The sequence below is a fragment of the Acinetobacter sp. NIPH 298 genome, assembly GCF_000369505.1.
In the GTDB taxonomy this organism is placed as follows: Bacteria; Pseudomonadota; Gammaproteobacteria; order Pseudomonadales; family Moraxellaceae; genus Acinetobacter.
In genome coordinates this window covers 288,357-749,729 of record NZ_KB850055.1, presented here as the reverse complement: position 1 = coordinate 749,729, position 461,373 = coordinate 288,357, and the positions used below count along the sequence as shown (strand labels likewise).

The following is a 461,373-nucleotide window of genomic DNA, read 5'->3' as shown; positions in this document are numbered from 1 at the left end:
GTCGAAAGGGGCTGGCGCACCGAAGTGCTCCTGCCTAACCCACCGTAGCGGGCACTTTTTGCAGATTGCAAAAAGCTTTAGGCAAAATAAAACCGCTATTGCGGCTATATGCCCTTTCGAATATTTGGATGCGAAACCAAATCACAGATTTTGCTGTGACTTAAAAAGCCTAATCCAATTTTTTCAAAAGTGCAACAACCTAAGCGGTATGTTATGACCTATGCCTGCTAAAAAATATGATTGTTGGAGGTGGTTTTAAACATGCTATTGCTGTCTCTGTCTGCGCTTCATTGCTTCTTCTTCAAATGAAGTTTCCACAACATCCTCATGCGGCATCAGCTCAGTGGCATCAATTCGATGCTCTTCTGAAACTTTGGCATTGTGATACCAAGCCATCCAGTTACCCATAGCTTGCTCAACTCTTCGACCAACAAAAAGCGAGCCACGTTTATCACGATACGCTCGCCATATTTGAAGCTCATCATTGGTTAAGGTTCGCTTGGCTTCTTCGATTGATCGTCCACCGATTCCGTTGATGACAAGTTCACACCAGAATTCGTTTTCACTGAACTCTTCGTCTGAGACTTTCCCGAAAAATTATTGACACCATCTGCAACTTTATAAAGCGCTTCAATAAAGATCGGATCAGAATCATAAATATCATCAATCGACTCATAGAACATTTTACCGCTAGTGTCTTCACAAACTGATCCAAGCAATTGAGCTGCACGGAGTAAGCGACTATCAATAGACTTAATTGTGGAATTTTCAATATTTTGATAGTCAATATCCCAATCATAAGCTTTTGCTGTCTCTTGGATATCTTTATAACTCAATCTTTTAATAAAGACTTGACCCGAAAGCTCAACCATTTCACTCAGACTTAAATCAGCTTTACCCGTATTTTCTTGGATAAATGCTAGATTCTCATCTGTGACCTCTACCGACCAAGTCACGGTACGCTCAACTGGTGCAGCGACTTTGGTCACTTTTTTAAGTGATTTTAACTTCAAGGTCATGGCACTTTCCATTCATCAATGATTTTAGATTGGCGACGTAAAGGTAAAGAATGATTTACTAAGGCATTGGCCTCAGTAACTGGTTTTCCTTTACGTAAATTGACTGTGGCGTATGACCAAGAACGAGTATCAGGCAAATCAACGACATTACCTGTTACTGTTGGAACGCCTGTACCATCCGAGTAACCCGCATAAATTACAAATGGCTCAAGGCTATCTGCTAAATCAAGCAATAAAAGGTGCGTTGCATTTGTTGGATCGGTATCAATCGCAACAGAACCATCAGCAGGCTTACCAAGTACAAATTGACTTGTGGCTACGTCTGGATTGTCTAAACAGTTATCGTCAATTTCATCATAGTTTTCATCACCCCAGTCAAATGCTTTAAGACAGAGTAATTTCGTCAATGTGGGCGTAGCAGTTGTGCCATGTAATGCCCAGAATTCAGTACCTTTACCTAAAATACCTTTTTTAGCCATGAGTTTTTGCTCCTTATAGGCAATAAAAAAGCAGCCTTATGGCTGCCTGTATCTACTAAAAAAATTAAATTTCTTGAATCCAATTTGCATCGAATCCGCGCATAGATTGTTTTGTAGTTGGATCAAATCCGCTAATTCGAGGATTCAAAATAAAACAGTAACTTTCTAATGCCTTACGCACCGCTTCACGCACTTCATAGGCTCGACCCACATAAGTGTCATAGACCATGACCTGAAATTGCACATCATCAAAATTTGCAGGTGCATTATCTAAATGGTTGTTTGCCTGCCCGCCTAACTCCTGCCATACGATATAAGGAACTTCAGTACCTTCTGGCGCAATATCCTCATATATGCGTGGATTAGTACCTAATAATGTTGTTACTGATGGACTTGCTTTTAATATCGGTTTAATTGGCAAAATACTCATAATTTCGCTAACTCCAGATCAAGTTCATCACTAAAGACTTGTGCAAAGGTACTTATCACTGAATCAATGTTGTTGTAAAAGGCAATTCGCATAAATGGAATAGCGGGGATATACGCAGTACCTAACTCAATAAAGCGCCAATGCCGTGTATCACCGCCACTCGTAATTTTTGCTGGGCGACCATTGAAAGCCGCACCACCATCAACACCAACACGCATTGAAATCACATCTTTATTTCGGACACGACCAGATGCAACTTTAATATTTTTGGCAATATTTGCTGCTGTTTCAGGATCATCAATCATCTTGGCATTTTGTCTTGCTTCATTACGAACAATATTCATGCCCCGTCTTGCCGCTTTACGAGTAATCCGCCTCACGACTTTTTTATCAGCCAAAAGCCTTAACTTTTGAGTGACTTGCTGTTCACCCTGCCATATTGAAAATGAATCCATCAAGACTCCTTAAACTTTTCTACCCCCTTTGAAAGTAAAAAAGTGCTGTAGATATTCCCTGTTTCATCATCATTCAAAGCAGGGCTATCAATTGCATAGATTTCACCACGAAACACAACACGCATAGAACTATCAATATTTGTTCGATACCGTATTTTTAAACGTGCTATGACTTGGGATTGTGCAGCCTGTGCAGCTATCAAATCTTTTGCGGATAATGGAGAAACCTTAGCCCATAATATTAAAAAAACCTGCCAATTAGCAGGTTGAGCATGACCATATTCATTTTCGCCATTACTCACATTTCGTTGAATAATGACACGATGACAAAGTTCACCAGCGTTGATTCCAGACATAATCACTCACTCAAATATTGCTGCTCATTATCAGCATCTTCATCTAAACGTTGAGCTATCAGCTCATTGTTTTGATTCATGATCTGAGCCATAACCTCGTTCTGAGTGTTGACTGTTTGAACTAACTCCCGACACACGCTGATCAGTTCTGGAACTAAGCTGTTGCAACAGCCGTTGCAGCTTGAGCTTTGCTCGCTCGGTGTTTTGTCTAATCCACTCACGTCTTACCTCACATCCTGAACAACTCATTTCGTCCAAGCCTCATAAGCCAATTGAATTGACCGCCATCTTTAATTGACCGCCATCTTTAATAAACAAACGCTCACCATGAATCAGCAGCAATATTTGATAATGGCTCGTTGATTTAACCCATTGCTCAAATTCAGACATATCACATCACCAAAGGCACATAGTACGGATTGAGCAAAGCACGCACAGGATCAGGCAAGAAATCACCAAACATTGGCATACCTGTTTCCACGTTACGGTATTTATCGTAATAGCCGCAAAGTAGTAAAATTGCTCGTTGATGCACTTTGTTATCAGCATCAAATTTTGCTTTTATATGATCATGCACAGCTTGTGTTGAAACATCTAACAAACCCTGCAAATCCGTCATCGTTTGATCATCAATGTCATAACGAAGGTGGACCGCGACATCATTCACTGTTAGCGGCATCTTTACCTCCTTTGCTACTAGCAAATGGATCATCTTTGGCATCACGTTTTGATAATGCTTCAAGACTAAAGTTTTGTTGTTGTAGGTAAACAGACCAGCCACCATCAACAGGTTTGAGGTTGAATTTAATACGCGCCTCATTCGGTGCAATAATTCCACCCTTAACACCCTTGGTGTAATAATCCATTTTTGATGATGAATCCATGCGAATCAGATTTTCTACATCTAGAAAGACTTCATAGCCCATCGCTTTTAAGCCAAAGCTATCATCTAAAAGGTTTTCAATCGCTTCAGTAGGATTTTGCAAACAGTCGCCAAAATGCAAAAGATTTACATCCTCTACTTTCAAACCCTGCGGGATAGCACCAAAACCAATCTTGAAAGGGTGCACATGAAATGCAGAACAACAAACTTCAGAACTCATTTTATGCTGTTCAATAAGTTGAGCATCAGCAGCAGCAACACTGATAGGCATATATTTCATATCACTACCTAGAATTGCAGTACCCCCGATATTTGCTCCTGAATAATTTGCTTTCCAACGCTCACCAAGCATTTTTGCATCTTCATCAGAAATACGCCCTGGTGCAGTCAAAATTCCACTTGGGCGACTCATATTATTAAAGAACGTTGCACCATATTTTTGAATTGCCAAACCATTCCCCGCAGCCAAACCACAAGCAACGATAGGACTTAATCCCACTAGAGAATGATAAAGGCAATTCCAACGGTCATGAATGATTTCTGAAGCTGGTAAAATAACTGGGGTAGATTGTTGAGCTAGTACATCAACACTGATCTGATAAAAAACCTCACCTTTATCACTTACTAAAGGCTTTACCAAATCTGGATTAAGTACAATAAGTTGTTCAACTTTACCAAACGCATTTCTTAGCTTGAGTATATAAGTATTACCATTCCGACACTTTGATATAACCCAAAATTCTAAAAACTGTTGCATCGTTTGAAAATGATTAGGTTTTTCCAAAAATTTTAGATTTTCATCTTTGGCCTTTACCCAAATATCACCATCTTTCTTTTTTAGCTCTAAAGGCATATTGCCAATGTCTTTAGAAATTAAGGAAATACAAGAAAATACAGCGTGAAATGAGAGAATATCTTCTTTTTTAAGCTCAATATTTCTCTGCCAAGCGCCCATAAATGGCTCAAATATACGACTCCAACCACTTGAGCCTTGAACTGGAGACATGGACTTTTTACGAAATAACCCACTAAATACGCCCATTTACTCACCTTTTTTAGTGTTTTTCCCACCTTTACTAGCTGCTTTTTGAACACTCTGAACTGCTAGCTCAGGAACTAAAGCACCAAAATCATCTACAACAGGCGTTCCATTCAGATTCAGCAACAATCCTTTCAAATCAATTGGCTCAAATACTATTTGATGCTCAACCTGTTTAGATGAATTGGTTGAATCAGCAAGTTTGGCAACTCCAAGCCTTTCCAACACATTGAATTCATAGTCTTGAACATCAATGATTGAACCTACTGGACCTGAACAAAGATCAGTTAATAATTCAATTTTTGGCATTTTCCCAACCCTCAACATATAAAAAAGCAGTCCTTTTTAGGACTGCTTTGATAGACAAAAAAATGGGTTAAGAATATTGAATATAACCAGCAGCAAAATCTTGTCGCTTTTTCCAACGAATAAAACGTTCAGCTCGAATTGCCATTAAGTTTTGCTCAAACAGATTTACCCATTGCGGATCAGCATCAGTACCGAGATTAATACTAGCCTCTGTACTAACTGCAAAATCCATGAACTCATCATCAGCAATCATGATCTGATTTGGTAGAACCAAAACAATTTTATCATCACAACCTGATGAAACTAGAACAGGCAAAGTATAAAGATAACGTGATCCAGTAATATTCATTTCTTCAAAATACTTCTTGCCTAATGCATCACGCAAGGTACTAAGTTTTGCAGCACGGGTTTCAGACATTACCCATGTCGCTCCAGCTAATGTTCCACCCGCATTCGTTACAGATTCCATCAAAGCTACCAAATCCGCTTCAATTTGAGCTGGAGTGTTACCAGAACTCGGAATAGCTGTGACACCATTTAAAACAGATGCAGGACTTTCATCTGTTTCAGTTTTTGTTGGATCAAAAAAGTCAGCATCAATAAATTGAGCAGTTGATTCAACGAAATCGTCACGAACTAAACGATCAGCTTTTGGATTAGACCACCGCACTAATTCTTCTGATAATAATACAATTCCAGCAACCTTAGATTTAGACAAAGTTACTGAGCCAAAGGTCGGGTTTGTTGTTGGTTTACGCTTCGTTTCACCTACCCAACCAACGCTTACAGCACTATTTTGTTTTGGCATTTTAATGTTAAAAGGCACTTGGCGCATTTTGGAAGCAAGCTCATCGACAGCCGTTTTTTTACGGACCAACTCAATAAACTCACTTGTTAAATTCTGGTAATCAACTAATGCCGCACCAAAATCCACATTTGTGGTCGAACCAATCAAAGCCTTTTGACGCAATGCATTTTTAACTACATCAGGCGCATTCCAAGATTCAAGAACTTCACTTGCAGTCACACCACCCTTACTGTGTGCAGCTACAGTCAAAGCTTTAGCCATTAAAGCAAATCCAATCCCTTTCTCAAGGTTAGATTCGACAATCACATTTTGCCCTTGTGTTGAACCAGCACCTTGCTCTGGAGTATCACCTGCTACAGGAGTTGTAGTTTCACCCCATTGGGCTTGAGATTTTTCCAAGTTTTGCAAACGAGATAGATTTAATTCAAGATTTTTGAGTTCCGTCTCAAGACCTTGAATTTCAGTTTCTGTTTCTCCTTCTGGAGTTGCACCAGTTTCAGTGGCAGCTTTAGTCATTAAAGCAGCCATTTTCTTTTTACGCTCATTAATCGCTGCCTGAGCTTTGGCAATTTGCTCTTTTAAAGTCATGCGAACTTTACTCCAGTAGATTTTGATTCAGATATTTCAAACAGCTTTACACCACATGTTTTTGGCTTATCTGTTTGAATTATTTCGGGCTTAACACAAGGCACAGATTTTTCTTTCTCTGTATCCGTTTTCTTCTCAGAAAATTCTTTTTGACAAAGCGATTTAACACTTGTTATCGTCGCCTCTTGATTTGCTGCAATTGTCACAGCGGAAAGCTCTAACCAATCCCACTTCGTATAACGTATGCCCCAAGTGCCTGAGATTTCGACGTACTCAATTGCACTAAATCCAATCGACATACCACGAACCAAACCTGTTTTAATGCTGTCCCAAGCCTTTTGAAGCAATTCTTTTAATTCAAGCGACTCAACTTCACTTGGTTTAACCAATTGAACTTTGACCTTAATTCCTTCATCCGTGATCGTTGCCTCAATCACATAACCAATTGGCTTTTCTCGGTAATGCTGCCAAAGAAAAGGAACTGGCAAAGTAAATTGCGCACCTTTAGGCTCAACAATATCGTCTACTCGATCAGGTGCAGGCGTTGTCGCGATCCCCTCAATAATCCACTGCTCTTCATCAATAGACTTGATATTGAGCAAGCTATAAGCGAGCTTCATACTTTTAAAACTCCAAAAAAAAGCGACCTAAAAAGGTCGCTTGTTAAAACTGAAATCTATTATGCAAAATAGATGTTGTATTTCTTTGTTGCAGGCTCTGGATTCATAGACATCAAAGCTACACCGTTAAACATCGCAATCAATGGATCAATTTTGGCTTTTCCCGATTCTTGCTTGCGGATCGTCATCGCATTACCCTGATAAACACCCTTTGCATTACCCACACACCAATTCATCATTGGTTGTCCAGCATGTAAAAATTTACCCTCTGCCACTTTTCGCTCAGTTGTTTGTACATAACCTGATAATTGATATCCTTGAGGCACACCAATCAAAAGCTCAAAAGGAATCTGCTCAAGTAATCCATCTTGTAAAGACGGCATCCCCAATTTATCTAGCCCTATTGCTGCCCTTTCAGGAAACTTGCCAGCATCATAAATTCGCCTACAAATCTGAGCTGCTTGATGCACATCATCACCAATATTTTCAACAATGACCAAATCACCTTGATCACGAAAATCTTTTAACGTTGGGGCAATATCTTTTCGACGCTCTAAAACAATTGGATGCGCCCAAGCTCTATTCCAGCAATACCATTTTGATCGATCATTTTTATCCCGACCAATTACTGCCATACCAAACAAGTCATCAAGCCCACCACCATCAAATCCAGCGGTGCAAAGCTCACTCAAATCAAGAATTGATTCGATGAATAACTTATCCTTGTAGGCTGATAATTGCCAAAAGTCTGCACCCGCCCAACGATCGGCTCGTTTATTTAAACCGATTTCAATATTCAAATACTTAGCTAAAAATATTTGAATAGACTCATCACCATTTTCCTGAGCCTGTTCATACTTATTGGTTAAAAATCGGATATGAGTTGAACGTCCAAGATTAGGATTTGTGACATAAAAAAATTCAGGATTCAGATAACTTTCATCATCAATTATTTCCTGCGGGAACTCATACAGAACAGGTAAAAACGATGGATTAACAATTTCACCATCTCGCACCTTACGAGCGTAATCCAATTTTTTCTTAAAAATTCCAGCAGGCGGCTTGTCCGATTGAGTCGATAGGTAAATCAAAAATCCTTCAGGAAAAGAAGCCATACCGCCTGTTGCTTCCTCAAGCATGGATTCAGCATTAGCACGTTCACCAAAAACCCAAAGCTCATCCACCAAAATGAATGCACCCTTTGCGCCTGCACTTGATCCAGTTTCAGCAGCAATAACCATCAAAACAGCTTTAGTCGAACGATGAGTAATTGTTCTTGTATGCTCAGAAACACTAAACAAAGCATTCAATTCAGGATCAGCCCGAATCATGTTTTTAAGCGGTGTAAAACTGTTATCTGCTACTTTTTTTGTCGGTGCGATGATAATAAATTCAGCGGCTTCACGACTATTTAAAATAATCGCAGTAAGCATGATGCCCGCTGCCATCGTTGATTTAGTATTTTTCTTACTAATCAACAAGAAAAATTCAGTAATTAATCGCTGATTGCTCTGATAATCGTAAGCACCAAAAATTGCAGCAACGAAATCAAATACCCATTGTGCTGTGATCTCACCAATTGTTGGCTTTCCAGTCACATCAACAACAATCAATTCCTTAAAAACACGTAAAGCCATATCAGCTTCAGCAGGAAACAACGGCTCAAAAGCGATTAGCGATTCTTTCGCTAAAATCCTCTTTTCCCAATCTGGGCAAGCTGTTGTCCAGATCGGGGACATTGAAGACATATCAACTCACTACTTGTTGTTTACGTTGTTCATCGGCAGTTGCAAATTTACTCTTTTTAGCGACCTCACCCGCAGCAGCTTCACGCTCACCCTTTACACCCAACTCACCTACCTTACTGAACTCATAAGGTAAAGCAGCTTTTGCAGCTTCAATTCGAGTTTTACGGTCAAGACGTGGATTCTTATAAACCCATTGCAGAAAGTCCAAAGAGTTATTAACATCCTCCATGTCTTTGAACTCTGCTTGAATAGCAGCTTCACCCAAAGGCGTAGCATCCAACCCCCCGCCCCCCTGAGAATTCAGGCTCGCCAGATATGCAATAACATCGGGATCATTCTCAAGTTGACTGCCTTTGGCCCCTGCTGACCGCTCAGAATAGCCAGCCATCACAGCAGATTCTTTATTTGACTTGCCTTGCATCTTGGCGCGGGCAAAATCTTTCTTTTTTTGAGTCAAAGCCATTTTTTACCTCCTAAGCGCAAAATGTTGACAGTTTTTACCGAAATTTATCTATTTTCTAAAAAAGTTTATTTACTTCTTTGAAAATAGAAAAATTTTTTACAAATGAGATAGGAGGGCGGTGTCCGCTGAGACCCTTTGAAGAATTTTTTGATACCCCCCGTCATGCAGAAAATGCACCAACATGGTGCATTTCCAAGATAATCAGAATGTTCCACGACAATCATTTGTTTTTCCGTTCCTCTCGACGCTTGTAGATCGCATCAAATTGCTCATCAGTTAGATCATCGATTATCCCGATACCAACAGAAGTTAATTCAACACTAAATGGAAGCTGCTCAATAAAATTAGGATGTATTTCAAGTGTTGCAGTCCATCGCGGATTATCAACACCAGCCTCTAATTTAATTGATGCAATACCACCGATCTTTGATCCATCCGCCAAAGTAACTTCCGTACCTAATGCGGCAGGACCATCTGGAATAGATATTTTCGCAATCTTATTGCTCATGGTTTAACCCCAATTTGTATTCAAGATCCTTAACCTTCTGGCTTTGTTCATTAAATGCTTGGCCCTGCTGGATAATCAACATGTCTTTGGTCCCAAGCTTTCGATGCTGGACCAACCAAGCATCCCAAGCTGCATTGACAACAGTAGCAGCCAACTCATGATCTTTCGTTGTACCTTTCTCAATAAAGCAAACTTTGTCAAAGCTATATGTCACAAATGGCAGCAAACGTTTAATTGAATAAACACTCAATTGAAACTCAATTGCAGCCTGCTTAAATTGATTTTTATTCATCGCTGACCTGCCTTGCTTTCTTCTAATGATTTAGCGTCATGGCATGGCTTGCATAATGATTGAAGATTACTCATATCATCTGTGCCACCTTGAGCCGTATTCACGATGTGGTCACATTCAAGCTCCATCGTCACGCGACTACATTGACAACATGTCCACTCATCACGCTCATGTACCTGTTGTTTGATCCGCCGCCATTGGCGACCTCCACGACCCTTGCCGTAATTCTTTTCAGGTTTTGGTAATGTTGGATGATTGCCTTGCAGTGTTGGTAAGCTGGATGATCCAAGTTTAGGTAATCGCATTTTTATCTACCTGTCTGCATTGAGCATCTACTTCATCCTGTCGTGCAGGCCGCAGATGCTCATAGATTTCTGTTTTAGATTTTGGTTCATCATTCCAAAGAACTTTGAAATTATTTACACAAGCATTTGTGACAACCCCAATTTCATCTGAGTCTTGGATATCGTCACGGTAGACAACTGGATCACCCAATAGAATCGAGTTATCATCCATAGCTAGTCCTCTATCAAATATAAATCTGTAGTGGTATAGATCGGCTCTTGTACCACCAACTGCATATCTGCAATCAATCTTGTGTGACATGGCTTGCAAAGTGATTGCCAATTATTCTTATCCCAAAATAAAACCCGATCTGTATTCGGGTTTATCTTGTGACCTACCATTTCAGCTACCGAAACATAACCACGACGCTTGCAGTCTTCACAAAAGGAATTCTGAGAAACATATTCAACTACAGCAGCTTTCCAAGCTTTATCTTTAAATCCTTTTGTACTAGCAAGCCCTCTGACTCGCTCAGCCTTTGCCACCGATGCTTCATGTTCTTTCCAATGCTTATCTCTGTCCACTTAAAACACCTCAAAAAAAGAGGGCTGTATGTCTACAGGAAGACAAACAGCCCTTTGAAAATTGAGTCTTACGACTCAGAGATAAACTTAAAACTTACACTTATTCATTATGTGAAAAACTAACTCAAGTTTGTTCCAATGTCAATAACTAATTATTAGTTAGTTTTATTAAGCTGAAAAAAAACCTTTTCAGCAGCATTTGCATACTCCTTTTCTAAATCTTCAAAGATGATAGTTATAACCTTTCCTAAGTATCGATGAATGATTCTATACTCCACTCCAGCTAGTACAGCACGATTACGACATGACGGTGTATATTCAGCAGTGACCATACAAAACTCCATCAATGCAACCGATATAACAATTAAGCGATAATTTAAATCGACATTGTTTAATGCAAATATTTGTCCGTACTTGGCAACCAAGGCTTTTGAAAATAAACTTACATTACCCATCGTATTCGCATTAAAACACTTCAACTTAATCAAGTTTTCCTGCATTGGTGTTAATTTAGCAAAACTCATAGCAAGCAATACGTCCTGAGCTGTCATTTCTGAAGACGCATTATCAACTCTAATCGCTTCATAATTAACAGTTTTAGGATTCAATAACCGTATTAATTTTTCCATTGGCTAGCCCTTCAGGTGAACGAGTGAATGAGTTTGGAATGAGATTTTTATCTCGTTCACCTGATAAGTGTTTGTTTTTATTTTTAAATTTATTAAAAGTGAACGAGTGAATAAAAAAATACGCGCGCGTAAGAGAATAAAAAAAATAATGGCAATAATATTGGTAGATAAATTAAGAATAGAGAGAGTAAAAAAATAATTTCCCACGTGCGCGTGTGAAAAGTTGTTCTCTCGTTCACCTAAGAGAGTTATCTTTTTATTATTCAATAACTTGCTAGGTGAATGACTAGGTGAACGAGCGTTTTTATCATTCCCCTCGTTCACCTGAACAGCTTCACAAGCTATTGTTTTTCCATGGCAAAGCTTAGATTTAGGCCGTTTGTTTGTCAAGCACATTTGGTACACCTTTTTCAAATTCATTTACGCACTCTCCATACCAATCAATAGCTGTCCTTCCTTCAGGAACATCACCAATTTTAATGATTAATGATTGTTCTTCCTCAAGTTTATACCTCCACTTTTGCTTCTCTAAAAGTTCTACACCCTCTATCTTTTTCATATCCTCCGTGAATTTACGGTATGAATATTTATGCTCCAGTGTTGATGATGCCCACTCTTTGTATGCATCATAGAGCTGCTTAGCCTTACAACTTACTCGCTTATATTTGGTTTCACCCGATAACCACTCGTCGATAAAAACCTCGATAGATCGTTTACTTGCATTGATTAACGCTCTTTTTGCATCAGTCAAAGGCGGCTTGTCATGTTTAAAATCATCAAGCGGATAAGAAAGCAAAAACGTATAAAATGCATCCAGCCCATCCCCTGCAATCTCTGCATAGACTTGTTCGCTAAGTGATTCATTCAATTTACTTTGCGGTGCAATCACAAACCAACGTCTTGCTTCACCGTGTAGCGGGAATGGGATATTTTCATTTGATGCAAATGCCATATTGAAATAAGCAGGCACTTGTTTTTGAGGACGTTGCTTTTCATTGATGGTTACGCTTTTGGCTGTAATCAATGCATTCAAATATGGTGTGACGTTGTATTTCGTAGCATTCGTTGCAATTTCTTCACCAAAGATGAAAGCAGCATTATTCAGCCAGCCATTAAATTGAGGACTTTCCAATTCTTGAGAAGTAATGACTCGATGATATTTCCCATAAATACCGCCCATGACCTTTTCAAATAACGTCGTCTTTCCTGATCCTTGAATATGACTTGCCATCAAAACAGCACTATGAGCTTTTTGACCTTCATTCTGAATTGGATATGCAAGCCATTGAAGTAACCAACGTTCTATATCTAAATCACCATTGCATAAGCACCAGATCATTTTTAGGATGCCTGCGCATTTAGAACGAACAATACTATAATCAAATGGATTCTGATCCTGATCTAATAAGATTCCAGTTGGATAACCCTCAAACGTATTGATGTAATGCGGATCAATATCAATTTTCCGTGTCGGATCGAAAATCAACTTTTCATAATCAATTTCACTACGTTGCGGACTCTCAATCCATTTTTTATATTCATGCGGATACATCAATTGAGCAGCCGACCAAGACACCACTCGATTGAGTGATTTGTCGTATAAAAAAGTTTCACCTTTCAGCAAAATACAATTCTTACTCATCGTTGGCGCAATATCTCCAGCACCATCAATAAGCATCTTTTCTACCTCATCCTTTTCAAGCGTTTTTCGATCTTCATGGCTATACCAATTCTTATAGATACTGCTCAACGTATGTTTTAGAGATGAAATCTTGAATTTATGCTTAGTTTTTAAATCAAATGCATCATTGCTACATGCAATTACTGCATAACGCTCTAATGCATTTTTTAATTTAGCAGTAGGACTATTTGGATCAAGAACCCTGAAATCCTCCCCACTCCCCGTTTCAAGCTGCTCACCAGTTTTAGAATTTCCATTCATTGGCGGTGCATAATCTAATTTAAATCCATCATCGGAATTGTCGATATTTGACTGATTTTCCGAGATTTGCCCAAGATTCTGGTCGGCTAAAACTGAGGGGTGCGGGGAAACAGCAGAAGCAAAATCAGATGATGAAATTGCCGTTTCGATCTGCCGACGAACTTCCCCTAAACCCGCTAAAACATGTAGATCGTTAAAATCAGATGGTGGTTTAGATGTTGCTGGTGGCTGCTCGTTATTTTCTTCGAGATTCATATCGTCTCCACCGTTTTGAAATCGGGTAATACAATGATACCGCCAGTGGCAGCCACAGCTTTATTCGCAGCTTTTATGCCTGCATCTAAAGTGGCACTGTCATCGTCAGCACAATAAACAAGTTGTAGATTTGGATATTTGGAACGAATAGCAATGCCGACTTTGTCGATATTGCCTGATTGAAATGCGATTACAGTTGTATGGCCAGTCGCCTCATAAATGGTTGCCCCAGTTGCATAACCTTCAGCAATACATACGATTTGATTTGCAGCTAAGATTTCACCAATGACGTAAAAGCATTCATTAACACGACCACCATTGAGATATGGCTTAAATCCATCAGCGTGGATTTCCTGCATATTCCAAATTTTGCCGTCTATATCAAATAGCGGTACAAGTAGATTGCCCTTTCCATTGATCTTACAACCATGGTTTTCCACTTGTTTTCGTTCTAAATAAGGACAATCACGGTCAATAGGTTTACTTTTCCAAAGCCGATCTGCACGTTTTGCAGCAGCTTCTTGTGCCTTGCGCTCATCAGCTTCAGCCTGCAAACGCATTTTTTCCTCACGTTCACGCCATTTCTCCCGATCTGCATCGGTTACATTGCTATCAGCCGATAAACCAACAATAGAGCCAACTTCTTTTAAAACTTCTGCATGCGAATATCCACGAGCTTTGACGATCAATTCAAAGCCATCACCCGCACCGCATTGGTTACAAATCCAAGTCCCTTTGCTTTGCTTATCATCACAACGAAACCGATCTGTACCACCACAAATCGGACATGGTCCATGTTTGTTTTTATGGACTGGCACGGTGATGGCAAATGCAGGAAATATCATATCTTTCCAACGACCAAGCGCTGCATCACGTACTTGAGGAAATGTTAGAGCCATGCTAATTACCTCTCAAAAATTCAAATGCGCTTTTAGCCACGATTGGAACTTGTCCATTTCCAATGGCTTTAAGTCTGTCCACCCTATAGGCCACCCCATTAGCCACTCGACCCAATCTGGGTTCAATACCCCACCATCTTGACCGCTCTTTACCGCTCCCGCTAATCCGTTCTGATGATGAGAACTTACCTTCCCTCGCTTGTTCCCATCGCTCGCTTTTGGAGTTGGATATATATGAACCATCGCCCCCAAAGTCGGGCTTTTTCGCATCAAGTCCCCAGGATAACCATTCCTTTTCCAATCGCTCGCTACTGGTGTAGCCCACAATCCAGACTCTGTCACGGATATGGGGCGCTCCAAAGTTAGATGCTGAAAAACGTGTCCAGTGCGCGTCATACCCCATTTGGGCAAGGTCACTGATGACTCGGGTAAGTCCTCTGGAAACAAGCATTGGTGAGTTTTCCACCCACACTTCTCTAGGTCGAACTTCACCGATAATTCGTGCCATTTCTGACCAAAGTCCTGAACGTTCTCCATCGATCCCTGTACCCTTTCCTGCAGATGAAATGTCTTGGCATGGAAATCCGCCAGATACAACATCAACAATTCCTGCCCATGGTTTTCCGTCAAAAGTTGTAATGTCAGACCAAATTGGGAAAGCCGGGAGAATTCCATCATTTTGTCGTTGCGCCAAAACTTGTGCTGCGTAGGCATCACGTTCAACTGCGCAGATTGTTCGCAATCCCATGAGATGCGATCCGAGTATTCCGCCACCAGCGCCTGCGAAAAGAGCCAACTCATTCACGTCCACCCCCTGCATGATGTAATTCAGCCATTGCAAGCAAAGTTGCTGCGATCCGAATCAAGTCATAAGACTCTTTGCGAATAACCGCTAATTCATCAGCCGTAATGACGTTATCTTTAATTGCTGCAACGATCGATTGCACCAGGTCGCCATTCTCATGCGCCAATTTTCCAACTTTAAAAATAAAATCAGCACTGGATAGCACTTCAACATTTGGCAAATCAAACCAAGCAGCATTTCCATGAATTGCACAAATGCTGTCCATGATACGAGGGTCTTTGGTTTCGCTAAGAACAGCCTCAAGATGATAAATATTCGCTTTATGTGTCGGTGTGGTCGGATTCAAAGAACTACGAAAAGTATTGATATTAAAACCATTCTTTTCTGAGATATGCGCCATCAAACAATCATCATTTGGGCGATATACAGCAGCTTTTAAAGCCATTTCTAAAGACATAACCGTTTTTTCACGACGTTCATTAAGAGAGAGAATCATGTTTAAAAATCTCCAATTTATTCATATTTTTAAATATTTGTTTGCGTTAACTTTTGCTTAGCTTCACGAATACGTTTGGGAGTACGACCAGCAGCAAGTTCTTTAATTTCATATTCACGGTCATAAGGTATTTCGCGATCACCCCAGCGCGCTATGGCAGCCGTAGTAAGCAATAAGTAATCTGCAAGACCTTTATATGAGCATTCCAATAGTTTGCAAGCTTCATCACGGGTCATTAATCATCTCCAAAAACTAACTCAAGTTAGTTCATTAAATGTGATTAAAGTTAGTTAGTCAAGAGCTAACATAAGTTAGTTATTAAAGAAGGCTTTAGTTATGGAAACGTTAGACACAATCGGAAAACGTATCAAACACTTAAGAAAAGAGAAAAAACTGACTCAAAAACAGCTCGGAAAATTACTTGGTGTTTCCGATGTATCTGTTTTGAAATGGGAAAATGATTCTAATACCCCAAAACTTGAAAATATTTTGGAAATAGCAAGTGTGCTTGAAACAACTAGTAATTTTTTGCTTTATGGTAAGTATGAAGTAGAAAATAGTGTGGAAGATTTTAGACCAATTACCAGACTGCTACCCGTACTTACACACGTTCAAGCAGGAAATTGGACGAATGTTCAGAGCATTAGTAAATTTGATGTAAATCAATGGCTACCAGCGCCACCGAATGCAGGTAAAAATAGCTTTTATATGATTGTTAAAGGTACTAGTAATTACCCTGAATTTAATGATGGTGACTATATTTGCGTTGATCCAGATATCATTATTGATTATGTTCAAACTGGTGAAATGGTGGTGGTACAGTGTGACGGTGATGCGACATTCAAAGCACTCGTCAAAGATAACAATAGAATGTACCTACAAGCTCTAAATAAAAATTACCAACCTAATATCATACAGTTAAATGAAAATTGTATTTATAAAGGTAAATATGTAGGGAAATTTGAAACCAGTCGAAAATTCTTATAAAAATTAAAATAAAAAAATAAACTAACTTTTAGTTAATTTTTTATTGACCTTAAAACTAACTTAGATTAGCTTATTAACTAACTAATCTAAGTTAGGTCTTAAACATGCAAACACGTAACCCTCTACTCGACCATTTTGACGGCATTGTTGTTGGTCGCCTCTTTGCAAAAGATTTTGCACAACCACAGCGAGATTTTGATTTCTATCGCACCCGCTCAATTGATCAGATTGAGTGCTCAATATCTAACGTCTCAAGTGCTCATACATATCCAGAATTTATTGCTGCTGTTGCTTCTGCAAATGCATTTATTGACTCTGCCTATAACCTTGAAGTTATCGACCTGAATGAAAAAGTCCAATGGGTAGGTAAACTTCATGCAGCGCATAAAAATCAACTGGTGGAGGCTTAATCATGAAATCAGCCATCCACTTAACATCAGTCTATGCATTGATGTTTCTCGCAATATCATTTGCAACTTTTTCTAGCTTAAAAAGCTGTTCTCAATCACTTGAACAAGATCCTGAACGTGTTATCGCATATCAAGTTCAATTCCAAAATGCCAACGAACAAGCGGTATTTGTTCGTAAGTTGGGAGAGTAAGGATGACAAAAACTGAATTTTTCCTCGGCTTACTTGCTTCAGCAATCCTTGCTTTGGGTTATGCAGCGACTTGGTTTATGGAGAATAGCTATGCAATTCTATGATCCTGCTAGTACGCAAAATAAGCCTGATTTAAATGCTGAAGTAGAAAAATGGCTTAAAGACAAAAGCAATAAAATTACTAAATTGCCTTTTGGATTTACTCATTATAAAGATGGCAACATCCCAATGAGTAAAAAACCTGTTCAGCAGCTTGATATTGAAAAATATAACGTTGAACGTGTTACTCGACATAAACCAGTTAAATCAAAAAAACTGAAGTCAACCAAGTCTAAAACTGTTAAACCACGTGGGCATAAACCTAAAATTGCGAAGCAAAAACGGTTTAAAAAACTGGTTGTATTTACTGAACGCTCAATGATTTATATGCACAATTGTGTGGCCTTTAAAAATGCACGTGAAAACGAACTAATAGCATTTGAAGCGCTATGTATTCGTCATACATATTCAACTTTCAAAAAGCAAAAAAATGGTCGCTATCGTTGTGAAAAATGCTTAGAAGATTACAACGAAAATAATTTATCAAATTATAAGCGTCACGTTTTAAATCGAGAGCTAATGAATGTGGCGATCTCGGCTGGAAATAATAAATTCTTGGGTGTATGCAAAACACATGGTGAAAGCCAGTTCTTGATCGCTCGCACTGAAAACACAATTTCAAAATATCTGTATAAATGCCGCATTTGTGCAAACAAAACGCAAATGAAAGCAAGAAAGAAAAAGGGAGCTATTGCATGACTATCGACATTCTTGATGAAGATGGTGCAAGTAATATTGCTCATCCTGAAATTTATGGAAAACCGAATAAGACTCAAATTTTGAGTCATTTAGAAAAAAGCAAAAAGATGCTTGTATCTACACCATCAGGACATGAACAACATTACCGCCATCTCCTTGCATCAACAATAACAGGTTATTTGCTCACAGTTGGCTCAAATGTGAACGTGGACTTTATAAGTGAATCCAGCACTGAACATTCTGGTCAAAGATTTATTGGACTTGGTGTGATTGACCGTATTGAAGATGGTCGACTATTTGGTCGATTAATGGACGGTAGACCCTTCTTGTGTTTTCCAAGCGATGTGACTGTTTTGGGAGAAAAGGCATGAAGATCATAAGCATCGAACTTTGTTCAAACATCATATGCCCTAAGTGTTACAGCTCTCAGATCTCATTTGGTTGTAGTCATTCAGGTTCAGGTTTACAAGCTGAATGCCGTTCATGCGGCTATTGCTGGCGATGAAGGAGGGAATCATATGACTTCATATACAGAAATGCTTGAACAGCCTCAAATCAAAAAGAAAATCGAATCTTCACTTGGTGGCCACATTATGACGGCTTATCTTAATGCTGGCTTTAATCCACCTGTACCCACCCTGAACGGTGAACAGTTTGTTTACAATGATCCAAAACCCGAAAAATATGCAAAACTCCGACGTGAAGGTATGAAGCTATTTGCAGAAATATTGGATGAAATTCACCAAAATTCTGGAGTTGAAGATGCCTGAATTTATTGTCACCATTGAATCCGATTCAGCACCTCAATTGGTCCTTGGCCAATCAATCTTTGGAGGGATCGTAACTGCACTAAAGCTAGAAAAGAAAAAATTAGTCACTGCTGCTGATTTAGCTTCTAAGTATAGTTTGTCAGATGAAACGATTCGTACAAAATGTGCAGTCATTAATCAAGGTACACCAGGCAAATGTCTTTATGATCCAGATGCCGCAGATGCAATTTTAAAAAGCACAAAACTCCGACGTGGACCTAAACGTAAAAATTAAAAAATGCCCGCTTTATGCGGGCTTATTATTATCTATTGAAAGCTTCAACCAAGTCATCAGCGTTTGGATTGTAATAAGTGTTGACCAGTACATCGATTTTCTTATGCCCTGTAATCTTCGCTAGAATCTCAACTGGCAGTTTTCTAACCCGAACCATACGTGTAATCGCTTCATGTCTTGTGTCGTGGAAATGAAGATCATTCAGCCCTATAGCAGCCTTTCTTTTTTCCCACATCAAACGAAATGCATTTTCAGACTGAGGAATAATTTTGCGACCATCATGCTTGATCAACTCCAACAACGCTTTCGCCTCTTCTGACAGCGGTACGTTACGAGCTTCACCGTTTTTAGATTTTGGAATATGGACATGACCGTCATGAATATCATTCTTTTGCATTGCAACAAGCTCACCTTTTCGCATTGCTGTTTCAATAGCAAACAAGAACCCCCAAGCTACATAGTGCTGTGATAATACAGGTATAGTTCCCATTTCATAATCCAGCACTTTCAATATCAATTCTATCTCTGATGGATGTATACGACGATCACGCGCCTTTGGTTTTTTTGGCTTGGTTATTTGCATCCAAGGATTATCATCAAGCAAAAATAATTCTTTTTGAGCATATGTAAACATTGCACTGTAATGCGATATTTCCTTTAGCACTGTATTTGCACTGACTTCTGAAGATCGCTTATTGCGCCAATTTGTTAAATCTTTTGGTGTGATGTCATATATAGATTTCTGAGCCAATGCACCAAACTTCATTTCAAAAGTTTTATATTGCCCTTTGATCCAGTCTCTGGATGATTTTGAAGGATTGAGTTGGCCTACATCTTGATAGTATTTTGTATTTAGATCTCGAAATATAAATTTTGGCTTTAGTTCACCCGACTCAATTCTAGTCTGAGATTTTAATTCTAATAGTTTTAGTGCCGCCCACTGCTCACACTCTTTTGCAGTGTCGCGTGTGCAGTAATATCTTTTATTTTGATATGAAACTGTGATTGTGTACGTTTCACCCCTTTTACGAGGTTTTGGAATTTTCATTTTGTCGCAGACTTGTCGCAAATGGCTTGGAAATATTGCCATTTTTAGCCAAAAATTCCAATACAGCCAACAATTAAATGCGACAAACAGGCAAAAAAAAGACTTATAAGCTGCTGATTCGCTTATAAGTCCTTGATATATCTTGGTAGGTATAAGCAGACTCGAACTGCTGACCTCTACGATGTCAACGTAGCGCTCTAACCAACTGAGCTATACACCTAGAATGAAAAGCATGATATTCATTTTTTTGCATGATCACAAGTTTTTTTGATCTTGTTTGATCACAACCGCACAGTCTTTAAGCAACTTTTTAAATTGTTGTAGATCAGAATCATTCATTTGCTCTAAAAATACGATTTTCTGATACAGCACAACCACTTGTTCAAATGGTTCTGAATTTTCAACAGTTAAAGATAAACGCTGCATCCACGTTTGGAAGGTTTCAACTGGCATTTTTTGCAAAGGTTTTGGAAGCTGCTTCTGAAACTTCAAAATCATCCGCTGATATACTGCTCGTTGCTTACGTTGTCGCCACCAAGCAAAAAACAAATAAGTAATTAAAACTCCACTTATACTGACGATTAACACCACCACATAGCCAGAAGTTGAATCAAGACCGAGTTTAGCAAGCCAATTTTTCTGTTTTTCAGCATCGTAGCCTACAACCTTGCTTTGCCATTGATAGCTTAAATAATCATTCCAAACCCGTACATTTTTAAGAAACTTAAATTGCTGTAGCCGCCAAGCTTTCGCTTGCTGATCGCCCCAAATACGTTGATCTTGCGCCAAATAATCCTGCATACCCGTATCAATACGTTGCGGTGCAATCATTGCGGTTGGGTCTATTCTTTTCCATTTTCCATCTAAATACACCTCACTCCATGCATGCGCATCCAGTTGACGAACCTCCCAGCTTTTCGCATCAAATGCTGGCTGCCCTCCTTGGTAACCCGTCACTACTCGAGCAGGAATTCCGACATAACGCATCAGCATCACGAAGCTAGATGCATAATGTTCACAAAAGCCTTTACGACTAGAAAATAGGAACTGATCTATACGATCTCCCCCCAACGTTCCCGGACTTAATGTGTAGACAAAACCATTTTTACGAAACCACTCTAAAACAGCTTGTACATATTTTTCAGGATGTTGGTGGCTTTTCTCAAAAAGCTCGATGGCTAATTGTTGGGCTTTTTGATCTCGTGTTTCATCAAATCGGGTGTTTAGTTCAAACTGACGTTCAGCCAATACACTTGGCTCTGCGGTACTTCGTCCTAACCAGTGCATTTGTATCGGTTGATTTCGTTTGATCAATTTTGTAGGACGAATACTATCGTCCTGATAGAGCTGTAAATATCGCTCTTGGGGAATTGAATATTCTAAACCCATAATCCAGTTGGCTTGTTCATCAGCAGGCAAATACTGATAAGCGACACTCCGTGCAGTGCTTTGTGTGCTTTTTATCTGTTGATTTAAAAAACTACTGGTCCATGTCGCACCATCATATTCATCTAAAACTAAAGCACGCCAATACAGCTCTTTACGGTTTGGAAACTGATACATGTCTGCTACAACACGAAAAGCCAAAGCTGTGGACTGAGACAAACGTGCAATATCTCCGGGTGACATTCGATCGCTCATCCCCGTAACTGCTCGATCATTCTGAATCGGAATGGCCCAAAGCGGTGGCAATCTTGGGAAGAAAATAAACAATAAAATAAAAAATGGCGTTGCTGTAGCAATGAACTTAAAAACTTGTTTAACATCTTGTTTTAATTGATTGGAAGACAACGTATTTTGATTAAACAAACCCGTTTGAATACGATACAAGCCTAATAAGCACATAACAAAGGTTGCAAGAACAATCATTGCCATCCAAAAAGCTTGGCTATGTAAAAGTAAACTTGCACCCACGAATAAGGCAAAATTAAATACAATCAATAAATCACGGGTACTTTTAGCTTCAAGACTTTTGGCAAATAGGCAGGCACTCAGTAAAGCAACACCAGGTTCAACACCAAGCAAACTTTGATAATGCAAATAGATCAGCGAAAATGATGCCAAAACAAAAATAATGAGTAGCAGTTTCGGAAAAGGCTTTAAATTTTGTTTGTGATAGCGCCAAACCAAGATCAACCACACAATTCCCCATAAACCACTGAGCGAGGTGGGGATAAACGCAATCTGTCCCAACAAAATCAATGCGAGCGCAGCTAAAACACAGAAATAAATTTGTTTTGTCATGCTTAGGCCTGCGCCAGTAAAAGTTTTGCTTGAATCAACTGAGATGAGCCTTGTCCACTTTTCAATCTGGCATGTGGCAAAATCAAGGCATAATCATCGCCAAACTGTTCACACTGCTCAATCAATCCCATCATAAAACTTAATTTTTCTTCATGACTTTGTGCAGGTATCTGTTGATAATCAATTTCTAAATATTGATGATTGGCTTGGGCTTCAAACATTTTAATAAAAAAACCCTGTCCTCGCGCGACTTGCTTCCATGCCACATTTTGATAAGAATCCCCTTGCTGAAAAGTTCTCAGTTCACGAAATTCATCCAAACGATCGTTGGCATTGCTTGGCTGATTTTTATGTTCTTTTTGCCAATCATAAGCTTTCGGTGCAATCCACACTTTTTGCTTTAGATATAAATAGCTCCAAGCGCGAACCAATCCCAATGGATAAGTCGAATAGATTTTTATCGCATCAAAAGAATATTCGCCACGTTGTTGTGGGAAGAAATACAGTTCAAAACTTTGTTGCTTTTGATCTAAATAAAGATTTTGCTCTTGTTCTTGCCATTGAATCCGTAAATATCGAGCTGCATTCGATTTCTGTTTAAGAATAAGTTTGAGTATTAAAACCTGCCCCACTTGTCCGACTTCAGTGGCAACAACATCAACCTGTAAAGCATGTAACTGTTTAAATGTTAAATAAAAACTGACGCATAAAATTGCACTCATTAAAAAGCAAAAACCTAAAATCAAGTTATTGCCATAGTTAATGCCAGCGATAAAAGTAATTAAGATCAAAACAAGATATAAAAAGCCCTGTGTATAAACAAAAACTAAAATGTCTTTTTGTAAGAATGTTTTGCTGTGCTCTATCTGAAATCGTTTAGATATCCATTGCAATATCTGAGGCTTGAAGCGACTTCGCATGCATCTATCCTCAATTACAACACATCAACCAATGGCAAAATTTGTTTTGCCTCCACTTCGGTCAAGCTTAGGCGATGAGCTACTACAGCCACAAAAACAGCTTGTACATCGTCTGTGGTCACAAAACTGCGACCTTCAACCAATGCATGTGCTTGTGAAGCCGCTTTGAGCGCCAATACACCGCGCGTTGACAGACCATGACGTTGTTTACGTGTTTCAGCAGCCAAATCTAAAATATAATTTAAGACGGCATTACTTAAAAATATCTGCTGAGCCAATAAACGCAAATGCAATATATCGGCTTGATCAAATACAGCCGCTAGCTGATGAATCAGCACATGACGAGAACTTTGTTGTAAGAGTAATTTCTCAGCTTGGCGTGATGGATAACCGAGCGATAAACGCATTAAAAAGCGATCCAATTGCGACTCTGGCAATGCGTATGTCCCACTTTGAAATAGTGGGTTTTGTGTGGCGAGGACCCAGAAAGGTTGTGGCAATTCATAATGCACCCCATCAACGGTGACCGCACCTTCTTCCATTGCTTCCAATAAGGCACTTTGGGTTTTTGGACTACAACGATTGATTTCATCGGCCAGCAAAATTTGCGTGAAAATAGGCCCTTTTTTAAACTCAAATAAATGTTCTTTTTGATTAAACATGTTAATCCCAATCACATCACTTGCGAGCATGTCATTGGTAAATTGAATCCGTTGAAACTGCAAACCTGTTAAGCGTGCCAATGCACTGGCTAATGTTGTTTTTCCAAGTCCGGGTAAATCCTCAAACAGCACATGACCACCTGCCAATAAACAGGTCAGCGCCAATTTAGTTTGTTGTGGTTTATCCAGAATAAGCTGATTCACTTCAAGCAAAAAACTTTCGATCTTATGCCCGTACTGCTGAATATCTTGTTGTATTTTTTGATTTTGCTGATTGTTTTCTTGAACTGAAACTTTTTCCAGACCCCACATTATTCTATCCCCCAAAAATAAAACAGTGTATGAATCAACATACACTGTTTTAGATTTTTTTCAAAGAAATCAAATAATTTCTATTTCTAACAAGGGCATTTCTTCATCCCACCACCCGCACTTGGATAGCGCGAATCCACACAATGCCGATAAAAAGTTTTAGCATCCATCGGAGTTAAATCTGGATGGTGTGTTTTCATATGCTGCACATAATTTTCATAGTCAGGGACACCGACCATTAAACGAAAACTCTGTTGCAAATGCTGCCATAAAACCGCGATTTTCGACCAGTTTTTTGGTGACAATAACAAATGTTTTTGCGACATGATGGTGAATTTAATGATCTTCACAATCACTGCACTTCCTTTACGAGCAATTTTAAAATCCATCATCACTCTCCTTTGATACTGTTTGCAGTCATCGGCGTTTCGGTATATACCGCAGGTGCTTCATTGGCTGTTGGTGTTGGACTTGCCAAGGCTCTTCGAATCGCACCAATCGAGGCAATAATCATCACAATAGCAACAATCATAAAGAACGCGCACAGCCCAGCATTGATCTGATTTGACAATACAATGGTTTGCATCTCAGCCACTGATTTTGCAGGTGCAAGTACTTCACCACGTGCAATCGCATCCGAGAAACGATTGGCTTGAGCAAGGAAACCAATTTTAGGATTGTCATGGAAAATCTTTTGCCATCCAGCGGTCATTGAAGTAATGATCAAGAAAACAGTCGGTACAATCGTAACCCAAACATATTTTTCTTTTTTCATTTTAAATAGAATAACCGTACCTAAAATCAATGCCATGGAAGCAAGGATCTGGTTACCGATACCAAATAAAGGCCATAAAGAATTGATACCACCTAGAGGGTCAACTACACCTTGATAGACAAAGTATCCCCAACCTGCAACCGCAACAAACGTTCCGATTAAGTTCCCAACGAATGAACTTGAGTTTTTCACTGCTGGAACAACAATACCCACCGTATCTTGCACCATGAAACGACATGCACGTGTACCCGCATCTACCGCTGTTAAGATAAATAAAGCTTCAAATAAAATCGCAAAGTGATACCAAAATGCCATCATCGAACGATTATTAAAAATTTCCGAGATGATATGTGCCATACCAATTGCAAAAGTTGGTGCGCCACCTGTACGCGATAAAATCGAGCTTTCCCCCACTTCATGCGCCAAAACGGTCAACATTTCAGGGGTTACCACAAAACCTAAATTCCGTACTGCTTCCGCAGCAGTTTCAACACTTGTTCCCAAAACAGCTGCTGGCGCATTAATCGCAAAATAAATACCCGGATCTAAAACAGTAGCACAAATCATCGCCATAATACCGACGAATGATTCCATCAACATACCGCCATAGCCAATCACACGAATATTGACTTCGTTATCCACCAGTTTTGGGGTTGTGCCTGACGCAACCAAGGCATGGAAACCTGAAATCGCACCACAAGCAATGGTAATAAATAAGAAAGGAAATAAACTTCCAGAAAAAACAGGACCTGTTCCATCAACAAAATGCGTCACTGCTGGCATTTTTAACTCAGGCATCGCAAATAAAATACCGACTGCAAGACCTGCGATCACACCAATTTTAAGGAATGTAGAGAGATAATCACGTGGTGCCAGTAACAACCAAACGGGTAACACTGAGGCAATAAAGCCATAAATAATCAGTCCCCACGTTAGCTGCGTTCCAGTTAAGGTAAAAAACTCACCCCAATAAGGATGTTTTGCAACATCGCCACCAAATACAATTGCCGCCATCATCAGAACAAAGCCGATAATCGAAACCTCTGCAATTTTCCCGGGGCGCAGATAGCGCATGTATATGCCCATGAACAGTGCGATTGGAATGGTTGCCGCAATACTAAATACCCCCCATGGACTTTCTGCCAGTGCTTTAACCACGACTAAAGCCAATACAGCAAGGATAATCACCATCACGCCTAAGGTACCCAGCATGACGATCACACCAGCAAAAGTGCCCAATTCCTGTTTTGCCATTTCACCCAATGAACGACCGTCACGTCTGGTAGAGATGAATAACACCAAGAAATCTTGCACCGCTCCTGCGATGACCACACCCACTAACAGCCAAATTGTTCCGGGTAAATATCCCATTTGTGCAGCTAGAATAGGTCCAACTAACGGCCCTGCACCTGCAATTGCGGCAAAGTGATGACCAAATAAAACGTATTTATTGGTTGGTACATAGTCCAGACCATCATTCAAGCGATGCGCTGGGGTCAACCGTTTAGGGTTTAACTCAAAAACTTTAGTTGCGATAAATAAACTATAGAACCGATAAGCAATGCTATACACGCAGACCGCTGCAAGGACCAGCCAAACTGCATTGACATGTTCACCTCGACTCACTGCGAGTATCCCAAATGAGATAGCGCCTACAATGGCAACCAAACTCCATAAAAGTTTGGAGGGAAGCGATGATTTTGTTTGTGTTGTTTCCATTCAGAACCTCTCAAATACATAACTTTTCGTTAGTTGTTACATGGCTTTCCATACCTATATTTTCTCTTCGGAAATATCTTCGTAAGTTTATCGTTTTTAAAAGTTGATTTATCTAATACTTTGGCATTAAAAAAGGGGATGATTTTCATCATCCCCTCGATAATCTTATCGTTAGATTCGATTATGCACGTTCTAAATAATCACCAGTACGGGTGTCTACACGAACGCTTTCTTCTTGCTGTACGAATAATGGAACACGTACTACCGCACCTGTTTCTAATTTGGCAGGTTTACCACCACCACCAGAAGTATCACCACGTACACCTGGATCAGTTTCAATGATCTTAAGAACCACGAAGTTAGGTGGGTTAACGGTCAAAGGTACGCCATTAAATAACATAATGGTACATTTTTCATTTGAGTCGTCTTTTAACCATTTCGCAGCATCACCCATTGCAGTTTTATCTGCAGCGATTTGCTCGAAAGAGACAGGATCCATGAAATTCCATAGTTCGCCATCGTTGTAGAGGTAATCCATTTCAACTTCTACAATATCAGCCGCTTCTAAAGAGTCACCTGATTTAAACGTTTTTTCTAATACTTTACCAGAACGTAAATTACGCAATTTTACGCGGTTAAATGCTTGACCTTTACCTGGTTTTACATATTCATTTTCCATGATTGAACATGGGTTACCATCAAGCATAACCTTAAGGCCTGCTTTAAAATCATTTGTAGAATAATAGGCCATGAAAGGCGCACTCCAAACTTAAAACTCAACTTTATTAATGCTAGACTACAACACACAGGCGTAGTCCTCACACTATTTTTACGTATGGCATGATAAACTATTTACATCAAGAGAAAAACTGGCAATCACAACTCAGTGATCTAATTACCGATCCTTTAGAGCTGTTAAATCTGCTTGAGCTATCTACCGAACAGTTATTATCTGGGGCAATCCTCGCCTCTGAGCAGTTCAAATTACGTGTTCCTCGTGCATTCGTCGGGAAAATGAACATAGGCGATCCTTTAGACCCGCTCCTACTACAAGTCTTACCGCATCATTTAGAACTAGAAGAACATCCAGCCTTCGTTACAGATCCATTAGGTGAAGAAGCCGCCAACCAAATGGCAGGTGTTTTACACAAATATCAATCACGCTTTTTACTCACTTTAACGGGCGCATGTGCGATTCACTGTCGCTATTGTTTCCGCCGTCATTTTCCATATCAAGAAAATCTGCCTAAAAATGATGATTGGATAAATATTAAGCAGTACATTGAGCAAAATCCAAAGATCAATGAAGTCATTTTAAGTGGCGGTGATCCACTCACCCTCAGCAACCGAAAACTCGCTTTATGGCTAGAACGTCTAGCATCTCTCCCTCAAATTAAAATACTGAGAATTCATTCACGCGTTCCGATTGTTATCCCCAACCGTGTCGATAAAGAGCTGATTTCTATTTTAAAAAACAGTAGGCTACGCATAATAGTAGTGGTACACTCAAATCACGCAGCTGAGCTTGATGATTTCACTTGCTCAAAGTTATTACAGTTATCATTACATCATATTACCGTGTTAAACCAGGCGGTTTTACTCAAAGGTGTGAATGATTCTGCAAAAACGTTGACTGAGTTGAGTAGCCGTTTATTTGAAGCAAGAGTGATGCCTTATTACCTGCATGTTTTAGATAAAGTCAAAGGTGCTCAACATTTTGATTTAAGGTCTTCAGAGATAGACCATATATACAGTGATGTATTAGCAAGTTTACCGGGATATTTAGTTCCAAAACTTGTGAGGGAAATTGCGGGCGAAAAAAATAAAACACCGCTTTTTGGGGCTCAAACATTCTGAGATTGATAACACAATGATGAACACAGCTTTTTCGGATATTTTTCAAATTCCAACTGTACTAAGACGGGACAAACTGAGTTTTTGTGACACAAACACCAAAAGTTTGAATGAATGGATTTCCAATCTATCCATCATGCAATTGGGTGATACATCCAAAGCACTCTTTGCCGCTTTATTAGAACTCAGCGAGTTAGAATGTTCGGAGACTTTGCGTTTTGACTTAGTCCAAGTGTTACACCCGACCATCGAAAATGTTTTAGGCAGTTTAGAAAAGAATTTTTTCAATCAAGGCGTGATTAGCTCTGATCGCAATGAACATATCATTGAACTCGCGATGCTATTACGCTGCTACTTTGCAGCGGTTTATATCAATATTGTTCGTCGTAGCAATGAACAGCTAGATCAGCAGAAGTTCTCGATATTTGCACTCAATCAAAAGAAGAATTTGCAGACCGCAAGAACACTGGCAACGTTCCAGTCTTTACAACAACTGACCCAACTCTTATACCAACAACATATGTTGTATAGTGAACCCGTTGCAGGACAATGGCTCATCGCACATCAACTCTATGATGCCGCTGTTACACATAGATATCACCATACCAACTTAGATCAAGTTCACGGCACATCGAGTTCATTAGGCAATATTTCTCAAGCCTACGCCCAACTCATTTTGATGGATATTTTTAATACCAATCAAATTCGCCAATCTGAAATACAAGCGCTGTTCCAGTGTAGTTTTGATTGGGCGAAGATGGTTCAAATTCTACCCAAAGAAACAGACTTAACCAAATATGTGGTCGACACAAGCAAAGATCACCCACCGATTTATAATAAAAAGCAAAGTTCAGGTTTTCTACCAAATATTTTTATTAGTACGCATAGCCTATTGGATCATGTCACGGCCACCCTACATAAAAATGCGGAATACGTGTCCAAAAATGAAAAGGTCTATCTCACCCCTGCTTTAAAATTTCATGTGCAGACGATTTTAGGAACCATCGCAGAGCGTCGCCATGAACGTTATGAATATAACGCTCAGCTGCATATTTGTTTTGGTCTTTTGACCGCACATTTTTACCTTTCCAAAGCAAAGAACTTTTCAGAAACATTGTTTTTAGATCATAGTTATGGACTACAGAATGAATCAAGGTTCATGTCGGCTTGGGACAAAAAGAACACCACAGAAAACCAAGAATCTGCGATTCAGCGCTTAAACCGTGAGAGCAAAACGGTCTATCAGGCAGATATATTGGATATTAGTGTCAATGGTTATCGTATTAAGTGGTCTGGAGACGCACCCAAGAACTTAAGAACAGGTGAATATATTCTCGTCAAAGAAACCTCACATGGACATTGGCGTGGGGGTGTGATTCGCTGGCTCAAACAGTCCTCGGAGAAAAGCTTAGAACTGGGTTTGGAAGTACTAGCGCAAGAAATTTTCCCTTGTGCTGCACGCATCCAAGCCGATCTGCATATCAGTAATTACCATCCAGCACTTTTATTAAAAAACCAAAATTTGGATGAAACCAAAACAACTTTAATATTACCAGGTTCGCAAATTTTTCGGGAACACCAAGCTGTTCATTTAAGATTGGGGAAAGAGGAAGTCAAAGTGTATTTATTAAACGCGCAACTCATTACCCAAAGTTTTGTTCAGTTCGAATTTGAACTACTAAATGATGAAGAACAACCTGTTCTTCGTCGATTTATGGCACAAAAAAATATGGATAAAATTGATCAAGACTTATGGGAAGCATTGAAGTGAGAAATTCTTTACTCTCTAAAAAACTAAAACGGACTGAAACTCGTTTACTCATCATTGATGATAATCAATTACGGTATAATCAAATTTCGGCATTATTTGCGGCTCAAGATCATCAAATTCAAGCAACCCTACTTGATGACCTTAAAGCATTTGAAAAGCAACTAAACTTAGCTTGGGATATTGTAATTTTTGGTCGTGCATACGATTTAAAAATTGAACAAACCCTATCGCTCATTCAAGCCTCAGCACAGCCTAGCTTACCGGTTTTATTACTTGAGCCAGATGATTATCAGGCTGAACAATATCAGACCTATATTCATAAAGGTATTTATGATGTCTTGAATCTCGAATCGCCAGAAAAGTTTTACATCAACATCGTTCGCACACTTTCCTACAGTCGTTTGGTTCAAGCTGAGCATCGTTTATTAAGTGAATTAGAAGCAGCTCAAACCCAAGCCCAATCTTTAGTTGCAGAAAGCCACAAAGCCGTTGCGATCTTACAAGAAGGCATTCATATCGAAGTAAATGCTGAATACGCAACGCTATTTGGTTTTGACACTGCAGACGATCTAGTTGGTTTACCGATTCTTGATGTTTTACAACCTGAAGATTTGAGTCAGTTCAAGTTACGTTTCAAGAAAATTTCACAGGGTCAGTTTGAACAAGCGCGCTTTGAACTACTTACTCAGAATCCAGTCATAAAAAATAATCCGCTACACCTTGAGTTCCTCCCTTCTGGCAATGAAGATGAAATCCAACTCAATATTGAATGTGAGACAACACAACTATCTGTAGCTGCTACGCTTCCAAGTACCATAGCAACTGAAAAGAGTTCGAGTTTGTTTAATGCGTTACAACAGATTAACCGCCAACTCACAAACCACCCAGCCAATTCAAATGCACTGGTACTCTTTAGTCTAAATAACTGTCCAAATGAAGTTTTTCAAAAGGATTGGCACGCGACAAAAGCCTATTTCTCCAATATTCCAAACTTCATTAAAGAACAAGTGAGCGTTCCTGTATATCAAGTCGATACTGCGCTTTATGTGGCTTTATTCCAAGCAGAATCTAAAGTGGTATTGAACTCGTTATTGATTAGTTTGAACGGTCTGCAAAAGCCACAACTACTGATCACTGAACAATACAACTTCCCATTACATTTAAAACTGGGCTATTGTGAACTAACCAAACAGATTCCTGACGAAGCTCATTTTGAACGCATACTTTCTAAAGCATTCTTACTGGCGCTACCTGTCTTTAACACGCCGAAGATTGATACCAATATCGGTTTAACCACTGAACATATCCCTAAAACAGTTCAAATCAGCCTATTACAAGAGCTGAAACAGAAGTTAGATACAGGTGATATTCATCTAAAATATCAGCAAACTTATGACAAACAAGATCAATACACCCATACCTACGAAGTTTCCAGTGGGTTTATACATAATAACCAATGGCAGGATTTAAGCGATCTTGCTGATTTAAAAGATGATCCTGAGCTGTCCGTTCAATTAGACCGCTGGATATTGGTAGAAGCTTGTAAACAATTACATAATTTCATTACCCAATATCCAAAAGCAAAACTGATTATCAATCTGAACCATCACATCCTATTGAGTGATAAAAAGCTTCCTGAATTAGTTGCAAAATTATTGACCATTATTGGAAGCAAACAAGCCCATCCAATTATTTTGCAGTTCTCCGAGCAAGCTCTGCAACAGAACCTAACACAGGCACAGCCGCAAATCGCTTTACTTCGCCAATATGGTGCTGAAGTTGCTATTCGTGGTTTTGGCAACTCTATTTATAGCGATACGATTCTTCAGCAAATTGACACCCAATACGTCAGTTTTCACCCGACATTATCAAAAATGCTCGCATCAGATAAAGAGATGGTCGCTTTACAAGAAAAAGTACTGCATTTCATTGCCCAGAAACCTGTTGAAATATTCTTAAATGAATTAAATGACATGAACTTATTTGCAAATGCATGGAATGTAGAGAGTCGTTTCTTACAAGGCAATTACTTTCAGAAGAAACTTGATCGCTTAACTGACGTACAAGATCAATAACCCCCCTCTAGCATGTAATACTGATCTATTAAATACTTTTAGAATCCCCCTTTGATAAGGGGGACTTCTCCTCTCTTTTTAACAGGAAGGTTGAGAGAGATTTAGAAAATACAGACACAAAAAAACGAGCATATTGCCCGTTTTTTTGTTTTCTTGATATTAACGTTTGATAGAACGTGACATACCAGAAAAACGTTGTTTGAATTTGTCGATACGACCGCCAGTATCCACATTCTTTTGTTTACCAGTATAGAATGGGTGGCAAGCTGAACATACGTCAAGATAAAGCGTTTCTTTACCTAAAGCAGATTTAGTTTCAATAACGTTACCACATGAACAAGTAGCAACTAAAGTTTGGTATTTTGGATGAATATCGGCGCGCATGCTCGATGCTCCTAATTAGTAAGAAAGGCTTAAGCTGTTATCGCAATTGATCACTCTCAAAATGAGGAAAGCAAAGTGTTTTACACTTGCAGATCAACACCACAACAGACCATTTCTTTTGACTCACCGAGACTCTAAAGGTCAGAGCAAAGCCAACAAGTGCCGAGCATTATACGCCAACTAAATAGATTTAGCGAATTATTCTTGTCTTGTTTTCGACCAATGATTGGCAATTATCCCACAAACCATCAACTGGATTTGATGAAAGATCATAATTGGCAACACAATCATACCTAGAGGTTGTCCTATAAATAAGATTTGCGCCATAGGCACCCCACTCGCCAAAGTCTTCTTTGAACTACAGAAGAAAATTGTCGCTTGATCCGCTTGATTGAATCCTAGCCATTTCGGTACATACAAGGCTAACAACATCACAATGGTGAGCAAAACTGAGCATGCAAGTATTAAATACAATAAGGTTAAACCACTGACTTGCTGCCATAGACCAGCAACTACGGCACTGCTGAACGCCCCATAAACCACCATTAAAATAGAGCCTTGATCAAAGACCTTGACCAGACTTGGTCGTTTGAGCATTGCAGGAAAAATATAAGGGCGTAATATTTGACCTAATATAAATGGGACCAATAATAATAGTGTGATTTGAATAATTGACTGGGTTGGATCAAAACCATGTTGGCTTTGTCCAAGAATAAAATAGCTGACTAAAATAGGCGTAATAATCATACCAATGATATTGGAAAATGATGCACTACACACAGCACCTGCGACATTGCCTTTGGCCATCGAGGTAAATGCAATCGAAGATTGTACTGTTGATGGCAGAAAGCACATAAACAGAAAACCCCAATACAACTGCTGTCCCAAAAGCGGCTCTAAGATTGGTCGGGCCATGAGGCCGATTGCAGGGAAAAGTAGAAAGGTAAACGCAAAGACAAGAGCATGCATTTTCCAATGCAGCATGCCTTCAACCACAGCTTCACGCGACAACTTTGCACCGTGCAAGAAAAAAAGTATCGCGATAGCAACTGTTGTGAGAATATTAAAATAAGATGCAATCTGGCCTGAAACTGGTAAAAATGTTGCAAGTACAACCATCGCAACCAAGAGTAATGTAAAACGATCCAGTGCCAAAATTTTGAACATATCTTATTCCTACTCACCCACTAAGTACAATAAAGCCCAATACAATATTGTTGACCATTTGATCGACATATCATACTGGGCTATATAAATAATGCTAGCGCTTTTAAATGAGAAATCTTCAGCTTAAGATGAATTCAAATTAGTTATTACGTGCATTTTGATCCTGTTGAATTAACTCAATCTTATAACCATCTGGGTCTTCAACAAAAGCGATAACCGTTACACCGCCCTTCATCGGGCCTGCTTCGCGCACCACTTTTCCGCCACGCGCTTTGATGTCTTCACATGCCTTATAAGCATCTCCCACACCAATCGCGATGTGTCCATAAGCATTACCAAGCTCATAGCTCGAAGTATCCCAATTGTGAGTTAACTCAAGTACGGTATTGTTTTCTTCATCGCCATAGCCAACAAAAGCAAGGGTAAAACGCCCTTCTTCATAGTCGCGTTGGCGTAGCAATTTCATACCAAGTACCTCAGTGTAGAACTTTAAAGATTGTTCTAAATTACCTACACGTAGCATCGTATGTAACATGCGCATCGTTATTCACCTGTCTGTTGTGTTGATGGTTTTTCATGCTCGCGTAACAGCTTTGCAACCCAAACCACAAGGATTAAAATTGGAACCCCAATCAAAGTCGTCATTAAAAAGAAATTCGGGTAGCCCATATTGCTGACCATCGTGCCCGAATAGCCACCCAATAATTTCGGTGTTAATGTCATTAATGAACTAAAAATAGCATATTGAACCGCTGTAAAAGAAACACTTGTTAGGCTCGATAAGAACGCAATAAATGCTGCACCAGCCAAACCAGCAGCAAGATTATCCACCACAATCGCAAAATACAACCACAAAGAACTATACTGTTTGATGACTTTTCCCTTGATTTCGACATCTTGAGTAGACTGAGGATTAATCAGTGGTAAAGGATCAATATTCACATCAAGTTCATTTCCGACGCTGTGGTTAGTATTCGACTGATAACCATGCGATATAGATAATATCGACTGATCACCATCCAACACCGCAACATCAAGCTGCTTAGATGGTGAAGAAAGCAATTGTTTCGCTTCAATTACGGTACTAAATACACCATTTCGATCTAGTTTTGCATCAAAATTTTGACCATCCAAATCAACCACAATTTTTTGTGTCGCGGTTAATGGCTCACCAAAATACTGTCCTCTCACAACGATACTACCCGATTGTTCATGTAGAGTGATTTCATTATTACTAGTGATGGGCAACATCTGAATTTGTGGTTTTTGTGCATCTCCAACCAAATAAGGTTGTGAAATCGAGATCGGTTTTTCATGCACTTTATCGAGATAAGATGCAGTAACTTCAACTTTGTTCGCTTCACTCAAAACAGCGTGTGGCACTTGTAACTTCCAGAAACCCACTTCATCCGTTGGTACTTGATAAGACTGACTGCCGACTTGGACATGAACCTGATCTAATGGTTTTCCAGATTTTACTAAGCCAATAAAAATCAAATTGGTTGAACTTGCTAGCACTGCACCGATAAACATCAACTTCATGATATTCATTCGTTGTGCCAGCAAACCACCTAAGAAACCACCAACTAAACTAAACAAGACACCATAAACTTTAACTGCTTCAGCAATTTGCTCTTTACTAAAGTTCAAATCTTGATAGAACACATTGGAAATCACTCCTGCGATAATGTCAGAGATTCGGAAGAAGCCGATCAGCAATAACAGCACCAACGCGAGTTTCACGCCATAGCGTTTAAAGAAATCTAGAATCGGTGCAACCCATGTTTCTTTCGCCATCTGTTGATTTACAACACCCATTTTGACCAGTCCAAAACCAATCAATAAAGCACAGGCAGTGGCTGTTAAAAACCTCAACGCTTCTAAGCCAAATAATGCTGCTGTGTCTTTAATCGCTGTTGCTTGAATCAACGCCTGTGTAAGTTGACCAGAATAGATATAAGTCAGCACAAATGTGGCGACTGCGATAAAAAAGACAAACACCAAACGGTAATAATCTGTTTTCTTATAGTTTTTATAAATACGATTGACTAGTGGCTCACGTACGACCAGTGTGGTTACAATCCCGATCACCATGACAGCAGCCATGGTCAAATAGGTATATTTCCAAGCTTCGTAGATATAGTTGCCTTTAGCTGTACCCAAATAAGCAGCCAAGAATAAAGCACCTGCACCTGCAACGATCATCCCAATGCGATAGCCAGCATTATAAGTCGATGCCAATACTGTTTGCATTTCTGTTTCAGCCAACTCAATACGATATGCATCAATCACAATATCTTGAGTTGCCGCAGAGAAACCCAACAATACAGCACCTGCTGCCATTTGAATTAAATAACTTTGCCCCAGTGCAGGGTCAGAAAAAGCCATAATACAAATCGCACAAATAATGAGACATTGTGCAATCAACAGCCAAGCACGGCGACGACCTAATGTTTTGGTCAAAAATGGAACTGGCAACTCATCAATCAATGGCGCCCAAACAAATTTAAATGAGTAGCCCAATGCCGCCCAACTAAAAAAAGTCACCGCAGTTTTATCAATACCCGCCTCTCCTAGCCATAAAGATAAGCTAGAAAAAATTAAAAGGATCGGTATACCTGCTGAAAAACCAAGAAAAAACATAATCAGCGCACGGCGATCTAAAAATGCTTTAAATGCAGCCGCCCAACCAGAGGCTTGAGTCGTCATTGCTTATTATTTTCCAAAATGTTCAAATGTGCCTATTCAATCGTTTCTTGCCTCAGCTTGCAAGTTGCTTTATGCAATAATTAGGGTCTGTTGATATTTCAGCTATGCATTGCGTTATCGGCTAAAACCACTCAAACAAGGCATGAAACGTAGGCAATGGCAACTCCCTTGTCAAGTTTCATAACGAAGTTTGAGGCAGTTCTAGCCATAACCCTGAGCAAGATCAAAGCACTGCTTTGATCGCAGAGCAAGGCGAAGCTCGAGGACATGGACATTTTTTGCCGTTACTGCGTTATGCTTCGCTTATTTAGAATGACTAAATTTCACAAAACATGCCTTGTACCGCCTAAAAAATGTCCTCTGTCGCAAGCATCTGTGAAATGTCAACAGACCCTATTCTGTTTTGTCGATAAAAAACACAAGTTCGCTTGATCTTTAGACCCAAAACTGTATACCTTTAATTACTTAACTTTCGTTTCTTTGTTGGATAGCAATAGTGACCCAAAAACTCGACCAAATGACTGCAACAACTTTATCTCTAACACCAACAAACACGATTAAAGCAAATACCAATATTTTTCCAAATGCTTTTGAACAACCCGACATACAACCAACACTGACAAATACAGCTTTGCGCGCTGACCAACTAACGCATATTCCAGATTTAGCCAAAATCCCAAGCTCGACTAAACGCATAAAACCGCTGAATAACTTTTTAGGTCAAGATCGCGCGCGTGCTTCAGTTGAGGCTGGGATTTCACTCCCTTATTCGGGTTATAACATTTTTGCAGTGGGCACAGCAGGACTGGGTAAACGTACCATGATTAAACGTTTACTACAGCAACACGCCAAAACCATGCCGACTCCTGATGATTGGGTCTATGTTAATAATTTCAAAAACCCAAGACAGCCGCTTGCTTTGCGTTTTCCTGCGGGTCAAGGTACAAAGTTCCAAAATGCACTACAACAAGCATGGCAAATCAGCTTAAAGCAATTGGAACGTCGCTTTAGCGCAGAAAGTTATCACAATCGTATTGAGCGCATCCGCCAAGACACAGGTGAGGTACAACAACAGGCATTGGTTGAACTCACCAAAGAAGGTGAAGAACTCGATTTAAAGCTCATTTCTCGTAATGACAAACATGTCTTTATTCCGATGTTACTCAAGAATGATGAATATCACGAGTTAACTCAAGATGACCTAAACACACTCACTAGCCAAGAACGAGCTGATATCAAATCAAATCTCCGCTATATGGAGAAAAAATTAGACCGTTTAGGTCTACATTTAGGTGATTTAGAAGATGATGCGCGAGATCAAGTTTCGACTTTAAATCGTGATATTGCAACACAAGTGGTGATGCCACGGATCAACCAGATTCTAAGCCGACATAAAGAGGTCGAACATCTCGAACAATATTTAAAACAATATGCTGATGACATTATTAATAATGTTGAGCTTATTTTAGAACAAGAGGAAGATGATTTTACCCCTGCTTTATTCAATCGCGTGCCAGCGCGCTATCAAGCAAATGTAATTACATCAAACAAGCCAAACAGTGGTGCGCCTGTCATTTTTGAAGACTTCCCAACCCATTATAATTTATTGGGTCATGTCGAACAGTTAACCCATAATGGCACCATTACCACAGATTTCACTTTAATTCGTCCTGGCTCACTACATCGCGCCAATGGTGGTTTTCTATTACTCGAAGCTGAGCATTTACTTGAACAACCTTATGCATGGCAAGGTTTAAAACGTGCCTTAAAATCAGGAAAACTCAAGCTTTCGTCTTTGGAACACATGCTGACTTTAACGGGTAGCATTTCGATTGAACCCGCGGCAGTTCCTTTAGATATTAAAGTGGTTTTATTGGCAGAACCTGAAATTTATTATGAAATTTTAGAAATAGAGCCTGAGCTTGGTAGTGTCTTTAAGATTCGTGCTGACTTCACCGATACATTACAACGTAATGACAGTAACGAACAGGCTTACATGCAATTGATCGCCGACTATGTTCAAGCAGATAAGCTATTGCCCTTTGATCGTTCTGCGTTGGCCGCATTGTTGACAGACTCTAGTCGCCAAGCTGAAGATCAAAGCTCCTTGTCATTACATGCTTCAACACTTGGTGATCTCATTCGAGAAGCCCATCACCATGCCTTTAAAGCGGATGACAAGCTAGTCACCAATCATCACGTCAATCAAGCCCTGCATCATCGCCAATATCGCTTGGGCTATCTCCGTGAGCTGTACTGGCAAGATTTATCGCGTGGCACGCAATTGATCGAAACCTCAGGACATCGTCTAGGTCAAATCAATGCCCTCTCCGTAATTCACTACGCTGATGTTGAATTTGGCTTGCCTTCTCGCCTCACTGCTTCAGTTTACCAAGGTGGCGGCGATATTCTGGATATTGAACGTAGCGTAGAGTTAGGTGGCTCACTTCATGCCAAAGGTGTGTTGCTAATGTCTAGTTTCCTCAAAGCACATTTTGGGCGTGAGCAAATTCTACATTTCTCTGCCGCACTCGCTTTTGAACAAAGCTATGGACAAGTCGATGGTGACAGTGCCACCGTTGCGGAATTGTCAGCTTTAATCTCGGCGATCTGCCAGATCCCAATTGATCAATCTTGGGCAATTACAGGGTCGATGAACCAACTTGGCCAAGTTCAACCCATTGGTGGTGTCAATGCCAAAATTGAAGGCTTCTATGATGCATGTAAGTTGCAAGGTCTAACTGGCAAACAAGGGGTGATTATTCCACGCCAAAACATGCAACATCTGATGCTACGTCAAGACGTAAGTGAGGCTGTTCAAGCGGGTCAATTCCATGTACATGCGATTGATACCATTGATCAAGCCTTAGAGATCTTAATGGCGCGCCCAGTGGGGACATTAGACAAGAAAGGCAGATATAGTAAAAACTCCATCTATGCTGCCGTAATGGAACAACTGGAATATTGGCAAGCGATCGAAGATGGTGATGCCGTTGAGGATGAAACACCAAAGAAAAAGAAAAAGCGAAAAAAAAGCAAGAAAGACACCAGTACAACTAAAGCATCTGAGGAGGTTTTAGCCGAGACTAAAACCCTTAAATCCTTCGCTAAAAAGCGATGTAAATAAAGAAAAAGCCATGTTCCCTTGAGGAGCATGGCTTTTTAAATCTCGAATCGATTAGGGTCTATGAAATGTCAACAGACCCTAAATATAAACAGCCTTAAGCAACACCCTGTAAGGAACGTCCACCTGGCAATTGGGCAAAATATTGTTTAAGTGCATCAATACAACGATGTACTTTTACTGGATATTGTTCCCGCTTGGATGTGAGTGCTTGTAAGGTATAAACAGGTAGTTGCCAATCTGGTAGGACTTCAACCAATGAACCGCTGATCAGTTCTTTTTGAACATCCATATATAAAATACGCGCGATCCCAAGCCCCTGTTGACACAGTGATTTCGCGACAAAAACATTATTTGTACCTAAACGTGTTTTCATATCAACATTCACGACATCACCACTTAAACCATGACGAAATGAAAAGTGCTGAAAGTTTTGCATCAAAGTGATGGGCAATAATTCATGATGACATAAATCTTGCGGATGAGTAATTGAAGATGCTTGGTTCAAATAACTAGGTGATGCAACTAAAACCTGATCGACACGCGCTAAAGGAACAATCGTTAGTTGAGGATCATCGACTTTTAAACTCATACGTATCGCAATATCAATACGTTCTTCAATCAAATCAATATAGCGATGGTCTGCTTCAAAATGAACAGCTAGACCCTTATGCGCTGACATCCAATGAGAAAGTGCTGGAACGACATGTAATGCACCTAGCTCAGGCGTAGTTGCAATACGTAAATCGCCGACCAAATCATCACGCAACTCATTGATTCTAATTTTGCCACGCTCAGCCGCAGCCAACATTTCTTGGCAACTAAAAAAGAATGCCTGTCCAGCCTCTGTAAGACTGAGTTTTCGTGTTGAGCGATGAAGTAATGTGACATCCATTTCTTGTTCTAATGAACGAATTTGTTGACTGACCGCACTTGTTGTTATTCCTAAATCCCGGGCGGCTCCGCTAAAAGAGCTTTTCTCTACAACACAAGCAAAAACCCCCATTGCACGCAATTGATCTAACATAAACTTCCCTCTCAATTTATTAATATGCTTATTGTTCTAATAAAAGCAAACATAATAAGTATACAGAGAAGTCTATTGTTAGACTAGAGATTATTAACAATTTGTTGAGGGTTTGTTTACGTTATGAAACTAGTTAGGGAGTACTGTTGCTGGGTTAACTGGCTTACCATCCAACCGTACTTGGAACTCCAACATGACACGTGATGCCCCAGAAGAACCCATCTCTGCAATTTTTTGTCCAGCAGTCACATTGTCGCCGCTCTTGACCAACATTTTGCTGTTGTGGGCGTAGGCAGTAATATATCCATCAACATGTTTAACCAAGACCAAATTACCATATTCTTTCAAGCCATCCGCAGCATAGACCACTTGACCATTTGCAGCAGCAAAGATTGGATCGCCTACATTGCCACCGTAACGTGTGCCTTTTACATTACTTGCCAAATTAAAAGTTTGAATAATTGGGCCATTTGATGGTTTAACCCAACGTAAGCCAGAGGCTAAAGTAGATGGAGGGTTGACAGGCACGACTGGAACAACAGGTCGTTGGGTCGGTGGTGTAACTGTTTGGGTTGGTGGGGTAACAGGTCGTTGGGTAGGTAAATTGACACTTTGACGCTGAATCGGAGCTGTTTGCGCCATTGCTTGCGTCGATGTAGTCCGCTGCGCGGCTGAACCTTTCAAGCGCAATGATTGGTTGACATAAATTCGATATGGCGGCGCAATATCATTGAGCGCAGCAATATCTAAATAATTCATGCCATAACGATTTGCGATACCACTCAAAGTATCACCAGAGCGAACAGTATAATAGTTGGGTGCGTGTGTATAACTTGCACCACCGCTCACCTGTGGTTTAGATGCACAACCTGTTACAACAGCCGCTGTTGCAACCGCCATAGACAATACGATTGTTTTGATCATTTTTTGTGATTGAAAAATCGAGACATGGTTTAAGTGCATCTTCGCCCTCATCGAAAAATCCTTAATCTATTTGCGCCCTAGAGTACCAAAAAAGTGAGAAAAAACGAGCATTCACGCACGATCTTCACAAAGTTATAACATTCAAGTTATTTACCATTCACATGATTATGCAAATTGTCTAACACTGTGTAATTGGTTGCATCCATTTGAATAGGTGTGACACTGACATATCCACTTGAAACAGCAAAGAAGTCTGACTGAATCTGACTCGAAGCTTGTTGAGGATCAGTTACTGCCTCACCTGCAAGACCGATCCAATAGACTTGACGCCCTCGTGGGTCAACATGACTACTAATCGGTTTAGACTGCGCCCTGCGCCCTTGATAGGTGATTTGAGTCCCTTTGATCAGTTCAACATCAGGAATATTAATATTGAAAATATGACGTGGTGGTAAAATTGGCAAGCCTTGAGCAATAAAATCATGCACCCACTGTGCTGCTTGTGCATATTGTTGAGGGTGGTCGTATGCGCGTACATTTGCTCCTGCGAGTGATACCGCAATAGCAGGATGCTTCATTAATCGCCCTTCAAACGCTGCGCCCACAGTGCCTGAATATAAAACATCATCACCCAAATTCGCTCCATTATTGATACCACTAACCACAAGATCAAATTCGAAATCAAAAAGCCCATTGGTCGATAAATAAACACAATCCGCAGGTGTGCCATTTACCGCCCAAACATCTTCGGAAATTTGAATAGGACGTAAAGGACGATCTAAGGTTAATGCACTTGAGTAACCACTCCGCTCACTTTCAGGGGCAACCACAACAACTCGGCCCAAAGGTTTTAATGCTAAAGCCAAAGCTTGGAGCCCAGGTGCGAATACACCATCATCATTTGCAATTAAAATATTCACTAAAATCCAGTCTCTCTCATTCGCGCTTGCTGCTACTTCAACCATGTATTGATAGCATGTCAATAGCCCGTCTACTACACAGTTTTTTCAATTGAATTATTCATTGAATTATATATATTTATTACTTCATAGTATTAGAAATTTATACAATCATGAGACATTTATCTAAATTTATTCGAGTTTTTGGGGTTGCTTTCTCACTTTTAACAGCGCAAGCAATTTATGCAAATGAAGCGGTTTCAGTTCAAGAAGCAAATGCATTGATCAAAGATGATATCGCCAATGCGCAAGTGCTGATCGAAATGTGTCCAAAATTGATCGGTAAAAATGCCCAGTTCGACCAGAACATTAAAACCATCATAGCGTCTTATTTAAGTGGCTATTCTGACAAATCAGCTTCACTTGAAAGCTTGCAGCAAGATGCCGAGTTCAAAGATTTGTTAAAAGACGCACGAGAAGCGACAAAAGAAGTTGACCGAGCTGAGCAAAAGACAGTGTGCCAAGAAGTCGTAGATTTTGAAGCGTAATTAAAAAAATCGTCTATTTGTGGTTTTAAATATTAAACTTCTTTCATACATCCCTTTTGTTTCACCTCATAGGAGAAATACAAAAGGGCAAATAATGATGATAGAGGTCGATTTAAAACCACATTTAGTTCAACTCTGGCAACTTAAAAATACAATGAAATTACCAAGCATCTGGCTCACGAACCATATGGATAATGTTGGCTGGATTTGTAATCCATCCCCCTCGAAAGCCCTCTGGCAATGGTTCAATTGCATCGCAACGAACAACACCAGCATCACTAAGATGTTTAGCCGCCTTAGCAAAATCATCCGTAAATAATTCGAGCCAAATCTCGGCTTGGCTCATCTCTGGCGCGATATCAATCCACAATTTGACTGGACCGAATTCGAAGCCTACGTCCGCTCCCTTTTCTGTAATTTGCTTTAGACCGATAACATCACGATAAAAAGCAACAGTCGCTTCGAATTGATGTGGTGGTAGCTTCAATGCGATATCAATACCGCCCTCAAATTTGGTCGTCATACCCTGCTCCTTATCAAGTAGCACTCCTGTGATCCCTAACAGGCTTTCGTAGCTACTAGACTCAAAGTCTGCTGCTGTGAAAAACGAAGCTTGCGCAGAGTGACCACAACGCCACATATTTATTATTTAGATTGCTCATCGGCTGAAACATTCTGAAAAGTTAGTCTCATCAGACGTGATATTTTGATTGTTTTTTAATCATGTCGTAGAATAAATCGCAAGTCAAGCCAAGACCAAAAGCAACTCAACCTAGCGATTAAACTCTTTAATTTTCGAAGATGAATCAATTATTAAAGTGCCGCAGCGGTTTAACAAACCGAGTCTTTAAAACCACATTTCCTCCACTTTCCCTACAGCAAATATACAATTTTATTTTTCTTCTATGCTATAAGTTATTCAAATTGTTTAAGTCTTAATTTGAGTTTGGTTTGTTATGAAGAAAAATGTTTTTAAAACACTAGGTTTATCATTGCTTATTGCCTCAAGTGCTTTAACACCAGTTGCATATGCAGCAAATGCAAAACATGAGTCAGAAAACATTGAAGTGACTCCTATGTCGCAAACAACAACGCAAGAAGAGTTAGCTGCAATTTATGTGCTTTCTGAAATTTGTCCAAGTTTAATTGACGAAGATAAGAAGTTTACACAAGGCTACGAACGCTTGGTCAAAGAATATTTACCAAAAGAATCTAAAGCCGTTGACGCCCTAAATAAACGTGCGAAAGCAAAAGATTTCCAAAAATTCCTCGTCGAAGCGCGTAAAGATGCCAAAGCTGCCGCGGATGAAAAGAATCGTCAAATTTGCGAAGATGTTCGAAATTATTAATTCAAAATAACCGCATCAACGTATCAGTAATGAGCAAATAAAAGTCCCCGATATGTATTAGTTACAATACTGTATGAAAAAGCCGACTTCCCCCATAGAAGTCGGCTTTGCTTTATCCTAAAATGCTAGGCTCATCCGTACCATACAAGATATTGGAACCACCTAGAATGACTAGAAAAAGCGCTATTGCTGCATTACTACTTTTGCCAAGCTTTTCATATGCAGCAACTGTCCTATCTGCTCCACCAGAATTAAATAATAAATCCTATGTATTAATGGATTATGAAACAGGTCAGATCCTCGCTGCAAAAAATGAAAATGAAAAACTTGCGCCTGCCTCGATGACCAAAATGATGACCAGTTTCATCATTGAACAAAAATTACTACAAGGCAAACTGACCGAAGAAGAACAAGTCCGCATGAACGAATCGGCGTGGTGCCGTGGTAGTAGCGCCGAGTCATGTATGTATGTCCCATTAAATGGTTCTGCAACTGTGCTTGAAATGCTGCGTGGCATCATTGTTCAATCTGGTAACGATGCATCAAAAGCAATGGCTGAACATATCGCGGGCAATGAAGGTACATTTGCTCATATGATGAACCAAGAAGCTAAACGTCTTGGTATGACCAATACCAACTTTATCAACTCAACAGGTATGCCTGCTGAAGGTCATTACTCGACTGCAAAAGATATGGCGATCTTGGCGCAACATATCATCAAGGACAGCTCAAAATACTATCCGATTTATTCAGAAAAAGAGTTTACCTATAACGGTATTAAACAAGGTAACCGTAATGCGCTGCTTTACACTGACCCAAGTGTAGATGGTTTAAAAACAGGTCATACCAATGAAGCAGGATTCTGTTTAACCACCTCAAGTAAACGTGGTCCAATGCGTTTGATTTCAGTGATCTTCGGCACACCAAGCATGAACGAACGTGCCAATCAAACTCGTGCGCTCCTTTCTTGGGGCTTTGCAAACTTTGAAACTGCAAATGTGCAGCCTGCTAACCAAGCCATTGCCAAAGCAAAAGTTTGGTTTGGTAAAGAAGATGACGTTCAAATTGGCTTAGCTGAAAACTTCAATGTCACCATGCCAAAAGGACAAGCTGATAAAATCAAAACTCAGCTCGTGGTACAACCACAACTCAATGCACCTCTGGCTCAGGGTCAAGTCATTGGAAAGTTGGTTGCTAGCCTTGATGGTAAAGTCATTGCTGAAAAACCACTTGTTGCGTTAAAACCGATCGAAGAAGCAGGTTTCTTTGCACGTATGATTGATCATATTAAATTATTCTTCGGTAACTTATTCTAAATCCTGATTTTTTAAATAAGCGAATTAAGCACTCTGACTATTTAGTTTGAGTGCTTTTTTATTTTATAATTCCGCTATCTTTTATGTTGACACTCCTTATGACCAAGAACATTCGCGCTTATTTAGACCAAACACCTGATATTGATTCAAGCTGTTATATTGATGACATGTCTGTCGTGATTGGTGATGTCAAATTAGCTGAGAATGTTTCAGTATGGCCATTTGCCGTGATTCGTGGCGATGTGAACTCGATTCAGATTGGCAAAAACAGTAATGTGCAAGATCATTGTATGTTGCATGTCAGCCATAAAAACCAATCTAAACCAAACGGTTCTCCTTTGGTGATTGGTGAAGATGTGACTGTTGGACATCATGTGACTTTACATGGCTGTACCATTGGTAATCGCGTCTTAATCGGCATCAATACCGTGGTGTTAGATGACGTGATTATTGAAGATGATGTGATGATCGGTGCAGGTAGTTTAGTTCCACCCCGTAAAGTCTTAAAAAGTGGTTATTTGTATGTCGGTAGTCCAGTACAGCAAGTCCGCCCTCTCACAGATAAAGAAAAAGCATTTTTACCTTATTCGGCGCAAAACTATGTGAAAGTGAAGGATAATTATAGGAATAGCGAAGCTTAACTTCATTATTTTTCACTTACGTCCTTTATATAATCAAAAATAATAAACTTTTAGAGATATCCAATGAACACTAATCATCCACATGATTGCCCTACTCCAAATGAACTAATTAATAAAACTAAACTCAATATTGAAAAATATGGACTGCAAGTAGTAGGAATTAGTGAGACAGACTATTTACCTTCTTTTAGTTATAGTGTCGGTTTATATGAGAGCTATCAGCATCCTGAAATTATATGCTTTGGATTACCAACTAACTTAGCTCATATTATTATTAATGATATAGCTGATCTGATCAAAAACGGCGAAAAGATAAAATCTTATAATCATTATGAAAACATCTTCAAAGATAGCCGTGCTGAGTTTTTACCAGTAGATCTCAGAAATATTGAGGATTATTTTGGTGCTGCTTTAAATTATTACCAACACAACAACTTTTCCGCTTTGCAGGTGGTTTGGACAGATCGCAATGATAAATTTCCTTGGGAAGATGGGGTTGAAGAAAAATTTATTTATGATCAACCACTCTTAGATCGAAATGCTGATTTTAAATTCAGAGAAGCTAAAAAATTAGGAGTTTTTACAACTAGACAATGGTTAGAGCATAACCAACCTATTTTAAGAGTTATTCATGATACTGATGGCGATTGGCAATTTTTAACAGACGACCAAGAACCCGATGATATTCGTTTAGTTGCCTTGGAACAGATGATATTAGGAGACCAAACTTTGAATGAGGTTTTCAATCTCGACTACAATCAAGCTGCCGAAAGAAGTTTTATTGGTGATTCATGGGAAAGACTAAATCTTGAAGAATATGAAGATATGTAAGACAACTATGTTGCCAACAAATCTCACCATAGCCAAAAACTCTCAAATTTTGTAGAATACATTTTTTAAAATCATGGTGCTTTCTATGACCGCTTGGACACCTCATGTCACAGTCGCCACTGTAGTCGAAAAAGACGGACGTTTTTTGTTTGTCGAAGAACACAGCGAGGGCTATGCACATACCGTGTTTAATCAACCTGCTGGTCATATTGAATGTGATGAAACCATTATCCAAGCAGCAATTCGTGAGACCTTAGAAGAAACAGGTCATCATGTGGAAATAGATCACTTGCTCGGTATTTATACCTATACGCCACCGATGTTTCCTGATCGTACCTATTACCGTTTTTGCTTCTTGGCACATGTCACTTCAGTTGAAGAAAATGCGCAACTCGATACAGGCATCGTTGCTGCGGTATGGATGAATGTAGATGAACTACAAGAATCAGCACGTGCGCGTAGCCCATTGGTTTTAAAAGCTGTTCAAGATGCCCTCGCTGGCAAAAAATATCCTTTATCGCTTATTTATGAGCACCCTTTCTCTCCCTCATTAACCCCTCATTTGGATGCTTAATCCTATGCAACAACGTGTCATCGTCGGTATGTCTGGTGGTGTAGATTCCTCTGTTTCTGCCGCGCTTTTACTTCAACAAGGATATCAAGTTGAAGGTCTTTTCATGAAGAATTGGGAAGAAGATGATGGTACGGAATATTGCACAGCACTAGAAGACTTGGCTGATGCTCAAGCCGTTGCAGATAAGATTGGGATCAAACTACATACCGCGAACTTTGCGATGGAGTATTGGGATCGTGTGTTTGAGCACTTCTTAGCAGAATATGCGGCTGGACGTACGCCCAACCCAGATATTCTCTGTAATAAAGAAATTAAATTCCGTGCTTTCCTCGATCACGCGATGACTCTTGGCGCAGATTTTATTGCAACTGGTCACTATGCGCGTCGTGGTGCAACGATGCAAAACTCACGTGGTGAAACGTATGCACCGTTATTACGTGGTGTAGATAATAATAAAGATCAGACCTATTTTCTCCATGCAGTTCATGGTCGTGAAATTAATAAAACCTTGTTCCCTGTCGGTGAAATTGAAAAACCTCAGGTACGCAAAATCGCAGAAGAATTTGATCTCGCTACAGCCAAGAAAAAAGATTCAACAGGGATCTGTTTTATTGGTGAGCGTCGTTTTAGTGATTTCTTAAAACAATACCTCCCTGCTCAAGCTGGAAAAATTGTTTTAGACAATGGTAAAGAAGTTGGTGAACATCACGGCTTAATGTACTATACGCTGGGTCAGCGCGGTGGTATCGGGATTGGTGGTATGAAGGGTGCACAAGAAGGTGCATGGTTCGTATTACACAAAGATATTGCCAATAATCGACTGGTGATTGGACAGGGACACGAACATCCACTCATGCAAAGTACACAACTTTGGAGTGAGTCGATTGATTGGGTTGCTGGCGAACAGGAAATTCCGAGCACAGGTTTCCGATGTACTGCTAAAACACGTTATCGTCAGTCGGATCAAGCATGTACAATTTACCGCGATGAACAGACAGAAAATGGAATTCGTGTTGAATTTGATGAACCACAAAGAGCCGTTACTCCTGGGCAAAGTGTGGTGTTTTATTCAGGAGAGGTCTGCTTAGGCGGTGGTGTTATTCACCATACCAATGCACCTCAGCCAGATTTTATTTAAGGACATTGGAAGCGAAGCATGGCGGAGTTCCCCTTTCAGCCCACTCAAGCGTTGAATGTTAGACAAAACCGTGCTTTGGCATTGGCGGCTGTCTTTCAGGCAACTCAGCTTACGCATATGACGGCGATGGCAGGTCAACAAAGTATTGGTGACAGTGGTAATTTCTATTTAGAACTACTGATCAAAGCCAGTTTAAATATTCGTCCCGCCAGTAATAGTGCAACACAGACCTTAGATTTTTTTAATCAACTCGCTGATATTTCATTGGGCTTAAAAACCCTAGAAGGCTGTATTACTCAGCCTTTTAATACCGCGCCTAAATCAAGAGTTCCTAAACTGGGCACTGCCAAACTTCCAATGTCTTATGCAATGGCACTATTGCAGTTAGAAAAGAAAGTTTATAGCAATCCAGAATATGTAAAAATCATTGAGAAAGCACAACAAAAAATCTTAAAACAGTTGTCTTTTTTCGATAATAACTATTTACACCCAAGTATTATTGCCAGTTTAGCGCAAACTTATGTTGAAACTGCGGGTCAAATTAATCCACGCATTTTAGTCCGTGGCAATGCTGAAGCCTTCAAAGATATGAACCATACCAATCGCATTCGAGCTTGCCTGTTTACGGGCATACAGCTTGCCCATTTATGGCGACAACTCGGTGGCAGTTCATGGGGTATGATTTTTAGCAAACGTAAGTTATTGCACGATATTCAAGCTCTCGCTCGTTTGCAGTATCAGGTGGTTTAAACCGATGCTACAACGAATTTATTTTTATGTTTATTCCAAGATTAAGGAATCTGTATGAATGCTTTAACCGCACTCTCACCACTTGATGGACGTTATGCAAGCAAATGCGATGCACTACGCCCTTTTTTGTCTGAGTTTGGTTTAATCCACGCTCGTGTCACAGTTGAAGTGCGTTGGTTACAAGCACTGGCAAATCGTGCAGAAATCATCGAAGTTCCAGCATTCTCTGCTGAAACCAATGCCGCTTTAGATGCGATTGTTGCGGACTTCTCAGAGCAAGATGCCAACCGCATTAAAGAGATCGAACGCACCACCAATCACGATGTAAAAGCAGTTGAATATTTCCTTAAAGAAAAAATTGCGAACATTGATGAACTCAAAAATGCAGGTGAATTTATTCACTTTGCATGTACATCAGAAGACATCAACAACTTGTCACATGCATTGATGCTTAAAAATGGTCGTGAAGTTTTAGTTTCAAGTATGAAGCAACTGCTCAATGCGATTTCAGCTTTGGCAACCACACATGCTGAACAACCGATGTTGTCTCGTACTCATGGTCAAACCGCTAGCCCAACTACATTGGGTAAAGAAATGGCAAACGTTGCCTATCGTTTAGCACGTCAGATCAAGCAATTTGAAAATGTTGAATTACTTGGCAAGATCAATGGCGCAGTGGGTAACTACAATGCTCACCTTTCTGCTTATCCAGAAATTGACTGGGCAGCGCATGCACAAGCATTCGTTGAGTCTTTAGGTTTAGCATTTAACCCATACACCACGCAAATTGAGCCACATGACTATATGGCTGAATTGTTTGATGCATTACGTCGTTATAACACCATCTTGATCGACTTTAACCGTGACGTTTGGGGTTATATCTCGCTTGGTTACTTCAAACAGAAGTTAAAAGATGGCGAAGTGGGTTCTTCGACTATGCCACACAAAGTGAATCCAATTGACTTTGAAAACTCTGAAGGTAACTTAGGTATTGCCAATGCAGTGTTGGGTCACCTCGGTGAAAAACTTCCTGTTTCTCGTTGGCAGCGTGACTTAACTGACTCAACTGTACTCCGTAACATGGGTGTTGGTTTTGCACAAAGCTTGATTGCTTTTGATGCATGCCTAAAAGGCGTTGGTAAACTTGAGCTGAATGCACAACGTATTAATGAAGATCTAGACCAAGCTCAAGAAGTACTGGCTGAGCCAATTCAAACCGTTATGCGTCGTTATAACGTTGAAAAACCATACGAGAAATTAAAAGCATTGACGCGTGGTCAAGCAATGACACGCGACATGATGGTGAACTTCGTGAATGGTGATGAACTATTACAAGTTCCAGCAGATGAACGCGCGCGTTTAGCAGAGCTTACACCTGCGACATATACAGGTAATGCGGCTGAACAAGCAAAACAAATCAACGATTTGATTAACAAAATCTAAGCTTTTCAGAAAACAAAAAAGCAAAGCTTCGGCTTTGCTTTTTTTATTTGTGATCAAAATTTATGAAGACTTAAAAACTAAATCCAATATTCAAATTAATACGATAGAGCCACTTGTCACTATTTGGAGAGACGGTTGAAGTAAAGCCTGTGGCATTGGTTGCACCACCAATGATATTGGCGTTTTTGCCCCATGTGTAGTCAGTCCATACCATAAACGGCGAAGCAATAAACATCATGCCTGTTGTATTCATTTGCGAATCAGACCAATCATCGCGTTTTTTGTCTAAGTAACTATAATCATTGTAAAAACGGATCGCTTTGAGTTTCCCCATGTCTTGCACAGGCAAAGTATAAGCAAGGTTTAAACTGGCAATCGTTCCTTCAGAAGCAATAAAGTAGGCAGGTGTAAACCCATTCGCGCCCATCAAGGTCATATCGCTATTTACACCGTCAGGATTTTTCGCATCATACTGATAATGAATCACCGAACTTTGTAAATTGAAACGCTTGTAGTTGTTGTTACTATGCAGACCTACTGCGTAATACTTACCATTGTCATCGGTGATTTTATTGTGCAACTGTGCAATCGCCCCTGATACGCCAAACTCTTGTTTACCGAATTCCGTCTCTAACTTGCGTACAATCCGTGTATTCACCTGATGACGTTTTTCATTTTGATAGGCTTGCTGTGTTGGAAACGCATTTTCAGCCAAATCATCATAAGTGGCACTTTCAGGTGAGTATCGTAAATTGGTTGCGAGCATTTCAGGATAATAGCCGAGCCTCATATCCCAGTCTTTATTCTGAAAATTCCAATTCAAGCCGGGTGCGATATTATTTCCATATCCTAAGAAAAATGGAATGTGGTAAGTCCAACCATTTTGTGGATAAGGATAAATTGCAAAGGGTTTATAGACCAAACCAGCCTCGATGCTGTGATTCTCATTAAGGTTATAACCGACATAGGCTTTCTCAATTGAGCGTTTGCCTTGATCTTGGAAAAGATAACTCGCATTAAAATAGGCGTCGTCAAATTTACCTTTCAGATCAATTCTGAAAATATCAAAATAGAGTTTCCCAAAACCACCGTTTGGCCCTTCCCAATTTTCATAGCGTTGATTGAGTCGAACCACGCCACCCAATTTTACAGAATCCGTTCCGTCTTCACTTTTCCATTCTAATGCTGAGCTTTGTGCAAATACATTGGTGGTCGTACCCAAAGACAATGCAGCAAACATCGCAATAATAAATGTCTTATTCATATCATATTCCTTCGCTTTTGTTCCAACGATCCTGTTGGCCTGTTTTTTGTTTTACCTGTAAAACATGGTTTTCACCTTATTGTAGGCAAAAAAATTTGCCTACAACTTATCTCGACATTCGGAAACACCTTCCAATGACCCGATGCCCAAACGGATTAGTACAATTTTTTCTGCGGTGGTCCAGCAAAGTTAAGTGGGCCAATCGAGTTCATATCGAGTTCAATGACCGTTGGGCCTTGGAATGCAACGGCTTCTTGAATCACGGCTTTAAACTCATCAGCACTAGCGACTTTCCAGCTTTTCACCCCCATCGCCTCACCTAGAACTTTGTAGTCAGGTGTATGTAATTCATTGAAATATTGACGACCACCAAAGTAATTTTTTTGGATCCCGCGCATCACCCCATAACCACCATCATTCATGATCATGAGCACCATATTGGTATTTTCTTGCGCCATCGTCGCAATCTCACCAATCCCTAACATCAGACCACCATCACCGACCAAGCCAATAACTTTCTTGTCAGGATTGGCAATCGAAGCGCCAATTGCGGTTGCTAAACCTAAACCAATTGCGCCTGCTAAAGAGTGAATATTTTGGTTTGGTGCTTGTACTGGGAATAAACGACTGCCCCACGTACTGCCTGACATGGTGATATCACGAACAAAGATACCGTCTTGTGGCAATGCTGTACGAAGGTGATCACAGATCAAAGCATATTGATCAAGTTGTGTACGTAAGGCATCAATTGCAGCCTGTTTTGCTTGAACTACGGCTGCATCATAATCAGTATCTATTTTAGATACACCAGCTAAACCTGTGAGAACACGTTGCAACACATCTTTGGCATCGCCACAGATAAAGTTGCGAATTTTGTAATTACGTTGCTGTGCGACAGGATTGGCATCAACTTGAATAATATTGTCAGGGAACTCCACAGAGTAGGTTTTGGTTTCGTTACTGCGTAAGCGAGAGCCAACCACAATCAATAAATCAGCATCTTTTAAAAGCTGCTCAACCCCAGCTGAGTTATGAAATGCACCTAGACTACGGGGGTGATCATCTGCCAATACACCACGCGCATGGGTTGAAGACACCACTGGAATACCCAAGTCAGCAATCGCTTTGACTTCATCGACACTATTCAGCGTACCGCCGCCGATCCAAAAAATTGGACGTTTGGCTTTTTTGATTTCATCAATAATTAAATCAACTTCAACTTGATCTGCTTGAGGCAATTCAAGTGCTTTGACTGGTCCTAAATTCAGTGGTAAATCAATTTCAGCTGCTTGAACATCAATCGGTAGCTCAACACTCACAGGACCCATCGGTACGGTGGTTGCCACTCGAATCGCTTCACGAATCACACCGACCGCATTGTCAGGGCTGGTAATACGAAAAGCAGCTTTGCTCGATGCACGTAAGAACGTGAGCTGATCTTTGGTTTCATGAATGAAACTTGCATCACGATCTAAATATTCACGTTCAACTTGACCTGTTAAATGCAACACTGGACTGCCTGCATTCATCGCTTCAATGAGTGACCCGACTGCATTTCCTGCACCCGCACCTGTACTGGTCAAAGCGACACCTAAACCTTTAAAGCGTGAATGACCATCTGCCATTGTCACTGCACCTGCTTCACCACGTGCTGCCACGAAACGGATTTTTTCACGGCGACCAACTGCATCAGCGATCGGCAAGTTATGAATCGAGATCACGCCATAAATACTTTCTACTTGATGTGCTTCTAAAACACGCGCGATGGCTTCGCCTACATTTACACGTTCTGTCATTGGTTTATTCCTCAAAAAAACTATTCATTCCATGAATTTATTAATCACACCAAGGATTTGGCTGCTCGCTCAATCCCATATAAATACTTTTTTGCTGCATGTAAGATAAAATGCCTAAACGCCCTTTTTCACGCCCGATGCCACTTTCTTTAAAGCCACCAAACGGCGCTGAAATAGAGAATTTTTTATAGGTATTGATCCAAACTGTACCGACTTCTAAAGCACGAGCAATTTGCCAAGCCTTGCGGTAATTTTCAGTCCAAATCCCTGCTGCAAGCCCAAAACAACTGTCATTGGCTTGAGCAATCAGATCAGCTTCATCGTCATATTTCATCACGACTAGCACAGGACCAAAAATTTCTTCCTGACAAGTTTGTGCTGAATTATTGAGACCTGTGATAATAGTCGGTAAATAAAAACTACCCTTTGCCAACTCACCATCAGTCAATGCATGACCACCAACAAGGACTTGCCCCCCTTCTTTTTTAGCCAATTGAACATAAGCATCCACCGAAGCTAAGTGTTTTGGATTAATCAAAGAACCGAGATGCACACCTGCTGTTTCAGGATGTCCGACTCGCAAGCCTTTGGTAATTTCAACCAAACGATTTAGGAATTGCTCATAAATACTGCTATGCACAAACAGGCGAGCGCCTGCAATACACGCTTGCCCTGCGGAACTGAAAATGCCATAAGCCACACCTTTCGTAGCGAGTTCAATATCCGCATCTGGCATGACGATTGTTGGTGATTTTCCACCAAGTTCTAAAGACGTTGTAATCAACTTGTCTGCGGCAATATGTGCCAAATGGCGACCTGTACTGGTTCCACCTGTAAATGAAATTTTGCGTACCAATGGATGCTTCGCAATTGCATCACCGATCACCGAGCCACGCCCGACAAGCACACTCAATAAACCTTTAGGTAAACCAGCTTCTTCAAAGATTTTGGCAAGCTCTAAAGCAACCAAGGAGGTGACTTCTGCGGGTTTTAAAATCACAGCATTCCCACCCGCAATGGCTGGTGCAAGCTTTTGTACTTCACTGGCAATCGGTGAATTCCATGGGGTAATTGCCGCAACTACACCCACAGGTTCATGCACACTCATGGTCATGAAATCTGCTGCACGTTGCGTGGTCAATTCATCATTCATCGTTTCACAAGCTGCTGCCACATAACGTGCAGTTGCTGCTGCACTCATGGTCAAGGCACGTGTTTCCGCCAGTGGTTTTCCATTATCACGTGTTTGTAGTTTAGAAAGTTCATCAACACGCGCTTCGATAATGTCTGCTACCTTATATAAAATACGGGCACGTTCATGCGGTAGGCTATTGCGCCATTCAGCTTTACGCCATGCCAGATCCGCTTTCTCTATCGCTTCATTGACATCTTCCAAACTCGCGGTTGAAATCTCAGCATTCACAGATTGATCTGCTGGAAACAAACTTTGAATCGTACCACCTTTGCCTAATCGCCATTCACCTGCGATATAAATTTCTTTTATCATGATCAAATCCTTTTAAATCTGAATCGCTTGAACACTATTGCGACACGCACGAATCACACTTAGTGCTGCCAAAGTCGAGGTTTTGGGATTGCTTGCCAATGGCACCCCCACCAACTCAATGGTCATTTCACCAAACAGCCCTTCTGCCACGATGGTGTGTTTATTCTTGTTCATCGTCGGATCAACTGTGAGCTCCACCATGGTTTCATCCATGCCCAAACCTGCCAGTGCAATAGTTGCCGCGACATTGGCATTGGCTGGAAACTTCAATGCAGCCTCTCTGGCTGTACCACGGAAAAAAACCGTTGCTCCACTCACCTGATCAAGATCAACCAATTGTTCGGCATAGCTTCCGCGCCAACTATTTGGGCTTTTACAGCCTTTATAGGTAACCCTTTCTAAACCGCCTTCTTTCGCGGCAGAGATACCATCGATTCCAGCAATTGCACCTGCAAGCAGATGTAAGTGTGCATCATATTGTTCCGCCGTATTTTTCAGTTGAATGAAAAAATCGTTATCAGCCAAAGTTCCAACAGAAATCAAACCGATGGTCCAACCCTTCGCCAGTACCTTCTGAGCATGCTCTTTCACCGCAGCTTGCCCAGCAACTTCAATCACATAATCGGGTGTGCCCTGACACTCATCAATTGAACTAATCACCTGAACATCGGGCGAGACTTGTGCCTGTACTTTTTCCACGCTCCGCACAGGTACCACAATCCATTTAAGTTGTAGGTCATGTGGCATATGTGCATACACTTCTGCTGCCATCGCGCCAAAACCGATCATCATCAACTGTTTCATGTGAGCACCTTATAAATGTTTATTAAATCCACCAGAGACATCTAATGTTGAACCTGTGGTATAGGATGCCAATGGCGAAGCCAAGAACACCAAAGCACGTGCAGGTTCTTCGGGTTTTCCTAAACGTTGCATCGGAATACCACGACTCTTTGCAATATTTCCCGTCCATTGTTCCCACGATAAATTTGGGTCTGATCGGGTTTCAAAACGGCGTTTCCATTGTGCTGACTCCACCATACCCAGCAAAATCGAGTTCACACGGACACCATATTGGGTAAATTCATGTGCCAGTGAATGGGTAAGATTCAGTAATGCCGCACGTGCAGATGAGGTCGCAATCATGTGCGGTTCGGGCTGCAATGCCAGCAACGAATTGACATTGCTAATCGAGCCACAAGCTGATTGCTTTAAATCATTTAAAAATGCACGGATGGGATGCAATACACTGAAATACTTGAGTTCAATTTCTTTCATCCAATCTTCGTCTTGGGTATTTTCAAAATTCGACACACGACCCTGACCTGCGTTATTGATCAACATATCAACATTGCCTAAATTTTGATTCACTTGTTGTGCGAATCGTTTTACATCTTCTTTGTCTAAAACATTGCAAATACTGGTGAAAATGTTGGCATGCGGATATTTCTCTAAAATATAAAGTTTTGATGCTGCTAACCGCTGCTCATCTCGACCACACCACGCCACTTTGGCACCTTCTGCAACTAAAATTTCAACAGCAGCCAAACCAATGCCTGACGAGCCACCTGTTACCACTGCTACTTTTCCTTCAACTTGGAAGCTCATATCCATATCTCTCGTTTAAATCTTAATTTGCCGATAAAACAATGTCGTTAAACTGTTCAGGTTGATCGACATAACTCAGATGACCTGCATCTGTGATGAGATGACATCGGCTCAATTGCATTTCGATAGCAAGTTCCTTGATCGCTTGCGCAGGCGTAATTCCATCCTTGTCACCCGCAATCACCACACAAGGAACAGTAAGTTCTGTTAAATAATTTCGAATTTCGTCATACGCCAGCAAATAAGATGCTCGGGTAAAACCATCTAATGTCAGTTGCCCCATCACCTTACTGACCAAAGCCAGTGCCTGAGGGTCTTGTTTATAAATCAAATGCGGACCACGGCTGGCAGCCATGCCTGCATTGCCCGAGCTTTTCAACATATTCGGGCGTTTTTGATAGACCTGTGCTTTAGTATCTTCATCGGAACGTTGATAACCTTGTGCTGCATTGGCAATGATTAAGGTCTGTACCCGTTCAGGATAAAGATGGGCAAAGGCACTGGCCTGTAAGGCACCTAATGAATGTCCAATTACAACGGCTTTTGGAATGTTCAACGCATCCATCAAGCCCAATACTCGCTCCGCATAATCGGCTGCATTGGGTTGATCTGTGTTTAAACCATCGGATAAACCATAGCCCGGTGCATCCCAAGCAATGACATGAAAATGATGACTCAGCACATCGAGCTGATTCACCCAAGAGGCTGAACCCGAGCTAATCCCATGCAATAAAATCAGTGGTTGGCCTTGACCTGCTTCACGATAAGCTTGCACTTGACCATTGATCTCAATGGTTTTGATGGGATATTTGGCTAATGTATCGATCAAAGTCATCATTTCATTCCTCAAATACTTTTATCCGTCGAATTAACGCTTGATTTGAGACAATGGATGCTCAGGTGGATAGTTCGGAATGGTTGGTTTCCCAGCACCTAACATCACACACATCAAGGCATCTTCTTGACCAGGATTAAATAGACCACGATAAATCCCTGGTGGAATTGAAATCAGATCACGCTCTTTCAGCTTGGTTTGAAATTTCTCACCGTTATGCTCAATGAACAGATCAATCTCGCCACGCAACATGAAAAACACTTCTTCCACATCGTGATGAATATGCAAAGGACCTTCACATTGTGCAGGTAGTACCATGGTTGAAAAAGTGAAGTTTTCTGCTGGTACAGTGTTGCCATCATTGACCACACCTGTTGCCCCAGTACCCATATAACGCATTTGAGCACGACGATATTTCGGGTCATAATCTGCTTGGAACTTCAACGCATCAAAGTCATATTTACGTGTTTCAAAACGAGCAATACGTGTGTTTAACCAATCATCTAAACTAGTGCCTTCAGGCTGTTTCCATGATTCAAATTGTTGAGTAGTCATGTTTTAACTCCTAGATCTTTTGATTAATAACGTTTCAATAAAGGAAGCAAGAAGAACGATCCAAGAACAGCGACTGCTGCCAAGAAGGTAATTCCTAAATTAAAACTATGTGTTTGCATTACGATGTAACCAATCAGAACAGGTGCAATTGCACTGGCAAAATTACCCATTCCATTGAAAATCCCACCCGCAGTTGCACCGACGTCAGCCGTAGTTACACGAGCGAGCAAAGCGAATACAGATGCCACACCAAAACCCCAAGCCATCGCACTGAAAGACATCGCAGCAATCACCAAGATTGGATCAGTCATCAGTACCATCACGTACATGAAAATACCTGCGACCAATAAACCACCAAAAACTTGAATTGCACGGCGACCTGTCTTATCAGAAAGGAATGCACCGACGATTTCACCAATCAACATGGCAATGAATGGCAAGCTTGAATACATTCCAAACTCTTTAAGATTGAAGCCTTTGTCTTGGATTAAATAAGAAGGTACCCAACTGTTTAATCCCCACAAATAAGTCATCAATGCAATATTGAAGATACAGACCAACCAAAATGAACGGTTCTGTAATAAAACTTTGGTGTTCTGAATATGACCTTTGAAATTGACGCGCTTGCTGGTGGATTGCAGTTCAATGGTTTTCTTAAGCTTTAAATCACGTAAACCAATAATGATCGCAAACAAAGCAACAAGCGTTAGAGCGGCCATCACAAAGAATGTGGTATGCCAATCGTATTTTGCTAATACCGCAGCAGTGATCGGAAAACCAAGGAAAGCCCCAATCGGTGTTCCCAACAAAAACATGGTCGAAGCACGTGCTTGCTGACGATCGGTATAGGTTTGTTTCACAATGGTATAAGCCAAAGCGAATAAAGGCCCTTCAGCCAAACCGAGCAAAATACGTAAGAACAACATCCCTGCATAACTGGTGGTAAAGCCCATGCACAACATAAGCACACCCCAAGAGGCGACACTCCAAAACAGCATTTTCTTTGGGTCGAAAATATCACCAAGGAAACTGAGGAATACAGATGAAAAACCGTAAGCCAGCAAGAAACTGGTCATTAACCATCCGAGTTTGGCTTTGTTCTCTGCAATCTCCATTGCACCTTGGAAGGTTGGATCCGCAAACAAAACCGCAATACTGATTTTGTCGAAAAATGCGAGAACAACACATACCATCAGAACGAAAGCAGGAACCCAATGCTTCCATCCACTTTTCACTTCATTACTCATACTTCATTCCTTCGATTGAGTCATGAACCGGATTTAATGTTTATGGTTTTAATTTCATGACATTAAATTCAGGGTCTGCTAATAATTTTGGGTCTAAAGTGGTATTGGACTGCATCCAACGTTTAGCCAGTTTGACCAGTTTTGAATCATTGATTGCAATCATATTGATTAAGCAATTTTGATCGTCTAAATAAAGATAACTACATTGATCATCCGTACTTTTACGTACCACGATCTGCTTGGTTCTTTCAGGCTGATAAGTCCCTAAAATTTGAATATTGAAGTGATATTGATCGGACCAGAGCCAAGGAATATCAGCATATTCAGTATCCATACCTAACATCGACTTCGCTGCTGCGATCGCTTGATTCTGAGCATTTGCCCAAGACTGAATGCAATATCCAAGCATTGGATGAGTTGCAACATCGCCTGCGGCATAAATATCTTGATCGGAGGTTTGCCCAAAACAATTCACCACGATGCCATCTTTGACCTCCAAGCCTGCATTGACACCCAGTTCTTTGGCAATATCTGCACCGGCACCAACCACCACACAATCAAATAGTTCACTTACATTTGGATGATTCACCACTTCAACTTTCTGATGACCGGCTTCAATCAAATGCAAATTTTTACTATTCAAATGAATCTGAGTGCCTTGTTGTTCATGCATCTGTTTCAAGAAATCAGATACATCAGGACTTACACTACGGGCACAGAGACGATCGCCATATTCAAAAATATGGACCTCTTTGCCTTGTTTTCGTGCCGTTGCTGCAATTTCAAGACCAATCCAACCACCTCCAATCACCGCTAGTTTTTGCGCATGCAGTAATATTTCAGCTAAACGCTCGCAATCTTGCACATTACGTAAAGTCACCACATTTGGGATGAACTGCCATGTATTGACTGGAATACGGGCACGACTCCCTGTTGCGATCAATAACTTGTCATAAGGTAAAATTTGACCACTTTCCAAGACCACATGTTTCTGCTGACGATCAACTTGGGTCGCCACAGCAGGCTTATGCCACTGAATGTTAAATTCTTGCACTTGCTCTGGAGAAAACAGATGCAAACTTTCATAACTGGCTTCTTTTGATAGCACCTGTTTAGAAAGTGGTGGACGCTCGTAAAAAACTTGGTCTTCATTGGATACCACATGAATCTCACCTGAGTATCCATTTTGACGTAGTGTGCTCACCGCCCAACCCGCTGCCTGCCCTGCACCCACGATTACGATTCTTTCCATAGCTTGATCTCCCTGCCCGATTGAGTCTTATGCAGGTTTGACTTGACGACGGGTATGATCATCAAGACCGCCTTCAATCGCCCATTCAGTGAATAGTTCTAAACAATGTTCTTCAACCCGTGGTTGCCATTCTTCAGTCAAATAATCATCATTGGTGTAATACTCAAATGCACCGCCTAATGGCGAGTTGACATACCAAAAGTAAGCCGAAGAAATCGGGTGACGCCCTGGACCAATAAAAGTCGACCATTCAGAACGATTCATATTTAATCCACCACCAATGACTTCATGAATATCACGGACCACAAAGGCAACATGATTTAGACCTGCGGGTTTATTGGGTACTGAAAGTAAGAACAAATCATGATGATAACCCTTGCCTCGGCAGCGCAAAAATGCACCACGATTGCGATAAGCATCTGATAAGTAGAACCCCAGTTTTTCAATATAGAACTTTTCGGTTTTTTCCAAATCTGGGGTAAAGAACACCACATGACCAATCGCAACAGGTTGACCTTTCTCATAAACAGGACTGGCAGCATTGATACGATTGACTGTTCCGTACTGATTGATCCCTTCGGTTCTTAACGCAGGGATTTCATGGGTAAAGCTTTTTTGAAAGCGAATGGTCATTCCATTGGGATCAGTACATTGCACGGCTTCTGCTGTTGTCTGAAAACCATCGACCTCTTTTAATCGAACAGCTAAATCAGACAAATCTTCTTCAGGTTGATCAACGCCCCATGTCACTTCGCGTAAGGTTGATCCTGACTCGATTGCTGGTGGTAAACGTGTATCATCACAATCAAATAAATAAATCTTGCTGCCGTTTTGGGTTTGATAAAGATCAGCACCTTCAATGTCTGAATGAGTGTGCGTTAATCCAAAGTCTGCTAAAAACTTATTTGAAGCAGCTCTGTCCTCGACGCCAAACTTTAAAATCTCAATCCCTGTAATCATGTGATCACTCCTTAATTAAAGACAAAACCACCATTTACGGGAATATTTTGACCCGTCACAAATGAGGACAATTCCGACAGTAAATACAAGGCTGTTCCGTTTAAATCCTGAGGTAACTGCTGCCGTTGAATCGCACGACCATTGAGATATAAATCATGGCGTTCTTGCGGTACATATTCGGTTGCTTCGACCAGAGTCAATCCTGGTGAAAGCGTATTGATACAAATATTGAACGGCCCTAACTCTCTCGCCATTGAACGGGTCATCGCCAACAAAGCACCTTTACTTGCCACATAAGCCATCAAATTTGGGGCGCCCCAAAGTGCTGTATCAGATGCCACATTAATGACTTTTGCTGCCTCAGACTGTTTAAGATACGGCACACAGGCCTTTGTTACTAACCACGTCCCTTTGACATTGATGTTCATCACACGATCCCAAAGATCAGCGTCATAATCCATCATGCTTTTGCCACCAACATTGGTTGCAAGGGCCGCACAATTCACCAAGCCATCGATCCCACCCAAGTATTCAACGGTGTGCTGAACAGCTAGTTCAATCGAATCTGCATTCGCCAAGTCGATCGTGACAGCTTCTACGTTTAAACCCTGTGCCTGCAAAGTGGCTGCTTCTGTCTGCACAAGATCGGTTAGGATATCTGCCATGACGACTTGAGCGCCTGCTTCTGCAATTGCTTGCGCAAAATCTCGCCCCAAGCCTCTTGCCGCACCAGTGACAAGGACTTTTTTACCTTGTAACAATGCGACATTAACCATGCGCTTCTTCCTGCATTTCAATACGGTTTGAGCTATTCAACGCGGCAATTTTCTTTAATTGCTTTTCTGCTTCTTTCTTCATCAAACGGCGTAAGCGTGATAAACCGACATCGTGTTGATAAAGGAATTCTTGTTGACGTGCATTCGGAGCAAGGTTCTCTAAAATAATGCGATCTTGTTCCAATACATCCCAATGCAATTTTTCTAAATGATTACGGTAGAGGAAACGCCACACATTGCGCTGCCAGCCACTGACTTTACGACAACGCCAGAAGAACACACGGGTATTATTGGCATCAATCGGTGTTGCATAACCCACGATCCAAAACTCACCACCCGGTCCGAAATCTTTACGATAAGGAATGGAAAGTCTTAACCAGCTTGCACCTGTATTGGCATATTCAACCCAGTCAAAGTTGACACCAATCTGACCTTCTTTTTCAAAAACAAAACCATGCTCAGTAGAACGATGTTTCATTTCCGCGGTGCGATCACCTTCTGCCATTGAGTGCGACGTGCAATGCAGATAACTACCATGCATTGGGTCCATCACATTATCGATCGCATATTGATGATTGACTTTCCAATCGGCTTGGCAAAGGAATGCACTCCATTCTTCGCTTGCTAGTTGTTCAGGAAACTCAAGTGCTTTAGGCTCTTCATTTGGGTCGATCCCAAACCACATGAAAATCGCACCATGTGCTTCAATTACTGGATAGCTCTTAATACATTTAGTGCCTTTCATTGGGCAGTCATGTACAGCGGGTACATCTTCAACCACACCATCGTGGCGAACTTCCACACCGTGATACCAGCAAGCAACGCGATTGCCCAAGTTCCAACCGAGTGAAAGGCGTGCGCCACGATGCGGGCAACGATCTTCTAAGGCATGGACTTGACCTTGGTCATCACGCCAAACCACAATATTTTCACCTAAACGAGTGATCCCCACTGGATTTGCTGCAACTTCCCAGCTTGCAAGCACTGGATGCCATTGATCACGTAAACCTAAATCTAAATACTCTTCGACACTTGGCGTGGCTAATACTGCTGCATTCATCACTATTCTTCCTTGAATCAATAACCTAAACGTTGCATTTCTTCTGAGAACGATTCAGAAGTCCAAAGCTCACCAGACTCACAACGAAAACCTTGTTGGTTTAAAGACTGAACCAAATCTGCAAGCTCGGTTACACCTGATGAAAATGCGCTGATTAAGTGCTGAACAAAGTCTTGCTCATAAACCGTTGGTTCTTTATAACGCGTTTGCCAAACCAAAAGTTCTGGCTGTCCCGGTATTTGAATATTGTTAATCCCTGCTTCTGTCGCTGGCGTGGCATGAATCCAGTTCGCGAGCTTCTCATTAAATGTTTTCATGAGATTCCATCCTTATAAATATGACTTATAGTTGAATTTGAACGTCCTGCCCTTCAACACGTACGGGATAAGTACACAAATTTCGGCATCCCGGACCACTTTTCAATTCACCTGTTTGAATATCAAAAATTGCTTCATGCAATGGGCATTCCACGGTTTGATCTTCAATAAAGCCTTCTGTTAATAAGGCGTAGGCGTGTGGGCATACATTTTCAATAGCGAAGTAATTTTCATCGATGAAAAATACCCCAATTTTTTTACCGTCGACTTCTATGGCTTTTGGCTCGTCTTCGGTGATGTCGTCTTGCTGACAAACTGAGATCCAACTCATCCTTGCATCCTCATTTGTTTTATATATAAAACATAATTTGATATAACAAACTTTAATTAAGAATACCCCTATGCTCATTTTTTTGTCAAACTATATATATTGTTATTATTCATATACTTGATATTTATTACACATTCTTTTACGTTTTACTTGTGAAATTAGGTTTTATATATAAAACTATCTTCTACATCAATTTTGCAGTTACAATAGAAACATTAAGAAAATGAAATTTGCTAATTAGCGTTTTTACAGGAAAATTAAGTCGATGAATTCAAGTGTTGAAACAGACTCTCAAGAATCTGATCTAATAAAAAATGATGACCGTTATTTAGTACCCGGCTTGGTACGTGGTCTGGCAATTTTGCAAGCTTTTAATCAGCAAACTCAAGAAATGACCATCACGGAAATTGCTGAAATTTTAGACGTAAACCGTTCTAGCGCTTTCCGTCTGATCTACACCTTAGAATCCTGTGGTTTCCTCAGAAAAGCATCACAAAAAACCTATGCTTTAGATTCAAAAGTGATGGAACTCGGTTTCAATAGCCTATCCAAACAATCTTTATTGGATCTAGCCACCCCTTTAATGAAAGAGCTGCGCGATCAAACCAAACTTGCGGTACATTTATCTATTTTGGAAGGTACACATATTGTCTTTATCAATAATGTGCAATCGAATGGAACATTTAGCAGCAATATTGGTTTAGGTACACGTTGGCCCGCTCATGCAACAGTCATCGGGCAAATGTTATTGGCAGACTTAGCAGAAACAGAGATTCGTGATCGCTATAAAAGTTTTAATCAATGGGAAACCTTTTCAGAACTGACGCCGAAAAATCTTAAAGAACTGCTTCAACGCCTCAGCTTTGTAAAAACACAACGATCGATGGTGAGCTGGGGGCATTACAATCACGATATGGCCGCCTGTGCTGTGCCCATTTTTAAACAATCCACAGGTAAAGTTACAGCCGTATTGTCTGTAAGTTGCCCGCTCGGTACGTATGAAGAAGATTATTTCAGAAATGAGATTGCAGATGCAGTCATTGAAAGCGCAGATAAAATTTCTAAGTTTATTTATTAATGCAATATAGAGTTATATCAGTTGTCATTTTTCTACAACATCAACAAAAATCTCTCAACCATCAATAAGATAGTTGAGAGATTCAATTGAAAACCCACTATAAAATCAACCGCCCAATGATGCTCCGCCATCAACAACTAAATCATGCATCGTAATATGGGATGATTGTTCGCCAATGAAAAAAATGACTGCATTGGCGATATCACTTACTTTCGCAATTTTCTTTAACGGTATCCCCACCTTAAACTGCGCAAGATTACCTAGAATTGTATTCTGTTCACCCTGAGCATTTTCCCATAATTGATATTGCATAGCCGTCGCTGTTGAACCTGGGGAGATAATATTAACGCGGACACCATACTGAGCGAGTTCAAGCGCCACTGTTTTGGTGAAATATGTGAGTGCCGATTTTGATGCGCCATATGCGGACATATTCATGCGGGGTACTTTTGTTGAGTTAGAGGAGATGATGACTGCATTTCCCATCTTTTTCTTTTTAAAATATGGGCTTAAATGGCGAAAAAAATGAAATGGTGAAAACAGATTGACCTCAAATGTTTCTCTCCATTGTGCAAACGAAATTTCATCATGTTCACCTAAATGTAAAACCCCAGCGACATGGATAAAATAGTCTGGAGGACTCTCTAACAATAAGGTACGACAGAGTTTAGCGATTTGCTGTTCATCACGTATATCACAAACATGTATCATTTCCTTAAAATGCTCAGGGACTTGATCTTTTGCTTTATCTATACCGACCACCTGTATATTTTCAGCATATAAACGCTGCATGACTTCTAGTCCAATTCCTTGGTTTACTCCAACAACCCATGCAATCTTTTTCTCAGTCATATTCACAATCAAATTCTCATTATAAATTTTATACCCAGCGTGTACTGATCAGAACTCATCATCAAACAGCACTGTTTGCATTAAAAATATTTAACATCGTTTGCATTTTTGCTTCGGTTTCAAACCATTCTTCTTCAGCATCAGATCCCTTAACAATTCCTGCACCTGCATACACGCGCATTTTATTTTCACTGAGCAAACCACAACGAATAGTAACAACCCACTCTCCGTTACCATCTGCATCCATCCATCCCACCAAACCGGTGTAATAATGCCGATCATAACCTTCATGATCTAAGATAAATTGCTTAGCCACATCTGTTGGCGAACCGCATACTGCAGGTGTCGGATGCAACTCCAATGCAAGATTGAGTGCATTGGGTGCTTGTCTCTTGAGAACACCTTGAAACTCAGATGATAAATGCAACATGGTTGAGGTTTCTAAGATATCTGGAAATTCAGAAACTTTAAGCTCAACACAGTAACTCACTAGATTTTTAAGTATGTTTTCGACCACGATTCGATGCTCATTCTGATCTTTTTCCGAATGATGTAATTCTTGTTTACTGCACAAATCTTTTTCTGAAATATTGGATTTAGGTCTGGATCCTGCCAAAGGGTTACTACTTACAATGCGATCCTGTTTCGATAAAAGTAATTCTGGGCTGGCACCTAAAATATAATGATTATGCTCTACGGGAATCACAAAATTATAGGCATTTGGATTTTGTTTTAATAACGCACTTAGCAAATTTTCAGGTTTTTGCTGATGATCAAATTCATACTCAACAGCTTGAGAAAGAACTACTTTTTCAACCTTTTTCGCCTCAAAAGCATTTAAAGCGAGCTGCACTGCTCCTTCAAACTTTTGACGTTGAATTAATAGTGATTTATTTACAACTTCAACTTGATCACGATCTCGCAACGGATGAAAATCCGATGTTTTTTGTGGTTTTTTTTGATAATCAGCGTAAAAATTCAGGCTACTTTTCTTTGTAATATCAAAAGGGATTGCGCCGATCAGAATCGGATTGCGACTACCCTGTTTTTTCATCTCATCAAAACACTTGGCAATTTCATCATTAAACAATGTGATATTTGCAGCAGGTGTATTGATTGTCTTAACAAAGTCTTTCACCGTTAAATGATAATTTTTCGTAGAAAAACATGAAAATTTATGTTGATCATTATGCTCTAAGTTTTGCTCTGCGGATGTTGTAGTTTGCATCATGTTTAAGTTGCCTCTCGCATTGATATTTTCAAGCGGATTTAGTGTTGCTTCTTCTAAATATAGGAAATGTATAAGTGCTCAAACACATTAATACAAATGATTATCATTATCAATAATGTGAGATGTTTTAAATGCAAGAAATTGTAATTATCTCGTTATCTGTATCGAAAAAATGAACTTTGGTTACTATGGTATTCTTCAGTGAGGAACCGAGATGAATACGAAACCAAATAAAATTATCTGCTATCCCATCAAAAATAATTAATTTAAAATCAATTATTTGCTTATATTTAATATAAAAGGCTTTGATCACACTTTCTTTTGCAGAAAATACGAGCAAATATAAATCAGGTTTTTTAAAGCCTGTGTTTGCAAGTGCTGCTTGCTCATCTTCACTTAGAAAAACATGGTAAATTTCATCATTCTGTTGAAAAAATGTTTGGCACTTTTTCGATTCTATGTCGATTCCAAATGTCTTATCAGCACAATTATGATTTTGAGCATATGCAATAGCACAACATAAACGCTGATGACTGACATGACTAATACTTCCAATAACAGCGTCAGGCCATATTGGTTCACCTTGGTGACCTTGATGAATAATATAATCCTGCAAATTCAAATCATGTAAGGCGTATTTCGCAGCCAGACGTCCCGTAAAAAACTCTAACTGTCGAATTAACCCCGCATTCTTTATATTAGGGGGAAAAAAGATATTAAAATGCTGATAGAGGTCATCAAGCTGAGCTAGCGTTGTTAATGGCTCAACTTGAATATTATGAATTTCTAATCCGCAGCGCGTTATTTTTTCATGTTGGATATTGAAATGATCCAAGGATTGTATGGACTGTGTATTCCAATCTGTTGTCTCAGAAATGGCGTGCATATCAAGCAACATTCAACGTCAGTTTTTCTACTGTTTGTGAAATTTTTTTAAGCATTTTTATTCGTGTCTCGGGATCTAAAAAATAAAAATGATCTCCGTCCAACTCAACACTACCTAACCAATTGTCTGTGTGTTGCTGCCATGCATCCATCATTATTTTGTTTGGAATATCAGGATCATCTTTACCATAAAATGCGATGATAGGAACCTTCGTTTTACTCAGTTTTTCACCCAACAATTGACTACTTAGATAAAAATCATTACGAATAATTCTGAGGAAAAAAGTCAATGCCTCAGGATTATTTAGGATTTCATCGGGGAAATTATTATATCGCTTCAATTCATTTATAATTTCTTTATCCGTCAACGCATGCTTATAGCGCATATGTTGGATATAACTATGTTCTGGACGACTACTGATTGCAATCAATTTCAACTGATCAATCACTGGTTTTTCATTCAGATAATTGAGTACTTTCCAGATCAAACCGCCTCCCACACTATGTCCAAATAAAATAAACGCTGTTTCGGGGTAAGCTTGTATTTCATTGACAATTTGCATCGCCAATAGATCAGGATCATCCATCAAGGGTTCATTTATTTTTAGCCCATGACCCGAATATTCAATAGGAATAATACGAATATTGTCAGATATCTGCTTCTTCCATGGATAATAAATACTCGCACTACTCCCTGCTGGCGGTAAGCAGAACATATTATATTGATCTTTATTCATTTTAATGATCCTACAGCCCCTAAGCATTGCAAAAACTCAGGGGCTGAACAATAATTAAGTCGGGTCGGTTAAAGTTAGGGTTTCGGTTGGTTGCCAAATCGTTGCATCACGATGGGTAACGAAAATAACGGAAGAAGACAGACCACGAATTTCGGCAACAATTGCTTGCTCAGTCGTTTCATCTAAAGCAGAGGTCGCTTCATCTAGTATTAAAATTGGCGCATCTTTGAGTAATGCGCGGGCAATCGCGACACGTTGACGCTCTCCTCCTGATAATGCTGCACCTTGTTGTCCGACTGATTGATTGATCCCTTCTGAACTACGATCAATAACCGTTCCCAATTCCACCCTTCTCGCCACAGTTTCCACTTCTTCTGGGCTGGCGTCAGGTTTTCCCAGCCTAATATTTTCCGCGAGGCTTCCCGTGAATAGAATTGGCTCTTGCGAGACGTAAGCAATGTTTGCGACCAAATCCTCATCATTCATTTGATCTAAAGCTATTCCACCAAAAGTAATTTTTCCTTTTTGTGGATCATCGAACCGCATCAACAATTCTAATAATGAACTTTTACCACTCCCACTTGGCCCTGTTACCCATACTCTACTCCCGAATGGAATATCAAAAGTAATATGTTTAAGTGCAGGCGCATAACTGATGCTTTTTATCGAAATATCAAAACCAACAGGAGTTTGAGCTTGCAATGGCTTAGCTAACTCTGGTGGATGTGTGATCTGATTAAAGTTTCGTAAGGACGAAAGCAAATCGTTGATATGCAATCCTGCCACGGCGAGTTCAGCTAAAGGGGCTGACGCACGTCCAATCAATATCAACAGTGCCAGCACTAGCGCAGCATTAAGACTACCTGTCAGTACGAGAAAGATTGCCATCCCAGCAATAGGTAAAACACTTGCAAAGGTTGCAACAAAATTTGCAAATGCTGCAGCACGATTAATACGAAATAAGGTCTCTTCTTGTTCTTGCCAACGATGCTCAATTCGTTGAACCGCACCGACTGGACCTGCTGCTGTTCGCAATAACTCAATATGATCCACCAACTCTAAAGTTGCTTGCGAAGCAGCTAAATCAACACGATTACGTTTTTCATCGGTACGCATCAGTGAACGTTGCGCAAGGAATTGTGCCAATAACGAGAGCAAAACCAAAACCAAAGCAACCAGTGCAGTTCGTAACCCCGCAAGTAATGCGATTCCAACCAATAAGAACAACGGCATAAATGGCGCATGTAAAAATGTTTGCAGTTGATGTGCAGGAACGCTCATAAATCCAGGTATTCCCTGACCTGCCATCGCCGCAACTTGAGTTCGCTGTTCATTGCTAAACCAAGAAAGTTTGGCACGAGCTAAAGATCGACCCAATTCTTCAAATAAATCTCCAGCCAAACGAACACCAGTAAGAAAACCTGCACGAGTAACCATCACTGTCACCAAAATAGCGACAATTGCACTAATTACAACGCCTATAGGAGACCAGTGATACACCATAGCAAATGCAAGTACGGTATAAGCAATTGCTTCAATTGCTGCAACAAAAACCCATCCCATTCCAACAGCAATTAATTTATGTCTGGCAGCAGGTGGGAGCTTTGAAAAAATCTGTTCATGGTTTAATTTAGCTACAGTATTCATAGAGTTCTCCCTGCATCATTGATTGCATCAAGCACTAACCTACTGTCTATACCAGCAGCCAAAGCTAAATCATGTGTGACAATGACAATCGTTTTATTTTGTTTTTTGGCGAGATCATTTAATTCAAGCATTAACCTCTCAGTATTGGCATCATCTAGTGCACTTGTTGGTTCATCTAATAAAATAACCGATGCTGATGATAAAAATGCACGAGCAATGCCGACGCGCTGTTTCTCACCACCTGAAAGCAAACTTGCATCTGCATCCAAATCTACTTTTAATTGAGCCTTGAACAACGCCTGCTCAAGCTGTTCATCAGTTGCATCAACTGCAGATAAGACCAAGTTTTGTCTGACTGTTGTCGCTAATACATCGCCACCTTGAGGGATAAATAAAATCTTTTGATGTCGCAACGTTTCATGTAATTCAGATAAATCCGTTTCTGCAATTTGGACAACACCTTTTTCTAATACCGCTAAACCAGCAAGTGCTCTAAGAAGTGTTGTTTTTCCAACACCACTAGGTCCTGTAATTGCCGTGATTGATTGAGGTGGAAATGAATAACTCATTTGATCAAACACTGATTGACCATCAATAACGAAGCTTGCCTCTACAATTTCAAGAGGGGCATAGCCTTCAAGCTGTTGTATATGTCCCGATGGGAGCGTTGGTTCTTTTAAAAATAGAGCTAAACGAGTAGCCGCTGCTCGTCCAGCAGCCACATAATCCAGTCCATGCCCTAAGCGCAATGAAGGTGTCACGATCGCCAGACTAAAAAAAAGTGTTGCAGCCAATGTCATGCTGTCATATTGATAAGCCACAAGATAAGCAATTGCAAAAGTTGCAACGGCCTGTAATAAGGCGGTCGCGGCAGCAGCAAGTGTTGCCACTTTGCTTACCCAAGAAACCATATTCTGAGTAAAATGTTGTGCAGACTGGGTATAGGCGGTTAAAGCACCAGACTGTTGACCATAAATTCGATTATCCCGTATACCACGCGCATAATTATCAGCAGCGGCGATAATATCGAGCATAACTTGCATCCGCGCAGCACCATCCCGTTTCGAGACATGGGGTACGACGATCAAATAATACAGGGAAGCTATAGCACCAGGTAACAACACCCAAAGTGCCATTGGACCAACCAATAGCAATAGCAAAACAATTGAAGTCACAGGAATCACAACAAAAATCGCAATTTCTGAAGGTAAATGCGCCACCATATGATGTAAGGTCGTAATATCATCTGAAACCAAACGCTTTAATTTTTGATCACCTTGCTTAGCAAGTGTGGTCGCAGGTAAACGAGTAAGATGATGAACCACTTGACGGCGTAAACGAGCTGAAAATCCAGCTTCAGCATCGTGTACTAGCCAAGAAGAAAGTGCTGCGAATACAGCACCAACACCCCAAAACGTAACAGAAAAGATGACCCAATAAGCAGACAAATTACCAATGAGTTGCACCATTCCCCATAGTGCAGTTAGCATCGCTAAACCTGAAAGCACAGCAATTAAAGTTCCGATCAATAGTTTAGGAAATGCAGGTTTTAGTGCGGGGGCTAAAGATGGCTCTGTCATCACCTGAGATAACTTTAAATCACACATATTCAGCTCGCTTGATACTGAATAAAATAACCGCATGCTGAATGAGCTTGTCGTTGCCCCCATCCTTATGCTGTCCTATTTTCATCCCGAATAATAAAGATATTAAAACGTCATTGAATAACTGTTTTTTTAGAAGATTTAATTGCATAAATTATTTCCTAGCGGTGATATCCACGCATTATTAGATGATTGGCTCTAGCTCAAAATAAAGATTGATTCGATAAGACCGTATTCGTAGAGACGCTTAAAAACCAACAGTACGTTTCGATGCACCTTGTAGATCAAAAATGACGTCGTCGATTAAGCGATCAATCTGTTGAGTGTCACGATGGTGTGCTGTGGTAATTAAATGAGCTACATTTCCAGAAGTCGCCAGATAATGCTTCTTCCATACACGCTCTGAAGGACATGGAAAAACCACAGTAATTGAATTGGGATTTCGCCAAGCTTTGATGCCAACAGCTCGGAAGCGATCAACTGCATACTGTGCCATTTTCAAGCAATGTTGAACTCTTTGCCGTCTCTGTAAAAATGTTTGGCTTCGGATTGCAGCCCACATAAGTAAAACCGTGTGCCCATTACGCGAACCACTAATCGTTTGATCACGAGTGGAGATATAGTCGACATCTACTGCAATACGTCCTACATTTTGACGTTTTGCCACGACAATGCCGCAAGGGATAGGTGAACCAATCATTTTATGACCAGACACACAAATCGAGTCGACCCCATCAGCAAAAGAAAATGCCTGAGGATGATCAACAAAGGGTAAAATCATGCCACTGAGTGCAGCATCAGCATGGATATAATAATCTTGCCGCAAAAATCCAATTTGCTCTAATCGCGTTTGAATCAGCCCAATATCATCGATAGCACCTGTCATGGTTGTTCCAATATTGGCAAAAATAATGGGGTGCTTTTCTTTTGAGATTTGGATTTTGTTGATTAAATCATCATAATTTATTTCACCATTATCTAATGACTCGATCACACAAGATTTCATTTGCAATAATTTAGCAATTTTCAAAACTGAATAATGCGTATCTTTTGAATAGTACAATGTAGCGTCTGGGAATAATTCACGTGCCAGATAGCACCCAAACATATTGCCCTCAGTCCCCCCATTGGTTACATATCCCCAGCTTTCTTCAAATGGAATTTGAAAAAACTCAGCAAAATAGCGCATAACATCCTTTTCAAAGTCAAAGGAATTTAGGGCATAGTTACTGTCATCTTTCCAATCACCACAATTATTAATAGAGAATTTGAAAAACCGAAATAATGAGGAATAATCGAAATCTGCAGACTCAGGATAGCCAATATTAAAATATTGATGCTTCAAACAATAATTCCAAAAGTTTTCGATTCGGTCTTGATCAGCAGGCGATAAAATCATTTTTTGCTCCGTTGCTATGACGATTACAAGTCGTCTAAGGAGTCGCTATCAAAGATGTAAATTTTGTATATAAATTTAGCGACTAGGATTTGCCTCGTACCACATAAATCCATTCATTTATCCCGCAATCCTTTGCCTTGCATCAACCAATGACCACCAATTTGATAAAGTGGGTGTGCGTCCTAATTCTTCGAAACTAATATTGATTCCCTGCGCTTTGAGTTCCGAAGAAAACTGCATAATACGTAATGAGTCCAGTCCATAAAGAATCAGATTTTCTTCTGGATCTAATTCATCTTCTTCAATGAGCTGCTGGACTTTTTGCTCTAACCAAGGTCGCGTAATGCCTGTTGCCACCTGCCCCACTACAGATTCGGTATCCATGACTTGACCACAACGTGAAGATACATATTGCAATGCCAAACGGTGTTCTTCTTCTGAAAAATCGGCAACAGCATCTCCGACTAAAAATGGTTGTATATCACTCATGAAAGCCTCAACAGCCGTGATCATGCAACCAATATGTGCATACACGCCACCAATAATGAGCTGATCACGGTTCCAATGTTGCATTCGTTCAAGCAAGTCTGAGCGTTTAAAAGCACTGTAACGCCACTTGGTTAAGACAATGTCCTGTTGATCTGGAGAGAGTTGATCAATAATTTTCTGCTGATCAATTGTAGAGGCTGGTAAACCAGGCCCCCACATTGCATTCAGTAATGCGCGATCTTCAGCAGGTTGCTCATAAGGCTGTGCGGTGTATACAACTGGAATATTGTGCTGATGTGCCCAATTTTTTAATCGAACCAGATTATCAATCACTGTTTTAATTAACTCACTTTCAGCATCATAAAAATTCAAAAAGTAGCGCTGCATGTCATGAATTAATAAAACCGCTCTAGCAGGATCTAATTGCCAATCTGTTTTGTTATTTGGATAACTCTCTGGTTGAGGCATGAGATAGGTCGAAATTTTTGAAATAGCCATATGCTGCTCAATATTTATTTAAGATGTTATAGATGTATTTAAAATTGTGCGAAGTTGTTTTTTATCCACCTTACCTACGGCGGTAAGTGGCAAACTTTCGATAAATTGAATCTGGTCTGGAAGCTTATATTGTGCAATACCCAGCTCCATGAGATGACGCCTAAGCATGACAGCTTTGAGTTCAGGAGCACGAGAAACGATGAATGCACAGCTCTTTTCACCAAATTTCTCGTCGCTGACTGCGACCAGTGCGGCATGAACAACATCGGGATGTAAAAGCATCAGTTCTTCTACTTCTTCTGATGCAATCTTTTCACCACCGCGATTGATCTGGTCTTTAATCCGTCCTACTACACGCAAATTACCGTCAGGAGTACGTTGAACAAGATCACCTGAATAGTAATATCCGTCTTGATCGAACACCTGCCGATTGTGCTCAGGACTTTGATAATAACCACAAAAAGTATAAGGTCCACGAGTTGCAAGCATGCCAACCTCTCCCTCTGGAACTTCTCTATACTGATCATCAACAATTTTGATTTCATCATCAGGACTGATTGGACGTCCTTGCGTGGTGAAAACTTGTTCATCTGTATCATCTAGTCGGGTGTAATTAACCAAGCCCTCTGCCATTCCGAAGACTTGTTGTAATTGACAGCTCAAAACCTTAGGCACTTGACGTGCTAAAGATTCTGGAAAACTTGCACCACCAACCTGAAGCAAAGCCAAAGATTGGATTTGAGCCTGATACTGAGGTGCTTTTTCCAACCACATAATGACAGCACTAGGGACTAAAGATGCCATATTGACTTGATATTGTTGGATCAGTGCAAAGCAATTTAACGGTTCAGGATTAGGTGCCATCACAACACATCCTCCTGCATGTAAAACACCCAATGCACCTGGTGAACTCAACATAAAATTATGAGGTGCAGGCAACGCACACAGTAACCGAGTAGCTGAGCTTAAATTACATATCTCAGCACTGGCTCTCACACTATAATCATAGTCATTATGTGTACGTGGAATCAGTTTCGGTGTTCCTGTGCTTCCACCTGATAGTTGAAAAAATGCAACCTCATCCGCAGGTATAGACGCAATATCCACAACGCTTGTCGCTGCGGTTTCAATCCATTCAATTAAGCTAAAATCAGTCGGCTGATGATTAAGCATGAGAACGATCTCAGGCGCTAAACAATGCTCATGAAGTGCATCAATAAAATCATTATTACGAAAAACTTCGTGCTGCCGCGAACCAATTAAAAGCTTGGGTTGAATTTGCCTAACAAATGCATTCAGCTCATATTGCCGATGACTATATAATGCATTTAGTGGTACAACACCAACCTTAAGCAATGCAAAAAAGACAATATAAAATTCAGCCACATTAGGAAGCTGTACCAAAGCGGTATCACCTTTACCCAAGCCATTTTCAGCCAATCGCGAAGCCAAATTGCTTGATAGCTGATCCAATTCAGCATAACTAAACTGTCTTTCACCACAAATCACCGCAGGCGAATGTGGATGCAACTTAGCACCTACCGTCAAAATTCGCGTTAAAGGTTGGTCGATCCAGTAACCTTTGTTTCGATAACGCTGTGCCCTCTCCTTGGACCAGTAAACAAATTCAATCATCTGATTTTTCATATCATTCTAAATATTCAAAAACTGGTTTAATGGTTATCAAGCTATTGATTTTGTATACATTTCAATTTTTCTTAATTACTAAAATATAGTTTTAATCTATATCGCAGTAAAAGAAATACATTGAGAAAAAACAAACGATCTGTTTTTCGCATGTAATTAAAAATGACTATCAAATGCAACTGGTAATCATTTTCATTTGTTTGTATGATGCTAAAACAAGATTAATTTGTCAACCGAGTTATCGTTCAATGTGTGAATTAACTTCGATGCAAGCTGCCTGCTGGTTTGGGCGGTCTACTAGTACTGATTTAGGTGGGGTTTCAGCCCATCTTTATGCTGAATTTGATGGTCAAATCATCGATCTACAAAAATTAAATTTAGCCATTCAAAGGCTTTATCAAGAACACGACCTGCTACGGTTAAATTTAAGTGTCGATGGCATCCCAAACATTATGTCTGAGACTCCCCATCCGATATTAGAAGTCGAAGATTTTTCGATGCTAAGCGAAAATAAACTTGAGCAAGCACTCTTGCAAAAACGTGAGCAATGGACACATCAAAAACTAGATTTAAGTAATGGTCAAACCGCAAGATTTTCTATCAGTGTATTGAAGAATGAGCATTTTCGTTTTCATATTGATACCGATATGATCGCAATTGATCCATCAAGTTTTCGTCGGCTGATGGAGGATCTATCGTTATTCTATGAAGATCCAGAAATATCATACGTTCCACCCCCGAACTTTTTTGAATGGCATCACCAAACACGTACAGATCCCGATCTTAAAAAATTAAATCAACGAGATCGGTTATGGTGGAAACAGCGCTTACCCAATATGACTCCTGCGCCATCACTACCTATCACTCATGAAAAATTAGAAACAGCAAAAAGTTATCGTTTAAGTACATGGTTACAGCCTGAAATCCGCAAAGCGTTACAACAACTGGCACAAAAACAGCACATTACGATCTCTAATCTAATATTAGGGTTATTTGCATATACGCTTGGAAATGCGACCCAAGATCAAGCGTTTAGATTAAACATTCCGACTTTCTGGCGTGAGCCTATTTTAAAAAATATCGAGCGGAGTATTGGTGATTTTGCTAATTTAATGATCCTTGATGTCCACATGGAGCAAGCAGATAGTTTAGCGACACTGTGTAAACAAATAGCAAATCAAATGCTCGATTTACTCGAGCACTCGCATTATCCAGGTGTCAACATCCTACGTGATTTATCACGTTATCATGGTCGTGCTGAACTTGCGCCAGTGGTATTTACAGCAGCACTCGATTTGGCAGATGGTGATTTACTTTCTGAGCGTGTGCATCGGGTTTTCGGTGAAATGAATTGGGTCATTTCACAGGGCCCACAAGTTGCGCTTGATGCTCAAGTTGTCAATCTCAATGGCGGTATTTTAGTCAACTGGGATATCCGTTTGGATCACTTGCCTAAAACATGGATTAGCAGTTTATTTGAATCTTTCAGTGATTTACTTAGAAAGCTTGCAGCTGACCCTGAACAGCTTCATATCCCAATCACCGCATCAAAACAGCACCCAAAAACACATATAACATCGGTAAAACCACTAAATGCCTTACAACAAGCGTATTTATTAGGTCGTACTCAAACACTTCCGCTAGGGGGTGTCGCTATGCAGGAGTTTCGTCAATATCACGGCAGCATGGATATTGTTTTATTAAGACAACGTTTAATCGAAATGGTACGGCGACATGAAAGCCTACGCACGTATATTGATAAAAATAAATTGACACAATATCTAAGTGACCAAATTACAGTTAATCTAAAAGAAATAGATCTGCGGGCGGTATCGCTAGAACTCGCTTTTGATCAAATAGAATCTTATAAACATCGATATACACATGATCTATTCGACTTAAACCAACCACCATGGAATATCACGGTCTTCTTATTAGAAAAGAATCTATTAACGATTTTAGTTCGCTTTGATGCATTAATTTTAGATGGTCGATCTATTGCAACACTGATGTTAGAACTATTTGATGGTCAACAATATGATATTGAAACACAAACGCTAGAACATGAAATAGTCCATAACTCGTCTAAACAGCAATCTGATTTAAGATATTGGGAAGAAAAATTTTCCAAATTGACTGATATCCCACAACTTCCGTGGACGACCCCATTACAACAATTGATGACATCGCGTTACCAACGTAAAAAGCTAATCATTGCAAAAGATCAATTTAAAAAATTGTCCAAAATTGGAGCCAAACATTCACTGTTTAAAAACTCAGTCATTATGTCTGTCATTTTACAAGTGTTGTCTCATTGGAGTACTAATCGGGCATTATGTGTTGCTATTCCTACATTGCCTTTATATACGGGGCCATTTGTAAATAGCTCCACATTTATTGCTGTGGAATGGAAATATACAGCGCAATTTGTTCAACAAGCCAATCAATTACAAACAGAAATATTAGCGGGTTTACAGCATCTCTCATTTTCTGGTGTTGATCTCGCCCGACTCCTATTTGAAAAAACAGGTAAAGTCCCTGTATTACCTATCGTCATTACCAATGGTTTATCTTGGTCGGTACTGCCAGAATCACATGCTATTCAACTACAGGACGGGCTTACTCAAACACCCCAAGTTGCAATCGATATCCGTTTTAGCACAGGAAATGATGAGGCTTTGGTCTTCGATATTGATTATGCCGAAGATGCGCTTTCAGCAGAGATGATTGATGACTTTTTACATATGCTTCAATCCGCCATCTCCCAAATCATCGACTCAAACATTTTTACATTTGATTTGACTGAGTTTGTTACTGCGCTTCAAAGCAATAGGCAATATTTCAAGAACAATGTCGCTCAATATCAATATAGATCACTTCAGAATAGTACGGTAAAGACAACTAAACAACGTCATCAACTATTGCAAATCTATTTAGAGGCATTGGGTCAATCTAATAATGACATAACCGATGATTCGATAAATTTCACTCATTTAGGACTTCGTCCACAGCATCTAAAGATAATTTCAAAGCGCATTCGTGAAACTTACGCGATTCAGCTTTCACCTGCTCAACTTATTCATTGTCGAAACATTTCAGATGTAGAAAAACTTCTCGTATCCCATTCACCCGTATTTTGAACATTAAACTTAGTGGAATTATATAAAGTATACTCATGAAAAATATAGATATTGCTGGAATTGGTATTGGACCATTCAATTTAGGATTAGCGGCTCTACTTTCACACCACCCTGAGATAAAAAGTATATTTTTGGAACGTAAGCCAGAGTTCCGTTGGCATGAAGGATTACTCTTACAAGGTACGACCTTACAGGTTCCTTTTTTTGCTGATCTGGTCACCATGGCTAATCCTTGCCATCCATTAGGTTATATTAATTACTTACATCAACATGATCGTTTACATCAGTTTTATTATTACGACAGTTTTTTAATTCCTCGACGTGAATATGATCATTATTGTCGTTGGGCCTCAAAACAATTACCAACTTGTCGATTTGGAGAAAACGTCACTGATGTTGAATATGACTCAAAGCTCGATAAATTTATTATAGAAAGTGAATCAGCCTCAGGCGAAAATCAAAAATATATCAGTCAAGATTTAGCGATTGGTATTGGGACTAAGCCTCGAATTCCTCAATGGCTAGACACATGCAAACACCCTTTGGTAAAACATTCCGCGGAGTTTGCACAAATTCAGGAACAACTTAAACAGTGCAAGCAAGTCACAATCATAGGTTCTGGCCAAAGTGCGGCAGAATGTGTACTTGCGCTATTTAATGCACTGACTCCAGAACAGGTCGATGCAGGTGCATCTATTCGATGGGTGACACGCTCAGCAGGTTTTCATCCGATGGAGTATTCCAAACTTGGACAAGAGTGTTTTACACCAGCATATATGCAATATTTCCAAAGCCTGCCTAGAGCAAAACGTCGTGACATAGCAGCCAGTCAGGGACTTATCTATAAGGGGATTAGTTTCTCGACCATCGGGGAAATCTATGATGTTCTCTATGAACGCTCCGTCGGCGGGGGGAAATCTGGACTAAGCTTATATTCAAGCTGTGAAGTTGAATCAATCGAACAACTTGAATCAGGTTCTCTTCATCTAACCTGTCTACATACTCAACTGAATCAACAGTGTAGTTTTGAAACTGATGCACTGGTTGCAGCGACAGGCTATGTCCATGATTGGCCTGAATGGTTTGAAAATATGAAAGGTTCTGTTTTAGCTGTTGATAAACAACAAGATTGTATTGTTCAAGAAGACTTTACAGCTTCACGCTGTGATCAAGGACAAGGGCGAATTTTCATTCAAAATGCTGAGATTTTTCAACAAGGTGTTGGCTCACCTGATCTAGGGATCGGTGCAACACGAAATTCAGTGATTATTAATCAGTTACTGGGACGTAATGCTTATCGAATTCCTAAACAGTCTTCTTTCCAGCACTATGGTTTACCAAAATAAAATATGAATATCATAAAAAACCCGCGATTGCGGGTTTTTTATTCGTTTGAAGATTACAACAAATTAAAAGTCATATGATACAGATAGCATATACGTTCTTGGTGCGCCTAAAGCCAAATTCGATAGTTTAGGCATTCCCCAATAGGCTTTATTGGTCAAGTTATTGATGTCTGCTCTAAAAGTAACAGGATGATTTGAGATTGAGGTTTTATATCGTGTACCGACATCTATCAACGTACGACCAGGAATATGCAACGTGTTTTCTTGATTGATATACTGTTTTGAAACAGCTGTTGCATTGCTAGATAAAGTTAAAACGCCTTGTGCAACTTCGCTATCCCATTCAACACCCAATTTCCCTTGTGTTTTAGGAACACCTAAGGCCATATTTCCTTCATTGCTTTGGATTGCTGTTTTAGTCACTTCAGGTTCGATATAAGATGCACCACCCATCAAACGTACATTTTCAATTGGCGAACCAAAGAAGCTCCACTCAACCCCTCGATTACGTTGCTCTCCTCCAGATGTGTATACATTAGTCACTAAATCAGTATAAGCACTTGGTTTTTTGATTTCAAACAGTGACAAAGTATGCGCAAATGTACCTTGATCAAACTTCACACCAAGTTCTGTTTGCTTCGTTTTGTAAGGGGCAAATATCGTTGGATAGTTTGCCGCAGCAAGGGGAGCTGCATCACCTTTGGTTAAGCCCTCGATATAGTTTGCATAAACCGAAACTTTATCTGTCGCTTTAAATAGAATTGCGGCTCCTGGTGTCGTTGCATTTTTTTTATATTTAGTCAAAGTCGATGTCGGCACAAATAAATTACTGGTTTCCACCTCTTGATAACGTACACCTAAAGTTAACTGTAAGCGATCTTCAATAAAAGATAAGGTATCCGCCAGACCGTAACTATTTAATTGCAATTCAGAAATAGATATTAGAGGTGCATTAAAAGGAACCGCTTTCCCCCAAATTGGATCATAAAGATTGGTCGTCCATTCAGCACCTGCCACATTTCTTACCCCATAATCATCTTGATTATGTTTATAGTATGTCGCGTTGACTACCCATTGATGCCCTACTGGTCCTGTATTAAATTTCCCTTTCAACCCCACATCTGCCGACTTTTTATCGACATCAAATGCCAGTTGACCAATATTTGTTTGGAAGGTTCCAATGTTATCTAAAACAGTTGCAGACATCGCACCATTATATTTATATTCTGTTTTACTTTGACCATAGGTGACATACCCCATCATGTTGTTGGTCAGATCATATTCACCACGTATCATCGCGCCCTTGTCTTTAATGTCAACAAACGACCAATCTGGATTGAGTAAAGTTTCTGGTTTAGGTGGTTTTGGAATCGCGATATCTTTTCCAAGGTTGATGCCTCGTGTTACGCCATCAACTCGATCTTTAGATGTATAAATATCTGTCGAAACACGCGCACGATCACCGCGCCAATCCATTCCTAATGAAAATAACTCAGTTTTCAAATCCTGTTTTTCTACTGGTCCAGAACCATCCCGATATACCGCATTTGCTCGCACACCGAATTCTTTGTCCGCGCCAAATCGTCGTCCAACATCTAAATGCCCACCAAACTGAGAGTCAGACATATATGTCGTAGTCAAACGGGTTAATGGCTCGTCCGTGGCGCGTTTGGTCGTGAGATCCACTGTCCCAGCAATAGAACCAGTTGGTGGCATTCCATTTAGTAATGCAGATGGGCCTTTAAGTACATTTACTCTTTCAAACATTTCAGGTGAAGTTCGATAGTATGGGGTTATACCAAACAACCCATTCATAGACATATCACTCGGGCTCGACTCAAAGCCACGGATATAATAGTTTTCACTCCAGCCACCACTTGCTCCATTTGTGAACACAGATGGATCCGTTTTCGCAATCACACTTGTTATATCTTTTGCCTGTTTATCTGCGATATATGTATCCGTATATGCAATGGTATTAAATGGATTTTCCATAAAGGTTTTATCACCTAAAAAACCCAAAGAGCTGTTCGATGAAACCTGCCCACCTGCGTAGCTATCTTCTTGTTCGGCTTTTACGGTAATGATCGGTAACGATGTGACATTCGACTGAGCATTTTGTTGTTGGTCAATCCCCTTTGTCGAGACATTTGCCATATCAGCATGCGCATTTGATGCACAGATCATAAAGACTGTGCCCAATGCATAGCCTAATCGTAGCGCCATTCTTGCAGAAGCAATACCATTTAATGCAAATGAATGTTTTTTAAATATTTTACGATGTTCAGTTTCTAAATTACGGTTATATATAGCATTATTCATTTGAAGACCTTTAATGTTGTGATTCATTGTTCTATGCACCATCTACTTGAAATACCAAGCAAAATAGTGAAAACTTATGCTTTTAAAATCTTATTCAGCTATTATTGATGCAGCTTATTGGTAGCCTTTTTTTACATCATCCATCACTATTTTGAGTGAGGTTGGGCTTGCAGCAGTGGTGTACCACGCATCCGCATCGACAAAAATGACGCGACCATTTTTCCAAGCCTTGGTTTGACGTAATAATGGATTCTCTACAGTTTCAGCATTAACTTTTGAACGACGTTCCATCACGGCAGTGCGATCGACGATGTAAAGAATGTCTGGATCTGCCTGTTTAATGAATTCGCTCGAAATCGGCTGTCCATGCAAACTTGTATCTTTGGCCTTACTTGCTGGTTTTACCCCGAATGCATTAAAAACAAAGCCATATCTGGACTGGATACCAAAGTTGCTAAATGCACCATTATTATGTAAAACGACCAGTGCCTTTTCAGGACGATTGGCGGTTACTGCCTGTACTTGCTTCACTTCCGCATCAAGTGCCAATGCTTTCTCACGAGCCAAATCTGCTTTATTGAATATTTGACCTAAAGTCATCAAATGATCTTTAACGAGATTGATATGATTGCTCTCACTATCATTAAAATTAATGTCGTAATGAATAGTTGGAGCGATCTTAGATAACTCCTGATAGTGATTAACATGCAGTGGTGTCATCAAAATCAAATCTGGTTTTAATGCATATATGCGTTCCATATTCGGCTGTACAATTGCACCTAAATCTTGAATTTGCTTATCACTTTTATACTTTTCCAGAAAGTGCGGAACATAATCTTTTGGCATCCCTATGATCGGGATGTTTAATTGATACAGAAAATCAGCCTCATTCATATCAAGTACAGCAACACGTTGCGGAAGATAGTCAACGACGGTACTTCCAAGCATATGCTTCACCGTGATCGGTGCAGCTAACTTCTGTACATTTTGGGGAGTATCAGCAGCTTTTTGATCACATCCTTGTAATGTTATAGCCGCTGTTATGATTAGGGCTAAACCCCAATACTTTCTTTTACAGTTCATCTTTATTCAAGCTCCAAATGAGTTGAAGTAATTACACATACAGCCACGCTCACTGTATGTAATTTCAAAATCAAGCTCATACAGATCCGTTAATTGCGCCTCTGTAATGACTTGTTCTGTTGGTCCACTAAAATGAAGTTTGCCGTTCTTTAATGCGACAATATGGTCTGAGTAATTGGTGGCAAAATTGATGTCGTGAATCACCAAAATCACCGTCCGACCTTGTTCATCACATAAGCGTCGCAATGCACGCATAATTTGAACGGCATGTTTCATATCGAGATTATTTAGGGGTTCATCTAATAAAAGTACGTCTGTCTGCTGGGCAATCGTCATCGCTAAAAAAGCCATTTGCCGTTGACCGCCACTAATTTCATCAATATAAGATTTGCGTAATGGCTCTAAAGAAAGGAATTCAATCGCATCATCAATGATTTGATGATCTTGCTCAGTTAAAGCGCCACGGCTATATGGGAATCGACCAAATGAAATCAATTCCTCTACAGTTAAACGCAGATTAAATCCTGGGGCTTGGCGTAAAGTTGCAATCTTTTTGGCGTATGCCGCAGTACTGATATTGGCAATATTTTGATTATTTAAAAAAATATTACCTTTATCAGACTCAACTAGACGCGCCATCATCATGAGCAAAGTCGATTTTCCCGCACCATTTGGACCAATCAGTGACGTCACTTGCTGTGTAGGAAACTCAACATTTACGTCAGAAAGTACAGGCTTTGCGCCATAGGATTTATGAATATTCTTGACCTGAATCATGTAACACCTCTGGCACGAACCGTCAGCGTAAGGAAATAGATGCCACATACGAGATTGACCAAAATACTGACAGTCGTTTTGTAATTGAAAACATGCTCAACCAAAATTTGAGCCGCAATAAAGATGGCTATCGTGACTGCACATCCGAGGGGTAAGGTTAATTTATGCTTATAATTGCCCGCCAATGCATAGGCGATATTTGCAACAAACACCCCCATAAATGCTGTAGGGCCAATCAGACTTGTAGATACTGCGACCAAAATCGCAATCATTGCCAAATAAAAGCTGACATAACGATGATGGTCAATTCCAAGTGATGTCGCTTGTTCACGACCTAAAACCAAAACATCCAGCACAGGCAGTGTTTTTCTGCCCAGCCATAAAGCCACTGCTACGGCTAAACTAGAATAAAAGAGTGTTTCTGGTTGAGAGCGATTAAACGTGGCATAGCTAAACCCTTGGAAAACAGAAAACTCGCCAGGACTGATTTTAAGCTGAATAAATTGAGTAATCGTTCCAACGACCAACGTGAGGACTAATCCCAATAGCAGTAGCAAAAAGACATCGTTTCGACCAAATGGCAATAACCACTTATGAATCACCCACGAATAGAGCAGCATTAAAATAAGAGAAATAAAAAAGTTGCCATTTAATCCCAATAGGGTTAATCCGTGCGTCCCGAGAACAAACAGCAGTAAAACCTGCCACAATAAATAAATCGCTTCATAGCCCATAATTGAAGGGGTTAAAATACGATTACCAACTAATGTCTGGAAAACAATCGAGGAAACGGCAACACAAATACCGCCTAAAATAATTGTTGCAAGACGAACAAGCCGCTTAGGAATAACATAATCGAAATCCAACCCCGAATTTAGGAATACAAATACTAGAGCTAGACACAGCACTATCAGAAAAACGATCCATAGCTTCGCCATACGCATTATCGAAGCCCTCTCAAAATGAGGATCAGGAAGATAATGCCGCCTACACCTCCAGCCGTCAGCCCAATAGGAACTTCAAACGGGTAAATAATTGAGCGACCAATAATGTCACAGAGCAATAATAATGAAGCACCGCCTAAAGCGACGATTGGTAAGGTTTTAGCTAAATTTTCACCGTATTTCAGTGCAACTAAATTTGGAACAACGAGCCCAACAAAAGGAATTGCTCCGACAGTAATGACCGTTGTTGACACAGTAATTGCAACCAGTATTAAACCAATAGCAGCCATAACCGCATAACTCAATCCTAAACTCGAAGCCATCTCCTCACCCATTCCAATCACGGTAAAGCGATGTGCAAACAAGTAAGTCAATAAAACAATCGGGAAAATGATGTAAATGATTTCATAGTGACCTTGGACGATTCTTGAAAAATCCCCCATGAGCCACCCTTGCATACTTTGTAAAATATTGGCGCTATAAGCATAGAACTCAGCTAATGCACTCAGCACACTGCCATACATCAAACCGATCACAGGGACTAATACCGTATTCCTAAAACGGATACGGCGAATAATTGCGATATAGATTAAGCTGGCGATAAAACTAAAAAACATCGCAAACAGCATCTTGCTAAATGTGCTCGTTACTGGAATTAGTGTTAATGACACCAAAATACCCAGTTTGGCCGCATCTAAACCGCCTGACGTCCCTGGCTCTACAAATTTATTGCGGACAATGTGCTGTAAAATGACACCACACACTGACAATCCAATGCCAGTTAGCACAATCGCAATCAAACGAGGTATACGGCTAGCTGTGAGCGTCAGCCAGCTATCTCCAGAAAAGGAAAGCAATGCAGACCATTCAATTTGCTCAGCACCGAGCAACAATGAAACGATACATAAAATGATAAATAGACAAAATAAACCCAGTTGCATTAGGGGCATGCCCCACTAATACGCGATAAAGCTGATAAAAATTGAAAATGGAGCTGTATACAAAAATGATGATTGAAAATATGTTCAATTTTTAATGTGTTTATTGACCTTTCATGATTGAATATTCTCATGAAAATTCCTTAATTTTGTCGTGACTAAATGGCAAGCTCTCCCAAGAACAATGAATTAAGATCAATATTCGTGGGTCTATAAAATCATTTTTAAGCGGTATTAACTGTCTCAAATAAAAATTATTTACTTACTAATCAATATTTTATAAAATAACTAGAAAGATATAGATTATTGTTACAGCTATTATTAAAAATGATAATCTTGATGTAAATGAGAATCAATTATAGTATGTTTTAAGTAAAATGTAACCCCTGTTACCACATGTAAAGCATTGAGGTGGTGATTAATTCATTCAAAACCTGGGGATTTTACACGCATGCAAACACATAACATCATGAATTATATAATTTTTAATCTGATGCCTAAAATTTGCGAAATGAAAAATGATCAAAATAGCTTAATTTATAAAACAGGATTCACTTATGTTGGCACAACTTTCCGAAACTTCATCTCTCATGCCTGTTAGTGACCACGAAGAGCGCATCTGGATGTTGCAATTACAACAACCAGAGCAAGTAGCTCGTCACTTTAATCTATGGAAGCTAAATCAAGAATCTAATCTTCCACTCCTCAGCAAAGCAATTCGAGAAATTGTTGAAACTACACCTGATTTGAATATTCGTTATAAATTTAGCGATGACGGTGATTTATATAAATATCAGTTTGATGATTGGTCAGCTTGCTTAGAACTTAAAAATATTAAGCTTGAAGAAATATTTGACCAAGTAACACTATTGAAAGCACAAGTTTGGAATGCTGAAATCAATCCACCTTTTTCAACTTATATTTTTGATACTGAACAAGGTTTTTTTCTATTTTTAATCCTTCACCCGATCCTCGACCAATCCTATCAAACAGCCAATTTCATTGATGCAATAAAAGATAAATACCTACAATACTCAAGAAACAATGCTTCACTCACCCTAACTGAAATTGAAATACCAAATCATCTTGTTGAAAACAAGACACAAACTCAGGTAGAAACTGATCAAAGCTACGTTTCTCAGGTCATTTTGGAGGAGTTTAGAAATACACTCGCCGAGCCTGAGCTGACTCTAGATGATGACTTTTTTGATTTTGGTGGTCACTCATTATTAGCAACACGGATTATTGGGAATTTACTCAACAAACATGGGATTGAAATTCGATTTAATGATTTCTTTAAATCCCCATCTGCTGCAGGTTTGGCAACCTACGCCGCCATCAAAACCGATAGGATTAAAACCAATACATTAAAAAATCAAGCAAAAGCTCCACTTACGCTGGCTCAAGATTTTCTTTGGCAAGCATATTCAAGTTTCGATTTCAGTCCAATTTATAACCTACCATTTGCAGTAGAGTTTTTGGAAGAAATAGATGAAGGTATCTTCTTTCAAGCAATTAAAGATATCGTGGAGAGACATGCAGGCTTGCGTACAACATTCCATACTCATGATGGACAGACCTATCAACAGACTGTCCCAATTTCAGCGTTGGATCAAAAAAAATGGTTTTGGGGGAGTAATGAAAGCAAAAACATCACGCTTGCAAATGAAGCCTCATATAAATTTGATCTTCGCCATGAGCTACCGATCAGAATACGCTTACTTCGGAATGCACAAGGTCGACAAACATTATCATTTTTAGTCCATCACATGGTCATTGATGAGTGGTCTTTAAACACGATTATGTCAGACCTCAGACATGCTTATCTTGCTCGTTCAAATGACAAAACACCTATATGGAAAGCACCAGCTCACACAATCCATGATTTTTCGTTACTTCAACAGAAACAAGGGATCAATCAGAATCACATTGATTACTGGACAGATATGCTAAAGGGTGCAACCAAAGGGTTACAACTCACTATCCCAAATCAAGCGTTTGATACTACGGAAAAAACACCTCAGGTCAAATGGCTAGAACTCAAGTTTGAATCAGAAATGCATAACAAGCTTGCTAAATTTGCTAGACAGCACAACGCTTCTATTTTTACAGTTCTCTATACCACTATCGCTGATGCTTTGCATAAACAAGGACAACTCAAAGAAATCGTGATTGGTACATCTGCATCTGGGCGAACTGATCCTGAATTTTTTGATACCGTGGGCTACTTCACAACAATGGTTGCTCACCGTACTGTATTTAATCCAATAAACTCATTCCAATCATTACTTCAGAATATTAGTACCATGATTAATGATTCAATGGCATATGCGGATATCCCCATTAACCATATACAAAAAGCTTTAGGCATGCGTGCCGACGAAGGATTATTATTCGATGTGTTTATCCATATTCATTCAAATAATGCATTAAATGGTGCATTAGAAGCACCGCATGGGCGGGATATTCTTTACCGTCAAATCTTGCCTGAACGCGAAGAATCTATGTTCGGCTTACATTTTGAAATCATGGAAAATGTCATTGATGGACAACATCAACTCAGTATGATTATCACCTATCAAGCGCACCGCTTTCCCACCCCACTTGTTGAAAGTATTTGCGAAAAAATGAATGCAACCTTAGCACAAATCTAAATTTCGTATAAAACGTATCACCGCAATCGTGTGCTTAAAAGAACGGATTATCCATCCAGCTTTTAAGCACATTGCAATTCAAGTCTACTCAAACAAGCATCCATGCTATTGCAAAATGATCTAAGGATTTATTTTCTGCTGTACTCGATTCACAACATCTTGAACCGTTTTACATGAGATCAAAGTATAGAAATCAATTTGTGTACCAAGCTTTTGAGAGAGCTTCTGTGCAATAACCATCAGTTGTTTCGACTTAATTCCAATATCTAATATCTCACTCCTATAGAAAATATCCATTTTTTCATCTTTATTTTCATCGATATATTCACGAAAAATCATCAAAACAGAATTTCCAACATCATCAAATTTCGATTGCGCTTTTGCAGAAGGCGAGTAAATTTGATCTTGAGCCGTTGTCTGCAACGTTTTTCGATCAATCTTACCATTTCGGGTTAATGGGATAAGATCGACGGCTAAATATTTAGATGGGATATGTGAGTCAGGCAAATAAGCTTTTAAAAAACGCTTTAATTCTAAACCATTTAACTCAGTACTATTATCACGATCTGCTAATGTGTAAATCGCCACCAACTCCTGTGTTTCAGTGGTTGGATGCGTACACCCCACCACAACACAATGATGAATATTCGGATTCTTCGATAAAGTATTTTCAACTTCAACAGCTGAAATTCTCACCCCTTTTATCTTTAAATAGCCATCTTGACGCCCAGCAAAAATAATATTTTGATCAGCTCTAAAATAGCCTTGATCACTCATACGAAATGCAATTTGTCTTTCATTCTCATTGACCTGAATTTCAACAAAATCTTGGTAATCAAGCTTTCCATCACGTAAATATCCATTTGATAAATTTATCCCCACCATATACATCGTGCCCACCTCACCCATTTGGCAAGGCTGCATATTTTCATTTAGGATAAAATATTGATTGTTCTTTAATGTTTTGCCATAAGGAATAACCGTCTGATCCGTATCACCAATTTCATGCCATATACTCCAAATTGTGGTTTCTGTAGGGCCACCCAATGAAAATAAGCGCGCATTCTGCAATTGTTGTCTTAACTTGGATATTAATGAAGGTTTTATATAGTCACCTCCTTGTGCGATTAAACGGAGCGACTGTAGTTGCTCCGTGCGGGCCACACTGACCAACATATCCACAATCGCTGGAACACTACTCCAAATCGAGACTTTATATCGTTCTACTAGCTCGGCCCAAACCACAGCGTTTTTACTCTGTTCAAATGACGGAACAATCAAAGTTGCACCAACAGCCAAGGTAGCAAATACATCAAAAACAGACATATCATGGTGAAAAGGTGTTATCGCTATAACAACATCATCGGAACTGAGCTTCCATTCTGCAATGGTATGCGAGAGTACATTTGCAGTTGCCAGATTGTTTAATACAACACATTTCGGCATACCAGTACTTCCAGACGTATATAAATAATATGCTGGTAATCGATTGATCTCATAACGCCAGTCTGGATCACAGACAATGGTATTGAGTAAGGCCTCGTTGATATTTAAATTCGGTATACCTTCTACCAACGAGTCACTGACCGCAATCTCAGCACGACTATTTAAGAGTAAATAAAGAAGCCTTGATGGCGGTGAATCCATATCTATCGGTAACCAAATCATCCCCGTTAATGCACATGCTAAAGCGGTATAAATATGTTCAGGGCTTTTTCTCAAACAGATTGCGACCACTGATCCTATTCTTAAATCCTGCTTTTTTAATGCAGAAGCAATCTTAATGACATTCTGCCCTACTTCAGCATAGCTGATCTGCTGACCATTGAATATTAATGCTGTTTTATTCGAGTTTCTACCTGATATATTTTCATAAATTTTTTTCAAGTAATTCTCTAAATTAATATTTTTACTATCAAATTTTAGTAAATCTTGATTTAAATCTTTTTGCATACAGCTCAATCCTCAACATATTTGCTATTTCATACCTTCAAATCGAACATTCAAAAAATAAAGTGATAAAAATACTGGAAAATGATCATTTAAGGCATCATTGATTTTGATCCAGATAGCTCAAAATGGATTGTCAAAGTAACCATTAAAAATCTTCTCTCTTATATTTTTTTGTTCGAGGTTTGATACCTTAGCAAAATAATACAAATGATAATCATTTTCAATTATTAATTAATGAATCAACATCACCGTGACTCTGAATATTATTTATTAAAATAAATTATGAATATCAAAGATATAAATTAAAAAGAAAACTCATTTAAAGACTTTTTACAGGGAATATTTCAACTCCACAAACACAATTGATAACAATTATCATTTACAATGATAGAGCACTTCGCTATCTTAGTAAATAAAGACTGTGATTACTTCACCTCACAACACCTATCATGATCGTTTAACTTAGGTTATATCAATGACAAAAATAGCAGAGAAATCGAAACAAAAATCCAGTAATTTACTGAAAGAGAAAGACCATTTACAAGATATGGAACAGCTGGAGATGACCGTTGTGTCAATCCAAACCCCTTTTCCATCCATCGTCCGAATTCAGGGCACCATACATACAATCCAACCAGAACTTTGGAAATCTCCAAATTTGGCAGTTCGTTTACTGGTTGCTCAGCACGCAGACGGTCAACCCATCTCTCGTGTATATACGATCCGTTCTTTTGATCCGATAAATGCTCAAATTGAAATTGATTTTGTCAAACATGAAGATTTAAGCCCTGCGATGCAATGGCTTAATTCAGCCCAAGTCGGCACAAAAATTGGACTAATTGGACCAAGACCTCATTTTATTCCAAATTTTCCATCCCAAAAGCATGTTGTTATTTTTGCAGATGATACTGCTGTGCCCGCTGTTTATTCGATACTGAAACATTGGCCACATGGCATCAGTGCTGATATCTATATAGAAAGTTCTGAAAAAAATATTGCTTGTGAATTACCCAATCGCGATCAGATTCAGATCCACTTATTGCATAAAGATCATTGTTCTCTGGAAAAAGGCCTCCTGCTAAAAGCAGCATTTCAACTAGAAAACTATGAAAATCTAACGATCTGGGCAGCATGCGAACGCAATGAGGCACGAGCATTACGTCATTTTTTTGTCGACGAGAAACAGTTTGATAAAAATGACGTACGTATTGCAGGTTATTGGAAAGATGGCGTATCTGGCTCAGAACTAGATCAGTTACGCGCTCAACATTATCAAGAACACATTCAAAGAGGAAAAACCTTAAACGAATATGATGATCTTGATATGTCACTTTGATCCAATACGTTATAACAATTTAGAGGCTAAAGCTATTTAGCCTCTTGAAACGATAAAAGTACGATTAAATACACAACAAAAAAGGCTTAAATCATTAAGATCTAAGCCTATCTTTATATACATTGCATACTTGCAAAGTGGCAGAGGATCAAGGACTCGAACCTTGACGAACGGTTTTGGAGACCGTCATGCTACCATTACACCAATCCTCTAGAACATGCATGATTAAATCATATCAGACTTAACCATAAAAAAAGCAAGATACGCTTGCTCTTTAAATTTGGTGGGGGCGAAGAGACTCGAACTCTTACACCTTGCGGCGCTGGAACCTAAATCCAGTGCGTCTACCAATTTCGCCACGCCCCCGATGGATGTGTATATTAGTGATAAACCTTTCTGCTGACAAGCCCTTTTTATAAAAAAACCATGCATCTGAAAGCTAATGCTTTTTTAATATACAGATAAAAACAACAGAAATAAAAAAAGGACTTTCAATAAGTCCTTTTTCAAATTTGGCAGAGGATCAAGGACTCGAACCTTGACGAACGGTTTTGGAGACCGTCATGCTACCATTACACCAATCCTCTAGAACATGCATGATTAAATCATATCAGACCTAACCATAAAAAAAGCAAGACATGCTTGCTTTTTAAATTTGGTGGGGGCGAAGAGACTCGAACTCTTACACCTTGCGGCGCTGGAACCTAAATCCAGTGCGTCTACCAATTTCGCCACGCCCCCGATGGGTATGCATATTAGTGAGAAACACCAATCATGACAAGTCTTTCTGATAAAAAAACCAGTCAAATGAACATATAATATTCAAATCAAGTATTTATATTTACAACAAGCCAATCGCGTTTAGACAACCTTCGGCATCAAGCACTGACCTAAATCGCTGTTCAACTCGCTTTTGCAGTAAACCATTTAGAAGTGGAAAAAAACATTCAAGCTCTTGCGGGAGCTGAATCTGTAGTAGTTGGCAATGCAGTACAGCCCAATCATAATAAGTATCAGCTTTTAATTTTGTTTGCGTCAACCATTCCAACAAAATAATGCCCAAAGCATATAAATCACTTTGAATACTTTTCGCTGCTCCATGAAAAAGCTCAGGCGCCATATAGTGCGGTGTTGCATTAATCACAGGTGCTGAATCTGATAATTTAAAACCCTGCTCATAATCAATTAGCTTGCAAGCGCTGTCATATAAGCGGAAATGCGCTGGCTTTAGATCACCATGAATCCAACCCATTTGATGTATGCAATCGAGTGTGTTTAGAGCATCCGATATTTTCCGTTGAATGCTCTCAATATTTTTGCTGAGCAAAACATTGGTGAAGAATTCTTCCGCATCTAACAATATCAAGCCTCTACCCTTCGCTTCAAGGTGAAGACATTGCGGAGTCTGTTCTAAGAAGATGATGTGATGCGGCAATAGAAAATGCTGAGTCTTTATTGTTTCAAGCTGATAAAAATCCAATTCACCTTGAAAAGCAGGTTCTATGACTGGATCGGTATCAGCGACATGAAATTTAAGCCAATACTTCTGATTTTCAACCTGAAAGGTATATAAGCGCCGTCCAAAATCATAACTTCGCTTTTTCGTTTCTAACGACCAGTTGTTCCATTGAATAGTTGGATCAGAGATCCACGTAATAAAACTCATTCTGCTGCTTTTCTTCCTGCTTACGCAATAATGCTAAACAATGTTCAATGGTTTTACCAATCCGTGCATGTGTTTCAATCGAAGCGATTTTAGACCACGTTGCTCGCTCACCTTCTTGTTGTAAGCTTTGAAATAGTTTTGGTCGTGGATTTTGTAGCATATAGCTATAGTGCCTTAAACCATATTTGGCAATGATATTTACATCACCATAATAACGCTGCCCTAAAATCCCATAACCATGATCGAGCGCACGTCGAATCGGAAAGAAACCGCCCATTGAATTGCGAATTAAATCCATGACATCCATTGCAATCGCTTTACCCTGATGACGCACCACCCGTTCAGGCCAACTCAAGACATCACGGCGGAATCGCTCATTATCACTTTGCATAAATGGCACGATATGCGGGTTCACCTGACTGGCGATGGTATAATTAATATTATAAAGCCGTGCCATTTTTTCCTGAGGAAAATCACTGCGCATACTGCCATCCACCCATTTGGTGTTGGCTAGATACGGCGTATGCTGACCATCATAACGTTTACTGGTTAATTTCACTGGGGGAAACAACACAGGGACGGCACATGAAGCCAGCACTGCACTCCAAACCAAAACATTTGGCGCAGTTAAAGCATTTAATACTCGAGGATTTTGTGCAGTATTATAGGGCGCAACCGCAATATTAATATGCAATCCTGAACGTTGATAGGCTTCCGCAAAAGTGACATCGCCCATGTTGCGTATCAAGAATTTTTTGAGATACATCACATCAGCAATACCACCATGACCTTTGATCAACTCCATAAGACGTCTAAAGCGGAAGGCTTCATGGAAAAAGTGCTCTCCAGAAAGCAATGCGGGAATCTGATCAGTGGAAGAAACGCCGAGCATCCCTGTCATGATCGCACCTGCACTCGAACCTGAAATCACCTTGGGTAATAGATCACGTTCTAACAATGCTTTGCATACCCCAGTATGAAACAAGCCCAATGTTGCACCACCTGATAGCATTAAAGCAGGTTGTCCATAAGCTTTTTGGCATTCTTCAAAAAACTTTATTTTTTCTTTCAATTGGAAAGTAATACATTCACTGGATGCCAAATAATCAAAGCATTCACTGACCTCTTCAACATAATTTTCTATAATTTTTTTAGTGCCGCAGTAGGTCTCAGCAAACAACATCGGATGACCAATATTGGCAAAATCATAAGATAAACCTTCTCTTAATACATAGATCAAATCAAGGGTTCGATGTTGTGTACGATATTTTTTTAATAAGTTATGCCGTTTAGATAAAATTTCAGCATCAAAATAAGGCGAATCATTGTCATATTTCCATGCTTCAGTACCAGCTTCTTGGTCTAGTTTTAGTGCAATGGACTTCCATTCCGCATACCCATTTGCATGGCGTAAGCGCTCTTGTAACACACCGACCCTATATGTCTGATATGTATTCTTTTTTTCTAGAAGTCTATTTGACATTCGTGTTTCCAGTTTTGATGATTTTTTTCTCATTCTGCACCTATACAATGCAAAAAGCTGTCGCAACAATCAAGGATAAAATCGACTTATTACAATCTTTTCGATGAGATCTTCTTATTTCAACAACAGCAATGATAGTATTCCTATTCATTGATCACTGTGTTTGGTTTGTATTTATGGCTCTTCTTGAATTACCGGAATCTATTCTCCAATCGTTATCCAGTGTTTTGACACAATTACAGCAAACTCTCCCTGCACCAAAACAACCGACTGATTTCTCAGCTATCGCTTTTCGATGGGAAAATCAACAACTACTCGCCATTCAACAACCCAAAAAAATGCATTTGGAAGACCTAAAAGGGATTGAACGTCAAAAAGACAAAATTATTCAAAATACCCTACAGTTCTTAAATGGCTTGCCTGCCAACGATGTTTTACTCACTGGCTCACGCGGTACAGGAAAATCATCGATTGTACGCGCCCTACTCACTGAATATTCAGCTCAAGGTTTACGTCTCATCGAAATCGAACGGGATGATTTATCTGATTTACCCAAGATTCAAAAGCTGATTGAAAACCGCCCTGAGAAATTTATTGTTTATTGTGACGATTTAGCTTTTAACGCAGAAGATGAAAATTATCGTAGTTTAAAAAGTGTATTAGACGGTTCACTACAGTCCGGTTCGAGCAATTTCATCATTTATGCCACCAGTAACCGCCGTCATTTATTACCTGAGTTTATGCACGAAAATACGCCTGTGCGTAAAGTTGATGTTCCGCAATATACTGAGCTACATCCACAAGAAGCCATTGAAGAAAAGATTTCCCTTTCTGATCGTTTTGGTCTGTGGCTGTCATTTTACCCAATGGATCAACAGCTTTATTTAGAAATTGTGGAACACTATATCGTTCAAGCAGGTTTGCAATATAACGATCTGGTTCGTGGCGAAAGTTTGAAATGGTGTCAGGCACGCGGTCAACGCTCTGGTCGAGCAGCCTATCAGTTCTCTAAGTACTGGATCGGTTCGCAAAACCTAGAGAAATTGTCAAACTGCGCATCAGGTTGATTATGTTTCCCCAAGCGGCAAGAACAAGCCTCTGAAACGATTTCAAAGGCTTATTTAAAATTGCTGTACTTTCGTTTCTAAAGAGATGAATGACTAAAAGCATCCACGATTTGGTTGATTGAACTTTTGATATCAGCGGCAATTTTTGCATCATATCCTTCCACCAAAAAGCGGCTAATCAAGCCTTCAATCAAGGTGTAAATGATTTCAACCAATGCATCTGCATGAGGGTTTGATTCAAGACATTTTGCAATTAATGCTCGAATCCAAATCTTATGTTCTTTAGAAATCATAATAATTTCTTGATCACCCAAATGAGATTCTGCAACCGCTCTGACGAATAAGCATCCTTTAAAGTTGTCTTCTTGAAACCAAAGCAGATGCCAATCAATGAGCTGATTCAGTGCCTCTACTCCCGTGGCATTACCGATATAGGCGATTAGCCGCTGTCTAAACTTCGAGTCTCTGGCCTCAAGCACCGATCTCACCAACTGATTTTTATTTTTAAAATAAGTGTACATCGTGGTCTTTGAACAGCCTGACTCATCTCGGATCAAATCAACGCCAACACCGACAAAACTATTTTCATAAAATAATTTTTCTGCGGTATTCAAAATTTTACTTGCTGACTTTGACATAAAACTTTACCCAATTAAAAATAGTACAGATCTGTACTATTTTTAATTTTAGTCTTATTATTGACTGAATACAACGATCTTGTGAGATTAAAATGTTGTCGATATTTCATGGTAAAGAGCATCTCGCTCCTCCACCTCAATCCATTGATATTATTAGAAGTCTAATTGGCGGGACATTCAGTATTCTGATCTTAGTTCTCTTGAGCAAGTGGACCCATAATTTATTTATCATGGCACCTTTCGGCGCAAGCTGCGTGATTTTGTATGCCGTTGCCCAATCCCCTTTAGCCCAACCCCGCAATGTGATTCTGGGACACTTTGTTTCAGCTTTGATTGGCTTAGTCTTTCTTAAAATTTTAGGAACTTCAGCATTGAGTATTGCGCTTTCCGTCGGTTGCGCTATTGCTGCAATGCAACTGTTACGTTGCATTCACCCACCTGCTGGGGCAAATCCATTAGTCATCTTGCTCACCGCAAATACCATTCAATACCATTGGAGCTTCTTATTTTTTCCTGTGTTATTGGGATCGATCGCGCTGGTGCTTGTGGCTTGGTTGGTCAATAACATTAAGACCGATAAGAAATGGCCCACTTATGGACTCGCCTTGATCCACAGCAAAAAAACCAAATAAGCGATTTGATTAAAGAGACTATTTGCTCTCTTTAATCTTGGTCGCATCCGCATACAAAACTTAGGATCAATCAATAAATCCATCTTCTCTATTGCATATTTTCTAACCCTACCCTAAAATTAGGTAGATCAGTATACCTATTTAAAATCATTATGAGCACTAAATCTGCAAAACAAAGAATTTTAGCAACAGCTTCAACGCTGTTCTATCAAGACGGTATCAATAGCACAGGGATCAACAGCATCATTGATCAAGCCAATGTCGCAAAAATGTCGCTATATAACAATTTCAAAACTAAATCAGAATTGGTCAGCTGTTATATCGAAGCACGTCATCAAGAATGGTTAGATTTATACGAGAAAAGAAAAGCAACCATCCGATCACCTATCGATGGCGTCTTGGCTGTTTTCGATGCTTATCAAGATCATGCCGAGTTTGCCTACGAAAATGGTTTTCGCGGTTGCGGTTTATTAAATGCAGCGGCAGAGTTTCCAGCCCATAGTCCAGAACGTTTAGCGGTAAAAAAACATAAAGATGAAGTTGAAAGCATCGTGGCAGATCATATTAGTCAAATAATTGATGGTCGTGAAAGAGTTAAGCAGCTCTCTCTATTACTCTCTTTTCTTTTAGAAGGTTCAATCGTCTTAGCTGGTCTGGAAAGTTCAAGTGCCAAAGTTTTTGCAGCCAGACAAATGGCTCAATCCTTATTAGAACAAGAGATTTCAAATTGAGTAACTCATCATTAAACCTGAGTTCGCATTACGGTTTTATCGCGGTTTTAGTCGCTTCAATTTTATGGGGTACGACGGGTACTGTGGCCTCCTATGCTCCCAACCTAAGTCCTTTAGCGATTGGCGCGATTGCAATGGGTGGTGGTGGACTTTTACAGGCATTACTCGCGCATAGAAATATCCTTGGTCATTTACCACAGATCCGTTCATATTTCCCTCTCCTGTTGGTTGGAATGATTTCTGTTGCCATATATCCGCTTGCCTTCTACTCATCTATGCGAATGGCGGGCATCACCATCGGTACTGTGGTTTCGATTGGCTCAGCCCCTTTGTTTACAGCGTTACTTGAAAAGTTTTTTGATAAAAAGGCACTCTCGCTAAAATGGTTTATCAGTTTTATTTTTGGTGTTGCTGGGGTATTGCTTTTATCAATCGGAGAGTCGCACTCCCAAAGCTCATCGCAAAGCATTACAACCGACCAAAAAACTTTGGGGATCATTCTTGGGCTTATCGCAGCACTCACTTATTCACTCTATTCATGGGCTGCCAAGAAAATGATAGATCGAGGTGTTGACTCTAGAGCATCAATGGGTCTGATTTTTGGATTCGGCGCTTTAATTTTATTGCCGACTTTATTTTTTACAGGCTCAAACTTATTTGATGAACCCGTAAATCTATATGTTGTTGGCTATATGATGCTGATTCCAATGTTTTTAGGTTATCTATTATTTGGTTATGCCTTACAAACGATTTCTGCCAGTACCGCAACAACCTTAACTTTATTTGAACCACTGGTGGCCGCACTTTTTGCTGTATTGCTGGTGGGTGAACGACTCGCAATGATTGGTTGGATCGGTATGGTTTTTATTTTTGTATGTTTGGCCGTACTTTCTAAGAAAGATAAGTCGAATTAATTTTTTGCTTACTCGGAAAAATACAAATTTGAGCATCGATGCAGAAAAAAGTTCCTCTGCATCGCTTTCGCTCTTCTATAGAACTTTAATATCAGTATTCTTTTGCTAATTTTTCCAATGTTGATAGCATTTTTTTCACCACACTTCTTTTATGCTGCAACATATTTTTGATATTAGCTGGATTAAAACCCGTCAATTTAGCAATACCTCGACTGGTCATATATTCACCTGTCTTTTCAAAGTGCTTTTGACTCAAGGCTGTTTTAGCATCAGAGAATCTAATCGCTAATTTATAATCACTAAATTCAGACCATGCACCCGTCTTATATTCATCCAAATCAAATTTGTTTTGATGAGGTGGTTTATCTCGAAGAATATTATTCAAGCGATTAATAACGATTTTTTCCTCACTCTTTTCTATCCGTTGATAAAGTTCAGTTTCCTCAAAAGTTCGCCCTAAAGAGATATCTTTTCTGAATTGCTCAATTATTTTTTTATCTTCAGATGTGTCATGCCCCTCACCCTGTTGGATGAGACATAGAATCTTAAATAAAGACTCTAATCTGCCACATGTAAAAACATAAGAAATTTTCAACTTTTGTACTCCGCTATGAGCCTTAGCTCATCAAAATAAATAATTTATCCGACACTTTAACACGATAGGATTGACTCCAACCCCTCACCATGCATATAAATGAATCATCTGATTTTAAAAAAAATAATAGACCACCTTCATCATTCTTTAGTCTCTCGGTATTTTTTCCCATAAGGAGAAACAAAAAAATTTATGAAAGAAGTCTAATCTAGGTTTACTCGAAGCTTAGCTTCCAATAAAAGTGATCAGTTCTATTTTTTTAGGTCGGTTTTAATTCAGTCATCGGCCATCTCGGTGTAGTCGTTACTGCGAGATCATCCTGCTGCCCAGCTTTTAAACGTTGATAACCTGCAAATGCAATCATGGCACCGTTATCGGTACATAAGGCAGGCTCAGCATAATAAACTTGTGCCTTAATCTTTTTCAGCGACGCTTCTAATTGCTCACGTAAACGAAGATTTGCACTGACACCACCAGCAATGACTAAACGCTTTAAACCTGTTTGCTTTAAAGCCTTCACTGATTTTTTAACTAAGGTGTCGACAACCGCTTCTTGGAAAGATGCAGCAACATCCGCATCACGATTTTCTTCACCTAATTTTTTCAACTGAACAGAAACCGCCGTTTTTAGCCCACTAAATGAAAAATCTAAACCTTGATGCAAGATTGGGCGTGGAAAAGCAAATGCTTGGGCATCACCTTGTAACGCCAGTTTTGCGATATTCGGCCCACCGGGATAAGGAAGTTTCATCATTTTTGCGACTTTATCGAACGCCTCGCCAGCCGCATCATCAATCGACTCACCGAGTAACTCATACTGACCAATACCGTGTGCAGCCATCAGTTGCGTATGTCCACCTGAAACCAACAAAGCGACAAACGGAAATTCCGGTGGCGTATCTGAAAGTAATGGCGCAAGCATATGGCCTTCCATATGATGCACACCAATCGCAGGTTTATTAAAGGAAAATGCCAAAGTACGACCAAATAATGCACCTGTCATCAATGCACCCATCAAACCCGGACCGCGTGTATAAGCAACCGCATCAATTTCGTGTTTTTTCACGCCGCTTTGTTCAAGCAATTGATTAATTAAAGGAATCATTTTACGAACATGATCCCGTGACGCCAGTTCAGGTACGACACCACCATATTCTGCATGCAGTTTGATCTGACTATAGAGAACCTGCCCCCGTAAGCCGAGCTCGCTATCATAGAGTGCTAACCCAGTTTCATCACACGAAGTTTCTAAGCCCAAAACAATCATTAAACTGCCTTTACAACGATCAAAAATAGTATCAGCGCTATTATAGACTTGTGATCTGAGTTGTAAATGAGTAAAATACTGACCTTCACTTGCGATCTAGTGCAATAGTGCGTTAGATCTTATCCATCATCTTAGAGGATTTTACATGCCACAAGTTAAGTTGAAAGAAGGCGAACCAGTAGACGTAGCTATCCGCCGTTTCAAACGTTCATGCGAAAAAGCTGGTGTTTTAGCTGACGTTCGTAAGCGCGAATTCTATGAGAAACCAACTCAAGAACGTAAGCGTAAAAAAGCTGCTGCAGTTAAGCGTTATCAAAAGAAATTGACTCGCGAATCTGTACGTACTACTCGCCTTTACTAATTAATTTGTGATTGACTGCTGAAAAACTATGATGACTTTGAAGAACCAAATTACTGACGTATTAAAAACTTTTATGCGTGCCAAAGATATGGCATCAGTAACGGTGATTCGTGGTCTACAGGCAGCAATTAAGCAAATCGAAGTCGATGAGCGCATTGAGCTTGACGACGCTCAGGTTCTTGCGGTCATTGAAAAGCAAATTAAACAACGTAAAGAATCGATCAAAGCCTTTTCTGGCGCTGGTCGTGATGATTTAGCTAGTAAAGAACAAGCCGAAATTGAGGTGTTATCTCAGTTTCTACCAGAAGCTATGACTGAGGAAGAACTTGATTCTCTCATTGAGCAAACGATTGCTGCTCAAGGAGCTACTAGCATGAAAGATATGGGTAAGGTGATGAATTCTCTACGTCCGATCATAGCCGGGCGTGCCGATCCTGCACAAGTTTCTTCTAAAATTAAAGCAAAATTAAGCTAATCAGCTCAGTTAGGCTTTATACCTCTCCTTTTATATATTTAATAATAAATTGGATTCATTTAAACAATGAACCCAAACACGCATCTGTTTATTTAAAATCACACTGAATATTGTATTTAGCGATCATTTGCATTTCTTTTGACTCAGTCACTTGATGAATTACATCTTGTTTCGTCATCGTGGCGTATTGCCCTGTTAGATGTGACCGATTCTTTTCAATCGCAGCATAAGAGTCCTGCACATACTGATTTACAATAGCGCAATATCTTGCCTGCTGCTCAGGCGTGAAATGTGAGAGTTGCGGATCTAAGCTACGCAAAAAACTACGCATGTCTTGCGCATAGGTTGCTGTTATTTTTTCTACAGCACGTACATATTGCTCAACTGAAGCCGCTGAACTCGCCCCTACGAAACTCATCGCAAAAATAAAACCAATAATTTTCTTCATCAATTTTTAACTTCTTTACCACTCAAGCCAGCCATCTTATCTTAATTCAATAAATTTTGGTTTATGCTCGATAAAAAATTCTTCTTTGGGTGCAGGAATATGCCCCTCTGTCACTGTACCTAAACGCAAGCGAATGATATTTGGCAAATCTGTACGATAAGAATAAATCGGGCTGGCACAATATTGACAAAATACTCGCGCTTTATTCGGAGTGTGAAAATATTCTTTGAGTTGGTCTTGGCCTGAGATAAATTCAAATTTTGTTTGATCAAGCGGACTATTCCAACCAGCTATCGCACCTTGCGCCTGCTGACAGTGCTGGCAATAACACAAGATACTATTTTCAATTTCACCATGATATTGATATTGCACCACCCCACATAAACATTGCCCCTTAATCATAAAATCCCCCTCCTTTTCAATTAATTTCTATTTATGTTAAGGCAATTATACTTACTCTTTTATTATTGATGACTTAAATCAATTGTTTAATTCCAGTATTTCACCTGCTAATCCATCGTAGTCATTAAATGCTTTATGCTTAAAACCCTGACGCGTTAGAATCTTGCGTGAGGCAAGATTTTAAAATCTTGTATGTTGAATTTTTCTAATTTAATTTCCATGTAATTACTCTCAAATTTTCAGCAAGCTAATTCCACCACTTCAAATTAAGAATTAAATTTTCCTACGGTAGTCATCTTGCATTTGCTTTAAACGAGATTCAATTTTCGCTGACATTGCCATATTCCCTTTTGCAAGTCTTTGCGCATGTAACATCGATTTAATCGCGTTTTCTTCATAGCCTGACCAATACTCAACCTCTGCACGATAGCATAAGACATTCACAGCTTGTAATGGTGAGCTTTTGTCTAAGTTTGCTGCTTGTTGCAACAGTTGCCATCCTCGAATATCACGTTGGTTCTTATGAATGAATCGTTGCACTAAGGTTTGTGCTTGTGCAACTTGTCCTTGTCGAATTAAGACTTCTGCAAATTTATAAGATAGTGCTCGATTCTCAGGCATCGTCCTTTGAATGGGCGCAATCGTATTCTCTGCCAGCTCAAGTTTATTTTGTCCCAAATAAATATCTGTTTGAATAAGCGGAACCAATATATGAGATTTTAATCTTGCTTTCACCAAATCAAGATTTGACTGTGCTTGAGCATAATCACCTTGCTCTAAATAAAACTTACTGAGCGCCAGTTGCGCCGCAACATCTTTCTGCGTAGCTAGAGATTGAATTTGTATTTCTGTGGCTTGATTTGAAACAACTTGGGTATACCATTTTAATATCGCGAAATCGAGGTCATAAATCTTTGACTTCACTTTAGGCAGTTGATTGGCACGTAATCTTGCCTCACTCATCCGTTCAGTGGTTAAAGGGTGAGTGAACCAGAAATCTGGCAAAAAGCTGACTCGACTGGTGGCTCGATGCATGGTTTCAAAATAATCCGCCATACTTTGCGGATTATATCCTGCAGCATACATAAATTGCATGCCGATACGATCTGCTTCACGCTCTTGATTACGACTATAGCTGAGTTGTTTATCAATTAAAGCGGCTTGCGTCCCTAGCATTACTGCTGAACCGACATCCCCATCTGCCTGCGAAGCAATTGCAGCACCGACGAGGATCCCAGCCAAAGCCAGTAAGCCTTGTCCTTTAAATGCTTCTTGTGATCGACTGTAATGTCGTTGTGTGACATGGGCGATTTCATGCGCCATCACCCCAGCGATTTCATCTAAATTTTTAGCGGACGTAATCAAACCTGTATTTATTGCAAATAAACCACCAGGTACAGCAAAGGCATTAATTTGGGGATCTTTGATCACCACCAAACCAATCGGCTGCCCCAGTTGGGTTTGACTTAGAATACCTGAGAAAACTTGTAAAAATTGATCTTCCAACCAAGGGTCTTGCACAGTAGGCATTTGTCGATGAACTTGACGATAAACTTTTTCACCGATGAATTTTTCTTTTTGTTGGTCGAGCAACCCTATACCACTGCCAATATCAGGGACTTCAGTTGCCCCCATCACCTGTGTAGGCAAAAGGACTTGAGTATGACTCAGTTGGGTCGTGGCAAATAAGCCACATGCAAGCAGCAGCGGTCTCAAGGGGGTTTCTCTATGATTCTAATGGAGAAATTTAATATAGCACTGAAAATGAGAGGAATTTGCAACAAAGTGTTATAGAAGACAGCTTTTACTGTCTTCTTTTATATTTTTAGAGGCTATTTCTTCGCGCTGTAGCGTTGGTCTACGCTAAATTTTTCTGGAAACTTTGCATGAATCTCTGCATAAAAAGCCATGATTTCAGTCATATCTTTTTCATAGTCGCCTGATGGATAAATAATCTTGCCTACGCCTGTTTTTTTCTTGGCATAGTCCATATACGCCAATGCAATTGGCACACCTGCCGCAACCGCTATATGGTAAAAACCTGTTTTCCATTGTTCTTGTTTGGCGCGCGTTCCTTCTGGGGTCACCAACATCACCAGTTTCGGATGAGTTTTAAACAAGTCACTCATCAATTGAACCATACTTGGTCGTTCCTGACCTTCTTGTTTCGCGCCACGATCGATACCAATACCGCCCATCGCACGTACAAAAGGTCCAAAAGGAAGTTTCATATAGCTGTCTTTAATGGTGAGGCGAACATTTACCCCTAACGCTTTCAAAGCCAAACGGGCATATAAAGCATCCCAATTACTGGTATGTGGTGCAGCAATCATCACACATTGGTCAATATCTAAATCCCAATGATTATCGATTTCCCATCCCATCAAGCCCAAACTTTGCTCAGCTAATTTCTCGAACACAAACACCCCAAGTCCAAATTACAAAGGGCGCAAGTGTAGCAATATTAATCAGCCTTAAAACATAGATTAGAGCAATTATTCAGCAATCAACATGTAAGAATTTATTCAAATTTTGGATTGACCAAATAACGTGGCGTTCGATCTTCTAAAGCATCTATCAAGTTTTGATAAGCGAGATTGGCCATTTTATTCCGTGTTTCAATCGTTGCTGAACCAATATGAGGTGCAGTCACCACGTTTGGCAGCTCAAATAAGGGAGATGCCTGTAATGGCTCTTTGGCATAAACATCTAAGCCCGCAGCAAAGATTTTATTGTGTTGTAATGCTCCAAGCAGTGCATTCTCATCAACCACAGAGCCGCGTGCGATATTGATAAATACAGCATGTTTCTGCATCAACTCAAACTGAGTCTCTCCAATCAGCGCCTGTGACTGGCTATTTAAATCAACGGCAACCACAATGAAATCAGATTGTTGTAATAACTGGTCGAGGTCACGATATTGGGCATTGAATGCTTGAGCGACTTCTATTTTTTCACGGCGATTATGGTACAAGATATTCATATTGAAGCCATAAAAGCCTCGACGAGCAATTGCTGCACCAATATGACCTAGACCAATAATCCCCAAAGTCTTACCAAATACATCTACACCAAATTGTTCAGTTGAAACCGTTCTTTTCCACTGCCCTTGTTTGGTCCAAGCATCCAGTTGTGGAATTTTTCGTGCTGCACTCAGTAATAAACTAAAAGCCAAATCCGCTGTGGTCTCTGTCAATACATGCGGCGTGTTTGCGAGCCAAATTTTTCTTTGATTCAGATAATCGATATCGTAATTATCATAGCCCACTGAAACAGTAGAAATAATTTTAAGTTTTTGTGCAGGTGCTAAGTTACTTTGATTGAGTAAACGCCCAGCACCAATCATGGCATCTGCATCCACGACTTCAGCTCGGATTTGCGCATTGATATCACCCAACTTTGGGTTGAGTACCACTACCTGATAATCTTGCTGTAACCGCGCTAAAACGTCTTGATTAATTTGACTAAATACAACAACTTTCTTCATTATTAAACATCCACTCTTTTATTGCATCAATTGCCACAATCGTCTTTTTAATAAAGGTTGAGCAATCATTTCTTCCAAACTGGCTAAATGCAATATATTAGAATGCTGAATAAAATCTAGATGACCTAAGCATAAAATCTTTTTATTGGTGGCGGTCGCATCCAAGAAACCTTGAATGTATGAAGACAATCCACGATTTTCCTGAAAAGCTGCCAATGGAAATGGCCATTTCAACTCAGCATATTGTCCTAATCTGGCTTTCTGAATATTCTGCCACAACTGTCTTTGAGCATCGCTCAGTTGGCTGCTTTCTAGCAAAATTGCACAACTTTCTAAAACGTACATTTGCAACTCAAACGCTTGAACTTGTGTCGTTATAACGACCTGCTCTTTTTCAACAACAACGTCTTTTTCAATAGGATTTACGACAACTTCAGTTGCTTGAGGAGCGTCTGTTTCAATTATCGGCGGCGTTGCTACTGGTGCGACTTGGATATTTTCAGAAATTGGCGCTGTATCAAATTTAAGCACAGGAGGCTGTTGAGTTTCTTCGACAACTTGATCTCGCCACAGATTCGGTGCAGTATTTTTTTGACATACAACTTCTCTAGGAATCCAAACATCTATTCCTAAAGTTGCTAATATGTTTCTCTGCTGCCCAATCATTTTACCTACTCGTTCTGCTAACGCACAGCCATTTTCAATACTGTTATTTGCCTATAGTCTAGCATAAATCACAGTCCTCTAAATGGCTTCCTTTTGCTCAATCACACCAATACCAACACGATCGCTTGATCAAAAGACCGTTCTCCTTCGCTTAGACAAATATTAAATAAGAATAGATGATTTTTCATTCGTCGACTTTAGACAATATTTCATCATTTTGTCGCTTTTACTTTTTATTAATGTTGATTATCAACTGCCCAAATAAAAAGGGAATGCGATTTATGCTTATTGTTTTCACCCTCACTCTCGTCTTGCTTATTTTTATCTGCGTCTTATATTTACAACATCCTCTTTTTGGCAGAAGCCCCTCTGGTGAACGACTGCTACGTATTAAAAATTCTCCCAACTATCAGCAAGGTCAATTTCGCAATCTCACTGAAAAATTAGGCATGGCCGATTGCTCTCATACTTTTCTTGAACTTTATAGGACATTTATCAAAACCATCCCTCATCGTAGACCTAAAGATATTATTCCCTCGATTAAAAACAATCTCCAAACACTAGACCCTCAGCAAGATGTCATGATCTGGTTCGGACATTCTTCCGTATTTATGCAACTACACGGCAAAAAATTTTTAATTGACCCTGTCATGAGTGGCAAGGTTTCTCCCTTGCCGTGGGGAACACGCGCTTATCGAGGAACCGATATATACACCGTCGAAGAATTACCTGAGATTGATTATTTACTGATTTCACATGATCACTATGATCATTTGGATTATAAGACCATTCTTAAATTAAAGAATAAAGTAAAATATGTGATCACTGGCTTAGGTGTTGGTGAACACTTTGAATATTGGGGCTATCCCAAAAGCATGCTAATTGAAAAAGATTGGGGAGATCGCATTGAGTTTGACGATGGCATTACCATTATCACTGAAACCACTCATCATGATTCAAGACGTGCTTTCGATAGCGGAAAAAATTTGTGGATTTCCTTCATTATTCAGTCACCGAGCAAAAAGATCTTTTATACAGGCGACGGCGGTTATAACAAGCACTTTGTCGAAATCGGTCAAAAATACGGGCCTTTTGATTGGGCATTGATGGAAAATGGACAATATGATGCCGCTTGGCATGCAGTACATTGCCATCCAAATGAAGTAGCACAAGCGACTGAAGAACTAAAAGCGCGCAATATGATTCCCGTGCATCATTCCAAATTTAGTTTAGCTAAACACCCTTGGTATGAACCGATCACAAGAATTGCTGAGTATTCAAAATCGAGGAAGTATCGTCTTGCAACCCCGATGATTGGTGAATTAGTGGAACTGGATAATGATCGGCAAAGCTTTAAGCAATGGTGGGAAAATATTCGATAAGTGAGAAAACCCACAATGATTTTAATGTTCAGCAAACAGGAGATAATCATAGAACTCTTTTACAAAGGAAAAGAAAATGTAAAAAGTTTATAGCACTGCTCCATATCAATAATGCTCGCTTACAATCATTTAGTATTTTAGGATTTTTATGACTCTCTCATATTAGACTTCTTTCATGAACCCCTTCTGTTTCTGCCTCGGTGGAAAATACAAAGAAGGTACAATTAATTATGAAAGAGGTCTATTATAAAGCAACTTAAATTTAATAAAAAAAGAATAGATATTACGAAAAAATACGGCAGCCTATCTAGGCTCATTTGATCATATGTAAATTATTTTCGAAGATTGGTTCACTATCATGACTTATGAAACCACCTTAATTATCTTAGGATTTTTTGCTTTTTGCGGGGGATTAATTGATGCTGCTGTCGGTGGTGGCGGTCTGGTGCAAATACCTGCTTTATTACATGCTTTACCACAACATAGTATTGCCACAGTTTTTGGTACAAATAAATTGGCTGTATGGGCTGGCACAGCATCATCCTTTTTCAGGTATATAAATAAAATTAAGTTTGTTTGGAAACTTCTCGTTCCCACGATGCTTTCAGCTTTTGTATTTGCGTTCATCGGCGCTATGTCAATCGCTCATATTCCAAAGCAGTTTATGACATATAGTGTTTTCTTTTTACTCATCATTATGGCTGTTTATACTTTTCTAAAAAAAGATTTAGGATCGTATAGCACTTATATCAAATGTGGTCCTAAAGAAATCTTCTTAGGCGTATTCTTTGGGGGGCTTATTGGATTTTATGATGGGGTTTTTGGCCCCGGCAGTGGTAGCTTCCTTCTTTTTCTTTTTGTAAAAGTATTTGGTTTTGATTTTCTCAATGCATCGGCATCAGCAAAGGTTGTGAACATAGGTACATTTAGTGCAGCACTGTTATTTTTTATACCCGCAGGTCATGTCCTATGGGAGATCGGTATAATTGTAGCGGTGTGTAATATTATGGGGTCTTTTGTCGGCGTTTTTCTAGCACTACGTTATGGTAGCAACTTTATCAGAGTATTCTTTCTCATCCTGTTAGTTTTTCTAATTATAAGAATGGGATTATCTATATTCTAATCAATTAAAACACATATAAAATCTGCAACTCGAAAACCATTTACCCCACCCTCAAAACCTCATCCCACTTGGTCAGATAACTGGGTGATTTATGATTTTGAGTCATCCCCCAAGTTCGTCCTTGCGGAGTGATCAATCGCCCAAACGTCATCACATCTCGTCCGAACTTTTCATTAATCTTATCAAAAGCAACCGAAAGATTCTGACGAGCAATCAGTTCATCCGTATCATGGAATAAATCAACCGCATGGCTGTGTCGCGGAATGATGTCTAACAAAATGACCTCTGCTTTTTTATAACGATGCCCTGCTAGATAGATTCGATCTAAGCCTTGCTGTACCGCTTTTATAATTTCTAAACGATCGTCACTATAATCTGCTAAATACACCATAGTAAATGGACGATAATATTGTTCTTTGTTAAATCGATTGGTTCGGATACTGACGCCAACCGCCTTGCATAATAAGTTTTGTTTACGAAGCCGCTCTACTGCCCGCAAGCTAAACTCAGTTAAAGCACCACTTAGGCTATTTTTATCTTCAATTGGCTGACCAAATGAACGACTGCTTAACACTTGCCGACGATCTGAAATCACATCTTCAATCTCTAAACACGCCATTCCTTGTAGTTCTTTGACTGTATTTTCCATTACGACAGAAAATTGCTTCCCGATCATTTTAGGATCTGCTTGGACTAAATCCATCACTGAACAAATATTCATTTTTTCTAAGCGCTGTCGAATCTTTCGTCCGACACCCCACACCTCTCCTACGGGTGTATAAAGAAGTAAGTCTTCAATAATACAAGGATCTTCATCAACGATATTACAAACACTATCGAAACAGGCATACGTTTTAGCTAAGTTATTCGCAAGTTTTGCTTGTGTTTTGGAGTATCCGATACCAATACAGCATGGCAACCCCAACCAGTTTTTGACTGTCGCTAAAATCTGACGTGCATATTCACTCAAATCATAACTTTGTTGATGGGCAGTCAACTCTAAAAAGCATTCATCAATCGAATAAACTTCTTGCTCACAAGGATCAACAAAACTACCCAATATATTCATGAAACGCCGCGACATTTCTGCATACAAGGCATAATTACTTGAAAGTACTTCGACCTGATGCTGGCGAATAATCTCTTCAATTTGAAACAATGGAACAGCCATTTTTATGCCAAGTTTTTTTGCTTCATAAGAACGAGAAACCACACAGCCATCATTGTTTGAAAGCACCACCACAGGACGTTTTTCTAACTTTGGATTAAATACACGCTCACAACTGACATAAGCGTTATTTACATCGATCAAAGCAAAAATACGTTGTGGTACATTCATTTATAACTACCACATCGGCTTCAAGTTATATGTCACCACACCCCAAATCACCAATTCTTGCCCCTCATGAATATAGATATTCTGAAAATCAGGGTTTTCAGCCTTTAGCCATACTTTTGGTGGGTTAAAATGGTGATCAATCATCAAGCGTTTCACCGTGAAATCATTGTCAATCAATGCAATCACAATATCACCCGACTTCGCTGGGATACTCCGATCAACGACCAAGGGATCATCAATGTCAATTCCGACATCTAACATCGACAGTGAATTGGCTTTCACAATAAAAGTAGAGTTTTCATTTCGAATTAAAAACTGATTTAAATCCAATGCTTGCTCTACATGATCTTGTGCAGGCGATGGAAATCCCGCAGCAACACGTTCCGTTGCCAGTGGAATGTGGTAAATTCGATCATTGTTCGCTTGAACATTCTGAATTTTCATTGAAGAGGTCAAATCTGTATGCGTGCCCGTTTTGACATTATTCAGTAACCAATTTTTGATGAAATCCACTTGGGATTCAGGAACACGAATCACTTTGGTCGGTTCACTGAATTGCGCCTTTCGCCCAGCATTTGCTCTCGCACCGCCATGCTCAAATTCATTTTTTTTGGACATCATTCCCCCCAACCCAAGTGATTAACAACAGTAATTCAATTTAACTTGAAAAAGTTACAAATTCAAGTTGACGTGCAATTAATTTTGCATAACAATAAATTTCATAGATCAAGCACTCACTTGTTGAACTTAGACAAGGATGTAAAACAAAGTGAGATTCTTATTTTAAATGAATGACTTATAATGCATTTCATCTTCATACAGCATTTAAGTTATTGATCTAATTCACGAATAAGTTTGGTCTATCAGCCGTTAGGTTTTATTCAAATATTTTTGATGTGGAGACATGAAAAATGGACAGTCGACGTGATGCAATTCTTGGCTATGCTGATGAACAACATGCTTACTTTATTCGTCTTATTGAAAACAACACTGTACTAGGCAATAGTTATGGATTGTTTTGTGAAAGCCCAAATAGTGAAGCAGCAGAAAGTATTATGACTACCCTCTTCTTAAAGAAATCTTTTTGGTTAAATGGTTCTGAATTTAATGATATTGTTAAAGGGCTCAACCCAATTACTTGATAGATATAAACATAAAATATATTTTCATTATAAAGAGCTTGCTAAGCTAAAATCAGCAAGTTCTTTTCTTGATTTTTAAACACTTATAACTTAATAAACAATATAATCTAAATTAACATATACCAACACGATAAAATATTTCAATAAAACAGAACTCACTTATTTAATTTAAATAAGTGAGTTGTTTTCATAAAAACTTAAGCAACTGATTTTTAGATAAATCTCTTATCATTAACAACAGAAATTATTTTATAGGTTTTTCCATCGAATTCATCCTCAAAAATAAAATCTATATTTGGAAAAATATTCCGCCCCTCAACTTCAATATGTTCCACTCTCTTAAAGAATGGAATTTCGTGATCCTCTATGTTATTCAGCTGTGCAACAACTATAGATTCATTTTCTTCTTGATCTTTAATCATCACAGTGATCTTGTTCATGATAATTCTCCCGAATAGTACTGTCTACTATGTAAAAAATTTATATCATTGTCGACTAAATGGTTGTAACAAGAGTTATAACTATTATATTTTTTTTACTTTATTCACTAAGCAATTGAAATGTCAGGACTATTTATAGTTTTTTTAAATATTTCTTAACCATTACGTTACAAAGAACCTAAAAATATTTCAAAACAATTCAAGAAAACACTATTTAATAAAGTCACGATAGAAAATAATATCTAACCTCAACTTAAAAAACTTTGTCACAATTATAACCATTCAAAAAAAATTAATATTACCATCATTTTAATTAATCATAACTTAAAAATCCGCATCAGAAAAAAAACGACCAAACAATCTTGACGCTATAAATCTGGATTAAAAGACTTACATATACTAAACCCTCTCTACGGAATAAATACAAATAAAACCAATCTAAATATAACTTTTACTCAAAATAACACGTTTTAAAAAGATTATAGAATATATGCATAGTAAGGAAACCCTAAGATGAACAAGACAATCCATGATTATCCGACTTCAGCACCCGCTCAAGAACAACAACATCAACCTGGTAAACAAACACTGATGCACCCTATCCCAGAGGTTATCAAAACAACACATCAGGGAAGTGATAAGCTTAAAGACAAGGTCGCTTTAATTAGCGGTGGAGATAGTGGCATAGGTCGCTCTATTGCCGTTTTATTTGCAAGAGAAGGTGCAGACGTCGCCATTGTCTACTTAGAGGAACAAGAGGATGCAGAGGAGACAAAGCAGTTAGTAGAAAAAGAAGGTCAACAATGTTTGTTAATTAAAGCGGATATCACCGATCCAAATGTTGCTATTTATTGTGTCAACGAAGTGATCAGTAAATTTGGGAAAATCAACATTTTGATTAATAATGCAGCGGTTCAATTTCAACAAAGCGATATCGTGAATATCAGCGATGAACAACTAGAAACAACTTTTAGAACCAATATTTTTTCCATGTTTTATTTTACCAAAGCGGTACTTCCTCATTTAGATGAAGGAGATAGCATCATTAACACCACAAGTATTACCAGTTATCAAGGTCACGATGAATTAATTGATTACGCAAGCACCAAAGGCGCGATTACAACCTTTACTCGGAGCTTATCCAATAACTTGATGAAACAGAAAAAAGGAATTCGCGTAAATGGGGTTGCACCTGGCCCAATATGGACACCATTGATCCCGAGTAGTTTTGACTCAGAAACTGTGGCAGAGTTTGGTAAAAATACGCCAATGGGAAGAATGGGACAACCCAGTGAAGTCGCCCCTGCTTTTCTATTTCTAGCTTCAGATGATGCCAGCTATATTACGGGACAAGTGATCCACGTCAATGGTGGTGAAATCGTCAATGGTTAAGTAAACAATCAACCTCGTCTTCGAGGTTTTTATAAAAATAAGAGACCGATAATGAAACAATTCCTTGATACACCGCTTCTACAGCAACATGTTTTGCTCTTTTTATTAAAATTTTTAAAAGAGCAAAATTATCGATTTACAGTAATTACGCCACTAACGCATGAACGTATTATAAAAAGAAAGGAAAGTTTGTCATCAAGGTCTACAACGCTTAGAGATATTTTCGGATGGAATCTGCCTTTTGCTCCTAAGGATTTAGATCCTCAACTCTTTAGCCTCTTGGAAAAAGCAGATCTTATCCACATTGAGAACAATCAGTGTTTCAGTAAAATCCGAGTTGCATCATTGGAGGATGAATTATTTATTCATTCTGCTTTTCCAACCGTAGAAAATGATGCCGTATTTTTTGGCCCCGACACCTATCGATTTTATTATCACCTTAAGCAATATTTACTCACCCAATCTCCATCCTGCCAACGAGCTGTCGAGTTATGCTGTGGGACATCCGCTGTCGCGATTTCAATTGCCAAACGCTTTCCCTCAATTTCTGAGGTATTTACTGCTGACATTAACCCTAAGACCTTGTTTTATAGTCAGGTAAACCAACAATTTAATGGCTTAGAAAATATTTATCCTATTCATAGCAATTTATTTTCTAATTTAGAAGGGAATTTTGACCTTATATTTGCCAATCCCCCTTATCTAATGGATATCCAAGAACGGCAGTATCGGCATGGTGGAAACAATTTAGATGGCACAGAATTGTCCTTCAAGATTCTAAGAGAGGCGGTAAAAAGACTTGCCCCGAATGGTAGCATTTTTCTATATACAGGAATTTCAATCAGCCAATACGGCAATAAATTTTTGGAAGCCATTCAAAGTTGGATCATCAATTATCCAACTTTGAAATGTACCTATGAGGAAATCGATCCTGATGTATTTGGCGAAGAGTTAGAACAACCGAACTACCAACACATCGAAAGGATTGCAGTCGTTCTGGTCAAAATAACTGCAACCTAGTGTTTGTCATCATACCAAATCAACTAAGCTGGAATCGCCGCTATCAGCGCTTCTCTTGACCAAATTCGGTGATGTCGCAGAAGATGTTTTAGTTTTTCTGCGACATGACGAAAATCGTCCTGTATAAGCGTTCCTTCATCAGGGCTTAACTCAAGTTGATCCAACAATGCTGATTTATCTCCTAAAAAGACCATAGGCTTTAAATGCTTATAAGCTTCAAGTAAATAATGTTTGGTCACACCATCTGCGGAAACCATATTCGAATTATCACCATCTACGATAATGACAGCATCATATGCAATCGAAGGTTCGGCTTTCTGCATCCCATCAGATGTGATTTCTTCATCTCGCATACCTTTTACTGGAGCGAGCACTGGGGTTAGTAAATGAGCAATCACCTTCTCTTTCATCGCCCAATTCTGAATCGTACGCACGCTTTCAGCATTGACGTTATCATGAATTAATACCGCTATTTTTCTGCCTTTAATATCTTCGGGGATAAAAGCTTGCATAGAAAGTCGTTCAGACTTTTCGATCATGGCATGTTTGAAACTCTCGGCCAAATCAGGCACTTTTATTCCTAAATTTTTGCCGACTTGTTGGGCTAAATCTATATCAATATTGGCCAAAATAGATTGCACTTCTCTTTCTCTAATGTGTTGACGTTTAACCTTACTTAATTCAAAGGTATAAGCGTCCACCACGTGTTTCTGTTCATGTGGCGCTAAACTTTGATAATACAAACGTGCTTGAGAAAAATGGTCGGAAAACGATTCACTACGCTGACGAATTTTATGACCATCAACACGTTCCTGATAACTCTCGAAACCACCATTCTGAGTAGCGACAGGAACTTCTATCGGCCAATTATTGTCAATTGAGTTAGGTTGATAAGATGCCTGCCCCTTATGAATTTCAGATTGATGCATTGCATCTCGTTGATGATTGTGAAAAGGACATACAGGCTTATTAATCGGAATTTGATGGAAGTTCGGTCCACCTAAACGACTCAGCTGCGTATCGGTATAAGAAAACAAACGAGCTTGTAAAAGTGGATCATTGCTAAAATCTATACCAGGTACAATATGACCTGGACAGAATGCAATCTGTTCTGTTTCAGCAAAAAAATTGTCAACATTACGATTAAGTACGAATTTTCCGAGCGGTGTTATCGGCACTAACTCTTCTGGAATAAGTTTAGTAGGGTCAAGCAAATCAAAGTCAAAGCTCATTTCATCTTCTTCTTCGATGATCTGCACGCCTAACTCCCATTCAGGATAAATGCCCTGCTCAATAGCTTCATATAAATCCCTGCGATGAAAATCAGGATCTTTACCTGCTAATTTTTGTGCTTCATCCCAAACAAGTGCATGCACGCCTTGTTTTGGAGTCCAATGGAATTTAACAAATCTTGCTTTTTCATGTGCATCGATCAATCGGAAAGTATGCACACCAAAACCTTGGATCGAACGTAAATTACGTGGAATAGCCCGATCTGACATCGCCCACATCACCGCATGAGCAGATTCGGGTACCAATGATACAAAATCCCAAAAAGTATCATGTGCACTTCCTCCTGTTGGAACTTCTGTATGCGGTTCTGGTTTGACTGCATGAACAAAATCAGGAAATTTAATGCCATCTTGAATGAAAAAAACAGGCGCATTATTACCAACTAAATCAAAATTACCCTCTTGGGTATAAAATTTGATGGCAAAACCTCGGATATCACGAACGGTATCCGCAGAACCACGCGGGCCTTGTACGGTCGAACACCGTACAAAAATAGGTGTTTGAATCGTCGGATCAGTTAAAAATCCTGCTTTTGTAAAACGTTCATTCCCTTCATATGCCTGAAAATAGCCATGTGCACCGACACCTCGAGCATGCACAATCCGTTCAGGAATACGTTCATGATCAAAATGAGTGATTTTTTCTCTTAAAATAAAATCTTCAAGTAGTGTTGAACCTCGAACGCCAGCCTTAAGACTATTTTGATTATCGGAAATTTTCACACCTTGATTAGTCGTCAATGCTTCATTGGTTGCATCTGTACGGACCTGATCAAGTTGAGCTGTTTTCTCTGTCGTATTGCACTTATCAGGAGTTTGACCTGCTAAGGCGCTTTTCGTTTCGGTGTTTTTAGTGTTGTCATTCATGTAGCGACCTATTTACAGTTAGCTAGAAAATAAAAAGTTTTGATGAATCGTTATCGGTTAAGTGAACTGGTTAAATAAGGAAATAAAAGTTCCGTATATTTTTGCGTACTCCATAACCCAATAGTTTTGTGATGAGTATCGGGAGCTAAAAAAGGTGTCAACTTTGAAAGCTTAAGGGCCAGATTACTGGTCTGACTGACTCTTGTTTGCAAGTTTTCCAGTTCACCATCTGAGATATAACTAAATAAAAAATTATGGATCGGCTGTTCTTTATCAACGTGTTGGTGAAAAGAAAGAAAAGTAGAGGCGTACTGTTCTCCTGCAATCCAATCATGAATAATTTGTTTTTCTGTGGGATTAAATACCCCATACATCTTTCCATCTTGATGGCTAATCAATTTCCAAAACAAACTTTCTTCAGGGGCTTTATTAAGTTTGATCCATTTTTTTCTATCAATTGGTTGATAAAGCTTTCGATGTCATCAGGATTAGAAAGCCATTGATTAATAGATTTACATCCGATTTGCTGTTTCTCGTTATGCATTAACTGCCCAATCAAAGCTTTCCGCTTTAAAATTTTATGAACGAAATCTTCTAAGTTGAGATTGTTAATAATTTGCAGTGAGGTAATTCCATGTTGATTTAATGCATAACCACGTTTTAGCTTATCGATGAATACGTCTTTATCCTTATATTTAACACACAATTTTTCCAATGTTTTTAAAGATTTATAAGCATGACCATTATCAAGATTATCAAGATTATCAATCGTAATATGTAAGTTAAAATATTTTGAATCAATCCCTAATTCTTTAAGCTCATAATTAGTGATCAGAAGATGCAAAGGCAATTTCTCATAACCGAAGTTAAATCCTACGATTTCTGGAATAAATTCTGGGGGTGCATACCCTAAAGCCAATTGAATTGCGGCATGGTGGTAGTATTCATCATCGAGAAAAAGCTCAAAATCATCTAAACCTAGAACGCTTAAAAGATCATCATAAATACATACGTGGTTAGATTTAGCTGAACCCAGTCCCAATTCCTCCAAATAAATCAAAATAAGATCATGAAATGCAGGATCATTCCAATAATTGACAATACTATATAGCCAAGAGCCATCAACTTTTTTTATCGGTGAGACTTTAATCAGAAATTCAAAGGCTTGACCTATATTCTTAAAATATTCTCGCTGGCCACCTAATTGTCTTCGGCTTATATAATCTTGATAGGCATTTCCCGTTTTTTTATTTTCCTCTAAATACCAGTGCTTTATATCACCGATTTGATCGGGAAAATGAACATCATCTAAACATACTTGTTCAAGTTCCATTTTTAATAAATTGACAGACTTCTTCTCTTTTTCAATGTTAGCAATATTCCCGTCAAGGAAAAAAGAAACTAACTCATAATAATTTTGATGATAATCCTGTATCAAATCAAGTAACCTTTTTTTGACGACAACTGGCATTTTCACTCTCCAAGTTGAAAACATAAAAACAAGCTTACGACTTACTGCCTTTATTCATACCGATTTTTTGTTAAAGCACGTTAACAAGAAAACATATTGTTTTAAAAAAATCTTTTTATTCAAACATATATAAAATGACAAAATTACAATCCAATATTTTGAATTATTTAAAATTAAAATAAATAAACTAAATACTCAATAATTTAATCAACCATTAAAAAAGGTGATCAAACAATGTTAAAGACAACATGTAAAATATTGGCGAAGAAAAAATTAACAATATTTTTCTTTGAGAGTGCTTCTGCTGGTTATTTGTCTTACCAGTTCTCACTCAACCCACTTTCTGGAAATATCTTAGTTGGTAGCTTGGTTTGCTATGATTTAAGTGTTAAAAAAGACTTACTTAAAGTTTCATCAAAATTAATTCAAAAGCATACCGCTGAATCAATGCAAGTAACTAAAGAAATGATTAAAAAAGGGAAGAAAAAAATTAAATCCGATATTTATGTTTCATGTACAGGATTATTGAAAAAAGGTGGATCTGAATCAAAGGAAAAACCTGTGGGGACATTCTTCTATTGTATTGATTATAAGAACAAGATTTATAGTTTTAGAACCGAATATAAAGGAAAACCAGAAATAAAGTTACAGAACCTTTTGATAGATATATGTAAAAAAATTGAAGAAATCATAAGCTGAGAATATAATTTTTTGATTTGTTTCATCCTGTAGTACAAACATGAAGTTATATTAAATAATGTTTTTGTTTCTAAGACTGTTATATCTACAAGTCTCTATTAATTAATTAGTTAATATAAAAAAACAATTACATTTAAATATAGTGAAACATGCTCGTCCACCTCAAAATAAAAAAATATGTTTTACTAAAACCATCTGATGTACTCAGATAATTTTATTATAGTTAAATGAGGTATACGATCATGAGTAATACAAATAATCAACCGAATGAAGAACGTAACAATCAGCAAAGAAAACAACCAAATGATGATAATCGCCAGCAACAACATCAGCAACAGCAACAAGACAAGCGCGATTCTCAACAACAAGGTTCAAACCAAAAAGACGCTAATCGTCAAGGATCGAATCAAAATAATCAACAAAAGTAATATTTGATTATTTTTGATCTGAAGTGATTTAGGAGAATAGTTAAATATTCTCCTAAATTTTATATTCATTCGATTAGTGATTCGGAGAATTCTAATGAAAGAAGTAGATATTACAAATCAACATCAGCAAAATCCACGTGTTACTATTGATCCAAATGATCATTGGCGTAATAGCTATGTCACCCGTCCCTATTATCAAGAACCTCAACTTGATACACCAGATTTAGATTATGACCGAGATTTTTCAAAAGCTTATGAGCTTGGTAGTCGAGCACGCTCTGAATATGACCGTGATACTCAATTCGAAGATGTCGAAGGTAGTTTAGAGAAATCATGGGAAGAGCTAAAAGCTGAATCTAGGCTAAAATGGGAACATGCTAAACAAGCGGTTAAAGATGCTTGGGATAAAATATAAATCTAACATGTTGTAAAAAATGAGCTTATTTTTTAATAAGCTCATTTTATTTATGTAATATAATAATATCTATAATAAAAATGGTAGTAAAAAATGGAAATACTAGACATCTTTATACATGATACAACATGGGATTTTATCCTAGAAATAATTATCCGTTGTTTTTTCATGTTTATTTTTATTCTCTTCTTCTTGAGACTATCTGGTAAACGAGGCATCCGACAACTCTCTATATTTGAACTAGCTATCATTTTAAGTCTCGGATCAGCGGCTGGTGATCCGATGTTTATGGATGACATACCGCTTATCCAAGCATTTATAGTCATGAGTACAATTATTATTCTTTATCGAGTAGTGACTTGGGCGATGATGAAAAACGAAAAAATTGAAATACTCTTAGAAGGAGAATCACTCTGTATTATTGAAGATGGCATGATGGTGATACACGATATAAAGAAAGGAAAGTATTCTCATGATGAGTTTTTTGCTGAGATGCGTCAGCAGAGTGTAGAACATTTAGGTCAAATAAAAGTTGCTGTTTTGGAAACAGATGGTTCCCTGAGTATTTTATTTTATACAGAGAAAGAAACCAAATGGGGCTTACCTTTGTTTCCAAAAGATTATAAAAAATCTGAATATTTGAGTCCAGAAACCTTCTACTCTTATATGAATTGTGGCGCAACGCAGCATTTACTGCATTTAGAACAGGAATGTCCACGTTGCCAAGCGAAGAGCTGGGCTAAGTCCTTATCTACACCCCATCTTCATTAATCCATTTTATGTTGTAGTTTCTTTATATTGAAAATATAAAACTATTGCATCTTCATCTGTTTTTGTTTTATCTACAATATTCCCTAAATCATCATAGCAATAGCTAGGTTGAATAACTTTATCCTTTATTGGTTGTTTTACTTTTTTAGTGGGAATCGTGACTTTTTCTACAAAACTCGCAAGCCACAATATATATTCATCTTTATTTTTACTCTTTGGTAAAATGCTTATATCAATATTAATAGGTGCATTTTGTGAGTTCATCAATAATTCTTCAAAATCTATATAATGATGAAGCATCTTAAAATTTGTATCTTTTACTGTATTTCTTAACTCAATCATCAAATTATTAAGATCCTCAACTGGATCATCAGAGAATCCTTTTGATACTTTTAAATTACTGTAAATTTTCTCTGCTAATTTTAAGTACTGAGGCATTTGTTAATTCCTTTATTTTATCCTTCAGGAATTTTCGCAAGAATTAAAGTAACCCATTGTTAATATTGTTTTAAGTTATGAAATAAAATTTAATAGAAAAAACATAAAAATCACATTAAATATGACATGTATCTCATTATATGATTTTTATGCAACCAAATTCACATTACATCATTTCGTAAATTTATTAAAATATCTTCAATTAAAATATCGATCTAAGAATAGAAATCTTAAGTTAATTGTGGTTAAAAACTTCATAGAAAATTCTTAACCACAACATCCTTAACATTCTTAATTTTTAATTAGAAGGAGTTCTACTTGATAAGTTCGTTTGAGTATTATCATTTGTTAAACCTGTCTCATCACTTTCGTTCATAACAGGAGCAGAACTACCATGTTGTAAATCATCATGCAACTGAGCCTCTCTAGAATGATCCATTTCTACTGGTTCCGCTTCTAAAGCATGGGGAGTCGTTGTCTCCTCTCGACTCATTGTATCAGCATCTTTATTTTTATCGCATCCAGCCAAACTGAATACAAAACATATCGTTAAACTTTTCAATAATAGATTATTCATCACTCTGTACCTCTATTTTGTTTTAGCTAATAGATAATAGGTTCTATACTTCCATCACAGTACTAATCAACTGACTATTTTTCCCTAGCCTGAGCTGATATATTCCTTTACTCCACCAATAAAAATTTTTCCAGTTTGTTTAATTTATCTTATTTTAGAGTCATTTTTATCATCGGCTATCACCTCCAATTTATACTAATAAAAAATAAAATTTCAGTTATTTCACAATATTTTTTGATACCAGCTTACGCTGGGCTCTAAAAAATTAGTCGTAGACTGCTTCTTTTGACTGTATATACCTTAAATGCTTATATTATTGATATAAGTATCACCACTAAGATCAAATTCATAAAAAAGAAGCTTGTTTAAGCTTCTTTTTTAATCTGAATTTATTTCATAAGTTTACTCAAAACTTTTTTACCTTTAACATCATCAGTTAAATCATGAGCATCACTTTTTTTATCATCAGACAATCTACTCTTATCCTTGTGAGATTTATAATAACAACCCAAAGCAACACCTGTACCTAATGTAATAATCGTTTTTAACATGCGATACCTCTTAAATGTATTTGAAGACCTATATTAGTAGCATTTTTATTGTAATCTTTAAGCCCTTATTTTATAGTTTTTCTTTAAAGAATGAAAACTTATGTAAAAAATATTATGTAGAATTATAAATAAACTTATAAATCAATCTTTTAAATTTATTTCAAAACATTGCTAAAACCTTAATTTAATATAGAAAAAATTTCACAAACAAGAACATCAAAAAAATTATTTATCTGTCTAACCTATTTATCAGATAAGCAATATGAGTGAGATTATAAAATGTATAAAATAAAATATTTTGAAGCTAAATCAATTCAAGATTTTGAAGACTCTATAAAAAAATGATTAAGATAAGAACGCTCCAACTATAATCACAAAGTAATTATTAAGAATATAAGTCATTGTCATGCCAACAATGCTTTAAATCCAATTTTTACTGCGCTGATAGTCTATAAATACGAATAGTTTATTTAAATTAAATACTTATCACATAAACGACATAGAAGTAAGAATATTTTCTTATAAAAATCTTACTATTCAATCACCTTTTTAAATAAACATAAAAATCAATACTATAAAAATTAAATCAGTATTAACTTAATATCTTTCCAGCATTATTGTTTCACAAAAGCATCATTACTCACACTAGCTACCATAACAAATACAATCAGTAACGAAAAAAACTTCATAATCTCTAAATAATATGGACTTGGCAGGAGCAAGAAATGCCACAATTTTTACGTATAGCTGAAAAAGTCTATAGAAACTTGCAAGAAAATAAAGCGGCTAACAATGATACCCTAGAAAATCTAAACACATTAATCATTGAAATTCGTAAAGAAATTAAAGGAACTAAATTAAAACTTCTTTACAACTTTATAGACTTTGAAGAATGTTTGAATAAGCCCAACCAAGATTGTAAGGTTCAGTTAGATATCAGTTTAATTCCTAAAATTAAAAATACAGATGAGTTCATTTTATGGTTGGCAGGTTTTATTCAAAGAATCACTACAGACGGGAAGAGAAAAGCACCTCCCCCACTTAGAAGTGATATTCCACCAGATTTCCAATTCAATTCGAGCAAAAAAGTAGAGAACCCCCTTTCAAACATCGCCGAATACTCAAAAAGTGTTGAACAAATAGATACTTATTTTAAATCGGAAGAATTCACGACTGTACTAAATAAAGATCAGTAATTCAATAAAATTGTAGAAGTGTGCCCTTGACCGTTCACACTTCTATTATTTGCTGAGTAAATTCAGCAACCGCCTGTACGGGGCGGTTTTCTTTTTTATATGATAAAAAATTACGATTTAATTAATAAGCTCTTTTTCGCTACTTATTTCGCCATCCATTTCAGGATTACTTTTTCTCAATCAGCTCAAATTTGTTAAGATGGCAAAGCTGAGAAAAGCTGAATACGTTCTCACACACTATTGACTCAATTTTGGCACAAATAAAAGTACACCCAAAGGTATACTTTTGTGTAGATTTACCTAGATTCGACTAGCAATTGGTTAGACAGCCAAATTTTTTAAGCATGAGATTTAGTGTTTATTTTTAAGGATTTTTATACATGAATAGCAATGAAATCATGGCTGATCTCTCTTCCCACACCCCGATGATGCAACAATACCTAAAAGTAAAAATGGAGCATCAACACGCCCTGCTGTTTTATCGTATGGGAGATTTTTACGAACTATTCTTTGAAGATGCTCGTCTTGCTGCCAAGCTGTTGGGTATTACACTAACCCATCGTGGTAAAGCCAGTGGTGAACCGATTCCTATGGCAGGTGTACCTTATCATGCAGCGGAAGGCTATCTTGCGCGTTTGGTTAAATCAGGTCGGACGGTTGCCATTTGTGAACAGGTCGGTGAGGTTACTGGAAAAGGTCCTGTGGATCGGCAAGTCGTTCGTATTCTAACACCGGGTACTTTAACCGATGATGCTTTACTTGGTAGCTATCAGTCCTCAAATCTTGTTGCGCTATGTATCCAACAAAATCAAGTTGGTTTCGCCTTGCTAGACCTCAGTGCAGGTATTTTTAAAGTTCAACAACAAGACTATAAACCCGAGCAACTTCCGATTGAACTGGCTCGTTTAATGCCAAGTGAAATTTTGATCGACGAAGATTTAGTTGATCAAGATATTATTGAGCAGATTAAAAAGAATATTGACTGCCCAATTACCAAACGACCAAACGTTGATTTCAATTTAAATAACGCGCAAAAAACCTTATGTGATCAATTCTCTGTCTCGACTTTATCGGGTTTTGGATTAGATCCAATTCCGCTAGCAAAGGCTGCCGCTGCGGCATTGATTCACTATGCCAAAGAAACACAAAAAACGGCGCTACCCCATATTCGCGCAATTCAAATCGAACAAAGCACCGATTTTATTGCACTCGACCCAATTACACGTCGTAATCTAGAAATTATTGAACCGTTATTTGACCATGGTACCTCCCTGTTTCAACTGGTGAATGACTGTCAAACAGCTATGGGCGGACGCTTACTCAGCCGAACCCTGATGCAACCCATTCGTGATACAGCCGTTTTAGATGCCCGCCTTGATGCTACAGAACAGCTGTTAAAGGGCTACCATGAAGCACCGCTGCGTTTAGTGCTAAAAGAAATTGGCGATATCGAACGCGTTCTAAGTCGCGTGGCCTTAGGCAGTGCCCGTCCTCGTGATTTAGTCCAACTACGTCATGCCTGTGCGCAAATTCCTTTTTTACGCCATGCATTAGCGCCTGTTCTACAAGCAAAACAATCTAAATTATTGACCCAACTTGATCATGAGCTTGGTGACTTTAAAAGCTTGTATCAGCAGTTAATGGCAGCGATTGTAGAAAATCCACCCGTACTCTTGCGTGATGGTAATGTAATTGCAGAAGGCTATGATGAGGAATTGGACGAACTGCGCAAGATCCGTGATCATGCAGGTCAATTCTTAATTGATTTAGAAATTAGAGAACGTCAACGTACTGGAATCAATACACTTAAAATCGGCTATAACCGTGTCAGTGGTTATTATATAGAACTCACTCGTGCTCAAGCAGAACAAGCACCAGCGGACTACATCCGTCGTCAAACCCTTAAAAATGCTGAACGTTATATCACCCCTGAACTGAAAAGCTTTGAAGACAAAGTACTTTCTAGTGAGTCTCGCGCATTAGCACGTGAAAAACTGTTATTTGAGTCATTGTTGGATGAATTACGCCAAAACATTGCACATTTACAAATGATGAGTGCTGCAATTGCATATATTGATGTACTTGCCAACTTTGCCCATCAAGCACGATTAAACAATTGGGCTCGGCCAGAATTCAGTCCTGAAACAGGGATTAAGATTCAAGCAGGTCGTCATCCTGTAGTAGAAGCTTTAAATAAAACACCGTTTACCCCAAATGATACATTTTTAGATGCACAGCACCGTATGGCGATCATTACTGGTCCAAACATGGGTGGTAAATCGACATTTATGCGTCAAACCGCACTGATTAGCCTTCTTGCCTATTGTGGAAGTTTCGTTCCCGCAAAATCTGCAAAACTTGGTCCAATTGATCGTATTTTTACCCGTATTGGTTCAGCCGATGATTTATCAACTGGAAAATCAACGTTTATGGTCGAGATGACCGAAACCTCACAGATTTTGCATCATGCCACCAACCAGTCCTTGGTGTTAATGGATGAGGTTGGTCGTGGAACCAGCACTTATGATGGCCTTTCTTTGGCTTGGGCATGTGTACTTGATTTGACTAAGCGTGTGAAATGTCTATGCCTTTTCGCCACCCACTATTTTGAGCTGACTGAACTTGGCAGTGAAACAGGTATCGATAACTATCACGTTACTGCACAGGAATTGAATGGTAATTTAATTTTATTACACAAAGTTCAGCATGGCCCCGCAAGTCAAAGTCACGGCTTACAAGTTGCAAAATTGGCGGGTATTCCAGCAAGTGTGATTAAAGAAGCGCAAAAGCGTTTGAAAATTCTTGAAAAGCAACAACATCACATCTTGCAAAAAACTGTGCAAACAGATTTATTCAGTTCAATTGATCCTCAAATTGAAACACAAGTGATTGAGAAAATTATTGAAGTGGAAGTCCATTCACCAGCTTTAGATTTGTTACAACGCATTGATGTAGATGATCTTACGCCTCGTCAAGCACTTGAACAACTCTATTCACTCAAAGCAGCACTGAGATCCTAAAGACATTTTCCCAGAACGAGTGACTGAGACTTGTTCTGGGGAAAAATTTGTGAAAAAGATAAACCGCATCGTTATATCATCCCCCCATCATCAGAATAAAATGAGTAATCAATCGAAGGGACAAATGCTGAATTTTGTGCTCAGAAAACTACAGATTTCAGAAATCGATTTAATCTGGCAACAGATCAGTCGTCGCGAATTAATCACTCAAATGTACGTGCAACACAAACAACATTTAGACATAGTCGATTGTTTTTATGATGTTGAGAATTGGGATGCCTTTCATCTAGATAATGATCCACCTTTATTAAAACAAATCCATCAACAAGGCGGATTATGTATCGGGGTATTTAACTCACATGATCAGTTAATTGGTGTTCAAGTCGTATCCAATCAACTTATTCCAGATTATCCTGAAGCAAAATTATTGCAATACTTTTATGTTGATGCAGATCACCAAGGTCAAGGCATTGGGGCACTGCTCATGCATTCCGCAATAGAGTCAGCACAACAATTGGGTGCTAAACAACTCTATATTTCAGCAACATCAAGTAAACGAACGGTAGACTTTTATCTCAAACATGGTGCCCAACTATTAGCGCAACCGGATCAACATCTATGGGGGTTAGAACCAGAAGATATTCACCTGATGTGTTCTATAGAGTCATTTATCAAAAACAACGCACAATGAAATCCAAAAGGGAAAGATAAAAACAACTGATTAAGACAAATACTTAACCGCACTATGTCTTTAAAAATCAACGAATCAATATAACATATTTATTTTTATCAATATGTTACCCTGTTTTTCATATGTATAAATAAACAATATCAATAAAAGCAATTGTTTGTTCCCCCCATTTTTGCCTACAATAGCCCATTCCAAACAAAAACCGTATTTTTAGGTAGCTGTCGCCATGACCTTTGTTGTCACTGAAAATTGTATTAAATGTAAATATCAAGATTGTGTTGAAGTTTGCCCTGTCGATTGTTTTTATGAAGGCCCGAACTTTCTTGTCATCAATCCAGATGAATGTATTGACTGTGCGCTTTGTGAACCTGAGTGCCCAGCAAATGCGATTTTCTCTGAAGATGAACTACCTGAAGGTCAAGAAATCTTTATTGAGCTCAATACTGAATTATCTGAAAAATGGGCAGGTAACAATATCACTCAAATTGGTGAACAACCTGCAGATCGTGAAGAATGGAATGGAAAACCAAATAAGCTGCAATATTTAGAAAAGTAATTGAAAAGGCCAGTTTTACTGGTCTTTTTTAATACTTGAATCACACATTTCTTTGCAATTGTCCCATTATACCTGCGTTATTTTGCATTAAAATAACGTGTCTATAAATTATGAACTGCCTTTTATGTTGCGAAATAAATTACAGGGTTTTTTATCATTTTTTATCATCCCTGTGATGATGGTCGGCTGTGTCAGTTCAAAGACAGAAGTAAGCAAAGGTAAACGAATCCATATTCCTCAGGAAAAAGTAACGGTTACTCGACCAACACCAGATAAAGTAGAGCCAGCATCCTATCGTCGCTGGTTAGCACAAGGTGAAAACTATGCCCGTGTTCGCGAATATGAACAGTTTTTAACACGTAATCAAGTCGCTCACATTATCCCAAGTTTTGAATTATTAAGAACCGCAAGAGATTGGCAGAAATGTGGCCGCAATGAGTATGCTGTACCAAACCGTGAATTGTGGGGCAACTCACTTTCAACTTTACGTGTATTTAAATATCTTATTTCTGCAAAAATTTTAACCGATTTTGAAGTGACCTCTGTCTATCGTGATTTACCTTTAAACGAATGTGCTGGCGGTGCAAGTTCATCTAAACATTTATTTAACTCTGCCATCGATTTTCGCATTGGTCCTGAATATCCTCAGCCGCAGGATTATGCATTTATTGAACAATCCAAATTTAAATTATGTCAGTTTTGGATTCAGCATGGTCAAAGCTTAAATCTAGGTATTGGTCTATATCGCTCAGGTCAGATTCATATTGATACTCAGGGTTATCGCACTTGGGGCCCAGACCTAACACGTAACAGCTCAATGTGTAACTTTTAGAATAAAAGATCACTTTCAGTAAAGAGATCTAAATGATCTCTTTTTTTATTCAGTAATCAAATTGCACTCTGAGCATAAATGTTTAAAATACTGCAAACAGATTCAAAGGTAAGCCTGATTATGCAACAGATGTGGACCGACATTGATGATTATATCAATGCACATTTAATCCCCTCAGATCCTAAACTTCAACATGCATTAGACAATACCGATACGCAAGGTCTTTCTAATCATTTGGCTGTTGCACCGAATCAAGGTATGTTCCTGCAAATGTTGATTCAAATGAATCAATGTAAACGTGTATTGGAACTTGGAACTTTTGCCGCTTATAGTACCATTTGGCTAGCACAAGCATTACCAGCCGATGGTTACCTGCTCACGGTTGAAGGACGAGATAGCCATGCTGCCATCGCCCAAGAAAATATTGATTATGCCGATATGCCTACCCATATTGAACTTAAAAAAGGACGCGGCGCAGATATCATGAATCAACTCATTGCAGAATCCAGTGAGGCATTTGATTTGATTTTTATTGATGCAGACAAACAAAGTTATCCTGAATACTTGGAACTCAGCTTGAAGCTATCTCATTCAGGAACGATTATTGTATTGGATAATGTGATTCGTTCAGGCGCGATATTGGATGAAAATAATAAAAAACCAAGTATCGAAGGCATTCGTGAGACCTTCACCGCACTGAAAAATCACCCGAAGCTTTTATCTTGTACAGCACTACAAACAGTGGGTTCAAAAGGACATGATGGCTTCGCAATAGCGATTGTAAAGTAAAGATCAAAAAACGAACTGATTTTTTTAATTACTAAATATCAAACACATACAAATATACAAAGTGCTTTTCCATATAGTTATCCACAGTATTTGCGGATAACTATATGGAATAAAATGAATTACTTAGCCACCAATAACGGTACATTTGCATTTCTAAATATAGAGGTTGTAATGCTGCCTAAGAAAAATTGATGAATTTTACTATGGCTAAAAGCACCTAAAACAATTAACTGCACATTATGTTCTCTTTGATATTCCAAAATATTCTGAGCCACATCACCATAACGATAAACAGGCATTACATCTAAGCCAGCATCCGTTAAATACTTTGCAGGCTCAGTTAACATTTCGGGATGATCACCGACATAAAGCAGATGGCATTGTAGCTTTTTCAACAAATCACTTTGAGCGATCCGCTGCAACATTTTCTGACAGGTTGGTGAATACTCGTATGCAAAAATAAAACGTCTAGGTGGTTCAAAATGCTCTCCAACCGTTATTACGGTACAATTTGCACCACGTATGAAGTTCTCAACATTACTACCAATTGGTTTATTTTTCTCTGCGGCACGCTCGCCAACACGCCCAATAATCACCACGTCATTTTCATGCAGAAGATTAAAACTTTGTTCAAGAAAATCGCCTTTTTCTTGAATTTTGCTGCTGGTTAAACCGTATTGTTTCTCGATTAACTCTGAAATATGATTGAGCAGGTTATTACTATAATCGAGTGCTAACTCACTTTGCTTTTGCTCTAACTCAGCAAGCTCTTTGAGCAACATGGCATTACTCTCAAAGCCAATCACACCGCTGATTTCACCTAAATGATAGCTTGCAGGATAATAGTCCAAGATTTGCAACAGCACTAATTCTCTTTGCGTTTGTTTCGCAACCCAAACTGCAGCCTCAGCCACAGCATCAATACAAGGTGAAGAATCAATACATGCAATTACGCGATTCATGTTGGCCTCTCTTTAGGTTTGACACCTTAGGTCTTCTACTTATTTTTAACTTAACACAGATAAAAGCAGGATAGGTTAAATTTATGTATAGAATCTCATACGCTTTTTAATGCTTTTCATTCAGTTCTATAACGAATCAATTTTGCTGGATTCCCTGCCACAATGGCATAATCTTCAATATCTTTGGTCACCATACTATTCATCCCAATCACAGCATGGTTTCCGATTTTGACCCCATCTTTGATCCCGACATGCGCTCCTAACCAAACATCTTTGCCGATCTCAATACCCTTTGATGTCACGGGTTGCTGATAGATGGGACGGTCCAATGCCATCCCATGATCAAAAGCATATAAATGGCTATAAGCCGCTATTCTAACTTGATCGTGTAGTTGAATCCCTGCTCGCCCACCATCCAAAATACAGTGATGATTTATTGCAACCTCATTGCCAATAACTAAAGGACCATGCAAGGTACAATCAGCGGCAATGAAAGTATTATCACCAATGGTAATTTTGCGTCCAGGCTCAGCAAAAATATGTGCCAATGGTGAAATAAAACAATTCTGACCAATCTCAACTGTTTCCATTTCCATCAAATACGCTTGATATTCAGCTTGCCATGCGTCAGCCCATTCACGTTGTTTAGGCTTGAGCGACCAATATAACCACGGCATATAATTGAGACGATGTTTATGCTGCTCTCTATATTTTAATAAAGGATCATTCATCAAGTTCTTGCCTCCCTACAACTTTCAATTGCTCACGCCCTGAGAGCGAGGAACACCGTTCCACAAGCTCGCAAGAGAGGGCTTGTAAATTCTAATCTTCAACATGTAGATGCTCACGCCCTGAGAGCGAGGAACACAGTTCCGTAAGCTCGCAAGAGAGGGCTTATAAATTCTAATCTTCAACATGCAAATGCTCACGCCCTGAGAGCGAGGAACACCGTTCCGCAAGCTCGCAAGAGAGGGCTTATAAATTCTAATCTTCAACATGCAAATGCTCACGCCCTCTAGTAACATCTTGAAGTTTTTGTCTTAAAGGTTCAATTTGATGAATTTGTAGCCGTGCCTCAATGAAAACACCATTTTCGCTATAACTTTCTTGGTATTCGATGTGTTGCTGCATAAGCTCATATTGAATAATTGCCCATTCATTAAATAGGCAACTCAATTGAATCTGTTTTTTCTCAATCAGCTCAATTTTTTCAGCCAATAGCAAACATTGTCCAGCGCAACCACCATAAGCACGAACTAACCCCCCCGTACCAAGCTTAATACCACCATACCAACGATTGACCAATACAATCACATTGGTCAAATCATTTCCTTCGATGGTTGCTAAAATCGGACGTCCTGCGGTGCCAGAAGGTTCACCATCATCATTAAATCGAACATGATGTCCAATCTTCCATGCCCAACATTGATGTGTCGTCGATGGATCTTTCACTTCTTCTAAAAAGTTTTTGACCTGCTGCTCATTTTCAACAATCGCTGCAATCGCTTGGAAACGACTTTTTTTAATTTCTTCTTCAAAAGTTACCGAATTGGCAATGGTGAATGGCATAAAACATAAATACAAACTTTAAAAAATGATTATAGCAATTTTCTGGCGCGATGTAGGGCGCTATGATAGGGTCTGTTGACATTCCATTATAAAAAATGGGTGTGATGACTGATTATCACCACACCCGACGATAAAGGTTTCAAATCAGCAGAAACTATCGTTCACGTAATGCTTCTTTGGCTTTATTAAATGGTTTAAGCAAATAATCCATAATGGTTTTTTGTCCAGTCCGAATATCTACAGTAGCCACCATACCAGGGGTAATATCGAATGCGGTACCCGCTTTGTTATAAAGTCGATCTGAATCTGTCCGAATATAAACACGATAATAAAACTGATCTTGCTTCACTTCATCACGAATGGTATCTGGTGAAATCGTGGTAACTTTACCTTCTAGCCCACCATACACTGCATAATCATAAGCCGTAATTTTTACCAAAGCTTCTTGATTTGGATGAATAAAGGCAATATCACGTGGCGAAATACGTGCTTCAATTAATAATTTATCCTCTAATGGCACAATCGTCATCAACTTACCATTTTGAGGAATGACACCACCTTCAGTCGTGACATCAATCTCTTTCACTACACCACGCACAGGCGCTCTAAATACAGCACGTTGTAAGCTATCACTTCTTCCTTTGACCACTTGTAGTTGGGTTTGAATATCGGTATTGGCTTTTGATAACTCCTCACGTGCTTTTACATAATATTGATTACGAATATCATTGATTCTATTTTGTAAATCATTTGCTTCACGCTTTAAACGCAACACTTCAACTTCACTGGCCGCACCTTTTGCAACCAACGGCTCAGTCATAGCCAATTCTTGTTGCACCAATTTAAGTGCTTGTTGATTACCTGAAATAGCCTCCTCTAAATTCATGCGACGTGAATAATAAAGTGCTGTTTCTTCTTTTATGAGTTTAGGTTCTTTTAAAACTTCTTCTGGAAAAACCAAAGCAGTATTACTGACTTCGGCACGTAAACGCGCTGCTGTCGCTTGTGCAGAACTCAATAAAGATTGTGACTCTCCCACATTTGAAGCAAGACGTGTCGGATCTAACTGCGCTAGTATTTGTCCTTTTTCAACGATATCGCCTTCTCTAACAGCGAGTTTAGTTAAAATCCCCCCTTCAAGTGATTGAATGGTTTGCTCTTTTGAAGAAGGAACAACTTTACCCGTACCTGTCGATACTTCTTCTAAACTAAATGCCCATGCCCACACGAGCAATATCACTAAACCAATCCCAATTAACCATACAATAACCGATGAACCAGGTAACTTCGGTTCCTTGTAACTCACATTCATGGGACGACTGCTGGTTTGTTCTTGCTCACTCATGAATTATCCTCTTTATTTTATTAAACTATTTTTTGTTTTGCCGATGATTGCTGCAAGACTTTATCAGCAGGTCCATCCATGACAATTTTGCCATCATTCATCACAATAATACGATCAACCAATTCCAACACCGCTCGGCGATGTGTCGCGACGATTAAAGTACGATAGCCCAGCCACCCCTTTAAATGATCTATCAATTGTTTTTCTGCGACATCATCAATCGCTGCAGTCGGTTCATCGAGTAGCAAAATATTCGGCTCACGGACTAATAATCTTGCGAGCAACAATGCTTGTCTTTGCCCACCAGAAAAGCCCACGCCCCCCTCTAAAACCAGATGATCCAAACCTTCTTTCTTTTCTTGAACGAAACTCAATGCACCTGTTACTTTTAAAGCTTTTAAAAGATCTTCATCGCGTGCCAACGGCGCACCTAAAGTTAAGTTTTCACGAATGGTTCCATAGAAAAGATAGGCGTTCTGGTTGAGTAAACCCATATCACGACGGACATCAGCAGGGTCAATCAAACTCATATCCAAATCATCTAAGTGTACCGAACCTGAATTTGGAGTCTGCATTGCAGAGAGAATTTGCAATAACGTTGATTTACCAGCGCCATTTCGACCGAGAATAGCAATTCGCTCACCCGCCCGAATCTTTAATTTTGGAATCGCCAAGCTTGGTCGAGGATCATCTTCACCATACTGGAATACCACATTTTTCAGCTCATAATCACCATGTAATACTTCTTTATGTACCAAATGTGCATGATCAGCTTGATCAACTGGGCGCTGCATCAATTCATCTAAACTTTGCTTTGCCACTTTGGCTTGTTGAAAACGACCAAGAATACCTGTGATCTGTGATATTGGTGCCAACATCCGTGATGATAAAATTGAACAAGCAACCAGCGCACCTGTGGTCATTTCACCTTCCATCACAGCAAAACACCCAACCAGTACTACAATGGCATAAGTAAGCCCTTGTAGCTTCTGCGTCCAAGCTGTCAGTACACCAACAATTTTACGTTGTTGCATACTGATATCAGCAGAAATCTCATTCATATGATTCCACTGATTTTGGAAACGAGACTCTGCACGTAATAGTTTAATATCTTCAATCCCTTGTACAGCCTCAACCAAAATTGCATTACGAATTGAGGATTCACGCATACCTTCTTGTGCAAGTTTAGCTAGCTTCTTTTGTACCAAGATTGCAGGCAAAATCATTAGCGGTACGATCAACAACATGACCCAAAATAAGTTTCCGCCAATAATTGCAAAGATAAACAAGAATAAAAAGAAGAAAGGAAGATCCGCAATCGCACCCATCGTGGTTGAAGTGACAAGTTCTCGCACCCCTTCCAATTCACGAATCTGAGATATGAAGGTTCCCGTTGACTTCGAGCGCTCGCTATTTTTGATTCTTAATGCATGACCAAACACCCGATCAGAAATACGTAGATCTGCACGCTTCCCAATAATATCAGAGATATAAACACGCGAAATACGCAGAACAAACTCAAAGATTGCTGCAATCAGTACACCACCAGCAAGCACCCAAAGTGTAGGTATCGACTGTGAAGGAACAACACGGTCATAGACTTGCATTGAGAAAACGATGGTCGCCAATGCCAAAACATTTGCAATCAAAGATGCAAACATAATATCGATATAACGCTTCCAATCACTTAAAACGATTGACCAAAACCAGCTTGGCTTATAGGGCTTAATATACTCATCAATACGTGCATCAGGAACGGACTGCTCAGGGCGTAAAATATACACACTTTTTACAATATGTTTTAAAGCGCCTACTGCGAACTTTTGTGATAAACCTTGATCACCACTGAGTTGAATACTGACATGCCCAGAGCCATCTGCTTTATCAATGACCCCCACTTGGCCATCGGCAAGTTCGACTAATATCGGTAAGCGCCACGGGTTAATGACATCATTGCTGAATTTTACTCTGCGTAAAGTGAGCCCAATTTGCCGACTGATCAACGTCAAAACCTCATCAAGATTCTGATTTTGATTCCAGTCTAACTGTAAGCGGACACGCTCTTCCGAAGGCTCAATCCGATAATGCTTGGCAATGGTTAATATTGCCTGTAGCCAAGGTTGGTAATCTATTTTTGTCATCATTGTTGCACCTCAAACCCTTGAATTTTTATATTATTCAGGTCATAGGCTTGGCGAGAACGGCCTGTGGCTGCAATATATTGAGCGATACTACTGTAAATATCATAACGTGCTATTTCGACTTCTGTGTTTGCACTATGAATGGCTTGTTCTGCATTAAGTAAATCGACCAGCGTACGAGTTCCCAATTTATATTGTTCCTGATAAAGCTCACGTGTCCGTACAGTGGTTGCTTGTTGTCCTGCTAACACTTGCATTTGACGTTGCTTATTTTCAATTTGCTCTCGACTGGTTCTGATCTGATCCAGCACATTTAAGTAAACTGTATTTACCTGTGCTTTTGCCGCTTCTTCAGCAAAACTAGCGGCTCTAATTCTCGAAGATGTCGCACCGCCTTGATAAAATTGGCTACTTGCTTCCAACATAATCGCGCTATCAAAGCCACCATTTTTATCATTGTTTGGATTGCGCCCATGTAATGCTTGGCTTAACTCACCTTTTACAGCCAATGTTGGATAATTACTGACTTTGGTTTGTATTTTCTGACTACGCGCAACCTCAATTCCAGCCTGCGCTGCAATCATTTGCGGAATGGTATTAAATTGTGGCTCTACATATAAATCAGATTGTTTAATAAAATCATCTGTAATCGCCCATTGAACATTACGCGCATCAAAACCTAATAATGTATAAAGATGTTGTTGAAACTGACTGAGTAATGATTGTTGTGCAATCAACGCTGATTGAGCTGATTGCAAATATGATTGTGCTTGGACAGGATCTGCCTGACTACTAATCCCTGCATTTGCTCTTAAGTTCGCCATTTCCTGAATACGTTTAACCCCAGCAATCCGCTGATTGGCAATTCTTATGAGCTTTTGATAACGCTGAATATTAATAATCGTTTGTGTTACATCCAGCGAGATATCATCAATTTTAACTAAAACATTCGCTTGTTCTATCACTAATTTTGCTTGTTCGGTGGTAACGCCAGACTTCACCTTCCCAAAGTCATACAGCATTTGAGAAGCATTTAAAGCTAATACTTGTCGACCTCGCTCCCCCTTTCTCGTCAAATCACCTGTATTCACGCCCCCTGAAATTTGTGGATAAAACCCTGCTTTCGCTACATCTATATTGGCATTCTGTGCGGCTAAAGTTGCTAGGGTTTGTGAAATTTCAGGATTGCGCTGAACTGCAATTTGTATGGCATCTTTTAAAGTTTTGTTTTGGTTCTCCCATAATGCAGTAGGAACAACATCCATTGGACGACCAGATCCAACGACAGGTAATTCAGTAGGCGATGAATGAGGTGAAAAATTGCTCAACTTCTGCATACTTGCAGTTTTAAACTCATCATTACTTTTAGGCGTAAATAGCTGAGACAAATTATTCTTGAGAGAATGATACTGTTCGCTTGGCGTTGAGGCATGTGTAACGGGTACAGATAAAGTTGCTATACAAAATAGCCACTTTAGATCTATACATGTTTTACGTGATCCTTCATCTATATCTATATCTTTATTAATGCTCATATTCTTGTCATGTAATTATCGTTCAAAGCGTCTTCATTCTACTCTTATTTTTGTAGAAAACACCACGTTTCAAATGCCAATTTCTCGACGGATAAGTGTTTGTTTTTTGTAAATTAGTTCACACTTTTCTTATCATGCAACGGGGATGGTACATGCACCATCCAATCCAAAAACTTATATTTATTAATGAAATAGGGAGAAAAACACCAGATCACAGTCAAATTCAAATTTCTCGTAACATGATGATTGCTACTGGCATAAAAAAAGAACCCTGAAGGTTCTTTTTCAAAGCTCAAATCTATTGTCTAAACAACAAAATCATCACCCAAATAAACTTTACGTACTTGCTCATTATCAAGGATTTCTTGCGGCGTGCCTTCAGCAATCACCGCCCCCTCACTAACGATATAGGCTTTTTCACAAATTGCCAGCGTTTCTCGTACATTATGATCCGTAATGAGTACGCCAATTCCTCTGTCTTTAAGGGTCTGAATAATGTCCTTAATATCACCTACAGAAATAGGATCTACACCTGCAAATGGCTCATCCAGCAGCATAAATTTAGGGTCAGCAGCCAAAGCACGTGCAATTTCGGCACGACGACGCTCACCACCAGAAACACTCATGCCTAATGAATCTTTAATATGATTAATTTTGAAATCATTTAATAATTCATTCAGACGTTGCTGACGTTGCTGCTTATTCAAATCTTTACGCGTTTCCAAAATCGCCATAATGTTTTCGGCAATGGTCAACTTTCTAAAGATCGAAGCTTCCTGAGGTAAGTAGCCAATTCCTTTACGAGCACGCTCATGCATGGCAAGATCAGATAAATCAAGATCATCTAAATGAATCTCGCCTTTATCCATCCGAACCAAACCAACGACCATATAAAAGCTCGTCGTTTTACCCGCACCATTCGGACCAAGCAATCCTACGATTTGCCCACTTTGCATGGTAAAAGACACATCTTTTACCACCCAACGTTTACTATAGTTTTTCGCTAGATGCTTAATACATAAAGTTTGTGGTTGTTGCACCGATTGTTCCATTAATCACGCGCCCCTGGAAAACTTTTTGAACTTGATGGTGGAATAATAATTTGCACACGATTTGTTGAAGAACCTTGAGCCTCAACATCGCCTTTATTCATACTATATTTTAAGCTATCACCACGAATACTTGAGCCATTCTGATAAAGATAGGCCTTTCCAGATAAAGTCAGAATACCCGTATCCGCATTATAAACAATCTGTTGTGCTTCACCGCGCGCTAAACCCTTATTCGTATCAATTTGCTGCTGAAATTTCGCCAGTTGGCCTTTAGCCGTAATGGTCTGAATTTCTTTTTTACTATTTAAGGTAGCAATAATTGAATCTGCCTGAAGTCTCATCGTTCCCTGTTCAATCACAACATTTCCCGTATAAGTTGTGATACCTGTTCGATCATTGTATGTGGCACGATCTGCAACTAAAGAAAGTTGTTGATTACGATCAGACGGCAAAGCAAAGCTTGAACTGGAAAATAATGCAGCCACAGCAATACAAGTAAACTGTTTTAAGAAAGTAAAACGATATTTAGAATTAAGAGCTTGGCGCATACTTTCCTCGAACTTTATAAAATTCATATTGACCATCATTCAAATTTGCTTTTAAACCCTGACTCACAAATTCGGTTGTTGGGGATTGAACAATGACTTGGTGTTGGGTTTCTAGTTCTCTTGTTTTTGGATAACCGGTAATTTCATCTGTATGAAACTCCATGTTGCCCTGATCCGACAAGTTTGTGACGACAACATCTCCAGCCAATACAATTTTACGGTTTTCATCATAACCATTTGCTCGTAGGGCAGAAAAAGTGGCATCAGGTTTTCCCTGTTTGTACATAACCGCTTTCAGTTGGTCAAGCTGCGAGGTTTTCTGCTGCATATCCTGCTGTAGTTGTTTTACTTCAGCACGAATGTACAAATTACCCTGTTCATCTGTTTGCGTTAAATGAACCCCATGCGCTGAATAAGTCATATTCTTCGCTGAGTCTACATCCAACTTTTTTGCCTTGCCGCTAAAGTAGTAAAAGCCGCCACTTACAGAAGCGACCACAATAGCAACAACATATAAAACTTTGGTATCCATAAACAGGGTTACCTAACCTTTGAGCAAATCAACGCTATTAAGTATATTAATGTGGTACCGCAAGATATTTTTCAAGCAGCTCTTGGTAAACACCTTTTGCCATCAATAACATATCACAGACCTCTCTTACAGCCCCACGGCCACCCATTGCTTGCGTCACCAAGTGGGCACGTCGACGTACTTCTTCATGGCCATTCGGCACTGTAATACTCATACCCGCAATGGCAAATGCAGATAAATCAGGCCAATCATCGCCCATATATAAGCAGTCTTCAGGTAAGATATTGAACTGCGCACAAGCTTCACGTAGTGCCACGCCTTTATCTTCACGCCCTTGGAAAACCAAATCTACGCCCAAATCCGACATACGTTTTTCAACAATATGACTTTTACGGCCTGTGATAATAATCACTTTCATGCCCGCTTTTTGAACCAATTTCATCCCTAAACCATCGCGAATATCAAATGATTTAATTTCATCGCCAGAATTGGTTAAGGTTACAAAGCCATCGCTTAAAATCCCATCCACATCAAGCACCAGTGCTTGTAAATGACGTGCTTGTTCTTGTAAAGCATACGATGCCATGGCTTAATTTACTCCAGCTTCAATAAGATCGTGCATACTAATAACACCAATTACTTTTTTAGCATCATCAACAACAACGAATTGGTTAATTTTTTTCTCATGCATTTTTTCCAATGCTTCCACTGCTCGAGCTTCTTGAGAAATCGTCATCGGATTTTCCGTCATCACAGCGGATACAGCAGCATTCACATCAAAACCCTGTTGCCGATCGATCATTCGACGCAAATCACCATCAGTAAAAATCCCCAATAAGGTATCTTGCTCATCAACAACAGTGGTCAGGCCCAGCCGTTTATCAGAAATCTCGTACAGCACCTTATTCATCGGTGTATCAGGATGAACTTTTGGCAACTCTGCACCGGTATGCATCAAGTGCTTCACATGTAGAAGTAAACGCTTGCCCAACGCACCCGCTGGATGTGAACGCGCAAAATCATCAGCGGTAAATCCACGCGCTTCCAATAACGCAACTGCCAAAGTATCACCTAACACAAGTGTTGCGGTGGTACTCGATGTCGGTGCTAAACCTAAAGGACAAGCTTCATCCGCTAAACCTAGTGTCAGCGGAATATCTGCATTTTGTGGCATTGGACCTTTATCATCACGACTAATGGTAATCAAAGGCACTTCTAGATGCTTGATCAAAGGCATCAACATCATAATTTCATCACTCTTTCCAGAGTTAGAAATCGCAATCAAAACATCTCCACGCACCAACATGCCTAAGTCACCATGTCCTGCCTCACCCGGATGCATAAAGAATGATGGCGTGCCTGTTGAAGCAAAAGTTGCTGCCATTTTGCGACCGATATGACCTGATTTGCCCATACCCGTGATCACGACGCGCCCTTTGCACTGCAATAAGATTTCACATGCACGATCAAAGCGCTCATCAATTTGTGTGGCAAGCACTTCTATGGCTTGTTGTTCAATACGCAAGGTTTCCAATGCGCTTTTTTGGAAATTTATGACTTGTGACATGTGAGTTTGACTCAAAGTAATGCTCAATCCACTTGATAGTAGATAATTTTAATCAAAAGAATACGGCAGATTCTAGCATAACTGTGAATTATACACGTTTCTAAATGTATAAGTTTTCAAGGAAGATGAAGAGATATAAAACAAGCTAAAATCAACCATAATAAAAATACTTGTTCCCTCTGATCTTTTTTCTCCAGACAACTTTATGAAATATGGTGCATACGTTATGATGAATCACGATTTTTGTAGAGTGTTTGAAAACCCTTATGCAACCTTTTGTTTTATATAACTCAGAGCAACGTAAAAAAGTTGAATTTGTCCCACGTAACGAAGGACAAATCGATATCTATGTCTGTGGTATGACCGTATACGATTACTGTCATATTGGACATGCTCGCGTTATGGTTGCATTCGACTTCATTACCCGCTTCTTGCGTAGTCAAGGCTGGAAAGTTCGCTACATTCGCAACATTACTGACATAGACGACAAAATCATTGCTCGTGCCAATGAAAATGGTGAAAGCATTCAACAACTCACTGCTCGATTTATTGAGGCAATGAATGAAGATGCGACAAACTTAGGCTGTATCGCACCTGATGAAGCACCGAAAGCGACAGATTATATTGATCAGATGCAAAGCATGATCAGCACTTTAGTAGATAAAGGTGCGGCTTATCCTGCTGCAAATGGTGATGTCTATTTTGAAGTGACTAAATTCAATAAATATGGTCGCTTATCAGGTCGCAAACTAGATGATATGCAAGCAGGTGCATCAGAACGTGTTGATGTCGAAGTTGATAAAAAACACCCTTTTGATTTTGTACTTTGGAAACACGCCAAAGCCAATGAACCTGCTTGGGCTTCTCCTTGGGGCAATGGTCGTCCCGGTTGGCATATCGAATGTTCTGCCATGTCGACCTGCTGCTTAGGCAATCACTTTGACATTCATGGTGGCGGCTCAGATCTGATGTTCCCACACCATGAGAATGAAATCGCGCAAAGTGAAGCTTCTACTGGCGAACAATATGTAAATTATTGGATGCACGTTGGTTTCATCAATGTTGATGGCGAGAAAATGTCTAAATCTTTAGGCAACTTCTTTACCATTCGTGATGTGATGGAAAAATTCCATCCCGAAGTCATTCGCTATTTCATCGTGTCGTCGCATTATCGTAGTCCAGTCAACTTTTCCGATGTTGCATTAAAAGAAGCCAAAACAGCTCTTAGCCGTTTTTATCATTCTTTTAAAGCCTATCAACAAGTTTATGGACAAAAAACAGTTGAAACATTAGAAGCCAGTTTCGTTGAACGTTTTAACAATGCCATGCGAGATGACTTTAATACTGCTGAAGCGATGGCGGTATTATTTGAACTAAATAAAGAATTGAATCGTGCTGTAAAAGACGAACAGGCTGAACAAGCGACCGTTCTATACTCTACGCTACGAAACCTAACCAATGTTTTAGCTTTAGTTCAACACGATGTAGATGATTTTTTAAAGTCTAATATTGGTCAAGAAGCCCTTTCTCTATCTGATACAGAAATTGAAGATTTCATACAACAACGTGTAGATGCAAAAAAAGCCAAAGACTTTGCGAAGGCAGATGCAATTCGTCAATCCTTGCTCGATCAAGGTGTGGTACTTGAAGATAGCCGTCAAGGCACGATTTGGCGTCGCGCTGACTAATTTAGTCAAAAAACAACCAATCAACAACTTATAGAGTTGACAGTTTTATTAAACACTCTATAATGCGTCCATATTGCGGGAATAGCTCAGTTGGTAGAGCATAACCTTGCCAAGGTTGGGGTCGGGAGTTCGAGTCTCCTTTCCCGCTCCAGATTCAAAGAAAGGCACCTATCGAAAGATAGGTGCCTTTCTTCTTATATATTTGATACATCTCAGTTTCATCTTAACCGTCCTGTTTTACCAAAAATTAAATAACACTTACACTCCCCTACTATTATTTTCTTTTAAAATCTCATAACTTGGGTATCAATATTTTCACAGGGTTGTATCTAAGATGAAAAAATCAATAATCGCAGTTTCGCTTGCATCTGTATTTCTAGTGGCTTGTAATAAGTCAGAAACACCAAAAGATGACCACTCAACCCCTCCTGCAGTAACAACAGAGGCTGCATCTGAACCGATGATCGATCGTGAACATACCGCAGAAAACTCTTTAGATTGGAATGGTAGCTATAAAGGTGTATTACCTTGCGCCGATTGTGAAGGTATCGAAACAAAACTAGAGCTTAATTCGGATAAAACTTTTGAATTAGAAGAAACTTATCTCGGTAAAGGTGATGGGAAATCTTTTGAAAGTAAAGGTAGCTTCCAGTTTGATCGCAACAACACATCTATTATTGAACTAGACAAAGCTGGTGATAGCCGCAAATACTTTGTTGCCGAAGGCTACTTAAAAGCACTTGATTTAGAAGGCAATGAAATCACAGGTGCACTCGCAGATAAATACCAACTCAACAAAGAAGCAGAATAATTTTTCTGCGATGAATGCTCACACATTGTGAGCATTTTTTATCGGTAAATATCAATCTAAGTATAAAAAAACCCTGCTTTATCAGCAGGGTTTTTTTTGAATCAAATCAGGGCTTAGCCACCGAATTGGTTCATTGTGTTTTTAGAATCATCACCAGCTTTCAATGCATTGTCGCCAGCGAAGATTTCTTTATGGTCATCACCGATGTCAGAACCAGCCATTGCTTGGTGTTTAACACATGCGATACCACCGCGGATTTCTTTACGTTGTACGCCAGCAACATAAGCCAACATACCTTCAGAACCGAAGTAACCTTGTGCAAGCTCATGAGTAGAAAGCGCAGCAGTATGGTAAGTCGGAAGTGTGATCAAGTGATGGAACACACCCGCTTCACGAGAAGCATCTGCTTGGAAAGTACGGATTTTAGCATCAGCATCAGCAGCCAATTCAGTCTCATCGTACTCAGCGCTCATTAATTTAGCACGGTCGTAAGCAGAAACGTCTTTACCTTCAGCAACCCAACGATCGTAAGCTTGTTGACGGAAGTTTAAAGTCCAGTTGAATGATGGGCTGTTGTTATAAACAAGCTTCGCATTTGGAACAGTTTCACGTACACGGTTAACCATGTGAGCGATTTCGTCAACGTTTGGAGTCGCAGTTTCGATCCAAAGAAGGTCAGCACCATTTTGAAGGCTAGATACACAGTCAAGTACAACACGGTCAATTTGAGTGTCAGCACGGAACTGATATAAACCAGAAGCTAAACGCTTAGGACGGTGTAATTTACCATTACGTTTGATCAAGATTTCGTCTTCTTGAGCATCAGCAATATCAATTTCAGAAGTTTCTAAATAGCTAATGTACTGAGAAGCGATGTCACCTGGCTCTTTAACCACTGGGATTTTTTGAGTTAAGTCAGCGCCTTCAGAGTCAGTACGTGCAACGATGATACCGTCATCAAGACCCATTTCTAAGAATGCATAACGTAATGCATGGATCTTAGCGATAAAGTCTTCATGTGGAACTGTTACTTTACCAGCTTGGTGACCACATTGTTTCGCGTCAGATACTTGGTTTTCGATTTGAAGTGCACAAGCACCTGCTTCGATCATTTTCTTAGCAAGTAAGTAAGTTGCTTCTTCGTTACCGAAACCAGCATCGATGTCCGCAATAATTGGCACAACGTGAGTTTGGAAACCATCGATTTGAGCAGTGATTTCAGCAGCTTTAGCTGTATCACCCGCTTCTTTTGCTTTTTTAAGCGCGCGGAATAAATCGTTTAATTCTTTCGCATCAGCTTGACGTAAGAAGGTGTAGATTTCACCAATTAACGCAGCAACTGAAGTTTTTTCATGCATAGATTGGTCAGGAAGTGGACCAAATTCTGAACGAAGTGCAGCAACCATCCAACCAGAAAGGTAGATATAACGACGTTCAGTTGTACCGAAGTATTTTTTGTTCGCAATCATTTTTTGTTGCGCGATAAAACCGTGCCAGCAACCTAATGATTGAGTGTATTTGCTAGAGTCAGCATCATATTCAGCCATATCACGACGCATAATTGCAGCGGTATATTTAGCAATATCTAGACCTGTTTTGAATTGGTTTTGCAATTGCATACGCGCAGCATCTTCTGGGCTAATATCGCGCCAAGTGTCGCCGAATTTTGCTTTTAGTTCGCGGATTGCATCAATCGCTGTTTGATATGTAGTCATGATATATTCCTTTGAGGATTGGCATCGAATGATTGCTAAAAATCATGCTTTTCGCAGTCTAGATTTCAAGCACTTCATCAACATGTTTCACAGCTTAGTCTTTGCAAACGAATTTATCCAATATTCTAGGTTAATCTTCAGTATTTTTTTAAAAAATACATGGATAAAGACGTATTCACAATAACATATAATCAATTTAAGATATTGTTTTAAATTATATTTTTTTCATTAAAAGTTCATCAGCACTGTCTCGATGCTGTTGTAACACGCAATATCTGCTTTCTTTAAATCAGAAAAAGCGTTAAAAAAAACCGATTCGATAGCGCTTCATTGTGATCTTTTTTATTATACCCATATTCTTTCCTCCCAAAAATAGCGCAAATTGACTGCTGAACAAGACAGAATTATGCTTTCAATAGCTTACGCCATTCATTACTGTGCAATTGTTTTTATATCGTATTAAGTTACGCAAACTGCTTTAAATATGTCATAATCCAGCACAATTTAAAGATTTTATTTTCGGTATTTTTTTTATGAATCTGGAACGGGTCGATCTCAATTTATTAATATATCTTGATGTACTTCTTCGTGAAAAAAATGTCACACGCGCCGCGGAACAGCTCGGTGTTACCCAACCAGCGATGAGTAATATTTTACGTCGTTTACGTAATTTATTTAATGATCCTTTATTGATCCGTTCATCAGAAGGCATGACCCCGACTGAACGTGCATTAGAATTACAACCTCGTATTCGTGATGCACTATCAGACCTTTCGATGATTCTGGAACCGCGTACCGAGTTCAGACCATACACCAGTACTCGCGTGTTTCGCATTATGACATCTGACTATGCTGAGGCAACTTTAGTTCCTCGCTTAGTCAAAGCATTACGCTCAGAAGCACCCAATGTCGTACTCGACTTTTTGACCCCAAGCGATGTCTCATATCGAGACATGGAACAAGGCAAAGTCGATTTAGCCATTAACCGTTTCAATGAAATTCCGCAAAGCTTTCACCAAGTCTTAGTTTGGCGTGATAGCTTTAGTTGTATTTTAAATGATAAGCACCCTGCCGTTACCCACCTCAACCTCAAAAGTTATTTAGATGCTCAACATATTTGGGTATCAAAAACAGGGATGGGCGTTGGCTTCGGTGTAAATCCAGACAAACAAGCGGGTTTAGGTTGGATTGATCAAGCATTAGAACGTATCGGTCAACGTCGTAAGATTTCAGTCTTTACCCGACACTATCAAATGCCTGCCCTTTTAGCTCAAAATGTTGATTTAATCGCAACGCTCCCAACACGGATGGCACAACTACAAACACAAAATCAAAGACTGGTCATCAAAGATCCTCCTTTTTATATTCCAGAATTTGAACTTAAAATGGCTTGGTGTCCTTTACTTCATCATCATCCAGCGCACCGTTGGTTAAGACAACTGATTCTATTTGTCGCGCGACAAATGATTGAAGAAGAAAACCGTGAGTTTTTATTAAATAACTCACAGTTTTCACAATACTAAAATTAGCTCATTACCTTAAAGTCTTTTCACTTTAAAATATGAGTAGTGCTGAGTTGATCTAAAGATTAACTCAGCGTCTTTTTTATGTTAAAACATTATGATAATTAATAATGATGAAAATCTAGGTGACGTGTGAGTCTCGTACAAAATATCATTATCATTGCCATGCTGATTGTTGCAGCAGGCTTTTTATCACTCACTGAAATCGCGCTAGCAGGTGCTCGCAAAGTTAAACTTAAGATTCTCGCAGAATCTGGAGAGCATCGCGCTCAAAAAGTGCTCGACCTACAAGAACAGTCTGCTGATTTCTTTGCCGCTTCACAAATTGGGCTAAATGCTGTTGCTATTTTAGGTGGTATTTTAGGTGAAGCAGCGTTTCGGCCTCATTTTATTGAGCTGATTAGTCGCTTTTATACAGGACCATGGTTAGAAAACATTGGTTTCGCCGTTTCCTTTACTTTCGTTACGTCTCTTTTTATTCTATTTGCCGATTTGATGCCAAAACGTCTGGCAATGATCGCACCAGAAAAAATTGCGATTAGTGTCATCGATCCGATCCAAATCTTTATTAAGGTCTGCAAACCCTTGGCTTGGGGCATCAATGCGATCGCAAACTTGTTATTCCGCCTATTTAAAGTGAATACGGTGCGTGATGACAATATTACCTTTGATGATATTTCCGCAGTCATGGATGCTGGCGCTCAAGCAGGTGTTTTACAAAAACAAGAACATCATTTCATTGAAAATGTATTTGAATTAGAAGAACGTACTGTTCCATCAAGTATGACCACGCGAGAAAATGTGGTTTATTTTACCCTGAAAGAAAATGAAAGTAGTATTCGCCAAAAATTAGCTGAATACCCTTATTCAAAGTTTTTAGTCTGCAATGAACATATTGACCAAGTTATTGGCTATGTCGATACCAAAGACATTTTGGTCCGTATTTTAAATAATCAATCTTTGCTACAGCTGAATGAGTCCACGATTCGTACGGTTCTCATGCTTCCAGACACCCTAACCTTATCAGAGGTACTGGATCGATTTCGTTCAACCAAAGAAAAATTTGCAGTCGTTATCAATGAATATGCATTCGTGGTTGGTGTCATTACCTTGAGCGATATTATGATTACGGTGATGGGCGATTGGGTTACACCGCTGGAAGAAGATCTACAAATTATTAAACGTGATAATCATTCATGGTTAATTGATGGCAGTACCCCGATAGAAGATGTAAAGCATGTCTTGGAAATTGAAGAATTCCCTGAAAACGAAAACTACGAGACGATCGCAGGCTTTATCATGTATCGTTTACGCAAGATTCCCCGCCCCGCTGATGCTGTAGAATATGCGGGTTTCAAATTTGAGGTGGTCGATATTGATCACTATAAGATTGATCAGCTGCTGGTGACTCAAATCCTATCTAGCCAAGAAAGTGAATCCTTCTCAATTCCAGAAGATTAAAATTACACTGAATTAAAAAGCCCATTGACTGGGCTTTATTTTATTTCATCACAAACCAAATTAAGATGGCCAAAATAAAGAAGATCAAAACAAAAAGTTTGATTCCCCCTCGACTACGCTGGGCCAACTGTTCTTGGATACGCGCCTGTTCTTGCGGATGATCTTGTAAATATTGATCCACCAAATCTTTTGATTCTTTTAAGCCTAAACCCGTTTTTTCACGGGTAATCTTGATGGCATCAATTAATTTACCTTCTCGTAATACTTGTAAAGCCTCTGGCGGAATCTTCGTAGCTAAACGCATAAAATCAACAATCCTTGTTATTTTCAATGTGAGGATTCAAGCAGGACACCGCGTTTATGAGGTTTTAATTGCCACCATAAAGTGAAATTAACTCATCGAGTGTTGCTTGATAATGAATCGAAATATCTTCAGCTAAAATCTTGTAGGCGTTATCAAACTGAACCATCGGCCAACCTTCCTTCCAGAACGGGAAAATATTGTGCAGACCTTCAGTGACAATTGCATCTTCACGACTAATTGCTTGAGCCACTTGCGAGAGTACTTGTGCAGTTTCAGCACCATCAATCGCAAGATAATCAATACCACGTACTTTTAAAATACGAATACGATCTTTTTTATAACGGATTTTTTTTGCTTGCCCTGCATTCAAACCCAATGCCAGTGTAACAGCTTCAACAAATTTATCTTCAAAACTTGTATGCAATGCCACCAATGCTTGTTTATGTGCTTCTTGACGACCTGCTTTACCACCATTGACGATCATCTCTTTGGCTTCAACATCAAGCTCATCTTTTCTCATAGACTGTAAAATGTCTAAAATTTCGATATCGCTTAAAGATTCAGGAGAGTGCTCAGTCATGGGAGTCCTTGGATAAAAATATAAAGGGCTATTGTCGCATAAAAGCAATATCAAAGTAGGATAAAATTAAATACGATTTTAGATACAAACCACAAAAAAGAAGCCCGCTTGCGCGAGCTTCTTTTCAATAAACCCAAGCGATTACAGACGAACCAATGTCACAATCTTTTCAGCTGCATCTTCAACTGACTCAGCTGCTACCTCAGTATCAGTAGTATCAACCGTTGTTGTAATGACAACCACACCTGTTTCACGCAACAAGTTGATTTGCTCAACTGTTAAATCTGCTTTAGCAATTGCAACCACACCTTGTTGAATCAACAAGCTCTCTAAAGCATGCGCTTTTTCGAGCAACTGTGCAGACACACCAATCACCGCAGGTTTTTGACCTAAACGAGCAGCACGATCTTCTGCGGTCACAGGATTGCTATGCGCAGTCCATTCCACTGCAGCTTCAACCATACCCGCACCAACCGTTACATTGCTTAAACGATCAATGAAAATGAATGAACCTGTATAACGACTGTCTTGATATTGGTCAAACACCACTGGTGCATCAAACTCGACCACAACATCTGCAATGGCATTTAACTCAAGCTCTTCAACTTGAGTATGCTCAAGGGTATTTACATTAACACGGTAATTAATTGTAGTTACTTTCGCAGGAACAGTTTGCGTACCCACTTTCAAGTTATACAGTTTGCCTTTTACCAAAGGATGTTCTGTCATCCACACCACAGATGCACGTACACTACGTGAAATCAGCGGTTGCTCACCCGCACGCACCAAAACATTCCCACGAGAAATATCAATCTCATCATTTAAAGTTAAGGTTACGGCTTGGCCTGCAAAGGCACGTTCAAGATTGCCATCATAGGTGACAATCTCTTTAACCGTTGATTTTTTACCTGATGGTAAAGCTAAGATTTCATCACCAACATTAATGCTACCCAATGCGATCGTACCGGCAAAGCCACGGAAATCGAGATTAGGACGATTGACATATTGAACAGGGAAACGGAATTCTCGCTTATTTGATTCGCGTTTAATTTCCACTGACTCAAGAATATTCATCAAGGTTTGACCCTTGTACCACGGCGTACTTTCAGATGGATTGACGACGTTATCACCATTCAACGCAGAGATCGGTACAAAGACAATATTCTCAGGACAACGATCACCAAGCTGGCTCACAAAAGCATCATATTCCACTTGGATTTCATTGAAACGCACTGCTGAGAATTCAACCAAGTCCATCTTGTTAATTGCAACCACGATATTTTTGATACCGAGTAAACTTGCAATAAAGGTATGACGACGCGTTTGTGTTTGCACACCATAACGTGCATCAATCAAGATAATCGCAAGATCCGCAGTAGACGCACCTGTCGCCATATTACGAGTATATTGCTCATGTCCTGGTGTATCCGCGATGATGAACTTACGTTTTTCGGTTGAGAAATAACGATAAGCGACATCAATGGTAATACCCTGCTCACGTTCAGCTTGTAAACCATCGACAAGTAAAGCAAGGTCAGGCGCATCACCCGTTGTGCCGACTTTTTTACTGTCACGTGTGACCGCTTGCAATTGATCTTCATAAATCAACTTTGAATCATAAAGCAAACGACCAATTAAGGTACTTTTACCATCATCGACATTACCGCATGTTAAGAAGCGCAATAAGTCTTTTTGTTCATGCTGTTTTAAATAACCCAAGATATCTTGGCTAATAAGATCTGATTGATGAGACATTGCTCAAAACTCCACAAAATTTGAAATCGGATTTTGTAATCTCCCTAAATCCCTCTTTTAAAAGAGGGACTTACTTAAGGAAATTAGAAATAACCTTCCTGCTTTTTCTTTTCCATCGAGCCGGCTTCATCATGGTCAATCATACGACCTTGACGCTCTGAACTGGTTGCTAAAAGCATTTCTTGGATAATTTCAGGCAAGTTATCCGCTTCAGATTCAACTGCACCTGTCAGTGGGTAACAACCAAGTGTACGGAAACGTACCGATTTCATTTGTGGAACTTCACCTTCTTTTAAACGCATACGCTCATCATCCACCATGATCAACGTGCCACTGCGCTCAACCACTGGGCGAACAGCAGAGAAATAAAGCGGAACCAATTGAATATTTTCCAAGTAGATATATTGCCAAATATCTAACTCAGTCCAGTTCGACAATGGGAAAACACGGATGCTTTCACCTTTGTTGACTTTACCGTTATAGAGATTCCAAAGTTCTGGACGTTGGTTTTTAGGGTCCCAACGATGTTTAGTATCACGGAACGAATAAACACGTTCTTTGGCACGTGATTTTTCTTCATCACGGCGTGCGCCACCAAAAGCTGCATCAAATTGGTATTTATCCAAAGCTTGCTTTAAACCCTGCGTTTTCATGATGTCAGTATATTTCGAGCTACCATGATCAAATGGGTTAATTCCAGCGTCACGACCTTCTTTGTTTTGATGCACGATCAAATCAAAGCCATGTGTTTTTGCCATGTTGTCACGAAAGGTGATCATGTCTTTAAATTTCCAACCCGTATCTACATGTAGAAGTGGGAATGGAAGTTTTGCTGGATAGAATGCTTTTAAAGCCAGATGCAACATCACCGCTGAGTCTTTACCAATCGAGTAAAGCATGACAGGGTTTTCAAATTCGGCAGCAACTTCACGAATGATATGAATACTTTCAGCCTCAAGTTGTTTGAGGTGCGTTAATCTATTTTCAGTCATGTACACTTACCTCCTTATCCATGTTACCCATAAAATCTATAAGTGGTATTAAACCACCACTTGGAAGACCGTGTGGAGGAACGAGTGCCATAACAACTCCAATTTTTCGTGATATCAATATGCTTACTAGTGGCTTATTCACCAGCCAGTAAAGTTTATTCATTATAATAATTTAGATCGACTTCTTTAGCTTGTTTTTTCATATCAATATGCAAAATTGTGATATGCAAACATCAATAAAATATCAACAAACCTGAATAACGTACGCTAAATATTTTAGGATTCACATGATTTTATTCATGCAAAAAAAGAAGCCTAGATAGGCCTCTTTTTCTACAAATAGCGCTTAGAAACGGAACATATTTCGCTCTAGTGGAATTTCCACACCGACTGAGATACCACCATCATTTCCATTCACATCAGAATCACTAACCCAACCATTAATTTTTAATGGAATCGTTGGTTTCACATAATGTGTCCACGTCAGGTCCAAACCTTTAACTTTATCATTTTTCGCAAAAGCTGAATTAATCGCTAAATCGGATTGATTGACTTTAGCGTATAACATTCGCCCGCTTAAACGATTCATGGTATCAAAGCGAATATCACCGCCTACCGAATACATTTGCCCATCCCCACCCATTGCATGACCGAGTGGGAAGCCGTGTTGATAGTAACCATCTCTATAAATATGATGATTATAAGAAATCCGCTTTACCTCACCATTGGTACGCGTGTCTGCCCACTCAGCATAAAGTTGATAAGGCATGTTGTTATAACTTGATGAGAAGTCAGCACCACCGAGATACATATATTTAGCAGGTAATCCTCCGGCTTCATCTTCCCCTACAAATTGGGTATATAAGCTAATCGGCACATTCCATAAAGGCTGTAAGAACAGTCGAGCATCAAATCCTGCAATTTGATTGGCTGGATCTGGTTTACCACGACCACCATTATCTCTTGTTCCTAACATCGCATCCCATAGTGAGCTGAAGCTTTCAGGACGTCCATCACCACCCCATTGAATTGCACGAGATGCACCAAGCTCTAAAGCTTGGAATGGACGAGCAGTCAAACGAAGACCGATCAGTTTTGTGTCTGGAACCGCTTCATAATCATCGAGCTGTCCAGCAAAAGCTTGGTATTGCCAAGGACCTATCCAAGACAACCATTTTGTTTCGAAAGCATTTTGTACCGCGCGTTGTGCCGTTACACCATACACAGGTCGACTAGCATCACCACGAATTAAACTGCCATCATGACCTGGCCCCCAATACGTTGGAATTTGACCTGCGATAACCCATTGATTCCAAAGCTTTCCAGCAATATAAGAGCCTTCAACATTGACATCATGTCCATGATCAATCAACGGGTCTTTCTCACCATTGACTCTGATTTTTGCATCCCAATTTTCACCACCAGCATTCAACTCTAAAGCAGCTTGGTATTGAGATTTTTGGCTATCACCAAAGGCTTGTGGCACAGTTTTGAGATCAGTTCCAGCATGTAAACCCAGTTTAGCAGTTGCATTGTCAGCAGCTAATGCATGAACGACTGAGTCCACAACTTTTTGTTGTGCTTTATTGTTTACTTGAGCCTGTGATAATGCACGTTTAATCTCATCACCACTCATTGGCCATGTTGAGGTACTGATTTGAATGACACCTTGTTGATTCAACCAATTCAAGTCGGTGCGTAAGTTTTCATCATTCAACACAATGCCTTGTGCGAATGATGCAGAAGAAAGAGAAGCAAATAATGCAACATAAAGCGATTTTTTTAAAAACATATCTAAGCTGTTCTCAAATTTATTTATGAGCACATCATCTGTTTTTTATAGATGCTTTTCAATCACCAAACCAAACAATTACATTTCTTAACATGCGATAAAAAATTGACAGGTCAGGATATCACTGAGTACCCTTTGTTTTTCTTTAATACTATTGAAATCAGATAATGAAAAAACTTATTCCAACGCTTGTCCTTGGCGCAGCGATTTGTATGCCAGCTTTTGCTCAACAAGCATCGAAAGAGTCGGTAAAAGAGTTATTGAAAATCACCAAATCAGAACAACTCATCGATCAAATGAGTGAACAAATGAATATGATGATGTCCTCAAGTATTGAACAAATGACTCAAGGACAAAACCTAACCACAAAACAAGAACTCGCTATTATTAATTATTCTCAAGAACTGGCAAAAATTATGCAACAAGATCTAACTTGGGCAAAATTAGAACCCGACATGATTAAAATTTATGTTGAAGAATTCACACAAGAAGAAATCAACGGCATGCTTAAATTTTATAAAACACCTGTGGGGCAATCCACGATTAATAAAATGCCTATCATCATGCAAAAGAGCATGCAAATCGGCTATAAGCAAATAAATGAAGTTACACCTAAAATCATGCAAGCTGTTGAAAAACTGGAAAAAGAGATGCAGGAAAAATAACAAATAAAAGCACACATAAAAAAATAGCCACAAATCAGATGTGGCTATTTTTATTTGACTTCAAATTAGTCTTTACGGCGCATATGCGGGAACAATAGAACGTCACGAATACTCGCTGCATTTGAAAACAACATCACTAAACGATCGATACCAATCCCTTGACCTGCTGTCGGTGGCAAGCCATATTCTAATGCTTCAATGAAGTCTGCATCGTAATGCATCGCTTCATCATCACCAGCATCTTTCTCTGCAACTTGTGCTTGGAAACGTTCAGCTTGATCGATCGGATCATTTAACTCTGAGAAACCATTGGCCAATTCACGACCACCAATAAAGAACTCAAAACGATCTGTGATATGCGGATTATCATCATTACGGCGAGCAAGCGGTGAAGTTTCAGCAGGATATTCAGTGATGAATGTCGGCTGACGAAGTTTAGTCTCTACTGTTTCTTCAAACACGATGGTTTGTAACTTACCTAAACCAAAACCAGGTTTAACCTGCTCTTTTAAAACGTCTTTGGTGAATTTTGCCAAGAATTCACGATCATTGACATTTTCAGGCGTGAAATCTGGGTTATGCTCAAGAATAGCATCAAACATTGAGATTTTCTTGAATGGACCTTTGAAGCTATACACTTCTTCACCATAAGGCACATCAGTAGTACCCAGAATATCAAGGGCCAACTTTTCAAGCATGTTTTCAGTCAGTGTCATCAAGTCTTTATAGTCTGCATAAGCTTGATAGAATTCAATCATGGTGAATTCTGGGTTGTGACGGGTTGAAACACCTTCGTTACGAAAGTTACGGTTAATTTCAAACACACGCTCAAAGCCACCAACAACCAGACGCTTTAAATATAACTCTGGCGCAACACGCAAATAGAGTTCCATATCTAAAGCATTATGATGAGTAACAAACGGCTTCGCAGATGCGCCACCCGGAATCACATGCATCATTGGTGTTTCAACTTCCATGAAACGTTCATTGATTAAATAATTACGCATACCCGCGATCACTTGAGCACGAATCTCAAAAGTTCTGCGCGTTTCTTCATTTACGATTAAGTCTAAGTAACGCTTACGATATTTTGCTTCGGTGTCAGTTAAGCCGTGGAATTTGTCTGGAAGTGGACGCAAAGATTTAGTTAATAACTCAAAACCTTCAAGGTGGACATATAAGTCGCCTTTACCCGAACGACCAATATAACCTTCTGCTGCAATAATATCGCCCAAGTCTAAGCTTTTAATCGTTTCTAATACGTCAGCAGCTAAGCCTTTACGGTCAACATATAACTGGATACGACCTGTCATATCCTGAATCACAATAAATGATCCACGATTGAGCATGACACGACCCGCGAGTTTTACATAAACGTTTTCAGCACCTTCAATTTGTGCTTTGTCTTGATCTTTGAATTGTTCTTGCAAGTCAGCCGTATAATGCTCTCGTTTAAAGGTATTCGGCCAAGGGCTTTTGCCTGTCTGTTTTGCAGTCTCTTGGATTTGCTTTAATTTGGCATGACGCTGTGCGATTAAATCGTTTTCGGAAAGTATTTGTTCAGAAGTCGATTGAGCGTTTTGTTGCGCCATTTCTGCCTCGATTTAAGTAAAAAAATAAAGGCGAATAGAATAGCAGATCACAACCCATTTTCGTATCATTTCAGCTTTATAATCTCGAAAAAAGCGAATCTTTATCGATTTTCAGCCTTTCCGATCGGGTAATTACAATATAAATATCCAATAAAGTTTAACTTATTTTTCAGCTAAGTATTTCACCATTGCCAATCCTTGATCAAATCCTTTATTCATCATTTCGGTATATTCAGGCTGAATATCCACTTCTACATGAAGCTGAGTACCGTCCTCGACATCAGTCAACAGATACTTTTCTAATGCACCAGCCCACGACTTTACCTCATCACTCTCTAGGTCTTCTTTGCTGTCCATAATCATGCCGAGATGCTTAAAGACAACCGTATTCGTCTCATCTAAATGTTCAATGGTAGACACCATGCCATTTCCTTCCCCATCACAAAAATAGGTTTTGCCACCGACTTTCCAGTCCGTTTGCATCGTTGAGCTGCACGAAAAAAACTTTGTCCATGTTTGATAGGTTTCGGTTGCCCATAACACATCCCAAACTTTCTGTTTAGGTGCGTGTATTGTTATCGAATAAGATAAGGTTTCCATATGTTATTGCTCCATCTTGGTTGTAATAATGATGATATCTCAAGTCCAAGTGTTCATTTTTCAATCAAACCATATTTATACATTTGCACCTTTTTAAATTACATCGTGATATTTACGACTATAAAAATTAGAGTAATTGCACAAATAACAAGACTTTCAGCTAGAATTGCCATATTACTTTTTCTATAAATGATTAAACTCTTGCATTTACTTTACTTAAAAGTCGATCTGCGTAAAAATCTAACTCCCAATCAACACAAGTTTGTTGTATTGCAGCGATCGTAGCGACATTATGGAATAGTTTACTGAAAGGCAATTTGAGCATACCTATCAGTTTGGAGAGTCACATGAAAAAATATCAATGTATCGTTTGTGGGTGGATTTACGACGAAGCAGATGGTTGGCCACAAGACGGCATTGCAGCAGGAACTAAATGGGAAGACATCCCAGATGATTGGACTTGCCCAGATTGCGGCGTTTCAAAAGCTGATTTTGAAATGATTGAAATCTAAGATTGTCAAAAAGGCCATGATCACATGGTCTTTTTTTCTATAATTTATTTTTAAATGAAAAAATGTTGGAGAATATAATGCATCCTATCATCATCATCGGATCAGGTATGGCAGGTTATACCGTTGCTCGTGAGTTTCGCAAACTGAGCCCAGAACAAGAACTCGTTATGATCTGTGCAGATGATGCGGTAAATTATGCAAAACCAACGCTATCCAATGCATTTGCTGGCAAAAAAGCACCTGAACAAATCGCTTTGGGTGATGCCGCAAAAATGGCAACCCAACTGAACATGCGTATTGAAGCAGAAACTTGGGTCAAAGAAATCAATGCCGAAAATCATGAAATCATATTAGAAAAAAATGGTGAAACCATTAGCCAACCCTATTCAAAACTGGTGCTTGCGGTGGGAGCAAATCCAATCCGTTTAGCCATTTCTGGTGACGGTAGTGATGATATTCATGTTGTAAACTCACTGATCGACTATCGCACATTCCGTGAGAACTTAGCGAAACGTAAAGACAAACGTGTGGTTATTCTAGGTGCTGGATTAATTGGTTGTGAGTTTGCGAATGACTTATTGCATAGTGACTATGACATCACGGTGATTGATCTCGCGCCACAACCGCTTGGTCGTTTGTTGCCTAATCATGTGGCAGATGCATTTAAAACCAACTTAGAACAAGCAGGCATTAAATTCGCCCTATCTACTACGGTAGAAAAAGTAATTAAAATTAATAATGGTGAAGACTACGAAGTTACTCTCGCCAACGGTAAAACCTTAGTCGCTGATATTGTACTTTCCGCAATTGGCTTACAACCAAATACAGCTTTAGCCAATGCAGCAGGAATTCAAACCAGCCGTGGAATCATTACCAATACATTATTGGAAACGAATCAAGCCGATATCTATGCGGTTGGTGACTGTGCAGAAGTAAATGGCACACTGCTTCCATTTGTGATGCCAATCATGCAACAAGCGCGCGCTTTGGCAAAAACACTCAGCGGTCAAAATACTGCGGTACATTATCCTGCGATGCCAGTTGCTGTAAAAACGCCAGCTGCGCCATTGACCGTTTTACCTGCACCAATCGGTGTCGAAGTAAACTGGGAAACTGAAGAATTTGATGATGGTATGCTTGCAAAAGCCAATGATGCTGAAGGTACATTAAGAGGTTTTGTCCTGCTCGGTGCAACAGCAAGTAAACAACGTTTAACTTTAACCAAACTTGTTCCAGATTTAATTCCTGTACAAGTTTAAAATCTAACTATAATGAGTTTGTTGTGAAATCAAGACCAACAAACTCACGATTGATAAAAAGAATTCAACTCGGAACAAATCCCATGAACAGTGCCTTTCAATTCAATGCGTCGCCTTATACTTCATTTATGCAAGAAACCAAAGTCACTTTGGGCAATGGAATTGAGTTACATGTTGAAATTGGAGGCAACCCTGAACACCCAACGATTTTGCTGATTATGGGATTGGGTGCTCAAATGCTGTTTTGGCCTGATTTTTTTTGTAAATCTTTGATTGATCAAGGTTTTCGGGTTATTCGTTTTGATAATCGTGATATCGGTTTATCTTCAAAAATTCGTAATAAAAAACAACGCCTCAACACCATGAAATTGATGAGTCGCTTTATGTTGGGCTTAGGCAATGAAGGTGCGCCTTATACGCTGTATGATATGGCTGATGATGTGGCGATGTTGATTGACCAATTAGGTCTCGGGAAAACCTATATTTTAGGTGCATCAATGGGTGGTATGATTTCCCAAATCGTTGCAGCAAAATATCCTGAGAAAGTCGAAAAGGTTGGCTTATTATTTACCAGTAATAATCAGCCCTTTCTAAAATTACCTCATCCAAAGCAACTTTTTAGTTTACTCGGTAGACCTGAAGCGCATGATGAAGAAGCAATTGTTAATCACAGTTTAAAAGTATTTCAAATTATTGGCTCGCCAGGTTATGTGAACCAACTCGAAACAATTCAAACCATTCGTAAATTATATCGCCGTAGTTTTTATCCAGCGGGTGTACTTCAACAATTTTTAGCAATATTATGTACGGGTTCTTTGTTACCTTTAAACAAGAATATTACTCAACCAACCTTGGTTGTACATGGTTCAAAAGATCGTTTGTTACCACCAAGTCATGGGAAAGCAGTTGCAAAAGCAATTTCTGGTGCTAAGTTTGAATTAATTCAAGGAATGGGGCATGATATTCCAGCACATTTCATTCCTCAACTTAGCGGTTTGTTTGTTCATCATTTTAGATCATCACACTAGGACACTATGGCTGCATTACCCTCATTAAGACAGCTATCATATTTAGTTACGTTGTCAGAAACATTACATTTTACTGAAGCAGCACGCCGTTCATTTGTTACCCAGTCCACATTGTCTGGGGGGATTATGGAATTAGAGCGTCTGTTAGGTGGCGTCTTAGTTGAACGTGATCGTCAAAACGTTCGCTTAACCCCTTTAGGTGAACAAGTTGTAGCGCGCGCACGTGTGTTATTGGCTGATGCACAGGACCTCATGCGCTTAAGTCGAGAAATGAGTGAACCACTAACTGGTGATTTGCATCTGGGTATCATTCCAACCATTGCGCCGTTTATTTTGACTCAGTTGCTTGATGAAGTTCATCAACACTTACCCAAAATCCAACTGCATCTCCATGAAGCGCAAAGTGAAAAAATTGTAGAAAAGCTCGAACATGGCAATCTTGACATGATTGTGCTGGCACTACCTTTTGATACACGTGGTCTAAAAGTCTCTGAAATCGCGAAAGAGCACTTGTCGCTTGTTTACAACAAAAATGATAGTAATGCGATTCATGCAAACAGTTTAGATGATCTTGATCTGACCCGTTTAATGTTACTCGAAGAAGGTCATTGTTTACGTGATCATGCTTTAAGTACCTGCCCTGTCGGTGAGCGTAAAAATGATCACCGCTTAAAAGCAAGTTCCTTACCGACCTTAGTCGAGATGGTATCTTCTGATCTTGGCTTTACGCTACTACCTGAAATTGCAATCAAAAACAGTATGCTGAGTGGCAATGATGCGATTGCGATTAAATCAATTCAGGATGCACCAAGCCGCACACTTGCATTAATTACCCGTAAAAGCACCCCACTACAAAGTGAGTTTGATGTGATCTTAGATATTCTTAAAAAAATCACATCACATTTAGAATAATTAAAAAGCCTGTAGTTGAGCGATTCAACTACAGGCTACTTTCAACTAAAATAAATCAATGATCATTTTATCTCTAACAAATTAACCTGCTCAACCTGCACATCACTCATCCGCTGACCTTGATCAAGCAGTTGATCAAAGTAAGACTCCACCACTTTTGCTTGATCGGCCGTACTTTCAACCTTATACATATTTTGACGAAACTCGTTACTTGAACGTAAACCTTTGGTATACCAAGCAATATGTTTACGCGCAATACGACAACCAGAATACTCACCATAAAACTGGTAAAGCTCAGCCAAATGCCCCAATAAAACCATTTTCACTTCAGCAATATCTGGTGCGGCCAGATGTTCGCCTGTTTGCAGATAATGACCGATTTCTCTAAATATCCAAGGTCGTCCCTGCGCAGCACGGCCAATCATAATGGCATCTGCCCCCGTATAGTCCAAAACATATTTGGCTTTTTCAGGACTATCGATATCACCATTGGCGATCACAGGAATACTCAGAATTTCTTTTACTCGTTTGATCAGTTCATAACGTGCGTTATTTAAATACATATCTTCGCGGGTTCGCCCATGCAAAGCTAAAGCAGCAACCCCCGCTTGTTCTGCACGTTTAGCAACACGTAAAATATTTTCTTCGCCATTTAAAAAACCAAGTCGAGTTTTTAAAGTCACAGGAACATCAACTGCGGCCACTACGGTATCCAAAATACGAGCAACGAGGTCTTCATCTTGCAACAACGCTGAGCCTGCGAGTTTGTTGCAGACTTTTTTTGCTGGACATCCCATATTGATATCAACAATTTGTGCACCATTGGCAACCTGATAACGCGCGGCTTCAGCGAGCTGCTCTGGATCAGAACCCGCAATCTGTGCAGAAATCGGCGCAAGCTCACCATCGAAATTTGCTCGATATAAGCTTTTTTTAGTCATGCGTAAGGTTTTATCGGCCGTCATCATTTCACTAACGGCATGTCCTGCACCAAAGTATTTGCACAGCGTTCTAAACGGTCGGTCAGTTACACCCGCCATAGGAGCGACCCAAAGTTTCTTATCTATTGATTTATCAAACAATTCTTTAATTGTGTTGTTTTGACTCAATTTCTTAAACCTCGTTTACTCTCGTTTAGTCGGGTATTCTTGACTTTCAATGCTATTTCGTTGCACCCTACTTACACCTTAAAACCTTTGTGGTGCAAATTAATGGGAACTGTCACTAAACGTGCTCAAGCCGATGGTACAACTCGATATCGTGCCCAAGTTCGTGTTAAGCGCGAAGGCTATCCTGTTTATAACGCTTCAAAGACGTTCAGTAAAAAATCATTAGCTGATGAATGGATTAAAAGAACTGAAGCCGAGATTGAAATAAACCCAGACAAAATGCTGAATCCAGCCAAAGAGTTAAAACAAGCAACCTTAGCAGAATTCATCACAGCATATTTGGAGGAGGCTGATAGCTTTGCACGAACAAAAACCAGCTCACTTAAACAGATCGCTAGTGTAGAGATTTCTGAGAAAAATATCTATTCATTAACTCGTCAGGATTTTTCAGACTATGCGATAAAGCGCCGTAAAGGAGATCCCATTCTAGGAATTGATGGTGTTGCGCCTTCTACTGTTCTAAAAGAACTAAGTCATATTAAGGCTGTTCTTGTACACGCTCAATTTGTTTGGGGTAAAGACATAGAGGCAACTTTAGATGAATTTGAAAAATCACTTACCGGGCTTCGAAAATCTCGTATCGTCACTAAAAGTAAAACACGCGATCGCTTACCAACGTCCGATGAACTTCAAGCACTCACCACCCACTTTTATAAAAACTGGATGAGAAAGAAGCGGTCTGTGCCAATGCACCTAATCATGTGGTTTGCCATCTACTCAGGTAGACGCGAAGATGAGATTTGTTCATTGCGGCTACCAGATTATGATCAACACAATACCCAGTGGCTGGTTCGAGATGCAAAGCATCCTGATGGGTCTGAAGGTAATCACAAATATTTTCACATGGAACCAAAAACTATCATGTTAGTTGGTAAGTTCATGAACAAAGAGACTCGTAAACGGGTACTTGAGCTTGGTTATAGTGAAAAACTATTAGTGCCGGTGAACACCGCCACTGTGTCAACATACTTCACCAGGGCTTGTTCACAACTCGGTATTGAGGATCTTAGATTTCATGATTTACGGCATGAAGCTGCAACGAGATATGCGGAAGAAGGATTCACAATTCCACAACTACAGACAATTACATTACATGAATCATGGAATACATTAAAACGATACGTAAATCTAAAAAAACGTGGTGATCATCGCCTTGATTTTGCTGAAGCAATGAGTGTTGCGGAAGGAAGTTATAACAATCATTTTAAAGAATGGAATAAAACTCAGCGCAACATTGCAAGCATAGATACTTTTGAGGCTTTTGAAATGAGCCAAGACGAGACTATTGTTGTTCCCTATAAATTTCTTGAAATACAAATTAATACGTTCATTGAAGAACATAAACAAAACAAATACTTTATTCGCAAACACGTTAAAAAATTACAGACAGAATATCCTTTCGCATGGAACAAAGAAAAACAAGAGTTCTATATAAAAGAGATCCAGATAGCTTGGGAAGATTGGTTCGCTGATCATGGCCAAGTCGCTTGGTCAGAACTTCCAGATGAAGCATCCCATTTTAGTTTTAAGAATAATCGCGTGATACGTCTTTTCAAAAACCGTGTTTTAGCGTTTGATCACGACCTTAATGCCTGGTTGGACATATCAAATGACTACTATTTTGAAGAGCACTATCATATTGAAAATCCGAAATAACCCAAGGTTGAAGTAATCATGAAAACTACAGGACAATTTATCAACGATACACTGCAGCACTCATTTCTTATTCTATGGAAGGAAGATAAGCAAAAATGGGAAGTAGGTTGTGCTTTACTGAAAATAAACTTGCAGGCCGATACATATGCTGAAGCAATTCAATCATTAGCAAAAGCTATTTTAGACTACAATTTATCGCAAGAGTTCTCTAATGCAATCGAGGAATATAGAGAGGACTACTTAAAATCCAATAAATGAAGCGACAAGACGCTGAATTTTTAATAAATTTAAACAATTAAATATTTGTTTGAATGGGAGTATTTTTAAATATTAAATTCGACAAAAGTAATTTAATATTTATTTTAAAAATGCTAAAGTTCGCTACTTTTTTCATTTACATAAGTTTGAGATAGATGGTTGCTTTCATTGCCATAATAGTCTTATTCATTTTCTCTTTTATTATTTGGTTAAATTGGGATACAAAGATTGATCCATTTCTATATCAAAAAAATTTTTACATAAAGTTAAATGACATATTTAAATCCATTGGATTTAAATTGGTCTTAATCATAGTAGCTGGTTTTAGTGCTTATATAACCTTTTGCCTAGGCAATGAAGTTGCGGCAAAGGGTCTAAAAAAAGGACTTGGTCAAACAGGTGAGTTTTTGCTTGTAAACGGAGGTTGGTTTGTTTTTTTAACCATTGTTATCCCTAGTTTATATGGAATACTGAGCGGCTATATCACTTCCAAATGCATAGACAATAGTTTGCAAGAAAACTATGATAAATTATCCAAACAGTATGACATAACAATTAAAGTATTAGAGCAGCTTGAAAAAGTTGTGATTGAAAAAAGACAATTGCTAGCCTTGGCATCCAAAGAATATCTCTCTACGCCGCAAACGCCCAACTATAAGACAGTTTTTATTCGCATAGCACAGCCAGAAAAACAAATAAAATTGTTAATTGAATCTTTACACGATTGCATCAAAAGTATTTATCCTAACGAGTTTCTAAAGGTTGCTCTTGTAAGGGTAAAAAACGGTCAACTAGATGACTGGGTTTGCCATAGTCCTTATAACACAACACCTAGAACGACTATTGATCAGTTAAAACATCCTGATAGTACTTTTTCAAGAGTACTATCGATGAAAAAAATGATTATCGTAGCAGATACACAAACTGAAATACAAAAGCAAAATAGCTCTGATATAATGTATATCCAAGGCAATACAGATCCAAGTGAGTCATGGTGTCAAGTTTGTGTTCCAATTCACAGTATTAATAGTAATGAAGCAATATTTATCATTTCTATTGCTATTAAGGCAGCAAACGTAATTAGCCCTGAAAATGAGAAATTTCTTGAATGGTTGTTTAAATTTTTCATATCTAGGCTTGCACTTGAACACTCTCTAAAAGAAATAAAGGAGCGTATTTCAAAATGAATTCTAAAAAATATATGATCGTTTACAACACAAAACCATCACATTTAATTTATCTTAAATGCAATACCGATAATGTGAATATTGAGATTATTTCACCATATTCTAACAAGTCTGAACAGCAGAGACTTGATGAGTTAAATAAAAGTGTGATGGCTGCAAAACTAGCCTTATCAACGTTTTCCTACAATCAATCACAATCTCATAACTTTTTAGATCGCCTAAAAAGCATATTTACAGCAAAAGCGCACTAGTGCGCTTTTGTCTTATTTTAACATTATAAACCGTCCTGTAAGTATCATTATCCTTACTATACCAACTACTTAAAGTAGAATTTTCAATTAAATATAAATCAAAAAAGAATCAAAATTTCATGCTTAAGTAATATGAAATAGCCCAAGAACTTAGTAAATTTTTAAGCTGTACTTAGGGGCTTTTATTTACCTATAGTCAAATTTTGTGAATATATTTGCTCAGTTAACTATTGAAATTTAAATCCCTGAGCAAATTTTTTCTCAAAATTCAAAACCCCTCATTTGAGTGCTTTCACAAGCGCCGCATTTCTTGCACTGCATTCATTGTGTTTCGCAACAGTATCAACAGCCCACAACAAAACATTTTTACCAGTGCCCGCTTCTAATTGATTCAAATTCGAACACGGCTGAAGCAAATTAGCTGGTATTACCGGCTTCGATAAGACTATTGATTTCTGACAACCCATCATCATCAATACAAACAGACTTATAAATAGGACGCTCAACGATCTTTTGCACTTCACGTGTAACACGTTCGACTTTGACACGCTGTTCTGATTTAAGTTTTTCATAGTCTGCGCTCACTTTATTGACTTGATTTTGTGCTTCAGCAAGCGCCTTGACTTGCTCTTGCTCAATGTCTTGAATTTTTGTGAAACATTTCTGATCTGCTTCTTGAAGCTTTCCAGCTAAATAATTTGTATAACCAATTTGCATCAGGTATAAAAATGACAAAACGATGATCAATGACCATCGTTTGTTTGAAAGGACCCAGCTCATATCACCAACTCCTCAACGCTTTTTCAAAAGTTACTGCATAGTTGGCAATCATCTGCGCTTTATCAGTACCATTGATGATACGGCGAGCACCCACATAGTCTTTCTTAGACTGATGGATGTAGTCACTTAATTTTTTTCCAGTAAAGGCCCCATTCTTCATACCGATGGTCGTGATTTTGATCGCAATATCTGGATCTAATGCTAAATCTGGTTTCTTAAGTAAATCGACATTAAGTAGTCTAGAAAATCGGCTATAGTTGTCGGTGCCAGTAATTTGAACATAACCACGTCCACGGTATTTAAAACCATCTCCGTCCAATGCTGGTGTGTTACCTAAGCGCTTTGCTAGTGTACCTGTGTCATATTTATCGAAATAACGAATACCACCATACTCGGTGATCGGCTGCATTTTGCGATCTGTCTCATGCCACGCGGTGGCAAGCATGTAAGCAGCTTGCGGATATGAAATGCTTTTATCTTTATCTATAGCCGAGACTATAAAATTGATGCCCTTTACTTGTAATTCAGTTAATCGCCCAAGAGCATTGCGAATAATCGAAAAACCGCCTGCCGTCATGATCATTTAACTTTTCTCCTAACATAAAAAAACCGCCATTGACGGCGGCATTGATTGATTTAATTGATTAAAAATTGTCTTTGAAGTCTTTAACATCTCTTGCTACATCAAGAATCGTTGAGTCTTCATGTGTGTTTACATAGTTGAAGGTCCATCTAATGATTGCCCAGAACGGCAAACCTGCAGTAAAGAACAAACCTCCTAAGGCACTTAACCCTGCCCACGTTGTTGCATAATCATGTAAGCCAAAATGCTGAATAATGAACCCACCTCCCGCAATGCTCCCCACTACCGTAGTGATTAAACTCACGACCCATTCACTGCGTGATCTAGGCATCCGAGTCATAATCACCACTAAATACCCCAATGCTGCTGCGACTGCTGCAATAATGATTAGAAACCACATACCATAGATTTTGATTGCAGTAGCAATCCCTACACCGCTACTCATAGGCTCTGCCATTTTTCATTTCTCCAGATAATAAAAAACCGCCAAAAGGCGGTATAGTCTTTTGTTGTCCAATCCATCATCGGACGAATAGTTAAACTTCGATTTGATATACAACGCCTGTGGGCGCACTTCGTTTTATTTCATTTCCGCTGATATATACTTTTGCCCCTATATTAAAAACTGTAGCACTGGTACAGAGCACAAGCCCCGTACCATCAACAACTAAAACTTTATAGTTTGGATGATTTGCGCTCTGCACTGTTGCAATAAACTCAGGCGTTTTTGGCAATAAATCTAAAAGTCTCGATAATGCATTACTCATGATTCACTCTCTCTATTGATGCAGTTTGAGTGACTTTTTCATAACTAAATGACCCGCTTACACTGTCAGCAATACCCCACCAATCGCCGTTGAAAGCAATTAATTCTGCTGGCACACATTGACCGACTTCTTGTGTAATCGGCATCAATAAGCTATGTGTTTCAACCATGCCTGCCTTTGCTAAGACTTCACGTCCTTTGCTATGCATTGCTGTCGTTGATGTAAGCAATGGACTATTAACCGACTCTTGCAACACATCACCCGCAGTACCTACACGCTTGACTTGACCAGTATCGCCATTGCGGTCATTGGTTAAGAACACCCCGTTATAATCAGGATACATCGTGTAATCTGTTGATAAATCAGTCACAACAGATTCAGGAATCACACGATCATATTCATTAATTGCAATCGGGTCCCACCATGTTTTTTTATACTTCGCCTTAATCGTCAAAGTATTGCTGTCAGGTTCGCTATAGACAAAGCCACCTGCGGCATCTGCGATGAGTTTAATTGCTGCAATCGGCGTAAGATTTGAATAACTCAGGCTGTTGATAGGTAGTATCCAACCAAGCGCATCGATCAGCTCCCAATTCAACATAATATCGCTATTCACTCTATCGAGTTCAGCCTGTACCAATTGCACCGATGTTCGCTCATTCTCTTGTGTGAAAGAACGTGTAGGCGAATATGGCGCATCAAGTAATGCTGTAGGACTACGACCAGACAGCTTATAAACATCCTTTGAAAACTGTTTAGAGCGTGAAATGTTCTCAAGCAACATTCGATGCTCATTGCCATTGACCATGATTTTTAAAATCACGGGCTGACCGCCCACTGGGTCAAGTTTTGATTTCTCATAAAATGGAATGGTGAGATTGTAAGACCAACACCATGAGCTGCGGTCACAGCGATAATCACCGTTGTTGACCTGTATTTCTTGCCCGTTGTCTAAACGAGTTACTTTTAAATCATTCACGATATACCACCAGTCAACAGGCGCTAAATTAGGAATACACTCATCAGCACCGAAATTTAAAACTACATTATGCGAATCAATGTCATGACATAGACACACAAAGTCTAAATCAGTTGTGCCGACATATTGGGGTAAAGGCTGCGGAACAATTGGATCGACAGATGACTTGCGATAATAGACTGCTTTTGCCACGTCCCACGCGATTGAATCCGTTGTGACCAGCTCCAAACCTTTGTCATGCTTGAATATGAAACGCTTTTCAAACACTTCAGCGACTTCATGACTAAACGTAATTTTCTTACGCTTTCGAATCATTTCCTGCCAACTAGTCTGACGATTGATCAACAACTTTTCAGATTCTTCAAATACCAACGTGCGAGCAATGAATCTTTTATCGTTTTCCTGCCAAACAACTTTTGAGGTGCTCGACAAACCCGTTGTTTCTTCAAAGACAGAACGGACTGCACGCTGTAGCTGCTGGGCTTTATCAAAGCTATCAGTCACAGCATTAGATAAACTTAAACCACGCTCAAAAATAAAGGCGCTGTTATGCGCCTTAAATCTTGCCTTGCTATATCTCAGATGTTGATCAAGTAATGCGGGTAAAGCTTTTTGATAACCAAAAACACTTAAATGATTTAGTCCTAAAATGAAATTAATATCAAATGTAGCATTAAGTTGAAATTGAAAAGCTGTATCTAATACCGCGTCAATCGTACACAGGTTTTCAGCAAACTCTGCAACAATCTCAAAGCTAAAACTGGTGTCTAAGACAGTATCAATCTGCCCGATGACATCGGTATTTTCTTCAAAGACTGCGACAATCTCAAAGCTAAACTCGGTATCAAGTACCGTGTCTATGACCGCAGTATTTACACCGCTGTCAGCATAAATCGCGGTGACTTCAAAGCCAAACTCAGTATCTAAGACTGTTTCGATTACAGCAGATACATCATCACCAAAATTAAGATTGGTCGAGCCATCGGCTAGATGCTCAAAATTGAGAATAATGTTATGGCTGTCGGTATTGTCAGGCTTAAAGTTTAAGTTTAGGTTGTGCGCATCAACGGTGCCGAGCTTATTTTTAAAATCCACATGAGCACCCTTTTTTAGTTACGGACTAAGTTTGATGGACTGGATAAACAGCGTACCGCCCACGACTAAATTAGTGTTTGCTAAGCTGATGTCGGTACCCACAGCTAAATCAGCAGCGACTTCACCTGCACCGTTGAAAATACGCGCCCACGTTGCTGTGCCAGTCTTAATCACCGAACCCGTGTCGGTTGGGTACAATTCAACATAGGTAGCTGTAGTTCCTTGAATACACGGCTCAGGAAATGTGAGTGTCACTAAAGCATTGTTAGAATCTGCCGCCACCGATGTATCTGCAGGCTGCACACCCTCATAAAAAATAACGGTAGCACTTTGACTACCGCTATCCATAAATTCTGAAAAGGCTTGAATCATGGCAAGCCGAGCATTGACTGAAGTTTTACTCATTTTGGCACCACATTGTCTTGAATGACTGCGTTGAATTTTTTATTTGAATCAATGGATACAATGGTATAAGCAAGACCGTAAGGTAAATACATTTTGTATTGACCGTTTTCATCACTGTTTGTGCTTTCAAGTAATGATCCATTTTCTCGGCTATATGCTCGAACCTGTCTTGAAACTGGCGTGCCAAGTTGTTTAATTATGCCAGAAACCACAGTCAGCTTTAAGCTTGAGGATCTGGACGCAATCCCTTTTCCAATCATTACCTTGTCTCCAAAAAAAGAGCGTATTTAATGGCTACCACACCAGTAGAGGAATATCGGATTACATATTTACCCGCATTACTAACGCCCTCTTTAGTGGCACTTTCAGAGCACATTTTTAAGAACGGTAAATAGCCGCGCATTTCATCCGCATTGTCAATTAAAGGGAGGTCTATATAGATATTTTTTTGAGAAATTGCATTACCCGAGTTTTCTCTCCCCCTTCTCAGTGACAATGCATAACCACCTGTGTTGTAATTGCTTATACCTGATTTATTAAACCAAATGCCGCAACGCACTGTATTTACACCAATACCAGCACTATCACTAGACAAGACATAAGATCCTCGTACTTGTGGTGCGCCATACTCAGATTGTGGAATCCGATCAGGAAAACCAAATGCTAATAATGCTAGGTTTTTACCCCAATAGGTTTGATCAAAAAATTCAGCAACACCAAAAACACAATATGTAGCTTGATTTGATGTGTACACATCAAAAAGAAAACTTACTCCGTCACCAACTATACTGAAAGGTGAACCACCAGATAAAGCAGGCGAACTATCTTGCTGATTATTGCTAACTGATGAAAAACTAGGTGTTCGATAGTACCACTTTGACCAACCATGATGTGTGCCGTCCCACTCCCAGTTTGCGCTTGGCGTGGCTGAATTAAATGGCATCTGAGTACCAGTAATCGTATCAATATCAGACATGCTTGACACAATTCCAACCTTTGCAAATTTTGATCCTGTTTCTGCCGCTCCAGGTGAGCAAAAATCATGCACAAGCAGAATCAAGCCAAGTGACTCAGGATCTGTTGATCGATATGCGCGTTTTGTGGTTGTTGATTCTACTGAAGTCTGGTGAACAATCTCAAAATCAAGTGGCGCTGTGAAACAAGATGCTGTGCCAGAAATAGCACTCGGATGCTCCGCAGTACACTCAACGGTAATTGACGCTCCATCTGCACTTAAAACTTTATAATCACCATCCCAACCATTCGTAGAACCAGCAATTCGCACCACTTGACGGTCAATAAAGCCATGACCACTACCTAAATTAATCGTTGCAGTGATAGATGTTGGATTGGATTTGCTTAGAGATAGAATTGAAACATGGTTAAAACCATTCACTAATACCGCATCGAGTAGCGTGATCATTGCCCCCCAATTATTAGTTAGTTGAGGGATACCTTGCATAGTGTTTTGATAATGCTTTACAAGTCCTGCCATTTTTATTCACTCATAAAAAAGGCTGCACATGCAGCCCGTTAGGTTAATTTTTTAAATGTCTCGGTCAATATCGCCGCGATACATAATCTGGAAGTTATCACTTAAAACTGTTGGTTCAGACTGCTTCACTGTACGAATACACCAGATTGGATACATTGCAGCAATGCTATTAAAGCGCAGAACGTTGCCCGATACCCAGCCTGTACCCCAGCCCTCTTTTTTCACCACAAAATATGGCTCAGATGTGACAGGGTTGATTGGTGCAAAATCCACATTCACACTACCTGTCCCGATCTGACCCGACACTTCACCGACACAGCGAAAGTTGGTTGCATCAGTAAATACTAATGCCCAGCGTTCTTGAATCGCACCCTTGTTTGTTATCTCAATCGGATATAGGGCATCATTGTAATTCGGTGTGATTGACCCACCAGTTGCCGTGTCTGCCCATACGCTATTCCAGACTCCCTGTACGAACTTGGCTGTATATCGGCTAAACATATCACCAACCACCAACGCTGAACCGACAATAGAATCTACGGCTGTATAGTTGTGCGTAATTGGTTTTGTAAGCGTGATTTGACCATTGATCTGCACATCATTAATCAACCCCATATCTTGATAGCGATAAGCTGCTGAAATAGGTGCAACAAGAGTGTTTAAAGCAAAGTCGCCGCTTAATGTGACACGTCCATAATCATAATCCACGACATACATATCATAAGGGACTTTCGCGCCGTTGCTATCTTCTAGTTCGCACCACGAAATACGTGCATCATCGAGTTGATACATCTGCCCTGCGACATGGCTTGGCAATTCTTGCTTTTTAGATGAAGCAATTACACCAATATCGCCGACACGGAAAATTGGCACTCGACCATCAGGCGGCAAACGTGTAGCACTTAGACCAAGGATTTCTGAGTCAAGCGGAATATATGTATAAGCCACGGCGTTATAACGTAGGCTGGTTGCATCAATCCAATACGGTACATTAATGTAAGTCAGTCCTGACTCTTGATATTCAAGCTCTGGTAAATACCAATCTTGCCCCTCTATCTCATCACGATTTGCCGATGTAATTTCAGTTTTGGTGTAAAAGTAGATATCAACAAAACCTGTATCGTAATTGATAACACCATGCGCTTGAGCTGTTTCAATTACGCCTGCTTCATTGGCTGTTAATGTCAGTTGACCACCAGCCATTGCAGCAGCAACTACGGTTAAAGAACCAGGGCGAATCGGGATCGTTGGTGTTCTAAAGCTAACGTGCTGAGTTGGCAACATATCGGTGGTGGTGGTTAATGATTGCAAAGTGAGATTGTTATCGACATTAGGCGTCCAACTATCAACATCAACTACACCTGTACCATATTGGATGGTACCGCTTTGAGTACCACTGCCAGTCGCAGCATCAATGTTTCGATAGATCAAACCATTTCGATCGATGAATGTATCAGAACCAACTTTAAAACGTACAGATCCTGAAAGAATCTGCTCATCAAAGCCTTCTGTTAGATCAAAGTTGAGCTTTGCAGCATTCACCTGCTTTGTACCCGCATTCACGCCCGATGTATCACGATATTTTACTTGTACATCAGTGTTAACAAATGCTTTTAAGATCACTTGCACAACACTTTGAGATGAGTGCTGTGGTAAATAGAACTCTGCCATTTTATGTACTCGTATAATAAGTTGCTGATTTGTAGGTTGTAATGGTTCGCCCAGTCACCAATGCTGGAGTCACTTCAACAGCACCCGTTGCATATGTAATTACACCTTGCTGTACCCCTAAGCGATCAACCAAATTACCTGTACTTGCATCGATAGGAACATCAAATAAAGTGACAATTCGGAACTTATCTGGTGGTGATGTCTCATATTCAGAAACTGGAATTTGGAGTTCAACGCTATTGGGCTGAATTGCAGATCCCGTACCGATGGTAAAAGACAGCTTATTGTTTAGATCCGGTGTTACTGCAGATACTGTTTGTGTTTTTGGATCGCCGTAATCAAACGCAAAATTAAACACGGCGTTCTTTTGAGGCAACTTAGTGGGAATAATTTTTCCTTTGCCTGTGGCGTAGTTAATTGTTCCAGTTGCATCACCAGTAAACTGCCCCAGCGCATTACTCGTAGCTGTTTTCCCAACACCTTCAAGCAACCAAGTAACCGTTACTGAGCTTGCAGCAATCGCTTCTTGCTCTAAGTCAAACTCTATTGCCGCTGGCAACACTGGTAAATCAGCTCGCGCAAAGGTTGAAATCGACGTACCCCATAGCAACAAGATTGGCGTTCCCACATCTGGTAAAGCGCCTGTGGTTAGCAACCAAGATCCAGTTTGATAATTGATGCTACCCGTACCAATAGACTCATTGGCTCCAATCAATCGACCAGTACCATTGTCTTTTAGCGTGTAAAACTTGCCTTGAGACATAAACGAAACGCTAAGCGCACCTGGTGCAGGAATTGGCAGTAAAACGCCAGTCCAGTTGGTACCCAAATTATTTGCCGTCACTGGTAAAGCATAGGATTCAAATGGTTGTGTTGGTGCCACTGCAGGTGTGAAGGTAATGTTGATTGTCGTATTACCAGTACCAACTGCATTGGTCCATACGATATGACCAGTTTGATAATCAATTGTTCCGACTTGAGTGCCAGTCAATGTACGTAATGTGCCGCCATTGTCTGTAATTGCCTGGCCAAACAATGTGAATGCTACTGAACCAGGTAATACACCTGAGCCAATATATAAACTTTGGTTTGTATTCACGTTGGTGGTAAAAGGCGCAATAATGGTGCCGCTATTACCAGCCAGCAAAGCAACATTTTCATTTACGGCATTGAGATCAATTAGCGGCGTTTCAGTTTGTGATGACGGAATCAATTGAGAGAATATTGAGGCAGCTTGGATCGTAAAGCTATTTACAACAACATCATCAGCAATCTCAACACTTGCATAATACTTACCGGTATCTGCAACAATCGTGTCTCGAATGATCGTTGGTGATTTAGCTCCGTTGTACCATTGCGCCGCTGATAGCCCGATAAAGTCTCGATCAAGTGGATCATTAATTGAATACGTAGCAATCTTATATTCAACCTGATTATTGTTGATGATTATCGTCGCAATACGAGTTTCAACTTTAGTAATACGTACGTATTGCTCGAACTGGGTACCCTGACCTTCATTCATTACCAGAACTAAAGTATCGCCAACACTACTTTCGGTTTCTGATTTGAACATGGCAACTTGAATCAACTTCATACCCTGCCACAATGTATCAAGCGGCGTTCCTGCGATCTGGCCACCTTTAGCAAGATAGTTTTCAATGCGGTTAGCTGCATTGGTTCGCACGTCGGTATGACTTCTCGTACTAAACAATAAGGCAGAAACATTCGGATCATCTGGGTTCTTTGAAATGAACACCGTAGACCCCATCAGTGACTCAGTATCATCGTTATTGATACCAGCAAAGATCTTGCGAAGTGACACACGGCCCATGGTTCGATCTAATTCAGAAACATCGGGGAAAAGGTTATTACTCTCACCATCAACCACAACTTGGCCAGAATATTTACCACCGCCATCTGATGTATCTGTTAAACGCTCAGATTTATATAAAATTAAATTATTGGTCTCAACTGGCATTTGGCACCTCTAAAAATTTAAATGTGGCGCGGTAATAATCGCCATCTGAAACTGTTGGAACGCCACGTACTGGCTCAGCTTCAATCGCTCCATCTTGATGATTGAAAATCACATTGAACTGTCGTGTGTCATGCGGATACTCAAACACCAAAGTGAATTGCTCATCCTGCAATGCAGACCAATCTTGAAGCTTTGATAATGCAACACGCTTGATCCAGCCTTGCTTGTTTGTTTTAGATAACAGCGTGATTTGTCGCCCAGACTTCTTTTTTCCCTCTTGAATAATCAATGTGCCGTCCACGGCGAACTCTTGATTCTGCTCAATCGGCTTCCAAGCAAATTCGTCAGACCATAAAAAACCGTTCTCTAAAAGAACGGTTTCATTGGTAAATTTACGGATAAGTCTCATTTCTATTCATTCCCCCAGACACCATATTTCTCTCTTAAGAACCAAAGCAACTCCCTATCTCTTCGTGTACGAATCGAATGAGTAATATAAGAATTAAGAAATCTTTCAGTGTCTTTTACAATCTCAAAGTATGGATCTTCTCTGTCAGTAATCAACGGTAATGGAATATTGGTGGGAATAAGGCTATCAAACATAGGTCTGAATAACTTGGCAAACTCGTCAATATATTCATTAGGAACTCTATGCCTAATTTGCTCATAAACCTCCCCCACTATTTCACCCCAAGCCTCTTCAATATTGTTTTGCTCATGGGATTTACGAGGGAAATTGATAATTTTATTCATGTTGACACCTATGTTCTTTTCTTGGCTTGCTCTAATTCTCTGAAGAACTTTTCAGTGAAATCAGCATTTTGATCATCAGCATAAACATATGCAGATTCACTACCATTTGTAAACTCAATTTGGACATTCTTTGGATTACCTGCATCAATATTTTTAGGTATCACAGGTGCTTCAATGATTGGCGCTTGAATATTGGGAACTTGCAGTTCTGGCGCACTACCACCAGTTGTAAATGAAGAACCAGATCGAGAGTTTTTGTTCTCCCAATAATCTAGCGTTTTCTCCATTTGTTGCTTGGTAGTATTAAGATTTTGGGTAGTTCCACCCTTAAGTGCTGTAGTAGTTTCTACCGCTAAACCATATCTAGCTTTATCAGCCATATCACGTGCACGACTCTTATCCATACCCGCAGCAACTAGGCGGTTATAGTAATCCTCAGCCATACCGTTAATCCCATCTTGCATTTGAGCAAGACCTTTATTAGTGGCAGCAGCTTTAGCCTTACGGTCGGCATCCACTTTAGCCATGGCATCCAACCATTCGTCTGCAGTGCTTTTAGCTTCTTCACGGGCAACACGGCCAAGTTCACGGAAACCATCAGCAGCCGAGCCTCGCGCAGTAAGACCAACACGTTCAACCGAATCTGTCAGTTCATCCATTGATTTAACAGAGGCTTTACCTGTTGAATCTATTTTAGCTGACAAACCTAGTGAAGCGGCTTGTGCAGTCATTAATGAGACTCTAGCTTTGTCACCAGTAGCAATAGCATCATTCAACATAGTGCTATATGCTTTTTTAATGCTTTCAGCAGTTGCCAGACCACTTTTTCTCACAACCTCAAAGTTCTTTTGTGAAAGATCGGCAATTGCATTTAACTCATCCTGAGTCTTAATCCCTAATGCTGAAAATGAAGCTAAAACTGGATCTAACACCATTGGTAAAGAACCTGCTTTTTGCTCAATTAGATTCAAGCCATAAACAACTTGCTCACCAGTGATTTTTCCTTGATCTCCCAGCTCAATTAGCTTGGCTTTCGCATAGTCCAACTCTTGCCTAGATTGTGCAGTATCAATCGCCTTATTTAAGCTGGCAGTTAATGCAAGCCCTGTATCAATACCCTGAGCCTTATATTCATCTAGATGATCAATAATCATCTGAATATCATTGCTCGCAGATTGAAATGTTTTAGTGAATTGCCCCTTTAATTGCTCTGCACTTAAACCTGTTCGTTCGAGTGCCAGATCCATTGCAACCTGTGTCACCTGTGCCATTTTATTGGCTTCTTGAGCGGTTCCAGCAAAAGCAGCCTGAGCATTGGTCTGGAATACAACAAGATCTTCGTTAACCAATGCACCTTTTAGTTCAGCACGCAACTCTTGTGCGGTGATCTTACCAGTGCGTTGCAGCATATTTAATGCTGAAACGGCGTTATTGATGCCCATTAGAGAATCAAATTTCATTGACTCTCCGACTTCTTTCAGCGCTTCACTGGTTGGCTTTCCATCCTTAACAAGTTGATTAAACTTGGTGACAAGCTCTTGAGATGCCTTGCTTAATTCATAAGTCTTGGCTGTACCTTTTTCCGCAGCCGCCGCAATCTCCTTTTTCATGTCAGCAGAGACTTTGGCTCTCGCCGCCTCCAATGCTAATTGATCATCAAGCTTTTCTATTGCATCGCCATAACCTTTTAATTTGGCAATTCCTTCTCCAGCCCATTTCCCGATTGGTACCAGCACAGTTGAAACCAACAGACCAGTCGCTGCAACACCGACACCAAGAGCACCCAAACGCCCAATCAACCCACCAAGAGTGCTAGTAGTCGCAACTGTTGAGGCTGCTACCGTTTTAGATGAACTTGCTGCGGTTGTTGCTAATCCGGCTTTTGCGGCTGAGGCTGCACGTGTGGCTGTAGCATTAGCCAACTGGGCTTGAGTGTTTGCAACCACCGAAGCTGTTTCTTGTGTAATTGCAATTGAGGCTGCTCTAACACCTGCCGCCTTATCCAAAAATACAGCAGCAATATTTAATGCTTTGTAGGCAATAAATGCCTGAGAAGCTAATTTCAAGGTGTTGAATATAGAGTCAAGATTATCAGCAACCCATTTTAGAGATTCAGCAACTTTTGTACTAATGCCATGAGATCGATCTAGCTCGCCTATAAATACCATCCATGATGTTTTTACATTTTCGATAGACTGGCCAATTGTAACTGGCATTTTGGAAAATTCTGATTGAATGGTATCGGACTGACTTTGAAGAGCCTTAATAACAACATCAGTGGTTAATTTCCCGTCATTTGCCATTTTACGAAGCTGACCAAGTGTAACCCCCAAGCCATCAGCCAATGCGCGTGATAGCCTTGGTGATTGTTCCATCATGGAATTAAATTCTTCACCACGTAAGACGCCACTCTGCAAAGCTTGATTTAACTGTGTAATTGCTGCGGCATTTGATTCTGCACTACCACCACCAACCACCATTGCTTGATTAATAAGTCTTGTGATTCCTAGGGCTTTTTCTTGTGAATACCCCAATTCAGTTACAGCATTATTGACACGAGTAAATAATTCACCTGTTGCACTTAAGTTCGCCCTGGTCTCAATAGCTATATTTTTAACACCCTCCATTGCAGACTCAAAGTTTCCAGCTTTTTCTGTCGATAATGCAATTCGCGCTTCTAATGTCTTGAATTCATCCGCAGTTTTAGCCAACTCTTGTACCGTTGCGCCAATACCTAGTGCTGCCAGAGCCGCTGTAACAGCATTAAACCCTGTTTTTAAACCCTCAACCTCACTTGATACTTTTCTGCTAATGGTTTCAGTTTCTTTAAGCTCTCTATTAGCCTTATCTGATGCTTGGGTAAATTGGTCAAATGCCTGACTAGCCTGCCCAACCTCTTTCTCAAGCTCATCTACCGCGCGTTGAGCTGATTCAATATCCTCAGGTGTTGCATTGGTTGCCGCAAAAGACTGTAGTTTTAATTTTGCTTGATCTAAATCAGATTTTAATAAGCCTAAAGCTTTTTCAGAAACGCGGCCAAACTCTGCAAAGTTTTTTGCAGTTTCACCAGCATTTGTACCTGCGCCTTTAATGGCCGATGTCGCATTGGTTAAATTCTGGGTAAGGGCACTTACCAATTTAGTTGTGCTTTCTGGAACAATTTCTGCAATATTTTTTGATGCTGTGTTTGCATCATTACTGGTGTCTTTTAATTCATCACCAAGTTTTCCAACTTTTGCAGATGCCTCACCTGCTTCTTTTTCCAGCTCATCAGCAGCTTTGGTAACACTAGATACCGCACTCGTTGCATCGTCAGCCTTGTCTTTTAGGTCATTTGGTATGATTTTTCCAACTTCTTTACCTGTTTTTTCAGATGCATCACGGAGTTTGTCAGCTTCATCTTTAATCGATTTAACAATTGCTTTGGTTACATCATCTGATTGCTTAAAGTTGGATACATAATCTTTTGTGTCGGCTTGCAATACAACTTTAAATACTAATTCTTTTGACATTTTGTTCTCACAATAAAAAAGCCGACTTTTTAAAGGTCGGCTTCGCTTAGAAAAATAGTAAATCTTGTCAATAGAGTTTAAAAGACCTACAGGGGATGAGGTGTCAACAGGATTTTAGGCATTAAAAAACCAACCAAAGTGGTCGGTTCTGTTGATCAATTGGATATTAGTTTTTCAAATACCACTCAATGCTATGGGGTTGCTTATTGCCAACATGATCAAGAGCAAGACCATAACCAATCGCTTTGCGATTTAAAATGTTGGCATGTGTGACAGTTTCCGATACCAAGCCACCTAAACGACCTGCGTAGCTACTTTGCATTGCTGTTAATGCGGGATAAACCTCATTCTTAATAAACTTTGCAAGTATTGGAACGTACCACATTAGAAATTGAACATTTTTGTCATGCAACACAGCATGAATGTGTGGCTCAGTGTCTTTTCGTTTCTCAGCAGCACTATATAAAGCGATCAGATGATGCACGTATTCAACAGCTACTGGAATCTGTTCATATGGAATCTCGTCAATACTGTTTGTGCCGAAACGCTGATTGATTAATTTCCATGCGTCACTTGAGCTTAGGTGTTTAGTCTTAGCCACAAGCAAGGTATGAGCGTCATGTAAAGCCGTGCGTTCAGACTTGTGGGTTTTTACAATTGGCGCACCCACCTCTTTATCCAAAACATCCAGCACCCATTTGCGAAATTGTTTAGCTACTGCGGTGCGTGCAAACATTGCTATTAGGTGACAGCCACGTAATGAAAAGATGCGAGATTTTTTCTTATAATTACCTGAGGTCACTGATTCAGTGACTTGAGTCATGGATTCAGTAAATTCATCTTTATTTGAGTTATAAAGATTACTAACTGACTTAACGCTCTTGTAGCCTAGCGCTTGAGCTAACTCAGTCGATGAAAGCCAGATTTGACCGTCATTTAAAGCTACAGGGTGAAAATTCACATCATGGAAAGATAATGCTAAACTAGACATATCAATATCCTTTTTGATCGGGTTGTTGGTAGAAGCCCTTGCTCTTGGTTGGTAGCCTGCAAGGGCTTTTTATTTAAGGCACTATTTCAATGCCATTGACAATACTTTAACAAGGCACTAATATGGTGTCAACAGTTGATTGGAAAAATAAAATGAGAGATTCGCTTCTGCAAAAACAGGCTGACTACATTAGAACGCAGGTTCGTATGCCACCAGACCTACATGAGGCGGCATCGCAGTATGCCAAGGAAAATGGCATGTCTTTAAATGCTGTTATAAACTTGTTTGTAGAGTCTGGACTAAACCCTAAGAGCAACAACCCAATCCAAGATATAACTACTTTATCAGACGAAATAGCCACCAAAGTCGTAGATTTACTCAATAAAAAAGCACCGTGAGGTGCTTTAAAAAATACTTAACTCTGCCCAGAACGCTTAAAGTTATCATCATTCATACAGTACTCTAAGCTACCCCTCAAAATACCAATCATGCGATAAACCTAACAGTAATCAATTAATGCTGTTGCATTTTCTTGAAACTCTTTGCTTGCTTGCAAAAATACATCCGAAATAAGTTCGTTCTTCTGCATAAATTGCAAGAATCCATCAATTGCATAATCATAAGACTTTATCAGCTCACCTTTCATTTTTGATTCGCAAAATGTTGAGGTTTGTTTTGCCTCTAGATTTCTTTTTATCTCTTGCATATCTTTTACTGGTTGAGATAACGCTATTCTAGAAGTTGAGCCTGCAACCTTGATTGCATCGCTCCATCTTGAAGCAAGCCCCACATAGAATTGTTTATCAGATTCACTTAAGGTTGAAGATTCGATCACCTGCTTAGCCTCTAAATAATCCATTGAATATTTGGATTGCAAAAGTTGAATATCCGCATCCAATATGGCTTTTTTCTTTTTTTGTTCAATTGCATCCTTTTTAGCCTGAACTTCAGCTTGGCGTTCATTTTCTAGCTTTTTTTCATAAGCAAGGGCTTCTTGCTCGCGGCGATCCGCTTTATCTTGACTGTTTTTATACATAAAAAACATTGCTGCAAAAGATAAAATCAAAAAACCTATAATCAATTTTTTCATAAGTCTAATACTCAACCATGCTCCCACAATGTTTGCACTTGCGTGCATCATAGCGAATCAATTCACGACAATCAGGGCAATTTTTTTGCTCTACACCATTTTCATCCGCTTGCAATTTATTTCCTGCAAAATAAGAAAAAGCATCTTGAGCTACAATTTTACTTCCTGATTTTAGTGTTAAGGATTCAGGCTTTCTTACGTAAGGTATGACATCTGGGCTTTTACAGTTTGCGCAAACACCAATGCCGCCCCTGCGCCAAATCATATATATGATTCCTGGTATAATTGCAAAAAACCAAAATAAAACAAATGATATTAAGGTGCTTCCCTTTAGCTCTGATTTACTAACTGTTTTACAAACCTGACACTCAACTACCTTACCAGCCATTTCTTATTCTCACTTACTGCTTACGTCAATTTTAAAAATCTCACCTCTACACACCCATACAGTATATGTTTGCATATCAATGTCGTACTTATATTCAGTAGCAGCGCACGTATAACGACCATCTTCGTATACAAAAAATCTAGGTTTTGGTTTCCCCATTTTCTGTAGCAAGCTCGCTTCGCTATCCCCAACACTAACCAATTCGAATGATGAGCGCATAGAGTTAGTTTCACGTGCAAATACACTTACTGATAATAAAACTGATGCTACCCCTAGCAATAAAATCTTTTTCATAATGTTAACCATTTGTTATTTAGTTCACACAATTTAACAAACAGCAGAAGTTGAGGCAATAAAAAACGCCACATAAGTGACGTTCGGGCTTTTCTTTTGTGGGTATTATGGTTTCCATAGCAACTGAATTAATGCATCGCCATTTCTGCACTCTTAGCCAAAAATGCAGAGCGACTTAAATGTTGTTTCTTGGCGACTGCATCAATACGTTTGACCAATGCTTCAGGCATACTGATATTGATGCGTACAGACTTACTATTAATCTTTGATGTATCAATGTCAACCAATAACCAATACCCACCCTCAAAACGCTCATCATTAGCCCACTGCTCAGGACTTGATGGTTCAGGTAAGTCTAAGTCTTCACCATCAAAATACACCTCTACAGCTTCTTGAGCCATACGGGCAATATCCTGCATGTCATCAGCAGCACTAAAGCACCCATCAAAATCAGGAAAGGTTAAACCATAAGCAGAATCTTGGTCTTTATGAACATATACTGGATACAACATATTTACCTCCATTCCCAGCCAGCTTGTTTATATATATTACGCAATGTTCCAATAGGCATATCTTTACGAGGGTGCGGTACCACGACATGACCCGATTTCTCGGGATGTTTAAATTTTTCATGATCACCCTTACCGCCCACCTTGACCCAACCTTCTTGTTCCAAGCGTTTGATAATATCTTTACTGTTCATTGTGTAATTATACACACTCAAATAGTGTTAAGCTAGCTTAACCATCTAAATGCTTAATATATTTATCCCACCCTTGTTGTTTTGCATTATTAGCCACACGCGTTGCAATTGCATAGGACTTGATTTGCTGCCGCTCTAATGATTGCGCTTCTTCTAAGTATTTTAAAAATACACCATACGGCATATTCATAATATCTTCATGCCTATGCCCATTTTTTACTAAAAAAGCAAATGCATCAAACCAACTAGAATCTTTGGTTTTTTGCCCTGAACTTTGATGATTTTTTTCTCTCTTAAAAAAAGCATCATTGACCTTTATCACATCTAAAACAAGATCAGCAATTGCCTCTTTCTCTTCATGGCAATTCATGAAGTTATCAGGACTCAATGTTGTCGCAAGAGCACAAATCCCCATGATGTTTAAAATTTGAGGCTCAATTAACGGCGTGATTGTTTCTATTGAATAACTTTCCAATGAGTTTTTAATCTCATTTGCAAAGCCAGCAAATCGCTCCAAGTTCTTCACTTGGATCTGCTTCACTTCAATTTTTTGATTAACAAATACATGGGGCAATGATTCATTGTTAGCAAGGAAAAAGTCATTCATAGAAATAATCCTAAAATACAGGCACAAAAAAAGACGCTTATGCGCCCCTGTGCCTGCTCTGTTTGTTTATGCTGCTGATGGAATTGAAACGATATGGCCGTATAAACCCAATGCTGAATCAGATTCTTTTTCCACATCTGACAATGCTTGACCTTGGATCTCGTACTGACCAAGATCATCATGGATTAACGGAAAAGTCGTTTCAGGTGACTTCTTGGTACGCCACAAGCGGACGGCCATGTGTTTTTTAGTGGCCTTGTTAATGCCTTTAAAGAACAACTCGTATTCTTCTTCCAAATCAGATGCAATCGTTGTTTGAGCAACCGCACCAGTTGTATAGGTTGCTTTTAGTGGCATAGTTAAGTCAGCCACATCATTGAATATGACCGTTCCAAACTTCACATCAAGCGTGTACTTGGATGGATCAATCGTTGCTGGTGTGCCTGCTGAATCTGTAAATGAAACCGCTGACAAGTTATACCCATCCAACATGATTTCTTCACCAGCAACCACAGTCCCAATATTCTGATCAGAAACAGTCGCTGATGCAATTTCATGATTGGTACCCGATAAGATGTATTCCAGATTCTCTGGATTGATCTCTTCAAGTTGGCCCGAAAACTCAACACCTGTCGTATTCACCATTACAAAGTCAGTTGTGCTATTTCCTGAAGTACTCTCAGTATGTTCGATCAGATCCGCAGTAATAGAGATTTCAAATTCAGGTACATTGCCAATAAAGCGCATTGCGCCTGCAACACCATTTGCAATTTTTGATAAGTAAAACTTACCTTGCAGATAAATATATTCCTTAGCCATTCACTTTGACCTCTTTGTTTGTTTTTGGGGTGGCTTTAGCTTCATTCACCAGTTCAGCCACTTTTTCTGGCTTGACCTCTTCAATCACCTTATCTGCAAGCAATTGAGTAATTTGCTTTTCACTGAGTCCCGCCACAAAGTCCCCAGCAGTAAAACGCCCCACAGGTTGCAGGGCTTTATATTGTTTATCTGCCATTAAGCAGCTCCTAAATTTTTTGTGATTCAAAAATCACGGTGTAGTAGACAAATGCAGGTCCATAGCCGTCTTTCACCTCTACTATGCGTAGTGGCACAATTGAACTTTCAGGCTCCCATCCAGCTAAGAGATCAATAACTTGATCCAGTAGCTCACCTGCTTCATCAGCAACCGCTGAGATATCATTAAGCTGTGATTTAGCATTGCGACAAGCAACAGTTACTGCCCACTGCAAACCAAGCAAGTTCTTGGAACCTCGACCAGCTTCATCGACCTTTCTGATTCGATGAAAATTGACATGAGCTGCAGGTGTAACCTGCCCCATTTCAGTCACTGATACGGAGTTCAACGGCGTATAGATTTGCTTAAACTCAGGAATCTCTTTGAGCTTTTCAGCAATCTCGGCGCGCACGGCGAAGAAATTAGCCACTTAAGTGTCTCCCTATAATGTTTAAGATTTCCTCATCATCTTCATTGTTGATGCCCAAGAATGAACGAGGCGGATTGACCACCTCTTTGACCTTGCGCCAATTTCCAGCAACATTAAAAACCAAATATTGACCCGTTTTTGGCAGGATATGAGCGCCGTAGTGCAAAGCCGCTGCATATTCAACATTTGTTCCCCATTCCACTCCGCTATCAACAACATTGTGCGTCATGCTGTTCATTAAGCGCCCTGTATCACGCAATGTTTGACCTTTCTGAAGCTCGGCCCTCCATGATTGTTTCCAAGGATTACCATCTACACCCGATTGATCAACAAAGCGCAACTGAGTGGAACTTACGCCGTATGCACCAATTTCATCGAACATGGCTTGTTTGTCATATCCTAAAAGATGATCAAACAATTGAATGATTGCAGAATCCCCATCAGCTTTTATTGATATAGAAATTGGCATAAACACCTCACTTTAAGCTTGGCATTTGATTAAGCACATCATCACCAAAAACACCGCCTCTATACGTTGTCCCAAGAGGTATAGCTGCTGGATTACGTTTCGGCTTTTCCTCAGCAACTTCGTTTTGTTCATTTTGAATGTTGAGCACTGCCTTACGATCTGCGATTCGTTTTAAGTAACTCACCTCAGATTCATAACGCTTCTCTACTTCCTCTGTCGGTTGCTGAAAGTAAAGACGGTAACGAGTGATATTGCAGGCAACACGTTTTAAAGTACTTGGTGTTGATGGAAGCGGAAGATCATAGGCAACGGCGACATAGCTATCAATTTCTTCGGATGCATCCTGAAGGGCCTCATTGACCGCATCAGGATTAGTCTGCATAGATTCAAGGTTAGCTATTTCCGCTGCACCAAATCTTGATTCAAGGTCTTGTCTGGTCGCATACATAAATCACCTTACTTTGCTTCTGGCGTACCTTTATCTGCGTTTTCATCCGCAGTGGCCTTACCTGGCTTTGTGGATTTAGCTATAGCCGCAGCCAAATCAGTTTCAAGTTTTGTGATCTTGGCCTTCAGATCCACAACTTCGCCCAAAGCTTTGTCCTTCTCTTCGGTAAGCTGTTTATTCGTGGCCGTCAGATCCACAACTTCCGCTTTGAGCTTTTCCAATTCTTCAGATGTATCATCTGACGGCGTTTGTTCTGGTGGCTTAAATTCTTCAATTGCGCCAGATGCTAAAAGGGCTTGTATGCGTTCATCATCAAGCCCTTTGATTTCTACACCAGGTAGGAACTGTCCTACCGATTGCAATGCAATATATTTCGGCATTTCCTACCCCTTAAATTGTAATAAAGCCTTGGCCACCAACGATGCCGTTCTTGTTAGATGGCACAACAAGTGGTGAGGATTCAGTTAATAACATGATGCCACTTGGATCTTCTTCATACCATTGACGGTCAAAGTATTCTAAAGCGAGACCATTTGCATGAATGTTTTCGATCTTACATTGCGTCACATAACCGCTTGTGTCGGCGATTAATGCAAAGTAATCAACTGGAATAAAGCGTTTAGTGGTGCCCTTATTCTTATATGTTGCATCATAAGTCCAAATTTCGAGGTCACCCAGATAGCCTTTAAATTTAGCTGATTTAGATGCATTTAATTCAGGTCGATACGGAACACTGATACCCGCATAAGGTGCAACAAACTTAGCCTTAAAGTCTGGATTCTTCTCCAAGACCGCCCAAACTTTACCAGTTGTAAGGATCATTGTTGCTTCACCGCCGTTTGCATCCAACATGCGCTGAGCCATAGTGTCGATATCCTCGACAGGCGTTGCATTTGCTTGATCCCATGCTATTGCAGGGGTAAAGGCTAACGAAGCGTCACGGCCAAATGAAACCACATTACGGCTATAATCGTCGGACTCTAAAACCACCTTTCCAGTGACAACCAATTCAGCAGCCATTAGGATTTTTCGGTTATCAATTGAATCATGATTACGCTTAACCGTTTCAATTTGAGCAATCATATATTGCTCTGCCGTGCTCAATTGGTTTGAACCCGTTGCAACAATACCTGCATCACGTAAACGAGCCAAAAGCGCCGTATCCCATGCGGTTGCTGGGGTAACCTGATTTTTAGGTTTTAGATAAGCAGGCTTAATATAATCAACTTCAATTGCAGTTGTTGGGTCAAACGCACGGCCTGCAATTTCAGGTGCTACCAGTGGAGCAATATCAGATTCAATCTCTAATTCAGCGATTGGCACAACATTTGTGGTAAATGATTTACGGCGTGGGAAAAGCTTATCCAACAACCATGTATCCATTGGCGCATTGGCTGAATGAATCAAAACTAATTCATTGACGTCAAGCAATTCCAACGGTGAGTTATTAATTTCAAAAGTTTGTGGCATTTTTTACACCTTCGCTAATTCAATGTTGTTTTTGGTTGCTTGTGCACGGGCAGCCGTATATTGATTGGTTGCTAAAGCGGTACCAGAAATGGAAACTGCTTCAACGCTATAAATACCACCGATATAAATTGGAATTTCAGTACCATTTGCTGCTGCAGTAGTTGCTTCAGCCGCTGTCAGTGTAGCCCCGCAAATTACACTCCAAGTTGAAGCATCAGCTGCATGAGTTAGAACGTTAGCGGCTGACAAGGTAAGCAAATCACCTTTTTTATAAGCTGTTGCCGTTGTGACCTTTGCATTGGCTTTTCGTGTTTTACCGACATCCAAATTGAAAGGACGTGATGTGTGAGATGTGCTAATCGTAGTCATCTATTATTTCCCCTTGTTTTGAGCTGCAAATGCTTTAGCACCAGTTGAAAATTGATGCTCTTGGTTTTCTTGAGTAACACCCTGCTGACCACCATTAGCCTGGTGCTTAAATAAATGGCTTAAATTGCCAGCTGGCTTGTCATTTTTCGGTGCTGAGAACTGACGCATTTGTTTTGCAGCAAAGGCAAATGTTGTATCGTCCATTTCTGTATATGCTGTTTTATCTTCAACACTGAATTGAACTTTTAATTCAGTTTCAAGTGCAGCGATATCTTCCGTACGTTTTGTTTCCTTGAACTGCTTCAACTCAGTCAAAGCATTGTCACGTTCAGTTGTAAGCTGTTGATTATCAGCTTTCAGTTTTTCTAATTCGGTCACGTCTGTGTCCTCTTGCTTGTTAAATTGTTTAGATGTGTGGCTTGCTGCTACTGCAGACGTATTGTCATCAGCACCAAGCGCACAAAATGAAACTTCACGGATCACACCGTTACGGAAAATCCTGATAGGCCCTTTAAGAGTTTTGCCATTTACAACAACTTCACCTCGTTCAACCTCTTCAATTGAACCTGGTACGATATAAACCGACATTTCCCACGGATAACCCTCATCACTGTCTTGGGCAACTTCTTGGCCGTTCTTGTTAGAGAGCAAATCACCAGAAACTTTCAGGCCACCTTGGTTGTCTTTGGTGAAATTACGAACCACACCTGCACGGCGACCAGGATCATGATCGATCAAAGCCCCTAAGGGTGTTTTCATTTGGATTGTGTCCAGATCAAAGATCACATCACCCCAGTAGTAATGGCTTTGAATCACTTCACCACTGTAAGCAACACCAGTAAATGTACGTTTTTTCCCTTCTTCAGTTGATTTCTGAATATCAAAAAGATTGGTCTTAAACTGGTACGCTGAGATTGGCGGATCTGGCTTTTCGTTTGTTTCTGCCACTTTTCTTTCTCCATAAAAAAACCGCCCTAAAGGACGGCTTAAATATTCATAAAGTTAATTTAATAAGGCTCTTAGCGTGTAAATAAGCTGCCCCTTGTTTGTTTCAATCGATACGACCTCAAAAGCCAGACCAATTTCAAATAACACCCCTTGGCCTGCATGCAGCTTGGCTAAATCAATGCCTGCGCCATTTGCATTAATGATATGAATCATCACATCAGACCCACTGCCTGCAACAAGCATGGGCGAGTTAAGCGTTACTGTTTGCCCCACTTGATACGCTGCTACTTGATTTAATGTTGCTGCTCCCATCACGGCGGTAGTGGTATTCGTTGCGATTGCTTTAATCTGTGCCATATCACCCTTAACCCAACGCCGTATAATGTCATCAGCCAACGAAATAGAATTACCGTTGAGATATGCACTCAATGCTGAATCATTGCCCTGCACGTAATCTAAGAAGGTTTTGATTGCACTTGGTCTGATACTTGGATCAAGTGGTAAAGCCTCATTGACGATAGCTTCAAATAGATCACGGCTTTTATCTGTCATTGGTGAAAGTAAGCTTGATAATTTCTGACTAGCTTTCCATTCAGCAATCACAGCCTGTTTCTGCACAAGCAGATACTCTTTGTCCAGAATTGATTGAGCAATTTTCGAATCCACTACAGATTCCATTTCACCAAAAGTTAAAGGGCTTGTAGACCAGCCATTAGCCTCTGCGATAATCGGCAGATCCTCATCGGAAGTAATCCCATATTTAAGAGCCTGAGCTTCTGTTAGAGCAATGATTGTGCATCGACACATATAATCCCACGGCGCATAGTATTTCAGCCAGAATGGATCATCTATGTGACGTATGATGCGGTTAAGTGCAATATGAGAAGGTCTAACCCGATTATCATTAATAGCGACATACATTAAATAAGGCCGATTGGCTTTATTCTTTTGCTGTTGCTGCCACCGCCCATGGCCGTAAGCTGTTTGGATATTGGTCCTAAAAACGTTCTTGAGATATGGCTCGCTTAGGATGATTTCATTCTCAGCAACCAGCCTTTTAAAATCATTGAACGTGCCGCCGTCAATCAAAATCTTATTGACTGACTTAATCACTGTTTCGACCTGCTCAATACTAGACAGAAAGCTAACCGTTGCAGCCATCTGCCTTGTATTTAGGTCCAGTTGATAAAACTCATCAGGTAATACAATTTTTCGGCTCACAGCAAAATGAATAGCTTCCAGAAATGGTATTGGCTGCATTCTTATTCTCCACTTGCTGTGACATACCCCAATACATCAGCTGCATATAAAGCCATATCAAGATTAGCTGCGAATTCTGAATCACTTGCACCTGGCATAAGTTGCATTAAATTACTTGCCAATTCTTCTGGTGTGTCGCTCTTCTGAATCAAATCATTAATCTGCTTTGCACTTAATAATTGAATTCCCTTCTGTCCATCAGTTAGCTCTTCGACTTCCTGTTGTTCAGGTGTGAACTTTTTTACTGATGCAGCAAAACTAAATGAACTCTTCGGCAAGGCTTTAAATTGCTTAACTGACTGCACCTGAGGTGTTTCTGCAACATCGCCGTCCTGCAAACCGTACTCACGCGAGAAATATTGTTGTGTAAGGTTTGCACCCGCATTTTTAAGCTTTACATCACGATCTGCCTGATCTGTATTAAGTTGCTTAGTTTTCTCGCCTAAATAGACCTCATGTTTAGGCCAGTTATTCAAAGTACACAAGGCATTTACAGCTGCTTGAAACGTTGGTGTAACCAGACGGACATCCGCATTCAGCTTATCTTTGCGCACATTCTCATGCACCTGACCTAATGCACGACTCCCTGTGCCATCAGTTCCACTTGTCAGTGTTTGGCCAAGAATCACTTTCTGAATTTGGCGGATCAAAACGTTATTGAAAGTTTCAAACGATGCACCTGCAGTACCATTAGCTCCTGCAGTTAAAACCTGTACATCATCTTCAGAATCAATCGAAAGTACACTTTGAGCATGCGCATTAAGCAATGCCTGATTCATATCATCTGTTTCTGAATCTTTGCATTTACCCAAAAGAATTGGTGTGCCAAAACGCTCAAGAAATTTCGCCCAAAACTTAAAGCCATTCTGTTTAAAGAAGTTCAACCAGTACAACGTAGCAAGTAAGGCTTTGCCATATGGCTGCTCATAGGTTGCCTTACGCCGTGTTAGAAAGAATTTAAGCTTCTGATCGACTACTACCTCTTGGCCTGTTCCTTCGGGCCGATAAATCAAACGCCCATCATTTTTAGGCTCAAACCACTGCATCGGCTTTTCACCGATCCATTGCAGCCCTATGTGACCTTCAGGCTTTTCTTCATAGACTGCCTCTAAAACCGAGTAACCAAAAAAAAGTGCATTAACTGCGCCTGATGCCAACTCTGTAAACCACTCTTTAAGCTCCTGCATGAGCAACAGTGCTTCAGGTGTATCACTCGGCTCAATTCGGAACGGCGTTGCTAGTAGCGCATCTATACGTGTTTCCACTGCCTGAGCAATCTCATCATCATCAAGTAAAATTTTAAGGCGATGACGAGAAACACCAGCCTTGCGCAATACCTCGTCTATATCAGGTTGTTTACCCAAGTTATAGAGCATTGACACGGCGTTTTGTTGGAATAAGCTTCCCCCAGACAAAGCCTTTTTAGAAGCTTTGTCTTCTTTCTTAGACTTTGCCATTTTGGTACCTTATTTAAAATGTTCGACTTCCCGCTGTTGCGGGTTTTTTAGATTGTCTTGATTCATTCAGATCATTAAATGCATCACTACATCCATCGACCTGATCATCATGTTTTGCATTAGGGAAATTTCTTAACTCTTCAATCAGTGCTTTATTCCAGTCACCGCGAAGCATCTTCACATTCCCCACATTGACCTGTGCTGCAAATGGCTGTGCCCTTGTGATCTTATCGCCTGATACTGGCTCAGCTTTTACTTTGAATCCTGATAATTTACCTACAAAGTTTTTTGCTTGAGATTTACCTGCCTGACCAGGATCTTGTGGCAAGCGGATATAAACACCTTTGCCATCTATCTGAGCTGTTTGGGTAATGGTATTTTCCACTCCATCAGGACCCCAACGACCACGAACCATATCGGTGATGTAGATTGTGTTGTCTGGTGCTTTAGCCAGTTTAGGTCCCGCTGTGTAATCACCTTCATTCTCTGTTGCAGCCAAATCCCAAGCACGACACTCTTTGATAATATCGGTCGGAATAGCATCAACAATTTCGATTCTATCTGGCTTAAAGAAACCACCAGCAGGCGGCGCAGGGCGTTGTTGATACTGACCTGCAAAGACATACGGCGATGCATCTTCCATAACCCTAAGGCGTTCTATGGTGTGCTTTTCAGGCCATAATGCAGAACCATCTTCTTGTATAGCCGAAAAGCACAAATGCTCCCATTCTTCACCATTTCCGCCGTCAAGCAACCACCCCGCTAGATCCTCTTCATGTAATCTTTGCATAATGACAATGATCGGCGTATCAGGTGAGTTGGTACGAGATTCAAGCGTATTTTGAAACCAATCAATCACCCCATCACGGATAGTTTTTGATTTAGCTTCACTTGCCTTGTGTGGATCATCAATTATGATCGCACCACCAAAAGAATCTCGAATCTTACCTGCGCCGAAACCTGTAATCGTTCCGCCTGTACCTTGTGCATAACAAACGCCACCAGCCTTGGTGCGCCAGTCATCCTTAGCTTTACTATCATCACGCAATACAAAATCAGGAAAGACATTTTTAAATGCCATTTCCTGCACTAAATTACGTGTTTGAAAGGCATTATTTGCAGCTAGGGTTGCTGAATAACTGATATGAATGAATTCGCTATCAGGCACTTTACCGAAGCACCAAGCCATAAAATTGATTACGGCGAGCTCCGTTTTTGAATAACGTGGCGGAATGTTAATGATTAAGCGCTTCGTCTCGCCGTTAAACACCCTCATGAGCGCATCACAGACAATCCGATGGTGCCAATTGTGTCTCCACTTGTATTTACGGCGTTGCTTAAACAAGTACCGAGAGAAAAAATAAAGATCTTCTTGAGCTTCAATTTGGATTGCTAGATCTCTGCTTGGGTCAGAATTCATTTAGTATCTTCTCCCTTGCATTTAAATATTCTTCTACAGTTGTTTGGGTTTGAACTGTTTTAATAGGCCCACCACCAGCACCCGTTAATTCCGTTTTATTTGTGTATAGCCCACCACTATCCTTTGCCGCTTGCTCCATGATGCGCAAAGCCATAACAGTATTCTTTGTTTTTTGAAGCAATTTATCGTATTGCTTCATTCTGTAATGTTTATTTGCGATGGGAATATCTACTAAACCTTTGTCAAATTTTTTTCGAGTATCCTCAAAAAGTTTTTTAAATTTTGCACTAAGGTTTTTCCCTGCGGCTTTTGTTGGGTCGTATGCAGCACACTGCATTCGATCCACTTCAATTCCAAACTCTTGTTTTACCAGAATTGCTACTTCTTGAGGTGTATCACGGCATGCAAGAGCTTGAACTATAAAAATTTTCACAGGCTCTTTTAAGGCTGCCATAACCACCTCTCCGTATGACTACGTATAACAAGATAGTCAAAAAAAATGAGCCAAACGGCTCAACTAATAACGCATGTCCCACAGCACTTGGAAATATTTACATCTGATACAAACGGCGCTTGCTTCGCTACTTCAACAAGTCGCTTCACGTTTTCGCTTGCTCCCCATCGTTTGACTACACCCACAAACTCCTCTACATCATGACCAGCAAGGTAATGCTTTGGTAGCCCAGTCATATCACTGTAGAGCGGCTCACCGTCATCATCTCGCTCAACGCCGATGTGATATAGCTCATGCTCAATCAAAGCACAAAAGTCTCGATCAGTAGCTTGCTCGCAAAAACTTGCATCAATAGTAATTAAATAGATCGGTACAAAACCATACCAGTCGCGCATCTGTTGCTCTTGTCTTGCTTTACGCCATCCGCCCTGGTTAAACATAACCTTTTCACATTGACCTAAAACCATACGCTTTTTAGCAACGGCGGCGGATGATGCCCATGCAAATGAAAGAAACTCTTCATTGTCGTGTAGCATCTCAGCGATATGGTCATGATCTGGATTGTAGAGTTCACCCTCTACTGTTAGATAATTGGCAATCACCCAGTCCTTTAAATCAGGTGCAGGTGCCAAGCGTAAAGCTTCTTCTTCATCGGCTCGATCAATCAATTCAGTCGGTGGAAATGGTCTTATTTGGCTCATTAAATGTATGCCTCTTTAAATTTTTAAGCCATTGCTGTGCAAAGTGGGCTTGTATCTGCAATGGCCCCGCTTCGTTAATCTTAAATCTTGCGGCTGACTCTAAACGAACGATAGTAAATCCCATTTCATAAGCGGTATGTTCACGATCAGCATCATGTGAAAACTGCTTTCTTTTGCGACCAGCAGACCAAGGTCCGCCCGCTATTTCAACAAGGATTCGATACTCAATTAAATGGAAGTCAAAACGCCAGTGTTTTGTTGATTTAAACTGGAACAACGTTTCATATTTAATTTCCAAAATCTGTAAGGCACGCTCCATATCCTCAAAAGCTTCTAAATAGTTTTGTTTCGCTTTCGGCAACGGCGTATTTCGTGGCTTATTTTTCTGTTCGCGCTTTTTGGTGAGTTGAAAATATTGATCGGCTTCCATAATTTTCACCCATAAAAAAGCCCCACATTGGTGAGGCCTCAGAAAATAAATTTATTACTTTGATTTATTGTCACCCAAGCCTTTAGGCTTAGAATCTCCAATAATCTTAATCGGTGGTGTTGGAACTGGTGGTGGTACTGGCTTTGAAGCATGTAATACCATGTTATTTGTGCTCCAGTTTAGTTTTATCACTTCTTTCTTCAATAACTATTGGAGGTCTATCAACCTCAGGGGGAACAGGTTTGTTAAATCTAATCTTTTCCATATTACTCAAATGATCAAAATATCAACTATAACTAATAGTACAGTTAACACAAACATTAATCCACAGAATTTTATCTCCATAAAAGCCTTGTTCAAATAATTGACTTTTATCGCATTTCTATCTTCATATGTCTTAATTACCCCAGCTATATCAATGGAAAGATAATAGTAAATAGTTGTGAGCTCATTTTGAGTAAAGTAATCAACCATTTTCTGATTATTTTCTAGTTTTCCAACTTTACTAACTTCAAGAACGTGGAATAAATTTCTAGCTATGCTGGAGAGTGACAAGAATACAAAAACCATCAAAACAACAATAACGTAAACAATAAAAGATTTGTTTCCAACATTAAACAAATACTGTTTTGAAAATATACTCATGGCTGCAATTATTATTGATGTAAAAGTTAAGTATTTAGCAGCCTTATCCTCATGTTTCGCATGTAACGCCTTTACACTTTCTAGTCCTTTCAGCTGAAATTCATAAAGTGTTTTATAAACTTCTTTATCAAATAGATCATCGTCAGCCATAAACACCCCAAAATGACAAAACCCCGCATTCGCGAGGCTTTTGAATGGCTTAAATATATAAATAGCCAACTTATCACAAATATGCCATACCTCGTGCGCACACTCAAGTGGTTTTTTCAAAACTTTCAAAACTAAAATGGGAATAGCGACTTTTGATAAATGCAAAACCACATTTCAAATCTTGGCGAATTTGATTTACTGATGTATCACAGCTATCAGCAATTTTTCTTAATGAATTGCTTAAAACGTGATGTGACCAAATAGTGGAGATCCATTCTTGTAAAATTTCATCTTCAATCAACTGCAGATCCATAAACAACCTTTGGATTGCTCGCGCTTCATTCTCATTAAGTTGACAGCAAGTACCAGTCTTTTTAATGCATAACCGGTCTTTCAGCTTTTCATCATTCATATACATTGCGAGAAGTTTTTCACGCTGTTTTTGAGTGATGCGCTTAGTAGGCATTGTCTTAACAACACGGACCATCTTTTCAGAGTCACCATTAATCCATGCCCCCAACTGTCTGCACCATTCCTCAAAAGTATATTTAGACCAATCCGTTGCTTGCATAATTGTCATCACACCCATCTCACACCTCTCTCACATCAATATTTAAAACCGTTTTCATCAAATGCTTTTTGTTTCTATAACTGTCTTTCTTTCTTGTAGCTTCTGACTTCACATCTTCAACTACATACTGGCCAGTAATGTCGTAGTACGTGAAATCTGCAAAATAACGTAATGCTGGCTTTGCCCTTTTCTCCCCTTCAAGTTTGGTTTTAGGTGCAAGTTCAAATTTTGTGTGATGTTCTAAACTAATTATCTCCCCTCGTTGTTGCATAGCTTTAAGCTCGATGTACCGCTTGTGCTCTTTCTTGCTATCAAACGTCATTCCGTCTAATTCAACTTTCACTGCATTGAACTTGTTGCTCTTGGCCACTTTGGTTTTGGGCTGCTTGAGAATTTCACGGCGGTACTGATCGAGGCTCATGGAGGTCATTTAAGCCCTCCATTTAAATATTGTTTAAGTCTTACACCTATCCAGTGCATTACATTTACAGCCATGCTGTTTCCAAGTGCTTTATAACGTTTGCCAGCTGCGACTTTTGGGACATTGGTGTAATTATCTGGAAAACCTTGCAGGCGCTCACATTCAACTTCTGTTAAGTAACGCGCAAGTGAGAAAATGTACGGCGGTAAATATTGAAAAACTGCTTGTTGAATTGGTCCACCTTGTTTGCCACCGCAACGCAAAGTTGGTGCGATGTTGTTGCCAAGATCCCGCAATGCATCATTTTTGGTTCCACAAAGCACAACACCATTTTTCTTTGTAGATACTATTGTGTAAGCGAGCTCTATATTAATCCCTGTACCACTTGAGCCTGCTCTACACTGACCAATAGTGTTCCCATTAATCCCATATGAAGTGATTAAATATCCACGGTCATGATTGGCTAATAAAGTTGGGTACAATTTATTAGAAATAGCTGCATTTACTGTCATTCCACCAATACCAATTGCATGTTTGATATAGTAATCACCACAAAATGCTTCTTGGTTGCCCAACCATTTCTTTTCGCCATGCGATGCTAGTAAGGGTGAAAGGTAGGTTTTTCCGCTAATAGTTTGGCTTGCTCTTGAAGTGTGTGTTGTATGATTGGTGGCAATACCTTGCCCCTTGCTGCTGCCCTGCGTAGGATCCCCAAGCATGCTTTTTCGCTCAAAAAGTATTTCTCCGATACTTTCTGTTCTAGCACTTGCGACAACAAACACACGCTTGCGTCGTTGGGCGAGTCCGAAATGTTGAGCATCAAGGACTCTCCAATAAACTTGTCGAGATGGTCCAAGCACACAACCAGCGTTTGGCCACTTTCTCCCTGACGGCTTAAGTTCACACCCCGAACCTGCAAGCCCTCCCAAAAAGCAGCCGAAAGCATTGTCTTTTGTGTTGAGCACACCGGGTACGTTTTCCCAGAGGGCAACGCATGGCTCATTTCCTTGAATAGATCTAACTGAATCAATTGCATCTAACAACTCCACATACGAAAGAGTAATTTGCCCGCGCTCATCAGCTAGGGATAAACGCTTGCCAGCTACTGAATACGCCTGACAAGGTGTACCACCAACAAGAACCACTGGTGCTTCAACTTCTCTATTTAAAATATTGTTTTTAATTAATGTCATGTCACCAAGGTTTGTCACATCTGGATAGTGATGATTCAAAATTAGACTTGGTGCTTTTTCGATTTCTGCAAACCATTCAGGCTTAAAATCAAGGCTATGCCATGCAACCGTTGCTGCTTCAATACCTGAACAAACAGAACCGTAGTTAACAAGATTATTCATGCCGCAGCTCCCTTGGATTGCTTAAAGCCCAACTGAATTAAGTGTGAGATATATGGTTTTTGTTGTTCAGGATCTGAAATCAAAGCAGCCATGCGTTTTGCTGCATCCATCCATGATTCACCGCTTTTGCAAAATGAATCCTTGAACTCAGGTAGAAAAACCAGTTGCTTAGCGAATGCATACAGCTGCTTGTCTGAAGCAAATGTAATCACGTCAGGTGTGTTGTTTTCAGATTGAGCCAATTGGCCAGTAATTTTGTTTTCAGAAAAACGTTGTACCGGTGTTTTCATCTTCGCGTACTTAGCGCGAGCTTTGAGCATCCACTCTGCGAAGAATTTAGCCATCAAGTCATCAGAATGATTTCTATCCTGGTTAAATTCTTTGAACGCACTTAGCTCTCGTTCAAACCATGACGCATTAAAAATCTCGCTGGTATCGATTGAGTGATCGATAGAACAAATTTCTAATTTCAAATTTTCAAAAACAAACCAGGTATTTTTTTTATTTTGATAGTTGTTTTTGATAGTTGTTTTATGTGGGTTAAAATTCTTTACCACTTGAGGTAAAAATTCTTTACCACCTGTGGTAAAAATATTTAACCACTTGCCTTTTGTAGTGGTAAAAAAATTTAACCACTTTGGTAAGTTATCCACATTGCTATCCACACTATTAAGGTGGTAAAAATATTTAACCACCACAGATTTTTTTGAACTAATTTTTAGCCAAAATTCAGCCGCAATTTGAGATGATTTTTCACCATATCCAAAGTGGTAAAAATTCTTTACCATGTCTTTTTTGAACAAAAGTAAAGATTTCACCATCACTTTTTTTTGTGGAAATTTGATCCACTCACCAAAGTCGAAATTGTCTATTGGTGAATAAACATTCCCATATTTTGATTGTTGGTGCTTCTTGATAAGGCCAACTTCCTCAAGCTCATTTAAACATTTGATTACTGTAGGACGGCTTTTTAAAGACAAGCTTTCAAGCTGACGCAAAGATAATGCATCACTCTCTTTAGTCCACCCACGAGTTTTTCTAATGATGAGCAGATAGATCTTCACTGACGCATCACTGATTTTGTACATGGCATCATCAACAAAAGCGTTGGCAATCTGGAATGAATTTGGGACAAACTTACTCATTAGCTGCCCCCAACTTTACTAATCCACGGTAAGCAAGCTGTCGAATAATTCTTGGCTGAATAAACTCGTTGTTGATCTTGTAGCGAGTACGGGATTTTTCTTTCACCTGGATAAGTTTGTGACCATCCTCCATAAGACGACGAACCGCTATAGCTTGCCCCCCCCATCTGAGTTGTATGTTCGAGCACGGCAAATTTTTCCTGTGCCTCAATTGCAGCGTTCATAGCTGATAAAGGCATCACAGCAAGTTCTTTCGCCGTATATATAGTTACAGGCTTCTCAAGTGGTATAACCAACTCAATTGGGGCTTTTGAAATATTCACATCCTGCTTTCTTTTTGCGGCATATCTCATGCTTCACCATCCTTCGACTTAACATAGCCACCAAAAGAGTTAATACAATTAGACTTAATCAGACTGCCAGCAATTTGTTGAGCCAACCATTGAGTAATTTTGAATTGACGAGCCATAGTCTCAGTAAATTCAGTTTTAGTAACTGCAGCATTATTTTCGTCATAACCTTTGGTGCGAAGATTTATCTTTTTCTGCTCAATCAACTTGTTAAGCAAAACTAATGCAGGCTCATAAAATGATTGAACCTGTTGGTTTTGTTTAAATTCTGGTTGTTTTTGGAACTTGGAGTTCATGACACCTCCTTTTGCGCCGTCAAAGCTCGGCTATAGAAAATGCTTTCGTCATTCGAAAAAGTTCTACACCCAGGTGAAATATGGTTTTCAATGTGAGTGTCATCATGGATATCGCTTAAACGGCGTTTAGCTTTGATTTCAGCAATGGATGCATGGCGTATTTCGCTATCCCACATCATCAGCAAATCTAAACCTGCACCAGTTGTCACAACAAAATCCTCATTTATCTGAATTACTTCATACACAGATTCAATCAGGTGGTTTTGAATACGCGCATGATCTTTGTAGACAACAAAGTCCCCTAAAACGTAATCCGAGCTATCTGGTATTTCCGGATAACTAGAAATTAAACAATGCGTACATGGCTCTTCTTTGAAGTTGCTGCACTTGTTAGCACATGGATGTTTTGATATATTGGTCATGTGATTTAATCTCTCTGGTTAATGAACATTGCTAAAAGCTCGAATTGCAACTTCGGGCTTTTTGCTTATTTGGAATACTGAAAATAGATTTTTGAATACATTTCTGTATTCACTTGAATACGTTGTATTCTTTGATTTCCTTAGCTCTTTAATAGATGATTGGCCTAAATCAACTTCGATCTTTAATTCAATGGCCTCTCTAATCCATTTCGCCCGATTGCCTTCAGCCAAATCGTCTACCAACTGTCTTACCTCTACTGGTACGCGAGTTGTCATTGGTTCTAGAAGTTTTGGTTTTATGTTCTGCATGGCTGCAACTCAACAATCGGGGTTTGGAATTCTTTCAGGGATGGGCACAAATCCTCTGCCTTGAACTTCCCATCTGTAGCTTTTTCTGCACGGATCGCTACAAGTTCAGACATGTTCTTATTTTGTCGCACCCATCCAGATACTGAGGGTTGGGAAACTTTTAGGGCGTTGGCTGTATTTTCTTGCCCTCCAAAGTGATCAACCAAAGATTGATAGATGTTTTTCTGTAGCTCATTCATGGTTATATCCTATGTAAAGATATAGCCATATTATAACTATAGTTATTATCAGTCAATAACTATAGTTATTTGATTGCTTATAGCCTAGGTTATATATTGATTGAAAAATGCGGTATATGGTTTATGACTACACTCAAAGAGAGATTGAAAGAATCTCGAAAGAAAGCTGGAAAGACACAAGCTGAAGTAGCTGAGGCCGTAAAAATGTCACAGCCTGCTTATCAAGCGCTTGAGTCAGGCAAAAATCAAAAATCTTCCTTTCTACCTCAGATAGCTCAATTTTTGGGTGTAGATGTCCTTTGGCTTCAAAATGGCGAAACCAACAAAAATGCAGGTGCTGTTGTTTCATTAAATAAGCTGGATATCGAAGCATTTAAAAAACAGCACAATATTCTTGATAGTGATGACGCTGTTCTGTTCTCAAAAATTATTGAAAAACCATTTGTTATTTCAAAAAGATGGGTCCCAGTAAAGGCTTATAGTAAAATGGGAATGGACGGCTATTTCTCGGATATGGGATATGAAGGCAATGGTGGTGATGGATATATTCCCACCCACGCTGCTGGTGAAAAGGCGTATGGAATTAAGGGTACTGGCGACTCTATGTTTCCTGCCATTCGAAATGGCTGGTTTGTAGTGTGTGACCCAGACGCTGAGCCTGTGCCGATGGAATTTGTTCAGGTGTGTCTAAAGGATGGACGTTGCACCATTAAAGAGTTTATCGGCATACAGAATGATGTACTAAGCCTTATTGCTGTTAATGGTGGCGAACGTCTCACATTTAATATGGATGAAGTTGAGAGTGTCACAGCTATTACGGATATCGTCCCTCCTAGTCAACATAAGCCTGAGCACCCTAATAGCTATTAACAACTTACTGAGCTAAATCATGATAGCAACACTCAACAAAGCCAAAACTGCGCTAACGATCAATCGTCAAGAATTCAAATTGGCATTAGGTAAAATTGGTGCAGGAATAGATAAACAAATAGCCTCCCTTAAAAAAGCCAAGCAAAGCTATGATGCTGCGGAAATTGCACGTGAGGTCATAGGTGAAGCAAATATCTTTGAGGCTATTATTGAAGGCTTTAATGAAGCAGAAGAAACTAATCTAAAACTTACTGACATAACTAATCTTGAAGTTGCACAGGGATGGGTGGATGAGTTTTTAGAGAGGTATTCAAATATATAAGATTAAAAAAACTGTGAACCCGACACAGCCATTTCAACGGTTCGGGAATTAGGGGTAAAAATGGCAATAAACACAACTGCAACAATAGTAGATAATAATGAAGCTGTAATAGATACGAAATTTAGAATCTATTATTCAACAGATAAATTTGTCCCTATTCCAATTGTCATCGATGCTTTGAAAGCAATCGAGAGCATGCTTAAGCATACCAATAAATTCGTCGAGGCGGCTTATCCCGGCATTAAGGTTTACGATTCAGATGTATTTATCGAACACTTAGAAAGTGGTAGTCTTGGTATTGAATTGGTTGTGCGGTGGGTGCTGGGAGATAAGAACTATGAACGTGGTGCTAAACTTACCGATGATGCCAAACAGTATCTTGTTGATGTTGTTCAGGACAGTCCAACAATGAAAAATATTGCTATTGCAGCAACCTCAGCTATTATTGCGGCTGGAGCAACCTATGCTTATACAAAAAACAGTGCTCCAACGCCCGCACCTGTCACCATTATAAACAATGGTATTATGAATCAATCTGGCACAATGATAATCACCCCAGAACAAGCTGAAGATATACTTGATAAAATTCCAAAAAAACAAGCAGCTAAAGATGCAATTAACTTTACAAAACCAGCCAAACTTGATCCAAAATCGGAAATTGAAATTGGTGACGTAAAGAACTCTAATGACAACATTCAATCCATCACACTCGATGCGAATTTTATTCAGAAGATCCCTGATACCTATGAACCGCCAATACCCCAGGAAAAAGAGGAACGATACACAAATACTCCAATAGCAATTTTTGCAAGTGATAAAGACAAACAATCCAGTGGCTGGGCTGGAATAATTCCTTCAATAATTGACAAACGCATTAATTTTGAAATTGATGAAAGCGTCAATCCATCTCAGTTACACGGACGTTTGAATGTAAATGCTGACTTAACTATCCATGAGCGATTTAATCAAAACAAAAAGCGTTATGAACCTTATAAAGTGGTAATCACAGCTATTGGTTAAGTTATTCTAATTTAACAACCCACCCAGTGTGGGTTTTCTTTTGTCTATTAAAACATAATTATAACTAAAGCGATAAATTTATAATTATATTCTTGACTATTAAAATAACTATAGTTATATTTATCTCATGAACAGCAAAAAGCCCTGCAGACTCTCACATCAAAACAGGGCTTCTCACTTCAATGAGGTAGATTATGGAACAAAAAACTATTCAAAGCAATTCAGCCTTGCACTTCGGCAAAGCTGTATTTGCAACATGGACCGCAGCAAGCATCTCCGTGATTGCAATCGCTGCTGCCGTTTCTTCTTGTGACTATCAGGCAGCTCACTCAAGCACAGTTACTTATGCAAATGTGCAGCCTAGCAGCTACGGTGTAATGACGCTGAACATTACTTCTGATAACTCTGGCGAAGCAGTCATTAATCTCGATGGCTTTCGCGTACCAGTAAAATTCTTATTTGATAAGCACCCGGACAGCTACGGTGTACCTGGTTCAGAGTTTACTGCAGTAGACATCACTAATCTTGAGATCGGTCAAATCACTGACGCTAATGGCAACAACTACAAAGATTTCACGATCTTTGATGATCATCTAAACATCAACGCTCAGATAGCTGCATACATCGAAAAGAGTAAGTTAGTGGAGGCGATCTAATGGAAAAGAAACGCTTCACTACCCCTTTCCGCGAATTTATCACTCGCGATGACGCTGGGCGATATCACGTTCGATTAGGTCCACAAACTTTTTCAACCGACTACAAATTTACAGACATTCGCATTGAGAGTGAAAACGGTAGCAATCCTGTGGATTCTGATTTGTTGAAAGCTAAACCGTGGATTCTTAAAAATCTTCAACAAGAAGTTAATTTTCAGCGCAAAAAAGAACGAGCTGAAATGTTCTCAAAGGACTGCTTTCAACGCACACCGTATAGCCCAAATCAACGTCTGGCACACAATAACGCAAAATCTAATAAGGGGTTGTAATCATGGCTATCAATATTATTAGTGCTGATCAACCGCTACAGGTTAATGCGATCATCACGTACATTTACGCTGATCCTGGTCTTGGTAAAACTTCTATGGGCTTTACAGCAGATAAAGCAATTTCATTCGACTTTGACCGTGGTTCGCATCGTACAGGTGAACTACGTCGAGGGGCTGTGGTTCCTGTTCAGCAATGGAAAGATGTCGCTGATTTAACTCCGCAGGACTTAGCACCGTTCAATACTGTTGTTATTGATACTGTTGGGGCAATGCTTGAGAGCATCAAGACTCACTTACTCTTAACTGCCAACAATCGCCAAAAAGATGGCGCACTAAAATTAAAAGCTCAGGGTTTAGCAAATCAAACATTTAAGCAATATATCAATACACTTATTAGCCTTGGTAAAGACGTAGTGTTTATTGCACATGCCTCAGAAGATCAAAACGGCGATCAAGTTATCTATCGCCCAGATCTAGGTGGTAAGAATCGTAATGAACTATATCGTATTGCCGACATCATGGGTTATTTAACGACTGTCACTACAAGTGAAGGTAAGAATGCTCGCGTTATTAGTTTTAAACCATCCCCCACTCATCATGCAAAAAATTCAGGTGCATTAGGTGGGGAGACAGGTGAAGTATGGGTCCCTGATTTAAAAACCAATCCCATGTTTTTGGCTGAACTTATTAAAGCGGCTAAAGATCATATTAATACGCTTACCCCTGCCCAATTAGCTGTAGCAAAAGCGAATGAGGAACTTGAGAACTGGATGCAAAGTTGCGCAGAAGCTGAATACGCTAGCGACTTAAATCAGCTAACTGAATCTCTCTGTAAAGACCATATTTACTACCATAACATGCGCCAAATCATGTTAGCTCGCTCGAAAGAACTTGGCTGTAATTTTGATAAAAATCAGAATAAGTGGATCGGTCAGCCAGAATTTATTGGCATCACAAATGAACAGCGAGACCAACTTCTTGAATTTATCGATGAGCGTGGCTTAGATGCTAAAACAGTATGTGAACATTTGGGAATTGATAACCTTCTACAAATTGAAGCATCAAAAATTGAAGCTGTAAAACAAGAAATCGATAACTTAGCAAAACAGGAAATGCATGCATGAGCGCAATAATTTTAGATACCGAAACTCATGACATGAATGGCTATCCAATTGAGATAGCCCACGTCCCCGTCTCATTTGTAGACGGTGTGCTGGTTGTAAACAAAGATGCTTGTTTTGATGAGTATTTTTCTTGTCCCGAATCAATTAGCTACGGCGCAATGGCTGTGCATCACATTCTTGAATCCGATATCTCTGGTAAGCCTAGTTATGAAACTTTCCGCTTGCCTGAAGATGTTCAATACATCATTGGCCACAATGTTGATTACGACATACAAGCAATCAAACTGGCTGATAAGACTGTTAATGCTAAAGCAATTTGTACATTGGCTCTTTCTCGAATGGTATGGCCAGACGAGGCACACAATCTCTCGGCATTGATTTACTTATTCACTAAGGGTTCTGTTAAAGCAAGAGAATCAATCAGAAATGCCCACAACGCAAAGCAGGACGTTTTGCTCACTGCTGTTCTTTTAAAGCAAATATGCAAAGTTTTAGGCATTAAAGATATGCAATCGCTTTACTTATTTTCAGAACAAGCTCGCATCCCAACACACCTAACTTTTGGCAAGCATAAAGGTACAGCCATTAAAGACATACCCGCTGATTACGTTACCTGGTTACTCAAACAAGATGACCTAGATCCGTATTTAAAAAAAGCACTTTTGAAAGGATAAGAATATGAATAATTTGATTTCTGCTCAAGAAGCCTTTGTAGCAGCTCAGAATGGTAAAGCCGTACTTTGTCGTTATGCAGGTAATGGTACTTTACATGCTGATAAAGATTTCAGTGCGCTTGATCAACTTCCTGCTACCGTATTTTTCCAGCCTCATTATGAGTTTTGCATAAAAATCGAAACCATGGAATTGAGCGGCATTACTTTCGCTAAGCCTTTAACCCCTCACGATGTTGCTGAAGATCAAGAAATCTTCATCGTTATGCCTGCATGTGTTTTACGCACTAAATATGATGCTGAGCATAGTGATATTCAGAATAGTGTGATGAATGGCTTTGCTCAAGCCGATGCAGAAAATGCGCTATTACAACTTAAAGCCATCGGTGCGAGTTTTGGTTGTGCGATCGACAATATTGAGATTAAGGATGGTTTTAATGACAGTCCTAAAAAGCGTCGTAATCGTAAATCCAAAGAATCAGTTGAAGCCAAGAAACCAATTGATCAGGCCGCTAATGATGATACATCCATTGATGACATCATTGGCCCTATAAGTGTTCAAACACCAACACCAAATGATTCCGAAGATGCCGCTACTGAACAAAAACCTGACCCATTCGCTGCTGCCAAAGCTGCAGCACTGAATGAGGCGAATCAATCTAGTCACTCAGACTATGAGAGCTTGTTGGCTGACTTGGTCGAGCGTGCTAAAAGCGCCAACTCACCTGCTGAGGCTAATGCTTTGGTTCGCTACGCAAGAAATTGGACGGTTGATCAGCTTAAACCATTACATGCCGCTATTAGTAAACGCTTAACTGAGTTTACCCAACCTGCCACACCAGAACCACAACCGTCATTAATGGTTCAAATCCAAAATGCGCCTGATCTTACAGCGCTGGATGCTTTAGAGATCGACGTGTCTTCACGTCATCCTGATATACAACCACGCTTGATGGGATATGTGAAAAAACGTAGATTTGAGCTTGAAAATGCTGATGCAACCTCGGCAATCGATGAGGATCTGCCATGAAATTCAAATATTCCACCATCACCCGGACACTCACAGTGTTCGGGGGGCAAAATGACGCACATTTTCGACAATGTGAATGAATCTGAAGTAAGCGCATTTGTAGCAGATGCAAAGTTCAAAGAAGCGGTTTGGAGAAAATAGAATGAGCACATTAAAAGACTTAAATACTGCATTGTTCGCACAGCTTGACCGACTATCTAATGCGAGCAAAGACGATTTGGCTGATGAAGTGGTACGTGCACAAAATATGGAATTGATCAGTGAGCAAATTATTAAAACCCACTCCACACAATTAGAAGCTGTAAAACTGGTGGCTCAATACAAGGGCTTAAATGAGGACCAAAAAGCTCCAATACTAGAAGTTAATTACGAGGTATAACATGCCAAAAGGTCAAGCGATTATTTATACGCCTGAGCAGCTAGACTACATTAAGTCTAACTGCAGCCTTGGGCGCAAAGAGCTCACCATCGATGTTAACATCGAATTCAACACAAGTTTTACTGTTGATTCAATCAAATCCTTGTGTACACGTAATAAATGGAATACCGGTCGAACTGGCTGTTTTGAAAAGGGTGATAAGCCTTGGAATACTGGTACCAAAGGTGTTTGCAAGCCTAACTCTGGAAACTTTAAAAAAGGTCGGCCTAGCTGGAATCTAAAACCAATTGGATATGAGCGCATTTGCTCAAAAGATGGCTATGTATTAGTGAAAGTTGCAGAGCCGAACGTTTTTAAGTTGAAGCATAGAATCGTTTGGGAAAATGCAAACGGCCCTATTCCTGATAACCATGTGATTGCTTTTAACAATCAGGATAAAACAGATTGTCGTCTAGAAAATTTAACCCTTATGACCAAAGCTGAAATGGTTCGATACAGTCAGAGTTTTCATAAGCTAGCTAACAGTGAAACCAATGAAACATGCTTAATTCTGGCCAAGGTAAAAAATAAAATCCATCAATCGAAGAAGGTGGCTTAAATGACTAAAGATATTGAGAGAGAGGCTTTTGAGAGAAGCTATGCTGAAATAAATGGAATTACTGGAAGTTTAACTAAATCGGCTTTTGAGCTTTTAGATTCTAAATATGTGAACTTGCAAACTCAAAAATCATTCGACTTGTGGCAAGCAGCCAAAGCTCAAGCGGTGTCGGAAATACAAAAATCAAAACAGTCAGAGATTGACGACCTAAAAGCACAGTTAAAAGCTGTGCATGAAAGCCGCATCGAATTTGTTGAGTATTGCAGAAAAGTTGAGAGCGGTGATTTTGTCATTGTAGATAAAACCGATTTAGAGCTTGCAATTGATGCTCTAAAAGATGCGGCAAACAACGATGATGATTCATTTGCTCATCGCGCAAAAGACTTAGAAAAGGCATTGAAAAATGGCTAACTTTCACGAACTAAACGCACCGCTATGTTACGAATTAATAGAACTCATGCAGCGTGATTTACCCATTACGCACGTTCTACCAAATGGCGATGTGGGTGCGCTGTACTACATCATCAAAGAGAGTGGCGTACGCAATACCTATCTAAATCAGCTCATGGATGGTTTAGAGAAACGTAAAAACAACGGTACAGCGTATCCGCTTAGTATTACGCATAGCAACATGGATGCACTGTACAAAGCAGTGAGCATGTACTTAGACAAGTGCTTTGAATTGACTAGCACGCTACAGAGTTTAGGCGAGGTGACTTAATGGATATTCAAAAAGAAAGAGAATTGTTTGAGGAATGGGCGAAAGAGAAGGGTTTAACTAGAACTCGATGTGAAGATACAGGGGTTTATTTCAATTACAAAACATTCTACGCATGGGAATCATGGCAAGCAGCCAAAGCTCATGAAGCGGAAAAGTTTAAAGGTTACGTGTTGGTACCTGTTGAGCCGACAGACGCGATGTTGTTTGCAGCAAGCGGTAGAGACATAGTTGCTGAACACTATGGAGATGAAAATATACTCTGGCCTGAGTTGAGAGAAACGTGGAAAGCAATGGTAGAAGCAGCAAGGGGCGGAAATGATGAATCAGAATGAAGCATCAGTGATTGTTGAATATGCAGGCGGCATTAATAAAGCTAAACGCATTTTGTATTTTGCTAAACCTGAACATGAGTTTTATCTAGTGAATCATGAAATGTGTGTACTTTCATTTTTAAAGAATGCAGTTTTAGTTTTAGAAGAACCAAAAGCGGATACGGAGGAATCATAAATGGGTGCAGTTAAAAAAATTGATGAGCCTGTAGATATCAGCTTTTTATTGATGCTTAAGTATAAAAAGCCCGTGGTTACACTTGAGGAATTGCTACCAGACTATTTACCTCATCTAACTTTAGAGCAAGCAAATAAGCGGGCTAATAAATGCAACCTGCCATTTCCTGCGTTTAAAAGTGATGGTGTGAAATCCCCTTTTTATGTCAACTTAACTGATGTGGTTTTGTGGTTGCAATCTGAACAAGAAAAGGCTAAAAAGGATTGGGCAGCAATGCATGGCTAATTCTGTAAGTTATTGAATTAAATATCGTGTGGCTGCACCATATTTGCACCATGCACCACACGAAAAACAATAAGCATATGTATTATATAATTATTATTAAAACATCCATCCCACCCGCCATCGGAGCAACAATCAGATTATTTGACAGTTGATAGGAACCAATATACATATATTTTCTTACAATTTTTGATCAACATAGTATACTTCATTCGCCCATTCAGCTCATCTTTTTATGCGGTGTTGTCTTGATTATGAACAAAACCTCTCCGACTCATCCTTTATTAAAAACGATGAGCATCCTTGCAACATGTGTTGGTTTAACCGCTTGTGATAAAGCATGGTGGTCAAATAGTAAAGAACCTGAAATGCAAGCTGAGCACATTAAAAAAGTCATTCCATCACGTGTGAATGACCGTCAATCGTGGGCGCAAGATATTCATGACATTATGCAGGAATTAAATATTCCTCAAACCAAACAAAATGTTTGTAGTATTGTCGCTGTGGTGGATCAGGAATCAAATTTTATTGCAGATCCACAAGTGGCTGGCTTAGGTGAGAAAGCAGTCCAAGAAATTAACACGCGTTTAAAAGAAAAATTTGAAGCCAAATTAGGTGAAAATATCGGAGGAACCATTGCAGGTTACTTTGAAGAGGTTTTAAAAACCCAACCCTCACCTGAAGATAACTATATGCGTCAAATGCGACGCGTTAAAACTGAACGAGAACTTGATTTACTTTATCGTGAAATTTTTGCTTATATGGCAAAGCACTATCATATCAGTGCTTTAACAGGTGCAGCCAAGTTGGTGGGTCAGGACATCAGTGAAAAGATGAATCCAATTACGACACTCGGTTCGATGCAAGTCCATATTAATTATGCCAAAGAACATAAACGTATCGGGATGAGTACAGCCGAACTACGCGATGATCTATACACACAATATGGTGGTCTATATTATGGCATCCATCGTTTAATGGTTTACCCCGCCGATTATGATAAAGCAATTTATCGTTTCGCTGATTATAATTCAGGAATGTATTCTAGCCGCAATGCTGCATTCCAAAGCATGTTGGATGCATTAACCGACATTGAAATCGGTTTAGACGGCGATCTGCTTATTTATAATAAAGAAGGCAATATCCGCACCACGCAAAGTCAAACTGAAAAAGCCTTGATTTCTGTTTTTGCTGCAAATAATGTTTTGGTCACGCCGCGCCAAGTACGCAGCGATCTCAAAAAAGAAAAATCGAAAAAACTAGAAAACACCCAAACTTATCTTGCGCTACAAAATTTATATCAAAGCAAAACAGGTAAAGACGCAAAATATGCGATCATGCCCCAAGTTGTGATTTCAGGTCCTAAGCTGAGTCGTGATTATAATACCAATTGGTTTGCGAGCCGTGTAAATGGACGATATGAGACATGCATGCAAAGAGCAAAACAGATAAAACTTTAAACCTTGCTTTATTTGATTTTGATGGGACACTTTATCCAAAAGATAGTTTTACTGGATTTATTTTTTTCACTTTTCCAAAACACCATATCGTAACCCGAGGCTTGAAAATCTTGCCTTGGATTATGGCTTATTATTTAGGCTTATATCCTGCTCATGCAATGCGTCCTCGCTTATTTCAAAGCATGTTTAGAGGAGTTTCAGCAGACTTACCTCAAAGTTTAGCACCACGCTATGCGCAAAAAATCATTAAAGAATTAGACCAAAATCTACTTCAACAGCTTTATTTACACCAGCAACGTGGTGATCATGTGGTGCTTGTCTCAGCCTCAGTTGACTTATATTTGGCACCAGTTTGCGAACTTCTAAATATTGAACTGATTTGTACGCAAACAGAAATTAACAATGGCATTTTATCGGGTAACTACAACTCTAAAGATTGTAGCTGCGAACAAAAGAAGCTCAGAGTATTGGAAAAGTATAATCTGGACCACTACCAACAAGTCTATGCCTATGGCAATAGCCATGAAGATCTTGAAATGTTCAGTCTCACCGATCAACACTTTATGGTTGGTCGTGATGATACGCTACCTGAGCTAGTCGATGCACATCCGATTGAAGCGATGCATAGGCAAAAGAAATTAGAAAAAGACTCTACATGAGAAGAATTATTAGTTATCATTTGTTCAAATAAATCGTCTTGTGAATTGACCATGAATGCTCATACTGCACCTCAGGCCAATGTCTTAACTATCCAGCAATTGAGCAAACAATATGGCTCACGATTTGCTGTAAATCAGGCGACGTGGTCTGCGACCAGTGGGCAAATCGTCTGTTTACTTGGACATTCAGGTTGTGGAAAGACCACAATGCTGCGTTTGATTGCAGGCTTAGAAACGCCAAGTAGCGGTTCAATTCAACTCGAAAAAAATACCTTATGGGATGCCCAACAGCAGGTTGCCGCCGAAGACCGCAATATTGGCTTAGTGTTTCAAGACTATGCACTTTTCCCACACTTGAGTGTGTTGGAAAATGTCATGTTTGGATTAAAAAAATTCCCAAAAACACAACGACAATCGATAGCAGAACAAGCATTAAAACATGTTTCGATGCATCATCATCTACACAGTTATCCTTATACCTTATCTGGTGGCGAGCAACAGCGTGTGGCTTTAGCACGTGCCCTTGCACCAAAACCTCATGTCTTACTCATGGATGAACCCTTTTCTAATCTTGATCACCGTTTACGAGATCAAATCAGACAAAGCACTATCGAAATTTTAAAAAAAACAGCCACGACAACAATTATCGTGACCCATGATCCTGAAGAAGCGCTGCAAATTTCAGATCAGATTATTCTGATGCATCAAGGTAAGATCATTCAAATCGGCACCCCGAAACAACTTTATTTACAACCGAAAACCTTATTTGCTGCACGCTATTTTTCTGCTTTAAATGAAATACCAACGCAACGATCGGATCATCAAATTACCAGTATTTTTGGAAAGATCGCTGTACCTCAGCACTTAACTACAACTCAGCAGCCGATTCAGTGTTGTTTCCGCCCTCATCAACTCAATGTATTCCGTGTACCCACTGAGGGGACTTTAGCTGCCAAAGTGATTTCATCGAGCTTTATGGGACATACTCAATTACTGCGTTTACAGCTCAATTTGCAAGATATTATATTGCTGGCTCACGTTGACCATCGACAAAATTTTGCTGAAACTGAACAGGTTTATCTTTCTGTAGATTTAACAACATGTTTTTTCTATGCATCGGATGACAATTTCAACACAGATCACCTTAGTACCGAACAAACACTTCAAGTTTAAACCTTGTGATTAGGAATTAGAAAAAATGGAACAACTGTCTAAGCGTCATATTGTTTTAACAGGACTCGTTGCACTTACGAGTAGTTGGGTAAATGCTGCTCAAGTCAACCTGTATACCACAAGAGAACCTGTTTTGATTCAACCGCTGTTACAAGAATTTAGCGAGAAAACAGGTGTTAAGGTGAATACTGTTTTCATCAAAGATGGGTTGCTCGAACGTGTTAAAGCAGAAGGTCGTCGCTCTCCTGCTGATGTCATGCTTACGGTTGATTTTGGTAATTTAGTCGATATCGTTGAAAGTGGTTTAACTCAACGTGTCAACTCAAAAGTTCTCGATCGTGCTATTCCTGGGAACTTACGTGCTGCAAATGGACACTGGTATGCTTTATCTATGCGGGCACGTGCCGTATATGCCTCTAAAGATCGTACCCCGCTCACCGCAATCAACTATGAAGATTTAGCCGATCCAAAGTGGAAAGGTAAAATTTGTATTCGTTCAGGTAGCCATTCATATAACACCAGCTTAATTGCGGCCTACATCACTCACCATGGTGAAAAAGCCACTGAACAATGGCTACGTGGCGTAAAGGCGAATTTGGCGCGTCCAGCAAGTGGTGGTGACCGTGATGTTGCACGAGACATCCTTGGCAAGATTTGTGATATCGGTGTAGCTAACACCTATTATGTCGGTACGATGCGCACGGGTGATGCCGAACAACAACGTTGGGGCAATGCCATTAATGTGGTATTACCACGTTTTAAAAATGGTGGTACGCATATCAACGTTTCAGGTGCAGTAGTCGCAAAACATGCGCCGAACCGCAAAGAAGCGGTTCAACTGCTTGAGTTCTTAGCATCTGATCACGCCCAAGCGATCTATGCGCAAAGTGGTTTTGAATACCCAGTAAAAGCTGGCGTTAAAATTGATCCGATTATTGCCAGCTTCGGTAAACTTGAAGTCGACAAAATTCGACTCAGTGATATTGCTCGTCATCGTAAAACAGCCAATCTTTTAGTCGATAAAGTTCAATTTAATCACTAAATCTTGTCCGACTGATAGGCGGCAAGTGACTTGTCGCCTGTTAAGCTACCCAGTTGAACTTTCCTCCCTTTCCGTATACTCAAACCCTCGACGATGAAAAAAAAATATACCTTTAATTTATTATTTTCACTCAGTGGGCTATTGACGCTGTTGGCCTGTTTACCTGTATTGGCGTTGATCGTAACGGCATTACAAGGCAATAGTGATATTTGGGAACATCTGATTCGTTATGTCCTCCCACCGACACTAATCGATACGACGTTATTACTTCTTGGTGTAGGGATACTCACGATCTTGATCGGAACCGGCAGTGCATGGTTAGTTACGGCTTATCAATTTCGGGGGCGAGCCTTTTTAGACTGGGCGCTATTGTTGCCCCTCGCAGTACCCACTTATATTATTGCCTATAGCTATATTGATATCTTGCATCCCATTGGGCCGTTACAAAGTGTACTCGGTGGCTGGTTTGGCTGGGAAGCACAGCCTTGGTGGTTTCCCAATATTCGTTCAGTTTGGGGCTGTATTTTTTTATTAAGTTTTGTGTTGTATCCCTATGTCTATTTAAGTACACGTGCCATGTTTTTAATGCAATCAGCCAGTCTGGTTGAAGTTGCGCGTAGTCTAGGATTAAAACCAAACCAAGTTTTTTTACGTGTCGCCATTCCCCTTGCACGCCCCGCGATCGCAGTCGGTGCGAGTTTGGCCTTAATGGAAACCATTAATGATATCGGTGCGACTGAATTTTTAGGTGTAAAAACACTAACCCTATCGATCTATTCAACATGGACCAACCAATCGGATTTGGCCAGTGCCGCTCAAATTGCGATCTTCATGTTAATGATCATTACCTTATTGGTGGTCGTAGAACGACTGGGACGACGTAAACAGCGTTATATGAACTCAGCCCAACGCAGCCGACTGATGCCTGCTCAAGCTGTCACAGGAAGCAAAGCGCTGTTATTCTTCGGACTTGGTTTGATTCCGATTTGTATCGGCTTTCTGATTCCAATCAGTCATTTATTGGTCGAATCTTATAAGCGCCTTCAATATGCGGGTTTTTCAGATTATTTATTACAAGCCTCAATCAATACCCTTAGCTTGGCAAGCCTTGCAACTTTGATCACGATTTTTATTGGTTTCTTGATCGTCAGTGCTGCTCGCTTTAGCCAAAACACATGGTTTAGTCGCATCTCTAGCTTGGGCTATGCGATTCCGGGTACGGTGCTTGCGATTGGGTTAATGTTATCTTTAGGAAAAATCGACCATGCGGTCGCGGACTTTCTTGAATTTAAACTTGGGATTAACACAGGTTTATTATTTTTAGGTACCACCTTCACCCTCATCTATGCCTACTGTGTTCGTTTCCTTGCGATCGCAATTGGTGGAATCGAATCTGGCTATAATCGTATTCATGGTGTCTTTGATGATGCCGCACAGAACTTAGGACAAAATAAGTTTGGTATCTTGTGGCGAGTTCATCTGCCCCTGTTACGCCCAGCAATTATCTCAGCAGCATTATTGATCTTTGTTGACTGTATGAAAGAGTTACCTGCTACCTTATTGCTTAGACCACTCAATATGGAAACGCTCGCCACCCAACTCTATGCTGAAGCCTCAAGAGGTACTTATGAAGATGGTGCTATCGCTGCGCTATTGATTGTGTTGGTAGGACTGATTCCAGTGATTTTACTGGCACGTATGGGTAAAAATATTCAACAACATAAATAATCCAAAAACTTTATTAGCATAAAAAAAGACTTCTGATTGAGAAGTCTTTTTTTATGCTAATAAAGCAATATCTGGATTAGTAAATCGCCATATGGTTACGATGGATCATTTCCAATGAACGTGCTTCACCTAAGAGTTGATGCACTTTATCAGAACTCAGCCCTTTAACCATATCTGCTGAACGAGAGCTGAAATTCACACGCCCAACCGCGATGCGCTGTCCTTTCTGATCAACACACTCAACCACGTCACCACGATCAAAATGCCCCTCAATCGCTTTTACACCAACGGGCAATAAACTGCGATGCTTGAGTTTGATTGCTTCAACCGCACCCGCATCAATCACTAAACGCCCTGCAGTTTGTAAATGTGCAGCTAACCACTTTTTGTTTGCAGTGACACGATCATTATCAGTGGTGAACAAAGTACCTAACATTTCACCCGCCATCAAACGCGCAAGTACATGCTCACTTTCACCACTGGCAATCAATGTTGGACAACCTGAACGTGCAGCCAAACGTGCAGCACGAACTTTGGTCACCATACCACCACGACCAAATACACCGCCACCACCTGCCATTTCAAACAAACTGTCATCCAATGCACGCACAGCAGAAAAGAGTTTGGCATTTGGATTACTACGAGGATCCGAGTCAAACATACCTTGTTGATCAGTCAAAATAATCAACAATTCTGCCTGAACCTGACCTGCGACCATTGCAGCCAAGGTATCGTTATCACCAAAACGAATTTCGTCTGTAGATACCGTATCGTTTTCATTAATCACAGGAATCACACGCCAATCAATCAAGTTTTGCAATGCATCACAAGAATTGAGATAACGGCGACGGTCTGCAAGATCATCATGCGTGAGTAAAACTTGTGCTGTTTTGATTCCATGCTGATCTAATACGTTTGACCACGTATGAATCAAGCCCATTTGACCAATGGCAGCACATGCTTGCAAACTAGGGAGATCAGTGGGTCGATTCGCAAATTTCATGCGTACCATCCCCTCTGCGACTGCACCTGACGACACGAGTATAATTTCATGTCCAGCATTGTGTAGATCTGCAATTTGTTTCGCCCAATGCGAAATTGCATTTAAATCTAAACCTTGCCCATTTGCAGTGAGTAAAGATGATCCGATTTTAACAACGATTCGTTTACACGTATTGAGCTGACGTTGCATATCGACCACTTCTATCATTTTTCCCTCAATTTGTTTCCCCCCGAATTGCGACGAAAGCATCGCAAAAAGAGGAACTAAAAAAGCCTAGTCACGAATGTAGACGCTTTCTACATCACTGTCGTCTTCATCGTCATCAAAGTCTTCATCATCGCTCTCAAGACCTGCTAAACGCTGTGCTCTACGCATCTCACGATAAGCTTCTTTTGCTGCGATGGTTTGTTCACGTGTCTCAACTTCAAGCTGCTCACGGAAGGCTTTAACTTCTGCTGCATACTCAGGATCTTCAACTTCGCGTTCACGTTGTTGTTCGATTTGATCCATGAGGTAATAAACGACTTCTTTGGTGCCTTCAGCAAGTAAGCCAGATGTTTTGAACACTGGTCCTGTCCATTGCAATTCATCTAAGATGTGTTGACACCACTCTTCTCTTGAATCTTCTGCAATTTGATCAAGCTTGTTCAATACAAGAACAACTGGAAGCTTAGCCAAGGTTGGTGAGAACTTCACTAACTCAGCCGAAATCGCTTTGGCATTATAAGCTGGATCAGAACCATCAATCGGCTCTACATCAACGATATGTAAGAGAATACGAGTACGCGCTAAGTGTTTAAGAAAACGAATCCCTAAGCCTGCACCTTCTGCCGCACCTTCAATCAATCCTGGAATATCGGCCATTACAAATGAGCGATGACGATCAGCATCGACCACACCTAAGTTAGGCACCATCGTGGTAAATGGATAATCTGCAACTTTTGGTTTTGCAGCACTGACCGCACGAATAAAGGTTGATTTACCTGCATTCGGCATACCCAGTAAGCCAACATCCGCAAGTACTTTTAACTCTAAACGAACTTCGCGATATTCGCCTTTAATACCTGTGGTACATTTACGTGGTGCACGGTTGGTTGATGATTTAAAGTGCGTATTACCTAGACCACCATCACCTCCATGAGCAACTTTAACGCGCTGACCATCAGCCACTAAGTCACCAATAATGTCGCCAGATTCTGTATCAACAATCGTGGTACCGACTGGAACTTTTAATATAACGTCTTCACCGCCACGCCCTGAACAGTTCGCACCCGAACCATTTTTGCCACGTTCCGCACGATAGCGACGTGTATAACGGAAGTCTACAAGTGTGCTGGTATCATCATCGGCTTGGATATAAATACTTCCACCACGTCCCCCATCCCCACCATCTGGACCACCAAAAGGGACAAATTTTTCACGGCGAAAACTAGCTACGCCATTGCCACCGTCGCCAGCCTCTACGATTATGACTGCTTCATCAACAAAGCGCATGCGCCAATCCTCTAAATTCTATAAAACGGGATATTTTGCCACATTTTCGTAAATTACTCGAATATTAAAATCAGCAAATGCCCTTATAGACTGCAAAAAAGCGTGATTTCGCTCTTTTAAGGTCTTACATTCTTCAATGGCACGTCCATTTGCATCTCTAAATTTGCCTTCGTCTCTTGGACAGCGTTAAACATGGTTGCATTGAACGATGAAATCGAATTCATATCGATGGTATCGTTGATATAAAAACTTGGATTGAATTGATGTTTAATCGGTAAATTGATTGATTCATCAAAAGCAAAATAAACAGGTCCGTCAAATACGATTTTCACAGGGATGGTATAAGCACGTTTCAACTGAAATGGAATATCTAACTTTACGGGGATATCTAGTTTTAAAGGAAATTTAGGTAGAAGCTTCTTTTGGTAAATTAGATCAGTTGTCGTCTCGATTGGCATCACCTGATCGACTTTGAGTGTGGTTTCATAATCAATATTCACTGTAATCGGCGTTTCCACTTCAAAACGCAGATCTGCTAAGTATTTTCCTTGCAAAGGTAATTGCAAAGTACGATCCATCACTAAGGTGCTCTTTAACTCCCCCTCAGACCTGACTCGTAGGTGATCACCGACCTGAATCTTGGTCGAAAGTGACTCAGGCAACCGAATATCTGCTTGCTGCGCGGACACCATGACTGATGCCTGAATATTGAGATAGAACCAAAACAAGATCGCAACCAAGGTGGTTAAGATGACAAAACTGATCAACACACTTTTAAATGATTTAAGCATCAGCATCACTCACCTGCTTTCGCATCTTTTTTATTTAGACTCGCATCGACAGACTGAGATTGCACGCGATCCAAATACATACTCGATAGCGGAATCTTGAGTTCACCCTGTGCAATTTTGACAGGCAAAGTATTTTTTACATCAACAGAGGCATTGAGTTCTGAAGTAATCGGTACATTTAATTTTCCTTGAATTGGAATATTGGCATTGAGTTGTGTTTTTAATGGAATATTTAAATTCTCTTTTAAAACTGTTTTTACGGGCGCATCAAACTTTAAATGTACATTTTGCTGTAACGGCACTTGGATATTGATCGGCACATCTAGTTGCAAAGGAATCGTTCCTTTTAAAGGCAAAGTCACATCTTTACCCAGAATTTTGACCTGTACTTTTGTATCTATCGGTAAGTTTTGATTGACCTTAATCACTTCTTGAACTGGAATCATAGTGCTAATCGGAACTGAACTATCGAAATAAACACGTGGTGTGAGTGTCTGAGTTAAAGCAACATTCAATTGTTCATTAATTGGAATTTGCGCATCGACACGTCCCTTCACCTCGACATCTAAAGCATCTTTCACTTTAACCCGAACTTGTAAAGGTTCTTGTAAATCAATCGCGACTTTTTGATCTTTCAATGGAATATTGATATTAAAGTGTTTAAACACCCACATCGCGATATAGACACCACACAAGTTGGCAATAATAATCAAAGCAAAAACTGCAAACAAACGCTTAAACTGCAACAATGAAGTATTCCTAACTAATCGATTCCCTTTCTCATTATTCTCAACGATTTTTGTGTTTTAATCTGCTTGTATTCTGTACAGTCAATAAAAAACCCAGTCGAAACTGGGTTTTAATTTTTAACCTAAAAACAAATTATGCATTTGTTTCAGCAGGAATTTTTGTATAGTTTACGCCACACATTTGTTCTGCGATACGTAACACTTGGCAGCTATAGCCAACTTCGTTATCGTACCAAACATAAGCAGTTAAACGAGTACCAGAGGTAATTGTTGCTTGCGCATCAAACACACCCGCAGTACGTGAACCAATAAAGTCACTTGATACCACTTCACTTGAGTTGGTATAGCCAATTTGACCTTGTAAACTAGAGTTAATCGAGATTTGACGAATATATTCGTTCACTTCTTCACGATCAACTTCTTTCTCTAAGTTCAAGTTCAAGATCGCAAGAGAAACGTTTGGTGTAGGAACACGAACAGAGTTACCTGTTAACTTACCTTTCAATGCAGGTAGAGCTTTAGCAACGGCTTTCGCAGCACCTGTTTCAGTGATGACCATGTTCAAAGTCGCAGCACGACCACGACGATCAGCTTTATGGTAGTTATCAATCAAGTTCTGGTCATTTGTGAATGAGTGAACTGTTTCAACATGACCATTTAATACTTTGTACTTGTCATCTAAAACTTTTAATACTGGTGTAATTGCGTTAGTGGTACAGCTTGCAGCAGAGATGATTTTGTCTTCATCTAAAATATCAGTGTGGTTTACACCAAAGACCACGTTTTTCATTTCGCCTTTACTTGGCGCAGTCAATACAACACGTGCAACGCCTGCACATTTCAAGTGTTGGCTCAGGCCTTCAGCATCACGCCATTTACCCGTATTGTCGATTAAAAGTGCATTATTGATGCCATAAGCGGTGTAGTCTACTTCGCTTGGACTTGATGCATAAATCACTTTAATGAAGTTACCATTGGCAATGATTGCTTCATTTTCTTCATCGACAGAGATCGTTCCAGCAAAAGTACCGTGGATAGAATCACGACGTAACAATGAAGCACGTTTTGCCAAGTCACCGTCAGATGATTTACGTACAACGATTGCTTTAAGGCTTAAACCACGACCTAAACCTGATTGGCTGATGATTAAACGAGCCAAGATACGACCAATACGACCGAAACCGTATAGCACCACATCTTTAGGTTGTTCAGAAGTTGCCTTACCTTCGATTGATGACACTGCTTTTGCAACAAAAGCGTCTACATCACCACCTTCATTTTTATATTCAACAGCAAGTTTACCGATATCAACTTCAGCAGAACCAATGTTTTGAACTTTCATTAACGCTTCCAAGATTGGGAAGGTATTGACAACTGAAAGCTCAACATCAAGCATACGCGTACGACGATGTGATTTTAAGATCTGGATTACTGAACGGTTTATTAAAGAACGACCGTAAACAGAAACAACAATATTCTTCTCACGGTATAATTGACCAATCAACGCAATCATGTGTTCCGCGATTTCTTCACGGTTTTTCCAACGGCCTTGATGTTCTGCGTGTAGGGCAACGATAGTGTCTTTGCTCACAGTTACGTCCTCTAATTTAATATCTATACTGGGCGTGAATTTTAAAAACGCCTAATTGTAATAGAATTATCATCAAGATTGAATCAAAAGCTGCTCAAGTTGTTGAGATTTTGTCGCAATCAGCCATAAATTCATAAAATACCTATAATTATTTTTGTGATTTTAGGTAAAAATCTTTTTCAATCATCGCAATAGCCGTGATCCATTTTAAAGCAATCATTGTTCATTGGACGTCATCTAAGCGTTTTGGGTACTGTTTTAAATTAAGTTCCAAATGTTGCTTTCGTTTTCTCTGTTGCAATAAATGTACAGCACCCTCGATCACTAAAACCAGTACAGCCAACCAAATTGGAATATAAGTGAACCATTCCTCTGCTCCGATTTTCTCTCCAAGCAACAAGGAAACAAGCGCTAAAAGCACTGGTTCTAAATATCCCAATAAACCAAAAATAATCAGTGGCAGATAACGACTTGCTAAAATAAAGCTTCCCAAACCAATTGCGCTTAAGCATCCAAGCCCTATGATGATCACAATGAGAACTGGCGCATCAAAAAACTTGAGATACGGCGTATCCCCTGTTTGAGTAAGGAAAATTGCGATAGGAAGAATCAGCAATAAATCCCACCAAAAACCACCTAAATTATCCGTTTGAATTTTTTTACGAATCACGAAATACGCGGTATAACCAATCGCGACGAGCGCAGTTTCCCATGCAATGCTGCCTAAGCGCCAAAACTCATGTCCTACACCAAACATCGCCAAAGCAACTGCGACACATTGAAACTTGGACAGCTTCTCGCCATACAGCACACTTCCGACCAAAACCAAAATCAGCGGCAATAAGAAATAGCCCAATGAAACTTGCAACCCACGACCATGCATCGGTCCCCATAAGAACAACCACAGTTGTACAGACGTCAGCACAGAAGTTGCCATTAAAAACAATAATAAACTTGGCTTTGCCAGAATCCGTTTAAATATGGTTCTGATATGAATCAAGTCGCCACTTAACCACATGAACAAGGTTAAAAATGGCAAAGTCGCAATGATACGCCAACCAAAAGTTTGCTCGCTATCAAATGCGCCTAATACTTTGGTGTAAAAAAATAAAACACCAAAGGTTACAGAGGCCAAAACTGAGTAAATAATACCTTTGAGCATTTTGACCTCTATCTAGGCTAGAAAAAAACGCTAGCGAATGCATGATTTATCCACTATATGCAAATAAAAAACCATGCAAGCATGGTTTTTAGAGAATATAGCTTATTTAACGATATTCAGGATAAATCACATCACCGATATCATAACCAACCGTTTTGGCATAATTCAGATATTCATGAATAATTTCTTTATTCGGTGTTGGAGTCCGCGAAAGTACCCATAAATATTTGCGGCGTGGTTCACCGACCAATACAGTCTGATACTCTTCATCTAGTTTTAGAATCCAATAATCGCCACGCCCAACTGGAATCCAACGCACGCCTTCAGGTAAAAAACTAACCCGCAATTTGCTGTTAAATGGCGCGTTTGCGACAAAGGCTTCGCCTAAACTTTGCTGTAAATTTCCATCGATATCGTAGCATTTGTTATCCACCACGATATTGCCATTTTCGTTCACTGTATATGTAGCAGAGATGTTATAAGCGCACTTACGCTCAAAAAACATCGGTTTACGTGCAACCTCATACCAAATACCCAAATACTTATCTAATTCTACTTTTTCAACGGTAGGCAAAGGCTTTGATTGAGCATAAGCGTATGTCCCGATAGCCAACCCCGTCAGGACTACGCCACCAATTGCAATTTTTGCTAAACGCCAACTCGATTTTGGGAAATTTGTAATCAATGGCATGATAAATCCTCAAAACAGAAATTTGTTATAAATAGTCATATAGTTAGCTTATTAAGCTAGCCTATTTTATAAACAAAAACTGTTGAGAAATGTATCACTCTTGAGAATTTCTCTCCTATATTACGATTGCAACATATATGCTTTTAAGCGCACGATTTCATCACGTAACCTTGCTGCCTGCTCAAACTGTAACTCTTTAGAGGCTTTGAGCATCTCCTTCTCAAGTTTACCGATCTGCTTCGCAAACAATTTTGGATCCGATAAAAGGTGTTGTTCATCAGCACTCATTGCTTGAGCTTGATCAAGCACTTTGTCATCGATTTCATCATCAGTTAACACTTCGCCTGAATCAATTTCTTTGGTTGTCTGGCGCACGGTACTGCGTGGCGTAATACCATGCAATAGGTTAAATTCAACTTGTTTTGCACGGCGTCGATCTGTTTCATCTATGGCTTTACGCATCGAATCAGTAATACGGTCCGCATATAAGATTGCTTTGCCTTTGACATTACGAGCTGCACGCCCAATGGTCTGAATCAATGATCGTTCTGAGCGTAAGAAACCCTCTTTATCTGCGTCCAAAATCGCCACCAAAGAAACTTCTGGCATATCCAAACCTTCACGCAATAAATTGATCCCGATCAGAACATCGTGTACCCCTGTTCTTAGATCATGGATAATTTTAACGCGTTCAACCGTATCGATGTCCGAATGTAAATATGCGACTTTGACGCCGTACTCTTTCAAATATGACGTTAAATCTTCGGCCATCCGTTTGGTCAATGTCGTCACCAGCACGCGTTCATTCAAATGCTTACGCAGATTAATTTCAGATAAAACATCATCAACTTGAGTTAGCACAGGACGCACTTCAATTTCAGGATCAATCAAACCCGTTGGACGTACCACTTGCTCTACAATCTGTTCAGATTTTTCCATTTCATAGCGTGCAGGAGTAGCACTGACGTAAACAGTCGTCGGTACAATTCGTTCCCACTCTTCAAACTTCATCGGACGATTGTCCAGTGCGCTCGGCAAACGGAAACCATAATTCACCAAGTTTTCTTTACGTGAACGATCGCCCTTATACATCGCGCCGATTTGAGGAACTGTGACATGTGATTCATCAATAATCAGCAAAGCATCTTCAGGAATATAATCAAAGAGTGTCGGCGGTGCTTCACCCGATGGACGTCCTGAAAGATGACGTGAATAGTTTTCAATGCCATTGGTATAGCCCAATTGCTGCATCATTTCCAAGTCATAGCGCGTGCGTTGTTCGATGCGTTGAGCTTCCAGCAGTTTGTCGTGTTCACGGAAAAACTTAAGCTGATCTTGCAACTCATCTCTGATGGTATCAATCGCCCGGGTTAAATGATCTTTTGGCGTAACATAATGGCTTTTTGGATAAATCGTAACTCGCGGAACTTTCCTTACCAATTTTCCAGTTAAAGGATCAAACCAACGGATCGAATCAACTTCATCATCAAACAATTCAACGCGAATCGCATCCTGATCTGATTCCGCAGGGAAAATATCAATAATCTCACCGCGAATACGATATGTACCACGCAAAAACTCTAGTTCATTACGGGTATATTGCATCTCAACCAGACGACGGATAATGTCATCACGACCGATTCGATCACCTTGTACAATATGTAACAACATCTGCATATAGGCATTTGGATCACCCAAACCATAAATCGCAGAAACCGATGCCACAATAATCGCATCTCGGCGTTCTAATAATGCACGTGTTGCCGAGAGGCGCATTTGATCAATGTGATCATTAATGGCTGAATCTTTTTCAATAAATGTATCTGATGATGGCACATAGGCTTCAGGTTGATAGTAATCATAATAACTAACGAAATACTCAACCGCGTTGTTGGGGAAAAATGATTTGAACTCACCATAAAGCTGAGCTGCAAGGGTTTTATTATGTGCCATGACAATGGTTGGACGTTGGGTTTGGGCAATCACATTTGCCATGGTGTAGGTTTTACCTGAACCTGTAACGCCCAGTAGCAGTTGATTACGAAAACCTTGTTCAATGCCACTGACCAATTTTTCAATCGCCTGTGGTTGATCGCCTGCAGGTTGATAATTGGTGACTAATTCAAATGGCTGGCCAGTCTCTTGCATATTCTTCATCTTGCTACGCTCTTATCGTTTTATGATATTGAGGTTAATCTTACAGATACAACCCCAAATCCCAGTGAGACGAAAAACTTCTAAAATTTTCAACCAATGACATATTCATCTTGACCAATAATTCAGCCATTACTTGTTTAATTTTTTGCTAAATCATCCCACCGTACGTCAGATTTTTAGCCGAATTATCATTAAAAACTAAAATATAAATACGATCTAATAAGTTGATCTAACAAAATAATTTCAAATAAAAGAGACACACATCACACTATCATTAAATTAATGTTACAAATTAACGATTTACCCGCTGTTTGATCAGCTTATGATCTTAAGAACAATAAGTATCACAATATTCTTAGAATGAGAAATGATGTAAGCATGGAGGCTTCATTTGAAAATGCAATATAAATTCATTGTCATCACGACTTCAGTTCTGACAGCGATCGCTTTTGCTGCAACCTACCAAATCCCACCACAACAACCTAAAAAGCTTGCAACCCACAATGTCATCGATCATGAGCTGCTGAAAATAAAGGCTCAGCAGATATTAAAATCCGTTGAGACAGTCGACAAAACCAAAACACCAATTCTTCCGCCACCGCTTGCGCAAAGGGATTACATCATTGTATTCAAGGATAGCTTGGGGGCATCTACACTACCTCAGCTCATTCACAACCAGTACAACGGTCAAATAAGACATACCTATCATAAAGCCATTCAGGGAATTGCTATCAGTATTCCTGAAGTTGCCAGCAACGCTTTTTTTAAAGCAATGCAACAGCACCCCCTAGTGAACTACATTGAAGAAGACACAATCATTCAAGTGAATGCCACACAAACAAATCCATCATGGGGACTCGACCGTATTGACCAAAGATCTTTGCCGTTAGATAAAAGTTATCGCTATGATCAAACTGGTGTAGGTATAAATCTTTATCTTCTTGATACGGGAATTTTAGCAAGTCATCAAGAGTTTACAGGACGAGTAAAAAAAGGCTTTTCTACAATTTCCGACTTCAATGGGACCAATGATTGTAACGGACATGGAACTTTTGTGGCTGGACTTGCAGGTGGAACAACCTATGGTGTTGCCAAAAATATTAATTTAATTCCTGTCCGTATCGTCGGATGCACAGGCACAGGTCTTATGAGTAATATGATTGCAGGCATTGATTGGATACTCAAAAATGGGCAAAAACCAGCCGTGGTCAATATGTCGATTGGTGCACCTGCATACGCGCCATTAGATACAGCTATTAGCAATTTATACGACCAAGGTTTTGTCCCCGTTGTCGCTGCTGGAAATTCTAATACCAATGCCTGTGATCTTTCACCTGCACGTGCAGCAAAGGCAATTACAGTTGCAGCGACAGACAATACCGATACCCGTGCGAGTTATTCCAACTATGGCGCATGCGTCGATATTTTCGCGCCAGGTAGTGCTGTCTCTTCTGCTTGGAACAGAAGTAATAGTTCAGTTGCGACAGGTAATGGAACATCGATGGCTGCACCGCATGTTGCAGGTGCTGCTGCACTTTTATTAGAACAAAACCCAAATGCCACAGCTAAAATGATCATTGACCAACTACTTACATCAGCAACACCAAATGTCGTCAAAAACACTTCTGGCAGCCCCAATCGTTTACTCTTTAGTTCAACCACAACAGCCTCGGCATATACCACCACACCGACCTTAGTCACTCAGCCCTCTACAACCACCATTGCCCATGTCAAACAATTGATCGGATACACCACACGTAATTGGCTTTTTGGTACTTGGCGAGCAAATGTCAGCATTGCTGTTGTTGACCAAAATAATAAAGCAGTGAGCAATGCAACCGTCACAGGTGCTTTCACTATTGGCGCATCATCTGTCAGTTGTATCACCAATAGTCTAGGTGAATGTCAGTTGAATAGCGGAACACTCGCACGTCATGTAACAAGCACCACATTTAATGTGAGTAATATCACAGGCACAAATTTAACTTATGCTGTGGCGAACAATGCCGTTAGTCAGATTACTTTGACCCCTTAAAATCACTTGACCCACCCGTGAAACACCTGCAACATGGGCTTATACTCTACTTTAAATGATAAAAAATATGTCTTACCAATACCATGATGAAAGCATCGTAACCGAACTTCCAGAAGATACTGTCTTTGTTTTTGGCAGTAATCTTGCTGGTCAACATGACAGTGGCGCAGCGCGTATTGCTGCACAACATTTTGCAGCAGTCAAAGGTGTTGGACGTGGTTGGGCAGGTCAAAGTTTTGCCATTCCAACATTCAATGAACATATTCAGCAAATGCCACTTTCACAAATTGAGCATTATGTGAATGACTTTAAAATCTATGCCGAAAATCATCCTAAAACAAAATACTTTTTGACTGCTCTCGGTTGTGGAATTGCGGGCTATAAAGTGTCAGAAATTGCACCTTTATTTAAAGGGATTCATTCCAATGTTATTTTCCCAGAATCATTCCGTCCCTACATTGAAGAAGATGCCGTTTCACAATTTCCAAACTTAACGGCAGATATGGTCCATGCCTTTATCACCGATGATGTCATTTTCTATTTCAATCACGGCTATGAATCCTTTACTGAAGCTTTAGATAAAACCCAATTATCCCCTGCTGAAAAAGCCATTGCCTTAATTGTTCTAAATGAAGAACTATACCCACGTGATCGTTATGGACGTGGACGCGAACATGAAATCAACGATATTTTAGGTAAATTAAATGGAAAAATTTTCCATTTTCAAAATAACACCGAAGGCGCGATGATCTTTGTCAGTGTGATTATTGCGCTGATGGAACTTTATGACATAGATGAACAAGACTTCATCAAACTTTGGCGTGGTGAACTTGAGATTCAGCACCCGATTAATCGTACTTAAAATAAAAAAGCCAATCATATAATGATTGGCTTTTTTCTAACGTTTCCCCATCGAACGACGAGTACCACGCGGTGGCATCCAAGTTCGATCTGCATATTGTTCAGGCTTTGGACGTACCTGATTATGCACAGCACTCTCAGAATCATCCTGTGCCGATGGCATCGGGAAAGGTAATTTGACCAAAGCTTTTTTGGCTTTTGGTTGTTGATCACTCATTGAAATTCTCTCGAAATCAAAATTTCTAACCGCTATTGTAATAGATTTTTTATGATGATGATAAAAATAAAATATGAAAAAAATGAGAACCAAACCAATACTTACAATTTGGTAACTTTTTATACGATTAAGGCGGGTTTCAACCACAACCATTTCTATTTAAGCTAAGATAACATGCTTTTTTATTTTTTAATCCCATAAGAAGGAATAATGCCGTGGACGTACGTCTCTCTGATCGTGTCAATGCCATCAAACCGTCCCCTACACTTGCAGTCACTAACAAAGCTGCTGAGCTTAAAGCTGCAGGCAAAAACGTGATTGGTTTAGGTGCAGGCGAACCAGACTTTGATACCCCTCAACATATCAAAGATGCTGCAATTGAAGCGATTAATAACGGCTTTACGAAATATACGGCTGTAGATGGTACGCCTAGCCTAAAGAAAGCAATTATTGCAAAATTAAAACGTGACAATAATTTAGATTATCAAGCTAACCAAATTTTGGTGTCTTGTGGTGGTAAGCAAAGCTTCTTTAACTTGGCACTCGCTTTGTTAAACAAAGGCGATGAAGTGATCATCCCTGCACCTTTTTGGGTAAGCTACCCAGATATGGTGATTATTGCGGAAGGTACACCTGTGATCGTAAAGTGTGGTGAAGAACAACGCTTTAAAATCACCCCTGAGCAATTAGAAGCAGCCATTACTGCAAACACTCGTTTAGTGGTCTTAAACAGTCCATCTAATCCAACGGGTATGATCTACACCAAAGCTGAATTAGAAGCTTTGGCTGAAGTTCTTCGTCGTCATCCACATGTTTATGTCGCTTCTGACGATATGTATGAACCAATTCGTTGGGAAGATGAGTTCTATAACATTGCGACTGTCGCGCCTGATTTATATGACCGTACCATTGTATTAAATGGTGTATCAAAAGCCTATGCCATGACAGGCTGGCGTATTGGTTATGCAGCGGGCCCAGCAAAAATTATTGGTGCAATGAAAAAGATCCAATCACAATCAACGTCTAACCCAACATCTATTTCCCAAGTTGCTGCTGAAGCAGCCTTGAATGGTTCACAAGATGTTCTTAAGCCGATGATTGAAGCATTCAAACGTCGTCATGACTTAGTCGTAAATGGCTTGAATGAAATCAAAGGTATCTCTTGCTTAACAGCAGATGGCGCATTCTATGCTTATGCCAATATCCGCCCTTTAATTCGTGCCAAAGGTCTAAAATCTTGCACAGAATTTTCTGAATGGTTACTCGAAGAAACTGGCGTTGCTGTTGTTCCTGGCGACGCATTTGGTTTAGGTGGCTTTATGCGTATTTCTTATGCAACGGCTGACGAAGTTTTAGTTGATGCGCTTGCTCGTATCAAACAAGCAGCAGATTCAATTGATGGTGTAGATGCAGCGATTGCATCAATTGAAGCAGAAAAAACGGTTAAATAATCACCCTTTCCGCTTTAAAAAAGGAAACTTCTCAATGGAGTTTCCTTTTTTATTATCCAATCAAATCCCTAATTCTGATCCGAAGATTCAGCATTAAATAAAGCAACGACATCAGCTTCGGTCAATTTCTTGGTTGAGTTTTCAAAATCATAAAACGCAGGTTTGCAATCAATGTAGATTTCCATATCTAAGTTTAAGTCTTTCGGCTGTTCATTCAGTGAGAATACATTGATATTGCAGTAATTCTGGTCTTTAGTCCGCCAGAACAAAGTTGTACCACAAACATTACAAAAACCACGCTCCCCCCAAGCAGATGAGTTGTAAACCGAAAGGTGATCTTGCTTAAGAAATTTTAGACTTCCCTGCTCAACATCAATCGTCATGATTACACCACTGGTCTGTCTACGGCAGATAGAACAATGGCAGACATGCACATTATGATTTTTTAATTCAACTTCAAAAGTGGTTTCACCACAAACACATTGTCCATTCATTATAAATTCACCTTACTTTTAAATTATTCTTCATAAGTTGAAATAGTTTAAAACAAAGCATATTTTTAACAAACGGACAATTTGTAAAACCTCATGTTAAAAAATAATCTAAGTAAATTAAGCAATTGCCTTTTTTACTTTAAAATTTTTCGGTCGTGTACATAAATGACTGAATACCGCATATTGCCAAATACTCTTCACTTGTACCGTAACAATCTTCTCTTCTGCAACAGACCACGCCAAAGCTGTATTTGCGCCTAAAATCAATTCACCACCGAGTTGAAATAAATATAAAGGGCTTTGTTGATTTACGGTGAGTGGATTTTTTTGACTCAATAAATTGCGTGAATCTATGATTTTCCACTTATTACCGAACCATAACTGCAATAAATCACCCAAGAACAAAGCTTGTTGCTTAAAAGGAAATGTATTGATAAATGAACTTTCAACAGGCGTGTAATAACGCTCAGGATCTTGGAGGATATCAAGATAATGTTCTTGATAAAAAGATAGATTTGAAAAAATAGATTGAATACGAAGAATAGTCATTTTGACCTCCGGTTTAGCCATTTTAGTGCTGGCAAGTAGGGTTAAATCCACACTGTCTAGATCGATGTCTAAACGCTCTTTCTAAATTAAATCTAGCAATCGCATCTTCAAGTTTCAAGTATTTTTTTCGATTTAACGCCAATTGTGCAAATAAGAAGCATACAACACAAAAATAAAGAGAACATGGCAGTTTTAACTTGACCGATCTTAAAAGCCGCATATAATGGCTGTCAGATTCTCCCATAGCTCAGTCGGTAGAGCGACGGACTGTTAATCCGCAGGTCCCTGGTTCGAGCCCAGGTGGGAGAGCCAAGATTCTAAAAAGCCCATATCACTGATATGGGCTTTTTATTGCTTAATAAAAAATAGAAATAAAAAAACCTCTGAAATTGTCAGAGGTTTGCTCAACTTTAGTTCAAAATTAAGCGACGATCTTTGCTGGCACACCACTATGGAAACGGAAAGTATCATCTGGAGTTAAAATCAGATTCTTCTCCACTTCACGAATATACTCAATTCGTTGTTGAATGTTTTCTTCAGGATCTTTTAGTTTCGCCGTTTTCGCAACATCTAAAGCCAGCGCCAAATAATCCTCGAAGTGACGCGATTCTGATTTAAGCAAGTAACGATAGTAGCGACCGAGCTCATCATCAACAATTGGTGCAAGTGCATGAAAACGCTCACAAGAACGTGCCTCTACAAATGCACCAATGATCATCACATCAATCAAGGCTTCAGGTTCATAGGTACGTATTTCTTTGCGCAAACCGCCTGCATAGCGCCCTGCGCTCAACCCCTTCCACTCTTGACCACGTTTGTTCATAAACTCAAGAACTTGCTCATAATGCAGCATTTCTTCACGCACGAGCTGCGCCAGCTTCACTTGTAAGTCAGTAAAAAAGCTATAACGAAACATCAGGTTCATTGCCGTACTAGCAGCTTTCTTTTCACAATTTGCATGGTCTTGCATCAATATTTCAAGATTATTGATAGCTTCATCTAACCATGCTTGAGGTGTAGTACAACCTAAAAAATCAATCACAGGTTGCATCAACTCATCGTAATTTATACTACTCATCAACTTATCTCGCAGCAGCCTGAATCGCTGCTTTCATCTCTTTTACCGCTTGAGTCAAACCGACAAATACACTATCTGCAATAATCGAATGCCCAATATTTAATTCATGAATTTGCGGGATCGCGGCGATAGGCGCAACATTTTCTAGATTTAAACCATGTCCAGCATTGACCACTAACCCCTTCTTAGCGGCGTATTCAGCACCTTTGACGATGCGTGCCAATTCTGCTTGCTGTTGTTCATCCGTCTCCGCGTCCGCATACGCACCTGTATGGATTTCAATGGTTGGCGCACCACAGGCAACCGCCGCATCAATCTGGACTAAATCTGCATCAATGAATAATGACACATCACATCCAATCGCTTTGAGTGCTTCTGTCGCAGCTTTCACTTTTTCAAAATGGCCAACCACATCCAAGCCGCCTTCTGTGGTGACTTCTTGGCGACGCTCAGGCACGAAACAGACATGTTGCGGCTGAATTTCTTTGGCAAATGCAACCATTTCATCAGTCACTGCTAATTCAAGGTTCATGCGTGTTTTCAATAATGGACGCATACGACGAACATCATCGTCTTGTATATGACGACGATCTTCACGTAAATGTAAGGTTATGCCTTCTGCACCCGCTTGTTCACAGACCAATGCCGCCTGTACAGGATCAGGGTAAGTTGTACCACGTGCTTGTCTTAATGTCGCAACATGATCAATGTTTACACCTAATATTGCAGCCATAAAAATATCCTATTGTTCTTCACCCCAAAGCACTTAAAAGTTTTGCTTTTGAATGATTAAGTTTGAGTATTTTGAATCCAAAGTTGACGGCTTTTCAGCGGTCGATCACCCAACAATGAGCTAATCATTTGACGGTATAGTTTACCCAATAATTGCAATTGTTCGTGAGAAAAATCCTGTCCTTGTTCATAACTAAGCATGGATACAATTAGAGCACCATCTAGCGTTGAACGTGAGGCTTTTGCAACAGGCATAAAACCATCATTAAGCTGAAATTGATAATACTGAGATGGTTGAACTTGTTGTTGGCTAGCATCAACCGAGAAATCAATTGCATAGCCTAGCTCTTGCAATAAAACATGCTCAAATTGACGCAAAATTTGACGCAAAAACAAAGATGCTTGTTCATGTGACGCAAGTAGCTGTAACTGCAATAAAACCATTTGATATTGTTGGAATGTTTGTGGCATCGCTTCTTCTAGAGAGCACAAACGTAAAATGACTTCATTAAGATAAAAACCAGCAAAGAATGCATCGCCATGAAAAAAAACCGGTTGATTTAAAATTTCCAACTTAGTGAAATTTTTAAGTTCAGATTTGCCTGTGGCTTGCACACGAATCGGTTGATATTGGGGTGGCGGAGTCTGTCTCAATATTCCATCCACCCGACCATATTCCTGTGTAAACAAATGCACAATATGGCTTTTTTCTCGGTATTTACGATGATGAATTAAATATCCATGCAAGACCTCATTGCGCATCATAGCATGCGACTCATCCTAGTCCTTTGCATCCTTTTTTTCATCATCTTCACCATCAGGAATCACAGCACCCACCACAGCCGCTGTGCCTTTCACAACGCCCTTGGTGGTTTTATAGGCAACTTTAACAGGTACAGTCACCACTTTATGAATACACCCTTGCAACATGAATATACATGTCACGATTGCCATGACTCGTATTGTGATTTTCATACCTGCTTCCATCTTAATAGATTTTTTAAATATCGCTATAACCTAGACTTTTCAGCGCACGTTCATCATCAGACCAGCCACCTTTCACTTTAACCCAAAGCGTCAGCATAATCTTTTGCTCAAACATTCTTTCCATGTCTGCACGTGCATCCATACCGATACTTTTCAGCTTCGCACCTTTGTCACCAATTACAATGGCTTTTTGGCCTTGGCGTTCTACAAAAATAGTCGCATCAATATAAGTACAAGCAGACTTCAATTTACCGGTCTTTTCATTCATCACTGCTTCTTCAGTTTTAAATGATTCGATCTGTACAGTTAAATCGTATGGTAGTTCCTCACCCAACTGACGCATAATTTTTTCACGGATAATTTCACTTGCAAGGAAACGTTCTGAACGATCCGTGATCTGATCCAATGAATATAATGGCGCTTGATAAGGTAAGTACTTTTCAATGGTGTCACGCAAGTGATCTAGATTCGCGCCACGCAAAGCTGAAACAGGGACAATTTCAGCAAAATTCATTAATTTGGCACGTTCACGAATCAGTGGCAGTGCTTCATTTTTATTTTCAAAAGTATCAAGTTTGTTGATCACCAAAATCACAGGCATTTCTGCGTTTTTAAGTTTCTCTAAAACAAGCTCATCATTTTGAGTCCACTTTTGTGCATCAACCACAAATAAAACCAAGTTCACATCACGCAACGCAGAATGTGCAGCACGGTTCATCATTTTATTGATCGCACGGACTTCTTTTTTGTGCATTCCTGGGGTATCAACAAATACTGCTTGTGATTTTTCACGCGAATCAATACCCACAATCTTATGACGAGTGGTTTGTGGTTTACGTGAAGTAATCGAAAGTTTTTGTCCTAATAAATGGTTCATCAACGTTGATTTACCCACATTTGGACGGCCTACAATTGCGACAAAGCCGCTTTTGAAATCCGAAGGAATGGTAACTTCTTTAGAACTAAAAAATTGATCAACTACATTTTGATCATCTTGTGGTTCAGTCGTTTCTGATTGATTGTCATTTGAATGAGACATCAAGTTATTGCTCCAATAATTTTAAAATTTCAGCCGCTGCTGTTTGTTCAGCGAATCGACGACTTGAGCCCTCACCATGTATTTTAGGCAAACCATCAATCAAACATTCCACCGTAAAATGTTGATTTGGCGCATCGCCCTGAATATCTACAACCTCGTAAACTGGGAGAGGTTTTTTACGTGCTTGTAAATACTCTTGTAAGCGTGATTTCGGGTCTTTGAGTTGATCTGTGGGTTCAATATAATCGAGGTATGGTTCATACCATTTTAACACAATGCTTTGTAGCTGGTTTAGATCATTACAGTCTAAATAAATCGCACCGATAATCGCCTCAACCGTATCGGCAAGGATAGACTCGCGGTGATGCCCACCTGATTTTAACTCACCAGTACTTAAGATTAATGACCGACTGAGCTGTAAATCATTGGCGATTTTACCGAGCGCTTCTTGTCTCACAAGCGTCGCTCGCATACGCGTCAAACGCCCTTCATTTTCTAAAGGGTAGACCTGATATAAATAATTGGCAATGATCATTCCCAATAATGAATCGCCTAGAAATTCTAGGCGTTCATAATTGTGTTTATGGCTAACAGAGCGGTGGGTTAAAGCCAGTGTCAACAAGTCAACTTGTTTAAACTGGTGACCGATTCGCCCTTGTAAGCGACTATCACTGAGCTTGTTTGGCAGATTTTTGGTCAAAAGTCTTCTCAAAAGTCATCACTAAACTAATATTGAGCATGAAAGGCTTCCGCACTTCATACTTTTTGTTTACGATCAAATCATCTTTATATGTGGCTTGTGCGACATCCTTAAAACGAAGATCACGTATTCCATTCATATCTAAACGCTGATCCATCTGAGATGCAAATTTACTCGGTGTCGTATTTTGCGGGCTATCTTTTAATAGTCCCTCAATTTGACTGTCGATCACTTTGTCATCCCAGTACGCTGGCCAAATTGCAATTGCTGCTTTCACAGCAACTGCAAATAAAACCACCCCAAATAAAATTGCAATATACGAAGTCCCCAACTGAGATTTACGCATCTTTATATTTCCTATGTGTTTTTATTTATTAGTCAATTTTAGCATTTCGGTTAAAACTTGGAAGTTTAAAACCAGGTTCTTTATGCATCCATACATAAAAAGCACGACCTGTTAAGTTTTCTTCAGGTACAAAGCCCCAAAAACGGCTATCAGCACTTTGATCACGGTTGTCACCCATAGCAAAGTACTGACCTTCTGGTACAGTCACTTCCCAATCTTGCCCTTGAGTTTGAATAAACACGTCATTGGCTTTAGCAACAAATGGAACCAATGCATCTGCACCTTTGGCTTGTGCAAATTGATAGGTTTCAACCAAAGAATTACGTCCGTCTATATAGCGAACCGAATACTGATGATCACCTAAAGTTTCTTTAAAATAAGAGACTGTTGGTGTTTCCAATAGATCTTTTTCACGCTTAACTTCAGTCGCAACTTTAGCAACCTGCTCACCATTAATGACCAATTGACCATCTTTATATTGAATATGGTCCCCTGGCAAACCAACAACGCGCTTGATATAACTAATCGTAGGTTGTGGTGGATAACGGAAGACAATGACTTCACCACGTTTTGGCTCACCAACATTGATCACTTTGGTATTTACGATCGGTAAACGCACGCCATAATCAAATTTATTGACCAAAATAAAATCACCAATTTCTAAGGTCGGAACCATAGACTCAGATGGAATATTAAATGGTTCATATAGGAAAGAGCGCAAAACGAGTACGATCGCCAATACAGGCCAGAAATCATACGCCCACGTAATGATAAAATTTTCCTGATCTCGCCCTTTGTTTGCACGATGTTTGAGTACAAACTTATCAAGCAACCACACCATGAAAAATATAAGTGTGGCAGGTACCAGAATCAAATTAAAATCAAAATCCACACACCCTCACTTGCAGCCGACAAGCTGCTTGTCTTGGGCTGGACAAAGCAACACTTTGTTCTGCCAGCCACATTTATTTATCTTTCAACTTTCAACACAGCTAAGAACGCTTCTTGTGGGATTTCAACACTTCCCACTTGTTTCATGCGTTTCTTACCTTCTTTTTGTTTTGAAAGTAACTTTTTCTTACGCGATACGTCACCACCATAACATTTTGCTAATACGTTTTTACGCATCGCTTTTACAGTAGAACGTGCAATGATTTGCGCACCTATGGCTGCTTGAATCGCCACATCGTACATTTGACGAGGGATCAAGTCTTTCATTTTTTCAACCAGTGCAATACCACGGTGACGTGCATCATTACGATGACAAATCATTGCTAAGGCATCAACCTTTTCGCCATTAATTAACACATCAACCTTAACCAATGCTGAACTTTCAAAACGTACAAAGTTATAGTCGAGCGATGCAAAACCACGTGAACAAGATTTCAATTTATCAAAGAAATCCATGACCACTTCAGCCATTGGGATTTCAAAAGTGAGTGAAACTTGATTGCCCAAGAATTTCATGTCCTTTTGCACACCTCGGCGCTCAATACACAAAGTCATGACATTGCCTAGATATTCCTGTGGTACAAGAATATGACATTCAGCAATTGGCTCACGCAAATCTTCAACTGTTGAACCATCTGGCATTTTTGATGGGCTATCGATATAGATGATATCGCCCTTTTTGGTCAATGCTTCATAAATCACTGTTGGTGCAGAGCTGATCAAATCAAGATCATACTCGCGCTCTAAACGCTCTTGTACGATCTCCATGTGCAGCATGCCTAAGAAGCCACAACGGAAACCAAAACCTAAAGCATCTGAACTTTCTGGTTCAAAAAATAAAGCAGAGTCATTAATCTGTAGTTTTTGTAGTGCTTCACGGAAAGGTTCAAAATCGCTAGCATCAATCGGGAATAAGCCCGCATAGACCTGCGGTTTAACCTTTTTAAAGCCGGGTAAAATCGGAACATCTGGCGTGCTTGATAAAGTAATGGTATCGCCCACTGGCGCACCAAAAATATCTTTAATCCCTGCAATAACAAAACCAACTTCACCCGCTTCGAGTATATCGGTTTCACTATGTTTTGGATTGAACACACCTACAGAAGTGACTGGATGCGTCTGACCTGTCGATCTCACCAACATTTTGTCGCCCTTACGGATACGACCTTGTTTAATGCGAACCAACGAGACAACGCCTAAGTAATTATCAAACCATGAGTCAATAATTAAAGCTTGTAACGGCGCATCACGATCACCTTGTGGTGCAGGAATCACATCCACCAAACGCTCTAAAACACCTTCAACGCCCAAACCTGTTTTTGCTGAACATGTCGGTGCATCTGTTGCTTCAATACCAATAATTTCTTCAATTTCATGGATAACACGTTCAGGCTCTGCTTGAGGCAAATCAATCTTGTTTAAGATTGGCAATACTTCTAAGCCTTGCTCAATTGCAGTGTAGCAGTTCGCCACTGACTGAGCTTCTACGCCCTGTGCAGCATCTACAACCAACAACGCGCCTTCACATGCAGCCAAAGAACGAGAAACCTCATAAGAGAAGTCAACGTGTCCTGGTGTATCAATAAAGTTCAGTTGATATTCTTGACCATTTGGATGTGTGTAATACAGCGTAACTGACGCAGCTTTAATGGTAATCCCACGTTCGCGCTCAAGCTCCATAGAGTCCAGTACTTGAGCTTGCATCTCACGATCTTGTAAGCCACCACACATTTGAATAAAGCGGTCAGCCAAAGTTGACTTACCATGATCAATATGAGCAATAATCGAGAAATTGCGTATATTTTTGATATCTACGGATTTTTTAGCTTGCGCCATGGGTTACCTTGAGAAAATAGAACGCTCTATCCTTTAAAAAAGTGATGAGCCAAAGCGGTTTAACAAAATTGTTAGGGATTATAACAGAACGACCTTTCAAAGTATTCAAAATAATGATGCCTATTTAAGAGCAAACATAAGCATCTTATTTAGATTTAAACTGTAGAAATCTGCGCATAAGAAACCGAAAAATCCATTGGATTCAAATCGGTTGAGATAGGCTGATACGCTTGGGAGAAGCTTGGTGACATACGCTTTGGACGACCAGTTGCAATCTCGATACAAGCCCATTTGGTATTGGCAATAAACAAGACACTCTGATCTTTTGGTCGATAAAATGCATACTGACGGAACGAGTACAGCGCATTTATATCATCTAGCCATGTCCGTAAAATAATTTCTTCACCTTCAAGCGCGGCTTTGCGATATTGCACATGATGTTCAACTGCAACCATGGCATGTTTTAGTTCTAAATATTGCGCCAAACCTAAGCCTAATGTTTCAATATGCGCAGCCGCCACATCTTGCATCCACTGCACATAGATCACGTTATTGACATGACCCAGCACATCAATATGTTCAGGTTGAACCTGTATTTTTAAATCAAAAATCGTACTCATAATGTAGCTATACTTTTTAAATCCCTGCACTGCTGCACACAGTAATCTAAACCCATCAATATGACAAAATAAAAACCACTCAAAGTGAGAGTGGTTTTTATCGCATTATGAAATCTTATTGTAGGCGTAAACCCAATATTGCTCGTTGCCCCTGACGAATAATCGCAACACGCGCAACGCTACCTTTAGGCAATCCAGCAATCACTCTAGCAAAAGCTGCACTATCCGTAATCGCAACCCCGTTGACTTGAAGAATCACATCACCAGCAACAATGTTTGACAACGAAGCTAACCCACCACGTTTCACTTCTTGTACCAAAATACCACCAGACACTTCTAAGCGAGATTGCTCAGCGGGTGTCAGATTTCGGATACTCATTCCCAATCCATTGGTTGGGTTATTTTTATCTTCTGCTGCAGGTGTGTCATCTGGTGCAGTACTTAAAGTTGCGGAAACAGTACGAATTTTTTCATCACGTAAAACATCTAATCGAATGGTTTGATTCGGTGCAGTACGGTTTAGTGTATAGAGTAAATCACTGGTACGAGAAATCGCTGTGCCATTAATTTTTAAGATCACATCACCTGATTTTAAACCTGCTTTTTCTGCTGGTGATTTTGGTGCAACTTGAGTAACCAATGAACCTTCAGGTTTTGGTAACTTATATGCTTCAGCCAAATTACGATCAATATCTTGGAGCATGATACCCAAATAAGAACGGGTCACTTTACCATTGGCTTTTAGTTGCTGAACCACATCCATCGCGACATCAATCGGGATCGAGAATGACAAGCCCATATAACCGCCTGTACCACTAAAGATTCGAGAGTTAACGCCGACCACTTCACCGCGTTGGTTAAATAATGGACCACCAGAGTTACCTGGATTTAAAGCTGCATCAGTTTGAATAAAAGGAACTGAGGTCTCACCACTCATATTACGAGATTTTGCACTGACGATCCCAGCGGAGGCGGAATAATCAAAACCAAAAGGAGAGCCGATAGCCAGAACAGGTTCACCCACTCTGAGCTGGTTTACATCACCCACTCTTAACTCAGGGAAATTCGCCCCTTGAACCTTAAGTACCGCGACATCGGTACGCTCATCACTACCAACCAGTGTTGCATCAAACTCACGACGGTCATTTAAGGTGATACTGATACGTGAAGCATTTGAGATCACATGATGATTTGTCACCAAGTAGCCATCTTTACTAATAAAAAATGCACTACCAAAAGCTGTTTTTTCTTGCGGCCCTTGTCGTTGAGGAATAATGACCTGATTGCCAAAAAAACGGCGTAGAATTTCTGGAACTTGTTGCTGTAACAACTCTTCCTGAGTCATTTTTTTCACAACATTGACACTCACCACAGCAGGACTGACCTGCTCAACCAGATTTGAAAAATCTACTGGCGCTGCGGCATTGACTTGAGCAGCGGCAACTGTAAATACCGCAGCATACATTCCTTGTTGTAAATAGCGACTTTTCATGAAGCAAGAACCTACAGACTGATGATCAAAAAAAATTTTAGACTATGTTTTTAGCATAAGCCCACCCATTTTTTCGTAAAAATATGTTTATCTTTTCAAGATATAAGGAGATGTTGCAGGTGGAAATATGAATAAACAGTCAAAATACCGAGCATCACTCATGCTTTCATTTTCGAGCGTATGAGCATCACCAACAATAGCCCCACCACTCGATACGAAGATATAGTGAACCGCTACGCAGATTAAATATCATCACATTTGCTAAAAAATCACTCAATTCTAGGCAGATTAGCCCTTGCCTTTTTAATGAAAAAGCGTTGTCATTAGCGAACGTTTAAAACTGAAGCAGATCGACATGCCTGATTTAAAAGCAATTCACCATTTTGATGTGATTATTGTGGGCAGTGGCGGTGCAGGTTTAAGTCTTGCACTCTCTTTACCAAGTCATTACAACATTGCCATTTTAGCAAAAGCAGCTCTAACAGAAGCGAGCACTTTCTATGCACAAGGTGGGGTTGCTGCGGTCTTAGACGAAACAGACTCTATTCAACAACATATTAATGACACAATGATTGCAGGCGGACATCTATGTGAATTAGATGCAGTCAAACATACGGTTGAAGGTGGTAAGCCTTCGGTAGATTTCCTGTTGAAACAAGGCGTGCAATTCACTTTAGATGATGATGAACAACTTCACCTCACTCGTGAAGGCGGACACTCTCAACGTCGTATTATTCACTCCGCAGATGCGACAGGTAAGGCGATTTCAACAACCTTGGTCGAGCGCGCACAAGAACGCGAAAATATTACGATTTTTGAAGATTATATTGCGATTGATCTCATCACACTGCACAAACTGGGTCATCAAGACCAAGCCAATCGCGCGATCGGCTTATACGCTTTAAATGAAAGCACTGAACAAGTTCATACCTTCTTAGCACCATTCACAGCTTTAGCTTGTGGCGGGGCTATGAAAGCTTACCTATATACCTCAAATCCTGATATTGCGACCGGTGATGGTATTGCAATGGCCTATCGTGCAGGTTGCCGTGTTGCCAATATGGAATTTAACCAATTCCACCCAACCTGTTTATATCATCCGAAAGCGCGTTCTTTCTTAATTACTGAAGCGATGCGTGGTGAAGGTGCATATTTACGTCTGCCAGATGGTGAACGTTTTATGTTGCGTTTTGACGAACGTGCTGAACTGGCACCACGTGATATTGTGGCGCGTACGATCGACCATGAAATCAAGCGCCTCGGTATCCGCCATGTTTGGTTGGACATCACACACAAGACACCTGAATTTATTACTGAACACTTCCCTACCTTATATGCACGTTTGCTTGAACTCGGTATCGATATCACCAAAGATATGATTCCTGTAGTTCCAGCAGCGCACTATACCTGTGGCGGTGTGATGGTCGATGAACATAGCCAAACGGATCTCGATGGTTTATATGCGATTGGTGAAACCTCTTATACTGGTTTACACGGCGCAAACCGTATGGCGAGCAACTCACTGCTTGAATGTTTTGTATATGGTATGAGTGCGGCAGAAGATATTCAGAGCAAACACAACACAAGCTTTGAATTTCCAGATGTACCCTCTTGGGATGAGTCTCAAGTTACCGATGCAGACGAAGATGTTGTCATTCTTCAAAACTGGGATGAACTACGTTCAACCATGTGGAACTATGTCGGTATTGTTCGGACGACTAAGCGTTTACAACGTGCTTTACATCGTATTGAAATGTTGAAACGTGAAATCAATGAATACTATCGAGATTATCGTGTCAGTAAGAACTTGATCGAATTGCGCAACTTAGTTCTAGTTTCTGAAATGATTGTACGTTGTGCGATGGAGCGTAAAGAATCACGTGGTTTGCATTACACATTGGATTATCCTGAACTGTCGAATGAAATTCGCAAAACGGTTTTAACTCCACCTAATTTTAAAGTGGAACAGCCGTTGGTGAATGAGTGATATTTTAAAGCTTTTGATTTTCTTAAGCTTTATAAATGAGTTTGTAGTTGTTATTTACTATCGTGGTAGGCGACATGGATGTCGCCTGTTGCGCTGCGGTATCAAGGATGTCCCGTCAGCGCAACAAAGGATTTTTGTTACTTTTCATCCCTGAAAAGTAAGGCAATAACTATCAAAAAGCATTTATTTACCCGCATTTTTATGAGGCAGGGCAAACTCATTATCAAGGCTCTTATTTCAAATATTGCAAAGCTTTATCAAACACCATATCAGCATTCTGCGTTGCATCTAAACGCTTAATCCGTTCAGGCTCTGCTTGCCACAAGGTCTCATAACCAGAACGAACCTTCGCAAAGAAACTCAATTTCTCTTGCTCAAAACGATCCAATGCGCCACGCTCTCGCGCACGAGTCATACCCAACTCAATCGGTGCATCCAACCAAAAGGTAATATTCGGCATTTTCGCCACAAAAGTTTGATTCAACAGTTGTAATTTTTCCTGACTCAAACCACGCCCAGAACACTGATAAGCAAAACTTGCATCGGTAAAACGATCACTTAAAACAATTTTTCCAGCATCCAATGCAGGTAAAATCACTTGTTGTAGATGTTGAGCACGCGCTGCGTAAATCAATAGCAACTCAGTATCATGACTCATTTGCTCATCATGATTGACTGCCAATAATAATGAACGAATCTGTTCAGCCAAAGGCGTGCCACCTGGCTCACGAGTCAACACCACCTCTTTACCTTGCTGCTCAAAATACTGATGAATCTTACGAATCAACGTGGTTTTGCCTACACCTTCTGTGCCTTCAAAGCTAATAAACATTTATTGTTGCTCCTGCCTCTTGGCACGTAAAACCACCAAATACTCTTGAACGGCTCGGTTATGATCTTGCAAATTGGTTGTGAATTTATGTCCACCCGTTCCTGTTGCAACAAAATAAAGATTTTCCGCATCATCTGGATGCATCGCTGCTTCAATCGCTTTTTTACTTGGCAATGCAATCGGTGTTGGTGGTAAACCATTGATCGTATAAGTATTATAAGCCGTTGGGGTACGCAAATCATTACGCGTGATATTGCCTTTATAGTTATCACCCATACCATAGATAACAGTTGGGTCAGTTTGTAGACGCATACCTATTTTGAGACGTCGTACAAATACACCCGAAACCTGTTGAAGCTCACTATCCAAACTGGTTTCTTTTTCAATAATCGAAGCCATGATTAACGCTTCGTATTTATTTTTATACGGCAGATTAGCCGCCTTATTTGCCCACGCCTCATCCAATGCTTTCATCTGACGACGATATAAATCCGTCAAAATCTTCTTGTCTGTTTCAGCTTTAGCAAAAAAATAAGTATCAGGAGCAAATAGACCTTCAGGGTGAGAATAAGAAATATCTAAAGCTTTTAACAATTGATCTTGCGGTAAATCTAAAATCGTTTTGGTGACATTCGGATCATTTTTTAGCTTCTGTACCAACTGCTTAAAATTCGTACCTTCGATAACTAAGATTCGATTCATTTGCGCATTATCTGCATTGGCCAGCATTTCTAAAACCTGACGAACACTCATGCCCCGCGTGAGCTCATACACTCCAGCTTTCATACTGTCATGTATCATAAACTTCTGATAAAGCTTTAAAATAATCGGAAAACTCACCTTTTGATCTTGGGCTAAGCGATCAATAAATTTTGAATAGGTATCACCAGATGAAATCACTAATAATTGTTTTTTACTGTCTAATGGATACGGCTTAAATAAATTTGCCCATACCACACCAAAAACCACCAAAATAAAAATGCAGATGGCCAATAAAAATGCTTTAAACGTAAATCTAGATTTCGGTTTAGCTTTTGGTTTTTTCTTACTTTTGCTTGGGTTCGGTGGCTTTGGCATATTCAATCAATCTGGCTAAGTTTTAAAGTTTCAAATAAATCAAGATAAGGTTGTTGCTCGAAAGCTCGATCATTGAATCGAACAACCGCCTTCATCGGATGCAATGCATTACAAAAAAATAGGTTTTGAATACGATCAACTTCATCAATGCCCATACAACGTTGCTCACATGCTACATCGTATTGCTGCATTCTTGATAAGATTTTGGCTCGCATCACACCGTGGACGCCATTATAACGAAGTTCTGGGGTAATCCATCGATCATTTATACGAATAAAACAATTACTGCTCACCCCTTCAACAACATAGCCCTGTACATCGCTGACCAGCGCTTCAAGCCAACCGCATTGATCAGCCTCTTGTTTCAGCAAAACCTGTTCTAAACGATTGAGGGTTTTTAATCCAACCAGATGCGGCATATTTAAGCCCATCGTATGATTTAACACACCGCTTTCAATCCACTCAGGTTGAAAAACTTGTGTTGCTCTAGGGTAATACCACACATAAACATCGGCAGCATGTAAAGGTAAACTATAGCCACGATCCCCTTCACCACGGCTAATTACGATTTTTATAGTGCCATTTAAATTTGCATATTGTTGTTTTAATTTTTCGAGTGAAGCCTCAATCTGAGACAAATCAGCATCTAAACCTAAGCGCTGGCAAGCCAATCTTAAGCGTGCCAAATGTTGTTCTTTGAGTTCAAAATGATTTTGGAACATTCGTGCTGTAGTAAAGCAACCATCACCATAATGAAATGCGCGATCAAGTAAAGGGATCGAATCAATCAACTGTCCATTTTTATAACATTGCATAAATTCATCGCCTTAAAGAGCAAACCAATTTTTATTTGACACAGGATAATACAAACTTGAGAGTTCTTCATCTGATGACCCAGTTTCCTTTTTACTATCGTGACTCACTATAGATGCGTATAAATTGCAACAATGCTCCAAAACTCTCACCGACTTAAAGACACATAACTAACTGATTTTAAAAATTAAATTAAAAATTTCGAGAGTTAATATTTTCTTATTTATCAAAAAATCAGCATAGCTTATCTGTTTTATCTATTTCTATATTTTTCATATCAAATGCGTTTTTAATTATTTTTTTTGCAAAAAAACCAGCGTTATGCTGCATCCATATTCTAAATGCTTATGCAATTTTAAGGGGTTTTTATGCGTTTATCTCAACTCAAAGTCGGCCTTTTAGCCGCTTTACTTTCAGCATCTAGCTTGGCAGCCCAAGATTTTTTAAATGTCTCTTACGATCCAACACGTGAGCTATACACAGATTTTAATAAACAATTTGGTAGCTTTTGGAAACAACGCACTGGTCAAGACATTAACTTCAAACAATCTCACGGTGGTTCAGGTAAACAAGCACGTGCGGTCATTGATGGTCTCAATGCCGATGTGGTGACTTTAGCTTTGGCTGCGGATATCGATGAAATTGCTAAAAATGCCAAACTACTTCCAAATGATTGGCAAAAGAAACTGCCAAATAACTCAACACCCTACACCTCAACCATTGTCTTTCTCGTTCGTAAAGATAACCCTAAACAAATTAAAGATTGGGGTGATCTAGTGAAACCCGGTGTAGAAATCATCACACCAAATCCAAAAACATCTGGCGGTGCTCGCTGGAACTATCTAGCTGCTTGGGCTTGGGCAAAACACCAAAAAGGCGGCAATGATACCAAAGCGCAGGACTTTGTCCGTCAAATTTATAAACAAACCAAAGTTCTTGATTCAGGTGCTCGTGGCGCAACCACAACATTTGCAGAACGGGGTATTGGCGATGTCTTACTAGCTTGGGAAAATGAAGCTTATTTAGCTGTGCGTGAACAACCGAATAAGTTTGAAATTATTACTCCTTCATTGTCGATTTTGGCCGAACCTCCTGTTGCAGTTGTAGAAAAAAATGCGACTAAAAACGGCAATCTGCAAATCGCACGTGGTTATTTAAATTACCTCTATTCACCAGCGGGTCAAGACATTGCTGCTCGTCATTTCTACAGACCTCGCAATGCCGATGTATTGAAGAAATATCAAACTGTATTTAAGCCACTGAAACTCGTCACCATTGATAAAGAGTTTGGCGGCTGGAGCAAAGTGCAGAAGCAGCATTTTGAGAACGGCGGCATCTTTGATCAGATCGTCAAGGCAAATAGTCGATAAGAATTACTTTTCAAAGAAATTTGAAGGAGAGCAGACATGACTCATACCCTCATTGTTCCTGGTGTAGGCGGTAGCGAAGTACAGCATTGGCAGTCTTGGTTACAACAGCAACTCGTGTCTAGCTCTCGCGTTCAACAGAAATATTGGGATCGACCAGTATTAAGTGAATGGGTGAGTCAATTTGTCAAAACAGTGGCAGAGATCAAAGCACCCATACAAATCGTTGCACATAGCTTTGGTTGCCTCACCAGTGTTGCAGCACTTGCAGAACATCCTGAACTTAAAGCAAAGGTGAAAAATCTGGTTCTTGTCGCACCAGCAAATCCAGCTCGTTTCGGTGAAAGTGGTTTTGCACGCCATAGCTTGACAGACTATAAACAGTATTTCTATCAACTCAATATAGACGTGGCAGCAACATTATTGATTAGTGAAAATGATCCTTGGTTGAACTATGTCGATGCACTACAACTTGCACAAGCATGGCAGCTCACACCGATCAATTTAGGTCCTGTTGGTCATGTCAATGTCGCATCTGGGTACGGTCCATTTCCTGAAATTTTCAACTACTTGTTGTCTGAAAAAAAGAGACCGCCTGTAGCTCGAATGCACCAGTCGAATTTTAATGTGAAATTTGCCTAGTCCTAGCTCCCTGTATTTTTAGATTTAGCTTATTTGCTTGTTTAGCAAACCTTTCTCTTTGAGGAAATATCATGTCGCAGCGTTCCCGAGTGCTGCCTGGGTTTGGTCTGTCATTGGGCTTTACCCTCGCTTACGTGTCTTTGATTGTGCTTATTCCTTTATCTGCTGTCTTTATCAAATCTTTTGGGATTGGTTGGGAGGGTTTATGGGAAATTTTAACATCTGAACGAATCCTAAAATCTTTACAACTCAGTTTTAGCGCTGCGCTGATCGCTGCTTTTGTAAATGTCGTCTTTGGTTTACTGCTGGCTTGGTGTTTAGTTCGCTACAGCTTTCCTGGTAAAAGATTAGTCGATGCTTTAGTGGATTTACCATTTGCGCTACCTACTGCTGTCGCAGGTATCGCCCTTACGTCTCTCTACTCAAAAAATGGTTGGATTGGACAATATCTTGAACCATTAGGAATTCAGGTCGCCTATACCCCAATAGGTATTACCCTCGCATTAATTTTTATTGGTTTACCTTTCGTGGTCCGTACCGTGCAGCCAGTGCTGAGTGATATTGAAACTGAATTGGAAGAAGCTGCTTCTGCATTGGGTGCAAATCGTTGGCAAACCATTACCAAAATCATTTTGCCGATTTTATTTCCTGCCCTACTAACAGGTTTTGCACTCGCCTTTGCCCGTGGAGTTGGTGAATATGGTTCAGTGATTTTTATTGCAGGTAATATGCCTTATAAAACGGAGATCGCACCGCTGATGATTATTTCTCGTTTAGAAGAATATGATTATGCAGGTGCGACCACCATTGCAGTCGTCATGCTGCTGCTCTCTTTTACCATCTTATTCTTGATCAACCTCGTGCAAGCATGGGCGAGCCGCCGTACAGGGAGAGTTGCACAATGAGCTTAAACAACACTAGCGATACCTTAGCAATTAAATTGCAAACTCGAGATGCAACCCGTGAACCTACTTGGGTGCGTTACAGCCTGATTGTGGTGGCACTGATTTTTTTCTTGAGCTGTTTGATATTGCCACTCATTTTGGTTTTTGTTGAGGCATTTAAGCAAGGTATCGAAGTCTACCTCAATGCTTTAATTGATCCAGACACATTATCCGCCGTAAAACTGACTTTACTCACAGCAGCGATTGCCGTACCGATAAATGTGGTGTTTGGTGTTGCAGCAGCATGGTCTGTGGCGAAGTTCCAGTTCCGTGGTAAAGCCATATTAACCACGATTATTGATATGCCTTTTTCAGTTTCACCCGTGATTGCAGGTTTGATGATCGTTTTAATTTTTGGTTCGCAAGGCTGGATCGGGGGCTGGTTAATGGATCATGACATTAAAGTTCTCTATGCCGTACCTGCAATTGTCCTAGCGACTATTTTTATTACCGTACCATTCGTTGCACGTGAATTGATTCCGTTGATGGAAGCACAAGGAACGGAAGAGGAAGAGGCGGCGATTGTACTCGGTGCTTCTGGTTGGCAAACCTTTTGGAAAATCACACTACCAAATATTAAATGGGGTTTGATCTACGGCGTGATTCTGTGTAATGCCCGCGCCATGGGTGAGTTTGGTGCAGTTTCTGTGGTTTCAGGACACATTCGCGGTGAAACCAATACATTGCCCTTACACGTTGAGATTCTCTATAACGAATATACCTTTAGTGCTGCATTTGCTGTGTCTTCATTATTGGCATTTTTAGCAATCATCACCTTGATCTTAAAAACTTGGTTGGAAATACGCCAAGAGCAAGCACACCAAGCAAACCCTTAAGGAATGAACACATGAGTATTCAAGTTAAAAATATTGAAAAACACTTTGGTGCATTCCATGCGCTAAAAAATATCTCTTTAGACTTTCCTGAAGGTCAGTTGGTTGCACTTTTGGGTCCTTCTGGTTGTGGTAAAACCACACTGCTACGCATCATCGCAGGTTTAGAATCGGCTGATGGCGGTCAAGTTCTGCTTGAAGGTGAAGACGCAACCAATACGCATGTGCGTGAGCGTCAAGTCGGTTTTGTATTTCAACATTATGCGTTGTTCCGCCACATGACGGTATTTGATAATATTGCCTTTGGTTTAAGGGTTCGCCCCCGTTCGACTCGACCATCAGAAGCACAAATAAAAAAACGTGTCACTCGCCTACTCGACCTCGTGCAACTAGGCTTCTTAGCAGACCGTTATCCTGCGCAACTCTCTGGTGGTCAACGGCAACGTATTGCGCTTGCTCGTGCTTTGGCGGTTGAACCGCGTGTGTTATTGCTAGATGAACCTTTCGGCGCATTAGATGCTAAAGTGCGTAAAGAACTCCGTCGTTGGTTACGTGCATTGCATGATGAACTACATATCACTTCGATCTTTGTGACGCACGATCAAGAGGAAGCTTTGGAAGTTGCGGATCAGATCATCGTGATGAATAAAGGTGATGTGGAACAAATCGGTTCACCACGTGAAGTTTATGACCAACCCGCAACCCCCTTTGTTTTTGATTTCTTGGGTCAAGCAAATCGCTTTGAAGGCGAACATACCAGCGGTATTATCCGTATCGGTGATGATCGTATTCAGTTACCAACAACATTGGAAGCACCGCAAGGAAAAGTCATTGCATTTGCACGACCAAATGAATTACATATTCACACCCAAGCTCAGCCAAATACAATTGAGGCAACATTCTTACGTGAAGTGTGGATTGCTGGTAAAGTCGTGGCTGAATTACAAGATCGCAGTGGACATAGCATTGAAATTTTATTAACTGTAGAAGAGGCGAATTTGCATCAATTCAGACCAAATCAAACGGTTTGGATTAGTGCAGCTCAATTTCACTTATTTGCAGATCAAACGACGCAAGTCGCTTAAAAAATCTCCCTTGTGCTGCTGTAACCGCAGCTCCCCCTCTTCTTGAAAGTGGGGAATTTAGAGATAAGGAAAAACTTTTATGAACTTTCAACAGCTCAGAATTATTCGAGAAACTGTTCGCCAAAACTTTAATTTAACTGAAGCATCTGCGGCACTCTATACCTCCCAATCAGGTGTCAGTAAACACATTAAAGATTTAGAAGATGAGTTAGGTGTACAACTTTTTGTGCGTAAGGGGAAGCGCTTACTTGGTCTCACTGAGCCAGGTTTATCATTACTTAATATCGTTGAACGGATGTTGGTCGATGCAGACAATATTAAGCGTCTGGCCGATGACTTTAATAAAGTCGATGAAGGCACACTTACTATTGCGACTACACATACCCAAGCACGCTATGTACTCCCCCCTATCGTCAATCAATTTAAAAAGCTATTCCCCAAAGTTCATTTGGTTTTACAACAAGCCAGTCCAGTTGAAATCGCAGAGATGCTGCTTCAAGGTGAAGCTGATATCGGGATCGCTACAGAGTCCTTAACCACAGAAGAAAATTTGGCCAGCGTACCTTATTATGAATGGCATCACAGTATCATTACCCCCAAAGATCACCCATTAGCCAAACTCGATAAAATTAGTCTAGAGCTTTTGGCTGAGTATCCATTGATCACTTATCATGGCGGTTTTACAGGACGTTCTAAAATTGATAAAGCCTTTGATGATGCACAATTACATGCTGATATCGTCATGTCAGCGCTGGATGCCGATGTCATTAAAACCTATGTTGAGATGAATATGGGCGTTGGGATCGTCAATGCTGTGGCTTATGATGCTGAGCGTGACCACCGTTTACAACAGATTCAAACCGATATTTTTGGTGTCAATACCACGTGGATTGCAGTCCGCAAAGGGCATTTGCTTCGAGGCTATGGCTATGAGTTTATTTCTTTATGCTCACCAGAAACCGATATCAAAACGCTAAAAAAAGTTGCTTATCCTGAAGAGTAACAGCATATAAGTGTCGTGTTATTGAGAAAAATTAGACATAAAAAAACGAGCATAACGCTCGTTTTTTTATGTTGAATAGATGGATTAGAACTTGAAGCTCACACCAACTTTAGCAACTGGCATCCATTCGTAGCGACCTTTATTAGCAATTTTATTTTGCTCATCTGCTACAGCTTGGTCAATTGGTTTAGCTCCAGTAACACCCTCTAAGTTATATGCAGTAAGCTTCACATCTGGATTACCCGTGTAATATGCACCAACCTCTCCAAACAAGCCAAGGTTCTTATAAACTGGTGCATTCAAACCTAAGCCTAGGTAAGGAGCAATATCATTTTTATATGACATTTTACCATTTACACCACCCTCTTGATTTGCATTAACGACCTGATAATCATTGTTATTAATACTTAATGTACGGCCAGCCGATGTGCGTTTTTGCAGATCATAGTCATTGTCTAGATATGCAACACCTGCTGCTACATAAAGAGCACGAGCAAATGCATTCTCATTTGCACCCCATGGATAAATCTCAGCATTTAAGTAGGTGTTATTGTTATCCATATCTATATCATACTTAGTCCCATCGATTTTGATATCGTCAGACCAAGAAATATCACCGCCGTTATAACCTAAAGTTACACCAACGTATGGATTGACACGGTAAGAAATCGCACCACCATAACCTGTCGTACCCACTTCAGCACGAACTGAAACTGGGCTCAAGTAAGAAGGAAATGCATAAGCTGATTCTTTAACAATTTGCTCATCTGCAAACGCAGTACCCGCAATCGCTGTTAATACACCAGCTGCCAACATAACACGCAAAGTTTTCATCGAAGTCTCCTTAAAAAATACTTTTCTTAAATATAATTGTTTCTGTGATTGCATCATAAAGGATTGATCGCTATGTTTTTATACAAAAAATGATTACTTTTTGTTATTTTTTGATACAAATTAGACATAATTGTGTATTTGGAAATAATTAATAAAAAACAATATATTTCATTTTATGACAAACATATTGCATAAATTTTAATCATTTTATTGTAACAACTTTTTTCAAAGATTCTTGGTTCAAACTAGTGTAAAATCAACAAAATTTTTTTGGAAGAAGGAAGATCATGTCTCAGCTTTCTACAATCATTGAGCAAGCATTTGAAGACCGTGCCAACTATAGTGCAGCGGATTGCCCTACCGAAATCCGTCAAGCTGTTGAAGAAGCATTGACTGGTTTAGACAACGGTACACTTCGTGTTGCTGAAAAGATCGATGGTGAGTGGGTTGTCCACCAATGGTTAAAAAAAGCAGTTTTACTTTCATTTAAGCTGAATGACAATACGCCAATCGAAGCGTGTGATCTTCGTTTTTATGACAAAGTCGCAACTAAATACTCAGGCTGGACTGAAGAACAGTTTAAAGCTGCTGGTGTTCGTGTTGTACCACCTGCTGTTGCGCGTCGTGGTAGCTTCCAAGCGAAAAACGTCGTGTTAATGCCTTCTTATGTCAATATTGGTGCTTATGTAGATGAAGGCACCATGGTAGATACTTGGGCAACTGTAGGTTCATGTGCTCAAATCGGTAAAAATGTTCACTTGTCAGGTGGCGTAGGTATCGGTGGTGTTTTAGAACCATTACAAGCAAATCCAACAATCATTGAAGACAACTGCTTTATCGGTGCGCGCTCAGAAATCGTTGAAGGCGTCATTGTTGAAGAAGGCTCAGTCATTTCAATGGGTGTTTTCATTGGTCAATCGACAAAAATCTTTGATCGTGAAACGGGTGAAGTACATTATGGCCGCGTACCAGCAGGTTCTGTTGTGGTTGCGGGCAGCCTTCCATCTAAGTGTGGTACATACAGTCTTTACGCTGCGATCATCGTGAAAAAAGTAGATGCGAAAACTCGCGCTAAAACAAGTCTAAACGACTTATTACGCGCTGACTAATTTAATCCCTATTACGCAACTTTAGTCGTCTTGCGTCTCTACGATCAGTCATGGTCGTAGAGATTTTGTTCTTTTATATGGTGTGGTTCTGATTATATGGCTTCCTTACGTTCTTCTGCAATTCCTGTCTCTGACCCTGCGGCTGGTTTACGCATTACCGAGATTTTTTATTCTTTGCAAGGCGAAGCGAATACTTTTGGTCTACCCACTGTTTTTATTCGCTTAACAGGCTGTCCATTACGTTGCAGCTATTGTGATACCACTTACTCTTTTGAAGGTGGTGAGCGTTTATCCCTTGAACAAATCATCGAAACTGCTAACCAGTTCAAAACACCTTATATTTGTGTCACAGGTGGTGAACCGCTTGCACAACCGAATTGTTTGATCTTATTACAACGATTATGTGATCTTGGTTTTGAAGTTTCTCTAGAAACCAGTGGCGCTTTAGATGTCTCTAAAGTTGATCCTCGTGTTTCAAAAGTGCTCGATTTAAAAACACCAACATCTAAAGAAGATCATCGTAATTTATTCAGCAATTTTGACTATTTAACCCAGCATGATCAGATCAAATTTGTGATCTGTAATCGCGCTGATTATGAATGGTCAAAGCAACAACTTGAACAGTTCCAGCTACAAACGAAAGTAAGTACAGTGTGGTTCTCTCCTGCTTTCGCAGTTGAAAAAGGTGCTGCTGTTTTACCCGCTTTTGCGCGTGATTTAGCGCAGTGGATTTTAGATGACCATCTCCCCGTTCGTTTCCAACTCCAGTTACATAAACTGTTATGGAATGATGAATCTGGTCGTTAAAATCTGTCTCTCGTCGTACTTCTTATACTTTCAAAATGAGAAGTGTCATAAATTTATCTTTAGGTTGAATCATGGAAAATAATATGCGTTCACGTGCCATCGTATTATTATCTGGCGGCTTAGACTCAACAACGTGCCTTGCTTGGGCACAAGCTCGCTATGAATGTGTTGCCATAAGCTTTATGTATGGGCAACGCTCTACCACAGAACTTGATGCGGCGAGAACACTTGCACAAAGTGCTGGTGTAGAACATCGTGTGATTAATATTGATTTAGGTAATCTAGGCGGGTCTGCACTTACAGATCACAACATTGATATACCAGAACAATTACAAGAAGGTATTCCTGTAACTTATGTTCCAGCACGTAACACCATTTTCTTATCTTATGCCCTCGCTGCAGCCGAAGTTTTTGACGCTGAAGCCATTGTGATTGGGGTCAATGCTGTTGATTATTCAGGATATCCTGACTGTCGCCCAGAATTTATTGACGCTTTTGCCAATCTTGCACGTCTTGCAACAAAAGCTGGCGTTGAAGGAAAACCCCTTAAAATTGAAACACCTTTGTTACATTTATCCAAAGCGAATATTATACGCTTAGGGATCGAACATGGCGTAGACTACAGTCAAACGGTATCCTGCTATCAAGCAGATGCTCAAGGACGTGCGTGTGGCAAATGCGACAGTTGCCGTTTACGTCATCAAGGTTTTATCGAGGCAGGTATTGCGGATCCTACGCGTTATACTGAACAGACGATATAGGGTAATAATTAGGTACATATATATGAAGTTTTTAAAATCAAATCTTATTCTTTCTACCATGATGTCTGCTGCTGCTTTAGTTGCGACAGCGACACATGCAAATACTAATCCACTTGAAGCTGCATATAAAAGTACCAATGTTAAAGCAGGATTGGTCAATGTATGTAAAGATCAAACTGCTAAAGGCGGTAAACTTACAGCAGCAGAAGTAAGCAAGTTCTGTGGCTGTCAGATTGATGCTCAAGGAAAAGTAACCGAAGCGCAAAAATGGGAAATTCAAAGTGCAATTAATGCCAAGAAAAGCCCAAGTTCTTTAGCTTTTGTACAACAGCAAAATAAAGAATTGCAAAACTGCTTAGGTGCGCCCCTTGTAAGCAAGTTAGAAAAGCTCACTGAAGAAGCAATGAAAGCTGCTCAACAACAAGCGCCGAAAAAATAAGCCCTTGTTGTTCGAAGAAAGCCTGCATTTTTATGCAGGCTTTTTTATAGCTCTGCTAAAATCCACTTATCTTTAAATAAGTTGAATGACACCATGCAGGATCAGTGGAAAACCAATACCCATAACAACCAATGCATTGTCTCATTTAGTGGTGGCAAAGATAGCTCACTTGCGTTGTACCATGCGATGCAAACAGGCACAGTGACTGGGTTAATCGTCATGTTGGAAGAACAAGGACAACGTTCTCGCTCGCATGCTATGCCCCTTGAAGTAATTCAAGCACAAGCCGATGCGATTGGTTTACCCGTATTTATGGCCTCTTCGAGTTGGACTGACTATGAAAACAAATTTATAGAACTGCTCAATCAAGCCAAGCAACAAGGTGCTGAAGTGCTTGTTACAGGCGATTTAGATATGCCTCAACATGGTTGCTGGCATGATCGTGTAACACAGCAAGTCGGTCTAAAACTCGGCATGCCACTTTGGTTACGCCCGCACAAAGAGGTGGTTGAAGAATTTATCTGCCTTGGCTTCCGCAGTATCATCGTCACCGTAAATCTCAAACTCGGGATGCAGGTTGAAGATTTGGGGCAAATCTTAACCTTAGAATATATCCAAGCATTAGAAAATAGAGGTATCGATCCTTGCGGCGAAGGTGGTGAGTTTCATACGACTGTGATTGATGGTCCAATTTTTAACAAAGCTATTCCTGTACGTCAGGGCAATATTGTTTATCATGAGGAATACGCTTTCTTACCACTTGAATTAGATCAAATAGATTGAAGGATGAAAAATGTCTGAGAATATCCAACTACCGAATCACACATTCCCAACAACGCAAGGTGAAATTAATTTAGCTGAACTCGCAAATGGATGGTTGGTTTTATATTTCTATCCAAAAGATTCAACACCGGGCTGTACCACTCAAGCAGTCGGCTTCTCTTGCTTGAAAGATCAGTTTGATGCGTTGAATTGTCAAATTATCGGAGTATCACGTGACTCTGTAAAAGCACATCAGAATTTTACAGAGAAACAAGCACTCACGATTAACCTAATTAGCGATAAAGAAGAAGTGCTGTGCAAACACTTTGATGTGATCAAAGAAAAGAACATGTATGGCAAACAAGTTATGGGCATCGAGCGCTCAACGTTTATTTTCCATAATCAGCAATTGGTAAAAAGCTACCGAAAAGTCAAAGCTGCTGGACATGCGGAACAAGTGCTTGAGGATTTAAAAGCACTACAAGCTGCTCAATAAATTTGATAGCGTTATCATAAAGTGAGTCTGCGGCTCACTTTATTTTTTAAAGAGAATTGTGCAATATCGTGCGCTTAGCTTATGATCAAAACATGACAATAATTATAGTAAGGGCTGACCAATGAATCATCTAAAATCATTTATTCAAGCACCTGTTTTTATTCTGCTCACTGCATGTAGTGCCAGTTCATCCCGTATTCCTCAAACGACCGCAGCATCCATCCCACAAACTCAAAAATCAAGCACCGAAATCAGTTGTCAAGATTTATCAAATCCAGCCTTTCAACAAGCAATGCTGAATGCGATCAATGAAATTCGAAAACAGCCCCGCCAATGTGGACAACGACATTTCCCTGCCGCTGCACCTTTAGTTTGGAATAATCCGTTATATCAAAATGCCTTTGCTCACAGCAAAGATATGACGAATCATAATTTCTTAGGGCACGTCAGCAGCACAGGACTCGATCTAAAAGCGCGGTTACAACAATCTCAATTCAAAGGTCGTGGTGGTGGTGAAAATGTAGCGCGTGGTCATCAGAATCTGAATGACGTTACCCAAAAATGGCTAACCAGCCCAGTACACTGTAGCAATATCATGCACCCTAAATTTACGGATTACGCAATCGCTTGCGCCTCTGACCAAGCAAAGCAACCAAGCAATTACTGGACCCAACAATTTGGTGTTCGCTAAAAGGAATAATCATGCAAACTGGTTCAATCACCCCTATTCTTCGTATCTTTAATATCGAAGTCGCCCAATCTTTTTACATGGATTATCTCGGGTTTAACATCGACTGGCAGCACACTTTCGGAGATAACTTCCCTGTTTATTTACAGATTTCTAAAGGTGATTGCATTATTCACTTATCCGAACATTTTGGTGATGCAAGTCCACACAGTGCTATCCGTATTTACTGGGAAAATATAAGTTTGCTACATGCAGAACTAAATGTAAAAGACTATAAGCTTGCCAAACCACAAATTGAAAAAACGGATTGGGAAACACTTGAACTGAGCATCACAGACCCATTTTCTAACCGTCTAATTTTTTGGGAAGATGCTTAGCATTTCAATCTATTCAATCACTTGATAATCGAACACTTTGGTTATAATTTTCCAAATACCTTTATCACAGATAAAGGTTAAGACATCATAAAAATATTTCGGTTCAATCGCACATTCAACATGAGCGATTGCTGTTTTTGCACTGATGATATTGATCGAAATGATCTTATCCTGCCTCAACTGTTGTTTTGAAGCAGGTGAAATCCGCTGTTCAACGATTGGGAAATACTCGTCTAACGTCAGTTTCAGTAAGGGCTGATCCGTAACACAAATATATACGGCATCTGGATGAAAGACCTGATTGAGTAAAGCCACATCGCTGCGATATAGACCATCAAAATACCTTTGCAACTGCAATCGTATTGCTGCTATGTCAGCGTGGTCTTGCTCACTTTGTTTAGACATTTTTTGCTCTCATCTATCTGATACGCTGTCTCATCTGCTGAACAGACTCACCAGCCACTCCCCAATTTTCTGTCGCGACTTCATCGATCACCACAAAGGTTGTTGCTGGATCTTTGTTGAGCACATCGACCACTAAATCAGTCGCACCACGAATTAATTGCTGTTTCTGCGCCACGGTCACGCCTTCGTCAGTAACCTGTATCAAAATATAGGGCATCATTATTTCCTCATCAAAAAGTTGTTCAGTTGAGGAATAAATTCATCAACTGATGCTTATCGTATTCTTTACATCAGTGTGATTAAATAGCATACAAATCAAATCATTTCTTACATGGTGTAATAAATGACACAACAACTCAAAAGAATCATGCTGAGTAGCGTAGAGTTATTTTGTTTAGTGGCTGAACGAAAAAGCTTTAGTCAAGCAGCAAATGTGGCTGGCTTAACGCCTGCTGCTGTTAGCCGATCTATCGCTCGACTTGAACAACGCTTAAATACGCAACTCTTTATCCGTAGCACGCGCCAAGTTCGACTAACAGATAGTGGTGAGCTTTATTTTCAACAATGTAGAAACGCTTTAAATCAGATCATTGATGCAGAACAAATATTAAAAAATCAACACCAGCAACTCAGCGGGCAAATTCGTATGAGTGTGCCTACGCCATATGGACACTATAGAGTATTGCCGTTATTACCTTTGTTTATGCAGCGTTATCCTGAGATTCAAATTGATATTCAATTGACCAATACAAATATCGACTTTATTGGTGAAGGCTTTGATTTAGCGATTCGTGGGCGTCATCCAAAAGACTCTAACTTGATTGCTCGGACATTAGAGCTTGCCGCATTAGTTGTAGTGGCTTCACCCGAGTATCTCGAATCAAAAACACCCCCACACAGTCTCCAAGAACTTGATCAGCACGAATGCATACAATTTATATTGCCCAGTACGGGCAAAAATGTGCCTTGGCTATTTAAAGTCGAAAATGAAATCATTGAGTATCGAACTAGAGGGAAATTACGATGTTTAGATGATATTTTAGGTACGGTTACGCTTGCAAAACAAAGTGCAGGCCTGCTACAGACTTATCGTTTTATCGTTGAACAAGATATCGAAAATGGGCACTTAATAGAAGTGTTGCAGCCATTTTCAGGAACAACACGGCCATTTTCCCTACTCTATCCGTCACAAAAATATGCATCGGCACATATCCGTGCGTTTATTGATTTTTTAGTCACGCATTTAAAAGCAGATATTGCATAATTTTTAATAGACTCATTCTATAAGATCTAAATTACTGTGATCACCTGCCAAAAACTTCTGCTGCAATGCGGTATAGATTGGCGTCTTTTGGAATTTTTCTAAAAATTGAATACTGCCTTTTGGAAAAGCTTGAGTTTTGATTTCGCCGCGATAGTAAGCTTCGCGCATCGGCGTTGCTGACAAAGACGCTTTTAGACTCTCTAACTCAACCATGGTCCATTCTGGAAATAATTGTAAATAATAAGAGGATTCATCTTTAAAATGACCGATTAAACCGACTTTTGAATTTGGTTGAACCACTTGATTCACCAGACTCTTAACTTGTTTAACCCACTTTTCGTCATTATAAACATCAATCACATGTACAAAATGGATGCGTTGTTTATCTTCATCTCCAAAATTTGACAATATCATGGCCTCCCTTTCACTGGCGAGAAAAGGATTTTTAATATTTCGTTCTGCTTGTGCTGAGCCTAAAGCAAGAACCACATGCTGACTTTGTCGCAACGCAATTTCAATGGTCAACATATGCGCCAAATGAAACGGCTGGAATCGTCCAATAAAAACAAGATAGTCAAATTTGTACATAAATAGAAATTCACTTTTTATGAACTCATCAGTTACACCAAATTGCAGTAAGATGCGACATAATGAACACTTAAAAATTAACAAGACGGTTTAAAGCAAGGATAGTACGATGACACTTAGCTGTATTCAACAACCTCATCCACATTTGCAAGCAAATTTAGAAGATGGCGTACTCACCTTAGCCATTAACCGCGCAGAAGCTAAAAATGCGCTTTATGGTGAGCTTTATCTTTGGATTGCACAAGCATTTGATGAAGCAGATACCGATAAAAATGTTCGTGTGGTGATTTTCCGTGGTGCGGAACAAGATTTTACTGCGGGTAATGATATGAAAGACTTTATGGGCTTTATGCAAAAGCCTTATGAAGGAAAAGCTGGCGATCAACCACCGTTTGTATTATTAAAAGCAGCTGCTCGTTTTTCTAAACCACTAATTATCGCTGTAAAAGGTGTTGCAATTGGTATTGGCGTTACGATTTTACTCCATGCTGATCTCGTATTTGCTGACAACACTGCCCTATTCCAAATTCCATTTGTGAGCCTAGGTTTGTCTCCTGAAGGTGCAGCAAGTCGTTTACTGGTTAAGCAAGCAGGCTATCAAAAAGCTGCTGAGCTGTTATTTACAGCAAAGAAATTTGATGCGGCTACTGCGGTAAAAGCAAACCTTGTGAATGATGTGGTTGAAGATGTATATGCAACTGCTCAACAAACAGCACAACATCTAGCTGCTCTACCATTGGCTTCAATCAAACAAACAAAAGCACTCATGAAAAAAGACCTTGCTGAAATCATCGCATGTGTCGATGAAGAAGCAGAAATCTTTATGCAGCGTGTACGCTCACCTGAAATGATGGAAGCGGTTCAAGCCTTTATGCAAAAGCGTAAGCCTGATTTTTCTCAGTTTAATTAAGTACATCTGCACAAAAAACAACCTAAATAGATGTTTATAAAATGTATCATCAGGGAAATTTGTAAGATTTTCACCTCGATATCTTTTTGAGCATCTGTTAAAGTTTAAATTAAGAAGCTAAACCATGATTGTCTCGGACATGAAGTGGAAATTAGCTTCTTTTTTTTATCTTTGACGTGCGCTGTTGACCGCTGGTACGGCTGCATGTGACATAAACGGTTACTCTAAAAATATCTTTGTTGATAGGTCTGAGCGTGGCCTTAACAGAGACTATTATTTTCATCACCAAAGGATGTTTTATGTTTGTACTTGAACCACAACATGTACATATGAATCAATCTGCTAAGGATAAGGCAGAAGCACTCGAATGTTTAGCCAATATTTTGGTTCAAGATCAATTAGTCAAAGCAGATTATTTATCTGGATTACATGCACGTGAAGCCCAAAGTGCAACTTATTTGGGCCAAGGGATCGCGATCCCTCATGGCACACCTCAATCCCGTGAGTTTATTTTAGAAACAGGGATTCGCTTGGCACATTTTCCTGAAGGTGTGGTTTGGGATGGTGAAAACAAAGTCTATTTGGCAGTTGTCATTGCCGCAAAGTCTGATGAGCATTTACAAGTTTTACAAATTCTGACTCGTGCACTTTCTCAAGATGTTTCAGATCAAGTCCAACACGCTAAAAGTGCAGCGCAAATTATTGAGATTTTACAGGCTCAACCTGAAACACTGGTTTTGCATGAAAATTTGATCGAAACTCAAATTCAAATGACTGATATTGATGATTTCTTATGGTCAGCAAATAAATTACTCAAACAACAAAAATTAGTTGAAGCAGGTTTCATTAGCCAACTTGATCCTAAAAATCTCATCCAAATCCAAGATACGCTTTGGTCTATTTCAGCGAAAAATTATGTTTCCCAATCTGCAGTGAGTATCGTCAAAGCAGATCAAGCCATCGATTTTAAAAACGGTCAAATTCAAACCTTGATCTGTATTGCTCAACATGAACAATTAAATTACCCACAATTACAACGTTTGCTGGATTTATTATTTCAACCACAAATCCAGCAACAACTCAGTGATCAGCATCATCGCCAAGACATTGCTAAGCTCGTAGGTGCAGAAACAATTCCAGATTGGCCATCACAAAGTATTATTCTGGCAAATGCTCACGGACTGCATGCCCGCCCTGCGACTCAACTTGTCAATCTTACCAAAACCTATCAAGGTGATATTCGAGTTGCTGTTGATGGTGGACAATTTATTTCAGCCAAAAGCTTAACTAAGTTGCTCGCGCTTGGTTGTAAATATGGTCAAACACTTACTTTCATTGCTGAACCAAATACTGATGCTGTTGAGGGACTCACGATCATTCTTCAAGCCGTTCAACAAGGTTTAGGTGAAGAAGTCGAAGCCATTGAAGAAAAAGTAGCGACTCAACAAATCTCAAGCATTGATTTTGAAGAAAGTACCGTAACACCAACCATAGGAATAGCAGCATCGACAGGTCTCGCTTTTGGTCCAGCGCATGTAATCAAGCCTAAACATTTTCAATATGAACGTTTTGGAAATAATGTTAAGGCAGAAAAGGAAAAACTAGAAATTGCGCTGCATAGTGTTAAAAACACCCTTCATCAACTGATTGCAAAGACTGAAGCCAATGAGATTAAACAGATCTTCATGGCACATCTGGAAATATTGGATGATCCTGACCTGATCCAACAAGTTCACCAAGCACTGAATCAGAACCTAACTGCCCCAACTGCATGGTACGAATATATTGAAAAAGCAGCTCAAGCCCAAGCTGCTTTACCTGATCGATTACTCGCTGAACGTGCTGCAGATTTGCGTGATATTGGAGACAAAGTCTTAGCAGTTTTATGTGATGAAGTGGTGGCTCAAGAACCTGAACAACCCTATATTTTAATCATGCATGATGTTGGGCCAAGTGATGTTGCTCGTCTGAATAAAGACCGTGTTGCAGGCATTCTGACCGCAATTGGCGGTGCAAGTGCGCATAGTGCCATTGTTGCTCGTGCTTTAGGCATTCCTGCGGTTGTGGGTGCAAGTAAAGCGGTATTAGATATTGCTCCACATACAACGGTGTTGATTAATGGCGATACAGGTGCATTTGAAATCAATCCATCTCAAGCACAGATTGACGATGCTATCCAAGAACGTGAGTTACAACATCAACGTCGTCATGAAGCTGAGCAACATTGTCACGAGCCAGCTATTACCTTAGATCAGCATCGAGTCGAAGTGGCAGCTAATCTTGGTAAAATTTTAGATACTGAAAAAGCGGTGAACTACGGTGCAGAAGCAATTGGTTTATTACGCACTGAGTTAGTCTTTATGGCGCATCGCCAAGCACCTGACGAAGACGTACAAGAAAAAGAGTACCGCCATGTATTAGATACCTTGGCTGGTCGACCTTTGGTAGTCCGTACTTTAGATGTCGGTGGTGATAAACCGTTACCTTACTTACCGATAGATGCTGAGGAAAACCCCTTCTTGGGTGTGCGTGGTATCCGTTTAACCTTACGTAAACCACAATTATTACGTCAACAATTAATGGCATTGGTTCGTGCTGCGGATGATCGCCCTTTAAGAATCATGTTTCCAATGGTCGGACGTATTGAAGAATGGCGCGCTGCTAAAGCAATTTTAGATGAGGTTTTGCTTAAGCATCCCTGCCCGAACCTCGAAGTCGGCATTATGATTGAAGTTCCATCAGCAGCCTTAATCGCACCCTTGCTTGCAAAAGAAGTCGATTTTTTCAGTATCGGCACAAATGACTTAACCCAATACACGTTAGCGATCGATCGCGGACATCCTATTTTATCTGCCGAAGCTGATGGACTCCACCCAAGTATTTTAATGTTAATTGATCAAACTGTACGTGCAGCCCATGCGAATCAAAAATGGGTCGGTGTCTGTGGTGAACTTGCAGCTGATCCAAAAGCTGTGCCGGTTTTACTGGGTTTAGGTGTGGATGAACTCAGTATGTCAGCGTCCAGTATTCCGCTAGTGAAAGCACAAATTCGTCAGCTTAATTTTGCTGACTGCCAACAGCTTGCCCAACACGCACTCAAATGTGAAAGTGCGCCTGCCGTTCGATCATTCGTGGAGCAAACACATGGCTAAAATTTTAACCATTACCCTCAACCCTGCGATTGATGCCACCATCGAACTTGAACAGTTACGTATCGGCGAAGTCAATCGTCAGCAGAACATTCAATATCATGCCGCAGGTAAAGGACTTAATGTTGCCCAAGTGCTACATGATTTAGGACATGAATTGATTGTGTCTGGTTTTTTAGGCACTAAAAATCAAATGCTCTTTAAGCAGCATTTTCAAGCGATGCAGTTTGACGACCAATTTATCTATATTGAGGGTGAAACTCGCCAAAACATCAAAATTGCTGAACAGTCTGGGCGAATGACCGATATTAATGGTCAAGGCTTTCAAGTATCTACCGAAGATAAACAAGCATTGTTCAAACGTATTCAACAATGTAGCGACTCAGTAGATTATGTAGTGATTGCGGGTAGCCTACCATTGGGCTTTGGCGTGGATGATTTAAAACAACTCATGCAAATCCTACACATACCAAACAAACCTGTTGCTGTAGACACGAGTGGAAAAGCTTTAACGGCTGCGATCGCCATGAATCCGTGGATGATCAAACCCAACACCGATGAATTACAAGAAAGTTTTGGGGTGTCTGTTGAAAGTCTTGAAGATCAACAACACTTATTCAAATCACTCAATTCTCAAATTGAACATATCGTCATTTCAATGGGTGAACATGGCGTACATTGGCTTCATCAAAACAAAGCTTATGCTGCACAACCACCTCAAGTACATGTGAAAAGTACTGTAGGTGCTGGAGATTCCCTTTTGGCTGGCATGATTCATGGACTAGCGAACCAGTTATCGACAGACGATATCCTAGCAACAGCAACGGCAATTGCCAGTCATGCCGTAACTCAGGTGGGCTTTCGTGTTCCAACCCCTGAACTTTTAGCTGATTTAAAACAACACACAACGATCAAAACCTTGAGTGAATCTGATGCAAACCCTTAACTCTCTCTTATTGGTCATCAATCATCCTCAAAATCCTGTTGATGCATTGATTCTGGCAAAAAAATTGGCGCAGCTTGCGAAACAACAAGATTTTGAAAGTCATACCATTTCAGTAAAAGATCAAATTCCTGACATTGCATTTAGTAAAGTTATTTTTATTGGTCAGACACCGACTCAACTTGACCCATTTAAAGCCTATCCAGTCGTCACTATTTCACTGGAACAAGCGAATCAAGAGATTGAACAAGCTTTTGAATATGCTTTAGCGCATGCGCAGCCGATTGACCAACTGAAAGCTGAAACTCAATTGAGCAACACACAGCAAGCGCAACGTTTTGTTGCGATTACTGCTTGCCCAACGGGTGTTGCGCATACATTTATGGCTGCCGAAGCATTACAACAAGGTGCAAATAAACTTGGCTATCAGATTGATGTTGAAACACAAGGCTCTGTAGGTGCAAAAAACATCCTCACTGATGAAGCCATTGCCGCAGCGGATATTGTGATTTTAGCCACTGATATTGAAGTGAATACCGATCGATTTGTGGGGAAACGTGTTTATCGATGTAGTACAGGCTTTGCGCTGAAACAAACAGATAAAGCATTTGCCGAAGCAATCAGTGAAGCAATCGTTCTCGAATCATCAAAACAAAGTAAACAAACAGCAGAAAATAAAACCCAAGAAAAAACTGGCGTTTATAAGCACCTACTAACAGGTGTGTCTTTCATGCTACCGATGGTCGTGGCAGGCGGTCTTTTAATTGCGCTATCACTTTGTTTCGGGCTGAATGCAGCGGAAGAAACAGGAAGCTTAGCTTATATATTAAAACAAATCGGTGCAGCCGCATTTACCTTGATGGTGCCGATGCTGTCTGGTTATATTGCCTATTCAATCGCTGACCGCCCAGGCTTAGCACCTGGTTTGATTGGTGGTTTAATTGCCACACAACTGGATGCAGGTTTCCTCGGGGGTATCGTTTCAGGTTTCCTCGCAGGTTATATTGCCTTATTTCTTGCCCAGAAAATCAAATTGCCAACCAGTTTGGAGTCATTAAAACCTATTCTGATCATTCCGCTTTTAGGCACACTATCAGTAGGTCTGATTATGTACTATGTGGTTGGACAGCCAGTCGCACATATCTTTGAGATGATGAAAGATTTCCTCAACAATATGGGCACAACCAATGCTGTTTTAATGGGAATTGTACTCGCATCAATGATGTGTATTGATTTGGGCGGTCCAATTAATAAAGCAGCTTATGCCTTTACCGTAGGACTACTCACGACAAATACCTATATGCCAATGGCGGCGACCATGGCTGGCGGTATGGTTCCAGCCATTGGTATGGCGATTGCAACCTTGTTAGCAAAGAATAAATTCAATCAAAGTGAACGTGATGCTGGCAAAGCTGCCTTTGTACTAGGTCTATGTTTTATTTCGGAAGGTGCAATTCCCTTTGCTGCTAAAGATCCGATGCGTGTGATTCCTGCTTGTATTTTAGGTGGTGCTGTTACAGGTGCATTGGTCGCCTTATTCCACTGTGAATTGGTTACACCACATGGCGGCGTATTTGTTTTACTTATTCCAAATGCGATTAATCATGCGTGGCTGTACCTCGCTGCAATTACAGCGGGTAGCTGTATTACAGGAATCAGTTATGCATTACTCAAACGTCCAGAACCGAAACTAGAAACTACAACGGCTTAATCTTCATATCATTTTTGATTTTAAAAGCAAGTTATTCCCCTTGAGTAACTTGCTTCTTTATTTAGATTTTTTTGATTCTAAAAAAATTTAATGATTCAATATTTTTATAAAAAAGTAACTTGTTCACTTCATCAGTTGGTTTTTGTCGGAATGTCCCAATAGAAGAATAAATATTTAGGAAAATATCGAACTCATGACAACCCAAAAAACATCTTCCGAAAAAAAACGCTATTACGAACCTGCGCCACAAGACATTGATGTTGCCAACTTCCGCAAAGTCGTTGAAAGCCGTCGTTCAGTACGTAAATTTACCGATAAACCGATTCCAAGCGAAATTTTAGATGAATGTTTGGATTTGGCATTGCTTGCGCCCAACTCATCGAATCTACAACCTTGGACGTTTTACGTTGTGCAAAGTCCAGCCAAGAAAAAACAACTGGTCAAAGCATGTTTAAACCAACTTGCGGCGAAAACAGCACCTGAATTGATCGTATGTGTCGCTCGTACGGATCGCATTGATGAAATGGCAAAACTGAATATCACTGAGTTCCCTTTCCCTGAAGCACCACCTGCTGTACAAAAGTATTATCGTTTTATTCCATATAACTATAAAACTGGTTACTTCAATGCATTGGGTAATTTTAAGAAAGTTGCATTTAAGGTTGCCCGCACACTGGATAAACAACTTCCTGTGACTGCATTTAACCCTGCCGATGCAAAACTATGGGCGACTAAAACAACTGCTTTAGCATGTGAAAATTTTGTATTGGCATTACGTGCCTATGGTTTTGATAGTTGTATGATGGAAGGATTCGATGAGCCTTTGGTCCGTAAAATCTTAAACCTAAGTGATCAACAACATCCAGTGATGGTGATTAGCGCAGGTGAACGAGCAGAAGATGGTGTGTTCTTCCCGCAGTACCGCTTTGACCGTGACCTATTTATTCAAAAAGTATAGGGTCTGTTGGCATTTCACAGATGCTTGCGACAGAGGACATTTTTTAGACGGTACAAGGCATGTTTTGCGAAACTTAGTCATTCTAAGTAAGCAAAACATAACGCAGAAGCGGCAAAAAATTTCCCTGTCCCGTAGGGTTATGGCTAAAACTTCCCTAAACTGTGTTATGAAACTTGACAAGGGGGTCACCATTGCCTGCGTTTCATGCCTTGTTTATGTCGTTTTAGCCGATAACGCAATGCATGGCTGAAATGTCAGCAGACCCTAATTATTCAATATCTAATATTTGGATAAACTCAAAGGCAGGCTCTTCATAAGGATGGCTTGCCTTTAATGCCTTTACCACATAACTGGCTTTTTCTTCTGGGACAATCGTTTCAACACGCCATTCTTCGAGTTGCTCTAATTCATCTAACTGCCCTAAAAATGGATTTGCACCTTTAACGGGCTTAAACTGCCCGATGCCTTTCACTTGCCATGCGCAGTGTTCATAATTCCCTATCCCACCTGCACCAACTGAAAATATGGCTTGTTTAGTTGATTCAAGATGTGATTCAGGTACGTAGTAGATAAGTTTTAGCATATGTTTAGCAGCTTTGATCTTTACGAATTTAGCTAGATCATAGCCTTAAAAATAAAGAAAAATCAAAGTGAAATATTCATCACAAGATAACTCACAAAGATAAATAAAATTTGGATGACAATGGTTAAGCCAAACAAAAACCAACCTTTGTCTTTGCTATAGATGATTCTTATGTGATTTTCGTTTTTCATCATATTGTTCTCCGATTTTTATGATCATTATTGAGAAAGCAAAAATTGAACCAGTTTTTTAAAAGCAAAATTGATCTGAAGCTATACTTCTTAAATAAACTATGCCAACTTATATTAATAATATATTACTAAATTCTTCGATTTCAAAATATGAGCACATCATTTCAATCTCAATGGGATCAGTTCTATCCCAACAAACTCCCAATTTCTCATTATCTAGTTCAATACTTTCAACAGTCTTGGTTTAGAATTCATAGCCTGCCCGAATCAAAAAGGTATGCGGATACGACTGCCGAATATGAATTGTTATTAGATCGACATAATGACATCATTACAGACTGCTTGGGGGATGATGCTTCTATATTCATCGTTTCGGGTCATTACTTTACATTTGGCAGAAACATTAAAGCTTATGATCCAGCCTTTATACTCCCCTACAAATTTCATTTAGAGCAGGAAATCAACTTAACCCAAGCTAATCCTGAATATTATGATGGAGAAGATGAAGATCATTTCTTTAGGCCATGTACCATAGAAGCAACTTGGCAAACCAATCAACATGATGACTTATTGAAGAAGATCGCTGATGATGAAGTTCGCGCTTTTATAATTTCTTTTGAGCAAAACATCATTGTTGCTCCCTACGATGGTGGTATTGATTTTATTATTTTTAATGATGCAAAAAGAAATGCTTTAAGAGATAAATACACGGATTGGCTTTCGCCAAGAGAAGATGGGCTATAGGATATTAAAATAAATCTTGTTTTTCCTTAATAAAACCTAAGGCCTCTTGAAACGTTATATGCCAATTATCATCTGGCTGTTGGTATAAAGGATGCCAGAAAAATTCAAAATCTAAACCGCCACCATCCTGACAATGATGTATCCACATCTCTGGCATCTCAGTTCTTATTTGACATACATAAAAATACCAATCTTGTCGACTCAATTTAATTGCAAGATTTCCAATAAACTTTGGATTTGGTTCAGCCACTAATCCAGATTCTTCAAATAGCTCTCTGACAGCAGCTTGTTCATACGGCTCATCTCGCTCTATTGTACCTTTCACTAATTGAATTCCAGCAAGTGGATGCTGAAAAGCTAATATTTCTAAACCTTGATCAGAGCTTCTAATCACAACTGGAACTATTTTTTTCATCATTTTTATCGCAAAAAAATAAGCCACCTTTAATTTATAAACTAAAGGTGGCTCTTATGATTAAGTCACATCAACCAATAAATTTACGGGCATTGCGGAACATACGCAACCAAGCACCATCTTCAGCCCAATCTTCAGGCTTCCAAGAATGCTGTAAAGCACGGAAGTTACGCTCTGGATGCGGCATCATCACTGTCGCACGACCATCTTTAGAGGTTAAGCCTGTAATCGCTTCAGGTGAACCATTCGGGTTCAACGGATAGTGCTGAGTTGGATTACCCAAGCTATCCACATAACGTAACACCACTTGGTTCTCAGCATTTAAAGCTGCAAGTTGTTGTTCAGTTGCAACTAAACGACCTTCACCATGCGCAACTGCGATCGGTAAAATTGAACCTTGCATATCTTCAAGCAAGATAGATACCGATTTCTCTACACGAACATTGACTGCACGCGCTTCAAATACTTCTGACATGTTGCGATGGAAACGTCCCCAATGCTCTGCACCCGGAATCAGTGGTGCAAGTTGAGAGATCATTTGACAGCCGTTACACACACCTAAGCTGAAGGTATCTTCACGATGGAAGAATTGTTCAAACTGATCACGTAGTTTCGCGTTGAACAATACTGACTTCGCCCAACCACCACCAGCACCCATTACGTCACCGTATGAGAAACCGCCACATGCCACTAAGCCTTCAAAATCACTTAAGCTCACACGACCAGCAAGCAAGTCACTCATATGTACGTCGATGGTATTGAAACCGACTTTATCAAAAGCAGCCGCCATTTCGACATGACCGTTGACACCTTGCTCACGCAAGATTGCCATACTTGGACGACGTGTATTGATAAATGGCGCTTCTACAGGCTCATTTAAGTCATAGGTTGCTTGTGCAATTAAACCTTTGTGGTTTGAATCTGCAATTAAGGCAAACTCTTGATCAGCCGTTTCAACGTTATCACGTAAACGCTGGATCTGATGTGATACTTCAGCCCATGCTTGTTGTAATTCAGCACGTTCTAAAGTTAAACCATTTACAACCAATTGATCAGTTGTGTTCACGCGACCAACAACAGCGATGGCATCTTTCAAACTTGACGCTGCAACTTCTGATTCTAATTGCGCCCAATCAGCAGCAGTGATTTGTAGAACTGCACCAATTTCTTCAGCAAATAAGCTTTCAGTTGATTGATTTTCTAGAGCAACACCTAAGCGTGAAGCAAACATCATTTCAGCAACAGTCGCTAATAAACCACCATCACCGATGTCATGGTAAGCCTTGATCAAACCACGATTGTTCCAATCTTGAATCAATGCAAAGAATGCTTTGAAGTCATCAAAACTATCGACATCAGGGGTAACAGAACCGATTGCTTTATAAACCTGAGCAAGGATCGAACCACCTAGGCGGAACTGACCTTTAGATAAATCAATACGTACAAGTACTGAGTCTTCTAAGTTCTTAAGTTCAGGTGTTAATGTTTTACGTACATCTAAAACTGGTGCAAATGCAGTAATCACACCTGTCATTGGAGAAGTGACCGCTTTGTCTTCACCATCATTCCACGTGGTACGCATTGAAAGTGAGTCTTTACCCACTGGAATAGCGATGCCCAATGCAGGACACATTTCCATACCAATCGCTTTCACACCTTCAAACAACGCTTGATCTTCACCTTTTTGACCAGCCGCAGCCATCCAGTTTGCAGAAAGTTTGATATCACTGATTTGTTCGATGTTGGCACATGCAATATTAGTAATCGCTTCCGCAACTGCCAAACGAGCAGATGCAGCAGGATTTAACAATGCAACTGGTGGACGTTCACCCATTGCCATTGCTTCACCTGTGAAGCCTTGCAAGCTTGTCGTCGTTACCGCTGCATCTGCAACAGGAACCTGCCAACGGCCAACCATTTGATCACGTGCAACCATACCAGTAATCGAGCGGTCACCAATGGTGATCAAGAACGATTTAGATGCCACTGTAGGATTCTTCAATACGCGGAAAATCGCATCTTTCAAATCAACTTTTGATGCATCAAAGTCAGTGCCTGTACGTTCAATGGTTTCATACGCACGTTGCATACGTGGCGTACCACCCAACATCACTTGCATTGGGATATCGACTGCATTGTTTTGAAACAATGGATCTTCAACGGTTAAATGACGTGCTTCTGTCGCTTCACCCAATACAGCAAATGGACAACGTTCACGTGCACAGATTGATTCAAATTGTGCTAAAGACTCTGGGCGAATCGCAAGTACATAACGTTCTTGCGCTTCATTTGACCAGATTTCCATTGGGCTCATGCCCGGCTCTAATGATGGAATCTTACGAAGATTGAGCACCGCACCTAACTCGTGATCGTTCACAAGTTCAGGCATTGCATTTGATAAACCACCCGCACCGACATCATGTACAGAAACGATTGGGTTAAAGTCTTCTAAGCGCCAGCACGTATCAATCACTTCTTGGCAACGGCGTTCCATTTCTGGGTTTTCACGTTGTACTGAAGCGAAATCAAGGCTTTCACCCATCGTACCACTGTCTACAGAAGATGCAGCACCACCACCTAGACCGATCAACATTGCTTGGCCACCCAACACAATGAGTAAGTCACCCGGTTGAATCGCATCTTTTTCCACATGGTCAGGACGGATATTACCGTAACCACCTGCGATCATGATTGGTTTGTGGAAGCCTTTCACTTCACCATTTACATTCTGTTCGAAAGTACGGAAATAACCATTCAGCGCAGGACGACCAAACTCATTGTTAAATGCCGCGCCGCCTAATGGACCTTCAATCATAATTTGTAATGGCGATGCCATACGTGAAGGTTTGCCGTAGTTATCTTCCCAAGGTTGTTCAAAGCCCGGAATATTTAAGTTAGAAACCGTAAAGCCAGTTAAACCTGCTTTAGGTTTACCACCACGACCTGTTGCACCTTCATCACGGATTTCACCACCCGAACCAGTTGCAGCACCAGCGAATGGAGAAATTGCGGTCGGATGGTTGTGGGTTTCAACCTTCATTAAGATGTGAGCTGCTTGGCTCTTATATTTATATACGAAGTGACCATTTTCATCCGCTTTTGGGTAAAAACGCATGGTGTCATAACCGACGATCACAGAAGCATTATCTTTATAAGCTGATAACACATCGTTTGGAGATTCTTTATAGGTGTTCTTAATCATTTGGAACAATGATAATGGTTGTTTCTCACTATCAATTGTCCATTCAGAACCAAAGATTTTATGACGACAATGTTCAGAGTTTGCCTGTGCAAACATCATCAATTCGATGTCATTTGGATTACGACCCAACTTAGAAAATGCTGCCACTAGGTAATCAATTTCTTCATCAGAGAGTGCAAAACCAAATTCATTATTGGCTTTAACTAGTGCATCTTTACCTTGACCCAAAATATCAATCGAGTTCAACGGTTTTGGTGCGGTTTCAGAAAACAGTGCAGTTGCATCTTCAATTTGAGCAAAAACATTTTCTGTCATGCGGTCATGTAATACCAATTTCACTTCATTCGAAATCTCTTTTACCCCTTTTAAGGTAAATAAAAGACCACGCTCTAAACGATGAATCGGGGTATTACAGTTTTGGAAAATATCGGTTGCTTTAGATGACCACGGCGAGATTGTGCCAACACGTGGTGTCACTAAAATCTGGATTTCATCACTTGCAGCTTGGCGAAGTTCAAAAGATTGACCATCGTTTAATAGTTGTAATGCCGATTGATACTGCTGCTCGTTGAGCGCTTGATCAAACAAATAAACCCACTGGCTGTCAAAAGATTGAACAGAACTCATTGACGTTAAACGGTTTAAGAGTTGAGCTTTCTTAAAAGAAGAATGTGCTGATGCACCGGCCACGATAAACATGTTGACTTTGGCTCCACGGGCAGATCGAACAGACCCACCGCAATGTGACTTATGAAAGAGCGCATATTCTACTGTGAAAGGCTCTTTTCAGCTAGCCATATCCATCTTAAAAACTAGAGTTTTCTGCTGTAAATGAGCGAATTCCTTTTAGCTTTATGACTGTTACTGTATTCGTAACAATTCTTTTAGTTTGTAAAACACTCAATATCACTAATTTTTGCTGCATCTTTTTTAATAATTTCCAGTTTGGATAAGCACTTATCACGATGTGTTATATTTCTATTCATCTCGACATTTATGACGCAGACTGATCTAAGACAACTTATGTCGCTCTACCCTAGTGCTTTGATATTTTTTTTGGCATGATGATCGTGAATAGATAGTGAATCATGATACATGGAACAAATGCGTTGGTTGGAATTGCTTTCTGCAATTCGTTTAGGTAGTAAAAAAAGCAGTTCAGAATTGGCTCGAAGTCCATTTCATAAAGATTATGACAGAATTATATTTTCCCAAAGCTTTCGTCAACTGAATAGAAAAACACAGGTTCACCCGCTTACCCAACACGATGGTATCCACACACGTTTAACCCATTCGCTGGAAGTATCTTGCATCGGACGCTCTTTAGGCATGCTCGCGGCGGAAAAAATTAAAGATGAACTACCTGTATGGATTTCGCCTGCGGATGTCGGTGCAATTATTCAAGCAGCCTGTCTAGCCCATGATATTGGCAACCCACCTTTTGGGCATGCGGGCGAATATGCCATTCGAGAATGGTTTGATGATGCCTCACATCGAGACTTTCTTACAAAATTGACTCCAGAAGAAGCCGCAGATGTACGTCAATTCGAAGGTAATGCACAAGGTCTTCGCTTATTAAGTCGTATTGATTATCATCCTGACGATGGTGGTATGCGACTTACTTGTGCCACTTTAGGGGCTTATCTTAAATATCCGTGGTTGTCCAAAACCATTGAAGCACAAGGTGATATCCCATCTCACCAAAGAGCAAAGTTTGGTTGTTATCAATCTGAAAAAGAAATTTTAAAACAGCTTGCTGAACAACTAGGATTAATCCAACTCGGTGAATATCATTATTGTCGTCATCCATTGACTTATTTATTAGAGGCAGCAGATGACATCTGCTATGCGCTGATTGATTTAGAAGATGGCATTATTTTAAACATGTTGGACTATGATGAAGTCGAGCCAATATTCCTGAATTTAATTGCCGACTTTGGTCATCCCGAAGAGTTGTATTTACCCCACACCACATGGCAACAAAAAATCGCAGCTTTACGTGGACGTGTCATGAAGCGTCTCGTCGAAGAAGTCAGCTCAGCATTTGCCAAGCACCATTATGAAATCTTGACAGGTCAGCTGAAAGGTAGCCTTTTACAATACTGCTCCCCTGATATCGAAGCAGGCATTCAAACTGCAAAAAATCTTGCCCGAGATCGGATCTTTGAACATCCACAAAAATCAGGTTTGGAAATTATTGCACATCAAAGCTTACAAACGATTTTAGATGCTTTTGTTCCATTGACCATGCCACATAAGAGCTTAAGTTTTAAAGAACAGCGTTTGCTTTCGATTTTGCAGCACTCAGGGGCAAATTTCCAAAGCAATCATTATCAAAATATTATGCAGGTCTTGGATATTATTAGTAAGTTCTCTGACCACCAAGCCTATAGTTTGGCACAAGAGCTGAAAGGCAATAAAATAGGTTTCTTTTAGTGATGTAAGATCGAGCTTTTAGATTATGAAATATAGCGAATCAGTAAAAAATAGAGTTTTGACTGTAAGTATGTTTCTATCTGATTCAGAATATTTACTATGGCGGAAAGAACTTGATGGTAAAGAATGTAGTAAAGTGTATTTCGAGTTTAATAACCAAAGTAATGGTGGCTACAATCACATAGCTGAAATTTCACTTATGCGTGATGGTATCCATTTAGTAAAATCGGATTATACGCTAGAGCACTTTTATTTTGATATTAGATTTAAAGATTACAACAAGCTTGTTCGTGCTTTAATTCAAATATATAGCCATAACCCAGAAGTTCTTGATGTCATTGATGAGTAAATAATGCTGTTCAAGCACACAATACCAGATTATTTAGATTAAGTAAGAAACCTTTTTTGCTTTTACCCTACAACTTCAATCATTTATAAAATAGTGAAATATACCTCATGATCGGATGTTTAATTGGCGAAGTGTTTGCCTTAGAAGCCCCAACTGTATTACTGAATGTAAATGGTGTCGGCTATGAAATTGATACGCCACTTTCAACATTTTGCCAATTACAAAAAGGACAGAAAGTGACTTTATGGACGCACTTGGTGGTTCGTGAAGACGCTCAACAACTCTATGGTTTTATTGATACCAATGAAAAAACCATTTTCCGCACCTTACTTAAAGTCAATGGCGTTGGCCCTAAAATGGCGCTCGGTATTCTTTCAACCTTGAGCGTGGATATGCTGATAAATACCGTTGAAAATGGTGATGTCAAAACATTGGTAAAAGTTCCTGGTGTCGGCGCGAAGACCGCTGAACGCTTGATGATTGAACTACGTGATCGTTTCAAAGCATTTTCAACTCATACAACTTCGAATAACTCAGCATCAACTCAAATACAATTCACTGGAAACTCTGCTGTTGCTGAAGCTGAAGCTGCTTTACAATCATTAGGCTATAAACCACTTGAAGCACAAAAGCTGATTCAATCCGTTAAAGCCGAATTTACCGAAGCAAGTGATATCATCCGTGCTGCGCTTAAATCATTGAATAAATAAAGATAGAACGAATCAATTATGCAAGACCGTTTAATCAGTGGTTCTGAAAAACCTGAAGATCATTTTGATCGTGCCATTCGTCCAACCTCATTAGCCGACTATATTGGTCAGCCTGTAGTGCGTGAGCAAATGGAAATCTTTATTGGGGCTGCACGTGGACGAGGTGAAGCCTTAGACCATACCTTGATTTTCGGTCCACCAGGATTGGGGAAAACGACACTCGCAAATATTATCGCACGTGAAATGGGTGGTAATTTAAAGTCAACCTCTGGGCCTGTATTAGAACGTGCAGGTGACTTAGCTGCAATGCTAACCAATCTTGAAGAAGGTGACGTTTTATTTATTGACGAAATTCATCGCCTATCTCCAGTGATTGAAGAAATTCTTTATCCAGCGATGGAAGACTACCAACTCGATATTATGATTGGTGAAGGTCCTGCTGCTCGCTCAATTAAATTAGACCTCCCCCCATTCACTTTGGTCGCTGCAACAACACGTGCAGGTCTACTCACCTCGCCTTTACGTGACCGCTTCGGTATTGTGCAACGTTTAGAATTTTATTCGGTCGCGGATCTCACTCATATTGTCACACGCTCTGCCAACCTGATGGATGTGCCGATAACTAAAGAAGGTTCAACAGAAATTGCGCGTCGTGCGCGTGGCACACCACGTATTGCCAATCGCTTATTACGTCGTGTCCGTGACTATGCACAAGTCAAAGGCAATGGTGAAGTAACGCAAGACATGGCACAACGCGCTTTGGATATGCTCAATGTCGATAAAGATGGTTTAGATACTTTAGATCGCCGTTATTTATCTATGCTTCTAGAACGTTTTGAAGGACGACCGACTGGTGTTGAGGCCTTAGCCGCAGCTATGGCAGAAGATAGTGGAACATTGGAAGATGTAATTGAGCCTTATTTAATCCAACAAGGTTATGTGATGCGAACCGCACGTGGTCGTATCGCAACCAATATGGCATATTTACAGTTTGGTTTGACACCGCCTGAATAAGATAAAAATCAATAAAATTCTTCTTATAATAAAGTGATTAATATAATATATAGACTATTTTAGACTTCTCTCATAAATCCTTTTTCTCTCGATGGGAGAAATATAAAGAGGTATAAATAATAATGAAAGAAGTCTTTTGATCACTTTATTAATTTGTTTAGGGTAAAAATGAAAAATAAACTTTTAACGATCTTCTGTGGTAGTACATTATTACTTACAGCATGCGGGGGTGGAAGTGATGGCTCAAATAACAGCGATTCATTTCAAAGCAAAGAAAAAATAGACTACACCAAACCAGAGTCTATTGAATCAATTTATGAACCAATCATCAATTTATCTCAGGAACAAGACAATATCATAGTGATTGGCACTGAGTTTGCAGAAAGTCTCTATTATAATATTCATGCTGGCAATAATTTTAAATGTTCAGAAGGATCGTATACAAAAAATAGCGATAAGAGCATTACATTCAATAAGTGTCAGTTTCTAGATTTCGATAACAATAGCAGTCTAATCAACTTAAGACTTATGACCATCTCGGGATCAATAAACAGCAAAGAAATATTATCTCCAGATTCGGTACGTTATGAAACCACGTTAAAGAACTTCAAAATTATTCCAGCAAGTGATTCCACTATTACTTACAACGGTAACATCATTAGTCAATACAGACCGACCTCCTCTCAATATCAAATTAAAAAAATGTCGCTTAGTGTAAGCGATGACGAAACGAAAAAAACGCAACAGTTGATTATCAATAATTATCAACTTAATGTGAATAATCTTATTGTCACTGCACTAGGAACCATCGAAGGCAATCCAGAGAATAAAACATTCTCAGTAAATTTCAAAAGTGATCTTAGATTTGAAAGCAATATGGATAAGACAAATTTCCACCCTAATTTTGCTGAAATTATTATTGAAGATACGAACAACATGAAAAATTCAATTAAGATTTCAAATACAAGCAATTACAAAGCATTAGTTCGTGCTTATGCGGATGGCAATACAGTCACAGGATATCCAAAAACGATTGAATGGGATGATTTGAATTAAGGTAACAATGATTCATCGTTCTTTAAGAAGCCCTACTTGTTAGGGCTTTATTTTTCCCCTTCGTCACCAATATGTTATTTATTACTATTTCCATCCCTAGCTCGAAACCCTATCATTCCACCATCGCCCGAAACATACTGAAATAGGTTAAAGGACATGGCAAATCATTTTGAATTCAATATCCGTGTATATATCGAAGACACTGACGCAGGCGGTATTGTTTACCATGCCAATCATATCCGTTTTATGGAGCGTGCCCGTACTGAATGGTTACGCGCAGCAGGCGTAGATCACTACTGGCATCAACAAGATTACAACTTCGTGGTACATCAAATTCAGGTCAAATATGTACGTCCTATATTAATGGATGATTTGATTACCGTTACAGCACGTGTTATTTCGTGTAAAGCAGCATCTTTTGTGTTGCAACAAAATATTTATCGTGGTGAAATCTTGCTGGCTTCAGGTGAGGTTGTGTTGGCATGTCTCAACAAAGAGTTAATGCCACGTAGACTTCCTGACGAAATTCGTGATCTGATTCAAAAAGAATTAGCACAGGACGAAAAATAAACTTTTGGCACTGAACTTATGGCAACTAATTTAGACTCTTCAATGCATATTTCCGACCTTATTTTACAAGCAAGCCCTGTTGTACAACTGGTCATGCTGATCTTGTTATTTGCTTCTATTTATAGCTGGTATGTGATTGCAAAACTACATATGAGCTATAAAAAAACAGGACAAGCCGATGAACATTTTCAAAAAATGTTTTGGTCAGGTGCCGAGTTAAATACGCTTTATAACAATGCCCAACTCAACTCAAAACGTCATGGTTTGGAAGATATTTTTTATCAAGGTTTAGCTGAGTTTTTTAAACTAAAAAAACGCAAAGCCGACACCACACAAACCATTGATGGAACCGAACGTATTCTTCGTGTCGGTTTAAGTCGTGAACAAGGTCACTTAGAGCAAAGTTTAGGCGTGCTAGCAAGTATCGGTTCCGTTGCCCCATATATTGGTTTATTTGGTACTGTTTGGGGCATCATGAACGCATTTATTGGTCTTGCTGCAGTTGATCAAGTAACTTTAGCAACTGTTGCACCAGGTATTGCCGAAGCACTCATTGCGACAGCGATTGGTTTATTTGCTGCGATCCCTGCTGTACTGGCATTTAACCACTTTACTGCTAAAGGTGAAGCAATTTATACAGATCGTGCTTTATTTACAGAAGAAATGGTTGCCCTGTTACAACGCCAATCTGTTGGAACGACTCAGGAAGATGCATAATGGCGATTCAACGATCTGGACGTTTTGAGCGCATCAAAAAACCACTGAAAAGTGATATGAATGTCGTTCCTTATATTGATGTCATGCTCGTGCTGTTGGTTATTTTTATGGTCACAGCACCCATGATCACGAGCGGCATTAAAGTTGACTTACCTCAAGCAAACACACCTCCTATTGAAACCCAAGAGCGACCGCCTATCGTTACACTAGGGAGCAGTGGTAATATTTATCTAGAATTCCAAGATCACGATAAAAATCAAATTTTATCATTGCAGGAATTAGAAAATATTTTAACTGAAGCTCAGACCAAAGCTGAACAAGACAATAAAACACTTACCGTCTTAGTCAATGGTGACCAATCACGCCCTTATGGAGAAGTGATTGCACTCATGGCAAGTTTACAAGATGCAGGTTTGACCCAAGTGGGCTTACTGACAGAGCCGTTAAAATAAGCTATGAAAAAATTTCAAAAGCCACCTTATCAACAAAAACAAAATGCGATTGCACTGGGTTTTACACTCGGTGTTCATGTCGTGGCTATTGTTGGCTTATTGTATTTGGGTATGAGCAAACCACTTGAGCAACCTAAAAAGTTGACGACTACTTTGGTAAAACCCGAAGACCTACCAAAACAAATAGACTCTGAAACAACAGCCGAGAACAAAGCTGAGGAAATTCAAGGTCCTATTGTCGACGATACATTGCCACAAAATTTACCTGCAACACCATCACAACCGACTGAACAACAGCTTGCTGCTGAAAAGCAAAAAGCTGAACAAGCGCAACAAGAAAAATTAGCAGAGCAAAAACGTCAGGCTGAGGCAGACGCAAAACGCAGAGCTGAGGCAAATGCCAAAGCAAAAGCTGACGCAGATGCTAAGCGTAAAGCCGATGCAGACGCTAAGGCAAAAGCCGACGCAGATACAAAACGTAGAGCCGACGCTGAGGCCAAACGTAAGACCGATGCAGACGCAAAACGCAGAGCCGACGCTGAGGCCAAACGTAAGGCCGATGCAGATGCTAAGGCAAAAGCCGAGACTGATGCGAAACGCAGAGCTGATGCAGATGCTAAGGCAAAAGCTGACGCTGATGCGAAACGTAAGGCCGATGCAGACGCTAAGGCAAAAGCCGATGCTGATGCGAAACGTAAAGCTGATGCAGACGCGAAACGTAAGGCTGATGCTGACGCTAAGGCAAAAGCTGACGCAGATGCAAAACGCAAAGCTGATGCAGATGCGAAACGCAAAGCCGACGCAGATGCAAAACGCAAAGCTGATGCAGATGCGAAACGCAAAGCCGACGCTGATGCTAAGGCAAAAGCTGATGCAGATGCGAAACGCAAGGCCGACGCAGATGCTAAAGCAAAAGCTGATGCAGACGCTAAGGCGAAAGCTGATGCAGATGCGAAACGCAAGGCCGACGCTGATGCTAAAGCAAAAGCTGATGCAGACGCTAAGGCGAAAGCTGATGCAGATGCGAAACGTAAAGCTGACGCAGATGCTAAAGCAAAAGCTGATGCAGACGCGAAAGCTGCTGCTGCAAAACAGGCTGAACAAGAAGCCGCACAGAAAAAAGCTGAATCTAGACGTATTGCTTCAACAGCTAAGCGAGATTTCACCAATAAAATTGAGCGTGCTTGGAACTTACCAACAGGGTCGTCAGGACAAAAAGCTACAGCTCGTGTAACACTCAGTGATAGTGGTGCCGTTTTATCTGTCATTGTTAATGCAAGTGACCCTGACGTAAAAGCAAGTGTAGAAGCCGCTGTAAGATCTGCTGCACCCTACCCAATGCCAGAAGATCCTGATGCACGTCGAGAAGCAAGAAGCTTTACTTCGAGTTTCACAGCGAAATAGTAATAAATAGTTAACGTTACATGCTTTTAATAGCACAAAGCATGTAACTATGTTAAATAATCAACAGCCACAAAAACACGAAAGCAAGTAATTTTAAATATGGAAAAGACTCGTAAGCATCTCATCGCCATCGCAGTTTTCACTGCGATTAGTGCCGCTATTCCGGTAACAGCTTTTGCTCAACTTCACCTAGAAATTGCAAAAGCACCCGAAAAAGCACCTAAAATCGCAATCGTGCCATTTACAAATGACTCTGCGATCTACCCGATTGTTGAAAATGATTTAAACCGTTCTGGTCGCTTTACCAGCGCCTCAAAAAATCTGCCAGCAACAGCAAGTATGAATCAGATTCAGGCTGGTGATTGGCAAAATGCTGGCGTTCCATACGTCGTTGTTGGTCAAAGCAAAGCCATTAATGCCAATACATTTGAAATTCACTATCAACTCTACGATGTCCAAAAGCAACAATACTTACTCAATGAAGTTTTAACAGTACCTGCGGGACGTGTTCGCCAAGCTGGACACATGATCAGTGATGCAATCTATCAAGCATTGACAGGTATTGCTGGAGATTTTAGTGGACGCATCGCCTATGTATTGCGTAATCAAGCAACGCCTGCTCAACGCTATACATTGCAAGTTGCAGATACCGATGGTGAGCAACCGAAAACAGTGTTGGCATCACGTGATCCAATCCTTTCCCCAACGTGGTCACCTGACGCTAAAAAAATTGCCTATGTTTCATTTGAAACCAAACGTCCTGCGATTTATCTCCAGGATTTAGCGACAGGTCAACGTGAAGTCTTAGCAAGTTTTAGAGGACTAAATGGAGCACCAAGCTTCTCTCCAGATGGTCGATCTATGCTCTTCACGGCATCAATGCATGGCAATCCAGAAATCTATCAAATGAATCTGAATACACGCCAAGTACAACGTATGACTAACGATACTGCGATTGATACTGAAGCACGCTATGCACCAGATGGTAAATCATTTATTTTCACCTCTGATCGTGGTGGTTCTCCACAGATTTATCGATACACCTTTGCTGATAGTTCTGTTAGACGTTTGACATTCAGAGGCGCTTTCAATGCGCGCGGTACACTAAGTGCCGATGGTAAAAAGATTGCTTTAGTACATCGCCCTAGCGGTAGCAATTATAAAGTTGCCCTTCAAGATATTAATACAGGCATCACCAATATTTTAACCCCAACCAGTTTAGATGAATCACCAAGCTTCTCACCGAATGGTCAAATGGTTGTTTATGCGACCCGTGAGGGCAATCGAGGTTTATTGTCGATCATGTCTACTGATGGTCGTTTCCGTATGAATTTACCAAGCGAGCAAGGTGAAGTCCGTGAACCCGCTTGGGCACCAAAATAACTTTAATCTATTGAAGAAATCGGATCTATTGGAGAATCACATGAATATGAAATATCTAACCCTTCCCCTCATTGCAGCAACGCTTGTATTTACTGGCTGTGCAAGTCGTAAACCAGCGACTGACATTACTGCTGGAAACACACCTACTGGTACGACTGTCAGTACTGAAGGTTTAAGTGAAGATGCCGCATTAAACGCTCAAAACTTAGCGGGTGCATCATCTAAAGGCGTAACCGCTGCCAACAAAGCATTCTTAGCTAAACGTGTTGTACATTTTGGTTTTGATAGTAGTGATCTATCAAATGAAGATTACCAAACACTACAAGCGCATGCTCAATTTCTAATCGCCAATGCAAACTCACGTGTTGCACTTACTGGACATACGGATGAGCGTGGTACACGTGAATACAATATGGCACTAGGTGAACGTCGTGCCAAAGCAGTTGAAAGCTTTTTGGTCACCAATGGTGTAAGCCCACAGCAACTTGAGGCTGTAAGTTATGGTAAAGAAGCACCAGTAAATGCAGGTCATAACGAAGCTGCATGGAAAGAAAACCGCCGTGTAGAAATTAACTATGAAGCAGTTCCACCATTATTGAAATAAACACATTGCAATAAAAAATGCTCACATCATGTGAGCATTTTTTATGTTTGTGATTGGGTATCGTCTGTTTCCACTGGTTGCATTGACTCAATCAAATCATGCTTATTAAATTCCTTATATTCAGGTTTAGCTTCGTAAGCTTTCCAAGCATCCTTGACACTTTCTTTAGAAATTTTCTCTAAGCTGATTGCTTCGCTATCGGTCGGTGTCGCTTCAAAATTTTTGGTTGACATTTTAATCTCCAAACATCCTGTCTATTATCCGTCCAACATAGCATGTAATGGCATGCTTGTAATCATAAAAGCAACATAAATAAAGTAAGATAATTTTTATTTTTGAGCGTTCTCATCTAGAATAGCCACATTCATTTTCATCTATTTTGACGCTGCTAAATCGGAGCTATTTAATATGTCAAACCTCAGCTTGACCCAATACCTAGAACAACAAAATGGGAATTTGACTCCAGAGTTGGCACAAGTCATCGAAACAATTGCAGCGACATGCCAGACGATTGATCTAGCACTTCAAAAAGGCGCTTTAGCTGGAATTCTAGGTAGTGCTGGCAACGAAAATGTTCAAGGTGAAACGCAAAAAAAACTAGACGTGATCTCTAATGATTATTTAATTGATGCTTTAAAAGTTCATCCTCAGGTCGGCGGTCTAGCATCTGAAGAATTAGACGATTTCACCCCTGCCCAAGAAAATGGGAAATATCTTGTTTTATTTGATCCTTTAGATGGTTCAAGCAACATCGACATTAATATGTGTGTCGGTACGATTTTCTCTATCTTACCTGCTAAAAATGCAGTGACTCAATCTGTTGACTTTATGCAAGCAGGTACCGAACAAGTTGCTGCAGGTTATGTACTCTATGGCCCATCAACGATGTTAGCACTTACTGTGGGTGCTGGAGTCGCATTCTTTACATTTGATCCAACAACTCAAACATTCTTGTTAACGACTGAACAAGTTCAAGTTCCAGCAGATACTCAAGAATTTGCAATTAATGCATCCAACCAACGTCATTGGGAAAACCCTGTAAAACGTTATATTGATGAACTTCTCGCTGGGAAAACCTCAGTCCGTGAAAAAGACTTCAATATGCGTTGGGTTGCATGTATGGTGGGCGATATCCATCGTATTTTATGTCGTGGCGGTATCTTCCTCTACCCTTACGATTTAAAAGACCCGAAAAAAGCGGGCCGTTTACGCTTAATGTATGAGGCAAACCCGATGAGCATGTTGATTGAACAAGCTGGCGGTGCATCAACAACAGGGCGTGTTCGTATTATGGAAATTCAACCAACGGAATTACACCAACGTGTACCCGTGATTATTGGTTCAAAAAATGAAGTTGAACGCGTCACAAGTTATCATTAATTACTTTTAATTATCAGGGCATTATAATCAATTTATACTGCCCTTTTGGATGTTTATTTTATGTCACTTATTTTTCTAGAATCAAAAGACAATGCAAAAATCAAACATTTGCGTGGGCTGATCGAACTCAATAGTGCTCGAAAAAAAAATCAGCAAACCGTTCTAGAAGGCATCCATCTTTGTCTTGCATGGTTGCAACAACAAAACAAAATCGCGTCTTTATTTACCACTGAAAAAGCATTAGAACACCCCGATTTAGAGAAAATCATTGAACAATATCCTGGTCATGTCTTTGTTATCAGCGAGTCGTTATACAAAGATTTGAGTATTTTAGAAACGACGCTGCCTTGTTTAGCGATTATTGATATACCTCAAAATTCACAAGATATTGACTTTAGTAAAGACACGCTCATTCTTGAAAATGTCCAAGATCCAGGCAATGTCGGAACACTTTTACGTTCAGCCGCAGCAGCCAACATCCAACAAATTATCTGTACTCAAGGCTCAGCATCACTCTGGTCACCACGTGTCTTACGTGCAGGCATGGGTGCACACTTTAGTTTAAGTTGTTTTGAAAATATTCAACTGAATGACATTCTTTCACAATTTGAAATCCCTGTTTTTGTCACCAGTTCACATCGCTCCACAAGCTTATACTCACAAGATTTAACCCAAGCCTGTGTTTGGATTTTAGGCAATGAAGGACAAGGTGCCAGTGACTACGCTTTAGAACATGCTGTAGCTGTAGCGATTCCTCAACCCGGTGGACAAGAATCTTTGAATGTTGCTATCGCAGGTTCAATCTGTTTTTTTGAAATGGTTCGTCAGCGCCAATAAAACGTTTAATTACATTAAAGCCGATTTTTTTGATGATGAAATCAATTACACTACAAAAATAATTGCTTCAGTTGTCAACGCACCTGCCATTTTCAACGTTATATGATTAATGAATTGAGAATAATGGTGGGTATCCATGACAGGATTTTCCATCTCTATGGATTTAGCACCGAAACAGGCTCGAACTGACAACAGTACTGATTGTAGTACGGTTGAACAACGTCTTCGTTTTTTTATGCAAGACGTGACAGGTCGTGCGTTGGTTATGATGGAAAGTGCAACTCAAGGCCAACAAGGCATTGCCATGGATTTAGTACAAGAAGCATTTATCTCTTTACATAAGTCCTATGCCGAAAAAAATACTGAAGAATGGTATCCGCTGTTCTACACGATTTTAAATAACAAATTACAAGATTGGAGACGCAAAGAAGCACGTCGCGCAAATCCATTTTCTTTATTTAAAAAAATGAATTTAGATGACGATGAAGAAGTCATTGATATCGTAGATGAGTCCACACCAAACCCATTCGAATTTCTGAATCAAGCAGTCACGATGGAAGAGATTCAAAACGCGATTAATCAACTCCCTGTTCGTCAACAACAAGCATTTATGCTAAGAGCCTGGGAAGGTTTCGATACGATGACCACAGCCCAGATTATGGATTGCAGCGAAGGCAGTGTCAAAACACATTACCACCGTGCGATTCAAGGGCTTAAAGTTACGTTAGCGCATTTAAATCCACACACGGGAGGATCATCAGATGAATAATAAAGATGAGTTCACCAAACAAGTGACTTCCAAACTTGATCAGCTTGAGAAAGCACAACATCACAATAAAATGTTAGTGATGAATCAGGTTTTGGATAAGGTTCAAAAAAAATCAACGTCCTACTATAGTATTTGGAAAATGGGTGGCTTTGCATTAGCCGCAGCCATTACGGGAATTGTGGTTTTACCGAACTCTATAGAATTAGCAGATAAACCACAAAATCAAGTTGTTATCAATCCAAAACTTTCACCACAAATGGTAGAAGACATGGAAATGTTAATGGTCTTGGGTGAGGATAAGGTCAGACATGGCAGCTAAACGATTAGTACTTGTTGTGTGTACATTAAGTTTATTACAAACCAGTTTTGCTGGTTCGGAACGTTTTTGGCCATTTTCAAAGCCAATCAAAGCAACGACTGAAGAAGCGTGGGATGATTTATCCCCAGAAGAACAAAGAGTTCTTATTCAGCGCTATCAAACCTTAAAAGAAATTCCAACCGATCAAAGTTCGCAACTGCAACAACGGATGGAATGGTTTACACAATTGCCTGATGACGAAAAACAAAAAATGCGTGATGTATGGCAAAAGATGAGTACACAAGAGCGTAGTACATTACGTAAACGTATGCAAAACGCCAGCTTAGAAGAACGTGTTAACATCAGAGAAGAATATCTAGCCAAATACGCTGAATATTAATGAAATAGTTCCAATCAACAGCATATAAAATCAATCCCAAAAAATAGCGCCATCGATAAGCGCTATTTTTTGGTCTTAATCTATTTTCTTAATCGGCGATAAGTGAGTAATCCCAGCAGACCAAATAAAGAGAAGATACCTGTACTCCCTCCACCACCGCTCTGAGTGGCTTTTCCTGTAGTTATAACATTGACAGTAGCAAGATTTGATAATTTTTTATCCGCATCATACACTTGATAACCAAAAGTAAAGTTAAACGTGTTAAAAGTATTCGCCGCCTTAATATATATATTCCCACCAAAACACGTTTCTTCTTCATCAGGTGCTGGACAGTTACCTTGACGATCAGCAGTAATGATTAAATTACTCGATACATTCGATAAACGAATCGGCAATTCGACCCCTTCAGCATTACGCCAAAAATGAGGCTTATCCGGCTGACTATCAGGGCCTAGGCCATTTTTACCGGTATCACCTTCATCATTTGCAAAATTAAGCAAATTTAGCGTTGCTGTTTCATTTTGATTATATTTCAGTGTTACAGATGTATTGTTCGCAACCGGTGCAATATTATCAAAGTCCGCTTGCAGCAATCCTGTTGATGTAATCTTAGGGTCCGCTTTAGATGTTATCGTATATTTACAATACGCTTTTTCGACTTCTTGAATTTGATCATCAGTACGATAAATCATAATCTGCTCAAGATCGGCGTTCCATTTGCAGAATAGATTTTCATCTACTTCCACATTATTGATAATACTATCTATTATACCTACCCCTAAGGCCTCAACCTTTATAGTATAAAAATCAGGATTAAAAAATTGTAAAACATGCGGTTCTCCTTCACCTACTGATACCTCTTCAGGTAGAACTAACTTTTGATTACGCAAATCAATATATATTGCTCGGTATTTTAAGGCATCATTTCTTTTTTTAGGGTCCGCAAAAGCATCTAATACTTTTTTATACTGATCTCGACGAAACTTATAGTAAGTTAGGAATTCTGTATTATTAGGTTTTTTGACCAAATCATCAAAAAGATCAAAACTTTTTTGATAGTCACTCATTAAAGTACTTATTGAGCTATTTTTCAAATCAACAATATCAGTTACAGTTAGTCGCATTAACTCCACAGATCCAATATCGCAAGTATTTCTAGCCTTTGGGGCATAATATAAAGCTTGCTCGGTCTTCCTAGCCAAACCACGTTGATCTATTTGACTACAATCTGTTACTCCTGTATTAACCAACTCCTTGGCTTTTTTAGTTTCATCAGTAACCACCCCCCCCCTATTATTGTCTTTAGGATAATAGAGCGGTAAAAAGGCTGTCTCAGCGGAAGCAGGGATCTGTACAGTTAACAGCTCTCCTATAGAAGTATCACTAACATCAATATTCGTTTCTTTAGTTTCATCTTCATTAAACACTTCTGTCGGTAAATCACAACTATTCGCTCCAGATCGAGCAAAAGCATTGTAACCGACGAAGAGATTAGTATTTTTTTGATTTTCCGCTTCTCCTAACAAATAGCGGCAGGCATAAGTGTTAACATCACCATTATAAGCCATCACATTGAAAAGTATGCGCTTAAGCCCAAGCTTATCGTATAAAAACGTCGTAAATGCACTATTTTCAACAATCGTATTGTTTTCTAGAGTCAATCGACTCGAATTACTTAAAACACTGGGAGGACCACCAACAACTGTTCCCGCTTGAGTATCGCCCGTAAATTTAATCAAATTACCTGAAGTTAAGTTCGCCTTATTTTGAGCGATGGTATTAGATTCCAAATTAACAACTGGGGCCCCAGTGAACTCAAGCATACTCTTAGAAGTAGTTGAGCCATTTTCAACTAGACTACTTGATTGAATCGTAATGTCACGCTTCACATAGCCCAAGTCATTCCCATCATGCATCGCAAGCACACTTCCAATTGGTGCTTGATTGCCTTGAATAAGACTTTTTGTGATCGTTAAATTGCCTGCATTCCCAGCGAGATAAACCGCACCACCCGCGACATCCGCGTGCGAATCTAAGATTTGAGTACTGTTTAATACAACATTTGCAGCTGCATAAATTGCTCCCCCACGGTCAGCTGTGCGGCCACCCTTTAAAATTATATTATTGAGTACTAAATTTTGTTTACCTGAAGTGGTATTAAATATCCTAGAGTTTTCCGCCTGAATGGTTGTTTGCAATGGAATTTTTGCTGGATACTGGTTAATCACATCGTTGAGTAAAATATTTTTTTCTTCCCAATCAACGGGACTTGCACCAAAAATTGCAACATTAATTTGCGGTGTAAGTTCACTTTTTAAAGTATAAACCCCAGCCTCTAGCTGAATGGTTTTTTGCGCGATAGATGAGGTATCTGTGACCACACAGCCCCCAAAAGAGGTTCTTAGTCTGGCTGTCTCCAACGCTTCACGGAGTGAACATGTATTTGGATTTTCATTGTATTCATCTGCAAAAGTGGTGACTTTAATTGGTCCGCCACCTGTTGCAGCAATTAGCGGCATTGATGCCAATACCGCAGTCGCTAAAAATGCTTTTTTATAATTTTTCATCTCATCATCCTTGATTATGACTTAAAACGGCGTAACCCTATTAAACCTAATAGCATCAAAATCACACTAAATCCGACACTGCCCCCACTCACATTTACTTTTTTGCTTTTAAAGGTATTTTCTGGACCCTGTACAATGGTAGTTGGAATATCAACATATTGAGTAGAAACATCATTAAAACGGGTAGTTGTCGTAATTACACGCATATTAAACTTATCCGCACCATGCCAATTGCCATTGGGTACATAAGTAACATTACCTTTTTGATCTAAAGTAAGTCTGCCTTTCGATATTGTGTCAGTCTGTTCTATCTCTAAACAACCTGGCAACCATGGTTGTCCTTTAGAGTTAGTTTCACTCTTTAGAATACTCTTACATGCTTCAGGGTCTAACAACTCGCCATCCAGCAAACTATTGGCAATACTAAATTTTGCTACTTGACTATAAAAAATATCCTGACCTGCAATTTGAACGTCACTGCGATTCACAATAAGTTCGATAGCACCTAAGTCACAAAGCTCATCAAAACCGCTACGCTGCTTACCACGTTGGTCTGTAGTCTCACAACGTGCTAAGCTAAAAGTTGTTCCATCACTATATATACGGCCTTTGTTGATAATCAATGATTGTGAGAGTGAATTGTATGAGGTCAATAATCTGGGTTGGAAAAAGCCCAACATCTGATCTTCTGGAGTTCTATAAGGGCAGAGTAAACCTTCGTTCTGTGGATAATCACAGTGACCTTCAGTCATACCACCGACAATCAATAAATTACTACCCAACATGAAATTAGGTAACCGATCTGCTGGGTTGTGATCACACTCTTGGGTCGTTAAATTACTTTGCACAATAGTGGTATCATCTGACTTAATTGCACAGTTTTTGCTTCCATTTTCAGCAATAATACTATTTGAAATATACGAACTTGGATACTCATCAACCCTTACTGTAGTTTCTCCATTCTCGGTCGTCGTCGTCGTTACCTTCCACTTTAACGCTTGTAAATATAATCCTGCAGCATTCTTAATCATCGTCAAGTTATTTAAAACCATGCCCTCACGAATATTGGCTACATATCCACCCTTATTGTTAAAAATTGTACTATTTTTTATTCCTGAATCTCGACTACTCAACGAGTTGCCAATCGTTTTATCACTAAAACCGGTATTAACATATAACAATGCCCCAGTCCCATCTGGGCTTGAAACGCCTTCGTTGTCACGAATCACTGTACGAGAAATTAAATACCGCGGCATTTCACTATAAATTACAGCACCTTGATCTGCTTTATTATTTTTAATGATACTATTAGAGATCGAAACTCTACCCGCCGTTTGTTTAGCATCCGTATCTGATAGAATACCAGCATTATAAATTGCCCCACCATTATTCGCATTTCCATCTAATAGGCGTGAATACTCAATATTCAAATCTTCTCGATTCAGAATTAAACCACCATTATTATTGATTCGTGTAGAAGCACCCTTTAGATTAAGTTCTTTTAAGTGAACAATGATTAATGCATCTTCTACACTACCATCATCGATTAAAAATAAACGATCTTTCCCACTCATGCTAATCGTAGCGTTATTTAAGCCCATTTTTTGGTCATTAAAGATACTACTTGCTTCACTTTTAATTGTCATTGGCGCTTTGATATTAAGCGATGAATTTAGCTTATATTCTTGATCACGCTTTAAAAGAATAATTGAGCTAGAATCCGCATCCCCACAACCTTTGTAGCCATTTTTAAATTCATCTTTGCTTCTATTATTTAAAAATTCTACAGCATTTCGTAATGAACAACCAGTATAACTCTCATCATCAACTAATGTTGTAACTTGAATATCTGCAGCATATACATGTCCAGTAATCGCAAATAAAGCACAGGCAAGCGTCCGTTTGAGCATACCGATCTCCGTCTATTTTCATTTTTCTTAATATTGCAAAATCCAAATTTCGCAATCACATCCTTTGTGCGTACTTTGTCATAGCTCTCGTAATTACTCAAGTAGTTTATGCTATTGGCGATATTCGTCTATTAATGCGTAAATCTGCTTGATGGTGGTATTAGAGAGTTTAGTTCTTTCGCCTTTTAACATTTTTTCTAGCTGCGCGAGCGTCTGTAACAAGATCGAAGCTTGATGTGGCCCATTTTGCAATAAGTAATCCACAATTTGTTGATCAAAATGAATTCCTCGTCGCGTCATCACCGATTGCAACAATGCTTGTCGATCTATAAATGAACTTCCGCTTGGAACTTTAACGCTGACAGCTTGAGTCAATCTTGATTGTAAGTCAGGGAGTTCCAACCGCAATTCTATCGGGGCTGATCGTGAAGAAAATACCAGTTGCCCTTCATGATTATTCATCAAATGAAACACAGCTTTTTGCCAATGAGGAACACCACTGATCGCCTCAATATCATCTAATGCAACCAAATCATAAAACTCTAATGAGGTAATTGCCTCAATCGGTGCATCCAATAATTCTAACAAAGAGACTTTGATTGCTGGACGGCCCAATTCTAAGTAAGAATCACAAATTGCAGATAATAAATGGCTCTTGCCTGTACCTGCTCCACCGTAAACATAAAATCGGTTAACCAAACCTGCATGTAATTGTCGCACTGCATCAACCATAGGTCCCCAACCTGGTCCCGAAAAATCACTGATTCGGGCATCAAGTTGTGGTTCAATATCCAATTGCAGTTGACGCATAGATTTAATTTTTTCCCCGCTTATTTAGAGCCATCATTAGGGTTTGAAGTCTCTGTATCTTGAGAGTTTTTTATTTCAATATCAAGTGCGACCTGCTCAGTTTCAACACTAACATGCTGCGCCCCACTCTCTATCGCAACCATGTCAGCCGGTAAACCATATAGCCGACTTTTTATATAGTTATCTCGTGCATGTCTTAACAAAACAACAATTACCGCAGCCACAGGTAACGCAATCAACATTCCAAGAAAGCCTGCAAGTTGTGCCCCTGCGAGAACTGCGAATACAACAGCGACTGGAGATAAACCAATTTTATCACCCAATAGAAAGGGTTGTAGTACGTATCCTTCCACCATTTGACCAAACAAGAATACGCCACCCACCAAAAGTAGATGCACCCAATCCAAACCGAATTGAAATAACGATGCAATAACTGCAGCGATAATACCAACAGCAAATCCTAAATAAGGAATAATACTGGCCAAACCCGCAATCATGCCAATAATTAGACCGACTTCTAAACCAATTAACTGTAATCCAACTGCATAAATAATCCCTAACAACAACATAACCAAAAATTGCCCTTTCACAAAAGCGCCTAATACGCTGTGGCATTCACGAATAATGGTTAAAGTTGATGCTTCATAAGGACGTGGAATCAGACGACGGAAGCTTTGCAGCATTCTGTTCCAATCCAGTAAGAAGTAGAAAGAAATGACTGGAATTAGGACAATAAGCCCGCCTAACTGAATAAAGTTCAAGCCAGATTGAGCGAGACGCAACGCAAATGTTTGAACACTATCCGAACTATAATTGGTTTGAACATATTCCATAACGACTTTAGAGATTTGGTCGGTATCAAGTTCCATTGGCACCAAATCAAAAGTTTCAGAAAGCCAAGGTAAAAAGATTGCATTAATCCAATGAATTCCCGCAGGAATACTATCCCGCGCATACATCAATTGCTTCCAAACAAGTGGAACAAGAAACCATAACACGACGGTTAAAGTCACACCGATACCGATAAACACAACACTGATCGCAAGCCAACGCGGCAATTTAATCTTAACTAAAACATCAACCAACGGGCTAAATAGATATGCAATAAAAAAAGCAGCGACGAAAGGAATGACAATCGGTTTGAGTAAATAAATTACCCAAATCAATAATGCGAGCCCAGCGAGGATAAAGATACGGCGGAGAACCAGATCTTGCATAAAATTTAACCTTTGTTCATGTAATCGTTATAAATGGAAATAATTTTTAATAAAGATAGCATTTTCGAGCATAAATAACATAAGAGTTTCGTATATTCAGGTTATAATCTGCCGCCAATGCGGAGACTTCATTATGAGCAACTCAACCTCTACCTTAAACACAAGCTTAAGCTACAAAGATGCAGGCGTCGATATTGAAGCGGGCGACGCATTGGTCGATCGTATCAAATCTGTCGCTAAACGCACCACTCGCCCGGAAGTCATGGGTGGTCTAGGTGGTTTTGGCGCACTTTGCAAAATTCCAAAAGGTTATGAAGAACCTGTATTGGTTTCAGGAACTGACGGTGTAGGTACAAAATTACGTTTAGCACTCAACCTCAATCGCCACGATACAATTGGTCAAGATCTTGTCGCAATGTGTGTCAATGATCTACTAGTGTGTGGCGCTGAACCATTATTCTTCCTTGATTACTATGCAACAGGTCATTTGAATGTCGACGTTGCAGCAGATGTAGTGACGGGTATTGGTAAGGGTTGTGAACTGGCTGGTTGTGCGCTGGTTGGCGGTGAAACTGCTGAAATGCCAGGTATGTATGAAGGCGAAGATTACGATCTCGCTGGTTTTGCAGTGGGTGTCGTTGAGCACAGCAAAATTATTGATGGCACTAAAGTCAAAGCTGGTGATGTACTAATCGGTGTTGCATCAAGCGGCGCTCACTCAAACGGCTACTCATTATTGCGTAAAATCTTAGACGTGAAGAACGTTGATTTAACCCAAATCGTTGATGGTCGTCCACTTGCAGATGTTGCGATGGAACCTACACGTATTTACGTTAAACCAGTACTCGAACTTTGCAAACAAGTTGACGTTCATGCAATGGCGCATATTACAGGCGGTGGTTTACCAGGTAACTTACCTCGCGTACTACCAAATGGCGCTCAAGCCGTGATTAATGAATCAAGCTGGGAATGGTCTGAGTTATTCCAATTGCTACAACGTGAAGGCAATGTAGAACGCTTTGAAATGTATCGTACCTTTAACTGTGGCGTAGGTATGGTCATTGCAGTTGATGCGAGCGAAGCAGAAAAAACAATTGAAATCTTAAATGCTCAAGGCGAAAAAGCTTGGAAAATTGGTCATATCCAAGAAAATGCTGAATCAGTTGAAGGCGCAGACGAAAAAATTCGCGTGATCTTTGCATAATGAGAATTGCGGTACTTGTCTCCGGTAACGGTAGCAACTTACAAGCCCTGATTGATGCCCAAACTGGGCATCAATTTTCAGGAAAAATCATTGGTGTTCTGTCCAACAAAGCGGATGCTTATGCACTACATCGTGCAAAAGATGCCAACATCGCAACTGCTGTCATTTCTCACAAAGACTTTCCAAATCGAGAAGGCTTTGATGAAGCCATGCATCAACAACTGCTTGCATGGCAGGTGGATTTGGTCATTCTTGCAGGCTTTATGCGTATTTTAACGCCTAATTTTGTCAGCAAATGGCAAGGCAAGATGTTAAATATCCACCCTTCTCTGCTTCCTTTTTATAAAGGAATTAACACACATCAACGTGTGTTAAATACAGGTGATCGCTTACATGGGTGTACAGTTCACTTTGTAACAGCGGAACTTGATGCTGGACAGAGCATTGCTCAATCCCTCATTCAAGTCGGTTTAAATGATACAGCAGAAAGTTTAGCGCAACGTGTGCATGAACTTGAGCATTTCATCTATCCTCAAGTTGTGCAATGGATATGTAATGGTCAGCTTATCTGGGAAAACAGTCAGGCTTACTTCAATCAAAAACCGTTAAAACAGCCAATTCAATTTGCTCAGTTTTGAAACTAAAAAAACACATCTTCGGATGTGTTTTTTTATCTTTGCTTGATTCAAAATAGCCTCATAATTAAATCAAACTTTTAATCTTTTCTACCGTTTCCAATGGATACTCCAATGGGAACATATGCCCACCTTCAACCACAGAAAAAGGAATCCCTAATTTCTTTTTAGCCACTTGTGGGAATTTTTCTTTTAAGAATACGCTGTCACTCCCAACCACTAGATGCACAGGAACAGGAGGTTTTGGCATAGGCAACCACCACATCGATGGTGTGGTTCTAAACAATGCAACTTCATCTGCTTTTGGAATCGTTAAAGTCACTCCACCGCGCTGAGGATCATTGCTTAATGCATGATCAATATAGGCTTGGAAACAATCAGTATTAAAGTGCTGATAAAAACCTCTCGACCCCAACAGCTCTGCCGCTTGCTCACGAGACTCCCAATGATCACGACGACGTACAGACAAGCCAGCAGGTGTAATCCGATCCACCAATTTAGGTTTAAAGATTTTAGCAAGATGAAAAACAAATGAAGCTTTACCAATGATCAATGGTGGATCCAGCATAATCACTTGAGAAAATAACTCTGGACGACGGTAAGCAGCCATCAAGGTCAAGACTGAACCTAAAGAATGTCCTAAACCAATCACTTTCCGCCCTTGAGCTTGTTGCACAATGCTATCAATCACTTGATCAACCAAATGTGTCCAACCATTCGTGATTGGATAACGCTTGTCTGTTCCAATCTCAGCGACATAGATAATATCGTATTGATCTTTCAATTGATCAAACAGCTTTTGATAAACTTTAGATGGAACGCCATTGGCATGGGCAAAATGAATAATAGGTTTCATGACAGTCTTTTAAGCTTATGAATCGATAAATTATCTTCCTCTCAAACCATATCGCAATACAAGAAGAAGAACTGAGGAGTAATTTTTAAAAACTCAGGGCTGTAAATCATTACAGCCTTGAAGTTAAACGTTTTCTATAGATTGTTATTGTATTTTTGCATTTTGGCTAGTTTGCAATTGATCTGCAAGTGAGCTACTGATTCCCTCACCGATCTTTGCACCCATACGACCTAAAATAGACTCAAAAGGGTTACGCTGAACCGTATAATCAACTTTTTGCTCTACCTTAAGATCACGCATCAGTGTGGTTAAACTACCACTACGATCTGCAACACCCAAAGTAATGGCTTGTTCACCCGTCCAGAATAAACCCGAGAAAATAGCAGGATCATTCGATTTCAAACGCTTACCACGCCCTTCTTTTACTGCATTAATAAAGTGTCCATGCACATTATCCAACACAGATTGCACATGTTGCTTTTGTGCAGGGTCAAGTGGTTTGGTCATACTGAGAATATCTTTGTTGCTACCTGAAGTCATAGTACGGTCTTCGATTCCCAATTTTTGGGTCAAACCACTTAAACCATAATTCGGCATAATCACGCCAATCGAACCAACCAAACTTGATGGATTAACAATAATTTCGTCCGCAGCAGAAGCAATATAATAAGCACCTGAAGCACCCATATCACCAATCACCGCATAGACTTTTTTATCTGGATGTTGCTTTTTCAGATAGCGAATTTCTTGCCAAATTTCATCTGACTGTACTGGCGAACCACCTGGAGAGTTAATATTCAAAGCAACAGCTTTACTACCACTCGCCTCAAATGCACGCTTAAGCGCCTTATTGGTATCATCACTGTTTACTGTAGATGAACCACTAGAGGAGTCAATCGTACCGATGATATCGACAACAGCCAAATGATCACTACTGATATTGGTGGTTGATTTTGTTGTTGAGGTGGTACAACTCTTACTCATTGCAATCAAGACAATTAACAAATAAGCGAAACCTAAACATTTAAAGAAAATACTCCAACGGCGACTACGGCGTTGTTCTTCGACAGAGGCCAAAACAGCTTTTTCTAAAATCTGCCATTCTTTGCCTGTCACATTGTTACTATTTGGAGAATTACTATTTGTAGATTCGTTTTGTGGTTTTGGTGGCCAATCGGACATAAGACTCCAATCCAATAATTTTAAAGTGACTTTATTATATACGCTGATTTACACAAAACTGTTTAATTAACTTGTTTTAACTTATAATTATTTTTTACCTTATACTTTTATCTTGTAATTTTTGAATCTGTGAGACATGACTCAACCCAATTCATCCCATTCTCGTTATTATTTGCTCAAGCTGATTAGTCGCCAACCGATTCAATTAGGGCGTTTTTTTGCACGTTTGGTGGCAATGTTGGTGAATACTTTCCAACTCTCTAAGATCTCAAAAATCATACAACTAAACTTAAAAATCGCGTTTCCTGATCTACCAGACTCAGAAAGACAACAGCTCACCAAGCAAGCCATTCGGAATGAGATCACCTCTTACTTTGAATTTATCAGTATTTGGGGAGCATCTAATGCTAAAAATATTCAGCGTATTCACAACATACACGGTGAACATTATTTTCATGAAGCTTTAGCAGAAAAAAAGGGACTGGTTTTAGTTATTCCCCACTTTGGCACATGGGAAGTGATGAATTCTTGGTTATCAAAATACACTCAGATGACGATTTTATATAAACCGGTCAAAAACCCTGATGCGGATCGTTTTGTACGGGATGCACGAAGCCGTGAACAAGCCAATCTCGTGCCCACAGATGAAAGTGGCGTTCGACAGGTCTTTAAAGCCTTAAAGCAAGGCGGAACAACCGCAATTTTGCCTGATCATACCCCTGATCATGGCGGAGAAATGGTCAATTATTTTGGTATTCCCTTAGCATCAAGTAGTCTCAGCGCCAAACTTATTCAGAAGACCAAAGCGAAAGCCCTCTTCATTTATGCTGTGCGTAATGATCAAGATGGTTTTGATATGTATATTGAACCCATCAACCCTCAGATTTATGCGGGTCATGCCGAAGATGGCACACTCATTATTCATCAAACTTTAGAACAATTAATTAAACGTCACCCTGCGCATTATCATTGGAGCTATAAGCGTTTTAGTGCCAATAAAGCCTTAAAGAAAATATACGATATTGATGAGACGGAAGCTTTAACACGCGTCGCAGAAGTCCGATTGCAAACATCGCAAGAAAATGCTTAGGCTATTCTCGCTCTAACCATTTTACTTGCTGGCGCTGTTGTTTCAGTTGCACCATTCCATTGTCAAAAACAAAGCTGAGTGTTCCTGCTTGCGCAGTATTAAGCAATGGAATATTTAAGGCATGTAAACGCTTTAATACTTCTTGACTCGGATGACCATAGCGATTGTTTAACCCTGCTGAAGCAATCGCCAATTTTGGTTGAATGTGCGCTAAAAAATCATAAGCTGAACTATGCTTGCTACCATGATGACCAAGGACTAAAACATCCACCTTTAAATCGGGATATTGTTGCAACAGTTTATATTCGGTTTCCCAGCCGGCATCCCCCATAATCAGAAAATTTTGATAAGGCTGCGCATGGAGAAACCGCAGGTAGATCACACAGGAATATTCATTTTTTTGATGCTTGGCATAAACCAATTCCTCAGCATGGGGCGATAAAATCTCAATCTTCAGATTCGGATACGACCAAATTTGACCTTGATGACATAAGGAGAAATTGTCATTAAAAGGGAGTTTATCCCCGCGTTCATTTGACTGAACCTGCCCGATGGGAAATGCTTTTTGAATCGAGCTAAATGCGCCACTATGATCCTGATCGAGGTGCGACAAAATCACTTGATCGAGTTGGCGTATGCCCTGCTGACGTAAAAATGGAATCACAACCCGCTCACCTAAACTGAATTTAGTTTCATCAAATGAGCCACCTGTATCAATCATTAAGGTGTGTTGCGGATGCTGTAATAAAATCGCTTGTCCCTGTCCGACATCCAATATATTCAACACAACCGGTTGAGCCTTTACGCCAAGCAATATTGGCAAGAAACACAGCAATGCCCAAACTTTTGGGATCGTGCCTCTTGGTAAAAACAAAATGAAAATACCGAAGATCAAACTTACGATTGCCCAAGGGGTATAACTGACGCCATATAAATCTGGGGAAATATGCTGTAAAGCATTCAATATCGACATCAAAAGTGACAAAAATAAATCATTGAGCTGAAATAACAATTCCCCCAATATTGGGATCAGCAGCCAAAGACAAGCGGCAATAATATCTAAAGGCACAATGACGCCACTCAATAATGGAATGGCGATCAAATTGGTTAGTGGTGCAAGCCATGACACTTGCTGAAAGAAAATTAAAACCAGAGGCAATAAAGCGACAAAGATTTTCCATTGTGATTCGATTAAGACCTTGCCTGCCATACGCATTTTCTGCGTGGGAGTCGCTACTTGATCTTTGGGTAATTGCACGATGCTTTGATAAATCCTCAGCAGAATAAAGCAAGCGCCATAAGACAGCCAAAATGCAGCAGAAAGAATACTAAATGGATCATAAATCAATAATAAACTGGCGCTATAAACCAATATCGCAAAGGGTTGAATCGATTGCCTGAATATAAGAAAAATACTGGCAATCGTCACCGTTAATAATGTTCTCATGGCTGGTATTTCAAAACCAACAAAAGCCACATACAGCAGAACACTCGACACAAAGGGCAACAGCAACAACAATTGCCGAGGCCGTTTGAGATATAAGTGTGGATAATAACGTTGCACTATTTTCCGTAACAACCAAGTCAACATCAAAGCAAAAATCAAAACATGCGGCCCTGAAATCGCCAATAAATGGGAAATTCCAAGTTGTTGAAACTGTTGTTTTAATGCATTTGATAAAAGACTTTCATCGCCAGTAAGTAAGGCCAAGAGCAAACCTTTATGCTGTAAGTTCGAAGCTTGTAGCATCTGTCGAAATGTCAAACGTTTCATTTCAACATTGAGTAAAAATTTAGCTCGAATACCTTGCTGCTGCTTCAGGTGTTGTTGGTAGCCTAAACGATAGACTTCATCCGTTGTAATCGGCTGGATCTGCTTGACTGAAAATGCAGACATCACATTTTGTTGTAAGAACCATTTTTCTTGATCAAATGCCCCTGCAACGGCATAACTATGGGCAGGTCGAATTTCACCATATACATGATAATAGTGTCCAAGTTTCAGCTCAGGCTCAGCGTTGGGTGAGTCTTTATATTTCTTTAAGTAAAAGAACCAATCAACAGGCTGAGGATACCGATTGAGCACTTCAGCAATTTGTTTCTGCCCATCATCACTCAGTTCATCAATCTTTTTAATATAAACAATCGCTTCAAATGACTGTTTTTCAAGTTCTCTAAACTTAAGTCGCTGCTCCAAAGCGGAATCAGCAAAATAACCACCCGTACAAAATAATGCCCATGTCGCACTGATTAAAATCAAAGCCTTGTACAGTGGACGATGAAAATAGAGGTGTTTTTTATAAAAAACTAGACTTAAAAAACTGAACGCAACGAGACACCAAATCCACCATGTCGCAGTAATGAAAGGGAACGTTTTCCCCATGACTGCAATACCAGCAATCCACCCCAATAAAATAATTTTTAACATCAGTTTTTAATTAAGTTTTTGATTTTTCTAGAGGCAAAATTAAAGCCCTTTTTCAGGGCTTTAACAAGAGATTTAATAAATAATTTGGGGCTGTAGTAGATAAGGTTAAATTGCAGTCCAATTTAATAGTGTTTTCAACTGTTGCTTTGGGCTGCCATAATTAAATCGAAACTCACATTCTTTAATAAACAATGAAAAGGCATTTCGGTCAATACCATTGTATTTTCGAAGTACTCTTTTTGCCTGATTCCAAAAGTTTTCAATTCCATTGATATGATTCTGACCATCAGCAAAATGGCTTGAATGATTGATTCTATAATGACTAAACCCTGCAACATCTAAAGCATTATAACTATGCCAGTGATCTGTATAAACAACACTATCAGGAGTGATTTTATTTGATATTACAGGCATTAGGGTACTCGATTTAGTATCAGGTACAATGACCGTATAGACCTTACCATTGCGCTTGAGTAAACCAAAAACAATCACTTTACCAGCAGCACCTCTACCACGCTTTCCTTTACGTGCTCCACCAAAATAGCTTTCATCCAATTCAATTTGTCCTTGAAACACTTCAATGGCATCTTGGTCAAGGTGAAACATAATGATTTGACGAATTTTCTTGTAGAACAGAGCTGCGGAGTTAGGTTGAATTCCCAATAAATCAGCAGCAGTTCTAGCAGTAACTTCGGCAATGAAAAACGCTAACAACCTTATCTGAATTTTTCTATTTAATTTACATCTAGTTATCTTCATAAAAGTAGATTATCACAATGCTAATCTACTACAGCCCCAATAATTTTAAATCATTCAAATGGATTAATGACGGCTAAACCAACTGCTTTAAATGGTGCAATATCTCTTGTTGCAATCATAAAACCTCGACTAGACGCAATCGCAGCGATATAACCATCAGGCGTTGGGAACCCTTTCCCTGCCAATCTCGCCTCAACTGCTAATTTTGCATAATGTTCCGCAGCCTTAAAATCAAATGCCAAGATACGCTGTTCAAATAAAGGAACAATTTGAGCAAGCAGACTGGTCAATGCCTGTTTTCTCCGTCCTTCCGCAAGCACACCTATCCCAAACTGCAACTCTGCTATGGTAACACTAGAAAGATATAAAGTTTCGATGACCTGTTCATTTAACCATGTTCGAACCGTTGGATTAGGTTCAGGTTTCATCATTTCAGAAATAATATTGGTATCTAAAACAATCATAAGAACTCCAACGGTTGGGCTGGCATCGTATTCCGTGTTTGTTCCAATGATTCTACATCAGCATTGCTCAATCCTTGCGCTTGTGCGAGCAAAGCCAATTGATCGCCCAAGCCTATAGCTTGAGTTGATTTAACTGCATTTTCTAAAATAGAACGAATTTCAGCCTCTGCACTACGTCCATGTTGGGCTGCTCTCATTTTTAACGCACGATGTACTGAATCAGGAACATTTCTTATGGTTAGGTTTGCCATCATTTATACCCCACTGCTTTCAATGCTTACACTTTTAAATAATGATAGCACAAAAAGCAATGGTGTATAAAAAACCTATTTTTCGTTGATCCACAACCCATCTTGCATATGCAAAATAGAATCCGCAGATTGTGCCAATTGCTCATCATGGGTGACGATCAACATTGCCATATTGAGTTCTTTTTTCAAGTCAGTCAGCAACTCAAAAACACTCAGAGCAGTTTTACGGTCTAAGTTACCCGTAGGCTCATCTGCCAGCACCACAGCAGGTTTAGTGACGAGTGAGCGTGCCAATGCCACACGTTGGCGTTCACCACCCGATAACTCACCTGGTTGATGGTCCATACGATGAGATAAACCCACTCGATCAAGTAAATACTCGGCCTGAGCTTTGGCTGATTTATATTGAACGTCTGAACGCAACATTAACGGCATTGCCACATTCTCTAAAGCAGAGAACTCTGGTAACAAATGATGGAACTGATAAACAAAACCTAAATATTGATTTCGCTTAAATCCACGTTCTGCTTCGCCCAAGTTATCAAAACGCTGTCCTTGTAAAAACACTTGACCTTGTGTTGGTTGTTCCAAACCACCTAACACATGCAACAGCGTACTTTTACCTGAACCACTTGAACCCACAATTGAGACGAACTCACCCGCCTTCACTTGTAACGACAAGCCCTTAATCACTTCGACTTTGCTTTTTCCATCATCAAAATGCTTATAAATATCGTTGGCTTCTAAGACAATCTTACTCATAACGTAACGCCTCAGCAGGTTGAACTTTAGCTGCACGTAATGCAGGGTAAATCGTTGCCAAGAAACTCAAGACCAATGACACAGTAACAATCACAGCCACATCTTGCCATCTGAGATAAGAAGGAAGGTAATGTACAAAATAAGCATCAAATAAGTTCAGACCGAGAACTGTATTCAACCAAGAAATGATGTCACTAATGGTTAATGCCAAAGTCACACCTAAAATTGTACCTGCAATCGTTCCAATCACACCAATCACGGTCCCTTGCACCATAAAAATTTTGGTGATCATGGAAGGTGAAGCGCCTAATGTTCGCAAAATTGCAATATCTGATTTTTTATCGGTAACCACCATGACTAACGATGACACAATGTTAAATGCAGCCACCACAATAATCAGAAATAGTAATAAGCCAACAAGCGTTTTTTCCATTTGAATGGCATTAAATAAATTGCCATGGGTATAGGTCCAGTTCGATGCATAAAAATTGCTTGGTAAATCACTCACAATTTCATCGGCCACTTTTGGTGCTGCAAAAATATTATCTAACTTTAAGCGAACACCCTGTGCCCCATCTGGCAGACGCAATAAAGTTGAAGCATCATTCAATGCGATATAACCGACCATTGAATCAACTTCTGCCCCAATACTAAAAATACCCACAATCTTAAATCGTTTAAAACGAGGTACAACCCCCGCAGGAGATGGCGTTGCTTCAGGTAAAACCAAGGTTACATTGTCATTTAAACCTAGACCAAGCGCATCAGTCATGTCCTTACCTAGAACAATACCGAACTCACCCTTTTGTAAAGCGTTTAAATCCCCAGTTACCATATGATCTTGGATGATTGAAACCTTTTTCTCATATTCAGGTTCAATCCCCGTCACCATAATGCCTGCGACCTGCCCATGAGCAGTCAACATTCCCTGTAATTGGGTAAATGGTGCGACGCCTGTAACCTGTGGATGAGTCTCAACTTTTTTTACAAGCTCAGGCCAATCTGTTAAAATTTGAGTAGAAGAAACAGTGGCTTGTGGTACCATTCCAAGAACACGCGTTTTTAATTCGCGATCAAAACCATTCATCACAGACAATACTGTAATGAGGACAGCCACGCCTAGGGTTAAACCAATCATGGAAACCAAGGCAATAAAAGAAATAAAATGATTACTTCGCCGAGCGCGAGTGTATCTCAACCCTATATACAGCGAAATTGGCTTAAACATACCATTTAGTCCGAGGTGATTTATTATGGAAAATTCACAACATCATCTTATTGACGACAACGCAGAACGTCGCGTGATGTCTCGTATTGATGCCGTGTTGAGAATCAACTATCAAATCATTCCAGATGATGTCGCCCTGAATGACCCTTATGATTCTCATTTTGTACTGCCACGCTATTTTCTACTACTTGCTGAATTAGATCAATTTGATCACGCACTTCGCTACGAATTAGAACAATTAAATGAAAAAGATCAACAAATTGCTCGCATCTTATCCCTTTTTAATCAGAAATTAAATCTGATTACGGGATCTTTCTACGACAATATCGTGCAATCTCAGCTCCCTGTACCAGAACAAGTGAACTTTTCAGAGAACGGCTTGAGCTTCTTTAGCACCCAAGATATCAATGAAGGGACGTATATTCATATCACTTTAAGCCACCCTGAAAACTTCTTCCATATCGCTGCAACGGCTCAGGTTGCCTACAGTGCGGCAGAAGAACAAGGTAAATTTCGTATCGGCGCTTACTTTATTACCCTAAACCCACAAGATCGAGCCAAACTCACAGCCAGTGTAAAACAATCGCAAAAACTGGAAGTCAATGACCGCTAAAATGAAGCAAAGATAAAATTTATATTTTTAAACGGCGATGGGCTTGTAAATCTTTAAAGAAATAAAGGAATAATCCAAATAAAATAATCGTTGCACCGGCAAATACCTGTACCGACAATTGTTCATTATTAAAATATGCACCGATCAAGATTGCTAACATCGGTGTCATCACCGTGGTCAATGACAATGTTGTCGCCTTTAAGTTTTGAACCAATTTAAAATAACAAAACATCGCAATTAACGATGCCACAACTACAGTGTAAGCCAGTGCCAATAATGATTTTGCCGAAGGAATCTGTGTCGGTGCGTATTGCCAAATCCAAGGTAACAGCAACAATGCACATAAAGTCGAAATGAGAATCGAGCCAGTGGCTTGCGCCATCGGTTGTAGATCTGCATTGATCTTCTTTACCCAGAAAATTGACAATGAATAAGAAAAAACGCTCAATAACATCAAGACAATACCGATCGGCTGCACATGTTTTTGATTGCCGCTGAGACAAATCATGGCCAGTCCAACAATTGAGATTGCCATTCCCAACCATTGCCATGCAGCGAGTTTCTGTTGAAAAGCAAATCGTCCAATTAAGCCCGCCATAATCGGGGCTAAACCAAACATCAATGCAATCAAACCAGAGCTTAAATAAGCTGTTGAAGCATAGGTAAAAATTTGTGAGCCAATCAGACTCAAAGCACCAGCGATATAACTCAATAGCGCAATTTTATCGGTTGGAAATTTAACTTTTAAAAATACTAAAACCGATATTGCTAATGGTAACGCGATTAAAAAACGTAATAGTAATGCCCACATTGGATGTAAATCAGAAACACTCCAAACAATTGCTAAAGGCGTTGATGCCCAAATAAAGATCAGCAAAGCGTAAGTAAGCATCAAATTAATACGTGAGGGCATACTTTGCTCAAGAAGTTGTTTTACGTTTTTGTTTGAAAATCGTTTGGTCTAATGCGCTAGAAAATTCTCGCTTATCTCTTTCCGAAATCGGCGGTGGTCCACCCGTCTGAACTCCAGCACCACGTAAAGTGTCCATGAAATCACGTAAATGTAGCCGAGCTTTGACATTGGCTGTGGTATAAACTTCGCCACGAGGATGGATTGCAATCCCTCCTTTTTCAATGACTTGTGCTGCAAGCGGAATGTCTTGTGTAATGACAATGTCATTTTCACGCATTCGATCTACAATTTCTTGATCAGCTTGATCCGCCCCACTCATCACTTGAATCGAATTAATACGCATGGAGGGCGTAATTCCTACATTTTGGTTCGCAACAAAGGTCACCTCTAATTGATAGCGGTCCGATGCACGCAAAATAACTTCACGTAAAATTTTAGGTAAAGCATCTGCATCTACCCATAATTTAAATGGCAGCACGTTAGCGAAAGCTCATATAAATAAAAATATAGTGTAGCAGATTGGCATAGCGATAGAGCTAGCGGAAATAAACTTAAACGAGATCAATAGCCCCTAATTGATATTTAAAATATCGAACCTGTCATTTGCACTTTACATCAAGAAAGTAAATTAAATTTATAGAATTACATATCCAGACTTGAAATATGACAGTTACCCTCGATTTAATAGAATAAGTTCAATCTTTTTGCATCGCGCTTTTATGAAAAATCAAAACAGTCCAGAAACGATTACAATTCAAGATCAAAATTTCGGCAACCATGTTGAACACTGGAACTTGTTGACCGACACACCTGAAACCGATGTTCCCAAGTGGTTAGGGCTGGCACTGGATGCACCTGTGATGCCAATGGGTCTCTGTGAAGATGAACAGGAAATGGATCAATCCTTTTGGCTCATTCAAGGACCAAGTGGTGAAGCCGTTTCAATAAATCAAATTATTGCAGTTGAAGATCAAAAACCACGTGCTTTAAAAACGGCTTTTCCAAGTTTTGAAAGTCCATATAAATATGATGCAAAAATCGAGCGAATTACTCGTTGTCATTCTGCAACTCAAGCAGTATTACGTTTAAGTTTAAATACAAATACCGTTATTTATGCCTTTGATAATTTATTCAGTGTAAATCACTGCAAATATGATAAGAACCAAACTTATCAAGTCCAATTTAATGCTTGGGCTTATGAATTAGAAATCGTTGCTGATGGTGAGAAAATCATTGTTGATGACCCTGCTTCAATTAAACATCATCGTGCATTAAATGCGATTTTGACCGAACATAATGGAATTGCACCAGAAAACTTACAAGAACTTATTAATGACTGGCAACCAAAAACCCCAGAAGATCAAGAACCTGTAACTGTCGACTTTTCTAAAATGGTGGCCTATTTATTCGGGGAAACATTAGGCCAAGAAGATGAAGCTTGGTTCCAAGGAAATATCGTGGGTAAAACCACAATGCAGTTTATGCAAGATGAATATACCCTGTATGACGTGACTTTAGTTTTAGAAGATGATCTCCCTGCAATCGTCATTCGTATTGCGACTAAAAATGTTTTGTATAAAAACTTTAACATTGGCCAATATATTCGTGGCAATCTATGGATTCAGGCCAATATTTATGCTAAAACTGCTTTAAAGTGACAAAAAATCACATAAAGGGCATTTTTAGGCGTTCTAATGAAAATTATACCGGAACAAACGACCACCAGTCTTATTCATTCGAGTGATCAAGGTCTTAAACTTGATGTTGGTGCTTATTGCTTTTTTTTACTTGGTATGTTTTTAGCAGCACTTATTTTTCATCAAATTGGCTTGTTCTAATTTTTTAATCATCACCCTATTTATAAATAAAAGCCCTCATTTTGATTTGAGGGCTTTTTATTTGTCTAGTTGCTATAGATTAACCATGACGTTTGGCAAAGTCATCCATAAAGTTCACCAATGCTTGAACGCCTTCTAACGGAACAGCATTATAAATACTGGCGCGCATGCCACCTACTGAACGATGCCCAGCCAAGTTAAGCAAATGACTTTGCTCTGCTTCTTTTAAGAAGGTCTTTTCCAGTGCTTCATCCGCCAGTGTAAATGGCACATTCATCATTGAACGATTTGGCAGTGCAATTGGGTTGTTATAAAAATCACTAGAATCAATATAACCATAGAGTAAATTAGCTTTCTCTTGGTTAACTTTATACATTGCGTCTACACCGCCCTGCTCAAGTAACCACTCAAAGACGAGACCCGATAAATACCACGCATAGGTTGCTGGTGTATTGACCATTGAGCCATTTTTAGCTTGATCTGCATACTTTAAAATACTTGGAATATCCGCTTTTGCTTGATCAAGTAAATCATCACGAACAATCACAATCGTTAAACCCGCTGGCCCAATATTCTTTTGTGCGCCTGCATAAATTAAACCGAATTTGTTTACGTCTAATGGTGCAGACAAAATACTTGATGAATAATCACAAACTAAAGGTGCATTAACTTCAGGAATACCTGCAAATTGTAAACCACCAATGGTTTCATTATCTGCATAATGCACATAGGCAGCATCTTGAGAAAGATTCCAAGTACTTTGCTCAGTGATTGCATGTTTACCATCAATTAAAGTACCAGCCTCAACAACATTGATGTCGCCATAGCGCTTCGCTTCTTTTAATGCTTTTTCAGACCAAATCCCAGTATGAATATAGTCAGCCTTATTATTGTTTCCTAACAAGTTTAGTGGAATCGCTGAAAACTGTAAGGATGCACCACCTTGTAAGAACAAAACTTTATAGTTCTCTGGAATGTTCATGAGCTTTCGCAAATCAGCTTCAGCTTTTTCTGCTACAGCAACATAGTCATTGCTACGATGACTCATTTCCATGATCGACAAACCTTTACCTTGCCAATCCAACATCTCTTGTTGAGCTTTTTCTAAAACGGCAGTGGGTAATGCAGCAGGACCAGCGCAGAAATTATAAGCACGCATGAATTTTCCTTTGTCAAAGTGGAACAAATTGAGATAGGAATTTAAGCACAGATTGACGCAGCTTGCAGCAGCTTATCGAGTAAATATTTCAATCTAATCATCTAAATCTTATTAATTTTTCAATCATGTTTATCCTTTTAAATTTATTTTAATCATCATTTGGATGCATATTTATAAACTTTAAAAATGAGATTTATCTTGTTTTTACTAGACTAAAAACTCTATTTTTTACAAATTGAATACACCAATCAGAGCGATATAACTATTTAATTAAAAACATAATATTTAAATTTTATAAAAACAATTTAGACTAACTCAGGATAATATTAAATTGCGACATACCATAATGTTGAAACGACATGATCGACCAAGTTTTAAGGTCAAACGGCTGCCTAAACAACTGAGCTTGAGTATTCACTTGATTAGCTGTGCTCTATTTTCGACTTCGCTATTTGCCCAGACGTTGAGTTATAACCAAGCCGAACAATATGTTGTCGAAAATGCTTATGCTTCACAAGCACAACAAGCTTTGCAACAAGCCTCACAACTTGAAATGGAAGCGGTCAAACATTTAGGTCTTCCACGCATTGATTTAAATGCGCGTGCTTACTCTTTTCATAGCGAAACCAGCGTACCTTTAGAGTCAAGTAAACGTAGACTCGAAAACTCCCTGACACGTGGATTTGATGACAAATTATCACAGTGGGAAAATGTACTTTCGCCCGAAGCGATTGATCAAGTCAGTCAAGGTTTCGATCAAACCGTAAATGATGGTCTCAATAAAGTTCCAAATAATCTAGATGTCACCATTAAAGATCATGATGTCCGCACCTCAGTCTCGATGGTCATGCCACTTTACACAGGTGGGAAAATCAATAGTGCCAAACAAATTGCCAATATTCAGGCACAGCGCTCAAATATAAGTGTGAAACAACAACAAGATTCACAGCGTTTTGAAATGATTCAATCTTATTTCAATGTGCAATTACAACAGCAATTGCTCAACGCGAGTCTGTTTAATTTGAATGCCATGCAAGAACACTATAACAATGCCCTGAAATTGGAGCAGCAAGGCTTTATTAATAAAGGGCAACGCATGCAATTTGAAGTGGCACGCAATAATGCTGAACGTACTTATCAAAATGCACAGTCGAATTTGCGTGCCAGTCAGTTTAGTCTTCAAAATTTATTACAGACTAAAGAAGGCTTAAATCTCAGCACCCCCCTCTTTGTAAATACCGCAGAAAACCATTCTCTGGATAAATTGCTTGCCAGCTATGACCAAAATTCGAGCTTGGTCAAAAAGTTGCAGATGGATACTCAACTCGCCAATGAAAATGTAAGAATCCAACAAGCAGCCAAAAGACCCAGCCTTTTTGCTTTTGGTGAATATGGTCTAGATGACAAAGAAAACTGGATCGTCGGTGTTATGGCAAAATACAATTTATTTTCAGGAGTAGATAAAAATAAAAATGTGCATGCCGCCGAATTAAAACGTTATGCAGCCGAACTCATGACCGAACGAACCAAGCAAGAAATTGAAAATGTTTTATATAAATCTTATAGCGAATTAAATGCGTCCCAGACCAGTCATCAATTACTCACTCAGAACACCAAAGCTGCACAAGAGAACCTACGTATTCAACAGCTCTCTTTTAAAGAAGGCATGGGCACAGCAACCCAAGTCATTGATGCTCAAAACGCATTAAGCGGGTTAAAAAGTGAAATGGCAGTGAACGCTTATAAATACATTTTATCTTTAGCGACTTTATTACAAAGCTACGGTTCAATTGATGAATTCAAGCTTTATGTGAACCAACCACGTACTGACTATATCCGTTAATTGGAGAATCTTATGAGCCAGAATCAATCCCCATCCAATTCAGAACGCGATACGAATGACGTGGAAAAGACGACCGAAGCCGAAACACCAAAAAGCGTAAATGAACAAAGCTCTACGACAGAACAAGTAGACTCTGCTGATAATGCAGTTACGTCTAATCCACCAAACTCACCGACTGAGCCGCCTCAAAAATCTAAAGCCAAAATCATCGGCTTAATTATCTTGATCTTAATTCTAGGTATCATCGCGTTTGGTCTGTGGAAAGCTTATCAACCCAAAACCATTGAATTACAAGGTCGTGTAGAAGCAGAAACCGTGCATATCAGCACTAAAGTGCCGAGTCGTATTGAAGAGTTTTATGTGTCTGAAGGACAAATCATAAAAAAAGGACAACCATTAATTCGTTTTGTTAGCCCTGAATTAGAAGCCAAGAGAGAGCAAGCGCAAGCAGCATTGCAAAGTGCGACAGCCTTTCATTCCACTGTCTATCGCGGTGCCCAACAGGAAAATATCGAAACCTTATATGCCAATTGGCAAGCGATGAAAACGCAAGCAGATTTAGCGGCAACCACTTATAAACGTGGAGAAACGCTATTCCAACAAGGCGTTATTTCTCGTCAACGTCGGGATGAAATGTTAGCAACTCAAATTTCGGCTCGTGAAACTGCGGAAGCTTCTTATCAACAATATGCTCGTGCAAAACGAGGCAGTACTGAGCAACAAAAATCAACAGCCGATGCACAAGTTGCCATGGCACAAGCAGCAGTGAAAGAAGCCAATGCACTGACCGAAGAAACCAAACTCTACTCGCCAATTGACGGTACTGTTTCCAAAACCTATGGCAAACCAACAGAATTGGTCGCAATGGGTGTACCTGTGGTTAGCATCATTGAAGATCATGAATTGTGGGTGAGTTTAAATGTTCGTGAAGACATGTATAACAGTGTTTATAAAAGCAAAGCACTTGAAGGCTTTATTCCTGCCCTCGATCAGAACGTCACTTTTAAAGTGAAAAATATTGATGTTGAAGGCGACTTTGCCACCATTAAAACCACACGTCAAACAGGCGGTTATGATATCCGTAGCTTTAAATTTCATTTAGTACCAGAACACTCCATTCCTGATCTCAAAGTCGGAATGAGTGTACTATTTAAAATTAAAGAGGCAAAGTAACCAATGTTTGCTGTCATGCTTCGGGAGCTGCGTTATTTAAAACGCCATAAAGTAGATGCTTTTATGGCTATTATTATGCCGCTACTGGTGATTGTCTTTTTTGTCAGCATGCTTTCCGCCGGCAAAGCTGAACATTTACCAATCGCCATTATTGATCAAGACCAAAGCCAGTTAAGCCAAAAAATCATCCACAACCTGAGTATTAATCCCAGTCTGAAAGTGAAGACTATCAGCGCCAGCCAAGATGAAGTTGAAAGGATGATTAATAATACTCAAGTTTGGGGTTTTGTTTTTATTCCAGAAGGCGCTGAACAACGACTGGTACAGGCAAAAAATGCTCAAATCAGCATCGCCTATAACCAATCTTTTTTTAGTATTGGCAATACTATTGCCTCTGCGATGCAAAGCAGTACCTTAAATGCAATTGGTGATTACTTAGGTAATAGCTATTTAGCTAACAAGATTCCCTATGCTGAGTTTCCAACACCGCATGTCAAAGTTTCTATGCTGTATAACCCGAGCATGAGCTATGAGCTATTTTTAGAACCCTTTATCGTGCCTGCGGTACTGCATTTATTATTGTGTTGTTGCATTGCATTTGCCATCGGGCAGGAATTTAAACGACATACCTTTGCGGATTGGATTGGTTCAACGCATATCGTGTCTCGATTCTTTGCCAAGATTCTGCTCTATGTTTTCATTTTCTGTTTTTGGACATGGTGCTGGATGTTCTGGCTAACGCAGATCAAAGGCTATTTTATCGCAGGGTCACTCAGCTTTCTGTTGATCGCTCAATTTGTGTTTTACTTTGCCTATGCCATGATTAGCAGCAGCGTTATTTTAGCCACAAAAGACCTGCCTAAAACCTTTGGTTTTATTGCATTGTACGGGGGGTCATCGATGAGTTTTGCTGGCGTGACGCTTCCTTTAAATAACGCACCGATATTTACTCAGTTCTGGTCAATGATTATTCCATTTACGCCATATGCTAAGTTACAAACTGAACAATGGGTTATCGGAAGTGATATCGTTGTTTCAATTGCACCATTCGTAATTTTACTTGTTTTTGCGGTGCTATTTACTGCGTTAAGTCTTCGCTTATTAAAGAAAAATGTTCAGGAGATCCACTCATGAAGTCATTTTTCTTCTATTACAAGCAGACTTTTAAAAATATTGTGAAAAACAATTCAGTGTTTACCACACTGATTGTCTCAATCATCATGTACAGCTTTTTCTACCCGACTGCCTACAAAGCACAGGTTGCGGAACATATTCCGATCGTCATTGTCGATGAAGAACAAAGTGTTTTAACCTCTAAAATTATTAGTCAAACTGCAAATAGCCCACATATCCATATTCAAGCGGTCACGAGTGATTTTCTTGAAGCGGAGCAAATGGTCAAAAACCAAAAGGCTGAAGCCATTCTATTACTGCCTGAAAATCTAAGTCAAAGTCTCATGCGTGGCGAAATGGGTGGTATCGGACTCTATCTCAGTACTGCGTATTTTCTGCAAACCAAAGAAGCAGGTACAGGTCTTGCCACCTCTATCGAATATGCACTGAAAGATTATATGGAGAAATTTGGTGATGCTTCACAGTTTGAAATCGAAATGCCGATTCACGAAATCCCGCTGTTTAACACCTTATCGGGTTATGGCAGCTATATCTTTCCTGCGGTTGCCAGTTTAATTATTCATCAAACCATTTTGCTCGGCTTGGCTATGCTCATCGCCAGTTATCGTGAACAAGGCTGGTCAGCGCAACCTACCGAATTCTGGGCCATTTTTGCGACCATCTTTACGATTAGCGGCTTAGGAAGTCTCTATTTATATGGTTTTACCTTTTGGCTCTATGAATACCCACATGGTGGAAACTTCTGGGGAATGATCCTCGCTGTACCGATCTATGTGAGCTGTGTCATTGGTCTTGGTCTGTTACTTGGTTCGCTTGTGGATATGCCTGAACGTGTCGGGCATTTAGTCGTAGTGACGTCCATTCCCCTGTTTTTACTTACAGGTGCAGCTTGGCCACATGCTGCTATGCCTGAATGGATGCAAGCACTCGCATGGATACTACCATCTACTCATGGGGTACAAATGTTTGTACAACTTAATCAAATGGGTGTACCAACAGCGATTGTCGCGTCAAAGTTAATTTATTTGGCTACTGTAAGTGCAGTCCTATTGACGCTTTCCTACTATCGCTTAGTCATCATGAAACCCATCAATAAGGAAGCTCAGTAGCTTCCTTTGATTTTTGAATAAGACATGATTAAGTTTTAAAATTATTTATCAACAATGTGAGCTTGTCTTTTGCAGAGTCCTTTAAAAGTACGCCATGTGCAGCGATAACATTCTCGAATTCTAATTTTAATAATCGATCAAAATCACTTTTCAAGCTTCCTCTTTTAGGTGTCACTCTTTTCAACCAAGGACCCCCAACGAACAAGCCGAATCGAAAGCCCATCAGATAAATAATAATTTTGCTAAGAAAGCTAAAGTATTTCCAATCATTCCAATACTGAATACTATCCGTTGTGATCAATAATTTTTTATCTTTAATAAATAAGATTGCTTCTGGGCAAGTTGCTTGCTCAAATATAAAAAATTCAGAATTTTTTATAGGTGGTCGTATATCTACCTGAATAATTTGTTGAGGAATAAGGTTTGGATAATTTACATGATGGGATTGGCTCCAAAATGTGGCTTGATAACGGTCAATATAAAATTGATCATCCAAACCGTGAAAATCCCCCAAACGAATGATATGCCTCACCGTCCCTAAATTTTCTAATATCTTCAATTCTGATTCAGAGATTCGTACAGCATTAATGATTGTAAGTTCATCACCCTGTCTTACAATAACCATATTGCGATTCATTGAGAGACCAAAACCAAGCTTTATACTTCCTCTTAATAAATAAGTATTTTCTAAAATTTCAATGATTGGATCATGCGGATAAATTGGCGCATAGCATTTTGACATTATTATTTTCTCATTCATCTCAATATCAATATAACTTATACATTTAAACAACGATCATTAGATTGACCAATATAAAGGATATATTAGTCAATAAAGTAACCCCCATAAAAAAACCCAAAGATAACTTTGGGTTTTTCTGTTAAGAGATTAATTATTCTTCAATCGCATCATCTTTAGATTCAGATGAAATTTCGTCAGAAGTCGTGGTATCAGGAGAAGTATTTACAGCTTCTTCTGCAACCTCTAGCACGTCATCATCTTCCACTTCAACAGCTTCAATCGAAACAACACCAACCAATGTTTCAGCTTCGCTTAAGCGAATTAAACGAACACCTTGTGCATTTCGACCTGTAGTAGCAACCTCTGATGCACGGGTACGAACTAAAGTACCACCATCAGAAATCAACATCAGCTCTTTGCTCTCATCAATCGAAACAGCACCTACTAGCTCGCCATTACGATCAGAAGTTTTGATCGCGATTACACCCTTACCACCACGTTTCTTGGTTGGGAAATCACCCACAGGGGTACGCTTACCATAACCATTGGCACACGCACAGAGCACTTCACCTGTTTCTGGAACAACCACAAGCGACACAATACGGCTGATGACGTTTAATTCAGCTACATCATCGCCATCATCTGATTCATCATTTTCAATGATGTCTGTCTCTTCGACTTCCAGCACACTACTTGCAAAGCTGACGCGCATACCACGGACACCTTTCGCAGTACGACCCATCGCACGAACATCGGTTTCAGCAAAACGAATTGCTTTACCTTCGTTCGAGAACAACATGATTTGCTGCTTGCCATCAGTGATTGCAACACCGATTAAGGTATCTTCTTCATTGAGTTCAATTGCACGTAAACCATTTGAACGGACATTGCTAAACTGTACTAGCTCGACACGTTTTACCGTACCTGATGCTGTTGCCATAAAGACATAATGATTTTCAGGGAAATCTTTGAGTGGCAAAATTGCAGTTACTGTTTCATTCGCATCAAGTGGCAGCAAGTTAACAATTGGACGACCTTTGGCACCACGCGATGCCTGAGGTACTTCAAACACTCTTAAGCGATAAACTTTACCAACGTTGGTGAAACACAACACGGTTGCATGGTTTGAAGCAACAATTAAATGTTGAATGATGTCATCATCTTTCATTGACGTCGCAGACTTACCACGACCACCACGACGCTGTGCTTGATAATCAGAAAGTGGTTGAGTTTTCGCATAGCCTGTTTGAGAAACAGTAAGAACAACTTGTTCTTCTGGAATCAAATCTTCACGGCAGAAATCAACACCAGACTCAATAATCTCTGTGCGGCGTCCATCACCATACTGCTGTATGATTAAAGCAAGCTCTTCACGAATCAAATTCATCAACAAGTTAAAGTCATTAAGAATTGCTGTTAATTCAGCAATTTGCCCTAAGATTTCAGTATATTCTGCATGTAGCTTGTCTTGCTCTAAACCCGTTAAACGATGTAGGCGTAATTCTAAAATTGCAGAAACTTGTGTTGGTGATAAACGATAAATCTCACCAGACAAACCAAATGGACGAGCAGGATCTTCACCCTCAATCTCATCTGGACGAACAGAAATTGCTCCTGCTTTTTCCAATAAAGCAATGACACCACCACCTGCCCACTCACCAGTTTGTAAACGCTCACGCGCTTCGGCTGGATTTGCAGAAGTTTTAATGGTTTCAATGATCTTATCGATATTTGCTAATGCAACCGCTAAACCTTCTAAGATATGCCCGCGCTCACGTGCTTTACGCAATTCGAACATGGTACGACGAGTCACCACTTCTTGACGGTGACGAATAAACGCCGCAATAATCTGTTTTAGGTTCATCAATTTTGGTTGGCCATTATCTAGACAAACCATGTTGATGCTGAATGAGTTTTGAAGCTGGGTATGTAGAAATAAATTGTTTACGACAATTTCTGCATTCTCACCGCGCTTCAAATCAATCGCGATACGCATACCATCTTTATCAGACTCGTCACGAAGCTCAGAAATACCTTCTAATTTCTTCTCTTTAACCAACTCAGCAATACGTTCAATCGTTCTTGCTTTATTGACTTGATAAGGAATTTCAGTAAAGACAATCGTCGTTCGACCTGATTTTTGATCTTCTTCGAAGTGATATTTACCACGAATATGTAAACGACCTTTACCCGTACGATAAGCATCAACGATGCCTGCTTTACCGTAAATAATACCGCCTGTAGGGAAATCTGGACCAGTAATATGCTCCATCAATCCTTCTACTGAGATATTTGGATTATTTGCATAGGCCAAACAAGCATTGACCACTTCAGTCATGTTGTGTGGCGCCATATTGGTCGCCATACCCACCGCAATACCCGTGGTTCCATTGATCAGAAGATTTGGAATACGCGTTGGCATGACTTGAGGAATACGCTCAGAGCCGTCGTAGTTGTCTTCCCAATCGACCGTATCTTTTTCTAAATCAGCCAAAATTTCATGGGTCAACTTCTGCATACGAACTTCGGTATAACGCATTGCAGCCGCGCTATCCCCATCAACTGAACCGAAGTTACCTTGACCATCAACCAACATGTAACGCAAGCTAAAGTCCTGTGCCATACGAACAATTGTTTCGTATACAGCACTGTCACCGTGGGGGTGATATTTACCGATCACATCCCCGACAACACGAGCAGACTTTTTGTATGATTTGTTATAATCATTGCCCAATTCATGCATTGCAAACAACACACGACGATGAACAGGTTTAAGACCGTCTCTTACATCTGGTAATGCACGAGATACAATTACGCTCATCGCGTAATCTAGATATGAATGCTTGAGTTCGTCCTCAATGGCAATCGGTCTGATTTCCGATACGCTCATGCATACTCCTTGTTTACAAGTAGATGGATCTACCTGTTTTTATGTCTTCAATCTTGCAAAATTTAGCCCAAAAACTTGAGCTAAAAATAAAAAAATACAGCGAAAAATTATAGCATAAAGCACAAGCCAACTGGGAGTTTACAGATCTGAAAATAGCATTTTTTTACAATAAAAAAATCATTAGAATTAACAAGTTAAAAACACTAAGTGATTAACTGTCAGATAAAGCACAATCTACTTTTTTTTTGAACAAAAGATCACCGATTTATTTTGTATAGGTACCGAATTCGATATTATAAAATTGGTGATACTGTACGTATACATCCCAGAAAAATTAGAAATTCACACTAATGTTTTTATTATATTTTGCATCGAATCCAAGCGACCGAGTCACCCAGATTCTCAACATCATGTTTATGGCGATCTAACACCCAGATTTTAACAACTACCACACCAGAACAATCACTTCACTTTGATCTGTTCTACATGAATCATTGATGTTTCATTGACGATTATTTTGTCCCACTGCATAAAATAAAAGGCTGCACAGAATAATGCCAAAATAAAGGGTACCTCATATAACTCCTCTACCACATCAGACTGAATGGTATTACTCAACAACCATGTATCAATAAATCGATGGTGCTCAACACTATCAGCAAAAAATAAAGAGACACAAGCAATCAACAAGTACCAGAATGGGAATGGAACAGAATTGAGTTTATATTTAATTTCTTCACGCAACTTTGAAAGAAAAGGCATGAATACAACTGGTGCAATCACAAAAATAGAAATGATTCGAAAATAAAGATGTGGAATATCAGGAAAATAATCACGCCCCCAGCTGATACTACGGCCAAAGAACATAAACCACCATGCAATCGCCCAAAGCCAAAATAGTTTTTTTGATTCCGTTAAGTGTTTCGGCTTCATATAGAACCACGTAAACGCCACACATGCCAATAGCACCAAGGCTTGCGCATCTTCAATCAGATGAACTTTCCACGTCATTAAGAAATGCGAATCAACATTTGTCAAAAACAAGATCACCAACAACAGTGTCAGTAAAGCCACGGCCGTGTAATTAAAACGTAAATCAAACTTCATGGGAGAAAAAATATCCAAAATGGATCAAAGCGTATATTTTAGCAAAAGTGTACCAACAAGTACAATTAACCTCACTTCTAATAAAAAACGCTCCTGAGCAAAGCAGTAAAGCATCGCTTTAACTGCTTGCGCAAGAGCGCTTTTTACCTTAATTCAAAAAAGAATTAAAGTTTAGATACCAATTCAGGTACAACAGTGTTCAAGTCACCCACTAACCAGTAGTCAGCAACGCTGTTGATTGGCGCTTCTTCGTCTTTGTTGATTGCAACAATAACTTTAGAGTCTTTCATACCTGCCAAATGCTGAATCGCACCAGAAATACCGATTGCCATATAAAGATCAGGCGCAACGATTTTACCAGTTTGACCTACTTGGAAGTCGTTTGGTACGAAACCAGCATCAACCGCAGCACGAGACGCACCTTGAGCAGCGCCAAGTTTGTCAGCCAATGGATCAAGTACTTTGTGGTAGTTCTCACCAGAACCAACACCACGACCACCAGAAACGACGATACGTGCAGCAGTTAATTCTGGACGATCAAGTTTCACGATTTCTTCGTTTACGAACTTAGAAATACCCGCATCATTTGCTTCTGCAACCGCTTCAACAGCAGCAGAACCACCTTCAGCAGCAACCGCATCAAATGCTGTACCACGAACTGTACCAACGATGATTGCTTCATCAGATTGAACAGTTGCGATTGCATTACCCGCATAGATTGGGCGCTTGAATGTATTTGCAGAATCAACAGCAATGATGTCTGTAATCATACTTACATCAAGAAGTGCAGCAACACGTGGGAGTAAGTTCTTACCCGTCGTCGTAGAAGCAGCAAGTACGTATTTGTAACCGCCTTTCGCGATGTCAGCAACTAAGCCAGCAACGTTTTCAGCCAATTGGTTTGCATAAGCAGCATTGTCAGCAAGCAATACTTTGCTCACACCAGCAACTTTAGCAGCAGCATCAGCAGCAGCTTGAGCGCCTGAACCCGCTACTAATACAGTAATATCACCACCGATTTTTTGAGCTGCCGCAACAACGTTTAAAGTTGCACCGTTAAGTGTCTGGTTGTTGTGATCAGCGATAACTAAAATACTCATGATTTTATCCTTCTGTATTAGATCACTTTCGCTTCATTTTTCAATTTTTCTACAAGCTCGTCTACAGACTTCACTTGCACGCCAGCTTTACGTTCAGCAGGTGCTTCAACTTTAATTGTTTTAAGCTTAGTACCAGTTGAAACGCCATAATCAGCAGGTGATTTAACATCAAGCGGCTTTTTACGAGCTTTCATAATGTTTGGAAGCGCAGCATAACGTGGCTCATTCAAACGCAAGTCAGTTGTAATGATTGCAGGAAGACCAAGCTCAACAGTTTGTAAACCACCGTCGATTTCACGCGTTACTTGAACCTTTCCACCATCAACTTTAACTTCAGATGCGAAAGTACCTTGACCAGCACCAAGTAAAGCGCCAAGCATTTGACCTACTTGGTTAGAGTCATCATCAATCGCTTGTTTACCTAGAAGGATAAGTTCTGGTTTTTCAGCATCAACAACGCCTTTTAAGATTTTAGCAACTTCTAAAGCGCCGACTTCATCAGCAGTTTCAACTAAAATACCGCGGTCAGCACCTAAAGCCATTGCAGAACGAATTTGTTCTTGAGCGTCTTTAGAACCCACTGAAACAACAACGATTTCTGAAACCGTTCCTTTTTCTTTTAAGCGAACCGCTTCTTCCACTGCGATTTCACAGAATGGGTTAATTGACATCTTAACGTTGGTAAGGTCAACCCCACTATTGTCCGGTTTAACACGAACTTTAACGTTGGCATCAACCACACGTTTTACAGCAACAAGAGCCTTCATGTAATCCTCGGCTGTTCTAAACAAGTAAATGTAGTAAAGAGCATTCTAACTCTTCGATCGAAACTTTTTAGGTGCCCTATCTTGCAATGTATTTGGCATTTTGGTCAAGTCACAATTTCCGCTACGACCAGAAAAAAGATGAAATGCCCAGTTCACAAATTTAAAATACCTATTCAGCATATAAAGTTGGAGTTTGATTAACGTTAATATTACACTTTGATTTTTCTTATAATTTATAAATTCAACGACCTCGAATCAATATATTTCATCGAATAAGCATGATCCGCAAGCGATCTTTACCAGTGAGTTTAGCGATTGCATCTGTTTTGCAAAAACTTGGCAATAAAGTAAGAATACCAATTAAACAAATTTTCATGACAAAGTTGAAAACTATCGACTATTAAACACTCAATTTTGCAACATAATATATCGCTTCAGCCTTATTGCGTGGTGTTACCGACTGAATTTACCATTTAAACATCGGTAACGGGCTCCACGGTTTTTGCAATAAACGCTTCATACCCAAACAAATCAAAGTCTTGTGAAACCCAGAGTTTGGAAACTGTTTGGTTAATTTTTTAAACTCGCGCATTGGAATATTTGAACGTAATAAACCTAATGAAAAATCTGCATAATCGGCCTGTCTAAAATATTCAACCAGTGGATATTCGGAAAATTCTGCTTTAGTTAACTTATGATGTTCGGTAATCATCAAGGCGATTTCTTTTTCCCAATCTAACAAATCATTTGCAACAAGGTATTGATGCATTTGTTCAACTGATGGTGAGATATAGTCAATCGTTTTCGCAGTCCAAATACCGATATCGTGAAAAGCCACAGCGATCGCTATTTTATAAATTGTGTCACTTCGATTATCTTGGCTTAAGCTCAAACAACATGCTGCAACACGCTTACAATGGTTAAGATAGCCTTGATAATCCAGCTGAATAACCGTCCGATATTCCTGCAAAATCGTTTCAATCCAAGTGCTACATTGTATAAATGCATCATCATCTAGAGATAATGAAAATTGTTGTTTAATGCTCATTTTTCTGTGCTCTTGGATGGGCTTGGTCATATACTTTTGCGAGTTGATCAAAGTCCACATGCGTATAGATTTGGGTGGTTGAAAGATTACTATGCCCTAACATCTCTTGTACTGAACGTAAATCCCCACTGGCGGAAAGCATATGGCTGGCAAAACAATGTCTTAATAAATGCGGATGTAAATCGACATCGACCCCAGCTCTTTGCGCTTGCAGCTTTACTCTGTTTTCAATTTGCCGTGGTTTTAATATTTGACCTCGCTGGGTAATAAATACCGCTGAATCTGCAGTAAATTGCCCCGCCCAAATCCGATAGACTTTAAGCCACTCAATCAAACTTTCCTTAGCTTTAGCCCCAAAAGGAACAATACGTGTTTTATTACCTTTACCTGTAATTCTTAGTAACTGTCGATTGAAATCTATATCTTTAATGGTCAAGCCTTGCAACTCAGCCAAACGTAAACCACTAGAATAGAGCAGTTCCAATATTGCTTTATCCCGCAACCACAATTGTTGATCAATCGGTTTTTCAGGCGCTGTTTGGTCTAAGATTTGATTGACAGTTTCAATATCAATCAGACCGGGTAAAGGTCGAGATTGGCGTTTTAATTTAAAATCTTCTGCTGGATTTTGTGCTAAATATTGCCCCTGTTCCGCCCATTTCATAAATTGGCGAATTGAAGTCAAATGCCGTTGCAAACTACTTGCACCAAGTTGATCTCGTTCAACTCGCTCAGCCAAATACTGTCTGAGGTCAGATGCCTCAACATCTTGTAACTGAAGTTGTTTATGTTCACAAAATTGAAAAAAATCGGTTAAATCACGCCGATAAGCCGTAATGGTATGCGCTGACTGATTTTGAATCATCCGTTCTTTTAGCCACATAGAAAGCAGTTTTGCAGGGGTTTCCAAATAGCTCTCCATGTTATTGAATTCATCACGCCTACAGTCTAACAATTTTTTTATGTGATGTATTAGGGTCTGTTGACATTTCACCTTACGCGCTATGGCTCTCATTGCGACAAGAGCCATTTTTGGTGCAAGATTTTTTAGATGGTACAAGGCATGTTTTTCGAAATTTAGTCATTCTAAATGATGAGAAACACTGTTTCGCAAGATAACGTAGTATGAGGAACAACGTTCCGCAAGTAAAATGTCCCTGTCCTCGAACTTCGCCTTACGCTGCGATCAAAGCAGTGCTTTGCTCTTGCACAGGGTTGTAATACAATAAATTTCAAGTTTTATATTTTAAGCTTAGCATAATGACAACAATTCTAATCCCTTATCTAATCGCTATTACATTACTCACCATTACTCCGGGTCTTGATACGACCTTGATTATTCGTACAGCAACACTCGAAGGTAAAGCAAAAGCATTTCAAGCCGCTTTAGGGATTAATTTGGGTTGTATTGCTTGGGGTGTAATCGTCGCTTGTGGTTTAGGGGCTTTGTTGATGACCTCCGATCTAGCCTTTGATGTTTTAAAATGGATCGGTGCCGCTTATCTCGCATGGCTTGGACTCAATATGATCTTAAAACCTAGAGCAGAACTTACAAGCGCACCGAGTGCCACATCAAATCAAAACTGGTTTATCAAAGGTTTTTTCGGAAATTTGCTCAATCCTAAAGTCGGTATTTTTTATATTTCATTCCTTCCTCAGTTCATTCCACATTCGGCCTCACCGATTGCGTGGACAATGGGATTGGTCATGATTCATGTGTTCATCGGGTTTATCTGGTCTATGTTTCTAATTTCTGCCATGCAATCCGTATCGCATTACTTAAAACAACCAAAATTTATTCGCTACATGGACCGAATCACAGGCAGTATTTTTATTCTGTTTGCGCTAAAACTCGCGTTGAGTAAACGTTAAAACTATAAAATGCTGTTCAAATAATGATGGATATGCTCAGCAACAATTTGTGCATGTGTATGCGCAAACTGGTGACCACCGCCATGAATAATATGCAATTCAGCATGTGAAAAACAATGACTTAGATATTCTCCGACAGTAGGTGGACTCAAGGGATCTTGGTCTCCCCACAACAACAATACGTCGTTTTTGATTAAACCCAATTCAGCTTCAAAATTGATATTGGTGGTCACAAACCAATCAGGATATTGTAAATAATGCTGACGATATCCTTCTCTCCAATTTTGTACATCAAAAGGTTCCAGTGGAATACCACCAGATGTCGCAACCAAAACCAATCCTTTTACCAGTTCAGGTTTCGTTAATGCCGCAGCCACAGCAAAAATACCGCCCATCGATTGAGCGACGATAATACATTCTTGTTGTATTTGACCAACGACATAATCAATCAGTTCATCAAAACTTGTTAAGTCATGATTCGCTTCAACACTGCCAAATCCCGGATAACCGATAATTTCTTTAGTATAAGTGCTTGGCAATAAGTCACTGACAGGCTGCCAAAAGCTCAGATCACCAGAAGCACCGGGTAAAAAGATAATTTTATTCATAAGCAACTTTGTATGAGCCTAAAACAAAAAAGCACCATCATCTGGTGCTCTTTTTGGTTAACCTTGAAAATATCTTAAATCTAACCGTGCGTCATAGACATGTGTGGTTGGACCTGTCATCCAAACCACATCTCCCTCACGCCACGCGATATGTAACTTTCCACCCGCAAGCTGAACCTCAACTTCATTGGCAAGTAGACCACGGCGCATACCACTCACCGCTGCTGCACACGCCCCTGTTCCACAGGCTAAAGTTTCACCAACACCACGCTCGAACACACGTAAACGTACATGTTTTTCATCTAGGATTTGCATAAACCCAGCATTGACACGTTGCGGAAAGCGAACATGAGATTCGACTTGAGGCCCCATCCCTGCAACATCAGCAGTCAGCACATCAGGAACAATGGTTACGGCATGGGGATTACCCATATTCACCACATCAATGTTGATACTTTTATCGTTGGCTAAACCAAGTGCATAAAGACCTTCAGCATCTTCATGTGCATCGGTTAAAAATGGGATCTCTTGTGGTAGAAATTTCGGATAGCCCATATTCACACGAACCAAACCATTTGCACCCAGCTCAGGCTCAACAATACCCGCTTTGGTCTGCACACGAATTTTGGTTTTCGTGGTTAAACGACGTTCATGTACAAAGCGTGCGAAACAACGCACACCATTACCACACTGCTCTACTTCAGAACCATCCGCATTAAAAATACGATATTTGAAATCCACATCTGGAAAATCAGGTGGCTCAACAATTAAAAGTTGATCAAAACCCACACCAAAATGGCGATCTGCTAAACGCTGAATCGTCACGGTATCTAAATAAGCGCGCTGGGTAATCAAGTCAACAACCATAAAGTCATTGCCTAGACCATGCATTTTGGTAAATTCTAAATACATCCCCATTTACTCCTCAGGTAACAAATGCTCTCTTTCCCAGAGTGATTCTATTGTTTCACGTTCACGAATTAAATAGGCTTGATCACCATTGACCATAACTTCAGCAGCACGACCGCGGCTATTGTAGTTTGAGCTCATTACGAAACCGTATGCGCCAGCACCTAATACCGCTAATACATCATTTTCCTGCAATGCCAAATCACGCGCTTTACCTAGAAAATCACCTGTTTCACAAATGGCGCCCACTAAATCCCAAGTTTTAGTTTCAACATCGGCATTCGGGTTTACGGACTGAATATCCATCCATGCTTCATACAAAGCTGGGCGAATTAAATCATTCATTGCCGCATCAATAATGGCGAAATTACGATGATTGGTTGGTTTGAGTAAATCAACTTTAGTCAGTAATGCACCCGCATTGGCAGAAATACTACGACCCGGCTCCATATATACTTTTAAACCTAACTGTTCTAAAGCAGGTCGCAGTGCATTGGCATATTCTGCAACAGTAGGCGGTATTTCATCTTTATAACAAACACCCAAACCACCACCAATATCAATATGTTTTAGGGTGATACCTAGGCTTTTCAACTGCTCGATCATCAACATCACACGATCAAGTGCATCCACAAAAGGCTTGGTCTCAGTCAATTGAGAACCGATATGACAATCAATCCCGACGATCTCTAAGTTCGGAAGTGACGCTGCATATTGATAAGTTTCATTTACGGTATCGCTCGGAATACCAAACTTATTTTCTTTCAAACCCGTTGAAATATAAGGATGGGTTTTAGCATCGACATCAGGATTGACACGCAAAGAAATCGGGGCTTTTTTCCCTAATTTAGCCGCAACTTTTTGAATCCGATCAAGCTCGGCATAAGATTCAACATTGAAGCACGCAATACCGACATTTAAAGCTTTTTCAATATCTGCTTCAGATTTACCCAAACCAGAGAATACGATTTTTGATGGCTCACCGCCTGCTGCAAGCACACGCGCCAACTCACCGCCCGTCACGATATCAAAACCAGCGCCGAGTTTCGCCAAGACATTGAGAACAGCGATATTTGAGTTTGATTTCACCGCAAAACAGATTTGATGATCAATAAAATCAAAAGCACGATGCATATCCAAATAATGCTTCTCCAAAGTCGCTTTTGAATAAACATATAAAGGTGTGCCGAATTGCTGTGCGAGCTGATCTAATGAACATTGCTCAGCATGCAATACTCCATTAATGCGCGTGAAACTCATGAAAATGTCCTTGTTTACAAACTTAAGGTGACGTTGGTTGTGATTCAGTCGTTGATAATGTTGCTTGGCTTTCCGCTTTCGCTTCATCCTTATTTAGATCAGATGATACTTTGGCTGTAGATGCTTCATTTTTATAAAGCAGGTATTTTGCACGCTTATCATGATTTGGATCAGAAGGAAGTTGCAATGCACCCGACTGACCACATGCGCTTAATACAACACAACTCAACAACACACTGATAGAACAAATGACTGGACGCATCTGAGCACCTAACTTTTACAATTCGCAGCAGTATAGCGTGATCAATCGATAGGCTAAAGTCTAAACATAAAAAAACAGCCACAAGGGCTGTTTTTTTATGTTGGGCGATATTTAACTAGAGAAAACTAGATCATTTTTTTTGTTCTTGTTCTTTTTCTTTCTTCAAACGATCTTCCCAGAATGTTGCATTACGAATTCCGAGTTTGACTGGATCAAAAGTAAACTTGGTCACGCCTGCTTTTTGTTGTTGCTCGTAATCGTTGAGTGCCTTGATGGTTGGTTTCCAAATGAAATAGGTCATGATAATACCAATGATATTAATCCATGCCATTAGACCAACACCGATATCACCAATTCCCCAAATATAACCCGTCGCACTAATCACACCATAAATAACGGCTGAAAGAATGAAACACTTAGTCAGGAACATTAATGAAGGTGTTTTGGTGATATAGCTGAGATAAGTAATATTGGTTTCAGCAATATAGTAGTAGGCAATAATTGTCGTGAAAGCAAAGAAGAAAACCGCGAGTGCGACAAAGATTTGACCAAAACCACCAAAGACCGTACTTACAGCCATTTGAGTGAATGCTGGTGAACCAATTTCAACAGAAGCACCGACATTTTGCACAATAAATTGACCTGCTTCTAAAGTACCTTGAACGTTATACATCCCCGTAATCAAGATCATGAACGCGGTCGCTGAACAAACAAATAAAGTATCAACATAGACAGAGAAAGACTGTACTAAACCTTGCTGTGCTGGATGTTGAACTTCAGCCGCTGCTGCTGCATGAGGGCCTGTACCTTGACCTGCTTCATTTGAGTAAACACCACGTTTTACTCCCCAACCAATCGCAGCACCGATACCCGCCATTGGTGAAAAAGCATCAGCAAAAATCATTTTAACCACACCCGGAAGTTCCTGAATGTTCATAAAAATGATCACTAACGCCATGATAATATAGCCCAGTGCCATAAATGGTACAACAAACTGGGCAAATCGAGCGATACGTTTAATACCACCAAAAATAATGACCGATAATAACGTGACAATGATAACAAGTGCCAACAACTTATAAGCACCGACATTGCCAAAAACAATGGCACCGTCACCTGTAATTTGCGTAAATGCATTTCCAACCGCATTCGCTTGAATGCCCGGCAAGAACAAACCACAGGAGATAATCGCAGCAATCGCAAAGAGAACACCTAACCAACGTTGCCCTAAACCTTTATCAAAATAAAAAGCGGGACCACCACGATACTGTCCTTGATATTCAACTTTATAAATTTGACCTAAAGTCGATTCGACATAAGCGGTACTTGCACCTAAAAATGCAACCACCCACATCCAAAATACAGCACCCGGACCACCAAAACCAATCGCTGCGGCAACCCCAGCAATGTTACCTACACCAACACGACCAGAAAGTGAAACGGATAATGCCTGAAATGATGAAATACCCTGTGAAGAGGATGTTCCTTTAATTAATAGCCTTCCCATCTCCTTAAGCTGTCGTACTTGGACAAAACGCGTAAGAATAGAGAAAAATAAACCTGCACCTAAACATAAATAGATTAGCGCGGGGCTCCAGATAATGCCATTTACCCAATTAACAATTTCTGCTGCACTCATATATATCAACCTTTTTTATTAAAATTGGAAATATAACAACCGTTATATTTCCATTTGCTTGAGCATCAGCAATATCTATGCCAATCAACCGGAGTATCATGCCAAGAATTGAACAAATGCTCAAAACCGTCCATGGAAAAAGTGAACTGAACAAGTATATTAACTCAAAAACACACTGTATCTTACTTGTAAAAGTCTTATATCATGTTATTTTGCTGAGCACTTCCCTTTAACCAGTGAGTTACGAAAATCGCCCTTTTCTCTTCATCCTTATTAAGAGAAATACGATTGGCGCAATGTTTTCGTAATTACTTTACTTTTTAACTAATTTACAGAAAATTTTCAATTTTAAATATGGCAAAAATTAAAACTATTTACCGTTGTGAACAATGTGGCGCAGATCATCCGAAATGGGCTGGGCAATGTACCGAATGCGGTGAATGGAATTGTCTCACTGAAATCCGCATAGAACCGAGCGTCACTCATCGTAGTCAACCCAAAATGGGCGGTGGATATGCAGGTCAAGCAGCAAGCATTACCACCTTAAATCAAGTCTCCGTTTCCAATGAAACCCGCTTAGCTACAGGCGTGAGTGAGTTTGATCGTGTTTTAGGTGGTGGCTTAGTCACTGGTTCAGTGGTCTTGATTGGTGGTGATCCGGGGATTGGTAAGTCCACCATCTTGCTGCAAACTGCCACCCACATGGCCAGCAAAAAAAGCTCAGCACTCTATATCACTGGCGAAGAATCACTTTCTCAAGTTGCATTGCGGGCGCAACGTTTAGATTTGCCTACCGATCAACTCAAAGTCATGGCTGAAACCTGTGTTGAGCGTATCTGTGATGTTTTAGCACAAGTGCGTCCTGCTGTTGCCATATTGGACTCCATTCAAACCTTATATACCGAAACCTTACAATCAGCACCTGGTGGCGTCTCACAAATTCGAGAATCAGCTGCATTACTCACCCGTTACGCCAAAAATAGCGGCACTGCTTTGTTTCTCGTAGGCCATGTCACCAAAGAAGGTGCGCTGGCTGGTCCTCGTGTTTTAGAACACATGGTCGATTGCGTGCTCTATTTTGAAGGTCAATCTGACTCACGTTATCGCATGATTCGTGCAGTGAAGAACCGTTTTGGTGCAGTCAACGAACTTGGGGTCTTTGCAATGACCGATAAAGGTCTACGTGAAGTCGCCAATCCATCGGCAATTTTCCTGAGCCGTTATGATGAAGCCATCCCGGGTTCAATTGTGATGATCAGCCGTGAAGGTACTCGCCCACTCCTAGTTGAAGTTCAAGCCTTAGTCGATGATGCACATGGTCAACCTCGTCGTGTCGCACTAGGTTTAGAACAAAACCGTTTAAATATGTTGCTTGCAGTCATGCATCGACACGGCGGGGTTCAAACTGCTGGTCAAGACGTTTACATCAATGTGGTCGGTGGCTTAAAAATCACCGAGACAGGTTCTGACCTTGCGGTTCTACTTGCCTGCGCATCCAGCTTACGTGGCAAAGCCTTACCTCAACAATTGGCTGTTTTTGGCGAAGTTGGGCTATCAGGTGAAATCCGCCCAGTGCCAAATGGTCAGGAACGTTTAAAAGAAGCCGCTAAACATGGTTTTAAATATGTGATTTTACCTCGAGGCAACGCACCACAAAAACCAATTGAAGGTATCCAAGTGATTGCTGTAGCACGATTACATGAGGCATTAACGGAAGCAATGCAGCTCAGTGATGAATTGTAATAAAAAATATGCTTTTCTAGTTGAAATTCAGTGCAAATGCCTGCATAAATACACTTACTAATTGGAACTAAATAGGGATTTTCGATGCAAGTACACCAGCGTGGCTTGATGGCCGCTTTATTAATGGCAACCTTGGTTGCTGCACCACTCGCAGAAGCGAAACGTGCAGGCGGCGGAAAGAGTCATGGTATGAGCAGATCTAACTCATCTAGCCAGTCTTATCAACAACCTCGCCAAGCGACTCCACCAGCACAACAACAAGCCGCTCCGACTGCTGCACCTCAAAAAGCAGGTCCTGGTGTCGGTGGTATGGTTGCCGCAGGTGTCGCTGGCGCAGCATTAGGTGCCGTTGCAGCAAACGCAATGGCAGATGATAAAGATCCAGCTCAAACAGAACAACAAGCTGTTGCAGCCGAGGAGGAGAAACAAGGGCTTCCTAGTTGGATTTGGGTTCTACTTGCAGCAGCCGCCGCCTTCTTTGTGTTCCGCAGATTAGGCGCAAAAAAAAAATTAGCAGCAGATAATCCGTACGCTCCGAACAATAGCGGTCGAAATAATTTTAGCCGTCAAACAACATCACAACCAACTGCTCGCCAAACAGGTGACAACACCAATATCTTTGGTCAATCAGTTGGTGGTGGTGCTGCGACTCAAGCACCGTTCGGCAATGCTCCAACTCAAGCACCATTTGGTAGTGCTTCGACCAGCAATGGCAATCAACTGCCAGATGGTACTGAACCGGCGGCATTCTTGCGTACTGCACGTCAACGCTTTAACCACATCCAATCAGTGAACAACGCTAATAATATCGAAGAAATTCGTCGTTATTTATCACCAGAGCTTTACAACTCGATGTATAGCGACATTATGGCCAACCAAGATCAAGATGTGGCTGAATTTAGCAACCTCAATGCAATGGTGGTCGAAAGTTCAACTGAAAATGGTCAATACGTTGTCAGCGTTCGTTTTACGGGTACTGTGAGCGAAGATCTGAATAGCTTGCCACAGCCATTTACTGAAATTTGGCACTTTGTTAAACCTGCTGGCTCACAACAAGATTGGGTTGTTGCAGGCATTCAACAAGCTTAAAACCTAATAAATAAAAAATGGCTACTTTAGAGTAGCCATTTTTTTGCCCATTTTAATCTAAAAGAAGATAGAACATACTAAGCCAAAAGCAACGTATTCCTTTCTATATAAGTATCTTGCTTCTTATCTCAATTGTTTTGAAATTTGTTGAAAACGATCATTATCCACTTGGTAATACACGGTTTCACAAACTTCTTGATTACCATAGCGACTCCCCACAGCTATGACCAAACGACTGTCTTTTTGGTAAACAATATCATTTTGGGTAAAGCCTTTCTGTTCACTATAACAATCAGCAAAGGTATCAGGCAAAATAAAGCTCTGCCCAGTTTTGGCATTATAGGCTAAAGCAAAGCTACATCCCCCACCGCAACCAACCGTGTCCATAACATAATGCCCTGCAAAATTTGGTTTTTGTTTGGACATCTCTTTAAATAAAGTTCGGTATTTTTGGCTATGTGGATTAAGTTTTAAAGGTTGATTTTCTCCTGCGTACTTTTTCGCAGGATAATCCTGAAACGTGGGTGTTTTGGCATAGAGTGATGATGAGCCAAAAACCAATAGGATCGTATAAAAAACAGCACTTAATTCAGCCCAGATTCTAGATAAAAAATACATTTCCATTCCCCTTATACGCCATATGCTTGTCAACTTTGAAACGCTTTACGCGTTGAGTAACTATTTCAAAGTGGTTCTCTCATTTACTGATTGGTTCAGCATAGCATTGAGCATCAAGATCAAGCCTCATCGTTATATTTGCTGATTAACCAAAACTTCAATATAGAAAAATGATGAACAGTACAAGCATTACAAGCTTATTCATTTATAAATTATAGGCTTGAATATGCCGTTAAGAACAGATTTACGCAAGAGAGCCATTTAAAAAACAAAAAAGCCTTGCCGAAGCAAAGCTTTTAACATCTAAAATCGAATCGTTAAATCAAGAAACAAACTGTAGGAATAACCAGTATAGGCCACCTGATAAACAGATCGTTGCTGGTAAAGTAAATACCCATGCAGATAGAATCGTTCTGACTGTGGCAAAGTTCAAGCCTGACTTATTCGCAACCATGGTACCCGCAACCGCACTGTTTAAAACATGCGTTGTAGAAACTGGCATACCAAAACCATCAGCCGCCGCAATCGTACTCATCGCAACAAGCTCAGCAGACATCCCTTGACCATAGGTCATGTGATTCTTACCAATACGTTCACCGACAGTCACTACAATACGTTTCCAGCCGACCATGGTGCCGAGACCAAGTGCAAGTGCCACTGCCACTTTTACCCAAGTAGGAATGTATTGTAAGAATGAATCCATATTGCTGCGATACTCTTTCACCACTTTCTTTTGTTCATCATTCATCACTGGCAATGCTTCAGCTTTGTCTAGACGTTTAAAAGCAGTCGTACTCAAGTACATATCATTACGTAACTCTGCCACACCTTCTTCAGGGATGCTTTTGAGGTCACCATAAGCTGCAACTTTCTCGCCTAAATGATTGGTCATACTTGCCAATGCAGGTATAACTTCTGGCGTTTGTTCCTTGGTTTGAATATAGGTGGTCAGCACTTCACGCGCTTTTTCATCAGAATAATCTTGTCGATCAACATTTAAAACCAAAGCCGTTTGAGAAGACAATTGTTCAAATGACTGTAGATGTTTTTCATCTAAATTTTTATTTAATGAATATGCCAATGGAACCAAGCCAATCAAGATCAACATGATTAAGCCCATGCCCTTTTGACCATCATTTGAACCGTGAGCAAAACTGACCCCAGTACAAGTGAAAATCAAGATACCGCGAATTAACGGCGGTGGTGGCTTATTGCCAACAGGCGGCTGGAATAACTCCATTTGGTTTTTAAATATCTTCTTAACCAACAAGAATAGAACCGCAGCGAAAGCGAAACCAATCATTGGCGAGAACAGTAGAGCCTTACCAACTTTAAGCACTTGATCCATGTCAATGCCACTGGTCGCACCAGTTGAAGCATTGAGCAAGTGGTTCATAATCCCCACACCCAAAATTGAGCCAATCAATGTATGTGAGCTAGAAGCAGGAATACCGAGAAACCATGTTCCCAGATTCCACACAATCGCTGCAATCAGCAATGCAAATACCATCGCAAAGCCTGCACCACTGCCTACATTCATAATCATTTCAACAGGGAGCAATGCAATAATACCGTATGCAACTGCACCACTGGCAACCATAACCCCTAAGAAGTTACAGAAGCCCGCCCACATCACCGCTACTGGTGCAGGAAGCGCATTGGTATAAATGACCGTCGCTACCGCATTGGCAGTATCATGGAAACCATTTACAAACTCAAAAGCCAAAGCAATAAAAAGAGCCGTTGATAATAAAATGACAGAATATAAACTTAAAGCAGGAACATGTGCTAAGTCAGCACTCACCTGAAAACCGATATAAATAAGTGTTGCAACAATAATCGTCAAAAACACCGGCATAAAAAATTTCGGTGTTGGCACATGTACATTCGTTGATTTTGCCGCTGGGTTGGCAAGTGGTGAATCCGAAGCAGGGGGAAGATTAGAATTCATGTAGACGGACAGAGGATGATGAAATCCCCCGTATTGTTTAATTAAATTATGACAATTATATGACAAAGGAATGCCATATGAAGCCAAAATTTCATACTTTTACATCAATTTTTCATGTTTTTTGGCGATAAATCCACCTTATTAATTTATTAAAACCAATAAAAACAAACAATTAATAAAACAAAAACACCTTGAAAACTGTTTGTCTGATTTTGCAACAAATGCTACGAAAGATGACATGTTATTGTCATATTTCAGGGCACTGTTTTATTTTTAAACATTATTACTTTTAATTATTGCAGTTTAATGAAACGTTGAAGACATTTTTAATGTGAACTGACAGATCATCACTCTACTGTACTGAAAATACGCGCATTGATACGGCTTCTGTTACAATGCCCCTGCTTTTTATATTCATCATATACTGGGGTTCCTTATGTCCACACTTGCCACCCTAAAATCACTTCTCGCCCAGCGCATCCTGATCATTGATGGTGCGATGGGAACTATGATTCAACGCCATAAATTAGAAGAAGAAGATTATCGTGGGGAACGTTTTGCAGACTGGGCATCGGACCTTAAAGGTAATAACGATTTATTGGTTCTAACACAACCACAAATTATTCAAAGCATTCATGAAGCGTATTTGGATGCTGGTGCCGATATTATCGAAACCAACAGCTTCAATGGTACTCGCGTCTCAATGTCCGATTACCACATGGAAGATTTGGTTCCTGAGATCAACCGTGAAGCTGCGCGTTTGGCGAGAGCTGCCTGTGATAAATACTCAACGCCAGATAAACCACGCTTTGTGGCTGGTGTATTGGGTCCAACATCACGCACCTGTTCAATTTCGCCAAATGTAAATGATCCTGCGTTTCGTAACATTACTTTCGATGAACTCAAAGAAAACTATATAGAAGCAACCCATGCTTTGATCGAAGGTGGTTCGGACATCCTCCTGATCGAAACCGTTTTTGATACCTTAAACTGTAAGGCTGCGATCTTTGCGGTCAAAGAAGTCTTCAAGCAAATCGGTCGTGAACTGCCATTGATGATTTCAGGCACGATTACCGATGCATCTGGTCGTACCTTAACAGGTCAAACTGCCGAAGCATTCTGGAACTCTGTCCGTCACGGCGACTTACTTTCTATCGGCTTTAACTGTGCTTTGGGTGCAGACGCAATGCGCCCGCACGTTAAAACCATTGCCGATATTGCTGATACCTTTGTTTCAGCGCATCCAAATGCAGGCTTGCCAAACGCGTTTGGTGAATATGATGAAACGCCTGAACAAACGGCTGAATTCATCAAAGAATTTGCTGAAAGTGGTTTGATCAATATCACAGGCGGATGCTGTGGTACCACACCAGATCATATTCGCGCTATTTATAATGCCGTAAAAGATATTAAACCGCGACAAATACCTGAAACCGTTCCTGCCTGTCGTTTAAGTGGTTTAGAGCCATTTAACATTTATGATGACTCACTCTTTGTGAATGTCGGTGAACGTACCAACGTCACAGGTTCAAAAAAATTCCTGCGTTTAATCCGTGAAGAAAACTTTGCAGAAGCCTTAGAAGTTGCTCAGCAACAAGTGGTGGCAGGCGCACAGATCATCGATATTAATATGGATGAAGGGATGCTCGATTCGCAAACTGCGATGGTGCATTTCCTGAATCTTGTGGCATCTGAGCCAGATATTTCTCGTGTACCGATCATGATTGACTCATCAAAATGGGAAATCATTGAAGCAGGTTTAAAATGCGTGCAAGGTAAACCCGTCGTCAACTCGATTTCCTTAAAAGAAGGTTATGACGAGTTTGTCGAGAAAGCACGTTTATGCCGCCAGTATGGTGCTGCTGTGATTGTCATGGCTTTTGACGAAGCTGGACAAGCAGATACCGCTGCGCGTAAACGCGAAATCTGTAAACGCTCTTATGACATTTTGGTCAATGAAGTCGGCTACCCTGCTGAAGATATTATTTTTGACCCGAACGTCTTTGCCATTGCAACAGGTATTGAAGAACACAACAACTATGCTGTGGACTTTATCGAAGCAACGGGTTGGATCAAACAGAACTTACCCCATGCGATGATTTCAGGTGGTGTATCTAACGTCTCATTCTCATTCCGTGGGAATGAACCTGTCCGTGAAGCGATTCACTCAGTATTCCTCTATCATGCCATCAAACAAGGCATGACCATGGGGATCGTCAATGCTGGGCAAATGGCCATTTATGATGATATTGACCCTGAGCTCAAAGCAGCAGTTGAAGATGTTGTTCTCAATCAAAACCAAGGTGAGTCGGGTCAAATCGCCACTGAAAAGTTGCTTGAAGTTGCTGAAAAATACCGCGGTCAAGGCGGTGCGCAACGTGAAGCGGAAAACCTCGAGTGGCGTAATCAATCTGTAGAAAAGCGTCTTGAATATGCCCTCGTCAAAGGCATCACCACCTATATTGATGAAGATACAGAAGAAGCGCGTTTAAAAGCAAAACGTCCACTTGATGTGATTGAAGGCGCATTGATGGATGGTATGAACGTCGTCGGCGACTTATTCGGTTCGGGCAAAATGTTCCTACCACAAGTGGTCAAATCTGCGCGTGTAATGAAACAAGCGGTGGCATGGCTGAATCCGTATATCGAGGCTGCAAAAACAAATAGTAAACCTAAAGGTAAAGTCCTGATGGCAACCGTCAAAGGCGACGTTCATGATATTGGTAAAAATATCGTGGGTGTAGTACTTGGTTGTAATGGCTACGATATCGTTGACCTTGGTGTCATGGTTCCTTGTGAGAAAATCCTGCAAACGGCGATTGATGAGAAATGTGACATCATCGGTTTGTCGGGTTTGATTACCCCATCTCTGGATGAAATGGTGTTTGTTGCCAAAGAAATGCAGCGTAAAGGCTTTAATATTCCGCTATTGATTGGTGGTGCGACCACATCAAAAGCACATACCGCAGTAAAAATTGATCCACAATATTCAAATGATGCAGTGATTTATGTTGCCGATGCATCACGTGCGGTGGGTGTTGCAACCACCCTACTTTCACCTGAAATGCGCGGTAGTTTTATCGCAGAACAACGTGCTGAATATGCCAAAATTCGTGAACGCTTAGCCAATAAACAACCTAAAGCGGCAAAACTGAGCTATCCAGAATCTGTTAAAAATGGCTTTAAGGTCGATAAAGATTATGTGCCGCCGATTCCAAATACATTGGGCACGCATGTTCTCACCAACTACCCACTTGCAACCTTGGTGGAGTATTTTGACTGGACACCATTCTTTATTTCTTGGAGTTTGGCAGGAAAATTCCCGAAAATTTTACAAGATGTAGTTGTGGGTGAAGCAGCAACAGATTTATATAACCAAGCTCAAGCGATGTTAAAAGATGTGATCGACAATAAACTGTTCGATGCTCGTGCCGTGTTTGGTTTATACCCTGCGCAACGTACTGGTTCGGATACGGTCAGTGTATTTGATGAAACAGCTCAGCAGCTCACACATACTTTTGAACATGTACGCCAGCAATCTGACAAAGTCACAGGTAAACCAAATCTGTCTTTAGCTGACTTTATTAAACAATCTGAGCAGCCAGAAGATTATCTTGGTGGTTTTACCGTGTCGATCTTCGGTGCGGAAGAATTGGCAAATGAATATAAAGCCAAAGGTGATGACTATTCTGCGATTTTAATTCAGTCATTGGCAGATCGTTTTGCTGAAGCATTTGCCGAGCATTTACATCAGCGTGTCCGTAAAGAGTTTTGGGGTTATAAAGCGGATGAGACTTTGGGCAATGAAGAATTGATCAAAGAGAAATATGTCGGTATTCGTCCTGCGCCGGGTTATCCTGCTTGTCCAGAGCACTCCGAGAAAGCGGTGTTATTTGACTGGTTAGGTTCAGAAGCGAAGATTGGTACCAAGTTGACTGAACACTTTGCGATGATGCCACCTTCGTCTGTCAGTGGTTTCTATTACTCGCATCCTGAAAGTGAATACTTTAACGTGGGCAAGATTTCTCAAGATCAGCTTGAAGATTATGCGAAGCGTAAAGGTTGGACACTGGATGAAGCGAAGCGTTGGTTAGCACCAAATTTAGATGATTCGATTGGTTGATCCTTGTGAAGCAATGCTTCTCACTTCCTTAAAAAGAGGGAGATGTCATGTGATTAAATGAATTACGTGACAGCTCCTCCCTTTTTTAAAGGGAGGTTGGGAGGGATTAAATTAGTAATATTTGTATTAATATAATTCGTAAATACCATTAATAAAGACTTATGACAAATCAGACATTTACTGGAAGTGATCCAACTTGGGCTAATGCTTGTGTTGGTGAAAATGGCTCACCTAATTACATCCAATACTCAAAAGGCTATTCCAAAGCTGCAAATTTACTATTGAATAATGTTTTGAACACTCGTGGTAAAGAAGTTGATTTATACATTTACCCAATCTGCTTCAATATGCGTCACTCTATTGAACTTAGAATTAAAGGTGCTATTCAAGAAATTAGTGAATTAGGAAAAATTAAAAATACGAAGATGCATTCTTTTGATTTAGTTAGCTCACATGACATCGGCAATATTTGGTCATATTTCAAGACAAATTCGGAAATCTTAGATATTCGATTTAAAACACTAAATGACAAATTAGATGCAACTATTGTAGATATGGCAGAAATAGACTCGACAGGTCAAACTTTTAGATATCCATCTAACAATAAAGATAAAAAACATCTAGTTAATCAAAAAGTCATAAACAGTCTAATTTTAAAAATTAAATTTAATGAGCTTGAAAGAAATTTAGATGATCTTATATATTTAACAGATTCATTGATTGATGAATATAAATTAGGCACATTTACATCAAAACTTTCAAGAGCTCAAATTTTTAACTTTGTCAAACTACTTCCTTCATATCATGAATGGTCTAAAATTTCCTTCAAAGAAATAAAAGAAGACCTAAAGTTCAAATATGATCTATCAAATAATGATTTTTCAAAAATAGTAAATCATATAAAAAATAATTATGAATTAAGCTCTAAAATAGGTTTAAAGAAAAATTTAGCTTTTTTAAGCGATAGTGATATCTTAGAAGCATGCGATATTTGGGTTACTTACTATGAGCCAAAATTTAGAGAACTTTATAATCATACAGATTTAGTTTCAGAAGATAATTCTTCAGATCAAATAGAAGAATGGATTAAAAGTGCTGAATTACATAAAAAGGGTATGGATTTATTAAAAAATAATTTATTAGCAGATTATGTCTCTGATCTTCAGGCTTTGTACTATTTGTCTATAGACCAGCATCAATACAGTGAGAATTATATGATCCGCTTTAAGAACTTCCAGAATGAAGCTAAATATAAGAATTTATCAGACTCTTTAGATCATCTATTATCTAAAAGCACATTCTTAGAAGAATTATTAAAAAGCCTATTTTTTCTTAATCAAATAGATTTAGCTGAACGAATTATTGAAATTTACGATTTAGAAACTATTTTCGATTTTATACCTCAAGCTAGGCTTGGAAGGTTTTTTAAACATTTTAAGTTATTAGGTTATTAAAGTTACCTTTACTTATAATCCCTCCCAACCTCCCTTTAAAAAAGGGAGGAGCTTCAAGAATCAAACACCATCATCAAATTCACGGCAAGTCCCACTTTACCAAACGTGAGAAACTGCGTTTCGCAAGAGGGTGAATTGAAATCTCTGCTTCCAAAAAAAATAACTACTTGATACAGATCAGAATTTAGAATAAATCATTTAAATGACAACTTTTTCTTTCTGTAACATCACTTATAGAATCAACTAAGAGCATATTCTTATTCCCATCACCTCTATAAGCTCCAACAACCTCAGCATATACAGGTTTTATCATATCTTTTTCCTTAGATAAAAAGTTTGATACTGCTTTTTCATCACTCCATTCAGCATCTTTTAATATGTATATATTTGAACCACCATCACAGCGATTTAAAATAACTTTTTTATCATCAACTTCTAGTGTGCCAATAAAAATATCCATTACTTCATCTGATTCAACAGTCTCAGCAAATACAATCGAAGGATTAAATAGTACATACATAACTAAAGAAAATATAAGATAAGTTTTTTTCATTGAAACGTTCCTAGCGTATGACATCGAAAAATATATTCGTCTGATGATTCATTCAATTTTAGTCATTAAGTTTAATATGCTTTTTACTAAACTACTTTCATAAATTTGAGGATATAAATAATTATAATCCTCCCCAACCCTCCTTTACAAAGGAGGAAGTACCTAGAATCCAATAACTGCTTTAGATTCACGGCAGTCTCCCTTTGCCAAAGGTGAGAACCTAAGTTCCGCAAGAGGGAGATTCCAAGCTCTGCTGAACACTCCAATAAACCTGCTCCACCACAGCATGAGTTTCAGTCAAAATCTGATGATTAGAAAACCTGAGAACCAAAAGCCCTAACTCACTTAAAGTTTGATCTCGATTCTGATCCGCTTCCAAACCCTCTTCTGTATAATGCTGCCCACCATCACATTCAATTACTAAATTTACTGCGGGACAATAGAAATCCACAATAAAATTTAGAATAGGCTTCTGTCTATAAAACTGTAGTCCTAAAATCTGTTTACGTCTTATTCTTTGCCATAGCAGTTGCTCAGCATCTGTCATACTACTTCTTAAATTTCGAGATGCTTGTTTTAGATTCTTATTATAAGGCTTCATCAATACCTACATTTTTAAACAGAGAACTGCTCCATAAACACTCCTCCACCCTAGTCAAATTATTTTGATATTTAACGCTATTTAGAGCCTATATCATTTAAATATAGGCTCTTTCTTCTCACAACTCTTTCTGTTTCTCAATTAAATCATCAAGGTTCTGATAAACACGTAAGACACGATCTTTATGAGTTCGTGCATGATCTAGACGTTGTTCAGGGTCGACCAAAAGCAAGGTATGGCCATCATCAATCAAGCGATCGACTCCCTCTAGGAACATACGTTTACCGACATCATGAATGATTGAAATTTGAGTCAAATCAATCACGATTGTGCTTTGATCAATCGGCTCAGCTTGTAAAATACGCAATAACATTTCTGCTTCAGTAAATTTCAAAACGCCCCGAAGCACATACACACTTAATGATGCATTTTTCCCAGTTCGATAATGGCTCTGTACAATGGTCTGTGCTGAAGGTGTGCCTTCCATCAGATGCAAACCCATATCACGAGATAATCTTTCCAAGATATCAATGCCACGGACACTATTGCCGTGTTCATCAAGCTTCGGAGAAAAAACAGCAATGCTGACCTGACCTGGCAACACACCTAATATTCCGCCTGCGACACCACTTTTGGCAGGAATTCCAACAGTCGTGAGCCAGTCACCTGCTGCATCATACATGCCACAGCTCATCATCACGCTCAGGACTTGTCGTACCACAGCGCTATTCAATAAACGTTTTCCTGTTTTAGGATCGATACCACCGTTGGCAAGCACACTGCCCATACGTACCAGATCTTTGACGGTTACTAAGATCGAGCATTGACGAATATAGCCATTCACAATATCAACAGGATCAGTTTCCAAAATCCCTACTGTTCTCAACATATAACCAATCGAAAGATTGCGATACGCAGTTTTCACCTCAGAATCATAAACAGCATCATCAAAACGCAGTTCACGTCCTGCAAGCTCACTCAAAAATTGCCGTAAAATTTCTGCGCTAGATAAATTTTCTTTAGCGGGGATCAATGAATGTGTGGTGATTGCACCTGAGTTAATCATCGGATTTTTAGGACGGCGATCTTTACCCAATGAAATTTCATTAAATGCCTCACCCGATGGTTCAACCCCAACTTTATCTAATACAGCATCAATGCCAAGCTGTTGTAGCACATAGGCATAAGTGAATGGTTTAGACATCGATTGAATTGTGAATTCAATCTCATCATCCCCAACTGAATAGATTTCACCATCTACTGTGGACAAAGCTAGCGCCAAACGATTGGGATTTGCATTTGCCAACTCAGGAATATAATCGGCTAGATGACCACCGTTATCGATATCACAGGCATCAATCACATGTGCCAAATAATCAGGAAGAGGAGTTTTCATGGTCATCTAGCCTTTGAATGTTTCAAGTTATAATTTAGATTAAGTCTTATAGTACAGATTACTGATAATATTGAAATTATAGCTTTTGTAATAATTTAAAGGTTGCCATACACCGTGTAAACTTAAAGTATGTTTTAAAATGCCATACATCAAACTAATTCATCCGCTCCACAAACAACACACCATCCAAATGATCCACTTCGTGTTGAACGATCCGCGCGGGAAAACCCTCATATGTGGTTTCAACCACCTCACCTTGCAAAGTGTAATAACGTACTTTGATCGCTTGTGCTCGCTCCACTACCCCGCGCTGATCTGGCACACTCAAGCACCCTTCTTCACCTAAACAAGTGGCTTGAGAAAAGGCTAGAATCTCAGGATTCACCATCACTACTGCATCCATTTCAGGCGCATCGGGATAGCGTATATTTGGACGAGAAGCGACAATAATAATTCGTTTTGAAATATAAACCTGCGGTGCTGCAATTCCAACACCATTACGATCAAGCATGGTCGCATGCATCGCTGAAGCAAGTTGCATCAACCATTCACTATTAAACTCTCCATCCCCAACGGTTGCAGCTTTAAGGGTTAAAATATTTTCACCGCGCTGTGCTACAGCTAAAACCACACTCATAACAATGACCTTATTCTTGATCAAATAGTAAATAACATAGTATTGGATATTTCATGTGGCTTCTATCATTTTCACGCTAAAATAAAAAAACGCTCCGTATTGATGGTACGAAGCGTTTTTTCTAATCTAAGTTAAATTAAAGATTTTTCTTTAATTCATCAGCAACAATTTCAATTTCGAGTTGGCTAAATTTACGAATTTCACCTTCAGCATGTCTTTCTAGCATACCGCCGATCAATGGCACTTTTACTTTTACAGTCCAAGTCAAAGAGATATTTACTTTTTCACTGTCACCCGTAACACTACGCTCACCTTTTGCTTCTAAAGGTAAATTTGCACCCAACTCAACCGTTGAAGTTAAATTTTTCAAATGGGTAATATCAGAACGTTTTAAGCGGAATGCATTTTTTAACAACTTTTTCGCAACATCTGGAATATTTACATCAAGATTATATTCACGGCGCAGCGTATAAGTATCACCGTTTATAGCAGATTCAATAATTTCTAAGTTTTCCCCAGGAATACGTTTACACACTGCTTCATGCAAAGCTGTATTCGCAACCAGTCTTGAAAAGTCTTCAATTGAAACACCATGAATTGTTTCATTTACCGTAAATTGATGTGCCATTTTTAAATTTCCATTTCGTTTTATTTAGGATTTCATCACCGTCCGAAGTATATCATTCTCATCAGAATCACAAAGTGTGAACTAGCAAAAATTGGTGACTGCTCCGATTAGTTATTCTTATTGTGATTTTCTCGTGTGCCTAATTTTACAGCAATTGAGGTTGTACGACTGATCAATAAATATTGATAGCCATATTCAATCACAGCATAGAAATGTTCTGCACCATCGTCTAAGCCTGTTGCCGACCATGTCGTACCTTGAGGAAACTCATCTAACCACGTCGCCTTATAAAAATCTGAAACCGAATCAAAACATAAATATGTTTCAGGATCGGCGATTATTTTAGTTGCCATCTGGTCGAATTTTTGCTGTTTAAAAGCATCTAAGCTGAGTAACACAAAGGTTCCTATTTTTATTTGCTAGAGGCGGCTCAAGTATGTTATCAACATATTAGGGTCTTCAACAAACCCAAATGATCACAACGATAAATTATAAGGAGTAACCATGTCTTATCAAAATATTTTAGTCCCTGTGGACGACTCTCCAATTTCTTATGCGGCGGTTGAACATGCACTGTCTTTGGCGAAATTATCAGGTGCAAAAGTCACAGTGCTGAGTGTGGTTGCAGTTGATCCTTATGTGGGCGTGGACTTTTACCAAGTTGCACCTGCGATAACTGAGCATTTTATGCAAGCTGAAGCACATGCAAAAACGCAGTTACAGGACATTGCTCAATCATTTAGTCAAAATGATATCAATGTTGCCACTAAAATTTATCATGGCTCGGCCAGTGAAGGCATTCTTTTTGTTGCTGATGAAATTGGAGCAGATTTGATTATTATGGGTTCGCATGGTCGTACTGGGGTAAAACGTTTATTGCTCGGTAGTGTTGCTCGTACAGTCCTGACTGAATCACACATTCCAGTTCTGGTCATAAAGCAATAAAATATCTTTTGATTCAAAAACCTTGTGCTAAATCACAAGGTTTTTTATTGCATTACCGCTATTCTCGAAAAGTTTGCCAGCTTTCAAAAGCATGCTGCTTATATACCTTTAATTCAGAAAACTGAGGAATAATTGCCTCGCTTTGTGTCGGTCTTAAAAACACAAAATCATCTACTTGAATATCATAATCTTTCGGGACATTAACCAACTCTTGATTGCTACTACGTCCATACAAAACATGTGAATGTGCTTGTTTTGGATAGACATAATTTGCTAGCCAATATCCTCCATAAATAAACAACGCCTTAGATTTATGTGGCAATTTATCGAGGAAAGACATAGATGGAAGCTGAGTAAAAGGCAGTACTTTTAATACAGGCGCGGCAATCCATAACGCAGGTTGCAAAGCTTTTAAAAAATCACTGTCAAAATCGCTTGGTTTTAATAACATCGAGCCGAAAGATAAGTCGTTGCAAACACTTTCAGTAGTATGAAAACTAAAAGTTGGACTACCACCACCATTAAAACAAAGTTCATCATTCCATAACATTGGGAACTGTTTTTGAATGAGATTTTGATAATTGGCATAAATCTGTTGTGATTCTATATACGCAAGTTCAGGCTTTTTAATGATGGCTGGAATTTTAGTGACATGTGCATCGTAGCCCATTAAACCTGATAGCTTTAAATACTGTGGGTATTGCTGAATCAGCTTCAATATTTCAGCCAATTGCTGGGTGGATTGCACGCCACCACGATGTAAGCCGACATCAATTTCAATATTCACGTTTAAGCAAATTGAATACACCTGAGCAATTTCCAAATACTGCTGTAGTCGTTGTTTGGTATCAACCAGCCACTGAACCTTTGCATCTAACCATTCGGAATGCTTTTCATAAAAATAACGAGCGGCTTGGGCTGGCATGGGCTTGCCTAATAAGATATCAGCTTCAGCAAAGTTTTCTAAGATTGAAATAATATGTGGTTGGTGAAACACCATAAAGCGTTGCGTATTGATCTGTTCAGACAACATTTTTAATAAATCTAGACAGGCAAGTGATTTCACCACCAAACGAGCTTTCAAGTGCTGAGCATGTGACAAACGCACTTGTACATGTTGGATATTTTGTTTTAAAGCGGCCGCATCTACGATGAGTTGTGGTGTCATAACCCCCTGTTTTTTTAGATCGAAATTGAGTTGTTTAAAATAATGATCCAACATTTTCATATCCTTTTCTTTATCTTGATTCTAAATACAGTCTGATACGAAGACTCTTCCAACTCATAAAAAATTCTATTTAACCCCAAAACAACTTTTCTAAATATGGATTTAAAAACTTGGCTTGCGGATCAAGTCGCTGACGCACGGCCATAAAATCATCCCACTTTGGATATAAAGCACGCAACTGCGTGGTGGTTATATTATGCATTTTCCCCCAATGTGGACGCCCTTTATATTTCTGCAAAATCGGTTCTATCACATCAAAAATCAAACGCGGATCTTGTTTATGATATTGATGAACTGAGATCGAAATCGAGTCTTGCTGATAAAAAGGACTCAACCAAATATCATCACCTTTGACAAAGCGAAATTCGAGTGGGAAAAAAGTTGAGACTTTATAATTTCTTAAGGTATGTAAAACCTCATCTAGACATTCGATGCCTTGCTCAACAGGAATCTGATATTCCATTTCATTGAATTTAGTATTGCGCGGCGTTGGAAATATCTTACTCGACCAATCCACATAAGTTGTTGGTTTAACCAGTACCCCTAAAAGCTTCTGCAAATAGGGATTGATTGGTGGGAAAAATCGGGTGAGCTCAGAGCACATGGTCAGCAAAGTATCATCCGATGGGAAGTTTTCTTTACGTGGCAAGAGCTCCTCATCAGTTTCATCTAAGGTTTTTAACATCACCTGTTTTTCGTAGGAAAATACAAAACACTCAATGTGCCGATGTTGATGCTTCCATTGCTGAATATGTTGCATCATGTCTTTGACTGGGCAAAGTTCGATATGCTCTTTTAGCTTGTAGCGCGGACGATTTTGCATGGTAATCTTGGTCAAAATCCCTAAACTGCCTAAGGAAACACGTCCTGCGGCAAAAATTTCAGGATGTTCTGTTCGACTACATTTTAGGATTTCACCTGAAGCCGTCAGTAACTCAAAGGCTTCGACATAAGCTGAAATACAATGTAAGTCTGCGCCTGTGCCATGCGTTCCTGTTGAAACTGCACCTGCCAGACTCTGCTGATCGATATCGCCCTGATTCATCAAGGCTTGATTGATCGGGTGTAAGTGTTGGTCTAAATTGTATAATCGTGTTCCTGCATAGATGGTACTTTGACAGCGGTCAATATCTGAAGACTCAACACCTGCAATACGATCTAAAGACAATAACAAATCATCGGTACAGACCAAAGGCGTAAATGAATGTCCTGCACCGACCACCCGTATTTTTGGATAATCTTGCACAATTCGCTGTAACTCTAAAATATTGGTCGGTTGTAAAATCTGCTCAGGATAAGCTTTTTGAAAACCTGACCAATTCGACCAAGTTGCCTGACTAAATTCATTCATACTGCCTCTCCTTGGCGTACGGCAGTTTTTAAGTTACCGTGATTGGTTCGCTTTGCGAGTTCTTGTTCTGGAATCGGCTTTGGCCGCGTCGTTTGATCATAACCTTGAACATCATTACGTTTATTCTTATCTCGCAATAATTGTTCTGCTAAATGTTTGAATTTGCTTTGACAAGCGGCAAGTGTCCATTGACCAAATAAGGTATGCCCACCTTCATAAGCTTGTTCTTGGTATTCCTCATAAGTGGTGACATACCCCATATAATCATTGCAATAAGAACTTAACCAAACTCGATCTATATCAGGCTGATCAGCCAAAACTTGTTTTACACTATGAACAACGCGTTGTCCTGCAATGGTCGTAAACTCACCCGGACAGCACGCAAGTGCTAACTGACCTAATCGAATGATTTGTAATGGCACTACACTCGGCACTAAAGGACTTCGCTGAATTGCCCCTACTTTGACTTGTCGATTCATTTCTGCAATCAACGGATCAAGCATACTCGGCGGAAAACCAATCGGCTGCCCTAAAATCTTTTTTGCGCCTGCTTCTAGTAAAATCAGCTTTGGTCCTTGTGAGGCATATAGTTGTTGATAGGCAGTAGAATCAGACGCTAAAGGATGCTTGGTTTTTTGTTTTCGAAATTGATTGGCTAAAAACTGCATCGCTTTGATTAAAGGCTTTGGCGCACCGAGTCCATCGACAGGCGTTCCTGCAAAAAAAGCAACGCCATGACACGGTTGACTGGTTTTTGCACCGACTCGCCCAGCAGCAAACTCAGGCGGAATTTCAATATTGCTTAAATCCACATAAGACAATACTGCATCAATTTCCCCCTTTATCTGTTGCAAAGGATGCTGAAATGCCATTAAAGCCAATTCACTTTGATAACGTCCATTTTGTTGTGCATATTGGTACTCTTGTTCGCCTTTAATTTTGTTGCGAATCTTGAGTTGGTTTTTGCCATGAAAATGTGGGGAAACATCGCCTGCTGTTGCTTGCGCAAAAATCGTGACAGGATTTTGAATCCCTTGATCAATCAAAGCCTGCTCTGAAAATGCAGCGGCATAGCCCTTATTATCGCCATCATGTGCCTTTAGCTTATTTCCAAGACAGGTGGCATGTACCCCAAACAAAGAAATAAAGGATTGTAATTTTTGCTCCCGATAAAAACCGACCAGTTGCATTTCACGATTCATCGCCAAATGTGTTTCAGTTTCTGAATATTGGATGACATCAGGATTACGGTTATAAGCCTTAATTGAACGATTCCATGCCACAGGTATGTTTTCTGCAAAACTCTGTGTGGTCAGGAAAATCTCAGTCTCTTGTTCTTGCTCTATGGCAGTCAGAATACTCAGAATAATCGCATCGACAATCGCACTTAAGTGTTCGGGCACAAAACCCGGTGTTGGCATGTTATACAAGGCTTCATGTGCACAGCCGCCCGGCCCTGAATGGGTATGGGTTGCGGTCAAGACCAATTGATTTTCATTAAACGCTGAACCAAAGCTTTGCTGAAGTCTCGTCACCGTTTGACTACGCATGGCATGGGTAATACAGCCCAAGTCTAAACAGCAAAAAATAAGCCGATTTTGCTGCTGATCGACGATGCTAAAACTACGCGCATATAAAGCCGTTCGCTTTTCATAAGCTCGATGTGACCATTGACCATAGCCAAACATGGCGTAGCCTTTGGGTTTTATTTGAATTTCCTGCTTATCCCAACCAACCTGATACATTGGTACATTCCCTTATTAAATTCTTTTTCTAACTATCTGTTATAAAGCATGTTTAAAGTTAAACAAAATTATGCGATAGCCAAAAGCGTTAAGGGAATTTATTTTTTTATAAAAAGGGATTTTGGTCTAAAAAAATGTATTTTTTGTCAAATGTTCAACAGATTATCATTCAAGCACAAACAAGCTTAGGACTCATTACGATCCTAAGCTTGCTTTAAATAACCAAAAAATAGAGACTTAACTTGCAGCTTTATAAAACGGCACATCACCACTTATGGTGGCGCGATGCATAATCCGATGTGCATCACCATAATCAAATAAAGCCTTATGCTGCGTGCAACGATTATCCCAAATTGCCACGTCACCCGCTTGCCACTGCCAACGTAAATGAAACTGCTCATTGGTCGCATGCTCAAATAAATACTGCAACAACTCAGCACTTTCCGCCTCATCTAATTCATTAATACGCGTGGTAAAACCTTCACTCACGAATAAAATCGGCTGACCTGTGACAGGATGGGTTCTCACCACTGGATGAATGACTGGAGGATTACGTTTAAAGGTTTGTTCCAGTTTTTGACGCTCAACTTCATTATGTGCAAAACGTTCAATCGGGAAAGACTGACGAATATCATGGGTAGCCGTTAAGCCCTGCAACTTTTGCTGTAAGTCTTGATCCAGTGCAGCAAATGCAGCGACTCCACTTGACCACAGTGTATCGCCACCCACAGGTGGAATCTTGATGGCTTGTAAGACGCAACCCAATGGCGGATTTTGGCTAAACGTGACATCGGTATGCCAAAGTTCATTGTCCCGTAAGTCTTGTTTCCAACTATCTAATACAATGATTTCAGGTACATTTTCCACCGTTGGAAAAATCGGATGAATATGCAAAGAACCAAAACCACGTGCCAAATCAGCTTGGGCTTGCGGTGCTAACTGCTGATGACGGAAGAAAATCACATGATGATCAAGCAACGCCTGTTGAATGTGTTGGGTGGTCTTTTCATCAACCGTATTTAGATCTACATCGTGAATAATTGCACCAATGCTTGGTTTAATGATTTCAATATTTAACGTCATTTTTACATCCACACTTATAACTGTTGACCATACCAAGGCGAGAGTTGCTGTTGTAACCAACGCAAAAACAATTCAAAACTGACGGCGACAATGGCAATCACAATGATGCCGAGTACCACAGTATCAGTGATCAGGAATTGCGCCGCTGACTGCACCATAAAACCAATACCACGATCTGCTGCCACCAACTCCGATGCTACTAAGGTTGACCAGCCCACACCCAGACCAATACGGATTCCTGTCAAAATATGCGGTAACGCCGTTGGTAAAATCACATGCCAAAATACTTGTGACTGGCTCGCGCCTAAAGATAAAGCAGCACGCTCACGATTAAGTTGATGGCTCAACACGCCATGGGTACTGCTGATAATCACGGGTGCAAGGATCGAAAAGAAAATCAAAAGCACTTTGGTGGTTTCACCAATGCCGAACCAGATCACCAATAAGGGCAAATACGCCAAAGGAGGAATCGGACGCAATAATTCAACCAAAGGATCAAATACCGCACGTACCCATTTATTCTGCCCCATCCACAACCCTAGGGGCACACCAATCACAATTGCTGCAACAAGCGCCAATAAGACCCGTGAAATACTCGCAGCCAAATGTTGCCATAAGGTGGCTTGCATAAAGCCTTGTTGGCTGACTTCAAGGAACTTCTGCCATACCGCCTGTGGACTTGGTAAAAATAGGCTTGGGACAATCTTTAATGCGGTGATCAGATACCAAATCGCCAATACACTCAAAACACTCGACAAACTAAGAATCAAACTACGGCGGCGAGCTACAAACCCTCCTAATGCATTCAGAACGAAACTTGATTGCTTGGGCTCGGATGGATGCAGCTCAGTCGTCTTCGTAACTTCATAGACGGTATTTTTTGCTTGACCCGTCATACAGCCACCTCATGTCCTGCCTGTTTCTGCACTCGCAAACGTTCAAACAGTTGTTCGCGTAATTGAATAAACTTGGGATCGGATTTAATCGCGCGAATGGATTCTCCCCGTTTATAGCGATCAGCAAAATCTAATTTTAAAGTTTCCACGATCTTGCCGGGACGAGACGTCATTAACACCAGTTGATTGCTCAGTAACAAGGCTTCTTCAATATCATGTGTGATCAGAAAGAAGGACTTATTTTGTTCAATCCATAAATCCAAAACCAACTGCTGCATGGTTTCACGGGTAAATGCATCTAATGCTGCGAAAGGTTCATCCAATAAGATAAAAGCTGCATGGCTAATCAAAACACGAGCAATACCAACACGTTGCTTCATCCCCCCTGACAGTTCCCAAATATTTGCTTTGGCAACATGGCTCAAACCGACGATTTTCAGGATAGCATCGACTTGCTGTTGAATTTGTTCGGCTTTCAAACCCTTAAGCTGTAAAGCAAAACCAATATTTTCAGAGACATTTAACCAAGGCAGCAAAGCATGATCTTGGAACACCACGGCGCGGCGCGCATCAGGTGCTGTAAGCACTTCATCATCCAGTTTAATTTGCCCTGAACTTGGCTGTTGGAAACCCGCCAAAATATTCAACAAGGTTGTCTTACCACAGCCTGACTCTCCCAAAACTACAGTTAACGTGCCTTCTTCAATCTTGAGATTAATATCTTGCAGTACAGGTACATGCTGCTTTGGAAAAGTTAAATGAAGATGCTCGGCAGCTAATATGCTCATTTAGATCTCCTATGGCTGTAAGAAACGGGTGGTGACATTGCCTTGATAATCAGCCTTAACTTGATCGACTTTGCCCTGACTTTTTAAGAAAGTCGCCGTATCAAAAATATTCTTGGCAAACTCACCCGCTAAAGTGGCTTGTTGTTGCTGACGATCTAGATAAATATTTCCTGAAAGCAGTAATGGAATATCTTTACTATCCGACCCCGTCAGTTGAGCAATTTTCTGAATATTGTCCGCATTATGTTCAAAAGCTTTGGGATCTTGGTTATAGGCTTCGATCTGCTTCAAGCTAGTTTTTACGAAAGCTTTGAGGAATTCAGGATTTTTCTCAGCAAAATCTTTGCGTACCACCCAAAGATCATAGGTTGGTGCACCCCACTCGCCGACTTGTTTCGAATCCGTAAGCACCTGCCCGCTAGCTTTGATTTTGCTTAATGCAGGTTCCCAAACATAAGCTGCATCGATATCACCACGTTCCCAAGCCGCAGTAATTTCAGGTGGACGTAAATTAATGATTTTGAGTTGATTCTCTGAAATATCCCAATGCTTTAACGCAGACAATAAGCTGTAATGTGTGGTTGAAACAAAGGGAACCGCAATGGTCTTGCCCACTAAATCTTGTGGTGTTTTAATCCCCGATTTATGACTCACCACCAAAGCCTCAGAACCACCTAATTTTGAAGTCACTAAAAATACTTCGATGGGTAAATCACGACTGGCGGCGGCGGCGAATGGACTTGAACCAATATTGCCGATCACCACATCACCCGATGCCAGTGCATTGATCACATCTGAACCCGCATCAAATTTACGCCATTGAATAGCCCGATCGCTGTCACGCTCATAGTCTCCATTGACCTGAGCCACCTTGGTCGGATCAATGCCTGTCTGATAGGCGATCACAACAGACTTGTTATTTTTAGAATGAATAGGCACAGCATCTTTTTGATTTTGATAGATAATAAAAGCAACAATCGCCACAAGGACGATTGCTGTAACAATAAGTGGCTTGGAGTTCTTAATGCCCATAATCAGATGATCTTTCAACAATATCTGATTATGGTATGCGTCATGCTTTATGATTAAAAATAAGAAAAAGTGCGTTGTATATTCATTTAAAATCTATCAACTTGTGCTGTATATCCAAATAGACTGTAATAGACTCCTTTGATAAATCCCTGAAAGCGGCCTAATAAATTCATCATTTTGAATCATTAAACGCATAGAGTAAGTAATACTGCGCTTCGATAAATACGGTGCTTACAAGATGATGTAATATCGTGATCTTATTATGAACAAAAATCCAACGCTTGCTGAGACCAATCATGCAACAACCAGATGTCGTACCAGAAACTCAAAGCATTCCCTTTTGGCAAGCTTTTTTATTTTGGCTTAAATTAGGCTTTATCAGTTTCGGTGGTCCAGCAGGTCAAATTGCAGTTATGCATCAAGAACTGGTTGAGCAAAAACGTTGGATTTCGGAAAAACGGTTTTTGCATGCACTGAATTACTGTATGTTGCTTCCTGGTCCAGAAGCACAACAATTGGCCACCTATATTGGTTGGCTCATGCATCGAACGGTCGGCGCTTTGGTTGCTGGCATTTTATTTTTTCTGCCCTCATTATTTATTCTGATCCTACTTTCTTGGGTTTATATCCAGTTTGGGGATGTCCCAATTATTGCAGGGCTATTTTATGGCATCAAACCTGCGGTCACCGCAATCGTATTCCATGCAACCTATAAAATCGGTCATCGCACCCTCAAAAATAAATTTTTATGGTTGATTGCCAGCGCAGCATTTATCGCTATATTTTTCTTTAAAATTCCCTTTCCAATCATCATCCTCAGTGCGGCGATACTGGGCTATCTGACCAGTAAAAAATATCCGCACTTATTTGCTCAGCAAACTGCGCATACTAATAGCGCAAAAAGTTATGGTACAGCGGTGATTGATGATGATACTCCGCCACCCAGTCATGCTATTTTCCGTTGGGCGAATCTATTCAAGATTTTAATCATTGCAGGATTATTATGGTGTGTGCCGATATTAATATTGTCCTTAACATTGGGATGGCAACATACTTATACGCAAATGGCATGGTTTTTCACTAAAGCGGCTTTACTGACCTTTGGTGGTGCTTATGCAGTTCTGCCTTATGTCTATCAAGGCGCAATCGAAAATTATGGCTGGCTGAGTCCAACGCAAATGATTGATGGCCTTGCATTAGGTGAAAGCACCCCCGGCCCACTGATTATGGTGGTGGCTTTTGTCGGTTTTCTTGGCGCTTTCAATGCTGCCGTATTAGGAACTGAGCATTTATTTCTTGCAGGTGCAATTGGAGCCGTGATTGTCACGTGGTTCACTTTTCTTTTTTCTTTTGTATTTATTTTGGCGGGCGCACCTGTCATCGAATCCACCCATAACCAACTTAAATTTACAGCTCCACTGACCGCAATTACAGCAGCCGTGGTTGGGGTGATTTTAAATCTCGCACTGTTCTTTGGCTATCATGTGCTTTGGCCTAATGGTTTTGAGCAAGGATTTAATTTTGAAGCTGCACTGATGACTCTTGCTGCTTTAATTGCATTATTTAAATTCCAAATCAATGTGCTGTATGTTATTTTTGCATCTGCTCTGTGTGGATTAATGCTATATCTCTTATAAATACCACATCACATCTGTGAGCTGCTCGATCTCCGCTTTGTCATGGCTGACATACAGCATCGGGATTTTAATATCCTGTATTACCTGCTGAAAAAAAGGAATAATCTCAGCCTTATGCGCTGCATCCAAGGCTGATAAAGGTTCATCTAATAACAATAAATGTGGTGAATATAGTAACGCTCGACCTAAGGCAACGCGCTGCTTCTCGCCACCTGAAAGCTTAATCGGCATCCGCTCGACTAAATGGCCTAACTTTAATAACTCAATAATATAGTCCACATCAAACTGCCGTTGCTGCGGCTGAATATGCTTAAATCCAAAGCGTAAATTTTGCATCACATTTTTATGTGGAAACAGCTGTGCATCTTGAAAAACTAAACCGACGCGGCGTTGTTGCGTCGTTAAATTAATCTTTTGAGCATGATCAAACCAGATCTGATCCTGAACCTTGATCCAGCCTGATTGTGGTGTGATTAAACCAGCGATACTGTGCAAGATTGTGGTTTTACCTGAACCTGATGCACCAAATAAACCAATGACTGCATGATCAGACTGGAAACGCTGATCAAGACTAAATTGACCTTGCTGTAAACGAATATGACAATCAATCATCACGCATACCCACGCTTATTTTTCTGATAGCGATTGAACCACTGCGCAAACCATAAGGCAAAAAAGGCAACCGTCAATGACAAAATAATCAAGCGCCAAACCGCTGCTTCAGTATCAGGTTGTTGCATCAAACTATACATGGCTAAAGGTAGCGTTCGCGTTTCACTGGCAATGTTACCAACAAAGGTTATGGTCGCACCAAACTCCCCTAAACTTCGACAGAAACATAAAATACTACCGACTAAAATCCCACTACTGGCCAATGGCAAAGTCACTTGCATAAACGCACCAAATGAAGAAGCTCCCAAACTCTTCGCCGCAATTTCTAAACGCTGGTCGACCAGCTCAATTGCGAGTCGTATCGATTGTACCAATAACGGAAACCCCATCACTGCCGATGCAAGTACCGCTCCTTTCCAGTTAAATGCAAACTCTATTCCGAAAGGTGCGAGATACTGCCCTAAAAACCCATTATTTCCAAAAACTTGCAATAATAAATAACCGGGTACTACTGGTGGCAACACCAACGGTAAAAACACCAGCGTCTCTAATAGTGATTTTCCCCAAAACTCTTTTCGCGCCAATATCCAAGCAATCAAGGTGGCAGGAATTAAACTAAAAATGAGACAAGTTGCTGCCACTTTACATGACAGCTTCAGGACTTCGATCTCTTCAGGTGTGAGCATCATTGCGTCAGTACACTAAAGCCATATTTTTTAAATATAGAAGTTGCCTCTCGGCTTTGCAGAAACTGATAGAACTTTAAGGACTCTGTATTGTTCCTAACTAATCCAACTGGATAAATAATCGGTTTATGGGTATTCTCAGGAAATACGGCGGCGATCTGCACATTCTTTGTCACCGCGGCGTCAGTGGCATAAACAATCCCTGCTTGACATTCACCACGTGCGACAAAGTTTAAAGCAGCACGAACATCTTCTGTTGCGACGAGACGAGGCTCGACACGTTGCCACCAATCCAGCGAGATTAAAGCTTGCTTTGCATATTTTCCAACAGGCACACTTTTGGTATCGCCTGTACAAATTCGACCTCGAATCACGCTCAGTGGATCAACGTTATTTTGCATTTTAATCTTGATTGGGCGATCTTTCGGACTAATCAATACCAAACGATTTGCGAGTAAGTTGACCCGATGATTTACTGTGACTCGTTTTTTTGTTTGCAAATAATTCATCCAGTCCACATCCGCAGATATGAATACGTCCGCTGGCGCACCTGCTTCAATCTGTTTGGCTAATGTTGCAGAACTTGCATAAGAGGTTTTTATTTTGACTTTATTTTTATGTTGATAGTGCTGGGTTAATTCATTGATTGCATCCGTCAGACTCGCAGCAGCATATACCGTCACCGTATTGGTCGCCGATACATTAGCACCAAACAATAAATTTCCTGCGAACAGTATTGTTGCAAAGCACGCTGCTTTAATCTTCATAGATGTTCAATCTTCCTCGGATTTCGCTATGTTTCCACAAACATAGCGCCTAATAAAGATACACGAAAAACCACAATTAGCCAGCGCTTTGCTTTTAGATCATTTGCGAAAAATCCAACTAAATGGAATTAGCCTTTCACAACCAAACTCTGCTTCGGCAACAATTTACAACCACAAGACAAAGGATCATTGACCCGTGCAGCCATTTTACCCATCACCTGCATATTTGGATCGCCTGCAATAATCGTCGAAACCGTTTGATGCTTTGGACAAGTCGCTTTATCTCCTACACAAGCAATCGGAATACCCTCAATCAAGAAGCTGCTATTTCCAGAAATGACCTTCCCACCACCAGTTGTTGGACAACCAATCACAATATAGGGTGTTGCCATAATCACATCCCTCGCATCTTTGATGCTATAAAATTAAAGTACTTCAAACTCAATTCGACGATTTTTACGGCGACCATCTGCAGTTGTATTATCAGCGATCGGTTGACTAGAACCCTTACCTTCCGTACTTAAACGATCTGTCGCTATATTCTTAGCCACTAAATAATCTTGTACAGCGACGGCACGTTCCTTACTCAGAATCGTATTTTTATTGGCATCGCCCGAGCTATCGGTATGCCCAATGATTCGGACTTGCTTACCTCCGACCTTATTTAAAGCAACGGCCATTTCATCCAAAATCAGTTTTCCTGCATCAGTTAAAATCGCACTACCTGACTCAAACTCAATGATGCGATCTTTTAAAGCATCATCAATGACTTTTTGCTCAGCCAGATTTACGGAAAGCTGGGCATTGAATCGATATGGCTGTTGCACTAGAGACTGGAAATTTGATGCTGTGGGTTGAATTTCATTTGGATTTGTCATTTTCCCAGTCAGTTCAATCTGAGTCCCTTGTACCCGCAGTTGTCCCTGCTTCACTTTCTTGAGATCTGGTGTAATGACACGCGTCACCGAATCACTCCAACCGTTTGGCGCTGAAACAGGACGAACCTGAATCTTATCGACCACTTGATCTGCCCCATAAACCGACTGCATTTTAACCAAAATCGCCTGTTTACTTGCTTCATTCGGAACAACGCCTTCAACCACAATCGGTGCTGCCATTGTCAAAGGACTCAGCGCTAAACCCAATAAGGCAACGGCCCAACCACCCAATATAAACTTCGTATTATTTGTCATATTTATTCATCTAAAAAAGTTTGTCGAAATAGCTTTAAACCTTGGTTAAGGCTTAACTGACGTTGACACAATGATTGCTCTAAAGTGGCGAGACCTGCATTCTGTTCAAGATAAGCATCAATCCACTCTGCTTGGATCAAAGATACCCAATGATCACTCTGCATATTCTGAGTAAACAAATCACTTAAAGCCATGATATCTGCCCCTTGAAAACCGATGAATAAAATCGGTTCTTCCCGATGCAAGATACCAATCAATATTTCGGTATTACTTTTCTCTAAAAAGCGTCCAATCATGCCTACCCAAAAAGCAGCAATTTCATAGCAATACATATGATTATTGATCGGCAAAATCAGCACTTTATTTAGACGACTGGTGCCATTTTTCAGGATGGGTTGAAGCAAAAGCCCCAATCCAATCATACTTTGTACAAGTTGATAAACATTGATTTTCATCAATTGGGCAAATGAATGCAAAGTATGATTTTCATAAAAACTATTGCATTCTGATGCGGTGAAAACCTGAACTAAATTGGGTAAATTGTTGAGCTTATCCAACATCACATCCGTATCGCGGATACTGCGTAATACTCGATTTCGTTGAAATAAATCCACCAACACCGACTTATAAAAATAAGGTGCAAGCAACAGATTCTGATAAGGCTGTTCAATCTCTAGTAATTGACTCAACACCATCGGGAACGCTCGTCCTGAACTATCTTGGCTGGCAATCAAGTTTGCGACGAGAAACATCGATTCTGAAGGATTTGCAATAAAGAAATCGAGTGCTGGCAATGCCTCATAGCGCTGCTTAAACTCAGGTGCTTGCATTGCATGTTCAAGTGCTTCAGTGATCCACTGATCAAGCACTTGAATTAACGCATATTGACCTTTGGATTTAATAAAATCCCCACGAGCAGGTGTTTTTCCATAATATAACGGCGTGGTTTTTACTGCTTGCATACGCCCTCCCCACGGTACTGCGTGATCATCCTAATCATTACGGTGTTGCTCCTTGAGATGGCGAAACAGTAGAAGATTGTGATGCTGCTGCACTATTGTTTGGAGTCATTTGAGCAGAGACAACGCGAACTGCTTTCTCCGTCACCACTTTATCCACAAGTTTTAAACCTGTATAACCACGACTCGATCCAACATTGCCTGAGCTATTGCCACTGATTAATCGGAAGTTTACTTTCAATGATAATGCTGGATTTGCCTTGCTCTTCCAAACCATCTCAAAGCTACCATTTTGCTCTTTACGTTGTGCACTATCAATCAAGCGATTAATCCCGTACTCACCAGGTTCATCAAAGATAGTATGCGTTTGTCCTTCTAGATCGATCGCAGTGATACGCGCACCAGGAATCGCGCCTTTATTTGGCCAAACAAAATTCACCCATTGTTGAATGCCATTTTCATAAACCATACGTTGACCGTCAATATCAATGGTATAAGACAAGAATTGTGGGTTTTGTAATGGATAAAACTGGAAGTTAGATTGGTTCGATGCTGGGGCAGCCGCAGGCTGATCCAAACTACCCGTTGCCATACCATTGATCGGTGCAACATATTGTTGGAAAGCCATCACAAATTGTGGATTCAAACTGATGCCCAAATCTTTCCATGTCTTAGATGTCAACACATAACCACGACGAATCACAAATGGATCTAAAGCCTCTTTCACAAAGCGAGAAATACTGCCCGTTTCACCAAAGATCTGACCAATTTCATTACTGGTTGCTTGAAGTGTCACACTCGAATTAAATGGATACTTCTGACTAAGATTGGTTTGGAACGGTTGATATGCTTGTATCCCCCAAAGTTTATTTAACTCATCCTGAGTTGGCAGGATCAAACTTGAAAATGCCTGCGTCAACGGACTCATCAATAATTTCTGTGCCACTTGCTGATCGGCTTCTTTCATACCCACCATCATTTTCTCATCAACATACTTCTGGGTAGTGTTAAAGACAGAAGTTTGATCAGTAATGGTCTGTTTCACCAATGCCATTGCACTTGGTCCAATCTCACCTGCTGTTTTGAGGTCATTGAACTTACTACGCACCTGCGCGAGATGATTCATATACTCATCAAATAATGATTTGTCTTGTAGATCATCACGCTTACGTACCAATTGATAGAACATTTGGTACTCTTGCGAAATTGCACCCTGTGCTTTATTCATGGCTTGAATAGTACGTTGATCATCAGAGCTTTTTAAGACTTTTCGCTTGAACCACGCAACAAAGCCTTTTTCAGGGATCGCCAGTTCTGCTTGCACAATTGGATTATCCCAATTGGTTTCAATGGCAATACGTTGTAATAGCACACGAATTGGTGAGTTTTGTGGTTCACCTAGAACATCAATACTTTTGACCTGTTGGCTAAACTGATCCGCTTTTGCATAATAAATACCATTCAGGAACTTCTTCCATTCTGCTACATATTCTTGCTTATACAACGCCACCAATTGTTTACGAATCTGCTCAGGGCTACCAGAGAACGTGAGATCGTCCGATTGACGGCTATTCAACACCCAATCTTTGCTATCTGTTGGTTTGTTTGCTGCATCATCGATGGCGGTTTCCACATATTCATCCCATGCTTTCTGAGTGAAAACACCTGGCAATGCATAACTACCTAACACGATACCTCGATTTTGCTCCCCAACAATTTGACCAACGGTCACCGCTGGAAAACGCACTGCAGCACGCATTTTAATTTCATTATAAACACGATCACGTGCTGGCATACCTTGAACGACAGACAACAGTACTTGACGCGTTTGATCAACCACTTGTGCATCTGTTTCCAAAATAGGGAAACCACTTTGATTGGCCAAGGTCATCGCATAAGAAAGAATCTTTTCCGCATCTTGAATCATCTCACCACGTGGCATTTGTCCACGGTTACTGTCTAACCAAGAACGCCAAAAACGAGAGACTTGATCACTCAAGTGACTGCTGTCCATGTATTCAGGATTGCTCATCATCAAATAAGCTTTAAGCGCGTTATAAGCATCTTGAGGGTTGCTATCAGACGGCTCTAAATACTGCTGGGTTTTAGCGACCTGCTTGATTTCGACATTGACATGATTTTCTTTCAACGTTGTTTCATTATTTTTAACACGTTGTAAATATTGCGCGATATTTTGCTGAGTTGGCGTCAACACGATCTGCTTGATACCTTTCAAGTATTCAGCTTTTAAACTTTCACGTAATTGATTGCCTTGATACAAACCGAAACTAAATTTGAGCGGGCGATTGTTATCGAACTCATCCAGTTGTTGTAGACGCTCTTGTAATATTAACAAAGCTTCAAGTTGCGTTGAGAGTTGTCCACCAGATGACTTTTCCAAATGCACAACTTTATCTAAATCTGCCTGTACGTCGCTGATCAATTGTTGATTATTGCGATATGACCAAACCCATACTCCCAATATCAGTGAAACACCCACCAATGCGCCAATAAATGCGATATAGCGTTGACGTTTTTTAGCAGGGTTAATGTGCTGTTTTACTAAATCCTTATCTCGCAAAATGACATTCGAGAACAATCCATGTAAGAAATAGCCATGATTCGGCGCAACTGATGGTGTGATGCCTTCTTGGGTACTGCTTTGGATATGCTCAAGCTGAAACTCTTGTGCAATGTTCTCTGTCATTGGGCTTTCAATAACGCCCTCTTGCAAAGCACTGGTAAAATAGAAACCACGGAATACCGGTTGGAACTGATATGGATTATCTTCAAACAACGTCCCAATAAAGCTCTTAAGTGCAGGCTTTAATGTTTTGAACTCCAGTGGGAATGTCATGACACTTGGTGAGATATTTTGCGAATGACGACGACTTAAATGCGTCGTGCTGACGCTTTTCAAACCGTCATAAAGCAAGCTGTAATGTTTATCAAATAATTCGACGGCATTTTGTGAGGAGTTCTGCTCATAAGGCAAAGTCGCCCCCCAAGCTTGGTTGTATTCTTGCGATTCATAACAATCGAAGAACTCGGTAAATCCAGCAATCAAATCCATTTTAGAGAAAATCAAATAGACAGGAACCACAACTTCTAATTTCTCGGTCAAATCTTGAATACGAGCGCGTAAGTTCTTGGCCAATTTCAATGAGCTTTCAGGACTCTGGCTGACCAATTCAGCAATACTCACAATCACAATCAAGCCATTAACAGGGGCTTTGGAGCGATTTTTCTTTAAAATATTCAGGAAGCCTAACCATTCAGAATGATCTTCCGAATAGACCGAATAGCGTCCTGCGGTATCCAGTAAGATCCCTTCTGTTGAGAAAAACCAATCACAATTACGTGTGCCACTCAGACCTGCAGAGACCATTTTTTGATGCGTTTCTTCAAAAGGAAACTTCAATCCAGAGTTATAAATTGCAGAACTTTTTCCTGCCGCTGGGTTACCAATCACCATATACCAAGGTAACTCATAAAGTGCAGCATTGCCTTTTTTATCGCCTAATTTTGATTTACGAATCAACTGAATCGATTCTTTCATCTGCTGATGGATTAACTGTAATTCAGCCTTATCTTTTTGTTGACCATGTTCAGCACTACTTTCTTGCTCAATCGCATTGGCTAACTCTTCACCCTGTGCAGCATGGCGTTTTCTTTGGATCAACCAGTAAATGCCATAGACGATTAAACCCAGTACATAGGTTGCAGCCAAAGCCAGAAAAATATGACGTGGAATAACCGAATAGGAAGAAACAAGTGCCACAAATAAAGACAAGGCAATAATTGCTTTCGGATTGGTGATGTACTGCCACAGATAACCTAAAATGATGTACATTGAGTTCTCGAATTCTTAAAAAGTTAATCAATCAGCAATTGCAACGCTTTCCTGATCTTGCTTAATCTCAGAAAAAGTTTGAATAAATGCTTTAAAATTTTGGCTATACACAAAAGCAACCTGTGGATCTGGAAGCTGTGCCCCCAACATCAATCCAAAAACTTTTGCGACGTTTTGAGTGTGCCCAGCCATCGGTTGGCAATAAAGATAATGATGCGGTTCAATTGGACTCTCTGCAAAAAACTGCGTTAGTTTTTTAACAACTTTGACATCGGAACCATCTTCAATCACCAAGACAAAAGGCGCCTCATCCTCATATTGTGGTAAATCATGAATATCTAGCTCATCAAAAATTTGCTTTAAATTATTTTGATTTGATACAAGCTTTAAGGTTTTTAAAGGTTGTAACTGTTTTATCTCAACCACCGCAGGTGCAACACAAAAACTGCTGACATATTCAGCAGGTATGTAGGCTTTTTTGCCCCACATTTTTTCATCGATAATTTCTTGATCAAGTTCAGAATCAGCTGCAATGATCAATGAAATGTCGTGTGGCTGTTTTTGGATTCGATCAAACAACTCAACCACATACTGATCCACAGATGATCGACTGACAAAATGATATTCGATATGAAACTTCTGTGGAATGATCCCTACATCATAGAAAATGGTCTGAATACCGTCATTACTGCTTTGATCATTCCAAGTGTGAATCACATCCTCAGAAAGTATAATATGCAGGTTGAGCTTCTCTAAACGATAGACCTGCTCAATCTGTTTTAATTCAGTTTCCTCATCACTCGACACGGTCGGATCTATCCAAGCAGGATGCATACGGTACTCATGCAAATTCTGGCTTTCATAAAACAAACTAGAACGTTGTAAATGATCTGAGATAGCACTCAACATTTCATTATGCTGTTGAATTTGATGATGAATAAGTAACGTGATTCGCTGCTGACGCATGCTGACAAATTGCATATCTGCAGCTGTATCTTCACTGAGCAACTGATCCAATGCCTCAATACGATAAGACAAAACTGGCGATCCATGCGCATCCGATAAATTACTATCCAACAACGGCCCAGCAAGCGTTTTAATACCATCAAGCGTTGAATCATTTTCACCTAAAGCACTGTATGCTCCTGCCGCATAAATGTTCAGTTCTAACCACGTGCTTTTTTGGACTTCTTTTTGCTCAGTAGCTTCAACATTTTGACTTTGCTCAGTGGCTAAGGCTTGTTGCTTTTTATCTTTATACTTTTGAAAAGCCAGATATATCAACCACGGTAAAATCAAAACTGAGGTGATGATTAAAGGTAATATAAGGAAATAATGGATGAGATCGCCTGATTCTGGTTGATATTGGGTATCACGCCAAAAATAAATCACAACCAACCCGACCAAGATGAAACAAGTGATAAATATTGCGATAATCTTCTTGATCATTATGCCGCCCCTAACAGTGCATAACGCGTTTCGATGTTATGTTGTAATTGTGTGGATGGCATTAAAAACGCCCCTTGCCCTAAACCAATATTATGGGTCGAATTTAAACCCATTGGGCCAATTTCACTTTTATCCAAGATCAGTCGAACATCGATAAACAATGTTGGGCTACACCACGTTTGGATCAAATGCTTCAATTTTTTATTTAATGGTTGTTCGGGTAAAAAAGCCAAATACTGCTCTCGCTTCAATGGACCAATTTGTATTTCAATCTTGCCATCGATTTGTTGTACCGTATCCCCACAAAAGGTATTCACCCCCAGCAAGCTTGGATTTTTCCCACCCAAACTGGTCTTCTGTTCGTCACCTAACTGAAATTTTTCTTTCACAAATTCCTGAATACATACTTGCTCATTAAATACACAAGTTAATACCGTTTTCAAGGCATGTGCGGTGTTGTTCTGTCCTTGCATCAAGCCTGCAAATTCAGCAAAGTATTCTTCTAAATCTTGCTGCTCATGTTGGGAACTAATATAGCCATTTAAGGCATGCAGAATATCGAGGTAATGATTATCCTGTTCGATTTCATAACGGATCGGTAAATTGTAAGTCAGGCTTGCATCAACATACTTCGCGGTCAAAGTATGATTAAACAACCCCAAAAACTCTTTCGCTTCGAGTCTTTGCTGTCTCGAACTTTGTTTTAATTTATTGGTATAGGTATAAGGCAGTGTACCTTGTGTGCCTGTCAAACCCACAACAAGATTTGTCAAATAAATACGTTCATCTTGATAGCGTAATTCTTCAATTTCAGTGGCAGGAAAGCTTAAACTAAATGATGTTTCAAACTTAAAATCTTCTGACCAATTTCGAGACACAGGTGCATGAGGCACATGCCGCAATAGCCGAGCTGACTGGATAAACTCAAAAGTACCCGCCTTTTTAAAGAGCTGATCAACTACAGAAGCGTCTTGCCACCAACGTTCTGAACGCATTGGTATATCTCCTGTTGGTTAAGACTATCTTTAACAACCACATCAACAAAACTATTGATCTGAACTTTAAGATTAAAGATATGGCTGAGTAACTGGCTAAAAATATATAAGCTATGCCCCCTAAAGACGCTTCGATTTACACCTAACTCTACTTTCACTCCCCGAATAAACATCGGAAATGGTTTGGCATTGACCAATTTATTGGTCGTCGAAAAACTTAATGTTTTCAATGCGTCAATCAATAAAATATTTTCTTTGGAATGTGGCAAATTGTATAAAGCTAACAATTCTTTGAGGTGGCTCAGCGCATCCCCTTTCATCAATGCCAAAGTATTCAATGACAAATGCGAAATAATTCGCCACTGTTCATTTTTATTTTTATCAAACTCAAAAGGAGACGTTGGACGTTTGAGAATCAAAGCACGTCGAGCCAAACTGCTATCGTTTAAATTTAAAATATTGTTGCTTTGACCCAAAGCCTCATGTGCTAAATCACCATTTGAGCACAACAATTTAGTACTAATAAAATCAGATTTTATTTCATACGGTTTTAAATGCTTCGAAACAATTGAATATCCCATCTGCATGGTTTTGTTGGACGATGGAAAGTAATTCAATGCATAAAAAAACTGTACTTTATCGTTATGGTAATGGCTCATAGCGAAGAAAGGGAGCACAGGTAAATAGGTTTGTTCCTGATTGGTTTTTTCCCGCACCATATTCATTTCAATCACTGAATACACTTGATATAGCTCAGGATGATGCGCATCTGTTACCAGTGGATATTGCAATTGGGTATGGGCTATTTTTTGTGGCTCAGCCTGTTTCTCAAACAGATTAATTGCGGGTGTGGTAAATAATTTAAAATTTGCGATATTCAATTCTGAGTAATTACGCACTACAGCCTGATCATTTAGATTCAATTTAAGATGAATCAAAATTTCAAAACTTGAATGTTGTTGTAGGATGCCTTTCAACTGACCTAAATCGAGATTGAGATAGTTAAATTTTTCAGGAAAACAAAAATATTCCATCAACAACCGATAAGCATGATGCGTATGTTGATCAACAGGAAGTAAACTTTCTTGCTCAGTGAAACCCATCACCAAAAATGGATTGGGAATCTCGACAATACGTGATCCAATCCGTACTGAAAAAGCTGTTTCTTTCTGAAAAATACTATCTAAGACTTGTAATGGAAAATTTGAGATCGCATCTAAATAAATTGGCAGTTTTTCATCAAGCACACAAGACTGAGCATCATTAAACACCTCAAACTTTAAACTCAAGGTTGCATTCTGATTCAGATGCATATGCGTACTGGGTGAAGTCTGAAAATCCAAATCCGTTAACGCGATGGGTAATAAACGAACTTCATTGCTGGTATTAAATTCACATTGCACACCTTTAAAACTACGTGATCTTAATGCCGTTTTTTGAGGAATAACATGTGGTGATGTCAGTTGTTTAATTTTATTAATATCTTCAAAACTGACCACAGTACAGGCTGGAAAATGACGCAGATATTGAGGGAACATCACCTCAAATAACGAATAAGTAAATACGTCATAGCTGTCTGCTAATTTTTTATCGATTCGTGCCGCAATCAATGAAAAAGCCTGAATTAACCGCTCAATATGAGGGTCATCAATTTGTTCTTGGTTCAGTGATAATCGTTGAGCAATCTTTGGATACTTCTGCGCAAACTCTCTAGATTGTTGACCGAACTCTTGTAATTGTTTTTCATAATACGGTAAAAGTTGTTCTATCACAGTTCTCTCGCGCTAAGCTCTTGCAGAAATAACATATTGTTGTGTCGTCGGTTTCAATAAAGCATCAAAAAAAACGGGTTCATATAACGGATGAATATTTAAGTAAGCTTGAATGCTTAAACACAATGCCCCCATATTATGCCCATCTAACAACATCTCGACTTTAATCTGTCGCAACCTTGGCTCATGTGCCGCAATAGACTGCTCAATAGACTGACAAATCTTATCTCGATCCAACGGGTTCGCGGTTGAAAGTCCAACGAAATCAATGATTCCAAACTGCAAAATAGACTTTTTTGCGAGTGGATATTCATCCATATCAGTATCAAACTGCGCAATTCTGGTATTGAGTAGATCCTCCAAATCACGAGCAACCGACTCCCGTAATTGTTGAATCGACAATCCCCTTAAATAATCTTCATGCTCAGGCAATAAGCGATCAAACAATGTTGACCTAAACCCATATGGATATAAATGATCTAAATTCATTTTTGATAAAACAGAAAGATAAGGGAAATAGAGGTTAATGAATCATTAACCTCTATGAAAAATCACGATTCTAATTATGCAGCGTAAGATGCTGTATTGTTAGAAAGTGACCATTTCTTAGTTACAGCACCTTTCGCAGTACCGTTAATATCTTGTTGGTTATATGTCCACTCAACAGCAGCATATTTCAAACCGAACTGTTCAGTTGGAACGCCTTCTTCATTTACGATCGGGGTTACGCTTGAAACTAAAACGTGCTTCAATTTGATTTGTAAGTACTTGATACGCTTATCACCGTTTGCACGATAAAAATCAATCTGTACTTCATCAAAAGTATAACCAGCAGAACATGCTTCCCAAAGTTTAGGACTAGTTGCATCCAAATCTTTAAGGAAAATCATATCTTCGTGCTCAACACGCTCAGCAGTATGCCCCCCAACACTACTTGAAGTCGCAGACTTAGGCTGACGGATTTTGTGAGACCAAGAGTTAACTTCTAGCCAACCTTTGTGCTCTGAATCGCGAGATTCTCCATCAACCTTGTATTTGCCACGAAACTCAACGTATATATCTTTCATTTAAAAATTACCTCTGTTTATTTAAAGTTATTTTAGGGTCTGTTGACACCTCAGCTATGTATTGAATCGTCTAAAAAACATCTTTAGTCGCAAACATTTGTGAAGTATCAACCTCCCCTTTTGGCTGATCTCATTTTTTAATTTGAGGACTGCGGTAGTTCAGTCACGAGTCGCAAAGAAACAGACAACTCATCCAGCTGGAAATGTGGTCTTAAAAAGACCACAGATTTGTAGTGACCTGGCTGTGCAGGATCTTCTACAACTTTTACTGATGCCTCACGAAGCGGATATTGTGCTTTCGCCTCTTGAGATGCACCATCATCAAGCAAAACATATTGTGAGAGCCATTCGTTCAAAAAGGCTTCAACATTACCTGCTGATGCAAAGCTGCCCACTTTGTCACGCATCATTGCTTTTAAATAATGTGCGATACGTGAGACAGCCATGATGTACTGGATCTGACTTGAAAGTGCAGAGTTTGCGTTGGCAGTATCACTGTCATATTTCTTCGGTTTTTGTGCAGATTGCGCACCAAAGAAAGCGGCATAGTCTGTATTTTTACAATGAACCAGTGGAATGAAACCGAGGTCACTGAGTTCTTTTTCTCGACGATCAGTGATCGCGATCTCTGTTGGACACTTAAATACAACTTCACCATCGGAGGTTTTAAAAGTATGCACTGGCAAACCTTCAACTAAACCACCACCTTCTACACCACGAATCGCAGCACACCAACCATGTGCATCGAAAGCATTGGTTAAACGTGTACCAAAGGCATAAGCTGCATTCATCCACAAGTAATCATTATGATCTTCACCGGTTACCGCTTCGATGAAGTTAAAACCTTCCGTTGCTGTGCCTTCTTTCGGATGATAAGGCAAGCGCCCTAAAACATGCGGCATGGTGAGGGCAACATAACGTGAATCTTCGCTCTCACGGAAAGAGCGCCATTGCACATATTCTGCGGTTTCAAAGATTTTTGAAACATCGCGTGGACGATCGATATCAGTGAATGATTCAAGACCTAAAATATTTGGACTCGCAGCAGAGATAAATGGCGCGTGGGCAGCCGCTGCAACATGCGAAACTTGCTCTAATAAATACATATCAGAAGGCGTGCGATCAAATTCAAAATCACCGATTAACGCAGCGTATGGTGCACCACCAAATGAGCCATATTCTTCTTCATAAATCTTTTTAAACAAAGTGCTTTGATCAAAGTCTGTTGCACCTTGGAAGTCCTTCACCAACTCTTTTTTGGTCGTATTTAACATACGAATTTTAATCATTGAGTGCGAAGGTGTTTCTTGACAGAAATAATAAAGTCCACGCCATGTTGATTCAATTTTCTGAAACTGTTCATGGTGCATGATTTCACTAAGCTGCTTTGAAATTAAAGCATCAATTTCGGCAATACGCTTATCAATCGATAAGGTCATATTTTCCGAAACTGTGATCGTCCCTGCCATCACTTCTTTGGCTAACTCACCAATCAAACTTTTAGCGCGGACATGCTCGTCATCATTACGGGCAATACGACTTTGCTCTACGATCGAATCAAGCAAATTTGCTGATTCAGCTTCTACATTTGATGCAGTTGCAGCTTGTAAATTACTCATTTTCCGCCTCCGCGCTCAGTTGGCGTACTTGATCTGTATTTTTTAGCACGTCATCCAATAAGTCTTCTAAACGTTCACTATTCGAAATCTTATTTCGAAGATCAGTTAAACGTTCACGTGCTGCAACCAATTTACGTAAAGGATCAACCTGTTGTACAACTTGCTCAGGTCTAAAATCTTCCATTGAATTAAAAGTTAAGTCGACAGACATACGTCCGCCCTCTTCAGTCAATGTATTCTCAACTTGAAATGCTGCTCTCGGTGCTAAAGACTCCATCACTTCATCAATATTGTCCAAATCAACATTGATGAATTTCTTGTCTTTTAATTTGGTCTTTTCAAGCTCTGAAGCAGCAGAAAAGTCGCCCATCACCCCAACGACAAAAGGCAATTCTTTAGACTCTCTACCATCACCCACTTCGACATCGTAAGTGAGCTGCACACGAGGAGGACGAATACGTTGCAATTTTTTCTGTACGCTTTCTCTTTTTGCCATAACTCTATACCCTTGATTATTTTTTCAACGAAGCGAATGGATTCGTACCTGTCGGTCGAACAGCACTTGGTGTTGTGGTTGTCGGACGACTTGCTGGTGCAGCAGTCTGTGTGGTGTTACGCGGTGCAGAAGTGGTTCGTGCTTTAGGTTGACTTACTACACGTCGATTCGCGGTGCTCGTACTTCGAGCTTCTTTTTTAGGAGCTTCCTCTACAACCTTGGTCGTAATCACAGGCGCAGGTAATGCAGTACGAATATTTTCGCTAAGCTGTTTAGCAGGTGGATAAGTTAAATCTGTACTGAGATAACGCATTTCATCGGTTCGCATGTGTTGTAATGCATTATTTGCAATATCAACACCCGCCAAGAAAGTGACATCAGTCAACGTCGCGCCTTGAATATTTTTTTGTTGCAATTCATTTGCCAACGTCAAAGCATTCATGGGTTGTTTCAGCTCATACATTCGCATCGCTGCTTGAGCCAATAAATCATTGACTTGACTAGCATTCGATTTATCACAAACCTGCTGATAAATTTTCAATAATGCTTGATCGGTTTGACCCGCGACCAATGGGTTTTGTTTAATACATTTTCTTTTTAACTTAACGGGTTTTATTTTTTGATCAGTCAGCTCAACCTCCTGATCAACATTTTTTATTTCTTGATCATCTGCGTAAGCCAAACTACCCATAACCATACAAATAATTGATACTACAATACCTTTTTTCAAAATATGCCTCATAATTATTTAACTTATATAATTGAAGAGTTGACAATTATTGTTTAAAAAACCCTCTTACTCTTCAATTTCGTGCAGCTAGAACATTGTGGCGAATTTAACAAAAAAAACACATAGAAAGTCAATACTATTTACGTTTTCTAACATTATTAAATTATTTTAATTATATTACTAAATATTTTTTTAAGAATTAGTACTCACTTTCTATTTAAAATTAATATCATTTGTTGTAGAATAATCTGTACACTCAGACAGAGTAAAGCTAAGTTTTTGATTTTATTCAGAAAATATATTTTAGATATAACAACAATATCAAGTCTGAACTTACTTAGCGGGGCTTGATATTCAAAATTATTGTGAGTAATAAATGAGTAATTTAAAGGTTTTAATTACAAAACTATCACCTCCTACTCGTGCTGCATTAGAAAAATCTGCCAATTACTGCATTAATCAATTGAATTATGAGATTGAGATTGAGCATTTATTTGTAGAGTTATTAAATCAAAGTCCAGTGAATGATTTACTTATTTTATTACAAAAAAATAATATTTCCGCAGAAGCTTTAACTCAGGATTTAAAAGAAACAATTGCCTCTCTACCCAAAGGCAATACTCGTACTCCGATATTTGCAAAATCAATTGTTAAGCTATTTGAACAAGCATGGTTATTAGCTTCTGCTGAGCAAACACCTTTGATTCGCAGTAGCCATTTAATTATTGCACTGCTCACGGCACCTGATTTACAACAAATTGCCTTCAGAGCATCGAGCTTATTTGAGCTATTCCCGATCGATACCATGAAACATAAGTTTTTGGATATTTGTGGTCAAAGTAGCGAACAAACCCAAATTGAAGCACCAACAGCATCTACCGAAGCACCAAAAGAAAAAACGGCAACGGTCATCAAAACACCTGCATTAGATCAATACACCATCAACCTCACTGCAAAAGCACAGAATGGACAGATTGATCCTGTTATTGGGCGAGAGTTTGAAATCCGATTAATGCTCGACATCTTGATGCGTCGTCGGCAGAACAATCCGATTCTGACAGGTGAGCCTGGTGTAGGTAAAACGGCGGTTGTTGAAGGTCTCGCATTAAAAATATCGCAGGGCTTAGTCCCAGAAGCATTGAGAAATGTACAACTGCACGTATTAGACATGGGGCTATTACAAGCGGGCGCGAGTGTTAAAGGTGAGTTTGAAAATCGCTTAAAACAAGTCATTCAAGAAGTTCAGGCCTCCACTCACCCGATTATTTTATTTATTGATGAAGCACATACTCTGATCGGTGCTGGTGGCCAAGCTGGACAAAATGACGCGGCCAATCTACTCAAGCCAGCCTTGGCACGTGGTGAGTTAAGAACCATCGCCGCAACAACATGGGCAGAATACAAACAGTATTTTGAGAAAGATGCAGCCCTAAGTCGCCGCTTTCAAGTGGTAAAAGTGGAAGAGCCGACTGAAGAGGTTGCCATCGATATGCTGCGTGCCATGATTCCTGTCATGCAAAACCATTTCAACCTACATATTGATGATCAAGCGATTGTCACTGCTGTTCATGCCTCTCATCGCTATATCAGTGGACGTCAGCTTCCAGACAAAGCGATTAGTGTATTAGATACCGCAGCGGCTCGTGTGGCATTAACTCAAAATGCCCAACCAGTAATCCTTGACCAGTTCAAAGCTCAACAACACAATCTAAAATTAGAACAGCAAATTTTAACGCAAGAACATCAGCAGTTCCCGATTCATCATGAGCGTTTAGAGCTGCTTAACCAAGAGCTTTCGACTTTAGAAAATGAAATACAAGAGATTGAAGCGCGATGGCAACAAGAGCTTACCTTGGTGAAACAGATCCAACAGTTAAACGCGCAAGATGAACATAGCGAAACCAAAGATCAGATCACCGCGTTAAGAACAGACTTAACCCAGCTTCAAGGACAAAGTCCATTGGTGTTTGAACGTGTCACGCCTCGAATTATTAACGAAATTATCTCTGACTGGACAGGTATCCCTGTTGGAAATATGGTCAATGATGAAATTAAGCAAATTTTAACGCTTGAAGATAAATTGGCTGAGCGCGTCATGGGTCAGGATTATGCACTAACCCAATTGGTGCAAGGCATTAAGACCTCTAAAGCCAAATTAGAAGATCCAAATAAACCCCAAGGTGTGTTCATGTTGGTCGGGCCAAGTGGTGTCGGGAAGACCGAAACTGCATTGGCTTTAGCCAATGAGCTGTATGGTGGTGAACAACACTTAATCACCATTAACATGTCTGAATATCAAGAAGCACATACGGTTTCCTCTTTAAAAGGCGCACCTCCAGGCTATGTTGGCTATGGTCAAGGTGGTGTACTGACTGAAGCAGTACGTCGTAATCCATATAGTGTTGTGTTATTGGATGAAATCGAGAAAGCACATAGTGATGTACAAGAGCTTTTCTACCAAGTATTTGATAAAGGAACTTTGGAAGATGGTGAAGGTCGTCTGATTGACTTTAAAAATACAACCATCTTGCTCACTTCAAATACTGGATCAAGTGCGATTATGCAGGCTTGCTTAAACCAACCTGTTGAAGAATGGCCAAATGCTGAAGACTTGCTGGAACATTTAAAACCAAGTTTATATAAACAGTTTAAGCCTGCATTTATTGGTCGTATGCGGATCGTTCCTTATTTCCCATTGCATGATGAATTACTGGTCAGAATCATTAAACATAAACTGGGTAAAATTGTTTCTAGAATTGAGAAGCAATATGCCACTAAAGTTCAGTATTCTGAAGAGCTCGTCGAACTACTATTGAACCGCTGTACTGAAGTTGATAGTGGTGCACGAAATGTGGACAATATCCTAAACTCGACGGTATTACCTTCACTTGCTACTGAAATTCTTGTTGCTTTAGCTGAGCATAAATTACCGAAACTTATCGTTATTGACGTCAAAGATGAAGATATTAGCTACCAATTAGATCCCGTTGAAAAAGGACCTAAAAAGCGTGCGAGTAGAAAAGCAAAAGCTGACGTTTAAGATTATTGAGATTGAGCCCCAATTGTTATGAATATGGACATATCCCCATTACTTACACCAATTCATGAGCAATCGCCTTGTGGTGATGATTACTCTTTTTCCAATGAGTTTCACACCATCAAAAAAGCGAGAACGCAAGATGATGTTTTGCTTGATCAAGGGGATTGGGTTACTGAACCTAAGCAAGCTGATTGGGATTTTGTTGCATCTACATCTATTGATTTGCTGCAATCTAAAAGTAAAGACATTCGCTTGCTTACGTGGCTTTCTGAGGCTTGGGCAAATCTTTACGGTTTTTCAGGGATTGCCAAAAGCCTAGAGTTAAGCCATCGCTTACTTGAGCAATACTGGCTGACGATCCACCCAGAAGTTGAAGATGATGATCTGGATCAACGGATTGGTTTATTGCAGGGGCTCATTAATCAATTACCGTTACTGATTAAAAAAGTTTCGTTAGTTGATCACTCCCCTTTTTATCATTTGCTTGATTATGACAATTTTCTCTACCATGAAAATATTCGTCGCAAGCAAAGTGATGAATATGACAGTACGAATAACAGCACTGAATTAGAGCAATTTGAACAGGCTTTATTGAATACAGATAAAAACTTTCAATATCTAAACTACCAACATTTTAATGAAATCCTCCAGCAATGGTCTGTACTTAAAAATGTTTTGGATGGCTTATTGGGCTTAGATTCACCAAGTTTTGCAGCGATTGACTCAAGTTTAGATACGATTCATATCAGTCTAAAAAAGATCTATAAAACCGATCATTTTGAACAATCTACCCAACAAAGCGCAACCCAAATCGAAACCCCAAGTGCACCGACAACTCAACCTGTTACAGCTCAGGTTCCAATGACCCACAATCAACTGTCCTTTCAACCACAAGTTCAATCGCATGTTGAAAATCGTGAACAAGCCATGCAAGTACTGCAAGAGATTGCCACTTACTTTCAAAAAAATGAACCACACAGCCCAGTGAGCTATATGCTGCAAAAAACAATTAAATGGAGTCAAATGCCACTACATGAATGGTTGGGTCAAGTTATTAAAGATGAGCATCCCTTACAAATGGTGCAAGACATGCTCGGCGTTCAGCCAAAGAATGAATACGAATAATTACTGGTAAATTGATATGTTTAAAGCAGAAAAAATTCTTTGGGGCGAAGGCTTATTTTTACGTCCACAGCATTTCCAGATCCAAGATACCTATCACGAGCAGCGTTTAAACCATACCATTCGCGCGTTAGTTCCTTATGCTTATGGTGTACAAAAACTCAAGTTTGATCAGGTGCAACTTTCAACCCATATTTTGGCGTTAGAAGAAGTCGAAATCATCTGGCAAGATGGAGAGATTTATAATGCTCCCGCACAAGACCTACTCCCTGAACCATTGCTGTTGGATGATATCAATCTAAAAGGTGAAATGGTTGTTTATCTTGCTTTACCTATTTTACAAGCCAACAAGAAAAATATTTCGGATGGAGATCACTCGCTTTCCAGTCGTTATCATAATTATTTAGCTGAAACACACGATTTATTTACCGATGCAAGCCCAGCCGATCTCAGCTTATTACGTCGTCGCGCAGAATTTAAACTACTAGAACAACATATTCAGCCGAGTCAAAACCTAGATGGTTTTTTATATCTCGCTGTTGGTAAATTAAAACGCCAAAGTTCAGGTTCTTTTGAGTTGGATCAGAAATTTATCCCACCCATTTTGCACATTGCAGCGTCAGAAGCTTTAACCAGCAACTTAAAACGAACCCTCAATGTCATTAAAGCAAAGATCAAAACCATTCAAAGCAGCAACCGAGAAAATGAACAGAAACTGATTGAGTTCCGCTCTGGAGATATTGTCTCATTTTGGCTGATTAACGCACTAAACACGTCTTATGCAGGCTTGAATCATTTATTACAGTATCCACTGATTCACCCTGAGCGTTTATTTTCCGAACTTTTACGTTTAACTGGATCATTACTGACCTTTTCGACCAATTATGACGTAGATCATTTGCCACATTACAAACATCATCAACTTCAAGAAAGCTTCCAACAACTGGATGTGATCTTAAGAGACTTATTAGATACCATTATTTCAAACCGCTACTTCAATATTAACCTGAAAGAAATTCGACCGTCTTATTGGGTTGGTAGTCTTGAGTCAGATAAAATCACCCGTGATACTCGTCTGTATATTGCCGTTTCAAGTAGCGTAATGCAAACGCATGAACTCATTCAGATCGTGCCATTGCGATTTAAAGTGGGTAGCACCATTGATGTTGAGCGACGTGTGGTAGCTGCTTTACCCGCCGTGCCGCTACACCATTTAATGCAAGTTCCAACGGCGATCCCAGTTCGTTCAGGTGTAAGTTACTTTGAGATTGAACCGCATCACGAGTTATATCAACAGATGCTTGAATCAGAAACCATTTGTGTATATGTACCTGCTGGTTTTCAAGATATCACGATTGAACTTATTGCCGTAATGAATACCTAAGAGAACAATGATGACTCAACATCCGACGGGCATACCCTCTTTATTTGATGATGGAAAAATTGGTTCAGGTTTACCTGCATCAAATCTCCCGCAAAATAAATCTCAAACGACAAATTTGATAGATCTGCTGCATGACGGATTCTATTTGGTATTTTTAATTCGTAATCGTTATATTCCCTCAAATCCCAGCGATTTCCGTAACAAAATTCTAGATTTATTAAATCGTTTTGAGCAACAAGCGAAACGACTTCAATTTTCGAGTGACGATATTCATGATGCTAAATATGCATTTTGCGCCTTAATCGATGAAACCATCGCCACTCAACAAGATGCTGCATACTTCAACTTGCAAAATACGTGGTTGGTTAGCCCTCTGCAACTCAGCTTGTTTGGTTCACAATTAGCCGGTTATCGTTTTTTTGAAATTTTGGAACAACTACGTAGTCGTGGTAAAGATCGCTTAGCTGCACTCGAGATTTTTCATTATTGTTTACTTTTAGGTTTTCAAGGGAAATATAGACTTGAATCCGTTGAAAATTTAAATCATCTGGTCGCCCGTGTCGGCGATGAAATTGATTATCTCAAAGGTAAAAAAGCGGCTTTTTCCCCTTTTGCAGCGATCCCCGATCAAATTAAACATATTATCCATCATGAACTGCCATTCTTTTGGATCTTAATATTTTTATTGATGTTTGCTGCGCTGACTTTTGCAGGGCTAAAATTTATGTTATCCCAACAAAACCAGAGTGCTTTATCTCCTTATCAAAATGTGATTTCAGCACCCGCAGAAGAAGCACATATTACAATCCATTTACCTTAGTTGATGCAGCATGATTCAGGAAAAACCTACCTCATTACGCATATTACAGACGAATAAAAAAAAGACTTTATCTCCTGTAATTCATTTATTCATCGGATTCCTATCAGGAATCATCTTTAGTTTATTGATATTTTTCATATTTTTTAAAGCCCAGTCGCACCAAGAACCAAATGAGTCTGAACAGGCAGAAGTGTTGTTGCCACCCCCAACAAGTATGCAACAAGATTCTCAAAGCACTCACGTGATCGAGTTTACTGCTCAAGAAAGCACTGAATCTGACGAAGATAGTAATTTTACTCAACCACAAAGTAGTGAGTTAAATAAATTCTTCCAACATGCTGCGCCACCTCCAGTAAATTCAGGACAACAAACCTCGCCTTTCCCAATTGGACATAATGCGGGAAAAACAGCACAACCAAAGACTCCACAGCTCAGCAATAATAAAAATGGGCAAACACCTGTGAGTGACAAAGTAAATAAAATAACGACTCAACCAACCAAAACCAATGCAGCAAAAGAGGTCGAGGTTGAAGCCGAAGCACCAGAGGCAACGGTACAAATCAATGTGACCCAACGGCCCTTTTCTGTAAATGAACTGAAATAGCCAATGATTTGGTTTATTTCTTTCTGTTTTATTTTGGTCGCTGTGACACTGACATTGTTAATGTCTTATGAGTTACGCACTAAATGCACAAAATTATTACAGTCACTACTTCCCAGTAGCAGAAAGAAAATCGTCAATGCGATGCAGTTTGCAGAAAACATGCATCAAGCTGCTGCGCCTGAAAAAATCCAATCACACTGGCATCTACAACAGTGGTGGATTTTAATTGCAGGTTTCTTTTTATTTGCCAGTATTCTGATCTTTGCTTTCACACGTCCAATTAATTCAACGCGTATCGAAGCCGACTATTTAAAAGAAACAGACCCTCAGGTTTATGCATTATTGAATGGTGAAATACTAAGCCCACCGCCAGAAGTCGATGTCACCTTAATTCATGATGCACTCATAGAAGCAACACGTATCGAACAAGAATATCTCGCTCAACACAGCGGTTCGGTTGATGCATCACAAATAGAGGTGCCAATCACTCATTCTCACGGTGCTTTGGATAGCAGCATGGTTGACCGTAAATGGGATAAGATGAATCCGCGTTATAAGCAGCGGTTACTCATGGTCTTTAAGATTATGAAGGAACAATATGGATATGAGCTGGTGTTACTGGAAGGTTATCGTAGCCCCGAACGTCAAAATATGTTGGCAGGAAATCCAAATACAACACGCGCAAGAAGTTACCAAAGCTACCATCAATTTGGATTGGCTGCCGATGTAGCATTTAAACGAAATGGTAAAGTGGTCATCACTGAACGCGATCCTTGGGCGATGAGAGGCTATGAACTATATGGCCAAGTTGCTGAATCAGTTGGTTTAACTTGGGGTGGTCGTTGGAAGTCCATTAAAGACTTCGGTCATACTGAATATCGCATGCCTGGCTTGAAGAAAACCAGAGAAATGGCGGAAATGCTCACCTCTGAAGGTCAGGTCAACAGCAATATTTCTTAGCCGTATAACAAAGAAGCCCATCTATATGGGCTTCTTTAATTGATTCATGAATTAGATCAATGAATTATACCGATTGCTTCGGATGTACCATGTTTTTCACAGCTAAGATATCTGCCAAGACTTGATCAGATATTAAGTTCTCAGCTTTAATCAAAGCCAGCACGCTTTGTCCCGATTCGTTGGCTTGTTTCGCAATACGTGTGGTCGTTTCGTAACCTAAATATGGGTTAAGCGCAGTAATGATACCAATTGAATTTTCGACCTGTGACTGACAAAGTTCGGCATTGGCACGAATCGTTTCAATGCACTTGTATTGGAACATCTGCATCGCTTTGCCTAATAGCTCGATTGATTCGAACAGTTTAAATGCAATCAATGGTTCCATCGCATTCAACTGTAGCTGACCCGCTTCCGCAGCTAGAGTAACCGCCAAATCATTGGCAATCACTTGATAACAGACCAAATTCATTGCTTCTGGGATCACTGGATTCACTTTACCCGGCATAATTGAGCTGCCTGGCTGACGCGCTTCTAAATAAATTTCGTTTAAACCTGCACGTGGACCACTAGATAATAAACGTAAGTCATTTGCGATTTTTGAAAGTTTGGTAGCTGTACGTTTTAACAAACTCGACAACAATACGAAATCGCCCATATCCGATGTTGCTTCGATTAAATCAGGGGCACTGCTAATGTTTCGCTGGGTAATCTCTGACAATGATGCAATGGCATATTCACGATACAGCGTTTCAGTATTGATGCCTGTACCGATTGCAGTTCCGCCTAGATTAACCACACTTAAAGCTTCAGGCATGATCTGATTTAATTTATCTAAATCATTTTGCAAAGTCGTTGCAAAAGCACCAAACTCTTGCCCTAAAGTCATAGGTACAGCATCTTGTAGCTGGGTACGTCCCATTTTTAAGATATTGGCAAACTCATCCGACTTGGCTCTGAAGCTTTCGATTAAATCGTTAAATGGTACATTTAATTGTTGAATTGCAGTGATTAAGCCAATTTTTATTGCTGTTGGATAGACATCATTGGTTGATTGAGACATGTTTACATCATTATTTGGATGTAAATATTGATACTCACCTTTTAAATGACCAAGATATTCTAAGCCTACGTTTGCAACAACTTCATTTATATTCATATTGGTTGAAGTTCCAGCACCACCTTGAATCATATCCACCATAAATTGTTCATGATACTGATTATTTAAAATCTGTTGGCAGGCATATTGGATTGCATTATTTTTATTTTCTTCAATTTTATTGAGTTTAAAATTTGCATGTGCGCATGCAGACTTCACCATTGCCAGTGCTTTAATAAAAGCGGGAAATTGACTCAATTTATTCTGACTTAGATTAAAATTCTCAATTGCTCTTAAAGTTTGAACACCATAATAACAATGTGATGGAATTTCTTTATTACCTAATAAATCTTTTTCAGTCCGTGTGTTAATCTTAACATTCATTTAAATAGACTCTGCTTAACAATGAATTTATATTAGAGTACAGATTGATTTTTTTCTAATGTAAAAAAATATTACTACATGCATTTTTTGCATAATAGATTATAATGTATATAAGCAGGCGTTAAGGATAGGTTATGACCTTGGAAATTCGATGGATTGAAGATTTACTTGCACTCGAGCAAGAAAAATCGATCTCCCAAGCAGCAGAGATGAGACACGTCACACAATCTGCATTTTCACGTAGAATTCAAAATATTGAAACGGCATTGGGTTTCCAAATTTTAAAACGGCATAGTAAAAATATCGACTTCACCGAAGCTGGACAAATTTTATTGGCTTCAGCAAAAAACATCCAGAACCAACTTGAAACAACAATAAACTATCTAGAAAAAAACATTAAAAACAATGAATTAACAGTTAAATTCGCAGTATCGCATTCATTAATAACGCAATTTTTCCCAAGATTTATCCACGATTTGTCACTCAATTTAGAAGACTTAAAATTAGAAATTATTGCAGCCAACCAGAAACAAGGAATGCGTTTGCTCAAAGATGGTTCATGTGATTTTTTAATTTGTTATTGTGATCAAAAAACGTTACAGCAACTTGACCCTTCCCTTTTCGCTTTCCATAAAATCGTAAAAATGGAAATCCTCCCCGTTACCGCACTTAATAATAACCAACCAAAATTTTCATTTGATCAGCTTTTCCCACTGTTGGCTTATAGTAAACAAGCTTATTTAAGAAACTGTGTCGATGAAGTTATTGAGAATAAATTAAATTACCGTACATTATATGAAACAGACAATGCCGGTGACTTAAAAGAACTAGCTTTACAAGGTTTAGGTATTGCATGGTTACCAAAACTACTTATTGAAAAAGAGATTTCTGAAAAAAAATTAATGATCGTAGATCAGGAAAATTATCATACATTTCAAAACATATATATTATCAGACGTGAAATAATACTTTCAAATCGAATAGGCTACATTTGGAACTCATTAACTTCTCATTAATTTTGATACCTTTCATATTCCTTTAAATTTATTAAATTAATAAAATATACAATATAAAAAAGTGATTGTTTAGAAATTAAATTTTGGATTAACATCCAAAAAACTAAACAATCACTATAAATAAAGCTTTTTAAAAAACAATATAAACTATTCAATAGACCGCTCTCATAAATATTTTTCTTCACCTGATTGGAGAAAATCAAAAGGCTACAGAATGATGAAAGAAGTCTATTTTATAGGAATAATTTAAATCTTAACTATTATCTGCCAATCGACTGACTGGAATAATTGGTTCAACCATGACTTCATCTTGCTCTTCAACCTCATGCTTATCACCTTCAGTTCGCGCGATAACCGCGGTTGCAATACTATTTCCGATGACATTGGTTGCAGTACGCCCCATATCTAAAAATTGATCAATTGCAAGAATTAATAAAATACCGGCTTCTGGAAGTTGAAACATAGCGAGTGTCGAAGCAATCACCACAATAGATGCGCGCGAAACGCCAGCAATGCCTTTACTTGTGATCATCAAGGTTAATAAAATCAAAGCCTGCTGAGCAAAACTCAAATCCACATTATAGGCTTGTGCAATAAACAACACCGCAAAAGCCATATACATCATTGAACCATCGAGATTAAATGAATAACCCAAAGGTAATACAAAGCTAGTAATACGTTTCGGCACACCAAATTTATCTAAAGCTTCCATCGTTTTTGGATATGCAGACTCACTGCTGGCTGTTGCAAATGCCAACATGGTTGGTTCACGAACCGCTCGCATCAATCTAAAAACATCTCGTTTCAAGAAGATATAACCAAATGAAATGAGGATCATCCAAAGGATCAATAGACCGACATAGAATTGCCCGATGAAAATACTATAATCAAGAATTAATTTAGGCCCCTGAACTGCAATTGCTGATGCGATTGCTGCAAATACCGCAATCGGTGCTGCTGCCATGACATAGTCGGTAATACGGAACATGACACGGCATAGTTCATCGATGATTCGACCAATGACTGAAGCACCCGTTTGATGCTGTACATACGCTAATGCTGAACCAAAGAAAATTGAGAACACCAAAATTTGCAAAATTTCATTATTTGCCATCGCTTCTGCAAAACTACGCGGGAAAATATGCGTAATAAATGTCTGCAAGCTTAAGCTGGAAGCACTCACGCCAACATCCACAGCTTCTTGTGGAATACTGAGGTTCATTCCTGCCCCAGGTTGGAAATAATTGGCTAAGCCCATCCCAAGCAAAAGAGAAATGAACGATGCACCAATAAACCAAGTCATTGCTTTGAAAGTAATCGATCCGAGTGAGGATGATTTCCCCATTGAAATTAGACCTGAAACAATGGTTGCAAACACCAAAGGTGCAATAATCATTTTAATTAATCTTAGAAATACATCGGTAACGATCTTAAAATAACCCGCGATGTCTGTTGTTTGTGCAGTGCTTAAAGTGCTATGACATGCCCAGCCTACTAATATTCCTGTGATCATCGCAATCAGAATATATTTGAGCAGCTTTTTTTGATTCATAATAGTTATTCCTTCCCTATTTCGCTTAGCATCAACTCACAAACATACATTTGATCTTTGATGACTATCCATGCTGATCTCATCAGATAGGCTGTGCGTTTCTAGAAGCACAAACCAATTGACTCAACAATTAGCAGAGGCAAGTGTTACTTTTTTTCAAAAAAAACGACAATGCAAAAATTAAATATTTCATGCAAAAAATGCATAATTTTGAATGTTTTTTGAGTGATATAAATGAAATAAAATTCAGATTCAAAGCTCAAATAAGCAAGACTTGGTAGATGAAATACGAGTTATATTTATTTGATAAATTAAGTAAATTTTTCACACCTTTTATAACGATCTTGTAAAAAAGCGCTTTAGGATAAACTCGACAATCACGCTTCATGACATGCTAAATCGACTCCCCACTATAAATAATGATTCTGTATCTATAACTATTTATTGGAGAACATCGCCATTCATTTTTTATTTTAATCCGCACTCAAGGATTTGCTCTAATCCATACTTTTGATATGGGCTATAAAAGTATAGATATAAAAAAAGTCCTTGTTTACACAAGGACTTTTTGAATTTGGCGGAAGCGGTGAGATTCGAACTCACGGAGGACTCACACCCTCGTCGGTTTTCAAGACCGGTGCATTAAACCGCTCTGCCACGCTTCCAATGGCGGCTATCATATAAATAAAACCGCGCCTTGGCAAACCTTTTATGCAAAATCTTGCATCAAATGATCAAAATAAAATCAACACCCTGTTATTTTAACAATTTTCGTTTTTTTCATAACGAATTGAGTTGATATACCATACTTTTTTCCCAAGCGGCGTATCGACTTCAACATCATCATCAACGGCTTTACCAAGTAATGCACGTGCCATTGGTGATTCAATTGAGATATGTTGAGGATGATGATCATAGATCTCGTCAACACCAACAATACGCAGTGATTTCTTTTCGCCTGCATCATTTTCGATCTCAACCCAAGCACCAAAATAAACTTTTCCTTCTTGTTCGGGTACATAATCGATGATCTTCAATTCTTCGAGACGTTTTCCCAGATATCGAACACGACGATCAATTTTCCTAAGTATTTGTTTATTATATTGATAATCTGCATTTTCAGACCGATCGCCTAAACTAGCAGCCCAATTTACTTTTTTAGTAATCTCAGGGCGTTCTTCATGCCAGAGTTTTTTTAGCTCTGCGACCAACAAATCATGTCCATTACGAGTAATTAAATTTGATTTCATAAGAAAAAAATACGCTAATATAACAGTCTGTTTACAAGTCGTTGCATTGTATTCCTTATTTCAACATCACTAAAGTGTATAAATTTTATTCTTTTTCAAATCATGCGGTTGTGATGAATCTCTCAGTATTTTATTGTTCAAAATTTGACAATCCTATTTTTGCCGCTTATTATGCGCCCCTAAGTTAACTTTTTGTTTATTTTTTATACACTTTGTGAATGATGTGTAACACGAACATCATTTTTCCAGATTAATTCAATGTCATTTTGAATGGCGTCATGATTTGCCCACCCTTATTGAATTTATCAACTTTAAAAAGTTAGAGCATTTTTTTGCTGAACTTTTAGGGCATAAATTACCTGTAGCGGAGACAACATGCACAGTAATTCAAGTTCTGGGTCGAGGCTTAGCCTTAACTCTTTATCTTCCAAACTTCCATTTCAAGCTTTAGCATTAGGTGTGGTCATTCTCCCTTTTAATAGCTTGAGCGCTGAAAAATCACATCAATACAATAGTGTTTTGGCAAGCAATGTATTAACCGTGGTTGCAGTTGAAAATCCAACGATCGTATTTAAAGAAGATCAGTTTTTACATGGTTTTGGCTATGATTTAGCGCGAAACTATGCACAGAGTTTAAATGTAAAGCTCGATTTTAAAACAGTTCCAGATAATGCAACTGCATTAAAATGGATCGCCCAAGGCAAAGCCAATCTGGCCATGACAACAGCGAATCTAAATCAGATTGAAAATAAACAATTAGTTTCTTTTTCAGCAAGTTGTGGCGATCAAGATAGCTTAAGCAAAAATGGTTTAAATCCTCAATTCAATTGGGTATTTAAACAAGCTGATGATCCTCTCACACTGACAGCAAGTGGTTTTATTTGCCAAAGTAAACAATTGGGTACAACACAGCAGCTTGCTTCTTTTTACAACCGCAATGTGGTTAAACCTGAATCTTGGTCAACGATTCAAAAAGATTTGAATCAACGTTTACCCATCTATAAAGCGAGCTTTAAGAAAAGTGCATCTAAATACAATTTAGATTGGCATTTATTGGCAGCAATTGGTTATCAAGAATCTTATCTTAAACCCACTTCAGTGTCGCCTACTGGCGTACGTGGCTTAATGATGCTGACGAATAGTACGGCTCAAGCGATGGGTGTAACCAACCGTGTTGATCCTGTACAAAGCATCCAAGGTGGTGCCAAGTATTATGATCTGATGCTGGATCAATTTGCCAATGTTCCCTACCCTGACCGTAACTGGTATGCCTTAGTGGCTTATAATATGGGACCAGGTGCAGTAAGTCAGGCACAAAAACGGATCAAAGCGCAAGGTAAAGACCCAAATCAATGGGTAAATTTATATGATTATTTACAGCGTAACCAAGCTAAAAATGGTCGACACAAACAAGCCGTTCAATACGTCAAACGTATTCGTGCTTACTTAGAACACATTAAAACCAGTGATCTAATTAATATTTAAAAATAAAAAAAAGCTTACCGAATGGGTAAGCTTTTTTTTTAAAGAATTTAAGCAGTTTGCTCAAGTACTTTCTTGAATAAGTCTTTTTGTTCTTGGCTTGGCTTAGCCGTTTGTAAAGCCATAAGTTGAGACATATCGCCTTGTACTTTGATTTTACCAGTCATGAACGCCTGCATTGCAGCAGCCATATCAAACTCTAAGAATACTTTACGTAAAGTTTCAGCATCCATATTTAAAGTTGTTTTAGCCTTGGTCGATAATCCTTTTTGGATTTTACCAGCATCTAAAGCCAACTCTGTATTACCAGCTGCATCTGTTACAACCAAGTTAATTGCCAAATTCGCCAGTGCTGGTGGCAAGTTTAAATCACCTGCTTCAGCAGTAAGTGTATCGACAGTTACAAACCAATCATCAGTTAAAAATGCAGCCATGATTATTCCTCAAATGTATTTGTTCAATTTCTTGTGCCATCTATCCAGACGACATCACATGAAGCAATTTGCTTGTGCCATGTTATAGCACGTATATTTTATTTTAGGCTATGACTTTTTGTACGTAGGATTCAATTTTTAAAAATTTTATAAAGAAAAGGCACTTAACAAAGTGCCTTTAAAAAAATTCTTACATTTTATTCAGCAGCGAAACTTAAATTCACCACATCTAGACGATTTTTCAATTCTTCTGGATCTTTCATATCGAACTCACGCTGTTCATCCAACGCTTCAAAATCAAATAACTCTCGATCAGCTAGCTGCGATGGCGATACATTTTGTAATGCGCCAAAAATACTATGTAAACGCTTAGGATATTGCTTATCCCACTCACGCAACATGTCATTCAGAATCGCACGCTGTAAATTTTCTTGAGATCCGCACAAGTTACACGGAATGATCGGGAACTGACGCATTTCTGCATATTTGATAATGTCTTTTTCTTCAACATAAGCCAAAGGACGAATCAAAATATTCTTTTTATCTGAAGACAGCAGTTTCGGTGGCATCGCTTTCAAACTACCACCATGGAATAAGTTCAGGAAGAATGTCGCTAAAATATCATCACGATGGTGACCTAAAGCCACTTTCGTCGCACCAATTTCTTGGGCAAAGCCATAAAGAGAACCGCGACGCAATCGAGAACATACGGCGCAATAGGTCTTACCTTCAGGTGTTAAGCGCTTGGTAATGGTATAGGTATCTTTTTCAAGGATATAATATGGAATATTGTTTTCTTCCATATAACGTGGCAAAACATCCTCAGGAAAGCCGGGTTGCTTTTGATCCAGATTAACGGCAACAATATCAAAATTAATCGGCGCGATACGTTTGAATTGCAGCAAGATATCGAGCAAGGTATAACTGTCCTTACCACCCGATACGCATACCATGACTTTATCGCCATCTTCGATCATCTTGTAGTCACGAATTGCATGCCCCACTTGGCGACGTAGTTTTTTCAACAAGCGATAATAGGCCGAACTAGTAGGAAGCTCTGGCTTGAAATTAAATCCTTGGTTGGACTCCACTGGCGCGTACATAGACGTGATTTACTCATAAACAAAATACCGCAAGATTTTATCCCATTCCGAAAAAATGCGCACCTAAAGAATTTTTCAATTTCTCTCAATCGTCATATTTGAGTTTCATACTGGTAAAATTCTGATCAAAAGTTATCAAAATCGTCTAGATTGCTTATATTTCAGACTTCTCCACAGTTTTCCACAAAAACTGTGGATAAAATTGTGGATTTCTTCGCTATTGACAAACTTTTTTTATCTTAGAATAAGGCTTTCAATCAAATTGATCATTTTTTAACCAATCATTTTACCCTATTAAAAACAATAGCTTATATAAGTCAACACTTAAATTTTAAAAAAAATTTAATTTTTTTTTTGCTGAACATTCGAGCAAAAGGACTTGATTTTTTGTTAGACAGTAGAAAAATAAAAAAATGTAGCGAAAGTACTTTTTAGACATTTTTTTGTTACACTGCTGAAATGAATTAAAGCTCATCTTTTGTGAATATTATAACGATGAACAAAATAACTTATTTTTTTATGTTGTATTTGGGGACAATCGGTTTTTTTAATACAACAGTATCTGCATACGCTGGGCAAACCATCTATCAATTTAAAGATAGCAATGGTACTACACTGCTGACCAATAAAAAGAAAGCTGAGTACAGCCATTTAAAAGTGGTTAAAGCAACCTATTATCCCGATAGCAATATCCATAGCTATCGTAATTGGGGCAATAGCGAAGCTTCAGTTCTACCCAGTTATAGCCGTAACCGAAATACTTTCGACCATTTGATCCGTCAAGCAGCGCAACAACATGGTGTTTCAGAAGGCCTAATAAAAGCGGTAATGCACACTGAATCTGGTTTCAATGTCAATGCACGCTCACCTGTCGGTGCCCAAGGCTTAATGCAGTTGATGCCAGCGACAGCTAAACGCTTCAATGTCTCGGATGCGTACGACCCTCAGCAAAATATTTTTGCGGGTGCAAAGTATTTAAGCTGGTTACTGAAACGCTTTAAAGGTGATACACGCTTGGCCTTGGCTGCCTATAACGCAGGAGAAGGCAATGTCGATAAATATAAAGGCATCCCCCCATTCCGAGAAACACAGGATTATGTTCGTCGTGTCACTAGTCGTTATCAAAACCTCTATGTATCAGGTTTAGGGACCAATTTATCTCAACCGACAGCTCATTCAAGCAATGGGCAAGTGATCGCACAATCGGTCAATTATGCAGGCTCAAATAGCAGTACAAATGCCGAAACCGCATCAACATCAAGACAGTACAATCGACAAATCATCACTTTGGCCGATGGTACCTTTACAGATGCACCAGCAGGCAGCTACTCCACAGCGAATGCCACTGCTTCTGCCCATATCCGTTTAACGGATTAATATGTACATTAAAACAACGATAACTAGCAATTATTTGTTACTTTTTTCACGCTAAAATTAGTTTTAAGTGCTTGTTTCTTTGTAGATTCATTATTTTGTTTGCAAACATGCAATAACAGCTATTTTTTCCCTTGAATTTTTGGGGTTCAACCTGCATATTATTGGGGTGATTTATATTTATAAATCAGATCACTTTTTCTTTATAAGAGGGTTTTCTCAATGATGCGGATTGGTTTGTTCTTGCTAACCAACCTCGCGGTACTGGTTGTAGCTGGCATTATTTTGTCACTCTTCGGTGTCGGTAGTTACCATGGCGCGGGTGGCTTAAATCTAGGCAACCTAATGGTTATCTGCCTTGTCTTTGGTATGGTAGGTTCTTTGATTTCCCTATTCCTATCAAAGTGGATGGCTAAAAAAACCACTGGGACCGAATTAATCGACCCGAATGCACCTCGTAATCAAGCCGAAGCGTGGTTATTACAAGAAGTTGCTCAATTATCCCAACGTGCAGGTATTAAAATGCCTGAAGTTGGTATCTTCCCATCTTATCAATCTAATGCATTTGCAACAGGTTGGAATAAAAACGACGCACTAGTAGCTGTTTCAACAGGTCTATTAGAACGTATGAACAAAGATGAACTTCGTGCTGTACTTGCGCATGAAATTGGTCACGTTGCAAATGGTGATATGGTTACCCTTGCATTGATCCAAGGTGTAGTCAATGCCTTCGTTATGTTCTTTGCGCGTATTGCTGGGGACTTTATTGACCGTAATGTATTTGGTCGTGAAGATGGCGAAGCACCAGGAATTGCCTATTTTGCGATTACGATTGCTTTAGATATCGTATTTGGTATCTTGGCATCAACCATCGTGATGTGGTTCTCTCGTCAACGTGAATACCGTGCTGATGAAGCAGGTGCACGTTTGGCTGGTAAAGATGCAATGATTTCTGCACTACTTCGCTTACAAGCAGAATCAGAAATGCCAGATCAAATGCCGAAAGAAATGAAAGCATTTGCAATCGCGGAAGGTAAAGAACAAGGCTTTAGCTTAGCTGCATTGTTCCACACCCACCCAAGCATTGAACAACGTGTTGCTGCATTAAAGCAATTAAACGTTCACTAATCCAAACAGATACATCAATAAAGCCTCCAAATTGGAGGCTTTATTTTTTACAATATCAATGTTTTTAAATATTTCGGATTGATGAATACTAAAAATCAAGCAACCTAGAGTAAATCAGAAATATAAGCTCAAATACAAGAATAAATTACTTTACTCCGAATCATCATCTTCAATTGTTTTTTTCCAATCATTAAAACTTCTAAAAAGCAAAGTTGATGGCCATATCGGGTTAGTTTCATGGTTCCATGTTAAATGAACCTCAGCATATTGATCTTCCTGATTCTCAAAGAAGAATAAAATATCATCCTCTCCCTCTTTTCGGGCAATGGCTACTGCTTTTTTGTCAAAAAGCACATGCCCCAATATAAGCTCACGTTTAAGTTCATTAGAGAATATTGATTCTTTCTCTTCTTGTATAAGTACCCAATTTTTCGGCAACTTATCTTTGAGATGACTCATATATTAATCTCTAGGAAACAAAAGACTTATACAACTGCCACGCGTAACTCAGGCCAAGCCAAAGTGCAAGTACAAGTAAAATCAAAACGGCGATGCCGAGCAAATCAGGTATCCGCAGCCAAATCCAGCTCACAATCGGATTACGCCAAAATGCTGAGGTTTTCTGTTTTTGCTCTAGAGATTCATGCAAAAATGGATGCACCACATGAATATCACTGTGTACTTGATATTCCTCACGGATATGATTATGCACAATCTCAAGGGTCTTGCGGCTTGGCCGAATAAATACGTCAAATAAAGTCCCTACAATCGGCACAAAACCGACCAACATATCTAAGATCGCAAGTTTCACCACGCCATTGAGTTTGTGTTGTGGAACACCCACTTCTCTGGCTTTTTTGAACGCATATAATGTCAGAACAAAACCTGCTATATCGCCCGCAAAAGGAATCGTACTCAATGCTGCATCCGCACCAACACCTTGCTTAGTGAACGGAATTCGTACCAAGCTGTCCATCGTATTGGCGAATTTCGCCAAATCACGCTCCACAACGATTGCTTGCTGCTGAGTTAATTTTTTTTGTTCTGACATTTGCCCAACCTTAAACCAAGTTTATAGCTTGATCATAAATACTTTTTAAATCGAGAAGGTATTATTTTTACAACTAAAATAAGATCATAGAAGCAATAAATAGATAGACAATCACTCCAGTCGCATCACATATTGAAGTGACCAATGGCGCTGAAGCACTTGCTGGATCTAGTCCGACTCTATTTAAAATAAAAGGCAAACTCATGCCAATCAGGCACCCCATTAACACGATTCCCATCATACTCAAGGCCAACACCAATGCCACCCATTCATCACCACGGAAATATCCAAGGAGTGAAACTGCGATCGCCATCGTTCCTCCCAAACTTAAAGCAACTAAGCTCTCTCGGCCGAGGAGATAAAACCAATCTTTAAACTGCACATCACCTGTCGCCAACGCCCTTACCATTAAGGTAGAAGACTGAGAACCCGCATTCCCTCCACTGCCAACCAATAAAGGTAAGAAAAATACTAAAACTAAATGCTGTGCGATCAAATCTTCATAATGCGCTATCCCTAAACCAGACAGCAAACTACCAAATACTAAAAAAACCAGCCAAAAAACGCGCTTTTGATACAGTTGTAAAATTGGGGCTGTTTTAATGCTCATTTTCGAAGATGCATTCACCGCACCGACTTTTAAGAAATCTTCAGTTGCTTCTTCACTGGCGACATCCATTGCATCATCATAAGTCACGATCCCGACCATCATGTCTTGATGATCAAGAATTGGGAGTGCCAATAAGTCATATCTTGCGATGGTTTTAGCAACCTCATCTTGATCGGTATCTACATAAGCAGTCAAAACATGGGTAACCATCAGCTCACTGATATTCTGCGTTGCAGGTGCAAGGATCAATTGTTTTAATGACAAAACTCCTAATATTTTTCGTGCATCATCCAATACATAAGCAAAATAAATGGTTTCTGTATCTGGTGCTTCAAGACGCAACATTTTAATTGCATCTTTGACCATAATATTGGGTTTTAAGGTCGCATATTCGGAGCTCATAATCGCCCCTGCTGTTCCCTCTAGATATGATGAAAGTTGACGAATGTCTTCTCTTTCAGCTTGGGCCAGTGCAGGAAGCAATGCTTTTTGTTGTTGTTTATCTAAGCATTTAAAAACATCAGCTCGTTTGTCCGATGACATTTCACCGACGATTTCAGCCAGAATATTTCTTGGCATTGCTTTGGCGAGTTTGACTTGTTCATTTGGCGGAAGATAAGAAAAAACATAAGCTCTATCAGGCAAATGCTTCAATAATAACTGGCTTTGTTCGATTGGAAGCTGTGTCAAAAGATCAGCAATATCAACTGCGGGGAAAGTTTCGACCGACGCAAGCGCAAGTGAAATATTGTTATTCTTCAATGCGTCTTGCAATAAATATAAAAAATTGTTGTAACCCATCTCTACCTCTTCACTACAATAGATCAGCAATGAAGAGTTAGACACAGCATATTATTTTACTGTCGAATAACGACCTTCATTCTGATTTTTATGAAAATAATGTGTAATTCGTAATAAACTACAACTCTGCGTGTCCATTTAGGCAATTAATCCTCAATTAACCGTTTATACGGCGCGTGCATAGTAAAGGCTTGAGTCAAGCGGACGCAAGCCTTTATCTACATGGAATATGTGATTTTTTGTTTCTATCAGAAATATTTAAGCGCAAAAATATTTAAAAAACTCAACTCACTGCAACGGTTTTCCCTTTAAAAATTGATCGAATCAACACATACATTAAAGGAATGAAAATAAGGACAAGCACTGTGCCAAAGACAACACCACCAAAAACACTATAACCAATGGCTTGGCGGCTGAGTGCCCCAGCACCTGTCGAGAACATTAACGGAATCACCCCTGCACCAAATGCAATCGAGGTCATGAGGATCGGACGTAAACGTAGTCCAGCAGCATAAAGCGCAGCATCAAGAACATTGCGTCCCCGCTGTTGTAAACTGGCTGCAAACTCAACCATTAAGATGGCATTTTTACAAGACAACCCGATGGTGGTGAGCAGTGCGATCTGAAAGTAAATATCATTGGCAAAACCAAACCAGTAACTAAATAAGATCGTTCCCCCGATACCGAGCGGAATAGCCGCCATGACCACCGAAGGAATAGACCAGCTTTCATATAAAGCAGCTAGGCACAAGAAAATAAAAGCAATCGAGATCAAATATAACCAAATTGCTTGGTTACTCGATTGCTGTTCTTGGTAGGATAGACCACTCCATGCCAATCCCACTTCAGGCATTTGTGCCACAATATTTGCCATTGCTCGCATGCCTTGACCACTACTAAAACCACTGGCGGAATCTGCTTCTAATTCAATCGCTGGATAGCCCATAAAACGTTCCAACAAGGGTGGCGCGCCCTGCCATTCAACTTGGCTAAATTGAGTAAAGGGAATCATCTGTCCTTGTGCATTTTTCACATGCCAAAAACTCAAATCTTCAGGTTTAGAACGATAAGGTGCATCCCCTTGTAAATAAACACGTTTGATTCGACCACGATCAATAAAATCATTGATATAGCTTCCGCTCCACGCCGTCGAGATCGTACGATTAATCTCATTGATATTTAAACTGTGTAGCATCGCAGTACGATGATCAATCTTAATATTGAGAACTGCCTGATCATCATTGCTCTTTTTATCAAGATTTTCGATGCTACTTAATGCATTGCCCTGCTGTTGAAGATTTTCAAAAGACCGAAAGAGGCTATCTCGCCCAGAGCCTTGGGTATCTTGTAGCCAAAAATTGATTTTGTCTGAATTGCCCAACCCGCGTATGACTGCAGGCATCAGTACCATAATACGTGCCTGATTATTCTGAGCAAAATGCTTCATAGCACGTGCACGAATTTCTTGTGCACTATTTTTCACACCTGGACGATCATCCCAATGTTTCAAAGAAACAAAGGCTTGCCCTAGGTTTTGACCTGAGCCTGAGAAGTTGCGTCCATGTATCACCATGATGCCATTTAAATTATCTTTTTCTTCTGCCAAGAAATAGTCTGAAATTTGTTTGCCGATAACTTGGGTTTGACTCATCGGCGTGCCTTCAGCTAGGCGAAACTGAACACCTAATATCCCCTGATCTTCTTGTGGTAAAAAACTGGTGGGTAATTCACGATAGATCCAAGCAAAAGCACCAACCAAAAACAATAAAGCGACAAGCGACAGAAATTTAAGCTGTATCACCTTTTTGGCGACATTCAGATAAAAACTTCGAACACGATCTAATCCACGCTCAAAGTACACGGCCCATTTGGCTTTCTGTTGCTGTGGTTTTAATAAAATCGCACATAAAGCAGGGGTAAGAATCAATGCCACCAGCAATGATAAAGACATCGCTGCGACTAAAGTAATCGAAAATTGGCGATAAATAATCCCCGTTGCACCGGTAAAAAATGACATTGGGATAAATACTGCTGTCAATACTAAGGTAATCCCAACCAATGCCCCGCTAATCTCTTGCATAGACTGAATACTGGCTTGTTTGGCATCCAGCTTCTGCTCATGCATGATCCGTTCAACATTTTCAACCACAACGATTGCATCATCTACCAACAACCCAATCGCAAGCACCATTGCAAATAGCGTCAGGGTGTTAATGCTCATTCCCAATACAGCAAGCACTGCAAAAGTCCCTAAAATCACCACTGGAACCGTTACCGCAGGGATCAAGGTTGCTCGCCAATTCTGTAAGAAAAGGAACATCACCAGTACAACCAAAATGATCGCTTCAACCAGTGTGGTCACCACCTGAGACATTGATTCTTTTACAAAGGGGGTATCATCACGTGGATAGACCACAAAATAACCTTCAGGCAATCCTTTTTTTAACCGTTCTATTTCTTGGTAAACTAAATCCGCAGTTTGCATCACATTGGCGCCCACAGCCAATGAAACTGAAAGCCCCGAAGCGGGATAACCGTTGATCCGGTTAAAAATCTGATAGTTTTCTGCACCAATCTCGACTCGGGCAATATCTTTTAGATAGACCATGCCGCCATCGCTATTTGCTTTGAGAATAATGTTTTCAAATTGTTCAGGCGTACGCAATAAAGAGCCTGAGGTGACTTTGGCATTTAAATATTGATCATCTACACTCGGTAACTGCCCAATCGCACCTGCTGCCACTTGAGCATTCTGATTTTCTAAAGCCGTACGGACTTCACTGACACTGAGTTGGTATTGTTGTAATTTTTTAGGATCCAACCAAATACGCATCGCGTACTGTGAGCCAAAAACACTGATTTCCCCAACACCTTCGAGACGACTCAGATTTAACTCAAAATGATTGGTTAAATAATCAGAGATATCGATATTGGTGGAACGTCCAGAAGCATCGGCTAAGCCAATGACCATAAAAGAATCACTGAGCGATTTGCGAACGTTCACCCCCTGTCTTTGTACGTCGGCTGGTAAACGATTGATTGCGCCATTAATTGAATTTTGAACTTGCACTTGTGCCTGATCAGGATCAGTGCCTTGCGCAAAGAACAAACTAATCCGACTGTTACCATTAGCATCACTACTTGAACTAAAATAAAGAAGATGGTCAATCCCTTTAATTTGTTGTTCTAAGACTTGCGTAACACTGTCTTCAACCGCTTGTGCATCTGCGCCACTATAATTGGTAGATACAGTAATTCTAGGCGGAGCAATATCGGGATAGCGCTCTACAGGTAAATTTAAAACAGCAAGTAACCCAACAGCCATCACGATAATCGCTAAGACACCTGCAAAAATGGGACGATCAATAAAAAATTTAGATAACATGGCTGTTCATTCCATTGCTCAAACAGTCAGTTTTTCAAAAGATAACTAAACATGGGCATTGTATAAAGGTAGATCATTACTGAGCCAATAAGGAAACACTATCCCTATTAACATATCATTGCAAAAAGCCAGAATTACGAAGAAATTATGGATTTTTCACGTACATTAAAACAGATCCATAGCAAAATAAACTGATTAAATTCAAACAACTAAAAAAATGAAAAATTGAAATTACTTTGCGATCAATGAGTTCCTAAATTCAGATTGACAACAGCGAATCTAAAACCGATAGTAGCACGCTTATTGCGCTCCCTAATCTTATTAAACATCTATGAAGGTCACTCTGAAGAACTTTAATATTCTCTTATTCATTTTGCTACCAGCTCTGATTACTGGCGGTTTATTAATTTTTTCAGGTAACTTGTCTGATGGTTTAAGGCTTGGTTTTTTATCACTACCCGGTGCGATTTTTTTATATTTGGCAGCCATTCAAAATAAAAAATCTTGGTATATTCTGTCCATCATTTGGTGGCTGATTTTCTGGTTCGACTCACTGTTACGCTCCAGTACTTGGATTTTATTTAGCAGTGACAATGAAGCCTATTTTATTATTGAAGCGATTGCGAATACCAGTTATACCGAAACTTGGGAGTTTTTCCAGCTTCACGCGATCAGCATTATCGCTGTGCTGGTAGGTTTAGTTTCGCTGACGATCGTCTATCACTATATTGCGTTTAAGTATTTAAAAACTGAAAACTTCAAACAACTTTGGCACAGCCATTTTTATCGTGCATGGATCATTTTTTTGGTTCTTCTTACTTTGACTTGCTATCTGATGAAACCATCACGCAACGTTCATCCGATTGTATTTTGGAGTAATTATCAGGAAAAAATTGAAAATTTCAGAGATCGAATCACAAAACATAAAGATGTTCACCATCAATGGGATCGTAGTGCGAAACAAAATCTAATTGTTTCAGATCCAACTAGACAGAAACAAACCCATGTATTGGTCTTGTCTGAAAGTATTACCAGTCTTGATCTCGGCCTATGTGGTTATACGCGAGATACCACACCAGAACTTTCAAAAAGAATCAACCAAATTAAAGTGTTTTGTAATGCTTTTTCACCATCGCCCTCAACCATTAATGCATTACGAGTACTCTTAACTGAAAGTCCTGCGTCTGAACATGATCGTTACTCACCTGAAAGCATCCTTGCTTATGCAAAAGCAGCGGGTTATAAAATTTACTGGCTCAGCAATCAAGATGATATTTACCTTTCCTCATTGTTCGGTTCTTATGCGGATAAAGCCGTGTATAAAAATACACGTTCTGGGCGTAGCAGCAGCTCTTTAGATGAAAATCTCATCCCTGCTTACGTGCAAGCGCTTGCAGACCCTGAGCCTAAAAAGTTAATCATTCTTCATATGATTGGCACACACCCAAACTATAAAGAACGCTATCCTGCCGCTTTTAATAATTTTAGCGCTGACAGTAATGATGCGGTCGAAATGCTACTCAAGAAAAATGATATTGATCCATGGATACGTTCTATGCGTAACCACTACGACAATGCGATCTTGTATCAAGACAGTTTATTGGCTCAGATTTTAGATAAACTTATCGCTGAAAAGAACCAAGACTTTAGATCATTTACCGTTGTTTCAGATCATGGTAATGAAGTTGGTCATGAGATGGATTATGCCGGACATAGTCCAAATACCAAGGCTGGTTATCAAGTTCCAGTCATTATGTGGTATGACCATATGCCATCAACAGGTGTAGATCGAACTCAAACCATCAACACCGCTGAACTCGATAATAATCTCATGCAAATCATGGGACTCAAAGATAAATATGCTCCGCCTCAGTCATACTGGCTGGACCAAAACTATCACTTTAGCCCTGAAATCAATTGGCCCTATTGGGAAAAAAAGCATTAGATTTTGATTGATAGAACATTCTTTTTAACATTGAGTAAAATTAGATACTCAATTTCGATTGTTTTATCTAAAAATTATTTGTAATTTCATCAAACGATCATCTCTTTGTCATCCATTTGATAAATTCAATCAGCACACTAACGACTCAAATAAAAACACATGAGTTTATGTATGTTAAAGCAAACAGTCGCGAGTCTCTGTCTGATCGGCCTTGTGGGTTGTAACAATGATGACAATGCTTCATCCAATTCCAATCAACCACAATATCAATTGCCACAAATTTTAGTGGTCGGACATCGTGGTGCAAGTGCGCTTCGACCTGAACATACCCTTGAGGCCTATCAAAAAGCGATTGATGATGGCGCGGATTTTATTGAACCTGATCTGGTCTCAACCCAAGATGGAGTCTTGATCGCTCGCCATGAAAATGAAATCAGTGGTACCACCAATGTTGCCAGCCTGCCAGAATTTGCCGATCGTAAAACCACGAAAATCATTGACGGCGTCACTTTTGAAGGTTGGTTCACCGAGGACTTTAGCCTCAAAGAATTACAACAACTTAAAGCACGTGAACGTATTCCACAATATCGACCAGCCAATCAACAATACAATGATTTATATAGCATACCGACCTTAGAGCAAATCATTGAACTGGCTGAAGCACATTATAAAAAAACAGGTAAAATCATTGGTTTATATATCGAAACCAAACACCCGACTTTCTTCCAAAAACAAAATTTAGCAATGGAAGATACATTGCTAAAAACATTAGCAAAATATAAATATAGCCGTGACATTGCTCCGATCTATTTACAATCATTTGAAGTGGGCAATTTAAAATATTTAAAAAACCAGTTGGACTTACATAAAAGTGTCAAACATGCACAGTTAATTCAACTTTATGATAATAAATCAAAAAAACCTGCAGATTATGATGACCAAAATATTTCAACTACTTATGCAGATATGGCAACCATAGATGGACTAAAGGCTATTGCTAAATATGCCGATGGTGTTGGTCCATGGAAAGAGACTTATATTTTCGAAGATAAAGATACCCTAAAAAAACCAACCTCTTTTATAAAAGATGCACATCAAGCGGGTTTAAAAGTACATCCTTATACTTTCCGCCCTGAGAACAACTTCCTGCCAGCTTCCTTAAAATGTAGCATCGACCCAGCTAAAGCGGCTGAACGTTGCCCTACAGGGGCGATCAAAGAATTACAGCTATATTTCAAAGCGGGTGTGGATGGGGTATTTGCGGATGATCCAGCGATTGCACGTCAAGCAGTAAAAGAATATCTCGCAACACCGTCTAAATAATCGAATCACTCAATCATAAGGACAGCCCAACTCGGCTGTCCTTATTTATGCTTGTTTCATCAACTGCTTTCGTTGCACCTGTTGCCACTGCCACCAACCATAAGTCGCCAAGCCCACAAATGCGGCATATAAAACTGCTGTTAATAACAGTTCTTTATAAATAAACATGCCCACATAAACAATATCCACAAAGATCCAAAGTAGCCAAGTTGCAATATGTTTTTGACTGGTCCAATAGGTCGCAAGTAAACTAAATGCAGCGAGCTGAGAATCTAACATCGGTACAGCAGCATCCGTGAAATGCTTTAAAATGAGACCCAATAATAATCCTCCCATTGCAGCCAAACACATTTGAGCAATTGCCATTTGAATGCCAATCGGCTCAATCCGAATCTCGTGGTCTTGACGTTTTCCTTTTAACCAAAAATAAAAACCATAGCAATTGAATGCGATAAAGAAGAATTGCAGAATGGTTTCGGCATACAATTTATAGGCGAAAAAAAGATAAGCGTACAATGCACAAGCCAAAATATTGAAACCCCAACACCACATATGACGTTGAATGGTCAAAGTGACACCGATAATACTCATCAAGACGGCAATGATTTCTAAAGGAGACAAAGGAAAACTTCTGTTTAAATATCGAATACTGTCATTATGAAAAGATCTTAAATTTAAGCAACTATAAATCTTCAAGCTGCATTGATATATTTTCAAGCTTATTGAGAGTGATGACTATTTTTTATTCAGACCTTATGCTATAAAAATCTTAAGCTTATTTTTAATATAACTCGCATGAACAAAGTACCCGCTCTAGATCTTGCATGTATCGCAGATTGCATTCTCGCCAATGCAATGTGGCGACGTGTCTGCATGTCTATACGAGGAGGCTTTGCAATGTTATTTGATCCGATGACCCGTTAAAAAATAACATGACATGAAACATAGGTCGCCTCAATGGCGGCTTTTTTTTCGCCTTGATTTCTGAACATTTAAACCTACTGTTGTTATTACTGGAGCACCCCATGTCACAATTGCATGAAAAAAGTTTTATACCCACGCCACAGATACAACCGACTGTCGCCTCTACTTCCCCACGCCCAGCGCCAGTCGGTCAATTTATTGCAGTTGTTCTGATTTGGTCATTCACCCCGTTAGCAGCGGTATGGACAGTGCAAGATATTCATTGGGCTTGGGGTTTGTTTCTACGATACAGTCTCGCCATTCCACTTACCTTTATTTGTCTGTTTTACTTTGGACTCAAACTCAGCATAAATTTCAAAGCAATCACCAGTTATACCGCAGGTGCAATTGGGTTATTTGGTTCTATGACTTTTTGTTATATGGGGGCGACACGTGTGCCATCGGGTATGATTTCAATTATTTATGGCACAGCACCTTTGTGGTCGGGTTTGATAGCGGTCTTTATTTTAAAACGTGAGCACTTTCACCCACGTCAATGGTGCGGTTTAATTCTGGCCTTTCTCGGCTTAATACTGACAATGGGTTTAGCTACAGATGGTGTTCAGCTCGATATGCTTGGCATTGCCTATGAAATTATTGCGGTTTTGCTATATGTACTCTCGATGTTAGCCGTTGCAAAAGTAGGTGCAGAGGTTCATCCGATCACTCAAACCGCTGGCTCGACCTTAATTTCATGGATCGGCTATCTCTGTTTATTACCCTTTTTTATCTCAGAAATTCCAACACAACTGCCAAGTCCACAAGCCACTATGGCATTGCTGTATAGCGCATTATTTTCCTCAGTCCTTGCTATGATTTTTTATTATCATTTAATTCAAAAACTGAATCCGACTACAGTGATGCTCATCATGATCATAACTCCTGTATTGGCAACACTTTGGGGAATCACGCTCAACCATGAGCCACTCAGTTCGCATTTAATTATTGGCTTGATATGCCTATGCTGTGGTCTATTTTTATATGCATATCGCAAGCAATCACCTAATGTATAAGACAGTAAAAGTGATAGATCAGTAAAATGATCTATCAGTTTAGATTATAGTATCTGATCATTAGACTTCTCAAAGATTTATTCAAGGATGAAAGAATCTATGCGTACTTACCTTTTATGGATATTTTTGAGCTTTGCGTTGATTATACAAGGTTGTGCTTATCACTCACCGCCCCCCATTCACGCGCATCAGAAAACAGTCGAGTTAAAGCAGCGTTATTATCAGGCCAAAACCATCAGCTCGGATGGAACAGTGTTGGCTTTTACTGTCTATCAGCCGCATTTAAAAGTTGGACAAACAGCACCTTTACTCATACATACCCATGGCTTTGGTTTATCTCGGATGAAGCGTCCTGAACTGAGTTTATATGGCTTTCTATTGCCTACTGGACAAGTCGCCAAAACTGCATGGAAACAAGGCTATTGGGTGATTAGTTATGACCAGCGAGGACATGGTAATAGTCAAGGTAAAATCCGTCTGGCTGATCCAGATAAAGAAGCACAGGATGTGATTAGCATCATGAACTGGGCTGAAAAGCATCTGCCTCAATTGGCAGAAAACCAAAACGGCGTTCGTGCTGGCATGATCGGTGAGTCTTATGCAGGTGGCGTACAGTATCTCGCATCGGCATTGGACCCACGCTTACAAGCGATTGTTCCGATAACCACTTGGTATGATCTCATAAATAGTCTTGCGCCAAATGGTGTTCCTAAAAGCAACTGGATTGGGTTCTTAAATTTAATCGGTGATTGGTGGAATTGGAATAAATTTGACCCCGAACTTAAACAAGCCTATCGAGAAACACAACAAGGGCAACTCAATGCCTCATCTTATGATTTTCTAAAAACACATCAAGCACGCTGGTTTTGTGAACATGACCAAGCACCTCAAGCAGACGCACTGATTATTCAGGGGTTTAGAGATATATTATTCCCGTTCAATGAAGGCGTAAAAGCCGCTGAATGTATCAAACAGGCGCGGCACAAAGTCCATTTAATCGGGGTACAAGGCGGACATCTGCAACCATTGGCACAACAGTCGCCATCAGGTCAAACACCTTTTTGGTATATCGGAAAATCTGTGCGTTGTAGCGACAAACAAGAGCATAACTTGCAAGATACGATCTTAATGTGGTTCGATCAGAAGTTAAAAGATAAAACGCCAAAAATGCAACTACCTGAATTATGCGTAGATCATAGCCCTGTCACACATCTCACTGATTTAAACCCAACCACCTCCTACACACTAAATAGAACATGGATCGCAGCAACCACAACCCAAGCTGTATTTGTCCCGATTCATGTGGCACAGCAAGTTACGCATATCACTGGTGCACCTCGCTTAAGCTTAAATGTCGAAGCAAAAACTGAATCAAGTGACCCCGTGTTATTTATCTCTGTGGCAATAAAGTCAAAAGAAACGGGGAAATATGTTGTTTTAAATGAACAAACCGCCCCTTTTAATCAAGGCAGAAAACAAATTTATGATCAGATTACCTTAGACTTAGCAGATCGCAATAAATCACTACAAAGCATTGAGCTACCGAGTATAAATGGGGAGCTGAAACAGGGTGATACCTTGGGCTTGCTGATCAATAGTGAAAGTATTTATTATCAAAAATTTCAACAAGCTAAAATTGAAGCTTGGGTTTCAGGACAAATTATTTTACCCAAACTATGGATAGATGCTCATTAGAGATTTTATTTGAAATTGAAGATCGAGAGTGACATCTACCACTCTCGATTAACAATTAATTCTTCCATTTCAATATCGAAATAACCCGCTTCTTGCACGATCATCATCATCGCTTCAGCAATATAATCTGCCGCAGCATCATCTAAAGATGAATCCAGCTCTTCGAACTGCGGTTTCATTTCATTAATTTCGATGATAGTCAGATTCGCAAAACGATAAATCTCAGTTTCAGATAAGCCAGAACGACTGACTTTTTTTGCGAACTGATGAATATGTTGTTTGACTTCAGCAACCAGAATATCAGGATAATATTCATCATCAAACATGGAGAGGAGTAAATTTTCAAACATAAAAAATAATATGCCAATAAAACGCCATGCTTATACCACAATCCAACAAAAATCACGATATTTAGGCATAAAAAAAGCGGTTTTTCCGACCGCTCTAGATCAATTTACCTTATTCGAATTCAACCTCTCCCATTGTAGGGATAAGGAAAAATATTGCTAAAGCTAATTGATACATTTAAGCCACTGTTTGTACAGAAAATTGCTCAGCATATTTTGAAAGTTGTTCAAAGGTAATAGATGCGCCACCACATACGATCACCAGTACATCCTCTGTTGGTGCAAAGCTAATTTTTTTATCATACAGAATGGATAATGTTGCGCCACAAGCTGGCTCAACCAATGTTCGATGATCATCTAAAAATTTCAGACATGCAGTTACCGCGTCTTGATCCGAAACAGTCATAGCTTGAACATTTTCACTTTGCGAAATTAAAAAGGCATTTTCACAGACTTGTTTTGCTGCAAGTGTTGTTGCAATCCCCGTCACTTCATCTAGCTTTATATGCTTGCCCATCTTCATTGCGGTATTCAAAGAAGCTGTTCCATCCGTTTCAATCGCATAAATTGGAATATCTAGATGATTCCGTTTTAAACCTTGATGAATTCCAGAGATTAAACTACCTCCTCCTACTGATAAAATGACAGCATTAGGATAGATGCCGTCTGCAACGACTTCATCAATAATCGTTGCAACACCATCCCATAAATATTGACCGTCGAAGGGATGAATATAAACGGCCTCATCATTCACCAATGAAAGTGCCAGTTCATTGGCCTCCACCCAAGACTCACCTTGGACAATCACCTCGGCTTCTTGTTGCAGCATTAAATCAATCGCTTTCTGCGAAGTCGTTTTAGGCACAATAACAGTGACAGGAATATTAAGTACTTTTCCCATATAAGCGACTGAAATACCTGCATTGCCACCAGAAGAGCTAATGAATTTCTTTGCCCCTTGTTCTACGTATTTTAGACAGGCATTGCCGATACCTCTTTGCTTAAAAGAACCTGTAGGCTGAGCAGACTCCATTTTCAACCAGACATTACAGTTATTGAGTTCGCTTAATTCACTTGATCTAATTAATGGTGTTTTCATCGTGATTGTTATTCCATCATGCTATAAATAAGTACCATTCATGGTCGGTTAACTCATCGTTACCGACCACTTTTATAACATGAATATTCAATCTTTTTTAGCGCTTAAACTTTTGGCAATTTTAGCAAGTTCGACAAACTCCTCTCGCATTTGATACGGATCAGGTTGAGCAGACTGCTGTGCCAGTTGAATAATTTGATCCCATCCGACTGTACCATTGTATTGCCCACCTTTGAGTTGTTGAGCATAAGAGGCAACAGCGACCGCAAAACGAGTATCACTATGCGCTTGGGCAAGCGGTTTACTGCCCATTTTCACGGCTTGATTCAATAAAATGCTCTTGTCTTGATTCGGTAGCTTATAGCGTAAATTCACAAAAGCGTATTCTGATTTTTTAGCGGCATCGGGCTTTGTTTGTGCTTGATAGCGTGAGTCATTTAACCAGCCCTGCTGACCCACGGGAATAATTTCATAAAATGCGGTCACACGATGCCCTGCACCGATATCCCCCGCATCTACTTTATCATTATTAAAATCTTCTTGTTTCAACATGCGATTTTCATAACCAACCAGACGATACTCTTTGACCGTTGCAGGATTAAACTCGACCTGAATTTTTACATCTTGCGCAACCGTTGCAAGTGTCGATGAAAGCTGATGCTGTACTACTTTTTTGGCCTCATTTTTATTGTCGATATAGCTATAATTGCCATCTCCTGCATCAGCCAATTGTTCCATTAACTGTTCGTTATAATTTCCAGTACCAAAACCCAGCGTTGTTAAAGAAATACCACTTTTGCGCTTTTCAGCCACCATGCCTTTTAAAGTACTAAAATCGGTGATCCCAACATTAAAGTCGCCATCTGTTGCCAATAAAATACGGTTAATGCCATTTTTCACAAATGCCGTCTCAGCTTGCTGATATGCCAGTTGGATCGCTCGCTCACCTGCGGTAGCACCATCTGCTTTTAATGCATTAATGACACTTAAAATCTTATCTTTTTGATCACCTGAAGTCGGTTTAAGCACCAGTTTTTCACCACTGGCGTAGGTAATAATCGTGACTTTATCTTGTGGTCGTAATTGTTCAGTCAACAAGCGTAATGTTTGCTTCACCAATGGCAACTTATCTGGCGCACTCATACTCCCCGATACATCTACAAGGAAAACTAAATTTGCAGGTGGTAATTGCTTGACCGATAAGTCATTGGCTTGAATTCCGATTTTGATGAGTTTGGCATTTTGTTTCCATGGTGAATCTACGGTTTCAGTGGTCACAGAAAATGGATGCACGCCTACTGGTTGTGGATATTGATAATCAAAATAATTCAGCATTTCCTCTACGCGCACAGCATCTACAGGTGGTAAGCGTCCGTTATTTAAAAAACGGCGAGTATTACTATAACTACCTGTATCGACATCAATACTAAAGGTGGAAATAGGTTGCTGGCTCACACGAACAACAGGGTTGACTTCATTTTTCTGATACTGCTCTGTATCCTGTTCTAGGCGCTGCTGTTCCGATATGGGGATAGGCATAACAGCCTGTGCAAAACTTGGTGCTTGCACCCGTTCATATACTCCCACCCCGATCATACGTTGCTGAGAACTCGACATCGGTTGGCAAGCTGCGATCATACAACCGAGCAAGGAAAGTGAAAATATTTTTGTGCCTTGATACATTTTATAATCCCCAAGTTTTATTTTGTCTTTTCAAATGAATAGCGGTATTCAAATTGTTGTATGCAAAAATAAAGATTTATCGTCTTTAAATGTATCCCTAGTTTCACCCTTTCTCTGTAACAATTATGCTAAACGCATAGCATTCCAAACTTTTAAAGCATCACTTGTTGCTTTCACGTCGTGTGCTCGCACAATGCTTGCCCCTTGTTGAATACTGAGTAAATGCCCCGTCACACTACCGACCGCTCTCTCTTGGGCAACAACGCCATTTAATGCTTCACCAATAAAACGCTTTCGTGACAAGCCTGATAAAATTGGATAGCCCATTTGAGTCAGTTTCCAAAACGTATTAAGCAGTTGGAAATTTTGTTGTGCATTTTTGGCAAAACCAAACCCCGGATCAAGAATTATATGTTCAGGTCTAATCCCAGCAGCAAGCGCTTGATCTAATCGTTGTTGTATTTCATTTATCACATCTTCAGTAACATCGTCATACTGATCAAGTTGATTCATATTGGTTGGTTCACCACGCATATGCATCAATACCACTGGAATGTTGAGCTCAGCAGCCGTTGCTAAGGCTTGCGGACGAGTTAATGCACGGACATCATTCCAAATATGTGCACCTGCTTGAATGGCTGCGCGAATGACTTCAGGTTGACTGGTATCAATCGAGATGATCACATCATATTCTGATAGCGCTTCAACGACAGGAATCACACGGCTGATTTCTTCTTCTATAGCAACTGGTGATGCATTCGGACGAGTAGACTCACCACCTATATCAATAATAGTTGCACCATCCTCAATCATTTGCAGCGCATGTTTGATGGCTTGATCTCGGTGATGATGCTGCCCACCATCGCTAAATGAATCTGGTGTGACATTGAGGATTCCCATGATGTGAGGCTGAGATAAATCCAATGTAAAACGACCACACTGTAACTGCTGCTGTGGTAATGGCATCAACTTCATCAAAACACTCCTCACTTTAATCACATTATATTAACAAGAACAATGTTTAATGTTTGATGATTTATTTTCAGCTTAGGTCAAAACCAAGACAAAAAAAGAGCGACCTAAGTCGCTCTTTCATTTTCAAATCTTTTAACCCATTGCTGGCAATGGTGGTGGTGTAGATGGACCATCTTTAGGCGGTTCAAAATCAGCCACTGGATTTTCAGCCACATATACTTTTGGTGGTTGTGGATCACGACCTTCCATGATGTCACGGATTTGATCGCGATCAATGGTTTCCCAATCCATCAATGCTTTTACCATTGCATGTGCAATATCTTGATTACTTTCTAAGATATCACGAGCAACCTTGTACTGCTGATCGAGAATACGGCGTACCTCTTCATCCACCTTTTGTTGTGTGGCTTCAGAAATAGTACGACTACCGACATTACCGAAGAATCCACTTTGGTTCTCATCTTCATACACCATTACACCAAGTGCATCAGACATTCCATACTTGGTCACCATTGCACGTGCCATTTTCGTTGCACGCTCAAAGTCATTTGATGCGCCAGTAGACATTTGGTTAATGAATACTTCTTCGGCTATACGACCACCAAATAAAATGGAAAGTTCATTCAGCATCTTGTCTTTATAGTGACTGGTTTGGTCTTGTTCAGGAAGCTGCCAAGTAACACCTAGCGCCCAACCACGCGGCATGATTGTAACCTTATGCACTGGATCTGTGCCCGGTAAGATTTCAGCTACAATCGCATGTCCTGCTTCATGATAAGCCGTAGCACGACGTTCTTCTTCGCGAAGCACCATCGATTTACGTTCAGGCCCCATATAGATCTTGTCTTTAGCATCTTCAAAGTCATGCATATCTACCGTATTTTTATTACGGCGAGCAGCAAACAATGCAGCCTCATTGACTAAGTTTGCGAGCTGTGCACCTGAGAATCCTGGTGTACCACGTGCAAGGATTTTAAGATCCACACCTGTCACAGAAGGAAGTTTCTTCAAGTGTACGTTGAGGATTTGCTCACGACCACGAATGTCAGGCAAACCGACCATCACTTGACGGTCAAAACGTCCCGGACGAAGAAGTGCTTTATCGAGAACATCAGCACGGTTGGTAGCAGCAATAACGATAACGCCTTCGTTGCCCTCAAAACCGTCCATCTCGACTAACATTTGGTTGAGTGTTTGCTCACGTTCATCATGACCACCACCAGTACCTGAACCACGATGACGACCAACGGCATCAATCTCATCAATAAAGATGATACATGGTGCATTTCGTTTTGCTTGTTCAAACATATCACGAACACGCGATGCACCCACACCAACGAACATTTCGACGAAATCAGAACCTGAAATACTAAAGAATGGAACTTTGGCTTCACCAGCAATTGCTTTTGCTAATAGGGTTTTACCTGTACCAGGAGGACCAACCATTAACACGCCACGTGGAATTGTTGCTCCAAGACGTTTAAATTTGGATGGGTCTTTTAAGAAATCAACGATTTCAACCACTTCTTGTTTTGCTTCATCACAACCAGCAACATCAACAAAAGTGATCTTGATCTGATCTTCAGATAGCATTTTGGCTTTTGACTTACCAAAACTCATTGGGCCGTTCTTACCACCGGCACCGCCCCCCATGTTGCGCATAAAGAACATGAACAACAAAATAATGAGCAATATTGGGAAACTTGCGATGAGAAGTTGCATCAAAATGCCTTGGCGTTGTGGCGCGATGCCCTCAACCACGACATTTTGTTTGTTTAAGCTTGGTAGCAACTGAGTGTCTTCTACTTGTGGACGAACGGTCTCAAATGGAGAACTATCAGTTTTTTCACCACTGATATTTAAACCATCAATGGTGACTTGTTTAATTTGTCCAGCATTCACCGCTGCAACGAAATCAGAGTATTTCATCGCCGCAGGTTTATTTCGGTCACTGACGTTGCTAAAAATCAAAATCAGAACACCGAGTATGACGAGCCACAATACGGCATTCTTGAAGTAATCGCTCAAGGCTTTATTCCCATATCAATCTAATTTGATCATACCTAATCTTGGCTGACCTTCACAAAAACAGCAATGAATTTGCGTTGCAAAAAACTTAAAAGGTACAAAATGCACAATTTTTAACAACTTGGCAAGTATACTTTTTATTTCAAGGCCTTTTTACGACCTTGTCCAATCAAAAAAACCTCTTTTGATCGAGCACGCGACGCCGCTGGTTTAGCTGTTTTTAACACATCAAAACTATCGACCACCTGTTTTCTAAACTCATCAAATCCAGTACCTTGGAACACTTTAACCAAAAACTGGCCATTCGGTCCTAATACCTTCTGAGCAAAGTCCAAAGCCAATTCACATAAATAAATTTGACGTGGTTGATCAACAGCCTTATTACCTGATGTATTGGGGGCCATATCTGAAATTACAATATCTACTTGACGCCCATTTAAAATATTTAACAATTTTTCGAAGACTTCTTCTTCGCGGAAATCACCTTGTAAGAAGGTCACATCGGGCAATGCATCCATTGCTAAAATATCCGAAGCAACAACCAAACCGTTCGCGCCGACTAATTTACCCGCAATTTGCGACCAACTACCCGGTGCTGCACCTAAATCAACCACCGTCATACCCGGCTTGATCATTTTATATTTTTCTTGGATCTCAAGTAGCTTATATGCTGCACGTGCACGATAACCTTCCTTTTGCGCTTTTTTTACAAAAGGGTCATCTAAATGCTCTCTCATCCATACACGACTGCTTTTCGACAATTTTTGATTGGTAATGCGTGTCGCCATAACTCTCTAAATTTCAAAAAACCTCTGATTGATCATTGTACGTGAAAATTCAGCTTATTACAGTATCGAAGCCATTCAATGCGACGATCTTTTGCAGTTTTTTGATCATCATCACGGCTCATTTCAGCAGTTTTCCATACATTTGCCGCAAGTGCTTGCATCCTGAATCTATCTTAGAATCGGGATGCAAGCTATACTAGGTCGTTTTTCAAATCAGGTATTTTCAATGGCAGCTTTATCTATCCATGAACGTAAACGTTTACGTCAAATCGGTCATGCACTTAATCCAGTTGTCATGATTGGTGGTCAAGGGCTTACAGAAAGTGTAATTGAAGAAGCGCATCGTGCGTTAAATGATCATGAATTGATTAAAGTAAAGATTGCAGGTGAAGATCGCGAAGCGCGTGCAGCTGTGGTTGATGCAATTGTTGAAGCTACTGGTGCTGAAGCAGTACAAAAGATCGGTAAAATCGTTTTGCTCTACAAAAAAGCGGCAAAACAAAATCAACACTTATCTAACCTCGTTCGTTTTGCTCACCTAAGTCAGTAATCGCAATGGCAAGTTATGATCTTTCTGCTTTTGATCGTTTTCACAGTATTACTGTGGTGGGAGCGATTGAGCAGCAAACCCCAGCAACCTTAAATGTTGCTTTCTGGGTGAGTGATCCAAATCAGTTTTTGATTTATCCAGAAAAAGTCGCGGCACATCCACGGCAGGACTTTTTGTGGGAACACACTTGTTTTGAACTTTTTGTGGGTGTGAAAGACCAAGATTTCTATCGTGAAATCAACCTATCCCCTTCGCAAGCTTGGCAAGTGTACCAATTTGAAGAATACCGCTTTCCTGAAGATATGCCGCCGGTTGCAGCATACGACATCGAGCTAAATCATTTACAACGCACTCATTATGGTTTGAATGTCAGCTTAGATTTATCCAAATTTATGCAACAACATCAATTAAAATGGTCTGACTTATATTTAGGCTTAACAGCAGTAATGAACACCACTCAAGGCGTTCAGTATTTTGCGATGCAGCATAGTAGTCCCCAAGCAGACTTCCATAATAAACGCGATTGGTTACATCAGTTTTGATTTTAAAACAAAAAAGCGAGAAATAAATTTCTCGCTTTTTTTCATTCTAACTTAGTGCTTAATTTGCACGTACTTTGTTCCAAGCTTCAACCGCTTGACCTTTAGTACGCTTAAAGCTATCCACTAAAGTATCTTTATGTTTCACTGAAATTTGACTAATGTCATCTTTAAGCTCTTTGCTTACTTTGGTTAAATCTTCGATTAAAGTATTTAACTCAGTTTTCAATGCATTTTTGAGCTCAACCAAGTTACCTTGAGACGAGTTCAATTGAGTCTTGATCACATCAATACGCTGTAAGATATCTTGCTTGATTTGCGTAAGTTGAGTTTGAATATTTTGATTCAACTCTTTTGCTTCAGTTTCAATTTTTGCTTGAGTATCGGCTAAAGCTTCTTTAACCTGCTCTTGAGTCTCTGCAATCACTTCTTTTGCTTGCTCTTGAGTCTCAGCAATCACTTCTTTTGCTTTTGCTGTTTTTTCTGCAACAACTTCTTTCGCCTTAGCCGTTTTCTCAGCTACAACTTCTTTCGCTTTTGCAGTTTTTTCAACAACAACGTCTTTCACTTCTTCAGCTGCTGCTGTAGTTTGATTCTCAGCCATTATGATTCCCCTCTATACTGATTGTTGATTTTTTGGCTAAAGATAAGATAAAACGCTTTTGTCTAAAACCACCAATAAATTGTTAGACAATTTGCATAATATCTCACGATGTCGATCTAAAAATGACGGATTTTGCAATAGACACCAATCCACGCCTACACAGTTAAAGAAATCCAGCATTTCCTGCTTTTAATAAATAAAACTCATAGACTTCTGGCACACTCATGCGTATAATACGCTGTTAAGTTATAAGCGAGCAGACCAGAAGGAGGCCATGTTTTTTTAAAGACAGCCTGCCTTTTTTTATGTCTTCTCGCTTTTTTACAGCCTTATTTTTGTGGTTTTAGTTCAGGAGCTTTGGTTTGAGCATCCCCGCCATTTTAGCCCTCGCTGATGGAACGGTCTTTAAAGGAACGTCTATCGGTGCATCGGGAAATACGACTGGTGAAGTCGTTTTTAATACCGCCATGACTGGCTATCAAGAAATTTTGACTGATCCAAGTTACGCACAACAAATTGTGACGCTGACTTATCCTCATATCGGAAATACAGGCTGTAATAGCGAAGACGTTGAATCAGGTCGTATCCATAAAGTATGGGCGAATGGTTTGATTATTCGTGATCTTCCTTTATTACACAGCAATTTCCGTGCTGAACAATCTCTAAGTGAGTATTTACAACAACACAATGTTGTTGCGATTGCTGATATTGATACACGCAAACTGACACGTATTTTACGTGACAAAGGTGCACAAAATGGTTGCATCCTTGCTGGCGAAAATATTACAGAAGAAGAAGCAATTGCCAAAGCACGTGCATTTGGCGGCTTGACTGGTTTAGACCTTGCTAAAGAATGCTGTGATCCAGAAGGTTTTGAATGGACTGAAGGCTCTTGGGTTTTAAATCAAGGCTTTACTCAACCTGAAATGAAGTTTCATGTTGTGGCATACGATTATGGTGTCAAAACCAACATCTTACGTATGCTTGCGGACCGTGGTTGCAAACTGACGGTTGTTCCTGCGCAAACCCCTGCTGAGCAAGTGCTCGCGTTAAATCCAGATGGCGTGTTCTTATCAAATGGTCCTGGTGATCCAGCAGCATGTGATTATGCGATTGCAGCAGTAAAAACCATTGTTGAAACAACAAACTTACCTGTGTTCGGTATTTGTTTAGGTCATCAAATTTTAGCACTCGCTTCTGGCGCAAAAACCATGAAAATGAATCATGGTCATCATGGTGCCAACCACCCTGTACAAAATCTTGACCCTCTCAGTAAACATCACGGTACAGTGATGATTACCTCTCAAAACCACGGCTTTGCTGTTGATGAAAGTACCTTACCAACAAACTTAAAAGTGACTCATCGCTCACTGTTTGACGGTACAAACCAAGGTATTCATCGTACTGACAAACCAGCATTCAGCTTTCAAGGTCACCCTGAAGCGAGTCCTGGCCCACATGACTGTGCTCCATTATTCGATCATTTTATTGAATTAATTGAAGCATCTAAACAGTAATCAAGAGCGAGTAAATTATGCCTAAACGTACGGATATTAAAAGCATCTTAATTATTGGTGCAGGTCCAATTGTCATTGGTCAAGCATGTGAGTTTGACTACTCTGGTGCACAAGCATGTAAAGCCCTTCGTGAAGAAGGTTTCCGCGTTATTTTGGTCAACTCGAATCCAGCGACCATCATGACCGACCCTTCAATGGCAGATGCAACGTATATTGAGCCAATCACTTGGCAAACTGTTGCACAAATCATTGAAAAAGAACGCCCTGATGCAGTCCTCCCGACAATGGGTGGTCAAACAGCATTAAACTGTGCGCTTGCACTGGATGAACATGGCGTTCTAGAAAAATATAATGTTGAACTCATCGGTGCATCAAAAGAAGCAATTGAAAAAGCTGAAGACCGCAAACTTTTTGACATCGCAATGCGTAAAATCGGATTGGAATGTCCTCGTGCTGATGTTGCTGAAAGCATGGAACATGCACTGGAAATTCAATCACGTTTCGGCTTCCCAGTGATCATTCGTCCATCATTTACAATGGGTGGCTCTGGCGGCGGTATTGCATATAACAAAGAAGAATTTATTGAAATCTGTGAACGTGGTTTCGATCTTTCTCCGACCAAACAATTATTGATCGATGAATCTTTAATTGGTTGGAAAGAATACGAAATGGAAGTTGTTCGTGACAAAAACGACAACTGTATTATCGTATGTGCGATCGAAAACTTTGACCCAATGGGCGTACACACTGGTGACTCAATTACCGTTGCTCCTGCTCAAACACTAACAGATAAAGAATATCAAATCATGCGTAATGCATCGGTTGCTGTTCTTCGTGAAATCGGTGTAGAAACGGGTGGTTCAAACGTTCAATTTGGTATTAATCCAGTCGATGGTCGTATGGTCGTGATCGAGATGAACCCGCGTGTTTCTCGTTCATCTGCATTGGCTTCGAAAGCAACAGGTTTCCCTATTGCGAAGATTGCTGCAAAACTAGCAGTCGGTTATACGCTTGATGAATTGAAAAATGACATCACTGGTGGTATCACCCCTGCAAGCTTTGAACCAGCAATTGACTATGTCGTTACCAAAATTCCTCGTTTTAACTTCGAAAAATTCCCACAAGCTGAGCCTGTATTAACAACTCAGATGAAATCTGTGGGCGAAGTCATGGCGATTGGTCGTAACTTCCAAGAATCTGTACAAAAAGCACTTCGTGGTCTTGAAGTGGGCGTAAGCGGCTTTGATGAAAAAATCGAAGTCGGTGCTGCCAATGCAAAAGACGTTATTCTAAAAGAACTTAAAGTTCCAGGCCCTGAGCGAATTTGGTACGTTGCTGATGCATTCCGTCATGGTTTCTCACTTGATGATGTATTTGAAGCGACTAAGATCGACCGTTGGTTCTTGATCCAAATCGAAGATATCGTTAAAGCTGAAGCCCAAGTAAAAACTTTAGGTTTTGGTGACTTGAACGCTGACAATATCCGTTCATTCAAACGCAAAGGTTTATCAGACCTTCGTATTGCGGACTTGATGGGTATTTCACAAAAGCAATTCCGTAAACAACGTTGGAACTTGGGTGTATATCCAGTTTACAAACGTGTTGATACTTGTGCTGCTGAGTTTGAATCTGACACAGCTTACATGTACTCAACTTATGATGAAGAATGTGAAGCCAATCCATCAAATCGTGACAAGATCATGGTGATTGGTGGCGGTCCGAACCGTATTGGTCAAGGTATCGAGTTTGACTATTGCTGTGTACATGCTGCTCTTGCAATGCGTGAAGATGGTTATGAAACAATTATGGTCAACTGTAACCCTGAAACGGTTTCGACTGACTATGACACATCTGACCGTTTATACTTCGAGCCAGTAACACTTGAAGATGTACTCGAAATCGTTCGTATAGAGAAGCCTAAAGGCGTGATCGTACAGTACGGCGGTCAGACACCATTAAAATTGGCACGTGCTTTAGAAGAAGCAGGTACACCAATTATTGGTACGTCACCAGATGCGATTGACCGTGCAGAAGACCGCGAACGTTTCCAGCAAATGATTCAACGTTTACAGCTTCGTCAACCAAACAACAGTATTGTTAAATCGGCTGAAGAAGGTATTTCTGAAGCGGCTAAAGTCGGCTATCCATTGGTCGTTCGCCCATCTTATGTATTGGGTGGTCGTGCAATGGAAATCGTCTATAACGAAGATGAACTTAAACGCTACCTTCGTGAAGCAGTTCAAGCGTCGAATGAAGCCCCTGTCCTCCTTGACCGTTTCCTAGATGATGCAACTGAAGTTGACGTTGATTGTGTATCTGACGGTAAAGACGTTGTAATTGGCGGCATCATGCAGCATATCGAACAAGCAGGTATTCACTCAGGTGACTCTGCATGTTCAATTCCGCCGTACTCGCTTTCACCAGAAGTTCAGGATGAAATGCGTCGTCAAACTGTTGCAATGGCAAAAGAACTTGGCGTAATCGGTTTAATGAACGTCCAGTTTGCGGTTAAAGGCAATGACATTTATATCCTTGAAGTGAACCCACGTGCATCACGTACAGTTCCATTCGTTTCTAAATGTATTGGTGAATCGTTAGCGAAAGTGGCTGCACGCTGTATGGCAGGTCAATCACTTGAATCACAAGGTTTCACTAAAGAAATTATTCCAACACACTTTGCTGTGAAAGAAGCTGTATTCCCATTCGCTAAGTTCCAAGGCGTTGATCCAATGCTTGGTCCTGAGATGAAGTCTACTGGTGAAGTGATGGGTGTTGGTCAAACTTTTGGTGAAGCATTCTATAAAGCGGTACTTGGTTCAAATGAACGTTTACCGGGCTTACCAACTGAAGGCGAAGTGAAACATGCTTTCTTATCTGTTCGTGAATCAGACAAGAAATATATTGCCAATATCGCTAAACAGTTAATCGCTTATGGTTTCAAACTCATTGCAACCAATGGTACTTACCAAGTCCTTAAAGAGGCTGGATTAGCGTGTGAAGCGGTCAATAAAGTAACTGAAGGCCGCCCTCATATTGTTGATCGCTTGAAAAATGGTGAAATTCATCTTATTGTCAACACAACTGAAGGCAAACAAGCTCAATATGATTCTGCCATGATTCGCCGTGCAGCCCTACAAGGCAAGGTGTATTACACCACGACGATCAATGGTGCAGAAGCTGTTTGCCAAGCATTTGCTGTGAAATTGCCAATGGATGTATACCGCTTGCAAGATTTACAAACTGTAGGTTAATTATTTACCGATAAGTCCCGCCACCTTATTGGTGGCGGGCTTTTTCTTTTTTTAATCCTGTATTTTCCCAACCCATTTAGAGGGGACTAGAATGCAACGTTATCCGATGACTCCCGAAGGCAAAGTTGCCTTAGAGAAAGAATTACAAAAGTTAAAAATGGTTGATCGACCACGTATCATTCAAGCGATTGCGGAAGCTCGTGAACATGGTGACTTAAAAGAAAATGCTGAATATCATGCTGCGCGTGAACAGCAAGGTTTTTGTGAAGGCCGTATTCAGGATATCGAAGGTAAACTCGGTGCAGTACAAGAAATTGATGTCAAAACACTCGAACAAAATGGTCGTGTGGTATTTGGTGTAACGGTAACCATTGAAAACCTTGATACCGAAGAACGTAAGACTTATAAAATCGTCGGTGATGATGAAGCAGATTTTAAAATTAATAAAATCTCAGTGAACTCACCTATTGCCCGTGGTCTACTTGGTAAAAGCGAAGGCGATGAAGCCAAAATCCAAACACCACAAGGTGAAGTTGAATACGAAATCGTGAGTGTGGAATATCTTTAATATTTCATATTAACTTAACCCCTCTTTAGAGGGGTTTTTATTCAGCAAGATTTATAATGCTTTTGGAGTCTACATGGACACTACACTAATCAATACGCCGTTAAAACATTGGTGTGAGTTCGAGTTTATTTCCAAGACGGTTAAAAACCCAAATATTCATATCAAAGGGAACTACTCTTATTACTCCGCCTATTGGGATCAAGGTTTTGAACGTTGTGTGGTACGTTATTTACACGACAAACCATCAACACAAGAAAAGCCTATTGATCAGCTTTATATCGGTAATTTCGTCTGCTTTGGTGCAGAGTGCGTGATTATGATGGGTGGTAACCAATTACATCGCCCCGATTGGATCTCGACTTTCCCGTTTGATACCCGTAGCTTTCTACCTGCTGGCGATACCATTATTGCAGATGGCTGCTGGATTGGCAGTCGTGCCATGATTATGCAAGGGGTTAAACTCGGTGAAGGTGCTGTGGTGGCGACGGGAGCTGTGGTAACGCAAGATGTGCCCGCTTATGCGATTATCGGTGGTGTACCTGCAAAAGTAATTAAATATCGATTTCCTCCAGAGCAGATAGAAAAGCTATTGGCCTTGAAGCTTTATACCTTAGATGAAAAGAAAATCTTAAAAATACGCGACCTGTTACAAACAAACGATATTGATCAATTGGCCGATTATCTTAAAGAAAATTGATCAATTATCACCCTAAGCCATTGATATACAATCACTCTAATTTTTGAAAGAATTTTCATTTATTTTCAACTGTATCATTACTTCACGATAAGCGCATAAACAACAACTATCCCTATAAAAATACTAGGTTTTATTTTATAAATAACAGGTTTAATATAGAAACTATAAAGCATATTTTAAACAAAATTTTATAAGCTAATTCAATAGAACATCGTAAATACAAGGAGTAATAAACATGACCTATCAAAACATTTTAGTCGCTATCGATGACTCAGAAACTGCAAGCAATGTCATTCGGGAAGCTGCTCAACTGGCCAAAGCATTAGACAGCCAAATTACAGTCGTTGGCGTCGTGACACTAGATCCATATTTAGCCGATACCTACCTCCGTTTTGGTCAAAGCAATGAATTGATTGAACGCGTTAAAGGCTATGTGCAAGACAATCTGACGAAAGCTGAAGAGAAATTTGAAGCGTTAGGCGTTACAGTGAGCACCCGAATATTGGAAGGTCTTTCTGTTCACCAAGAAATTATTGGTGCTGCACAAAATCTAGGCACAGACCTTATTATTATGGGTTCACACGGACGGACAGGTTTTAAACAATTTGTTTTGGGCAGTGTTGCTCAAAAAGTTTTAGCCGAAAGCCATATTCCAGTGCTCATCATCCGTTAAATCTATAAAGCACCAACACCCTGCTTTTCTTCCACATTTAACTGAATAAAAGTAACAACGGTTCAGCCAATAAAAAAGCATGGTAATTATATTTACCATGCTTTTTTACACTGATAGACCAACAAACTTAATTCATCGGGATCGGTTTTGCTTTATCTAAAACATCTTTTGGTAGCTCGGTCGTCGAAACAATTGTTAATGATTGAGCATCGACGTTTATATCGCCTTTATTCAAGGCATTTAGCACAATATTTGTCTCTTTGGTACTCAAGCTATACATCGCACCTGTTGCAGGATCAACGATTAATAAGCCAATCAAACCGCCAAGTAGAATATTCCCCACATACCAGCCATTTACATGAGAGGAAACATTAATTGTTTTTTTCTCATATCCTTCTTTTTCAAATACAACCGTATAACGCTCAGGAACAAAGAAGCCCGCACTGCGCTTTAGGTTAACCGTAACCGGTGCTTGACCCACATGTACCTTTTTTCCAGCTTTATTAAAAATTGTAATATCGCTAAGTTCTGGTGTACTTTCAAAGGTCATGGTTTGAGTTCTGCCAGACATGATACTTGCACAGCCCGATAAACTAAGCGCAACAACCCCAAAAGCAATAGATAATTTTTTCATCTCGATACCAAAAAAATACGTAATATTATGTATGCCGATTGTATTTAAAACGTAATTTAGATTCAATATATTGGTGGTGTTTTAGCTTTATTTTTTATCAAATAGTCCAACCATAAACCTTCAAATTCACTTTGCCATTCAGCAAATATACCCCCTCCTGCTCCAACAAGCTTTGTTGAATATTTTCACCTTTATCGTTTATTCGTAACACACTGATTTTCCCTTGCGCGTTAATGACTCTATGCCAAGGAATCTTGCTGTCTTTATCTAAATGCTTTAAAACGTAACCCACGAATCGCGCATGTTTAGGCAGACCCGCCAATTTTGCAATTTGCCCATAACTTGCAACTTTGCCATTGGGAATCAGTGCAATAACTTCTAAAATCTGTCGATGTAATTCATGCTCATTCAACGTGAAAAAACCTCAAAAAATTGCTATTATGAGTCAAAAATCACACAACAATACTCGCGATCTATATAAAACCTAACTCCGCAAGAGAATCAAATTATGTCATATAAAAAAATTACAACGTTCATCCTTTTGAGTTTTATTTGTGTTGCGTGCAGTACACCAGAGAAAAAATATATAGCATTAGAATCATATCCTTCAAAAGTTCTAAAAGAAGAAGACCATACTTTACCTGTCGTCTATGTAAGTTTCGTCTATACAACCAATACTCCTAAAGCAAAAGAGTTTGATAATAAAAATCAAATGCTGAGAGAAATCAGTATATTAAATCAATACTTTGTAGATGAAAACAATCAAAAAATATTTAGATTTAAACCGTATCGATATTATTCATATCAAAATTTTAGCCAACGTAAATGTGATCTTGCCTATCAGCTAAACCAACCTAGATCTCTAGTAACAGAAAACATCCCTGATGCTGTAAAACGCTGTTTTCCACACCGAAAAGAAAAAGAAGTTCTTTTCATTATTTATGATTCATATAACGAAAAATTTAAATATAGGGATGTGACAAGCTGGGGATTTCGTAATGGAGGACAACCTTTTATTTTAATTGACTGGCAAAGATTAAATTATCGAATTCAAGCGGCCACTCCTCATGAAATGGGGCATGCTTTTGGTTTAAGACATGTTTGTGCACCAGGTGCCAAGCTAAAAGATTCTACAAATATCATGACCAGTGCTGACTGTAAACTTGGTAGCGGTGGACAGCGTAATATTGGATTTAATCGTGAGCAAGTCTCGACAATTTTGGAGTATTACCAAAGGGCAAAGTAGTTTTCTACTTAGTAAGGCTTTGTTGCACAAAGGTTTGAAAGGCAATACTACCCTAATTGAGCTAAATTCAAGTGACAACTTGGGTATGAGGTCGACCTAATTCTGTGAATTTATTCAAAACTGCTACACGCGCATGAATCTCATTCACCTGACTAGGAAAACTCCTTGCCGTTAATTTATCGCCTAATAATTTGATGCAATGCATTTTGGTTTCCACTAAACTTCGACGATGATAACCAGACCATTTTTTCCAAAGTGACCGACCTAGCCGTTTGACTGTTTTTAATAATTCATTCCTCTCTAAAGATCTCAATTTCTTATCTTTCCAAAGCTTTGCATTCTTCCTAGGTGGAATGACTGCATGAGCATCTCGATCTAAAATGACTTGTCGGCAGTGCTTTGTGTCATAAGCACCATCTGTATAGACTGAATCAATTCGTTCATCCAACGGAATTTGATCAAGCAAATCACCAAGCACCTGTGAATCACTCACATTGTTTGTTGTGAGCTGAACTGCTCTTATTTGAAGGGTCTTAGCATCTATACCAATATGAAGTTTGCGCCATTGGCGACGATATTCAGGCTGATGTTTCTTACGCTTCCATTCGCCTTCACCTAAAAATTTTAACCCTGTAGAGTCGACGAGTAGGTGTAACCCATCACGACTTTTCTGATAGCTTATCGCAATATCAATATGCTTTTGTCGTCTACAGAGGGTGGAGTAATCTGGTGCTGTCCAATTCAAACCACAGAGTTTAATCAGGCTTTGAGCAAAGCCTGTGACCATACGTAAAGAAAGACGGAATAGAGATTTGATCATTAAACAGCATTGAATCGCTGTATCGGAATAAGTTTGATTTCGTCCATGCTTGCCTTGTGGCTGTGCATACCATTGGGTCTTGGGATCAAACCAAATTGAAATATTTCCTCGCTTGATTAAAGCTTGGTTATACGAGGACCAATTGGTGGTACGGTAGATTTTAGGGACAGGCTTCTTCATCTGCTAATTATATTGCTGAAGAAACCTTCAAGAATAGCTTTGTGCAACAAAGCCGATTTAAACTACTCCTCCCTATATAAATAATCTATTTTTTATACGCTATATTAATAACTTAGCGTAGCAATTTAATATTAAAAATTTTCAGGGTCCTCCAAACGTCTAACTTCTTCTCGTTTATTTGGATGATGCATGGTTGCAACTCCATCCTCAGTCTTTTGATCTAATAAAACTTCTGGATTATAAATTGTAATAATTTCTTTACCTGCCGAATCCTCACCAATAATGTATTTAAAACCACGTCGATTCATCTTATTACACATGCGTTGATAAAAGCCTTTTAAACCCTTAGTTTCCGTATTCGAATTATAATAAAAAGCATTCATTACTGCTGGCAAGCCTAAGCCACACACCACACCAGACAGCAATACGCTAATAAAAGTATAACCAATTAAAATACTACTATAGGCGCTAAGTGCAGGGATATTTGCAACAGCAAGAATCAATGCTAGCGAAATACCTCCTCTCACACCACCCCAAGATAAAATCGCTAGACTCCCGTTATAACTCTTTTTACGAAACGAAGGAAACAAAGCAAATGCAGAAAAATTCGCGACGAATCTAGATAAATGCAAGATAAGGAAAGCAATAACGCCTCCAATAATCAAACCTGCATTTAAGTCTAAAATAAATAACTCTAAGCCAATTAAGGTAAAAAGGAATGAGTTAATGATCCCTTCGACGGTATGCCAAAAGTGATTCACCTCACGTATTTCGCGCTGCTCACGAATTTCATGCCATTTGTTCCCAACAATCAAACCGCCAATAACACATGCAATAGGCGCCGAGGCATGAGCAAATAAAGCAACGAGATACGAACCGCTTGCAAGTAAAGCCGTGGTTAAAATCAATGATTCCATTTCATGCTTGCCACGTAACAAACGCAAGATACCCAACCCAAATGCAAAACCAATAATCACAGCAACAATAATTTCATATAACAAGGTTTCAACTGTTGCGATTAATGAAAAATGTTCACCCTGTATAACATTGAGCAACGTCATAAATAAGGCAATACACATTGCATCATTAAACAACGACTCGCCTTCTAGCTTAACCATTAGATGATGTGGTGCACGAATCGAGCTCAACACCCCTTTAACACCAATGGGATCAGTTGCACCCAAGGCTGCGCCAAGGAGTAATAAAACAATAAATGGGACATGATAGCCAATCAGCCATTGAAATAAATATAATAGCCCAGCATAAAAACCAGCACAGAGTACCAATGCAATCGTGGCTAAAATACTGATTGGCTTCCAATAATTCCTTAAGTCTGAGATCTTAAATTTCAAAGCGGACGAAGTTAAGATAAAACAAATTACACCGTTAATTAAAAAATCGTAAAAGTCGATATTTCTTACAGCAGCTTCAATATTATGAATATTAATAGTAATAAACTGATTACCACTCAATAAACTTGCACCCCACTGCAATATAAAAACAAAAATTGCAGAAACGATAGGCACACCTATGGCTTGTGGGAAACCCAATATACGTTTATTAAAAATAGTCGTTGCTATGGATAATGCAAAAATCACCGTTAATGCTTGTAAAAGAATATAATTACCCATACAACCTCTTTATTGTTCTCAACTCAACACACTACATTTCATCTAAATTTTAAAAATATCATTCGCTAGACTCAAAAAACCAATAGAAACCCTCTGTACAAATAAGAAACAAATGAAAAATATCAGCTACTTAGCCAAAGGTATTGCATTGATTAATATCACCTGATTTCAAACCTTGCTGAAACCAATGCATACGCTGCTCGCTGCTACCATGGGTAAAACTATCTGGTACGACCTGCCCTGTAGCACGTCGCTGTAAATAGTCATCACCTATCTTTTTGGCAGCATCCATCGCTTCTTCAATATCCCCTTGCTCTAGAAACTGAGTGCGTTGATGATTTTGGTGCGCCCAAATCCCAGCAAAACAATCTGCTTGCAACTCCAAACGAACTGAAAGTTGATTGCCTTGAGTTTGACTCGCTTGAGCACGTGCTTGCTGCACTTGACTCGAAATACCCAATAAATTTTGAATATGATGTCCAACCTCATGAGCAATTACGTAAGCTTGAGCGAAATCACCCGCTTGATCTTGACGAGAAAGCTCTGTTTGATTTTGCTCTCCCGAAATGCCCATTTGCTGCCGCATATCTTTAAAGAAAGAGGTATCAATATAAACCTTCTGATCAGCAGGACAGTAAAATGGCCCCATAGCCGCTTGTGCCGAACCACAACCAGAACGAACCACGCCACTAAATAAAACTAACTTGGGTGGTTTATAAGTCATTCCTATTTGCTGAAAAATAGGTGTCCACGTATCCTCTGTATCAGCCAAAATGGTTCCAACAAAATCGCTTGCTTCTTTTTGATCAGCGGTTAAGTTTTGAGGCACACTCCCATCTTGGGTAGATTGAGCACTTGTCACTGCTTGGGTTGCCTGATAAGCCTGCTGCGGATCAACACCAAAAAACTTCCAAGCGACAAAAGCAACCACTAAACCTATAATACTAATACCACCAGCTTTTGCTCCGCCACCACCACGACGATCTTCAACATTGCTACTCACTCGACGACCTTTCCAACGCATAAACACCTCACACGCTTACAATGATGACGATCTCTTTCTAAGCAGATGCTTTTGACCATACTTTTTGAATAAGACCCACGACAATCAATACAATCACACCAGCAACTAAACCGATCCCAAAATTGATCAATGTCGGTGTTACAGCCCCAATGATGGAGCCAACACTTGGGATTAGTTCTAAATGATCTACTGTTTCTTCAGTAAAATGATGCAGCAAAGGGATGGTATGTGCGATGATGCCACCACCGACTAAAAACATCGCAATCGTTCCGACAATAGATAAAGTTTTCATTAAAACCGGGGCAAAAGCGAGTAATCCACGTCCTATTTTATTTTTAAATTCAGAAACTTGTTGGGTTAAATATAAACCTAAATCATCAATCTTAACGATCATTGCGACCAAACCGTAAACGCCAATGGTCATCGCAATAGCGATCACACTTAATACTGACACTTTAGTCATAAATGCTGCGGTTGCAACGGTACCTAACGAAATCACCACAATTTCAGCAGATAAAATAAAGTCAGTACGAATTGCGCCCTTTACTTTTTCTTTTTCAAACTTCTCTAAATCAACCTCTACTGCTTGTAGGCTTTCATTCGCCTCTTCAGCTGTTTTTGCTTTTTTATGGTGGAATGTGTGTACTACTTTTTCCACGCCCTCATAACAAAGAAATAAGCCACCAATCATTAATAATGGGTTAATTAGCCATGGGGCAAAAACACTAATCAACAGCGCTAATGGGACTAAAATTAATTTATTTACAAACGACCCTTTTGCAACACTCCAAACAACGGGTAATTCACGATCAGAACGGACACCACTCACTTGTTGTGCATTGAGCGCTAAATCATCTCCCAACACACCTGCCGTTTTTTTTGCAGCCATTTTGCTCATGACCGCCACATCATCTAATACCGTTGCAATATCATCGAGTAATAACAATAGACCACTGGCCATTTTATTTCCTAATTTGTAGTTATTTTTACTATTGTAGAATCACTCAATAAATTCACAACATTAATTTAATAAAAATTTGAAGCAATCGCTGACGAAAAAAAATTATTTACCGTACAATAATCCCAATCTTATATTGATCAAATCACTGAATCTTGGAACATATCATGAGTAATGCTGATAATCGCCCAATCATTTTGACAGGCGACCGCCCTACTGGACAACTTCATCTCGGACACTTCGTCGGTTCATTACGTTCACGTGTAGGTTTACAAGATAGTCATCATCAACACCTTTTATTGGCAGATGCCCAAGCGCTCACAGATAATGCTGATAATCCAGAAAAAGTACGCAATAACATTTTGCAAGTTGCGTTAGATTATTTAGCGGTCGGTATTGACCCAAGTAAAACCACCATTTGTGTACAGTCTTGTTTGCCTGCGCTCAATGAACTCACGATGATTTATCTCAACTACGTTACCGTAGCGCGTTTAGAGCGAAATCCAACCGTAAAAGCAGAAATTCAGCTTCGTAACTTTGAACGCGATATTCCAGCGGGTTTCTTATGTTATCCAATTGCTCAAGCAGCAGATATCACTGCATTTAAAGCAACGGTTGTCCCTGTCGGTGAAGACCAACTACCAATGATTGAGCAAACCAACGAAGTTGTTCGTCGTGTCAACCGCCAAATCGGTCATGATCTATTGCCTGAATGCAAAGCATTATTATCAAATATGGCGCGTTTACCTGGTTTCGATGGTAAAGCCAAAATGTCGAAGTCTTTGGGCAACACTATCGTGTTAAATGCTTCAGATAAAGACATCAAAAAAGCTGTGAACGCGATGTATACCGATCCGAATCACTTGCGAATTGAAGATCCAGGTCAAGTGGAAGGTAACATTGTATTCACTTACCTCGATGCTTTTGATCCGAACAAAGCAGAAGTAGAAGAGTTAAAAGCACATTATCGTCGTGGTGGTTTAGGTGATGGTGCGGTGAAAAAACGCCTAGAAGGTATTTTACAAGAGCTGATCGCCCCGATCCGTGATCGTCGTGCAGAGCTAGAGAAAGATCCTGATTACATCATGGATATTCTCAAACAAGGTACTGAAAAATGCCGAGATATTACGCAGCAAACGCTGGATGAAGTAAAAGCAGGATTAGGATTATTCAAATTCTAATTTAGTTTATTTTTCACAAAAAAAGTCCACAAAATGGGCTTTTTTTGTATAAACACTTGATTTAAGTCTAATTTAAGAACTTTTCTTTAAAATCAAAAACTAACACTTTTTGTCACTTATTAACATCTATTAACAGTAGGTAACACGAATACCCATGAATCTGGTCAGGTTTTTAAATAATATAGCGAAGTAGGTTAGCAAACACTAATCTCATGACATTTCTCCTTTTCAACCGAAACTGTTTTAAACAGATTCGTTGTTCAACGCAGTGATCACCCCAATCATTGCGTTTTTTTTCGCCTGCAACAACGCGTAATTTAAGTTGAATTTAAAGTCACTTACATTTATCCTTATAACTGTTTTATTTTTATAAAAATTTATTAATTCTTTCAAAAAAAGAAATAAGAGTAATGCGAATGATTTTAGAACTCTTCACCCACCCATCCAATTTTATTTTTAGCATTGCATTATTGCTATGTTTATTTATTGGTGTTCTTGAAATCATTTTATTATTACTGGGTGGCAGTTCTAGTTTCTTTGAACAATTTCTACCAGATAGCCTAACTGAAATCAATAATGCCGATGTCTCGATTGAACATTCAAATAACGTATTTACTCAACTTCTAGAGTGGTTATGTCTGGGTAAAGTTCCACTATTAATTTGGCTGATCATTTTTCTAACTGCTTATGGGTTAACTGGCTTAATTATTCAGAATATTTTTTTCCTTTTGACTGAGCATTATTTTTCAGCTTGGTTGATCGCACCAGCATGTCTGTTTCTTTGTATGCCTATTGTGCGCTATAGCGCTGCTTTCGTTGCAAAAATTATCCCAAAAGATGAAACCACCGCGATTCATAGTGATGAACTGATTGGACTTACCGCACAGATTATTTTGGGTGAAGCAAAACCCAACTCCCCTGCTCAAGCGAAAGTTAAAGACCAATTTGGTCAGACACATTATGTCTTGGTTGAACCGGAACTTGATATTATATTTCATCAAGGACAAGACGTTATTTTAACGCAAAGAACCAAAATTGGCTTTCAAGCAATTGCCACTTAATTTTTTATATTATTTACATAGAGGGTATTTAAATGCTTACTTCAGCATTGACTGAAATTCTAATTATTACGGGTATTATTTTTGCTGTACTGATTTTTATTGGTGTTGTAATTGCTCGATTATATACACGTTCAAGTAAAGAAGTCTCTTTTGTGCGTACAGGTTGGGGCGGTGAAAAAGTGATTTTAAATGGTGGTGCGATTGTACTACCAGTTTTACATGAAATCATTCCTGTAAATATGAATACTTTACGCTTAGAAGTGAAGCGTGCTGCTGACCAAGCTTTAATTACCCGTGATCGTATGCGTGTCGATGTTATGGCTGAGTTTTATGTTCGCGTTAAACCAACGGCTGAATCAATTGCAACGGCTGCTCAGACGCTGGGTAGAAAGACCATGTCCCCACCTGAACTAAAAGATTTAGTTGAAGGTAAGTTTGTAGACTCTTTACGTGCAGTTGCCGCAGAAATGGCAATGGAAGAACTACATGAAAAACGCGTCGACTTCGTGCAAAAAGTTCAGCAAGTGGTATCAGAAGATTTATCAAAGAATGGTTTAGAGCTTGAAACAGTGTCATTAACAGGCTTGGATCAAACCAGCTTTAAGTTTTTTAATCCTCAAAATGCATTCGATGCTGAAGGTTTAACCAAGCTGACAGAAACCATTGAAGACCGTCGTAAAAAACGTAACGATATCGAACAAGATACGGATCTTGCCATTCGCAGTAAAGATTTAGAAGCTGAACGTAAACGTCTTGAAATTTCACGTGAAGAAGAATACGCAAAACTACAACAAGAGCGAGAAATTTCAATTCGCAAAGCTGAACAATCGGCTGAAATTGCGTCTCAAGAAGCTGGCAAAAAACGTGAAGCTGAAGAAGCACGTATTGCTGCTGAACGTGAAGTTGAATTGAAGCGTATTGCCGCGGCGCGTGATGTTGAAAATGAAAATATTCAAAAAGCACAGCTCATTCAAAAAGCAGAAGTTGAACAGAAGAAAACCATTGAACTTGCAGAGCAAGATCGCGCCATTGCCATTGCTGAAAAGTCTCGTGCTGAATCTGAAGCCAAAGCGCAAGCCGATAAAGCACGTGCTGAAGCAGTAAAAGCAGAAGAAGAAGTCATCACTGTACGTGAAACACAACGCGCAGAGCGTCAGAAAGCCGTTGAATTGGTTGCAGCAAAACAATCTGCCGAGAAAGATGCGATTGCGATTACCGTTGCAGCTGATGCAGGTAAAAAGGCCGCTGCTGATGAAGCTGAGGCAGTCCGTATTGGGGCAGAAGCCGAAGCTGAAAAAGTACGCTTAAAAGCAAAAGGTGAAGCCGATGCAAAAATATTGCTTGCTCAAGCCTTAGAAAAACAATACCAAGTTGATGCTGAAGGTACACGTGCTGTCAATGAAGCAGCCAACGTACTCTCTGCTGAACAGGTAGAAATGCAAGTACGCTTAGCACTTCTTAAACACTTACCAGATATTATCCGTGAAAGTGTTAAACCAATGGAAAATATAGATGACATCAAAATTTTACAGGTCAATGGTTTAGGTGGTTTTGCTGGTGGAAGCGGTGTATCTGGCGAAACAGTTGAAAATGGCCAAGCATCTTTGTCAGATCAGGTCGTGAATAGCGCCCTACGCTACCGTTCTCAAGCACCATTGATCGATAGCTTGATGAGTGAACTTGGCTTACAAGGCGGCGATATTAATGGTTTGACTCAGAACTTAAAGCCAAAATCTGAATAAATAATTTATTCACTCCAATAAAAAACCCCAATAAAAAATATTGGGGTTTTTTTCAGATTAAAATCTAACGAATTACGCTAAACCTTTCTCTTTCAATACTTGCATCATTGTTGAACCAAGCTCAGCTGGGCTACGAGTGTAAGCCATTCCCGCGCGTTCAAATGCAGCGAATTTCTCTTCAGCAGTACCTTGACCACCAGAAATGATCGCACCAGCGTGACCCATACGCTTACCTTTAGGTGCAGTTACACCAGCGATGTAACCTACTACAGGCTTAGTCACGTTAGATTTAATGAATTCAGCAGCTTCTTCTTCCGCTGTACCACCGATCTCACCGATCATGATGATTGCATCAGTATCTGGATCGTCTTGGAACAATTGAAGCGCTTCGATTTGGTTCATACCTGGGATTGGGTCACCACCGATACCGATACAAGTAGACTGACCTAAACCAAGCTTAGTTGTTTGAGCAACCGCTTCATAAGTCAATGTACCTGAACGTGAGATGATACCAATACGACCTGGTTGATGAATGTGACCTGGCATAATACCAATCTTACATTCACCTGGAGTGATCACGCCTGGGCAGTTAGGACCAACTAAACGCGTACCGTTACCGTTAGTTTCTAAGTAGCGTTTTGCTTTAAGCATGTCGACTGTTGGAACACCTTCAGTGATCACAACGATCAAGCTAACGCCCGAATCAACCGCTTCAATGATTGAGTCTAAAACGAATGGAGCTGGTACATAGATCACAGTTGCATCAGCATGTGTTTCACGTACAGCTTCTTTCATTGTGTTAAATACAGGTAAGTCAAGGTGAGTTGAACCACCTTTACCCGGAGTCACACCACCAACAACTTTTGTACCGTAGTCTAAAGCTTGTGCAGAGTGGAAAGTACCGTTTTTACCAGTAAAACCTTGTACCAATACTTTAGTGTCTTTATTAATTAATACGCTCATGATTGATACTCCTTACGCTTTAACTGCAGCTACAACTTTTTCTGCGGCATCAGATAAACCGTTCGCAGAAATTAATTTCAAACCAGATTCATCAAGTAATTTAGCACCTAATTCAGCGTTGTTACCTTCTAAACGAACAACAACTGGAACAGTTACGTTTACTTCTTGAACCGCTGCAATAATCGCTTCAGCAATCATGTCACAACGTACGATACCACCGAAGATGTTGATTAAAACACCTTGTACAGATGTATCAGCAAGGATGATTTTGAACGCTTCGATTACGCGCTCTTTAGTCGCGCCGCCGCCAACGTCAAGGAAGTTTGCAGGCTGACCACCATAAAGTTTAATGATGTCCATTGTAGCCATTGCAAGACCAGCACCATTCACCATACAACCGATGTTACCTTCTAAAGCAACATAGTTAAGATCAAATTCAGATGCTTTTAATTCACGCTCATTCTCTTGAGATTTGTCACGTAAAGCAGCAACCTTAGGTAAACGGTAAAGCGCGTTAGAATCGATACCTACTTTCGCATCAACACATAAAATATCGCCATTTTCACGAACTGAAAGTGGGTTAATTTCGAATAATGCAAAGTCATTTTCTACAAATGCTTGATAAGCAGCAGCCATAATTTTTACAAATTGGCTAATTTGCTTGTCTTTCAAACCTAAAGCAAACGCAACTTCACGCGCTTGGAATGGTTGTAAGCCAACAAGTGGATCAACTTCAACTTTGATAATTTTTTCAGGCGTTTCTTCTGCAACTTTCTCGATTTCTACACCACCTTCGGTAGAAGCCATGAAAGTAATACGACGGCTAGAACGGTCTACAACTGCGCCCAAATAAAGCTCACGCTCAACTGGGTAAACGTCTTCAGCAATGATAATGCTGTTAACAGGTTGACCATTTGCATCTGTTTGATACGTTACTAAACGAGTACCAATGATGTTGTTAGCGAATTCGATAACATCTTCTTTTGATTTTGCAACTTTAACACCACCAGCCTTACCACGGCCACCAGCATGAACTTGCGCTTTCATTACTGCGAATTTACCACCAAGCTGTTCAAATGCAGCAACTGCTTCGTCTGCATTGGTTGCCAAGATACCTTCTTGTACTGGCATACCATATTCTTTCAATAACGCTTTAGCTTGATACTCATGTAAGTTCATTTAGTTACCTACTATGTTGTTTGTGTGATACAGCCTAGATGTACTTAAAACTAGACTGCTACATATTGAGTAAATGATCACCGTATAAAAGCGATCATCATCATTCAAAAAAAGTGTGGCGAACCACACTTTTAATTTATTTACGCTTACGTTGAATCGCGTGGATTGCACGACCATCAACAGCAAGCGCTGCTTCATGTACAACTTCAGAGAATGTTGGGTGACCAAAAGTCATCAATTGTAAATCTTCCACTGAAGATACAAATTCAAGTGCAATCATACCTTGATGTACGATATCAGATGCATTTGGACCAACAACGTGCATACCTAACAGACGATCTGTTTTGGCATCTGCAACGAATTTAACAAAACCAGCAGTATCACCAGCAGCCAATGCACGACCATTCACCGCAAACGGGAACTGACCTGCTTTAACTTCATGACCTTTATCGACGGCTTGTTCTTCAGTTAGACCAACCCAAGCTGCTTCTGGATGCGTGTAAATAACGCTGATGATCGTGTCATAGTTCACTTGAGCAGCATGACCGTGAATACGCTCAACAGCCATTACGCCCTCTTCCATTGCTTTATGTGCAAGCATTGGACCACGAACTAAGTCACCAATTGCATAAACGCCTTCAACAGAGGTTAAGCACTGATCATTGACATCAACCAAACCACGTTCAGTCAATTTAATACCAGAATCTTCTGCCAACAAACCTTCTGCATACGCTTTACGGCCTACACAAACGATAAGCTTGTCAAACACTTGCTCTTTGTCTTCGCCAGCTTGGTTATATTTAACGGTTACTTCGCGACCGTTAATTTCTGTGCCAGATACTTTTGCACCGATACGGATATCTAAATCTTGTTTCTTCAAGATTTTTTGATATTCCTTCGCCAATGCTTTGTCCGCCATCGGCAAGAAAGTATCCATTGCTTCAAATACAACAACTTCTGCACCCAAGCGACGCCATACAGAACCAAGTTCTAAACCGATCACACCAGCACCAATCACACCCAGACGCTTTGGAACTTCTGGGAATTTTAATGCGCCAGTCGAGTCAACGATTAAGTCTTCATCAACAGGTGCTACAGGAATATTTACTGGGACAGAACCCGTCGCAAGAATCACGTACTTAGGCTCTAAAACCTGTACATCACCCTCGAAAGGCGTAAATTCTACTTTTTTACCAGCAAGTAATTTACCCGTACCTTGTAACCACTCGATACCATTACCTTTCAGTAATTGAGCAACACCACCGGTCAATTGTTCTACAACTTTGTCTTTACGAGCAAGCAAAGTATCTAAATCGAACTTAACTTCGCCTGTGCTAATACCGTGTTCAGCAAGTTCATGAATCGTTGCTTCATAACGGTGAGAAGAATCAAGTAATGCTTTAGAAGGGATACAACCCACGTTTAAACACGTACCACCGAGAGATGGCTTACCGTTGTGAATACGTTTTTCGATACAAGCAACTTTAAAACCCAGTTGTGCAGCACGGATCGCTGCTTCATAACCACCAGGTCCACCGCCAATAACAACAAGATCAAACTGTTGAGACATTTTTATCTCCAATTAATCCCCCTAAATCCCCCTTTTTCAAAGGGAGACTTCCCCTCTTTAGTAAAGAGGGGTTAGAGGAGATTTATAATTAATGTATTAAAGATCGAGAATGAGTTTAGCTGGCTCTTCTAACAACTCTTTGATTGTTACCAAGAAACCTACAGCTTCTTTACCGTCGATTAAACGGTGGTCATAAGAAAGTGCTAAATACATCATTGGTAAGATTTCAACTTGACCATTTACCGCCATTGGACGCTCTTGGATCTTATGCATACCCAAAATAGCTGTTTGCGGCGTATTCAAAATCGGCGTTGAAAGCAATGAACCGAAAGTACCACCATTGGTGATCGTGAACGTACCACCAGTCATGTCTTCGATACCTAATTTACCGTCACGTGCTTTATAAGCGTAGTCACGGATACCGTTTTCAACTTCTGCATAGTTCATACGGTCAGTATCACGAAGTACAGGAACAACTAAGCCACGTTCACTCGATACAGCAACACCGATGTCATAGAAACCGTGATAAACGATATCATCACCATCAATAGAACCATTCACTGCTGGGTAGCGTTTTAGTGCTTCAGTCGCCGCTTTAACAAAGAAAGACATAAAGCCTAAACGAGCACCATGACGTTTTTCGAAAGCATCTTTATATTGCTTACGCATTTCCATGATTGGCTTCATGTTAACTTCGTTGAATGTCGTTAACATTGCAGTTTGTTGTGTCGCAGCCAATAAACGCTCAGCAACACGCTTACGTAAACGCGTCATTGGAACACGTTTTTCGATACGCTCGCCTACAGCAACGCTTAATGGTTGAACTGATGCAGCAGGTTTAGCTTGATGACCAGCAACATCTTCTTTAGTGATGCGACCACCACGGCCTGTACCTTGTACATCAGCAGCATTGATACCTGTTTCAGATAATGCTTTACGAACCGCAGGCGCTTGGTTTTGATCAACTGCTTGAGTTGATGCAGCCGCTGGCGCAGATGCAGCAGGAGCTTCAGCCGCTGGTGCAGCAGCTTCAGGAGCCGCCGCAGAAACAGCACCAGCTTCAAACTGTGCAATGACTTCATCAGAAAGCACAGTTTCGCCTTCGTCTTTGATGATTGCAACCAAACTACCGTCAGCTGGAGCAACCACTTCTAAAACAACTTTATCGGTTTCAATGTCACAGATCACTTCATCACGTGATACAGGTTCACCTACTTTCTTGTGCCAAGTTGCGATCGTACCGTCAGCAACTGACTCTGGGAATACCGGTGCTTTAATTTCGGTTGCCATTATTGAGAATCTCCTGATTGTTCAGCTTCAATTGCAAGTGCGTCATTGACGAGCTGAGCTTGTTGTTTTGCATGCAAGTACGGTGAGCCACAGGCAGGTGCGGCAGATGCTTCACGACCAGCATAGCTAATACGAATTTGTTTACCAGATTTAAGCATGTCTTCATATAAACGAGGAACGATGAACAACCAAGCGCCTTGGTTCTTCGGTTCTTCTTGTGCCCAAACAAGATCTTCAATGTTTGGATATGTAGCCATGACTTCAGCTAAGCGCTGCTCTGGGTAAGGATACAATTGTTCAATACGAACGATCGCAGTATTGTTTAAACCAAGCTCACGACGTTTTTCGAGTAAATCGTAATAAACCTTACCACCACAAAGCACTAAGCGAGTCACTTCAGCTTTGTTGATTTGATCTACTTCATCGATCACAGTTTGGAATGCACCATTTGCTAATTCATCTAAAGTTGAAGTCGCAAGTTTGTGACGTAATAAAGATTTCGGTGACATCACGATCAAAGGCTTACGAATAGGACGAACCGCTTGACGACGTAACGCATGGAAGATTTGCGCTGGAGTCGTTGGTGTCATCACCTGCATATTTTCTTCAGCACATAGCTGTAAGAAACGCTCTAAACGTGCAGATGAATGCTCAGGGCCTTGACCTTCATAACCATGAGGTAACAACATGGTAAGACCGCATACACGTTCCCATTTGGTCTCACCCGAAGCGATAAATTGGTCAATCACCACTTGTGCACAGTTAACGAAATCACCAAATTGTGCTTCCCAAACGATCAAACTCTTTGGCAAAGTGGTTGAATAACCATATTCAAATGCAAGTACAGCTTCTTCAGACAATAAAGAATCATATACCGCTGTACGAGGCTGATTTTCTTTGATGTGACAAAGAGGAATATATACAGAACCATCAACTTGGTTGTGTAATTTTGCATGACGATGAGAGAACGTTCCACGACCTACGTCTTCACCCGTAATACGCACAAGGAAACCGTCATCCAAAAGTGTTGCGTAAGCTAAAGTTTCAGCAGCACCCCAGTTAAGTGGCATTTCACCAGCTTGCATTTTCACACGGTCATCAATCACTTTTTGCACTTGGCGTTGCAACACAAAACCTTCTGGTAATGTATTCATCTTTTTACCAAGTTCTTTCAAACGATCGATATTAAAAGTTGTATCCCAAACATCTGTATATTCGTGACCTAGATACGGTGTCCAATCGACAAACATATGTTTATTTGGTTCACGAACTAAAGCATTGGCAACGTGATTACCAGCCTCTAAATCAGCGCGATAATCCTCTACCATTTGATCAGCAGTCGAACGATCAAGCACTTTCTCTTGTACCAATTGATCTGCGTATAAAGTACGAGTTGTCGCTTTTTTATTGATGACTTGATACATCAATGGTTGAGTACCAGATGGCTCATCCGCTTCGTTATGACCACGACGACGGTAGCAGAATAAGTCCAGAATCACGTCTTTACGGAATTCATGACGGAAATCATGTGCAATTTGCGTCGCAAAAATAACGGCTTCAGGATCATCACCATTAACATGGAAAATAGGTGCCTGAATCATTTTTGCTACATCGGTACAGTATTCTGTAGAGCGTGTGTCGCGTGGATCTGAAGTGGTAAAACCGACTTGGTTATTGACCACGATATGAACCGTACCACCAACCGTATAGCCACGCGTTTGTGACATTTGGAAGGTTTCCATGTTCACACCTTGACCTGCAAATGCAGCATCACCGTGAACAATCAATGGAAGTACGTCATCACCGCCGATATCTTTACGACGAACTTGACGTGCACGTACAGATCCTTCAACCACTGGACCAACGATTTCTAAATGGGATGGGTTAAATGCTAAAGCTAGGTGAACTTCGCCACCTGGGGTCATAACATTAGATGAGAAACCTTGATGATACTTCACATCACCAGAGCCTTTCTTATGAATGCTTTTACCTTCAAACTCACCAAAAAGGTCAGCTGGGTTTTTACCCATAATATTGACAAGCAAGTTGAGACGACCACGGTGTGGCATACCAATCACAACTTCTTTACAACCCACTGCGCCAGCACGTTGAATCAGCTCGTTGACCATTGGAATAAAAGACTCACCGCCTTCCACACCAAAACGCTTTGCGCCAACGAATTTGTTGCCAAGGTATTTTTCCAAGCCTTCAGCTGCCGTTAAGCGCTCAAGTACAGCTTTTTTCTGCTCTGCATTTAACTGGAATTTACCGCGAACACTTTCCAAACGTTGTTGAATCCAACGTTTTTCTTTGGTGTCAACAATATGCATATACTCTGCACCAATTGAACCGCAGTAAGTTGCTTCCATTGCCTCAATCATTTCTGACAATGTTGCTTCTGCTTTTCCAATTGCAAGATTGCCTGTATTAAATACAGTATCTAGATCAGATTTAGTTAAATTATGTTCAGATAAATCAAGGTCAGGAACTTCTTCGCGTTTCGCAAGACCTAATGGATCAAGTTTAGCTTTTTGATGACCACGGTTACGGTACGCAGCGATGAGTTGTAAAACACCAATTTGACGACGCTCGTGCTCTGTACTAACAGTACTTTGTACCATAGGTTGCACACGATTGGCATTACGTCCTAATAAAAGGAACTGTTCACGCACATTACCGTGTGGCTGATCACCTTTAGGATATTTATCAAAATATTCACGCCAATCCTCAGAGACTAAGGTTGGAGATGATAGGTACAGCTCGTAAAGATCTTCAATATACGCTGCACTATCAGCAGAAAGTTCAGTGTCAAGACGCAGCGCGTCAGCAACTTCTTGCATTTTTGGACCCATTTCCTATTGCAAAAAATATTACGGGTTGCCTTTTAAGCGCACCCATGATTCATAATGTCAAATTGGTAACAAGACACTACAGCCCAAGATCTTACGACCTTGAGACATCATTACTACACATCCGGAATATTTCCTTTGATGTAATAAATGAGCTATGCACTTTCAATTCAAAGCACATAACTCATTCTTATACTCGATGAAATCGAGCAATTTTTTGCAAATCATTTTAGAAAAATTAAATCAAACTTTAACTTTTCTAAAATGACTTCCCCAGTAAAAAAAGCCAAAATAAAAGCTTGAGATATCAGCCGAAGACACCTCTAAGAATAAACTTATTTTTTGCTTTTAGCTGTGGCAGAAATGCTAACATGTTATCAAGCGGGGATTGATTTTTTTGACACATACCATCCATAAAGCAGCGAAATACATACATCAAATTATGCTCTAATATACCGCCCTTTTTATAAAAGTTGCGCTTTTATCGACCAAAGTTTAACAAACGCTACAATTCTTGCACAAACATCACGCACAGTGTTTAAAAATAAGCCACATCACCACATATCCATTTTTATTATTAAGCTTAACAATATGACTTATATATCTAATTAACACATTCAGGGACTTATTCACCTACAATTTTTAGAAGCAAAACCTCAATAAACAAAAAACGGAAGCTCCTTTCGAAACTTCCGTTTTTGCGTTAGAAAGCGAAATTAACCCGCTTGATCTAACAACATATTACGAATGTGACCAATTGCCTTCGTCGGGTTTAGCCCTTTAGGACATACCGATACACAGTTCATGATGCCCTTACAACGGAACAAGCTGAATGGATCATCTAAACGAGCCAAACGTTCTTGTGTCGCTGTATCACGAGAGTCAATGATAAAACGATATGCATTTAACAAAGCTGATGGTCCAAGGAACTTGTCAGGGTTCCACCAGAATGATGGGCATGCTGTTGAACAACATGCACAAAGAATACATTCATACAAACCATCTAAATGTTCACGCTCTGACTGAGACTGTAAACGCTCTTTAGCTGGCGCAGGTTGATCATTGATCAAGAATGGGTGAATCTTGTTATATTGGTCATAGAACTGGTTCATATCTACGACCAAGTCTTTTACGACTGGCAAACCAGGTAAAGGACGAATCACAATCTTCTCTGGTAAGTCGTTCAGGTTCCACAAACAAGCCAAACCATTTTTACCATTGATGTTCACACCATCCGAACCACAAATACCTTCACGGCATGAACGGCGGAATGTTAATGTCTCATCCTGCACTTTCAACGCAAGTAACGCATCAAGCAACATACGGTGCTTATCGGTTAACTCAAGTTTATAAGTTTGCATGTACGGCGCTTTATCCTTATCAGGATCATAGCGGTAGATTTCGAATGTACGAGTGCCTCTACTCATCTTTGTTCTCCCAATTAGAATGTACGTGGCTTAGGTTCAATTGCTTCAACCGTCAATGGCTTGAAACGTACTGGCTTATATTCAAGACGATTGTCTACTGAATACCATAACGTATGTTTCATCCACTCATCATCACGACGACCATAAGAATAAGTCGGGTGATCAGGTGCTAATTCATAATCAACAACGGTATGCGCACCACGACACTCTTTACGAGCAGCAGCAGAAATCAAGGTTGCTTTTGCAACTTCATATAAATTTTCAACTTCTAATGCTTCAACACGCGCTGTGTTAAATACTTTAGATTTGTCTTTTAAATGAATGTTACGCACACGTGATTCAATCGCAAGAATTTCTTTCACGCCTTTGTCAAGCAACGCTTGAGTACGGAATACACCAGCATGGTCTTGTACGATGTCACGAATAACATCTGCAACTTCTTGTGCATTTTCACCCGTAGCAGATTCATCCAATTTACGCACACGCGCCAATGTATTTTCCAATACATCTGTTGGAAGTGGAGCATAGTCATCGCCATGATGTTTAGTCACATAGTCAATGATATGTTCACCCGCTGCTTTACCAAACACAACAAGATCAAGCAATGAGTTCGTACCTAAACGGTTTGCACCATGTACAGACACACAAGAACATTCGCCAATTGCGTAAAAGCCTTTAACAGGTTTTACATAATCACGCGTACCTTTATAGGTATATTCTTTCGAATCTTTATCATAATGTGCAGAAAACTCACCTTCTTCCACGCCATGCGGTACAACCACTTGACCATGAATATTGGTAGGAATACCACCCATTTGATAATGGATTGTTGGTACAACAGGAATTGGCTCTTTGGTACAGTCAACGTTTGCAAACTTCTTACCAATCTCAAATACAGATGGTAGACGCTTCATAATCGTCTCAGCACCCAAATGCGTCATATCCAATAAGATATAATCCGCTTTAGGACCACAGCCACGACCTTCTTTAATTTCTTGGTCCATAGAACGTGATACGAAGTCACGTGGTGCCAAATCTTTTAAAGTCGGAGCATAACGTTCCATAAATGGTTCGCCGTCTTTGTTACGAAGGATACCACCTTCACCACGACAACCTTCAGTCAACAATACGCCCGCGCCCGCAACACCTGTTGGGTGGAACTGCCAGAATTCCATATCTTGTAATGGAATACCTGCACGCGCCGCCATACCAAGACCGTCACCAGTATTGATATAAGCATTGGTAGATGCGCGATAAACACGACCTGCACCACCAGTAGCAAATAATGTTGCTTTGGCTTGGAACACAGCAATATTACCTGTTTCTTGGTCAATCGCTGTCACACCAAGTACGTCGCCTGCTTCGTTACGGATTAAATCTAATGCAATCCATTCAACGTAAAACTGAGTCCCCATTTTCACGTTGCTTTGATACAAAGTATGAAGCAATGCATGACCAGTACGGTCAGCAGCAGCACAAGCACGTGGAACAGCTTTTTCACCGTAATTTGCAGAGTGACCACCAAATGGACGCTGGTAGATCGTACCATCTTCATTACGGTCAAAAGGCATACCTAAGTGTTCAAGCTCATAAACAACTTTCGGTGCTTCACGCGTCATAAACTCGATTGCGTCCTGATCACCCAACCAGTCAGAACCTTTAACCGTGTCATAAAAGTGATAGTGCCAGTTATCTTCCTGCATGTTACCTAGCGACGCACCAATACCACCTTGAGCAGCAACCGTATGCGAACGTGTTGGGAATACTTTGGTCAATACCGCAACTTTTAAACCCGCTTGAGCAAGTTGGTAAGCAGCACGCATACCAGAACCACCACCACCGACGATAACTGCGTCAAATGATAGGGTTTGGATGTTTGAATAATTTTCTTTAGGGGTAGTTGCCATGATCTCTTCCTATCAATTTGCCCAGAAAATCTGGATACCCCAGATTGCGTACACGAATACTGAAATAATCACAGCAGTAGTGAGCACAAGGCGTAAACCTGAAGCCGAAGGACCCATTTGACGAGTCGTTACATAATCAGTAAAGACTTGCCACATACCAATCCAAGCGTGTGCAACCAGTGATAACACTGCTAATAAAGAAAAAATCTTCATTGGCAAAGTCAACATAAAGCCAGCCCACTGTTCATAACCGAATCCGCTATTGCAAAGGATCCAACCGAATATAACAACAGTATAAGCAGCCAACACCACAGCACTAACACGCTGGATGTACCAATCGCGAGAACCTGAACCTGTTAAACCTGTAGCACTTTTCATCAGAACATAATCCATACGAAGGCTGCGACAATACAAACCGCAGACAAGATTAATGAAACTGTAGCTGCAATACGACCACTTTGTAACTCTTCAGCAAAACCGACATCAGCAAGCAAATGCTTGATCCCTGCGATGAAGTGGAAAATTAGGCCGGCTACAAATACCCATACGATAAAACGTACACAGATATTTCCGAAAACGACATTTTTAACGTAGTCAAATCCTTCTGGCGAAGATAAAGATTTATCCAAAATCCATAAAAGAACTGCGACGAGTAAGAAAACGATTACACCTGATAGACGGTGTAGAATTGATGCAATAGCCACGGGTGAGCGTAAATTTACCGCTAACACTTGACCCATGGACAAATTGACAGGTCTGTTGCTTTTCACAGCGGGCATCCTGTAGGTAGAAACTCCAACTGGAGTTTGTTTGAATTAATTCAAAGGAAAGCTGGCATTGTCAGGCAAGAACAGCACATGCCTAACCTATATATAACGACACCGAATTATAAGACGTGAAATATCAAAATACAAACAATCAGATTTCGCTTTAGTCTAAAAACCCATTAAATAAGAATCATTCACGAGTGGAGCGACAATAACAATGATAAACCACCAAATAAAAATAAGATATCCACATGTTTTTTAAAGATAAAAATAACAAGGGATTATTTATAAATATTTTTCACTTCCATTGATTTTTTCTTGTTTATTTCATAAAAAATACACGTTTTTAGCGTAAATTCAGTGCAAATCACACCGTTATAAATATTGTCAAAAATAATACCCCCCATTTATATATTAAATATGAATAATCAATAATCTATTCCTTGCGATCTCATACAAAAAAGAAGTGAGTTTTTTTTATACAAACAAGCGCACCACAATGAATCAATTATTCCAAAATGAATACACATTTCCAGTATTTTTTCAATGACTATTCAGCTCTAAGCCACGAGGTATATAGGATTTTGAATTATTCTAAGTCTTTATTTTATAAGCACCAAAATATTGCCGAAATAAAAATTTACTTACAATTGTACTGATGCTTCATTTTTTTTATGCACCTGAAACATGATTTGACATATTATACTCGACCGGTGCTGTGATTTTACTCAGTTTTTCCTTTGATACTGAATGACTAATTGACTGTAGCAACGTCATTTTTTATCCCTAAGTATAATTGACAAAATTTTAGTAGCCACTAATCTTATAGCAAATTTTGACACCGTCTGATTCGCACATGACAAGATTAGGATTTCGAGTCAGATAATCATTCACCAGGACAGGAGATCTATTGAATGTCTGCAGCAACTGGCAAAAAAGCCGTATTACAGCTTGATGGCAAAGAAATTGAATTACCAATTTACAGCGGCACATTGGGCCCAGATGTAATTGACGTTAAAGATGTATTGGCATCGGGTCACTTTACTTTCGATCCTGGTTTTATGGCGACAGCTGCTTGCGAATCTAAGATCACATTCATTGATGGTGACAAAGGTGTGTTATTACACCGTGGCTATCCAATTGATCAATTAGCGACTCAAGCAGACTACTTAGAAACTTGCTACTTATTGTTAAATGGTGAGCTTCCAACTGCTGAACAAAAAGCAGAATTTGACGCTAAAGTGCGCAACCATACGATGGTTCACGATCAAGTTAGCCGTTTCTTTAATGGTTTCCGTCGTGATGCTCACCCTATGGCGATCATGGTTGGTGTTGTTGGTGCTTTATCTGCGTTCTATCACAACGCTTTAGATATTGAAGATGTTAATCACCGCGAAATTACCGCAATTCGTTTAATTGCAAAAATCCCTACTCTTGCAGCTTGGAGCTACAAGTACACAGTAGGTCAACCATTCATTTACCCACGTAATGATTTAGGTTATGCAGAAAACTTCTTACACATGATGTTTGCAACACCTGCTGACCGTGATTACAAAGTAAATCCTGTGCTTGCTAAAGCAATGGATCGTATCTTCACGCTTCATGCTGACCATGAGCAAAATGCGTCTACATCTACAGTACGTCTTGCTGGTTCTACAGGTGCTAACCCTTACGCATGTATCTCTTCAGGGATTTCTGCACTTTGGGGACCTGCTCACGGCGGCGCAAACGAAGCTGTACTTCGCATGTTAGATGAAATCGGTAGCGTAGAAAACGTTGCTGAATTCATGGAAAAAGTGAAGCGCAAAGAAGTTAAACTCATGGGCTTCGGTCACCGTGTGTATAAAAACTTTGATCCACGTGCAAAAGTCATGAAACAAACGTGTGACGAAGTTCTTGAAGCACTTGGTATCAATGATCCTCAGCTTGCTCTTGCAATGGAACTTGAGAAAATTGCACTGAACGACCCGTACTTCGTTGAACGTAAGCTTTATCCAAATGTCGATTTCTACTCAGGCATTATCTTAAAAGCAATCGGTATCCCAACTGATATGTTCACTGTTATTTTTGCACTTGGTCGTACCGTTGGCTGGATCAGCCACTGGTTAGAAATGCACGCATCTCCGTACAAAATCGGTCGCCCACGTCAGCTTTATACTGGCGAGACTCAACGCGATATCAAACGTTAATTTTAAAACAAAGTTAATGTTTAAAAAGCTGCCATATGGCAGCTTTTTTTTATTTGAAAATCAAAAGAGCATCCGCAATCAACGCATCAATCATCATCTTCCAATAAACGCATCAAATTATGGCTAATACCATTTGCCCGTAACCATGCCAATTCATAACTCGCCTTAGCCAAAGCCAATACACGACGCTCAAACTCATCCCAGATCGGCTTTACTTGCTTATCAGTCACACCCAAACCACTATCATGGGCAAGTTGTTTATTTTTTTCACAAAGCTTTAGGGCATGATAAAGCTTACGCCCTCGGCTCGCGGTGTCTAGTATGCGGATATGCCGACTATGAATAAAACCTTCAACATGCTGGAGATCAGCATTGGGCAACAACGGAACCAAAATTTGGTCTAGCTGCGCATCTAAGCGCCGCCACACCGCCAATCTTTGTTCTGGGTTATATGTATTCCATTGAATGACTTCATGATTAAAACGGCGACAACCACGACAAACCAAATCACCAAACACCGTTGAACAACGCCCTGCACATGGAGTCAATGATGGAATTCGACGATCACTACTCAAAACCAACTCCTATAAAACCATATTAATTTTATGGTTTTCTCGCTTATTTTCAGATTTCGCGCTAAAATGTGCGCCTTAATTTTCCTATCTTAATACATTTGGAGTTATCCATGAACGCTACTGTAGAACAGCTTGCACCTGTAGAACAGCAAGCGACCACAAATTGGGTTGTTGCGGCACTATATCAATTTAAAGAAGTTTCAGATGCAGCTGATCTGCAACAACGTCTTTTAGACTTAGTGAATCGTATCAATTTGTGTGGAACTCTGATTGTAGCTTCAGAAGGAATTAATGGCACAGTTGCAGGTGATCGTGCAGCAATTGATACAATTCATCGTTTTTTACTAGATGAAGGTTTTACGTCAATGGAATACAAAGAGTCTCATAGCTCTGACAAACCATTCCGTAAAATGAAAATCAAACTTAAAAATGAAATTGTGACTTTAGGCGTAGAAGTTAAACCACGTGATTTAGTGGGTCACTATCTTGACCCAAAAGAATGGAACGAACTGATTGCGCGTGATGATGTGATCTTAATTGATACACGCAATGACTACGAATATAAAGCAGGTACATTTAAGGGTGCAGTTGATCCTAAAACTGAATCTTTCCGTGAATTTCCAGACTACGTAAAACAAAACCTTGAGCAGCATAAAGACAAAAAAATTGCCATGTTCTGTACAGGTGGTATTCGTTGTGAGAAATCAACCTCCCTACTCTTACAAGAAGGGTTTAACGAGGTTTACCACCTTAAAGGTGGTATTTTAAAATACCTCGAAGAAACCCCTGCCGAAGAAAGTCTTTGGGAAGGTGAATGCTTTGTCTTTGATGGTCGAACTGCGGTGACGCACGGTGTTGAAGAAGGTGAAAACATCAAATGTCATGCGTGTGGTTGGCCTCTGACCAAAGCTGAATCAGAGTTATCAAGCTATGAACACGGTGTTTCATGTGCTTACTGCATTGATAAAACAACGGACAAACAAAAAGCAGGCTTCCGTATGCGTCAATCACAAATTACTGCTGCAAAACGCAAACGCCTATAAGCGTGTATACACCAGAATTTCAAAAGCCTTAGTTCCGACTAAGGCTTTTTTGTTTTGTTAAAACGGTTAACCAATACCTTATTGAGCATTCATCGAATCGCAATTAAGCTGCTTTAAATTCACAAATAACGTTCAAAGGCACTATGGGGCTAGAAGATTGGGTCTTATCGATCATGGAGAAACTAGGTTATCTAGGTATCGCGTTTCTCATGTTTCTCGATAATGTTTTTCCACCTGTACCATCAGAAGTGATTATGCCCTCAGCGGGCTACACGGCTGCGAAAGGTGACCTGAGTTTGATCGGTGTGATTATTGCAGGAAGTGCAGGCTCACTGTTAGCCGCAATGCTGTTGTATTGGGTTGGTCGAAAGATTCCACAGCAACACTTATTCAATTTCATCGCACGTTATGGCAAATATTTAAGAATAAGCACAACTGACTTGGAAAAATCTTTAACTTGGTTTGAAAAGCACGGGCATCGTGTTGTCTTTTTTGGTCGAATGATTCCAGCAGTTCGCTCGCTGATTAGTATTCCTGCGGGAATGAGCAAGATGCCTTTTGGTAAATTCATGACGTATAGCGCTGCTGGAACCATAATTTGGACCAGTTTTCTTGCCTGTGTCGGTTATTATTTTAGTGAAAATCAGGCATTAATGACCGCGGTCATACAACGCGTCGGTTATATCATTTTAACCATTGCTGTCTTTTATATTTTGTGGCGATTGGCAAAGAAATTTTACTTATCAAAAAGATAAATTGTAAATAAAGATGGAGGTTTTAAAAATGCAACATGATTTTTGGCATAACAAATGGAAAACCAACAGTATCGGCTTTCATCAAAACCAGCCTCACACCTTACTTACAAAATATTTTCCGTACTTAAATTTAGCAAAAGGCGCAACCATTTTTGTTCCTCTATGCGGTAAAAGCCTAGATATAAACTGGCTCATTGAGCAAGGCTATCATGTGATCGGAATTGATCTTAGCCCGATTGCTATTCAAGATCTGATTTTAGACTTGGGACTCACTTTTCAAGAAGCCAAAATAGGTCACTTGACTCATTTTCAGCATACTCAGATTGACCTCTTTGTCGGTGATTTCTTTGCGTTAACAGCAGCCCAAATCGGTAAGATTGATGCAATTTATGATCGAGCAGCACTGATCGCACTACCAGATCAAATGCGCACATCATATACGCAACATCTTTTAAAAATCACAAACCAAGCACCACAATTACTTATCAGCCTAGACTACGATCAAAAACTATTAGCAGGACCACCCTTTTCTGTTCCTGAATATGAACTAGTGGCACATTATGCAAGTTATTACGATATTAAATTATTAGCATCAAATACTGAAAATCTAAAAGGCAAACTCACCGCATATGAACATGCTTGGTGTCTAAGCAAACATTCGACGAATGATTAAACTTTATCTCGGACACAAAAGCATTGATTAGTCTCTTTAGCGATCAATGCTTTTGATCTACCCAAGTCATCATAAGATTTAGCTCAAACCAAACCTGAGTTGACTTGCTCTCATCTCAGCACTCAACCAGTCTCGAAACAGCACCTTACGCATATCATCTTCAAATGGCTGAGCCGACAATAAAAAATAAGCAGAACCATCCTGATATACAGGATGAAGCAGCTCCAGCATCTGATATTTTATCTCCCTTTCAACCATATACGCAGATACAACAGTAGCCCCTAATCCAGCTAAACAAGCTTCAATACATAAATAAAAATGCTCAAGTGAGGATTTCTTGCAGTCTTGATACTGTCCTTTGTGAGTCTCTTTAAAGTGTTGCCATAGTCTTGGTCTTGATGTGGAAATAAACATCTGCTTAGCGTATTGCGAATTATTTTTTGCAGCGACACACAACATATATTCATCTGCAATTTTTTCACTATAAATCGCCTTCCCCCAATCAAAATCATCACGCCTAAGAGCTAAGTCTATATTTTGATCCTTAAAATCGACCGCTCCACCACCCGTGAAAAGACTGACCTCAAACTCAGGATAAAGCTGTTTAAATTGCACCAACCGTGGAATCAACCATTTCATTGCAAGGGTTGGCTCACACGAAAGGACTAAATTTCTTTGTGCTTTAGTCTTATCTTGCAACTGCACCAAACATTGATCAATGTGCTGAAAAACTTGCTGGCAGCAATCGAACAACACCTCGCCTTCACTGGTTAAGCGTAACGTTCTAGCTTCACGGATAAATAAGCTAAAACCCAAGCTATCTTCCAGATTTTTAAGCTGCTTACTGACCGCTCCTTGAGTCACAAATAACTTTTCCGCAGCAATCGTCATACTTTCATAACGCGCCACATAATAAAAAAACTTAAGTGAATTCAAGGATAACCGCTCTATCATTCCAAAAACTCATACATAAATAAGAATTAATTTCGATTTTCAATATAACAAATATATGAAAAATATAAAGATACTTAGAATCAATATTTCAGGAATAGATGAGTGAATGAACTAATAGCGATAACTGTGGTCACGATACTTGCCGTTATGAGTCCCGGTGCAGACTTTGCCTTGGTCACGCGGAATAGTTATCTCTACGGTCGAAAATCTGGAATCTGGACTGCCTATGGAATCGCTTGCGGTGTTTGGGTCCATATCAGTTACAGCTTAATTGGATTAACGTTTCTGCAACAATCCCTTCCAAACCTAATTTATATTATTCAATACATTGGTGCAGCTTATTTGGTCTATATTGGCTACAAAACGTTCACTCAAGCACCCGTTATTTTTGATCAAAACAGTACAGATATAACTAGCAGACAAGCATTCAAACATGGCTTTTTAACCAATAGTTTTAATCCTAAAACCACTTTATTTGTGATCAGTATCTTCTCGCAAATTATGACCTCAGAAAATAATATAAGCAGACTTTTTGCTTATGGCATTTTTATATCTGGTAGCCATTTACTCTGGTTTTGTTTAATTGCTGTCTTTTGCTCTACCCAAATGATTAGAAATAAAATTTTCGCCAAACAAGTAGCAATCAATCGTATTATTGGTGTTGTACTCAGTGCTTTAGGTCTGAGTTTATTGTTTGCAAATTTATAGTGCTGAATAGAGCAACTCCACTCAATGATCACCCTATCTTTAACTTGCAATAGTTGAAAAAAAACGTCCTCTAGGGACGTTTTAATCTTTTACACAGATCGTAAGCGACTAAACTTAGATCGTTGAGACTTATTTAGCTGGCGTGTGGTACATTAAATAAAGCTCATTCAAATTATCTGGAATTTCTTCAGCTAATTCGTCCATCAACTGACCATTACGACGGAAAGATTCCATTTGTGGATCTTCTTCATCAATCCCACTAAACACCATGATCGGCAAAGTTAGATCAATCAACTGCTCTTCGAACTCAGGTGCAAACCAAGCATCTTCATTTAAGAACATCGCATCAACAAAACCAACGCTCCAATCACCCAAGCTCGATTCCACATCTGCTTCTTCGATTTCAAATGGAAATTCGATTCCATCTTCATTGGCTAAATTTTGGCGAAGCGCCTCCAACCAAAGTTTGATTTGCTCAATCACTTCAGTTGGAACTTTCTTTTGATTGCTGTCGAATAACTCATCTAACCAACGATCAAATTTTGGGCCGACCGCAATCGCACACAAAAAGCCATGAGTCGCAGCAAAATCTAGACCGTATTCGTTTTGATCACCGTCAAGATAATTACTCAATAAGTCTAAATCTAACGTGCTCATTCTCTATCCAATTCTAAAAATTCATCCACAACAGCATAACATTTTAGGACATAAAGTCTCAGCAATTTTGCTTAGTCTTCGTCATCAAGATCATCGTCGTCGAAATCATAGTCAAAATCTTTTAATTCTCGTTCCAAACGGCGCTGAGCCAGTAGATCATCAATTAAACGGCGCTTTTCTAATGATTCTTTAGCGGTGAGTTTACTTGACGACTCATCAAAACCAGCATCGTCCTCACCGTAGTTATCATCATCTAATTCAAAATCTGTAGAAGACACTAACACTACCTCGTAATGCAAAAATATAAATGGGTCTAGCCGCTATTTATCTGTCTTAGATTTCCGTGTCAAGTTTTATTTGATTTTTTCGCTATAAAATGATGTTTTGTACTTTTTTTCGGCGGTTTTTTTGTGTATTTATAGTCTAAGGACATCACCAATAAAAAACGCTTTTAGGAATTTAAGTCTTGAAAAATTATTGCTTAACCCCATATTCAACACACGACCTTAAAATCAAACATATTTTTTATTTAAAGCAAACGGATCAAATCCAAAACATTCCCAGTGAATTGTGCTATCATGCACGGTTTTTCACCGCCACAGATTCAACAAAGAGTAAGCAAAGATGAGCGATATGCATTCCCCTACTTCACAAGTAGCGGCTCTGATTAGCCGAGGCAAAGAACAAGGTTACTTAACTTACGCTGAGGTTAACGATCATCTCCCAGACTCAATTACAGAAAGTGAGCAAATTGAAGACATTATTCAAATGCTTCAAGATGTCGGTATTCCTGTGCATGAACGTGCACCAGAAACCGATGACACCATGTTTGGTGAATCTACTGAAACAACAGATGAAGTTGCTGAAGAAGAAGCTGCTGCTGTATTAGCGTCGGTTGAAAGCGAACCTGGTCGTACGACTGACCCTGTACGTATGTATATGCGTGAAATGGGTACAGTTGAACTCCTTACTCGTGAAGGCGAGATTAGTATTGCAAAACGTATCGAAGAAGGTATACGTGATGTTTTACATTCTATCGCATACTGGCCAAACGCAGTCGAAGTGGTATTACAAGAATATAATGATTATTTAACAGGTGAACGTCGTCTTGCCGATATTCTGTCTGGTTATTTAGACCCAGAATCTGACGAAGAAATCCCTGAAGTCATTGAAGAAGCAGAACTTGTAGAAGAAACTGATTCTGTAAAAACAACCAAAGAAGTTAAACTAGACGATGATGACGAAGAAGAATCTGAAAGCGATGATGATTCTGAAGCTGACTCAGGTCCAGATCCAGAAATTGCTAAAGCGCGTTTCACTGAATTAGAAAGAGCTTGGAACGAAACAAAGACGGTTATCGCAGAGCATGGTCGCAATAGCGAAGAAGCAAAAGTTGCGCTCGAGTCACTCGCAACCGTGTTTATGATGTTCAAATTTACCCCGCGTCTATTTGACATCATTTCTGAAATGATTCGTGGTACACATGAACAAATCCGTACCAATGAACGTGAAATCATGCGCTATGCAGTACGTCGTGGTCGTATGGATCGTCACCAGTTCCGTACTTCGTTCCCTGAGCAAGAATCCAACCCAGCATGGTTAGATGAGCAAATCGCGAAAGCACCTGCTGAGATCAAAGGACATTTAGAAAAAGTTCGTCCTGATGTATTGGCTTTCCAACAAAAGATTGCCGATATCGAGAAAGAGCTTGAGTTAAACGTTAAGGATATTAAAGATATTTCTAAACGTATGGCTGTTGGTGAAGCGAAAGCTCGTCGCGCTAAGAAAGAAATGGTTGAAGCAAACTTACGTTTAGTTATTTCGATTGCGAAAAAATATACCAACCGTGGTCTGCAATTCCTCGATCTTATTCAAGAAGGTAACATCGGCTTGATGAAAGCCGTAGATAAGTTTGAATATCGTCGCGGTTATAAATTTTCGACCTATGCAACTTGGTGGATTCGCCAAGCAATCACGCGTTCGATTGCGGATCAGGCACGTACCATTCGTATTCCAGTACACATGATTGAAACCATCAACAAGATCAATCGTGTTTCTCGTCAGCTACTTCAGGAAATGGGGCGTGAGCCTACACCTGAAGAATTGGGCGAACGCTTGGAAATGGACGAAGTTAAAGTTCGTAAAGTACTAAAAATCGCAAAAGAACCGATTTCGATGGAAACACCGATCGGTGATGATGAAGATTCGCATCTTGGTGACTTCATTGAAGATGGCAACATCACTTCTCCAATTGATGCAGCCACTTCAGAAGGTCTAAAAGAAGCAACCCGCGAAGTACTTGAAAACTTAACTGAACGTGAAGCGAAAGTATTGAAAATGCGTTTTGGTATCGATATGCCAACCGATCATACTTTAGAAGAAGTAGGCAAACAGTTTGATGTAACACGTGAGCGTATTCGTCAAATTGAAGCAAAAGCTTTGCGTAAACTTCGCCACCCTTCTCGCTCAGAACACTTACGTTCATTCTTGGAAAACGACTAATATTTGGGAAGTTTTGCGCTACGATCAAAGCTTGAGAAGCATACGCTACAAGGTGATCGTGCAGGACTTGAAGTTAAGCACTTCATCCCCATTTATCTATTAGATCAAAAACGCCTGCGCTGATGCAGGCGTTTCAAATTAAAGAGGTTGCTCATGTTAGACCGCACTCCTTCTCGTGAATTGCAAGAACATCTTTGGGTTTTCCCAATGGACTATCCGATCAAATTGATTGGTAATGCAGGGGATGAACTTCGAGTGGCTGTTGTTGATATTTTGCAGAAGCACTTCCCTGAATTTGATGGCGAAACAGTAAAAGTTCAGCCTTCACGTACAGGCAAATACCATTCTTTAACAGCGCAATTGCGTTTTGAAGAATTGGAACAAGTTCATGCCTTATACGCAGATCTTGCCGCTTGTCCTTTAATTAAGACAGCGCTTTAATGAAGAAATCCAAAATACGAAAGTGTTTTGGATTTTTCTTTTAAACGGGAAAAGATACGCAAAAACTTAGATCATGACACAGCGTTTTAACGGTTCTCTGTTTATATCATTCAAATAATTACATAAAGTTGAAAAAACCAAAGGAAATAAGGTTGTAATGAGCGTTGATCATAAGCCCTCTTTAATCATTCGTTGCTTCAATGATCTACAAGACTACACAGATCGCTTTGAAGCCATGAAAATCTTTACCGAAACTCGGGATGAACATACACCTGATGAGGTCTGGTTATTACAACACCAAGATGTACTGACTCAGGGACAAGCTGGCAAAGCCGAACACATCCTGATGCATAGTGATCTCCCGATCGTTCAGACTGATCGTGGTGGACAAATCACATGGCATGGCCAAGGACAACTCGTGGCTTATTTCCTCTTTGATTTAAATCGCTTGAAATGGAATGTGCGTAGCTTAGTTAGTTTCACTGAACAAGCTATGATCGATATACTTCAACAATACCAAATTAAAGCCTATGCCAAGTCCGATGCTCCTGGCGTTTACGTCGATGACCGTAAAATCGGTTCGCTCGGTTTTAAAATTCGCCGTGGTCGGAGTTATCATGGTTTAGCGCTCAATATTGATTGTAACCTTGCGGGTTTTCAAACCATTAATCCTTGTGGATACGCAGGTTTAGAAATGGTACGCTTACAAGACTTGCTGAAGAATCACCCAAGCTTTGAGCAAGTCAGTCAGGATTTTATTTGTTATTTACAGAATACAGATTTCTTTCGTGACCTCTCAGTCAAATCTGAATAAACTACTTTTCAATTTCAAAAAAATAAATTAGAGTAAATACTCTAAATTTGCTTTTGCATAATTTTAAAAAGGGATACGCAAGTGATTTCAACCAAAGCAGTGAAGCCCACTTTGCAACTTGCCTACGTCAAACTCATGATGGATGTCGTGGGTCGCGGTTTAGTCATGGCAAGTCAAGTGGATGATGAAGTACACGAGGAAGTGTCAAAGTTTCCTGTTCATTTTATACTTTCAATGAATGTGTTTCCAAATGGACCTGCATTTGTTGCACGAGTGACAGAAGATAAAACATTAGAGCTTTTATCTAACTACAAAGGCAAGCCTGATTTAACCATTACCTTTAAACATTTGACCCATGCTTTCTTGGTTTTCTCTTTTCAGGAAAGTACAGCTCAAGCCTTTGCCAATGATCGCATGATTGCTGATGGCGATGTATCCAGTGCAATTCGTCTAGTACGTTGCTTAAATAAAATGGAAGCGTTGATCTTGCCTAAATTGGTCGCTTCACTTGCAGTAAAACGCTACCCAGCTGAATTGACATTAAAAGAAAAATTCACAGGTGCAAAAAACATTTATCTCAAAGTCGCTAAATCATATTTCAAACGGAGCGCTTAACATGGCTAAGCCTTATTACGAATTTTTCTGTCCTGTAAAAGTCATTGCTGGTAACGCTGCGTTAGAGCACATCCCGTTTGAACTCGCGACTTTAGGCTCTAAACGTCCGCTCATCATTACCGACAAAGGCGTACGTGCAAACGGTTTGCTTAGCCCAATTGAAGCTGCGTTCAGCACTACGGATGCAGTCATCGGTGCAATCTTTGATGATGTTCCACCAGATTCAAGCTTAGAAGTTGTGCGTTTAGCAGCTGAACTTTACCGCAAACAAAACTGTGATGCGATTATCGCGATTGGCGGTGGTTCTGTCATTGATACCTCTAAAGCAACTAACATCTTAGTATCTGAGGGCGGCGATGACCTACTCCAGTACTCAGGTGCGCATAACCTACCAAAACCATTAAAACCATTCTTTGTTATTCCGACTACATCAGGTACTGGTTCAGAAGCAACCATGGTGGCTGTAGTTTCGGATACGCAACGTAATGTAAAACTGGCTTTTGCATCATATTACTTGATGCCACATGCTGCGATTCTTGATCCACGGATGACCATGACGCTACCGCCTCATCTGACAGCGATGACAGGTATGGATGCGCTTACACACTGTGTTGAAGCCTATACATGTTTAGCTGCGAATCCATTAAGCGATGCTTATGCGAGTGCAGGTATCAAAAAGATTAGCGAAAACTTATTTAAAGTTTTAGACAATCCAAGTGATGCCCAAGGTCGCTTAGAACTAGCGCAAGCGTCAACTATGGCAGGGATTGCATTCTCTAACTCAATGGTTGGCTTAGTGCATTCACTTGGTCATGCTTTGGGTGCAGTTGCTCACCTACCTCATGGTTTATGCATGAGTTTATTCCTGCCGTATGTGTTGGAATACAACAAAGAAGTGAATGGTCAAAAAATTGGTGAGTTATTATTGCCACTTGCGGGTGCAGACATCTATTCTCAAACGCCAGCAAACCAACGTGCAGATAAAGCAATTGCGACAATTTTGACCATGCGCGATCGTTTATATAGCCTGACCAAACTCCCACGTACATTACGTGAAACAGGTAAAATTACCGAAGCACAACTGGATGAAGTGGCAGAAAAGGCTTTAAATGATGGTTCTATCATTTACAATCCAAAAGAAGCCAACCTTAAAGAACTTCGTGAGATTTTACAAAAAGCATGGTAATTCAATTATTTAAATAAATAATTATTACTCAAAACCCTGATACCCTACCCTTGCCGTGCAACCAAAGCATAAGGAGCATGACTCCGCAAGAATGGTACTCAGGGTTTTTTGTATTTCAAGTGAACCCATAATTCATCTACTTTTCTCCCCAATTGGCAAAAAAATTGCTAAAAAAGCATAAAAGGGCTGACAATTTATGCCAATTTAGGATAGATTGGCGCACTTCGCTTTTTTTTCTGTAGGGGGGATCATTTTCGTCTCGAATGATCCTTAAACCATAGCTGATCCTTGATCAACGATAACGAGGGTAACGCCGTTGACAAACATCTCTGGGACTCAATCAGCAGCTAAACTGCAAAAAACATTAGGTCTGTGGCACGTCATCATTATTGGTTTGGCATATATTCAACCAATGACGTTATTTGATACTTTCGGTCTAGTGTCGGAAGCAAGTAATCACCACGTTCCAACCTCTTATATCTTCGCACTGGTTGCCATTTTGCTGACATCGATTAGCTATGGACATATGATTAGACGCTATCCATCGTCTGGTTCAGCCTATACCTATGCTCAAAAATCGATTCATCCGAATGTCGGTTTTATGGTGGGCTGGTCGTCTTGGTTAGACTATCTACTGTCACCAATGGTCAATATCATCCTTGCAGGAATTTATCTTACTGCACTATTCCCAAGTGTAAATCATTGGGTTTGGGTGATTCTATTGACGGCCTTTATGACGGGCGTTAACTTACGCGGTGTGCGTTTCGTTGCAAACTTTAATAGTTGGATCGTATTGGTACAGTTAATTGTTATCGGTACATTTACCTACTTGGTTTACAGCAAATTGCAGATGAGTGTAAACGCGGATGGTCCGATCACTGCCGAAACCCAATACCAACTCTGGAGTTTAGAACCATTCTGGAATGAGCTCACCTCAGTTGGTGCGTTAGTCACTGGTGCAACCCTGCTCTGCTTCTCATTTACCGGCTTTGACTCATTGAGTTCACTTGCTGAAGAAACCAAAGATACTGAGAAGACTCTGCCTAAAGCAATTTTCTTAACTGCTTTATTTGCAGGCGTAATCTTCATTATCAGCACGTATTTCATTCAGCTTTATTTCCCTGGTAACCCAAGCAGTTACTTTAAAGATATTGCTGAAACCCAACCTGAGATTTTACTGTTGGTGGGTGGTTCATTATTCCAATCGTATGTATTGGCCTTTGCAATTGTAACGGTCATGGCTTCAGGAATTTCTGCCCATGCAGGCGTCTCTCGCTTGATGTATGTGATGGGTCGTGATGGCATCATTAACAAAAAGATCTTTGGTCACATCAGTCCAAAAAGTTTTACACCTTCATACAACATCGTGATCGTAGGTATCGTGGCGTTGTCTGCAGGCTTTATGAAACTCGATACAGTGATTTCATTAATCAGTTTTGGTGCTTTAACAGCCTTTACCTTTGTAAACTTGTCGGTAATCTCACGTTATGCACTACGTGATGGTCGAACCAAGAATATAAAGGACATCATCTACTATGTGGTCGTTCCATTATGTGGTTTTATCAGTATCTTTGCCTTATGGCTCGAGATTGAAGAAACAGCATTGAAATATGGCTTATGGTGGGCGATGTTTGGTGTGCTATACCTCGGTTATAAAACCAAGGGCTTTAAGTACAATGCACCACAATATAATGAGTTTGACGATAAACACTAATTTAGTCGCTATCTGACTCATAAAGAAAGGTGCAGTTCATAGAACTGCACCTTTCTTTTTACGCATTAGAAAGACGATCTACGATTGTTTTTACACGTTGGGCATAGTGTTTTGCTGTCTCTAAATCCCCTGTAGGAATTTCGTCAACACTCGCATCTGATGGCGACTGGACCAATAAGCCAACCGATCCCCCCAAGTTATTGATATCTTCACGTTTTGCTGCCTTAGTATTGGCAGGAAGTAAGCCTAGGCTCACCCAAATACCACCGTGCTGTGAAGCCAAGGTTTGTAGTTGAATTAACGTCACTTGCTTATCACCATTTAAGCTTGCACTGTTGGTAAAGCCAGCAAACACCTTATCTTGCCAGCCTCGTGTAAACCAATTTTTTGAAGATGCATCAGCAAACTTTTTAAACTGCCATGGTGCAGCACCCATATAGGTAGGCGCACCGAAAACTATGCCTTGTGCGTCATTTAGTGTTTGCCAATCTTGTTCTGTAATCTCTCCATTTTGATCAATTTCAATCAAAGAAGCTTGTATAGCGTGAGCAAACGTTTCTGCAATAACTTTGGTATGACCATAGCCTGAGTAATAAACAACCGCAATTTTCGTCATGAGATATCCTAAATTTTTAAAAAGTTCGATTTAATGATATATTTTAGAAACTAGCTGTCAATTAGTTACCAACTGGTAACTAGGGATATTTAATTGAAAATTTGAGGGTAATCAGCATGACAAAAAACTTAAAATACAATATTTATCAACAACATTGCCCTGCTCGATTATTCTTCGAAAAAATTGCTGATAAATGGGTTTTATTGATATTGAACAAACTTGAGCAGGAAACACAGCACTTTAATTTGTTGAAAAAAAGCATTCAAGGCATCTCACCAAAAGTACTATCACAAAAACTAAAAATGCTTGAGCGAGATGGTTTTATCCAACGAAAAGTACAAAATACCTCCCCCATTCGCGTTGATTATTCGTTAACTTTATTAGGTTTAGAGATCGCAAAAATGGCGTATCAACTCAAAGATTGGGCTGAGCAAAATATTGAAGAAATCATACTGGCTCAACAACGTTTTGATGAAATACAAGCAGAACAAACTGAATAATATCGAGAGGTTTACATGTATCCACAACCCTTAATTGCTGTTGTCGATGTAGAAAAAACCAGTCAGTGGTATCAAACCATACTAGGCCTAGACAGTGGACATGGCGGCAAAGAATATGAACAGTTAATGTTTGAAAAGCGCATGGTGTTACAACTTCACCAATGGCAAGCACACGAACACCCTCATCTTGGGTGTCCAGAGTTACCGATCGGAAACGGTGTTTTATTATGGTTTGAAAGCGCTCAATTTGATGAGCTTGTCGAAAGATTACGAACGCATCAAGTCGAAGTTTTAGAAGGTCCTCAATACAATGCGAATGCGCATCATCGAGAGGTTTGGTTTAAAGACCCAAATGGATATACATTAGTTGTAGCCAGCACGTATGGTGATATTTAAAGAGTTGATCAAATCAGATCAACTCTTTAAAGCCTTGTTGCCTCCACGCCTCATACACAATTACAGCCGTGGCATTGGATAAATTCAAACTTCTTGAATTTTCAGCCATTGGCAGACGTATCCACTGCTCTGGTGGAAACATCATGCGCACCTGTTCAGGTAAACCTCGCGTTTCAGGCCCCATCAGCAAAGCTATAGGACGATTCAAATCAACTGTATGCGGTGTAGCAGTTCCTTTGGTGGTGAGCGGAAAGACATGCTCCACACCTTTGGCTTTTAAATTAGCAAGACATAACTCAATATTGTCCCAAATTTGCATTCTTGCCCATTCGTGATAATCCAGTCCTGCACGTTTTAACTTTTTATCATCTAGCTCAAAGCCTAAAGGTTTAACTAAATGTAGTTGCGCACCTGTATTGGCACATAAACGGATGATATTACCTGTATTCGCTGGAATTTCAGGTTCGTATAGGACGACATGAATCACAAATTTTCTCTACTTTTCATAATTCTCCCTAATCCCCCTTTTTCAAAGGGAGGAACTCCTCTCTTTTTTAAAGAGAGGCTGGGAGAGATTTTATTGCCATTTTAACTGTTCACGTAGACTGACTACTTCACCAATAATGGTTAAAGTCGGCGCTACGATTTGATGTTCAGATACTTTGGTGGCGATGTCCGCCAATGTTCCCACCACCACTTTTTGCTCAGGGGTTGTACCTTTAGAAATTAAGGCAACAGGCATGGTTGGGCGCTGACCATGAGCAATGAGTTGTTGGCAAATGCGTTCCAAACCAACCAAGCCCATATATAAAACTAAAGTTTGATTTTCATAAACCAGTTCATTCCAAGGCAGTTCAGGTGAACCCTCCTTTAAATGCCCCGTGAGGAACCGTACACTTTGGGCATAATCACGATGTGTCAACGGAATACCTGCATAGGCAGAGCAGCCTGAAGCAGCAGTAATACCAGGCACGACTTGGAAAGTGACATTTGCTTCAACCAACTCTTGAATCTCTTCGCCACCACGACCAAAGATAAACGGATCGCCGCCTTTTAGACGACAAACGCGTTTCCCTTGTTGGGCATACTCAACCAGCAAGGCATTGATGCCATCTTGTGGCACAGAGTGATTGGAACGTGCCTTACCCACATAAATCTTAGTGGCATCACGACGACAAAGTTCCATAATCGGTGCTGAAACCAAACGATCGTAAATCACCACGTCGGCTTGTTGCATGAGACGTAATGCTTTTAATGTCAATAACTCAGGATCACCCGGCCCAGCACCGACCAAATAGACCTCACCCTTGGGTGCAGTCCATTCAGTGAGTGCTTGCTGAATCAGATCATTTGCCACGTCAAGATTGTCATTGAATACCTGCTCTTTGAGCGGGCTGGCATACAAATTTTCCCAAAAGATACGACGTTCATCAGGATTGGAAATTTTTGCTTTAACTTTTTTACGCCATTGGCCAGAAAACTCAGCCAATTTACCCATGCCGTGTGGTACGAGAGTTTCAATTTGAGTGCGAAGTTGTCGAGATAAAACAGGTGATGCCCCATTAGAGGCAACTGAAATCACCAACGGTGAACGATCAATAATCGCGGGTACCATAAATCGGCAGTGTGGAATATCGTCCACACTATTCACTAAAATATTACGCTGTTCGCATTGCTCAAATACCGTTTTATTCACTTCGGCTTGATCTGTTGCCGCAATAACTAAGCGATATGGTGTTCCCAAAATATTTTCAGAAAAAGCCGTTTGAATATATTGCCCTGATGATTTTTCTAACAATAAACGCAGTTCAGGCTCAATATCTGGTGCAATAACATCAACAATTGCACCAGCTTTGACTAGCAGATTTGCTTTGCGGTAGGCAATATGCCCACCACCCACAATCAGACAACGTTGCTGTTGCAACTTTAAAGAGATTGGGAAAATATCCACGCTATGCCTCTATATTTTTAGATCTGATTGAGTTAAAGCAAAAACTATGCACAAATTCGATGCATTTTAGTCGATATACGAAATACCACCCATATATGGACGTAAAACCTCAGGAATTTCGATAGAACCATCAGCACGCTGGTAGTTTTCCATCACAGCAAGTAGAGTACGTCCAACTGCTAAACCTGAACCATTCAAAGTATGCACCAATTCGATCTTCTTCTGATCCACACGGTAGCGTGCTTTCATACGACGTGCTTGGAAATCGCCCATATTCGAACAACTAGAAATCTCGCGGTAAGTTTCTTGGCTTGGTACCCACACTTCTAAGTCATAAGTCTTGATTGCACCAAAGCCCATATCACCACCACAGAGCAAAATTTTGCGATATGGCAGACCTAACGCCTGCAAAATGCCCTCTGCGTGTGCAGTTAAATCTTCGAGTGCCTGCATTGAGTGCTCTGGCTTGACGATTTGCACCATTTCGACCTTGTCGAACTGATGTTGACGAATCAAACCACGTGTATCACGCCCATAAGAACCTGCTTCACTGCGGAAACATGGTGTATGTGCAGTGTATTTAAGCGGCAAACGGTCTGCATCAATAATCTCATCACGTACAAAGTTCGTTATTGGCACTTCTGCTGTTGGAATTAAATAGTATTCTTTTTCGCCTTGAAGCTTAAATAAATCTTCTTCAAATTTTGGCAATTGACCTGTACCACGTAAGGTATCCGCATTTACCAAATACGGAACATAAGCTTCGGTATAACCATTTTTAAGCGTGTGTGTATCCAACATAAATTGGGTTAAGGCACGTTGTAAACGAGCCAAAGGTCCTTTCAATACACTAAAGCGTGAACCCGTGAGTTTGGTGGCAGTTTCAAACTCAAGACCGCCCATCCATTCACCAAGATCAGTGTGGTCTTTAATGTCAAAATCAAATTGACGCGGTGTGCCCCACTTCAAAATTTCTACATTATCACTTTCATCTTTACCTGCGGGTACAGACTCATCTGGCAAGTTTGGAAGCGCAAGCGATTTTTGTTCAAGTTCAGCTTGCAACTCAGCCAAAGCTACTTCAGCCGCTTTGATTTCATCACCAATGGCTGCCATACGCGCCATGATTTCTGAAGCATCTCCACCCGACTTTTTGATCTGACCCACTTGCTTTGCACCAGCATTACGCTCTGCTTGTAAGTTTTCAGCTTTGGATTGCAAATCTTTACGGCGTACTTCTAAATCAGCCCACTCTTGTACGTTGAGCTGAATACCACGTTTTGCCAAAGCAGCATTTACCACTTCGATATTATTTCTAAGTAATTTTGGGTCGATCATAATCAATCATGAATAGAGAAAAAACTGGCTATAGTGTAAGGCTTTAACCTAAAAAAATACAGCATCTACCTCGCAATTGCAGATGCTGTATTTAGATTAGTTCGGGACTTTAGGCAAGCTTGGTAAGTATTCTGCTTTGATAAATTCTTTTGCGGCATAATATGGCAAGTTCAACTCACTCATCCCTTCTGCATAGGAAGCCAGCTCATACAATGGATAAACAAAGACAATACCATTTACACCATAGTAATAATTATCACTCACCTGTAATTGATCTTTTTTAATATTGTGCTCATCTAACCAATTTTGATTTGCAACATACAGCTCATCACGCAACTCTTGTTCCACACCGTCTTTGATCAATTCACTCACACTAATATGTTTTTTAGTCGCTAAATCAAAATTTACAAATTCTTGATGGTACATACCATGTGCTGCACCAGCGGGATAAGCATAACTATGAATGGAAAATGTCGCCAGATTGTAGTTCTGTCCTACAAAGCGCACATAAGTACTACTCTCACTTAAAGATGGTTCGCCTTCTGGTACTTTTACTTGTTGATCTGATAAATCAGCAAATGCATTCGGCTCTGCCTTCTTCATACGATTGATAAAATAATCATCAATCCACTGCTGATTGGTTTTTACGGTTTGAAGATCATAATTGGTACAACCATCTTCCAAACATACTTGCTGTTTAGGCAGTTTAACAGCCACCACTTGTGCCTGAATCAATGTAATATCGACTTTGTTTGTCGCGTCTGTCGCACTATTATTTTGCGGATCTTGCTTCGGTTGGCACCCTGTAAATACAATCACCGTAACAATAGAAAGTGCTGGAATAATTTTTGATAATTTTAACGGATTCATTGTCATACAAGTCTCAGATCTTTTAGCCCACTATACAAAGCTTTGTTCAGAGTTGAAATTAAGAAATGTATCTAGCAAAAAGCCGCAATAAATGCGGCTTTTTGCTGAGTTGATCAAAATGATCACTGATCAATAATATCTGTGCCTTTCGGTGGCTCAAAATTAAAGACCGAAGCAGGAATGGCTTGATTGACTTTTACATTACTAAAACGTACATACGTGGTTTGACCCAATGAATCTTGTAAAATCATCAAGTTTGGCGCTTTATTTGCACCAAAGCTAATGGTTAAACTCTGAAATGTACTATCTTCCTGTTTAGGGAACAATGTGTAATACAGCTTAGAGCGATCAGGCTGCGTTACTCGATAGGACTGCATGATCTGATTGGTATTACCCGATAATAACAATGCTGGGGTATTGGCAACTTGATCATCTAAATTTTGACGAATTGCCTGCTGCAAATCTGGATCATAAATCCAAACAGTTTTTCCTGACGTCACAATTGTTTGTTTAGAAGGACTGGTGATTTCCCAGAAGAATTTTCCTGGGCGTTCAACCTTCATCACCCCTTTAAAGGTTTGATTCATGTGTTGAGCAGTCAGTCCTTTTCTTTGTACAGCTTTATTATTGGTCACTTTGGTGGTTTGTTCAAAATCTGCAGTGAACCGTTGTAAGCTCGATAACTGCTGAACCAAACTTGTGGTTGCTTGCTGAGCCGATGCAGCGACAGGTGCAGCATATGACTGGGTCGTTACAACAGGAGCCAGTGTCATTGCACTAAGCGTTGCAGCATAAGCTATTTTTTTTACGAAATTCATAAAGTGAACCTTCTATCAAATTTCTACTGTAATGACGACATCTTACTGTTTTCAATCATGAAAAGAATGAAGAAAAGCATCGGTTTTGTGTAGTTCGTGTCGCAAAGTTCTGCATTATGTATGAAGTTGCAGCCTTTATGTAGATATTGTAATAGCAAAAATTTGATTTTGAATGACTAAAACAGCCCTACAACTTTTCCCATTCTTTAAGATAGTAGAAGTCATGGATAAAGAATAAACTAAACGCAATACGGGATTTTTTAGTCTAAAGACGACTCACTGGAAAAGTATAAATAATGAAAAGCCTCGCCTTTATCCATCGCAATGACACTCGATTTGCCATCGGGGACTTCTACCCTGCACTTTCTGTATTTTCTCACCATGAACTTGGCAATACCACATCGCCTTTTCTGTTACTGGACCATCTCGGACCCGGTCGTTTAGAGCCTAAAAGTAATAAAAAGGGTGTAAGTGAACATCCACATCGTGGTTTCGAAACAGTCACCTTTGTTTTCTCAGGTGAATTACAGCACATTGATTCAACAGGTAATCATGGGATTATTCAACAAGGTGATGTGCAGTGGATGACCGCTGCATCAGGTATACAACATATTGAAGAATTTAGCCCTGAATTTCGTGAGAAAGGTGGTTATTTCGAAATGCTACAGTTATGGGTCAACTTACCAGCAAAAGATAAAATGTCTGCGCCACGTTACCAAAGTTTATTAAATCAAAATATTCCTAAAATCTTATTTGAAAATGATGCTGGTTATGTCCGTATCGTTGCTGGTCAATATCAAAATACTCAAGGCATTGCCCAAACCTTTACTCCAATGAACGTGTTGGATGTACACCTTAAAAAAGGTCATCGAACTATAATTCCTGCGAGTCATGGTGATACCACGCTCATTTATTTGCGTAGAGGAAAAATTCAGTTCAGCGTAGACGAAGATATTTTAGAAGAACAAGCGATGGCGATGATGTCTAGCTTCGACACAGATGTTGAAATCACCGCTTTAGAAAATTGCGATTTTTTATTCTTATCAGCCCAGCCTCTACATGAACCGCTAAATGGGCATGGTTTTTTTGTGATGAATAACTATGATGAAATTTTACAAGCTTACGAAGACTTAAAAACAGGAAAGTTTGGGA

At 39.8% G+C, this 461,373-nt stretch carries 464 protein-coding genes, 8 tRNA genes and 3 pseudogenes (1 of these 475 cut by a window edge); 179 read left to right on the top strand and 296 right to left on the bottom strand.

From position 1 onward, the window contains the following. Window positions 1–264: 264 nt before the first annotated feature. The 26 genes from F903_RS16840 to F903_RS08500 form a co-directional block, all read right to left on the bottom strand. Window positions 265–408: a hypothetical protein gene (locus F903_RS16840; RefSeq protein WP_005196320.1), complete on the bottom strand. Its 144-nt coding sequence runs from the start codon at window positions 406–408 to the stop codon at window positions 265–267. 80 nt (window positions 409–488) lie between these two features. Continuing rightward, entirely contained in the window at window positions 489–1,019 is a 531-nt protein-coding gene (locus F903_RS08615) for a phage tail assembly chaperone family protein, TAC (protein ID WP_005196319.1), read from the bottom strand. Further along, the gene (locus tag F903_RS08610; RefSeq protein WP_005196318.1) at window positions 1,016–1,498 is read right to left on the bottom strand and encodes a phage tail tube protein; all 483 of its coding nucleotides are present in this window, start codon (window positions 1,496–1,498) and stop codon (window positions 1,016–1,018) included. Before F903_RS08610 ends, F903_RS08615 begins: the two co-directional genes overlap by 4 nt. Window positions 1,499–1,562: 64 nt before the next feature. Continuing rightward, window positions 1,563–1,928, bottom strand: coding sequence for a DUF3168 domain-containing protein (locus tag F903_RS08605; RefSeq protein ID WP_005196317.1), 366 nt, complete (start codon window positions 1,926–1,928; stop codon window positions 1,563–1,565). Continuing rightward, a complete protein-coding gene (locus F903_RS08600) occupies window positions 1,925–2,383 on the bottom strand; it encodes an HK97-gp10 family putative phage morphogenesis protein (protein ID WP_005196316.1) in 459 nt (152 codons plus the stop codon). The genes F903_RS08605 and F903_RS08600 overlap by 4 nt, the downstream gene beginning before the upstream one ends. After that, window positions 2,383–2,739: a phage head closure protein gene (locus tag F903_RS08595; protein ID WP_005196315.1), complete on the bottom strand. Its 357-nt coding sequence runs from the start codon at window positions 2,737–2,739 to the stop codon at window positions 2,383–2,385. Before F903_RS08595 ends, F903_RS08600 begins: the two co-directional genes overlap by 1 nt. A 2-nt stretch (window positions 2,740–2,741) precedes the next feature. Continuing rightward, on the bottom strand, window positions 2,742–2,960 hold the full coding sequence (locus tag F903_RS16570) for a hypothetical protein (RefSeq protein ID WP_005196314.1): 219 nt from the start codon (window positions 2,958–2,960) through the stop codon (window positions 2,742–2,744). Between the two features lie 40 nt (window positions 2,961–3,000). After that, window positions 3,001–3,129: a hypothetical protein gene (locus tag F903_RS16930; protein WP_265596654.1), complete on the bottom strand. Its 129-nt coding sequence runs from the start codon at window positions 3,127–3,129 to the stop codon at window positions 3,001–3,003. 1 nt (window position 3,130) lies between these two features. Then, window positions 3,131–3,418 (bottom strand): head-tail connector protein, encoded by a 288-nt coding sequence (locus F903_RS08590; protein WP_005196313.1) that lies wholly within the window; start codon window positions 3,416–3,418, stop codon window positions 3,131–3,133. After that, on the bottom strand, window positions 3,399–4,664 hold the full coding sequence (locus tag F903_RS08585) for a phage portal protein (protein ID WP_005196311.1): 1,266 nt from the start codon (window positions 4,662–4,664) through the stop codon (window positions 3,399–3,401). The genes F903_RS08590 and F903_RS08585 overlap by 20 nt, the downstream gene beginning before the upstream one ends. Further along, window positions 4,665–4,970 carry a hypothetical protein gene (locus F903_RS08580; RefSeq protein ID WP_005196309.1) on the bottom strand — a complete coding sequence of 102 codons (306 nt, stop codon included), beginning with the start codon at window positions 4,968–4,970 and terminating at the stop codon, window positions 4,665–4,667. A 67-nt stretch (window positions 4,971–5,037) separates the two neighbouring features. Then, the gene (locus tag F903_RS08575; protein WP_005196294.1) at window positions 5,038–6,366 is read right to left on the bottom strand and encodes a phage major capsid protein; all 1,329 of its coding nucleotides are present in this window, start codon (window positions 6,364–6,366) and stop codon (window positions 5,038–5,040) included. Beyond that, window positions 6,363–6,986 (bottom strand): HK97 family phage prohead protease, encoded by a 624-nt coding sequence (locus F903_RS08570; protein WP_005196291.1) that lies wholly within the window; start codon window positions 6,984–6,986, stop codon window positions 6,363–6,365. Before F903_RS08570 ends, F903_RS08575 begins: the two co-directional genes overlap by 4 nt. 59 nt (window positions 6,987–7,045) lie before the next feature. Beyond that, window positions 7,046–8,734 carry a terminase large subunit gene (locus F903_RS08565; RefSeq protein ID WP_005196290.1) on the bottom strand — a complete coding sequence of 563 codons (1,689 nt, stop codon included), beginning with the start codon at window positions 8,732–8,734 and terminating at the stop codon, window positions 7,046–7,048. Between the two features lies 1 nt (window position 8,735). Continuing rightward, window positions 8,736–9,197 (bottom strand): terminase small subunit, encoded by a 462-nt coding sequence (locus F903_RS08560; protein ID WP_005196289.1) that lies wholly within the window; start codon window positions 9,195–9,197, stop codon window positions 8,736–8,738. A gap of 220 nt (window positions 9,198–9,417) precedes the next feature. Continuing rightward, complete coding sequence (locus tag F903_RS08555; RefSeq protein WP_005196288.1) at window positions 9,418–9,705, bottom strand: hypothetical protein; 288 nt, start codon at window positions 9,703–9,705, stop codon at window positions 9,418–9,420. Continuing rightward, the gene (locus F903_RS08550; protein WP_005196287.1) at window positions 9,695–9,997 is read right to left on the bottom strand and encodes a hypothetical protein; all 303 of its coding nucleotides are present in this window, start codon (window positions 9,995–9,997) and stop codon (window positions 9,695–9,697) included. The genes F903_RS08555 and F903_RS08550 overlap by 11 nt, the downstream gene beginning before the upstream one ends. Further along, on the bottom strand, window positions 9,994–10,302 hold the full coding sequence (locus F903_RS08545; RefSeq protein WP_005196286.1) for an HNH endonuclease: 309 nt from the start codon (window positions 10,300–10,302) through the stop codon (window positions 9,994–9,996). The genes F903_RS08550 and F903_RS08545 overlap by 4 nt, the downstream gene beginning before the upstream one ends. After that, window positions 10,289–10,513: a hypothetical protein gene (locus tag F903_RS08540; protein WP_005196284.1), complete on the bottom strand. Its 225-nt coding sequence runs from the start codon at window positions 10,511–10,513 to the stop codon at window positions 10,289–10,291. The genes F903_RS08545 and F903_RS08540 overlap by 14 nt, the downstream gene beginning before the upstream one ends. A gap of 2 nt (window positions 10,514–10,515) precedes the next feature. Beyond that, complete coding sequence (locus F903_RS08535) at window positions 10,516–10,866, bottom strand: HNH endonuclease (protein WP_005196282.1); 351 nt, start codon at window positions 10,864–10,866, stop codon at window positions 10,516–10,518. Between the two features lie 155 nt (window positions 10,867–11,021). Further along, window positions 11,022–11,495, bottom strand: coding sequence for a hypothetical protein (locus F903_RS08530; protein WP_005196280.1), 474 nt, complete (start codon window positions 11,493–11,495; stop codon window positions 11,022–11,024). Between the two features lie 370 nt (window positions 11,496–11,865). Further along, window positions 11,866–13,692, bottom strand: coding sequence for a DUF5906 domain-containing protein (locus tag F903_RS08520; protein ID WP_005196278.1), 1,827 nt, complete (start codon window positions 13,690–13,692; stop codon window positions 11,866–11,868). Continuing rightward, a complete protein-coding gene (locus tag F903_RS08515) occupies window positions 13,689–14,591 on the bottom strand; it encodes a primase-helicase zinc-binding domain-containing protein (RefSeq protein WP_005196277.1) in 903 nt (300 codons plus the stop codon). Before F903_RS08515 ends, F903_RS08520 begins: the two co-directional genes overlap by 4 nt. A gap of 1 nt (window position 14,592) precedes the next feature. Further along, the gene (locus tag F903_RS08510; protein ID WP_034594987.1) at window positions 14,593–15,396 is read right to left on the bottom strand and encodes a DNA cytosine methyltransferase; all 804 of its coding nucleotides are present in this window, start codon (window positions 15,394–15,396) and stop codon (window positions 14,593–14,595) included. After that, entirely contained in the window at window positions 15,389–15,892 is a 504-nt protein-coding gene (locus F903_RS08505) for a phage regulatory CII family protein (protein WP_005196273.1), read from the bottom strand. Before F903_RS08505 ends, F903_RS08510 begins: the two co-directional genes overlap by 8 nt. 29 nt (window positions 15,893–15,921) lie before the next feature. Then, complete coding sequence (locus tag F903_RS08500) at window positions 15,922–16,128, bottom strand: helix-turn-helix domain-containing protein (RefSeq protein ID WP_005196264.1); 207 nt, start codon at window positions 16,126–16,128, stop codon at window positions 15,922–15,924. A gap of 100 nt (window positions 16,129–16,228) precedes the next feature. Here F903_RS08500 and F903_RS08495 point away from each other — a divergent pair, with 100 nt between their 5' ends. The 7 genes from F903_RS08495 to F903_RS08465 all read left to right on the top strand — a co-directional run bounded on the left by F903_RS08495 (window position 16,229) and on the right by F903_RS08465 (window position 19,322). After that, window positions 16,229–16,879, top strand: a complete 651-nt coding sequence (locus F903_RS08495; protein ID WP_005196262.1) for a LexA family protein — start codon at window positions 16,229–16,231, stop codon at window positions 16,877–16,879. 104 nt (window positions 16,880–16,983) lie between these two features. Next, entirely contained in the window at window positions 16,984–17,289 is a 306-nt protein-coding gene (locus F903_RS08490) for a hypothetical protein (protein ID WP_005196260.1), read from the top strand. 2 nt (window positions 17,290–17,291) lie between these two features. Then, entirely contained in the window at window positions 17,292–17,480 is a 189-nt protein-coding gene (locus F903_RS08485; RefSeq protein WP_005196258.1) for a hypothetical protein, read from the top strand. A 33-nt stretch (window positions 17,481–17,513) separates the two neighbouring features. Further along, window positions 17,514–18,278 carry a hypothetical protein gene (locus F903_RS08480; RefSeq protein ID WP_155757049.1) on the top strand — a complete coding sequence of 255 codons (765 nt, stop codon included), beginning with the start codon at window positions 17,514–17,516 and terminating at the stop codon, window positions 18,276–18,278. Beyond that, entirely contained in the window at window positions 18,275–18,649 is a 375-nt protein-coding gene (locus F903_RS16835; RefSeq protein ID WP_005196253.1) for a hypothetical protein, read from the top strand. Before F903_RS08480 ends, F903_RS16835 begins: the two co-directional genes overlap by 4 nt. A gap of 147 nt (window positions 18,650–18,796) precedes the next feature. After that, a complete protein-coding gene (locus F903_RS08470) occupies window positions 18,797–19,048 on the top strand; it encodes a hypothetical protein (protein WP_005196252.1) in 252 nt (83 codons plus the stop codon). After that, window positions 19,041–19,322, top strand: coding sequence for a hypothetical protein (locus F903_RS08465; protein ID WP_005196251.1), 282 nt, complete (start codon window positions 19,041–19,043; stop codon window positions 19,320–19,322). Before F903_RS08470 ends, F903_RS08465 begins: the two co-directional genes overlap by 8 nt. Window positions 19,323–19,350: 28 nt before the next feature. Here F903_RS08465 and F903_RS08460 read toward each other — a convergent pair whose 3' ends face one another. The 8 genes from F903_RS08460 to efp form a co-directional block, all read right to left on the bottom strand. Then, complete coding sequence (locus F903_RS08460) at window positions 19,351–20,370, bottom strand: tyrosine-type recombinase/integrase (RefSeq protein WP_005196250.1); 1,020 nt, start codon at window positions 20,368–20,370, stop codon at window positions 19,351–19,353. Window positions 20,371–20,513: 143 nt separating this feature from the next. Then, window positions 20,514–20,590 (bottom strand) — tRNA-Val (locus F903_RS08455). 35 nt (window positions 20,591–20,625) lie between these two features. After that, on the bottom strand, window positions 20,626–22,614 hold the full coding sequence (locus tag F903_RS08450) for a transglutaminase TgpA family protein (RefSeq protein WP_005196249.1): 1,989 nt from the start codon (window positions 22,612–22,614) through the stop codon (window positions 20,626–20,628). 2 nt (window positions 22,615–22,616) lie between these two features. Continuing rightward, a complete protein-coding gene (locus F903_RS08445; RefSeq protein WP_005196248.1) occupies window positions 22,617–23,534 on the bottom strand; it encodes a DUF58 domain-containing protein in 918 nt (305 codons plus the stop codon). 14 nt (window positions 23,535–23,548) lie between these two features. Continuing rightward, window positions 23,549–24,508: an AAA family ATPase gene (locus tag F903_RS08440; RefSeq protein WP_005196247.1), complete on the bottom strand. Its 960-nt coding sequence runs from the start codon at window positions 24,506–24,508 to the stop codon at window positions 23,549–23,551. Between the two features lie 86 nt (window positions 24,509–24,594). After that, window positions 24,595–24,900 carry a YbdD/YjiX family protein gene (locus F903_RS08435; RefSeq protein WP_171065222.1) on the bottom strand — a complete coding sequence of 102 codons (306 nt, stop codon included), beginning with the start codon at window positions 24,898–24,900 and terminating at the stop codon, window positions 24,595–24,597. Next, window positions 24,900–27,002, bottom strand: a complete 2,103-nt coding sequence (locus tag F903_RS08430; protein ID WP_004671875.1) for a carbon starvation CstA family protein — start codon at window positions 27,000–27,002, stop codon at window positions 24,900–24,902. The genes F903_RS08435 and F903_RS08430 overlap by 1 nt, the downstream gene beginning before the upstream one ends. A gap of 181 nt (window positions 27,003–27,183) precedes the next feature. Beyond that, entirely contained in the window at window positions 27,184–27,753 is a 570-nt protein-coding gene (gene efp / locus F903_RS08425) for an elongation factor P (protein ID WP_005196243.1), read from the bottom strand. Between the two features lie 89 nt (window positions 27,754–27,842). On the opposite strand from efp, the gene epmB reads away from it, so the two are divergent. The 3 genes from epmB to F903_RS08410 are packed head-to-tail and all read left to right on the top strand — an operon-like array spanning window position 27,843 to window position 32,702. After that, window positions 27,843–28,859, top strand: coding sequence for an EF-P beta-lysylation protein EpmB (epmB, locus tag F903_RS08420; RefSeq protein ID WP_005196241.1), 1,017 nt, complete (start codon window positions 27,843–27,845; stop codon window positions 28,857–28,859). 13 nt (window positions 28,860–28,872) lie between these two features. Continuing rightward, window positions 28,873–30,627 carry a hypothetical protein gene (locus F903_RS08415; RefSeq protein ID WP_005196240.1) on the top strand — a complete coding sequence of 585 codons (1,755 nt, stop codon included), beginning with the start codon at window positions 28,873–28,875 and terminating at the stop codon, window positions 30,625–30,627. Continuing rightward, a complete protein-coding gene (locus F903_RS08410) occupies window positions 30,609–32,702 on the top strand; it encodes an EAL domain-containing protein (protein WP_005196238.1) in 2,094 nt (697 codons plus the stop codon). Before F903_RS08415 ends, F903_RS08410 begins: the two co-directional genes overlap by 19 nt. Before the next feature lie 159 nt (window positions 32,703–32,861). Here F903_RS08410 and rpmE read toward each other — a convergent pair whose 3' ends face one another. The 4 genes from rpmE to F903_RS08390 all read right to left on the bottom strand — a co-directional run bounded on the left by rpmE (window position 32,862) and on the right by F903_RS08390 (window position 36,962). Continuing rightward, window positions 32,862–33,086, bottom strand: a complete 225-nt coding sequence (gene rpmE / locus F903_RS08405) for a 50S ribosomal protein L31 (protein WP_004671881.1) — start codon at window positions 33,084–33,086, stop codon at window positions 32,862–32,864. A 198-nt stretch (window positions 33,087–33,284) separates the two neighbouring features. Then, window positions 33,285–34,253, bottom strand: coding sequence for a bile acid:sodium symporter family protein (locus tag F903_RS08400; protein WP_005196235.1), 969 nt, complete (start codon window positions 34,251–34,253; stop codon window positions 33,285–33,287). Between the two features lie 139 nt (window positions 34,254–34,392). Further along, window positions 34,393–34,794, bottom strand: a complete 402-nt coding sequence (gloA, locus tag F903_RS08395) for a lactoylglutathione lyase (RefSeq protein WP_005196233.1) — start codon at window positions 34,792–34,794, stop codon at window positions 34,393–34,395. A gap of 2 nt (window positions 34,795–34,796) precedes the next feature. Then, on the bottom strand, window positions 34,797–36,962 hold the full coding sequence (locus F903_RS08390; protein WP_005196230.1) for an AmpG family muropeptide MFS transporter: 2,166 nt from the start codon (window positions 36,960–36,962) through the stop codon (window positions 34,797–34,799). 496 nt (window positions 36,963–37,458) lie between these two features. Between F903_RS08390 and F903_RS08385 the strand changes: the two genes are divergently transcribed. After that, window positions 37,459–40,089 carry a Lon protease family protein gene (locus F903_RS08385; protein WP_005196229.1) on the top strand — a complete coding sequence of 877 codons (2,631 nt, stop codon included), beginning with the start codon at window positions 37,459–37,461 and terminating at the stop codon, window positions 40,087–40,089. 94 nt (window positions 40,090–40,183) lie between these two features. Here the strand turns inward: F903_RS08385 and F903_RS08380 are convergent, their stop codons facing one another. The 3 genes from F903_RS08380 to surE all read right to left on the bottom strand — a co-directional run bounded on the left by F903_RS08380 (window position 40,184) and on the right by surE (window position 42,957). Then, window positions 40,184–41,113 (bottom strand): LysR family transcriptional regulator, encoded by a 930-nt coding sequence (locus tag F903_RS08380; protein WP_005196227.1) that lies wholly within the window; start codon window positions 41,111–41,113, stop codon window positions 40,184–40,186. Window positions 41,114–41,242: 129 nt separating this feature from the next. Next, window positions 41,243–42,076 carry a peptidoglycan DD-metalloendopeptidase family protein gene (locus F903_RS08375; protein WP_005196225.1) on the bottom strand — a complete coding sequence of 278 codons (834 nt, stop codon included), beginning with the start codon at window positions 42,074–42,076 and terminating at the stop codon, window positions 41,243–41,245. Window positions 42,077–42,183: 107 nt separating this feature from the next. Then, window positions 42,184–42,957 carry a 5'/3'-nucleotidase SurE gene (gene surE / locus F903_RS08370; RefSeq protein WP_034595122.1) on the bottom strand — a complete coding sequence of 258 codons (774 nt, stop codon included), beginning with the start codon at window positions 42,955–42,957 and terminating at the stop codon, window positions 42,184–42,186. A gap of 152 nt (window positions 42,958–43,109) precedes the next feature. Between surE and F903_RS08365 the strand changes: the two genes are divergently transcribed. Continuing rightward, window positions 43,110–43,484: an MCR_0457 family protein gene (locus F903_RS08365; RefSeq protein ID WP_005196220.1), complete on the top strand. Its 375-nt coding sequence runs from the start codon at window positions 43,110–43,112 to the stop codon at window positions 43,482–43,484. A 160-nt stretch (window positions 43,485–43,644) separates the two neighbouring features. Here F903_RS08365 and F903_RS08360 read toward each other — a convergent pair whose 3' ends face one another. Next, on the bottom strand, window positions 43,645–44,007 hold the full coding sequence (locus tag F903_RS08360) for a VOC family protein (RefSeq protein ID WP_034595121.1): 363 nt from the start codon (window positions 44,005–44,007) through the stop codon (window positions 43,645–43,647). Window positions 44,008–44,440: 433 nt separating this feature from the next. Between F903_RS08360 and F903_RS08355 the strand changes: the two genes are divergently transcribed. The 8 genes from F903_RS08355 to purB all read left to right on the top strand — a co-directional run bounded on the left by F903_RS08355 (window position 44,441) and on the right by purB (window position 51,526). Then, window positions 44,441–44,833: an MCR_0457 family protein gene (locus F903_RS08355; protein ID WP_005196217.1), complete on the top strand. Its 393-nt coding sequence runs from the start codon at window positions 44,441–44,443 to the stop codon at window positions 44,831–44,833. A gap of 167 nt (window positions 44,834–45,000) precedes the next feature. Further along, window positions 45,001–46,149, top strand: a complete 1,149-nt coding sequence (dacC, locus tag F903_RS08350; protein WP_005196215.1) for a D-alanyl-D-alanine carboxypeptidase PBP5/6 — start codon at window positions 45,001–45,003, stop codon at window positions 46,147–46,149. A 98-nt stretch (window positions 46,150–46,247) separates the two neighbouring features. Further along, the gene (locus tag F903_RS08345) at window positions 46,248–46,790 is read left to right on the top strand and encodes a gamma carbonic anhydrase family protein (RefSeq protein ID WP_034595120.1); all 543 of its coding nucleotides are present in this window, start codon (window positions 46,248–46,250) and stop codon (window positions 46,788–46,790) included. Between the two features lie 63 nt (window positions 46,791–46,853). After that, on the top strand, window positions 46,854–47,621 hold the full coding sequence (locus F903_RS08340; RefSeq protein WP_005196213.1) for a DUF4262 domain-containing protein: 768 nt from the start codon (window positions 46,854–46,856) through the stop codon (window positions 47,619–47,621). 85 nt (window positions 47,622–47,706) lie between these two features. After that, complete coding sequence (locus F903_RS08335; protein ID WP_034594984.1) at window positions 47,707–48,195, top strand: NUDIX hydrolase; 489 nt, start codon at window positions 47,707–47,709, stop codon at window positions 48,193–48,195. A 4-nt stretch (window positions 48,196–48,199) separates the two neighbouring features. After that, the gene (gene mnmA, locus F903_RS08330) at window positions 48,200–49,333 is read left to right on the top strand and encodes a tRNA 2-thiouridine(34) synthase MnmA (RefSeq protein ID WP_005196211.1); all 1,134 of its coding nucleotides are present in this window, start codon (window positions 48,200–48,202) and stop codon (window positions 49,331–49,333) included. An 18-nt stretch (window positions 49,334–49,351) separates the two neighbouring features. Then, the gene (hflD, locus tag F903_RS08325) at window positions 49,352–50,083 is read left to right on the top strand and encodes a high frequency lysogenization protein HflD (RefSeq protein ID WP_004671904.1); all 732 of its coding nucleotides are present in this window, start codon (window positions 49,352–49,354) and stop codon (window positions 50,081–50,083) included. A gap of 54 nt (window positions 50,084–50,137) precedes the next feature. After that, on the top strand, window positions 50,138–51,526 hold the full coding sequence (gene purB / locus F903_RS08320; RefSeq protein ID WP_005196210.1) for an adenylosuccinate lyase: 1,389 nt from the start codon (window positions 50,138–50,140) through the stop codon (window positions 51,524–51,526). A gap of 70 nt (window positions 51,527–51,596) precedes the next feature. Here purB and F903_RS08315 read toward each other — a convergent pair whose 3' ends face one another. The 14 genes from F903_RS08315 to F903_RS08250 all read right to left on the bottom strand — a co-directional run bounded on the left by F903_RS08315 (window position 51,597) and on the right by F903_RS08250 (window position 65,034). Then, window positions 51,597–52,790: a hypothetical protein gene (locus F903_RS08315; protein WP_005196209.1), complete on the bottom strand. Its 1,194-nt coding sequence runs from the start codon at window positions 52,788–52,790 to the stop codon at window positions 51,597–51,599. A 155-nt stretch (window positions 52,791–52,945) separates the two neighbouring features. Beyond that, window positions 52,946–54,586: a thiamine pyrophosphate-binding protein gene (locus F903_RS08310; protein ID WP_005196208.1), complete on the bottom strand. Its 1,641-nt coding sequence runs from the start codon at window positions 54,584–54,586 to the stop codon at window positions 52,946–52,948. Window positions 54,587–54,626: 40 nt separating this feature from the next. Further along, window positions 54,627–56,093: an aldehyde dehydrogenase gene (locus F903_RS08305; protein WP_005196207.1), complete on the bottom strand. Its 1,467-nt coding sequence runs from the start codon at window positions 56,091–56,093 to the stop codon at window positions 54,627–54,629. A gap of 12 nt (window positions 56,094–56,105) precedes the next feature. Then, window positions 56,106–56,897, bottom strand: coding sequence for an aspartate dehydrogenase (locus tag F903_RS08300; RefSeq protein WP_005196206.1), 792 nt, complete (start codon window positions 56,895–56,897; stop codon window positions 56,106–56,108). 9 nt (window positions 56,898–56,906) lie between these two features. After that, window positions 56,907–57,701, bottom strand: a complete 795-nt coding sequence (locus tag F903_RS08295; RefSeq protein ID WP_005196205.1) for an SDR family oxidoreductase — start codon at window positions 57,699–57,701, stop codon at window positions 56,907–56,909. 22 nt (window positions 57,702–57,723) lie between these two features. Then, window positions 57,724–58,539, bottom strand: a complete 816-nt coding sequence (locus F903_RS08290) for an alpha/beta fold hydrolase (protein WP_005196204.1) — start codon at window positions 58,537–58,539, stop codon at window positions 57,724–57,726. Window positions 58,540–58,569: 30 nt separating this feature from the next. Beyond that, entirely contained in the window at window positions 58,570–59,091 is a 522-nt protein-coding gene (locus F903_RS08285) for a cupin domain-containing protein (RefSeq protein ID WP_005196203.1), read from the bottom strand. 23 nt (window positions 59,092–59,114) lie between these two features. Continuing rightward, entirely contained in the window at window positions 59,115–60,338 is a 1,224-nt protein-coding gene (locus F903_RS08280) for an MFS transporter (RefSeq protein WP_005196202.1), read from the bottom strand. 40 nt (window positions 60,339–60,378) lie between these two features. Then, window positions 60,379–61,590 carry an NAD(P)/FAD-dependent oxidoreductase gene (locus tag F903_RS08275; protein ID WP_005196201.1) on the bottom strand — a complete coding sequence of 404 codons (1,212 nt, stop codon included), beginning with the start codon at window positions 61,588–61,590 and terminating at the stop codon, window positions 60,379–60,381. Window positions 61,591–61,617: 27 nt separating this feature from the next. Then, window positions 61,618–62,550 carry a VOC family protein gene (locus F903_RS08270; protein WP_005196200.1) on the bottom strand — a complete coding sequence of 311 codons (933 nt, stop codon included), beginning with the start codon at window positions 62,548–62,550 and terminating at the stop codon, window positions 61,618–61,620. A gap of 11 nt (window positions 62,551–62,561) precedes the next feature. After that, window positions 62,562–63,326 carry an SDR family oxidoreductase gene (locus F903_RS08265; RefSeq protein ID WP_005196199.1) on the bottom strand — a complete coding sequence of 255 codons (765 nt, stop codon included), beginning with the start codon at window positions 63,324–63,326 and terminating at the stop codon, window positions 62,562–62,564. Continuing rightward, on the bottom strand, window positions 63,319–64,386 hold the full coding sequence (locus F903_RS08260) for an aromatic ring-hydroxylating oxygenase subunit alpha (protein ID WP_005196198.1): 1,068 nt from the start codon (window positions 64,384–64,386) through the stop codon (window positions 63,319–63,321). Before F903_RS08260 ends, F903_RS08265 begins: the two co-directional genes overlap by 8 nt. A 17-nt stretch (window positions 64,387–64,403) precedes the next feature. Then, window positions 64,404–64,703, bottom strand: a complete 300-nt coding sequence (locus F903_RS08255) for a recombinase-like helix-turn-helix domain-containing protein (RefSeq protein WP_005196191.1) — start codon at window positions 64,701–64,703, stop codon at window positions 64,404–64,406. Window positions 64,704–64,728: 25 nt separating this feature from the next. Then, on the bottom strand, window positions 64,729–65,034 hold the full coding sequence (locus F903_RS08250) for a non-heme iron oxygenase ferredoxin subunit (RefSeq protein ID WP_004671931.1): 306 nt from the start codon (window positions 65,032–65,034) through the stop codon (window positions 64,729–64,731). A 265-nt stretch (window positions 65,035–65,299) separates the two neighbouring features. Here F903_RS08250 and F903_RS08245 point away from each other — a divergent pair, with 265 nt between their 5' ends. Beyond that, complete coding sequence (locus tag F903_RS08245) at window positions 65,300–66,112, top strand: IclR family transcriptional regulator (protein ID WP_005196189.1); 813 nt, start codon at window positions 65,300–65,302, stop codon at window positions 66,110–66,112. A gap of 105 nt (window positions 66,113–66,217) precedes the next feature. Here F903_RS08245 and dhbA read toward each other — a convergent pair whose 3' ends face one another. The 9 genes from dhbA to basE form a co-directional block, all read right to left on the bottom strand. Then, the gene (dhbA, locus tag F903_RS08240; protein ID WP_034594980.1) at window positions 66,218–66,964 is read right to left on the bottom strand and encodes a 2,3-dihydro-2,3-dihydroxybenzoate dehydrogenase; all 747 of its coding nucleotides are present in this window, start codon (window positions 66,962–66,964) and stop codon (window positions 66,218–66,220) included. A 61-nt stretch (window positions 66,965–67,025) separates the two neighbouring features. Beyond that, window positions 67,026–68,195 (bottom strand): isochorismate synthase, encoded by a 1,170-nt coding sequence (locus F903_RS08235; protein ID WP_005196185.1) that lies wholly within the window; start codon window positions 68,193–68,195, stop codon window positions 67,026–67,028. A 127-nt stretch (window positions 68,196–68,322) separates the two neighbouring features. Next, window positions 68,323–69,093, bottom strand: a complete 771-nt coding sequence (locus F903_RS08230) for a 4'-phosphopantetheinyl transferase family protein (RefSeq protein ID WP_005196174.1) — start codon at window positions 69,091–69,093, stop codon at window positions 68,323–68,325. Then, window positions 69,083–69,817, bottom strand: coding sequence for a thioesterase II family protein (locus F903_RS08225; RefSeq protein ID WP_005196172.1), 735 nt, complete (start codon window positions 69,815–69,817; stop codon window positions 69,083–69,085). The genes F903_RS08230 and F903_RS08225 overlap by 11 nt, the downstream gene beginning before the upstream one ends. Window positions 69,818–69,871: 54 nt before the next feature. After that, window positions 69,872–71,464: an ATP-binding cassette domain-containing protein gene (locus tag F903_RS08220; RefSeq protein WP_005196170.1), complete on the bottom strand. Its 1,593-nt coding sequence runs from the start codon at window positions 71,462–71,464 to the stop codon at window positions 69,872–69,874. Next, the gene (locus F903_RS08215) at window positions 71,461–73,071 is read right to left on the bottom strand and encodes an ATP-binding cassette domain-containing protein (protein ID WP_005196168.1); all 1,611 of its coding nucleotides are present in this window, start codon (window positions 73,069–73,071) and stop codon (window positions 71,461–71,463) included. Before F903_RS08215 ends, F903_RS08220 begins: the two co-directional genes overlap by 4 nt. Before the next feature lie 244 nt (window positions 73,072–73,315). Beyond that, window positions 73,316–74,467, bottom strand: coding sequence for a histidine decarboxylase (locus F903_RS08210; RefSeq protein ID WP_005196164.1), 1,152 nt, complete (start codon window positions 74,465–74,467; stop codon window positions 73,316–73,318). 117 nt (window positions 74,468–74,584) lie between these two features. Next, window positions 74,585–75,454 (bottom strand): isochorismatase, encoded by an 870-nt coding sequence (locus F903_RS08205; protein WP_005196160.1) that lies wholly within the window; start codon window positions 75,452–75,454, stop codon window positions 74,585–74,587. Window positions 75,455–75,472: 18 nt separating this feature from the next. Beyond that, window positions 75,473–77,101 carry a (2,3-dihydroxybenzoyl)adenylate synthase BasE gene (basE, locus tag F903_RS08200; protein ID WP_005196158.1) on the bottom strand — a complete coding sequence of 543 codons (1,629 nt, stop codon included), beginning with the start codon at window positions 77,099–77,101 and terminating at the stop codon, window positions 75,473–75,475. 173 nt (window positions 77,102–77,274) lie between these two features. Between basE and F903_RS08195 the strand changes: the two genes are divergently transcribed. Both F903_RS08195 and basC read left to right on the top strand, forming a co-directional pair. After that, the gene (locus tag F903_RS08195; RefSeq protein WP_171065220.1) at window positions 77,275–80,241 is read left to right on the top strand and encodes a condensation domain-containing protein; all 2,967 of its coding nucleotides are present in this window, start codon (window positions 77,275–77,277) and stop codon (window positions 80,239–80,241) included. A 35-nt stretch (window positions 80,242–80,276) separates the two neighbouring features. Further along, entirely contained in the window at window positions 80,277–81,587 is a 1,311-nt protein-coding gene (basC, locus tag F903_RS08190) for a putative histamine N-monooxygenase (protein ID WP_005196153.1), read from the top strand. A gap of 63 nt (window positions 81,588–81,650) precedes the next feature. Here the strand turns inward: basC and F903_RS08185 are convergent, their stop codons facing one another. The 5 genes from F903_RS08185 to F903_RS08165 all read right to left on the bottom strand — a co-directional run bounded on the left by F903_RS08185 (window position 81,651) and on the right by F903_RS08165 (window position 87,654). Continuing rightward, window positions 81,651–83,936 carry a TonB-dependent receptor gene (locus tag F903_RS08185; protein ID WP_171065219.1) on the bottom strand — a complete coding sequence of 762 codons (2,286 nt, stop codon included), beginning with the start codon at window positions 83,934–83,936 and terminating at the stop codon, window positions 81,651–81,653. 87 nt (window positions 83,937–84,023) lie between these two features. Beyond that, complete coding sequence (locus F903_RS08180) at window positions 84,024–84,992, bottom strand: siderophore ABC transporter substrate-binding protein (RefSeq protein WP_005196151.1); 969 nt, start codon at window positions 84,990–84,992, stop codon at window positions 84,024–84,026. A 6-nt stretch (window positions 84,993–84,998) separates the two neighbouring features. Further along, window positions 84,999–85,769 carry an iron ABC transporter ATP-binding protein gene (locus F903_RS08175; RefSeq protein ID WP_005196150.1) on the bottom strand — a complete coding sequence of 257 codons (771 nt, stop codon included), beginning with the start codon at window positions 85,767–85,769 and terminating at the stop codon, window positions 84,999–85,001. Continuing rightward, complete coding sequence (locus F903_RS08170) at window positions 85,766–86,713, bottom strand: iron chelate uptake ABC transporter family permease subunit (protein WP_005196149.1); 948 nt, start codon at window positions 86,711–86,713, stop codon at window positions 85,766–85,768. The genes F903_RS08175 and F903_RS08170 overlap by 4 nt, the downstream gene beginning before the upstream one ends. Further along, window positions 86,713–87,654, bottom strand: a complete 942-nt coding sequence (locus tag F903_RS08165; RefSeq protein WP_005196141.1) for an ABC transporter permease — start codon at window positions 87,652–87,654, stop codon at window positions 86,713–86,715. Before F903_RS08165 ends, F903_RS08170 begins: the two co-directional genes overlap by 1 nt. 554 nt (window positions 87,655–88,208) lie before the next feature. On the opposite strand from F903_RS08165, the gene F903_RS08160 reads away from it, so the two are divergent. Next, the gene (locus F903_RS08160) at window positions 88,209–90,305 is read left to right on the top strand and encodes a condensation domain-containing protein (RefSeq protein WP_005196138.1); all 2,097 of its coding nucleotides are present in this window, start codon (window positions 88,209–88,211) and stop codon (window positions 90,303–90,305) included. Window positions 90,306–90,425: 120 nt separating this feature from the next. On the opposite strand, the gene F903_RS08155 is transcribed toward F903_RS08160, so the two are convergent. Further along, complete coding sequence (locus F903_RS08155) at window positions 90,426–92,258, bottom strand: non-ribosomal peptide synthetase (protein ID WP_005196136.1); 1,833 nt, start codon at window positions 92,256–92,258, stop codon at window positions 90,426–90,428. A gap of 475 nt (window positions 92,259–92,733) precedes the next feature. On the opposite strand from F903_RS08155, the gene F903_RS08150 reads away from it, so the two are divergent. Beyond that, window positions 92,734–93,594, top strand: a complete 861-nt coding sequence (locus F903_RS08150; protein ID WP_005196134.1) for a siderophore-interacting protein — start codon at window positions 92,734–92,736, stop codon at window positions 93,592–93,594. A 138-nt stretch (window positions 93,595–93,732) separates the two neighbouring features. On the opposite strand, the gene F903_RS08145 is transcribed toward F903_RS08150, so the two are convergent. From F903_RS08145 to F903_RS08120, 6 genes are all read right to left on the bottom strand, one after another. Then, window positions 93,733–93,806, bottom strand: a tRNA-Trp gene (locus F903_RS08145). A 69-nt stretch (window positions 93,807–93,875) separates the two neighbouring features. After that, a tRNA-Leu gene (locus F903_RS08140) sits at window positions 93,876–93,960 on the bottom strand. A gap of 147 nt (window positions 93,961–94,107) precedes the next feature. Beyond that, window positions 94,108–94,181 (bottom strand) — tRNA-Trp (locus F903_RS08135). A gap of 69 nt (window positions 94,182–94,250) precedes the next feature. After that, window positions 94,251–94,335: transfer RNA gene (locus tag F903_RS08130), tRNA-Leu, on the bottom strand. Between the two features lie 100 nt (window positions 94,336–94,435). Continuing rightward, window positions 94,436–95,260 (bottom strand): protein kinase domain-containing protein, encoded by an 825-nt coding sequence (locus F903_RS08125; RefSeq protein ID WP_005196131.1) that lies wholly within the window; start codon window positions 95,258–95,260, stop codon window positions 94,436–94,438. Continuing rightward, window positions 95,235–96,743 (bottom strand): DUF3336 domain-containing protein, encoded by a 1,509-nt coding sequence (locus F903_RS08120; protein WP_005196130.1) that lies wholly within the window; start codon window positions 96,741–96,743, stop codon window positions 95,235–95,237. The genes F903_RS08125 and F903_RS08120 overlap by 26 nt, the downstream gene beginning before the upstream one ends. A 176-nt stretch (window positions 96,744–96,919) precedes the next feature. Here F903_RS08120 and F903_RS08115 point away from each other — a divergent pair, with 176 nt between their 5' ends. Beyond that, on the top strand, window positions 96,920–97,810 hold the full coding sequence (locus F903_RS08115; protein WP_034594976.1) for an ATP-binding protein: 891 nt from the start codon (window positions 96,920–96,922) through the stop codon (window positions 97,808–97,810). A gap of 77 nt (window positions 97,811–97,887) precedes the next feature. Here the strand turns inward: F903_RS08115 and F903_RS08110 are convergent, their stop codons facing one another. Beyond that, complete coding sequence (locus F903_RS08110) at window positions 97,888–98,448, bottom strand: TetR/AcrR family transcriptional regulator (RefSeq protein WP_005196128.1); 561 nt, start codon at window positions 98,446–98,448, stop codon at window positions 97,888–97,890. Window positions 98,449–98,540: 92 nt separating this feature from the next. On the opposite strand from F903_RS08110, the gene F903_RS08105 reads away from it, so the two are divergent. The 3 genes from F903_RS08105 to F903_RS08095 all read left to right on the top strand — a co-directional run bounded on the left by F903_RS08105 (window position 98,541) and on the right by F903_RS08095 (window position 100,725). Beyond that, window positions 98,541–99,080, top strand: a complete 540-nt coding sequence (locus F903_RS08105) for an HPP family protein (RefSeq protein ID WP_005196127.1) — start codon at window positions 98,541–98,543, stop codon at window positions 99,078–99,080. Between the two features lie 152 nt (window positions 99,081–99,232). Continuing rightward, on the top strand, window positions 99,233–99,811 hold the full coding sequence (locus F903_RS08100; protein ID WP_005196126.1) for a TetR/AcrR family transcriptional regulator: 579 nt from the start codon (window positions 99,233–99,235) through the stop codon (window positions 99,809–99,811). After that, window positions 99,808–100,725, top strand: coding sequence for a DMT family transporter (locus F903_RS08095; RefSeq protein ID WP_005196125.1), 918 nt, complete (start codon window positions 99,808–99,810; stop codon window positions 100,723–100,725). The genes F903_RS08100 and F903_RS08095 overlap by 4 nt, the downstream gene beginning before the upstream one ends. 91 nt (window positions 100,726–100,816) lie before the next feature. On the opposite strand, the gene F903_RS08090 is transcribed toward F903_RS08095, so the two are convergent. Continuing rightward, window positions 100,817–101,320, bottom strand: a complete 504-nt coding sequence (locus F903_RS08090; protein WP_005196124.1) for a hypothetical protein — start codon at window positions 101,318–101,320, stop codon at window positions 100,817–100,819. A 259-nt stretch (window positions 101,321–101,579) separates the two neighbouring features. Further along, window positions 101,580–102,587, bottom strand: coding sequence for a tRNA (adenosine(37)-N6)-threonylcarbamoyltransferase complex transferase subunit TsaD (gene tsaD / locus F903_RS08085; protein ID WP_005196122.1), 1,008 nt, complete (start codon window positions 102,585–102,587; stop codon window positions 101,580–101,582). 145 nt (window positions 102,588–102,732) lie between these two features. Here tsaD and rpsU point away from each other — a divergent pair, with 145 nt between their 5' ends. Beyond that, the gene (gene rpsU / locus F903_RS08080) at window positions 102,733–102,948 is read left to right on the top strand and encodes a 30S ribosomal protein S21 (protein ID WP_004652785.1); all 216 of its coding nucleotides are present in this window, start codon (window positions 102,733–102,735) and stop codon (window positions 102,946–102,948) included. A gap of 28 nt (window positions 102,949–102,976) precedes the next feature. Further along, entirely contained in the window at window positions 102,977–103,423 is a 447-nt protein-coding gene (locus tag F903_RS08075) for a GatB/YqeY domain-containing protein (protein WP_005196120.1), read from the top strand. A gap of 88 nt (window positions 103,424–103,511) precedes the next feature. Here the strand turns inward: F903_RS08075 and F903_RS08070 are convergent, their stop codons facing one another. The 7 genes and pseudogenes from F903_RS08070 to F903_RS08045 all read right to left on the bottom strand — a co-directional run bounded on the left by F903_RS08070 (window position 103,512) and on the right by F903_RS08045 (window position 108,426). Next, on the bottom strand, window positions 103,512–103,871 hold the full coding sequence (locus F903_RS08070; RefSeq protein WP_005196119.1) for a hypothetical protein: 360 nt from the start codon (window positions 103,869–103,871) through the stop codon (window positions 103,512–103,514). Between the two features lie 36 nt (window positions 103,872–103,907). After that, the gene (locus F903_RS08065) at window positions 103,908–104,273 is read right to left on the bottom strand and encodes a GFA family protein (RefSeq protein WP_005196118.1); all 366 of its coding nucleotides are present in this window, start codon (window positions 104,271–104,273) and stop codon (window positions 103,908–103,910) included. A gap of 78 nt (window positions 104,274–104,351) precedes the next feature. After that, window positions 104,352–104,453, bottom strand: a pseudogene (locus tag F903_RS16830) (N-acetyltransferase); the annotation flags it as partial. Between the two features lie 93 nt (window positions 104,454–104,546). Next, window positions 104,547–105,944 carry a M48 family metalloprotease gene (locus F903_RS08060; protein ID WP_228128690.1) on the bottom strand — a complete coding sequence of 466 codons (1,398 nt, stop codon included), beginning with the start codon at window positions 105,942–105,944 and terminating at the stop codon, window positions 104,547–104,549. Window positions 105,945–106,105: 161 nt separating this feature from the next. Continuing rightward, window positions 106,106–106,693, bottom strand: a complete 588-nt coding sequence (locus F903_RS08055; protein ID WP_034594973.1) for a 1-acyl-sn-glycerol-3-phosphate acyltransferase — start codon at window positions 106,691–106,693, stop codon at window positions 106,106–106,108. Between the two features lie 101 nt (window positions 106,694–106,794). Further along, window positions 106,795–107,760, bottom strand: coding sequence for a 2-hydroxyacid dehydrogenase (locus F903_RS08050; protein WP_005196116.1), 966 nt, complete (start codon window positions 107,758–107,760; stop codon window positions 106,795–106,797). Window positions 107,761–107,778: 18 nt separating this feature from the next. After that, entirely contained in the window at window positions 107,779–108,426 is a 648-nt protein-coding gene (locus F903_RS08045) for a hypothetical protein (RefSeq protein ID WP_005196115.1), read from the bottom strand. A 281-nt stretch (window positions 108,427–108,707) separates the two neighbouring features. Between F903_RS08045 and F903_RS08040 the strand changes: the two genes are divergently transcribed. Further along, on the top strand, window positions 108,708–109,808 hold the full coding sequence (locus F903_RS08040) for an MBL fold metallo-hydrolase (RefSeq protein ID WP_005196114.1): 1,101 nt from the start codon (window positions 108,708–108,710) through the stop codon (window positions 109,806–109,808). Window positions 109,809–110,166: 358 nt separating this feature from the next. Next, window positions 110,167–110,931 carry a sulfite exporter TauE/SafE family protein gene (locus F903_RS08035; protein ID WP_005196113.1) on the top strand — a complete coding sequence of 255 codons (765 nt, stop codon included), beginning with the start codon at window positions 110,167–110,169 and terminating at the stop codon, window positions 110,929–110,931. 40 nt (window positions 110,932–110,971) lie between these two features. Here F903_RS08035 and F903_RS08030 read toward each other — a convergent pair whose 3' ends face one another. After that, the gene (locus F903_RS08030) at window positions 110,972–112,270 is read right to left on the bottom strand and encodes a Y-family DNA polymerase (protein WP_005196112.1); all 1,299 of its coding nucleotides are present in this window, start codon (window positions 112,268–112,270) and stop codon (window positions 110,972–110,974) included. Window positions 112,271–112,276: 6 nt separating this feature from the next. Beyond that, window positions 112,277–112,888, bottom strand: a complete 612-nt coding sequence (locus F903_RS08025; protein WP_005196111.1) for a LexA family protein — start codon at window positions 112,886–112,888, stop codon at window positions 112,277–112,279. 293 nt (window positions 112,889–113,181) lie between these two features. Between F903_RS08025 and F903_RS08020 the strand changes: the two genes are divergently transcribed. Next, window positions 113,182–113,412: a hypothetical protein gene (locus tag F903_RS08020; protein ID WP_005196110.1), complete on the top strand. Its 231-nt coding sequence runs from the start codon at window positions 113,182–113,184 to the stop codon at window positions 113,410–113,412. A gap of 212 nt (window positions 113,413–113,624) precedes the next feature. On the opposite strand, the gene F903_RS08015 is transcribed toward F903_RS08020, so the two are convergent. Beyond that, on the bottom strand, window positions 113,625–113,852 hold the full coding sequence (locus F903_RS08015; protein WP_005196108.1) for a hypothetical protein: 228 nt from the start codon (window positions 113,850–113,852) through the stop codon (window positions 113,625–113,627). A 513-nt stretch (window positions 113,853–114,365) separates the two neighbouring features. Here F903_RS08015 and F903_RS08010 point away from each other — a divergent pair. Beyond that, window positions 114,366–115,244 carry an SDR family oxidoreductase gene (locus F903_RS08010; RefSeq protein ID WP_005196106.1) on the top strand — a complete coding sequence of 293 codons (879 nt, stop codon included), beginning with the start codon at window positions 114,366–114,368 and terminating at the stop codon, window positions 115,242–115,244. 51 nt (window positions 115,245–115,295) lie between these two features. Beyond that, window positions 115,296–116,264: a methyltransferase gene (locus F903_RS08005; protein WP_005196105.1), complete on the top strand. Its 969-nt coding sequence runs from the start codon at window positions 115,296–115,298 to the stop codon at window positions 116,262–116,264. A 23-nt stretch (window positions 116,265–116,287) separates the two neighbouring features. Here F903_RS08005 and katE read toward each other — a convergent pair whose 3' ends face one another. Together katE and F903_RS07995 are read right to left on the bottom strand one after the other, a co-directional pair. Further along, a complete protein-coding gene (gene katE, locus F903_RS08000) occupies window positions 116,288–118,423 on the bottom strand; it encodes a catalase HPII (RefSeq protein ID WP_005196103.1) in 2,136 nt (711 codons plus the stop codon). Between the two features lie 50 nt (window positions 118,424–118,473). Next, a pseudogene (locus F903_RS07995) lies at window positions 118,474–119,894 on the bottom strand (iron-containing redox enzyme family protein). A gap of 234 nt (window positions 119,895–120,128) precedes the next feature. On the opposite strand from F903_RS07995, the gene F903_RS07990 reads away from it, so the two are divergent. From F903_RS07990 to F903_RS07975, 4 genes are all read left to right on the top strand, one after another. Then, window positions 120,129–120,593, top strand: coding sequence for a CinA family protein (locus tag F903_RS07990; protein WP_005196097.1), 465 nt, complete (start codon window positions 120,129–120,131; stop codon window positions 120,591–120,593). Between the two features lie 242 nt (window positions 120,594–120,835). Continuing rightward, on the top strand, window positions 120,836–121,021 hold the full coding sequence (locus F903_RS07985; protein WP_005196089.1) for a hypothetical protein: 186 nt from the start codon (window positions 120,836–120,838) through the stop codon (window positions 121,019–121,021). Window positions 121,022–121,115: 94 nt separating this feature from the next. After that, complete coding sequence (locus F903_RS07980; protein WP_005196088.1) at window positions 121,116–121,436, top strand: hypothetical protein; 321 nt, start codon at window positions 121,116–121,118, stop codon at window positions 121,434–121,436. A gap of 93 nt (window positions 121,437–121,529) precedes the next feature. After that, window positions 121,530–122,207: a DUF421 domain-containing protein gene (locus F903_RS07975; RefSeq protein WP_005196087.1), complete on the top strand. Its 678-nt coding sequence runs from the start codon at window positions 121,530–121,532 to the stop codon at window positions 122,205–122,207. Between the two features lie 6 nt (window positions 122,208–122,213). On the opposite strand, the gene F903_RS07970 is transcribed toward F903_RS07975, so the two are convergent. The 3 genes from F903_RS07970 to F903_RS16660 all read right to left on the bottom strand — a co-directional run bounded on the left by F903_RS07970 (window position 122,214) and on the right by F903_RS16660 (window position 123,773). After that, complete coding sequence (locus tag F903_RS07970) at window positions 122,214–122,645, bottom strand: hypothetical protein (protein ID WP_005196086.1); 432 nt, start codon at window positions 122,643–122,645, stop codon at window positions 122,214–122,216. Window positions 122,646–122,943: 298 nt separating this feature from the next. Further along, window positions 122,944–123,222: a hypothetical protein gene (locus tag F903_RS07965; RefSeq protein WP_005196085.1), complete on the bottom strand. Its 279-nt coding sequence runs from the start codon at window positions 123,220–123,222 to the stop codon at window positions 122,944–122,946. A 389-nt stretch (window positions 123,223–123,611) separates the two neighbouring features. After that, complete coding sequence (locus F903_RS16660) at window positions 123,612–123,773, bottom strand: hypothetical protein (protein ID WP_005196084.1); 162 nt, start codon at window positions 123,771–123,773, stop codon at window positions 123,612–123,614. A 725-nt stretch (window positions 123,774–124,498) separates the two neighbouring features. Between F903_RS16660 and F903_RS07960 the strand changes: the two genes are divergently transcribed. From F903_RS07960 to F903_RS07935, 6 genes are all read left to right on the top strand, one after another. Continuing rightward, entirely contained in the window at window positions 124,499–124,969 is a 471-nt protein-coding gene (locus F903_RS07960; protein ID WP_005196083.1) for a hypothetical protein, read from the top strand. A gap of 380 nt (window positions 124,970–125,349) precedes the next feature. Then, window positions 125,350–127,989: a DNA mismatch repair protein MutS gene (mutS, locus tag F903_RS07955; protein ID WP_005196082.1), complete on the top strand. Its 2,640-nt coding sequence runs from the start codon at window positions 125,350–125,352 to the stop codon at window positions 127,987–127,989. Window positions 127,990–128,113: 124 nt separating this feature from the next. Next, a complete protein-coding gene (locus F903_RS07950; RefSeq protein ID WP_005196080.1) occupies window positions 128,114–128,680 on the top strand; it encodes a GNAT family N-acetyltransferase in 567 nt (188 codons plus the stop codon). Window positions 128,681–128,906: 226 nt separating this feature from the next. Continuing rightward, window positions 128,907–129,236 carry a ferredoxin FdxA gene (fdxA, locus tag F903_RS07945; protein WP_004668754.1) on the top strand — a complete coding sequence of 110 codons (330 nt, stop codon included), beginning with the start codon at window positions 128,907–128,909 and terminating at the stop codon, window positions 129,234–129,236. Between the two features lie 124 nt (window positions 129,237–129,360). After that, complete coding sequence (locus F903_RS07940) at window positions 129,361–130,068, top strand: D-Ala-D-Ala carboxypeptidase family metallohydrolase (RefSeq protein WP_005196079.1); 708 nt, start codon at window positions 129,361–129,363, stop codon at window positions 130,066–130,068. Between the two features lie 120 nt (window positions 130,069–130,188). Continuing rightward, window positions 130,189–130,857, top strand: coding sequence for an O-methyltransferase (locus F903_RS07935; RefSeq protein ID WP_034594968.1), 669 nt, complete (start codon window positions 130,189–130,191; stop codon window positions 130,855–130,857). 119 nt (window positions 130,858–130,976) lie between these two features. On the opposite strand, the gene F903_RS07930 is transcribed toward F903_RS07935, so the two are convergent. The 11 genes from F903_RS07930 to F903_RS07880 form a co-directional block, all read right to left on the bottom strand. Beyond that, complete coding sequence (locus tag F903_RS07930; protein ID WP_004668757.1) at window positions 130,977–131,819, bottom strand: universal stress protein; 843 nt, start codon at window positions 131,817–131,819, stop codon at window positions 130,977–130,979. A gap of 116 nt (window positions 131,820–131,935) precedes the next feature. Continuing rightward, entirely contained in the window at window positions 131,936–132,550 is a 615-nt protein-coding gene (locus F903_RS07925; protein WP_005196076.1) for an acyltransferase, read from the bottom strand. 253 nt (window positions 132,551–132,803) lie between these two features. Continuing rightward, a complete protein-coding gene (locus F903_RS07920) occupies window positions 132,804–133,388 on the bottom strand; it encodes an IMPACT family protein (RefSeq protein WP_005196075.1) in 585 nt (194 codons plus the stop codon). 154 nt (window positions 133,389–133,542) lie between these two features. Next, window positions 133,543–134,733, bottom strand: coding sequence for a beta-barrel domain-containing protein (locus F903_RS07915; protein WP_005196074.1), 1,191 nt, complete (start codon window positions 134,731–134,733; stop codon window positions 133,543–133,545). Window positions 134,734–134,753: 20 nt separating this feature from the next. Continuing rightward, window positions 134,754–136,877: a type I secretion system permease/ATPase gene (locus F903_RS07910; protein ID WP_005196067.1), complete on the bottom strand. Its 2,124-nt coding sequence runs from the start codon at window positions 136,875–136,877 to the stop codon at window positions 134,754–134,756. Beyond that, on the bottom strand, window positions 136,874–138,409 hold the full coding sequence (locus F903_RS07905) for a TolC family protein (RefSeq protein ID WP_005196066.1): 1,536 nt from the start codon (window positions 138,407–138,409) through the stop codon (window positions 136,874–136,876). The genes F903_RS07910 and F903_RS07905 overlap by 4 nt, the downstream gene beginning before the upstream one ends. Before the next feature lie 305 nt (window positions 138,410–138,714). Continuing rightward, window positions 138,715–139,461: an LPS export ABC transporter ATP-binding protein gene (lptB, locus tag F903_RS07900; RefSeq protein WP_004668771.1), complete on the bottom strand. Its 747-nt coding sequence runs from the start codon at window positions 139,459–139,461 to the stop codon at window positions 138,715–138,717. Then, complete coding sequence (lptA, locus tag F903_RS07895) at window positions 139,461–140,009, bottom strand: lipopolysaccharide transport periplasmic protein LptA (protein ID WP_004668773.1); 549 nt, start codon at window positions 140,007–140,009, stop codon at window positions 139,461–139,463. The genes lptB and lptA overlap by 1 nt, the downstream gene beginning before the upstream one ends. After that, window positions 139,993–140,541 (bottom strand): LPS export ABC transporter periplasmic protein LptC, encoded by a 549-nt coding sequence (lptC, locus tag F903_RS07890; RefSeq protein WP_005196062.1) that lies wholly within the window; start codon window positions 140,539–140,541, stop codon window positions 139,993–139,995. The genes lptA and lptC overlap by 17 nt, the downstream gene beginning before the upstream one ends. 46 nt (window positions 140,542–140,587) lie before the next feature. Then, the gene (locus tag F903_RS07885; protein ID WP_004668776.1) at window positions 140,588–141,127 is read right to left on the bottom strand and encodes a KdsC family phosphatase; all 540 of its coding nucleotides are present in this window, start codon (window positions 141,125–141,127) and stop codon (window positions 140,588–140,590) included. A 3-nt stretch (window positions 141,128–141,130) separates the two neighbouring features. After that, entirely contained in the window at window positions 141,131–142,108 is a 978-nt protein-coding gene (locus F903_RS07880) for a KpsF/GutQ family sugar-phosphate isomerase (protein ID WP_005196061.1), read from the bottom strand. Window positions 142,109–142,374: 266 nt separating this feature from the next. Between F903_RS07880 and cysS the strand changes: the two genes are divergently transcribed. The 3 genes from cysS (at window position 142,375) to F903_RS07865 (ending at window position 144,607) form a co-directional block, all read left to right on the top strand. After that, a complete protein-coding gene (cysS, locus tag F903_RS07875; RefSeq protein ID WP_005196060.1) occupies window positions 142,375–143,796 on the top strand; it encodes a cysteine--tRNA ligase in 1,422 nt (473 codons plus the stop codon). Between the two features lie 75 nt (window positions 143,797–143,871). Further along, window positions 143,872–143,947, top strand: a tRNA-Gly gene (locus F903_RS07870). A gap of 183 nt (window positions 143,948–144,130) precedes the next feature. Further along, the gene (locus F903_RS07865; RefSeq protein WP_005196059.1) at window positions 144,131–144,607 is read left to right on the top strand and encodes a copper resistance protein NlpE; all 477 of its coding nucleotides are present in this window, start codon (window positions 144,131–144,133) and stop codon (window positions 144,605–144,607) included. A gap of 113 nt (window positions 144,608–144,720) precedes the next feature. Here the strand turns inward: F903_RS07865 and F903_RS07860 are convergent, their stop codons facing one another. Then, window positions 144,721–146,322 (bottom strand): isocitrate lyase, encoded by a 1,602-nt coding sequence (locus tag F903_RS07860; protein WP_004668784.1) that lies wholly within the window; start codon window positions 146,320–146,322, stop codon window positions 144,721–144,723. A gap of 533 nt (window positions 146,323–146,855) precedes the next feature. Here F903_RS07860 and F903_RS07855 point away from each other — a divergent pair. Together F903_RS07855 and F903_RS07850 are read left to right on the top strand one after the other, a co-directional pair. After that, entirely contained in the window at window positions 146,856–147,845 is a 990-nt protein-coding gene (locus tag F903_RS07855; RefSeq protein WP_004668785.1) for a LysR family transcriptional regulator, read from the top strand. Between the two features lie 132 nt (window positions 147,846–147,977). Then, window positions 147,978–149,306 carry a polyamine export protein PaeA gene (locus F903_RS07850; RefSeq protein ID WP_004668788.1) on the top strand — a complete coding sequence of 443 codons (1,329 nt, stop codon included), beginning with the start codon at window positions 147,978–147,980 and terminating at the stop codon, window positions 149,304–149,306. Window positions 149,307–149,346: 40 nt separating this feature from the next. Here the strand turns inward: F903_RS07850 and F903_RS07845 are convergent, their stop codons facing one another. The 6 genes from F903_RS07845 to F903_RS07825 all read right to left on the bottom strand — a co-directional run bounded on the left by F903_RS07845 (window position 149,347) and on the right by F903_RS07825 (window position 154,729). Next, window positions 149,347–149,610 carry a ribosomal protein L7/L12 gene (locus F903_RS07845; RefSeq protein WP_004668790.1) on the bottom strand — a complete coding sequence of 88 codons (264 nt, stop codon included), beginning with the start codon at window positions 149,608–149,610 and terminating at the stop codon, window positions 149,347–149,349. A gap of 64 nt (window positions 149,611–149,674) precedes the next feature. Then, window positions 149,675–150,190 carry a hypothetical protein gene (locus F903_RS07840; protein WP_004668792.1) on the bottom strand — a complete coding sequence of 172 codons (516 nt, stop codon included), beginning with the start codon at window positions 150,188–150,190 and terminating at the stop codon, window positions 149,675–149,677. Between the two features lie 141 nt (window positions 150,191–150,331). Next, a complete protein-coding gene (gene cysN, locus F903_RS07835) occupies window positions 150,332–151,945 on the bottom strand; it encodes a sulfate adenylyltransferase subunit CysN (protein WP_005196055.1) in 1,614 nt (537 codons plus the stop codon). An 83-nt stretch (window positions 151,946–152,028) separates the two neighbouring features. Continuing rightward, the gene (gene cysD / locus F903_RS07830) at window positions 152,029–152,937 is read right to left on the bottom strand and encodes a sulfate adenylyltransferase subunit CysD (RefSeq protein WP_004668796.1); all 909 of its coding nucleotides are present in this window, start codon (window positions 152,935–152,937) and stop codon (window positions 152,029–152,031) included. Further along, window positions 152,930–153,028, bottom strand: a complete 99-nt coding sequence (locus F903_RS16565) for a hypothetical protein (protein ID WP_004668798.1) — start codon at window positions 153,026–153,028, stop codon at window positions 152,930–152,932. The genes cysD and F903_RS16565 overlap by 8 nt, the downstream gene beginning before the upstream one ends. 255 nt (window positions 153,029–153,283) lie before the next feature. After that, window positions 153,284–154,729 carry a capsule assembly Wzi family protein gene (locus F903_RS07825; RefSeq protein WP_005196052.1) on the bottom strand — a complete coding sequence of 482 codons (1,446 nt, stop codon included), beginning with the start codon at window positions 154,727–154,729 and terminating at the stop codon, window positions 153,284–153,286. A 167-nt stretch (window positions 154,730–154,896) separates the two neighbouring features. Between F903_RS07825 and F903_RS07820 the strand changes: the two genes are divergently transcribed. Further along, window positions 154,897–155,394 carry a DUF2059 domain-containing protein gene (locus F903_RS07820; RefSeq protein ID WP_005196050.1) on the top strand — a complete coding sequence of 166 codons (498 nt, stop codon included), beginning with the start codon at window positions 154,897–154,899 and terminating at the stop codon, window positions 155,392–155,394. Between the two features lie 65 nt (window positions 155,395–155,459). Here the strand turns inward: F903_RS07820 and lysS are convergent, their stop codons facing one another. Further along, a complete protein-coding gene (gene lysS / locus F903_RS07815) occupies window positions 155,460–156,986 on the bottom strand; it encodes a lysine--tRNA ligase (RefSeq protein WP_005196041.1) in 1,527 nt (508 codons plus the stop codon). Window positions 156,987–157,148: 162 nt separating this feature from the next. Continuing rightward, window positions 157,149–157,586 carry an SRPBCC family protein gene (locus F903_RS07810; protein WP_005196039.1) on the bottom strand — a complete coding sequence of 146 codons (438 nt, stop codon included), beginning with the start codon at window positions 157,584–157,586 and terminating at the stop codon, window positions 157,149–157,151. 347 nt (window positions 157,587–157,933) lie between these two features. On the opposite strand from F903_RS07810, the gene rubA reads away from it, so the two are divergent. The 4 genes from rubA to oxyR all read left to right on the top strand — a co-directional run bounded on the left by rubA (window position 157,934) and on the right by oxyR (window position 161,297). Further along, on the top strand, window positions 157,934–158,098 hold the full coding sequence (gene rubA, locus F903_RS07805) for a rubredoxin RubA (RefSeq protein WP_004663059.1): 165 nt from the start codon (window positions 157,934–157,936) through the stop codon (window positions 158,096–158,098). A gap of 77 nt (window positions 158,099–158,175) precedes the next feature. Continuing rightward, window positions 158,176–159,357 carry a rubredoxin reductase RubB gene (gene rubB / locus F903_RS07800; RefSeq protein WP_005196037.1) on the top strand — a complete coding sequence of 394 codons (1,182 nt, stop codon included), beginning with the start codon at window positions 158,176–158,178 and terminating at the stop codon, window positions 159,355–159,357. Between the two features lie 83 nt (window positions 159,358–159,440). Further along, the gene (locus tag F903_RS07795) at window positions 159,441–160,385 is read left to right on the top strand and encodes an alpha/beta fold hydrolase (RefSeq protein ID WP_004668810.1); all 945 of its coding nucleotides are present in this window, start codon (window positions 159,441–159,443) and stop codon (window positions 160,383–160,385) included. 6 nt (window positions 160,386–160,391) lie between these two features. Continuing rightward, window positions 160,392–161,297 (top strand): LysR family transcriptional regulator OxyR, encoded by a 906-nt coding sequence (gene oxyR, locus F903_RS07790; RefSeq protein WP_005196035.1) that lies wholly within the window; start codon window positions 160,392–160,394, stop codon window positions 161,295–161,297. Between the two features lie 62 nt (window positions 161,298–161,359). Here oxyR and dusB read toward each other — a convergent pair whose 3' ends face one another. Further along, window positions 161,360–162,379, bottom strand: coding sequence for a tRNA dihydrouridine synthase DusB (gene dusB / locus F903_RS07785; RefSeq protein WP_034595119.1), 1,020 nt, complete (start codon window positions 162,377–162,379; stop codon window positions 161,360–161,362). Window positions 162,380–162,508: 129 nt separating this feature from the next. Between dusB and F903_RS07780 the strand changes: the two genes are divergently transcribed. The 4 genes from F903_RS07780 to F903_RS07765 all read left to right on the top strand — a co-directional run bounded on the left by F903_RS07780 (window position 162,509) and on the right by F903_RS07765 (window position 165,818). Then, window positions 162,509–164,122: a tyrosine-type recombinase/integrase gene (locus F903_RS07780; protein ID WP_005196033.1), complete on the top strand. Its 1,614-nt coding sequence runs from the start codon at window positions 162,509–162,511 to the stop codon at window positions 164,120–164,122. A gap of 18 nt (window positions 164,123–164,140) precedes the next feature. Further along, a complete protein-coding gene (locus F903_RS07775; RefSeq protein WP_005196032.1) occupies window positions 164,141–164,380 on the top strand; it encodes a hypothetical protein in 240 nt (79 codons plus the stop codon). A gap of 155 nt (window positions 164,381–164,535) precedes the next feature. Beyond that, window positions 164,536–165,567 (top strand): hypothetical protein, encoded by a 1,032-nt coding sequence (locus F903_RS07770; RefSeq protein ID WP_005196031.1) that lies wholly within the window; start codon window positions 164,536–164,538, stop codon window positions 165,565–165,567. Continuing rightward, on the top strand, window positions 165,564–165,818 hold the full coding sequence (locus F903_RS07765; RefSeq protein WP_005196030.1) for a hypothetical protein: 255 nt from the start codon (window positions 165,564–165,566) through the stop codon (window positions 165,816–165,818). Before F903_RS07770 ends, F903_RS07765 begins: the two co-directional genes overlap by 4 nt. 417 nt (window positions 165,819–166,235) lie before the next feature. On the opposite strand, the gene F903_RS07755 is transcribed toward F903_RS07765, so the two are convergent. The 14 genes from F903_RS07755 to F903_RS07690 form a co-directional block, all read right to left on the bottom strand. Continuing rightward, on the bottom strand, window positions 166,236–166,598 hold the full coding sequence (locus F903_RS07755) for a hypothetical protein (protein ID WP_005196029.1): 363 nt from the start codon (window positions 166,596–166,598) through the stop codon (window positions 166,236–166,238). A gap of 1 nt (window position 166,599) precedes the next feature. Then, window positions 166,600–167,181 (bottom strand): hypothetical protein, encoded by a 582-nt coding sequence (locus tag F903_RS07750; RefSeq protein WP_005196028.1) that lies wholly within the window; start codon window positions 167,179–167,181, stop codon window positions 166,600–166,602. 61 nt (window positions 167,182–167,242) lie between these two features. After that, the gene (locus F903_RS07745) at window positions 167,243–167,638 is read right to left on the bottom strand and encodes a hypothetical protein (protein WP_005196027.1); all 396 of its coding nucleotides are present in this window, start codon (window positions 167,636–167,638) and stop codon (window positions 167,243–167,245) included. A gap of 79 nt (window positions 167,639–167,717) precedes the next feature. Next, window positions 167,718–167,948 carry a hypothetical protein gene (locus F903_RS07740; RefSeq protein WP_005196026.1) on the bottom strand — a complete coding sequence of 77 codons (231 nt, stop codon included), beginning with the start codon at window positions 167,946–167,948 and terminating at the stop codon, window positions 167,718–167,720. Beyond that, on the bottom strand, window positions 167,941–170,022 hold the full coding sequence (locus F903_RS07735; RefSeq protein WP_005196025.1) for a hypothetical protein: 2,082 nt from the start codon (window positions 170,020–170,022) through the stop codon (window positions 167,941–167,943). The genes F903_RS07740 and F903_RS07735 overlap by 8 nt, the downstream gene beginning before the upstream one ends. 18 nt (window positions 170,023–170,040) lie before the next feature. Further along, entirely contained in the window at window positions 170,041–170,427 is a 387-nt protein-coding gene (locus F903_RS07730) for a hypothetical protein (protein WP_005196022.1), read from the bottom strand. Next, on the bottom strand, window positions 170,424–170,687 hold the full coding sequence (locus F903_RS07725) for a hypothetical protein (protein WP_005196021.1): 264 nt from the start codon (window positions 170,685–170,687) through the stop codon (window positions 170,424–170,426). The genes F903_RS07730 and F903_RS07725 overlap by 4 nt, the downstream gene beginning before the upstream one ends. Next, complete coding sequence (locus F903_RS07720) at window positions 170,687–171,922, bottom strand: hypothetical protein (protein WP_005196020.1); 1,236 nt, start codon at window positions 171,920–171,922, stop codon at window positions 170,687–170,689. The genes F903_RS07725 and F903_RS07720 overlap by 1 nt, the downstream gene beginning before the upstream one ends. Window positions 171,923–171,973: 51 nt before the next feature. Beyond that, window positions 171,974–173,593 carry a hypothetical protein gene (locus tag F903_RS07715; protein ID WP_005196012.1) on the bottom strand — a complete coding sequence of 540 codons (1,620 nt, stop codon included), beginning with the start codon at window positions 173,591–173,593 and terminating at the stop codon, window positions 171,974–171,976. Window position 173,594: 1 nt separating this feature from the next. Further along, window positions 173,595–175,571, bottom strand: coding sequence for a hypothetical protein (locus tag F903_RS07710; protein ID WP_005196010.1), 1,977 nt, complete (start codon window positions 175,569–175,571; stop codon window positions 173,595–173,597). Then, window positions 175,561–175,980, bottom strand: a complete 420-nt coding sequence (locus F903_RS07705; protein WP_005196009.1) for a hypothetical protein — start codon at window positions 175,978–175,980, stop codon at window positions 175,561–175,563. The genes F903_RS07710 and F903_RS07705 overlap by 11 nt, the downstream gene beginning before the upstream one ends. Window positions 175,981–175,982: 2 nt before the next feature. Next, window positions 175,983–176,324 (bottom strand): hypothetical protein, encoded by a 342-nt coding sequence (locus tag F903_RS07700; protein ID WP_005196008.1) that lies wholly within the window; start codon window positions 176,322–176,324, stop codon window positions 175,983–175,985. A gap of 8 nt (window positions 176,325–176,332) precedes the next feature. Beyond that, window positions 176,333–179,836: a tape measure protein gene (locus tag F903_RS07695; RefSeq protein ID WP_005196007.1), complete on the bottom strand. Its 3,504-nt coding sequence runs from the start codon at window positions 179,834–179,836 to the stop codon at window positions 176,333–176,335. A 166-nt stretch (window positions 179,837–180,002) separates the two neighbouring features. Further along, window positions 180,003–180,827 carry a BRO-N domain-containing protein gene (locus F903_RS07690; RefSeq protein WP_005196006.1) on the bottom strand — a complete coding sequence of 275 codons (825 nt, stop codon included), beginning with the start codon at window positions 180,825–180,827 and terminating at the stop codon, window positions 180,003–180,005. Window positions 180,828–180,979: 152 nt separating this feature from the next. Between F903_RS07690 and F903_RS07685 the strand changes: the two genes are divergently transcribed. Next, a complete protein-coding gene (locus F903_RS07685; RefSeq protein WP_171065218.1) occupies window positions 180,980–181,225 on the top strand; it encodes a toxin-antitoxin system HicB family antitoxin in 246 nt (81 codons plus the stop codon). 101 nt (window positions 181,226–181,326) lie between these two features. Here the strand turns inward: F903_RS07685 and F903_RS07680 are convergent, their stop codons facing one another. The 31 genes and pseudogenes from F903_RS07680 to F903_RS07530 all read right to left on the bottom strand — a co-directional run bounded on the left by F903_RS07680 (window position 181,327) and on the right by F903_RS07530 (window position 200,683). Next, complete coding sequence (locus tag F903_RS07680; protein ID WP_005196003.1) at window positions 181,327–181,917, bottom strand: hypothetical protein; 591 nt, start codon at window positions 181,915–181,917, stop codon at window positions 181,327–181,329. Window positions 181,918–181,921: 4 nt separating this feature from the next. Then, window positions 181,922–182,305, bottom strand: coding sequence for a hypothetical protein (locus F903_RS07675; RefSeq protein ID WP_034594958.1), 384 nt, complete (start codon window positions 182,303–182,305; stop codon window positions 181,922–181,924). A 9-nt stretch (window positions 182,306–182,314) separates the two neighbouring features. Further along, complete coding sequence (locus tag F903_RS07670) at window positions 182,315–182,599, bottom strand: hypothetical protein (RefSeq protein ID WP_005195994.1); 285 nt, start codon at window positions 182,597–182,599, stop codon at window positions 182,315–182,317. 128 nt (window positions 182,600–182,727) lie between these two features. Next, window positions 182,728–183,111: a type II toxin-antitoxin system HicB family antitoxin gene (locus tag F903_RS07665; protein ID WP_005195992.1), complete on the bottom strand. Its 384-nt coding sequence runs from the start codon at window positions 183,109–183,111 to the stop codon at window positions 182,728–182,730. 2 nt (window positions 183,112–183,113) lie between these two features. Beyond that, on the bottom strand, window positions 183,114–183,302 hold the full coding sequence (locus F903_RS07660) for a type II toxin-antitoxin system HicA family toxin (protein WP_005195990.1): 189 nt from the start codon (window positions 183,300–183,302) through the stop codon (window positions 183,114–183,116). 37 nt (window positions 183,303–183,339) lie between these two features. Beyond that, complete coding sequence (locus F903_RS07655) at window positions 183,340–183,909, bottom strand: hypothetical protein (RefSeq protein ID WP_005195988.1); 570 nt, start codon at window positions 183,907–183,909, stop codon at window positions 183,340–183,342. A 66-nt stretch (window positions 183,910–183,975) separates the two neighbouring features. Beyond that, window positions 183,976–184,728: a phage tail tube protein gene (locus tag F903_RS07650; protein ID WP_005195985.1), complete on the bottom strand. Its 753-nt coding sequence runs from the start codon at window positions 184,726–184,728 to the stop codon at window positions 183,976–183,978. Continuing rightward, a complete protein-coding gene (locus tag F903_RS07645) occupies window positions 184,721–184,924 on the bottom strand; it encodes a hypothetical protein (protein ID WP_005195977.1) in 204 nt (67 codons plus the stop codon). The genes F903_RS07650 and F903_RS07645 overlap by 8 nt, the downstream gene beginning before the upstream one ends. A gap of 10 nt (window positions 184,925–184,934) precedes the next feature. Beyond that, window positions 184,935–185,354, bottom strand: coding sequence for a phage tail terminator protein (locus tag F903_RS07640; RefSeq protein ID WP_005195975.1), 420 nt, complete (start codon window positions 185,352–185,354; stop codon window positions 184,935–184,937). After that, entirely contained in the window at window positions 185,347–185,823 is a 477-nt protein-coding gene (locus F903_RS07635) for a phage virion morphogenesis protein (RefSeq protein ID WP_005195974.1), read from the bottom strand. The genes F903_RS07640 and F903_RS07635 overlap by 8 nt, the downstream gene beginning before the upstream one ends. A gap of 7 nt (window positions 185,824–185,830) precedes the next feature. Beyond that, window positions 185,831–186,271 (bottom strand): gp436 family protein, encoded by a 441-nt coding sequence (locus F903_RS07630; protein ID WP_005195973.1) that lies wholly within the window; start codon window positions 186,269–186,271, stop codon window positions 185,831–185,833. 8 nt (window positions 186,272–186,279) lie between these two features. Further along, window positions 186,280–186,651: a hypothetical protein gene (locus F903_RS07625; RefSeq protein ID WP_005195971.1), complete on the bottom strand. Its 372-nt coding sequence runs from the start codon at window positions 186,649–186,651 to the stop codon at window positions 186,280–186,282. 10 nt (window positions 186,652–186,661) lie between these two features. Beyond that, a complete protein-coding gene (locus F903_RS07620; RefSeq protein WP_005195968.1) occupies window positions 186,662–187,741 on the bottom strand; it encodes a major capsid protein in 1,080 nt (359 codons plus the stop codon). Window positions 187,742–187,744: 3 nt separating this feature from the next. Beyond that, window positions 187,745–188,110 (bottom strand): hypothetical protein, encoded by a 366-nt coding sequence (locus F903_RS07615; RefSeq protein WP_005195962.1) that lies wholly within the window; start codon window positions 188,108–188,110, stop codon window positions 187,745–187,747. Between the two features lie 3 nt (window positions 188,111–188,113). Further along, complete coding sequence (locus F903_RS07610; protein ID WP_005195960.1) at window positions 188,114–189,058, bottom strand: hypothetical protein; 945 nt, start codon at window positions 189,056–189,058, stop codon at window positions 188,114–188,116. Window positions 189,059–189,112: 54 nt separating this feature from the next. Then, window positions 189,113–190,318 (bottom strand): phage head morphogenesis protein, encoded by a 1,206-nt coding sequence (locus F903_RS07605; RefSeq protein WP_005195958.1) that lies wholly within the window; start codon window positions 190,316–190,318, stop codon window positions 189,113–189,115. A 2-nt stretch (window positions 190,319–190,320) separates the two neighbouring features. Next, on the bottom strand, window positions 190,321–191,775 hold the full coding sequence (locus F903_RS07600; protein ID WP_005195956.1) for a phage portal protein family protein: 1,455 nt from the start codon (window positions 191,773–191,775) through the stop codon (window positions 190,321–190,323). Between the two features lie 13 nt (window positions 191,776–191,788). Then, window positions 191,789–193,195, bottom strand: a complete 1,407-nt coding sequence (terL, locus tag F903_RS07595; RefSeq protein WP_005195955.1) for a phage terminase large subunit — start codon at window positions 193,193–193,195, stop codon at window positions 191,789–191,791. Next, window positions 193,185–193,649: a DUF2280 domain-containing protein gene (locus F903_RS07590; protein ID WP_005195954.1), complete on the bottom strand. Its 465-nt coding sequence runs from the start codon at window positions 193,647–193,649 to the stop codon at window positions 193,185–193,187. Before F903_RS07590 ends, terL begins: the two co-directional genes overlap by 11 nt. A 59-nt stretch (window positions 193,650–193,708) precedes the next feature. Then, window positions 193,709–194,350, bottom strand: a complete 642-nt coding sequence (locus tag F903_RS07585; RefSeq protein WP_005195953.1) for a putative metallopeptidase — start codon at window positions 194,348–194,350, stop codon at window positions 193,709–193,711. Continuing rightward, window positions 194,319–194,780: a hypothetical protein gene (locus F903_RS07580; protein WP_005195952.1), complete on the bottom strand. Its 462-nt coding sequence runs from the start codon at window positions 194,778–194,780 to the stop codon at window positions 194,319–194,321. The genes F903_RS07585 and F903_RS07580 overlap by 32 nt, the downstream gene beginning before the upstream one ends. Before the next feature lie 270 nt (window positions 194,781–195,050). After that, on the bottom strand, window positions 195,051–195,575 hold the full coding sequence (locus F903_RS07575) for a hypothetical protein (protein WP_005195947.1): 525 nt from the start codon (window positions 195,573–195,575) through the stop codon (window positions 195,051–195,053). A 103-nt stretch (window positions 195,576–195,678) separates the two neighbouring features. After that, a complete protein-coding gene (locus F903_RS07570) occupies window positions 195,679–196,164 on the bottom strand; it encodes a hypothetical protein (RefSeq protein ID WP_005195945.1) in 486 nt (161 codons plus the stop codon). 1 nt (window position 196,165) lies between these two features. Next, complete coding sequence (locus tag F903_RS07565) at window positions 196,166–196,576, bottom strand: DUF1064 domain-containing protein (protein WP_005195943.1); 411 nt, start codon at window positions 196,574–196,576, stop codon at window positions 196,166–196,168. Then, window positions 196,573–197,922, bottom strand: coding sequence for a DNA cytosine methyltransferase (locus F903_RS07560; RefSeq protein ID WP_005195941.1), 1,350 nt, complete (start codon window positions 197,920–197,922; stop codon window positions 196,573–196,575). Before F903_RS07560 ends, F903_RS07565 begins: the two co-directional genes overlap by 4 nt. Further along, window positions 197,919–199,067, bottom strand: a complete 1,149-nt coding sequence (locus F903_RS07555) for a replication protein (protein ID WP_005195939.1) — start codon at window positions 199,065–199,067, stop codon at window positions 197,919–197,921. Before F903_RS07555 ends, F903_RS07560 begins: the two co-directional genes overlap by 4 nt. Further along, window positions 199,060–199,420, bottom strand: a pseudogene (locus F903_RS07550) (hypothetical protein). The gene F903_RS07555 and the pseudogene F903_RS07550 overlap by 8 nt, the downstream one beginning before the upstream one ends. After that, complete coding sequence (locus F903_RS07545; RefSeq protein WP_005195935.1) at window positions 199,417–199,713, bottom strand: hypothetical protein; 297 nt, start codon at window positions 199,711–199,713, stop codon at window positions 199,417–199,419. The pseudogene F903_RS07550 and the gene F903_RS07545 overlap by 4 nt, the downstream one beginning before the upstream one ends. Beyond that, window positions 199,710–200,135 carry a hypothetical protein gene (locus F903_RS07540; protein WP_005195932.1) on the bottom strand — a complete coding sequence of 142 codons (426 nt, stop codon included), beginning with the start codon at window positions 200,133–200,135 and terminating at the stop codon, window positions 199,710–199,712. The genes F903_RS07545 and F903_RS07540 overlap by 4 nt, the downstream gene beginning before the upstream one ends. Before the next feature lie 18 nt (window positions 200,136–200,153). Next, window positions 200,154–200,444 carry a hypothetical protein gene (locus F903_RS07535; RefSeq protein WP_005195931.1) on the bottom strand — a complete coding sequence of 97 codons (291 nt, stop codon included), beginning with the start codon at window positions 200,442–200,444 and terminating at the stop codon, window positions 200,154–200,156. Beyond that, window positions 200,432–200,683 (bottom strand): Cro/CI family transcriptional regulator, encoded by a 252-nt coding sequence (locus F903_RS07530; protein ID WP_005195928.1) that lies wholly within the window; start codon window positions 200,681–200,683, stop codon window positions 200,432–200,434. The genes F903_RS07535 and F903_RS07530 overlap by 13 nt, the downstream gene beginning before the upstream one ends. 123 nt (window positions 200,684–200,806) lie before the next feature. Between F903_RS07530 and F903_RS07525 the strand changes: the two genes are divergently transcribed. From F903_RS07525 to F903_RS07430, 20 genes are all read left to right on the top strand, one after another. Further along, on the top strand, window positions 200,807–201,553 hold the full coding sequence (locus F903_RS07525; protein ID WP_005195927.1) for a helix-turn-helix domain-containing protein: 747 nt from the start codon (window positions 200,807–200,809) through the stop codon (window positions 201,551–201,553). A 19-nt stretch (window positions 201,554–201,572) separates the two neighbouring features. Beyond that, window positions 201,573–201,875 carry a hypothetical protein gene (locus F903_RS07520; RefSeq protein ID WP_005195925.1) on the top strand — a complete coding sequence of 101 codons (303 nt, stop codon included), beginning with the start codon at window positions 201,573–201,575 and terminating at the stop codon, window positions 201,873–201,875. 60 nt (window positions 201,876–201,935) lie between these two features. Next, window positions 201,936–202,895 carry a hypothetical protein gene (locus F903_RS16235; RefSeq protein WP_005195923.1) on the top strand — a complete coding sequence of 320 codons (960 nt, stop codon included), beginning with the start codon at window positions 201,936–201,938 and terminating at the stop codon, window positions 202,893–202,895. Window positions 202,896–203,089: 194 nt separating this feature from the next. Beyond that, entirely contained in the window at window positions 203,090–203,551 is a 462-nt protein-coding gene (locus F903_RS07510; protein ID WP_005195921.1) for a hypothetical protein, read from the top strand. After that, entirely contained in the window at window positions 203,551–203,880 is a 330-nt protein-coding gene (locus tag F903_RS07505) for a hypothetical protein (RefSeq protein WP_005195919.1), read from the top strand. The genes F903_RS07510 and F903_RS07505 overlap by 1 nt, the downstream gene beginning before the upstream one ends. 2 nt (window positions 203,881–203,882) lie before the next feature. After that, window positions 203,883–205,004 carry an ATP-binding protein gene (locus F903_RS07500; protein ID WP_005195917.1) on the top strand — a complete coding sequence of 374 codons (1,122 nt, stop codon included), beginning with the start codon at window positions 203,883–203,885 and terminating at the stop codon, window positions 205,002–205,004. Next, entirely contained in the window at window positions 205,001–205,678 is a 678-nt protein-coding gene (locus F903_RS07495; RefSeq protein WP_005195915.1) for a DUF3820 family protein, read from the top strand. The genes F903_RS07500 and F903_RS07495 overlap by 4 nt, the downstream gene beginning before the upstream one ends. A gap of 4 nt (window positions 205,679–205,682) precedes the next feature. Next, the gene (locus tag F903_RS07490) at window positions 205,683–206,705 is read left to right on the top strand and encodes a hypothetical protein (RefSeq protein ID WP_005195912.1); all 1,023 of its coding nucleotides are present in this window, start codon (window positions 205,683–205,685) and stop codon (window positions 206,703–206,705) included. Window positions 206,706–206,847: 142 nt separating this feature from the next. Then, a complete protein-coding gene (locus F903_RS07485; RefSeq protein WP_005195910.1) occupies window positions 206,848–207,084 on the top strand; it encodes a hypothetical protein in 237 nt (78 codons plus the stop codon). A 1-nt stretch (window position 207,085) separates the two neighbouring features. Continuing rightward, on the top strand, window positions 207,086–207,682 hold the full coding sequence (locus tag F903_RS07480) for an HNH endonuclease signature motif containing protein (protein WP_005195908.1): 597 nt from the start codon (window positions 207,086–207,088) through the stop codon (window positions 207,680–207,682). Then, window positions 207,683–208,093 (top strand): hypothetical protein, encoded by a 411-nt coding sequence (locus F903_RS07475; protein WP_005195907.1) that lies wholly within the window; start codon window positions 207,683–207,685, stop codon window positions 208,091–208,093. Next, window positions 208,086–208,403 carry a hypothetical protein gene (locus tag F903_RS07470; protein WP_005195905.1) on the top strand — a complete coding sequence of 106 codons (318 nt, stop codon included), beginning with the start codon at window positions 208,086–208,088 and terminating at the stop codon, window positions 208,401–208,403. Before F903_RS07475 ends, F903_RS07470 begins: the two co-directional genes overlap by 8 nt. Next, entirely contained in the window at window positions 208,403–208,735 is a 333-nt protein-coding gene (locus F903_RS07465) for a phiTE_015 family protein (protein WP_005195903.1), read from the top strand. Before F903_RS07470 ends, F903_RS07465 begins: the two co-directional genes overlap by 1 nt. Further along, a complete protein-coding gene (locus F903_RS07460; RefSeq protein ID WP_005195901.1) occupies window positions 208,719–208,910 on the top strand; it encodes a hypothetical protein in 192 nt (63 codons plus the stop codon). Before F903_RS07465 ends, F903_RS07460 begins: the two co-directional genes overlap by 17 nt. After that, on the top strand, window positions 208,911–209,195 hold the full coding sequence (locus tag F903_RS07455; RefSeq protein ID WP_005195899.1) for a pyocin activator PrtN family protein: 285 nt from the start codon (window positions 208,911–208,913) through the stop codon (window positions 209,193–209,195). 251 nt (window positions 209,196–209,446) lie between these two features. Next, a complete protein-coding gene (locus F903_RS07450; protein ID WP_005195896.1) occupies window positions 209,447–210,652 on the top strand; it encodes a DUF1615 family protein in 1,206 nt (401 codons plus the stop codon). Continuing rightward, window positions 210,619–211,311 carry an HAD-IB family hydrolase gene (locus F903_RS07445; RefSeq protein WP_005195894.1) on the top strand — a complete coding sequence of 231 codons (693 nt, stop codon included), beginning with the start codon at window positions 210,619–210,621 and terminating at the stop codon, window positions 211,309–211,311. Before F903_RS07450 ends, F903_RS07445 begins: the two co-directional genes overlap by 34 nt. 51 nt (window positions 211,312–211,362) lie before the next feature. After that, window positions 211,363–212,484: an ABC transporter ATP-binding protein gene (locus F903_RS07440; protein ID WP_005195891.1), complete on the top strand. Its 1,122-nt coding sequence runs from the start codon at window positions 211,363–211,365 to the stop codon at window positions 212,482–212,484. Between the two features lie 25 nt (window positions 212,485–212,509). Continuing rightward, the gene (locus tag F903_RS07435; RefSeq protein WP_005195889.1) at window positions 212,510–213,526 is read left to right on the top strand and encodes an extracellular solute-binding protein; all 1,017 of its coding nucleotides are present in this window, start codon (window positions 212,510–212,512) and stop codon (window positions 213,524–213,526) included. 93 nt (window positions 213,527–213,619) lie between these two features. Next, complete coding sequence (locus tag F903_RS07430; protein ID WP_004668824.1) at window positions 213,620–215,254, top strand: ABC transporter permease; 1,635 nt, start codon at window positions 213,620–213,622, stop codon at window positions 215,252–215,254. 76 nt (window positions 215,255–215,330) lie between these two features. On the opposite strand, the gene proB is transcribed toward F903_RS07430, so the two are convergent. The 8 genes from proB to uvrB form a co-directional block, all read right to left on the bottom strand. Then, complete coding sequence (gene proB / locus F903_RS07425) at window positions 215,331–216,464, bottom strand: glutamate 5-kinase (RefSeq protein WP_004668826.1); 1,134 nt, start codon at window positions 216,462–216,464, stop codon at window positions 215,331–215,333. Between the two features lie 66 nt (window positions 216,465–216,530). Continuing rightward, entirely contained in the window at window positions 216,531–217,751 is a 1,221-nt protein-coding gene (gene cgtA / locus F903_RS07420; RefSeq protein ID WP_004668828.1) for an Obg family GTPase CgtA, read from the bottom strand. Window positions 217,752–217,867: 116 nt separating this feature from the next. After that, window positions 217,868–218,548 carry a hypothetical protein gene (locus tag F903_RS07415; RefSeq protein ID WP_004668830.1) on the bottom strand — a complete coding sequence of 227 codons (681 nt, stop codon included), beginning with the start codon at window positions 218,546–218,548 and terminating at the stop codon, window positions 217,868–217,870. Then, window positions 218,548–219,291: a hypothetical protein gene (locus F903_RS07410; RefSeq protein ID WP_005195886.1), complete on the bottom strand. Its 744-nt coding sequence runs from the start codon at window positions 219,289–219,291 to the stop codon at window positions 218,548–218,550. The genes F903_RS07415 and F903_RS07410 overlap by 1 nt, the downstream gene beginning before the upstream one ends. Before the next feature lie 133 nt (window positions 219,292–219,424). After that, on the bottom strand, window positions 219,425–220,882 hold the full coding sequence (locus tag F903_RS07405; protein WP_005195884.1) for a glyceraldehyde-3-phosphate dehydrogenase: 1,458 nt from the start codon (window positions 220,880–220,882) through the stop codon (window positions 219,425–219,427). A 223-nt stretch (window positions 220,883–221,105) separates the two neighbouring features. Next, window positions 221,106–222,044: an EamA family transporter RarD gene (gene rarD, locus F903_RS07400; protein ID WP_005195882.1), complete on the bottom strand. Its 939-nt coding sequence runs from the start codon at window positions 222,042–222,044 to the stop codon at window positions 221,106–221,108. Window positions 222,045–222,150: 106 nt separating this feature from the next. Next, window positions 222,151–222,735 carry a lipocalin family protein gene (locus tag F903_RS07395; protein ID WP_004668835.1) on the bottom strand — a complete coding sequence of 195 codons (585 nt, stop codon included), beginning with the start codon at window positions 222,733–222,735 and terminating at the stop codon, window positions 222,151–222,153. Window positions 222,736–222,855: 120 nt separating this feature from the next. Then, window positions 222,856–224,883 carry an excinuclease ABC subunit UvrB gene (uvrB, locus tag F903_RS07390; RefSeq protein WP_171065267.1) on the bottom strand — a complete coding sequence of 676 codons (2,028 nt, stop codon included), beginning with the start codon at window positions 224,881–224,883 and terminating at the stop codon, window positions 222,856–222,858. Between the two features lie 406 nt (window positions 224,884–225,289). Here uvrB and F903_RS07385 point away from each other — a divergent pair, with 406 nt between their 5' ends. Together F903_RS07385 and F903_RS07380 are read left to right on the top strand one after the other, a co-directional pair. After that, the gene (locus tag F903_RS07385; protein WP_005195878.1) at window positions 225,290–226,927 is read left to right on the top strand and encodes a S8 family peptidase; all 1,638 of its coding nucleotides are present in this window, start codon (window positions 225,290–225,292) and stop codon (window positions 226,925–226,927) included. A gap of 67 nt (window positions 226,928–226,994) precedes the next feature. After that, window positions 226,995–227,789, top strand: coding sequence for an A1S_2505 family phage non-structural protein (locus tag F903_RS07380; RefSeq protein WP_005195876.1), 795 nt, complete (start codon window positions 226,995–226,997; stop codon window positions 227,787–227,789). Between the two features lie 36 nt (window positions 227,790–227,825). Here the strand turns inward: F903_RS07380 and F903_RS07375 are convergent, their stop codons facing one another. Next, window positions 227,826–228,005 carry a hypothetical protein gene (locus F903_RS07375; protein WP_005195874.1) on the bottom strand — a complete coding sequence of 60 codons (180 nt, stop codon included), beginning with the start codon at window positions 228,003–228,005 and terminating at the stop codon, window positions 227,826–227,828. Window positions 228,006–228,220: 215 nt separating this feature from the next. Between F903_RS07375 and F903_RS07370 the strand changes: the two genes are divergently transcribed. Next, on the top strand, window positions 228,221–229,456 hold the full coding sequence (locus F903_RS07370) for a pyridoxal phosphate-dependent aminotransferase (protein WP_005195867.1): 1,236 nt from the start codon (window positions 228,221–228,223) through the stop codon (window positions 229,454–229,456). A gap of 68 nt (window positions 229,457–229,524) precedes the next feature. On the opposite strand, the gene F903_RS07365 is transcribed toward F903_RS07370, so the two are convergent. Both F903_RS07365 and F903_RS07360 read right to left on the bottom strand, forming a co-directional pair. Then, window positions 229,525–229,950, bottom strand: coding sequence for a GFA family protein (locus tag F903_RS07365; protein WP_005195865.1), 426 nt, complete (start codon window positions 229,948–229,950; stop codon window positions 229,525–229,527). Window positions 229,951–230,067: 117 nt separating this feature from the next. Further along, window positions 230,068–230,499, bottom strand: a complete 432-nt coding sequence (locus F903_RS07360) for a hypothetical protein (RefSeq protein ID WP_005195864.1) — start codon at window positions 230,497–230,499, stop codon at window positions 230,068–230,070. Window positions 230,500–230,735: 236 nt separating this feature from the next. Here F903_RS07360 and F903_RS07355 point away from each other — a divergent pair. After that, a tRNA-Asn gene (locus tag F903_RS07355) sits at window positions 230,736–230,811 on the top strand. Window positions 230,812–230,920: 109 nt separating this feature from the next. On the opposite strand, the gene F903_RS07350 is transcribed toward F903_RS07355, so the two are convergent. From F903_RS07350 to F903_RS07300, 11 genes are all read right to left on the bottom strand, one after another. Next, window positions 230,921–231,577, bottom strand: coding sequence for a MiaE family protein (locus tag F903_RS07350; RefSeq protein WP_005195863.1), 657 nt, complete (start codon window positions 231,575–231,577; stop codon window positions 230,921–230,923). Window positions 231,578–231,581: 4 nt separating this feature from the next. Continuing rightward, the gene (gene pdxJ / locus F903_RS07345) at window positions 231,582–232,310 is read right to left on the bottom strand and encodes a pyridoxine 5'-phosphate synthase (RefSeq protein WP_005195862.1); all 729 of its coding nucleotides are present in this window, start codon (window positions 232,308–232,310) and stop codon (window positions 231,582–231,584) included. A 56-nt stretch (window positions 232,311–232,366) separates the two neighbouring features. Next, entirely contained in the window at window positions 232,367–233,074 is a 708-nt protein-coding gene (gene recO / locus F903_RS07340) for a DNA repair protein RecO (protein ID WP_005195861.1), read from the bottom strand. Window positions 233,075–233,089: 15 nt separating this feature from the next. Continuing rightward, on the bottom strand, window positions 233,090–233,284 hold the full coding sequence (locus F903_RS07335; protein ID WP_005195860.1) for an NF038104 family lipoprotein: 195 nt from the start codon (window positions 233,282–233,284) through the stop codon (window positions 233,090–233,092). Between the two features lie 25 nt (window positions 233,285–233,309). Beyond that, the gene (gene era, locus F903_RS07330) at window positions 233,310–234,335 is read right to left on the bottom strand and encodes a GTPase Era (RefSeq protein WP_005195859.1); all 1,026 of its coding nucleotides are present in this window, start codon (window positions 234,333–234,335) and stop codon (window positions 233,310–233,312) included. A gap of 4 nt (window positions 234,336–234,339) precedes the next feature. Further along, window positions 234,340–235,035, bottom strand: a complete 696-nt coding sequence (gene rnc / locus F903_RS07325; RefSeq protein WP_004668855.1) for a ribonuclease III — start codon at window positions 235,033–235,035, stop codon at window positions 234,340–234,342. Further along, window positions 235,004–235,381 (bottom strand): DUF4845 domain-containing protein, encoded by a 378-nt coding sequence (locus F903_RS07320; protein WP_004668857.1) that lies wholly within the window; start codon window positions 235,379–235,381, stop codon window positions 235,004–235,006. Before F903_RS07320 ends, rnc begins: the two co-directional genes overlap by 32 nt. A gap of 28 nt (window positions 235,382–235,409) precedes the next feature. Beyond that, the gene (lepB, locus tag F903_RS07315; protein ID WP_034594949.1) at window positions 235,410–236,273 is read right to left on the bottom strand and encodes a signal peptidase I; all 864 of its coding nucleotides are present in this window, start codon (window positions 236,271–236,273) and stop codon (window positions 235,410–235,412) included. A 77-nt stretch (window positions 236,274–236,350) separates the two neighbouring features. Then, on the bottom strand, window positions 236,351–238,168 hold the full coding sequence (lepA, locus tag F903_RS07310; RefSeq protein ID WP_005195858.1) for a translation elongation factor 4: 1,818 nt from the start codon (window positions 238,166–238,168) through the stop codon (window positions 236,351–236,353). 155 nt (window positions 238,169–238,323) lie between these two features. Then, the gene (locus F903_RS07305; RefSeq protein WP_005195857.1) at window positions 238,324–238,788 is read right to left on the bottom strand and encodes an acyl-CoA thioesterase; all 465 of its coding nucleotides are present in this window, start codon (window positions 238,786–238,788) and stop codon (window positions 238,324–238,326) included. A 115-nt stretch (window positions 238,789–238,903) separates the two neighbouring features. Continuing rightward, window positions 238,904–240,280: a Do family serine endopeptidase gene (locus F903_RS07300; protein WP_004668863.1), complete on the bottom strand. Its 1,377-nt coding sequence runs from the start codon at window positions 240,278–240,280 to the stop codon at window positions 238,904–238,906. A 349-nt stretch (window positions 240,281–240,629) separates the two neighbouring features. Here F903_RS07300 and nadB point away from each other — a divergent pair, with 349 nt between their 5' ends. After that, window positions 240,630–242,267 (top strand): L-aspartate oxidase, encoded by a 1,638-nt coding sequence (nadB, locus tag F903_RS07295; protein WP_171063404.1) that lies wholly within the window; start codon window positions 240,630–240,632, stop codon window positions 242,265–242,267. A 232-nt stretch (window positions 242,268–242,499) separates the two neighbouring features. Here the strand turns inward: nadB and tmk are convergent, their stop codons facing one another. From tmk to pabC, 3 genes are read right to left on the bottom strand one after another with little or no spacing between them, the layout of a single operon-like run. Beyond that, on the bottom strand, window positions 242,500–243,099 hold the full coding sequence (gene tmk / locus F903_RS07290) for a dTMP kinase (RefSeq protein ID WP_005195855.1): 600 nt from the start codon (window positions 243,097–243,099) through the stop codon (window positions 242,500–242,502). Then, a complete protein-coding gene (gene mltG / locus F903_RS07285; RefSeq protein ID WP_005195852.1) occupies window positions 243,100–244,176 on the bottom strand; it encodes an endolytic transglycosylase MltG in 1,077 nt (358 codons plus the stop codon). A gap of 2 nt (window positions 244,177–244,178) precedes the next feature. Then, entirely contained in the window at window positions 244,179–244,991 is an 813-nt protein-coding gene (gene pabC, locus F903_RS07280; RefSeq protein ID WP_005195850.1) for an aminodeoxychorismate lyase, read from the bottom strand. Between the two features lie 366 nt (window positions 244,992–245,357). Here pabC and F903_RS07275 point away from each other — a divergent pair, with 366 nt between their 5' ends. The 6 genes from F903_RS07275 (at window position 245,358) to F903_RS07250 (ending at window position 250,863) form a co-directional block, all read left to right on the top strand. Then, entirely contained in the window at window positions 245,358–246,359 is a 1,002-nt protein-coding gene (locus tag F903_RS07275) for a sulfate ABC transporter substrate-binding protein (RefSeq protein ID WP_005195849.1), read from the top strand. A gap of 36 nt (window positions 246,360–246,395) precedes the next feature. Next, window positions 246,396–246,998, top strand: a complete 603-nt coding sequence (locus F903_RS07270; protein WP_005195848.1) for an RBBP9/YdeN family alpha/beta hydrolase — start codon at window positions 246,396–246,398, stop codon at window positions 246,996–246,998. A gap of 71 nt (window positions 246,999–247,069) precedes the next feature. Next, a complete protein-coding gene (cysT, locus tag F903_RS07265; protein ID WP_005195847.1) occupies window positions 247,070–247,903 on the top strand; it encodes a sulfate ABC transporter permease subunit CysT in 834 nt (277 codons plus the stop codon). Continuing rightward, a complete protein-coding gene (cysW, locus tag F903_RS07260) occupies window positions 247,900–248,778 on the top strand; it encodes a sulfate ABC transporter permease subunit CysW (protein ID WP_005195846.1) in 879 nt (292 codons plus the stop codon). Before cysT ends, cysW begins: the two co-directional genes overlap by 4 nt. Before the next feature lie 11 nt (window positions 248,779–248,789). After that, window positions 248,790–249,860, top strand: coding sequence for a sulfate/molybdate ABC transporter ATP-binding protein (locus F903_RS07255; protein ID WP_005195845.1), 1,071 nt, complete (start codon window positions 248,790–248,792; stop codon window positions 249,858–249,860). A gap of 79 nt (window positions 249,861–249,939) precedes the next feature. Continuing rightward, a complete protein-coding gene (locus F903_RS07250; protein WP_004668874.1) occupies window positions 249,940–250,863 on the top strand; it encodes a CysB family HTH-type transcriptional regulator in 924 nt (307 codons plus the stop codon). Between the two features lie 84 nt (window positions 250,864–250,947). Here F903_RS07250 and carO read toward each other — a convergent pair whose 3' ends face one another. Next, window positions 250,948–251,697: an ornithine uptake porin CarO gene (carO, locus tag F903_RS07245; RefSeq protein WP_004668876.1), complete on the bottom strand. Its 750-nt coding sequence runs from the start codon at window positions 251,695–251,697 to the stop codon at window positions 250,948–250,950. 287 nt (window positions 251,698–251,984) lie between these two features. Here carO and dapD point away from each other — a divergent pair, with 287 nt between their 5' ends. The 8 genes from dapD to F903_RS07205 all read left to right on the top strand — a co-directional run bounded on the left by dapD (window position 251,985) and on the right by F903_RS07205 (window position 257,136). After that, window positions 251,985–252,806 carry a 2,3,4,5-tetrahydropyridine-2,6-dicarboxylate N-succinyltransferase gene (gene dapD / locus F903_RS07240; protein WP_005195842.1) on the top strand — a complete coding sequence of 274 codons (822 nt, stop codon included), beginning with the start codon at window positions 251,985–251,987 and terminating at the stop codon, window positions 252,804–252,806. Between the two features lie 96 nt (window positions 252,807–252,902). Then, entirely contained in the window at window positions 252,903–253,613 is a 711-nt protein-coding gene (gene queE, locus F903_RS07235) for a 7-carboxy-7-deazaguanine synthase QueE (protein ID WP_005195840.1), read from the top strand. 83 nt (window positions 253,614–253,696) lie between these two features. Next, window positions 253,697–254,374: a 7-cyano-7-deazaguanine synthase QueC gene (queC, locus tag F903_RS07230; protein WP_212749527.1), complete on the top strand. Its 678-nt coding sequence runs from the start codon at window positions 253,697–253,699 to the stop codon at window positions 254,372–254,374. A gap of 22 nt (window positions 254,375–254,396) precedes the next feature. Beyond that, the gene (locus F903_RS07225) at window positions 254,397–254,813 is read left to right on the top strand and encodes a hypothetical protein (protein ID WP_004668884.1); all 417 of its coding nucleotides are present in this window, start codon (window positions 254,397–254,399) and stop codon (window positions 254,811–254,813) included. Between the two features lie 93 nt (window positions 254,814–254,906). Then, a complete protein-coding gene (locus F903_RS07220; protein WP_005195836.1) occupies window positions 254,907–255,596 on the top strand; it encodes a Dph6-related ATP pyrophosphatase in 690 nt (229 codons plus the stop codon). A 10-nt stretch (window positions 255,597–255,606) separates the two neighbouring features. Beyond that, window positions 255,607–256,071, top strand: coding sequence for a peroxiredoxin (locus tag F903_RS07215; protein ID WP_005195834.1), 465 nt, complete (start codon window positions 255,607–255,609; stop codon window positions 256,069–256,071). A 121-nt stretch (window positions 256,072–256,192) separates the two neighbouring features. Further along, complete coding sequence (locus F903_RS07210) at window positions 256,193–256,762, top strand: CAP domain-containing protein (protein WP_005195824.1); 570 nt, start codon at window positions 256,193–256,195, stop codon at window positions 256,760–256,762. An 11-nt stretch (window positions 256,763–256,773) separates the two neighbouring features. Continuing rightward, window positions 256,774–257,136, top strand: a complete 363-nt coding sequence (locus tag F903_RS07205) for a glyoxalase superfamily protein (RefSeq protein WP_005195815.1) — start codon at window positions 256,774–256,776, stop codon at window positions 257,134–257,136. A gap of 9 nt (window positions 257,137–257,145) precedes the next feature. On the opposite strand, the gene F903_RS07200 is transcribed toward F903_RS07205, so the two are convergent. Together F903_RS07200 and F903_RS07195 are read right to left on the bottom strand one after the other, a co-directional pair. Then, the gene (locus tag F903_RS07200; RefSeq protein ID WP_005195813.1) at window positions 257,146–257,541 is read right to left on the bottom strand and encodes a nuclear transport factor 2 family protein; all 396 of its coding nucleotides are present in this window, start codon (window positions 257,539–257,541) and stop codon (window positions 257,146–257,148) included. 13 nt (window positions 257,542–257,554) lie between these two features. Next, window positions 257,555–257,758, bottom strand: coding sequence for a 2-hydroxymuconate tautomerase family protein (locus F903_RS07195; RefSeq protein WP_034595116.1), 204 nt, complete (start codon window positions 257,756–257,758; stop codon window positions 257,555–257,557). Between the two features lie 126 nt (window positions 257,759–257,884). On the opposite strand from F903_RS07195, the gene F903_RS07190 reads away from it, so the two are divergent. Beyond that, on the top strand, window positions 257,885–258,805 hold the full coding sequence (locus tag F903_RS07190; protein ID WP_005195809.1) for a LysR family transcriptional regulator: 921 nt from the start codon (window positions 257,885–257,887) through the stop codon (window positions 258,803–258,805). A 12-nt stretch (window positions 258,806–258,817) separates the two neighbouring features. On the opposite strand, the gene F903_RS07185 is transcribed toward F903_RS07190, so the two are convergent. Next, window positions 258,818–259,393 carry a nicotinate-nicotinamide nucleotide adenylyltransferase gene (locus F903_RS07185; RefSeq protein WP_005195807.1) on the bottom strand — a complete coding sequence of 192 codons (576 nt, stop codon included), beginning with the start codon at window positions 259,391–259,393 and terminating at the stop codon, window positions 258,818–258,820. Window positions 259,394–259,502: 109 nt separating this feature from the next. Between F903_RS07185 and F903_RS07180 the strand changes: the two genes are divergently transcribed. The 5 genes from F903_RS07180 to F903_RS07160 all read left to right on the top strand — a co-directional run bounded on the left by F903_RS07180 (window position 259,503) and on the right by F903_RS07160 (window position 267,064). Beyond that, on the top strand, window positions 259,503–260,303 hold the full coding sequence (locus F903_RS07180) for an enoyl-CoA hydratase-related protein (protein WP_005195805.1): 801 nt from the start codon (window positions 259,503–259,505) through the stop codon (window positions 260,301–260,303). A gap of 299 nt (window positions 260,304–260,602) precedes the next feature. Beyond that, window positions 260,603–263,455, top strand: coding sequence for a phosphoenolpyruvate--protein phosphotransferase (gene ptsP / locus F903_RS07175; protein WP_005195803.1), 2,853 nt, complete (start codon window positions 260,603–260,605; stop codon window positions 263,453–263,455). Continuing rightward, a complete protein-coding gene (pfkB, locus tag F903_RS07170; RefSeq protein WP_005195801.1) occupies window positions 263,448–264,398 on the top strand; it encodes a 1-phosphofructokinase in 951 nt (316 codons plus the stop codon). Before ptsP ends, pfkB begins: the two co-directional genes overlap by 8 nt. Continuing rightward, window positions 264,385–266,106 (top strand): fructose-specific PTS transporter subunit EIIC, encoded by a 1,722-nt coding sequence (locus tag F903_RS07165; RefSeq protein WP_005195798.1) that lies wholly within the window; start codon window positions 264,385–264,387, stop codon window positions 266,104–266,106. Before pfkB ends, F903_RS07165 begins: the two co-directional genes overlap by 14 nt. A 193-nt stretch (window positions 266,107–266,299) precedes the next feature. Beyond that, the gene (locus F903_RS07160) at window positions 266,300–267,064 is read left to right on the top strand and encodes a nitroreductase family protein (RefSeq protein WP_005195796.1); all 765 of its coding nucleotides are present in this window, start codon (window positions 266,300–266,302) and stop codon (window positions 267,062–267,064) included. 268 nt (window positions 267,065–267,332) lie between these two features. Here F903_RS07160 and F903_RS07155 read toward each other — a convergent pair whose 3' ends face one another. Both F903_RS07155 and F903_RS16925 read right to left on the bottom strand, forming a co-directional pair. Continuing rightward, a complete protein-coding gene (locus F903_RS07155; protein ID WP_005195794.1) occupies window positions 267,333–267,647 on the bottom strand; it encodes a YqfO family protein in 315 nt (104 codons plus the stop codon). Between the two features lie 62 nt (window positions 267,648–267,709). Further along, window positions 267,710–267,841 (bottom strand): KGW motif small protein, encoded by a 132-nt coding sequence (locus F903_RS16925; RefSeq protein WP_005195792.1) that lies wholly within the window; start codon window positions 267,839–267,841, stop codon window positions 267,710–267,712. Between the two features lie 147 nt (window positions 267,842–267,988). Here F903_RS16925 and F903_RS07150 point away from each other — a divergent pair, with 147 nt between their 5' ends. After that, the gene (locus F903_RS07150; RefSeq protein ID WP_005195791.1) at window positions 267,989–268,582 is read left to right on the top strand and encodes a DUF3885 domain-containing protein; all 594 of its coding nucleotides are present in this window, start codon (window positions 267,989–267,991) and stop codon (window positions 268,580–268,582) included. Between the two features lie 4 nt (window positions 268,583–268,586). Here F903_RS07150 and F903_RS07145 read toward each other — a convergent pair whose 3' ends face one another. Together F903_RS07145 and purL are read right to left on the bottom strand one after the other, a co-directional pair. Further along, window positions 268,587–268,997: an NUDIX hydrolase gene (locus tag F903_RS07145; RefSeq protein ID WP_034595114.1), complete on the bottom strand. Its 411-nt coding sequence runs from the start codon at window positions 268,995–268,997 to the stop codon at window positions 268,587–268,589. A 70-nt stretch (window positions 268,998–269,067) separates the two neighbouring features. Further along, window positions 269,068–272,898, bottom strand: coding sequence for a phosphoribosylformylglycinamidine synthase (purL, locus tag F903_RS07140; RefSeq protein WP_005195789.1), 3,831 nt, complete (start codon window positions 272,896–272,898; stop codon window positions 269,068–269,070). A gap of 396 nt (window positions 272,899–273,294) precedes the next feature. On the opposite strand from purL, the gene F903_RS07135 reads away from it, so the two are divergent. From F903_RS07135 to pal, 11 genes are all read left to right on the top strand, one after another. Continuing rightward, window positions 273,295–274,635, top strand: a complete 1,341-nt coding sequence (locus F903_RS07135) for a deoxyguanosinetriphosphate triphosphohydrolase (RefSeq protein WP_005195788.1) — start codon at window positions 273,295–273,297, stop codon at window positions 274,633–274,635. Between the two features lie 25 nt (window positions 274,636–274,660). Further along, window positions 274,661–274,984 (top strand): hypothetical protein, encoded by a 324-nt coding sequence (locus tag F903_RS07130; protein WP_005195787.1) that lies wholly within the window; start codon window positions 274,661–274,663, stop codon window positions 274,982–274,984. Window positions 274,985–275,091: 107 nt separating this feature from the next. Continuing rightward, the gene (ruvA, locus tag F903_RS07125) at window positions 275,092–275,694 is read left to right on the top strand and encodes a Holliday junction branch migration protein RuvA (protein ID WP_005195785.1); all 603 of its coding nucleotides are present in this window, start codon (window positions 275,092–275,094) and stop codon (window positions 275,692–275,694) included. A gap of 18 nt (window positions 275,695–275,712) precedes the next feature. After that, a complete protein-coding gene (gene ruvB, locus F903_RS07120) occupies window positions 275,713–276,708 on the top strand; it encodes a Holliday junction branch migration DNA helicase RuvB (protein WP_004668912.1) in 996 nt (331 codons plus the stop codon). Window positions 276,709–276,876: 168 nt separating this feature from the next. Further along, the gene (locus F903_RS07115; RefSeq protein WP_005195782.1) at window positions 276,877–277,764 is read left to right on the top strand and encodes a hypothetical protein; all 888 of its coding nucleotides are present in this window, start codon (window positions 276,877–276,879) and stop codon (window positions 277,762–277,764) included. A gap of 156 nt (window positions 277,765–277,920) precedes the next feature. Further along, the gene (gene ybgC / locus F903_RS07110; RefSeq protein ID WP_004668915.1) at window positions 277,921–278,334 is read left to right on the top strand and encodes a tol-pal system-associated acyl-CoA thioesterase; all 414 of its coding nucleotides are present in this window, start codon (window positions 277,921–277,923) and stop codon (window positions 278,332–278,334) included. An 18-nt stretch (window positions 278,335–278,352) separates the two neighbouring features. Continuing rightward, a complete protein-coding gene (gene tolQ / locus F903_RS07105; protein ID WP_005195780.1) occupies window positions 278,353–279,051 on the top strand; it encodes a protein TolQ in 699 nt (232 codons plus the stop codon). Continuing rightward, window positions 279,051–279,503: a protein TolR gene (gene tolR, locus F903_RS07100; RefSeq protein WP_005195778.1), complete on the top strand. Its 453-nt coding sequence runs from the start codon at window positions 279,051–279,053 to the stop codon at window positions 279,501–279,503. The genes tolQ and tolR overlap by 1 nt, the downstream gene beginning before the upstream one ends. Before the next feature lie 3 nt (window positions 279,504–279,506). Then, entirely contained in the window at window positions 279,507–280,907 is a 1,401-nt protein-coding gene (tolA, locus tag F903_RS07095; RefSeq protein WP_005195777.1) for a cell envelope integrity protein TolA, read from the top strand. 99 nt (window positions 280,908–281,006) lie between these two features. Further along, window positions 281,007–282,290 (top strand): Tol-Pal system beta propeller repeat protein TolB, encoded by a 1,284-nt coding sequence (gene tolB / locus F903_RS07090; RefSeq protein ID WP_005195774.1) that lies wholly within the window; start codon window positions 281,007–281,009, stop codon window positions 282,288–282,290. A 40-nt stretch (window positions 282,291–282,330) separates the two neighbouring features. Then, entirely contained in the window at window positions 282,331–282,894 is a 564-nt protein-coding gene (gene pal, locus F903_RS07085) for a peptidoglycan-associated lipoprotein Pal (protein ID WP_005195772.1), read from the top strand. Between the two features lie 41 nt (window positions 282,895–282,935). Here the strand turns inward: pal and F903_RS07080 are convergent, their stop codons facing one another. After that, window positions 282,936–283,127, bottom strand: coding sequence for an NF038105 family protein (locus F903_RS07080; RefSeq protein ID WP_005195770.1), 192 nt, complete (start codon window positions 283,125–283,127; stop codon window positions 282,936–282,938). A gap of 175 nt (window positions 283,128–283,302) precedes the next feature. Here F903_RS07080 and F903_RS07075 point away from each other — a divergent pair, with 175 nt between their 5' ends. The 5 genes from F903_RS07075 (at window position 283,303) to F903_RS07055 (ending at window position 286,578) form a co-directional block, all read left to right on the top strand. Then, on the top strand, window positions 283,303–284,274 hold the full coding sequence (locus F903_RS07075; RefSeq protein WP_005195769.1) for a class 1 fructose-bisphosphatase: 972 nt from the start codon (window positions 283,303–283,305) through the stop codon (window positions 284,272–284,274). A 60-nt stretch (window positions 284,275–284,334) separates the two neighbouring features. Next, window positions 284,335–285,111 carry a TrmH family RNA methyltransferase gene (locus F903_RS07070; RefSeq protein ID WP_005195767.1) on the top strand — a complete coding sequence of 259 codons (777 nt, stop codon included), beginning with the start codon at window positions 284,335–284,337 and terminating at the stop codon, window positions 285,109–285,111. A gap of 157 nt (window positions 285,112–285,268) precedes the next feature. Then, window positions 285,269–285,880, top strand: coding sequence for an RNA polymerase sigma factor (locus tag F903_RS07065; protein WP_004668926.1), 612 nt, complete (start codon window positions 285,269–285,271; stop codon window positions 285,878–285,880). After that, window positions 285,873–286,199, top strand: coding sequence for a hypothetical protein (locus F903_RS07060; protein ID WP_004668927.1), 327 nt, complete (start codon window positions 285,873–285,875; stop codon window positions 286,197–286,199). The genes F903_RS07065 and F903_RS07060 overlap by 8 nt, the downstream gene beginning before the upstream one ends. Beyond that, a complete protein-coding gene (locus F903_RS07055; protein WP_005195765.1) occupies window positions 286,189–286,578 on the top strand; it encodes a DUF3106 domain-containing protein in 390 nt (129 codons plus the stop codon). Before F903_RS07060 ends, F903_RS07055 begins: the two co-directional genes overlap by 11 nt. A gap of 80 nt (window positions 286,579–286,658) precedes the next feature. Here F903_RS07055 and F903_RS07050 read toward each other — a convergent pair whose 3' ends face one another. The 4 genes from F903_RS07050 to cxpE all read right to left on the bottom strand — a co-directional run bounded on the left by F903_RS07050 (window position 286,659) and on the right by cxpE (window position 293,082). Beyond that, window positions 286,659–289,145, bottom strand: coding sequence for a CSLREA domain-containing protein (locus F903_RS07050; protein ID WP_005195762.1), 2,487 nt, complete (start codon window positions 289,143–289,145; stop codon window positions 286,659–286,661). A gap of 14 nt (window positions 289,146–289,159) precedes the next feature. Beyond that, window positions 289,160–291,055 carry a rhombotarget A gene (gene rbtA / locus F903_RS07045; RefSeq protein WP_005195759.1) on the bottom strand — a complete coding sequence of 632 codons (1,896 nt, stop codon included), beginning with the start codon at window positions 291,053–291,055 and terminating at the stop codon, window positions 289,160–289,162. 111 nt (window positions 291,056–291,166) lie between these two features. After that, the gene (locus F903_RS07040; RefSeq protein WP_005195758.1) at window positions 291,167–291,865 is read right to left on the bottom strand and encodes a DnaA ATPase domain-containing protein; all 699 of its coding nucleotides are present in this window, start codon (window positions 291,863–291,865) and stop codon (window positions 291,167–291,169) included. 20 nt (window positions 291,866–291,885) lie between these two features. Further along, window positions 291,886–293,082, bottom strand: a complete 1,197-nt coding sequence (cxpE, locus tag F903_RS07035; RefSeq protein WP_005195757.1) for a chloramphenicol efflux transporter CxpE — start codon at window positions 293,080–293,082, stop codon at window positions 291,886–291,888. A gap of 133 nt (window positions 293,083–293,215) precedes the next feature. Between cxpE and purM the strand changes: the two genes are divergently transcribed. Continuing rightward, window positions 293,216–294,286 carry a phosphoribosylformylglycinamidine cyclo-ligase gene (purM, locus tag F903_RS07030; RefSeq protein ID WP_004668934.1) on the top strand — a complete coding sequence of 357 codons (1,071 nt, stop codon included), beginning with the start codon at window positions 293,216–293,218 and terminating at the stop codon, window positions 294,284–294,286. Continuing rightward, window positions 294,283–294,924 carry a phosphoribosylglycinamide formyltransferase gene (gene purN / locus F903_RS07025; RefSeq protein ID WP_171065265.1) on the top strand — a complete coding sequence of 214 codons (642 nt, stop codon included), beginning with the start codon at window positions 294,283–294,285 and terminating at the stop codon, window positions 294,922–294,924. The genes purM and purN overlap by 4 nt, the downstream gene beginning before the upstream one ends. 64 nt (window positions 294,925–294,988) lie before the next feature. On the opposite strand, the gene F903_RS07020 is transcribed toward purN, so the two are convergent. Together F903_RS07020 and sppA are read right to left on the bottom strand one after the other, a co-directional pair. Continuing rightward, window positions 294,989–295,777 carry an alpha/beta fold hydrolase gene (locus F903_RS07020; RefSeq protein ID WP_005195752.1) on the bottom strand — a complete coding sequence of 263 codons (789 nt, stop codon included), beginning with the start codon at window positions 295,775–295,777 and terminating at the stop codon, window positions 294,989–294,991. A gap of 144 nt (window positions 295,778–295,921) precedes the next feature. Further along, window positions 295,922–296,959: a signal peptide peptidase SppA gene (sppA, locus tag F903_RS07015; RefSeq protein WP_005195750.1), complete on the bottom strand. Its 1,038-nt coding sequence runs from the start codon at window positions 296,957–296,959 to the stop codon at window positions 295,922–295,924. A 136-nt stretch (window positions 296,960–297,095) separates the two neighbouring features. On the opposite strand from sppA, the gene F903_RS07010 reads away from it, so the two are divergent. Next, a complete protein-coding gene (locus F903_RS07010) occupies window positions 297,096–298,049 on the top strand; it encodes a lysophospholipid acyltransferase family protein (protein ID WP_005195748.1) in 954 nt (317 codons plus the stop codon). A 1-nt stretch (window position 298,050) separates the two neighbouring features. Here the strand turns inward: F903_RS07010 and F903_RS07005 are convergent, their stop codons facing one another. The 6 genes from F903_RS07005 to F903_RS06980 all read right to left on the bottom strand — a co-directional run bounded on the left by F903_RS07005 (window position 298,051) and on the right by F903_RS06980 (window position 303,941). After that, window positions 298,051–300,477 (bottom strand): DNA internalization-related competence protein ComEC/Rec2, encoded by a 2,427-nt coding sequence (locus tag F903_RS07005; protein ID WP_005195746.1) that lies wholly within the window; start codon window positions 300,475–300,477, stop codon window positions 298,051–298,053. A 105-nt stretch (window positions 300,478–300,582) separates the two neighbouring features. Next, on the bottom strand, window positions 300,583–301,236 hold the full coding sequence (locus F903_RS07000; protein WP_005193918.1) for an IS1595 family transposase: 654 nt from the start codon (window positions 301,234–301,236) through the stop codon (window positions 300,583–300,585). A gap of 50 nt (window positions 301,237–301,286) precedes the next feature. Next, on the bottom strand, window positions 301,287–301,700 hold the full coding sequence (locus tag F903_RS06995; RefSeq protein WP_005195744.1) for a type II toxin-antitoxin system VapC family toxin: 414 nt from the start codon (window positions 301,698–301,700) through the stop codon (window positions 301,287–301,289). Beyond that, on the bottom strand, window positions 301,697–301,954 hold the full coding sequence (locus tag F903_RS06990) for a FitA-like ribbon-helix-helix domain-containing protein (RefSeq protein WP_005195740.1): 258 nt from the start codon (window positions 301,952–301,954) through the stop codon (window positions 301,697–301,699). Before F903_RS06990 ends, F903_RS06995 begins: the two co-directional genes overlap by 4 nt. A gap of 72 nt (window positions 301,955–302,026) precedes the next feature. Then, window positions 302,027–302,713 (bottom strand): lipoprotein-releasing ABC transporter ATP-binding protein LolD, encoded by a 687-nt coding sequence (lolD, locus tag F903_RS06985; RefSeq protein WP_004668944.1) that lies wholly within the window; start codon window positions 302,711–302,713, stop codon window positions 302,027–302,029. Then, window positions 302,706–303,941 carry a lipoprotein-releasing ABC transporter permease subunit gene (locus F903_RS06980; RefSeq protein WP_005195739.1) on the bottom strand — a complete coding sequence of 412 codons (1,236 nt, stop codon included), beginning with the start codon at window positions 303,939–303,941 and terminating at the stop codon, window positions 302,706–302,708. Before F903_RS06980 ends, lolD begins: the two co-directional genes overlap by 8 nt. Window positions 303,942–303,966: 25 nt before the next feature. Here F903_RS06980 and F903_RS06975 point away from each other — a divergent pair, with 25 nt between their 5' ends. Beyond that, on the top strand, window positions 303,967–304,554 hold the full coding sequence (locus F903_RS06975) for a PilZ domain-containing protein (RefSeq protein WP_005195738.1): 588 nt from the start codon (window positions 303,967–303,969) through the stop codon (window positions 304,552–304,554). Between the two features lie 19 nt (window positions 304,555–304,573). Here the strand turns inward: F903_RS06975 and F903_RS06970 are convergent, their stop codons facing one another. Both F903_RS06970 and F903_RS06965 read right to left on the bottom strand, forming a co-directional pair. Beyond that, on the bottom strand, window positions 304,574–305,467 hold the full coding sequence (locus tag F903_RS06970; RefSeq protein WP_005195737.1) for a DMT family transporter: 894 nt from the start codon (window positions 305,465–305,467) through the stop codon (window positions 304,574–304,576). 7 nt (window positions 305,468–305,474) lie between these two features. Continuing rightward, window positions 305,475–305,945, bottom strand: coding sequence for a YaiI/YqxD family protein (locus tag F903_RS06965; protein ID WP_004668948.1), 471 nt, complete (start codon window positions 305,943–305,945; stop codon window positions 305,475–305,477). Between the two features lie 241 nt (window positions 305,946–306,186). Between F903_RS06965 and F903_RS06960 the strand changes: the two genes are divergently transcribed. Both F903_RS06960 and F903_RS16655 read left to right on the top strand, forming a co-directional pair. Then, window positions 306,187–307,125, top strand: a complete 939-nt coding sequence (locus F903_RS06960) for a hypothetical protein (protein ID WP_005195736.1) — start codon at window positions 306,187–306,189, stop codon at window positions 307,123–307,125. A 36-nt stretch (window positions 307,126–307,161) separates the two neighbouring features. After that, on the top strand, window positions 307,162–307,305 hold the full coding sequence (locus tag F903_RS16655) for a hypothetical protein (RefSeq protein ID WP_004668950.1): 144 nt from the start codon (window positions 307,162–307,164) through the stop codon (window positions 307,303–307,305). A 79-nt stretch (window positions 307,306–307,384) separates the two neighbouring features. Here F903_RS16655 and serC read toward each other — a convergent pair whose 3' ends face one another. Beyond that, on the bottom strand, window positions 307,385–308,464 hold the full coding sequence (serC, locus tag F903_RS06955) for a 3-phosphoserine/phosphohydroxythreonine transaminase (protein ID WP_005195735.1): 1,080 nt from the start codon (window positions 308,462–308,464) through the stop codon (window positions 307,385–307,387). Between the two features lie 346 nt (window positions 308,465–308,810). Between serC and F903_RS06950 the strand changes: the two genes are divergently transcribed. Genes F903_RS06950 through F903_RS06935 form a run of 4 tightly spaced genes read left to right on the top strand, consistent with a single transcriptional unit; the run spans window position 308,811 to window position 313,723 of the window. Beyond that, window positions 308,811–310,307 carry a TolC family protein gene (locus tag F903_RS06950; RefSeq protein WP_005195734.1) on the top strand — a complete coding sequence of 499 codons (1,497 nt, stop codon included), beginning with the start codon at window positions 308,811–308,813 and terminating at the stop codon, window positions 310,305–310,307. 12 nt (window positions 310,308–310,319) lie between these two features. Beyond that, window positions 310,320–311,480 (top strand): HlyD family secretion protein, encoded by a 1,161-nt coding sequence (locus tag F903_RS06945; RefSeq protein ID WP_005195733.1) that lies wholly within the window; start codon window positions 310,320–310,322, stop codon window positions 311,478–311,480. A gap of 3 nt (window positions 311,481–311,483) precedes the next feature. After that, window positions 311,484–312,614, top strand: coding sequence for an ABC transporter permease (locus tag F903_RS06940; protein WP_005195732.1), 1,131 nt, complete (start codon window positions 311,484–311,486; stop codon window positions 312,612–312,614). Further along, complete coding sequence (locus F903_RS06935) at window positions 312,611–313,723, top strand: ABC transporter permease (RefSeq protein WP_005195731.1); 1,113 nt, start codon at window positions 312,611–312,613, stop codon at window positions 313,721–313,723. The genes F903_RS06940 and F903_RS06935 overlap by 4 nt, the downstream gene beginning before the upstream one ends. A 28-nt stretch (window positions 313,724–313,751) precedes the next feature. Here F903_RS06935 and F903_RS06930 read toward each other — a convergent pair whose 3' ends face one another. From F903_RS06930 to xerA, 7 genes are all read right to left on the bottom strand, one after another. Then, a complete protein-coding gene (locus F903_RS06930; RefSeq protein ID WP_005195730.1) occupies window positions 313,752–314,465 on the bottom strand; it encodes a hypothetical protein in 714 nt (237 codons plus the stop codon). 151 nt (window positions 314,466–314,616) lie between these two features. Further along, window positions 314,617–317,355: a DNA gyrase subunit A gene (gyrA, locus tag F903_RS06925; protein ID WP_005195729.1), complete on the bottom strand. Its 2,739-nt coding sequence runs from the start codon at window positions 317,353–317,355 to the stop codon at window positions 314,617–314,619. Between the two features lie 462 nt (window positions 317,356–317,817). Further along, the gene (locus tag F903_RS06920; protein WP_005195727.1) at window positions 317,818–318,462 is read right to left on the bottom strand and encodes a G protein-coupled receptor family protein; all 645 of its coding nucleotides are present in this window, start codon (window positions 318,460–318,462) and stop codon (window positions 317,818–317,820) included. 164 nt (window positions 318,463–318,626) lie between these two features. Further along, window positions 318,627–319,562, bottom strand: a complete 936-nt coding sequence (locus F903_RS06915) for an FAD-binding protein (RefSeq protein ID WP_005195725.1) — start codon at window positions 319,560–319,562, stop codon at window positions 318,627–318,629. Window positions 319,563–319,579: 17 nt separating this feature from the next. Beyond that, window positions 319,580–320,329 carry an electron transfer flavoprotein subunit beta/FixA family protein gene (locus tag F903_RS06910; RefSeq protein WP_004668959.1) on the bottom strand — a complete coding sequence of 250 codons (750 nt, stop codon included), beginning with the start codon at window positions 320,327–320,329 and terminating at the stop codon, window positions 319,580–319,582. Window positions 320,330–320,795: 466 nt separating this feature from the next. Then, window positions 320,796–321,377, bottom strand: coding sequence for an HD domain-containing protein (locus tag F903_RS06905; protein WP_005195720.1), 582 nt, complete (start codon window positions 321,375–321,377; stop codon window positions 320,796–320,798). Beyond that, window positions 321,367–322,260, bottom strand: a complete 894-nt coding sequence (gene xerA / locus F903_RS06900; RefSeq protein ID WP_171065264.1) for a site-specific tyrosine recombinase/integron integrase — start codon at window positions 322,258–322,260, stop codon at window positions 321,367–321,369. Before xerA ends, F903_RS06905 begins: the two co-directional genes overlap by 11 nt. 377 nt (window positions 322,261–322,637) lie before the next feature. Here xerA and F903_RS06895 point away from each other — a divergent pair, with 377 nt between their 5' ends. Continuing rightward, window positions 322,638–323,249, top strand: coding sequence for a LysE family translocator (locus F903_RS06895; RefSeq protein WP_005195718.1), 612 nt, complete (start codon window positions 322,638–322,640; stop codon window positions 323,247–323,249). A gap of 2 nt (window positions 323,250–323,251) precedes the next feature. Here F903_RS06895 and F903_RS06890 read toward each other — a convergent pair whose 3' ends face one another. The 5 genes from F903_RS06890 to F903_RS06870 all read right to left on the bottom strand — a co-directional run bounded on the left by F903_RS06890 (window position 323,252) and on the right by F903_RS06870 (window position 327,927). Next, a complete protein-coding gene (locus F903_RS06890; protein ID WP_005195717.1) occupies window positions 323,252–323,857 on the bottom strand; it encodes an alpha/beta fold hydrolase in 606 nt (201 codons plus the stop codon). A gap of 57 nt (window positions 323,858–323,914) precedes the next feature. Continuing rightward, window positions 323,915–324,769 carry a diaminopimelate epimerase gene (dapF, locus tag F903_RS06885; RefSeq protein ID WP_005195716.1) on the bottom strand — a complete coding sequence of 285 codons (855 nt, stop codon included), beginning with the start codon at window positions 324,767–324,769 and terminating at the stop codon, window positions 323,915–323,917. A 6-nt stretch (window positions 324,770–324,775) separates the two neighbouring features. Next, a complete protein-coding gene (gene lysA / locus F903_RS06880; protein ID WP_005195715.1) occupies window positions 324,776–326,026 on the bottom strand; it encodes a diaminopimelate decarboxylase in 1,251 nt (416 codons plus the stop codon). 22 nt (window positions 326,027–326,048) lie between these two features. Further along, the gene (gene lptM / locus F903_RS06875) at window positions 326,049–326,288 is read right to left on the bottom strand and encodes an LPS translocon maturation chaperone LptM (RefSeq protein WP_005195714.1); all 240 of its coding nucleotides are present in this window, start codon (window positions 326,286–326,288) and stop codon (window positions 326,049–326,051) included. Window positions 326,289–326,418: 130 nt separating this feature from the next. Further along, on the bottom strand, window positions 326,419–327,927 hold the full coding sequence (locus tag F903_RS06870; protein WP_004668967.1) for an alanine/glycine:cation symporter family protein: 1,509 nt from the start codon (window positions 327,925–327,927) through the stop codon (window positions 326,419–326,421). Window positions 327,928–328,281: 354 nt separating this feature from the next. On the opposite strand from F903_RS06870, the gene radA reads away from it, so the two are divergent. Continuing rightward, entirely contained in the window at window positions 328,282–329,670 is a 1,389-nt protein-coding gene (gene radA, locus F903_RS06865) for a DNA repair protein RadA (protein WP_005195710.1), read from the top strand. Window positions 329,671–329,754: 84 nt separating this feature from the next. Then, on the top strand, window positions 329,755–330,759 hold the full coding sequence (locus F903_RS06860) for a Tim44 domain-containing protein (protein ID WP_005195708.1): 1,005 nt from the start codon (window positions 329,755–329,757) through the stop codon (window positions 330,757–330,759). Between the two features lie 123 nt (window positions 330,760–330,882). Here the strand turns inward: F903_RS06860 and F903_RS06855 are convergent, their stop codons facing one another. Next, complete coding sequence (locus tag F903_RS06855; protein WP_005195706.1) at window positions 330,883–331,377, bottom strand: hypothetical protein; 495 nt, start codon at window positions 331,375–331,377, stop codon at window positions 330,883–330,885. A 322-nt stretch (window positions 331,378–331,699) separates the two neighbouring features. Then, window positions 331,700–333,328: an inorganic phosphate transporter gene (locus F903_RS06850; RefSeq protein ID WP_005195704.1), complete on the bottom strand. Its 1,629-nt coding sequence runs from the start codon at window positions 333,326–333,328 to the stop codon at window positions 331,700–331,702. Between the two features lie 436 nt (window positions 333,329–333,764). Here F903_RS06850 and metH point away from each other — a divergent pair, with 436 nt between their 5' ends. Both metH and F903_RS06840 read left to right on the top strand, forming a co-directional pair. Then, window positions 333,765–337,451, top strand: coding sequence for a methionine synthase (gene metH / locus F903_RS06845; protein WP_005195702.1), 3,687 nt, complete (start codon window positions 333,765–333,767; stop codon window positions 337,449–337,451). A gap of 161 nt (window positions 337,452–337,612) precedes the next feature. Continuing rightward, window positions 337,613–338,905 carry a hypothetical protein gene (locus F903_RS06840; protein WP_005195700.1) on the top strand — a complete coding sequence of 431 codons (1,293 nt, stop codon included), beginning with the start codon at window positions 337,613–337,615 and terminating at the stop codon, window positions 338,903–338,905. Between the two features lie 184 nt (window positions 338,906–339,089). On the opposite strand, the gene F903_RS06835 is transcribed toward F903_RS06840, so the two are convergent. The 6 genes from F903_RS06835 to F903_RS06810 all read right to left on the bottom strand — a co-directional run bounded on the left by F903_RS06835 (window position 339,090) and on the right by F903_RS06810 (window position 343,118). Then, window positions 339,090–339,458 (bottom strand): hypothetical protein, encoded by a 369-nt coding sequence (locus F903_RS06835; RefSeq protein ID WP_005195699.1) that lies wholly within the window; start codon window positions 339,456–339,458, stop codon window positions 339,090–339,092. Between the two features lie 220 nt (window positions 339,459–339,678). Next, entirely contained in the window at window positions 339,679–340,059 is a 381-nt protein-coding gene (locus F903_RS06830) for an endonuclease domain-containing protein (protein ID WP_005195697.1), read from the bottom strand. Window positions 340,060–340,177: 118 nt separating this feature from the next. Next, complete coding sequence (locus F903_RS06825) at window positions 340,178–341,455, bottom strand: glutaminase (protein ID WP_005195695.1); 1,278 nt, start codon at window positions 341,453–341,455, stop codon at window positions 340,178–340,180. 154 nt (window positions 341,456–341,609) lie between these two features. Further along, complete coding sequence (gene def / locus F903_RS06820; protein WP_005195694.1) at window positions 341,610–342,092, bottom strand: peptide deformylase; 483 nt, start codon at window positions 342,090–342,092, stop codon at window positions 341,610–341,612. Between the two features lie 136 nt (window positions 342,093–342,228). Beyond that, window positions 342,229–342,720 (bottom strand): DUF2505 domain-containing protein, encoded by a 492-nt coding sequence (locus F903_RS06815; protein ID WP_005195693.1) that lies wholly within the window; start codon window positions 342,718–342,720, stop codon window positions 342,229–342,231. Window positions 342,721–342,827: 107 nt separating this feature from the next. Next, on the bottom strand, window positions 342,828–343,118 hold the full coding sequence (locus F903_RS06810) for a hypothetical protein (RefSeq protein ID WP_005195692.1): 291 nt from the start codon (window positions 343,116–343,118) through the stop codon (window positions 342,828–342,830). A 106-nt stretch (window positions 343,119–343,224) separates the two neighbouring features. Here F903_RS06810 and F903_RS06805 point away from each other — a divergent pair, with 106 nt between their 5' ends. Continuing rightward, window positions 343,225–343,665 carry a universal stress protein gene (locus F903_RS06805; protein WP_004668980.1) on the top strand — a complete coding sequence of 147 codons (441 nt, stop codon included), beginning with the start codon at window positions 343,225–343,227 and terminating at the stop codon, window positions 343,663–343,665. 58 nt (window positions 343,666–343,723) lie between these two features. On the opposite strand, the gene F903_RS06800 is transcribed toward F903_RS06805, so the two are convergent. From F903_RS06800 to tauA, 7 genes are all read right to left on the bottom strand, one after another. Next, entirely contained in the window at window positions 343,724–344,887 is a 1,164-nt protein-coding gene (locus F903_RS06800; RefSeq protein WP_005195691.1) for an alanine racemase, read from the bottom strand. A gap of 76 nt (window positions 344,888–344,963) precedes the next feature. Then, a complete protein-coding gene (locus F903_RS06795) occupies window positions 344,964–346,244 on the bottom strand; it encodes a D-arabinono-1,4-lactone oxidase (RefSeq protein WP_005195690.1) in 1,281 nt (426 codons plus the stop codon). Beyond that, entirely contained in the window at window positions 346,241–347,989 is a 1,749-nt protein-coding gene (locus F903_RS06790) for a neutral/alkaline non-lysosomal ceramidase N-terminal domain-containing protein (RefSeq protein ID WP_005195683.1), read from the bottom strand. The genes F903_RS06795 and F903_RS06790 overlap by 4 nt, the downstream gene beginning before the upstream one ends. Window positions 347,990–348,226: 237 nt before the next feature. Next, window positions 348,227–349,072 (bottom strand): taurine dioxygenase, encoded by an 846-nt coding sequence (tauD, locus tag F903_RS06785; protein WP_005195681.1) that lies wholly within the window; start codon window positions 349,070–349,072, stop codon window positions 348,227–348,229. Window positions 349,073–349,086: 14 nt separating this feature from the next. After that, window positions 349,087–349,968 carry a taurine ABC transporter permease TauC gene (gene tauC / locus F903_RS06780; RefSeq protein WP_005195678.1) on the bottom strand — a complete coding sequence of 294 codons (882 nt, stop codon included), beginning with the start codon at window positions 349,966–349,968 and terminating at the stop codon, window positions 349,087–349,089. Beyond that, window positions 349,965–350,756 carry a taurine ABC transporter ATP-binding protein gene (locus tag F903_RS06775; RefSeq protein WP_005195676.1) on the bottom strand — a complete coding sequence of 264 codons (792 nt, stop codon included), beginning with the start codon at window positions 350,754–350,756 and terminating at the stop codon, window positions 349,965–349,967. The genes tauC and F903_RS06775 overlap by 4 nt, the downstream gene beginning before the upstream one ends. Window positions 350,757–350,765: 9 nt before the next feature. Continuing rightward, window positions 350,766–351,806, bottom strand: a complete 1,041-nt coding sequence (gene tauA, locus F903_RS06770) for a taurine ABC transporter substrate-binding protein (RefSeq protein WP_171065217.1) — start codon at window positions 351,804–351,806, stop codon at window positions 350,766–350,768. Window positions 351,807–352,084: 278 nt separating this feature from the next. Between tauA and chrA the strand changes: the two genes are divergently transcribed. Then, window positions 352,085–353,425 (top strand): chromate efflux transporter, encoded by a 1,341-nt coding sequence (gene chrA / locus F903_RS06765; protein WP_005195673.1) that lies wholly within the window; start codon window positions 352,085–352,087, stop codon window positions 353,423–353,425. Here the strand turns inward: chrA and F903_RS06760 are convergent. The 15 genes from F903_RS06760 to F903_RS06690 all read right to left on the bottom strand — a co-directional run bounded on the left by F903_RS06760 (window position 353,420) and on the right by F903_RS06690 (window position 369,623). Then, entirely contained in the window at window positions 353,420–354,040 is a 621-nt protein-coding gene (locus tag F903_RS06760; protein ID WP_171065216.1) for an ATP-binding cassette domain-containing protein, read from the bottom strand. The two genes, chrA and F903_RS06760, sit on opposite strands and share 6 nt — an antisense overlap. Further along, window positions 354,037–354,726 (bottom strand): molybdate ABC transporter permease subunit, encoded by a 690-nt coding sequence (modB, locus tag F903_RS06755; protein ID WP_004668992.1) that lies wholly within the window; start codon window positions 354,724–354,726, stop codon window positions 354,037–354,039. Before modB ends, F903_RS06760 begins: the two co-directional genes overlap by 4 nt. Beyond that, window positions 354,723–355,490, bottom strand: a complete 768-nt coding sequence (gene modA, locus F903_RS06750) for a molybdate ABC transporter substrate-binding protein (protein ID WP_005195671.1) — start codon at window positions 355,488–355,490, stop codon at window positions 354,723–354,725. Before modA ends, modB begins: the two co-directional genes overlap by 4 nt. 128 nt (window positions 355,491–355,618) lie before the next feature. Further along, entirely contained in the window at window positions 355,619–355,882 is a 264-nt protein-coding gene (locus F903_RS06745; protein WP_005195670.1) for a PAAR domain-containing protein, read from the bottom strand. Window positions 355,883–355,915: 33 nt separating this feature from the next. Next, the gene (locus F903_RS06740; protein ID WP_416202025.1) at window positions 355,916–356,608 is read right to left on the bottom strand and encodes an OmpA family protein; all 693 of its coding nucleotides are present in this window, start codon (window positions 356,606–356,608) and stop codon (window positions 355,916–355,918) included. 77 nt (window positions 356,609–356,685) lie between these two features. Further along, window positions 356,686–357,645, bottom strand: coding sequence for a type VI secretion system-associated protein TagF (tagF, locus tag F903_RS06735; RefSeq protein WP_005195668.1), 960 nt, complete (start codon window positions 357,643–357,645; stop codon window positions 356,686–356,688). Window positions 357,646–357,682: 37 nt separating this feature from the next. After that, entirely contained in the window at window positions 357,683–361,495 is a 3,813-nt protein-coding gene (tssM, locus tag F903_RS06730; protein WP_005195667.1) for a type VI secretion system membrane subunit TssM, read from the bottom strand. Window positions 361,496–361,522: 27 nt separating this feature from the next. After that, window positions 361,523–362,944, bottom strand: coding sequence for a hypothetical protein (locus F903_RS06725; RefSeq protein ID WP_005195664.1), 1,422 nt, complete (start codon window positions 362,942–362,944; stop codon window positions 361,523–361,525). Beyond that, the gene (tssG, locus tag F903_RS06720; protein ID WP_005195662.1) at window positions 362,944–363,939 is read right to left on the bottom strand and encodes a type VI secretion system baseplate subunit TssG; all 996 of its coding nucleotides are present in this window, start codon (window positions 363,937–363,939) and stop codon (window positions 362,944–362,946) included. Before tssG ends, F903_RS06725 begins: the two co-directional genes overlap by 1 nt. Continuing rightward, window positions 363,903–365,711 carry a type VI secretion system baseplate subunit TssF gene (gene tssF / locus F903_RS06715; protein WP_005195660.1) on the bottom strand — a complete coding sequence of 603 codons (1,809 nt, stop codon included), beginning with the start codon at window positions 365,709–365,711 and terminating at the stop codon, window positions 363,903–363,905. Before tssF ends, tssG begins: the two co-directional genes overlap by 37 nt. A gap of 12 nt (window positions 365,712–365,723) precedes the next feature. Continuing rightward, a complete protein-coding gene (tssE, locus tag F903_RS06710; protein WP_005195659.1) occupies window positions 365,724–366,200 on the bottom strand; it encodes a type VI secretion system baseplate subunit TssE in 477 nt (158 codons plus the stop codon). A 74-nt stretch (window positions 366,201–366,274) separates the two neighbouring features. After that, window positions 366,275–366,778: an Hcp family type VI secretion system effector gene (locus tag F903_RS06705; RefSeq protein WP_005195657.1), complete on the bottom strand. Its 504-nt coding sequence runs from the start codon at window positions 366,776–366,778 to the stop codon at window positions 366,275–366,277. Window positions 366,779–366,915: 137 nt separating this feature from the next. Next, a complete protein-coding gene (gene tssC / locus F903_RS06700) occupies window positions 366,916–368,397 on the bottom strand; it encodes a type VI secretion system contractile sheath large subunit (protein ID WP_005195655.1) in 1,482 nt (493 codons plus the stop codon). After that, window positions 368,390–368,893: a type VI secretion system contractile sheath small subunit gene (tssB, locus tag F903_RS06695; RefSeq protein WP_005195653.1), complete on the bottom strand. Its 504-nt coding sequence runs from the start codon at window positions 368,891–368,893 to the stop codon at window positions 368,390–368,392. Before tssB ends, tssC begins: the two co-directional genes overlap by 8 nt. Before the next feature lie 16 nt (window positions 368,894–368,909). After that, a complete protein-coding gene (locus F903_RS06690) occupies window positions 368,910–369,623 on the bottom strand; it encodes a hypothetical protein (RefSeq protein ID WP_034594941.1) in 714 nt (237 codons plus the stop codon). 376 nt (window positions 369,624–369,999) lie between these two features. On the opposite strand from F903_RS06690, the gene tssH reads away from it, so the two are divergent. From tssH to F903_RS06660, 6 genes are read left to right on the top strand one after another with little or no spacing between them, the layout of a single operon-like run. Continuing rightward, window positions 370,000–372,663: a type VI secretion system ATPase TssH gene (gene tssH, locus F903_RS06685; RefSeq protein WP_005195649.1), complete on the top strand. Its 2,664-nt coding sequence runs from the start codon at window positions 370,000–370,002 to the stop codon at window positions 372,661–372,663. A 27-nt stretch (window positions 372,664–372,690) separates the two neighbouring features. After that, window positions 372,691–373,788 carry a type VI secretion system protein TssA gene (tssA, locus tag F903_RS06680; RefSeq protein WP_005195647.1) on the top strand — a complete coding sequence of 366 codons (1,098 nt, stop codon included), beginning with the start codon at window positions 372,691–372,693 and terminating at the stop codon, window positions 373,786–373,788. A 16-nt stretch (window positions 373,789–373,804) separates the two neighbouring features. Further along, window positions 373,805–375,169, top strand: a complete 1,365-nt coding sequence (tssK, locus tag F903_RS06675; RefSeq protein WP_005195646.1) for a type VI secretion system baseplate subunit TssK — start codon at window positions 373,805–373,807, stop codon at window positions 375,167–375,169. A gap of 10 nt (window positions 375,170–375,179) precedes the next feature. Then, window positions 375,180–375,989, top strand: a complete 810-nt coding sequence (gene icmH / locus F903_RS06670) for a type IVB secretion system protein IcmH/DotU (protein ID WP_005195645.1) — start codon at window positions 375,180–375,182, stop codon at window positions 375,987–375,989. Window positions 375,990–375,999: 10 nt separating this feature from the next. Beyond that, window positions 376,000–376,593, top strand: a complete 594-nt coding sequence (locus F903_RS06665; RefSeq protein WP_005195643.1) for a hypothetical protein — start codon at window positions 376,000–376,002, stop codon at window positions 376,591–376,593. 3 nt (window positions 376,594–376,596) lie between these two features. Further along, window positions 376,597–377,553 (top strand): M15 family metallopeptidase, encoded by a 957-nt coding sequence (locus tag F903_RS06660; RefSeq protein ID WP_005195641.1) that lies wholly within the window; start codon window positions 376,597–376,599, stop codon window positions 377,551–377,553. Window positions 377,554–377,617: 64 nt separating this feature from the next. On the opposite strand, the gene F903_RS06655 is transcribed toward F903_RS06660, so the two are convergent. Further along, window positions 377,618–379,033, bottom strand: a complete 1,416-nt coding sequence (locus F903_RS06655) for an aspartate ammonia-lyase (RefSeq protein WP_005195640.1) — start codon at window positions 379,031–379,033, stop codon at window positions 377,618–377,620. Window positions 379,034–379,167: 134 nt separating this feature from the next. On the opposite strand from F903_RS06655, the gene F903_RS06650 reads away from it, so the two are divergent. After that, window positions 379,168–380,049, top strand: a complete 882-nt coding sequence (locus tag F903_RS06650) for a LysR substrate-binding domain-containing protein (protein ID WP_005195639.1) — start codon at window positions 379,168–379,170, stop codon at window positions 380,047–380,049. A gap of 253 nt (window positions 380,050–380,302) precedes the next feature. Here the strand turns inward: F903_RS06650 and F903_RS06645 are convergent, their stop codons facing one another. The 3 genes from F903_RS06645 to greB all read right to left on the bottom strand — a co-directional run bounded on the left by F903_RS06645 (window position 380,303) and on the right by greB (window position 382,851). Then, window positions 380,303–381,601 (bottom strand): dicarboxylate/amino acid:cation symporter, encoded by a 1,299-nt coding sequence (locus F903_RS06645; RefSeq protein WP_005195638.1) that lies wholly within the window; start codon window positions 381,599–381,601, stop codon window positions 380,303–380,305. 575 nt (window positions 381,602–382,176) lie between these two features. Continuing rightward, window positions 382,177–382,266: transfer RNA gene (locus tag F903_RS06640), tRNA-Ser, on the bottom strand. A 96-nt stretch (window positions 382,267–382,362) separates the two neighbouring features. Further along, entirely contained in the window at window positions 382,363–382,851 is a 489-nt protein-coding gene (gene greB, locus F903_RS06635; protein WP_005195637.1) for a transcription elongation factor GreB, read from the bottom strand. 375 nt (window positions 382,852–383,226) lie between these two features. On the opposite strand from greB, the gene F903_RS06630 reads away from it, so the two are divergent. Next, window positions 383,227–384,336, top strand: a complete 1,110-nt coding sequence (locus F903_RS06630; RefSeq protein WP_005195636.1) for an MltF family protein — start codon at window positions 383,227–383,229, stop codon at window positions 384,334–384,336. A 47-nt stretch (window positions 384,337–384,383) separates the two neighbouring features. Here the strand turns inward: F903_RS06630 and F903_RS06625 are convergent, their stop codons facing one another. Further along, complete coding sequence (locus tag F903_RS06625) at window positions 384,384–384,767, bottom strand: SCP2 sterol-binding domain-containing protein (RefSeq protein WP_005195635.1); 384 nt, start codon at window positions 384,765–384,767, stop codon at window positions 384,384–384,386. A gap of 197 nt (window positions 384,768–384,964) precedes the next feature. Next, entirely contained in the window at window positions 384,965–385,870 is a 906-nt protein-coding gene (gene ttcA, locus F903_RS06620) for a tRNA 2-thiocytidine(32) synthetase TtcA (RefSeq protein ID WP_005195634.1), read from the bottom strand. A gap of 495 nt (window positions 385,871–386,365) precedes the next feature. Here ttcA and F903_RS06615 point away from each other — a divergent pair, with 495 nt between their 5' ends. Both F903_RS06615 and htpX read left to right on the top strand, forming a co-directional pair. Continuing rightward, window positions 386,366–387,247, top strand: a complete 882-nt coding sequence (locus F903_RS06615) for a lytic transglycosylase domain-containing protein (protein ID WP_171065215.1) — start codon at window positions 386,366–386,368, stop codon at window positions 387,245–387,247. A gap of 219 nt (window positions 387,248–387,466) precedes the next feature. Then, window positions 387,467–388,372 carry a protease HtpX gene (gene htpX, locus F903_RS06610; RefSeq protein ID WP_004669119.1) on the top strand — a complete coding sequence of 302 codons (906 nt, stop codon included), beginning with the start codon at window positions 387,467–387,469 and terminating at the stop codon, window positions 388,370–388,372. A 150-nt stretch (window positions 388,373–388,522) separates the two neighbouring features. Here the strand turns inward: htpX and F903_RS06605 are convergent, their stop codons facing one another. From F903_RS06605 to F903_RS06590, 4 genes are all read right to left on the bottom strand, one after another. Continuing rightward, window positions 388,523–388,831 carry a hypothetical protein gene (locus F903_RS06605; protein ID WP_005195632.1) on the bottom strand — a complete coding sequence of 103 codons (309 nt, stop codon included), beginning with the start codon at window positions 388,829–388,831 and terminating at the stop codon, window positions 388,523–388,525. 10 nt (window positions 388,832–388,841) lie between these two features. After that, window positions 388,842–389,423, bottom strand: a complete 582-nt coding sequence (locus F903_RS06600) for a DUF4112 domain-containing protein (RefSeq protein WP_005195631.1) — start codon at window positions 389,421–389,423, stop codon at window positions 388,842–388,844. A gap of 73 nt (window positions 389,424–389,496) precedes the next feature. After that, window positions 389,497–390,834: a magnesium transporter gene (gene mgtE / locus F903_RS06595; RefSeq protein ID WP_005195629.1), complete on the bottom strand. Its 1,338-nt coding sequence runs from the start codon at window positions 390,832–390,834 to the stop codon at window positions 389,497–389,499. Between the two features lie 283 nt (window positions 390,835–391,117). Then, complete coding sequence (locus F903_RS06590) at window positions 391,118–394,219, bottom strand: efflux RND transporter permease subunit (protein ID WP_005195627.1); 3,102 nt, start codon at window positions 394,217–394,219, stop codon at window positions 391,118–391,120. Window positions 394,220–394,550: 331 nt separating this feature from the next. On the opposite strand from F903_RS06590, the gene F903_RS06585 reads away from it, so the two are divergent. Next, window positions 394,551–396,164: a phosphoethanolamine transferase gene (locus F903_RS06585; protein WP_005195625.1), complete on the top strand. Its 1,614-nt coding sequence runs from the start codon at window positions 394,551–394,553 to the stop codon at window positions 396,162–396,164. Window positions 396,165–396,335: 171 nt separating this feature from the next. After that, window positions 396,336–397,487: a glycerophosphodiester phosphodiesterase gene (locus tag F903_RS06580; RefSeq protein ID WP_005195623.1), complete on the top strand. Its 1,152-nt coding sequence runs from the start codon at window positions 396,336–396,338 to the stop codon at window positions 397,485–397,487. Window positions 397,488–397,532: 45 nt separating this feature from the next. Here F903_RS06580 and pnuC read toward each other — a convergent pair whose 3' ends face one another. Then, the gene (pnuC, locus tag F903_RS06575; protein WP_005195622.1) at window positions 397,533–398,108 is read right to left on the bottom strand and encodes a nicotinamide riboside transporter PnuC; all 576 of its coding nucleotides are present in this window, start codon (window positions 398,106–398,108) and stop codon (window positions 397,533–397,535) included. A 404-nt stretch (window positions 398,109–398,512) separates the two neighbouring features. Between pnuC and F903_RS06570 the strand changes: the two genes are divergently transcribed. Together F903_RS06570 and F903_RS06565 are read left to right on the top strand one after the other, a co-directional pair. Next, window positions 398,513–399,463, top strand: a complete 951-nt coding sequence (locus F903_RS06570) for a DMT family transporter (RefSeq protein ID WP_005195620.1) — start codon at window positions 398,513–398,515, stop codon at window positions 399,461–399,463. Between the two features lie 99 nt (window positions 399,464–399,562). Further along, window positions 399,563–401,158: a CocE/NonD family hydrolase gene (locus F903_RS06565; protein ID WP_005195619.1), complete on the top strand. Its 1,596-nt coding sequence runs from the start codon at window positions 399,563–399,565 to the stop codon at window positions 401,156–401,158. 35 nt (window positions 401,159–401,193) lie between these two features. On the opposite strand, the gene F903_RS06560 is transcribed toward F903_RS06565, so the two are convergent. From F903_RS06560 to F903_RS16920, 7 genes are all read right to left on the bottom strand, one after another. After that, complete coding sequence (locus tag F903_RS06560; RefSeq protein WP_005195618.1) at window positions 401,194–401,508, bottom strand: DUF5713 family protein; 315 nt, start codon at window positions 401,506–401,508, stop codon at window positions 401,194–401,196. A 175-nt stretch (window positions 401,509–401,683) separates the two neighbouring features. Next, window positions 401,684–402,604, bottom strand: a complete 921-nt coding sequence (locus F903_RS06555) for a pyridoxal-phosphate dependent enzyme (protein ID WP_005195617.1) — start codon at window positions 402,602–402,604, stop codon at window positions 401,684–401,686. Between the two features lie 87 nt (window positions 402,605–402,691). After that, window positions 402,692–404,287: a vWA domain-containing protein gene (locus F903_RS06550; RefSeq protein ID WP_005195616.1), complete on the bottom strand. Its 1,596-nt coding sequence runs from the start codon at window positions 404,285–404,287 to the stop codon at window positions 402,692–402,694. Window positions 404,288–404,410: 123 nt separating this feature from the next. Beyond that, complete coding sequence (gene folP / locus F903_RS06545; protein WP_005195614.1) at window positions 404,411–405,262, bottom strand: dihydropteroate synthase; 852 nt, start codon at window positions 405,260–405,262, stop codon at window positions 404,411–404,413. A gap of 132 nt (window positions 405,263–405,394) precedes the next feature. After that, on the bottom strand, window positions 405,395–407,290 hold the full coding sequence (ftsH, locus tag F903_RS06540) for an ATP-dependent zinc metalloprotease FtsH (RefSeq protein WP_005195612.1): 1,896 nt from the start codon (window positions 407,288–407,290) through the stop codon (window positions 405,395–405,397). A gap of 137 nt (window positions 407,291–407,427) precedes the next feature. After that, window positions 407,428–408,078: a 23S rRNA (uridine(2552)-2'-O)-methyltransferase RlmE gene (rlmE, locus tag F903_RS06535; protein WP_004669142.1), complete on the bottom strand. Its 651-nt coding sequence runs from the start codon at window positions 408,076–408,078 to the stop codon at window positions 407,428–407,430. A 32-nt stretch (window positions 408,079–408,110) separates the two neighbouring features. After that, entirely contained in the window at window positions 408,111–408,239 is a 129-nt protein-coding gene (locus F903_RS16920) for a hypothetical protein (protein ID WP_265596653.1), read from the bottom strand. A 65-nt stretch (window positions 408,240–408,304) separates the two neighbouring features. Here F903_RS16920 and yhbY point away from each other — a divergent pair, with 65 nt between their 5' ends. Next, window positions 408,305–408,628: a ribosome assembly RNA-binding protein YhbY gene (gene yhbY, locus F903_RS06530; protein WP_004669144.1), complete on the top strand. Its 324-nt coding sequence runs from the start codon at window positions 408,305–408,307 to the stop codon at window positions 408,626–408,628. 5 nt (window positions 408,629–408,633) lie between these two features. After that, window positions 408,634–409,170 carry a DOMON-like domain-containing protein gene (locus F903_RS06525; RefSeq protein WP_004669145.1) on the top strand — a complete coding sequence of 179 codons (537 nt, stop codon included), beginning with the start codon at window positions 408,634–408,636 and terminating at the stop codon, window positions 409,168–409,170. Window positions 409,171–409,228: 58 nt separating this feature from the next. Here F903_RS06525 and F903_RS06520 read toward each other — a convergent pair whose 3' ends face one another. Beyond that, window positions 409,229–409,771: a hypothetical protein gene (locus tag F903_RS06520; RefSeq protein WP_004669149.1), complete on the bottom strand. Its 543-nt coding sequence runs from the start codon at window positions 409,769–409,771 to the stop codon at window positions 409,229–409,231. Window positions 409,772–410,133: 362 nt separating this feature from the next. Between F903_RS06520 and carA the strand changes: the two genes are divergently transcribed. The 5 genes from carA (at window position 410,134) to F903_RS06495 (ending at window position 416,477) form a co-directional block, all read left to right on the top strand. Further along, complete coding sequence (gene carA, locus F903_RS06515) at window positions 410,134–411,288, top strand: glutamine-hydrolyzing carbamoyl-phosphate synthase small subunit (RefSeq protein ID WP_005195608.1); 1,155 nt, start codon at window positions 410,134–410,136, stop codon at window positions 411,286–411,288. A gap of 17 nt (window positions 411,289–411,305) precedes the next feature. Then, complete coding sequence (gene carB, locus F903_RS06510; protein ID WP_005195606.1) at window positions 411,306–414,539, top strand: carbamoyl-phosphate synthase large subunit; 3,234 nt, start codon at window positions 411,306–411,308, stop codon at window positions 414,537–414,539. A 91-nt stretch (window positions 414,540–414,630) separates the two neighbouring features. Beyond that, complete coding sequence (gene greA, locus F903_RS06505) at window positions 414,631–415,107, top strand: transcription elongation factor GreA (protein ID WP_004669155.1); 477 nt, start codon at window positions 414,631–414,633, stop codon at window positions 415,105–415,107. Window positions 415,108–415,180: 73 nt separating this feature from the next. Further along, window positions 415,181–415,804, top strand: a complete 624-nt coding sequence (locus F903_RS06500; RefSeq protein ID WP_005195596.1) for a CatB-related O-acetyltransferase — start codon at window positions 415,181–415,183, stop codon at window positions 415,802–415,804. A 235-nt stretch (window positions 415,805–416,039) separates the two neighbouring features. Further along, window positions 416,040–416,477 (top strand): universal stress protein, encoded by a 438-nt coding sequence (locus tag F903_RS06495; protein ID WP_004669163.1) that lies wholly within the window; start codon window positions 416,040–416,042, stop codon window positions 416,475–416,477. Window positions 416,478–416,604: 127 nt separating this feature from the next. Here F903_RS06495 and F903_RS06490 read toward each other — a convergent pair whose 3' ends face one another. Next, a complete protein-coding gene (locus F903_RS06490) occupies window positions 416,605–417,111 on the bottom strand; it encodes a hypothetical protein (RefSeq protein WP_005195594.1) in 507 nt (168 codons plus the stop codon). 97 nt (window positions 417,112–417,208) lie between these two features. Beyond that, on the bottom strand, window positions 417,209–417,523 hold the full coding sequence (locus tag F903_RS06485) for an MGMT family protein (protein WP_004669167.1): 315 nt from the start codon (window positions 417,521–417,523) through the stop codon (window positions 417,209–417,211). A gap of 96 nt (window positions 417,524–417,619) precedes the next feature. Between F903_RS06485 and F903_RS06480 the strand changes: the two genes are divergently transcribed. After that, window positions 417,620–418,357, top strand: a complete 738-nt coding sequence (locus F903_RS06480) for a hypothetical protein (RefSeq protein WP_004669169.1) — start codon at window positions 417,620–417,622, stop codon at window positions 418,355–418,357. 67 nt (window positions 418,358–418,424) lie between these two features. On the opposite strand, the gene F903_RS06475 is transcribed toward F903_RS06480, so the two are convergent. From F903_RS06475 to F903_RS06460, 4 genes are all read right to left on the bottom strand, one after another. Next, a complete protein-coding gene (locus tag F903_RS06475; RefSeq protein WP_004670248.1) occupies window positions 418,425–419,357 on the bottom strand; it encodes an IS5 family transposase in 933 nt (310 codons plus the stop codon). A 131-nt stretch (window positions 419,358–419,488) separates the two neighbouring features. Further along, a complete protein-coding gene (locus F903_RS06470) occupies window positions 419,489–420,988 on the bottom strand; it encodes a cation:proton antiporter (RefSeq protein WP_005195583.1) in 1,500 nt (499 codons plus the stop codon). Between the two features lie 130 nt (window positions 420,989–421,118). Beyond that, on the bottom strand, window positions 421,119–422,012 hold the full coding sequence (locus F903_RS06465; protein WP_005195581.1) for a KPN_02809 family neutral zinc metallopeptidase: 894 nt from the start codon (window positions 422,010–422,012) through the stop codon (window positions 421,119–421,121). Between the two features lie 37 nt (window positions 422,013–422,049). Continuing rightward, window positions 422,050–422,973, bottom strand: a complete 924-nt coding sequence (locus tag F903_RS06460) for a DUF808 domain-containing protein (RefSeq protein ID WP_005195579.1) — start codon at window positions 422,971–422,973, stop codon at window positions 422,050–422,052. A gap of 164 nt (window positions 422,974–423,137) precedes the next feature. Here F903_RS06460 and trpS point away from each other — a divergent pair, with 164 nt between their 5' ends. The 3 genes from trpS to F903_RS06445 all read left to right on the top strand — a co-directional run bounded on the left by trpS (window position 423,138) and on the right by F903_RS06445 (window position 426,954). Next, complete coding sequence (gene trpS, locus F903_RS06455; RefSeq protein ID WP_005195577.1) at window positions 423,138–424,151, top strand: tryptophan--tRNA ligase; 1,014 nt, start codon at window positions 423,138–423,140, stop codon at window positions 424,149–424,151. Window positions 424,152–424,567: 416 nt separating this feature from the next. Then, window positions 424,568–425,212, top strand: coding sequence for a YqiJ family protein (locus F903_RS06450; protein ID WP_005195575.1), 645 nt, complete (start codon window positions 424,568–424,570; stop codon window positions 425,210–425,212). A 32-nt stretch (window positions 425,213–425,244) separates the two neighbouring features. Continuing rightward, on the top strand, window positions 425,245–426,954 hold the full coding sequence (locus F903_RS06445) for a flotillin family protein (protein ID WP_005195573.1): 1,710 nt from the start codon (window positions 425,245–425,247) through the stop codon (window positions 426,952–426,954). A gap of 72 nt (window positions 426,955–427,026) precedes the next feature. On the opposite strand, the gene sucD is transcribed toward F903_RS06445, so the two are convergent. From sucD to sdhC, 9 genes are all read right to left on the bottom strand, one after another. Further along, window positions 427,027–427,917 (bottom strand): succinate--CoA ligase subunit alpha, encoded by an 891-nt coding sequence (gene sucD, locus F903_RS06440; protein WP_005195566.1) that lies wholly within the window; start codon window positions 427,915–427,917, stop codon window positions 427,027–427,029. Between the two features lie 12 nt (window positions 427,918–427,929). After that, complete coding sequence (gene sucC / locus F903_RS06435) at window positions 427,930–429,096, bottom strand: ADP-forming succinate--CoA ligase subunit beta (RefSeq protein ID WP_004669191.1); 1,167 nt, start codon at window positions 429,094–429,096, stop codon at window positions 427,930–427,932. A 136-nt stretch (window positions 429,097–429,232) separates the two neighbouring features. Next, window positions 429,233–430,666 carry a dihydrolipoyl dehydrogenase gene (gene lpdA, locus F903_RS06430; protein ID WP_005195563.1) on the bottom strand — a complete coding sequence of 478 codons (1,434 nt, stop codon included), beginning with the start codon at window positions 430,664–430,666 and terminating at the stop codon, window positions 429,233–429,235. A gap of 96 nt (window positions 430,667–430,762) precedes the next feature. Further along, window positions 430,763–431,956 (bottom strand): 2-oxoglutarate dehydrogenase complex dihydrolipoyllysine-residue succinyltransferase, encoded by a 1,194-nt coding sequence (gene odhB / locus F903_RS06425; protein WP_004669195.1) that lies wholly within the window; start codon window positions 431,954–431,956, stop codon window positions 430,763–430,765. After that, a complete protein-coding gene (locus F903_RS06420; RefSeq protein ID WP_005195561.1) occupies window positions 431,956–434,796 on the bottom strand; it encodes a 2-oxoglutarate dehydrogenase E1 component in 2,841 nt (946 codons plus the stop codon). Before F903_RS06420 ends, odhB begins: the two co-directional genes overlap by 1 nt. A 725-nt stretch (window positions 434,797–435,521) precedes the next feature. Next, on the bottom strand, window positions 435,522–436,232 hold the full coding sequence (locus F903_RS06410; protein WP_004669199.1) for a succinate dehydrogenase iron-sulfur subunit: 711 nt from the start codon (window positions 436,230–436,232) through the stop codon (window positions 435,522–435,524). Between the two features lie 14 nt (window positions 436,233–436,246). Beyond that, window positions 436,247–438,142 (bottom strand): succinate dehydrogenase flavoprotein subunit, encoded by a 1,896-nt coding sequence (gene sdhA, locus F903_RS06405; RefSeq protein WP_034594936.1) that lies wholly within the window; start codon window positions 438,140–438,142, stop codon window positions 436,247–436,249. Between the two features lie 9 nt (window positions 438,143–438,151). Continuing rightward, the gene (gene sdhD, locus F903_RS06400) at window positions 438,152–438,517 is read right to left on the bottom strand and encodes a succinate dehydrogenase, hydrophobic membrane anchor protein (RefSeq protein WP_004669203.1); all 366 of its coding nucleotides are present in this window, start codon (window positions 438,515–438,517) and stop codon (window positions 438,152–438,154) included. Continuing rightward, complete coding sequence (gene sdhC / locus F903_RS06395; protein WP_051064201.1) at window positions 438,517–438,918, bottom strand: succinate dehydrogenase, cytochrome b556 subunit; 402 nt, start codon at window positions 438,916–438,918, stop codon at window positions 438,517–438,519. The genes sdhD and sdhC overlap by 1 nt, the downstream gene beginning before the upstream one ends. Before the next feature lie 902 nt (window positions 438,919–439,820). Between sdhC and gltA the strand changes: the two genes are divergently transcribed. Then, window positions 439,821–441,095 (top strand): citrate synthase, encoded by a 1,275-nt coding sequence (gene gltA / locus F903_RS06390; RefSeq protein WP_004669207.1) that lies wholly within the window; start codon window positions 439,821–439,823, stop codon window positions 441,093–441,095. Between the two features lie 86 nt (window positions 441,096–441,181). Here the strand turns inward: gltA and F903_RS06385 are convergent, their stop codons facing one another. Further along, window positions 441,182–441,670, bottom strand: coding sequence for a DUF1289 domain-containing protein (locus F903_RS06385; protein WP_005195556.1), 489 nt, complete (start codon window positions 441,668–441,670; stop codon window positions 441,182–441,184). A gap of 110 nt (window positions 441,671–441,780) precedes the next feature. Between F903_RS06385 and F903_RS06380 the strand changes: the two genes are divergently transcribed. From F903_RS06380 to tmpT, 3 genes are all read left to right on the top strand, one after another. Further along, window positions 441,781–442,713 (top strand): oxygen-dependent tRNA uridine(34) hydroxylase TrhO, encoded by a 933-nt coding sequence (locus F903_RS06380; RefSeq protein ID WP_004669211.1) that lies wholly within the window; start codon window positions 441,781–441,783, stop codon window positions 442,711–442,713. Between the two features lie 143 nt (window positions 442,714–442,856). Next, the gene (locus F903_RS06375; protein WP_005195555.1) at window positions 442,857–443,468 is read left to right on the top strand and encodes a DedA family protein; all 612 of its coding nucleotides are present in this window, start codon (window positions 442,857–442,859) and stop codon (window positions 443,466–443,468) included. 28 nt (window positions 443,469–443,496) lie between these two features. After that, complete coding sequence (gene tmpT, locus F903_RS06370) at window positions 443,497–444,141, top strand: thiopurine S-methyltransferase (RefSeq protein ID WP_005195554.1); 645 nt, start codon at window positions 443,497–443,499, stop codon at window positions 444,139–444,141. A 78-nt stretch (window positions 444,142–444,219) separates the two neighbouring features. Here the strand turns inward: tmpT and F903_RS06365 are convergent, their stop codons facing one another. Further along, entirely contained in the window at window positions 444,220–445,095 is an 876-nt protein-coding gene (locus tag F903_RS06365) for a LysR family transcriptional regulator (protein WP_005195553.1), read from the bottom strand. Between the two features lie 102 nt (window positions 445,096–445,197). Here F903_RS06365 and F903_RS06360 point away from each other — a divergent pair, with 102 nt between their 5' ends. Next, window positions 445,198–445,803, top strand: coding sequence for a LysE family translocator (locus F903_RS06360; protein ID WP_005195552.1), 606 nt, complete (start codon window positions 445,198–445,200; stop codon window positions 445,801–445,803). Between the two features lie 129 nt (window positions 445,804–445,932). Here F903_RS06360 and F903_RS06355 read toward each other — a convergent pair whose 3' ends face one another. Both F903_RS06355 and F903_RS06350 read right to left on the bottom strand, forming a co-directional pair. Further along, on the bottom strand, window positions 445,933–446,460 hold the full coding sequence (locus tag F903_RS06355; RefSeq protein WP_004669221.1) for a YecA/YgfB family protein: 528 nt from the start codon (window positions 446,458–446,460) through the stop codon (window positions 445,933–445,935). A 71-nt stretch (window positions 446,461–446,531) separates the two neighbouring features. Next, window positions 446,532–446,738, bottom strand: a complete 207-nt coding sequence (locus tag F903_RS06350; RefSeq protein ID WP_004669223.1) for a PA3496 family putative envelope integrity protein — start codon at window positions 446,736–446,738, stop codon at window positions 446,532–446,534. 346 nt (window positions 446,739–447,084) lie between these two features. Here F903_RS06350 and rpoD point away from each other — a divergent pair, with 346 nt between their 5' ends. The 6 genes from rpoD (at window position 447,085) to F903_RS06320 (ending at window position 453,732) form a co-directional block, all read left to right on the top strand. Then, a complete protein-coding gene (gene rpoD / locus F903_RS06345) occupies window positions 447,085–448,962 on the top strand; it encodes an RNA polymerase sigma factor RpoD (RefSeq protein ID WP_004669224.1) in 1,878 nt (625 codons plus the stop codon). A 153-nt stretch (window positions 448,963–449,115) separates the two neighbouring features. Continuing rightward, the gene (locus F903_RS06340) at window positions 449,116–449,403 is read left to right on the top strand and encodes a YbeD family protein (protein WP_004669225.1); all 288 of its coding nucleotides are present in this window, start codon (window positions 449,116–449,118) and stop codon (window positions 449,401–449,403) included. A gap of 157 nt (window positions 449,404–449,560) precedes the next feature. Further along, window positions 449,561–450,217: a lipoyl(octanoyl) transferase LipB gene (gene lipB / locus F903_RS06335; RefSeq protein WP_005195551.1), complete on the top strand. Its 657-nt coding sequence runs from the start codon at window positions 449,561–449,563 to the stop codon at window positions 450,215–450,217. Between the two features lie 81 nt (window positions 450,218–450,298). Then, window positions 450,299–450,832, top strand: a complete 534-nt coding sequence (locus F903_RS06330; protein WP_004669229.1) for a hypothetical protein — start codon at window positions 450,299–450,301, stop codon at window positions 450,830–450,832. Between the two features lies 1 nt (window position 450,833). After that, a complete protein-coding gene (locus tag F903_RS06325) occupies window positions 450,834–452,018 on the top strand; it encodes an iron-containing alcohol dehydrogenase (protein ID WP_004669231.1) in 1,185 nt (394 codons plus the stop codon). 316 nt (window positions 452,019–452,334) lie between these two features. Further along, window positions 452,335–453,732: an APC family permease gene (locus tag F903_RS06320; protein ID WP_005195549.1), complete on the top strand. Its 1,398-nt coding sequence runs from the start codon at window positions 452,335–452,337 to the stop codon at window positions 453,730–453,732. Window positions 453,733–453,790: 58 nt separating this feature from the next. On the opposite strand, the gene F903_RS06315 is transcribed toward F903_RS06320, so the two are convergent. Then, entirely contained in the window at window positions 453,791–454,348 is a 558-nt protein-coding gene (locus F903_RS06315; protein WP_005195548.1) for a flavodoxin family protein, read from the bottom strand. Window positions 454,349–454,464: 116 nt separating this feature from the next. Here F903_RS06315 and F903_RS06310 point away from each other — a divergent pair, with 116 nt between their 5' ends. Together F903_RS06310 and F903_RS06305 are read left to right on the top strand one after the other, a co-directional pair. Further along, window positions 454,465–454,848 (top strand): winged helix-turn-helix transcriptional regulator, encoded by a 384-nt coding sequence (locus tag F903_RS06310; RefSeq protein WP_005195547.1) that lies wholly within the window; start codon window positions 454,465–454,467, stop codon window positions 454,846–454,848. Window positions 454,849–454,863: 15 nt separating this feature from the next. Next, the gene (locus F903_RS06305; RefSeq protein ID WP_005195546.1) at window positions 454,864–455,244 is read left to right on the top strand and encodes a VOC family protein; all 381 of its coding nucleotides are present in this window, start codon (window positions 454,864–454,866) and stop codon (window positions 455,242–455,244) included. 13 nt (window positions 455,245–455,257) lie between these two features. Here the strand turns inward: F903_RS06305 and F903_RS06300 are convergent, their stop codons facing one another. From F903_RS06300 to lolA, 5 genes are all read right to left on the bottom strand, one after another. Continuing rightward, window positions 455,258–455,731 carry a tRNA (cytidine(34)-2'-O)-methyltransferase gene (locus tag F903_RS06300; protein ID WP_005195545.1) on the bottom strand — a complete coding sequence of 158 codons (474 nt, stop codon included), beginning with the start codon at window positions 455,729–455,731 and terminating at the stop codon, window positions 455,258–455,260. Window positions 455,732–455,821: 90 nt separating this feature from the next. Continuing rightward, window positions 455,822–457,195, bottom strand: a complete 1,374-nt coding sequence (gene cysG / locus F903_RS06295; RefSeq protein WP_005195543.1) for a siroheme synthase CysG — start codon at window positions 457,193–457,195, stop codon at window positions 455,822–455,824. A gap of 66 nt (window positions 457,196–457,261) precedes the next feature. Next, window positions 457,262–458,533 carry a serine--tRNA ligase gene (gene serS / locus F903_RS06290; protein WP_005195541.1) on the bottom strand — a complete coding sequence of 424 codons (1,272 nt, stop codon included), beginning with the start codon at window positions 458,531–458,533 and terminating at the stop codon, window positions 457,262–457,264. Window positions 458,534–458,629: 96 nt separating this feature from the next. Beyond that, window positions 458,630–459,409: an RsiV family protein gene (locus tag F903_RS06285; RefSeq protein WP_005195539.1), complete on the bottom strand. Its 780-nt coding sequence runs from the start codon at window positions 459,407–459,409 to the stop codon at window positions 458,630–458,632. A gap of 116 nt (window positions 459,410–459,525) precedes the next feature. After that, a complete protein-coding gene (gene lolA, locus F903_RS06280; RefSeq protein WP_005195537.1) occupies window positions 459,526–460,221 on the bottom strand; it encodes an outer membrane lipoprotein periplasmic chaperone LolA in 696 nt (231 codons plus the stop codon). Between the two features lie 296 nt (window positions 460,222–460,517). On the opposite strand from lolA, the gene F903_RS06275 reads away from it, so the two are divergent. Next, window positions 460,518–461,373 carry the 5' portion of a pirin family protein gene (locus F903_RS06275; protein ID WP_005195536.1) on the top strand. It continues 23 nt past the right edge of the window, so 856 of the gene's 879 nt are visible here — the first part of the coding sequence; it begins with the start codon at window positions 460,518–460,520; the stop codon falls past the right edge of the window.

Excerpts from the sequence above, each read along its gene's own strand:
- F903_RS07625 (WP_005195971.1), bottom strand. The coding sequence starts at position 186,651 with ATGCCGAAATATATTGCATTGCAATCGGTAGGACAGTTCCTACCTGGT.
- F903_RS06645 (WP_005195638.1), bottom strand. The coding sequence starts at position 381,601 with ATGAATCAAAAAAAGCTGCTCAAATATATTCTGATTGCGATGATCACA.
- F903_RS07470 (WP_005195905.1), top strand. The coding sequence starts at position 208,086 with ATGGCTAACTTTCACGAACTAAACGCACCGCTATGTTACGAATTAATA.
- tsaD (WP_005196122.1), bottom strand. The coding sequence starts at position 102,587 with ATGATTGTTTTGGGCTTAGAAACTTCGTGTGATGAAACTGGGTTAGCA.
- F903_RS08310 (WP_005196208.1), bottom strand. The coding sequence starts at position 54,586 with ATGACAGAACGTGTAAATGTAGGCGAAGCCATCGCGCGTGTTTTAGAA.
- F903_RS07840 (WP_004668792.1), bottom strand. The coding sequence starts at position 150,190 with ATGACTGAGCACTCTCCTGAATCTTTAAGCGATATCGAAATTTTAGAC.
- cysN (WP_005196055.1), bottom strand. The coding sequence starts at position 151,945 with ATGTCTCATCAATCAGATCTTATTAGCCAAGATATCTTGGGTTATTTA.
- F903_RS08050 (WP_005196116.1), bottom strand. The coding sequence starts at position 107,760 with ATGAAGAAAGTTGTTGTATTTAGTCAAATTAATCAAGACGTTTTAGCG.
- F903_RS06705 (WP_005195657.1), bottom strand. The coding sequence starts at position 366,778 with ATGAAAGATATATACGTTGAGTTTCGTGGCAAATACAAGGTTGATGGA.
- F903_RS07480 (WP_005195908.1), top strand. The coding sequence starts at position 207,086 with ATGCCAAAAGGTCAAGCGATTATTTATACGCCTGAGCAGCTAGACTAC.
- F903_RS08435 (WP_171065222.1), bottom strand. The coding sequence starts at position 24,900 with ATGATGGATTTTAAAATTGCTCGTAAAGGAAGTGCAGTGATTGTGAAG.
- F903_RS06945 (WP_005195733.1), top strand. The coding sequence starts at position 310,320 with ATGAGCCAGAATCAATCCCCATCCAATTCAGAACGCGATACGAATGAC.
- F903_RS06380 (WP_004669211.1), top strand. The coding sequence starts at position 441,781 with ATGAACGCTACTGTAGAACAGCTTGCACCTGTAGAACAGCAAGCGACC.
- F903_RS06980 (WP_005195739.1), bottom strand. The coding sequence starts at position 303,941 with ATGTTTAAGCCAATTTCGCTGTATATAGGGTTGAGATACACTCGCGCT.
- F903_RS08430 (WP_004671875.1), bottom strand. The coding sequence starts at position 27,002 with ATGGAAACAACACAAACAAAATCATCGCTTCCCTCCAAACTTTTATGG.
- tolB (WP_005195774.1), top strand. The coding sequence starts at position 281,007 with ATGGAAAAGACTCGTAAGCATCTCATCGCCATCGCAGTTTTCACTGCG.
- F903_RS08410 (WP_005196238.1), top strand. The coding sequence starts at position 30,609 with ATGGGAAGCATTGAAGTGAGAAATTCTTTACTCTCTAAAAAACTAAAA.
- F903_RS07970 (WP_005196086.1), bottom strand. The coding sequence starts at position 122,645 with ATGCCTCAGTACTTAAAATTAGCAGAGAAAATTTACAGTAATTTAAAA.
- lipB (WP_005195551.1), top strand. The coding sequence starts at position 449,561 with ATGAGCGTTGATCATAAGCCCTCTTTAATCATTCGTTGCTTCAATGAT.
- fdxA (WP_004668754.1), top strand. The coding sequence starts at position 128,907 with ATGACCTTTGTTGTCACTGAAAATTGTATTAAATGTAAATATCAAGAT.
- F903_RS07445 (WP_005195894.1), top strand. The coding sequence starts at position 210,619 with ATGCATGCAAAGAGCAAAACAGATAAAACTTTAAACCTTGCTTTATTT.
- F903_RS08555 (WP_005196288.1), bottom strand. The coding sequence starts at position 9,705 with ATGAGCAATAAGATTGCGAAAATATCTATTCCAGATGGTCCTGCCGCA.
- F903_RS08215 (WP_005196168.1), bottom strand. The coding sequence starts at position 73,071 with ATGTGTGATTTAAAGTTATCTCAGGTGATGACAGAGCCATCTTTAGCC.
- F903_RS08390 (WP_005196230.1), bottom strand. The coding sequence starts at position 36,962 with ATGACGACTCAAGCCTCTGGTTGGGCGGCTGCATTTAAAGCATTTTTA.
- F903_RS07635 (WP_005195974.1), bottom strand. The coding sequence starts at position 185,823 with ATGCCAATTTCTATATCAATAAAAGCTGATGGGGATTCTGCAATCATT.
- tssM (WP_005195667.1), bottom strand. The coding sequence starts at position 361,495 with ATGTACATCATTTTAGGTTATCTGTGGCAGTACATCACCAATCCGAAA.
- F903_RS06725 (WP_005195664.1), bottom strand. The coding sequence starts at position 362,944 with ATGATCAAGAAGATTATCGCAATATTTATCACTTGTTTCATCTTGGTC.
- F903_RS06420 (WP_005195561.1), bottom strand. The coding sequence starts at position 434,796 with ATGCAAGAAGTTGCTGACGCGCTGCGTCTTGACACTGAACTTTCTGCT.
- F903_RS07695 (WP_005196007.1), bottom strand. The coding sequence starts at position 179,836 with ATGTCAAAAGAATTAGTATTTAAAGTTGTATTGCAAGCCGACACAAAA.
- F903_RS06615 (WP_171065215.1), top strand. The coding sequence starts at position 386,366 with ATGAACAAAATAACTTATTTTTTTATGTTGTATTTGGGGACAATCGGT.
- F903_RS07725 (WP_005196021.1), bottom strand. The coding sequence starts at position 170,687 with ATGATTGGAAAAGGGATTGCGTCCAGATCCTCAAGCTTAAAGCTGACT.
- pabC (WP_005195850.1), bottom strand. The coding sequence starts at position 244,991 with ATGCAATGTTATAAAAATGGACAGTTGATTGATTCGATCCCTTTACTT.
- F903_RS07135 (WP_005195788.1), top strand. The coding sequence starts at position 273,295 with ATGGAACAAATGCGTTGGTTGGAATTGCTTTCTGCAATTCGTTTAGGT.
- F903_RS06805 (WP_004668980.1), top strand. The coding sequence starts at position 343,225 with ATGTCTTATCAAAATATTTTAGTCCCTGTGGACGACTCTCCAATTTCT.
- F903_RS07300 (WP_004668863.1), bottom strand. The coding sequence starts at position 240,280 with ATGAAAAGTCGCTATTTACAACAAGGAATGTATGCTGCGGTATTTACA.
- F903_RS07350 (WP_005195863.1), bottom strand. The coding sequence starts at position 231,577 with ATGAGTAGTATAAATTACGATGAGTTGATGCAACCTGTGATTGATTTT.
- F903_RS07060 (WP_004668927.1), top strand. The coding sequence starts at position 285,873 with ATGAATAATAAAGATGAGTTCACCAAACAAGTGACTTCCAAACTTGAT.
- F903_RS06940 (WP_005195732.1), top strand. The coding sequence starts at position 311,484 with ATGTTTGCTGTCATGCTTCGGGAGCTGCGTTATTTAAAACGCCATAAA.
- rarD (WP_005195882.1), bottom strand. The coding sequence starts at position 222,044 with ATGCTCAAAGGTATTATTTACTCAGTTTTGGCCTCTGTAACCTTTGGT.
- F903_RS07775 (WP_005196032.1), top strand. The coding sequence starts at position 164,141 with ATGAAAACTACAGGACAATTTATCAACGATACACTGCAGCACTCATTT.
- F903_RS06795 (WP_005195690.1), bottom strand. The coding sequence starts at position 346,244 with ATGAATGAATTTAGTCAGGCAACTTGGTCGAATTGGTCAGGTTTTCAA.
- F903_RS08335 (WP_034594984.1), top strand. The coding sequence starts at position 47,707 with ATGACCGCTTGGACACCTCATGTCACAGTCGCCACTGTAGTCGAAAAA.
- F903_RS08255 (WP_005196191.1), bottom strand. The coding sequence starts at position 64,703 with ATGAAAACATTTAATGAGAAGCTCGCGAACTGGATTCATGCCACGCCA.
- F903_RS08440 (WP_005196247.1), bottom strand. The coding sequence starts at position 24,508 with ATGTGGGGTCTGGAAAAAGTTTCAGTTCAAGAAAACAATCAGCAAAAT.
- F903_RS06555 (WP_005195617.1), bottom strand. The coding sequence starts at position 402,604 with ATGAAAACACCATTAATTAGATCAAGTGAATTAAGCGAACTCAATAAC.
- F903_RS06565 (WP_005195619.1), top strand. The coding sequence starts at position 399,563 with ATGCGTACTTACCTTTTATGGATATTTTTGAGCTTTGCGTTGATTATA.
- F903_RS07660 (WP_005195990.1), bottom strand. The coding sequence starts at position 183,302 with ATGAACAGTAAAGATATTATCAAACGCTTGGAACAAGAAGGTTGGGTC.
- recO (WP_005195861.1), bottom strand. The coding sequence starts at position 233,074 with ATGATGCGCAATGAGGTCTTGCATGGATATTTAATTCATCATCGTAAA.
- ybgC (WP_004668915.1), top strand. The coding sequence starts at position 277,921 with ATGGCAAATCATTTTGAATTCAATATCCGTGTATATATCGAAGACACT.
- F903_RS07855 (WP_004668785.1), top strand. The coding sequence starts at position 146,856 with ATGAATCTGGAACGGGTCGATCTCAATTTATTAATATATCTTGATGTA.
- F903_RS06995 (WP_005195744.1), bottom strand. The coding sequence starts at position 301,700 with ATGATTGTTTTAGATACCAATATTATTTCTGAAATGATGAAACCTGAA.
- dapF (WP_005195716.1), bottom strand. The coding sequence starts at position 324,769 with ATGTATTTAGAATTTACCAAAATGCATGGTCTAGGCAATGACTTTATG.
- odhB (WP_004669195.1), bottom strand. The coding sequence starts at position 431,956 with ATGGCAACCGAAATTAAAGCACCGGTATTCCCAGAGTCAGTTGCTGAC.
- F903_RS07165 (WP_005195798.1), top strand. The coding sequence starts at position 264,385 with ATGCAAACCCTTAACTCTCTCTTATTGGTCATCAATCATCCTCAAAAT.
- F903_RS07975 (WP_005196087.1), top strand. The coding sequence starts at position 121,530 with ATGGAAATACTAGACATCTTTATACATGATACAACATGGGATTTTATC.
- F903_RS07565 (WP_005195943.1), bottom strand. The coding sequence starts at position 196,576 with ATGACCTCCATGAGCCTCGATCAGTACCGCCGTGAAATTCTCAAGCAG.
- gyrA (WP_005195729.1), bottom strand. The coding sequence starts at position 317,355 with ATGAGCGTATCGGAAATCAGACCGATTGCCATTGAGGACGAACTCAAG.
- F903_RS08470 (WP_005196252.1), top strand. The coding sequence starts at position 18,797 with ATGACTTCATATACAGAAATGCTTGAACAGCCTCAAATCAAAAAGAAA.
- purM (WP_004668934.1), top strand. The coding sequence starts at position 293,216 with ATGAGCAACTCAACCTCTACCTTAAACACAAGCTTAAGCTACAAAGAT.
- tssH (WP_005195649.1), top strand. The coding sequence starts at position 370,000 with ATGAGTAATTTAAAGGTTTTAATTACAAAACTATCACCTCCTACTCGT.
- F903_RS06910 (WP_004668959.1), bottom strand. The coding sequence starts at position 320,329 with ATGAAGGCTCTTGTTGCTGTAAAACGTGTGGTTGATGCCAACGTTAAA.
- F903_RS06745 (WP_005195670.1), bottom strand. The coding sequence starts at position 355,882 with ATGGCAACACCCTATATTGTGATTGGTTGTCCAACAACTGGTGGTGGG.
- sucD (WP_005195566.1), bottom strand. The coding sequence starts at position 427,917 with ATGAGCGTATTAATTAATAAAGACACTAAAGTATTGGTACAAGGTTTT.
- F903_RS07150 (WP_005195791.1), top strand. The coding sequence starts at position 267,989 with ATGAGCACATCATTTCAATCTCAATGGGATCAGTTCTATCCCAACAAA.
- F903_RS08315 (WP_005196209.1), bottom strand. The coding sequence starts at position 52,790 with ATGAATAAGACATTTATTATTGCGATGTTTGCTGCATTGTCTTTGGGT.
- tssG (WP_005195662.1), bottom strand. The coding sequence starts at position 363,939 with ATGCGTTCAGAACGTTGGTGGCAAGACGCTTCTGTAGTTGATCAGCTC.
- F903_RS06490 (WP_005195594.1), bottom strand. The coding sequence starts at position 417,111 with ATGAAAAAATTATCTATTGCTTTTGGGGTTGTTGCGCTTAGTTTATCG.
- F903_RS06495 (WP_004669163.1), top strand. The coding sequence starts at position 416,040 with ATGACCTATCAAAACATTTTAGTCGCTATCGATGACTCAGAAACTGCA.
- F903_RS08040 (WP_005196114.1), top strand. The coding sequence starts at position 108,708 with ATGCTTATTGTTTTCACCCTCACTCTCGTCTTGCTTATTTTTATCTGC.
- F903_RS06825 (WP_005195695.1), bottom strand. The coding sequence starts at position 341,455 with ATGAAAACTCCTCTTCCTGATTATTTGGCACATGTGATTGATGCCTGT.
- F903_RS07510 (WP_005195921.1), top strand. The coding sequence starts at position 203,090 with ATGGAACAAAAAACTATTCAAAGCAATTCAGCCTTGCACTTCGGCAAA.
- F903_RS07680 (WP_005196003.1), bottom strand. The coding sequence starts at position 181,917 with ATGAAAAAATTGATTATAGGTTTTTTGATTTTATCTTTTGCAGCAATG.
- F903_RS08110 (WP_005196128.1), bottom strand. The coding sequence starts at position 98,448 with ATGTCAAAGTCAGCAAGTAAAATTTTGAATACCGCAGAAAAATTATTT.
- F903_RS08230 (WP_005196174.1), bottom strand. The coding sequence starts at position 69,093 with ATGTTGCTTGATATGCACGCCATTTCTGAGACAACAGATTGGAATACA.
- tauD (WP_005195681.1), bottom strand. The coding sequence starts at position 349,072 with ATGACGTTAAATATTGAAATCATTAAACCAAGCATTGGTGCAATTATT.
- F903_RS07160 (WP_005195796.1), top strand. The coding sequence starts at position 266,300 with ATGACAACCCAAAAAACATCTTCCGAAAAAAAACGCTATTACGAACCT.
- F903_RS07825 (WP_005196052.1), bottom strand. The coding sequence starts at position 154,729 with ATGTTTTTAAAAAAATCGCTTTATGTTGCATTATTTGCTTCTCTTTCT.
- F903_RS06920 (WP_005195727.1), bottom strand. The coding sequence starts at position 318,462 with ATGAAGTTTGATTTACGTTTTAATTACACGGCCGTGGCTTTACTGACA.
- F903_RS07385 (WP_005195878.1), top strand. The coding sequence starts at position 225,290 with ATGCAATATAAATTCATTGTCATCACGACTTCAGTTCTGACAGCGATC.
- F903_RS08380 (WP_005196227.1), bottom strand. The coding sequence starts at position 41,113 with ATGTTAGATCAATTGCGTGCAATGGGGGTTTTTGCTTGTGTTGTAGAG.
- F903_RS08015 (WP_005196108.1), bottom strand. The coding sequence starts at position 113,852 with ATGAACAAGATCACTGTGATGATTAAAGATCAAGAAGAAAATGAATCT.
- dapD (WP_005195842.1), top strand. The coding sequence starts at position 251,985 with ATGTCTCAGCTTTCTACAATCATTGAGCAAGCATTTGAAGACCGTGCC.
- lptM (WP_005195714.1), bottom strand. The coding sequence starts at position 326,288 with ATGCGTCCAGTCATTTGTTCTATCAGTGTGTTGTTGAGTTGTGTTGTA.
- F903_RS08285 (WP_005196203.1), bottom strand. The coding sequence starts at position 59,091 with ATGACTACTCAACAATTTGAATCATGGAAACAGCCTGAAGGCACTAGT.
- F903_RS08265 (WP_005196199.1), bottom strand. The coding sequence starts at position 63,326 with ATGGTTAATGTCGCATTGTTACAAGGTAAAAAAGTCCTTGTCACTGGT.
- F903_RS07010 (WP_005195748.1), top strand. The coding sequence starts at position 297,096 with ATGACTCAACCCAATTCATCCCATTCTCGTTATTATTTGCTCAAGCTG.
- modA (WP_005195671.1), bottom strand. The coding sequence starts at position 355,490 with ATGAAGATTAAAGCAGCGTGCTTTGCAACAATACTGTTCGCAGGAAAT.
- tssB (WP_005195653.1), bottom strand. The coding sequence starts at position 368,893 with ATGGCAAAAAGAGAAAGCGTACAGAAAAAATTGCAACGTATTCGTCCT.
- F903_RS07990 (WP_005196097.1), top strand. The coding sequence starts at position 120,129 with ATGTTAAAGACAACATGTAAAATATTGGCGAAGAAAAAATTAACAATA.
- F903_RS07620 (WP_005195968.1), bottom strand. The coding sequence starts at position 187,741 with ATGCCACAAACTTTTGAAATTAATAACTCACCGTTGGAATTGCTTGAC.
- F903_RS07475 (WP_005195907.1), top strand. The coding sequence starts at position 207,683 with ATGACTAAAGATATTGAGAGAGAGGCTTTTGAGAGAAGCTATGCTGAA.
- F903_RS06935 (WP_005195731.1), top strand. The coding sequence starts at position 312,611 with ATGAAGTCATTTTTCTTCTATTACAAGCAGACTTTTAAAAATATTGTG.
- F903_RS07485 (WP_005195910.1), top strand. The coding sequence starts at position 206,848 with ATGAGCACATTAAAAGACTTAAATACTGCATTGTTCGCACAGCTTGAC.
- F903_RS07220 (WP_005195836.1), top strand. The coding sequence starts at position 254,907 with ATGCAGGATCAGTGGAAAACCAATACCCATAACAACCAATGCATTGTC.
- F903_RS06585 (WP_005195625.1), top strand. The coding sequence starts at position 394,551 with ATGAAGGTCACTCTGAAGAACTTTAATATTCTCTTATTCATTTTGCTA.
- tolR (WP_005195778.1), top strand. The coding sequence starts at position 279,051 with ATGGCGATTCAACGATCTGGACGTTTTGAGCGCATCAAAAAACCACTG.
- serS (WP_005195541.1), bottom strand. The coding sequence starts at position 458,533 with ATGATCGACCCAAAATTACTTAGAAATAATATCGAAGTGGTAAATGCT.
- F903_RS06905 (WP_005195720.1), bottom strand. The coding sequence starts at position 321,377 with ATGAGCATTAAACAACAATTTTCATTATCTCTAGATGATGATGCATTT.
- lolA (WP_005195537.1), bottom strand. The coding sequence starts at position 460,221 with ATGAATTTCGTAAAAAAAATAGCTTATGCTGCAACGCTTAGTGCAATG.
- F903_RS07490 (WP_005195912.1), top strand. The coding sequence starts at position 205,683 with ATGAATAATTTGATTTCTGCTCAAGAAGCCTTTGTAGCAGCTCAGAAT.
- F903_RS08505 (WP_005196273.1), bottom strand. The coding sequence starts at position 15,892 with ATGATTCTCTCTCTTAATGAACGTCGTGAAAAAACGGTTATGTCTTTA.
- F903_RS07755 (WP_005196029.1), bottom strand. The coding sequence starts at position 166,598 with ATGAGCTGGGTCCTTTCAAACAAACGATGGTCATTGATCATCGTTTTG.
- lysA (WP_005195715.1), bottom strand. The coding sequence starts at position 326,026 with ATGAGTTTCACGCGCATTAATGGAGTATTGCATGCTGAGCAATGTTCA.
- F903_RS07585 (WP_005195953.1), bottom strand. The coding sequence starts at position 194,350 with ATGAGCCAAATAAGACCATTTCCACCGACTGAATTGATTGATCGAGCC.
- rubA (WP_004663059.1), top strand. The coding sequence starts at position 157,934 with ATGAAAAAATATCAATGTATCGTTTGTGGGTGGATTTACGACGAAGCA.
- F903_RS06850 (WP_005195704.1), bottom strand. The coding sequence starts at position 333,328 with ATGAATTCTAATCTTCCCCCTGCTTCGGATTCACCACTTGCCAACCCA.
- F903_RS06310 (WP_005195547.1), top strand. The coding sequence starts at position 454,465 with ATGACAAAAAACTTAAAATACAATATTTATCAACAACATTGCCCTGCT.
- F903_RS06790 (WP_005195683.1), bottom strand. The coding sequence starts at position 347,989 with ATGTATCAGGTTGGTTGGGATAAGCAGGAAATTCAAATAAAACCCAAA.
- F903_RS08025 (WP_005196111.1), bottom strand. The coding sequence starts at position 112,888 with ATGTCCAAAAAAAATGAATTTGAGCATGGCGGTGCGAGAGCAAATGCT.
- F903_RS08560 (WP_005196289.1), bottom strand. The coding sequence starts at position 9,197 with ATGGCTTTGACTCAAAAAAAGAAAGATTTTGCCCGCGCCAAGATGCAA.
- F903_RS08415 (WP_005196240.1), top strand. The coding sequence starts at position 28,873 with ATGATGAACACAGCTTTTTCGGATATTTTTCAAATTCCAACTGTACTA.
- F903_RS06605 (WP_005195632.1), bottom strand. The coding sequence starts at position 388,831 with ATGAGTCATCTCAAAGATAAGTTGCCGAAAAATTGGGTACTTATACAA.
- F903_RS07820 (WP_005196050.1), top strand. The coding sequence starts at position 154,897 with ATGAAAAAACTTATTCCAACGCTTGTCCTTGGCGCAGCGATTTGTATG.
- F903_RS08175 (WP_005196150.1), bottom strand. The coding sequence starts at position 85,769 with ATGATTCAGGTCAAGAATATTCATAAATCCTATGGCGCAAAGCCTGTA.
- F903_RS08210 (WP_005196164.1), bottom strand. The coding sequence starts at position 74,467 with ATGATTTTATCGCCTGCTGATCAAGACCGAATCGAAAACTTTTGGAAT.
- folP (WP_005195614.1), bottom strand. The coding sequence starts at position 405,262 with ATGAAGTTGATGCCATTACCACAGCAGCAGTTACAGTGTGGTCGTTTT.
- modB (WP_004668992.1), bottom strand. The coding sequence starts at position 354,726 with ATGATGCTCACACCTGAAGAGATCGAAGTCCTGAAGCTGTCATGTAAA.
- F903_RS06525 (WP_004669145.1), top strand. The coding sequence starts at position 408,634 with ATGGCAAGTTATGATCTTTCTGCTTTTGATCGTTTTCACAGTATTACT.
- F903_RS08030 (WP_005196112.1), bottom strand. The coding sequence starts at position 112,270 with ATGAATGTACCACAACGTATTTTTGCTTTGATCGATGTAAATAACGCT.
- F903_RS08340 (WP_005196213.1), top strand. The coding sequence starts at position 46,854 with ATGAACACTAATCATCCACATGATTGCCCTACTCCAAATGAACTAATT.
- xerA (WP_171065264.1), bottom strand. The coding sequence starts at position 322,260 with ATGTGGCTAAAAGAACGGATGATTCAAAATCAGTCAGCGCATACCATT.
- F903_RS07705 (WP_005196009.1), bottom strand. The coding sequence starts at position 175,980 with ATGAGACTTATCCGTAAATTTACCAATGAAACCGTTCTTTTAGAGAAC.
- F903_RS07750 (WP_005196028.1), bottom strand. The coding sequence starts at position 167,181 with ATGATCATGACGGCAGGCGGTTTTTCGATTATTCGCAATGCTCTTGGG.
- F903_RS07200 (WP_005195813.1), bottom strand. The coding sequence starts at position 257,541 with ATGTCTAAACAAAGTGAGCAAGACCACGCTGACATAGCAGCAATACGA.
- F903_RS08225 (WP_005196172.1), bottom strand. The coding sequence starts at position 69,817 with ATGAATAAAGATCAATATAATATGTTCTGCTTACCGCCAGCAGGGAGT.
- F903_RS07465 (WP_005195903.1), top strand. The coding sequence starts at position 208,403 with ATGGATATTCAAAAAGAAAGAGAATTGTTTGAGGAATGGGCGAAAGAG.
- F903_RS07540 (WP_005195932.1), bottom strand. The coding sequence starts at position 200,135 with ATGACCAATATATCAAAACATCCATGTGCTAACAAGTGCAGCAACTTC.
- F903_RS07570 (WP_005195945.1), bottom strand. The coding sequence starts at position 196,164 with ATGGGTGTGATGACAATTATGCAAGCAACGGATTGGTCTAAATATACT.
- F903_RS08520 (WP_005196278.1), bottom strand. The coding sequence starts at position 13,692 with ATGAATCTCGAAGAAAATAACGAGCAGCCACCAGCAACATCTAAACCA.
- F903_RS07460 (WP_005195901.1), top strand. The coding sequence starts at position 208,719 with ATGATGAATCAGAATGAAGCATCAGTGATTGTTGAATATGCAGGCGGC.
- F903_RS06970 (WP_005195737.1), bottom strand. The coding sequence starts at position 305,467 with ATGCCCTCACGTATTAATTTGATGCTTACTTACGCTTTGCTGATCTTT.
- F903_RS06500 (WP_005195596.1), top strand. The coding sequence starts at position 415,181 with ATGGACACTACACTAATCAATACGCCGTTAAAACATTGGTGTGAGTTC.
- F903_RS07360 (WP_005195864.1), bottom strand. The coding sequence starts at position 230,499 with ATGACTATTCTTCGTATTCAATCTATTTTTTCAAATCTATCTTTTTAT.
- F903_RS07270 (WP_005195848.1), top strand. The coding sequence starts at position 246,396 with ATGACTCATACCCTCATTGTTCCTGGTGTAGGCGGTAGCGAAGTACAG.
- F903_RS07930 (WP_004668757.1), bottom strand. The coding sequence starts at position 131,819 with ATGAATCGCGTAATTGCATGTATTGATTCTTCACCTTGTATTGATGCT.
- F903_RS06630 (WP_005195636.1), top strand. The coding sequence starts at position 383,227 with ATGCACAGTAATTCAAGTTCTGGGTCGAGGCTTAGCCTTAACTCTTTA.
- F903_RS07715 (WP_005196012.1), bottom strand. The coding sequence starts at position 173,593 with ATGGCAGAGTTCTATTTACCACAGCACTCATCTCAAAGTGTTGTGCAA.
- F903_RS07500 (WP_005195917.1), top strand. The coding sequence starts at position 203,883 with ATGGCTATCAATATTATTAGTGCTGATCAACCGCTACAGGTTAATGCG.
- F903_RS06655 (WP_005195640.1), bottom strand. The coding sequence starts at position 379,033 with ATGAATGTTAAGATTAACACACGGACTGAAAAAGATTTATTAGGTAAT.
- F903_RS16660 (WP_005196084.1), bottom strand. The coding sequence starts at position 123,773 with ATGTTAAAAACGATTATTACATTAGGTACAGGTGTTGCTTTGGGTTGT.
- F903_RS07070 (WP_005195767.1), top strand. The coding sequence starts at position 284,335 with ATGTCACTTATTTTTCTAGAATCAAAAGACAATGCAAAAATCAAACAT.
- dhbA (WP_034594980.1), bottom strand. The coding sequence starts at position 66,964 with ATGACTGAGAAAAAGATTGCATGGGTTGTTGGAGTAAACCAAGGAATT.
- tssK (WP_005195646.1), top strand. The coding sequence starts at position 373,805 with ATGTTTAAAGCAGAAAAAATTCTTTGGGGCGAAGGCTTATTTTTACGT.
- trpS (WP_005195577.1), top strand. The coding sequence starts at position 423,138 with ATGAGTAATGCTGATAATCGCCCAATCATTTTGACAGGCGACCGCCCT.
- F903_RS08595 (WP_005196315.1), bottom strand. The coding sequence starts at position 2,739 with ATGTCTGGAATCAACGCTGGTGAACTTTGTCATCGTGTCATTATTCAA.
- F903_RS06340 (WP_004669225.1), top strand. The coding sequence starts at position 449,116 with ATGTTAGACCGCACTCCTTCTCGTGAATTGCAAGAACATCTTTGGGTT.
- rpsU (WP_004652785.1), top strand. The coding sequence starts at position 102,733 with ATGCCACAAGTTAAGTTGAAAGAAGGCGAACCAGTAGACGTAGCTATC.
- F903_RS08005 (WP_005196105.1), top strand. The coding sequence starts at position 115,296 with ATGAAACAATTCCTTGATACACCGCTTCTACAGCAACATGTTTTGCTC.
- F903_RS08120 (WP_005196130.1), bottom strand. The coding sequence starts at position 96,743 with ATGTCAAATAGACTTCTAGAAAAAAAGAATACATATCAGACATATAGG.
- F903_RS06665 (WP_005195643.1), top strand. The coding sequence starts at position 376,000 with ATGATTCAGGAAAAACCTACCTCATTACGCATATTACAGACGAATAAA.
- F903_RS08445 (WP_005196248.1), bottom strand. The coding sequence starts at position 23,534 with ATGCGAAGTCGCTTCAAGCCTCAGATATTGCAATGGATATCTAAACGA.
- F903_RS08495 (WP_005196262.1), top strand. The coding sequence starts at position 16,229 with ATGGAAACGTTAGACACAATCGGAAAACGTATCAAACACTTAAGAAAA.
- F903_RS06835 (WP_005195699.1), bottom strand. The coding sequence starts at position 339,458 with ATGAAAAAAACTTATCTTATATTTTCTTTAGTTATGTATGTACTATTT.
- F903_RS06800 (WP_005195691.1), bottom strand. The coding sequence starts at position 344,887 with ATGTTGGATCATTATTTTAAACAACTCAATTTCGATCTAAAAAAACAG.
- F903_RS07000 (WP_005193918.1), bottom strand. The coding sequence starts at position 301,236 with ATGAAGATAACTAGATGTAAATTAAATAGAAAAATTCAGATAAGGTTG.
- F903_RS08575 (WP_005196294.1), bottom strand. The coding sequence starts at position 6,366 with ATGACTTTAAAAGAGCAAATTGCCAAAGCTCAGGCAGCGATTAATGAG.
- rpoD (WP_004669224.1), top strand. The coding sequence starts at position 447,085 with ATGAGCGATATGCATTCCCCTACTTCACAAGTAGCGGCTCTGATTAGC.
- lptB (WP_004668771.1), bottom strand. The coding sequence starts at position 139,461 with ATGGAACAATCGGTGCAACAACCACAAACTTTATGTATTAAGCATCTA.
- F903_RS06740 (WP_416202025.1), bottom strand. The coding sequence starts at position 356,608 with ATGGCAGCACCGATTGTGGTTGAAGGCGTTGTTCCGAATGAAGCAAGT.
- F903_RS07795 (WP_004668810.1), top strand. The coding sequence starts at position 159,441 with ATGAACAGTGCCTTTCAATTCAATGCGTCGCCTTATACTTCATTTATG.
- F903_RS06990 (WP_005195740.1), bottom strand. The coding sequence starts at position 301,954 with ATGATGGCAAACCTAACCATAAGAAATGTTCCTGATTCAGTACATCGT.
- mltG (WP_005195852.1), bottom strand. The coding sequence starts at position 244,176 with ATGCCAAAGCCACCGAACCCAAGCAAAAGTAAGAAAAAACCAAAAGCT.
- F903_RS07375 (WP_005195874.1), bottom strand. The coding sequence starts at position 228,005 with ATGAGTGATCAACAACCAAAAGCCAAAAAAGCTTTGGTCAAATTACCT.
- F903_RS07005 (WP_005195746.1), bottom strand. The coding sequence starts at position 300,477 with ATGTTAAAAATTATTTTATTGGGGTGGATTGCTGGTATTGCAGTCATG.
- F903_RS07250 (WP_004668874.1), top strand. The coding sequence starts at position 249,940 with ATGAACTTTCAACAGCTCAGAATTATTCGAGAAACTGTTCGCCAAAAC.
- F903_RS07860 (WP_004668784.1), bottom strand. The coding sequence starts at position 146,322 with ATGACTACATATCAAACAGCGATTGATGCAATCCGCGAACTAAAAGCA.
- lysS (WP_005196041.1), bottom strand. The coding sequence starts at position 156,986 with ATGGCGCAACAAAACGCTCAATCGACTTCTGAACAAATACTTTCCGAA.
- F903_RS06950 (WP_005195734.1), top strand. The coding sequence starts at position 308,811 with ATGTTGAAACGACATGATCGACCAAGTTTTAAGGTCAAACGGCTGCCT.
- F903_RS07630 (WP_005195973.1), bottom strand. The coding sequence starts at position 186,271 with ATGTATGCGACCAGACAAGACCTTGAATCAAGATTTGGTGCAGCGGAA.
- F903_RS08165 (WP_005196141.1), bottom strand. The coding sequence starts at position 87,654 with ATGCAACTGGGTTTATTTTGTCTATTTATCATTTTATGTATCGTTTCA.
- pfkB (WP_005195801.1), top strand. The coding sequence starts at position 263,448 with ATGGCTAAAATTTTAACCATTACCCTCAACCCTGCGATTGATGCCACC.
- tmk (WP_005195855.1), bottom strand. The coding sequence starts at position 243,099 with ATGTTTATTAGCTTTGAAGGCACAGAAGGTGTAGGCAAAACCACGTTG.
- lptC (WP_005196062.1), bottom strand. The coding sequence starts at position 140,541 with ATGGATACCAAAGTTTTATATGTTGTTGCTATTGTGGTCGCTTCTGTA.
- F903_RS07455 (WP_005195899.1), top strand. The coding sequence starts at position 208,911 with ATGGGTGCAGTTAAAAAAATTGATGAGCCTGTAGATATCAGCTTTTTA.
- F903_RS08150 (WP_005196134.1), top strand. The coding sequence starts at position 92,734 with ATGACAAAAATAGCAGAGAAATCGAAACAAAAATCCAGTAATTTACTG.
- F903_RS07435 (WP_005195889.1), top strand. The coding sequence starts at position 212,510 with ATGGAACAACTGTCTAAGCGTCATATTGTTTTAACAGGACTCGTTGCA.
- F903_RS16925 (WP_005195792.1), bottom strand. The coding sequence starts at position 267,841 with ATGATGAAAAACGAAAATCACATAAGAATCATCTATAGCAAAGACAAA.
- F903_RS07645 (WP_005195977.1), bottom strand. The coding sequence starts at position 184,924 with ATGGCAGATAAACAATATAAAGCCCTGCAACCTGTGGGGCGTTTTACT.
- F903_RS07545 (WP_005195935.1), bottom strand. The coding sequence starts at position 199,713 with ATGAACTCCAAGTTCCAAAAACAACCAGAATTTAAACAAAACCAACAG.
- F903_RS08375 (WP_005196225.1), bottom strand. The coding sequence starts at position 42,076 with ATGCACTTAAACCATGTCTCGATTTTTCAATCACAAAAAATGATCAAA.
- F903_RS08010 (WP_005196106.1), top strand. The coding sequence starts at position 114,366 with ATGAACAAGACAATCCATGATTATCCGACTTCAGCACCCGCTCAAGAA.
- F903_RS08485 (WP_005196258.1), top strand. The coding sequence starts at position 17,292 with ATGAAATCAGCCATCCACTTAACATCAGTCTATGCATTGATGTTTCTC.
- cgtA (WP_004668828.1), bottom strand. The coding sequence starts at position 217,751 with ATGCGCTTTGTTGATGAAGCAGTCATAATCGTAGAGGCTGGCGACGGT.
- F903_RS06815 (WP_005195693.1), bottom strand. The coding sequence starts at position 342,720 with ATGGCACATCAATTTACGGTAAATGAAACAATTCATGGTGTTTCAATT.
- F903_RS07065 (WP_004668926.1), top strand. The coding sequence starts at position 285,269 with ATGGATTTAGCACCGAAACAGGCTCGAACTGACAACAGTACTGATTGT.
- F903_RS08105 (WP_005196127.1), top strand. The coding sequence starts at position 98,541 with ATGTTGTCGATATTTCATGGTAAAGAGCATCTCGCTCCTCCACCTCAA.
- F903_RS07145 (WP_034595114.1), bottom strand. The coding sequence starts at position 268,997 with ATGAAAAAAATAGTTCCAGTTGTGATTAGAAGCTCTGATCAAGGTTTA.
- queC (WP_212749527.1), top strand. The coding sequence starts at position 253,697 with ATGCGTTCACGTGCCATCGTATTATTATCTGGCGGCTTAGACTCAACA.
- rpmE (WP_004671881.1), bottom strand. The coding sequence starts at position 33,086 with ATGCGCGCCGATATTCATCCAAAATACCAAACTTTAGTTGCTACTTGT.
- F903_RS07080 (WP_005195770.1), bottom strand. The coding sequence starts at position 283,127 with ATGTCAACCAAAAATTTTGAAGCGACACCGACCGATAGCGAAGCAATC.
- cysS (WP_005196060.1), top strand. The coding sequence starts at position 142,375 with ATGCAACCTTTTGTTTTATATAACTCAGAGCAACGTAAAAAAGTTGAA.
- F903_RS07450 (WP_005195896.1), top strand. The coding sequence starts at position 209,447 with ATGAACAAAACCTCTCCGACTCATCCTTTATTAAAAACGATGAGCATC.
- F903_RS08235 (WP_005196185.1), bottom strand. The coding sequence starts at position 68,195 with ATGATGCAAACTACAACATCCGCAGAGCAAAACTTAGAGCATAATGAT.
- F903_RS06475 (WP_004670248.1), bottom strand. The coding sequence starts at position 419,357 with ATGAAGAAGCCTGTCCCTAAAATCTACCGTACCACCAATTGGTCCTCG.
- sucC (WP_004669191.1), bottom strand. The coding sequence starts at position 429,096 with ATGAACTTACATGAGTATCAAGCTAAAGCGTTATTGAAAGAATATGGT.
- F903_RS07305 (WP_005195857.1), bottom strand. The coding sequence starts at position 238,788 with ATGAGTACGATTTTTGATTTAAAAATACAGGTTCAACCTGAACATATT.
- F903_RS16920 (WP_265596653.1), bottom strand. The coding sequence starts at position 408,239 with ATGCAAGCACTTGCGGCAAATGTATGGAAAACTGCTGAAATGAGCCGT.
- F903_RS08490 (WP_005196260.1), top strand. The coding sequence starts at position 16,984 with ATGCAAACACGTAACCCTCTACTCGACCATTTTGACGGCATTGTTGTT.
- F903_RS06650 (WP_005195639.1), top strand. The coding sequence starts at position 379,168 with ATGACCTTGGAAATTCGATGGATTGAAGATTTACTTGCACTCGAGCAA.
- F903_RS06465 (WP_005195581.1), bottom strand. The coding sequence starts at position 422,012 with ATGCGTTGGAAAGGTCGTCGAGTGAGTAGCAATGTTGAAGATCGTCGT.
- F903_RS07365 (WP_005195865.1), bottom strand. The coding sequence starts at position 229,950 with ATGAATGGACAATGTGTTTGTGGTGAAACCACTTTTGAAGTTGAATTA.
- metH (WP_005195702.1), top strand. The coding sequence starts at position 333,765 with ATGTCCACACTTGCCACCCTAAAATCACTTCTCGCCCAGCGCATCCTG.
- F903_RS08550 (WP_005196287.1), bottom strand. The coding sequence starts at position 9,997 with ATGAATAAAAATCAATTTAAGCAGGCTGCAATTGAGTTTCAATTGAGT.
- F903_RS06410 (WP_004669199.1), bottom strand. The coding sequence starts at position 436,232 with ATGAGTAGAGGCACTCGTACATTCGAAATCTACCGCTATGATCCTGAT.
- F903_RS07880 (WP_005196061.1), bottom strand. The coding sequence starts at position 142,108 with ATGTCACAAGTCATAAATTTCCAAAAAAGCGCATTGGAAACCTTGCGT.
- F903_RS06450 (WP_005195575.1), top strand. The coding sequence starts at position 424,568 with ATGATTTTAGAACTCTTCACCCACCCATCCAATTTTATTTTTAGCATT.
- F903_RS08450 (WP_005196249.1), bottom strand. The coding sequence starts at position 22,614 with ATGACAAAACAAATTTATTTCTGTGTTTTAGCTGCGCTCGCATTGATT.
- F903_RS07075 (WP_005195769.1), top strand. The coding sequence starts at position 283,303 with ATGTCAAACCTCAGCTTGACCCAATACCTAGAACAACAAAATGGGAAT.
- F903_RS16565 (WP_004668798.1), bottom strand. The coding sequence starts at position 153,028 with ATGGCACTCGTTCCTCCACACGGTCTTCCAAGTGGTGGTTTAATACCA.
- lepA (WP_005195858.1), bottom strand. The coding sequence starts at position 238,168 with ATGGCGCAAGCTAAAAAATCCGTAGATATCAAAAATATACGCAATTTC.
- rbtA (WP_005195759.1), bottom strand. The coding sequence starts at position 291,055 with ATGCTCAAACGGACGCTTGCCTGTGCTTTATTTGCGATTACTGGACAT.
- F903_RS08275 (WP_005196201.1), bottom strand. The coding sequence starts at position 61,590 with ATGGAAAGAATCGTAATCGTGGGTGCAGGGCAGGCAGCGGGTTGGGCG.
- chrA (WP_005195673.1), top strand. The coding sequence starts at position 352,085 with ATGCAACAACCAGATGTCGTACCAGAAACTCAAAGCATTCCCTTTTGG.
- F903_RS06560 (WP_005195618.1), bottom strand. The coding sequence starts at position 401,508 with ATGTTTGAAAATTTACTCCTCTCCATGTTTGATGATGAATATTATCCT.
- oxyR (WP_005196035.1), top strand. The coding sequence starts at position 160,392 with ATGGCTGCATTACCCTCATTAAGACAGCTATCATATTTAGTTACGTTG.
- F903_RS08610 (WP_005196318.1), bottom strand. The coding sequence starts at position 1,498 with ATGGCTAAAAAAGGTATTTTAGGTAAAGGTACTGAATTCTGGGCATTA.
- F903_RS06520 (WP_004669149.1), bottom strand. The coding sequence starts at position 409,771 with ATGGCTGAGAATCAAACTACAGCAGCAGCTGAAGAAGTGAAAGACGTT.
- F903_RS07910 (WP_005196067.1), bottom strand. The coding sequence starts at position 136,877 with ATGATGACAAAAATAGATTACCAACCTTGGCTACAGGCAATATTAACC.
- F903_RS06470 (WP_005195583.1), bottom strand. The coding sequence starts at position 420,988 with ATGGGTAATTATATTCTTTTACAAGCATTAACGGTGATTTTTGCATTA.
- F903_RS08290 (WP_005196204.1), bottom strand. The coding sequence starts at position 58,539 with ATGATGACTTTGATCGATACATTAGCCAAATATCCCATCAAAACCATT.
- terL (WP_005195955.1), bottom strand. The coding sequence starts at position 193,195 with ATGAATTCTGACCCAAGCAGAGATCTAGCAATCCAAATTGAAGCTCAA.
- F903_RS07770 (WP_005196031.1), top strand. The coding sequence starts at position 164,536 with ATGGTTGCTTTCATTGCCATAATAGTCTTATTCATTTTCTCTTTTATT.
- F903_RS06625 (WP_005195635.1), bottom strand. The coding sequence starts at position 384,767 with ATGGCTGCATTTTTAACTGATGATTGGTTTGTAACTGTCGATACACTT.
- uvrB (WP_171065267.1), bottom strand. The coding sequence starts at position 224,883 with ATGCAAGAGACTGGCCAGCCATTTGAATTAGTCACCAATTATCAACCT.
- cysW (WP_005195846.1), top strand. The coding sequence starts at position 247,900 with ATGAGCTTAAACAACACTAGCGATACCTTAGCAATTAAATTGCAAACT.
- F903_RS07615 (WP_005195962.1), bottom strand. The coding sequence starts at position 188,110 with ATGACTACGATTAGCACATCTCACACATCACGTCCTTTCAATTTGGAT.
- F903_RS07965 (WP_005196085.1), bottom strand. The coding sequence starts at position 123,222 with ATGAATAATCTATTATTGAAAAGTTTAACGATATGTTTTGTATTCAGT.
- F903_RS08270 (WP_005196200.1), bottom strand. The coding sequence starts at position 62,550 with ATGATTACAGGGATTGAGATTTTAAAGTTTGGCGTCGAGGACAGAGCT.
- F903_RS07535 (WP_005195931.1), bottom strand. The coding sequence starts at position 200,444 with ATGCAGAACATAAAACCAAAACTTCTAGAACCAATGACAACTCGCGTA.
- F903_RS08035 (WP_005196113.1), top strand. The coding sequence starts at position 110,167 with ATGACTTATGAAACCACCTTAATTATCTTAGGATTTTTTGCTTTTTGC.
- F903_RS07555 (WP_005195939.1), bottom strand. The coding sequence starts at position 199,067 with ATGAGTAAGTTTGTCCCAAATTCATTCCAGATTGCCAACGCTTTTGTT.
- F903_RS07845 (WP_004668790.1), bottom strand. The coding sequence starts at position 149,610 with ATGCGTTTAGCTACGAAGATTCCGCCAGAGGCTTTACAAGTATTACGA.
- F903_RS08605 (WP_005196317.1), bottom strand. The coding sequence starts at position 1,928 with ATGAGTATTTTGCCAATTAAACCGATATTAAAAGCAAGTCCATCAGTA.
- tolQ (WP_005195780.1), top strand. The coding sequence starts at position 278,353 with ATGGCAACTAATTTAGACTCTTCAATGCATATTTCCGACCTTATTTTA.
- katE (WP_005196103.1), bottom strand. The coding sequence starts at position 118,423 with ATGAATGACAACACTAAAAACACCGAAACGAAAAGCGCCTTAGCAGGT.
- F903_RS07530 (WP_005195928.1), bottom strand. The coding sequence starts at position 200,683 with ATGAATGAGCTACAGAAAAACATCTATCAATCTTTGGTTGATCACTTT.
- F903_RS07320 (WP_004668857.1), bottom strand. The coding sequence starts at position 235,381 with ATGCGTAAATCTCAGTTGGGGACTTCGTATATTGCAATTTTATTTGGG.
- F903_RS07505 (WP_005195919.1), top strand. The coding sequence starts at position 203,551 with ATGGAAAAGAAACGCTTCACTACCCCTTTCCGCGAATTTATCACTCGC.
- F903_RS08580 (WP_005196309.1), bottom strand. The coding sequence starts at position 4,970 with ATGCCAAAAATTGAATTATTAACTGATCTTTGTTCAGGTCCAGTAGGT.
- F903_RS07865 (WP_005196059.1), top strand. The coding sequence starts at position 144,131 with ATGAAAAAATCAATAATCGCAGTTTCGCTTGCATCTGTATTTCTAGTG.
- ttcA (WP_005195634.1), bottom strand. The coding sequence starts at position 385,870 with ATGTACGCGCCAGTGGAGTCCAACCAAGGATTTAATTTCAAGCCAGAG.
- rubB (WP_005196037.1), top strand. The coding sequence starts at position 158,176 with ATGCATCCTATCATCATCATCGGATCAGGTATGGCAGGTTATACCGTT.
- F903_RS07935 (WP_034594968.1), top strand. The coding sequence starts at position 130,189 with ATGCAACAGATGTGGACCGACATTGATGATTATATCAATGCACATTTA.
- F903_RS08300 (WP_005196206.1), bottom strand. The coding sequence starts at position 56,897 with ATGAAACAGTTGATGATGATCGGTTTTGGCGCGATGGCAGCAGAAGTG.
- F903_RS08570 (WP_005196291.1), bottom strand. The coding sequence starts at position 6,986 with ATGAAGCTCGCTTATAGCTTGCTCAATATCAAGTCTATTGATGAAGAG.
- tssA (WP_005195647.1), top strand. The coding sequence starts at position 372,691 with ATGAATATGGACATATCCCCATTACTTACACCAATTCATGAGCAATCG.
- F903_RS06960 (WP_005195736.1), top strand. The coding sequence starts at position 306,187 with ATGAAAAATCAAAACAGTCCAGAAACGATTACAATTCAAGATCAAAAT.
- F903_RS08360 (WP_034595121.1), bottom strand. The coding sequence starts at position 44,007 with ATGACGACCAAATTTGAGGGCGGTATTGATATCGCATTGAAGCTACCA.
- greB (WP_005195637.1), bottom strand. The coding sequence starts at position 382,851 with ATGAAATCAAATTTAATTACTCGTAATGGACATGATTTGTTGGTCGCA.
- F903_RS08460 (WP_005196250.1), bottom strand. The coding sequence starts at position 20,370 with ATGAAAATTCCAAAACCTCGTAAAAGGGGTGAAACGTACACAATCACA.
- F903_RS08075 (WP_005196120.1), top strand. The coding sequence starts at position 102,977 with ATGATGACTTTGAAGAACCAAATTACTGACGTATTAAAAACTTTTATG.
- F903_RS08305 (WP_005196207.1), bottom strand. The coding sequence starts at position 56,093 with ATGATAAAAGAAATTTATATCGCAGGTGAATGGCGATTAGGCAAAGGT.
- F903_RS07655 (WP_005195988.1), bottom strand. The coding sequence starts at position 183,909 with ATGAATGACTTTTTCCTTGCTAACAATGAATCATTGCCCCATGTATTT.
- F903_RS07950 (WP_005196080.1), top strand. The coding sequence starts at position 128,114 with ATGCTGAATTTTGTGCTCAGAAAACTACAGATTTCAGAAATCGATTTA.
- F903_RS07525 (WP_005195927.1), top strand. The coding sequence starts at position 200,807 with ATGACTACACTCAAAGAGAGATTGAAAGAATCTCGAAAGAAAGCTGGA.
- F903_RS07155 (WP_005195794.1), bottom strand. The coding sequence starts at position 267,647 with ATGCTAAAACTTATCTACTACGTACCTGAATCACATCTTGAATCAACT.
- serC (WP_005195735.1), bottom strand. The coding sequence starts at position 308,464 with ATGCGTGCTTATAATTTCTGCGCTGGTCCTGCTGCATTACCCACTGCC.
- tssE (WP_005195659.1), bottom strand. The coding sequence starts at position 366,200 with ATGAATTTAGATCATTTATATCCATATGGGTTTAGGTCAACATTGTTT.
- F903_RS07520 (WP_005195925.1), top strand. The coding sequence starts at position 201,573 with ATGATAGCAACACTCAACAAAGCCAAAACTGCGCTAACGATCAATCGT.
- F903_RS07430 (WP_004668824.1), top strand. The coding sequence starts at position 213,620 with ATGAAAAAAAAATATACCTTTAATTTATTATTTTCACTCAGTGGGCTA.
- cysT (WP_005195847.1), top strand. The coding sequence starts at position 247,070 with ATGTCGCAGCGTTCCCGAGTGCTGCCTGGGTTTGGTCTGTCATTGGGC.
- F903_RS07050 (WP_005195762.1), bottom strand. The coding sequence starts at position 289,145 with ATGAAAAATTATAAAAAAGCATTTTTAGCGACTGCGGTATTGGCATCA.
- F903_RS16840 (WP_005196320.1), bottom strand. The coding sequence starts at position 408 with ATGGGTAACTGGATGGCTTGGTATCACAATGCCAAAGTTTCAGAAGAG.
- tssC (WP_005195655.1), bottom strand. The coding sequence starts at position 368,397 with ATGAGTAATTTACAAGCTGCAACTGCATCAAATGTAGAAGCTGAATCA.
- carB (WP_005195606.1), top strand. The coding sequence starts at position 411,306 with ATGCCTAAACGTACGGATATTAAAAGCATCTTAATTATTGGTGCAGGT.
- F903_RS08590 (WP_005196313.1), bottom strand. The coding sequence starts at position 3,418 with ATGCCGCTAACAGTGAATGATGTCGCGGTCCACCTTCGTTATGACATT.
- F903_RS07915 (WP_005196074.1), bottom strand. The coding sequence starts at position 134,733 with ATGAGTGAGCAAGAACAAACCAGCAGTCGTCCCATGAATGTGAGTTAC.
- F903_RS06550 (WP_005195616.1), bottom strand. The coding sequence starts at position 404,287 with ATGTATCAAGGCACAAAAATATTTTCACTTTCCTTGCTCGGTTGTATG.
- F903_RS16835 (WP_005196253.1), top strand. The coding sequence starts at position 18,275 with ATGACTATCGACATTCTTGATGAAGATGGTGCAAGTAATATTGCTCAT.
- F903_RS07980 (WP_005196088.1), top strand. The coding sequence starts at position 121,116 with ATGAAAGAAGTAGATATTACAAATCAACATCAGCAAAATCCACGTGTT.
- F903_RS07415 (WP_004668830.1), bottom strand. The coding sequence starts at position 218,548 with ATGCTGATGCTTAAATCATTTAAAAGTGTGTTGATCAGTTTTGTCATC.
- F903_RS07335 (WP_005195860.1), bottom strand. The coding sequence starts at position 233,284 with ATGAAAATCACAATACGAGTCATGGCAATCGTGACATGTATATTCATG.
- purB (WP_005196210.1), top strand. The coding sequence starts at position 50,138 with ATGAATGCTTTAACCGCACTCTCACCACTTGATGGACGTTATGCAAGC.
- F903_RS08260 (WP_005196198.1), bottom strand. The coding sequence starts at position 64,386 with ATGAATGCAGCAGTATTAGCCACGCCAAGTGTCGAAGAGTATTTAGAT.
- F903_RS07745 (WP_005196027.1), bottom strand. The coding sequence starts at position 167,638 with ATGGCAGAGCCTATGAGTAGCGGTGTAGGGATTGCTACTGCAATCAAA.
- F903_RS07690 (WP_005196006.1), bottom strand. The coding sequence starts at position 180,827 with ATGTCTAGTTTAGCATTATCTTTCCATGATGTGAATTTTCACCCTGTA.
- F903_RS07590 (WP_005195954.1), bottom strand. The coding sequence starts at position 193,649 with ATGGCAGCCTTAAAAGAGCCTGTGAAAATTTTTATAGTTCAAGCTCTT.
- F903_RS07765 (WP_005196030.1), top strand. The coding sequence starts at position 165,564 with ATGAATTCTAAAAAATATATGATCGTTTACAACACAAAACCATCACAT.
- F903_RS07195 (WP_034595116.1), bottom strand. The coding sequence starts at position 257,758 with ATGCCCTATATTTTGATACAGGTTACTGACGAAGGCGTGACCGTGGCG.
- cysD (WP_004668796.1), bottom strand. The coding sequence starts at position 152,937 with ATGACTGAAAATAGATTAACGCACCTCAAACAACTTGAGGCTGAAAGT.
- F903_RS06840 (WP_005195700.1), top strand. The coding sequence starts at position 337,613 with ATGACAAATCAGACATTTACTGGAAGTGATCCAACTTGGGCTAATGCT.
- F903_RS16235 (WP_005195923.1), top strand. The coding sequence starts at position 201,936 with ATGGCAATAAACACAACTGCAACAATAGTAGATAATAATGAAGCTGTA.
- F903_RS06860 (WP_005195708.1), top strand. The coding sequence starts at position 329,755 with ATGCAAGTACACCAGCGTGGCTTGATGGCCGCTTTATTAATGGCAACC.
- F903_RS08355 (WP_005196217.1), top strand. The coding sequence starts at position 44,441 with ATGAAGAAAAATGTTTTTAAAACACTAGGTTTATCATTGCTTATTGCC.
- cxpE (WP_005195757.1), bottom strand. The coding sequence starts at position 293,082 with ATGCAAGATCTGGTTCTCCGCCGTATCTTTATCCTCGCTGGGCTCGCA.
- F903_RS07575 (WP_005195947.1), bottom strand. The coding sequence starts at position 195,575 with ATGGCTGACGATGATCTATTTGATAAAGAAGTTTATAAAACACTTTAT.
- F903_RS07605 (WP_005195958.1), bottom strand. The coding sequence starts at position 190,318 with ATGCAGCCAATACCATTTCTGGAAGCTATTCATTTTGCTGTGAGCCGA.
- F903_RS07720 (WP_005196020.1), bottom strand. The coding sequence starts at position 171,922 with ATGGCAGGACTTGTAAAGCATTATCAAAACACTATGCAAGGTATCCCT.
- F903_RS08345 (WP_034595120.1), top strand. The coding sequence starts at position 46,248 with ATGACCAAGAACATTCGCGCTTATTTAGACCAAACACCTGATATTGAT.
- F903_RS06580 (WP_005195623.1), top strand. The coding sequence starts at position 396,336 with ATGTTAAAGCAAACAGTCGCGAGTCTCTGTCTGATCGGCCTTGTGGGT.
- F903_RS08100 (WP_005196126.1), top strand. The coding sequence starts at position 99,233 with ATGAGCACTAAATCTGCAAAACAAAGAATTTTAGCAACAGCTTCAACG.
- F903_RS08115 (WP_034594976.1), top strand. The coding sequence starts at position 96,920 with ATGGCTCTTCTTGAATTACCGGAATCTATTCTCCAATCGTTATCCAGT.
- F903_RS06315 (WP_005195548.1), bottom strand. The coding sequence starts at position 454,348 with ATGACGAAAATTGCGGTTGTTTATTACTCAGGCTATGGTCATACCAAA.
- F903_RS08515 (WP_005196277.1), bottom strand. The coding sequence starts at position 14,591 with ATGGCTCTAACATTTCCTCAAGTACGTGATGCAGCGCTTGGTCGTTGG.
- basC (WP_005196153.1), top strand. The coding sequence starts at position 80,277 with ATGAAAAATATAGATATTGCTGGAATTGGTATTGGACCATTCAATTTA.
- F903_RS06375 (WP_005195555.1), top strand. The coding sequence starts at position 442,857 with ATGGGGCTAGAAGATTGGGTCTTATCGATCATGGAGAAACTAGGTTAT.
- F903_RS08065 (WP_005196118.1), bottom strand. The coding sequence starts at position 104,273 with ATGATTAAGGGGCAATGTTTATGTGGGGTGGTGCAATATCAATATCAT.
- F903_RS08545 (WP_005196286.1), bottom strand. The coding sequence starts at position 10,302 with ATGCGATTACCTAAACTTGGATCATCCAGCTTACCAACACTGCAAGGC.
- F903_RS08280 (WP_005196202.1), bottom strand. The coding sequence starts at position 60,338 with ATGAGTAATGAAGTGAAAAGTGGATGGAAGCATTGGGTTCCTGCTTTC.
- F903_RS07190 (WP_005195809.1), top strand. The coding sequence starts at position 257,885 with ATGACACAACAACTCAAAAGAATCATGCTGAGTAGCGTAGAGTTATTT.
- F903_RS08125 (WP_005196131.1), bottom strand. The coding sequence starts at position 95,260 with ATGAGTTTTATTACGTGGATCTCTGATCCAACTATTCAATGGAACAAC.
- F903_RS06325 (WP_004669231.1), top strand. The coding sequence starts at position 450,834 with ATGGCTAAGCCTTATTACGAATTTTTCTGTCCTGTAAAAGTCATTGCT.
- efp (WP_005196243.1), bottom strand. The coding sequence starts at position 27,753 with ATGGCCTATTATTCTACAAATGATTTTAAAGCAGGCCTTAAGGTTATG.
- lptA (WP_004668773.1), bottom strand. The coding sequence starts at position 140,009 with ATGCGCCAAGCTCTTAATTCTAAATATCGTTTTACTTTCTTAAAACAG.
- F903_RS08615 (WP_005196319.1), bottom strand. The coding sequence starts at position 1,019 with ATGACCTTGAAGTTAAAATCACTTAAAAAAGTGACCAAAGTCGCTGCA.
- F903_RS07600 (WP_005195956.1), bottom strand. The coding sequence starts at position 191,775 with ATGGCAAAGTCTAAGAAAGAAGACAAAGCTTCTAAAAAGGCTTTGTCT.
- F903_RS06445 (WP_005195573.1), top strand. The coding sequence starts at position 425,245 with ATGCTTACTTCAGCATTGACTGAAATTCTAATTATTACGGGTATTATT.
- F903_RS16930 (WP_265596654.1), bottom strand. The coding sequence starts at position 3,129 with ATGTCTGAATTTGAGCAATGGGTTAAATCAACGAGCCATTATCAAATA.
- icmH (WP_005195645.1), top strand. The coding sequence starts at position 375,180 with ATGACTCAACATCCGACGGGCATACCCTCTTTATTTGATGATGGAAAA.
- F903_RS07650 (WP_005195985.1), bottom strand. The coding sequence starts at position 184,728 with ATGGCTAAGGAATATATTTATCTGCAAGGTAAGTTTTACTTATCAAAA.
- F903_RS07115 (WP_005195782.1), top strand. The coding sequence starts at position 276,877 with ATGAAAAATAAACTTTTAACGATCTTCTGTGGTAGTACATTATTACTT.
- F903_RS07905 (WP_005196066.1), bottom strand. The coding sequence starts at position 138,409 with ATGAGCATTAATAAAGATATAGATATAGATGAAGGATCACGTAAAACA.
- F903_RS07710 (WP_005196010.1), bottom strand. The coding sequence starts at position 175,571 with ATGCCAGTTGAGACCAATAATTTAATTTTATATAAATCTGAGCGTTTA.
- F903_RS06460 (WP_005195579.1), bottom strand. The coding sequence starts at position 422,973 with ATGGCCAGTGGTCTATTGTTATTACTCGATGATATTGCAACGGTATTA.
- greA (WP_004669155.1), top strand. The coding sequence starts at position 414,631 with ATGCAACGTTATCCGATGACTCCCGAAGGCAAAGTTGCCTTAGAGAAA.
- purL (WP_005195789.1), bottom strand. The coding sequence starts at position 272,898 with ATGTTTATCGTGGCCGGTGCATCAGCACATTCTTCTTTTAAGAAAGCT.
- F903_RS07185 (WP_005195807.1), bottom strand. The coding sequence starts at position 259,393 with ATGTACAAATTTGACTATCTTGTTTTTATTGGACGATTCCAGCCGTTT.
- F903_RS08540 (WP_005196284.1), bottom strand. The coding sequence starts at position 10,513 with ATGGATGATAACTCGATTCTATTGGGTGATCCAGTTGTCTACCGTGAC.
- lolD (WP_004668944.1), bottom strand. The coding sequence starts at position 302,713 with ATGAGTAAGATTGTCTTAGAAGCCAACGATATTTATAAGCATTTTGAT.
- dacC (WP_005196215.1), top strand. The coding sequence starts at position 45,001 with ATGACTAGAAAAAGCGCTATTGCTGCATTACTACTTTTGCCAAGCTTT.
- ruvA (WP_005195785.1), top strand. The coding sequence starts at position 275,092 with ATGATCGGATGTTTAATTGGCGAAGTGTTTGCCTTAGAAGCCCCAACT.
- F903_RS08045 (WP_005196115.1), bottom strand. The coding sequence starts at position 108,426 with ATGATTGGGCAGCAGAGAAACATATTAGCAACTTTAGGAATAGATGTT.
- era (WP_005195859.1), bottom strand. The coding sequence starts at position 234,335 with ATGTCTCATTCAAATGACAATCAATCAGAAACGACTGAACCACAAGAT.
- lpdA (WP_005195563.1), bottom strand. The coding sequence starts at position 430,666 with ATGTCTCAACAGTTTGATCTTGTTGTTATTGGCGGTGGACCTGGTGGT.
- F903_RS07580 (WP_005195952.1), bottom strand. The coding sequence starts at position 194,780 with ATGGAAGCCGATCAATATTTTCAACTCACCAAAAAGCGCGAACAGAAA.
- F903_RS06590 (WP_005195627.1), bottom strand. The coding sequence starts at position 394,219 with ATGTTATCTAAATTTTTTATTGATCGTCCCATTTTTGCAGGTGTCTTA.
- F903_RS07985 (WP_005196089.1), top strand. The coding sequence starts at position 120,836 with ATGAGTAATACAAATAATCAACCGAATGAAGAACGTAACAATCAGCAA.
- F903_RS07560 (WP_005195941.1), bottom strand. The coding sequence starts at position 197,922 with ATGAATAATCTTGTTAACTACGGTTCTGTTTGTTCAGGTATTGAAGCA.
- basE (WP_005196158.1), bottom strand. The coding sequence starts at position 77,101 with ATGAAAAATCAGATGATTGAATTTGTTTACTGGTCCAAGGAGAGGGCA.
- F903_RS08070 (WP_005196119.1), bottom strand. The coding sequence starts at position 103,871 with ATGAAGAAAATTATTGGTTTTATTTTTGCGATGAGTTTCGTAGGGGCG.
- F903_RS08465 (WP_005196251.1), top strand. The coding sequence starts at position 19,041 with ATGCCTGAATTTATTGTCACCATTGAATCCGATTCAGCACCTCAATTG.
- F903_RS08530 (WP_005196280.1), bottom strand. The coding sequence starts at position 11,495 with ATGGAAAAATTAATACGGTTATTGAATCCTAAAACTGTTAATTATGAA.
- F903_RS07920 (WP_005196075.1), bottom strand. The coding sequence starts at position 133,388 with ATGCCATTCACCATTGCCAATTCGGTAACTTTTGAAGAAGAAATTAAA.
- F903_RS07210 (WP_005195824.1), top strand. The coding sequence starts at position 256,193 with ATGAATCATCTAAAATCATTTATTCAAGCACCTGTTTTTATTCTGCTC.
- F903_RS07020 (WP_005195752.1), bottom strand. The coding sequence starts at position 295,777 with ATGAAACCTATTATTCATTTTGCCCATGCCAATGGCGTTCCATCTAAA.
- F903_RS07440 (WP_005195891.1), top strand. The coding sequence starts at position 211,363 with ATGAATGCTCATACTGCACCTCAGGCCAATGTCTTAACTATCCAGCAA.
- F903_RS07810 (WP_005196039.1), bottom strand. The coding sequence starts at position 157,586 with ATGGAAACCTTATCTTATTCGATAACAATACACGCACCTAAACAGAAA.
- F903_RS06480 (WP_004669169.1), top strand. The coding sequence starts at position 417,620 with ATGTCATATAAAAAAATTACAACGTTCATCCTTTTGAGTTTTATTTGT.
- F903_RS06915 (WP_005195725.1), bottom strand. The coding sequence starts at position 319,562 with ATGAGTATTTTAGTTATCGCTGATCACAACAACCAGACACTTAACGGT.
- queE (WP_005195840.1), top strand. The coding sequence starts at position 252,903 with ATGGCTTCCTTACGTTCTTCTGCAATTCCTGTCTCTGACCCTGCGGCT.
- carO (WP_004668876.1), bottom strand. The coding sequence starts at position 251,697 with ATGAAAACTTTGCGTGTTATGTTGGCAGCTGGTGTATTAACAGCGATT.
- rlmE (WP_004669142.1), bottom strand. The coding sequence starts at position 408,078 with ATGGCGACACGCATTACCAATCAAAAATTGTCGAAAAGCAGTCGTGTA.
- F903_RS06775 (WP_005195676.1), bottom strand. The coding sequence starts at position 350,756 with ATGAGCATATTAGCTGCCGAGCATCTTCATTTAACTTTTCCAAAGCAG.
- F903_RS07040 (WP_005195758.1), bottom strand. The coding sequence starts at position 291,865 with ATGCGTCAACTGCAATTGGATATTGAACCACAACTTGATGCCCGAATC.
- F903_RS06570 (WP_005195620.1), top strand. The coding sequence starts at position 398,513 with ATGTCACAATTGCATGAAAAAAGTTTTATACCCACGCCACAGATACAA.
- F903_RS08185 (WP_171065219.1), bottom strand. The coding sequence starts at position 83,936 with ATGAATCACAACATTAAAGGTCTTCAAATGAATAATGCTATATATAAC.
- F903_RS06830 (WP_005195697.1), bottom strand. The coding sequence starts at position 340,059 with ATGAAGCCTTATAATAAGAATCTAAAACAAGCATCTCGAAATTTAAGA.
- F903_RS06870 (WP_004668967.1), bottom strand. The coding sequence starts at position 327,927 with ATGAGTGCAGCAGAAATTGTTAATTGGGTAAATGGCATTATCTGGAGC.
- tolA (WP_005195777.1), top strand. The coding sequence starts at position 279,507 with ATGAAAAAATTTCAAAAGCCACCTTATCAACAAAAACAAAATGCGATT.
- F903_RS07960 (WP_005196083.1), top strand. The coding sequence starts at position 124,499 with ATGCCACAATTTTTACGTATAGCTGAAAAAGTCTATAGAAACTTGCAA.
- F903_RS08600 (WP_005196316.1), bottom strand. The coding sequence starts at position 2,383 with ATGGATTCATTTTCAATATGGCAGGGTGAACAGCAAGTCACTCAAAAG.
- gltA (WP_004669207.1), top strand. The coding sequence starts at position 439,821 with ATGTCTGCAGCAACTGGCAAAAAAGCCGTATTACAGCTTGATGGCAAA.
- F903_RS06890 (WP_005195717.1), bottom strand. The coding sequence starts at position 323,857 with ATGAATAAAATTATCTTTTTACCCGGTGCTTCTGGTGATCTGAGCTTT.
- sdhD (WP_004669203.1), bottom strand. The coding sequence starts at position 438,517 with ATGAAAAGTGCTACAGGTTTAACAGGTTCAGGTTCTCGCGATTGGTAC.
- pal (WP_005195772.1), top strand. The coding sequence starts at position 282,331 with ATGAATATGAAATATCTAACCCTTCCCCTCATTGCAGCAACGCTTGTA.
- F903_RS08245 (WP_005196189.1), top strand. The coding sequence starts at position 65,300 with ATGAATTCAAGTGTTGAAACAGACTCTCAAGAATCTGATCTAATAAAA.
- F903_RS08585 (WP_005196311.1), bottom strand. The coding sequence starts at position 4,664 with ATGGGCGTATTTAGTGGGTTATTTCGTAAAAAGTCCATGTCTCCAGTT.
- F903_RS06975 (WP_005195738.1), top strand. The coding sequence starts at position 303,967 with ATGGAAAATTCACAACATCATCTTATTGACGACAACGCAGAACGTCGC.
- mgtE (WP_005195629.1), bottom strand. The coding sequence starts at position 390,834 with ATGGGTTACAACAATTTTTTATATTTATTGCAAGACGCATTGAAGAAT.
- F903_RS07780 (WP_005196033.1), top strand. The coding sequence starts at position 162,509 with ATGGGAACTGTCACTAAACGTGCTCAAGCCGATGGTACAACTCGATAT.
- mnmA (WP_005196211.1), top strand. The coding sequence starts at position 48,200 with ATGCAACAACGTGTCATCGTCGGTATGTCTGGTGGTGTAGATTCCTCT.
- F903_RS08180 (WP_005196151.1), bottom strand. The coding sequence starts at position 84,992 with ATGAACTGTAAAAGAAAGTATTGGGGTTTAGCCCTAATCATAACAGCG.
- tagF (WP_005195668.1), bottom strand. The coding sequence starts at position 357,645 with ATGCAAGCAGTAAAAACCACGCCGTTATATTATGGAAAAACACCTGCT.
- tmpT (WP_005195554.1), top strand. The coding sequence starts at position 443,497 with ATGCAACATGATTTTTGGCATAACAAATGGAAAACCAACAGTATCGGC.
- epmB (WP_005196241.1), top strand. The coding sequence starts at position 27,843 with ATGATAAACTATTTACATCAAGAGAAAAACTGGCAATCACAACTCAGT.
- gloA (WP_005196233.1), bottom strand. The coding sequence starts at position 34,794 with ATGCGCATGTTACATACGATGCTACGTGTAGGTAATTTAGAACAATCT.
- F903_RS06600 (WP_005195631.1), bottom strand. The coding sequence starts at position 389,423 with ATGTCAGAACAAAAAAAATTAACTCAGCAGCAAGCAATCGTTGTGGAG.
- yhbY (WP_004669144.1), top strand. The coding sequence starts at position 408,305 with ATGGCAGCTTTATCTATCCATGAACGTAAACGTTTACGTCAAATCGGT.
- F903_RS07380 (WP_005195876.1), top strand. The coding sequence starts at position 226,995 with ATGTCTTACCAATACCATGATGAAAGCATCGTAACCGAACTTCCAGAA.
- F903_RS08400 (WP_005196235.1), bottom strand. The coding sequence starts at position 34,253 with ATGTTCAAAATTTTGGCACTGGATCGTTTTACATTACTCTTGGTTGCG.
- F903_RS06660 (WP_005195641.1), top strand. The coding sequence starts at position 376,597 with ATGATTTGGTTTATTTCTTTCTGTTTTATTTTGGTCGCTGTGACACTG.
- F903_RS08365 (WP_005196220.1), top strand. The coding sequence starts at position 43,110 with ATGAGACATTTATCTAAATTTATTCGAGTTTTTGGGGTTGCTTTCTCA.
- sdhC (WP_051064201.1), bottom strand. The coding sequence starts at position 438,918 with ATGCCCGCTGTGAAAAGCAACAGACCTGTCAATTTGTCCATGGGTCAA.
- F903_RS07225 (WP_004668884.1), top strand. The coding sequence starts at position 254,397 with ATGAAGTTTTTAAAATCAAATCTTATTCTTTCTACCATGATGTCTGCT.
- radA (WP_005195710.1), top strand. The coding sequence starts at position 328,282 with ATGGCAAAAATTAAAACTATTTACCGTTGTGAACAATGTGGCGCAGAT.
- F903_RS07255 (WP_005195845.1), top strand. The coding sequence starts at position 248,790 with ATGAGTATTCAAGTTAAAAATATTGAAAAACACTTTGGTGCATTCCAT.
- ruvB (WP_004668912.1), top strand. The coding sequence starts at position 275,713 with ATGCAAGACCGTTTAATCAGTGGTTCTGAAAAACCTGAAGATCATTTT.
- F903_RS06895 (WP_005195718.1), top strand. The coding sequence starts at position 322,638 with ATGACAACAATTCTAATCCCTTATCTAATCGCTATTACATTACTCACC.
- pdxJ (WP_005195862.1), bottom strand. The coding sequence starts at position 232,310 with ATGGCTGCAATATTAGGTGTAAACATTGATCATGTTGCGACATTAAGA.
- F903_RS07395 (WP_004668835.1), bottom strand. The coding sequence starts at position 222,735 with ATGCCATTGATTACAAATTTCCCAAAATCGAGTTGGCGTTTAGCAAAA.
- F903_RS08020 (WP_005196110.1), top strand. The coding sequence starts at position 113,182 with ATGGACAGTCGACGTGATGCAATTCTTGGCTATGCTGATGAACAACAT.
- F903_RS08220 (WP_005196170.1), bottom strand. The coding sequence starts at position 71,464 with ATGAATACTGTAGCTAAATTAAACCATGAACAGATTTTTTCAAAGCTC.
- F903_RS07700 (WP_005196008.1), bottom strand. The coding sequence starts at position 176,324 with ATGAATAAAATTATCAATTTCCCTCGTAAATCCCATGAGCAAAACAAT.
- sppA (WP_005195750.1), bottom strand. The coding sequence starts at position 296,959 with ATGTCCGATTGGCCACCAAAACCACAAAACGAATCTACAAATAGTAAT.
- F903_RS06305 (WP_005195546.1), top strand. The coding sequence starts at position 454,864 with ATGTATCCACAACCCTTAATTGCTGTTGTCGATGTAGAAAAAACCAGT.
- mutS (WP_005196082.1), top strand. The coding sequence starts at position 125,350 with ATGAATAGCAATGAAATCATGGCTGATCTCTCTTCCCACACCCCGATG.
- F903_RS08195 (WP_171065220.1), top strand. The coding sequence starts at position 77,275 with ATGCAACTGGTAATCATTTTCATTTGTTTGTATGATGCTAAAACAAGA.
- F903_RS07730 (WP_005196022.1), bottom strand. The coding sequence starts at position 170,427 with ATGAGTAAAACTTCAGTCAATGCTCGGCTTGCCATGATTCAAGCCTTT.
- F903_RS08295 (WP_005196205.1), bottom strand. The coding sequence starts at position 57,701 with ATGAGCTTCCAAGTTGAAGGAAAAGTAGCAGTGGTAACAGGTGGCTCG.
- F903_RS07495 (WP_005195915.1), top strand. The coding sequence starts at position 205,001 with ATGAGCGCAATAATTTTAGATACCGAAACTCATGACATGAATGGCTAT.
- F903_RS08170 (WP_005196149.1), bottom strand. The coding sequence starts at position 86,713 with ATGCGTATGGCGAAGCTATGGATCGTTTTTCTGATAGTGCTGTGTCTA.
- F903_RS08565 (WP_005196290.1), bottom strand. The coding sequence starts at position 8,734 with ATGTCTTCAATGTCCCCGATCTGGACAACAGCTTGCCCAGATTGGGAA.
- def (WP_005195694.1), bottom strand. The coding sequence starts at position 342,092 with ATGAGTGTGGTTTTAGCTGTAGCACAGCGCGGTGAAAATATTTTAACC.
- F903_RS07130 (WP_005195787.1), top strand. The coding sequence starts at position 274,661 with ATGAAATATAGCGAATCAGTAAAAAATAGAGTTTTGACTGTAAGTATG.
- F903_RS07215 (WP_005195834.1), top strand. The coding sequence starts at position 255,607 with ATGTCTGAGAATATCCAACTACCGAATCACACATTCCCAACAACGCAA.
- F903_RS07055 (WP_005195765.1), top strand. The coding sequence starts at position 286,189 with ATGGCAGCTAAACGATTAGTACTTGTTGTGTGTACATTAAGTTTATTA.
- F903_RS07685 (WP_171065218.1), top strand. The coding sequence starts at position 180,980 with ATGAGAGATTCGCTTCTGCAAAAACAGGCTGACTACATTAGAACGCAG.
- F903_RS06355 (WP_004669221.1), bottom strand. The coding sequence starts at position 446,460 with ATGAGCACGTTAGATTTAGACTTATTGAGTAATTATCTTGACGGTGAT.
- htpX (WP_004669119.1), top strand. The coding sequence starts at position 387,467 with ATGATGCGGATTGGTTTGTTCTTGCTAACCAACCTCGCGGTACTGGTT.
- F903_RS06855 (WP_005195706.1), bottom strand. The coding sequence starts at position 331,377 with ATGTATTTTTTATCTAGAATCTGGGCTGAATTAAGTGCTGTTTTTTAT.
- ptsP (WP_005195803.1), top strand. The coding sequence starts at position 260,603 with ATGTTTGTACTTGAACCACAACATGTACATATGAATCAATCTGCTAAG.
- F903_RS06365 (WP_005195553.1), bottom strand. The coding sequence starts at position 445,095 with ATGATAGAGCGGTTATCCTTGAATTCACTTAAGTTTTTTTATTATGTG.
- F903_RS16655 (WP_004668950.1), top strand. The coding sequence starts at position 307,162 with ATGAAAATTATACCGGAACAAACGACCACCAGTCTTATTCATTCGAGT.
- F903_RS07885 (WP_004668776.1), bottom strand. The coding sequence starts at position 141,127 with ATGGCATCGTATGCTTTACAAGAACAAGCACGTCATTTACAAGCACTG.
- F903_RS07205 (WP_005195815.1), top strand. The coding sequence starts at position 256,774 with ATGCAAACTGGTTCAATCACCCCTATTCTTCGTATCTTTAATATCGAA.
- F903_RS08155 (WP_005196136.1), bottom strand. The coding sequence starts at position 92,258 with ATGCAAAAAGATTTAAATCAAGATTTACTAAAATTTGATAGTAAAAAT.
- F903_RS07740 (WP_005196026.1), bottom strand. The coding sequence starts at position 167,948 with ATGAGTAATGCATTATCGAGACTTTTAGATTTATTGCCAAAAACGCCT.
- F903_RS07275 (WP_005195849.1), top strand. The coding sequence starts at position 245,358 with ATGCGTTTATCTCAACTCAAAGTCGGCCTTTTAGCCGCTTTACTTTCA.
- F903_RS08500 (WP_005196264.1), bottom strand. The coding sequence starts at position 16,128 with ATGACCCGTGATGAAGCTTGCAAACTATTGGAATGCTCATATAAAGGT.
- F903_RS07675 (WP_034594958.1), bottom strand. The coding sequence starts at position 182,305 with ATGGCTGGTAAGGTAGTTGAGTGTCAGGTTTGTAAAACAGTTAGTAAA.
- proB (WP_004668826.1), bottom strand. The coding sequence starts at position 216,464 with ATGATAGAAGTGGTCGATATGCAACGTCAGCTCAATACGTGTAAACGA.
- tauC (WP_005195678.1), bottom strand. The coding sequence starts at position 349,968 with ATGACGGGTCAAGCAAAAAATACCGTCTATGAAGTTACGAAGACGACT.
- F903_RS07940 (WP_005196079.1), top strand. The coding sequence starts at position 129,361 with ATGTTGCGAAATAAATTACAGGGTTTTTTATCATTTTTTATCATCCCT.
- F903_RS07180 (WP_005195805.1), top strand. The coding sequence starts at position 259,503 with ATGACACTTAGCTGTATTCAACAACCTCATCCACATTTGCAAGCAAAT.
- F903_RS06930 (WP_005195730.1), bottom strand. The coding sequence starts at position 314,465 with ATGTCAAAATGCTATGCGCCAATTTATCCGCATGATCCAATCATTGAA.
- F903_RS08205 (WP_005196160.1), bottom strand. The coding sequence starts at position 75,454 with ATGGCTATTTCAAAAATTTCGACCTATCTCATGCCTCAACCAGAGAGT.
- F903_RS06285 (WP_005195539.1), bottom strand. The coding sequence starts at position 459,409 with ATGACAATGAATCCGTTAAAATTATCAAAAATTATTCCAGCACTTTCT.
- F903_RS07925 (WP_005196076.1), bottom strand. The coding sequence starts at position 132,550 with ATGAATGATCCTTTATTAAAATATAGAGAGCAGCATAAACATCGTCTC.
- F903_RS08160 (WP_005196138.1), top strand. The coding sequence starts at position 88,209 with ATGTTGGCACAACTTTCCGAAACTTCATCTCTCATGCCTGTTAGTGAC.
- F903_RS08250 (WP_004671931.1), bottom strand. The coding sequence starts at position 65,034 with ATGAGTTGGATCTCAGTTTGTCAGCAAGACGACATCACCGAAGACGAG.
- F903_RS07665 (WP_005195992.1), bottom strand. The coding sequence starts at position 183,111 with ATGTTGTATCCAGTATATGTTCATAAAGACCAAGATTCTGCTTATGGT.
- hflD (WP_004671904.1), top strand. The coding sequence starts at position 49,352 with ATGGCGGAGTTCCCCTTTCAGCCCACTCAAGCGTTGAATGTTAGACAA.
- F903_RS07670 (WP_005195994.1), bottom strand. The coding sequence starts at position 182,599 with ATGAAAAAGATTTTATTGCTAGGGGTAGCATCAGTTTTATTATCAGTA.